General features: G+C 53.7%; 339 protein-coding genes, 5 tRNA genes, 10 pseudogenes and 1 riboswitch (1 of these 355 running past the window's edge). Of the genes and pseudogenes, 174 read left to right on the forward strand and 180 right to left on the reverse strand.

All coding sequences use genetic code 11. From position 1 onward, the window contains the following. The 3 genes from NK55_RS04690 to NK55_RS04700 all read right to left on the reverse strand — a co-directional run. On the reverse strand, positions 1-200 hold the beginning of the coding sequence (locus tag NK55_RS04690; protein ID WP_024124640.1) for a sulfite exporter TauE/SafE family protein. It extends 688 nt beyond the left edge of the window; the window shows 200 of its 888 coding nt (coding positions 1-200); the start codon lies at positions 198-200; its stop codon lies beyond the left edge, outside the window. A gap of 12 nt (positions 201-212) precedes the next feature. Beyond that, positions 213-746, reverse strand: a complete 534-nt coding sequence (locus NK55_RS04695; protein ID WP_024124641.1) for a rhodanese-like domain-containing protein — start codon at positions 744-746, stop codon at positions 213-215. A 67-nt stretch (positions 747-813) separates the two neighbouring features. Beyond that, entirely contained in the window at positions 814-1,512 is a 699-nt protein-coding gene (locus NK55_RS04700) for an MBL fold metallo-hydrolase (protein WP_024124642.1), read from the reverse strand. A 220-nt stretch (positions 1,513-1,732) separates the two neighbouring features. On the opposite strand from NK55_RS04700, the gene NK55_RS04705 reads away from it, so the two are divergent. The 5 genes from NK55_RS04705 (at position 1,733) to NK55_RS04725 (ending at position 8,536) form a co-directional block, all read left to right on the forward strand. Continuing rightward, the gene (locus tag NK55_RS04705; protein WP_024124643.1) at positions 1,733-3,196 is read left to right on the forward strand and encodes an FAD-linked oxidase C-terminal domain-containing protein; all 1,464 of its coding nucleotides are present in this window, start codon (positions 1,733-1,735) and stop codon (positions 3,194-3,196) included. Beyond that, the gene (gene cobW, locus NK55_RS04710) at positions 3,196-4,212 is read left to right on the forward strand and encodes a cobalamin biosynthesis protein CobW (RefSeq protein WP_024124644.1); all 1,017 of its coding nucleotides are present in this window, start codon (positions 3,196-3,198) and stop codon (positions 4,210-4,212) included. Before NK55_RS04705 ends, cobW begins: the two co-directional genes overlap by 1 nt. A gap of 6 nt (positions 4,213-4,218) precedes the next feature. Then, positions 4,219-6,546 carry an NAD-binding protein gene (locus tag NK55_RS04715; protein ID WP_024124645.1) on the forward strand — a complete coding sequence of 776 codons (2,328 nt, stop codon included), beginning with the start codon at positions 4,219-4,221 and terminating at the stop codon, positions 6,544-6,546. A 435-nt stretch (positions 6,547-6,981) separates the two neighbouring features. Next, positions 6,982-7,581 (forward strand): FHA domain-containing protein, encoded by a 600-nt coding sequence (locus NK55_RS04720; RefSeq protein WP_051372784.1) that lies wholly within the window; start codon positions 6,982-6,984, stop codon positions 7,579-7,581. Positions 7,582-7,633: 52 nt separating this feature from the next. Then, positions 7,634-8,536: a methyltransferase gene (locus NK55_RS04725; protein WP_024124646.1), complete on the forward strand. Its 903-nt coding sequence runs from the start codon at positions 7,634-7,636 to the stop codon at positions 8,534-8,536. On the opposite strand, the gene NK55_RS04730 is transcribed toward NK55_RS04725, so the two are convergent. Both NK55_RS04730 and infC read right to left on the reverse strand, forming a co-directional pair. After that, on the reverse strand, positions 8,529-9,272 hold the full coding sequence (locus tag NK55_RS04730; RefSeq protein ID WP_024124647.1) for a M50 family metallopeptidase: 744 nt from the start codon (positions 9,270-9,272) through the stop codon (positions 8,529-8,531). The two genes, NK55_RS04725 and NK55_RS04730, sit on opposite strands and share 8 nt — an antisense overlap. Positions 9,273-9,288: 16 nt before the next feature. Beyond that, on the reverse strand, positions 9,289-9,783 hold the full coding sequence (gene infC, locus NK55_RS04735; RefSeq protein WP_051372785.1) for a translation initiation factor IF-3: 495 nt from the start codon (positions 9,781-9,783) through the stop codon (positions 9,289-9,291). A 318-nt stretch (positions 9,784-10,101) separates the two neighbouring features. On the opposite strand from infC, the gene NK55_RS04740 reads away from it, so the two are divergent. The 3 genes from NK55_RS04740 (at position 10,102) to NK55_RS04750 (ending at position 16,912) form a co-directional block, all read left to right on the forward strand. Beyond that, positions 10,102-11,265 (forward strand): efflux RND transporter periplasmic adaptor subunit, encoded by a 1,164-nt coding sequence (locus NK55_RS04740; RefSeq protein ID WP_051372786.1) that lies wholly within the window; start codon positions 10,102-10,104, stop codon positions 11,263-11,265. Between the two features lie 19 nt (positions 11,266-11,284). After that, on the forward strand, positions 11,285-14,419 hold the full coding sequence (locus NK55_RS04745) for an efflux RND transporter permease subunit (protein ID WP_024124650.1): 3,135 nt from the start codon (positions 11,285-11,287) through the stop codon (positions 14,417-14,419). Positions 14,420-14,482: 63 nt separating this feature from the next. Next, entirely contained in the window at positions 14,483-16,912 is a 2,430-nt protein-coding gene (locus tag NK55_RS04750; RefSeq protein WP_024124651.1) for a DNA topoisomerase (ATP-hydrolyzing) subunit A, read from the forward strand. Here the strand turns inward: NK55_RS04750 and tilS are convergent. Then, a complete protein-coding gene (gene tilS / locus NK55_RS04755; RefSeq protein WP_024124652.1) occupies positions 16,833-17,867 on the reverse strand; it encodes a tRNA lysidine(34) synthetase TilS in 1,035 nt (344 codons plus the stop codon). The genes NK55_RS04750 and tilS overlap by 80 nt on opposite strands. Positions 17,868-17,877: 10 nt before the next feature. Further along, the gene (gene ccsB, locus NK55_RS04760; protein WP_024124653.1) at positions 17,878-18,837 is read right to left on the reverse strand and encodes a c-type cytochrome biogenesis protein CcsB; all 960 of its coding nucleotides are present in this window, start codon (positions 18,835-18,837) and stop codon (positions 17,878-17,880) included. A gap of 184 nt (positions 18,838-19,021) precedes the next feature. On the opposite strand from ccsB, the gene NK55_RS04765 reads away from it, so the two are divergent. After that, a complete protein-coding gene (locus tag NK55_RS04765; RefSeq protein ID WP_024124654.1) occupies positions 19,022-19,804 on the forward strand; it encodes a YaaW family protein in 783 nt (260 codons plus the stop codon). Here the strand turns inward: NK55_RS04765 and NK55_RS04770 are convergent. From NK55_RS04770 to NK55_RS04785, 4 genes are all read right to left on the reverse strand, one after another. Then, positions 19,801-22,797, reverse strand: a complete 2,997-nt coding sequence (locus NK55_RS04770) for a DEAD/DEAH box helicase (protein ID WP_024124655.1) — start codon at positions 22,795-22,797, stop codon at positions 19,801-19,803. The genes NK55_RS04765 and NK55_RS04770 overlap by 4 nt on opposite strands. 27 nt (positions 22,798-22,824) lie before the next feature. Continuing rightward, positions 22,825-25,875, reverse strand: a complete 3,051-nt coding sequence (locus NK55_RS12390; protein WP_024124656.1) for an EAL domain-containing protein — start codon at positions 25,873-25,875, stop codon at positions 22,825-22,827. An 88-nt stretch (positions 25,876-25,963) separates the two neighbouring features. Beyond that, on the reverse strand, positions 25,964-26,677 hold the full coding sequence (gene trmD, locus NK55_RS04780) for a tRNA (guanosine(37)-N1)-methyltransferase TrmD (RefSeq protein ID WP_024124657.1): 714 nt from the start codon (positions 26,675-26,677) through the stop codon (positions 25,964-25,966). Further along, positions 26,677-27,693 carry a S49 family peptidase gene (locus NK55_RS04785; RefSeq protein ID WP_051372787.1) on the reverse strand — a complete coding sequence of 339 codons (1,017 nt, stop codon included), beginning with the start codon at positions 27,691-27,693 and terminating at the stop codon, positions 26,677-26,679. Before NK55_RS04785 ends, trmD begins: the two co-directional genes overlap by 1 nt. Positions 27,694-27,983: 290 nt before the next feature. Here NK55_RS04785 and pipX point away from each other — a divergent pair, with 290 nt between their 5' ends. The 4 genes from pipX (at position 27,984) to gor (ending at position 31,737) form a co-directional block, all read left to right on the forward strand. Continuing rightward, complete coding sequence (pipX, locus tag NK55_RS04790) at positions 27,984-28,265, forward strand: transcriptional coactivator PipX (RefSeq protein ID WP_024124658.1); 282 nt, start codon at positions 27,984-27,986, stop codon at positions 28,263-28,265. 431 nt (positions 28,266-28,696) lie between these two features. Continuing rightward, positions 28,697-28,939, forward strand: coding sequence for a thioredoxin family protein (locus NK55_RS04795; RefSeq protein ID WP_024124659.1), 243 nt, complete (start codon positions 28,697-28,699; stop codon positions 28,937-28,939). Positions 28,940-28,993: 54 nt separating this feature from the next. Further along, positions 28,994-30,310 carry a permease gene (locus NK55_RS04800; protein ID WP_024124660.1) on the forward strand — a complete coding sequence of 439 codons (1,317 nt, stop codon included), beginning with the start codon at positions 28,994-28,996 and terminating at the stop codon, positions 30,308-30,310. A 41-nt stretch (positions 30,311-30,351) separates the two neighbouring features. Beyond that, on the forward strand, positions 30,352-31,737 hold the full coding sequence (gene gor / locus NK55_RS04805) for a glutathione-disulfide reductase (protein WP_024124661.1): 1,386 nt from the start codon (positions 30,352-30,354) through the stop codon (positions 31,735-31,737). Here the strand turns inward: gor and ctpA are convergent. The 3 genes from ctpA to NK55_RS04820 all read right to left on the reverse strand — a co-directional run bounded on the left by ctpA (position 31,724) and on the right by NK55_RS04820 (position 35,342). Then, positions 31,724-32,962: a carboxyl-terminal processing protease CtpA gene (gene ctpA, locus NK55_RS04810; protein WP_024124662.1), complete on the reverse strand. Its 1,239-nt coding sequence runs from the start codon at positions 32,960-32,962 to the stop codon at positions 31,724-31,726. The two genes, gor and ctpA, sit on opposite strands and share 14 nt — an antisense overlap. A gap of 65 nt (positions 32,963-33,027) precedes the next feature. Further along, on the reverse strand, positions 33,028-33,891 hold the full coding sequence (gene truB, locus NK55_RS04815; RefSeq protein ID WP_024124663.1) for a tRNA pseudouridine(55) synthase TruB: 864 nt from the start codon (positions 33,889-33,891) through the stop codon (positions 33,028-33,030). Continuing rightward, complete coding sequence (locus NK55_RS04820; RefSeq protein WP_024124664.1) at positions 33,891-35,342, reverse strand: TolC family protein; 1,452 nt, start codon at positions 35,340-35,342, stop codon at positions 33,891-33,893. Before NK55_RS04820 ends, truB begins: the two co-directional genes overlap by 1 nt. Positions 35,343-35,489: 147 nt before the next feature. On the opposite strand from NK55_RS04820, the gene NK55_RS04825 reads away from it, so the two are divergent. From NK55_RS04825 to cydB, 4 genes and pseudogenes are all read left to right on the forward strand, one after another. Continuing rightward, positions 35,490-36,128: a class I SAM-dependent methyltransferase gene (locus NK55_RS04825; RefSeq protein WP_024124665.1), complete on the forward strand. Its 639-nt coding sequence runs from the start codon at positions 35,490-35,492 to the stop codon at positions 36,126-36,128. Between the two features lie 36 nt (positions 36,129-36,164). After that, on the forward strand, positions 36,165-39,038 hold the full coding sequence (gene gcvP / locus NK55_RS04830) for an aminomethyl-transferring glycine dehydrogenase (RefSeq protein ID WP_024124666.1): 2,874 nt from the start codon (positions 36,165-36,167) through the stop codon (positions 39,036-39,038). Positions 39,039-39,133: 95 nt separating this feature from the next. Beyond that, a complete protein-coding gene (locus NK55_RS04835) occupies positions 39,134-40,585 on the forward strand; it encodes a cytochrome ubiquinol oxidase subunit I (protein WP_024124667.1) in 1,452 nt (483 codons plus the stop codon). Positions 40,586-40,601: 16 nt separating this feature from the next. Beyond that, positions 40,602-41,614 (forward strand): annotated as a pseudogene (gene cydB, locus NK55_RS04840) (cytochrome d ubiquinol oxidase subunit II). 571 nt (positions 41,615-42,185) lie between these two features. Here the strand turns inward: cydB and leuB are convergent. From leuB to cofH, 4 genes are all read right to left on the reverse strand, one after another. Then, on the reverse strand, positions 42,186-43,271 hold the full coding sequence (leuB, locus tag NK55_RS04845; RefSeq protein WP_024124669.1) for a 3-isopropylmalate dehydrogenase: 1,086 nt from the start codon (positions 43,269-43,271) through the stop codon (positions 42,186-42,188). Positions 43,272-43,328: 57 nt separating this feature from the next. Next, the gene (locus tag NK55_RS04850) at positions 43,329-44,258 is read right to left on the reverse strand and encodes a pentapeptide repeat-containing protein (protein ID WP_024124670.1); all 930 of its coding nucleotides are present in this window, start codon (positions 44,256-44,258) and stop codon (positions 43,329-43,331) included. 70 nt (positions 44,259-44,328) lie between these two features. After that, positions 44,329-45,930, reverse strand: a complete 1,602-nt coding sequence (locus NK55_RS04855) for a DUF3352 domain-containing protein (RefSeq protein ID WP_024124671.1) — start codon at positions 45,928-45,930, stop codon at positions 44,329-44,331. Continuing rightward, entirely contained in the window at positions 45,927-47,108 is a 1,182-nt protein-coding gene (cofH, locus tag NK55_RS04860; protein ID WP_024124672.1) for a 7,8-didemethyl-8-hydroxy-5-deazariboflavin synthase subunit CofH, read from the reverse strand. Before cofH ends, NK55_RS04855 begins: the two co-directional genes overlap by 4 nt. Positions 47,109-47,204: 96 nt before the next feature. On the opposite strand from cofH, the gene NK55_RS04865 reads away from it, so the two are divergent. After that, positions 47,205-47,507 carry a BMC domain-containing protein gene (locus NK55_RS04865; RefSeq protein ID WP_024124673.1) on the forward strand — a complete coding sequence of 101 codons (303 nt, stop codon included), beginning with the start codon at positions 47,205-47,207 and terminating at the stop codon, positions 47,505-47,507. 68 nt (positions 47,508-47,575) lie between these two features. Here the strand turns inward: NK55_RS04865 and NK55_RS04870 are convergent, their stop codons facing one another. Genes NK55_RS04870 through NK55_RS04885 form a run of 4 tightly spaced genes read right to left on the reverse strand, consistent with a single transcriptional unit; the run spans position 47,576 to position 50,089 of the window. Further along, the gene (locus NK55_RS04870) at positions 47,576-47,971 is read right to left on the reverse strand and encodes a Spy/CpxP family protein refolding chaperone (protein ID WP_024124674.1); all 396 of its coding nucleotides are present in this window, start codon (positions 47,969-47,971) and stop codon (positions 47,576-47,578) included. A gap of 36 nt (positions 47,972-48,007) precedes the next feature. Beyond that, positions 48,008-48,715, reverse strand: a complete 708-nt coding sequence (locus NK55_RS04875; RefSeq protein WP_024124675.1) for a GUN4 domain-containing protein — start codon at positions 48,713-48,715, stop codon at positions 48,008-48,010. Next, entirely contained in the window at positions 48,691-49,236 is a 546-nt protein-coding gene (gene rfaE2 / locus NK55_RS04880; protein WP_024124676.1) for a D-glycero-beta-D-manno-heptose 1-phosphate adenylyltransferase, read from the reverse strand. The genes NK55_RS04875 and rfaE2 overlap by 25 nt, the downstream gene beginning before the upstream one ends. Then, entirely contained in the window at positions 49,220-50,089 is an 870-nt protein-coding gene (locus NK55_RS04885; RefSeq protein WP_024124677.1) for a branched-chain amino acid ABC transporter permease, read from the reverse strand. The genes rfaE2 and NK55_RS04885 overlap by 17 nt, the downstream gene beginning before the upstream one ends. Positions 50,090-50,432: 343 nt before the next feature. On the opposite strand from NK55_RS04885, the gene NK55_RS04890 reads away from it, so the two are divergent. The 5 genes from NK55_RS04890 to ychF all read left to right on the forward strand — a co-directional run bounded on the left by NK55_RS04890 (position 50,433) and on the right by ychF (position 56,424). Then, a complete protein-coding gene (locus NK55_RS04890) occupies positions 50,433-51,509 on the forward strand; it encodes a glycosyltransferase family 4 protein (RefSeq protein ID WP_024124678.1) in 1,077 nt (358 codons plus the stop codon). Between the two features lie 59 nt (positions 51,510-51,568). After that, a complete protein-coding gene (locus NK55_RS04895; RefSeq protein ID WP_024124679.1) occupies positions 51,569-52,927 on the forward strand; it encodes a glycosyltransferase family 1 protein in 1,359 nt (452 codons plus the stop codon). A gap of 286 nt (positions 52,928-53,213) precedes the next feature. After that, the gene (locus NK55_RS04900; RefSeq protein ID WP_255325319.1) at positions 53,214-53,621 is read left to right on the forward strand and encodes a DUF2085 domain-containing protein; all 408 of its coding nucleotides are present in this window, start codon (positions 53,214-53,216) and stop codon (positions 53,619-53,621) included. 61 nt (positions 53,622-53,682) lie between these two features. After that, a complete protein-coding gene (gene glnA, locus NK55_RS04905) occupies positions 53,683-55,098 on the forward strand; it encodes a type I glutamate--ammonia ligase (protein WP_024124680.1) in 1,416 nt (471 codons plus the stop codon). A 234-nt stretch (positions 55,099-55,332) separates the two neighbouring features. After that, on the forward strand, positions 55,333-56,424 hold the full coding sequence (gene ychF, locus NK55_RS04910; protein WP_024124681.1) for a redox-regulated ATPase YchF: 1,092 nt from the start codon (positions 55,333-55,335) through the stop codon (positions 56,422-56,424). Positions 56,425-56,485: 61 nt separating this feature from the next. Here ychF and NK55_RS04915 read toward each other — a convergent pair whose 3' ends face one another. From NK55_RS04915 to rodA, 4 genes are all read right to left on the reverse strand, one after another. After that, positions 56,486-56,938 (reverse strand): diacylglycerol kinase family protein, encoded by a 453-nt coding sequence (locus tag NK55_RS04915; protein ID WP_041429570.1) that lies wholly within the window; start codon positions 56,936-56,938, stop codon positions 56,486-56,488. A gap of 130 nt (positions 56,939-57,068) precedes the next feature. Next, positions 57,069-57,563, reverse strand: coding sequence for an rRNA maturation RNase YbeY (gene ybeY, locus NK55_RS04920; RefSeq protein WP_024124683.1), 495 nt, complete (start codon positions 57,561-57,563; stop codon positions 57,069-57,071). A 27-nt stretch (positions 57,564-57,590) separates the two neighbouring features. Further along, complete coding sequence (locus tag NK55_RS04925) at positions 57,591-57,758, reverse strand: DUF3285 domain-containing protein (protein WP_024124684.1); 168 nt, start codon at positions 57,756-57,758, stop codon at positions 57,591-57,593. 54 nt (positions 57,759-57,812) lie between these two features. After that, a complete protein-coding gene (gene rodA, locus NK55_RS04930; RefSeq protein ID WP_024124685.1) occupies positions 57,813-59,087 on the reverse strand; it encodes a rod shape-determining protein RodA in 1,275 nt (424 codons plus the stop codon). A 171-nt stretch (positions 59,088-59,258) separates the two neighbouring features. Here rodA and NK55_RS04935 point away from each other — a divergent pair, with 171 nt between their 5' ends. Beyond that, positions 59,259-59,792, forward strand: a complete 534-nt coding sequence (locus tag NK55_RS04935) for a GIY-YIG nuclease family protein (protein ID WP_041429076.1) — start codon at positions 59,259-59,261, stop codon at positions 59,790-59,792. Beyond that, positions 59,789-60,667: a 3'(2'),5'-bisphosphate nucleotidase CysQ gene (locus NK55_RS04940; RefSeq protein WP_024124687.1), complete on the forward strand. Its 879-nt coding sequence runs from the start codon at positions 59,789-59,791 to the stop codon at positions 60,665-60,667. The genes NK55_RS04935 and NK55_RS04940 overlap by 4 nt, the downstream gene beginning before the upstream one ends. A 30-nt stretch (positions 60,668-60,697) precedes the next feature. On the opposite strand, the gene NK55_RS04945 is transcribed toward NK55_RS04940, so the two are convergent. The 4 genes from NK55_RS04945 to rseP all read right to left on the reverse strand — a co-directional run bounded on the left by NK55_RS04945 (position 60,698) and on the right by rseP (position 65,241). Beyond that, the gene (locus NK55_RS04945; protein WP_024124688.1) at positions 60,698-62,014 is read right to left on the reverse strand and encodes a hypothetical protein; all 1,317 of its coding nucleotides are present in this window, start codon (positions 62,012-62,014) and stop codon (positions 60,698-60,700) included. 75 nt (positions 62,015-62,089) lie between these two features. After that, positions 62,090-62,848, reverse strand: a complete 759-nt coding sequence (gloB, locus tag NK55_RS04950) for a hydroxyacylglutathione hydrolase (RefSeq protein ID WP_024124689.1) — start codon at positions 62,846-62,848, stop codon at positions 62,090-62,092. Positions 62,849-63,448: 600 nt separating this feature from the next. After that, a complete protein-coding gene (gene nth, locus NK55_RS04960; RefSeq protein ID WP_024124691.1) occupies positions 63,449-64,117 on the reverse strand; it encodes an endonuclease III in 669 nt (222 codons plus the stop codon). A 17-nt stretch (positions 64,118-64,134) separates the two neighbouring features. After that, complete coding sequence (rseP, locus tag NK55_RS04965) at positions 64,135-65,241, reverse strand: RIP metalloprotease RseP (RefSeq protein WP_041429078.1); 1,107 nt, start codon at positions 65,239-65,241, stop codon at positions 64,135-64,137. Positions 65,242-65,476: 235 nt separating this feature from the next. Between rseP and accD the strand changes: the two genes are divergently transcribed. The 3 genes from accD to NK55_RS04985 all read left to right on the forward strand — a co-directional run bounded on the left by accD (position 65,477) and on the right by NK55_RS04985 (position 70,201). Beyond that, positions 65,477-66,406: an acetyl-CoA carboxylase, carboxyltransferase subunit beta gene (gene accD, locus NK55_RS04970; protein WP_024124693.1), complete on the forward strand. Its 930-nt coding sequence runs from the start codon at positions 65,477-65,479 to the stop codon at positions 66,404-66,406. 114 nt (positions 66,407-66,520) lie between these two features. Beyond that, the gene (locus NK55_RS04975; RefSeq protein ID WP_024124694.1) at positions 66,521-68,374 is read left to right on the forward strand and encodes a serine/threonine phosphatase; all 1,854 of its coding nucleotides are present in this window, start codon (positions 66,521-66,523) and stop codon (positions 68,372-68,374) included. A 219-nt stretch (positions 68,375-68,593) separates the two neighbouring features. Further along, entirely contained in the window at positions 68,594-70,201 is a 1,608-nt protein-coding gene (locus NK55_RS04985; RefSeq protein ID WP_024124695.1) for a CHAT domain-containing protein, read from the forward strand. 7 nt (positions 70,202-70,208) lie between these two features. Here NK55_RS04985 and hemC read toward each other — a convergent pair whose 3' ends face one another. Beyond that, entirely contained in the window at positions 70,209-71,171 is a 963-nt protein-coding gene (hemC, locus tag NK55_RS04990) for a hydroxymethylbilane synthase (protein WP_024124696.1), read from the reverse strand. Positions 71,172-71,244: 73 nt separating this feature from the next. Next, positions 71,245-72,579, reverse strand: a complete 1,335-nt coding sequence (locus NK55_RS04995) for a TIGR03279 family radical SAM protein (RefSeq protein ID WP_024124697.1) — start codon at positions 72,577-72,579, stop codon at positions 71,245-71,247. Between the two features lie 181 nt (positions 72,580-72,760). Between NK55_RS04995 and psb35 the strand changes: the two genes are divergently transcribed. Both psb35 and NK55_RS05005 read left to right on the forward strand, forming a co-directional pair. Continuing rightward, the gene (gene psb35, locus NK55_RS05000; protein WP_024124698.1) at positions 72,761-72,988 is read left to right on the forward strand and encodes a photosystem II assembly protein Psb35; all 228 of its coding nucleotides are present in this window, start codon (positions 72,761-72,763) and stop codon (positions 72,986-72,988) included. Next, entirely contained in the window at positions 72,985-74,613 is a 1,629-nt protein-coding gene (locus tag NK55_RS05005; RefSeq protein WP_024124699.1) for a cyclic peptide export ABC transporter, read from the forward strand. Before psb35 ends, NK55_RS05005 begins: the two co-directional genes overlap by 4 nt. Here NK55_RS05005 and ntcA read toward each other — a convergent pair. The 3 genes from ntcA to NK55_RS05020 all read right to left on the reverse strand — a co-directional run bounded on the left by ntcA (position 74,610) and on the right by NK55_RS05020 (position 76,810). Further along, entirely contained in the window at positions 74,610-75,275 is a 666-nt protein-coding gene (gene ntcA / locus NK55_RS05010) for a global nitrogen regulator NtcA (RefSeq protein ID WP_041429578.1), read from the reverse strand. The two genes, NK55_RS05005 and ntcA, sit on opposite strands and share 4 nt — an antisense overlap. A 174-nt stretch (positions 75,276-75,449) precedes the next feature. Then, positions 75,450-76,148: a hypothetical protein gene (locus tag NK55_RS05015; RefSeq protein WP_024124701.1), complete on the reverse strand. Its 699-nt coding sequence runs from the start codon at positions 76,146-76,148 to the stop codon at positions 75,450-75,452. Next, positions 76,145-76,810, reverse strand: a complete 666-nt coding sequence (locus NK55_RS05020) for a hypothetical protein (RefSeq protein WP_041429080.1) — start codon at positions 76,808-76,810, stop codon at positions 76,145-76,147. The genes NK55_RS05015 and NK55_RS05020 overlap by 4 nt, the downstream gene beginning before the upstream one ends. 527 nt (positions 76,811-77,337) lie before the next feature. On the opposite strand from NK55_RS05020, the pseudogene NK55_RS05025 reads away from it, so the two are divergent. Next, positions 77,338-78,170 (forward strand): annotated as a pseudogene (locus NK55_RS05025) (acyl-CoA desaturase). A gap of 6 nt (positions 78,171-78,176) precedes the next feature. Here the strand turns inward: NK55_RS05025 and NK55_RS05030 are convergent. Together NK55_RS05030 and NK55_RS05035 are read right to left on the reverse strand one after the other, a co-directional pair. Continuing rightward, positions 78,177-79,949: a hypothetical protein gene (locus NK55_RS05030; RefSeq protein ID WP_024124704.1), complete on the reverse strand. Its 1,773-nt coding sequence runs from the start codon at positions 79,947-79,949 to the stop codon at positions 78,177-78,179. Positions 79,950-80,190: 241 nt separating this feature from the next. Further along, positions 80,191-80,739: a DUF1269 domain-containing protein gene (locus tag NK55_RS05035; protein ID WP_024124705.1), complete on the reverse strand. Its 549-nt coding sequence runs from the start codon at positions 80,737-80,739 to the stop codon at positions 80,191-80,193. Positions 80,740-80,880: 141 nt separating this feature from the next. Between NK55_RS05035 and NK55_RS05040 the strand changes: the two genes are divergently transcribed. Next, on the forward strand, positions 80,881-81,273 hold the full coding sequence (locus NK55_RS05040) for a 2Fe-2S iron-sulfur cluster-binding protein (protein ID WP_024124706.1): 393 nt from the start codon (positions 80,881-80,883) through the stop codon (positions 81,271-81,273). 6 nt (positions 81,274-81,279) lie between these two features. Beyond that, positions 81,280-82,131 carry an inositol monophosphatase family protein gene (locus NK55_RS05045; protein ID WP_024124707.1) on the forward strand — a complete coding sequence of 284 codons (852 nt, stop codon included), beginning with the start codon at positions 81,280-81,282 and terminating at the stop codon, positions 82,129-82,131. Here the strand turns inward: NK55_RS05045 and NK55_RS05050 are convergent. After that, positions 82,128-82,859: a segregation/condensation protein A gene (locus NK55_RS05050; RefSeq protein ID WP_024124708.1), complete on the reverse strand. Its 732-nt coding sequence runs from the start codon at positions 82,857-82,859 to the stop codon at positions 82,128-82,130. The genes NK55_RS05045 and NK55_RS05050 overlap by 4 nt on opposite strands. A gap of 97 nt (positions 82,860-82,956) precedes the next feature. Then, complete coding sequence (locus tag NK55_RS05055; RefSeq protein ID WP_024124709.1) at positions 82,957-84,876, reverse strand: DICT sensory domain-containing protein; 1,920 nt, start codon at positions 84,874-84,876, stop codon at positions 82,957-82,959. Positions 84,877-85,176: 300 nt separating this feature from the next. On the opposite strand from NK55_RS05055, the gene NK55_RS05060 reads away from it, so the two are divergent. From NK55_RS05060 to NK55_RS13465, 4 genes are read left to right on the forward strand one after another with little or no spacing between them, the layout of a single operon-like run. After that, a complete protein-coding gene (locus NK55_RS05060; protein ID WP_081711765.1) occupies positions 85,177-86,943 on the forward strand; it encodes an AarF/ABC1/UbiB kinase family protein in 1,767 nt (588 codons plus the stop codon). Between the two features lie 53 nt (positions 86,944-86,996). Then, complete coding sequence (locus NK55_RS05065; protein ID WP_024124711.1) at positions 86,997-87,368, forward strand: hypothetical protein; 372 nt, start codon at positions 86,997-86,999, stop codon at positions 87,366-87,368. A gap of 30 nt (positions 87,369-87,398) precedes the next feature. Continuing rightward, a complete protein-coding gene (locus NK55_RS13460) occupies positions 87,399-87,662 on the forward strand; it encodes a hypothetical protein (protein ID WP_051372791.1) in 264 nt (87 codons plus the stop codon). Beyond that, positions 87,632-87,832 (forward strand): hypothetical protein, encoded by a 201-nt coding sequence (locus tag NK55_RS13465; protein ID WP_051372792.1) that lies wholly within the window; start codon positions 87,632-87,634, stop codon positions 87,830-87,832. Before NK55_RS13460 ends, NK55_RS13465 begins: the two co-directional genes overlap by 31 nt. Here the strand turns inward: NK55_RS13465 and NK55_RS05075 are convergent. The 3 genes from NK55_RS05075 to NK55_RS05085 are packed head-to-tail and all read right to left on the reverse strand — an operon-like array spanning position 87,829 to position 91,283. After that, positions 87,829-89,139 (reverse strand): (Fe-S)-binding protein, encoded by a 1,311-nt coding sequence (locus tag NK55_RS05075; protein WP_024124712.1) that lies wholly within the window; start codon positions 89,137-89,139, stop codon positions 87,829-87,831. The genes NK55_RS13465 and NK55_RS05075 overlap by 4 nt on opposite strands. 33 nt (positions 89,140-89,172) lie before the next feature. Continuing rightward, positions 89,173-90,420, reverse strand: a complete 1,248-nt coding sequence (locus tag NK55_RS05080) for an FAD-binding oxidoreductase (RefSeq protein ID WP_024124713.1) — start codon at positions 90,418-90,420, stop codon at positions 89,173-89,175. Next, positions 90,417-91,283 (reverse strand): response regulator, encoded by an 867-nt coding sequence (locus tag NK55_RS05085; protein WP_024124714.1) that lies wholly within the window; start codon positions 91,281-91,283, stop codon positions 90,417-90,419. Before NK55_RS05085 ends, NK55_RS05080 begins: the two co-directional genes overlap by 4 nt. A 70-nt stretch (positions 91,284-91,353) precedes the next feature. Here NK55_RS05085 and NK55_RS05090 point away from each other — a divergent pair, with 70 nt between their 5' ends. Beyond that, positions 91,354-92,280, forward strand: coding sequence for a DUF3598 family protein (locus NK55_RS05090; RefSeq protein ID WP_255325322.1), 927 nt, complete (start codon positions 91,354-91,356; stop codon positions 92,278-92,280). On the opposite strand, the gene lnt is transcribed toward NK55_RS05090, so the two are convergent. Together lnt and NK55_RS05100 are read right to left on the reverse strand one after the other, a co-directional pair. Beyond that, a complete protein-coding gene (lnt, locus tag NK55_RS05095; protein ID WP_024124716.1) occupies positions 92,243-93,763 on the reverse strand; it encodes an apolipoprotein N-acyltransferase in 1,521 nt (506 codons plus the stop codon). The genes NK55_RS05090 and lnt overlap by 38 nt on opposite strands. Then, entirely contained in the window at positions 93,714-94,913 is a 1,200-nt protein-coding gene (locus NK55_RS05100) for a DNA double-strand break repair nuclease NurA (protein ID WP_041429082.1), read from the reverse strand. Before NK55_RS05100 ends, lnt begins: the two co-directional genes overlap by 50 nt. Positions 94,914-95,350: 437 nt before the next feature. Between NK55_RS05100 and NK55_RS05105 the strand changes: the two genes are divergently transcribed. After that, entirely contained in the window at positions 95,351-95,929 is a 579-nt protein-coding gene (locus NK55_RS05105; protein WP_024124718.1) for a hypothetical protein, read from the forward strand. Between the two features lie 82 nt (positions 95,930-96,011). Here NK55_RS05105 and NK55_RS12695 read toward each other — a convergent pair whose 3' ends face one another. From NK55_RS12695 to NK55_RS05125, 4 genes are all read right to left on the reverse strand, one after another. Next, positions 96,012-96,464 (reverse strand): DUF4278 domain-containing protein, encoded by a 453-nt coding sequence (locus NK55_RS12695; RefSeq protein WP_024124719.1) that lies wholly within the window; start codon positions 96,462-96,464, stop codon positions 96,012-96,014. Between the two features lie 44 nt (positions 96,465-96,508). Continuing rightward, positions 96,509-96,592: riboswitch (Glutamine riboswitch) on the reverse strand. Between the two features lie 115 nt (positions 96,593-96,707). After that, positions 96,708-97,325 (reverse strand): Crp/Fnr family transcriptional regulator, encoded by a 618-nt coding sequence (locus NK55_RS05115; protein WP_024124720.1) that lies wholly within the window; start codon positions 97,323-97,325, stop codon positions 96,708-96,710. A 179-nt stretch (positions 97,326-97,504) separates the two neighbouring features. Then, a complete protein-coding gene (trpE, locus tag NK55_RS05120) occupies positions 97,505-99,025 on the reverse strand; it encodes an anthranilate synthase component I (RefSeq protein ID WP_024124721.1) in 1,521 nt (506 codons plus the stop codon). Between the two features lie 33 nt (positions 99,026-99,058). Next, a complete protein-coding gene (locus NK55_RS05125) occupies positions 99,059-99,880 on the reverse strand; it encodes an aldose epimerase (protein ID WP_225871786.1) in 822 nt (273 codons plus the stop codon). Positions 99,881-99,964: 84 nt separating this feature from the next. On the opposite strand from NK55_RS05125, the gene NK55_RS05130 reads away from it, so the two are divergent. The 6 genes from NK55_RS05130 (at position 99,965) to NK55_RS05155 (ending at position 102,984) form a co-directional block, all read left to right on the forward strand. Further along, positions 99,965-100,330 carry a hypothetical protein gene (locus NK55_RS05130; protein ID WP_024124723.1) on the forward strand — a complete coding sequence of 122 codons (366 nt, stop codon included), beginning with the start codon at positions 99,965-99,967 and terminating at the stop codon, positions 100,328-100,330. Positions 100,331-100,441: 111 nt separating this feature from the next. Beyond that, entirely contained in the window at positions 100,442-100,783 is a 342-nt protein-coding gene (locus NK55_RS05135) for a LapA family protein (RefSeq protein ID WP_024124724.1), read from the forward strand. An 82-nt stretch (positions 100,784-100,865) separates the two neighbouring features. Further along, positions 100,866-101,432 carry a peptide deformylase gene (gene def, locus NK55_RS05140; RefSeq protein ID WP_024124725.1) on the forward strand — a complete coding sequence of 189 codons (567 nt, stop codon included), beginning with the start codon at positions 100,866-100,868 and terminating at the stop codon, positions 101,430-101,432. Positions 101,433-101,450: 18 nt separating this feature from the next. Next, positions 101,451-101,648, forward strand: a complete 198-nt coding sequence (locus NK55_RS05145; RefSeq protein ID WP_024124726.1) for a hypothetical protein — start codon at positions 101,451-101,453, stop codon at positions 101,646-101,648. Positions 101,649-101,664: 16 nt separating this feature from the next. Beyond that, positions 101,665-102,048, forward strand: a complete 384-nt coding sequence (gcvH, locus tag NK55_RS05150; RefSeq protein WP_024124727.1) for a glycine cleavage system protein GcvH — start codon at positions 101,665-101,667, stop codon at positions 102,046-102,048. Continuing rightward, positions 102,049-102,984 (forward strand): branched-chain amino acid ABC transporter permease, encoded by a 936-nt coding sequence (locus tag NK55_RS05155; RefSeq protein ID WP_024124728.1) that lies wholly within the window; start codon positions 102,049-102,051, stop codon positions 102,982-102,984. Positions 102,985-102,997: 13 nt separating this feature from the next. Here NK55_RS05155 and NK55_RS05160 read toward each other — a convergent pair whose 3' ends face one another. Further along, entirely contained in the window at positions 102,998-104,665 is a 1,668-nt protein-coding gene (locus NK55_RS05160) for a Ppx/GppA phosphatase family protein (RefSeq protein WP_081711814.1), read from the reverse strand. Between the two features lie 97 nt (positions 104,666-104,762). Then, on the reverse strand, positions 104,763-105,494 hold the full coding sequence (locus tag NK55_RS05165; protein ID WP_024124730.1) for a hypothetical protein: 732 nt from the start codon (positions 105,492-105,494) through the stop codon (positions 104,763-104,765). A 71-nt stretch (positions 105,495-105,565) separates the two neighbouring features. Here NK55_RS05165 and NK55_RS05170 point away from each other — a divergent pair, with 71 nt between their 5' ends. The 5 genes and pseudogenes from NK55_RS05170 to NK55_RS05190 all read left to right on the forward strand — a co-directional run bounded on the left by NK55_RS05170 (position 105,566) and on the right by NK55_RS05190 (position 112,391). Beyond that, entirely contained in the window at positions 105,566-106,090 is a 525-nt protein-coding gene (locus tag NK55_RS05170) for a GNAT family N-acetyltransferase (RefSeq protein ID WP_024124731.1), read from the forward strand. A gap of 38 nt (positions 106,091-106,128) precedes the next feature. Next, positions 106,129-108,413 (forward strand): annotated as a pseudogene (gene purL / locus NK55_RS05175) (phosphoribosylformylglycinamidine synthase subunit PurL). Then, positions 108,414-109,862 (forward strand): amidophosphoribosyltransferase, encoded by a 1,449-nt coding sequence (gene purF / locus NK55_RS05180; RefSeq protein ID WP_024124732.1) that lies wholly within the window; start codon positions 108,414-108,416, stop codon positions 109,860-109,862. Next, the gene (locus tag NK55_RS05185; RefSeq protein ID WP_024124733.1) at positions 109,859-111,721 is read left to right on the forward strand and encodes a S9 family peptidase; all 1,863 of its coding nucleotides are present in this window, start codon (positions 109,859-109,861) and stop codon (positions 111,719-111,721) included. The genes purF and NK55_RS05185 overlap by 4 nt, the downstream gene beginning before the upstream one ends. A gap of 13 nt (positions 111,722-111,734) precedes the next feature. Further along, complete coding sequence (locus NK55_RS05190; protein ID WP_024124734.1) at positions 111,735-112,391, forward strand: riboflavin synthase; 657 nt, start codon at positions 111,735-111,737, stop codon at positions 112,389-112,391. Between the two features lie 10 nt (positions 112,392-112,401). Here the strand turns inward: NK55_RS05190 and tsf are convergent. Next, positions 112,402-113,277, reverse strand: a pseudogene (gene tsf / locus NK55_RS05195) (translation elongation factor Ts); the annotation flags it as partial. A gap of 17 nt (positions 113,278-113,294) precedes the next feature. Beyond that, positions 113,295-114,086 (reverse strand): 30S ribosomal protein S2, encoded by a 792-nt coding sequence (rpsB, locus tag NK55_RS05200; RefSeq protein ID WP_024124736.1) that lies wholly within the window; start codon positions 114,084-114,086, stop codon positions 113,295-113,297. Positions 114,087-114,303: 217 nt separating this feature from the next. On the opposite strand from rpsB, the gene NK55_RS05205 reads away from it, so the two are divergent. The 5 genes from NK55_RS05205 to NK55_RS05225 all read left to right on the forward strand — a co-directional run bounded on the left by NK55_RS05205 (position 114,304) and on the right by NK55_RS05225 (position 118,002). Beyond that, positions 114,304-115,695: a ParA family protein gene (locus NK55_RS05205; RefSeq protein WP_024124737.1), complete on the forward strand. Its 1,392-nt coding sequence runs from the start codon at positions 114,304-114,306 to the stop codon at positions 115,693-115,695. Positions 115,696-115,923: 228 nt separating this feature from the next. Continuing rightward, positions 115,924-116,934 carry a sulfate/molybdate ABC transporter ATP-binding protein gene (locus NK55_RS05210; RefSeq protein WP_024124738.1) on the forward strand — a complete coding sequence of 337 codons (1,011 nt, stop codon included), beginning with the start codon at positions 115,924-115,926 and terminating at the stop codon, positions 116,932-116,934. A 70-nt stretch (positions 116,935-117,004) separates the two neighbouring features. Beyond that, positions 117,005-117,076 (forward strand) — tRNA-Gln (locus tag NK55_RS05215). A gap of 17 nt (positions 117,077-117,093) precedes the next feature. Next, complete coding sequence (locus NK55_RS05220; protein ID WP_024124739.1) at positions 117,094-117,876, forward strand: HAD family hydrolase; 783 nt, start codon at positions 117,094-117,096, stop codon at positions 117,874-117,876. Positions 117,877-117,930: 54 nt separating this feature from the next. Next, positions 117,931-118,002 (forward strand) — tRNA-Lys (locus tag NK55_RS05225). A gap of 6 nt (positions 118,003-118,008) precedes the next feature. Here the strand turns inward: NK55_RS05225 and NK55_RS05230 are convergent. The 5 genes from NK55_RS05230 to NK55_RS05250 form a co-directional block, all read right to left on the reverse strand. Beyond that, positions 118,009-118,860: a PspA/IM30 family protein gene (locus NK55_RS05230; protein WP_041429084.1), complete on the reverse strand. Its 852-nt coding sequence runs from the start codon at positions 118,858-118,860 to the stop codon at positions 118,009-118,011. A 47-nt stretch (positions 118,861-118,907) separates the two neighbouring features. Next, the gene (fabI, locus tag NK55_RS05235; protein ID WP_024124741.1) at positions 118,908-119,687 is read right to left on the reverse strand and encodes an enoyl-ACP reductase FabI; all 780 of its coding nucleotides are present in this window, start codon (positions 119,685-119,687) and stop codon (positions 118,908-118,910) included. Between the two features lie 63 nt (positions 119,688-119,750). Beyond that, a complete protein-coding gene (locus tag NK55_RS05240) occupies positions 119,751-120,824 on the reverse strand; it encodes an aromatic ring-hydroxylating dioxygenase subunit alpha (protein WP_024124742.1) in 1,074 nt (357 codons plus the stop codon). A 39-nt stretch (positions 120,825-120,863) separates the two neighbouring features. After that, complete coding sequence (locus NK55_RS05245; protein WP_041429592.1) at positions 120,864-121,871, reverse strand: photosynthesis system II assembly factor Ycf48; 1,008 nt, start codon at positions 121,869-121,871, stop codon at positions 120,864-120,866. 25 nt (positions 121,872-121,896) lie between these two features. Beyond that, on the reverse strand, positions 121,897-122,232 hold the full coding sequence (locus NK55_RS05250) for a rubredoxin (protein WP_024124744.1): 336 nt from the start codon (positions 122,230-122,232) through the stop codon (positions 121,897-121,899). Positions 122,233-122,578: 346 nt separating this feature from the next. Here NK55_RS05250 and sfsA point away from each other — a divergent pair, with 346 nt between their 5' ends. After that, on the forward strand, positions 122,579-123,304 hold the full coding sequence (sfsA, locus tag NK55_RS05255; protein ID WP_024124745.1) for a DNA/RNA nuclease SfsA: 726 nt from the start codon (positions 122,579-122,581) through the stop codon (positions 123,302-123,304). Here sfsA and NK55_RS05260 read toward each other — a convergent pair. Both NK55_RS05260 and NK55_RS05265 read right to left on the reverse strand, forming a co-directional pair. Then, positions 123,301-123,654, reverse strand: coding sequence for a VOC family protein (locus tag NK55_RS05260; protein WP_024124746.1), 354 nt, complete (start codon positions 123,652-123,654; stop codon positions 123,301-123,303). The two genes, sfsA and NK55_RS05260, sit on opposite strands and share 4 nt — an antisense overlap. Beyond that, entirely contained in the window at positions 123,654-124,190 is a 537-nt protein-coding gene (locus tag NK55_RS05265) for a phycobiliprotein lyase (protein WP_024124747.1), read from the reverse strand. The genes NK55_RS05260 and NK55_RS05265 overlap by 1 nt, the downstream gene beginning before the upstream one ends. A gap of 181 nt (positions 124,191-124,371) precedes the next feature. Between NK55_RS05265 and NK55_RS05270 the strand changes: the two genes are divergently transcribed. Then, a complete protein-coding gene (locus NK55_RS05270) occupies positions 124,372-124,695 on the forward strand; it encodes a DUF2605 domain-containing protein (protein WP_024124748.1) in 324 nt (107 codons plus the stop codon). Between the two features lie 36 nt (positions 124,696-124,731). Next, entirely contained in the window at positions 124,732-125,013 is a 282-nt protein-coding gene (locus NK55_RS05275) for a DUF2973 domain-containing protein (RefSeq protein ID WP_024124749.1), read from the forward strand. A 180-nt stretch (positions 125,014-125,193) separates the two neighbouring features. On the opposite strand, the gene NK55_RS05280 is transcribed toward NK55_RS05275, so the two are convergent. The 5 genes from NK55_RS05280 to NK55_RS05300 all read right to left on the reverse strand — a co-directional run bounded on the left by NK55_RS05280 (position 125,194) and on the right by NK55_RS05300 (position 130,796). Beyond that, positions 125,194-127,479 (reverse strand): ComEC/Rec2 family competence protein, encoded by a 2,286-nt coding sequence (locus tag NK55_RS05280; RefSeq protein ID WP_024124750.1) that lies wholly within the window; start codon positions 127,477-127,479, stop codon positions 125,194-125,196. A gap of 115 nt (positions 127,480-127,594) precedes the next feature. Then, entirely contained in the window at positions 127,595-127,879 is a 285-nt protein-coding gene (locus tag NK55_RS05285) for a DUF1816 domain-containing protein (protein ID WP_024124751.1), read from the reverse strand. 183 nt (positions 127,880-128,062) lie between these two features. Continuing rightward, positions 128,063-128,743, reverse strand: coding sequence for a 16S rRNA (guanine(527)-N(7))-methyltransferase RsmG (gene rsmG, locus NK55_RS05290; protein ID WP_041429085.1), 681 nt, complete (start codon positions 128,741-128,743; stop codon positions 128,063-128,065). Continuing rightward, positions 128,730-129,038: a hypothetical protein gene (locus tag NK55_RS05295; RefSeq protein ID WP_024124753.1), complete on the reverse strand. Its 309-nt coding sequence runs from the start codon at positions 129,036-129,038 to the stop codon at positions 128,730-128,732. Before NK55_RS05295 ends, rsmG begins: the two co-directional genes overlap by 14 nt. A gap of 183 nt (positions 129,039-129,221) precedes the next feature. Beyond that, positions 129,222-130,796 (reverse strand): iron uptake porin, encoded by a 1,575-nt coding sequence (locus NK55_RS05300; RefSeq protein WP_041429593.1) that lies wholly within the window; start codon positions 130,794-130,796, stop codon positions 129,222-129,224. 477 nt (positions 130,797-131,273) lie between these two features. On the opposite strand from NK55_RS05300, the gene radC reads away from it, so the two are divergent. Beyond that, a complete protein-coding gene (radC, locus tag NK55_RS05305; RefSeq protein WP_024124755.1) occupies positions 131,274-132,023 on the forward strand; it encodes a DNA repair protein RadC in 750 nt (249 codons plus the stop codon). On the opposite strand, the gene NK55_RS05310 is transcribed toward radC, so the two are convergent. Then, positions 132,020-132,922, reverse strand: a complete 903-nt coding sequence (locus NK55_RS05310; RefSeq protein WP_024124756.1) for a polyphosphate kinase 2 family protein — start codon at positions 132,920-132,922, stop codon at positions 132,020-132,022. The genes radC and NK55_RS05310 overlap by 4 nt on opposite strands. Positions 132,923-133,125: 203 nt before the next feature. Here NK55_RS05310 and NK55_RS05315 point away from each other — a divergent pair, with 203 nt between their 5' ends. After that, positions 133,126-133,545 (forward strand): hypothetical protein, encoded by a 420-nt coding sequence (locus NK55_RS05315; RefSeq protein ID WP_024124757.1) that lies wholly within the window; start codon positions 133,126-133,128, stop codon positions 133,543-133,545. A gap of 13 nt (positions 133,546-133,558) precedes the next feature. Then, complete coding sequence (locus NK55_RS05320) at positions 133,559-134,734, forward strand: hypothetical protein (RefSeq protein ID WP_157869666.1); 1,176 nt, start codon at positions 133,559-133,561, stop codon at positions 134,732-134,734. Positions 134,735-134,746: 12 nt separating this feature from the next. Here the strand turns inward: NK55_RS05320 and NK55_RS05325 are convergent, their stop codons facing one another. The 7 genes from NK55_RS05325 to NK55_RS05355 all read right to left on the reverse strand — a co-directional run bounded on the left by NK55_RS05325 (position 134,747) and on the right by NK55_RS05355 (position 142,650). Continuing rightward, positions 134,747-135,328, reverse strand: a complete 582-nt coding sequence (locus tag NK55_RS05325) for a DUF1997 domain-containing protein (RefSeq protein ID WP_024124759.1) — start codon at positions 135,326-135,328, stop codon at positions 134,747-134,749. A gap of 72 nt (positions 135,329-135,400) precedes the next feature. Beyond that, positions 135,401-137,068 carry an iron ABC transporter permease gene (locus tag NK55_RS05330; RefSeq protein WP_041429086.1) on the reverse strand — a complete coding sequence of 556 codons (1,668 nt, stop codon included), beginning with the start codon at positions 137,066-137,068 and terminating at the stop codon, positions 135,401-135,403. A gap of 8 nt (positions 137,069-137,076) precedes the next feature. After that, positions 137,077-137,952, reverse strand: coding sequence for a carboxylating nicotinate-nucleotide diphosphorylase (nadC, locus tag NK55_RS05335; protein WP_024124761.1), 876 nt, complete (start codon positions 137,950-137,952; stop codon positions 137,077-137,079). Continuing rightward, complete coding sequence (gene trpD / locus NK55_RS05340; RefSeq protein ID WP_024124762.1) at positions 137,942-138,961, reverse strand: anthranilate phosphoribosyltransferase; 1,020 nt, start codon at positions 138,959-138,961, stop codon at positions 137,942-137,944. The genes nadC and trpD overlap by 11 nt, the downstream gene beginning before the upstream one ends. Before the next feature lie 58 nt (positions 138,962-139,019). Then, positions 139,020-139,373 (reverse strand): hypothetical protein, encoded by a 354-nt coding sequence (locus NK55_RS12405; protein WP_024124763.1) that lies wholly within the window; start codon positions 139,371-139,373, stop codon positions 139,020-139,022. A 96-nt stretch (positions 139,374-139,469) separates the two neighbouring features. Beyond that, positions 139,470-140,951, reverse strand: coding sequence for a cobyric acid synthase (locus NK55_RS05350; RefSeq protein ID WP_024124764.1), 1,482 nt, complete (start codon positions 140,949-140,951; stop codon positions 139,470-139,472). A gap of 19 nt (positions 140,952-140,970) precedes the next feature. Then, positions 140,971-142,650: an alpha/beta hydrolase gene (locus NK55_RS05355; protein WP_024124765.1), complete on the reverse strand. Its 1,680-nt coding sequence runs from the start codon at positions 142,648-142,650 to the stop codon at positions 140,971-140,973. Between the two features lie 370 nt (positions 142,651-143,020). On the opposite strand from NK55_RS05355, the gene NK55_RS05360 reads away from it, so the two are divergent. Continuing rightward, the gene (locus NK55_RS05360) at positions 143,021-143,785 is read left to right on the forward strand and encodes a DUF928 domain-containing protein (protein ID WP_024124766.1); all 765 of its coding nucleotides are present in this window, start codon (positions 143,021-143,023) and stop codon (positions 143,783-143,785) included. On the opposite strand, the gene NK55_RS05365 is transcribed toward NK55_RS05360, so the two are convergent. The 3 genes from NK55_RS05365 to NK55_RS05375 form a co-directional block, all read right to left on the reverse strand. Further along, positions 143,782-144,621 (reverse strand): fatty acid desaturase, encoded by an 840-nt coding sequence (locus NK55_RS05365; RefSeq protein ID WP_024124767.1) that lies wholly within the window; start codon positions 144,619-144,621, stop codon positions 143,782-143,784. The two genes, NK55_RS05360 and NK55_RS05365, sit on opposite strands and share 4 nt — an antisense overlap. A gap of 88 nt (positions 144,622-144,709) precedes the next feature. After that, complete coding sequence (gene hemN, locus NK55_RS05370) at positions 144,710-146,092, reverse strand: oxygen-independent coproporphyrinogen III oxidase (RefSeq protein WP_024124768.1); 1,383 nt, start codon at positions 146,090-146,092, stop codon at positions 144,710-144,712. 38 nt (positions 146,093-146,130) lie between these two features. Then, entirely contained in the window at positions 146,131-146,862 is a 732-nt protein-coding gene (locus tag NK55_RS05375) for a heme oxygenase (biliverdin-producing) (protein WP_024124769.1), read from the reverse strand. 272 nt (positions 146,863-147,134) lie between these two features. Between NK55_RS05375 and acsF the strand changes: the two genes are divergently transcribed. After that, the gene (acsF, locus tag NK55_RS05380) at positions 147,135-148,199 is read left to right on the forward strand and encodes a magnesium-protoporphyrin IX monomethyl ester (oxidative) cyclase (RefSeq protein ID WP_024124770.1); all 1,065 of its coding nucleotides are present in this window, start codon (positions 147,135-147,137) and stop codon (positions 148,197-148,199) included. Here the strand turns inward: acsF and NK55_RS05385 are convergent. Both NK55_RS05385 and NK55_RS05390 read right to left on the reverse strand, forming a co-directional pair. Next, complete coding sequence (locus NK55_RS05385; protein ID WP_024124771.1) at positions 148,196-148,507, reverse strand: DUF3181 family protein; 312 nt, start codon at positions 148,505-148,507, stop codon at positions 148,196-148,198. The two genes, acsF and NK55_RS05385, sit on opposite strands and share 4 nt — an antisense overlap. A gap of 103 nt (positions 148,508-148,610) precedes the next feature. Beyond that, a complete protein-coding gene (locus NK55_RS05390) occupies positions 148,611-149,030 on the reverse strand; it encodes a photosystem I reaction center subunit II PsaD (protein ID WP_024124772.1) in 420 nt (139 codons plus the stop codon). Between the two features lie 395 nt (positions 149,031-149,425). On the opposite strand from NK55_RS05390, the gene NK55_RS05395 reads away from it, so the two are divergent. After that, the gene (locus NK55_RS05395; RefSeq protein WP_024124773.1) at positions 149,426-150,061 is read left to right on the forward strand and encodes a YqiA/YcfP family alpha/beta fold hydrolase; all 636 of its coding nucleotides are present in this window, start codon (positions 149,426-149,428) and stop codon (positions 150,059-150,061) included. On the opposite strand, the gene NK55_RS05400 is transcribed toward NK55_RS05395, so the two are convergent. Next, a complete protein-coding gene (locus NK55_RS05400; protein ID WP_041429087.1) occupies positions 150,046-151,032 on the reverse strand; it encodes a methyltransferase domain-containing protein in 987 nt (328 codons plus the stop codon). The two genes, NK55_RS05395 and NK55_RS05400, sit on opposite strands and share 16 nt — an antisense overlap. A 245-nt stretch (positions 151,033-151,277) precedes the next feature. Here NK55_RS05400 and ribBA point away from each other — a divergent pair, with 245 nt between their 5' ends. Further along, the gene (ribBA, locus tag NK55_RS05405; RefSeq protein WP_157869775.1) at positions 151,278-152,921 is read left to right on the forward strand and encodes a bifunctional 3,4-dihydroxy-2-butanone-4-phosphate synthase/GTP cyclohydrolase II; all 1,644 of its coding nucleotides are present in this window, start codon (positions 151,278-151,280) and stop codon (positions 152,919-152,921) included. 189 nt (positions 152,922-153,110) lie between these two features. On the opposite strand, the gene NK55_RS12410 is transcribed toward ribBA, so the two are convergent. The 3 genes from NK55_RS12410 to NK55_RS05420 all read right to left on the reverse strand — a co-directional run bounded on the left by NK55_RS12410 (position 153,111) and on the right by NK55_RS05420 (position 155,449). Next, the gene (locus NK55_RS12410) at positions 153,111-153,698 is read right to left on the reverse strand and encodes a 4'-phosphopantetheinyl transferase superfamily protein (protein ID WP_024124776.1); all 588 of its coding nucleotides are present in this window, start codon (positions 153,696-153,698) and stop codon (positions 153,111-153,113) included. A gap of 1 nt (position 153,699) precedes the next feature. Next, entirely contained in the window at positions 153,700-154,137 is a 438-nt protein-coding gene (locus NK55_RS05415; RefSeq protein WP_024124777.1) for a hypothetical protein, read from the reverse strand. Positions 154,138-154,414: 277 nt separating this feature from the next. Further along, complete coding sequence (locus tag NK55_RS05420) at positions 154,415-155,449, reverse strand: Gfo/Idh/MocA family protein (protein WP_024124778.1); 1,035 nt, start codon at positions 155,447-155,449, stop codon at positions 154,415-154,417. A gap of 152 nt (positions 155,450-155,601) precedes the next feature. Between NK55_RS05420 and queC the strand changes: the two genes are divergently transcribed. From queC to NK55_RS05445, 5 genes are all read left to right on the forward strand, one after another. Then, positions 155,602-156,303, forward strand: coding sequence for a 7-cyano-7-deazaguanine synthase QueC (gene queC, locus NK55_RS05425; protein ID WP_024124779.1), 702 nt, complete (start codon positions 155,602-155,604; stop codon positions 156,301-156,303). Between the two features lie 125 nt (positions 156,304-156,428). After that, positions 156,429-158,351 carry a molecular chaperone DnaK gene (dnaK, locus tag NK55_RS05430; protein ID WP_024124780.1) on the forward strand — a complete coding sequence of 641 codons (1,923 nt, stop codon included), beginning with the start codon at positions 156,429-156,431 and terminating at the stop codon, positions 158,349-158,351. 205 nt (positions 158,352-158,556) lie between these two features. Next, on the forward strand, positions 158,557-158,721 hold the full coding sequence (locus NK55_RS13670; protein ID WP_011057571.1) for a hypothetical protein: 165 nt from the start codon (positions 158,557-158,559) through the stop codon (positions 158,719-158,721). Positions 158,722-158,751: 30 nt separating this feature from the next. Beyond that, positions 158,752-159,030: a TMEM165/GDT1 family protein gene (locus tag NK55_RS05440; RefSeq protein WP_024124781.1), complete on the forward strand. Its 279-nt coding sequence runs from the start codon at positions 158,752-158,754 to the stop codon at positions 159,028-159,030. Positions 159,031-159,171: 141 nt separating this feature from the next. Then, a complete protein-coding gene (locus tag NK55_RS05445) occupies positions 159,172-160,599 on the forward strand; it encodes a mechanosensitive ion channel domain-containing protein (RefSeq protein WP_024124782.1) in 1,428 nt (475 codons plus the stop codon). A 6-nt stretch (positions 160,600-160,605) separates the two neighbouring features. Here NK55_RS05445 and NK55_RS05450 read toward each other — a convergent pair whose 3' ends face one another. Both NK55_RS05450 and NK55_RS05455 read right to left on the reverse strand, forming a co-directional pair. Continuing rightward, positions 160,606-160,980, reverse strand: coding sequence for a YraN family protein (locus NK55_RS05450; RefSeq protein WP_024124783.1), 375 nt, complete (start codon positions 160,978-160,980; stop codon positions 160,606-160,608). A gap of 5 nt (positions 160,981-160,985) precedes the next feature. Further along, the gene (locus NK55_RS05455) at positions 160,986-162,266 is read right to left on the reverse strand and encodes a glutamyl-tRNA reductase (RefSeq protein ID WP_024124784.1); all 1,281 of its coding nucleotides are present in this window, start codon (positions 162,264-162,266) and stop codon (positions 160,986-160,988) included. Positions 162,267-162,701: 435 nt separating this feature from the next. Between NK55_RS05455 and NK55_RS13475 the strand changes: the two genes are divergently transcribed. The 4 genes from NK55_RS13475 to ftnA are packed head-to-tail and all read left to right on the forward strand — an operon-like array spanning position 162,702 to position 166,064. Then, complete coding sequence (locus NK55_RS13475; RefSeq protein WP_051372797.1) at positions 162,702-163,013, forward strand: FeoA family protein; 312 nt, start codon at positions 162,702-162,704, stop codon at positions 163,011-163,013. Positions 163,014-163,028: 15 nt separating this feature from the next. Beyond that, positions 163,029-165,323, forward strand: a complete 2,295-nt coding sequence (gene feoB / locus NK55_RS05465) for a Fe(2+) transporter permease subunit FeoB (RefSeq protein ID WP_024124785.1) — start codon at positions 163,029-163,031, stop codon at positions 165,321-165,323. Positions 165,324-165,325: 2 nt separating this feature from the next. Next, on the forward strand, positions 165,326-165,574 hold the full coding sequence (locus NK55_RS14270; protein WP_024124786.1) for a FeoC-like transcriptional regulator: 249 nt from the start codon (positions 165,326-165,328) through the stop codon (positions 165,572-165,574). Beyond that, entirely contained in the window at positions 165,540-166,064 is a 525-nt protein-coding gene (gene ftnA, locus NK55_RS05475; protein WP_024124787.1) for a non-heme ferritin, read from the forward strand. Before NK55_RS14270 ends, ftnA begins: the two co-directional genes overlap by 35 nt. A 105-nt stretch (positions 166,065-166,169) precedes the next feature. Here the strand turns inward: ftnA and NK55_RS05480 are convergent, their stop codons facing one another. After that, a complete protein-coding gene (locus NK55_RS05480; protein ID WP_024124788.1) occupies positions 166,170-167,471 on the reverse strand; it encodes a valine--pyruvate transaminase in 1,302 nt (433 codons plus the stop codon). Between the two features lie 145 nt (positions 167,472-167,616). Here NK55_RS05480 and NK55_RS05485 point away from each other — a divergent pair, with 145 nt between their 5' ends. The 11 genes and pseudogenes from NK55_RS05485 (at position 167,617) to uvrC (ending at position 180,128) form a co-directional block, all read left to right on the forward strand. Beyond that, the gene (locus tag NK55_RS05485; RefSeq protein ID WP_024124789.1) at positions 167,617-168,903 is read left to right on the forward strand and encodes an efflux RND transporter periplasmic adaptor subunit; all 1,287 of its coding nucleotides are present in this window, start codon (positions 167,617-167,619) and stop codon (positions 168,901-168,903) included. A 3-nt stretch (positions 168,904-168,906) separates the two neighbouring features. Next, positions 168,907-169,332 (forward strand): VOC family protein, encoded by a 426-nt coding sequence (locus NK55_RS05490; protein ID WP_024124790.1) that lies wholly within the window; start codon positions 168,907-168,909, stop codon positions 169,330-169,332. Positions 169,333-169,387: 55 nt separating this feature from the next. Continuing rightward, the gene (locus NK55_RS05495; RefSeq protein WP_024124791.1) at positions 169,388-170,881 is read left to right on the forward strand and encodes a leucyl aminopeptidase; all 1,494 of its coding nucleotides are present in this window, start codon (positions 169,388-169,390) and stop codon (positions 170,879-170,881) included. Between the two features lie 7 nt (positions 170,882-170,888). After that, positions 170,889-171,617: a 16S rRNA (uracil(1498)-N(3))-methyltransferase gene (locus tag NK55_RS05500; protein ID WP_041429090.1), complete on the forward strand. Its 729-nt coding sequence runs from the start codon at positions 170,889-170,891 to the stop codon at positions 171,615-171,617. A gap of 56 nt (positions 171,618-171,673) precedes the next feature. Further along, positions 171,674-172,077 (forward strand): annotated as a pseudogene (gene rpsL / locus NK55_RS05505) (30S ribosomal protein S12). Between the two features lie 69 nt (positions 172,078-172,146). Then, positions 172,147-172,617: a 30S ribosomal protein S7 gene (gene rpsG, locus NK55_RS05510; protein ID WP_024124792.1), complete on the forward strand. Its 471-nt coding sequence runs from the start codon at positions 172,147-172,149 to the stop codon at positions 172,615-172,617. A 74-nt stretch (positions 172,618-172,691) separates the two neighbouring features. Further along, positions 172,692-174,767, forward strand: coding sequence for an elongation factor G (gene fusA / locus NK55_RS05515; protein WP_024124793.1), 2,076 nt, complete (start codon positions 172,692-172,694; stop codon positions 174,765-174,767). 17 nt (positions 174,768-174,784) lie between these two features. Beyond that, a complete protein-coding gene (gene tuf, locus NK55_RS05520) occupies positions 174,785-176,014 on the forward strand; it encodes an elongation factor Tu (RefSeq protein WP_024124794.1) in 1,230 nt (409 codons plus the stop codon). Between the two features lie 100 nt (positions 176,015-176,114). Further along, the gene (gene rpsJ / locus NK55_RS05525; protein ID WP_024124795.1) at positions 176,115-176,429 is read left to right on the forward strand and encodes a 30S ribosomal protein S10; all 315 of its coding nucleotides are present in this window, start codon (positions 176,115-176,117) and stop codon (positions 176,427-176,429) included. Positions 176,430-176,459: 30 nt separating this feature from the next. After that, positions 176,460-178,235 (forward strand): M61 family metallopeptidase, encoded by a 1,776-nt coding sequence (locus NK55_RS05530; protein WP_041429092.1) that lies wholly within the window; start codon positions 176,460-176,462, stop codon positions 178,233-178,235. A gap of 12 nt (positions 178,236-178,247) precedes the next feature. After that, entirely contained in the window at positions 178,248-180,128 is a 1,881-nt protein-coding gene (gene uvrC, locus NK55_RS05535) for an excinuclease ABC subunit UvrC (RefSeq protein WP_024124797.1), read from the forward strand. A gap of 55 nt (positions 180,129-180,183) precedes the next feature. On the opposite strand, the gene NK55_RS05540 is transcribed toward uvrC, so the two are convergent. From NK55_RS05540 to NK55_RS05550, 3 genes and pseudogenes are all read right to left on the reverse strand, one after another. Next, a tRNA-Gly gene (locus NK55_RS05540) sits at positions 180,184-180,255 on the reverse strand. Between the two features lie 146 nt (positions 180,256-180,401). Further along, positions 180,402-180,632, reverse strand: a pseudogene (locus tag NK55_RS14200) (hypothetical protein). Positions 180,633-181,024: 392 nt separating this feature from the next. Continuing rightward, positions 181,025-181,360, reverse strand: a complete 336-nt coding sequence (locus tag NK55_RS05550) for a YnfA family protein (RefSeq protein WP_024124798.1) — start codon at positions 181,358-181,360, stop codon at positions 181,025-181,027. Positions 181,361-181,411: 51 nt separating this feature from the next. On the opposite strand from NK55_RS05550, the gene NK55_RS05555 reads away from it, so the two are divergent. The 5 genes from NK55_RS05555 to NK55_RS05575 all read left to right on the forward strand — a co-directional run bounded on the left by NK55_RS05555 (position 181,412) and on the right by NK55_RS05575 (position 186,350). Beyond that, positions 181,412-182,419: a succinate dehydrogenase/fumarate reductase iron-sulfur subunit gene (locus NK55_RS05555; protein ID WP_024124799.1), complete on the forward strand. Its 1,008-nt coding sequence runs from the start codon at positions 181,412-181,414 to the stop codon at positions 182,417-182,419. A 53-nt stretch (positions 182,420-182,472) separates the two neighbouring features. After that, the gene (locus tag NK55_RS05560) at positions 182,473-182,631 is read left to right on the forward strand and encodes a chlorophyll a/b-binding protein (RefSeq protein ID WP_024124800.1); all 159 of its coding nucleotides are present in this window, start codon (positions 182,473-182,475) and stop codon (positions 182,629-182,631) included. Between the two features lie 3 nt (positions 182,632-182,634). Next, on the forward strand, positions 182,635-183,708 hold the full coding sequence (locus NK55_RS05565; protein WP_024124801.1) for an ABC transporter ATP-binding protein: 1,074 nt from the start codon (positions 182,635-182,637) through the stop codon (positions 183,706-183,708). 94 nt (positions 183,709-183,802) lie between these two features. Beyond that, positions 183,803-184,774, forward strand: coding sequence for a solanesyl diphosphate synthase (gene sds, locus NK55_RS05570; protein ID WP_011057594.1), 972 nt, complete (start codon positions 183,803-183,805; stop codon positions 184,772-184,774). A gap of 286 nt (positions 184,775-185,060) precedes the next feature. Beyond that, positions 185,061-186,350, forward strand: a complete 1,290-nt coding sequence (locus NK55_RS05575; RefSeq protein WP_225871787.1) for an LCP family protein — start codon at positions 185,061-185,063, stop codon at positions 186,348-186,350. A gap of 22 nt (positions 186,351-186,372) precedes the next feature. On the opposite strand, the gene NK55_RS05580 is transcribed toward NK55_RS05575, so the two are convergent. Then, positions 186,373-187,029, reverse strand: a complete 657-nt coding sequence (locus NK55_RS05580; protein ID WP_024124803.1) for an ATP-dependent Clp protease proteolytic subunit — start codon at positions 187,027-187,029, stop codon at positions 186,373-186,375. 106 nt (positions 187,030-187,135) lie between these two features. On the opposite strand from NK55_RS05580, the gene NK55_RS05585 reads away from it, so the two are divergent. The 7 genes from NK55_RS05585 to NK55_RS05615 all read left to right on the forward strand — a co-directional run bounded on the left by NK55_RS05585 (position 187,136) and on the right by NK55_RS05615 (position 193,828). Then, a complete protein-coding gene (locus NK55_RS05585; protein ID WP_024124804.1) occupies positions 187,136-187,981 on the forward strand; it encodes a prohibitin family protein in 846 nt (281 codons plus the stop codon). Between the two features lie 73 nt (positions 187,982-188,054). Next, a complete protein-coding gene (gene lysA, locus NK55_RS05590) occupies positions 188,055-189,407 on the forward strand; it encodes a diaminopimelate decarboxylase (protein WP_024124805.1) in 1,353 nt (450 codons plus the stop codon). Positions 189,408-189,427: 20 nt separating this feature from the next. Beyond that, on the forward strand, positions 189,428-190,306 hold the full coding sequence (gene cdaA, locus NK55_RS05595; RefSeq protein WP_024124806.1) for a diadenylate cyclase CdaA: 879 nt from the start codon (positions 189,428-189,430) through the stop codon (positions 190,304-190,306). A gap of 22 nt (positions 190,307-190,328) precedes the next feature. Continuing rightward, positions 190,329-191,078 carry a polyprenyl diphosphate synthase gene (uppS, locus tag NK55_RS05600; protein WP_024124807.1) on the forward strand — a complete coding sequence of 250 codons (750 nt, stop codon included), beginning with the start codon at positions 190,329-190,331 and terminating at the stop codon, positions 191,076-191,078. Positions 191,079-191,137: 59 nt separating this feature from the next. Further along, positions 191,138-191,800, forward strand: coding sequence for a uracil phosphoribosyltransferase (gene upp, locus NK55_RS05605; protein ID WP_024124808.1), 663 nt, complete (start codon positions 191,138-191,140; stop codon positions 191,798-191,800). Between the two features lie 3 nt (positions 191,801-191,803). Next, a complete protein-coding gene (gene thrB, locus NK55_RS05610; protein WP_024124809.1) occupies positions 191,804-192,709 on the forward strand; it encodes a homoserine kinase in 906 nt (301 codons plus the stop codon). 48 nt (positions 192,710-192,757) lie between these two features. Further along, on the forward strand, positions 192,758-193,828 hold the full coding sequence (locus NK55_RS05615) for a RuBisCO accumulation factor 1 (protein WP_024124810.1): 1,071 nt from the start codon (positions 192,758-192,760) through the stop codon (positions 193,826-193,828). 7 nt (positions 193,829-193,835) lie between these two features. Here the strand turns inward: NK55_RS05615 and NK55_RS05620 are convergent, their stop codons facing one another. Next, on the reverse strand, positions 193,836-196,046 hold the full coding sequence (locus tag NK55_RS05620; protein ID WP_024124811.1) for a polysaccharide biosynthesis tyrosine autokinase: 2,211 nt from the start codon (positions 196,044-196,046) through the stop codon (positions 193,836-193,838). Between the two features lie 16 nt (positions 196,047-196,062). Then, entirely contained in the window at positions 196,063-197,214 is a 1,152-nt protein-coding gene (locus NK55_RS05625) for a polysaccharide biosynthesis/export family protein (protein ID WP_024124812.1), read from the reverse strand. Between the two features lie 160 nt (positions 197,215-197,374). On the opposite strand from NK55_RS05625, the gene NK55_RS05630 reads away from it, so the two are divergent. Both NK55_RS05630 and NK55_RS05635 read left to right on the forward strand, forming a co-directional pair. Continuing rightward, complete coding sequence (locus NK55_RS05630; protein WP_024124813.1) at positions 197,375-198,097, forward strand: ABC transporter ATP-binding protein; 723 nt, start codon at positions 197,375-197,377, stop codon at positions 198,095-198,097. Positions 198,098-198,129: 32 nt separating this feature from the next. Further along, the gene (locus NK55_RS05635; protein ID WP_024124814.1) at positions 198,130-198,414 is read left to right on the forward strand and encodes a DUF427 domain-containing protein; all 285 of its coding nucleotides are present in this window, start codon (positions 198,130-198,132) and stop codon (positions 198,412-198,414) included. Here NK55_RS05635 and NK55_RS05640 read toward each other — a convergent pair. Together NK55_RS05640 and glmM are read right to left on the reverse strand one after the other, a co-directional pair. Then, on the reverse strand, positions 198,368-199,300 hold the full coding sequence (locus NK55_RS05640; RefSeq protein ID WP_041429607.1) for a methylenetetrahydrofolate reductase: 933 nt from the start codon (positions 199,298-199,300) through the stop codon (positions 198,368-198,370). The two genes, NK55_RS05635 and NK55_RS05640, sit on opposite strands and share 47 nt — an antisense overlap. A 55-nt stretch (positions 199,301-199,355) precedes the next feature. Beyond that, positions 199,356-200,726, reverse strand: a complete 1,371-nt coding sequence (gene glmM / locus NK55_RS05645; RefSeq protein ID WP_024124816.1) for a phosphoglucosamine mutase — start codon at positions 200,724-200,726, stop codon at positions 199,356-199,358. 165 nt (positions 200,727-200,891) lie between these two features. Between glmM and rfaE1 the strand changes: the two genes are divergently transcribed. Beyond that, positions 200,892-201,914, forward strand: coding sequence for a D-glycero-beta-D-manno-heptose-7-phosphate kinase (gene rfaE1, locus NK55_RS05650; RefSeq protein WP_024124817.1), 1,023 nt, complete (start codon positions 200,892-200,894; stop codon positions 201,912-201,914). On the opposite strand, the gene NK55_RS05655 is transcribed toward rfaE1, so the two are convergent. Then, complete coding sequence (locus tag NK55_RS05655; protein WP_051372798.1) at positions 201,911-203,608, reverse strand: N-acetylmuramoyl-L-alanine amidase; 1,698 nt, start codon at positions 203,606-203,608, stop codon at positions 201,911-201,913. The two genes, rfaE1 and NK55_RS05655, sit on opposite strands and share 4 nt — an antisense overlap. A 435-nt stretch (positions 203,609-204,043) precedes the next feature. Between NK55_RS05655 and NK55_RS05660 the strand changes: the two genes are divergently transcribed. Both NK55_RS05660 and NK55_RS05665 read left to right on the forward strand, forming a co-directional pair. Continuing rightward, positions 204,044-204,268, forward strand: a complete 225-nt coding sequence (locus tag NK55_RS05660; RefSeq protein ID WP_024124819.1) for a hypothetical protein — start codon at positions 204,044-204,046, stop codon at positions 204,266-204,268. Between the two features lie 68 nt (positions 204,269-204,336). Next, positions 204,337-204,615, forward strand: a complete 279-nt coding sequence (locus tag NK55_RS05665; protein ID WP_024124820.1) for a hypothetical protein — start codon at positions 204,337-204,339, stop codon at positions 204,613-204,615. On the opposite strand, the gene NK55_RS05670 is transcribed toward NK55_RS05665, so the two are convergent. Both NK55_RS05670 and NK55_RS13480 read right to left on the reverse strand, forming a co-directional pair. Beyond that, a complete protein-coding gene (locus NK55_RS05670; protein ID WP_024124821.1) occupies positions 204,612-205,814 on the reverse strand; it encodes an anion transporter in 1,203 nt (400 codons plus the stop codon). The two genes, NK55_RS05665 and NK55_RS05670, sit on opposite strands and share 4 nt — an antisense overlap. Continuing rightward, entirely contained in the window at positions 205,815-206,105 is a 291-nt protein-coding gene (locus NK55_RS13480) for a hypothetical protein (RefSeq protein WP_071823297.1), read from the reverse strand. Between the two features lie 117 nt (positions 206,106-206,222). Here NK55_RS13480 and NK55_RS05680 point away from each other — a divergent pair, with 117 nt between their 5' ends. Next, entirely contained in the window at positions 206,223-206,528 is a 306-nt protein-coding gene (locus NK55_RS05680; RefSeq protein WP_041429094.1) for a DUF3155 domain-containing protein, read from the forward strand. Between the two features lie 646 nt (positions 206,529-207,174). Beyond that, complete coding sequence (locus NK55_RS05685; RefSeq protein WP_024124823.1) at positions 207,175-208,020, forward strand: transglutaminase family protein; 846 nt, start codon at positions 207,175-207,177, stop codon at positions 208,018-208,020. Here NK55_RS05685 and cax read toward each other — a convergent pair. Both cax and NK55_RS05695 read right to left on the reverse strand, forming a co-directional pair. Beyond that, positions 208,017-209,084 (reverse strand): calcium/proton exchanger, encoded by a 1,068-nt coding sequence (gene cax / locus NK55_RS05690; protein WP_024124824.1) that lies wholly within the window; start codon positions 209,082-209,084, stop codon positions 208,017-208,019. The two genes, NK55_RS05685 and cax, sit on opposite strands and share 4 nt — an antisense overlap. A 118-nt stretch (positions 209,085-209,202) precedes the next feature. Then, on the reverse strand, positions 209,203-210,642 hold the full coding sequence (locus tag NK55_RS05695; RefSeq protein ID WP_024124825.1) for a DUF3084 domain-containing protein: 1,440 nt from the start codon (positions 210,640-210,642) through the stop codon (positions 209,203-209,205). A 102-nt stretch (positions 210,643-210,744) separates the two neighbouring features. Between NK55_RS05695 and xth the strand changes: the two genes are divergently transcribed. Continuing rightward, positions 210,745-211,530, forward strand: coding sequence for an exodeoxyribonuclease III (gene xth / locus NK55_RS05700; RefSeq protein ID WP_041429095.1), 786 nt, complete (start codon positions 210,745-210,747; stop codon positions 211,528-211,530). Here the strand turns inward: xth and surE are convergent. After that, complete coding sequence (gene surE / locus NK55_RS05705) at positions 211,516-212,313, reverse strand: 5'/3'-nucleotidase SurE (protein WP_024124827.1); 798 nt, start codon at positions 212,311-212,313, stop codon at positions 211,516-211,518. The two genes, xth and surE, sit on opposite strands and share 15 nt — an antisense overlap. A 180-nt stretch (positions 212,314-212,493) precedes the next feature. Between surE and NK55_RS05710 the strand changes: the two genes are divergently transcribed. The 9 genes from NK55_RS05710 (at position 212,494) to NK55_RS05750 (ending at position 222,079) form a co-directional block, all read left to right on the forward strand. Further along, positions 212,494-212,730, forward strand: coding sequence for a hypothetical protein (locus NK55_RS05710; RefSeq protein ID WP_157869668.1), 237 nt, complete (start codon positions 212,494-212,496; stop codon positions 212,728-212,730). A 189-nt stretch (positions 212,731-212,919) separates the two neighbouring features. Beyond that, positions 212,920-213,501: a thioredoxin family protein gene (locus NK55_RS05715; protein ID WP_041429096.1), complete on the forward strand. Its 582-nt coding sequence runs from the start codon at positions 212,920-212,922 to the stop codon at positions 213,499-213,501. 115 nt (positions 213,502-213,616) lie between these two features. Beyond that, positions 213,617-215,644 carry a BamA/TamA family outer membrane protein gene (locus NK55_RS05720; protein WP_041429097.1) on the forward strand — a complete coding sequence of 676 codons (2,028 nt, stop codon included), beginning with the start codon at positions 213,617-213,619 and terminating at the stop codon, positions 215,642-215,644. Positions 215,645-215,655: 11 nt separating this feature from the next. Next, the gene (gene lpxC / locus NK55_RS05725; RefSeq protein WP_024124831.1) at positions 215,656-216,513 is read left to right on the forward strand and encodes a UDP-3-O-acyl-N-acetylglucosamine deacetylase; all 858 of its coding nucleotides are present in this window, start codon (positions 215,656-215,658) and stop codon (positions 216,511-216,513) included. 61 nt (positions 216,514-216,574) lie between these two features. Further along, a complete protein-coding gene (fabZ, locus tag NK55_RS05730; protein WP_011057628.1) occupies positions 216,575-217,036 on the forward strand; it encodes a 3-hydroxyacyl-ACP dehydratase FabZ in 462 nt (153 codons plus the stop codon). A 12-nt stretch (positions 217,037-217,048) separates the two neighbouring features. Continuing rightward, positions 217,049-217,855, forward strand: a complete 807-nt coding sequence (lpxA, locus tag NK55_RS05735) for an acyl-ACP--UDP-N-acetylglucosamine O-acyltransferase (RefSeq protein ID WP_041429611.1) — start codon at positions 217,049-217,051, stop codon at positions 217,853-217,855. 27 nt (positions 217,856-217,882) lie between these two features. Further along, positions 217,883-218,344: a tRNA (cytidine(34)-2'-O)-methyltransferase gene (locus NK55_RS05740; RefSeq protein ID WP_041429098.1), complete on the forward strand. Its 462-nt coding sequence runs from the start codon at positions 217,883-217,885 to the stop codon at positions 218,342-218,344. A 312-nt stretch (positions 218,345-218,656) separates the two neighbouring features. Continuing rightward, positions 218,657-219,907 (forward strand): HlyD family secretion protein, encoded by a 1,251-nt coding sequence (locus NK55_RS05745; protein ID WP_024124834.1) that lies wholly within the window; start codon positions 218,657-218,659, stop codon positions 219,905-219,907. A gap of 3 nt (positions 219,908-219,910) precedes the next feature. Then, positions 219,911-222,079, forward strand: coding sequence for a glycosyltransferase family 2 protein (locus NK55_RS05750; RefSeq protein WP_024124835.1), 2,169 nt, complete (start codon positions 219,911-219,913; stop codon positions 222,077-222,079). An 8-nt stretch (positions 222,080-222,087) separates the two neighbouring features. Here the strand turns inward: NK55_RS05750 and NK55_RS05755 are convergent, their stop codons facing one another. The 3 genes from NK55_RS05755 to NK55_RS05765 all read right to left on the reverse strand — a co-directional run bounded on the left by NK55_RS05755 (position 222,088) and on the right by NK55_RS05765 (position 224,801). Beyond that, positions 222,088-223,278: a hypothetical protein gene (locus NK55_RS05755; protein ID WP_225871788.1), complete on the reverse strand. Its 1,191-nt coding sequence runs from the start codon at positions 223,276-223,278 to the stop codon at positions 222,088-222,090. A gap of 281 nt (positions 223,279-223,559) precedes the next feature. After that, positions 223,560-224,144: an RdgB/HAM1 family non-canonical purine NTP pyrophosphatase gene (gene rdgB / locus NK55_RS05760; protein WP_024124837.1), complete on the reverse strand. Its 585-nt coding sequence runs from the start codon at positions 224,142-224,144 to the stop codon at positions 223,560-223,562. A 3-nt stretch (positions 224,145-224,147) separates the two neighbouring features. Beyond that, the gene (locus NK55_RS05765) at positions 224,148-224,801 is read right to left on the reverse strand and encodes a TIGR02281 family clan AA aspartic protease (RefSeq protein ID WP_024124838.1); all 654 of its coding nucleotides are present in this window, start codon (positions 224,799-224,801) and stop codon (positions 224,148-224,150) included. A gap of 173 nt (positions 224,802-224,974) precedes the next feature. Between NK55_RS05765 and NK55_RS13980 the strand changes: the two genes are divergently transcribed. Beyond that, a complete protein-coding gene (locus tag NK55_RS13980; RefSeq protein ID WP_255325327.1) occupies positions 224,975-225,145 on the forward strand; it encodes a Uma2 family endonuclease in 171 nt (56 codons plus the stop codon). After that, complete coding sequence (locus NK55_RS13985; RefSeq protein WP_255325328.1) at positions 225,142-225,456, forward strand: Uma2 family endonuclease; 315 nt, start codon at positions 225,142-225,144, stop codon at positions 225,454-225,456. The genes NK55_RS13980 and NK55_RS13985 overlap by 4 nt, the downstream gene beginning before the upstream one ends. A gap of 6 nt (positions 225,457-225,462) precedes the next feature. Here the strand turns inward: NK55_RS13985 and NK55_RS05775 are convergent, their stop codons facing one another. The 4 genes from NK55_RS05775 to aroH (NK55_RS05790) form a co-directional block, all read right to left on the reverse strand. Further along, positions 225,463-225,867 (reverse strand): NIL domain-containing protein, encoded by a 405-nt coding sequence (locus tag NK55_RS05775; protein ID WP_011057637.1) that lies wholly within the window; start codon positions 225,865-225,867, stop codon positions 225,463-225,465. A gap of 671 nt (positions 225,868-226,538) precedes the next feature. Beyond that, positions 226,539-228,062 carry a CapA family protein gene (locus NK55_RS05780; protein ID WP_024124840.1) on the reverse strand — a complete coding sequence of 508 codons (1,524 nt, stop codon included), beginning with the start codon at positions 228,060-228,062 and terminating at the stop codon, positions 226,539-226,541. Positions 228,063-228,158: 96 nt separating this feature from the next. Beyond that, positions 228,159-228,629 carry a CBS domain-containing protein gene (locus NK55_RS05785; RefSeq protein ID WP_024124841.1) on the reverse strand — a complete coding sequence of 157 codons (471 nt, stop codon included), beginning with the start codon at positions 228,627-228,629 and terminating at the stop codon, positions 228,159-228,161. 2 nt (positions 228,630-228,631) lie between these two features. Continuing rightward, on the reverse strand, positions 228,632-229,063 hold the full coding sequence (gene aroH, locus NK55_RS05790; RefSeq protein ID WP_024124842.1) for a chorismate mutase: 432 nt from the start codon (positions 229,061-229,063) through the stop codon (positions 228,632-228,634). A gap of 264 nt (positions 229,064-229,327) precedes the next feature. On the opposite strand from aroH (NK55_RS05790), the gene NK55_RS05795 reads away from it, so the two are divergent. Genes NK55_RS05795 through NK55_RS14210 form a run of 3 tightly spaced genes read left to right on the forward strand, consistent with a single transcriptional unit; the run spans position 229,328 to position 230,680 of the window. Beyond that, positions 229,328-230,071 carry a hypothetical protein gene (locus NK55_RS05795; RefSeq protein ID WP_024124843.1) on the forward strand — a complete coding sequence of 248 codons (744 nt, stop codon included), beginning with the start codon at positions 229,328-229,330 and terminating at the stop codon, positions 230,069-230,071. Between the two features lie 11 nt (positions 230,072-230,082). Continuing rightward, the gene (locus NK55_RS14205; protein ID WP_071823298.1) at positions 230,083-230,388 is read left to right on the forward strand and encodes a hypothetical protein; all 306 of its coding nucleotides are present in this window, start codon (positions 230,083-230,085) and stop codon (positions 230,386-230,388) included. Positions 230,389-230,410: 22 nt separating this feature from the next. Continuing rightward, complete coding sequence (locus NK55_RS14210) at positions 230,411-230,680, forward strand: hypothetical protein (RefSeq protein ID WP_081711770.1); 270 nt, start codon at positions 230,411-230,413, stop codon at positions 230,678-230,680. Positions 230,681-230,848: 168 nt separating this feature from the next. Here NK55_RS14210 and NK55_RS05805 read toward each other — a convergent pair whose 3' ends face one another. From NK55_RS05805 to speA, 6 genes are read right to left on the reverse strand one after another with little or no spacing between them, the layout of a single operon-like run. Continuing rightward, complete coding sequence (locus NK55_RS05805; RefSeq protein WP_024124841.1) at positions 230,849-231,319, reverse strand: CBS domain-containing protein; 471 nt, start codon at positions 231,317-231,319, stop codon at positions 230,849-230,851. Positions 231,320-231,321: 2 nt separating this feature from the next. Continuing rightward, positions 231,322-231,753 carry a chorismate mutase gene (gene aroH, locus NK55_RS05810; RefSeq protein ID WP_024124842.1) on the reverse strand — a complete coding sequence of 144 codons (432 nt, stop codon included), beginning with the start codon at positions 231,751-231,753 and terminating at the stop codon, positions 231,322-231,324. Positions 231,754-231,783: 30 nt separating this feature from the next. Next, positions 231,784-232,608: a signal peptide peptidase SppA gene (gene sppA, locus NK55_RS05815; protein ID WP_024124844.1), complete on the reverse strand. Its 825-nt coding sequence runs from the start codon at positions 232,606-232,608 to the stop codon at positions 231,784-231,786. A gap of 60 nt (positions 232,609-232,668) precedes the next feature. Beyond that, on the reverse strand, positions 232,669-233,868 hold the full coding sequence (locus NK55_RS05820; RefSeq protein ID WP_051372799.1) for an S-layer homology domain-containing protein: 1,200 nt from the start codon (positions 233,866-233,868) through the stop codon (positions 232,669-232,671). Next, the gene (locus tag NK55_RS05825) at positions 233,849-234,235 is read right to left on the reverse strand and encodes a hypothetical protein (protein ID WP_024124846.1); all 387 of its coding nucleotides are present in this window, start codon (positions 234,233-234,235) and stop codon (positions 233,849-233,851) included. Before NK55_RS05825 ends, NK55_RS05820 begins: the two co-directional genes overlap by 20 nt. A gap of 8 nt (positions 234,236-234,243) precedes the next feature. Continuing rightward, positions 234,244-236,157, reverse strand: a complete 1,914-nt coding sequence (gene speA, locus NK55_RS05830; RefSeq protein WP_041429613.1) for a biosynthetic arginine decarboxylase — start codon at positions 236,155-236,157, stop codon at positions 234,244-234,246. Positions 236,158-236,325: 168 nt separating this feature from the next. Here speA and accC point away from each other — a divergent pair, with 168 nt between their 5' ends. The 5 genes from accC to NK55_RS05855 all read left to right on the forward strand — a co-directional run bounded on the left by accC (position 236,326) and on the right by NK55_RS05855 (position 241,053). Further along, the gene (gene accC, locus NK55_RS05835; RefSeq protein WP_024124848.1) at positions 236,326-237,687 is read left to right on the forward strand and encodes an acetyl-CoA carboxylase biotin carboxylase subunit; all 1,362 of its coding nucleotides are present in this window, start codon (positions 236,326-236,328) and stop codon (positions 237,685-237,687) included. Further along, positions 237,687-238,757, forward strand: a complete 1,071-nt coding sequence (gene murG / locus NK55_RS05840) for an undecaprenyldiphospho-muramoylpentapeptide beta-N-acetylglucosaminyltransferase (protein ID WP_024124849.1) — start codon at positions 237,687-237,689, stop codon at positions 238,755-238,757. The genes accC and murG overlap by 1 nt, the downstream gene beginning before the upstream one ends. Positions 238,758-238,767: 10 nt before the next feature. After that, positions 238,768-239,262, forward strand: a complete 495-nt coding sequence (locus tag NK55_RS05845; protein WP_024124850.1) for a low molecular weight protein-tyrosine-phosphatase — start codon at positions 238,768-238,770, stop codon at positions 239,260-239,262. After that, positions 239,262-240,287: a phosphoribosylformylglycinamidine cyclo-ligase gene (gene purM / locus NK55_RS05850; RefSeq protein WP_024124851.1), complete on the forward strand. Its 1,026-nt coding sequence runs from the start codon at positions 239,262-239,264 to the stop codon at positions 240,285-240,287. The genes NK55_RS05845 and purM overlap by 1 nt, the downstream gene beginning before the upstream one ends. A 91-nt stretch (positions 240,288-240,378) precedes the next feature. Beyond that, entirely contained in the window at positions 240,379-241,053 is a 675-nt protein-coding gene (locus NK55_RS05855) for a Uma2 family endonuclease (RefSeq protein ID WP_024124852.1), read from the forward strand. 384 nt (positions 241,054-241,437) lie between these two features. Here the strand turns inward: NK55_RS05855 and NK55_RS05860 are convergent, their stop codons facing one another. The 7 genes from NK55_RS05860 to NK55_RS05890 are packed head-to-tail and all read right to left on the reverse strand — an operon-like array spanning position 241,438 to position 245,327. Next, positions 241,438-242,097 (reverse strand): Na(+)/H(+) antiporter subunit B, encoded by a 660-nt coding sequence (locus NK55_RS05860; RefSeq protein WP_024124853.1) that lies wholly within the window; start codon positions 242,095-242,097, stop codon positions 241,438-241,440. Continuing rightward, positions 242,094-242,624: a DUF4040 domain-containing protein gene (locus NK55_RS05865; protein ID WP_024124854.1), complete on the reverse strand. Its 531-nt coding sequence runs from the start codon at positions 242,622-242,624 to the stop codon at positions 242,094-242,096. The genes NK55_RS05860 and NK55_RS05865 overlap by 4 nt, the downstream gene beginning before the upstream one ends. Next, positions 242,617-242,895 carry a monovalent cation/H(+) antiporter subunit G gene (locus NK55_RS05870; RefSeq protein ID WP_041429616.1) on the reverse strand — a complete coding sequence of 93 codons (279 nt, stop codon included), beginning with the start codon at positions 242,893-242,895 and terminating at the stop codon, positions 242,617-242,619. Before NK55_RS05870 ends, NK55_RS05865 begins: the two co-directional genes overlap by 8 nt. A gap of 13 nt (positions 242,896-242,908) precedes the next feature. Next, complete coding sequence (locus tag NK55_RS05875; protein ID WP_024124856.1) at positions 242,909-243,169, reverse strand: hypothetical protein; 261 nt, start codon at positions 243,167-243,169, stop codon at positions 242,909-242,911. Continuing rightward, positions 243,166-243,555, reverse strand: a complete 390-nt coding sequence (locus tag NK55_RS05880; RefSeq protein WP_024124857.1) for a Na+/H+ antiporter subunit E — start codon at positions 243,553-243,555, stop codon at positions 243,166-243,168. Before NK55_RS05880 ends, NK55_RS05875 begins: the two co-directional genes overlap by 4 nt. Then, the gene (locus tag NK55_RS05885) at positions 243,552-244,976 is read right to left on the reverse strand and encodes a cation:proton antiporter (RefSeq protein WP_024124858.1); all 1,425 of its coding nucleotides are present in this window, start codon (positions 244,974-244,976) and stop codon (positions 243,552-243,554) included. Before NK55_RS05885 ends, NK55_RS05880 begins: the two co-directional genes overlap by 4 nt. 9 nt (positions 244,977-244,985) lie before the next feature. Next, entirely contained in the window at positions 244,986-245,327 is a 342-nt protein-coding gene (locus NK55_RS05890; protein WP_024124859.1) for a cation:proton antiporter subunit C, read from the reverse strand. A gap of 324 nt (positions 245,328-245,651) precedes the next feature. Between NK55_RS05890 and NK55_RS05895 the strand changes: the two genes are divergently transcribed. The 5 genes and pseudogenes from NK55_RS05895 (at position 245,652) to NK55_RS05915 (ending at position 250,998) form a co-directional block, all read left to right on the forward strand. Then, positions 245,652-247,253, forward strand: a complete 1,602-nt coding sequence (locus NK55_RS05895; protein ID WP_024124860.1) for an NAD(P)H-quinone oxidoreductase subunit 4 — start codon at positions 245,652-245,654, stop codon at positions 247,251-247,253. A 133-nt stretch (positions 247,254-247,386) separates the two neighbouring features. Then, entirely contained in the window at positions 247,387-247,614 is a 228-nt protein-coding gene (locus tag NK55_RS05900; RefSeq protein WP_011057657.1) for a Calvin cycle protein CP12, read from the forward strand. Between the two features lie 11 nt (positions 247,615-247,625). Then, a complete protein-coding gene (locus NK55_RS05905) occupies positions 247,626-248,483 on the forward strand; it encodes a fructosamine kinase family protein (RefSeq protein ID WP_024124861.1) in 858 nt (285 codons plus the stop codon). A 225-nt stretch (positions 248,484-248,708) separates the two neighbouring features. Further along, a complete protein-coding gene (gene lepB / locus NK55_RS05910; RefSeq protein ID WP_225871789.1) occupies positions 248,709-249,263 on the forward strand; it encodes a signal peptidase I in 555 nt (184 codons plus the stop codon). Then, positions 249,260-250,998 (forward strand): annotated as a pseudogene (locus tag NK55_RS05915) (FAD-dependent oxidoreductase). Before lepB ends, NK55_RS05915 begins: the two are co-directional and overlap by 4 nt. Here NK55_RS05915 and NK55_RS05920 read toward each other — a convergent pair. The 3 genes and pseudogenes from NK55_RS05920 to rpsN form a co-directional block, all read right to left on the reverse strand. After that, positions 250,995-252,632 carry an acetolactate synthase large subunit gene (locus NK55_RS05920; RefSeq protein WP_041429103.1) on the reverse strand — a complete coding sequence of 546 codons (1,638 nt, stop codon included), beginning with the start codon at positions 252,630-252,632 and terminating at the stop codon, positions 250,995-250,997. The pseudogene NK55_RS05915 and the gene NK55_RS05920 sit on opposite strands and share 4 nt — an antisense overlap. Positions 252,633-252,717: 85 nt before the next feature. Next, positions 252,718-253,005: a 4a-hydroxytetrahydrobiopterin dehydratase gene (locus NK55_RS05925; protein ID WP_024124864.1), complete on the reverse strand. Its 288-nt coding sequence runs from the start codon at positions 253,003-253,005 to the stop codon at positions 252,718-252,720. Between the two features lie 43 nt (positions 253,006-253,048). Beyond that, positions 253,049-253,335 (reverse strand): annotated as a pseudogene (gene rpsN, locus NK55_RS05930) (30S ribosomal protein S14). A gap of 112 nt (positions 253,336-253,447) precedes the next feature. On the opposite strand from rpsN, the gene cysS reads away from it, so the two are divergent. Together cysS and pyrE are read left to right on the forward strand one after the other, a co-directional pair. After that, positions 253,448-254,908 (forward strand): cysteine--tRNA ligase, encoded by a 1,461-nt coding sequence (gene cysS, locus NK55_RS05935; protein WP_041429104.1) that lies wholly within the window; start codon positions 253,448-253,450, stop codon positions 254,906-254,908. A 14-nt stretch (positions 254,909-254,922) separates the two neighbouring features. Continuing rightward, positions 254,923-255,492, forward strand: coding sequence for an orotate phosphoribosyltransferase (gene pyrE, locus NK55_RS05940; RefSeq protein WP_024124867.1), 570 nt, complete (start codon positions 254,923-254,925; stop codon positions 255,490-255,492). On the opposite strand, the gene purB is transcribed toward pyrE, so the two are convergent. Genes purB through ftsH form a run of 4 tightly spaced genes read right to left on the reverse strand, consistent with a single transcriptional unit; the run spans position 255,489 to position 262,043 of the window. Next, positions 255,489-256,784 carry an adenylosuccinate lyase gene (gene purB / locus NK55_RS05945; protein WP_024124868.1) on the reverse strand — a complete coding sequence of 432 codons (1,296 nt, stop codon included), beginning with the start codon at positions 256,782-256,784 and terminating at the stop codon, positions 255,489-255,491. The two genes, pyrE and purB, sit on opposite strands and share 4 nt — an antisense overlap. 51 nt (positions 256,785-256,835) lie before the next feature. Next, a complete protein-coding gene (locus NK55_RS05950; RefSeq protein ID WP_024124869.1) occupies positions 256,836-257,924 on the reverse strand; it encodes an LOG family protein in 1,089 nt (362 codons plus the stop codon). A gap of 31 nt (positions 257,925-257,955) precedes the next feature. Then, a complete protein-coding gene (locus NK55_RS05955) occupies positions 257,956-260,100 on the reverse strand; it encodes an ATP-binding protein (protein WP_024124870.1) in 2,145 nt (714 codons plus the stop codon). 14 nt (positions 260,101-260,114) lie between these two features. Next, positions 260,115-262,043: an ATP-dependent zinc metalloprotease FtsH gene (gene ftsH, locus NK55_RS05960; RefSeq protein ID WP_024124871.1), complete on the reverse strand. Its 1,929-nt coding sequence runs from the start codon at positions 262,041-262,043 to the stop codon at positions 260,115-260,117. A 136-nt stretch (positions 262,044-262,179) separates the two neighbouring features. Here ftsH and NK55_RS05965 point away from each other — a divergent pair, with 136 nt between their 5' ends. Beyond that, the gene (locus NK55_RS05965) at positions 262,180-263,979 is read left to right on the forward strand and encodes an aspartate kinase (RefSeq protein ID WP_024124872.1); all 1,800 of its coding nucleotides are present in this window, start codon (positions 262,180-262,182) and stop codon (positions 263,977-263,979) included. Beyond that, positions 263,966-264,880, forward strand: coding sequence for a DMT family transporter (locus NK55_RS05970; RefSeq protein ID WP_024124873.1), 915 nt, complete (start codon positions 263,966-263,968; stop codon positions 264,878-264,880). Before NK55_RS05965 ends, NK55_RS05970 begins: the two co-directional genes overlap by 14 nt. On the opposite strand, the gene NK55_RS12415 is transcribed toward NK55_RS05970, so the two are convergent. Continuing rightward, a complete protein-coding gene (locus tag NK55_RS12415; RefSeq protein ID WP_024124874.1) occupies positions 264,877-265,230 on the reverse strand; it encodes a hypothetical protein in 354 nt (117 codons plus the stop codon). The genes NK55_RS05970 and NK55_RS12415 overlap by 4 nt on opposite strands. An 87-nt stretch (positions 265,231-265,317) precedes the next feature. Between NK55_RS12415 and prmC the strand changes: the two genes are divergently transcribed. Further along, a complete protein-coding gene (prmC, locus tag NK55_RS05980; protein ID WP_024124875.1) occupies positions 265,318-266,193 on the forward strand; it encodes a peptide chain release factor N(5)-glutamine methyltransferase in 876 nt (291 codons plus the stop codon). On the opposite strand, the gene NK55_RS05985 is transcribed toward prmC, so the two are convergent. Next, the gene (locus NK55_RS05985) at positions 266,190-266,453 is read right to left on the reverse strand and encodes a DUF3493 domain-containing protein (RefSeq protein WP_024124876.1); all 264 of its coding nucleotides are present in this window, start codon (positions 266,451-266,453) and stop codon (positions 266,190-266,192) included. The two genes, prmC and NK55_RS05985, sit on opposite strands and share 4 nt — an antisense overlap. 107 nt (positions 266,454-266,560) lie before the next feature. Between NK55_RS05985 and NK55_RS05990 the strand changes: the two genes are divergently transcribed. Then, complete coding sequence (locus tag NK55_RS05990; RefSeq protein WP_024124877.1) at positions 266,561-267,139, forward strand: M23 family metallopeptidase; 579 nt, start codon at positions 266,561-266,563, stop codon at positions 267,137-267,139. A 221-nt stretch (positions 267,140-267,360) separates the two neighbouring features. Here the strand turns inward: NK55_RS05990 and NK55_RS05995 are convergent. Continuing rightward, a tRNA-Asp gene (locus NK55_RS05995) sits at positions 267,361-267,434 on the reverse strand. Between the two features lie 201 nt (positions 267,435-267,635). Between NK55_RS05995 and purD the strand changes: the two genes are divergently transcribed. Next, a complete protein-coding gene (gene purD, locus NK55_RS06000) occupies positions 267,636-268,940 on the forward strand; it encodes a phosphoribosylamine--glycine ligase (RefSeq protein WP_024124878.1) in 1,305 nt (434 codons plus the stop codon). Then, positions 268,937-269,230, forward strand: coding sequence for a DUF3082 domain-containing protein (locus tag NK55_RS06005; RefSeq protein ID WP_024124879.1), 294 nt, complete (start codon positions 268,937-268,939; stop codon positions 269,228-269,230). The genes purD and NK55_RS06005 overlap by 4 nt, the downstream gene beginning before the upstream one ends. Here NK55_RS06005 and NK55_RS06010 read toward each other — a convergent pair. Both NK55_RS06010 and NK55_RS06015 read right to left on the reverse strand, forming a co-directional pair. Beyond that, positions 269,227-269,928, reverse strand: coding sequence for an ABC transporter ATP-binding protein (locus tag NK55_RS06010; protein WP_024124880.1), 702 nt, complete (start codon positions 269,926-269,928; stop codon positions 269,227-269,229). The two genes, NK55_RS06005 and NK55_RS06010, sit on opposite strands and share 4 nt — an antisense overlap. A gap of 19 nt (positions 269,929-269,947) precedes the next feature. Continuing rightward, positions 269,948-271,135 (reverse strand): TRC40/GET3/ArsA family transport-energizing ATPase, encoded by a 1,188-nt coding sequence (locus NK55_RS06015; protein WP_024124881.1) that lies wholly within the window; start codon positions 271,133-271,135, stop codon positions 269,948-269,950. A gap of 260 nt (positions 271,136-271,395) precedes the next feature. Here NK55_RS06015 and psbA (NK55_RS06020) point away from each other — a divergent pair, with 260 nt between their 5' ends. Both psbA (NK55_RS06020) and psbA (NK55_RS06025) read left to right on the forward strand, forming a co-directional pair. Then, entirely contained in the window at positions 271,396-272,478 is a 1,083-nt protein-coding gene (psbA, locus tag NK55_RS06020) for a photosystem II q(b) protein (protein WP_024124882.1), read from the forward strand. A 311-nt stretch (positions 272,479-272,789) separates the two neighbouring features. Continuing rightward, entirely contained in the window at positions 272,790-273,872 is a 1,083-nt protein-coding gene (gene psbA / locus NK55_RS06025) for a photosystem II q(b) protein (RefSeq protein ID WP_024124883.1), read from the forward strand. A gap of 74 nt (positions 273,873-273,946) precedes the next feature. On the opposite strand, the gene NK55_RS06030 is transcribed toward psbA (NK55_RS06025), so the two are convergent. Together NK55_RS06030 and NK55_RS06035 are read right to left on the reverse strand one after the other, a co-directional pair. Further along, complete coding sequence (locus NK55_RS06030) at positions 273,947-275,137, reverse strand: Coenzyme F420 hydrogenase/dehydrogenase, beta subunit C-terminal domain (RefSeq protein WP_024124884.1); 1,191 nt, start codon at positions 275,135-275,137, stop codon at positions 273,947-273,949. A gap of 6 nt (positions 275,138-275,143) precedes the next feature. Beyond that, positions 275,144-277,341: pseudogene (locus NK55_RS06035) on the reverse strand (phosphoketolase). Positions 277,342-277,497: 156 nt separating this feature from the next. Between NK55_RS06035 and NK55_RS06040 the strand changes: the two are divergent. Beyond that, entirely contained in the window at positions 277,498-278,823 is a 1,326-nt protein-coding gene (locus tag NK55_RS06040) for a cobyrinate a,c-diamide synthase (protein WP_024124885.1), read from the forward strand. Between the two features lie 60 nt (positions 278,824-278,883). Beyond that, positions 278,884-280,038, forward strand: a complete 1,155-nt coding sequence (locus NK55_RS06045) for a M23 family metallopeptidase (RefSeq protein WP_024124886.1) — start codon at positions 278,884-278,886, stop codon at positions 280,036-280,038. On the opposite strand, the gene NK55_RS06050 is transcribed toward NK55_RS06045, so the two are convergent. The 3 genes from NK55_RS06050 to NK55_RS06060 all read right to left on the reverse strand — a co-directional run bounded on the left by NK55_RS06050 (position 280,035) and on the right by NK55_RS06060 (position 285,045). Next, positions 280,035-281,714, reverse strand: coding sequence for a phosphodiester glycosidase family protein (locus NK55_RS06050; RefSeq protein ID WP_225871800.1), 1,680 nt, complete (start codon positions 281,712-281,714; stop codon positions 280,035-280,037). The genes NK55_RS06045 and NK55_RS06050 overlap by 4 nt on opposite strands. Positions 281,715-281,865: 151 nt before the next feature. Next, positions 281,866-284,655: a preprotein translocase subunit SecA gene (gene secA, locus NK55_RS06055; RefSeq protein ID WP_024124888.1), complete on the reverse strand. Its 2,790-nt coding sequence runs from the start codon at positions 284,653-284,655 to the stop codon at positions 281,866-281,868. 78 nt (positions 284,656-284,733) lie between these two features. Continuing rightward, positions 284,734-285,045, reverse strand: a complete 312-nt coding sequence (locus NK55_RS06060; RefSeq protein WP_051372802.1) for a Mo-dependent nitrogenase C-terminal domain-containing protein — start codon at positions 285,043-285,045, stop codon at positions 284,734-284,736. Positions 285,046-285,307: 262 nt separating this feature from the next. On the opposite strand from NK55_RS06060, the gene NK55_RS06065 reads away from it, so the two are divergent. From NK55_RS06065 to NK55_RS06080, 4 genes are all read left to right on the forward strand, one after another. After that, the gene (locus NK55_RS06065) at positions 285,308-286,315 is read left to right on the forward strand and encodes a radical SAM protein (protein WP_024124890.1); all 1,008 of its coding nucleotides are present in this window, start codon (positions 285,308-285,310) and stop codon (positions 286,313-286,315) included. Beyond that, positions 286,236-287,600: a glycosyltransferase family 2 protein gene (locus NK55_RS06070; RefSeq protein ID WP_024124891.1), complete on the forward strand. Its 1,365-nt coding sequence runs from the start codon at positions 286,236-286,238 to the stop codon at positions 287,598-287,600. The genes NK55_RS06065 and NK55_RS06070 overlap by 80 nt, the downstream gene beginning before the upstream one ends. Positions 287,601-287,678: 78 nt before the next feature. Further along, entirely contained in the window at positions 287,679-288,731 is a 1,053-nt protein-coding gene (locus tag NK55_RS06075; protein ID WP_024124892.1) for a PstS family phosphate ABC transporter substrate-binding protein, read from the forward strand. A gap of 12 nt (positions 288,732-288,743) precedes the next feature. Continuing rightward, the gene (locus tag NK55_RS06080; RefSeq protein WP_255325212.1) at positions 288,744-290,249 is read left to right on the forward strand and encodes a hypothetical protein; all 1,506 of its coding nucleotides are present in this window, start codon (positions 288,744-288,746) and stop codon (positions 290,247-290,249) included. Position 290,250: 1 nt separating this feature from the next. On the opposite strand, the gene NK55_RS06085 is transcribed toward NK55_RS06080, so the two are convergent. The 4 genes from NK55_RS06085 to NK55_RS13995 all read right to left on the reverse strand — a co-directional run bounded on the left by NK55_RS06085 (position 290,251) and on the right by NK55_RS13995 (position 295,236). Beyond that, positions 290,251-291,081 (reverse strand): Tab2/Atab2 family RNA-binding protein, encoded by an 831-nt coding sequence (locus tag NK55_RS06085; RefSeq protein ID WP_024124894.1) that lies wholly within the window; start codon positions 291,079-291,081, stop codon positions 290,251-290,253. 643 nt (positions 291,082-291,724) lie between these two features. After that, positions 291,725-293,818, reverse strand: coding sequence for a bifunctional diguanylate cyclase/phosphodiesterase (locus NK55_RS06090; protein ID WP_225871739.1), 2,094 nt, complete (start codon positions 293,816-293,818; stop codon positions 291,725-291,727). 174 nt (positions 293,819-293,992) lie between these two features. Then, the gene (locus tag NK55_RS06095; protein ID WP_051372803.1) at positions 293,993-294,319 is read right to left on the reverse strand and encodes a hypothetical protein; all 327 of its coding nucleotides are present in this window, start codon (positions 294,317-294,319) and stop codon (positions 293,993-293,995) included. A gap of 785 nt (positions 294,320-295,104) precedes the next feature. After that, a complete protein-coding gene (locus tag NK55_RS13995; RefSeq protein ID WP_255325213.1) occupies positions 295,105-295,236 on the reverse strand; it encodes a hypothetical protein in 132 nt (43 codons plus the stop codon). A 119-nt stretch (positions 295,237-295,355) separates the two neighbouring features. Here NK55_RS13995 and nrdR point away from each other — a divergent pair, with 119 nt between their 5' ends. Then, positions 295,356-295,844 carry a transcriptional regulator NrdR gene (gene nrdR / locus NK55_RS06100; RefSeq protein WP_024124897.1) on the forward strand — a complete coding sequence of 163 codons (489 nt, stop codon included), beginning with the start codon at positions 295,356-295,358 and terminating at the stop codon, positions 295,842-295,844. On the opposite strand, the gene NK55_RS06105 is transcribed toward nrdR, so the two are convergent. From NK55_RS06105 to NK55_RS06120, 4 genes are read right to left on the reverse strand one after another with little or no spacing between them, the layout of a single operon-like run. Beyond that, positions 295,841-297,037 carry a GNAT family N-acetyltransferase gene (locus NK55_RS06105; RefSeq protein WP_024124898.1) on the reverse strand — a complete coding sequence of 399 codons (1,197 nt, stop codon included), beginning with the start codon at positions 297,035-297,037 and terminating at the stop codon, positions 295,841-295,843. The genes nrdR and NK55_RS06105 overlap by 4 nt on opposite strands. A gap of 44 nt (positions 297,038-297,081) precedes the next feature. After that, positions 297,082-298,074: a pentapeptide repeat-containing protein gene (locus NK55_RS06110; RefSeq protein WP_024124899.1), complete on the reverse strand. Its 993-nt coding sequence runs from the start codon at positions 298,072-298,074 to the stop codon at positions 297,082-297,084. Positions 298,075-298,124: 50 nt separating this feature from the next. After that, positions 298,125-298,379, reverse strand: a complete 255-nt coding sequence (locus tag NK55_RS06115; RefSeq protein ID WP_024124900.1) for a hypothetical protein — start codon at positions 298,377-298,379, stop codon at positions 298,125-298,127. After that, entirely contained in the window at positions 298,372-298,653 is a 282-nt protein-coding gene (locus NK55_RS06120; RefSeq protein ID WP_024124901.1) for a helix-turn-helix transcriptional regulator, read from the reverse strand. The genes NK55_RS06115 and NK55_RS06120 overlap by 8 nt, the downstream gene beginning before the upstream one ends. A gap of 50 nt (positions 298,654-298,703) precedes the next feature. Between NK55_RS06120 and NK55_RS06125 the strand changes: the two genes are divergently transcribed. After that, positions 298,704-300,101: an aminotransferase class I/II-fold pyridoxal phosphate-dependent enzyme gene (locus NK55_RS06125; RefSeq protein WP_041429106.1), complete on the forward strand. Its 1,398-nt coding sequence runs from the start codon at positions 298,704-298,706 to the stop codon at positions 300,099-300,101. Here NK55_RS06125 and NK55_RS06130 read toward each other — a convergent pair. From NK55_RS06130 to acpP, 6 genes are all read right to left on the reverse strand, one after another. Continuing rightward, positions 300,098-300,715, reverse strand: a complete 618-nt coding sequence (locus NK55_RS06130; RefSeq protein ID WP_024124903.1) for a DUF3727 domain-containing protein — start codon at positions 300,713-300,715, stop codon at positions 300,098-300,100. The two genes, NK55_RS06125 and NK55_RS06130, sit on opposite strands and share 4 nt — an antisense overlap. 108 nt (positions 300,716-300,823) lie before the next feature. Next, positions 300,824-301,234 carry a hypothetical protein gene (locus NK55_RS06135; RefSeq protein ID WP_024124904.1) on the reverse strand — a complete coding sequence of 137 codons (411 nt, stop codon included), beginning with the start codon at positions 301,232-301,234 and terminating at the stop codon, positions 300,824-300,826. Positions 301,235-301,238: 4 nt separating this feature from the next. Next, positions 301,239-301,640: a hypothetical protein gene (locus NK55_RS06140; protein WP_041429107.1), complete on the reverse strand. Its 402-nt coding sequence runs from the start codon at positions 301,638-301,640 to the stop codon at positions 301,239-301,241. A 96-nt stretch (positions 301,641-301,736) separates the two neighbouring features. Beyond that, positions 301,737-303,731, reverse strand: a complete 1,995-nt coding sequence (tkt, locus tag NK55_RS06145) for a transketolase (protein WP_024124906.1) — start codon at positions 303,729-303,731, stop codon at positions 301,737-301,739. A 42-nt stretch (positions 303,732-303,773) separates the two neighbouring features. Further along, complete coding sequence (gene fabF, locus NK55_RS06150) at positions 303,774-305,036, reverse strand: beta-ketoacyl-ACP synthase II (protein ID WP_024124907.1); 1,263 nt, start codon at positions 305,034-305,036, stop codon at positions 303,774-303,776. A 4-nt stretch (positions 305,037-305,040) separates the two neighbouring features. Beyond that, positions 305,041-305,286, reverse strand: a complete 246-nt coding sequence (gene acpP, locus NK55_RS06155; RefSeq protein ID WP_024124908.1) for an acyl carrier protein — start codon at positions 305,284-305,286, stop codon at positions 305,041-305,043. Between the two features lie 414 nt (positions 305,287-305,700). Between acpP and NK55_RS06160 the strand changes: the two genes are divergently transcribed. The 7 genes from NK55_RS06160 to NK55_RS06190 all read left to right on the forward strand — a co-directional run bounded on the left by NK55_RS06160 (position 305,701) and on the right by NK55_RS06190 (position 312,819). Continuing rightward, positions 305,701-307,770, forward strand: a complete 2,070-nt coding sequence (locus tag NK55_RS06160; protein ID WP_225871740.1) for a ribonuclease R family protein — start codon at positions 305,701-305,703, stop codon at positions 307,768-307,770. A 36-nt stretch (positions 307,771-307,806) separates the two neighbouring features. Next, positions 307,807-308,802: a methionyl-tRNA formyltransferase gene (gene fmt, locus NK55_RS06165; RefSeq protein ID WP_024124909.1), complete on the forward strand. Its 996-nt coding sequence runs from the start codon at positions 307,807-307,809 to the stop codon at positions 308,800-308,802. 132 nt (positions 308,803-308,934) lie between these two features. Then, positions 308,935-309,258 carry a ribbon-helix-helix domain-containing protein gene (locus tag NK55_RS06170; protein WP_024124910.1) on the forward strand — a complete coding sequence of 108 codons (324 nt, stop codon included), beginning with the start codon at positions 308,935-308,937 and terminating at the stop codon, positions 309,256-309,258. Positions 309,259-309,307: 49 nt separating this feature from the next. Next, on the forward strand, positions 309,308-310,837 hold the full coding sequence (locus NK55_RS06175) for an AAA family ATPase (protein ID WP_024124911.1): 1,530 nt from the start codon (positions 309,308-309,310) through the stop codon (positions 310,835-310,837). A 120-nt stretch (positions 310,838-310,957) separates the two neighbouring features. Next, positions 310,958-311,311, forward strand: a complete 354-nt coding sequence (locus tag NK55_RS06180) for a DUF1257 domain-containing protein (protein ID WP_024124912.1) — start codon at positions 310,958-310,960, stop codon at positions 311,309-311,311. Positions 311,312-311,452: 141 nt separating this feature from the next. Further along, entirely contained in the window at positions 311,453-312,382 is a 930-nt protein-coding gene (locus NK55_RS06185) for a site-specific DNA-methyltransferase (RefSeq protein WP_024124913.1), read from the forward strand. After that, positions 312,370-312,819 carry a hypothetical protein gene (locus NK55_RS06190; RefSeq protein ID WP_024124914.1) on the forward strand — a complete coding sequence of 150 codons (450 nt, stop codon included), beginning with the start codon at positions 312,370-312,372 and terminating at the stop codon, positions 312,817-312,819. Before NK55_RS06185 ends, NK55_RS06190 begins: the two co-directional genes overlap by 13 nt. Here NK55_RS06190 and NK55_RS06195 read toward each other — a convergent pair. Together NK55_RS06195 and topA are read right to left on the reverse strand one after the other, a co-directional pair. Beyond that, complete coding sequence (locus NK55_RS06195; RefSeq protein ID WP_024124915.1) at positions 312,780-314,393, reverse strand: radical SAM protein; 1,614 nt, start codon at positions 314,391-314,393, stop codon at positions 312,780-312,782. The genes NK55_RS06190 and NK55_RS06195 overlap by 40 nt on opposite strands. Continuing rightward, the gene (gene topA, locus NK55_RS06200) at positions 314,394-317,057 is read right to left on the reverse strand and encodes a type I DNA topoisomerase (protein ID WP_024124916.1); all 2,664 of its coding nucleotides are present in this window, start codon (positions 317,055-317,057) and stop codon (positions 314,394-314,396) included. A gap of 226 nt (positions 317,058-317,283) precedes the next feature. Here topA and NK55_RS14215 point away from each other — a divergent pair. Next, positions 317,284-318,055, forward strand: a pseudogene (locus tag NK55_RS14215) (amino acid ABC transporter ATP-binding protein). On the opposite strand, the gene NK55_RS06210 reads toward NK55_RS14215, so the two are convergent. The 6 genes from NK55_RS06210 to NK55_RS06235 form a co-directional block, all read right to left on the reverse strand. Next, a complete protein-coding gene (locus NK55_RS06210; RefSeq protein ID WP_041429625.1) occupies positions 318,052-318,564 on the reverse strand; it encodes an inorganic diphosphatase in 513 nt (170 codons plus the stop codon). The pseudogene NK55_RS14215 and the gene NK55_RS06210 sit on opposite strands and share 4 nt — an antisense overlap. A 249-nt stretch (positions 318,565-318,813) precedes the next feature. Next, the gene (locus NK55_RS06215; RefSeq protein WP_024124918.1) at positions 318,814-321,651 is read right to left on the reverse strand and encodes a BPTD_3080 family restriction endonuclease; all 2,838 of its coding nucleotides are present in this window, start codon (positions 321,649-321,651) and stop codon (positions 318,814-318,816) included. An 8-nt stretch (positions 321,652-321,659) separates the two neighbouring features. Then, positions 321,660-322,064: a PIN domain-containing protein gene (locus NK55_RS06220; RefSeq protein WP_024124919.1), complete on the reverse strand. Its 405-nt coding sequence runs from the start codon at positions 322,062-322,064 to the stop codon at positions 321,660-321,662. Then, positions 322,045-322,416: a hypothetical protein gene (locus NK55_RS06225; RefSeq protein ID WP_024124920.1), complete on the reverse strand. Its 372-nt coding sequence runs from the start codon at positions 322,414-322,416 to the stop codon at positions 322,045-322,047. Before NK55_RS06225 ends, NK55_RS06220 begins: the two co-directional genes overlap by 20 nt. Beyond that, positions 322,413-323,183: a TIGR04255 family protein gene (locus NK55_RS06230; protein WP_024124921.1), complete on the reverse strand. Its 771-nt coding sequence runs from the start codon at positions 323,181-323,183 to the stop codon at positions 322,413-322,415. Before NK55_RS06230 ends, NK55_RS06225 begins: the two co-directional genes overlap by 4 nt. Positions 323,184-323,193: 10 nt before the next feature. Then, positions 323,194-325,995 (reverse strand): site-specific DNA-methyltransferase, encoded by a 2,802-nt coding sequence (locus NK55_RS06235; protein ID WP_024124922.1) that lies wholly within the window; start codon positions 325,993-325,995, stop codon positions 323,194-323,196. Positions 325,996-326,155: 160 nt separating this feature from the next. On the opposite strand from NK55_RS06235, the gene NK55_RS06240 reads away from it, so the two are divergent. Continuing rightward, positions 326,156-327,562 (forward strand): type II CAAX prenyl endopeptidase Rce1 family protein, encoded by a 1,407-nt coding sequence (locus NK55_RS06240; RefSeq protein WP_024124923.1) that lies wholly within the window; start codon positions 326,156-326,158, stop codon positions 327,560-327,562. On the opposite strand, the gene NK55_RS06245 is transcribed toward NK55_RS06240, so the two are convergent. After that, positions 327,530-328,306, reverse strand: a complete 777-nt coding sequence (locus NK55_RS06245; RefSeq protein WP_024124924.1) for an SDR family oxidoreductase — start codon at positions 328,304-328,306, stop codon at positions 327,530-327,532. The genes NK55_RS06240 and NK55_RS06245 overlap by 33 nt on opposite strands. A 67-nt stretch (positions 328,307-328,373) precedes the next feature. On the opposite strand from NK55_RS06245, the gene NK55_RS06250 reads away from it, so the two are divergent. Further along, complete coding sequence (locus NK55_RS06250) at positions 328,374-329,264, forward strand: alpha/beta fold hydrolase (protein ID WP_024124925.1); 891 nt, start codon at positions 328,374-328,376, stop codon at positions 329,262-329,264. Between the two features lie 5 nt (positions 329,265-329,269). Here the strand turns inward: NK55_RS06250 and NK55_RS06255 are convergent, their stop codons facing one another. The 8 genes from NK55_RS06255 to recN all read right to left on the reverse strand — a co-directional run bounded on the left by NK55_RS06255 (position 329,270) and on the right by recN (position 337,130). Continuing rightward, positions 329,270-330,223 (reverse strand): heme o synthase, encoded by a 954-nt coding sequence (locus NK55_RS06255; RefSeq protein ID WP_024124926.1) that lies wholly within the window; start codon positions 330,221-330,223, stop codon positions 329,270-329,272. A 17-nt stretch (positions 330,224-330,240) separates the two neighbouring features. Next, a complete protein-coding gene (locus tag NK55_RS06260; protein WP_024124927.1) occupies positions 330,241-331,164 on the reverse strand; it encodes a heme A synthase in 924 nt (307 codons plus the stop codon). 152 nt (positions 331,165-331,316) lie between these two features. Next, positions 331,317-331,886 carry a hypothetical protein gene (locus tag NK55_RS06265; protein WP_024124928.1) on the reverse strand — a complete coding sequence of 190 codons (570 nt, stop codon included), beginning with the start codon at positions 331,884-331,886 and terminating at the stop codon, positions 331,317-331,319. Positions 331,887-331,949: 63 nt separating this feature from the next. Next, positions 331,950-332,969, reverse strand: coding sequence for a polysaccharide pyruvyl transferase CsaB (gene csaB, locus NK55_RS06270; protein WP_024124929.1), 1,020 nt, complete (start codon positions 332,967-332,969; stop codon positions 331,950-331,952). Further along, on the reverse strand, positions 332,966-333,661 hold the full coding sequence (locus tag NK55_RS06275) for a sirohydrochlorin chelatase (protein WP_024124930.1): 696 nt from the start codon (positions 333,659-333,661) through the stop codon (positions 332,966-332,968). Before NK55_RS06275 ends, csaB begins: the two co-directional genes overlap by 4 nt. Continuing rightward, positions 333,658-334,926 (reverse strand): histidine--tRNA ligase, encoded by a 1,269-nt coding sequence (gene hisS, locus NK55_RS06280; RefSeq protein WP_024124931.1) that lies wholly within the window; start codon positions 334,924-334,926, stop codon positions 333,658-333,660. Before hisS ends, NK55_RS06275 begins: the two co-directional genes overlap by 4 nt. A gap of 52 nt (positions 334,927-334,978) precedes the next feature. Further along, positions 334,979-335,305, reverse strand: coding sequence for a resolvase (locus NK55_RS06285; RefSeq protein WP_225871741.1), 327 nt, complete (start codon positions 335,303-335,305; stop codon positions 334,979-334,981). 106 nt (positions 335,306-335,411) lie between these two features. After that, a complete protein-coding gene (gene recN, locus NK55_RS06290; RefSeq protein ID WP_024124933.1) occupies positions 335,412-337,130 on the reverse strand; it encodes a DNA repair protein RecN in 1,719 nt (572 codons plus the stop codon). A gap of 153 nt (positions 337,131-337,283) precedes the next feature. Between recN and crtR the strand changes: the two genes are divergently transcribed. From crtR to NK55_RS06305, 3 genes are read left to right on the forward strand one after another with little or no spacing between them, the layout of a single operon-like run. Then, the gene (gene crtR, locus NK55_RS06295) at positions 337,284-338,168 is read left to right on the forward strand and encodes a beta-carotene hydroxylase (protein WP_398508309.1); all 885 of its coding nucleotides are present in this window, start codon (positions 337,284-337,286) and stop codon (positions 338,166-338,168) included. A gap of 14 nt (positions 338,169-338,182) precedes the next feature. Continuing rightward, on the forward strand, positions 338,183-339,142 hold the full coding sequence (locus NK55_RS06300) for an ABC transporter ATP-binding protein (protein WP_024124935.1): 960 nt from the start codon (positions 338,183-338,185) through the stop codon (positions 339,140-339,142). Between the two features lie 57 nt (positions 339,143-339,199). Continuing rightward, positions 339,200-340,438, forward strand: coding sequence for an endo-1,4-beta-xylanase (locus NK55_RS06305; RefSeq protein ID WP_024124936.1), 1,239 nt, complete (start codon positions 339,200-339,202; stop codon positions 340,436-340,438). A gap of 7 nt (positions 340,439-340,445) precedes the next feature. Here the strand turns inward: NK55_RS06305 and NK55_RS06310 are convergent, their stop codons facing one another. Next, positions 340,446-342,185: an aldehyde dehydrogenase family protein gene (locus tag NK55_RS06310; protein WP_051372806.1), complete on the reverse strand. Its 1,740-nt coding sequence runs from the start codon at positions 342,183-342,185 to the stop codon at positions 340,446-340,448. Between the two features lie 85 nt (positions 342,186-342,270). On the opposite strand from NK55_RS06310, the gene sufC reads away from it, so the two are divergent. Together sufC and sufD are read left to right on the forward strand one after the other, a co-directional pair. Beyond that, positions 342,271-343,053, forward strand: a complete 783-nt coding sequence (sufC, locus tag NK55_RS06315) for a Fe-S cluster assembly ATPase SufC (protein WP_024124938.1) — start codon at positions 342,271-342,273, stop codon at positions 343,051-343,053. After that, positions 343,050-344,348 (forward strand): Fe-S cluster assembly protein SufD, encoded by a 1,299-nt coding sequence (gene sufD, locus NK55_RS06320; protein WP_024124939.1) that lies wholly within the window; start codon positions 343,050-343,052, stop codon positions 344,346-344,348. Before sufC ends, sufD begins: the two co-directional genes overlap by 4 nt. Here the strand turns inward: sufD and NK55_RS06325 are convergent. The 9 genes from NK55_RS06325 to NK55_RS06365 form a co-directional block, all read right to left on the reverse strand. Then, positions 344,328-344,876, reverse strand: a complete 549-nt coding sequence (locus NK55_RS06325; RefSeq protein ID WP_024124940.1) for a PepSY domain-containing protein — start codon at positions 344,874-344,876, stop codon at positions 344,328-344,330. The genes sufD and NK55_RS06325 overlap by 21 nt on opposite strands. Positions 344,877-344,899: 23 nt before the next feature. Further along, entirely contained in the window at positions 344,900-345,574 is a 675-nt protein-coding gene (locus NK55_RS06330) for a Fe2+-dependent dioxygenase (RefSeq protein WP_041429631.1), read from the reverse strand. 143 nt (positions 345,575-345,717) lie between these two features. Continuing rightward, on the reverse strand, positions 345,718-346,011 hold the full coding sequence (locus NK55_RS06335) for a hypothetical protein (protein WP_024124942.1): 294 nt from the start codon (positions 346,009-346,011) through the stop codon (positions 345,718-345,720). Between the two features lie 81 nt (positions 346,012-346,092). Further along, the gene (locus NK55_RS06340) at positions 346,093-347,493 is read right to left on the reverse strand and encodes a cell wall metabolism sensor histidine kinase WalK (protein ID WP_024124943.1); all 1,401 of its coding nucleotides are present in this window, start codon (positions 347,491-347,493) and stop codon (positions 346,093-346,095) included. Continuing rightward, entirely contained in the window at positions 347,447-348,136 is a 690-nt protein-coding gene (locus NK55_RS06345) for a response regulator transcription factor (protein WP_024124944.1), read from the reverse strand. Before NK55_RS06345 ends, NK55_RS06340 begins: the two co-directional genes overlap by 47 nt. An 81-nt stretch (positions 348,137-348,217) precedes the next feature. After that, positions 348,218-349,477 (reverse strand): bifunctional glutamate N-acetyltransferase/amino-acid acetyltransferase ArgJ, encoded by a 1,260-nt coding sequence (gene argJ / locus NK55_RS06350; RefSeq protein ID WP_024124945.1) that lies wholly within the window; start codon positions 349,475-349,477, stop codon positions 348,218-348,220. Positions 349,478-350,072: 595 nt separating this feature from the next. Then, the gene (gene ppc / locus NK55_RS06355) at positions 350,073-353,108 is read right to left on the reverse strand and encodes a phosphoenolpyruvate carboxylase (RefSeq protein WP_024124946.1); all 3,036 of its coding nucleotides are present in this window, start codon (positions 353,106-353,108) and stop codon (positions 350,073-350,075) included. Positions 353,109-353,210: 102 nt separating this feature from the next. Further along, on the reverse strand, positions 353,211-354,710 hold the full coding sequence (locus NK55_RS06360) for a DUF3352 domain-containing protein (RefSeq protein WP_024124947.1): 1,500 nt from the start codon (positions 354,708-354,710) through the stop codon (positions 353,211-353,213). Positions 354,711-354,736: 26 nt separating this feature from the next. After that, positions 354,737-355,741, reverse strand: coding sequence for a phosphoribulokinase (locus tag NK55_RS06365; RefSeq protein ID WP_024124948.1), 1,005 nt, complete (start codon positions 355,739-355,741; stop codon positions 354,737-354,739). A gap of 211 nt (positions 355,742-355,952) precedes the next feature. Here NK55_RS06365 and NK55_RS06370 point away from each other — a divergent pair, with 211 nt between their 5' ends. The 5 genes from NK55_RS06370 to NK55_RS12420 all read left to right on the forward strand — a co-directional run bounded on the left by NK55_RS06370 (position 355,953) and on the right by NK55_RS12420 (position 358,643). Continuing rightward, positions 355,953-356,135 (forward strand): 50S ribosomal protein L32, encoded by a 183-nt coding sequence (locus NK55_RS06370; protein WP_024124949.1) that lies wholly within the window; start codon positions 355,953-355,955, stop codon positions 356,133-356,135. Positions 356,136-356,137: 2 nt separating this feature from the next. Continuing rightward, positions 356,138-356,311, forward strand: a complete 174-nt coding sequence (locus tag NK55_RS13685; RefSeq protein WP_011057753.1) for a hypothetical protein — start codon at positions 356,138-356,140, stop codon at positions 356,309-356,311. A 24-nt stretch (positions 356,312-356,335) separates the two neighbouring features. After that, on the forward strand, positions 356,336-357,118 hold the full coding sequence (crtG, locus tag NK55_RS06380; RefSeq protein WP_024124950.1) for a 2,2'-beta-hydroxylase CrtG: 783 nt from the start codon (positions 356,336-356,338) through the stop codon (positions 357,116-357,118). 71 nt (positions 357,119-357,189) lie between these two features. Continuing rightward, complete coding sequence (locus NK55_RS06385; protein WP_024124951.1) at positions 357,190-358,002, forward strand: hypothetical protein; 813 nt, start codon at positions 357,190-357,192, stop codon at positions 358,000-358,002. A gap of 122 nt (positions 358,003-358,124) precedes the next feature. Continuing rightward, positions 358,125-358,643 carry a hypothetical protein gene (locus NK55_RS12420; RefSeq protein ID WP_024124952.1) on the forward strand — a complete coding sequence of 173 codons (519 nt, stop codon included), beginning with the start codon at positions 358,125-358,127 and terminating at the stop codon, positions 358,641-358,643. Here the strand turns inward: NK55_RS12420 and NK55_RS06395 are convergent. Next, entirely contained in the window at positions 358,620-360,857 is a 2,238-nt protein-coding gene (locus NK55_RS06395; RefSeq protein ID WP_024124953.1) for a cation-translocating P-type ATPase, read from the reverse strand. The genes NK55_RS12420 and NK55_RS06395 overlap by 24 nt on opposite strands. A gap of 253 nt (positions 360,858-361,110) precedes the next feature. Between NK55_RS06395 and NK55_RS14015 the strand changes: the two genes are divergently transcribed. The 3 genes from NK55_RS14015 (at position 361,111) to NK55_RS06405 (ending at position 362,423) form a co-directional block, all read left to right on the forward strand. Next, positions 361,111-361,233, forward strand: coding sequence for a hypothetical protein (locus NK55_RS14015; protein WP_024124955.1), 123 nt, complete (start codon positions 361,111-361,113; stop codon positions 361,231-361,233). A 268-nt stretch (positions 361,234-361,501) separates the two neighbouring features. Continuing rightward, on the forward strand, positions 361,502-362,284 hold the full coding sequence (locus NK55_RS06400; protein WP_024124956.1) for an ABC transporter permease: 783 nt from the start codon (positions 361,502-361,504) through the stop codon (positions 362,282-362,284). A gap of 67 nt (positions 362,285-362,351) precedes the next feature. Beyond that, a tRNA-Thr gene (locus NK55_RS06405) sits at positions 362,352-362,423 on the forward strand. Between the two features lie 4 nt (positions 362,424-362,427). Here NK55_RS06405 and NK55_RS06410 read toward each other — a convergent pair. Then, the gene (locus NK55_RS06410) at positions 362,428-363,183 is read right to left on the reverse strand and encodes a sulfite exporter TauE/SafE family protein (RefSeq protein ID WP_024124957.1); all 756 of its coding nucleotides are present in this window, start codon (positions 363,181-363,183) and stop codon (positions 362,428-362,430) included. Positions 363,184-363,202: 19 nt separating this feature from the next. Continuing rightward, the gene (gene trxB / locus NK55_RS06415) at positions 363,203-364,564 is read right to left on the reverse strand and encodes a thioredoxin-disulfide reductase (protein ID WP_024124958.1); all 1,362 of its coding nucleotides are present in this window, start codon (positions 364,562-364,564) and stop codon (positions 363,203-363,205) included. A gap of 113 nt (positions 364,565-364,677) precedes the next feature. On the opposite strand from trxB, the gene smc reads away from it, so the two are divergent. Together smc and NK55_RS06425 are read left to right on the forward strand one after the other, a co-directional pair. Further along, positions 364,678-368,184 carry a chromosome segregation protein SMC gene (gene smc, locus NK55_RS06420; RefSeq protein WP_024124959.1) on the forward strand — a complete coding sequence of 1,169 codons (3,507 nt, stop codon included), beginning with the start codon at positions 364,678-364,680 and terminating at the stop codon, positions 368,182-368,184. A gap of 124 nt (positions 368,185-368,308) precedes the next feature. Further along, positions 368,309-368,935 (forward strand): DUF3747 domain-containing protein, encoded by a 627-nt coding sequence (locus tag NK55_RS06425; protein WP_024124960.1) that lies wholly within the window; start codon positions 368,309-368,311, stop codon positions 368,933-368,935. 2 nt (positions 368,936-368,937) lie between these two features. Here NK55_RS06425 and smpB read toward each other — a convergent pair whose 3' ends face one another. After that, complete coding sequence (gene smpB / locus NK55_RS06430) at positions 368,938-369,396, reverse strand: SsrA-binding protein SmpB (protein WP_024124961.1); 459 nt, start codon at positions 369,394-369,396, stop codon at positions 368,938-368,940. A gap of 608 nt (positions 369,397-370,004) precedes the next feature. Between smpB and NK55_RS06435 the strand changes: the two genes are divergently transcribed. Then, a complete protein-coding gene (locus NK55_RS06435) occupies positions 370,005-371,690 on the forward strand; it encodes a ShlB/FhaC/HecB family hemolysin secretion/activation protein (protein WP_024124963.1) in 1,686 nt (561 codons plus the stop codon). Positions 371,691-372,054: 364 nt separating this feature from the next. Continuing rightward, positions 372,055-375,612: filamentous hemagglutinin N-terminal domain-containing protein (locus tag NK55_RS06440; protein ID WP_041429110.1), on the forward strand; the 3,558-nt coding region annotated here is incomplete at its 3' end.

Consider the following 375,612-nt stretch of genomic DNA (forward strand, 5'->3'; position numbering starts at 1 on the left):
CCGCGCCGCCACTGGGGGATCACCGCCAATAAGCTGACGCTGCCGACAATCACAAGCGTCATCGGAATCGCGACTTTGGTTTCAATGCCCATGACATAGACCAGTACTGGCAGGGCAAGGACAGAACCGCCGCCCCCCAATAGACCCAGACTCAAGCCGATGGCGATCGCTAGACCATGCCCTATCCAGTAGCTCAGCATGTGCTATTTCACCTAGGGACGATTGAAGGGCAGCAGTACCAATACCCGCCCTAGGGCACAAATACCGGTGATACCGGCAAAGAGCAAACCAGCACCGACAAAGCCCGACAGGAAGAAGAATGCCGGATTGACGGTAAAGCCTAAGATCACGCCGGTGAGAATCAGGCTGCCAGCCACAATTTGCACCTGCCGCATCAGGCTAATGGGGGCACTAGCCGCACCCTTGACCGGATAGCCCCCCTGTTTCCAGCGTTGAATGCCCCCTTCAAGGTTTTTCAGGTTTTTCCAGCCTCGACGGGCAAGGGTTTCGTAGGCCATGCCCGAGCGCCGGCCCGATTCACAGTAGAGCACCACAGGAGTGTTAGAGCTACAGGGGGGTTCAAGTTCCTTGACATTCGCCAAGGGACAGAGCAGCGCCCCCGGAATATGGGCACTGTTGTATTCGCTTGGCTCACGCACATCAATCAGCAGTACCTGTTGTCGTTGCAGGGCCTCGTGGAGTTCAGCCGCGGAAATGAGAGGAGACTCAGTCGTTGTTGTAGTCATCGTCGTTGGTTCTCAAGTAGTTACTTAGGGTTAGCTAACAAGACGGGAGCGATCAGGAATCAAAGAGCTAAACGGCAGCGGCAACCATGCCACACTGTTGGTTAGCGGGCACCGCTTCCATGATTTTCTTGGGATCGGGCAGGTTCAGATTGGCCATGAATTCAATGAACTGCTGGCGATCGCGACCGACAAAGCGAGGATTAAAACGTTTTTCCTCACCAATGGTGGAAACAGTGTGACCGCGATAGTCATGGCCGGGATAGACCAAGGTAGTGTCTGGGAGTGTAAAGAGCCGCTGTGTTACCGCATCATACATCGCACCCGCATCACCACTTTGGAAGTCAGTGCGCCCACAGCCACGGATAAAGAGAGAATCCCCCGTCAGCAGGTGGGTGCCATTCACCAAAAAGGCCATGTGGCTATCGGTATGCCCCAAGGTGGCGATCGCCTGAATCGGGATGCTACCGACGTGAATCACTTCACCGTCTTTAATATAGCCATCGGCACAATCCACATGGGCATTTTCAGGTACCAGGGTTTTGCAGCCCGTGCGTTCGCGGACTTTGCCCGCTCCGGTAATGTGGTCGGCGTGGACATGGGTTTCGAGGCAATAGCGCAGTTTCAATCCCAATTGCTCAATTAACTGCACATCGCGATCCACCTGCTCAAGGACGCTATCGACCAAAGCGGCCTCACCCGTGGCTTCATCGGCAATTAGGTAAGAATAGGTCCAAGTGTCATAGTCAAAGAGTTGGCGAAACAGCATAGCGGACTCCTTTATTGGGGTAAAGCGTGAGGGGACTCGTTTAGCCTAAAAACTAGACTTAAAGATTAAAGACTAGACTTAAAACGGTAACTACTTCAGTCTAGTTGATCTAAACATAATTTTATAACCATTGAGTAAACAAATGTCAAATCCCCCCCGTCCCCATTTTTTCAAGGGGAACCCATCTAGGATAAAAGAAAGTGGTTTCAGAGCACTGGGGATGTTCACACTACAGCAAATGACGCCTTGGCAGCGGGTAACGGAGGAGCTAACAGCCATTGTCGGCAAGGGCAGCATCATCAATGACGCAGCCGCAGCCCTTGTGTATGAATGCGATGGCCTCTCCATGTATCGGCAGCGGCCAAAGTTAGTGGTGTTACCAGAAACCACTCCCCAAGTCTCCGCCATCCTCAAAGTGTGCGATCGCTATCGGATTCCCTTTGTTGCCCGTGGCTCAGGGACGGGGCTCTCCGGAGGTGCTTTGCCCCACAGTGAGGGGATTCTCATCGTCACTTCTCGCATGAACCAGATTTTAGAGATTGATCTGACCAATCAGCAGGTGGTGGTGCAGCCGGGGGTTATTAATGCATGGGTGACCCAAGCCGTTGCCGATCAGGGCTTTTACTACGCCCCCGATCCCTCCAGTCAAATTATTTGCTCCATTGGTGGCAACGTGGCCGAAAACTCTGGGGGCGTTCACTGCCTAAAGTATGGTGTGACCACAAACCACGTCCTAGGCCTCACAGTGGTTTTGCCGAATGGGAAAATTGTCGAATTGGGTGGGGCTGCCCCCGAAATGCCCGGCTACGATCTCATGGGGGTTTTCGTTGGCTCTGAAGGCACTCTCGGTATTGCCACGGAAATTCGGCTGCGGATTCTCAAACAGGCGGAGGCGATCGCTGTGCTACTAGCAGACTTCACCACAATTGAAGCAGCAGGGGAAACCGTTTCTGCCATTATCCGAGCGGGGATCATTCCTGCGGGCATGGAAATTATGGACAACCTCAGTATCAACGCCGTTGAAGATGTGGTGGCCACCAATTGCTACCCCCGTGATGCTGGCGCTGTGCTGCTAGTGGAAGTGGATGGCCTAGACGTCGAAGTGCCCATTTTGCAGGAGCGCGTGATGCGCATTTGCTATGAACAGGGGGCACGCCATGTGACGGTTGCCACCGAGGCCGAAGATCGCCTCCGCCTTTGGAAGGGTCGCAAAGCTGCCTTTGCCGCTGCGGGTCGCCTGAGTCCCAACTATTTTGTCCAAGATGGGGTCATTCCCCGCAGTCAACTGGCCACTGTCCTGAGGGAAATTGAACAGCTCAGCCGCCGCAGTGGTTATCGCATTGCCAATGTTTTCCACGCGGGGGATGGTAATCTGCATCCCTTGATTCTCTATGATCAAGCGGTCCCCGGCGCCCTTGCGGAAGTGGAGGCCTTGGGGGGCGAAATTCTCAAACTCTGTGTACGCTTGGGGGGCAGTATCTCTGGAGAACACGGCATTGGCAGTGATAAAGCCTGCTTTATGAGCGAAATGTTTAGCCCAGCAGACCTAGACACGATGCAGCAGGTGCGTGCCGCCTTTGATCCAAAACGTCTGGCCAACCCCGAAAAGGTCTTTCCGACACCGCGAACCTGTGGTGAAGCCGCTCATCAACTTCAAGACTTTCCCAACATTGAGGCATTTTAATGCGTACAAAAATTCCAGTTACGATTATCACCGGTTTTCTCGGCAGTGGTAAGACGACTCTCATTCGGCAGTTACTTCAGAATGCAGCGGGCAGGCGCATTGCCGTGATTGTGAATGAGTTTGGCGATGTCGGTATTGATGGCGAGTTGTTACAGGCCTGTTGCGATCGCACAGCGGGCATCTGGGAACTCACCAATGGCTGTCTGTGTTGTACGGTGCAGGAGGAATTCTTGCCAACGATGCAGACCCTCTTGGCGCGGCGGCAGGAGATTGATCACATTGTCATTGAAACGTCGGGACTAGCATTGCCCAAGCCCTTAGTCATGGCCTTCCGGTGGCCGGAGGTGCGCCATGCCGCCACCGTTGATGGCGTCGTAACCGTTGTGGATGGTGTTGCTTTGGCAGCGGGCCAAGTGAGTGCAGATTTAGAGGCGCTCTTTGCCCAGAAAGATGCGGATCCCAGTTTGCAGCATGAAGATACGCCCCTTGAGGAACTCTTTAACGATCAACTGGCCTGTGCTGACTTGGTTATCCTCAACAAGGCAGATCAACTGACCCTCGATCAGGTACAGCAATGCCTGAGGGAACTCCGCCAGCAACTCCCGCCCCGGATTAAGCTTCTGGCAGCTCAGCAAGGACAGGTGCCCGCAGATCTTTTGCTGGGATTTAATGCAGCGGTGGAGGAGAACTTGGGCCAGCGACCTAGCCACCATGACGTTGAGGAGGAGCATGATCACGACGCAGAGATTCAAGCGGTTTGTTTAGAGTTGGGGGCTTGGGATCTGCAACGCCTACGTGAATCCCTGGAGCGATTGCTGCAAGTACCCGACATTTATCGCGTCAAGGGCTTTGCAGCCATTGAGGGCAAGCCGATGCGTCTGGTGGTACAGGGGGTCGGTCAGCGGTTAGACGTGTTTTACGATCGCCTGTGGCAAGCGGCAGAGTCACGTCAAACCCGCCTTGTGGTGATCGGTCGTCAGTTGGATCAAAAGACGTTGCTATCCTACTTTGCCTAGGAGAATATGGCTAGCCTCAAGGATGTCATTGACGGCCAACTGCGCCAACTCTTGGGTAGCAGTGGAACCTGGTTCATTGATGTCGGCGATCGCTACTTCAGCATCTGGATTGAATCCACCAACCTTGATCTCAATCGCCTAGCCACTTGGGGTAAGACCTTCTGGCAGCAGTGGCAGCGGGGCAATTTCCTGCTCTTTGTGGCAGAACCCCATCAGCCTTTTCCCTATTGGTGGAAATCGTGGTCTGTTGCCTCAGCCCTACCGCAGTCAACTCAGATAGGTGAAACTGTTGCCAGCGATCGCTTTATCATCTGTGGCTTGGGCAGTTTAGGTCAGTTTTGTATTCAAAGCTTGCACCGGTTTGCCGGTGAGCATTTGGCTCTCGAAATTTGCGCCATTGACCGCCACGCCAACATTGAGTGGGAAATTCCCCAGTTGACAGAGTTGCTCAGTGAGCCTGTGATCATTGGTGATTGTCGGCAAGAGGCGATTCTTAAAACCGCTCGTATTGATCGCTGCCGCACACTACTGGCGGTGACGAGTGATGAGGCTACCAATATTGCCACGGCGATTGTGGCTCGGCGCTTAAATCCAAATGTCCACCTTGTGGTGCGCTCTAGTCGTGATAATCTCAACGCACTTCTCAAGAAAAAGTTGGGGAACTTTTTGGCGCTCAATCCCACCGAACTGCCGGCACCGGCCTTTGCCCTTGCAGCGCTTGAGGAGAATATCCTTGCTGTGTTTACGATTGAGGGGCAACAGTTTCGGGTCTTGCAACACACCATTACCGCCGATAGTCCCCTAGTGGGCACGCCTGTCCACCACTGGCAGCGCCGTCATCAACGCCTGATTAGTATCCGCACCTGCCATTCCCAGTCCTCGATTTTCCAGCCGACTCGCCCCCACCGTCTCTTTAACCATTGGCCGCCGGATTTGTGCTTTCAGGCGGGCGATCGCCCCATTTGGATTGAACGGGTACAGAGGGTGACCCCATCGCCGATGTCAGAGCCGCATTCGCTTCAGCAACTACTTCAGTGGGTACGGCAATTTCCTGAGCAGGTACAACGATTTTGGCAGTGGATCCATCGCGATCGCTCCCGCGAATTGATCTTCAATGGCCTTTGGATTGGCAGTAGTCTGTGGCTGTTGACTGCTATCCTGCTGCGCTACAACGTCCCCAAGCTAACGTGGCAAAAGGCCTTTGCTGCCGGGTTTATTCTCTTGCTGGGGGGCTTTGGTGATGTCTTTGGTGGGCTAGACAACGATCCGGTTCCTCCTTGGCTGTTGGTGGTCTGTATTTTGGTGGCGATCGTGAGTCTCCTCTTTATTGTCGGCATCTTGGGACTTTTGGCAGAAAAACTGCTGCAAGCGCGGTTTGACTTTCTTAAGAAACGTCCTCCCCTGCCTGCAGCGGATCACATCATTGTGGTTGGGCTAGATCGCATTGGTCAGCAGGTCGTGCAGCTTCTACGCGCCTTCCGTCAGCCCCTGGTCCTACTGGTGGACAACCCAGAGCAGACCCAGCTTTTTGAAGACCTGCCAATGCTCCTTGGCAACATTCCAGAAAAGCTCCCCCAAGCCCATCTGGAAACCGCCAAAAGTGTGGTTCTCACCACCGCCGATGAAATGTTGAACCTAGAGGCAGCCCTAATTGCCCGCCAAGCCACGGAACAGCGCGAGTCCCCCATTGGGTTGGTCATTGGTATTCACAATCCCACCCTCACCAACGATCTGCAAGATCTCCTACCCCGTGCCCGTCCTCTTTGTGCCTATGCCCTTGCTGCCGAAGCCTTTGCTGGTGCTGCCTTTGGGGAAACGATGTTGGGTTTGTTTCAAATTGATCAGCAGACGGTACTGATTGCCGACTACACCGTTGCCGCTGGAGATACCCTTGAGGGCAAGTTGATTGGGGAGGTGGCCTATGGTTATGCAGTCATTCCCATTTTTTACAATCGCCATCAGCAGTTTCTGGGCGGTGAAACCAGTCATCAGTTTTTGCCCAGTGACACGCTGCAACTTACGGCGGGCGATCGCCTGACTGTTTTAGCGACGATTGATGGCCTACGGCGCATTGAACAGGGCAAAATGGCGCCCCGACGGCTCTGGCGGCTTTGGGTCGGTCATCCTCGCATCGCGGAAGCGGCCCTAGAAATTGGGAATCTGATCACCAAGATCACGGGTCTGCCCCTACTGCGATCGCGCACCTTTATCCAGCAACTGCCTGCTGCAATCACCCTTGAACTCTACGAACCCCAAGCCTTTCGCCTCGGTCAACAACTACAGGCCCTAGCCCCCGTGCGCCTCTTTCCCTTGGCAGATCGAGAAAAGGGGTAGGTAGAAATCGGCCTCATCTATAGCTCTGCATTAGCGAAGAGATTGAAAGATCAAATGAATTAATTTTGGTATTGTGACATAGAGTGCCGGTCTCATTATTTAGGTCCATAAATGTTCTGCCTAAATCAAGGTAAAAACATTTACAAAAATCTATTAATTTCTTACCGCAACTGCTGCCAGGGGGCAGGGCTAATGTGTCCCTTTTGTTAAGGAAGCCTTCTTTGTTCCTCCTGAGTTCAAAAGTGATCACCAAACTACGGTGGTTGGGGTTTTGTGCTCCGCCTTTACGCCCTAGTTTCTGACCCTCTTATTGAGAGGGGATGGGATTGCGGCCCGGGGATGGTCGTTGCCCCTAGCTTTTTTGATATCTTTGGGAATTCTAGTCCTCAGGCTAAGATAGTGACTAGTTATCATCCATCAATCTAGGCTGTTCCCATGAGCGGTAACCATGAGCACCATCTACTCAACATCGAGGATGAAACGGGTAAGCGCACAATCCCTTTGGATGCAGCAACCTACTCCATTGGCCGCGATGTCACCAATGCGATTGTCATCCATGGTCACGGTGTCTCACGGCAACACGCCTTGCTGCTGCGGATTCCCTCACCAAATGGCTATCGCTATCGCGTGGTGGATGGTAATGCTGAGGGTAAGCCCAGTGCCAACGGTCTCCTCGTGAATGGCCAGCGAGTGCAAAGCCATGAGCTAAAAGATGGAGATGAAATTAACTTTGGTGGATCCGTCAAGGCGCACTACGCCACCGTGTCGATGGGGGATGCGGAGTTTGTCAAATATTTGAAGAGCGTCAACTATCACAGTATTAAGGCAGTGCCCATGACCGCAACGATTACCCAAGCAGAGGAAGGTGCAGAGGATAAACAATCAGAAGAAGAAACGAAATTTAATGCCACTCCCCCCCACCGCCATCCAATGCTCCCCCAGCGTCGGCTCCGACACCCAAATCCGCTTCCCCTTTGCTGCCTATTGTTGCCGGGATGGTCATTGTGCTTGCGATCGCGGGAATTGGCGTTGTGATCATGAACCGACCCCCTGCCCCCCAACCGCAGCCCCCTACGCAAACGCAGTGATGGCCTCTTCCAAAAACTTAGCTCCTGCTTTGAACTCAACCTGGCAACCGCAACCCACCGCCGACGGCTCTTTTACATTTTTTTCTTCGGAGTTTGGCGAAACATTCCATAGCCTTAGGGGAGCGCGTCAAGAAGCCTTTGAAAAGTTTGCGATCGCCACCGCTCTGCCCCGCAAAGCCCAAGCCTCTCATCTGCGGCTTTTGGACATCTGCTATGGTTTGGGCTACAACACTGCCGCTGCCTTAGAGGTCATTTGGCAGCACAATCCCACCTGTCAGGTCACGATCATTGGCCTAGAGCTAGATGTGGGCGTTGCCCAAGCAGCTTTAGCGGTGATGCCCCCTTGGCCAGCATCGGTTCAAGAGATTCTTGAGGGATTGGCTCAGCAACAGCGGGTGAGCATCCCACGGTGTGAGGCACGACTTTTAATTGGGGATGCCCGCCAAACGATTCAAGACCTTGTTTGCCAGGGATTCCAAGCAGATGCGATTTTTCTCGATCCCTTTTCACCCCAGCGCTGTCCGCAACTGTGGACGGTAGAGTTTCTCAGCTTAGTGGCTCAGTGTTTGGCACCGGCGGGGCATCTGGCCACCTATTGTCGTGCGGCTGCCGTTCGTTCTGCTTTGCAGGAGGCGGGTTTACACCTTGGGACACTGCCAATTGTTGCCCCCCGGCACAGCCATGAATGGGCACAGGGAACTGTGGCTCGCTGGCAACCAGATCAACTCATTCCCCTGTCGCTGATGGAACAGGAACATTTGCAAACCCGTGCGGGTATTCCCTACCGCGATCCCCACCTGCGGGATAGTGCCCAGACGATTCGATGGCGCCGCCAAGTGGAGCAGCAAACTGCTAACCGTGAGTCTACAAGTCGTTGGCGACACCGCTGGGGCATTACCTAGGGTGGGTATAGGCCACCTTGAGACTCCACAGCAGCAGCCACAACGTCATCCCAGAAATCAATGCTCCCCACAGCCAATAGGGAAGCCAGAGGTACCGTTGAAGAAGCCCGGTATCGGAAAGCTGGGGCCCCGCAATGGCATAGGTAAAAAGGTAGTCCACCTGCTGAAACGTGCTAATACAGGCCTGAACCCCAAGGAACTGAATTGAAATCCCCTTGAGCCAGCGATTCCCGCGATAGGCCACCAGCAGAATGGCAATCGCCACCAATGTCATGAAGACAATGCCAAACAGCGATCGCACCCACAGCAGCAGCGAGACTAGGATCATCATCCCTAGGGCTTTGAGACAAAGGTCTGTGGCACGATGGGAGCGGCTCGACAAAATAAAGAGACTGCCAGCGATCGCGGGTCCCAGTGGCCCACCAATGGCGACGAAGCCATGTCCTAAATTTCCCAGTAGCACCTCGCCCCCATAGCGCGCAAATCCTGAACCATTGGGATAGATGACCAATTCCCGAAAGTAGCCCCCCAACAGAATCGCCGTGAGACCATGCCCCATCTCGTGGAACCATGTGGCCAAGATTGTAAAGGGGTAGAGCAGATAGTTCCCCAAGGGAATCTGCCAAAGAAGAATTGTGGCCAGGGCAGCGATCGCCAGCAGCAGTGCCGAACGGGGTTGCTCACTGGCTGAAACCTCCAGCGGCGGGGATTTGGGCTCTGGACGAAAGCCAAACATACGGCCCTAGCATTGCTTACCGCTTTGGTGCCAAAAACATGATCATATTGCGCCCTTCTTGCTTTGGTGCCTGCTGCACTTCGGCCACCGCTTGCAGGTCATTGGCCATACGGTTGAGGAGCTCTTCTGCCAAGTGGGAGTGCTGAATTTCTCGGCCTCGGAATGTCACCGTAGCCTTGACCTTGTCCCCGGCTTTGAGGAAACGCTCCGCGCGGTTGATGCAAACATTGTAATCGTGTTCTTCGATTTTGTAGCGCATCTTCACCTCCTTGACATCGGAGGTATGCTGCTTTTTGCGAGCTTCACGCGCCTTCTTTTCCTGTTCAAAGCGAAACTTGCCGTAGTCAATAATTTTGCAAACGGGTGGATCTGCCTTGTCACTGACAAGAACCAGATCAAGCTCCTTTTCGCGGGCGATCGCGATCGCCTCTTGGGACGACATAATCCCCAATTGGGAACCATCAGTATCCACCACCCGCACCCGCGGAAAACGGATGCGCTCATTAATCATCGGTTGTTCTTGCTGCGTTTTCTTGGTAAGAGCCACTGGTACCTGTACTGTCGTTGATAAAGGTTGGTGCAAGGATTGTCCTAGCCTCTAAGGTAGACCAGAAATGACCCCCTGCCCCTTGCTCTACATCTTAGCGGAGGATTGCCAATAGAAGGTATTCTCTCTGCACCCCAGATATACAAAAACTCATCATTAAAGCAGCACTCGCCATAGGTGCCTTTAGGCTAGACTGAGGGTACTTATTGCCTACGCGGGGTCACATAAGGTCTGAGGTATGGTGCAACGGCAACTGTTCACATCAGCTCTCCTAGGAAGTCTTTGCTTCCTTGCTACCGCCTGTGGTCAACCAAAGGCAAAGGCTCCCCCCCAGCGGCCCGGGTGAAACTTGCGGCGGTTCAAACGGAAACTCTTTTGCAAACCGCTGTTTACAACGCCTCTTTGCAATCCCGTGAGTCCATCACCCTACAACCCCAAGTTTCGGGTCGAATTGCTCAAATCAATGTTCAAAACGGTCAGTTTGTCAATCAAGGTCAGCCCCTCATCCTCATTGACCCCTCAGAACAGCAAGCCGTTGTTGCCAGCAGTTTAGCCGCAATTCAATCCGCTCAAGCGAATGTAGAGAATGCCCACTCCATCCTCCGCGCCCTTGAAGCCCAGCGACGTGCCAATCTCGCCACTGTAGAGTTCAATCGGATTCAAGCGGAACGCTATACGGCGCTCTTAGCGGAAGGGGCTGTTTCCAAGGAACAAGCGCAATCCTTCATCACCAGCTTTCGCACCGCCCAAGCAGCACTCCAACAAACCGAAGCCGATATTCGTGCCCAACAGGCCACCATTGCTCGCTTAGAAAAAGCCCTCCTTGCTGCCCAAGCTAACGCCCAGCAGCAGGCCATTGTCCTAAATTGGTTTCAGGTGCGCGCTCCCTTTAGTGGTGTTGTTGGCAATATTCCCCCCAAAGTAGGGGATTTTGTAACGCCCCAAACCAACCTCCTCACCCTGACCTCAAATCAACCTCTAGAGGTCTATATCCAAGTGCCCATTGAGCAGATCCCCCGCATTCGGCTGGGAACGCCGGTGGAGTTAGTCGATATCAATGGCAGTGTTGTCGGTAGGAGTTCCGTTTTTTTCATTGCCCCCAACACCACCAACAATACCCAAACCATTTTAGTTAAGGCGCTCTACAACAATACTCGGAATAATCTCCGTGCCGATCAACAAATTCAAGCCCGTATTATTCTCGATCAGCAACCGGGGATTCTGGTGCCGACGACGGCCGTCTCCAATCTTGCCGGCCAAAACTTTGTCTTTGTTGCCGAAAAAGACACCGAGGGCAAAATGATTGCCAAACAAAAGCCCATTCAAGTGGGGGCAATCCAAGGGAACAGATATCAAGTTTTTAAAGGCCTCAAACCGGGAGAGGAAATTGTTGTCTCGGGAATTCAGCGCCTGCGCGATGGTGTGCCCATTACTCCTGAGTCTTAAAACTGAGTCTTAAAAGAGCATGATTAGCAATTTTTTTATTAAACGCCCCGTCTTTGCAACAGTTTGTTCTCTACTAATTATTCTGGTGGGGGCGATCGCGCTGCCAACGCTAGCCATTGAGTACTACCCTAACGTCAGACCACCGACAATTCAGGTATCTGCCAACTATGCCGGTGCTAATGCCGAAACCGTCGAAACGAATGTCACCACAATCCTAGAAACGCAAATTAATGGCGTGGAAGGGATGGATTACATTGACTCCACCAGTAACAGCTTTGGCAACAGCAATATCACGATTACCTTCACTGAGGGCTATGACGAAAACATTGCGGCGGTGGATGTGAATAACTTAGTTGCCTCTGTTACCTCGCAACTGCCACCAGAGGTCATTAACACTGGGGTCAATGTTAGCAAATCCACGAATCAGATTGTTTTGGCCTTAGCCCTGTACCCAGAGGAGGGCTACGACTACGACGCCACCTTCATCAGCAACTACGCGACCCTCTATGTGGTACAACCTCTGCAACGTCTGAAGGGCGTAGGGAAGGTTCAGGTCTTTGGTCAACGCACCTATGCCATGCGGATTTGGCTTGATCCCAATCGCTTAGCCAGTCGCGGTCTCACGGCTCAGGATGTGGTGCGCGCTCTCTCCGATCAGAACGTCCAAGTGGGGGCCGGGATTATTGGTGCCCCCCCAGCACCAGAGGGACAGGAGTTTCAAATTTCCATTCAAGCCCAAAGTCGCTTAGCCTCAGAAGAAGAGTTTGCCGACATTATTATTCAGCGCGGTGAAGATGGCTCCGTGGTTCGCATTCGCGATGTCGGTCGGACTGAGCTAGGAGCACAAAACTACAACACCAACTTTCAGTTTGATGGCCGTAACGCGGTTGGGATTGGTATCTATCAACTCAGTAGCGCCAATGCCCTCGACATTGCCCGTGCTGTGGAGGCGGAGATGGCTATTTTAGCCGAGAAATTTCCCCCCGGACTGAAATGGAGTGTGGGATTTAGCACCACCGATGCGGTGCAGGAGTCGATCAAAGAGGTGGTCATTACACTGATTGTGGCCATCATTCTTGTGATTGCGGTGATCTTTTTATTTCTTCAAGATTGGCGTGCCACAATTATTCCGTCGGTGACGATCCCCGTCTCGTTGATCGGCACTTTTGCGTTTATGAAGGCTTTTGGGTTCTCGATTAACAGTCTGACCATGTTTGGTCTGGTGCTGGCGACGGGGCTGGTGGTGGATGATGCGATTGTGGTCGTGGAAAATGTCACCCGGCTCATAGAAGACGAGGGCATGACTCCCCAAGAAGCGGCCAGTCGCTCAATGGCGGAAGTCACCGGAGCGTTGATTGCCACCTCATTGGTGATGATGGCAGTCTTCATTCCTGTGGCCTTTTTTCCGGGGGTTACTGGGCGGCTGTATCAGCAGTTTGCTTTGACGATTGTCTTTGCAATTGCCCTTTCTACTTTTAATGCCTTAACCCTTTCTCCCCCTTTGTGCGCTCTGCTCCTGCGGCGGGAACGTCCCTCGATGGCGAACTTTATCTTGTTTCGCTGGATCAACCGCTTGATTGCAAGAACGCGGCGAGGCTATGCCCGAAGCCTCAATGTGATTGTGCGACTAAAATACTGGGTGCTGGCGGGCTTTGTCGCCCTGCTGGGGATGACCTACTGGCTGTTTCAGATCGTTCCCGGTGGCTTTGTCCCCCAAGAGGATCAGGGCTATTTTGTCACCCTTGTACAATCACCCCAAGGGGTCTCCCTAGAGTACACGAGTAATATTGTCTTCAAAACAGCGGACGCGATCGCCCAAAATCCAGCGGTCGAACATACCTTTGCCATTGGCGGCTTTAGCTTCTTCGGCACAGGTTCAGATAAAGGAATTATCTTTACGAGTCTCAAGCCTTGGTCACGGCGGCCAACCCTTGATCAGTTGCTACCCCAGTTTCAGAAGGTGGTAGCGGGTGAACTCGGAGCAGTGGTGTTTTCGTCCAATGTGCCGACCATTAACCTTGGTGGGAGTGGCCTTGGCGGCTTTGATATGCAGGTGATGGATCAGCAGGGCCTAGGTCTTGAAACCCTTGCAAGTTCGGTGAACGAGCTGATCCTAAAAGCAAATAACACTCCCGGTTTTGTTGCTGTTAATACCCCCTTTGCCATTAATGCCCCCCAGTTAAATGTGACGGTTGATCGCACCCGCGCCCTTGCCTTGGGGGTTTCCCTCAAGGACATTTTTAATGCTATGCAGATTTACTTGGGGTCGTTATACGTTAACCAATTCACAATCTTTGCCCGCAGCTACCAAGTAATTGTGCAGGCGGACAAGCAGTTTCGCTCGAATCCCGATGACATCAACCGCATCTATGTGCGTTCAGAGCAAAATGCCCTCATTCCCCTCAGTAATCTCGTAAAAATTGAAGAGGTCTCGGCACCGCCCATTATTTATCACCATAACCTGTTCCGTTCGGCAGAGGTGACCGGCCAAACTGTGCCGCCCCTTAGTGATCGTCAAGCGATAATGACCATGGCATCCTTGGCTGAGGAGGTTCTCCCCAATGGCATCGGCTATAGCTGGACAGGGTTATCCCTAGAGTCCGTCCGCTCCGCAGGCCAAGCACCGTTGATTTTTGGCCTTGGTTTGGTGTTTGTGTTCCTCGTGCTCTCAGCGCAGTACGAAAGCTATATTGACCCCTTGATCATCATCCTTTCGGTGCCTTTGGCGATCATGGGCGCGTTGCTGGCACAGTGGTTGCGGGGGCTGAATAATGATGTGTTTTGCCAAATTGGCTTGGTGATGCTGATTGGCCTCGCCAGTAAGAATGCGATCCTGATTGTGGAGTTTGCCAACCAAATTCGTGAAAGCAAGGGCACTACCATTGTCAAGTCGGTGATTCATGCTGCCGAAGAACGGCTGCGCCCTATTTTGATGACGGCAATCTCCTTCATTTTGGGCATCTTCCCACTGGTAATTGCCACGGGGTCTGGCGCAAAATCCCGTCACTCCTTGGGAACCAGTGTCACGGGTGGCATGATTGCGGCCACATTCCTCAGTTTCTTTGTGGTGCCGATCATTTACATCCTCATTAAGGAAGTGGTGGCACGGCTGACCAAGGAGAAGCCCGAGGAAGCAACGCCAAGGGGGTCTTAGCTTACTTTACTATTTGCAAAACTCTTGTATCGTGGGGAATGATCCTTTGGCTCGTTTGTGATCATGCCCAAGCAACTGGATTTGCTGACCTCTGGACAGGTGATTCCTACACCACTGCACAGTGAAATGCAGCGCTCCTATCTGGAGTACGCCATGAGTGTGATTGTGGGGCGGGCGCTACCAGATGTACGGGATGGGCTAAAACCAGTACATCGGCGGATTCTCTATGCGATGTACGAGTTGGGGCTGACGCCCGATCGCCCCTTTCGCAAGTGTGCACGGGTCGTGGGGGATGTGCTCGGGAAATATCACCCCCACGGGGATCAAGCGGTCTATGAGGCACTGGTGCGCTTGGTGCAGCCCTTTAGTAGTCGCTATCCGCTGTTGGCGGGGCATGGCAATTTTGGCTCCATTGATGATGATCCACCGGCGGCAATGCGCTATACGGAAACGCGCTTGGCAGCGATCGCCCACCGCACGCTACTGGAGAATATCAGCGATGCCATTGTGGATTTTGCTCCCAACTTTGACAGTTCCCAAGAAGAACCATTGGTGTTGCCGGCGCAACTGCCGATTTTGCTGCTGAATGGCTCAACGGGAATTGCGGTGGGCATGGCTACAAACATTCCACCCCACAATCTGGGGGAAGTGGTGGATGCACTAATTGCTCTCATTGACCGACCCCATCTCTCCCTAGAGGAGCTCCTCACCCATCTGCCGGGACCAGACTTTCCCACGGGGGGTGTGATTGTGGATGGGGCAGGATTGCTACACGCCTACAGGACGGGTCGAGGAACAATTACACTGCGGGGAGTGGCTACCCTTGAGGATATTGCGCCCGGACGCGGCCGCCACCGCCGCCAAGGGATTGTGGTGACGGAGTTGCCCTATCAGGTGAATAAGGCGGCATGGATTGAAAAGGTGGCCGATTTGGTGAATCAAGGTCGCCTTGAGGGCATTGCCGATCTGCGGGATGAGAGTGATCGCGAGGGGCTGCGGGTGGTGATTGAACTAAAGCGGGATGCCCCAGCGGCGCAACTCTTGGAGCAGCTCTATCACCTAACAGCGTTGCAAGTGACCTATGGCATCAACTTGATGGCACTGGTGGGCAATCAACCCCGCCAGCTCTCCCTCAAGGAGATCCTCAGGGAGTTTTTGCAGTTCCGCGAAAAGACGCTGCTGCGGCAATATCACCATGATCTGGCAACAGCTCAAGCCCGCCAACAGGTGGTGACGGGACTCTTAATCGGCCTCAATGCCGTGGAGCAGGTGATTGAGATTGTGCGATCGGCGGCGGATGGCAGTGCAGCCCAGCGGGAATTGATGACCCGCTTGGGTTTGAGCGATCGCCAAGCTAATGCCCTGATTGCCATGCCCCTCCGCCGCCTCACCCAACAGGAACGCCAAGAACTGGAACGGGAACAGGCGGAGCTGCAAGCGCGGATTGCCCAATTACAGACCCTGATTCACCAGCGGCCTGAGCGCCTCAAGGCACTGAAGAAAGAATTGCGGCAGTTGAAAAAAGAATTTGGCGACCCTCGCCGTACCCAAATTCTGAGGGAAACTCCTCCCCCTGAGGAAGTCGCTGATTGTGGGGGGGATTCCCTCTGGATAGAAATCAGCTGTCGCGGCTATGGTCGCTGTCTGCCCCAGCAGCGTCGTCGCAGTGGTCTGCCGTTGCAAACGTGGCTACCGTGGTCAGAGCCATTGCCCTTGGGCTTCTCGGTACAGGCCAGCGATCGCCTGTGGGTGTTTACGGAGAGTGGCAAGGTCTATCCGCTGCCTGTGGAGCGACTACCCGTCACCAGCCGTCGTGAGGGCGATCGCGGCCAACCCCTCCTTACCCTCCTAGCGGAGTCAGCTCAAGGGGAAAGCCTCCTTACCGTCATTCCCAGTCAAGCCACAGCGGAAAAGCTCATTCTGCTGACGCGCCAAGGTCGCATCAAGGTGATTCCCATCTCAGACCTGCAAGACCTGAGGGGGCGCGGTCTCCAACTCACCAAACTGAAGGCGGGGGATGCCCTTGGTTGGGTATTGCCTGCGGACAGGGATCATTTGGTGTTGGCCACCTCGCGGGGGCGGGTTTTTCACTTTTTCATCCCCGACATTCCAGCTTTGGGACGGCTCAATCAAGGTCAAGCGGCGGTGCGCCTTAGTGTGCAGGAGATCTTGGTGGGGGCGATCGCCCTTTCGGAACGAGAAAATGTTATCCTCGTTACCGCTTCCGGTCTTGGTAAACAAGTGCCCTTGCCCCTGATTGAAGTGGTGCCCCTCGGTCATTTAGGTCAATTGGCGATGCCCTTGCAGCAAAAATCGGATCGCTTGGCGGGCATTGGCCCTGGCCGTAGCTCCCTCGCACTGGTGACGACCCAAGAACGGGCCTGGATCACCAATGGGGAAGAGATCCCCCTCCTTAATAAAGAGGCGATGGGGGTGGCGATCGCCCCCCTTGACCCGGGGGAACAGGTGCAGGCGGTGGTGGCATTGGCCTAACTAATTCAATCCAGCGGCCACAGACTCGCAGGTGCTTGCCCCCTGGCAGGCTTGCGGTTTGGCTACCATTGCCGGCAGTGATCAGAGCTCGGACTGCTTCAATCACCCTGAAGTTGAGACCCCGTTTCAGGTGCTGCCGCAGAAAGCGCTGGATTAAGCGGCGTTGCAGGGCAAGGGGCAATTCCCGCAGGCGCAACCGATCTAAGGCCGGAGGATGCTCGCGGATCACTGTGGGGGCAAGACGCTCCACCTCAGCCTCGAAATAGGCGCGATCGCTAGCGAGCAGCTCAGCGGTTTGGCCAAGCACCTCTTCCAGATTCGGATTGAAGTGCTGTTGTAAATAGGGGATTAACTCCAAACGCAGCCGATTGCGGCGATACGCCACATTGTGGTTGGTTTCATCCTGCCAGATGGGCAATCCGTAGGCTTGGCAAAAAGCAGCGGTTTCAGCGCGGGTCATGCCCAGGAGCGGGCGCACCAACTGAATAGCGCCCAAGGAACGGCTGGGCAAGAGGGTGGCGAGGCCATCGGGGCTAGTGCCCCGCAACAGATGCAGCAATAGACTTTCAGCGCGATCGCTCTGGGTATGGGCTGTCACCACATGGGTGCAATCCAACGCCTTGGCCATGATCTCAAAGACTTGGTAGCGCCATGAACGGGCTGCTGCCTCAGTTTTCGGCAAATCAGGGGCACTCACCACCTCACAGGGTAGATGCCATTTCTGCGCTAGCTGTCGGACAAAATTTGCATTGGCGGTGCTATCTGCACGCCAGCGGTGATCACAATGGACCGCCGCCAAAAACCACTGCCAGTGGGGTTGTAGATCCAGCAACAGGCGCGTTAAACAAACGGAGTCTTGCCCCCCCGATAGAGCAATGAGAATGCGTGACCCCAAAGGAAGCCATTGCTGGATTTTTAAGGTGGTGTGCAGGCGGGCGTGGTGAATGCCCCACACGGGCAACCCCCTAGAAGAACCAGCCGTAGGAGTGTAGGCCCTTCCCCAGCAGATTCACCCCTAGGTAGCAGACCCAGACCACTCCAAAGCCAACCGTGGCGAGAATCGCCGGTTTACGTCCTTGCCAATCGCGGGTAATGCGGGCATGGAGATAGGCAGCATACACCAACCAAACAATCAGTGCCCAAGTTTCTTTTGGATCCCAACTCCAAGGTGCGCCCCAAGCCTCGTTGGCCCATACGGCACCGGAGATAATGCCAATCGTCAACAGGGGAAACCCCAGACCAATCATGCGGTAGCTCAGGTTATCGAGGGTTTCGGCTAAAGTCAGGCGTTGTAAACTCAATTGCAGAGCTGGTGGGGTGAGTACCGTTGTGCCACCGCCCCCCGTCGAGGATTCTAGGGCAGGGTCTGGCGGGCGACTGCGGAAGCTGCCTGTTCCCACAGAACTCCCCCTGAGGTTGATGGGCTGGCCCCAGGTGACGATAAGAAAGGCGATCGCCAACAGGGAGCCCACCATCAAGGTGGCATAGCTGAGCATCATCACACTGACGTGCATCATTAACCAGTTGGACTTGAGAGCTGGCACCAAAGGGGCTGACTGTTGCATCTCAGGGGGCAGAGAGAGGGCAGCAAAGGCTGTAATTCCCATTGCAACGGGTGCAGTGACAACTCCCACAAGGGGCTGGCCACTGATGGACTCGGCGACAAAGTGCATGGCCGTCAGCCCCCAACACAGGAAAAAGAGGGATTCATAGAGATTACTGATGGGAAAGTAGCCCCCCTCAATCCAGCGCGCCGCCAGCAGGCCAGTAATACAGAGGTTAGCGATCGCTATCCCCGTGCGACCGGCAGCGGTCAGCAGTGGCCACTGGGGAAATGCTGCCCCGCACCAGTAGAGCAACATGGTGATAAAAAGTACCGCAAAGGCGGTATTATCGAGCCAACCTTCTAGGGTCAATAAATCCATAGGTTTTTGTATTGCCAGCCTGCTACTCTTTCTGTATTGTACTGTCCGAACCGCGCTTTTCTGGGATAGGGGAGTGGGTTCCATTCTTAGTAACAAGGGCTGTACCACAATTTAGCCTGAATCCCTATAATCAGGGGTGAAGAATCATCCTGTTCTATTGTGCTGCTGCTGGAGCAAGAACCCCATGAATGAGCTACGGGCTGCGCTGGAATTGGCGACAGAGGAGGAGTTGCAAGACCTAACAGAAATTCTGTTTCGTCGTCGGCTCAACCCCTTGGACTATCTAACCACGCCGGATCCCATTGCGGTACAAGCCCAAGATCGTCAAGCCTGGTTAGATGACATTGAAGAGCGGTTTCGCTTTTTGGCAGCCGATGGTTTGACGGTGCTCAAGGGCAAAGCCCAGCAAATCAGCTATCGGCAAACTTTGATGCGGGTCTGTCGCTACTTAAAAATTAAGTTTTCCCCCAGTTGGACGGTGCCTGAACTGGAAATGGAGATCTTCTTGAATGTGTTGCAGCGGATGTGGAAAAAGCTGGGGGATCAGGATCGGCGGGTTTTGGCCGCCCAAATTCAAGAGAGCTTGCCCGAATTGCGCCATGGCCACCCCATTTCCATGGAAATGGTGCGCTTAATCCTAGAGGGCAGTGCCGCGATCGCCATCAGTTCTGTTGTGCGCTCCATGGTGGTGCAGCAGGTGGCACGGCAGTTTGCAATTCATTTTGCTGGCTCCAAGCTCTCAATGATCCCCTTGGTGTCACGGGGGGCAGCCATGGGAGCCGCTCGATTGGCAGTGGGGCGCAGTCTCTTGGCCTTTGCCAGTACTGCCCTGTGGGTATGGTTTATTGCCGATTTGGGTTGGCAAGCCATTTCCACTAACTATGCCCGCATTATTCCCACCATTTTTGCGATCGCCCAAATTCGTCTTTTGCGGGGTGAACAGGCCGCCCAGTGGGCGATGGCCTAGAGGGTGATCAGCCGCTCTTTGTCCAAGGTGAGCAGTTGCCGCAGCTGGTCAAGGTTGAGTTCGGTCAGCCAGTGTTCGCCGCTACCCACAATCATTTCCGCAAGGGCTTTTTTCTGTTCGATTTGCTCGTGGATCTTTTCCTCAAGGGTACCCGTGCAGACAAATTTATGGATTTGGACATTGCGGGCTTGACCAATGCGGAAGACGCGATCGCTGGCCTGATTTTCTACCGCTGGGTTCCACCAGCGATCGTAGTGAAAGACATGGTTAGCGCGAGTCAGATTGAGACCCACGCCCCCTGCCTTGAGGGAAAGGATAAAGACCCTGGGGGCTTCGGGATCGTGCTGAAAGCGTTCCACCATGAGTTCCCGCTGGGCTTTGGGGGTGCGTCCTGAGAGGAAAAACACCTCCTGCTGGAGCACCTTTTCCAGGTAGGTTTTCAGGTGGGTGCCAAACTCCGCAAATTGGGTAAAGACAAGGGCGCGATCGCCCACTTCCTGAAGCTCTTGCAGCATTTCTATTAGGCGTTGCAATTTACCTGAGCGAGCGGGGGCATAGTCTTCTTGCTTGAGATACTGGGCAGGATGGTTGCAGATTTGCTTCAGCTTGGTCAGGGTGGCCAAGATATTGCCCCGCCGCTGGATGCCTTCACTATTTTCGATGGCAGCAAGGGAGTCTTCCACCACCGCAGTGTAAAGCTGCATCTGCTCTAGGGTGAGGCCGCAATAGACCAGCATCTCCTGTTTTTCGGGCAGGTCTTGAATAATGCTGTGGTCGGTTTTCAGGCGCCGCAGAATGAAGGGTTGGACATAGGTGCGCAGGGCGTTGAGGGAGCTGGTGTCGCCATAGCGTTCAATGGGACGGACATAGCGGTGTTGAAAGTAGGTGCGATTGCCCAAGTACCCCGGATGGAGGAAGTCCATAATTGACCAAAGTTCGAGCAGGCGGTTTTCTAGGGGGGTTCCCGTCAGGGCAATGCGAAACTGGGCGGACAGTTCCCGCGCCGCTTGGGACTGTTGGGTGTTGGCATTCTTGATGTTTTGGGCTTCATCCAGGACCAAGTGCTGCCACAGAACCGGTTGCAAGGTGGCGCGATCGCGCTGCAGGAGGGCATAGCTGGTCAGAATCAAGTCATGGGTTTCCACCCTTTTGAGGAAGGCCTTGCCCTTGGGGCGATCGCTCCCGTGGTGGACATAGGCCCGCAAGGTTGGGGCAAACTTTTGGCACTCCCGCAGCCAGTTCCCCAGCACCGACGTAGGACAGATCAACAGTGTCGGTCGGTAGGCACGTCCCTTTTCCTTGAGGTGGAGCAAAAAGGCCAACAGTTGAATCGTTTTCCCCAACCCCATATCGTCTGCCAAGCAAGCCCCCAGCCGCCAGCGTTCCAAGAAACTCAGCCACGCCACCCCCCGTGCCTGGTAGGGGCGCAGTTCACCACAAAACTCCTGCGGTGTTGGCACTGGATCCAAGCTTTGTTTGCCCGTGAGGCCATCCAAGAGTGTCTGCAGCGCATCATTGGTGTCTAAGCCAAGAATCGGCAACTTGGCCACCGTCACCGTATCCCCCGTAGCAATGCGCAGTGTCTCTGCAAGGGAGAGTTGGGTCTTTTGGGGAGACTGGAGAAACTCTTGAGCAGCCTTGACCTCTTGGGGGCGCAGCAGCACCCATTCACCATTGAGATAAACCAGGGGAGTCCCTTGGCGGCGCAGTTGATCAAAATCTGCTTCCGAGAGGGGATGCTGCCCCAACTGCAACTGCCACTGAAACTGCATCAAGCTGTCAATACTCAAGCCGCTAGTGGCCGGCGGCAATGTGGCAATTATTTTCAGACCCAAGCGATGTTGGGCGCTATTGCGGCGCAAACTCGGTGGCAAAATGATCGCAACCCCCTGCTGCTCAAGGGGCGCAATTGCACTTTGCAAGAAGGCATACACTTCGGTGGTGTGCAGCGTCAGACCCAGGGGGGAGCGTTCTTGAAGACTGCGATCGAGGGGACGATAAATGCGGGAGGCCAAGCCCAGTCCCCGCAGCAGGGTCTCTTGGGGCTGCCAGAGCACCTGCCCTTGATAGAGGAGGGCCTCTTGGGTGCATTGCCAAATCGCAGCTGCCGTTAGCATCGTGTCCGTTTCCCCTTCAGTTTGCAGCCCAAAGGCCAAGTGCCAGTCACCATCGGCGGTCTCTGGAGGTACCAGTTGCAGAGCCAGTCGCCATTGGGGACGCAGATCCAACTGCTCGCGGTAGGGTTCTTGCCAGCGGTGCAGGCGTTCAATGAGGGGAGGTGGCAGTTCCGTGGTTTGACCCGTTTTCAGGAAGGCTAGCCAGTGGCTATGCTCTTTGGCCAAGCCCACTTTGGGCAATTCGAGGTCAGCAAGGGCAGTGTGCAGATAACCCTGTAGGGTGTGCTGCAGAAAATCCGCCAGTAGGTCTGAAGCATGGGGGGGAAACTGCAGCGCCTCGCCATTGGCTTGATAACAGCGACACAAATCGGGCATCTGCCGGCTAAATTCACGGAAGCGATCGCGATCGCCCCCGTGGGTCAGCAGAATCCGCCAGCCCTCTGGTGTCGGCAGGTACTGGCCGCGCACAATTAAATCCAGCAGCCAGCGACTAACGTGCAGCCAATAGCGCAGATCCTCCCCGATGGACCCACCGTTTGGATCGTGAAGGCTCAGTTGATGCAGTTGTGCCAAAACAGCCGTGGCGGGAATTGCCCAACCGGGCACCTGCCATAAAAACAGGGGTTCCCCCTTGAGGGCGGCAAGCGGTGGCGGGAGCAATTGATGCCCCTGAATCTGTGCCGGTAACGCAATGGAAGTGGAACTTGGGCAGGCTGTCTCCCCAATAGGTATTTTGCTCTGGGTGGCGTAGGGATAAACCGGGATAGCAGGCGGCTCCCAAGGGGTGATTACCTGGGTGAGCGATCGCCATTCTTCCGCCCAAATGAAAAACTGTGGCGCTGGCCCTAGGAGCCAGGTGCCATGTAAAATAGCCATGCCAATATTTTAATTAATTAATTTTAATTAATGAGAATGAGCTTTCAGGAGCGATTCGAACTCTTCGGCGGGCAGGGGAGGGCCAAAGAGATAGCCTTGACCGTAGTCACATCCCAGTTCCTGAAGTATTTGCAGTTGCCTTGGTGTTTCAATGCCCTCAGCAACAGCCCGGTAGCCCAACTGCTGGCTCAGGAGTAGAATCATGCGGGTAATTTGCAAGTTGCGTTCATTTTCCTCCAGTTGGCTGACAAAGGAACGATCTACCTTGAGGTGTTGAATCGGCAGGCTCTGGAGATAGCTGAGGCAGGAATAGCCTGTGCCAAAGTCATCAATGCCAATTTCAATATTGCGATTCCTGAGCAATTCCAGCAAATTCAGCATTTCACTTCCCAGTTCAATGCTAATCCTTTCGGTGAGTTCTAGCAGCAAATGCTGTCTGGGCAGGGGGTACCGCCGCTGAAGGGTATCCAGATACTTCAGGAAAGTGGCATCCTGGAGCGTCTTGGCAGAAACATTGACGCCGAGCCTTAAATCAGCTGGGATGCCATACTGCTGTTGCCAAGTCCAGAGCTGCCGACAGGTCTGCTCTAGGACCCACTGATCCAGCGCCACGATCAACCCTGTCTCCTCGGCAATGGGGATAAAGTGTGCCGGTGAGACAAGACCCCGCTCAGGGTGTTGCCAGCGCACCAAGGCCTCCATGCCGACCAATCGCTGACTCTTCAAATGAAAGACCGGCTGGTAAAAGACTTGCAATTCCCCACCGTTTAGAGCGTGGCGCAGATCATGTTCAAAGTGGAGCCGCTCTAGAACCTGTTTGTGCATCTGGGCATTAAAGACAGCATAGCGCTTTGTTAACTGCCTTTTAGCCGCATACATCGCAATATCGGCATCCCTTAGGACGGCTATACCGGTTTCATACTCGTTTTGGCAAAAGACAACGCCGATACTCGTACTGAGGAAAATTTGCCGCTCCTCCACCCTCAGGGGCTCCTGAAGGCGATGGATAATTTGTTCGCACAGGGCGATCGCCCTCTGGATGTGGGGCACCTCGGTGAGCAGAATCGCAAACTCATCTCCGCCCAAACGAGCTACCGTGTACCGATTCTCAACGAGGCACCGCAGCCAACTGGCGAAAGTCATTAGAAGTTGGTCCCCCACCCCATGGCCCAGGCTGTCATTAATCACCTTAAAGCGATCCAGATCGAAAAATAGCACCGCATAGTAAAACTCAGGACTTGTTTGCGCCTCGGTAATTGCTGCTTCCAATTGCTCCATGAAGTAAAGCCGGTTCGGCAGTCCTGTCAAAGAATCGTGATAGGCTTGCCGATGCAGTTGAAGCTGCACTTTTACTCGAGCAGTGACATCGCGGGAGGTCGTCTGCAGTTGGTGCAATTGACCTTGACTGTTGTAGCAGGGTTTAACTAACGTCTCCAGCCACAGGGGATCCCCTTGGGCAGTACAAACCTCATAGGTTATGGGCCAGAACCTTTGCTGCTGAATCATCTGCTCCAGTTCCTGGTTGACTCGCGATCGCTCCCAATCAGAAGAACAAAGCTGGCTAAAATGCTGGCCAAGCAGCTTTTCAGGAGGAATGCCCAAGAGGGTTTGACAAGAGGGACTCACATAGAGACATTGCCACTGCGGATCGTAGAGCCCAAGAATATCGCTGGTATTTTCCGCTAGGAACCGATAGCGTGCCTCGCTTTCCTGCAGTGCTAGTTCAATGGCTTTGCGTTCTGTAATATCAATGTTGGTACCTACCACTTTACAGGGCTGACCCTGCTCATCGTGAATCAATACTGCTTCACTGTGGAACCAGCGGTAGGTGCCATTGCAATGGCGGAGCCGAAAATCAATATTGTACTCTGCCGCGCCGCGTAGGAACTGACGGTAGGCAACAGTAACGCGATCGCGATCCTCTGGGTGGAGTCGCTCTTCCCAATCCTCAAGACTTGCTTCTTTGGCGGTGCCAGAATACCCCAATTGCCTTCGGTAGCTGGAGGAAACACAGAAGGCCCCTGTACGTAAATCACAAAAATAGAAACCAATATTAGAGACCCGTGCCGCCAACTCTAACTGCGCCTGTTGTTCCTTAAGACGAGTCTCCGCCACCAGCCGCTCCGTGACATCCAAAACCACCGTGTACCAGACAACAGCGCCATCGGCCTCCCGTGTGGGTTGACCCGCCCCCTCCAGCCAGCGGACTTCTCCTGTGGCAGGATGAATGATGCGCCATTGACAAAACCAAGGGGTCAAGGTTTCAGCCGAACGCAGTACAGATTGCCATGTGGCTTCTCGATCCTCGGGATGCACAAGCTGCCACAAACATTCACCATCGGCGGCAGCTGCCTCTGCCGGTACACCCCAAAGACGTTCGCACATTGGGTTGAGGTAAAGGGCACAGTTGCGGCCATCGGGATATTGCTCATAGCGGAAAATGGCGCCAGGCAAGTGAAGCGTCGCCAAGCGAAACCGTTCCTCACTGGCGCGCAGAGCAGCCTCAACCTGCCGTCGCTCAGCCAGTTCCTGTTGTACTTGCCGGTAGAGGGTGGCTTGGTAAATGGCTACCTCCAATTGGGTGGCAACCCCACAGGCTCGTTCAATTTCTGCCCTTGACCACCCATGGGGTTGAGGGTAGGTAGATAGGCTCAGGCTTCCCCAGAGGCGACCTGCCACCATTAAGGGAATCAGTAACCAGGCTCCCGGAAAAGTAATTGCAATTTCTTGGTTAATGGGATCGCTAATTTCACGGGTATCGTCAACAATGACGATGTTCCCTGCTTTTAGATCTGCGGCAAAAGGGTTGTTGGGATCCGGAATTTCAAAACCATCGTGACGAGGAAAGTTGGGATCATGGTGATACTCAGCAATATGCCGCCAGACTCCCTGCTCCGGTAAATACTGCACCACAACCGCATCAACCCCTAGCCCCACGCCAACTTCCCGCACAGCCGTCTCAAAGATCACGTCGAGATCAAGGGAGTTGCGAATCGCTTGCATAATACGGTTCGCCGCTTGCTCCTGCAGTAACTGCTCTTTGAGAGCGGTAATCAACCGTGGTGAGGAACTGGCCATGGAAAAGCAGATTGCAAAGGCGCTAAGCCAGGAGAATTTGTCTTGAGACTAGCACAGTTTTTTCTTTGTGGCCTAGGTTTAACGGTTTTCAATTGCCTTTGATTTGCCCCTGGGTTCGAGCTAACCATCGAGCATAAAGATCAGGGCGGCGCTCTCGTGTGCGCTCAATTTGCTGTGCCCGCCGCCATGCAGCAATTTTTCCATGGTGACCGGAAAGTAAGACTGGCGGTACTGTCCAGCCCCGAAATTCTGCGGGTCGGGTGTAGTGAGGATAATCCAGTAAGTCATCTTCAAAGCTCTCTTCGTGGAGTGAGGCTGCCTTACCAATGGTGCCCGGCAACAATCGCAGGACGCCATTGAGAATGACAAGGGCCGGGATTTCACCACAGGTCAAGACAAAATCGCCAATGGAGATTTCCTGGGTGACTAAGTGCTCAATGACCCGCTCATCCACGCCCTCATAGTGACCGCAAAGGATGACGAGCTGATCCCGTTCCCGTGACCAGTGCCAGAGGTGCTGTTGGGTGAGGGGCTGCCCTTGGGGGGTAACATAGATGACTTCGCGCCGCGGCAAACAGGGCAAGGATTCTATGGCAGCAAAGAGGGGTTCCGGTTTCATGACCATCCCTACACCACCGCCATAGGGCTCATCATCTACGCGCTGGTGCTTGTCGGTGCTAAAGTGCCGTGGATTGGTTAGGATGACCTCCGCAATGCCCCGCGCCAAAGCTTTGGCTATTAGGCCGCTGCTGAGGGGTGAAGCAAAGAATTCAGGAAAAAGAGTAATAATGTCAAAGCGCATTACTGACGATCGCAAGAGAGGGAACCATAGTAGGCAAGGGCACGCAGTTGACTAAGGGCGCAAAGTTGCTCTTGTTTCCACGCCCGTTGGGTTTCTAGTGCCCGGGGAGGTGACTGAACGCCAAAGAGTTGATTGATCAAAGGGGAGCGATCGCGCTGAAAACGGACAATGGCATATTCTCCCTCCTTGAGATTGGCAGCCCTGGCGAGGGCATTTAGGGTCTCTAAGCGGCTGCGGGTACCATCGATGAGACGGTAGCGCTGCGCCTGATCGTTACTGAAAATCATCGCTCCCATTTCGTTGCGAATGACGCTGGGATCAATGCCCCGTGCCTGGGCCACATGATGAATAAACTTAGTGTATTCCTGCTCAAGGCCAGCTTGGAGGACCTGAATTTCTTGGGGGGTGAGGCGACGGAAGGGATTGCCAATATCTTTGCTACGGCCAGCGCTCAGGGTCCGTTCTTCGATGCTATTGGCGGTGACGCCTCCCATCAGTAGGCCGTTATCGAGGCTGGTGGGGCGATCGTAGTAGAAAACACTGGGACCGAGAATGCCAATACTACCAACCATGCTGCCGTGATCAGCATAGATCTTATCGGCTGTCACCATTGCCCAAACCCCTCCGGAAGCAGCAATACCCTCAATAAAGGCATAGACGGGTTTTTGGGTTGCTTTGCGGTAGCTCCTAATGCCCTCGGCGATCGCCTGTGAGCCAAAGATTGTGCCACCGGGAGTGCTGATATTGACAAAGACGGCCTTAATAGTTTTATCCTTAGCAGCTTCTGCCAACTGCCGCTGCACTTCATAGCCGTAGGTGACACCCACAAGGGGGGCAAAGAAGCTATCCTCTTCGTTTTGGGGGCTGCCTAGAATTGGACCAGTAATGTCAATTCTAAGAATGCGATCGCGACTGCTCTCCTTGCCGCTGATATGTTCGTAGGGACTGGTTTCACTGGCGGGCGCCAACAAGATGCCGAGGAGGGCAAAGAAAACCGTGGCACTGAAGCCCACCACCCCCAGGGTGAAAAAAAGGTCAGCGTGCCAAAAAAGATCACACCGCAGCGGTGAAACACACTAGGCCAAAAGGGGGGAAGTGAACGCGCCATGGATAAACAGAGGGAAGGGTTTGGGTATAATCTGAACAGCTTTTCAGCTCAGCCTCTTCAGTGTTTTAATTACTGAATTAACTTGAACTAACTTATTCTAGCCACAGTAGGCCGTCTTCTTTTGTTTTTCCTCCTCACGACTTACCCTTGCCGTGTTGGCCTTTCATCATCCTTTTGCGAGGTAGGTTCTCTTTTCTAATGAAGCCCCCGATTACTGCTGAGCAGTATCTCAATCATCCCACCTTTGGCTTGCTCTATGGGGTATGCCCTCTGGATGAGCATCGGCAACTTTTTACAACCTTGTATGCCCAGCGGCTCTTTTTCGTTGTGACTCAGCGGCCCGAGGGTGTGGAGTTTCAATCCATTAGTCGCACGGATGCGCGAATGCTCATTGAACAGCGGTTGCGATCCCTCCGTCGCCTTGGCAAAATGACCGAATACCAGGCCCTGGCAGCTATTCATCATCAAGCTTTCCTCTAGCGTTCTGGGATTGGTGAGGGATGATGCATCAAGGTAGCTGCGCAGCGCTGCGGTATCCATCCTCAGAGGCTGTGCCACCATGGTCCTCCCATGAGCCCATTGGCAGTTTGCTCTGTCGGCGGCGCATTGCTGCCGGCTATTGGAATTTGCCGGGATATTCAACGGGCAGAAGCTCTTAGGTTCCATCTTCAGGAAATCCGGCAGTTCCCAGACCTGCGGGAACATTGCCCACTGACCTACCGGCTGTCTATAATCAACTGCAAACGAAGATTGCCGCTATTGATGCTCAAATCTAACAGCTCTTTTGAGGGCTTGTTCTACTCAATTTTTGACTTTATAGTTAATTTATAGTATAAGTTTGTAGTATAAGTTTGTAGTATAGGGTGTTATGATAAAACTGTTCAATACCCTAGCCAATGAAGAGATGAGCTATGGCGGAGTTAATCGTTGATATTCTGGGGACAGGATGTAAAAAATGCCACCAACTAGAGGCCAATGCGCGGGCAGCTCTGGAACAGCTCAATTTAACTGCTCAGGTTAATCATATTACCGACCCTTTAGCGATCGCCGACTCTGGTGTCATGCGAACCCCTGCACTACGGATTAACGGACAAGTGGTCTCCCAAGGCAGCGTGTTGGATACCCAAGAGATCATTGCTTTTCTGCCTCATTAACATGCAAGTCAGAAAGAAAGAGAGTGCCCATTAGAACTGAGAAAGAAGAAAGCAATGGCATTTTGGCAGGGGCAATGGAAGTCACTATTGGTGACGATTGGCGGGTTTTTGGTGTGTTTTTACTTACCCGTTGAATCACTACAGCAGTGGCAGCGCCTGCAGGGGGCTTTTTGGAGTGCTCTCTATCTGGTGCGCTGGTATGCCCAGGAGCATGTTCTGCTGTGCTTGGTTCCGGCCTTCTTTATTGCAGGGGCGATCGCTGTTTTCCTGAGTCAAGAGGCCATCATGAAGTATCTAGGGGCAGAGGCCCCCAAGATGGTAGCCTATGGTGTGGCAGCGGTATCAGGTACGATTTTAGCGGTGTGCTCCTGTACAGTCTTGCCATTGTTTGCCAGTATCTACCGGCGAGGAGCGGGTTTGGGGCCTGCTATTGCCTTTTTGTATTCTGGTCCCGCCATTAATGTGTTGGCAATTATCCTGACTGCACGGGTCTTAGGTCTCTCGCTGGGGCTTGCGCGGGCAATCGGGGCGATCGCCTTTAGTGTTGTGATTGGCCTGCTGATGCAGGCTCTCTTTCCTACCCCGATCAGTGGAGCAGCCGTAAATACGGCCACCGTTAGCAGGAACGAGCCAAGGCGTCCCCTATGGCAGCAGGCCACCCTCCTGGGAGTACTGGTGGGCATACTGGTCTTTGCCAACTGGGTGCAACCAACAACCGATGCCTCGCCCTGGCAGACCATCGCTCTTGGCAAATGGTGGCTCACGGGTCTGTTGGCTCTTATTTTGAGCGGTCTGCTGGTGGTGTGGTACCACGTCAGCCCAGCGAAGGTACTTCTGGCGATCGCTGTCACCGCCGTACTCGCATGGCGATTTGCGGCCTCGCCGCTAGTGCCCTTTAGTGCCGGCATTGTTGGCATCAGTTGGCTGACCAGTACTGGTCAGAAGGAAGCGAGGGCTTGGTTTGAGTCCAGTTGGGAGTATGCACAACAAATTTTACCCCTGCTACTGTTGGGAGTGCTCATAGCAGGTTTCCTCTTAGGCCGTCCGGGCAGTGAGGCCCTCATTCCTAGTCAGTGGATTACAACGGCTGTAGGGGGCAATTCGATTGTTGCCAATTTCTTGGCAGCCCTCTCCGGCGCACTCATGTACTTTGCCACCCTAACCGAAGTTCCGATTTTGCAAGGTCTTTTAGCCAATGGCATGGGACAAGGTCCTGCACTGGCACTGCTACTGGCCGGTCCAGCTCTATCCCTGCCCAATATACTGGTTCTGCGTCAGATCATGGGCTGGCGCAAAACCCTGACCTATACGGCGTTGGTGGTGCTGATGGCGACCTTGAGCGGGATTGCTTATGGCGCCCTTTCGCCCTAAAACAGATTTGCGAGAGTGAAGCTAAATCTTGAGGTGTGAAGATGAGCTACGACTATGACCTACTGGTGATTGGTGCCGGCTCCGGTGGCTTGGCAGCCTCAAAGCGGGCAGCTTCCTACGGGGCTAGGGTGGCCATCGCCGAAGGGGATAAAGTGGGCGGCACCTGTGTGATTCGGGGTTGTGTCCCCAAAAAGCTCATGGTCTATGGCTCCAAGTTTAGCCGCCTCTTTGAAGACGCTGTCGGCTATGGCTGGCGCCCCGTTAAGGCAAAACTCAATTGGGAACGCCTGATCCGTGCGGTGGATCAGGAGGTGAATCGGCTCAGTCAACTGCACATTAGCTATTTGGAAAAAGCAGGTGTTGAACTGTTGCCCTTTTTTGCCCGCTTTGCTGACCCCCACACCCTAGAACTGGTGGATCGCCAAGGACAGGTACAGGGGCGGGTGACAGCAGCAAAAATCCTGATTGCCGTTGGCGGCGAAGCCATTAAACCCAATGTGCCGGGAATTGAACACAGCATTACCTCGCGGGAGATGTTTTTGTTGCCCAAGCAGCCAAAGCGCATGGCCATCCTTGGCGGCGGCTACATCAGTGTTGAGTTTGCTGGCATCCTGCAGGGGCTAGGGACGGAGGTAATTCACTTTCTGCGGGGCGATCGCCCCCTGCGGGGTTTTGATCAAGACATTCAAGATGGCGTCTATGGAGGAATGATCCGCCACGGCATTGATGTGCGTCCCCAGTGCCACATTACTGGCTTGAAGCTCACTAAGAAGGGTAATATCCGCATTTACTACGAACAGCAGGGGCAAACCTGTGAAACCAAAGTTGATACGGTGCTGTGTGCCGTGGGGCGCGCTCCCAATTTGCAGGGGCTAGGCCTCGATCAGGCGGGAGTTCACCTAAGAACCAATAGCCAAGGAATTGTGGCCATTGGGGTGGATGAATACTACCGCACCAATCAAGAGCATATTTTTGCTGTGGGCGACTGCACCAACCGCGTCAATCTCACCCCCGTAGCCATTGCTGAAGGACGCGCCTTTGCCGATACCCAATTTGGCAATCTACCCCGCACCTTAAGCTATGAGAATATTCCCTCAGCGGTGTTTTCCCAGCCGGAGGCAGCTTCTGTGGGGCTTTCGGAGGCGCAAGCCAAGGCGAAATTGGGGGATGAGAATGTGAAAATCTACCGCACGGCCTTTCGGCCCATGTACCACAGCCTCACGGGGCGCCCTGAACAGGTGATCGTCAAATTGGTGGTGGAGAAGAATACGGAGCGGGTGCTGGGGGCCCACATGGTGGGGGATAATGCGGCTGAAATTATTCAAGGGATCGCGATCGCCCTCAAAATGGGCGCCACCAAGAAAGACTTTGATGCCACCATTGGCATTCACCCCTCTACTGCTGAGGAGTTTGTTACCCTGCGCTAGTGGCCACTTGGATGGGACTGTGGAGCAACTCTAGGGCCGCCAGATATTGGGGATCTGCTGCGGTACCCATGGCCATCAGACTCTCTGGGGCATCGAGCACCCGCCGATCTGGCTCAATCCCTACTTTGTTGATGTTGTGGTGATTGGGGGTTTCGTAGTGGGCAATCGTCACAGCGAGGCCAGAGCCATCACTCAGGCTAAAAAGGGACTGAATCGAGCCCTTGCCATAGGTGCGATCGCCCACCAGTCGAGCGCGCCCATGATCCTGGAGGGCACCGGCCAAAATCTCACTGGCACTGGCTGTGCCGCTATTTACAAGGACAACTAGCGGATCATCGGTGAGAGCGCCCCCACTGGCATTGAGGCTATCAATAATCCCTTGGCGATCGACGGTATAGACAATTACCCCCGAGTCCAACCACAACTGGGCAATTTCTACTCCCGCCTGCAACAGTCCCCCCGGATTATTGCGCAGATCAAGAATGTACGCCTCAGCTCCCTGCTGCTCTAGCATTTGAATGGCTTTGCGCATTTCTGTGGGGGCCATAGCACTGAACTGGCTGAGGCGAATATAGCCAACGGTGTGCCCCTGCACTTGGCGAACCTCAGCCGTGACCGGATTAATCTCAATGTGTCCCCGGTGCAGGATCAATTCCTGAGGGGCTTCATTGCCCCGCTGCAGCAATAGGTGAACCGCAGAACCCGCCGTCCCCCGCATCCTTTCGGCGGCCTCGTCAAGGCTCAGTTTGGGGGTGGGCACACCATCAATGGCAAGAATGCGATCGCGGGGTTGAATACCGGCTTGGGCAGCGGGAGAGCCATCAATGGGAGCAATCACTTCAAGGACACCGGTCTCAGGGTCAGTGCTAATTTGCAAGCCAACGCCGATGAGTTCACCCGCAGTGGTGGTTTGTAGGCTGCGAAACTGTTCAGGCCGCAGGAATCGGGTGAAGGGATCCTCAAGGGTGGCCAGCATTCCTTGAATGGCAGCGTAGGTCGCCTCGCGATCGCGCAGGGAATGCTTTAGGGCTTTTTCGCGCACTAGCCACCAGTTTTGACCATTAAAGGTGGGATCGACATAGGCTTGGTTAACAATACGCCAGGCCTCATTAAAGAGTTTTTGTTCTTCCGTCAGGGCGATCGCCGAGTCAGTGGGGAAAATGCCCCAGACCCCCACGAGGACAACCAAACAACAAATGAGACGTTGCAGCCAACGAACCCCCATTCCTTCACCTGCTGATTGCTTCTTTCTCTTAAGCTAGCACTAGAAAAATCCCTAGGCAGGCACGGCTACTCCTTGAGCACTACCTTGGGATGCAGGCGATCGCCCCCACTGATGCCAATGCCGACACAGGCAGTGGCAAAGGTGACGCCCACAACACTCTCCGCCGGCGGCAGCCCCTCACAAATCACGGCGCGGCCATGGTACCAGTCATTGAGTTGTGCTGCATTGAGTTCAAGCCACGGCAGATGCGAGAGAACCGCTTGGGGCGAGCACAGGGGTAAATGTTCTGGGGCAATGCTTTCTAGGCAATGGCTCTCCTCAATCCGCAGGCCGCTGCTTTCAATCCGTTGCAGGGCTGCCAGGGTGCCACCCACCCCCAGTGCAGCCCCCAAATCGCGGGCAAGGGCGCGAATATAGGTGCCCCTGCCACAGATAATGTGCAGGGTGAGTTCAGGATGACGACCCGGTTGCCAATCCAAGACCTCGATGCGGTACACAGTCACGATACGCGGCGGAACGCTCACTACCTCACCCGCCCGGGCACGGGCATAGAGCCGCTGGCCAGCCACTTGAATCGCACTGTAGGCAGGGGGCAATTGCTCAATTTCACCCATAAATTGAGGGAGCTGTTCTTGGATGGCTGCGAGCGTCAGGTGACTGGCCACCTGTTCTTGGCAAATTTCCCCCGTAATGTCATCGGTGGTGGTGGTAATCCCAAAGCGCACCGTGCCAATGTAGGCCTTGCGATCGCTGAGATAGGGCAGAAGTCGCGTTGCGGCCCCAAGGGCGATCGGCAGTACCCCAGTGGCCATCGGATCCAATGTGCCCCCGTGGCCAATCCGTTTAAGCCGCAGCCGCCGCCGCAGTTCATTAATACAGTCGTGGGACGTGCAGCCAGCAGGTTTATTCAGATTTAAAAAACCAAACATCAAGGGGTTGCAGTTGTTGCAGAACTCAAGGGTAACCCACTGACAAAGCGTTGCAGGGCAGCGATCGCCCGGTTGTAGTCAAGGGTTGAACTCAACAGGTTGCTCTGGGCTTGAATCAGAGCGGTTTCGGCATTGCTCACCTCCGCTTGGGTGCCAATCCCTGCTTGGAAGCGCAGACGAGCCAGGCGCAGTCTCTCCGTGGCTTGGCGTACCGCCGCTTCATTGGTGCGGATATTTTCCTGACTGGATTTGAGGGTGTAGTAGGCCTGCTCCACTTGGAAGCGAATTAAGTTGCGAAAGGCGGCATACTGGGCCTCAGCGATCGCAGCAGCCCTTTCCTGCTGGGCGGCACTGGCACGGGAGACTCCCCCATCAAAGAGGGTGAGGTTCAGTTGACCACCCACCGTATATCCCCAACGGGGCCCGACCCCATCGGTGAGGCTATCCAGGGTGTTAAAACTTCCCCCAGCCACCAACTGCGGGCCTAGGTTTGCCAGGGCAACCCGTCGTTGCTGTAGTGCCGCATTCCGTTGCGTCAGTTGCTGTTCCAACTCCACACGATTTCGAAAGGCCAAGGCAATACTCTCCTCCAGGGAAAGCTGCCATTCCCCGACCACCCGAATTGGGTCAGCGGCGCGCACATTAACCTTGTCATTGAGGCTGAGCACCTGTGCCAGTTGGCGTTGAGCCGTTTGCAGTTGGCTTTGGGCTTGCACCAATTGCTGCTGGTTATTGGCCAGTTGCACCTGTGCTGTAAGGACGTCAAATTGTGTGCCTAGGCCAGCGCGCTCGCGGGCGATCGCATCCCGCAGGCTAATTTGCGAGTTTTGCACTGCTGCTTCGCCAATGCGCACCAGCGCTTCCGCCTGTTGAATGTTGTAGTAGGCATTGGTAACATCCTGACGCAGTTGTTCCAATTGCCGCTGAAGATCCAGCTCAGCATTGCGCACCTGTTCCTGGGCCGCTTTGATACTGGCATCCCGCTGCCCAGAGGTGAAAAGGTTGTAGCCCAGTTGCACGGTGCTGGTCCACGTGTTGCTAGTGGAATTTACCCGCAGCGGCGGCGGCAGTTGGGCATTTTGCAGGCGAATCGCCGCTGAATCCGTGCGACTAATCCCCAATTGCAGGGAAATACTGGGATAGAGAGCAGCCTCCGCTTGGCGCAGCACTGCCCGACTTTGTTGGAGTTGCGCCTCAATAATTTGCAGTTGGCGATTATTCCGCCGAGCGAGTTCAAGCGCTTCGTTGAGGGTAATGGGGCGCTCCAAATCAATTTTCACTTGAGCGGGATGACTGGGGAGATAGAGGGGATCGGGATTGGGATTGAGGGGCAAGAGCTCTGTCGCCCTCGGATTGGGTTGGGCGATCGCGCCCGCCGCCATCGCGATCCAAACACTGGCCAGACTGCCCAGGAGCAGACTGCTTTGCTGGCAGATGAATTGTTGACCCATGCTCACTCCCCACACCGTTACAATTAGGGATTCTCGCTACCACATAAGACTATAACAGTCCTTTTCAAAGGAATCGTTTCCCGAAAGGCGGTACACTGACACTCAATTGGTTCACACTCCAGGCAACTCAAGGCTGGATTAAGCACTGTGGCAACCATCCTACGCACTTGGAGCTATCAATATCCTTGGCTCTACGACACCATTAGCACCCTTGCCGCCATAGCAGTTGGGGGGAGCGATCGCCTGCATCGCCTTGCTTGGCAAGATTTGAATTTACCCCGCACTGCTGTGGTTTTAGATCTGTGCTGTGCCCACGGCATTGTGACTCAAGCCTTAACTCAGGCCTTTGATCAGGTTACAGGATTGGATGCCTCCCCAAAGGCGATCGCCCGCGCCCGAGAGCGGGTACCCCAAGCCACCTATGTACAGGCCTTTGCTGAGAAGATGCCCTTTGCCGATGCCACCTTTGATCTGGTACACACCAGTATGGCGCTCCACGAAATGACCGCAGCCCAACTGAATGCCATCTTGGCGGAAGCGTGGCGGATTCTCAAGCCCGGTGGCTGGTTTGCCCTCATGGATTTTCACCGTCCCCAGGTGCCCCTCCTTTGGCCGGGGATTGCTCTCTTTTTTTGGCTCTTTGAAACGGAAACCGCTTGGCAACTGCTGCAAACAGACCTAGCTGAGCAGCTACGGCGACAGGGCTTCACTGTGGAGCGGCAGACTTACTACTTAGGACACAGTTTACAGGTTCTCCATGGCCGCAAACCCTGCGCGAACGATTAAGATATATGAACGACTTAGAACACGAGTGCGATAGCGATGGTAAGCTCACCGCCCCAACTGGAGATTAACTTAGAGACCGCTGCCGAATTTGTAGCGCGGCACATTGGCATTACGCCCAGCGATCTACCGCAAATGTTGACCCTGTTGGGGTATGGCAGCCTCAAGGAACTCATCAATGCCGTCATTCCGCCGGAGATTCGCTTGCAACGCCCTCTTGCCCTCGGTGAGGGCCTGAGTGAAACGGCAGCCCTGCAAAAATTACGCACCCTTGCCCAACAAAACCAAGTTTGGCGCAGCTACATCGGCATGGGCTACTACAACTGCATTACGCCTCCCGTGATTCAGCGCAACATTCTTGAAAACCCCGGCTGGTACACCCAGTACACCCCCTACCAAGCGGAAATTGCCCAAGGACGCCTGGAAGCCCTCCTTAACTTTCAAACCCTTGTGAGCGATCTGACGGGCTTGGCCATTGCCAATGCCTCCCTCCTCGATGAGGCCACGGCTGCCGCCGAAGCTATGACCCTGAGCTTCAATGCCTGCCGTCAAAAGGGCGCCAACTGCTTCTTGGTGGCCCAGGATTGCCATCCCCAAACCCTTGCCGTTCTGCGTACCCGTGCCCTACCCCTTGGCATCCAGATTGTGCCCATTGACCCAACGATCGCCAGTGAATTGCCCTGGGAGAATGCCTTTGGCCTCCTCTTGCAATATCCTGCTAGCGATGGCGCCGTGCGATCGCCCCAAGCCCTGATTGCCGCTGCCCATGAACGGGGACTTCTGGTGACCGTGGCCACGGATTTGCTGGCCTTGACCCTGTTGCAGCCGCCGGGGGAATTGGGGGCAGATATTGCCGTGGGTAGTTCGCAGCGCTTTGGGGTGCCCTTGGGGTATGGGGGTCCCCATGCCGCCTTCTTTGCCACCCGTGAAGAATTTAAGCGGCAGTTGCCAGGGCGCCTAGTGGGGGTTTCCCACGATGCTCTGGGTCAAAAAGCCCTGCGCCTTGCCTTGCAAACCCGCGAGCAGCACATCCGTCGCGAAAAGGCTACCAGTAACATTTGCACCGCCCAAGTTCTTCTGGCGGTTGTTGCCAGTATGTATGCCGTTTATCACGGAGCCGATGGGCTGCGGCAAATCGCCAAGCGCATCCATCAACAGGGAGTGAAATTGGCAGCAGGCCTAGAAGCAGCGGGCTATCAACTCTACTATTGTGAATTTTTTGACACCCTGCGCATTGGCTTGGGAAACCTGCCAGTGCAGGTGCTCAAGGAGCGGGCAGCAGCGGCACAAATCAACCTGCGCTACTTTGACGATGGCAGTGTGGGCATCAGCCTCGATGAGACCACCACCGAGAAAGATGTGGCGGATTTACTGGCCCTCTTTGGCGCCAGTCCTGCTGAAGTTGAAGGGGGCGATCGCCTGCCGTCAAGCCTGAAACGTCAATCCCCTTATCTCCAGCACCCGGTCTTTCAGGACTACCACAGCGAACACGCGCTGCTGCGCTACATTCATCGCCTTCAGGCCAAGGATCTGTCCCTCACGACCTCAATGATTCCCCTTGGCTCCTGCACGATGAAGCTGAATGCCACGGCTGAAATGCTGCCCATCAGTTGGCCAGAATTTAATCAGCTCCATCCCTTTGCTCCCCAAGAACAGGCTCAGGGATATCAGCAGCTCTTTCGGGAACTGGCGGCAATGCTGGCGGAAATTACAGGCTTTGATGCCATTTCCCTGCAACCCAATGCCGGCTCCCAAGGGGAGTATGCGGGACTCTTGGTGATCCGTCAGTACCACCACAGTCGCGGCGAAAGTCAGCGCAATGTCTGTCTCATTCCCACCTCTGCCCATGGCACCAACCCCGCCAGTGCCGTGATGGCTGGCATGGAAGTCGTGGCCGTCAATTGCGATCCCCAAGGCAACATTGACGTGGCAGATCTGGCGGCCAAGGCTGAGGCCTATGGCGATCGCCTAGCGGCCTTGATGATGACCTATCCCTCCACCCATGGCGTCTTTGAAGCGGGAATTGGCCAAATCTGCAACATCATCCATCGCTACGGTGGGCAAGTTTACATGGATGGTGCCAATATGAATGCCCAAGTAGGGCTGTGCCGTCCAGGGGACTTTGGTGCCGATGTTTGCCATTTAAATCTCCACAAAACCTTCTGCATTCCCCACGGGGGTGGTGGACCCGGGGTCGGCCCGATCGGGGTGAAAGCCCACTTAGCGCCCTTCTTACCGACAACACAGGTGATTCCCCAAGGATCAGAAATTGGCCCAGTGACCGCAGCCCCTTGGGGCAGTGCCAGTATTTTGCCGATTTCATGGATGTATATCACCCTGATGGGGGGGGTGGGGTTGACGCAAGCCACGGCGATCGCCATCCTCAATGCCAACTACATTGCCAAACGCCTGGAACCCTACTATCCCATTCTCTACAAAGGTGCCCACGGCTTGGTGGCCCACGAGTGTATTCTTGATCTGCGGCCCCTGAAAAAATCAGCGGGGATTGAGGTGGAGGATATTGCCAAGCGGTTAATGGACTACGGCTTCCATGCTCCCACTGTCTCTTGGCCGGTCCCCGGCACGCTGATGATTGAACCCACAGAGAGTGAAACCAAGGCGGAATTGGATCGCTTCTGTGAGGCGATGATTGCCATTCGTGCAGAAATTGCTGAAATTGAGGCCGGGGTGAGCGATCGCCAGCAAAACCCCCTGAAAAACGCCCCCCATCCAGCGCTGATGCTGGCCACAGAGCCATGGCCCTACCCCTACTCGCGGCAGGCGGCCGCCTACCCTGCCCCTTGGCTGCGGGAGTACAAATTCTGGCCAGCGGTCGCCCGTATTGACAATGCCTATGGCGATCGCCATCTGGTGTGTAGTTGCTCAGTACCCATCAGGGCACCCCAATCTTAAGCAAAGCTGAAATTTTTGCGGCGGTTGCCGATTCGCCTTGTCGAAGCCAAAAAGGGATTGCTAAAAGTAAGGCAGGTCAACCCCTAGGTGGTTTTATGACACTGGATAGCCTCGATACCGTTGTTCTCTCCCGTTGGCAGTTTGCCCTCACGGCCATTTTCCATATGCTCTGGCCAGTCTTGACGACGGGCATGAGTATTTATCTGGTCATCATTGAGGGGCTGTGGCTGAAAACCAAGAACCTGACCTACTATCACCATGCTCGCTTTTGGTCAAAGCTATATGTCCTCAACTTTGGCATTGGCGTGGCTTCGGGGTTGCCAATGGCCTTTCAGTTTGGCCTGAACTGGGCGCCCTTCTCTGAATCCGTAGGGGACTTCTTTGGTACCGTTTTGGGCTTTGAGGCCACCATGGCCTTCATGCTGGAAGCCAGCTTCTTGGGCATTATGATTTTTGGCTGGCAACGGGTACCCCCGGTGATGCACTGGATTTCGACCATCTGTGTTGCCTTTGGTGCCAACCTCTCTACCTTCTGGATTCTCTCGGCCAACTCATGGCTCCAGACCCCTGCCGGGGGCGTGTTTGTCGAGGGTAAATTCCGTGTTCAGGACTACTTCCAAGCGATCGCCAACCCCTTCATGGTCAAGAGTTTTGCCCACATGTTCTTTGCCACCCTTGAAACATCGCTTTTTGTGATTGGTGGCATTAGTGCTTGGTATTTGCTGCAAAACCGCCTGCCCAATTTCTTTACCAAATCCCTGAAGGTGGTGTTGGTCATGGCCTTGGTGATTGCCCCTCTACAGGTGTTTGTCGGCCACCTCAGTGCTGAGCAGGTCTATCACTACCAACCAGCCAAATTAGCCGCCATGGAGGCCCTCTGGGAAACTGTGCCAGCGGGTACCCCCGCAGACTGGAGTGTGATTGCCTTACCCAACGAGGCGGCAGAAATCAATACCTTTGAAGTGAAGCTCCCTGCTCTGTTGAGCTATCTACTGGAACTGAAGCCCAAGTTAGACGCCCCCATTCTCGGCTTGAAGGAGTGGGCACCCAGCGATCGCCCCCACCTGGTTGGCCTGATTTACTATTCCTTTCGACTGATGGTGGCCATTGGTCTGTACCTCGCTGCCCTGGCAATTGTCACGATTTTTGTTTGGTGGCGCACGGGTCTTGAGGGCGATCGCCTGCGCAATTACAAATGGCTCTGGTGGGGCTGGATTTTTGCGGGGCCCTTGGGGTACCTTGCGGTCGAAGCGGGCTGGATTGTGCGCTGTGTCGGGCGTCAACCGTGGATTGTCTATGGTCAGCTGCGAACAGCTGAAGCCGCTTCCGATTTACCCCCCCAAGTGGTGCTCTTTTCCCTCAGCGGCTTAGTTGCCCTCTACACCATTTTCTTCTTTGCGGCTCTTTTCTTTGGCAGTCGCATCATCCAAAAAGGCCCCAACGTTGCTTTACCAGTACCCGGCCAAGCCAATGCGGAAGAACTGGAAATTCGCATCAAATTGGCCCACCACCAACCCGATCGCCGTCCCCTAGAACCCCAGCAATAAGGAAATGGAAATTCCCATGGAAACCAATCCCCTTGCCCCCCTAGAGCACTTTCTGCCTCAGGCGTGGTTTTTATCCTTGGTCTTTTTCTGTTTCTCTACATTCTACTGGATGGGTTTGACCTTGGCATTGGCATTCTCTCCCTCACCAGTAGCGATGAACGCCGCCGCAATATCCTCATGACCAGCCTTGGCAATGTTTGGGATGCCAATGAGACATGGCTAGTGCTGATGGGTGGCTCCCTATTTGGTGCCTTCCCTTTGGCCTATGCCACCATTCTCAATGCCCTTTACCTGCCGGCAGTGATTATGGTGGTAGGGCTGATTTTGCGGGCAGTCTCCTTTGAATTTCGCGAAAATGCCAATAATAAACGGGTGTGGAACCTTGCCTTTGGCATTGGCAGTTTCCTGGCGGCCTTGGGGCAGGGCTTTGCAGTGGGCACCGTGTTTGAGGGCATCAAAGTCGATGCTGCGGGTCACTTTGCCGGCAGCATGTGGGATTGGTTGACATGGCACTCCGTGTTGGTGGCACTGACACTGATTCAGGGCTATGTGCTGATTGGGTCAACCTATCTGATTTACAAAACCACAGGTGAGTTGCAGCAAACCCACTACCGCACAGCCACAATTGCAGCCTGGACAACGTTTATCGGTGCTGTGTTGATTACCATTAGTGCCCCCATTTTCCATGAGCACTTGCGTGCCCAACTGTTTCAGCCTCCCCTGTTCTACATTTTTGCTGCAATTCCAGTTCTGGGTATCTTGCTGATTTTTCTACTGCTGCGTAGCTTACAAAAGCGTGAAGAAATCATGCCCTTAGTTTGGACATTTCTCCTGTTTCTCCTCTCATTTATTGGTTTGGGGTTTGTTATTTTTCCCAACATTATTCCTCCCAACGTCACCATTTACGAAGCTTCAGCATCTCCTAGTGCCCAAGTCTTTATGTTGATTTTTGTGGCCTTCTTAATTCCGATTATGCTGGCCTACAATCTCTACAATTATTTGGTGTTCCGTGGCAAAGTGGTGGCCTAGGTCTTGTCAGGCAATACCGATTAAAACAGCCGATGCAGTTTTCTGGGTATTTGAGCGCCCGGCTTTGTGAGCTGGCTGAGGCAGTATTGTTTGCCGGCATTAGGGAAACCTGCGCTGTTGATGATGAAAGGTACCGATTCATCCGAAAGGGATGATTCAGGCAGTGGTGAAAGCAGCGGGTTACGGGGGGTTACTCTCCTGATTTAACGTGATTTTTAACGTGATTGAGGAAGACTTTAGGGGACTGAAGTGAGGGCGGATGGATGCAGGGTCAAACCGTTCTATTGATGAGGTGATTCGCCAATTAGGGTGCTGGATAACGTCTCATTCTTTGTTGGAATAGCTATCAATGAAATAATCACAAAAAAATGGAAATAGCCTAGAAAGGGCTCAACCAGTCTCTCCAGCTTTGATAATTTCACATTCAGGTCACCGCGGGCTAAACGCTCCTAAGGGCCGAGCAGAGACGCGCCAACGCTCCCTGTGGCGAAATGTTATGTAGTCTAATGGCTAGTTTCAAACTGGATCAAAGCTAGTTTAAAAGCTAGTTTAAAAGCTAGTTTACACTAGTTTATTGGGTCAACTCCTTGATTAGGAGGTTGCCCATTTCGCGACAGCCCACAAGCGTGCAGCCCTCTGACATTAAATCGCCAGTGCGGTAGCCTTGATCTAAAACGGCAGTAATTGCCTCTGCGATCGCCTGCGCTGCCGCTGGTTGGTTCAGACCATAACGCAGCATCATTGCCGCACTGAGCACCATGGCGAGGGGGTTGGCTTTGTCTTGGCCGGCAATGTCGGGGGCCGAGCCATGAACCGGTTCAAACAGACCCGGCCCCGATTCCCCTAGGCTGGCGGAGGGAAGCATGCCAATACTGCCGGTGAGCATGGCAGCAATATCGGAGAGAATATCACCAAAGAGGTTACTGGTCACAATCGTGTCAAACTGTTTTGGGGCGCGCACCAGTTGCATTGCGGCATTGTCCACATAAAGGTGCGTTAGTTCCACATCCGGGTACTCAGCACTGAGGGCCGTCAGGCGATCGCGCCACAGTTGGGAAACTTCAAGGACATTGGCCTTATCCACAGAGCAGAGTTTGCCCTGCCGTTTGCGAGCGGTTTCAAAAGCAACACGGCCAATGCGATCAATTTCCGTGGCGGTATAGGCCATCGTATTCACCCCTCGCTGCTCACCCGTTTCGGTGGTGAAAATACCGCGCGGTTGACCAAAGTAAATGCCACCCGTCAGTTCGCGCACAACCATGAGATCCACACCGGCAATCACTTCCGGCTTGAGGGAGGAGGCATGGAGCAGTTGGGGAAACATTTGGGCGGGGCGTAAGTTGGCAAATAAACCTAGGCCAGATCGCAGGGCAAGTAATCCTGTTTCCGGGCGCAGATGACGGGGTAGGCTATCCCACTGGGTTCCGCCAATGGCAGCTAAAAGCACGGCATCACTTTGACGACAGGTTTCCAGCGTTGCTGCTGGCAAGGGTTCCCCCATAGCATCAATGGCGCAGCCCCCCACAAGGGCAGGAACAAAGTCAAAGTTCAGTTCAAAGCGAGGGGCGATCGCCCGCAACACCTCAAGGGCAACAGCCGTAATTTCTGGACCAATACCATCCCCGGCCAAAACAGCAATGCGATAGGTGGTTGCCATGCCTGTCTCAAAATCACCGATCTTCTAATCTACACCAGCAGCGGTCTTCCCTTGAGGCTATGGGGAGAGATAGCCATCCGGTAAAATCGCCTCGCTCATATCTACGGCACTAAGATCAACACCATTGAGGCTGGCACCGGTGAGAATCGCTTCAATGAGATTGGCTCCCCGGAGATCCGCACCGCTGAGATTTGCACCCATCAAGTTGGCGCCAATGAGAATGGCAGAGCTGAGATGGGCTCCCCGCAGCAGTGCTTGAGCAAGGCTCACCCCCCGCAAATCAGCTCCAACAAGATTGGCTTTGTCTAGACAGGCATGGCGTAAATTGGCTTCTTTGAAGGCCACTTCGCGGAGATTGGCTTCCTCAAGGCGAGCACGACGCAGATTCGCTCCGATCAAAATCGCCCGCTCTAGATTGGCCTGCTGCAAATTGGTGCCACTGAGATTGGCGCCCCGTAAATTGGCCTGCAGGAGTTGACTTTCCCGCAACACCGCATCCGTGAGATCGGCACCCCGCAGGTAGGCTTCAGTTAAGTTGGCACGGCTGAGGTTGGCACGCTCAAGTTCAGCAAGGGTCAGATCCGTGAGCGTCAAGTTGGCATCCCGCAAAATTGCTTCACTGAGTTGAGCACCGGTGAGATTGGCCTCACTGAGATCGGCATTGGCAAGGTTGGCACGGGTCAGATCTGCCCCTGTCAGGTTGGCCTTGCGCACAGACACCCAGCGTAGATCGGCACTGATTAAAATCACACCCCGCAGATCAGCCCCCCGCAAATCCGCTTGACTGAGATTCACACCAGTAAGAATTGCCCCCCGCAAATCGGCCCCTTGCAGATTCGTACTCTGGAGGGCAGCATCGGTGAGGTCGGCCCGGGAAAGATCAATGCCCGTTAGAATACAGCGGCTCAGGTTAGCACGGCGCAAGCGTACCCTCGCAAAGTCGCGATCGCCAGCGCTATAGCGTTTCAGTAAAACATCAGGTTCCACAGTCGTTGAGTCACGTCCTTAAGTAGCAGCTCCAGGTCTAGTTTCAGGGTTCCCCCAGCATTCGCTGAACCTACGGGAGTGAAGTGGGTTTTAGGCGAATTCGAGCGATGTAGTGGGTAAACCGATTATCCCGCACATGACTGGTGATGCCTAGGGCAGCAAAGGGTTGGAGCGATCGGACCACCTCAGGGGCCAGTTCGGGCAAGAGTAAGTTATTTTGCAATGACCCCAGGTTACTCAAATTCAGGTAAAACTGTGTGTCCTTGGGCTGGGGAAGTACCGCACGGTAAAGGGGAGAGTCGGCAAGGGAGCGCTCAGGCCGGCGACTCATATCCATCAGAGGACCGAGTCCCAAAAAGAGGATCTGGTCATTGAGCCAGCCGTGCTGCCCCACCGGCAAACCCGGGGGAATGCGCCAAGTAATGAGGGGTTGGGGGTCTGTTGCTGTTGGTTGCACTTGCCACCGCAGGCGATCGCGAATTTGGGTATCGAGTTGGCTAAGGCTTTGGCTGGCTTGGGGGCGATTGCTCGTCTGAGCCAGAAAAAGCAAACTAGGGGCATTTCCTAGGTTGGGAACGGGCACAAAGGCAGCGGCAAATTCACCATCCATCCAAGGCACAAAAGTCTGTTGCCAATCGAGGCCAGTGAGATCTTTAACCGTGCTGGCGATCGTTGCTTTGACCGAGGCGGGGGTATTCTGCCATAAATGCTTGAAGGAGCCTGTACTGTAAAAAGCAAGGGTTGTTTCAGGCACAAGACGGCTGAGTTCACGGCTTTGACCTTCCCTGACTAAGGCTTGATTCTGCTCAGGGCGCCAAGTCACTGCCTCCACTGCAATTTGCTCAGGAGTCATATCTGCGGTGAGCACGATCCCTTGCAGTTCCCGTGGCGGCTCAGGCAGATTTCCCTCAGGAGCAGCCATCTGACTGGCTAAAAAGGTGGGCAAGTTCAAGTAGAGTTCCACCAGGGGGCGGTGATTGGATAAGCCTTTGATGGCCCGTTGATAGGTGGGCTGACTGGCAATGCCGTTGTTGGCTTGGGCAGTGGCAATGACTTGTTGCAGGGCGCTCTGGTGCTGACTCCAGACGATGTAGGCGTGGTCTTGATGCTTGAGGAGAGCGATCGCGCCACTGTGGGGGTCAGGGAGAATTCCCTTGGCTCTAAAAATTTTCACCCCATTGATTTCTGTGATTGGTTCGCCAATCACCCTTTGCAGGAGTTGCTCCCCCATCGGTACATTCAGCGTTGGCACAACCCAAATGTAGGGCGGCACTGGCGATTCCTTGACCGATGCCGGGGTAATGGGCAGCAGCACAAGGGTGGCGCGATCGCCAATCAAGGGGCGCACGTCCTTGAGGTAATCCAATTGCGCCAGATTCACCCCCTCTGGCGAGAGAGGATCATAGGTGGGGTTCAACCACGGCTGGGCTTGTAGTAGGCCACTTTTGACAAGGGCTTCCCAAGGCTGGGGATCCGTGGGTAAGGTGAGGGTCAATAGGGCATTATTGGGGGCGAGCGCCATTCCAGGGGCAATTGGACGTTGACTGAAGCGTTGCCATAGGAAAACCCCGGCCGCAGCGGCTGTCCCGACAATGACCACGGCGACACCACCCACCAACCAAGGGCGAACTCGAAGGCGGGAGCCCACAGAAGGCTGCGATTGTGTAGTCATTGCCTTTCTCCAACGGGATTGTAAAGGGTTGTCCGCTGTCGCGGGGTTCGCCCCAAGGAGTGAATCGCTGCCACAAGCTCCCCTGGACTAACCCCCATGCCCCCCTGTGCTCCGGCCACTGATGTAATATGTTCTTCCATCAAGGTTCCCCCCAGGTCATTGCACCCCCAGTTCAGAGCCATTGTTGCCCCCCTAAGGCCTAGTTTGACCCAACTGGGCTGATGGTTGGCAATCCACTGCCCTAAAAAGAGCCGCGCCACTGCCGTCAGCACCAATGTCGGTAATAACTGCGGTTGGTGGCGTCCTACCCATTGTCGCATTGCTTTGGGGGCAAGTTCCCCAACGTAGGGCAGCAGGATAAACTCGGTGATACGGGCGGGATAGTTGTGTTCTAAAGCCTTTTGCTGAAGTTGCTGTAGGTGTTGTAGGTGAGCCACTTGATCCGCTGGCGTTTCAATATGGCCGCAGAGCATCGTACTGGTGGTCCACACCCCCAAGCGATGGGCAGTCTCCACAATCTCAAGCCAAGTGGCGGTGTTAATTTTCTCAGGGCAGATTTTTGAGCGCACGGCATCCACCAACACTTCCGCCGCGGTCCCGGGCATGGAGTCTACCCCAACTTCGTGGAGGGCGGCAATCACTTGGGCATAGGAGCGGCCATCCTCACGGGCAATGAATTGAATTTCTTGGGGCGAAAAGGCATGGAGATGGATCTGGGGAAAGGCTGTTTTAATTTCCCGCACCAGGCATTGGTAGTAGCGCAAACTGGAGCCGCCTTCCTTGGCGGCCGGATTGAGTCCCCCCTGCATACAGATTTCTGTAGCCCCTTGGGCAACTGCATCAGCCACTTTGCTCAGTATCGTTTCAATGTCGAGCCAGTAGGCATCCCCAGCGGTGGCATCGCGACGAAAGGCACAAAAGGCGCAGTGTTGCTCACAGATATTGGTGAAGTTGATGTTGCGGTTAATGACATAGGTCACAGTGTCTCCCACCTGTTGCTGGCGCAGGCGATCGCTAGCAACTTGCAGTGCCCTCAGCGGTGGGGGCAATGGTTCTTGAGGATCGCTGGTTGCAGCTATGGGAAGGGCGGTTGTCAAAAGACTGAAGGCCTGCTGGGCAGAAATGCCATTGTTAGTCAGAACCTCCTCTAGCTGGGCGATCGCCACTATGGTGTGCATAGGACGGACTCCACCTTCAGGACATTGGGGCAGCACTTTTATAGCTTAACCCCACTTCTTTTCTAAAATATGGAAAACGAGGAAGGGGTAAGGGTGATGGCAGCAGAAGCGGTGGGCATGGTGCAGGTCTTGGGGTACCCGGCAGCCCTTGCTGTAGCCGATACATTGGTGAAAGCCGCTCAGGTCACCCTTGTCAGTTGTGAGGGGATTGGTGCAGGTTACTGGACAGTGGTGATCCGGGGAGAGGTGGCGGCTGTGAATGCGGCGGTTCGAGCAGCGCGATCGCTCAGTGGCCAGGCAGTGATCTCTCATCAGGTGATTGCTCGTCCCGATGGCAATCTGGAACAGGTGCTGCCCATCGGTGTCCCTCACTTGCCACCTGAGGATTTTCTGCTGTGAGGCGGGCAGCCTATCCGCAGCCCTCCTCTATGCACTTAACCCTACTTACTTAATTAACGCTCTATCATTCACTGGGATGCCTGCAGTTGCTTCACCTGTTCGGGAGTGAGAATTGTTAGCATTTCAACACGGGTATCCTGCATCACTTTCGACAACTGTGTTTTTTGATCGGGGCGCAGGGCAACCAAGTTCATCGCTTCACCGGTGGATTTCCCCTGTTTGATGGCGTTGCGAAAGATGCGCTGTTGGTCGCGATCCAGGATCTTGAGGATGCGATCGTTGGTGCGCAGTGTGAGCCGCAGTACTGCCTGTTTTTGCTCAACACTGAGATTGAGTTTTTTCATTTGCTCAGCGGTCAGTAGTCCGCCACTGGTTTGAGCCACAACTGGGGGGGGAATGGTTGCGCCACTGATGCCTACCCCAAGGGCGATCGCCACCATCCATCGCTGAATATTCTTTTTCATCCCTAGGCCACTCCTGCTACGATTGCTATCCCCATTCTAGGCGGTCCAGGCAGGATGATTAAGGAGAGCATTGAGTACCTGTACGCCCCGCAGCTGATTGGTCAGGGGTAAATGTCCACGGGGGGCACTCAAATCCCAGATAAATTCACTGGGATAGCGCGGCCAGCGCTTACCCTGCCGCCAGCCAATTTTCTCCCAAAGCCGATCCCAGTTTTGACCACAACCCAGCCACAGTTGCCGCTGCACTGAATAGCCAAAGCGGCCTAGGGAAAAGGCCAGCCACAACTGATCAATGGTCTGCAAATCCGCGATTGGCAACTGCTCCACTTCCGTGAAGTAAAGCCAGCGGCGTTTTTGAGCCAGTGGCCCGGCTAGTTCACAGAGTTTTTGCGTCGTCAGGCGATCGGCCGCTTCAAATTTTTCGGCCACCAGAAGTTCAGCCAGTTCTTGATAGTCCACCCCGCGATCGGAGCGCAGCGGAATCACCCCTTGGGGATAGTGTTGTTGTAAAAAGGCTTGAACAGAAGCTTCTGGGCTCTGGAATAGAAGACGATAAGCTTGACCGCGAATCCAAGGGGCGGGTGGGGGGGAAAAGGTGGCACTGTCTTTGAGGAACTCCTGTAGGAGGTGATAACCTTCACTGCCTGCCGTACTCAGGGTGGTAATGGCGGCCAGTTGGGACTTTTCGTTACCGTTGTACAACTGCTCCCGTAAATCGGCTAAGGCTGGTTCTGTGGTGACCATGCGCTCGGTGACTCCTCCCCATGCAACTCTAAAATGCGTTGGACAATCGCCGTTGTTGAACTGGGAACCTCTACTTGAATGAATTCAATGCGACCACCATAGCGCTGCACAGCCGCTGCTTCTGGTAGGGTCTCCAGTTGGTAATCGCCCCCCTTGACGTAGATCTCCGGTTGGAGAACCTCGATCAGGGTTGTGGCAGTGCGATCGCTAAATAGCACCACCGCATCTACTGATCGTAAACTAGCAAGCACCTCTGCCCGCTGCTGTTCGGGAATAATTGGCCGTTTTGGCTTGAGGGCTGCCACCGAGCGATCGCTATTCAAGCCCACCACCAAGCGTTTGCCCAGGGCACGGGCTGCCCTTAGATAGCGCACATGACCCGCATGGATCAGGTCAAAACAACCATTGGTCAATACCAAAGGACGCCAATCTTGAGGCGCAGCATTGATAGCAGCAACAAGGGTTTCAAGGGTGTAAAGGTTCAGGGGACTTCTCCTAGGAACGCTAACTGAGTGTGCCACGAAATAGCCCTTGGGGCCGCACTAAAAGCACCGCCATCATGATCACGAGGGCAACAGCCAGCTTGTATTCAGAAGGGATTATTAGTGTACTCATCTCTTGAGCAACACCAATAATCAAGGCGCCAGCGATCGCCCCGTAGGGATTGCCAATGCCACCAAGAATCACACTGGCAAAAAGGGGCAAGATCAAAAACCAACCCATGGTTGGCCGCACAGCGGTCATCAGGCCATAGAGACCCCCGGCCGCCCCCGTGAGCACCCCTGCCAAGAGCCAAGTACACAGCACCACCCACTCAACATCAATCCCAGAAACCCGCGCCAAGTCGAGATCATCAGCTACAGCTCGCATGGCTTTGCCTACCTTGGTGCGTTGTAGGAGCAAATGCACAGTGGCGATCGCCACCACCGCCAAAATCATTACAATCACCTTCGAGTAAATAATTTTCACACCCCAAAAATCAAGGGCAGGCATGACTGGTAGCCGATAGGTTTGGTTTTCACTGCCCCAAAGGAGAATCACGGCATTGCGCAGCAGAAATGAAAGACCAATGGAAATAATAATCAGAGTTGTTGAGGTTGCGCGGCGATCGCGCATCGGCTGCCACAGGAGCTTCTCACTCAGGAGCATCAACCCCGCCGTCCCCAATCCCCCAATCACCATTGAGAGCCAAATATTCAGTCCTGTTGCATTGGCTACCAATGTCAGGTAGGCTCCCACCGTCATGAAATCACCATGGGCAAAGTTGGGCAGGCGCAAAATCCCAAACGTGAGCGTTAAACCCACGGCTGCAAGGGCAATAATACTCCCCACCGCCAAGCCATTAACAAAAAGTTGAATCAGTTGAATATCCATGAACGATTGCGACTAAAATTTTAGGAAGTGCAAAGTGGACAACGCCTGTTCATAGAATAGCGATCAGAGGAGTCTTTTCAGGATACCTTTTTCTCTGATCAAGAAAATTACTCTTCTCTGAGAAAACTCAAAGTTAAATAGTAGATTTTATCACGCCTTAAACTAACAAAATGTAGCGATAATAACAAATAATAGTACGGATTTCCGAAGTTTCAGGTAGGGATTTACCCCCTTGGTCTTTCTCAATGAGATTGCGTACCGTTGAGGCAGCCATGCTACTGAGTCAATCGCGCGATTAGCATCAAGGCATCGGTGACGAACCGTATTGTTCGAGGAGGCTTGTATGCGCATTGCTCAAATTGCCCCCCTGTGGGAACGGGTACCGCCGCCAGCCTACGGGGGTGTGGAGTTGGTGGTGAGTCTGCTCACGGAAGAATTAGTCAAGCGAGGGCACGAGGTCACCCTGTTTGCCAGTGGTGATTCAATTACCCAAGCCAAATTGGTTTCTACCTATCCCCACGCCATTCGCCTTGATCCCAATGTGCAAGAATATGCCGTCTATGAAGCTCTTCAACTGGGAGAGGTCTTTAGTCGCGCCGATGAATTTGATGTCATCCATTCCCATGTGGGCTATACAGCTTTGCCCTACGCCAGTCTAGTGAAGACACCGGTTGTTCACACCCTCCATGGTCGCTTTACGACGGATAATGAGCGCATTTTCAGCCAATATCGCAACCAAAACTACGTCAGTATTTCCCATTCCCAGCGGCAACTACGGGACTTGAACTACCTTGCCACGGTTTATAACGCCATTGCCGTGGAAACCCATCACTTCTATCCCCAGCCCAGCGATCCGCCCTATCTGGCCTTCTTGGGACGGCTTTCTCCCGAAAAAGGCCCTCACCATGCCATTGAAATTGCCAAACGGGTGGGTATTCCGCTGCGGATAGCAGGCAAAGTGGACCGGGTCGATCGCGACTACTTCAAGGAATTGATTGAACCCCACATTGATGGTGAATTTATCCAGTTCATCGGCGAGGCGGATCATCCGACTAAGAATGCCCTCCTTGGGGGGGCGATCGCCATGCTCTTTCCGATTACGTGGCAAGAACCCTTTGGCCTGGTCATGATTGAATCCATGGCAGCGGGTACGCCAGTGGTGGCGATCGCCAAGGGAGCAGCCCCCGAAGTCATTGAGCATGGTAAAACTGGTTTCCTCTGTCACTCCGTCGAAGACTGTGTTGCTGCCGTTGCCCAAGTGCCGCAACTGGACCGCAGGGCCTGTCGAGACTACGTTTGGCAGCGGTTCAGTGTTGAGCGGATGGTGAGCGAGTATGAAGCAGTCTATGATACCGTTGTCGCCAATACCTTTGTCCATAATGGACATCGTAGGGGAACAATTGAACTGCTAGCCAGTTAGGTGTCCCCCTAAACCCTTTGCAAAAGTCTTTCTTTGACCGCTATTCAAAAGGTGTATTTATGCAAGCATTATCAACCCGTACAGCAAAAAATACACTTCCTCGGGCCTTTGCCATGTCCCAGCCACAGGTACCTGCCCGTCAACCCATTGCCTTGATTTCTGTTCATGGGGATCCCGCCGCTGATGTCGGCCATGAATCCGCCGGTGGTCAAAATATCTATGTACGGCAATTGGGGGAAGCCCTAGCGGCAGCCGGGTGGCACGTGGATATGTTTACCCGCAAAATCCATCCCGATGACCCCGATGTGATTGAGCACAGCCCCCACTGTCGCACCATTCGCCTAGAGGCAGGCCCTCTGAACTATATTCCTCGGGAAAAGCTCTTTGAGACCCTACCCAAGTTTGTCGAAGCCTTCAAGGCCTACCATGCCAAGTATGGCTATCCGCTGATCCACACCAATTACTGGCTCTCCGGCTGGGTGGGTTGGCAGTTGCGTCAGGTATTGAATTTTCAATGGCTACACACCTACCACTCCTTGGGGGTTGTCAAATATCAGGTGGCTTCTGAGCAAGCCCAACGGGATGAAACCCGCCTCATGGTCGAAAAAGCCATCCTTGAAAATGCTGACTGCGTGATTGTGACTAGCCCCCAAGAGGAAGCCTATCTGCGGCGTTGGGTCTCCAAGGCAGGGCAAACACGCCTGATTCCCTGTGGGACCAATTTGAATCTCTTTTACCCCGTCGCCGATGCCCGTACCCAACTGAGTTTGCCGGCTGATGAGCCGATTGTTCTCTATGTGGGTCGCTTTGATCGTCGCAAAGGGATTGAAACGCTGGTGGCAGCGATGGCTCAGGTACCCCAAGGGCGGTTACTGCTTGTGGGGGGGAGTGATCCGCAGCGCAGCGATGGTGCCGAACGGCGACGCATTGAAGGATTGGTGCAGGAGTATAACTTGGGCGATCGCGTCACCTTTGTGGGACAAATTGACCACGAGCGCTTGGCGGTCTACTACAGTGCTGCCAATGTCTGCGTTGTGCCCAGCTACTATGAACCCTTTGGCTTGGTGGCCATTGAAGCAATGGCCTGTGGGACGCCGGTGATTGCTTCCGCTGTTGGGGGTCTGCAATTCACGGTAATTCCCGGGGAAACGGGGTTACTGGTACCGCCTCAGGATGCCACCGCCTTGGCCAATGCCATTCAACGCCTCTTGGCGGATCCAGCCTGGGCGCGTACCCTTGGGGAAAAGGGTCGCGAGCGGGTGCAAGCCTTCTTCAATTGGGAGGCGATCGCCCTTCAGATGGGGCAACTCTACCGTCAACTCTTTGCCGCCTCCCTGATGGGGAATTCCCCTCGCTTAGAGACGGTTAAAAACACTGCCTCGCTGACAACGGTGACCAAAGCGGCCTTAGCCTCCTAGGCATCTTAAATTGAGTGGCAGAGATCAAGCCGCACTCTCGTGTGGACAGATCACCTCTGCCCTCTGCCTAACCCCTGATTGCCCTCGTGCCGAACAATTTGTTAAATTCTAGGGGGTTGTTTATCGTTTTGTATCATTTCTGAAATTTGATGGTGCAGTGGCGATCGCTTTCTCCCCGATGGCCTGATGTTATTCTGGCGGGACTCATTCTAGGCCCTCTATTTGCCCCCTTCTTGGCCGCCAGCAATTTTCTTTTTTGCCTAAAATTGCCCACATCATCTATACCATGGGCCATCATGTGTGTCCGCAACCGGAAATGGGGTTAATGCTGGCCCCCCCTTGGAAAATGGCCGTGTGTATGCGCTGCTACGGCACCCTTGTTGGAGTTCTCCTGACACGCTGGTGGATTCAGGGGTCCACCACTGCCCGGGAGTGGTACTGGTTGCCGCAATATGGTCTGGGGGGCTTTTTAGTGGCGCTGGTGTTCATGCTGTTTTACCCCCTAGAGTGGGCACTACAACACTACGGCATTTGGGGCTATTCCAATTGGATTGTCTTTCCCTTTGGGGCGATCGCTGGATTGGGCTTGGGATTACTGATCATGCCTCTGCTATACCCCAAACAGCACCTTGCCACCTCCCGCGAAGGAGCAAACACCGAAATTTTGGTAGCCTCCGATACAAAAATTAACTAGGTCAACTTTCTACCATAGATTGTCGCTGCGGTGCGCCCAATACAGAAGGAGTAACCTATACATGGCAACGCCCCAAGAAATCTTAAATTTGATCGACAGCAAGTACGAGCTCATCGACTTGAAATTTACTGACATGCCCGGCACGTGGCAACACCTGACGGTTCACAAAAGCCAAATCAGTGAAAGCTCATTTACCGACGGTGTGCCCTTCGACGGTTCCAGTATTCGCGGTTGGAAAGCGATTAACGAATCCGACATGGTGATGGTGCCGGATCCGAATACAGCGTGGGAAGACCCCTTCATGAAAGAACCCACCCTGAGCATGATTTGCACCATCAAAGATCCGCGCACCGGCGAACTCTACGATCGCTGCCCGCGCTCCATTGCCACCCGTGCCATTGAGTACTTAAAAGCAACCGGCATTGGCGATACGGCTTACTTTGGCCCCGAAGCCGAGTTCTTTGTTTTCGATGACGTTCGCTACGACCAAAATCAACGGTCTGGCTACTACTACGTTGACAGTATTGAAGGTCTTTGGAACACTGGCCGTGAAGAAGAAGGAGGCAACCTCGGCTACAAAATCCGTGGCAAAGAGGGTTACTTCCCCGTTGCGCCCACAGATACGCTGCAGGACTTGCGCACAGAAATGCTCTTGACGATGGCCAAGTGCGGTGTGCCCATTGAAAAGCATCACCACGAAGTGGCTACGGCGGGGCAGTGCGAGTTGGGTTTCCGCTTTGGCACCCTCATTCAAGCTGCCGACTGGCTAATGACCTATAAGTACTGCGTCAAGAATGTTGCCCGCAAGCACGGTAAAGTGGCAACCTTTATGCCCAAGCCCGTCTTCAACGACAACGGCTCGGGGATGCATACCCACCAGTCCATTTGGAAAGATGGCCAGCCCCTGTTCTGGGGAGACGGCTATGCGAATTTGAGCCAAATTGCCCTCTGGTACATTGGTGGTATCCTCAAGCACGCTCCAGCGCTATTGGCTTTTACCAACCCAACAACGAACTCCTACAAACGACTGGTTCCCGGCTTTGAAGCCCCCGTGAACCTTGCCTATTCCCAAGGCAACCGCTCTGCCTCTGTGCGGATTCCCCTCACTGGTCCCAACCCCAAAGCGAAGCGCCTAGAGTTCCGTTGCCCCGATGCCACGAGTAATCCCTACCTTGCCTTTGCGGCAATGCTATGTGCAGGTATTGATGGCATCAAGAATCAAATTGATCCGGGTAGCCCCTTGGATGTTGATATCTACGACCTCAGCCCCGAAGAATTGGCCAAGATTCCCTCAACCCCCGGTTCACTTATGGCGGCCCTGGAAAATCTGCAAAAGGATCACAGCTTCCTCACGGCGGGGGGTGTCTTTAGCGAAGACTTTATCCTCAACTGGATTCAGTACAAGCTGGACACAGAAGTCATTCCCATGTCACTGCGTCCTCACCCCTATGAATTTACTCTCTACTTTGATGCCTAGGCAAATGAGCTGCTAGGGTCTGGCATTTAGTGACATCCCACGCAGAGGCACCCATCGGGGGTTGCCTCTTTTATTTTTGCTGCCGATTCTTCGCTGGTAAAGGTGTTGGGTGTGCTCGTGCTTGCCTAGAGCTGGAATTTCTGATAAGTTGGGATGCTACTAAAAATTAACATTCCCACTCTTAAATGTTGTTGATGGGGAATGTTTCCCCTAAAAATTAGGTTGTAGGGTCCCATGCTACGCGCTGGAATTGTCGGCCTACCGAATGTGGGCAAGTCAACGCTGTTTAATGCCCTTGTGGCCAATGCTAAGGCCGAGGCAGCCAATTTCCCCTTCTGTACGATTGAACCCAATGTTGGTGTCGTAGCAGTTCCCGACGAGCGGCTGGAGGTACTGGCAAAAATTTCCCAATCTGCTCAGATTGTGCCGACGCGGGTGGAGTTTGTGGACATTGCGGGCCTGGTGAAGGGAGCTAGCAAAGGGGAAGGACTGGGCAACCAGTTCTTGGCAAATATTCGCGAGGTGGATGCCATTGTCCACGTGGTGCGCTGCTTTGAAGATGAAGATATTGTCCACGTGGCAGGGCGTGTGAATCCTGTCGAGGATATTGCGGTCATTAACTTAGAGTTAGCACTGGCGGATTTAGCCCAGATAGAAAAGCGCATTGAACGCACCCGTAAGGCAGCGCGATCGCAAAAAGAAGCACAGATTGAGCTGACGGCCCTTGAAAAGCTCCTGGGGGTACTCAATGAGGGACAGCCTGCCCGTCTGTGTCAACTTACGGAAGAGGAAGAAGCGGCCATTCGCTTTCTCGGCTTGCTCACTCGTAAGCCTGTGATCTACGCCGCTAACGTTGCTGAGCAGGATTTGGCCACTGGCAATGAATGGACAGCGGCAGTTCAGGAGATGGCAAAGCAGGAGGGGGCAGAGGTGGTGATTGTCTCTGCTCAAGTGGAGGCCGAGCTCGTGGATTTGCCCGAGGGCGATCGCGCCGAGTATCTGGCCAGTCTTGGGGTTCGTGAGGGGGGTCTGCGATCGCTCATTCGCTCAACCTATAAGCTGCTTGGCCTACAAACCTTCTTTACCACAGGACCTAAGGAAACCCGAGCATGGACAATTCCAGCGGGTACCAAAGCGCCCCAAGCGGCGGGCGTCATTCACAGTGACTTTGAGCGGGGCTTTATTCGCGCCGAAACGGTGAGCTATGACGATTTAGTGGCCTGTCAATCCCTGACGGTGGCTAAGGAAAAAGGCCTAGTACGCAGTGAAGGCAAAGACTATGTTGTGCAGGAGGGGGATGTGATGCTCTTCCGCTTTAATGTTTAGCCCCCCCTGATTGGGATTGGATCACAAGCTTGTAGCTTATAACCTTATAACCTTTATAACCTTATAACAATGTTCCTACAATCGGATAAACCAAGGGGGGCACAATTAAGGCCATCGCCACCCCTACGGCTGCGATTGCACTGAGCAGAACCGCACCAGCGGCACAATCTTTGGCAATGCGAGCAAGCTCATGGTATTCTCTGCCGACGGTGAGATCCACAACGGCTTCCAAGGCCGTATTCACTAACTCTAGCCCGATAACCACGGCAATGGTTAGAACAATGACCGCCACTTCAACAGGGGGAAGTTTCAACAGGCCACTGAGGGCGATCGCACTCAGGCCAACTGCTGTGTGGATGCGAAAATTGCGCTGAGTTTGGAAAGCATAGACGACTCCCGCCCACGCATAACGGAAACTATTCAATAGGGAGGAGGCCACACGGTAGGAGCGCTGTCGCAGTAGGGTTGTCCCTGCTGCTTTCTCAGTATAGGTGGCCAGAACTTTTTGTGTCATAACGTTATCCATCACACCAAACATTCCCATCTAAGTATTGACGTTAGATGTCATACACCTTGAAGAAGAAATTTTAAGAAATTTGGTTGTTAATGCCTCCCATTTAAGCACATGCTTTTCAATTTCGTTCCTAGCCAACAGAGCATTTACGGAACATTGGGGGTATAAGACCCACGGCTTCGAGGCACTCGGCCTGCTGAGCTAACATCCGTGCCAGTTGAGCTTCATCGGGGTGATCCCAGCCTAGGAGGTGGAGGAGGCCATGGCAGGCCAGCCAGGTGATCTCTATAGATAGAGTGTGCCCACTTTCTGTGGCTTGCTGACAAGCGGTGTCCCCAGAAATAATAATGTCGCCCAGGTATTCAGGTTCCTCTAGGGGCAGCGGCAGGGCGTCATCGCGGGTGGCAAAGGCAAGCACGTCCGTAGGGATGTCGCGATCGCGATACCGGCAGTTAAGGACTTGAATCTCGGCATCGGTTGTCAAACGCAGGGTCAGCTCATACTCTTTGCCTGCATTTGGTTCCACCATGGCAATCCATGTGTGAAACCACGCTGACCAAGGGAGTGGTGCCACCTCAGCGCTCAGGGAAGGATGGTGCAGTTCTAGATAGACGGTAACCGGCATTGTTTTTTCTTTGTTTTCACCAACTCCCTAACGGGTGAGGTAGGATAAGCCCACCAACAGCGCCAACAGACCGATAGTAGTGAGGGCAAAATGGGTCAGGGATTTACGTCCCTTACGCACCATGTTCCGCATGGCCAGTTTGACATAACTAGGCTGCGCGGTAGGGGAAGACGTGGGTTTGGGGGACTGGCTCATGGGATTTCACTGCTATCGGCAATCTTTATGAATTTTAACAAAGGGGGCTTGACTTTAGTAGCGCGATCGCGGGTGATGATTGGCCACCGCTTGTACCAGCCCCAAACCAATATAGGTTGCCAAAAGGGCAGAACGGCCATAGCTGAGGAACGGCAAGGGAATACCTGTCACCGGAAATAGGTTCATTGTCATGCCGATATTGACCACCGCTTGGAACATCAACATAGCAAAAAGGCCGATCGCCAGCAGCGAGCCGAAATCATCACGGGCACTATTGGCAATTTGCAATAGCCGCAGCCCAATGAACCAAAACAGTCCTAAAACTAGCAAGCCACCCCAAAAGCCTAATTCCTCACCGATGGCAGAAAAAATAAAGTCCGTGTGCTGCTCAGGGATAAATCCCAATTGCGTCTGCGTCCCCTGAAACAGCCCTCGCCCCCACAGGCCACCCGCGCCAATGGCAATGCGGGATTGGATCAGATGATAGCCCGCCCCCAATGGATCTTTGTCCGGATCCAAGAACATTAAGAGGCGATCTTTTTGGTAGTCCTTGAGAACGCTCCACAGCAATTGCCCCAGCCCTGCCCCCGAAAGATTCAGAACAATGCCGCCGATCGCCCCAATCCAACCAAGGGGAAGATTTTGCCATGCCACAACCCCCATCCCCAATGTCCACAGGAACCACAGCACAAGATTTAGTTCATAGGGCAGCGGTAGGGCAAAGAGAATGGCTGCCACCAAAGGGGAGAGCATCAGCACAATCCAACCCAAACGGGCGTTGGCCCAGTAGAGCATCCCCAAGGTGATGGCAGCAAAGACCAGGGAAGTACCCAGATCGGGTTCCGATAAAATCAATCCCAGGGGCAAGGCCGTTGCCGCAAACACCCGTAGAATGCCACTGAGGCCATTGGCAGGAACCCGCTGCAGGAGGGCAGCCTGGGTGAGGATGATCGAGATTTTGGCAAATTCAGAAGGCTGGAGGTTAAAGCCAGCAATGGGCAGCCAGCTCTGGGCACCGTTAGCTTCAACGCCAAATAGGCTCACAGCCAGTAGGAGGAGACAACTGATGCCATAAACCCACCAGTGGACTGAGATAAAGACCGAGGTCGGCACCCGTGCCAGCAGGAAAAGCAAAATTGTACCCACGCCCGCGATTGCCAGATGTTGGAAGCCATCCTTTTCGCCAATGTGCAGCTCAGCACTGTGAATGGCCACTGCCCCTAACAGCGTAATCAACCATACTGCAATTAAAAGTAGCCAATCCATCCCCCGCCAAGGGTAGAGCCAAGCAGACCAGCGGCGTTGCCATAGCCGAGTTGTCCAAAACATCGCCAGATATCCTTCGTTCGCACTAGGCTGGAACAGTGGTGGTTTGATTAAGACTCTCATTCTAGCTTGAGTGGAACTATGCTTCGGTGGCAACCGCATTGGTCAAGGCTTTATAGCCAGAGATAGGGCATACTGAGGGTGAAGCACGCGAAAAGAGCCACCCCTGCTGATATGAGCCTTCCTGCGCCGACTTTGGCTGAATTGCCCCTCCATCCCTATATTGATGGTTCAGGTCGTGTGGCCCCTGATCTCAAGGGAGCGATCGGTCTCTATGCCATTTTTGATGCTGCCGGCAGGGTGCAGTATATTGGCTATTCTCGGGATATACGACTGAGTTTGCTACAACACCTTGTGCGCTGTCCTCAAGGGTGTAGTGGCTATAAGGCGATCGCCATTGAACGTCCCGATCGCCCGTGGCTAGAAACCGTGAAACAGCAGTGGCTAGCGGAATTGGGAACTGTGCCCTTAGGCAACGAGCGCGATCGCCCCCAGTGGGAAAATGCCATTGATGTCAAGGAGCAAATGACCGAGGCCGAACGCGCTGCATGGGCCAGTGCCGACTCACTCACTCAACCAAAGCTGCTGAAACAGGTGGCGCGGCGAGTTGAAGCAGCGATTCTCGAACAGCTACGGCAGCGATCGCTACAGGAGCCGCTGGTCTTTAACGCCAAACTAAAGGAAAGTGGACGGCTGGATCTCAAATGACGACCTCTCCCCCTCTGACCTCTAGCCAAATCTGGCAGATCAATCAACTCCTGCGCCAAGCGGGGCAACGGGCACGGCAACTGGCACAGCAACCCTTTGATGTCATTGAAAAGGGACAGCAAGACTTTGCCACCAGTATTGATCGCTTCTTGGATCGGCTGCTAAGTCAGAAATTTCGTGCTTGGTTTCCTGAAGATGGCATCATCAGTGAGGAAAATGCCGACTCCCCAGCAGTTTTTCAGGAACCGAAAAATCGCTACTGGCTGATTGATCCCCTTGATGGTACTGATGATCTAATTCACCATCGCCAAGGCTATGCCCTAATGGTGGGTTTGCTAGAGCACTACAGTCCAGTGGGGGGTTGGATCTATGCCCCCAATCTGGACCATCTCTACTACGGCGGTAAAGACTGGGGACTCTTTCAAATGAGCAGCGGTGGGCCACCTGTCCCCCTATTACCCGTTTGTCCACCTTCCCCTAATGCCGACCATTGCCCGATGATGATTGGCTATCGCGACTACCGTACCTACGGCGATGCAATTCATCGGGTGTTGCCCCAAGTGGAATTTCGCTTTCTGGGCAGTTTTGGCCTCAAGGTGATTGAAGTAATTTTGGGACGGGCGGGACTCTACCTCTACTTAAATCAGCGGGTTAAGCTCTGGGATACCACAGCCCCCTTAGCTTTGGCAACAGCGGCAGGTTTGGTGTGCACCGACTTGCAGGGAAATCCCTTGCGTTTTGATGCCACAGGTTTACAGGAACAAACCCTGGCCCATCAGCAACCCATTCTCATTGGCTGGCCAGAGTATATCGCTGCTTTGCGATCGCCCCTCATTGAAGCAATTTCGACGGTTGGACCGCCTAGACATGCCTAAAAAATAATGGCGGCAGTTCCCTTAAGAGGGTCACCGGCGCTGCCACTGCTGCAAGAGCCACCGCCCTAAACGAATCAGCTGTTCTTCAATCCAGAGAAACAGGCGATCGCACCACAGCAGTAGCCGTTCAAACCAGTGGAGTTCATAGCCAATGAGGGCAGCATCCACATCAAGAATCAACTGCTCTGGATTCGGATCGACACTGGTGGCCGCAGTTTCCGAGGGCGATGAAGGAGTGAATGGCGCCGCGGTGCTCCCTAAACTGAGCAGGGTGTCCACGGGAGAAAAGACTGGCAAAGGATCCGTAGCTGCCAATAGGGGTGAATTCGCGGTTGCTACGGCAGGGAGTTGGAATCCTCCTAGCCAGTAGGAGAGTTGAGTCAGCCAGTCTTGGAAGGGGAGCTTGAAGGGATGAAGATGGCGTTCAATCCAAGCTAGGGCTTGCGCCTGTTGGGCAGGGCTGAGGATGTACAGGATAGTGTTATCGGTGCCAATGAGCACCATCTGCTGTGTTTCTAAGAGAGTAGCAATCCCCTGTACCCGCACTTGGGAAAGCGTGTTCTTGCGACCAGAGGGGAGGCGCGATCGCAACCAGCGGACAGCAGCGGCCAAGGGAGATGCTGAGGGTAGGACTAAATCCTCTTCACGGTTACCTGTTAACTGAAGTTGCCCCAGAAAGGTTGCCACCAAACAGGACGGTGGGTTAGAGTCTGCTTTGAGGGATCGCTCCCACCAACGCCAGAACCAGTGATGTCGTCGCCGATACCACTGCCGAACATGCTGATAGTACACTGCCAAGGCGTAGGCAATGTGTTGCTCAATTTGCTGCTGTTCTGTGGGGGTGAAGATTTTCAAGGGGCGGGCAGCCTCATCCACAAGCAAGAGGGATTTTGCGGCGCGATCGCAGGCAAGGTAAACAGGTGGCCGCTGTGCCAAGGGTGCGGCCGCTGAGGGTAATGTCTTGGGTGGGGGTTGAAACCAGCGTTGCCAAGGAGCCATCCAGCGCTGCCACCAAGTTAAGGGGCGAGCAATGGGGGCGATCGCCACTACCCAAGATTGCTCCTCTCCTGGTGTGAGGGACAAAGCAGACATGACGGTCAACAGGGCTTCATCGGCAGGGGGTGTCGCTGTCGGTTTCGGCAGGAGGCGTTGATGCATTTGGGAAACCGTGCCCAACAGTTGGGGAACTCGCCGCTGCCAAAATTGTGCCAGAATTGAGCCAATGACCTGAAGTGTGCCACTGAGGGTGCTTTCAATCTGCCATTGTTGGCGCTGCCACCGTTGCTGCCAACGTTGCCATTGCTGTCGCCAAAAGCTAAAGAAGCGACTCTGATAGGAAACTGCCATAGCGGCTTTGTAGGTAGAGGAATATAAAGCTAGATTACTGTTCTGGTACTATAAATGCTTACTGTATGATTACTGTCAATACTGATCCCGTTTACCCCGCAATCGCGTAAAGGCCTGTAAAGGTGTGGTTGCCCCCACGGCCATCTGAATGGTCCTGACTTCGCAGCGCAAAAAGGGATTTGTCGCCTTTTCAAGGCCAATCGTACTGGGAATCGTGGCTTGCCCTTGGGCGCGATCGCGACAAACTTGGGCATAGCGCTCTTGCAGGGTAGGGTTATCCGCTTCGACGGTCAGGGCAAAGCTAAGGTTCTTTTGGGTATATTCGTGGGCGCACCAGACCCGCGTCTCCTCCGGTAGCTGCCGCAGTTGATTCAATGAGTCCAACATCTGGGCTGGGGTTCCCTCAAAAAGACGCCCACAACCGCCGCCAAAAAGCGTATCACCGCAAAATAGATCGCCCGTTGTCGGCGCATAGTAGGCAATGTGACCGCGGGTATGGCCGGGAACAAAGAGGACGTCAAAATAAGTTTGGCCAAAGGGAACGCGATCGCCCGCCTTCAGGAAGACGGTTTGCTCTGGAATGCGGCCTTGATCTTGGCGGCTGCCGTAGACTGCGATATCCGGGAAGCGCGATCGCAGGGCACGATTGGCACCCACATGATCCCAATGGTGGTGGGTATTGAAAATTGCCCTTAGTGTTGCCCCCAATTCCGCTAATTTGGCAAGGACGGGTTCTGGCTCTGCTGGATCCACCACTGCCGCTGTCCCCGTTTGCGGATCATAGAGCAAAAAAATGTAATTATCCGTAAGGGCATTGAGGCGATAAATCACCATGGCCGTTGTTCCTGCACCCAGCGTCGCCAATTCTTCTGTGCCGCTACCTCATCCATTTTGGCCTCTGCCAAGAAGCGATAAAGAGACTCTTTGGGCATCCATAGAAATAAAAAATAAAGGGGAGCGATCGATTCCATCCCGCAACTAGACGATTTGCCATCTCCCACCATTGTACCGCCATAACTCTGGTACCCCCAAAGCTGCATACAGGCGGTTCTTATCATTCAACATCAGTGTGGGTATCAGTGTGGGTCATGTCCACCGCAATGACCCAATCGGGGGGTGGAGGAATACTCAGATCAATCCTGCAGCCAACCATCCGTGGTTGAGGGTGGATCTAACAGTCATTATCTGGCTCTGCGATCGCCACAGGGTTGTTGAGCGCAGCGATCGCAGCCGCAGCCCTGTTTTCCCAACCAGAATGCGCCAAAATAGACCAATGAACTCACTGGCAAACCCATGGGTGGGGCTTCAAGGGTGCCACGCCCTGCTGCTAAGGGAGGCCCTAGAGGCTAACAGGCCGTTTGCCCGTGGTGGCGGTTAGGGTTGTCGTTGGGCCAGATCAAAAATCTGCTCTATTATCTGATTATCTAAAACTCTCTATGGCTTTGGTATCAGCTTCCTGCCCGTAGCACACAAATCAATCAGTTCACAGCTTTCGCACTGGGGTTGACGGGCTTGGCAAACTGCACGGCCATGGTAAATCAAGCGAATTGACCAGTTTTCCCAATCGGGCTGGGGGATCAGACGCATTAAGTCCCGCTCAATTTTCACAGGATCGGTTTCTTGGGTAAGCCCCAGCCGCCGGCTCAAGCGCTTGACATGGGTATCCACGGTGACTCCGCCTAAAATGCCATAACCGTGGGCAAGAACCACATTGGCCGTTTTACGAGCGACTCCCGGCAGGGAAAGCAAATCTTCCATTACCTTGGGCACTTGACCCCCATAGACCTCGACAATGCGGCGACAGGCACCTTGAATATGGCGAGCTTTGTTGCGATAGAAACCAGTGGACTTGATGTATTGTTCCAACTCTGCCAGGTCGGCTGCTGCAAAGTCTTTGGCATGGCGATAGCGGGCAAACAGTGCCGGCGTGACTTGATTCACCCGCTCATCGGTGCACTGGGCAGAGAGAATCGTGGCCACCAACAGTTGCAGCGGATTTTCAAAGTTGAGGCTACAGGTAGCATCGGGATAGAGGCGCTTAAGGCGGGTGAGAATTTCCAGTGCCCGTTGTTGCTTGGCGCAGAGGCGACGGGTAATAGCCATAGGTAAACTTAGTAAACTTAAAAGAGTTGCTGCACCCAGCCCAAGCCTGTGAGGTTTACGGTGTCCCGCACAATCAGGAACATTCCCAATCCAAGGAGTAGAACCAGCCCTGTTTGCATCACCCCCTCTTGGATGCGATTAGGTAAGGGACGACCCCGCAGCGCTTCTACTACTAGGAAGAGCAGTTGACCCCCATCTAGGGCTGGAAAGGGCAGAATGTTGATAATCGCAAGGTTAATACTGATCAAAGCGGTAAAGGTAAAGAGCTGTTCAGCGTTTGAGCGGGCAATATCTGCCCCCATTGCAACGATCGCCACCGGCCCAGAGACCTGTTGAGCCGCTTGATCAAAATGCTGGAAAAGTTCCCGAAAGCCATCTAGGGTTAGGACAATCACCCGCTGAAACTCCGCCGCCGCTGCCGTGATTAATTTAAGCGGGTTTAAGGTGTGTTCACGGTGAATGTCCGCATGGGGCGCCAGTTGAACGCCAATCCGAGCTTGACCCTCCTCACTGACCTCGGGGGTGACGGTAATCTCTTGGATGTGCCCTTGACGTTGAATCGTCAGTGTCAGGGGTTGCTGCGGATGCTGCTGAATAGCTCGCATTAGGTTTGGCAAGCTATTGGCATCGGCACCCAAGGGTTGGCCATCCACAGCTAAAACTAAGTCCCCCGGCTGAATGCCCGCTTTGGTGGCCACAAGGCTACTTTCAGGAACAAGGGCAGGAATGAGCACACCCTCGTGGTACGTGGCTTGACTAATGCCCATGACCCCCACCTGCACCAGCAGTAGCAAATAGGCAAAGACCAAATTGGCAATCACCCCGGCGCTGATGACAATGGCGCGATCCAAAATCGGACGATTGCTTAGGAGATTGGGATCGTTGGCGGGAACGCCGCTATTGGGGTCATCGTCTGGAAAACCCACGTAGCCCCCCAAAGGAATCAGGCGCAGGGCGTACTCAGTCTCTTTGCCCTGAAATTTCCAGAGGAGAGGGCCAAAACCAATGGAAAAGCGGTTGACATGAATGCCTTGGCTGCGGGCAGCGATGAAGTGCCCCCACTCATGGACAAAAATCAAGATTCCCAAGATGGCGATCGCCACCACGACTGCAACCATGGACATAGATTCAACCCAGTGCTACGCTGCGAACTGTTAACTTTCTCTTATTGTGGCACCGAACTTCCCCCTGGATCGGTGATCTCTCCCCAGACCCCTGCATATTTTCCCAAACTTGTGCGATATATTGCAAAAATGCAACAAAGTGGGATGATAAGTAATTATTCTTAGTGGATACTCCTCGGAGAGACCCATACAAACGCGCTATTTGAGACTTCGACGTTAAAGGGAATTTTCTACAATGTCTTTATTTGATTGGTTTGCAAATCGCCGTAAAGAAACCGCGTTGACACCCATGCAGCCAGAGCGAGAGATCGCCGACGGTCTCTGGACAAAGTGCGAAGCCTGTGGCGTCATGATCTACAGCAAGGATCTGCATAGCCATCAACTGGTGTGTCCAGAGTGTGGCCATCACCATCGCGTCAGCAGCAGTGAGCGTATCCAGCAACTGATTGATCCCCACACATGGCGCCCCCTAGATGAAAATTTGGTCAGTTGTGACCCCCTGCAATTTAAGGATCGCAAGCCCTATAGCGATCGCCTGCGGGAATATCAGGAGAAAACAGGGCTTAAGGATGCCGTACAAACTGGCCTGGGCCAACTCGAAGGTCTGCCGGTTGCCTTGGGGGTGATGGACTTTGCCTTCATGGGCGGTAGTATGGGCAGCGTCGTTGGTGAAAAAATCACTCGCCTAATTGAGCGAGCCACTTGGGAGCATATTCCCTTGGTGATTGTCTGTGCTTCTGGGGGGGCGCGCATGCAAGAAGGAATGCTCAGCTTGATGCAAATGGCCAAAACTGCTGCTGCCCTTGAGCGTCATCGCAGTGCTGGTTTGCTTTATATCCCCGTCTTGACCCATCCCACTGCTGGGGGCGTGACCGCTAGCTTCGCGATGTTGGGGGATATTATTATTGCCGAGCCGAAGGCAACAATTGCCTTTGCCGGACGGCGGGTCATTGAGCAAACGCTGCGGGAAAAACTCCCCGACGACTTCCAAACCGCCGAATTTGTCCAGAAATGTGGCTTTGTTGATGTGATTGTGCCGCGCACCCAACTGAAGTCAACCTTGGCCCGGTTAATCCGTTTGCATCAACCCGTGGCAAGTCGCGTGTCCTCAACCGTATTGCCAAAATCATTCCCCTTGATGGCAATGGCTGAAGAATCGTCATAAAAAACAGCAGCAAGACGCAGAAAAAGCCTGTCCTAGGGCGATGGTTATACAATAGGGGATACCCCTCGCAAGGGGTAATCGTCGCTGTGCTGTCTTTGCTGGCTCACTGCTCTAATGCCTACCGCTCAAACTGATCAAAACCTCAAACTTTGGTGGGGTGTGCTTTATCCTGCCTATCCTGATCACCCTATTTTGGCTGCCCCCAACCGCACTTCTGAGGGAACTGTGTTTGAGCAAGATACCCGTCCCCCTAGTGCTGCTGCGTTTTTTGATCCACAGCAGCGCTACCAACGCTGGGATTACCGCTACGCCTGTGATTTGCCCCAACTAGTGCAAGATCTACGGCCTGAGGAACCAACGCTCTTAGAAACCCTCCGCGAAACGGCTCAGGACTGGGCACAGGGGCTAAATATTCTGGACCCTGGTGTGGTCATTCCCCATTTGCAAGCTCAATACCCTGACCTCAGTGCGGTGGCGATCGCCTACCTTGCCCTACACCTTGTCTATCCCGAAACCATTCCAGCCATTCACGATGCGTGGCTAGATACCGTTTCCCCAAGCAACTTACCGGTCAACTACTGCCATGGCCTTATTCTCGACTACAATCACACTGCGCGCCCTCTGCAAGATGTTTGGCAAGACGACAACATTGCCGATGAGCAGATTTTCCAGTACCTAGAGGACATGGTTGACCTCTGGAAAACTTTAGAACCGTGGCATTGCCATTATTCCTTGCTGACAGTCAGAAACTTAGCCGTCAACCCAGACGATCAATTGTGGCTGCATCAACTGGACTTCACTTTGCCCTTAGGGGAAACTTTTGAGCGACCCACGCCGCCCCCTAGCCTCGTTAGCATCTGGCAAGAGTTATTTGCCCATGCCTCTAGTCGCCGCCAAGCCCTTTTCATGCCCCTGTTGGTCTCTTTGAGTACGGCTCCGCTGGAGAAAATCTCAGAAATTCAGATGTTGCTTGACTCCCTTGCCTCCACCTTGCGCAGTGAACCCGTGTCTGAGGCGGAGACAGGCGAAAGTACGGTCGATCTAATAGAGAAACTGCCAGACATCACCCTCTCACCAGAATCAGCAGAAGAGGATCACACCGCTATTGAGGATGCACCAACTGCCCTCCTACCACGACAACTGGTTCAAGTGGACGTTGCTGCCCACACTGATCCTGGGCGCGATCGCCACCACAACGAGGATTTCTATCTCATCAATCATCGGCAGCAGATGCGCATAACCCCCAACGGTCAACAACTAGAGGTTCAAGGGGTTTATGTTCTCTGTGATGGCATGGGCGGTCACGCCGAAGGAGAAGTCGCTAGCTCCTTAGCCACTAAAACCGTTCATGAATACTTCGAGCAGACTTGGCCGTGGCAGGGAGAACTTCCGAGTGCCGACGAGGTACGCAACGCCATTTACCGTGCCAACGAGGTCATTTTTGCCACCAATGATCAAAAAGCAAAAACGGGCAGTGGTCGCATGGGTACAACACTTGTCATGGCCCTGCTTCATAATTACCATCTCCGCCTTGGTCATGTCGGCGACAGTCGTATCTACCGCTTCACCAAACGCCAAGGACTGCAACAACTAACCACAGATCACGAAGTCGGTCAACGTCTGATTCAACAGGGAGTTGAGCCCGAAATTGCCTATGGCCGGCCCGACGCCTATCAACTCACCCAAGCCCTAGGGCCACGCAATAATGAAGCTATTACTCCTGAGATCATAGACTTAGAGATCTTGGAAGACACCCTAATTCTGCTTTGTTCGGATGGCCTCTCGGATAATCGCTGCCTTGAAACTCACATTATCAGTCATTTGCTACCTATGCTGGACTTCAGTCTGCCGCTCCAGCAGTCCCTTCATCAACTCATCAATCTGGGGAATCAAGTGAATGGTCATGATAACCTGAGCGCGATCGCTATCCGCTTCAAATTGCGCTCCGTTCTCAGCACTCTATTTTAGACTTCTTCTTTAGACTTCTTCCGCAGGGCAGACCTTACTCGGTGATACAGTCGCCCATCAATACCCCAGGCTTGTAGTGCCAAGCAGCCTCACAGGCCAACTACCTATCAAGTCACCCCACATCGTATCCAAAACCAATTTGGGCAGCTTAGTTTTCACCATCTCTTTTGTAACATTGTATCCAGTATAAATATTAGTTTTTTCTAGGAGAAATGCTCTATGGCCTTCCGGGTCTTGGTACGGGTATGGTTCCTTACCTTTATCGGTCTTGTGGGCGTGGTTGCCGCTATTACTGCCGCTCAAAACAACAGCAGTGCTACAGCCCTCCTCAAAAAGATGGAAACACCGGAGGGTTACTGTGACAATCATGAAGGTCAAGGCGCGATTTTCTGTCGCCACAGCGGAGACCGAATCTACGCACAAATTCTTATTACTCCTGGCCCTTATCCTGGACCTTCTTCTCCTGGATCATCTCCTGAACCTTCTTCTAGTGGTGCCGGAAAGAGTTTATTGAATCCCATTAGCCCGGTACCACCTCCTTTAGTGCAACCGCCAGTCGGTGCACCACCGGTTTTGTTTCTGCCCACGATTACCTCTTCACTGGCAAATAATAATTTCAGTCAGGTCATCAGCCTTCTAGAGCAGAAAAATACTCAAAGCTTTTTGGCTTACTTTGGGCGTCCTTTAGATGTTCCTGAGTTATCCAGCAAGAAAATTCAAGCAATTCTACAAGAGCAGGCCCTGCAAACGGGGAAAAAACCAGCTGTCATCTATGTCCTCAGCCGTCCGAATCAGACGGATTTACTGGCCATTACACCACAAGGAGATCCCCTTTACCGAGCAGTGGGGGGTGTGGGCCAAGATCGCCTCCTCAAAATGGCGGAAACCTTTACTAATTTGGTGCGGGATCCCCGCTTAGTCAATACCCGCGCCTATTTGCCTGCAGCTCAGCAGTTGTACCAGTGGCTCATTGCCCCCCTGCGGGCAGGCCTGGAAGCCCAACAGATTGATACTTTGGTGTTCATTCCTGACGACGGTTTGCGAGGGATACCGCTGGCGGCACTCCATGACGGCCAAAACTTTTTGGTAGAGCGCTTTAGCGTCGGCTTGGTTCCCAGTATGAGCCTCACGGACACTCGCTATGTGAATATCAAAGAAGCCCGCATCTTGGCCATGGGAGCGTCTGACTTCCCCGACCAATCCCCCTTACCGGCAGTGCCTGTAGAATTACAGCAAGTGGCTCAGGATCTAGGGGGGGGAGCAGTCTTCCTGAATGAGGCCTTTACCCTTGCCAATTTTAAGAAACAGCACCGTCAGGGCACCTATGGCGTGATTCACTTAGCAACCCATGGCGAATTTCGACCAGGAGCTCCCCAAAACTCCTACATTGCGTTTCGGGACAGTCGGCTCAATTTAATTCAGTTGCGAAACCTACGCCTCTATCGTCCGCCAATAGAGCTGCTCACTCTCAGTGCCTGTCGCACAGCAGTGGGTGATTTGGATGCCGAATTGGGGTTTGCAGGTTTGGCGGTGCAAGCGGGCGTGAAGTCGGCGGTGGCCAGCCTGTGGTATGTGAGTGATGAGGGCACATTGGCTTTGATGACCCGGTTCTATAAGCATTTAAATACGGCACCAATAAAAGCAGAGGCTCTGCGCCAAGCCCAACTGGAGATGTTGCGAGGCGAGGTAACCGTCAAGGGCAACCAACTGCAGACACCCCAGGGAGAGATTCCACTGCCGCCAGAGGTTGCCAAAGGGCGGGGCGATCGCCCCCTGAGTCATCCCTATTACTGGGCAGCTTTTACCATGATTGGCAATCCCTGGTAAGAGCCCCCTAGCGTTCAGGGCGGGCTGTAGCGAAAATTTCTTCTAAAATCTCGGACGCACCCTGTTCACGAAGTTTTAAGGCCAAGCGGGTGCCCAGTTCTTCTGCCGTGGCCACATCTGCTGTGAGACTGTCTTTGACAAGGCGTTGGCCATCTAGACTTGCCACTAGGCCTGTTAAGGTCAGTTGACCATTTTCAATCACTGTGTGAACGCCAATGGGAACTTGGCAGCCCCCCTCTAATTGCCGCAGGAAGGCTCGCTCCGCTAGGCAACGGGCTGCTGTCTCCGGATGTTCAAGGGTTTTCACCAAAGCCAAAATGTCGGCATCCGCGGCGCGGCATTCAATACCCAAAGCGCCCTGACCGACAGCATAGAGGGATACCGTTGCTGGCAAAACTTGGCTGATGCGATCGCCAAACCCCAAACGCCGCAGACCAGCTACCGCCAAAATCAGGGCATCGTATTCCCCAGCATCCAATTTGGCGAGGCGGGTATTTAGGTTGCCCCGTACATCCTTGAAGGTGAGATGGGGATAGTAGTGGCGCAGTTGGGCCAAGCGTCGCAATGACGAGGTACCAATGACTGTACCTTCGGGGAGAGTATCAATGGTGTGTCCTGTCCATTTCGCACCTAAAACGAGGGCATCCGCGGGGTCTTCCCGTTCGGTAATCGCGCCCAAAACCAAGCCGTCAGGCAACTTAGTGGGTAAATCCTTCAGGGAATGGACAGCCAAATCAGTTTCGCCCCGCAGCATTGAGAGTTCTAGCTCTTTGGTAAACAGCCCCTTATCGCCAATTTTGGCAAGGGCAACATCCAGGATATTGTCCCCTTGGGTCGTCATTGTCACCACCTCAAAGGGGCGATCGCGATGGTGGGTTTGCAGTTGCGCCTGTACCCATTCCGTTTGCACAAGAGCGAGTTGACTTTTGCGGGAACCAATGCGAACCGGACGGGATGAGGTGGCAATCATAGCGTTGAGCGTGCAGCGGACAGCATCCAGCCATTATAAGTCGCGTGGATCCCAAGGGGCAAGATCAGTGATTTTAGGGATGGGTACAAGCGGCAATAATTCCTGCTGCCCCGCCAGAGACCACTTGAATGGGTACCCCTAGAGCCTCCTCCACAGTGGCTAAAGGCACATCATCGAGAAAAACGGGGGCATCGTGCTTGAGCATGAGACTGGGCAGGAGGAGGCGATCGCCCAGGGGTTTGCCCTTCAGGTGATAAATCAAATCATGGCCGGTCAGTAGCCCTGTCACTGACATCCGCTGTCCCCAATAGTCACTGGCCAAGGCATAAAGATCAAGGCGCAAGTTCTCAATCTGATTGAGGCGTGCCACCAACGGTTCAAAAGCCTGTTCCACCGTATTGCCGACCACCCAACTGAGATGCCGCGACTGTGGTAGGCGTTGAGGGAGCTGTTGGGCGTGAAGGTCAAACTCTTCTAGGAACAGGCGAATGGTGCCCACTCCATTACTGAGTTGTGGATAGTCCTGATAGTGGGCTGCTGGCGGTAACGGCCACCCAGCAATCAAGAACCATTCATCCGCCAGCCAAGCAAAGGGGGTTTGCCACTGCCGTTCAAATTGCTGCTGCAAAGCCTGTACCCGTTGAATCACTGCTTGGGCATGGTCGGAGGTGACGGGGGTGAGTTCATCCTCAGCAGGGCGAAAGCGGGTCAGCCCTACGGGCACTACAGCCACTGAGAGGACTGTTGGGCAATCAGGATCATAGAACTGGGCTAAATCTCGCAGTGTTTGCTCTAGGCACTCGCCATCATTAATACCTGGACAAACAACAACTTGAGCATGGAGTTGTAGCCGCTGTTCCTGAAACCAGCGGATCTGTTGCAGAATCTCTCCAGCGCGGGGATTTTTCAGTAGGCGTTGGCGGACACTGGGCACTGTAGCATGAACAGAAATGTAAAGGGGGGAAAGGCGCAAGCGGGCAATGCGCTGCCACTCTGAGGGGAGGAGGTTTGTGAGGGTAATATAACTGCCATAGAGAAAACTTAGGCGGTAGTCGTCGTCCTTAATATAGAGGCTTTCCCGTTTGCCGGGCGGTTGTTGATCAATAAAACAAAAGGGGCAGCGATTGTTGCACTGCATTAGACCATCAAAGAGGGCAGTGGTAAATTCTAGGCCTAAATCTTCGTCAATATCTTTTTCGATTTCGAGAATGTAGGTTTGGCCGTCTTTGCCCAGCACTTCAAGAGTGAGGTATTCATCGGCACAGAGAAAGCGGTAGTCAATTAGATCGCGGGGGCGATCGCCATTAATGGCCACCAAAGCATCACCGGGTTCAAATCCCAACTCCGCGGCAATGGAGCCAGGCTTCACAGCAGCTACAAGAGCCGGTCGAAGGGCGCGATCGCTCATCGTTCAGAGGTGTTCACAGGTCTTCAAAGGTCGGGCAAAATTCTCTGTTACAGGTGGAGTCACCTCCCATCTTTTAATGTACCCTAGGTCGCTTCGCCCCTCGGGATTCTCAAAGCAGCGCTAGGATTGATATAGTGGTGTTCGATGTTCTAAATATTTCTCAATATTGACGAGGAAAATAATGGGGTCATTGGCAATTGGCTTTACCGTCGGTGCAGGTAACTTCCTCCCCTTTTATGGGGTGTTGCTGCTGGGTTTAATTGCTGCCGTGAGCATTGGCCTCATTGCATGGTACAACTCAAAGCGTCCCCCGGGTTGGGAAAATGCCGATCGCCCCAGTTTTATTCCTAACTTGAATCTCGAAGAGCCTGCACCCACCCTTAACCCTGATGAGACCACAGATTCGTGAAGCTATTTCGGATTCTCCTGGAAGCCGCCTGGCCGACGATTGTGGCAGCAGCGATCGCCGGACTTCTCAACGGTGGCAGCACGGCTGCGCTCATTGCCCTCATTAATGCCGCTTTGCAGAAAACCCCTGCCCTCCAACGTCTCTTGCCTGGGGGCTTTATTCTCCTCGGCACACTACTGCTGTTGACCCACTTTACCTCCCAAGTACTGCTGGTGCGGGCTGCCCAACAGGCAGTTTATGAAATGCGCCTCCTCCTCAGTCGGCAGATTCTCGCTTCACCCCTACGCCAGTTAGAAGCCATTGGTAATCCCCAGCTGCTTGCAACGCTGACAGAGGACGTGGATGCTGTCTCCCGTTCCTTTTCCGTGTTGCCCAATCTTTTTAATGCCATTGCCATTGTGATTGGCTGTCTTATTTACATGGGTTGGTTGTCGCCGCCCCTCTTTTTTGCCCTTGTCGCCTTAATTGCCATTGGTACTGGCAGCTACTTATTTCTAGCGGGCAGAGCACAAAAATTCCTAGAGCGAGCACGGCAGCAACAGGATCACCTTTTTCACCACTTTCGGACACTCACGGAGGGCAACAAAGAACTCAAGCTGAATCGACAACGGCGACTCGCCTTCTTCTATGGGGAATTGACACCCACAGCTCAAAAAACACGGCAGCAAAATGAACTAGGGTACATGGTGTTTGCCATTGCTGCCAGTTGGGGGCAGCTGCTGTTGTTTGTGACAATTGGCTTCTTTCTCTTTACACTGCCCCATTTGCTGGGAGCCACACCCACGGTTCTCTCAGGCTATGTTCTCACAATTATCTACCTCATGCTGCCGATGCAACAGGTGATTGATGCCATTCCAGTGTTTAGTCGTGCCAGGGTTGCCCTCAAGAAAGTGGAATCCCTGCAACTCAGCCTTGGGGATCTGCGCCAAGATATTAATAATAGGGGTGAGCTTCCTCCCTTTGGTTGGAAAACCCTCTCTCTCCTGCAGATTTGCCATCAGTACCGCGGTAGCCACAAGGATGAACCCGCAGCCTTTACCCTTGGCCCCTTAAGTTTGACCATTGAGGCCGGGGAACTGGTCTTTATTGTCGGTGGTAATGGCAGCGGCAAATCCACCCTCGCCAAAATTATTACCGGACTCTACATGCCCGATCAAGGGGAAATTTGGGTGGATGATCACTGTTTGCAGCCTGAGGACTACGAATGGTATCGGCAACACTTTGCTGCTGTCTTTAGTGATTTTTACCTCTTTGACTCGCTGTTGGGAATTGAATCTCCAGAACGCCTAGCCGTCATCCCACATTACCTTGAAAAACTGCGCCTCAGTCACAAAGTTCGCCTAGAAGGCAACCGCTTTTCAACGACTTCTCTCTCGCAAGGGGAGCGCAAGCGTTTGGCGTTGTTGATGGCCTATCTCGACGATCGCCCGGCCTACCTCTTTGATGAATGGGCAGCGGATCAAGACCCGGTGTTTCGGGATATTTTCTACCGCCAGCTGCTCCCAGAACTAAAAGCCCAGGGCAAAACAGTCTTTGTGATTAGCCATGACGATCGCTATTTCGATATCGCCGATCGCCTGATTAAACTGGACTATGGCCAACTGGTGGTGGCCTCTCACCCCTAGGTAAACTGCTGGCTCAGCATCAGCGGATTATGCACCGTGATTTTCTTTTTGTGAATTGAGATCATGTTTTGATCTCGCAGTTCCCCGAGCAGACGGGTTACCGTTACCCGCGTCGAACCAATGGCCTCGGCGATCGCCTGATGGGAAAGCTTTAAATCCACCATTACCCCAGCACTGGTGGGTACGCCAAAGTCACGGCAAAGAATCAGCAAAAAGCTCACCAAGCGCGATCCCATATCGCGGTGGGCAAGGGTTTCAATCATCATCTCCGTTTGCAAAATCCGCGATGACAGCCCCTGAATCATAAACATGGGTAGTTCTGGATCCTGCTTCATGGCTTTTTCCACCTGCTCGATGGGAACGGCCAATAGCTCCACATTCGTAAATGCCACCGCATGGTAAAAGCGATCGGAGCGGGTGCCTGTAATGAGGGACAAGACTCCAAATACCGTATTTTCCCGCAGCAGTGCCACTGTGATTTCTTCGCCCCCTTCATACACCCGTGAGAGCTTGACCGCCCCCTTCAGTAGAAAATAGACTTTTTCAGCTGGATCCCCCGGAAAGAAAATGGTTTTTCCGCGTTCGTAGGTTTCAGTTGTGGAGGGAAACAGGCCACTGGCCATGTGGCGAAAGACTGGTGCTAAGGGTTCGTCTTTGTTCATGAGTCGTGTGTCAATCCAAGGTGGTTGAATGGGTGGTGTAGCGATCGCATAGGGTGCTGTCGGCATTGATATTCCCCCAACAATGCAACTCTCTCAACACCAGCCAATCTCGCTCTGGGTGTAGAGTTCAGCATTGACAGATCAGTAAAACCAATTCAGGGGCATTTTTTTGTATCATGCCACACTTTTTTTCGAGAGAATTAAGGGCGGACGCAAAAGGAAGTAACCCAATACTCCTACAAAGGGGACAAGGCTCCACCACCGCCACGGTGAGTTTTCTAGGCCTCGCCGTTGCCAGTCATCCACCAGCAGCACGGGCAAGAGTAACGACAGTAGGCAAAAGTCAAGGGTCATCACATGAATAAAGCGGCTGCTGTGCCACTGCTGCCAAAAGTCTCGCCAGTCGCCGGCAAGTAAGCCATAGCTCAGAAAGATGACCGCCACTAGAAAAATCCCAATTCCAGTGATCCGCGATTCCCAAAGACGTACACCCCTATTGAGTTCTCCTGTGAAGAGGGGTGCAGGCTGTCGCAGGATCAAATAGGGCAACAGGGCAAAGGCACCCACGGCAAAACTGAAAGCAGCAAATGGCCACGCGGGAAATCGCTGCCCTTGACCATCCACGACGAGTAATGCGGTATAAATCAGTGGCCACACACCCATCAAATTAAAGAGACTGACAATGAGGGGGTTAATGCCCTGCCAGTCTCCAGTAGCTAGCCGTTGAATGAGTGTCAGCGTTTGCGGTTGATCGGGGGGCGCAAAACCAAAACTATAGACAATCAGCCCCACCCAGAGAACGGCCAAGAAAAGCCGTAGGACTCGGTATGAGTTGGCAAGGGGGCTGTGAATGGCTGTTTCTTCGATGGTCATTGAGGGCTAGCAGCTAGGCTAGTTTGCGTAACTCCTGCTTTTTGCAGTTGCTTGGTAAATTGGGGAAGGACTGGCTGACACTGCCGAACAAAAGCAGCCAACCAATTGTCTAAATGCTCAATTTGTTCTCTATCGAGGTAAATATCACGGCTGGATTGGTACGACCGATAAACGACCCGGCCCTCATTGGTCACCGTAAAGTCAGCAAACCAACTGCTGTAGGGACGAGTGCCTCGCCAATAGTTGGCCACAATCATCTTGCCAAGGTATTTCTGGGCAATATCGCCAATTTTGTTAAAGTGTTCGAGAACTTCTGCTAGGGTGAGGACTTTAGCTGCTGGCTCTTCCACGCTGCCAGGCTGAGGTAGGGTAATATCGCTGAGGTCTTCTTGAGGTTGCCTCGCCAGACCCATCAAAGCAAAGAGCTTCTGCTCCAGATTGGCGAGGTAGCTATTGTAGGTTTGGCCACTGCGGCTGAGGGTTTGGTGCATCCGCACAATCAGATCAATTTCCGCCAACTTAGTTGCGGCTAAGGATTCTAAGCGCGATAACTCCTCGGTAAAGGCCTCGCTGTCGCTCCCACTCACCTTTAGGCCAAGGGATTCAGCACGCTCTGCAAGCAGACGGCGAATGTAGTAGCGGGTCATGGGTGTGAGCGGCATACTCCTAAACCTCAAATGCAGTGAAAGCAGAAACAGGGAGAGTGTAAACTTTTGTAAATTAATCTAGCACGTTGCTTCCTCATGTTGCAGAGTAGGAATTTTGTTATATGAGTAAATTACCGGAGTAGTAAGAATTTACTCCAGGCAAACTGCTGTTCATTCCTCTCACCTATTCACTAATGTAGATGATAGGAGCTGCTTCCTTCTCAGTGGTTTCACGGAAATTTATAGCATATTGACAAATTTTAATAAAACCAAAATCGGCTAGGATTAGCAGGTCTTGACACCGGTGAGCCCCCTAGTGAGCTGCACCTCCAGTTGTTCAACCGATTTTTCACTTGACGTGCTCTGCAATCTCCATCATGATGGAAGGAGTGGTTGGCTGTTTTGCTTGTTCAATATAGGCTATTGACAAAGCACTTTTCTTGAGGTCTAATTCAGAAAGCATTCACAGCTACCTCTGCCCTAGTGGAGTAGCCTGCATGGCTTAGCTCAATCTAGGGCGTGTCAATGTGTTCGAGAGTTTTATGACATCTGTTTCTTTGTTGCCTTCGCGCCCCCTGCGTCCCAATTGGGGGGTGATTTTTTTATGGGTATTGTCCATTTGGGAGCGTTGCTGGCCTTGGTGCCTGGGACGTTTTCATGGTCGGCAGTGCTCCTCTGTTTTGTCCTCTACTGGGTCTCTGGTGGTTTGGGGATTACTTTGGGATGGCATCGTCTTGTCACTCATCGTAGTTTCCAATGTCCGAAATGGCTGGAATACTTTTTTGTTTTTTGCGGTACTTTGGCCTGTGAGGGTGGCATCACTGAATGGGTCGGCCTCCACCGCAATCATCACCTCCACTCCGATCAAGAACTGGATCAGCACAATTCCCAAAAGGGCTTTTGGTGGTCCCACATGGGTTGGATGCTCCAAGAAGTGCCCGCTAAGGCAGCGGTGGAACGCCTTACCAAGGACATTAACACTGACCCTGTCTATCGCTTTTTGAATCGGTATTTTCTCCTTATTCAAGTGGCTTTAGGGGTGTTGTTATATCTCTGGGGTGGACTGCCCTTTGTGGTCTGGGGCATCTTTGTCCGCCTGGTGCTGGTGTATCACCTAACTTGGTTTGTCAATAGTGCGACCCACAGGTTTGGCTACCGCACCTTTGAATCGGGCGATCGCTCCACAAATTGTTGGTGGGTTGCCCTCTTGACGTTTGGTGAAGGCTGGCACAACAACCACCACGCCTATCCCCATTCGGCACGCCACGGTCTGCAATGGTGGGAATTTGATATCACGTGGATCACAATTCGAGCACTGCAAGTAATGGGTCTGGCCCAAAAGGTGCGGCTTGTGGAAGCCCCCAGGAATCAGTAAAAGCCCTTAAAAGGGGTTCTGGGGTTCCGCCTCTTGCCAAATACGGATCAATTCTCTTGCTTCCGAGTAGAGGGGATGGGTGGGGGGGATGAGTTCGGCGGTGGCGATCGCCTGGCGGTTGTCCCGCCCCACCCAATAGCGTGCCTGCTCTAGGATGTTGTTGCCCCACTCCACGATCAACTGGTTGGCGGTGGCATAGACACTGGAGTTGGGGGAAATTTTTTGGGCAATAGCAATGGCAGCGGCAAGGTCGCGATCGCGACCTCCTTGGGCACGGCGCTGGGCTTCATTCAGGCGAGCCATCTCCGGATCAAGCTGCCAGCTCACTGCTTCAGTTGGAACGGGGGGGAAGAGTTCTTTGAGGCGATTTTGAGCCGTTTCATAGAGGGCACGCTGGGGACGAATTTGCTCCAGCAGTTGGCGAGCTTGCAACAGAGCTTCAGGGGTACCTTGGCGGGCAAGAATATTGGCTCGGTCAATCAGGGGTTGATCCTCAGCAATCTCGATTTGACGTTGCCACAGCCGTCGCTGATCGCGGATTTGGTCTTGGCGATAGGGACTCGCGTCTGCCAAAGGGATGTTGAGTCTGTTGATCGCAAGGTAAAGGCGGTCCACCGTACCACCACGGGCAATGGTTTGGGCTGCTGCTAAGGTTTGTAACACCTTCAGATCGGTTTGCCAGCGCCGAATGGCCTGTTGAGCGTCAAAGTAGAGGGGGCGTTCTGCGGTAATCGTCCGGGCTTGGGCGATCGCCCGATCAATATCTTCCCCCATGCCTGCTTGGGCAAATTCTTCTGCTGCTGCTAACTTCACCACATCCTCGGCGGCGCGGGCACTCCTGACGTCTTGGGGAATCAAGCCAGCAATTCGCCGCGCTTCTTGGGGTTCGTAGCGATTCAAGGTAGCGATCGCCAATTCTAACAATCGCTCACCCAATTCATTGAGCAATCGCCGCGCACCGGGGTAAATGTCACTGGTAGTGGGAATTCGCCGCACAATTGCAATCGCAGCGGCCAAGTTATCGGCTCCCCCCTGCGCCATGAGGGCACGTGCTTCATCCAATTGCCGATCTTCCCGTTGGGCACGGATAATCCGCTGATTAAAGGCACCAAACTGCTCCTGGGCCCAGTAACGACAGTCAACAAATTGCAACTGGAGCGAGATTTGAAAGGCTTCCCGCCATTGCAGGTTTTTCAAGGCTGCTTCAGCACGGCGGTAGATTTCTTCTCCTTTTTGCCAAATTTCCTGCCAGCGCTGAATACGTTCTTCCACCTTGGCATAGGCTGCGACCTCCCGGGGAATCCGCCGCGCAAAGCCGATCGCCCGATTTAATTGCCCTTCATGAAAGGCTACCTCTGCTAAGGCCAACACCTGATCAGACCACACCTCTAAGCGGCGATTAATCTCAGGGGCAAGGGGATGATCACGGGGCAAGTCGTCAATGAGATCAATGGCATGGAGCAAATCCTCAAGGGTGTGTCGCTCTGCCGCCTGTTGGGCGCAGTAGAGGCGAAAGGAGGCCGATGCCAGAGGCCAAAGGACAAAATCACAATTGCCGGGGGTGGTGGGTTGCCGCAGCAGCAGCCCCAGGGAGAGCCCCGAAATACCCACGGAAGTTAGCAGGGAGAGGCCAGCCGCCACTTGCCAGTGCTGCAACCAAGGCAAGTAGCGGCGCCACTGGTTGTTAACATGGGCGCCGAGACGGTTGAGTTGGCGCGATCGCCTACCAAAGCGCTTGAAGATCGCAATCCCTGCAGTTGGTTTAGTTTGATCCCGCACCGTCTCCCACTCCCCAACACTCCCAATTGGCATCCCTAACTCTGAGCACAATGCCCAGTGACAGCCCTTTTCTGAAACCGGGATTAAGGAACGGTGTTGTCTGACACTTGCTTTCGCAGTGTTGAGTGGGTTCCATCCTTGGGAAAAAGGCTGTCTCTAGGGAATGGCCAAACTTCTCAAAATTATCCTAATCAACTTAGATATTTAGGGCGAGAGCTAGACCAAAGACAAACTCAACAAACTAACTGTTCGTCGTTTCACTAGAGGTCGTTGCTTCGCTAGGGGCGGGCGCTTGGGAGGCCGCATTGCCTCGGTTGAGGGCTTCCTGCAACTTCGCTTCATCCTCCTTTGACAGGGAGGTGCGCAGGACTTTACCGCCAAAGGGAGCAATTTCCTCGAGTACTTTGTCAGGTGTGGCTTGACGGACCAATGTAAAGATGGCCGAGCTACCAGGGGCAATGGTTTGTCCCAACTCCTTGATGAAATTATCATCAATGCCAATATCGGTAAATTTGCCGGAAATCGCTCCCGCCACAAGACCCGCAGCCCAGCCCAAGAGCGGATTGAAGAACAAAAGACCAATTAATAGTCCCCAAAAGCCACCGCCAAGGGCACCCTGGAGGGTTAAATCCTGAGTCTGGGTGATTTTAACCTTGCCATCTTTAGTGCGCACGACAACCGCAGCGTCCTCAAGGTCAATGAGATGCTCACGCTGGAGTTTTAGTAACTGGATTAATACTTCGTTCGCCTTGTACTCATCATCAAATGCAATGACCACTAAGGTACTCATAACTTTAGGTCTCCCTACAAATGTGGCTCATAGAACCGCTCCTACCATAGCATTGTCATTAGCAGGTTGGGATTGCGGTATTGTAGCTAAGGGACAAGGCTAGGTCTTTGACAGCCCCTTTCACGCTAAGAGAGCGAGATCATGAGCACGCCACAAACCTACACTGTGACTATTCATGTGCGCCCCCTCAAGTCAGGGGATCCACCCACACGCACCTACACAATTACTGTTCCGGGCGATCGCTATATCCTGCAACACGCTGAGAGCCAAGGCCTTGAGTTGCCCTTTTCCTGTCGCAACGGTGCCTGTACCACCTGTGCTGTGCGTATTCTCTCTGGCCATGTCTATCAACCCGAAGCCATGGGACTCTCACCAGCCCTGCAAGCCCGCGGCTATGCTCTTTTGTGTGTGAGCTATGCCCGCTCTGACCTTGAGGTGGAAACCCAAGATGAGGATGAGGTCTATGAGCTGCAATTTGGCCGCTACTTTGGCAAAGGACGAGTCCAGTTGGGGCTGCCCCTCGATGAGGATTAAGCAGCTATGTTAGCCGTGAGTTGCCCGCTGCCCGAGAGTGAGCGACAGCGTTACTTAGAAATTGCCACGGAGGCGGCCTTAGCAGGGGGTGCTGTCCTTCAGCACTACTGGGGCAAATTAAGTGAAATTGAGGAAAAAGGCCGCTCTGGTGACCTGGTCACGGTGGCCGATCGCCAGTCAGAAGCAGCAGTACTGGATGTGATTCGTCGCCATTGTCCAGATCATGCGGTGTTGGCGGAGGAATCAGGTCTTTCGGGACTCAAGAACAATCCATTCCTGTGGGCAATTGATCCGCTGGATGGCACGACCAACTATGCCCATCAATACCCCTTTAGTGCCGTGTCGGTGGCTCTCTTAGTGGAGGGGGAACCCCACATTGGTGTCGTCTATGATCCCTTTCATCGAGAATTGTTTCGCGCTGCAACAGGCCTCGGTGCCACCCGCGATCGCCAGCCCATTCACGTTTCCAGTACCGCAGAACTGAGTCACAGTCTTTTGGTTACCGGTTTTGCCTACGATCGCCGTGAAACGGCGGACAATAACTACGCTGAGTTTTGCTACCTGACCCATCTGACCCAAGGGGTACGGCGGGGCGGAGCAGCAGCCATAGACTTGGCCTACATTGCCTGTGGTCGCCTCGATGGTTATTGGGAACGGGGCCTCTCTCCTTGGGACTTAGCTGCTGGTGTAGTTCTTGTCCGTGAAGCTGGGGGCATCGTTACTGCCTACGATCAATCTCCTTTTCAACTGACATCGGGGCGGATTTTAGCCACCAATGGTCATCTCCACGCTGCCCTAAGCGAGGCTCTACTGCGGGTGAAACCCTTGGGCTTTTCATTTCTCCCAGAAGGACATTAACCTAGGTCTTCTAGGGAAATCGCGTCAGGCAGACAGGTCCGCACCTGTAGGGGTTGATAAAAATCTGTTTGTTGGAGATCCACCTTCGACTGGGCAGCGAGGAACAGCAGCGCCCAAAAGACACCCACGGAATCGGGCTTGCGCTGCAATAACTCCTGGAAGTCTAGCCATGTACCTTCGGGGGCCATTTCCCTGAGAAGGCTTTCCACTTCCCTAGCCATCTCCGTGAGGTTTTCTTGGTGAGCCAGTTGGGTAATGGCCTTGAGGGTGGTGGGACGGCGACGCTGCCGGCGTTGATGAGGCCGCAGCCCCTTTGGGCGATCGCTCTGAATGGCCAGGGTTTTCAGGTGGCCAATTAATTCTTCAAGGGTGAGGCGGCGCCATTGTTGGGGGGGCGCCACGGGGCGACGATGCAAATGCTGCTCTAGGGCATGGGGCAAAACCGCAAAGGACTGGTTTTCCCCAATCTCTGGCGGCTCCTCGCCTTCTGCTGCCGCTGGTGAAGGTTCAGTAACGGCCACTAGGCGATCGCTCTTGAGGAGCACCAGCATCGCTGCATACAAAAAGGCTTGCCCCGATTCACTGAGATTGGGTTCCCCCCGCCGTGCCAACTCCGCCAAACAGCGATCGCAGACATCAACAACTTGAATATCCCAGGGGTCAATTTCTCCCCGCTCCGCTAACTCAATCAAAATGTCAATGGCAGTATCGGCAAAAGATTGACTCATGACGGGCTGCCCCTCGTTGTTGTCTCTTGTAACCTCCTCCCGACGCTGAGCCGACGGCTAGAGGGCGGGACTGATAGCTCCCCAAAGCGCTCATTATTTAAAAACTCTCAGCAATGGGAATTGTAAAGTGAAACTTACTACCGCGATCGCGCCCCGCCGACTCCGCCCAAATTTGCCCCCCCAAATTGGTAATAATCTGGCGACAGATTGCTAGACCCAACCCTGTACCACCCGCCGAGCGCCGCAGTGCCCCCTCCTCCTGATAAAAGCGATCAAAAATCGTTTCCAAGCGATCGGGTTCAATACCGCGCCCTGTATCGGCTATGGTCACTTCTAATAACCCGTCAGGACGGGGCTTTGCTGCAATGGAGACCTGCCCCGACTGCTCTGTAAACTTGCAGGCATTGTCCAGTAACTTCGAGAGCACCTCCACCAACCACTCACCATCGGCTCGCACCAGGGGCAGTTCCTCGGGCAAGATGGCCTGAATTGTCGGGAGTTGATCTTTGGGGGTGCGCAAACTACTGAGGGCCAAATCCACCAGTTCCTGGAGGGACAGCGGTTCCGGTCGCCACTGCACCCGGCCACTTTCCAACTGGGAGAGGGTGAGGAAGTCCTGAATCAGTTTCCGCATGCGCTCAGCATCGGCGAGGGCGGTACTCAGCATCACCTGCCGCAGTTCTGGATCCATATCAGGTTCGCTGGCTAGGCTTTCGAGGCAGACTTGAATGGTCGAAAGGGGTGTGCGCAGTTCATGACCTGTAATTGCAATTAGATTGCTGCGGGTACGATCTAATGCCTCCAATTGCGCATTGAGTTCTTCCAAATCGGCGTAGGCCTCTGCCTGAATCAGGGCAACCCCCACCTGGGTGGCGATCGCCTCCACTAATTCTGCGTCCATATCGTGCCACGGCAGCGCTTGGCCTCGGTGGAGTTCGACAATGCCCAAAAGTCGCCCCCGATAAAGAACAGGCGCCAGTAGGAGGGCTTTGACGCCGGCGGCATCGAGGGGCTTGAAACGGGTGGCCTCATAGTGGGGATCAGCGGCCACATCATCCACCTGAATCACCTGCTGATGCACCAGTGCCTGCTGCGTGTAGGGGTGCTCACTCACAGGCCAATACTGGTACTGCAAGGGGGGGAGGGCACCGCTAGTGTACTCGTGCTCGATGGGCACCCGCGTATCGGTACTGCGGCAACGATAAATTAGGCAGCGATCGCTCTTGAGGGCTTCCCCCAGCTCCGCCACGGTGCGAGTAAGAATTTCCGTGGGATTGAGGGAGTTGCGAATTGCCGTGGTAATCGCATTGGTGAGGCGTTCTTTGCGCTCTTGAATGGCAATTTGGCGGTAGGCCTTAATTTGCTTGTACTGGCCTGCCTGGAGATAGGTAACGAGGCGATCGACAAAGGGGGCAGGATCACGATTGCACCCCTCTAATTGGCGATAGGTTTCAACCAATACTAGACCTTCCCTGAGTTTCTCCTTGAGTTCAGGGCGGTATTCACGAATACGGTTGAGGAGGATTTCAGCCGTTGTTGCCGCCACCTGCCGATCAAACGTCCAAATGCCCTCAAAACGACGTGCTGCATCCATCGGCGGCAACACATCTAAGCGATGGGTGGGCGATCGCTGGACTTCACGGCAGACCAAGCAAGTGCTGTAATTTTTGCCCAAGACGGTCAAATGCCATTCTTGACTGAGGGTATCGCCAGGATCAAAGGCAACGGTTTCGTAGTCCCCAGAGCAGCTTGTAAACTCGGTTTCGGGGGCAGCCAAAACATAGACATGGTGGGACTTTGTGGCAATACGCTGGTAGCGATGGGCTTCTTGGCGATAAAAGCGTTCCCGCTGAAAGCAGGCAATAATGATCGGCGCATCCTCACTGGCCAAGACCTGATCCTCCATTGCGTGGGAAAGCGCCGTCAGCGATGTCTTGAAATACAGTTGCAATCGCAAGTGAGGCAACCGCGCCAACAACTCCTCAAGAACAGATGTGGCAATGATCCTGTTGGCCATGGAAGGGTGTGAATAGGAAGATGCCCTACGGTACCATTATCGGCAAATCCGCACCACCGAACCTATTGAAATTCAGTTCGAGCGGCTGGACCTGATTCAACCAACGGCTGAATTGCTGGAACCTCCAGCTTTTAACTTTTGTTAAGAATTTTATTGATTAGCAGGGCTTATGTGTAGTTTTCTATACTATATTTAAGCAAACCCAAAAAGATCCGCTCCTCTAGCACTGGGGATCAACAAAATCCTCATAATTGCGATGGTTGCTTACGTTGTAACCAAAAGTGCTCCGTGGAAACACCCATGGCAAGAGGAGAGGGCTGTAGTAAGTTGGGTTTCAGAGAATCAGGTAAAAAAGCTGTGACTGCCCCTATTTCTGCTGTCCCTAGTACTGGCCATTGTCGTTACGATCCTGAGGCGATCGCCCGCTACTACTGGCGACACCCTTGGCAAGTAATCTGGCGGTTCGTTCACATTTCGGTATCTTTTTTAACATTTTGGCTGCTGTTGCAGTGGGACAAGTGGCTGGGTCAACAGGAAAGTCAGCGTCCCCGGCGGGCAATGCAACTGCGCAAACTCCTGATCCGTTTAGGCCCAACCTTCATCAAAGTCGGTCAAGCCCTCTCCACTCGCCCCGATTTGATTTGTCCCGACTACCTCGACGAACTTACGCTTCTTCAGGACAAACTGCCCCCCTTTCCCAACGAGGTTGCCATTGCCATTATTGAGCGGGATCTGCACTTAAACTTGGGGGATATTTTTGCCGAATTCTCACCCCAGCCTGTGGCCGCCGCCAGTCTTGGCCAAGTCTATCGAGCCAAACTCCACAGTGGCGAGGAAGTGGCTGTCAAGGTGCAGCGCCCCAATCTCTTGCCCGTGATTACTCGCGATCTCTTTTTGATCCGCCTTTTGGTGCAGTGGGTCAAGCCCTGGCTACCCATTAACCTCTGCTACGACCTCCGGGACATTGTGGATGAATTTGGCTGCAAGCTCTACGAGGAAATTGACTACCTCAATGAAGGGCGCAATGCCGAGAAATTTGCCAACAACTTCCGCGACGATCCCACGGTTAAGGTTCCCAAAATCTATTGGGAATACACCACTAAACACGTGCTCACGCTGGAGTGGATCCACGGCATTAAACTCACCCGCACCGATTGCATGGTGGCGGCGGGCGTCAATCCCGATGAGCTCATCCGTGTCGGTGTGATTTCTGGTCTGCGGCAACTCTTGGAATTTGGCTTTTTCCATGCAGATCCCCATCCAGGCAATCTTTTTGCGATGCCCGATGGTCGTATCGCCTACATTGACTTCGGCATGATGGATCAATTGGAGGAGAGCACTAAAGAATCCCTTGTGGATGCGGTGGTTCATTTGGTGAACAAGGACTACTCCGCCCTTGCCGCCGACTTTGTCAAGCTGGGCTTTCTTACTCCGGAAACGGATATGACGCCGATTATCCCTGCCCTGGAGTCGGTCTTTGAGGAGGTGATTGGCTCCAGTGTGCGGGAATTCAACTTCAAGGTGATCACCGATCGCTTCTCTGAGTTGATGTATGCCTATCCCTTCCGTGTTCCCGCCAAGTTTGCCCTGATCATTCGCTCCCTCGTGACCCAAGAGGGCATTGCCCTATGCCTCAATCCCAACTTTCGCATTGTCGATGTCAGCTATCCCTATGTGGCACGGCGTCTGCTCCAAGGAGAATCGCCCCAACTGCGGCGACGGTTATTGGATATCCTCTTCAAGGATGGTCGTCTCCAGTGGCAACGACTAGAAAACTTGATTGCAATCGCTCGGCAGGATCAGCACTTTAATCTCGCGCCAACGGCCACCTTGGGCTTGCAATATCTCTTTTCTGAGGAGGGGCAGTACCTGCGGCGGCAAATTGTGCTAGCGTTAACCGAAGATGACCGTCTCCACACCGAAGAGGTGCAGCGCCTTTGGAATTTGGTCAAGTCTGACCTACGTCCTCTCTTCTTTATTGATGTGGCATGGGAAGCCCTCAAGGCCTCTGTTTCCCACACGCTCGGTAAAGAAGAAGACAGCAATTCCTTGGTGGTGGCTCCCTAGGGGTGGGCAGCGGTTATCAACGTCCCTGAAGTCCAAGAAGGATTAGGTATCCCGTGTTTGATCCACCGATTGTCTTGCTGCTGGCCGGTATTTTTATGGGGTTGACCAGTGGCAAAGCCTTTGAGGCCACCCTCAAGCAGAGCGTCCAAGAATGGAACCGCAGTCGCTCCACTCGCGTTCTGAGTCAGTTGCGCGGTCCCCAGCTTCAGTTGCCCTACTTGGGGATTTCCATTGGCATCTGGCTCTTCCTGATGGCGGGATTGTGGACCTATGGTTTTGGCCTGGGGCTGAGTATGAGCATTGCCTTTGTGCTGACCATCGCCACCGCCCTTTTGGTGTGGTACCAATTGGGAAAAGTGCTGACCATTTTAAGTAGGGGTGGCTCCCGTGCCCTTGATCTCGATGCCCTTGAAGCCAAGGAATAGTTCTCTATAGTTCTCAAAGGAGGCGGCGTTGTGGATTTACTGACCCAAGTGGACGAACTGATTGCCAACGCCCCCGATGACCCTGCAACTGTGGCTGCGGTACAGGCGATCGCCCCCATTCTCTATGAGGAAGCCCAGCGCTACGGGCAAACCGTTTACTACGTCCTGCAAACCCCTGATGGTCAATGGCAGGTGATTACCCTAGAGGAACAGCAACCTCCCCACCAACAAAAAATGTTATCCACGCCTACGGCAGCGAAGCCATGGCTCAAGAGGCCTGTGATGAACAGGTGATCCCCGTGGCAATGCCAATTATTCCCCTCTTGTTTCAACTGTTGGCCGCAGAGCCAGTGGATAGCCTGATGATCCTAGAGGCGGATGGGGAGCGAGGCTGGGAAGTGGGTCGGCAATGGTTATTGGCTCAAGTACGCTCAATCCTCAGTGCCCCCCCAGACATTGCCTAGGACGGAAGCTGCTCACCGCGAATGGCCAAGTCTAGCAGCTGCATGGGGTGGTATATGGGCACGGGGCTGCCTTGCTCTTGCAGATACTGCCGCAACTGTACCGTGCAGCCCACATTTGCTGAGATAATGACGTCTGGGTGCGTATTCAGTAGGTTGCGCACTTTTTGTCGTCCTAAGTCGGTTGCCACATCCGGTTGGAGAATGTTGTAAACTCCGGCACTGCCACAGCACAGGGCCGCATCCAGGGGTTCTCGCAGTTGCACTTGGGGAATTTGGCGGAGCAGTTGCCGCGGCTCAAGGCGGATTTTTTGGCCGTGGATCATGTGGCAGGCATCTTGATAGACCAACGTTAAGGGGCGATCGCCCAAGGGATGTAAGGCGGTCACCAGCCCCTGCTTGACCAAAAAGACCTGTACATCCTCAACCTTTTGCACAAACTCGCGGGCGCGATCGCTATACTCGGGGTCAGCCGCCAACAGGTGATGGTATTCCTTGAGAGTATGGCCACAACCCGAGGCATTGATTAAGATGGCATCCACCTTAGCGGCAGCAAAACAGTCAATCATTTGGCGAGCAAGGGTTTGTGCCTGCTTCTGTTCCCCTTGGTGATGGGGTAGGGCACCGCAGCAGCCCTGTTGGCGTGGCAGCACCACCTCAAAACCATTGGCACTTAAGACGGCAATTGTGGCTTCATTGACTTCAGGCAAAAAGAGCCGCTGCACACAACCAAGAATCACCCCCACGCGGCCCCGCTGTTTCCCTTGGGCAGGTACCACCTCAGGATAGCGAACGCGAAATGTCTTTGCCGAAAGGGAGGGCAGCATTTGATACATGGCCGCTAGGGACTTGGGCAGTAGCCGTTTGAGGAGTCCCACGCGTTTTTCAAGATCCGCCAAGCCCAATTTTTGGTAGAGCCACAGGGGCAACAGGAGCGCCCGCAGCCGTTGGGGGTAGGGCAGCGTTTGGAAAATCAACTGCCGCAGCCAGCGATCGCCCGCGGGACGCTGATAGTGACGCTGCACTTGAACCCGGGTGGCCGCAATCAACTTATCGTACTCGACCCCCGAGGGACAGGTGGTGACACAGGCCAAGCAACCCAAACAGGAATCAAAGTGCTGGACAACATCCGCCAGTTGCACTTGCCCCTCGTTAATGGCATCCATGAGGTAGATACGGCCACGGGGGGAGTCCATTTCTGTGCCCAGGACCCGATAACTGGGACAGGTCGAGAGGCAAAACCCGCAGTGGACACAGGCATCAATCAGGTGTGGATCGGGCGGGCCAGCTACAGGATCAGTTGCAGTCATTCGTAAGTATTATTAATAAGTATTAAAACTTGTCTAGAGATGGCCGACAAAAACCCCAGTGCCAAAGACACCCGTTGCATCCAATTGTTGCTTAAGACTGCGCATCAATTCAAGGGCGTTGCCGCGATAGTCCCAAGGATCCAGCTGCTGCTTGAGGCTCAGCGGTGCCGCTAAGACGGTGACATAGCCCCGTGGTAACCCTTGGCGCAGCCTGAGAATTAGTTGACGGAGATCCTTCTCCTGTCCGTGAAGATAGGCGTAACCAACCCCGGCACTCATTTCGCCTCGGCACTCGCAGGCCAATTTCCTTGCCAACTGCTGAAGCTGGGTGAGGGCGGGCAACATCTCCTGCAATGGCACGCCGATTTTGAGAATGACTTGATTGGGGGTGGGGTTGAGGGTAATGCCTAGGGGGGCTGCGGCTTCAAGTTGCAGATCATGGGTCTGGGCAATGTGACTGAGGCGATCGCCCAAGGTGCCCGCAGCCAAGACTTCCCGCAGCGTATGAAACTCCAGTTCCAGTAAGAGTGCCCCCGTTCCTTCAAGGCGCAGCACACAGCGCGCCGGCGCCAGGGCACTCGTTAAAATTGCCGCCAATCCACTGGCCAAGGCAGAGACTTCTCCCCGCAACTGCCAAATTTGTACCGCATCGGGCAGGGGATAGACCCGCAACGTCACTTCTGTCAGGATTCCCAGCGTGCCATAGCTACCGATGAGCAGCTTCATCAGGTCATAGCCGGCAACATTTTTGACCACTCGCCCCCCGGCTTTGACGATTTGGCCATCACTGCGAATGAACTTGACCCCCAATAACTGATCGCGCCATGACCCATAGCGCTGGCGCAGTGTGCCATTACTGCAGGTGGCCAAGCAGCCGCCAAGGGTAGCCCTTTCCGCAAAGAGGGGATCTGCCGCAATCCATTGCCGTGCCGTTGCCAGTTGTTGCTGAAGGCGTTGCAAGGGGATGCCGACTTGGGTGGTGACGGTCATATCGGCAGCCGCATGATCAATGAGCCTGTGCCATGCTGTTGTCTGCAGCAAAATATCTGCCTGGGGGATGTTTCCGAGCCAGTTGAGTTTTGTTCCTGCTCCAATGGGCAGTACTCGCCAGCCTTGCCGTTGGGCGCAGGCAATCACTTCTGCCCCGGCTTCTGGGGTAGGGGGAGTCACCAGCAGGGCATGCTCAGGCAGATAGGGACGCAGGTGGGGGGCGCGATCGCCCAATTCAGCAATAGGATAAACAGCAGCATCCCCCAAGAGTGCGGTTAGGGTTTGCTTCATGGATTGCGGGTGGGCACTTCAAAGACAAAGCCCTCATAGTATAGGAGTTGGCCGTCCTCACTTTTGACAGGGCGAGCGCATTCGCAGATGGTGGTGATTGTTTGGTCAGCACGATACACCTTGGAAACTAAATTGCGCACTACTCCCCGGGTTTGAATCTGTTGCTGGAACTTCTGCCAACTGCTGTCATCCACGTAGGGGCGTTGGTTGTGGTGCTCAATATCCGCTAACCAGTCTTCAGCATCGGCATAGCCATAGATGCGTGCTAGGGCATTGTTCACTTTGAAGTAAACCCCCTCGGGAGAACTTTGGTAAATCCCCACCACGGCCTCCTCAAACATTTGGCGATACTGTTCTTGCGCTGCTTGCAGTGAGGCCACCAATTCACGGCGCTCTTCCGCAATTTCCTGCAGCTGCTGGTTTTGCTTTTGCAAGAGAGCATTCTTTTGCCGGAGCTTCCGCTGTAGGAGGGCGATCGTCAACTGATTTTTTACCCGTGCCAGCACTTCCGCCTGCTGAAAGGGTTTGGTGATGTAGTCAGCGCCACCTATTTCAAAGGCCTTGACCTTGTCAAATACATCATCCAAGGCACTAATGAAAATAATGGGGATATGCTTGGTCTTGGGATTCTCCTTGAGGGTTTGACAGACTTCATAACCATTCATATCGGGCATCATGATGTCCAGCAAGATGACATCTGGAGGTTCTGCTTCAATACCCATGAGCGCCATTTGGCCGCTGATGGCGCCACGCACATCATAACCTTCCAGTTGCAGCAGGGTTGTTAAAACTTCAACATTTTCGGGGGTATCATCGACTATTAAAATGCGACCAGCCCCTGAGTCAAAGAGGTCGGTGGTCATGCACGGGTCTCCCAATGGCGATTGTTTGTCAGCGCCCTGACACTCCCCATCCTATCAAAGTTTTTTCTGAGTGCTGGCGATCGCCCGCCAATTTGCAACCCGCAAACTCTCAACAGTTGTACTGATTTTTCTATACCATGGGGGTGACCCCCAGCAACGACGGGTATCAATGACAACAAACTGGGACAATTTTCGCAAAAACCTTGGGGAATGGCAGGGCTCCTTTACGGCGGTCAGCCCTACGGGGGAACTGGGGGCCTCGGTGCCTTCTATTTTGATCCTTGCCGATACTGCCGATGGCCAGCGAGTGCGCTTTGAACTACGACGCTTTGGCAATGGCCTCGATCAGCCCCCCACCAGTGAAACGATCCAAGAGTACAGTACCATCGGCCGCCAAAATGTGTTTTTCGCAACGGGGGCATTTTCTAAGGGATCGTTGCAGGTGGCCCCCTTTGCTGAGTTTGGCGCAGAGTATGGCTTTGTCATGGGCGATCGCCGCCTGCGGTTTGTGCAGCTCTTTAACAAAAATCAGCAGTTACAGTCCATGACCTTGATTCGGGAGTTTCGTGCCCACACTCATGCGGTTGAACGTCCTCCCTTAACTGTGGAGCAGCTCCTTGGCGAGTGGCGCGGCACCGCCTACACCGTCTATGCCGACTGGCGATCGCCCACGGAAACTCCGACCCAGCTTCGCCTTTGGCGCGAGGGCGATCGGCTCTACCAACTGCTGCAAACCCCCGACCACGAGGTGAAAACAACGGCCACAATTGCGGGTTCACGGCTCCTCTTTAGGGACACGGATCAACCTAAGCAGCTTGTGCTGCTCCCCGATGGCACCTCTAGCCTCACGCCCCTACAGGTGTCCTTTCGTCAGTCCTTCTTTGTTGAGGTGGGCTGGTTGTGGGCAGAGGGTCAGCGGCAGCGCCTGATTCGTACCTATGGCGATCGCGGCGAATGGGTCAGTGCAACCCTCGTTGTCGAAGAACGGATAAACTAAGCATCCCCAGTAAGAGGGGAAGCAACCAATCCCCATAGCGGGTGTAGAGGGTCTGGGTCTGCCGCCGCCAAATCGTTGCAGCATGAATCACAAACTCGTCGGCGTTTGAGAGCCAGAGGGTTTCTCCCGTAGGTGCAATCACCGCGGAAAGGCCCGTATTGGTGGAGCGCACTAGCCAGCGATCGCCTTCGACGGCGCGCAACACATCATGGCCGTGGTGCTGGGTCATGAGTTGGCGACGGTAGGGATCATTGTTGGCAACACTGAGGATCAACTCCCCACCATGAACCAGTTGCCAGCGACTGCGGTGGGAAAAGGCGGATTCAAAGCAAATCAGGACAACCGCATTTCCCCAAGGGGTGGTAAAGATCTGTTCAGGGTCTCCAGGAATCAGGCGCGATCGCAAGGTGGATAACCGCTGCACCACTCCTGCCAGCCAATCGGGAATATATTCCCCCAATAGGACAAGATGCACTTTGTTATAGTGACTGTCAATCTCACCGTTGCCATCGAGGCTCAGGAGCACCTGATGATGCCCCCCTGCCGTCTCCATAAATGTTCCTAACCACAGGGGCACACCCGCTTCCCGCACTACCCGAGTGATGGGATTCATTTGCTGCCGTTGCCAGAGAATGGGCAGGGCCCCCTCAGGGGTTAAGACAGCATCAACCCCGAAACCCACCAGTTGGCGATAGCCTTGGGCATAGATCTGCCAAGCGCGGCGGATCCCCTCTGGAGTGAGCTTTTCCCGTGTTGGGATATTGCCTTGGATCAAACCTATCTGTAGGGGTTCGCCGTGATCTGCAATGGCACTGGCACCTAAAACCCCATTGAGGGCGATCGCCCCCCCGAGGGTCATTGCAAGCCAAACCCTTGCCCCTGGGTACCGCCGCAGACTGAAGGTAACTAAGCCATTCACTGTCATTACTACCGCTGTAATGGTGGTCGGCCCCGCCAGACGACCCAGTTGCACCAGTCCCTGGGGGCTTTGGGTTAGGGATAAACTAATCCACCACAGGGGGGAATGGCTCCAGAGGGCTTCGAGGGCACACCACAGGGTTATACCCCATAGGAGTTGCCAAGGCGCGGATCGCCGCACCCCATAGCGCACCATCAACAAGGCCCAACTCCCACTCAGGGCAGCCCCCCAAGTGCTGAGAAACAGCCAAATCCCCCGCGAAATCAGCCAACTGGGCACTGGGGCAATGCCGATCCACGTGAGGGGATGCAAATCCCACACCCAGACTAGGCTAGTGCCATAGAACCCCAAGCCCCAACACAGGCCGGCGATCGCTGCCCATAGCGGCGATAAAACCTGACACTGCCACCACAGGGGCACAATGCCCACAAAGGCCAGGAACCAGCCACTCACTGGCGGTAGCGCCAACTGCGTTCCCCAACCGGCGATGCCTAAACCAACGAACAGCAGCCACCTAGGCAATACTTTGGCGTTTGCGTTGCTCTTTGGGGGAAGGCGCCACATACCAGTGTCCTGCCTTAATCAGTTCCCGCTCTAGTAAAGCAAAAAAGCGCTGGCGATCGCTGCCACGCACGACGGCTAAATTGTGGGCTTCTGCCAAGGCCACAGGGTAACCCCGGCCTTTTTCAATTTGGGCTGCCGTCAACGAGACGGCTTGTTGCCATAGGTCTGGATCCTGGGCCACCCATTGAGGTACTTCCAAGCGCACCACTTCTGAGCCACCATGGAGGTAGGCAACGTAGATGTGATGTTCGCCGTAGTGCTCCAAAATGCGGCTGCGGCTACGCCAGAGGGAACTATGCTGTTGCGGTGCTAAGTGCGCTTGCCAGAGGAGCACATCCCGCAGGGAATCAAAGACCTGACAAGGGGGGCGATCGGCGGTTACCTCGAAGCCAGTCTGACTCGTCTGACCACAGTGGAGGGCACAGTTGGGTTCAGGATAGGGGCAAACCCCCAAGCGCAGAAAATTCACCGTTTCCTGACTGCGGGAGGCACTGACATACCCCACCAACGGGATTCGCTGGGCTCGCAATTGATCCCAAGCAGCTAAGATTGGCCTCAACAATTCCTGCCGCACCATTGGCGGCAGTGATTCCCATGCCCAGAAAATGAGTGAACCATCCACAAGGGCTAAGCTGGGAGCTTTCTGATTTTGAGTTTGAATGAGTTCAACAAGGCCGAGAATTTCCCCTTGGGTGCGGCGGTAACGTAACCAATCCTCTAGGGTGAGGCCCCAGCCCCGCGATCGCCCCAATTCATCGGGGTCATACACCAACTGCGGCACGCTATCTAAATGAGGGCGCTGGCCTTGACCGTAGGCGATCGCCACCCGTCCTACGTTAATCAAATAGCAATAGGCAATTTCGTGGTGACTGGGGGCAATTTGCGAACCATCGGTGGCAAAAATCGTATGCGCCCTTGGGGCAGGGGGGACAGTGTGCTTTATCGTCAGCGACTCAATGGGTTCAGCCGCATTAAAGACAAAGGACTCGCCCCACGCTTGGAGAGCTTGGCGATAGTGTTCTAGATGTTCCGCCATTGCTGCGAGGACTGCGAGGGCACGGGTCTGTTTTTGTTGGTTAGCGATCGCCCCTTGGCGGATCAGTTGACCCACCGTTGGCATTTGAGCAGCCACTTTTACCAAGTCCAACACGGTTTTCGTCTCTGGTTGTCTCTAGAACTAACAGAGGTCATCAAGCCCAGCTCGAATAGCCAACCGATTTTGGAGCTTCAAGATGCCTCTCTATCAGTTTTACTGCTGCAGGCAGAACATGTCTGACAGAGGGGCGATCGCTGGCCCAATCGAGTCAGTGAGCCTTAGGCGCAAAGTTCCAACTGTACCCCCATAACTCTATCAGGGGGCATTGTGAAAGCAGCATTATTAAAATTTGTTACGAACCGGAACTTCCCGCAGGTTCACCCCTGGGCTGTGGGTACCCTAGGGGAGTAAAGAATATGGTTCCTTAAAAAGCAACAGCAATTTTCTGAAGCATATTCTATGGATTGCATAAATCTATAAGGTGTATAAAAAGCTGACCCTGTAGTATGCTTACGTTTTTTGAGTAATGGATTCTACTGGCACAAATGGTCATGAGAATTGGAGAACTCTTACTGAAGGCAGGATTAATTACAAGCGGTCAGCTCCAAGTTGCCCTAATGGAGCAAGGGATGTATGCCAACCTGCGTCTTGGTGAAATTCTTGCCCTTCATGGTTGGTTATCCCAAGAAACAATTGACTTTTTTGTAGAAGAGTGGCCAAAACTGGCTCAAGATAAAGAAAAGCGTCCTATTGGTTTTTACCTGAAAAAGGCAGGTTTATTAACGGAAGAGCAGATTAATCAAATTCTCAAGGAGCAGTGGCAAGCCAGCTATCGCTTTGGGGCATTGGCCGTCCTCAATGGCTGGGTGAAGCAGGAAACAGTAAACTTCTTTCTAGAACATATCAACCCAAATGCCCTCAAAGAAAGTGTCCGCATCGAGAAGGCCACATCATCAGTTTTCAACCGACTAACCCCGCAAAGTCGCAAGCATGCAACCAAACATTCAAAACAATTCTCCGAATCCCTGAAGAAGCATGTAATCGATCCAGAAGACTTGTCGGACATTGACCTTGACCTAGATATTGAATGGCTAGGCCGGCCAGAAAACAACTGTTACGTCAACCGCTGAAATAAAAAACTCGCACTAGAGGTAACTCCAATGCGAGGGTAATCACGAATCAGTCTTGAGAGAGGACAATGACGTCTGTGCCCTAGCTCATTGTGGCAGGACTGCGATCATAGCTTGTCCAAACCTGGGGCTTAATTTTGCCCTGAATTTGGTTCCAATAGTGACCCGCGGCCGTAGGTAACCCCATTTGGGCAATCATCCGCGTCAGGAGGGATTGTTCGCGGTTTTTGATCACTTGGTGGTGATGGGTGAGAATGGCCCGCGACAGTTGATTGAGATCAAGCGCTGACATATTCACTCCACCGGCTGGGTTGGCAGTAGGGGTTGCCGTCGTATTCACAGCTTCCCCTTGACCCGTACGGTAGGCCACGCCGCGATAGATTAAATCCCGCACCGGTTGAGCCGGCGGCTTCACTGCGTGGGTGCAATGGTAATTCCAACCCCGATATTTTGCCACGACATCAGTTGCTTCGGTTTGTACTGCCGGAGGAACGTAATCGTATTGAACGCCGCGATAGGTAAGGGTAGTTTTCATAAGCATCGCCCCAAATTATTTACTAGGTGGTTTTCGTCAACTGAGGCGCGTTCCTTCGGGACAACTGCCCTACTTCCGTCTTCGCTGCTCACCTAATTTTCAGGTGCTTTCCAGCAAAGATGAACGATTTATTTCTGTATCTAATTTAACAGTTCTGGCATTATGAAGGCAAGTATTTACAAAAATTTACACTAAAAAACAACCTCTCTGTTCAAGGACGTCTGGATTGAGGGGGGATTGCCCTCAACTCTCAGCGGTATTCATCAGAATGACGTGGCGATCGCGATCGTAGGTGAGCCAACGTTCTTGCCGCAGCTTGCCCAGAAGGCGGGTCATGGTCACGCGACTCGTGCCGATGGCTGTTGCCAGTTGCTGATGGGTGAGGCGGACACTGTAGCGTGTACCCAGGGGATGAGGTTCACCAATTTCTTGCTTCAACAGCAGCAGTAAATGGCGTAATCGCTCCTCAACGCGGCGATGACTAGTAATTCCTAAGAGACCTTCCGCTTGCCGTAGGCGACGAGCTAGACCGCGCACAAGGCTTTGGGTCAAGTTGGGCGAGGATTCCACCTCCACCAGCGTAAAGAGCATCAGCTCTGTCTTGGAAAGGGCCTTGGCTTGGTAGGCCATTAAACTGGTCAAGGGTAAACCAAAAGCAGTACCTGGTGTAGCCAGTCCCACCACCACTTCTTCCCCATCGGGATGTAGAAGATTCAAAAGGACGACACCCCGGCTCACTAGCCAAATGCGTTCTGGTTCCATCCAGATGGTGTCCCCGATACTAAACGTGTGCACTCGCAAGGAGGAGCGCCAGCGTCCATCCACAGGAGGAGTAACTGCAGCGGTGGAGACGTTTCCCATGGCGGTAGAACCTCAAGCAAAGGAACCAGCCCTTAGGTGTGTGCCTGAGAGCTGGGTTGTTCTGCCAACATTTCCAGTGAACATTCCCAGTGTCTGTGTTCTGGGTAACGTTAGCTAAAACTTTTTATTAGGCTAAGGGGCAAACGTAAAGATGAGATAATCCTTGGCTCAAGATTGGGTTAAAGTTTTGTTGTCAGGGCAGAAATCGCTTCTAACAGGCCCCGTGCTTTGTTGAGGGTTTCTTCGTATTCCCGCTGCGGATCGGAGTCGGCAACAATACCAGCACCCGCTTGCACATGAATCAGATGTTGATGGTCCGTCAGGGGTTGCACCACCATTGTGCGAATGGCGATCGCTGTATTGAGTTGACCTTCAAAGTCATAGTAACCATAGGCACCGGAGTAGGGGCCACGGCGGCAACCCTCCAATTCATAGATAATTTCCATAGCACGAATTTTGGGGGCACCACTGACTGTACCAGCGGGGAAACAGGCTTGAAGTAAGTCCCATGCCGTTCTATCAGGCAATAGTTCACCCACCACATTACTGACAATGTGCATAACATGGGAATAGCGCTCAATCACCATAAACGCTTCAACGCTGACACTCCCCTGACGACACACGCGCCCCAAATCATTGCGCCCCAAATCAACCAGCATGACGTGTTCGGCCACTTCTTTGGTATCGGCAAGGAGTTCTGCGGCAAGCTGCTGATCTTCGGTGTAGGTGTGCCCCCGCTGGCGAGTGCCAGCAATAGGACGCACAGTAGCAAGGAGAGACCCAGCGTTTTCAGGATGGTGCTCGGCTTTAACCATCACTTCTGGACTAGAGCCAATGATCTGCCATGTGCCAAATTGAAAGTAGGCCATGTAGGGGGAAGGGTTAATCAGGCGCAAGGAGCGATAGAGGGCAAAGGGATCGCCGCTGTAGGTGGCACTGAGGCGTTGGGAGAGAACGACTTGGAAAATATCCCCCGCACGAATGTAGTCCTTAGCGCGCTTCACATTGGTACGGAAGGTTTCCGGGGTAATGTTACTAGTGTAACTGGGGGTCTGGCGACTGGGTTGCCAATGGAGTTGAGTGGCCTCAGGGGGAATACGGGTTTGCAGTTTGCGCAAAAGCTGCTCTAGGCGATCGCTTGCGTGAGTATAGGCCGTTTTCAAGTCCGTCTCACGGGTATCGGCATAGACCACTGCCCAGATTTTTCGCTTCACCTGATCAAAAATCAGGATTTGATCCACCTGCATCCACACCCCATCAGGCAAATCCCTTTCTGTGGCAGGATGAATGGGAACCCGTGGCTCAATCCACTGAATCAGTTCATAGCCCCAAAAACCAAAAAGACCACCAATGCCCCCGGGCAGTTGCGGTAACTTCACAGGCTGATAGGGTGCAAGGCAATTGGCCAAAATGGTGAAAGGATTGCCCGTAAACCTGGTGAGTGACCCATCGCGATGGGTTTGGGTGGTTTGGTTGCCGCGGGTTTCCAGTACCCACAGTGGATCACAACTAAGGAGACTGTAGCGGGCCAGTTGTTCGCCTCCCTCGACGGACTCCAGCAAAAAGTTGTAGGGGCGATCGCGACAGACCCGATACCAAGCCGACACAGGTGTATCCATATCCGCCACCCACTCCTGATAGATGGGGATGAAGTTACCCTGCTCGGCAAGTTGACAAAAAGTCTGAAAATCGGGGTACATGGTCGCGTGTGTGAAAACTTTCTTATTTTCTCCCTAAAGGGAAGCAACAGCAATCTCGACGCCAAGGGTCAGGTGCTTCTGGGGTGGCACGTGCAGTAGATCCACCCCCGTATTCAATGCATTGCGGGGGGCGGTCCAAGGTTCTAGACAGTAGTAGGGTTTGCCCTGAACCGTCCAAAAGACGAGGGTTGTGAACACTCTATCGTAGCGGAGCGTCAGGCAGTAGTGTTGTTGCAGGTCACAGACGCGAGCTACTTGACCCGTGAGCGGGCGACAGGCCAAATCGAGTTCTGCTGCACTCCAGTCAAACATGCCGCTAAAGGTGAGGGGTTGCTGGTTTTTTTGATCCACCATGGCATGGATCGGCAAGTCAAACTGCAATTGGTGCTTGTCAGCAACAGCAAAGTAGGGATGCAAACCAAAGCTAAAGGGCAAGGGGGTGTCACCGGGGTTAGCCACCTCAAGGGCGATCGCCAAGGCATTAGCAGCAAGGGTATAGGTTAAGGTCAGATGAAAGGGAAAGGGATAGACTTGGCGCGTGGCTGGAGTATCTTGCAATCGCAGTTTCAAGACATGTTCCTGCTGATCCAGCACCTGCCATGGCAAGTCCCGGGCAAAGCCGTGCTGTTTGAGGTGATAGGCTTGGCCACTGTAGTGAAATGTATCCTCGGGCAAATTGCCACAAATCGGAAAAAGGAGGGGAATACCACCGCGCACGCTTAACTGAGGGTTGGCAAAGCGCTCCCGATCTAAGTACAGCAGCTCATGACCCTGCCACTGCCAGCGACTAATGAGGCCACCGCGCTCTGGGATCACCTCAACGCGAGTACGTTCGGCATGAAGAGTATAGGGCATTACCATAGCTGGACAGTAGACCTGCTTCTTAGGATACACCCACGACTGCGCTAGAATAGCGGCAATGCCCTTGGAGGGAAGCCAATGTCCCTAAGATTTACCCTAAACTCCACCCTACGTTTTTGGTTCAGTGTGTTGCTGGTAACTTGGTTACTGGGGCTACTGGGGCTAGGCTGGCTAGTGCAATCCTTTCTGGTGCTGTTTTTATTCTTAATGGTAACTCCTGTGCTCCTTTTTGCGGGCTTGCAACTTTGGTTGCGCTGGAAGTTGGTGACGGCGGCTTGTCCAGTGTGTGGCTTTGAATTTAGCAGTTTGAATAATACCCAAACCCAATGCCCTGCCTGTGGCGAAATGCTGATGGTGCGCGATCGCCAGTTCCACCGATTGGCTCCCCCTGGCACCATTGACGTGGAGGCAGTGGAAGTGGTCAACCCTGTGATTGAGGACTAGCCACAGTGGTATGATTGGCCCAAGATTGTCTGTCGCTGGCAGCATGCCCGATGCGACAGTCCCTTGCTAAAACTAAAATGATAAGATTTGCCATGGGTTACGGGGTACTCTATGCGACAACTTAACTTCTTGATGATATTTGTCATTGGTTTGGGCTTAGTTCTCTTTAGTATCCAAAATACCGATCCAGTTAGTATTAAGTTTTTTGAAGGAAAGGTCATTCAAGCGCCACTGTGCGTTGAACTGATTGTCGCTATGGGGGTGGGTGCCCTCTTTGCCTGGGTCTTTAACGTTTGGGTACAGCTACAGCGCACCTTTACGATTCGGGTGGAAATGGAAGCCCGCGATGAACAAATTGCCCACCTTGAGCAGGATGTGGAGCGCTATAAAGCTGCCCTTGAGGAGCAACAACGCCTTTTGCCCAGTGTCAGCAGTGCCTCGACGGAAAAGTAGCCTAGAGCCTTGAAAATTCGTTAGGCTAAAAAGTGATTAACCTTTGTTGCCTTTGTTATTTTCTGTTAACTTGGCGTGTCCTATGGCTGTATCTCTGGCTGTTGAAAAGAAAAAGTTAAAAAATCCGCCCCTACAGCTGCACTATTTGGGCGATCGCGTGCTGCGTCAACCCGCCAAACGGGTCAGCAAAGTAGATGACAGTATCCGCGATATTGTGCGGAAAATGCTCCAAACCATGTACAGTGCCGATGGCATTGGCTTGGCGGCACCGCAGGTGGGCATCAATAAGCAAATTCTCGTCATCGATATTCATCCCGATGACCCTAAAGCGGAGCCGTTGGTGATGATTAACCCGGTCATTAGGGACTTCAGTGAAGAACTGGAGGTTTGCCAAGAGGGCTGCCTAAGTATTCCTGGGGTGTACCTAGAGGTGCGTCGTCCGGCTATGGTGGCGGTGTCCTACAAAGATGAGTGGGGTCGTCCCCAAGAAATCATGGCGGCTGGGTTGCTTGCCCGTGCGATCCAGCATGAAATTGATCATCTAACGGGGGTAATGTTTGTCGATCGCGTGGAAAACCAAGCGTTGCTGCGTCATGCACTCACGGAGCATGGGTTTACCGCCAGTGCTGTGCGTCCCATTGCTGCTTAACCCTGAGGAGCATTGTCTGTGGCCAAGAGTTATCTATACTTATTGGGGGCCTGTGTGGCAGCGATCGCCACGGTGGGTTGCATTTTTGAACTGAGCTCTGGGGAAGCCCAGTTGGGAACTGTGCCCACCACTGTGATTTTGCTCCTCAGTGCGCCCCTCGGTTTCGTGGCCTTTGTAACAGCGGTGCGCCTTGCCCGTGCCAGCGATCGCCCCTGATGGATTGGAATCTGCTATGACACTCACCTACCCTGAGGACCTGCAATACCTCGACAGCCACGAGTACCTGCGCCTTGAGGGCGACACGGCTACCATCGGCGTTAGTGCCTTTGCTGTGGATCAACTGGGGGATATTGTCTTTGTCGAGTTGCCTGCCGTTGGCGATACCCTAGAACCCGGCGAGCGCTTTGGCACGATTGAATCGGTCAAGGCCGTTGAGGATCTCTATGCGCCCCTTGGGGGAACCGTCATCGCCGTCAATCAAGCCGTCATTGACAACCCCGAGCAAATTGCTGCAGATCCCTATGGTGAGGGGTGGTTGGTGAAGGTGCAAGTCAGTACCCCCCCTACCGGACTCCTCTCAGCGGCGGATTATCGTGCCCTAGTGGAAGGAGCTTAGGTGGTAACCAACGCCTTGCAAGTCCTTGTAGATGGACTGGCCACAGGGAGTGTTTATGCCATCTTTGCCCTCGGCTATACCCTTGTCTTCTCGATTTTGGGCATTATCAACTTTGCTCACGGCGCTGTTTTTGCCATTGGTGCTTATCTCACCTATGCTCTCTTGGGAGGACGCTTTGGCTTTAATGGCCTGTTGGCCAATGGGCAGCTTCCCATTGCCTTACCCTTTGCCCCGGCCTTAGCTTTGAGTGCCCTTGGCTGTGGGCTGTTGGGGGTTGGCATTGATTGGGTTGTCTTTCGACCGTTGCGGCAGCAGCGCACCGATACCCTCTTGACGGTGGTGGCCAGTCTTGGAGCTGCCGTTTTCCTCACCAACCTGATCCAGTATTTAGTGGGTGCCGAAGTCTATACCTACCCCGATCAACTCTGGGGTGGATTGCCCCTTACCCTGCGATGGGGGGACATTACCCTGCGCACTAGCCAATTTATTATCTTTGCCGTGGCTGTGGTTTTGATGATTGCCCTGACCTATTGGGTGAAAGGGACGCGCATGGGGAAAGGATTGCAAGCCGTGGCTGAAAATCCGACTGCCGCCACATTGCTGGGCATTGATGGTGATCGCATTATTCAAGTGACATTTTTTGTTAGCAGTGCTTTGGCTGCTGTTGCTGGCACCCTCATTGCCTTGAGTGTTGGGATTACAGGGCCACAGTTTGGGGTGATCTTTGGTCTCAAGGGGTTAGCGGTGATTGTTGTGGGGGGCCTCGGGAGCTTACCGGGAACAATGTTGGCCGGTTTTTTGCTGGGATTGGTGGAGGCAATCGTGCCTGCGGCCGCTTCGGGGTTTCGGGATGCTGCTGCCTTTGCAATCCTCTTTCTGGTGCTGCTTGTGCGCCCCCAAGGGCTATTGGGTCAGCCCCCAGTTGAAAAAGTCTAAGGCGCTTCAATCACTAATTCACTGCTGTAGCTAGAACCGTGCCCCTGGCGGCCACTAATTCCACCTTCAAGCTGACGCTAAATTGGCTTTCAAAGGGTTCTTTTTTGTAGTTGACACTCCAAATTTCCAACTCACAGCGATCGCTAGGATCTGCCGGATGGATCTGCAGGCAAAACTGTCGCTGCGGAGCGCGCCACTCACAGGTAATGTGATCCACGGCCCCAATTTGTCGCCGATCCAAGGCCGAAGCCAGCCGTAGAATGGCACTGAGTTGCTCGACCATTTGCCGTTCTCGCCGTCCCATCAATTGACGGAAGTTTTCATGCTTTTTCTTGGGGGGGCTTTTGCGGTGATAGCGACAGAGGTTGGCAATGATTTCAATTTCCGTATCAGTGTAGCCGAGTAAGCCGCCGTGGCGCACAAGGTAGTAGGAATGTTTATGGTGGGCGGAATGGCTGACGTAGTGGCCGGCATTGTGGAGAATGGCCGCTGCCCAGAGGAGTTCCCGTTCTGCTTCTGTCCAGTTGTGGAGAATCCCTTGGGTGCGATCAAACAGGGTTAGGGCAAAATTGGCCACCCGTTCACTGCTGGCCAGATTGACGTGGAATTTTTGCGCCAAACTGTAGGTACTGCGCTGGCGGACGGAGCTTTGATAGCGCAGGCGGTCTTCAATCAGTCCGTGGGTCAGCATCCAATCCACAATGATGCCTTCCCGCAGGGCGCGATCGCAGGTGATCAGGCTGCTTTGGCCAAGCATCTCCATGGCCTCAGCGAGAATTACTGCCCCCGCAACAATAATTTCCGCTCGCCGCTCCGACATCCCCAAGAGTTGACAGCGTTGGTTAAAGTTGAGCCGCCGCAATTTGGCCAGCAGAGCTTTCAAGTCCTCAAGGGTGAGTTCATAGCCCCGTAGAGAGGGGGGGCAAGTACCAAGGCGATCGCAGGTGTGAATCATCATCAGGCTTTCAATGGTGCCTGAGGTACCCACCAATTGCGGTTTTTCATGGGGGCCGAGCTGCTGCCGCAGGTCCTCCACAGCGCGATCCAACATTCCCCGCACATAGGCACGCAGGGCAATGTAGTCTTGATCGCTAATGGGATCACTTTTGACAAATAAATCCGTCAGGCGCACAGCCCCCACCTTGGTACTACTGAGGCAACGAGGTTCATGGCCATCGCCAAGAATTAACTCCGTGGAGCCACCCCCAATGTCTATGATGATGTGGGGCTTGCCGTTGAATTCTAGCCCCGAGAGTACCCCCAAGTAGATGCGCCGCGCTTCCTCTTCGCCGGAAATGAGATCAATGGTCAGGCCGGTCTCTTTTTTGACCCGCTCTAAAAACTCGCGACCATTGGGGGCTTCGCGCACGGCACTCGTGGCCACGCCAATCATTTCTTCCGCCTTGAGGCCCGTGGCCAATTCGCGACAGCGCCGCAGGGTGGCGATCGCCCGCTGCATGGCCTCTTCCGTCAGTTGCCCGGTAATTTGGCAGCGTTCCCCCAGCCGCACCATATCCTTTTCCGTCGCAATGATTTTGAAGCTGGGTAAGCTGGGCTGAATTTGCACCACCACCATGTGAATTGAGTTTGTCCCGACATCAATTGCCGCCAGAATGCGATCGCTGAGGTTCACCGGTCGCCACAGGTGGAGATGTTGTTCAGCCGTCATTGGAGTTGTCATCAAGGGGACAAACATCCCCTATGGTACCCCAACTCCAAACCTTTTCAGGGGGATGAAACAGACTCAAAACATGAAAGCCAAGACGGTCTCTCCTATTTCACAAAAGGGCTGTATTTCCTGTTAAATGATCCTTGATTTTGGCGGCAATCCGTGAGCCTAAATAGTCGGGAATAACGCTGCCATTGGGACCCAGCAGATAGAGCAACAGCCGCACCCGCCCCTGCCAAAGCATAAAATTGATATTGACCACCAGCAATTCCTCTTGCCAAAGGGCGTGCATTACCTTATAGAGCAGTGCCGGATGATTTGCAGACTCCACCAAGAGTGCCGGCAGATGAAAGACCTGATCTTGATAGAAACTGGTGGTAACTTGCGGCAGGCCTTCGTTGAGGTTAAACTCCATGGCCAGCATTTCCTCAACCGCAAACTCACCACTGAGGGTCTGTTGGAGGGCACGGCGGACGCTTTCACTGCGCTTTTTGGTCAGGGGTTTGCCCTGCTCTGAGAGCACAAGTTTGACAAAGACCAGCAGCGGTGGTCGCACATGGCCATAGAGCGAGACATTGTGAATCGTCAGCTTGTAGGCGGCCATCACCCCAAAGAGATCACTCAGGAGATAAGAGTGATTGCGGTGGGCAAAGTGGAGAATGGAGCGATCGCCCTCGGGGACGATTTGAATCACCGCCTGATTTGTCCGATGAATTTGAAAGCCCAACTTCAGGTTTTGCAGTTGGACGTCCCGACCAACAAATTGCTCATAAAAGTCCGGAAAAGAGCGGTTGAATCGCTTCAGGACATCAAGGTTACGCAGTTGAAAATCGGAAACCATGGGTGAGAGTCGCTATACTATAGCCTAGGCCGGGTTACACTAGGTCGTTTCTCCATCTCCAGCATACTTGCATGAGCTTCTGGAAATCGCTGTTCAATTCACAACCGACTGCCAGCACTACCACGACGTCCCCTAGTTTAGGTTCTCCGGTAGAGCGGGACAATGGCAGCGAAAGCAAAATTATTTTTAGCAAAGAAAAAGATATTGATGTCTATGAACTAGAAGAACTTTGTGATGCTGTCGGCTGGTCGCGCCGTCCGATTCGTAAGGTGAAAAAAGCAATTCAGCACAGCTTTTTGGTGATCTCAATGTGGGAGCAGCGGGGTGCCTATCGTCGTCTGATTGGCTTTTCCCGTGCCACCTCTGACCATGCCTTCAATGCCACGATTTGGGATGTAGTGGTGCATCCAGAATTTCAGGGGCGCGGTCTGGGCAAGGAGCTGATGCGGCAGATTATCAAAGAACTGCGCAGCGAGGACATCAGCAACATTACCCTCTTTGCCGATCCCCATGTGGTGGACTTTTACCGTCAGTTGGGTTTTCGCCCCGATCCCGAGGGGATTAAGGGAATGTTTTGGTACCCCAATTCCCGCTAGGCTCGATAATCAATAACATAGCTGAATGATCCTTTGCCATGAGCCAAACCCCCCTCGTCACTGAGGCTGAGATTGCTGCAGAAGGTCTCAAGCCCCAGGAATATGCTGAAATTGTCCGTCGCCTAGGCCGTCATCCCAACCGCACGGAATTGGGAATGTTCGGCGTGATGTGGTCGGAGCATTGCTGCTACAAAAACTCGCGGCCCCTGCTGAAGCAGTTTCCTACCCAAGGACCACGGGTTCTTGTCGGTCCCGGTGAGAATGCTGGTGTTGTGGACTTAGGGGATGGCTTGCGCCTTGCTTTTAAGATTGAGTCCCACAACCATCCTTCGGCCATTGAACCCTTTCAGGGAGCAGCGACTGGAGTGGGGGGGATTCTGCGGGATATTTTTACGATGGGGGCACGTCCCATTGCCCTGCTGAACGCCCTGCGCTTTGGTGATCTTAAGGAAGCAAAAACCCAACAATTGGTGAAAGGAGTAGTGGCGGGTATTGCCCACTATGGCAACTGTGTCGGTGTGCCCACAGTGGGGGGGAGGTCTATTTTGACCCCTGCTATACCGGTAACCCCTTGGTGAATGCCATGGCCCTGGGTCTTATGGAAACCCCAGAGATTGTTAAATCGGCAGCCAGTGGTATTGGCAATCCAGTCCTCTACGTTGGCGCCACCACGGGGCGGGATGGCATGGGGGGAGCCAGTTTTGCCAGTGCCGAGCTGACGGATGAGTCAATGGGCGATCGCCCTGCTGTTCAAGTGGGGGATCCCTTCATGGAAAAATGCCTCATTGAAGCCTGTCTGGAAGCCTTTCAAACTGGAGCAGTTGTGGCCGCCCAAGATATGGGGGCGGCAGGATTGACCTGTTCGACCTCGGAAATGGCTGCCAAAGGCGGTGTGGGCATTGAACTGGACTTGGACAAGGTGCCCGTGCGCGAACAGGGGATGGTGCCCTACGAGTTTCTGCTTTCGGAATCCCAAGAACGGATGCTGTTTGTGGCGGCGCAAGGGCGGGAAGCAGAACTGATTGAGATTTTCCATCGTTGGGGCTTGCAGGCGGTGGTTGTGGGGCGTGTCATTGCTGAACCGGTGGTGCGGGTGCTTTACCGTGGCGAGGTGGCCGCAGAGGTGCCTGCCCGTGCCCTTGCCGAAGATACTCCCCTCTATGAGCGACAGTGCCCTAATGAGCCGCCAGCCTATGTCCAACAGGCGCGGCAGTGGTCGGTGGATCAATTACCGCTACCGGCGCGATCGCCCGCGGAGATTTTGCTCACGCTCCTTGCTACCCCCAGTATTGCCTCTAAAGCCTGGGTCTATCGTCAGTACGATCACGAAGTCCAAAATAATACCTTGATCTTCCCCGGCGATGCCGATGCAGCAGTGATTCGCCTGCGGGGTACGCCAAAAGGAATTGCTGCAACCGTGGATTGCCCCAGCCGCTATGTGTATCTGGATCCCTACGAAGGGGGCAAAGCAGCCGTTGCCGAAGCTGCTCGTAATCTCAGTTGTGTCGGGGCAGAGCCTCTGGCTGTTACCGATAACCTCAATTTTGGTAGCCCAGAAACCGCTGTGGGTTACTGGCAGTTAGCCAATGCCTGCCGAGGTCTTGCCGAGGCTTGCCATGCCCTGCAAACGCCGGTCACAGGTGGGAACGTCTCCCTCTACAACGAAACAATTGATAGGAATGGCCAGCCCCAGCCCATTTATCCGACCCCTGTGGTGGGGATGGTGGGGTTGATTGCCGACCTGCAGCGGGTTGTCGGTCAGGGCTGGCGATCGCCAGGGGATGTCATCTACCTATTGGGGTTGCCTCTGACTACGCCTTTGAGTGATCCGCGCCTGAGCCTAGGCGGTTCAGAATACCTGGCCCAGATTCATGGGCTTGTGGCCGGTTGTCCACCTCAGATTGATTTAGACCTAGAGCAGCGAGTGCAGGCAGTGTGTCGCTATGGCATTCAGCAGGGTTGGATTGCCAGTGCCCACGATCTCAGTGAAGGTGGTTTGGCTGTGGCCTTGGCAGAAAGCTGTCTCAGCGGCCAGCGGGGGGCGAAGATTCAATTACCAGCGGGCACCTATCCCCGCTGGGATGTGCTGCTATTTGCTGAAGGGGGGGCGCGAATTCTGGTTTCTGTGCCACCGACGGAACAGACAGCATGGGAGGCCTATGTGCAGGCGCAATTGCCCAATGCTTGGACACGCTTAGGGGTGGTTAATGGTGAACATACCGAACTGTGTATTGACACCTGTGACAATTCTCTGCTTATCAACGTTACGATAAAGGAGTTAGCTCTTGCGTGGCGATCGCCCCTGCCGAAATATTTGGACTAAATGACAGAACAACAATTTGCTGATAAGCCGGAAGAAGCCTGTGGTGTGTTTGGGGTCTATGCCCCCGGGGCGGATGTGGCTCGCCTCGCCTACTTTGGTCTCTATGCCCTGCAACATCGAGGTCAGGAATCGGCTGGCATTGCCACATTTGCTGGAAACACCGTCCACTGTTACAAGGATATGGGCTTGGTGTCCCAAGTCTTTGATGAAGAGATTCTTGGACGGCTGGTGGGAGATTTGGCTGTCGGCCACAACCGCTACTCAACCACAGGTTCCAGTCGCATTGTCAACGCCCAACCAGTGGTAGTGGAAACCCGCCTAGGACCTTTGGCCTTAGCCCACAACGGCAACTTGGTGAATACCTACGCCCTGCGGGAACAGGTGCTGGCCTGTGATGCGCCCACGGCGGTGTTGGCGAGTACAACAGATTCTGAACTCATTGCCTGGGCGATCGCCCAAGCGGTGGCCACTGGCCAATCCTGGTCAGAGGGCATGATTACTGCGGCTCAACAGTGCCAAGGGGCTTTTAGTTTAGTGGTGGGTACCCCAGCGGGATTGTTTGGCCTGCGGGATGCCCACGGCATTCGTCCCTTAGTGATTGGCCGCCTGATGATAGAAGGGACAGCCCATTATGTCCTTGCTTCGGAGACCTGCGCCCTTGATATTATTGGTGCCGACTATGTGCGGGATGTGGAGCCGGGGGAACTCGTCCACATTACTCCTGAAGGGATTGGCAGCATACAATGGGCAGAGTCCCAACGGAAGCTGTGTATCTTTGAGATGATTTACTTTGCCCGTCCTGATAGTGTCATGCAGCGGGAGAGCCTCTATAGCTACCGGCAGCGCTTGGGGTACCAGTTGGGTCGGGAAGCTCCCGCCGATGCCGACGTGGTGATTGCTGTGCCTGATTCTGGCGTGCCAGCGGCCATTGGCTTTTCCCAAGCGACGGGGGTACCCTACGCCGAAGGCTTGATTAAAAATCGCTACGTGGGGCGCACCTTTATTCAGCCCACCCAGTCGATGCGGGAGTCGGGAATTCGCATGAAGCTGAATCCGCTGCGGGATGTACTGATGGGACAGCGGGTGGTGATTGTCGATGACTCGATTGTGCGGGGCACCACTAGCCGCAAAATTGTCAAGGCACTGCGGGATGCCGGTGCTGTGGAAGTCCACATGCGTATTTCTTCGCCCCCTGTCACTCACCCCTGCTTCTATGGCATTGACACCGATACTCAAGATCAACTGATTGCCGCCACCAAGTCTGTGCCTGAGATTGCCGCTCAGATTGGCGTGGATTCCCTGAGTTACCTCAGTTGGCAGGGGATGATTGCCGCCACCTACGATACGGGCGATCGCTTCTGTTCCGCCTGCTTTACCGGCAAGTACCCGATTAGCATCCCCGAGCCAGTGAAACGGCAAAAATTGGTGCTTGAGCAACTTCCCCAATGAGTCTAGACTGCGGCTACTGGCCTTCCATCCTTTCTGCAGCGGAAGTTAGTGCTGCTGCCACCAGTCTCAGTGAATTGCGCTCTACTCCCCTGGGTCTGGTGTGGTTAGAGCGGCGTCCTCAACAAAAGGGGCGCGTGGTGTTGGTGCGTCAAGGGCAAGAACTTTTGGCTGCCCCCTGGAGTGCGCGATCGCGAGTGAATGAGTATGGCGGCGGCGCCTACTGGTGCCATGGTGATCAGATTTACTTTGTCAATGATACCGATCAGGGCATCTATGCCCTTGGGGAACCCCACCCCACGTTAATCTACCAAGCTGCCAATACTCGCTTTGCTGATGGCTGTGTTGATCCTTGGCGCGATCGCCTGCTGTGTGTGCAAGAGGTGCTTCTAGCAGAGGGTCGTAGCCAACAGTCCATTGTGGCTATTGCCTTAGGGGGAGAGCGAACCGTGCTGGTTCAAGGAGCAGGCTTCTATGGGGCACCCCGCCTGAGTCCAGACGGTAAGACCCTTGTCTGGCTGCAATGGTCAGCACCGCAGATGCCCTGGGATGGCTGTGAACTGTGGGGCGCCATGGTCAGTAGTGACGGTTCCCTGGGTACCCCCTACCGCATTGCTGGCAGCAGTGAGGAATCTGTCCAACAACCCCAATGGCAGGGAAAGACCCTCTACTACATCAGCGATCGCTCTGGCTGGTGGAATCTCTATCGTTACTGTGATAGCCGCCATGACCCCGTTTGGCAAGCCAGTTATGATGCCGGTGTACCCCTGTGGGTTTTTGGTCAATCCACCTATGCTCTGGTGAATCCAGAGACGGCGGTCTTAACCTATAGCGATCGCGGGCTATGGCAGCTGGCAGTGGTTTCCCTAGAAACAGGTAAATGGCAAACTGTTCCGACGGATTATACCGAGATCCATTCCCTCGTTCGGGTGAGCGATCGCGCCGTTGCCTTTGTTGCCAGTTCGCCCCTGTTGCCTCCCCATATTGGGCAGTTCAATCTTGAGGACGGCACCACAACATCGCTTCGGCCCATTGCTTCTCCCCTGCCGCCTGAGTGGATTTCTCAGCCCGAGCGGATTGCATTTCCGACAACTGAGGGGGCCACCGCCTACGGCTTTTTCTACCCGCCCCAAAATCCCCAAGTGCAGCCCCCGTCACGCCCACCCTTAATCGTGAGAAGCCATGGGGGGCCTACGGCCGCCAGTGGCACTGGCTTAGATCTGCGCATCCAGTTCTGGACCAGTCGCGGCTTTGCGGTGTTAGATGTCAACTATCGTGGCAGTACCGGCTATGGTCGCGCCTATCGCAATGCCCTGCGGGGACAGTGGGGAGTGGTGGATGTGGCCGACTGTGTTGCAGGGGCGGAGTATTTGGTGGCTCAAGGACAAGTGGCGGGCGATCGCTTGGCAATTCGTGGCAGCAGTGCCGGCGGCTATACCACCCTTTGTGCACTGACATTTACGCGCGTCTTCCATGTGGGGGCAAGTTACTACGGCATTGGTGATCTCCTGAGCCTGCTCAAGGAAACCCATGCCTTTGAGGCCCATTATTTTGATCAACTGATTGCCCCCTATCCCGAAGGGGCAGACCTCTACCGCCAGCGATCGCCCCTTTACCATGCGGATTGCCTCACCTGCCCCGTGATTTTCTTTCAAGGGCTAAAGGATGTGGTTGTTCCCCCTGGCCAAGCGGAACAGATGGTGGCCGCCCTTCAGGCCAAGGGCATTCCCGTCGAGTATTACACCTTTGCCGAAGAGGGGCACGGCTTCCGCCAAAGTAGCACGATCGCCACCGCCCTTGAGGCAGAGTTGAGGTTTTATCAAAGGCATCTACTTAAATCTCATCTACTTGAATCTACTTAAGGGATAGATAACAATGTTTACTGGTATTATTCAGGCGATCGGTGTGCTCCAGCAACGCTCCGAGTCACAGTTGGTGATTACTGCCAGCGATGCCCCTTTCCTTGGGGATGTGGCCATTGGCGATAGTATTGCTGTTGAGGGTGTTTGCCTCACAGTGGAAACCGTTGATGCCACGGGGTTTACAGTCAGCGTCTCTCCGGAAACGCTACAGCGCACTACATTGGCGGCCAAAGCGGCAGCGGGAGCAATGGTCAACCTCGAACCTGCCCTGCGGGTAGGCGATAGGGTGGGGGGACATTTTGTTACTGGTCATGTGGATGGTGTCGGCACCCTACTGGCGATCGCTCCCACAGGCACCAGTTGGGAACTGACATTCTCCGCCCCTGAAACGGTGGCAGTGTACATTATCCCCAAAGGCAGTATTGCCATCAATGGCATTAGCCTCACTATTGCCCATTGCAATGAAAAAGGGGATGAGTTCAGCATTGCTGTCATCCCCCATACCTATGCAGAAACCACGTTGCAATTTCTTAGGGTTGGCGATGGGGTGAACCTAGAGGCGGATCTACTGGGCAAATATACCCGCAAGTTTCTCCAGCCCCAAAACGCCTCAACCGCAGTGAATAACGAAATTGACCTTGCGTTTCTCCAAACCCATGGCTACGCCTAGGGGCCTTATTTTTCTTCTTGTTTGGGCGAGACTTGCCACCGGATTTTTTGGTAGCGGCACCGAATCCCTTGCTTTCAGCCGCAGGTTCCGCCGTCTGCTCAGCAGCTGCTACAGGTTCTGGGGCTGGCTCTTCAGTTGTCACTTCCGCTGCCGGTTCAGGTGCGCTCACTTCAGGTGGGGCAGTTTCAGCCACCTCTGCAGTTGCTTCGGCGGTTTTTGCAGCAGCACTCATGGCTTGGGTTTGGGCAGCTACTTCCTCAGCAAGGTTAGTTTCTTGCTTCTCGATCCCCTCACCGAGGACAAAGCGTTGGAAGCGGCGAATCTGGATATTTTCGCCCAGTTCGGCAATGTGCTCTTTCACCAACTCTTCAACAGTCTTGGACTGATCGCGGATAAAGGGCTGGTAGAGCAAACAGAGCTCTTTGAGGGTTTTTTCCAGCTTGCCAGCAACAATTTTTTCTTGGACTTCTGGGGGTTTCCCTTTCAAGGCATCGGAACCAAGGGCAATCTGGCGTTCTTTCTCCTTGTACTCGGCGGGAATATCGTCTAGGGAGACAAATTCCACATTGGGGCAAGCAGCAATTTGCTTGGCAATGTCTTGGACCAGGGTTTTAAATTTCTCGTTACGAGCGACAAAGTCAGTTTCGCAGTTCACCTCCACCAGCACACCAATGCGCCCACCGGTGTGAATGTAGCTATCCACCAGACCTTCACTGGTTAGACGCCCGGCCTTTTTACCCGCAGAGGCTAGGCCCTTTTGCCGCAGCCAAGCAATGGCGGCTTCCATATCGCCATTGGACTCCTGCAAGGCTTTCTTGCAGTCCATCATGCCGGCACCGGTTTTGTCCCGCAGTTCTTTGACTAGTTTGGCTGAAATCTCTGCCATGATCGGTTCCTCAAGGATTAAGCGTCAGAGTCATCTGGAATATCTAGAGCTTCGGCATCACCATCGTCGCTGGCGGTCATCCCATCGTCGTCCTCATCAGCGAGATTGGCTTCGGGTTCCTCCAACTGACCATGGCGGCCTTCGTAAATGGCATCGGCGAGTTTGCCCACAATCAGCTTAATCGAACGGATGGCATCATCGTTAGCGGGGATGGGAATATCCACTTGGGTGGGGTCACAGTTGGTATCTAGCAGCGCCACGATAGGAATCCCCAATTTGTGACACTCGGCAACGGCGTTGTACTCCCGCTTGACATCCACAATGATCGCAACATCGGGCAGCCGCCGCATTTGTTTGATCCCGCCAAGGTATTTTTGTAGGCGTGCCAGCTCTCGCCGCAGGGCTGAGGCTTCCTGTTTGGGCCGCAGATCAATGAGGCCGTTTTCCTCCATGCTTTCTAGTTCTTTGAGGCGATCGACACGGGTTTTAATCGTATTCCAGTTAGTGAGCATTCCCCCCAGCCAGCGCTGGTTGACGTAGTAACTGCCGCAGCGGAGCGCTTCCTGTTCGACAATGCCGGCGGCTTGACGCTTGGTACCAATAAACAAAAAGCGTTTGCCTTTTTCAGCAGCGTTGCGGATGTAGTTGTAGGCTTCATCCACCAGTTGGGCGGTTTGTACGAGGTCAATGATGTGCACCCCATTGCGAACCGTGAAGATGTAGGGTGCCATCCGGGGGTTCCAGCGGCGGGCTTGGTGGCCAAAATGAACCCCTGCCTCCAGCATTTGGGCAAGGCTAAGAACTGCCATTGAGTTGTACTCCTATGGGTTAAACAACCATCCGTCCATGATCCGGTGAGGACACCCAAGGGGACGAATGTGAAAGATGTGCAGATTTATTATCATAGCCAATGATCAAGGCCTTTGGAAAGCCCAATCCACAGTGATTTGGTAGCGTTGTGATCTTGACGCTCGGGGGCGGCCCACCTATTCTCAAACATTCAAAACGGCTGGATGGTGCTGAACCTTGGATATTTCCCGCTTGCGATCGCAATGGCAACAAATTCACGGTGACGAAACCTCGGAAGCCGTTATTGAGGAGCACTTTGTCCGACCGCTGTTGAGTGTGTTGGGGTTTGGCGATCGCGATCGCCTCTCTTCTTTTGATACAGGTATGGGCATTGCCGATGTGGCAGCGCGGTTTCCCCGCGAGAATCAGCCTCCCTTTTCTCAGAGTCCAGTTGACCCCGATTTAATTGTGGAGATTAAAACCCCTGCCCGTCGCTCGCGCAATACCCCCAGTCAAACGGTGGCCTTGAACCTTGAGAATGGTTCTGCCCACCATAGCCGCGCCCTACAACAACTGCGCCAACTTCTCAGGGGCTGCCATTGCCAAGGAACCGCTTGGGGGTTGATCACCAATGCCCGCCATCTTCAGCTTTTTCAACGCCATGGCCACTTGGTCTATCCAGCCACGCCCAACTATGAACTGACGGGCGATCGCCTTGAGAGCATTATCGACGACCTCAAAACCTGCTTGCGATCGCGCCCCCGTGCCACTACTCTCTGCATCTACAATCACAAAGGGGGCGTGGGCAAAACCACGACCACGATTAACTTGGGAGCCACCCTTGCTGTGGCGGATGCGGCCGTTTTACTGATTGACTGTGACCCTCAGGGGGATCTCAGCCGCACTCTTGAGCTAACCCCCACAAGTACGACCCTTGCGGCTTGTCTGCAAAATCCTGATGAGCCGATTACAGCCGCGATTCGCCCCTTTGACTTGCGCCTGCGCACCAGTAGCAGTATTAAATCTGCCCATATTTTTGATGCCATTCCCGCTGGGCCACAACTGCAAAGCATCCTCATTCAGGCAATGCAAACCCAAAATCCACCCATTACCCGCCTGCGGGAACTCCTCGCCCCCTTGCGCGATCGCTACGACTACATTCTCATTGACTGCTCCAGTGCTTGGCTTTTTTTAACTAAGAGCGCCGTATACGCCAGTGACGCCGTTTTGATTCCCACCCGCCACACCGATCTCTCCTCCCTCAACAATGCGGCTCAGGTGATTCACCAATTTCTCTTTAATGAAATCCACACCTTGCGCCGTGAAGGGGGTCCCCTTCCTTTACCCATTTTCTTTAATGGTGCTCCGACAACCGATCAGGCAATGGCGGTTGCCCAGGCAGAAATTGCACGGATTCTCCAGAAACTCCCCCACCTCACCCCCTACTTTTGGCCCCAGTATCAAGCCAGTGACACAAGGGTATTTGCCATTCCTGAATATGCCATCATTTCCCGTGCCGCCTTTGCCCGCGTTCCTGCTGTCTTCAAAGATAAGCGCGTCCTAGGCTTCTATCAGGCATTTGTGCAGACCTATCTTCGCCCCTTAGCTTCTGCCGATGACCTCCCCTAACAGGCAACCTTCCTAAGCGGTGCGGGTCACTGGGGGATTAAAAACCAAGTGCACTGGGTGCTGGATGGGGGGTCCTCGGGGCAAAACGTTTGAGGGTAGGATGGGGCGATGACTGCCTTGCTCGTCTCCTTGCCAGTGTTTGAGTATGCGTTTGCTCTGTAGACAAAGACACAAGGCTTCAAAACTACTGTAATCTTATAGACAAACGAGAGTATTACTGGCAGTGCTATGGGCATCACCATTGAAAATGTTTCTAAGTCCTTTGGCTCCTTTCAAGCGGTCAAGCAAGTGGATTTGGATATTGCCAGTGGCTCTTTGGTGGCGCTGTTGGGGCCTTCGGGTTCTGGTAAATCAACCTTACTGCGACTAATTGCGGGTCTAGAGATGCCCGACACTGGCCGGATTCTCCTCACGGGTAAGGATGCCACCTATCAAAGTGTCCAAGAGCGTAATATTGGCTTCGTCTTTCAGCACTATGCCCTTTTTAAGCACATGACCGTGCGCCAAAATATCGCCTTTGGCCTAGAGCTGCGCAAGGTACCCCGTGCCAAGATCAAAGCGCGGGTGGAGGAATTGCTCGAGTTGGTGCAGTTGGTTGGCTTGGGCGATCGCTACCCCTCTCAGCTCTCCGGCGGGCAACGCCAACGGGTGGCTCTGGCCCGTGCCCTCGCCGTAGAACCTAAAGTGCTGTTGCTCGATGAACCGTTTGCTGCCCTCGATGCCAAAGTGCGCAAGGAACTGCGAGCATGGCTACGCCACCTCCACGATGATGTCCATGTGACAACGGTCTTCGTAACCCACGACCAAGAGGAAGCCATGGAAGTCGCGGATCAAATTGTCGTCATGAACAAAGGGCAAGTGGAGCAGGTGGGCACCCCCGCTGAAATTTACGACCATCCCGCCAGCCCCTTTGTGATGAGCTTTATTGGCCCTGTCAATGTCTTACGCGCTCGCGTCTTCCAGCAAACCCAAGGCACGGCTCCCCACTGCGATATTTTTCTGCGCCCGCGCGACATCATTATTGAAACCAGTCCCAACGGCAACACGGTCTCAGCTCGCATTCACCGCATCATTCACTTGGGCTGGGAAATTCAGGTGGAACTGCGCTTAGACGATGGGCAGGAATTGATGGCACACCTATCGCGAGAGCGATTTGATGAGCTGCACCTTGAACCCCAACAACAGGTCTTTATTAAGCCACGGGAGGCAAAGTCCTTTCCCCTTTACTACAGCATTTAGGCACGAAAAAAAATTAGTCTATCCCTTGAACAAAGGTCACCAGACTTGTTATGCTAACAAAGCGATGCAATGGGGTGTCGCCAAGCGGTAAGGCAGCGGGTTTTGGTCCCGCCATTCGGGGGTTCGAATCCTCCCGCCCCAGTTAGGTTTTAGAAATCAATGGCACAAATATTCCCCTCATTGCTGGCCTTAGATTTTGATGGCGTTCTCTGTAACGGCCTGCGGGAATATTTTCAAACCAGTTGGCGAGTCTATCAGCAGGTGTGGCCTGAGCAGCCCCTTGGGATTTCCCTAGAGAAACTAGAAAGGCAATTTGGTCAATTGCGCGCTGTGATTACGGTGGGGTGGGAGATGCCGCTGCTGTTGCGGGCAATTGTTGAAGGTACCCCTGCTCAAGAGATTCTCCAAGATTGGCCAAAGGTGTGCGATCGCCTGCTGGCTACCTATCATCTCACTGCCGCTGATTTAGGAGCACGAGTGGACGGCCTGCGCGATCGCTGGATTGAAACGGACTGGCAAAGCTGGTTAGCGCTCCATAACTTTTATGACGGTGTCATAGCCGCTGTGCAACACTGGCAGGCCCAAGGGCAAGCCCTCGCCATTGTCACCACCAAGGAGCAGCGCTTTGTCACCTATTTGCTGGAGCAGGCGGGCCTTTCTTTTCCCTCGGAGGCCATCTATGGCAAAGAGCAACAGCAGCCAAAACCTGTGATTCTTCAGGCACTGCAGTCAACCTATGGCGCTCCCCTGTGGTTTGTTGAAGATCGCCTTGGGGCACTACTACAGGTTGCGGCAACATCGGAACTCGAGGAAACAAAACTCTTCTTGGCCACCTGGGGCTATACTACCGCGGGCGATCGCGCCCAGGCTGAGGCACATCCGCGCATCCACCCCCTCAGCCTAGAACAATTTTGCAAATTTCCCCACTGGCTGTCCCCCTAACCCCTTGTCTTTCAAGGTGGTTTTCTCTATACTGAAAAAGCTGTGAAACAGCGCGGGTCGCTAGCTCAGCGGTAGAGCACTCGGCTTTTAACCGATTGGTCTTGGGTTCGAATCCCAGGCGACCCACTAAAACTAACTCTCTAGTAGGCGGCGAAGTTCTGCCATATCGTCATCAATAGATTTAGATTTACTTTGAGACGATGAACTGGTGCGTGGTGCGTCCTGCACTTCAGGAGCAGAGACATTGATATTGATATTCAATTGACTGCTGCCACTGGCGGCCTGGGGTAGCGTCCCCGCGGAGGGGGCATCAGTCAACAGGCCCATTTGCCGCTTCATTTCCAGCAGCTCAAATTCCACGTCCTGCTTGTTAGCACTGCTTTGGAGGGCTTCGAATTTACTTTCGAGCGTATCGCCACTCAGTTCAGCAATAGCTTGGGAGCGGGCCTCCATTTGAAGCACTTTATCTTCCATGCGTTCAAATGCCGCCATCGCATTGGAGGTGCCCACCTTGCTAACCGCTTGATGAATCTGTTCGGAGGCTTTGGCTGCACGAACCCGTGCCTTAAGCATTTCCTTCTTCGTTTTGGCCTCAGAAATTTTGCTTTCAAGGGCCGTCAAGTTGTCCTTAAGGGTTTTCACTTGAGCAGCCATTTGATCCACCTGGGCTTTGAGGGCAATAGCGGTATCTGCGGCAGTTTTCTTGCGGTTCAAGGCTTCGAGAGCCAGTGCTTCATCTCCTCTACTGAGGGCAAGCCGTGCCCGCTCTTCCCACTGCTGGGCATCCTTAAGATTTTGGGTGTACTGTTGTTCGAGTCGTTTTTGGGCGGCAATGGCCTGAGCAACCGCTTGGCGTAACTTCACCAAGTCGGCATTCATATCAATAATCGTTTGCTCGAGAATTTTTTCCGGATCTTCGGCAGCACTCACTAGGGCATTGAGGTTAGAGCGAATTACCATGCCCACACGATCAAGTAAACCCATGCTTCGCCTCGTCAATAACTCGTTGACTCTACTCTAGCGCATGCCCCTCACATCCCCATGATGCAGTAGCCCGAATCCACATAAAGAATTTGGCCAGTGATGCCACTGGCTAGATCACTGGCCAGAAAAGCGGCTGTGTTGCCCACTTCTGTTTGGGTTACCGTGCGCCGCAGGGGAGCCGTGGCTTCCACATGGTGAATCATGTCCAGAATGCCCCCTACAGCTGAGGAGGCTAAGGTGCGAATTGGTCCCGCAGAGATACCATTGACGCGGATATTCAGAGGCCCTAGTTCCGCTGCCAGGTAGCGCACGTTCATTTCTAGGGCTGCCTTAGCAATGCCCATGACGTTGTAGTTTGGCACAACCCGCACCCCCCCCAAATAGGTGAGGGTAATGATTGAACCCCCATGGGTCATCAGCGGTTTGGCGGCACGGCTGAGGGAGATGAGGGAGTAGGCACTAATGTCGAGGGCAAGATGAAAGCCTTCAAGGGAGACTGCTGAAAAGTCACCACTGAGATCTTCTTTTTGGGCAAAGGCCAAACAGTGAATCAAGATATCTAAGCCACCCCATGTGGATTGAATCGCCGCAAAGACGTCGTCAATTTGTTGAGGTTGCTGCACATCTAGCGGCAGGAGCAGCTTGGGAACAAGGGGGGCTGTCAGTTCCTCGACCTTTTGCTTGAGCTTTCCCCGCTCGTCGGGCAGGTACGTCACTGCCAGCTCAGCACCCGCTGCATGGAGCTGTTGGGCAATCCCCCAAGCAATCGAGCGATTATTGGCAATCCCTGTCACAAGGGCACGTTTTCCCGATAGGTCTAGGAGCATAGGTACAGCCAGTGTGAATAACTTAGATTTAACCCTCTGATCCTACCAGAGGGACTGCTGCCTTTATCGCCAGCGCAGGACTTGGGTTTTCAGGGGGTTGACAAATTCCCGTTCCTCTTGGGTGGCCTTTTCATACTCCCGTTTAAGCTGGTAGTACCACTTGGCTTGGTAATCTGCTTCTTTAATGAGCGTCAAGGGTGGCTTGTACTTCAGGCCTTCGCTTTGCTTGGCTACAATGCGCAAATCTTGGTTGAGAAATTCCCGCGCTAGGGGAGCCAGTAGGGGTTTCAGGGGAGCAAGCCAAGGAAATGTCCAGTAGTAGGTGGCGGTGAGTTCAGTTTCCTGATCGTTAATGGGGGTGAGGGTAATCAGAAAACAAAAGGTGTGGCGATCGCTATAGTTAGTTTCAATGCGAATGCCCGGCAGCCGATAGATAATTTCCACCTCAGGGTGGCCACCCAAAATATGGTGTGCCCAAGACTTGCGCAACAGGGGATGACGGCGCATTGTAAAGCCATAGGGCGACGGATCAAAGGTTTTCGCCTTCTCAAAGAGCTTGCCGCGCTTGCGCCACCACCAGGCCCCATGGACAAAGGGCGCATGGGAGGGATCCATAAAGTTAATAAACACCTGATCTAGATGTCCCGGAAAGATGAATTTTTGTACCGCTTGGGGTTGGGTCTCGGCACTAAATCCGGGAACAAGGGGCACCTCTAGGGTGGGCTCGCTGACATTGCGCTCATTGGCCGGGAAAAAAATCCAGAGATTGCCCTGCACCTCGCGCACCGGATAGCTCAACACCCCAAAGTTTTTGAGATCCACATCGCTATCACTCGTCAGGGAGGGAATCAGCGTACAGTGGCCGTGGGCATTAAAGCGCCAGCCGTGGTAGGGGCACTCCACCTCTTCGCCATCAAAGCGACCATAGTGCAGGGGAATGCCACGGTGAGGGCAGAGATTACGCAGGGCAAAGGGCTTGCCTGAAGTGGTACGACAAAATAGGATGGGTTCTCCTAAAAGCACCTTGGCTTGACACCGACCCGGTTTAAGGTCAGCGGCTGGCAGGCCATAGTACCAGATATTGCGCAAAAAGCTACTGCCCTCATGAAGGGAGAATGAAGTGCTGCTGGGTGTCATAACGAGACTCGACCCGATGCTCGGCGGTTATTTTCTAGATTACGCTGGAGCAGCCCTCAAGTCAGTCACATACCGCAGTAAGATGCCCTTCTGGCCGAGGATGAACCCTTGATCGGGACCAAAGAAGAGAATTTTATAAAAGTTGGAGGGGACTTGCTTCACGTCCACATCCTGCTGCCAGGTTTGGCCACCATCTTGGCTACACAGCAGCACGCCGGCACCCCCTGCTAGCCATACTTCGTTGGGTGTGCGATAGGCCAGATCAAGGAAGCCAACACTATTGCGACGCAGAGGACTCAGCAGTTCTCCCCAATTCTCAGAATTCTCTGGATCAGAGAAGGCGATTTTACCCCCATTGACAATCATCCAGAGCCGACCATCAGGGGTAAAGCCCATATTGTGGAGGCGGCGTGAGGTGGTGCGATTATGGGGTTCCCAAGCGGTTTGGCCCGGTTCCCAAGTAGAGTAAAAGCTCCCCCGCGAGGAAACAGCCACATACTCTCCAGAGGGCGAACGGTTGAGGTTGCGCATGACACCAATGGCTTCTTGGACTAATGCTTGCCAGTTTTTGCCACTATCTTTGGTGCGGTAAATTGCCCCCACGTTGGTCATCATTTCCGCAGAGCCATTGCCGAGGGCTTTGATCAGGCGGGGCGAGCCGGGGAGTTTGGGATTGAGGGGAATTTGGCTCCAAGACTGGCCGCCATCGGTTGTGTGCAGCATAATTGGCGGCTCACCGACAATCCAGCCCTCGTTCCCCTGGAAGCTAACGCTGTTGAAGCGATAGTCGGGGTTATCTAAAACCAGCGTGCGCGGTTCCCAGGTTTGACCACCGTCGCGAGTTTCCATTAGCGTGGCATTGGTACCGACTAACCAACCGTGATTACGGTCAATAAAGCTCATGTCAAGAATCGTTGAGGTTGTTGGCAGTTGGATGGCTTCCCAAGGGTTGTAGTCCAAAGCAGGGATAGCAAGGGCAGGGGTGCTCAGGCTCACCCAGAGGAGAACGGTCACTAGTAGCCAATGCAGGAACTTGATTCCTTTCATTTTTTGCCAGTAAATGTCAATTTGTTTAGCGAACATTATAGAAACTCAGTAGAAAAAGAACAGCAAGGGCAAGACCACCAAAAATGAGGATGTTTTTTTGGCCAGGGGTGAGGCGATTCACACCCAAGCCGTAGTTCAGATTCTCCTTGAAGCCCGAGGGGGATCCGACAGGTCCAATGTTGCTAAATTGCTTTTTTGGGGCACTGCACACTGGGCACCGCCAGTTTACGGGGAGATCAGCAAAGGCTGTGCCGGGCGGAATCGAGCGATTCTCGTCTCCCTTTGCTGGTTCATAGATGTAGCCGCAGGCACGGCACTCAAACCGATCTAAGGGCGCAACATCAGGGGTTTCGGCGGTCATACCTCAGAAATTTTTAAGATTTGCGACATACATCTTAATACTACGGGATTTAGGGGCGTTTCTTGTGGGGAGGACAGGGAAGTTTTCAGGGCAATACTGCGCAACTTTTAGACATGTAACGAAAGATCAAAACTTTGCAACATAAATATAAAGAAAAGATTAGGAAAAGTGCCCCTGCCAAAAAGTGATGCCATGATAGGGGTATTCAATTGAGGTCAGCCCATATAGACCTTAACCTTAAATCCCCTTTAATATTCCGTAGAATGCTGGCTTCCATATAACCAAAGGAGGCTGGCATTTTACTTTTGGGGGTAAAATGAGGGCTTGCGCTTTCCACTGATCCTCTGTGACTCCTACATTCTGCTGGCACTATCCACCGCTCCAAGAAGGAATTCTCTGTCGGCGCTATCGGCGATTTTTTGCTGAGATTGAGTTGACCTCTGGCGATCGCATTACGGCCCACTGTCCAAATACAGGCCCAATGACGGGGATTTGCCAAGTAGGTGCCCCCGTTCAAGTCTCCTACCATGCGGATCCCAAGCGCAAGCTGGCCTATACGTGGGAAATGATTTTTGTTGACGGTACGTGGGTAGGGGTGAATACCAGTCTACCCAATCGGGTCATCGCTTCGGCATTGGCGGCAGGCATCCTACCGGAACTGGCTGGCTACGGTACGCAGCAGCGAGAGGTGGTCTATGGTCAGGAGCGCAGCCGCATTGACTTTTACTTAACGGATCATCCTCAACAGCCCTCCGCCTATGTTGAGGTGAAAAATACCACTTGGGCGCAGGGGGGCTTAGCGCTGTTCCCTGATACGGTAACCACCCGAGGTCAAAAGCACTTGCGGGAACTGCAGTGGCTGCGGCAAACCCAGCCGGAGGCCCGTGTCTGTATGCTTTACTTCATTAATCGCGGCGATTGCGATCGCTTTGCGCCCGGAGACAGTGCCGATCCCATCTATGGACAACTCTTGCGCGCTGCCTACAACGAGGGGGTGGAAATTTTGCCCTACCGCTTTGCCATTGAGCCAAGGGGTATTCAGTTCTTGGGAGCTGCCAAGCTGGTGCTCTAGGACATTTGGCTAAGTTCAATCAAATTGCCATCGGGATCTGCGACAAAGATTGCGGCTCGTCCTGAGGCACTGCGCTGCCAGGGGATTTGGGCTGCCACTAGGCGTTGTTCGAGACTGGCTAAATCAGTTACACCAAGGGCAAAGTGGGGGTTACGTCCCCACCGTTGATCTTGACGGGTATCTACCACCTTCTGCGCTTGGATTAGATGAATTTGCACGGCACCGATTTGATACCAGCGGCCGGGAAATTCCAGGGGGCGATCGACGGGGGTAAGACCCAGCAACCCTTCATAGAAGGCAGCAGCTCGCTCTAGATCCGTGACGTTAATGGCAACGTGGAGAAAAACCATCAGGAGTTGGCGGGTTGCGTCACCCCTAAGCGAATTTCCGAGCAGAAGGAAGCCATACTAAAACCACCAAAGCGCTTGAGAATACTGGTGCGCAGACGTAAATTGGGGCTGGCAAACCAGAGGCGCTCTTCGGAATACATGGTTTCGTATTCGGTAATCAATGTCAGGGCACCATCACTGCCCATACTGAAGCGACCCGCAACGGGTGCTTTTTCGGCATAGCCCATTTCCCGCAGAAGCTTGCCTTCCATCCGCGACCCCTGATCCAGGATGGGGACCAGTACCGTTGAGCCTTCGTGCTTCTCGCTATCCCATTCCATTGTGCCGTCCCAGCTAACCCGTGCGCCGCACACTGCCCAAGCAGGATCCATGTCATATTGCTGACACAGGGCAATTACCGCAGGATCATCGACGGACAGTAATTCAATGGTTAACTGAGACTTGCCTGACTCGGTTTGCTTAAAAGCCAAGTGATGACTCGTACGTTGGGAAAACCAGCGGCCAGCACTTTGGGCAAAAAAATCGCGGATGTCCATACCTATGCACACTGCTAATGGGGACAGAATCGATATTTTTAGTCTTTTTTAGGGTACACCGTCTCTTCGATTGCTTCCAAACGATCGCCCCGAGGAAAGGGCACTCAAAAATCAAAAATGTAACAATATGTAAACGAGTTTAAGATTTAAGATAGAAGTTAGGTCGCCCTCATCAATCCCTATGCTGCACTCAAATTTACCTGAGCCTCAACTACTTAAGGTCTTACTGGAGCCGCTACTTGAAGATTTTCAGTACTGGTTCACGCGATCGCGATCGCTCTTGCAGACAGAAGTCATTCCCTTCCTGGAGGTGGCGGAACAGCAGGCACTCCTTGAACGGGTGGAGACAGCCCTCAACGATGTGATTGCTGCCCAAAGCCTCTTTCGGGCAACGGACGGCCAAGTGGGGGTTGATACACAGGTATTAATGCAGTGGCATACGCTCTTGATGGAGTGCTGGCAGGTTGCCCACCACTATCGCTTATCCAAATCTTGTGACGCTTAAACCATTCTCAGCGCTTGGCTCGGAGGTGCTTTCTTCATGTTGCAGTTGATCTACATTGTTGTCTTTACGGTCTTGGCACTACTGGCCATGGCGAATTTGATTCGCAGTTTGTTGACTCTCGGCATTGAGTCACAACGGCAATTTTCACCGCAACGGGTGACCCATCCAGAACTTTTAGATAGCGATGGCCGTGTGATTGATGAACCCCTATTGGTGATGCGCTCTTTGAGCGTCGAGGATGCCCGTGCCCAACTGGATGCGATCTATCGCGAATCCCCCAGCTACGGTGACGACTCCCGTGGAGAAACCCAAGCCTAGATTTTTAGGCACCTATGGGCAGTTCCCCAGCCGCTGGCTTCCGGGGGATGCAACGGCGGCGGCTAGCTGTGGCTCTTTTGGCCACTGGATGGGGGGCAAGATCCCCGATCGCCAGCACCCCTAGCAGGTATCCCAAGCAACATTGGCAACTGTGCACTGGCGATTGCGCCAAAGTGAGAGCTAGATCAAGCTATCGTTTTGCGGAGCATTTGCCTTTAGGGAACCATTGGCCTGCCAGCGGACTTCCCCCACTTCGCCAACGACAAAATAGGGAATTTTTTTCTGCTTTAAGTAGCTGGCGATCGCCGGATCAAGGCTATTCCAACTAAGAATGACACTGCGCGGCTTGACAATCTCAAAGAGGCGTGGCGTTAATTTTCGCCCCCACCACCAGAGAACCTGCGGCGGTTCCACGGGCGTGACGGCCAGCCAATCCGTTTGCGCGGCATCCCGACTCGGATCAGTGACAAAGAGCCACTGAGTGTTGCCCATCTCCAAGGTCAAGATGGCTGGATCCGCCCGCAGGACAGTAATTTTCACCTGACCCAGTTGAACAGGTTGCCGCAGGGGGAGGGGTTGATAGGAGACCTTGAGGGTAGTCAACATTTCCCGGTACGCAGGATCACTTTTGGCCGTTGGCACATCCGTAAATTGGCGAATGGGGGTAATCCCATGAATGTCACGCCAGCCCTGCTGTTGACGGTACTGGCGATCGCTGGCCACCGCCCAATCAATGCGGTTAATGCCCTCTTGAGCCAGAAAGGCCGCCAGCCCTTGGGCATCGCCACTGTTGATCACCACGGTACCTGCCGGTTGCTGAATCACCAGGGTGGGAACCCGCGTATTGGCCAGAACAGTGGCCTGGAACAGGGTGGTTTGGCGGAAAATAAACGGCACAAGGACAAGGGTGACGCCCAGTGTAAACAGCAACAGCCAGCGCCGCCGCCAGGGGGGACTCAACCACACCAGTAGCATCAGACCATAGAGGACAATGACCTGTAGCCAACCCAAGCTGCCAAGGGCAATCACGGCTCCTGGCCAGTGGCCGATGGTTTCAATTAGCCACAGTAGCAAGGCCGTGGGGTAGTAGAGCAGCCCGGCTAGGGCAGAGCCGAGGGGGGGAAGGATGAAACCGACCGTTGCACTGATAAAACCGCCAACGGTCAACAAAATCAGGAAAGGATTGGCAATCACATTGGCGGGCAGACCATAAACAGGGAAAATGCCAAAGATAGCGAGGGACAGAGGAAGTACCCAGAGGGTGGCCGCTAAGGGTGTAGCAAGGGAGTTGCGCAAGGGTGTCGGCAGCCAATGGAGGCGATCGCTGATGGGTTGGGCGCTGACAATTAAGCCCAAAGTGGCGAGGAAGCTCAATTGAAAGCCAATGTCCTCAATCCAAAGGGGGTTGTAGATCAGCATGGCGGTGGCGATCGCCAGCAAAATGACAAGGGGTTGCCCCTTTTGACCATTCACTAAAGCCACTAACCCCGCCAAGCCCATTAGCACAGCGCGCATTGCGGAGGGGGCAAACCCACTTAAACAGACAAAGATCACCAAAACCCCAGCCCCCAAGCCATAGCGCCACTGCTGTGGCAAGAAACGCGCCACCGCCAAGACCACCGCTAGCAAAATGGCCGTATGAAACCCAGAGGCCGCTAGGGCATGGGAAAGCCCCACTCGCTGAAAGCTGTCGCGCACCTCAAAGGGAATTGCCACCGCACGGTTCCCCAGCACCATTGCCGAGACCACCGCCCCATAGCGATCGCCCAATCCTTGGGCATGGACTTGGACAATTCGCTGCCGCAGTGCCCATAACCCCCAGGGTGATCCCTGATCCAAAATCGTGACCTTACGGGCCGCTAAGCCCGCAAAGGTGTGCTGCAACTGAAGCTGCCGCCGAAAGTTAAAGGCACGAAAAAACTGACTACCCCCACTGCGGGGAAGATAGAGCCGTCCCGCAAGCCGAATCCGTTGGCTGGGATGCAGCATTGCCCCTTGCTGTGCTGGAACAGTGACGTACAGACGGCCGCTTGCCCGCCCTTGGAGCACACCACTTTTAGCAGCTTCCCCACTCAGATTTTCATAGCGCTCCACCCCTAGAAAAAAGCGTAGTCGCCCAGCGCGATTGGGCAAGGGTGTGGTTTCAACACGACCCTCGACAAGCACCGTTGGCGCTAGATTCAGTGCCTCAAGACGCGGCACCAAACTGCTGATGTCATTCACCCCGGGCTGGGGGGTGCGCAGCCATACATAGAGCGTTGCCAAGAGGGCAACCACGGTAGCGATCGCAAAACTTTGACTCGCAGGCAGTCGCAGCCAAACCTTACCCCCCCAACGGCGCCCCCCGTAGAGCATCCCCCCTAGGGCCAAGATCCCCAGCCACCCCCCCTGAAAGAGACTGAAAAGACACCCCGTAATAAAGGCGATCGCCCAGAGAATCCCATCCGCCTTGGTAATGTTGAACATAGCCTTGTCGGGGTTGGCGTCCAGTGGAAGTACTTAGGAGAAACTCTAAGACGGCACCCTACTTTAAGAAACTTTAGGGACGGAGTTTTAGAGCCAATTCAGACTTTAGCCTATGTCATGCCGACCCTAAGGGGCACCCGCATCTTTTTTCGGCGTCAATGGTCACCTCTTCAGGACGGCAGCGCACCACACTAACCTCAAGCCCCTCTGCTCCCTCAGCCTTCAAGTCCTCAATGTAGCCATCCTTCTCTTTTTCGGCCTCCATGGATGTCAGAAAAGGGCCAAAGTAGTACGTGCAGGGGGGGGTCTTCGTCTCTATCTTGACCCACCATGCCAGACCCATTCCATTGAGGAGATCGGCGAGCCAGCTTGTAAAACCTGTATTATTATCGCTAAGCATTGACAGTATTCCTCCAAGACTTGCCAAATTGCCCCAACCCATCTATATATCTCTGGGTTTGCTCTCTATTTGTGTATAACTGATCCCCCCCTAAATGTGTATGGCGAAAATTCCAAACCATCAATTGTCACATTTATTTACATCAAAACTCCCCAGGAGGACAAGATCGCCAAGATCACCGATTCAACCCTGACGCTGCAGGTAAACACAGTGCCGTTGGGCATGACTCAAGGGAGTAGTAAATCCCTGAATGTCTAGTCGTCGACTGCGGTATCGCGGCAAGAGAGTCTCTAGATGCTGGGTATCCTCGTCGCTCCACTGGCCTCGGTACAGGACTAAAATGCCCCCCGAGCGCAACAGGGGCAAGCCATAGGCACAACAACGAGCGACATCACCGACAGCTCGAATCAAGGCCAAATCATAACGGCGCTCATGGGACTCTGCCCGCCCCCATTCTGGATAAATGTTGGCCAAACCAACCGCTGAATCCAGAGAGTGCAAAAATTTGACTTTCTTTTGGGTTGCTTCAAGGAGCGTCACTGACCAATCGGGGCGGGCGATCGCCACCGGTACCCCTGGAAAACCACCGCCACTGCCAATATCAATGACCCGTTGAATCTTGGTTCCCCACAACGTTTCCCCAGTGGGCTGAAGCCACGGCAAAATCCCCCGCAACGAATCCCAGAGGTGCTTCTCCCAGAAATCGGGGACTGCCGTAATCCGCGTCAGGTTCATCCCTTGGTTGGCTGCAAGGATAGCCCCATAGAACCTTTGGAACTGTTCCTGCTGTTGGGGGGTGGGTTGCCACTGGAGTGTCTCCTGCCAAGGGAATTGCTCAAGCAATAACGTGCTAGGGTTCGTCATCACCACTACTGGGCAACTCTTTCTTTGCAGTGAGCACCTCCCACGCGGCTTTGAGTCGCTCCTCAAAATCCTTGACATGGCTAGAGACGGTATCAGCATTCGACTTCAGCTCTGCGATCGCCGTTTCAAGAGCTTTTTGGACATCCGCGGGCAGGGCTTTGAGTTGCGCAGTTGCAAAGCGTTGCAGAGCAGCAAGGAGAGCTTTTGCCGCTTCGGTGACTTCCTCTGGACTGACGGCTTCTGTTTCAGGTTCAGGAGTCGGGGCCTCTGGTGGCGAAACTTGTTCTTCAGACATAGGACAATGCTCCCAGGTAAGTACTCAACAAGCTTAGCAATTCTTTTGCGTACCCCAGAAAAGGGCTGTACCCCTACCTTAGCAGATGGCTTTTTTGATTTTCAGGGTGCCCTAGCTTTCTAAAGATTTCTCTAAAGATTAAAGTAAAACCCTGCCCCGTTGGACAGGGAAAATATCAAAGTACTAGAAGCTAAAGGTTGTCCGGATTACGCCGAGGACGATTGGGGCATTGTTACTGTTGCTGTTGGGGTTGACCAAAGCAATGACCCCCGGCGTGATTGAAATATTCCGTGAAATAGGAATGCGGTACACTCCCTCAATATGGTAAGAGTTAAAGGTTGCAGGGGGGGCACCGCCTACATTCCGAACGCTAATGGTTTGGGGGGGTTGACCGACAATCAAACCAAGAACATCGCCCTTGCGCCAGACGTCCGGTACTCCAAAGGTGGCTGCCCAGTTCAAAACCTCTGCTTCTGGTCGTGGTGGTGCAAAGTTTTGCACTTGATAGACATTGGAATAGCCCACCCAGCCAGCGATATTGAACTTTGGAATCAGGCGATAGGTAAACTGAAAGCCAAAGTTATCGGCTGCTGCATTGGCATTATTACCAATGGGGTTATCAGCAGATCCAGGAAAACCATTGCTTCCTGTGCCGCCGGCAACCCCAGTACCAAAGGAGCGCACATAGGTAAATCCTAGGGCTAAGTTTTTTGTGGGACGCCAATCTAATTGAGCCAGAGCTGCGTAGGCTCCCCCAATCAAACCATTGGTATTTGGGGCATTCGGGGTGGGATTGTTGGCATTGGGTGCTTGATAACCAAGATTCAGGACGAGGTTTGTCCCCCGCTGTTTATTTTCAAGGAGTGTGTAACGCAGGGTTAGACCGGCGCTGTTGCCACCGCCAAAGCGATAGAGGGGGTTAAAGCGACCGAAACGGCTAATGGCTCCCGTTTCATCGGACTGCAAAAGGGGGTTAAAAGTGAAGACATTCTTATCAAAGTTCCCCGCGGCTGCGTCAAAGGCAAGGAATAGGCGATTGGTCAGAGGGGTGCGGTAATAGAGGTCATCAATGGCAAATTGGCCAGCAGTGTTGGTATCGTAGCCAAGACGCGCCATATTGGTGAGTGTAACCGCATTGTAGTTAGGCATATTGGCGGCCTGAAGGCGCACCCGCAGGACATCTTTGCCATAGAAGCTGGTGTCAAAGTTTAGCCGAGCGCGGTAGGTGGCAACGGTATTGTCGTCAATGGTCGGTCCCCGTCCGGGAGCCGGCAAGGCCCGGGTGCCCGTGAGGACATCCGAGACATTGAAGATGACCGAAGCACGAAGTTTCGTTGCGGTTGCAAATTGCCGTGCTTCCAACTGAGCAGTGCGAGCCTCTAGCCTATCTACCCGACCGCGCAGGGTCGCCAATTCAGCCTTGAACTCATCCATCAGGCGCCGCAGGGTGGCGAGGTCTTCCTTGGTGGCAAAGCGATCGCTGATCACGTCCAAGCAGGCGTTCAAAGCCGCAGCCATTTCATAACGGGTGGCTGCCCGATTACCCCGGAAAGTGCCATCGGGATAGCCGGCAATACAGCCGTATTTCTCTACCAGTGACGCCAAGGCTTGATAGGCCCAGTCGGTGGGGCTGACATCCGAAAGTTGATTGACCGAGGTCACTTGGGGCATTGTCCGCTGCCTTTCCAAAGACTGGTCGGGGGCAGGAAGTCGCGGAGCCTGCGCCTCTAAGTCCGCTACTGCTGGCACTTGTGCCACTTGAAAGGGTGATTTTACTGCATGAGTTGCTTGTTGCAACTTATAGTCAAAAAATTCAGAGGCGCTCCTATCACCCCTATGGGATACATCTTGCAATTGATTCGCAGCTAGTGTTGCTGACATTCCCCAGGCGGGAGCCAAAACTAACCCCAGCCAGATCAGGATCGATCTCGCCATCATTCACTCCTTAATAATGATCAAAGTACCTGCAAGCCTCTATTTATAAAATTTCCAAGGGCAATCGGGCGATCGCCCGCCGAAATTTTGAAGGGACAACCATCATCTGCCCCCTAGAAAAAGCCAGGAGTAGATTCGCAATAAGCTCATTGAGGCTGAACAGAGGAAAACGGTTTCTTTACTTTGTTTATCTTGAACTATTTGCAAATAAAAGTCAAGTAATTTCTGCGAATTCTATACAGCCCCAACGCTACTGTAAGCTTGATATGCTCTTTAGTAGTCCCGTAAGTCACTGCTGTGATGTCCTACTCGCTGCGTGTTGCTGATCTGCCCGTCGGCGATCGCCCCCGTGAAAAGCTGCTCAGCCAAGGCGCCCGCTACCTGAGTTCGGCAGAATTGTTGGCGATTTTACTGGGAACCGGTCAAGGGGCAGGCAAGCTTTCAGCCGTCGGCTTGGGGCAGTTTATTCTCAAACAGTTGGGGGAGCGCAGCGGTGACAGTGCTGATGCTGTCAGCGCCTTGCGGGACATTACCCCAGAGGAATTAATGGCGATTCCTGGGGTTGGCCCCGCCAAAGCCACCACGATCCTAGCCGCCGTTGAACTGGGGAAGCGGGTCTTTCAGTCGCGACCCGGAGAGCAGACCATCATTGACAGTCCTGCCCTGGCCGCTGCTGTCCTTGGTGCTGATCTCATGTGGCAACCCACGGAACGGTTTGCGGTTCTCCTGCTGGATGTGCGCCATCGCGTGTTGGGATCCCATGTGATTACAGTGGGCACGGCCACCGAAACCCTTGCCCATCCCCGCGAAATTTTTCGGGAAGCCGTGCGCCGCAATGCTAGCCGCCTAATTATTGCCCACAACCATCCCTCCGGCAATCTCTCTCCCAGTCAAGCAGATCTGGACTTGACAAAACAAATTCTACGAGCGGGACAGCTCATGGAAATTCCAGTGCTTGACCATTTGATTCTCGGGAATGGGGATTACCAAAGTCTGCGGGAGATGACCTCCCTCTGGCAAGAGGTGCCCCAAGGGGAGGGCAGTGCCTAATCCTCATCCGGTTCATTTTCCAGCAGCGCTTTTGCCTCTAGGAGTTGCTCTTTGTGGGCCTCACTGACAATTGGGTAATGTAGGTTCAGACTCGCCAATTTTTGATAAATAAAGTGAGCCACCATCAGCCGCGCAAACCACTTGTGATTGGCGGGAATAATGTGCCAGGGTGCCCATTTGGTACTAGTGTGGCGAAAGACATCGGCATAGGCTGCTCGATAGTCCTCCCAGTGGGCGCGATCGCGCACGTCATCAATGGAAAATTTCCAGTTCTTTTCCGGACGGCTAATACGCTCCAAAAAGCGTTTCTTTTGCTCTGCTTTGGAGATATTCAGGAAAAACTTGAGGATGAGAATGCCATTGCGTGTTAAGTAACGTTCGTAGTTATTAATATCCTCAAAGCGCTCTTTCCAGATGTGCTTGGTCTTGGTTTCGGGAGGCAGTTGCTGGCGATTGAGCCAATCGGGGTGTACGCGCACCACAAGGACTTCTTCGTAATAGGAGCGATTAAAAATACCAATACAGCCTCGCTCGGGCAAGGCACGATTCGCTCGCCACAAAAAGTCATGATCCAACTCCTCGGCACTGGGTGCCTTAAAGCTATAGACGCGGCAGCCTTGGGGGTTAATGCCACTCATGACGTGTTTGATCGTGCTGTCTTTGCCCGCTGCATCCATCGCTTGGAAAATAATCAGCAGCGCATAGATATTCTGGGCATAGAGAACATCTTGGTAGGCCGCTAGCTTCTTGATGCCAGCAACAAGGAGTTCTTGGGCTTCGACTTTGCTTTTGAGGCCAGCGGTGTCCGCAGGATCATAGTCCTTCCAGTGAAATTTCCCCCCCGCGCGAACAATATAGCGATCGGGGTTAATTGGGTCGAGAAAATCTTGAGGAATCATGATCAAGGGGAGATACAGCAGAAGTGTATCCTAGCCTACATTATCCCATTGCAGAACAATCAAAAGATTCCACCTTGCCGGCTATCTTTAACAAATTGTATAAGGCAGGGGCAAAACAGAATTCTGTTTGTATGCTGTATCAGTAGGCGAGCGATCGCCCTCCATCGAATCATTTCCTGTCGTTTGCGTTTTGGACAGCCACGGTGGCTCCGATTAAACCTCACAAACTGGATCTGGATGCCAGTTACCCCTGCCCCTGTCGCCGCCAGGGGGAGTTGGTGCCGATTGCCCTCACAGAAGCGTTTGGCTGTCGGCGCTGTCAGCAAATTTTTGTTGTGCGTCCCGATGGCTATTCCATTGAGCAGTTGGCAACCACCTATCCCTACAAACGGGCGTGGTATTGGACGGGCTTGCAGTGGAATCAGTTGCAGCGGGGCTTCTCAGAAAGCTACTGGTATTTCGCCATCGGTCTGAGCTTCTTTTTATTGATGCCTATTCTCCTCTGGCTACCCTTACTTCTACAATTGTCCTTAAAGCCTGAAGGGTTGCTATGGGTGATTGCCTCCCTGCTGATTGCACTCACGCCAGCATTTCTAGTCTGGATTGCCCTCTCCCGTCATTGAAGGCGCTGCGGCCATGTTGCCTGAGCCACTGAGGAGGGCGCGGGTGGCCAGTACCCACCTCAGTCAAGCTAGCTATGCCCTCCGTCAGGAAGCCCTTAGGCACCTCATTGAGGAGTTGGCAACAGCAGAACCTCTCCTGTTGGAGCAAAATACTCTCGATCTCGAATCCAGCCGCGATCTAGCAGTGTCTCAGATTGTGCTTGGTTGGCTGCGGCTGACCCATGAGCGCCTGCAGCGTATTCGCCACTGGCTAGAGCATCTCTACCATGCGGCAGATCCATGGCAACAACCATTGCCGACGCGCCCCGAGGGGTTTCAGTATGCCGTTCCCCTAGGGGTGGTGGCCTTAGTCTATGAAGGGCTACCCACTTTGAGCTTGATGCTGGCGGGCATGGCACTCAAAACAGGAAATGCCCTTGTGCTCTGGAGTGGTGAAAGTAGTCACTATACCGCTGGGGCGATCGCGACTCTCATCGAGGCCGCATTGAGCAAAACCAGTCTACCGAAAACCACTATTCAAACCCTCTCCCTTAGTCCGGCCAGTTGGCTGGGGGATCCCACTGCTGTTGATTTAGCCCTTGTCTATGGCCGCTCCCGCTTTGTTGCGGAGCAACGGGCTGCTGCTCGCTGTCCCTTGGTCTCTCTTTCCCTTGGTAATACCTATCTCGTTTGGGATGGTTCAGTGTCACCAGAGAGTGTCCTCAACTGTATTCAGCACAGCCACCAAGCCAATCCCGATCGCGCCCTTGCTATTGAAAAGGTGATTGTGCTCGGTAATGTCAACCCCTCCCATCTTGCATTTGTGATCAATGAACTCACCCAAGCAGGCTACAAACAAGGGGTCGATGAGCACTTACACCGCACCTATCCCGAAATTCCCCTTGTGGACGCCAGTGAGTGGCCGCTCCCTTACCTGGATCAACGCTTGGCGTGGCACTACGAAGAAGATCTCATCGCCGCCGTGAATTGGATTCACCAGTATGGCAGCGCCGCCAGTGGGATTATAGCCAGCAGTTACGAAGACTGCCGCGCCTTTTATCAGCAGGTGCAAACGCCCCTTGTATTTGTCAATCGGCCCCCCCAATTAGAGCGCTTGGATGCGCTGGCCATTGGTGCTGCTGCAAAGGGTTTTCAGCGGGGACTCTTTGGCCTTGCTCAACTACTCAGTACGAAGCAGGTCTATCTCTAGACAATCAAAACCTTAGGTAGAACTCACGGGGAAAGGTGTCAGCCAATCCCTACTGCCGTTGGTTTCCACTTCCGTGAGCCAGCGTTGATAATCGGCCACAAGCTGCTGACTGAGGCGCTGTTTAATTGTTAGGAGAACGCTCTTGAGTAAGCCATTGCCGGTGGCTTCGAGAATCGGCCGCGGCGTCAGATCCAAGGGAGGCGGAATATCTACGCCCACCTGCAAGTCAGCAAGACCGATTAAATCCGTACCGTTGGCCGTGGCTTGGGGAGACAAGTAGCCTGCGAGGGCTAGGTGAAAGCGGCGATTGATGTAGTCCACACCGCGAATTTCACAGCCGAGGGAGCGCAATTGTAAAGAGCCGTCACTATTGGCATGAACCACTAAATCTACGGTGGGCTGCAAGCTGACCATGAGAAAGTTTAAGGGGCGCATCTTCAGGCGAAAGCGATCGCTTCCCAAAAATTCCACTCGGGTTGGATCAGTTAGGGCATAGACAAGCCGCCGGGGTTGACGCAGGTAGTGCTGTAAGGGAGCCGTGGGTGTTTCAATACTGAGGCGGACAGATTGGCTGGCCTTAAATTGTAAGTACATAGCACACCTAGCAAACGTTGTTTTTAATGTAACGAATTATTAAGGAAATAGGTAAAGGGTAAACCGAACCCCCTAGTCAGTCCAGCGGGTTTGCCGTCCCAGCCAAAGGACCGGAATGAGACCCACGATCACCAGGGCCAAAGCACTTAGGGCTGCCTCAGGAAGTCGCTCATCAGAGGCAAAGCGGTAAACCTGTATTGCTAGGGTATCAAAGTTAAAGGGCCGAATCACCAATGTTGCCGGCAATTCCTTCATCACATCCACAAAGACCATCAGGGCGGCGGTAAAAAGGCCGGGCACCATCAGCGGCAAGTGAATCGTGCGCAGAATATTCCAAGGGGATCGCCCCAGGGTCCGCGCCACCTCATCGAGAGAAGGGCGAATTTTCACCAAGCTAGCCTCCACACTGCCTAAGGAAACCGCCAAAAAGCGTACCAAGTAGGCATAGATCAGTGCTGTAATCGTGCCACTGAGAATCAAGCCCACTTCCACCCCCCACAGGTGCTCAGTGACATCATTAATGACGTTGTCTAGCCCCCCCAAGGGCATGAGAATCCCCACAGCAATCACTGTCCCCGGAATGGCATAGCCCATGGCAGCTATCTGTGTTCCCCAGCGCACCCAAACCGTTGGCAGCAGACGTCGCCCATAGGCCAGCAGCAGGGCAATACCCACCGCCAGTAGTGCCGAGAGCGTCGCCAAAATGAGGCTGTGGCTGGCATGTTCTAAAAATTCACGGCTGAGTTGTAATTGCTGGTAGCTGATGGCCAAGTAGAGCAGCAACCCGCCGGGGAGCAGGAGGCCAAAGAACACCGGGAGGGCACAGACTAGCCAAGCCAGAGCCGCTCGCCATCCCTTGAGCCCATAGGGAATGGGGCGATCGCTGCCCCGCCTGTAATAACGTGCCTTGCCCCGCGACCACTTTTCTAGGAGCAGGAGGGCAAAAACAATGACCACCAGAACTGAGGCCAACTGGGCCGCGGCCACGGGATCGCCCATGCCAAACCAGGTGCGGTAAATTCCTACGGTGAAGGTATCGACACCAAAGTACTGCACGGTACCAAAATCATTGAGGGTTTCCATGAGGGCAAGGCTCGTACCCGCAGCGATCGCCGGCCGAGCAAGGGGCAATGCCACTGTCCAAAAACTACGCCAGGGCCCACAGCCAAGGGAGCGACTGGCCTCTAAGCTACAGGTGGCCTGCTCCAAAAACGCCACTCGCGCCAAGAGAAAAACATAGGGATAAAGAACCAGGGTGAGCAGGGCGATCGCGCCGCCAAGGGAGCGGATATTGGGAAACCAATAGTCACCGTAACCCCAGCCCGTTAGTTCCCGTAGCCATGTCTGAATCGGACCTTCAAAGGCAAAAAATTCCGTATAGGTGTAGGCCAAGACATAGGCGGGAGCCGCCAAAGGGGTCAACAGCAGCCATTGCCACCAGCGCACGCCCCAAAATTGACAGTTGGTAACCAACCATGCCGTACTGACACCAATGACCACAACGCCTATCCCCACGCCCAACATCAACCAGAGGGAGTTCAACAGGTAGGCGGGCAAAACGGTTGTGGCCAAATGCTGCCAAGTGTTACCCGTATTAACAAAGACTTTGCTGAGAATGACGAGAATGGGCACGGCAACCACAAGGGCAATCAGCCCCACCAGTAACTCCCAAGGTTTCAGTCGCACCCACCGCGGTAGGCTGAGGGACTTAAGCACGGCACGACCTCCAAAAACAGGCACTCACTTTCTCAAACAGACTCAAAAATCGTCAAACTAAAATCTAGCCAGGGGGATCGCGTAATCATGGCACTCGTAGAAATGTAGTCCACCCCCGTCAAGGCCACCGGTCGCAAAGTGTCTAGGGTGATATTACCAGAGGCCTCAATTTTAATGTGGGGGGCTGCAGCGCGGATCATCGCCACTGCTTGGGTCATCTCTGGAATCGGCATATTGTCGAGCATGATGACATCTACGCCAAGGAGAAGGGCTTGGCGCACCTGCTCAAGGGTTTCGGTTTCCACCTCAATGGTCAAGGGAAAGGGACTGGCTTGGCGAACTTTTTCAACCGCAGCTGTGATGCCCCCGGCCGCCACAATGTGGTTGTCCTTAATCAGGATTGCATCGTCAAGGCCAAAGCGATGGTTGACACCGCCCCCCACAGCCACTGCATATTTTTCTAGCAGGCGCAGTCCGGGCGTTGTTTTGCGGGTATCCACCAGTTGGGTCGGCAAATCAGCAATTGCTTGGACGTAGGTATGGGTGAGAGTGGCAATGCCACTGAGGCGCATCAAGCAATTGAGGGCGAGCCGTTCACCCAGGAGTAATGTTTCTAGGGGAGCCGCAATCCGGGCAACAATGGTCGGCTCCTCACAAATTGCGCCCTCGGCCTGCTCGTAGGTGAACACTACCGCTGTGGTCAGGCGTTGGAAAACTCGCTCCACAATGGGCAGACCGGCAATGACCCCCTGACTTTTGAGACGGATATAGGCTTTTCCTTGGCGATCCTGGAGATGCAAGGCTTGGGTGGTGCGATCGCCCCGACCAATGTCCTCCTGCAACCATTGATCCAAGAGGGGATCCAAGATAGACCACGGCGGTAAATAGGCAGACACCCTAGGATTCATTGGAGAGCGTCACCAATGCCTGTAACTTGTCCCAGGCCGCGCCACTGGCCAGAATCGCTTTTGCCCGATCGACCCCTTCCCACCAATCCTGCACCGCTGCGGCCACATAGAGGGCTAAGGCCGCATTGAGCGCTACCACATTCTGCTGGGCACTTGTGCCCTTTCCCTGAAGAACGTGGGTGAGAATTTCGGCATTGGTCTGGACATTTCCCCCAGCAAGATCCTTCAGGGGTGCACTGGCGAGCCCCAAAGCTTGAGGATCAAGAACTTCTTGGCGCAGCGACTCCTCAGGGCTGCTAAACATCACTAGATCGGTCATATTGCCAAGGGTAGCCTCATCCACCCCTTCACGGCCATAGAGGACAATGCCCCGTTGGCGGCCGAGACGTTGCAGGGCACCGGCCATCGCTTCCAGATAGCGATCGCTAAAAACCCCAATCACTTGTCCTGTGGGATAGAGCGGATTCACCAAAGGGCCAAGGAGGTTAAAGACCGTGCGAATTTTCAGGGTACGCCGCAGGGGAGCGACGGCCTTCATGGCTGGATGCCAACCGGGGGCAAAGAGGAACGTGATCCCCACTTCCTTGAGTAAAAAGGCGGGATCACTGTGGGCAAGGTTGACCCCAAGAGTCTCAAGGACATCGGCGGAACCCACCCGACTAGAGACTGAACGATTGCCATGCTTGGCCACTTTGACCCCCGCTGCCGCCACGACAAAGGCCACTGCTGTGGAGATATTAAAGGTACCCGCGCGATCGCCCCCGGTGCCGCAGGTATCAATGAGGGGTTCGGCTAAATTCAGCGGCGCACCTGCGGATTGAGCCAACAATACATTGGCCATCCCCGTCAGTTCCTCAACCGTTAGTCCCTTGAGCTGTAATGCCGTAACAATGGCACCGGAGAGGGCATCGGGAATTTCTTCTGCCAGCCATCCTTGCATTAACTGAGCCGCCTGCTCTTGGGTTAGGGCTTGGCGATCAAGGAGTTGTTGGAGCAGGTCAGACCACATTGAACCTTGCAGGAAGAGAATCGAGGCTGAATTTAGACTTAGTTAGACTCAATTAGACTTAATTAAGTTGTTGCTGGCGCTGACGTGCCTGCCAATAGTGCATCGGTAAGCAAAGCAGCGAAGAGGCGGTAAGCAAAAAGGCCAAGAGTGCAGTGATTTTGCACATTTGACCCAAATCCGTACCTTCTAATGGTACAGCGATTTGCAGACCCTGGGCACCACAATAGACGAGCCAATAGACAAAGATCATGCGCCAAAGGGTTTCACCGTAGGCCTCTTGGGGGGAATACTCCCGCAGGGGAAATTGTTTTTCCTCTTGATAAGCCGCGTACAAGAGCCAGCTTAAGCCACTCAGGGCGGCGATCGCCGAAACAATTAAGATTCCCACTGACCAAGAAGCAGCCACTGTCATTGTTCTTTTGCACTCCCTATTATCAGCACATCGTTCCTTAGTCTAGGGGAGTCATTTGCAAGGGATGACAATTGCTAACAATTTGAAATTTTTACATCAACATAATTTACAAATGCCCTCTAGGTTCAGGTGAGCCATGATGGTTTTTGTCAATTCCTCCAGTGCAATAGTCCGTTGCTCGGCATAGTGGGGAACGGCTGTGGGCAGGGGGGGCAGTTGCCGGCGCGATCGCAACCCATTGAGCCAATGGCGACGCCAAGCACCGTTTTCCAATAGCCCATGGAGATACGTGCCCCAAAGTGTGCCCGCTCTGTTCACAAGCCCCAGTTCTGGGGCAGCAAAAAGGGGTTGCCAACCTTGGAGATCACCGGTGTATTCACTTTGGCCTTGGTGAATTTCATAGCCCAGGATCGGCTCAGGACAGTTGAAATGCAGCGATTGGGTTTGTTGTTGCTGGGTACATTTGGTTGCCCCCAATTGGGTGTGCAGCGGCATGAGGCCCAATCCTGCATAGGTGCCGGGGCATCCCTCTAGGCCTAGGGGATCGCTGATGGTGGTACCCAACATCTGCCAACCGCCGCAAATGCCCAGAATCGTTCCCCCTTGGGCAGCGTAGGTTTTGAGTTGCTCTGCCATCCCCGTTTCCCGCAGGACCTGAAGATCAGCAATGGTCGTTTTCGTCCCCGGCAAGATCACGGCATCGGGTTGCCCTAGGGGACGATGGGGGGGCAAAAACTCAACAGCAACACTGGGTTCTGCCAGCAGAGGATCCATATCGGTAAAGTTGGCAATACGCGGTAGTCGAATCACCGTAATTTTCAGGTCTGCCCCCTGGCGTTGTGGACGGGGATTCCAAAGATCAAGGGAATCTTCGGCAGCGTAGTGGCGCTCGAGCCATGGAATCACCCCTAAAACTGGTACCCCCGTGGTCTCCTCTAGCCATTGCAAGCCACTGTCAAGGAGCGATCGCTGGCCGCGAAATTTATTAATCACAATCCCCTGAATCAACGCCCGCTCAGCGGGTTCCAGGAGCATCAATGTCCCGACAATGTGGGCAAACACACCACCGCGATCAATATCGGCCACAAGCAGGGTCGGTGCCCCAAGATAAGTGGCCACCCGCATATTCGTGAGATCGCGATGCTTGAGATTAATTTCCGCTGGTGACCCTGCGCCCTCACACACAATCCAGTCAAACCGCTGCTGGAGATCTGCCAGGGCCTCTGTAATTGCCTGCCAACCCCGCTCAAAATAGTCCCGATAGTAGTCGGCCGCTTGGGTAACACCCGCCACCTGCCCTCTGAGGATCACTTGGGAGGTCATGTTGCCTTGGGGCTTGAGGAGAATTGGGTTCATTGCCACTTCGGGTTCTATCCCTGCCGCCCAGGCCTGCATTGCTTGGGCATAGCCAATTTCGCCGCCGTCACGGGTGACGTAGGCATTCAAGGCCATATTTTGTCCCTTAAAGGGAGTGACACGGTAGCCCTGCTGAGCCAGCCAACGACAAATCACGGCTGCGAGGAGGGATTTACCCGCATGGGACGTGGTTCCCACTACCATCAGGGATTTAGCCTTCATGGTCGAGTTCATCATTACATTACTTCACTGCCTGCGGTACCTTTTCCAACAGTTCTGGGGCTAGAGATTGGGTGAGGTTCAGGCCATGGGTGGGTGAACTCAACACCATTGCTGCTGCTGGTGTCAGCCACTGCCGCGCCTGTTCATCCCCCAAGAGGTGCAAGCGTAAAAAGGCCAAGCTCAATCCTCGGAGATAGGCGCGCGATCGCGGGGGTGTGGCCCCCACAAGTGCCTTTGGTACAGGCAGCACGGGTTCATTGGGACTGGTCTCACCAATTGTCGAAAAATGGGTCGCATTGTCCATCAACACCAAGTAGCGATCGCGCCCTGTTAGCCACGTAAAGGGATAAATTTGCTCCTCCACAGGGGGGGCGATCGTATCGTTACTGGCTGCAACCAACATCACAGCAGCCTTTAAGTGCCCCAAAGATTCAGGACTAAAAAGAGCACTGGTAATCGGGTTAACAGCAATTACCGCTTGCACCCGGGCATCCTCTAGGGCATAAACCTTTGGGGGTAATGCTTGCGCTTGGCATTGGAGCAGCAGTGACACATTGAAGGAGTGAAGGACAGTTCTTGTACAGTGTCGCCGTAGTTGTTGAAAATCCAATCGTGCCCCTGCCAGGGCCAGAGCGGTGTAGCCCCCAAAGGACTGACCAATTACTGCCACCCGCTCCAAGTTGAGCTGCCCTGCCCAAGGGTAGAGTTGCTCAGGAAATGCCGCCAAACGATTGAGGACAAACGTGACATCGAGGGGGCGATCCAGAAATTCTTGAGCCGCCATCCTTGGACTAACATAGGCCATGGGAAAGGACATGACCTGACGGGCTGAGCTACCAACATGCTCAAGGGCAATCACCGCAAACCCATGGGAAGCCAGATGCTGACACAGATAGCGATAGCTGTAGCGGGTTGCCCCCAGTCCATGGGAAACAATGACCACTGGAACCCGCTGTCTCACAGGAACGATGGGTAGATAGAGATCCGCTGCAATGGGGCGGGAATGTCCCGTTAACTGCAACCGCTGAGGCGATTCATCTACCGCTGTCCAAGGCATCTCTAGCCACCGCCAAGGGCCCGGTTGAAGCAGTGATTGCACACTTGCAGGGATAGCTTCTGTCTGATTTGCGATCGCCTGTTGACGGACAACATTCAGAATTATCTCTGTTTTGTGGATGGTGTGCTGGAAATTTTTGAGAATCGCGAGGCCTTCCTTGAGGTCAAAGCGAATACTGGGGGAGGGGTAGTGGCGCATCACACTCAACACGGTGAGACCATGGGGATCAGTGGCAGCGAGAATCAGCGCCGCTCGCAGTGCAAGGGCATTTTCTTGACGGCTTTGGGTTTGGAGAATCCGCCCCGCTTGCACCATGAATTCTTGACCTAGGGGGGAGTACAACAGTTGAGCAACAGCCACGGGGGACAATCGCAGTCGTTCTTGTAAGGCCAATCGTAATTGCTGCCGGTGCACAGGGGGCAATAGCCGTAAATAGCTAATAAGTTTTGGAGAGGCTTGGCCAGTGGTAGCAAAGTATTCTAAATCAGCAATGGGGAGCGATCGCTCGAAGGGGCCATAGCGAAAAATAATTCGCTCTGCTGCCGTTGCCGACACCCCCCCTGATCGCACCCAAAAGAGGCTGAGACCCACCACGACAGTGAGAGGGGGCAATAGAAACCACTTAAGGGAGAGGTTATTCACAGCGAGGAGTCACGCAATGCCACTCAATCAAAAAAACTGAGATAAATAGTGGAAACAGCGCTCAATAAAAAAATCTATAGGCACTTTCCAGTATAGATACAGCTCTTTGCTAGTATGCCGGCTGCTGCAATCGTCTCCCCATCACTTTGGAACTGCTAAGGTGCTGTCCTCGTCCTAGGGACTACTGAGGTTGTGAGCCAGCGCAATATCCGTAGGTGATGGACATCATCACCCCCTCGTTGGTGCTATCACCCCGCAGCCCCCACCAAACTCCTATGGTAGTAGTGGAGCAGGTAGGGAAATGACCAAAGATGAACGAGAAGACCCCCTGACACCTGCTGCTACCGTTTTTCAGTAAGGATATTGACCTATGAAACGACCTATTTTTACGTCACTGCGATATTTCGTTCCTTGGAGCTTGGCCGTACTCATCCTCAATGCAGGTCTGAGTTGGGCAGGATTTACACCCCCCCGCAACCTATCCCGTCCGGGGAATCGTGAGGGGGCGGCCACACGCGGCGTCTGTAGAGTGCAAACCGCAGCAGACGAACCTGATCTAACAACCCTGGTGCCTGCGAGTAATATTGGCTTGACGGCAATGAATCGCCCCCCGTTTTACTGGTATTTACCCGCCAATAATTACCAAGCTCTCGAGTTTGCCCTCTTTCAGAGCCTTGCCGATGGCAGGCAGGTGCCAATTTACAAGCAACAGTTTCCGATAGCCAATCGTCCCCGCCTAGACAGTATGACCTTGCCAGGTGAGGTGCCGCCCCTACAGGAGGGGGTAGACTACCGCTGGACGGTGACTCTGATCTGTAACCCCAATGACCCCGATCCCTCCCAGATACGCTTTGCGGAAGGCTGGGTACAACGGGTCGCTCTGCCCGCAACATTGGAAAAACAACTCCTCAAAGCCAAACCCCTGCAACGGTACGATCTATTGGCTAGCCATGGCCTTTGGTATGATGCCCTCGATGCGTTGGTAAAACTGCGGCAGGAGCGGCCCAATGACATCAAGGTTAACACTCTTTGGAGAGAGTTAATGACCAGCGAGGCCGTCGGTCTCAATCGGCTGAGTAACCTGGCGATCGCCCAACGCAGCCGCGGCAATGCCCAACGTAGCCGAGGCAATTAGGACAACGCTGTGGGCGGCGGCAACTGTACCTTGGCGGCAAGACCCAGTCCTTGGAGTGTGCGAATCACCCACCAGGTGGGATCCACTTCCCACCAGTACCAGCCCGCCTTGGCCACGTGGGGATAGGCATGGTGGTTGTTGTGCCAACCTTCGCCATAGGTGAGGAGGGCTGCCCACCAGAGATTGCGTGAGTTATCCTCGGTCTCAAAGCGACGATAGCCCCATTTGTGGGTGGCAGAGTTAATCAACCAAGTGCTGTGCCAAAGAAAAACGGCTCGCATAAACATCCCCCACAACAGCCAGGACCAACCCCCTAAGCCATAGAGGAGCAGCGCAAGGGGAAGCTGCAGGAGTAAAAAGTAGCGATCCAGCCAGCGGTAAAAGGGATCTCGTGTTAAGTCGGGGGCAAAGCGGGCATACTCCTCGGCATTGAAAAACCGGGACTGCGGATAGACAAGCCACAGCATATGGCTCCACCAAAAGCCCCGCCGTGCTGAGTAGGGATCCTTAATCTCGTCCTCGGTGTGGGCATGGTGCAAGCGGTGCCCTGCTACCCAAAAAATCGGGCCTCCCTGCATGGCCAAGGCACCCACAACAGCAATGACGTACTCCAGCCACTGGGGCACTTGGAAACTGCGGTGACTTAAAAGACGATGGTATCCCAAGCAAATACCGATACTGCCAAAGAGCCAGTGCAGAAAGATCGTGACGGCTAATGCTGACCAGGAGAAAAACAAAAGAGCAGCCGCGGCTAAAAGATGTACCGCCCCTAAAAAGAGGACAAAGCCCCAATTGAGGCGGGGGGTCTGGGGTTGCAATTCTAAGGATGATGTCATAGATACTCCTCAACACCGTTTGTGAGTTTAGACACGAGTTTAGATCTAAGGATTCTGGATTACCCAGAAAAGGGTAGAGGCAAGGGGGCTAAATGGCCTTAGAAAATGTCCTACCAGATTTTTGTTGCAGGTAGGCATCAAAGACGGCGGTAATGTTGCGGATCAGGAGTCGTCCTACGGGGGTGACCTCTAGGCGATCGCGCCCCAAATGAATGAGGCCATCGGCAGCCAATTCCCGCAGCGCCGCTAACTCGGGGGCAAAGTGGGTATCAAAATCGAGATTAAACTGGCGGGCGATCGCTGATTTGTCGAGGGTAAATTGGCACATCAGTTCCATGATGATCGTGCGGCGCAACAGATCTTCACGGTGCAGTTGAATGCCGCGTTCTGTGGCCAGCTGACCCGCAGCAACATCACTAAAGTAGGTGGCTAAGTGTTTCTGATTTTGGGCATAGGCCTCCTGCAACATACTGATCGAGGTGAGGCCAAAGCCAATCAAATCTGCGGTTGGCAGTGTTGTGTAACCCTGAAAGTTGCGCTTGAGCGTCCCTGCTTCCTGGGCGATCGCTAGCTCATCGGTGGGCTTGGCAAAGTGATCCATGCCAATGTACCGATAGCCTTGGCTAGTTAGCATTTCAATCACCCGCTGCAAAATCGTCAGTTTGGTTGCACCATCGGGTAGGGTGGTGGGGTCAATGCGCTTTTGGATGGGTTTCAAATTGGGTAGATAGGCAAAGTTAAAAACAGCAATGCGATCGGGGTCAAGGCGCAGCGTTTTCGCAATAGTGGCTTCAAAGGATTGGACGGTTTGATAGGGCAAACCATAGATGAGGTCAATGTTGACACTCTCAAACTCAGCGGCGCGGATCCACTCCATCACTTGAAAGAGCCATGTCTCAGGCTGCACGCGATTCACTGCCAGTTGCACTTGGGGATCAAAATCCTGCAGGCCAAAGCTGATGCGATTGAAGCCCAGGTTCCGCAGCTGCAAGAGGTAATCACGGTTGATGTAGCGGGGATTTACCTCAATGGAAATTTCCGCATCGTTGGTAAATTCAAAGTGCTGAGTGAGCGTCTGCCACAGGGATTCCACTTGGTCAATCGTGAGGTAGTTGGGAGTACCGCCGCCCCAATGCATTTGAATCACGGGACGAGTGCGATCCAGCCGTGCCGCCACTTGAGCAATTTCTTCCGCCAAGGCATCCAAGTAGGTTTTGGCAATAGTTTGGCTTTGGGTGACGATGACGTTGCAACCGCAAAAATAGCAAGCGGTCTGGCAAAAGGGAATATGCACGTAGAGGGACAGGGGTCGGTGCCCTTCGTTACTCCGCAGTAGCTCCCGCTGGAAACAATGGCGATCAAAATCGGGAGTAAATTCGGCAGCCGTGGGGTAACTGGTATAGCGAGGCAAAGGACGATCGTATTTTTGCAGCAGTGCCCCATCGAATTGGATTGGCTGAACCACACTCATGGATGTTTGCAAGCTCCTAACAAGATCAACAGTGGGTCTTAGATGGCAATGGCCTCAGGACGGGGGTGCTCCCGCCGACTGGGCTGGTTCTCGATAACCACGGCCTGCCACGTCTGATCGCCAATGGTGGTTTTTAACTCCGACTCAAGGGCGTGCATGAGGTTGCAGTTGAGGGCAAAGGCAAAGTTGGCTTCCTTAACAATGCGGGCGATCGCTTCCTCGTCGAGGCCAAGACTATCCAAAGTTTCCCGATACCGCTGCTTAAAGGCTTTCTTGTCTTCCGGGGACGGTAGTGCTGGAAACTCGTAAAAGGCGGTGCCCTTGCCTTCGGGAAGCGTCAACTGCGAACGCACGATTTTACTCAGGGCTTGTCCCCCAGAGAGATCCCCCATATAGCGGGTGTAGGAATGGGCAATGAGCAACAGAGGTTCACTTTGGGCCACCTCATGAAGGCGACTGAGGTAAACGCGGGTGGCCGTAAGGGGAGTAATCTGATCGCGCCAATCCTCGCCGTAGTAGAAGGCCAAGTCCTGGGCCAGTTGGCCACTGCGGTTGAGTTCGGGGAAGTAAATAGCGCGCACCGGATCGCCCTTGGCACTAGCTAAGGCCGCCTCCAGCTCGGTGTAAACAAAGTAGAGGTTAGCCAAGAACTGGCGGAAGAGACTAGGGGTAATCAACCCGCGTACAAAACATTTCATGAAGGCGGTGTGCTCGGCCAAGGTGTGAGCCTCAGCCGTTCCTTCCCGCAGCGCAAGGGAGAGGACTGTCATACCTGTAACTCCTGAAATTGGTTTTAACAATCTTTTTTGAATAAGTTTATCCTGCCAACGGGGAATGGCCGTGGGCTGAACAGGGTCAGAATGGCAGGCTATTGGCGAGTATTACTTTTTAACCATATGGCTGTCAAGTGAAACTTCAAAAAACATAACAAAACTGCCTACTTTTGCAACATCGTCAAGGTGGTTATTGACCATCCTCAGGGATATAGTATAGTAAAACGGTATGACCTGCATAGGTTTAGTTCTATAGGAGTAAGAGGCTTATGGTGGCGATCGCCCCCCATCCTGATTCAGGCCAGAGCGTTAAAACCATTCGTGAAAACCTTTTAACCCCCCGTTTTTACACAACAGATTTTGAACATGCAGCAAAACTTGACCTCAGTCGTCAGCAAGAACAACTGGAAGCGATGTTGGCGGAAATGCGGGCAGACTACAACCGCCATCACTTTGTCCGCGATGACTCCTTCAAAGGCACTTGGGACATCTTGGATGCAGAGACCCGCAAAGCCTTTATTGACTACCTTGAGCGCTCCTGTGTCTCTGAGTTTTCAGGGTTTTTGCTCTTTAAGGAACTCTCGCGCAAGCTCAAGAATCGTAACCCCCTTTTGGCGGAAATCTTTCACCTGATGGCGCGGGATGAAGCGCGGCACGCCGGCTTTCTCAACAAAGCTATGATGGATTTTGGCCATGCCATGGACTTGGGCCACCTCTCCAAGACGCGCACCTACACCTTTTTCCCCCTGCCCTGGGTACTCTACACCGTTTATCTATCAGAGAAAATTGGCTACTGGCGCTACATCATCATCTACCGTCATCTTGAAAAGCACCCCGAACATTCCTTCTACCCCCTCTTTAACTATTTTGAAAGTTGGTGCCAAGACGAAAACCGCCACGGCGACATTTTCAAGGCCTTGATCCACTCCCAACCCCAATTGATTCAAGGCTGGGGCGCCAAACTGTGGATGCGCTTCTTCCTGCTGACGGTGTTTGCCACCCATACGCTGACGGTGCATGAGCGTGCCAAATTCTATGAAGCCCTTGGGTTTGATGCCACAGCATTCGATCGCGAGGTGATTGCCAAAACCAATGAAACAGCGGCCCGTACTTTCTCTGTGGTGCTCAATGTCGATCACCCTGAGTTTTATCCGCGTCTGCAACGCTGTGTTGAAATCAACAAGAAACTACAGGCAATTGAAGCCAGTCATCAACCAAAGTGGCTGAAGGCATTACGGAAACTTCCCCACCAGTTGGCGATCGCGGGTCATCTCCTGCGCATTTATCTGCTGCCCCCCATCAATGCCCAACAGGAATGGGGCACCGTCCACTAAGAGTCAAGCTCCTCTTGGCGAAAACGGTTGAGCAGTTCCACCAGCAATTCTTGGTTGGCCTTGGGAATCAAGCGATCCAGGGAAAGGAATTGCTGACCCCCGCCAAGGGGAACTGAGACCTCCTGCAAGACGCTAGCAACCTGTGCCGAACTCATCTCCCCCTGTTCTAAAAGGGGTAAAAAGGCTTCCGCAAGAGGGGTTGCTAGCTTTGCATCACCAAGGTATAGATGCCATTTAGCAACATCCATATAAATATCACGGCCAATTTCAGCCGCCAGGCGTTCAATTAAAGGGGTGCGACTCAACACCTATCACCTTCCTTCAGGACTCCCGTTGACCCTAGGTTAGCTCAAAAGAATACCCCCTATGGCTCAACCATGGGGGCGATAATAAAGAACGTTCAGCACCGACCTATGGATCGTAGGGCTTTTTGCCAGTGAACTTCAGTTGCGAGGGGTTGGGATTCTGGCCAATGGAGCGAGGCACAGAGTTGACCGCTTCCCGCCCTTGGTTGACTTTCTCAGGGAAAACGCCATCCTTGGGATGGATCAATACCGTTTCGCCATCGGGGAAAACACGATAGATTTTGTAGTCGTTAATTTTGCGGGGACGCAGTTGTTGAGCAGCTAGGGCAAGGCACTGCTCCTTACGGGCAAGGTAAACGAGATTTTCACCTTCACGCATAACAGCAGCCCCAGCCGTCGGCATTTCAAAAACTTGCTCTTTGGGGCTTGTCCAAGTGATGGCGTATTTCTCTTCGGTATCCGCTGCGCTGAGGAGGCCGCCGGTGCTGCCACCATAGAGCGGGGGTTGCCCAGTGAGTGTTGTCATGCGTTCGATCCTCAATCTCTGACGTTGTTATCCTTAAGATTGGCTAGGTACAACCCTTTTCTTGTATATGGGATACATCAAGGGGATGCACTCCTTTCCCATGGGGGCCTTCGCAGTCTTGAGCGTTTGCCACCATTGCGAAAAGGGTTATAACCAGATTCAACGGCATCGTAGCATTGAAATCGCTGGATTGATGCGACTTGTGAGAAACTGTAACAGTTCGTTCATGATGACTCATTGTGATTGGGTTATTGGGTTATTGGGCTATTTGATCCGGATTCTGACTGATTACCAATGATCACCCTTGAACAACCTATGGCTAAGGGGAAATTTGTTAAGATTATTGACAAAGTACAACAAAAATATGTCCACTCCTCCCCAGGGATCGTTGAGCAATGCAATATCTCTACCTCCATGGATTTGCCTCGTCGCCGCGCTCGAGTAAAGCCCAGTATTTTCGCGATCGCTTTGAGGAACTTGGTCAACCGCTACTCATTCCTGATCTCAATCAGGGGGACTTTTTTCACTTGACCCTGAGTCGCCAAATTGAACAGGTAGAAGCACTGCTTACCCCCGAAGAACCGATCACATTAATTGGCTCTAGTTTTGGTGGCTTGACGGCTGCTTGGCTTGCCGAAAAACATCCCCAAGTGGTGCAGCTGTTTCTTTTGGCTCCTGCCTTTGAGTTTGCTATCCAGTGGCTGCCGCGTCTCGGGGATGAATATCGCCGCTGGCAAACCACGGGGGTTTTAGAGGTCTATCACTACACTGAAGAACGCCTACTGCCCCTTAGCTATGGCTTTGCCAAAGATTTACTGGAGTATGACGATCGCCAGCTTCAGCGCCCTGTGCCCACGCTCATTTTCCATGGCCTTCAGGATGAAGTGATTCCCATTGACACTAGTCGTCGCTACTGTGAAGGTCGCCCTTGGGTCAGTCGGGTAGAATTGGACAGTGATCATGCCCTCAAGGAAGTACAGCCTGCCATTTGGGGCATGATGTATCCCATTATTTATCAGCAGTTAACTTGAGAGGCGGGGTCAAGGGAGACAGCGGGAATCTCCGCCCGTACGGCGCGAAACATACCAAAGCGGCAGAGTCCCATGCCAAAAGCAATCCGCATCAGCAGGAATGTGGGTACCTCCCGCAAGGATTTCACTAGCCCCGCTAGGCCAAAGCGAATCAGTCCCTCTGGCCGCACAATTCCCTGCCAAATCGAATCTAGCCATGAGGGGAGCGTTTCCTGTGTCCAGTCAGCAGTAATTACTTCTCCAGCCACTAAACCCGTTGCTGCCAGGGCCTCGGCAAAGCCTTCCATGCTGGCAAAGGCGGGGTGTGCCCATTGATCCAAGAGCTGCCGCATCATCAGCCGCTCCCAGATGTTCAAGGGCTGCTGGCGATCGTCCCGCTGGTTCCAATCGGCAACCACCAGAATTCCCCCAGGCTTCAGGACACGGAGTAATTCTTTAGCGAACTGCTGTTTATCGGGCATGTGGGGACCGGCTTCAATTGACCAAACCACGTCGAAGCTGGCATCTGGAAATGACAAAGCCAGAGCGTCATCGAGTTGAAACCGAACATTCAGATCCCCAGGAGTGAGTTCTCGCGCCCGCCGTACCTGCTCAGGGCTAATCGTAATTCCAGTAACATGAAAGCCATAGTCACGGGCCAGGATACGACTGCTCCCGCCAATACCACAGCCGACATCCAAGACGGTTGTCCCCGGCGGCAGGCGATCAAGACCAGCCCAACGCACCATTTCATGGACAAAATCTACCTTGGCTTGGCGAAAGTCCTTGGGACGAGGGGGCAACCCATAGTGGCCAAGGTGAATATGCTCACCCCAGTAAAATTCAAGAATGCCGTCATTGGTCCAGTTGTCATAGGACTCGGCCACGGAGCGGGCAGACTCGTACTTGCGGGGAAACAACAGGTAAAGCGCTAAGCCCAGCAGGACTAAGGTACCAACAGTGATAACCACTATGAATCCTAAGTGAGACATGCAGCAGATTGCCTAACGAAACCTTTCACTATGATGACGAGGTTTTCAGCATTTTCACAAGGGAAAGAACCACGGATGGGTTTTCGTGGGAGATTGGACGATCTTCAATACTATCTTGAAAAGTTATCTTGGAAAGTTGGTGCAATCCTACTGAGTGGTGCGGCGGGCCCCCAATCGTTGTGAAAAAGGCTGTAACTTAGTAATAAGAAGCCTTAGGAATTCTGGAAGTAACTACCTTGGCGGATGTGCCTGTGTTTGACTCCATTGAATCAGCATTAGAAGCCCTGCGGCGCGGCGAAGTGATTGTGGTGGTGGATGACGAAAATCGCGAGAATGAAGGGGATCTGATTGGGGCTGCCGAGCGTGTGACCCCCGCCATGATTAACTTCATGGCTGTTCATGCACGGGGACTGATCTGCCTCGCCATGGAGGGCGATCGCCTCGATGAATTGAATCTGCCCTTAATGGTGACAACAAATACCGATAGCAATCAAACTGCCTTTACGGTGAGTGTTGATGCCGGTGCCCGTTGGGGTGTGACCACAGGTATTTCCGCCGAGGATCGCGCCCGCACGATTCAAGCCTTGATTGATCCGAGCACGCAACCTCAAGATCTACGTCGCCCTGGTCATGTTTTCCCCCTGCGATCGCGCCCTGGGGGAGTTCTCAAGCGAGCTGGCCACACCGAGGCGGCAGTGGATTTGACACGGTTGGCGGGTCTTTACCCAGCGGGTGTGATCTGTGAAATTCAAAATCCCGACGGCACGATGTCGCGGCTGCCCCAACTCATGGAGTATGCCCGCACCCACCAACTCAAAATCATTAGTATCGCTGACCTCATTAGCTACCGTCTCCAACATGAGCGCTTTGTGCGCCGCGAGGCTGTGGCCAAGCTACCGACGGAGTTCGGTGAATTTCAAATCTATGGCTACCGCAATTCCCTCGATCAATCGGAGCACGTCGCCATTGTCAAAGGGGATCCCGCCACATTTAGCGAGCAACCCGTACTGGTGCGCGTCCATTCTGAATGCTTGACGGGCGATGCCCTTGGTTCCTTGCGCTGTGATTGTCGGATGCAACTGCAGGCGGCTCTGAAAATGATTAACGCCGCCGGTCGGGGTGTGGTGGTTTACCTGCGGCAAGAGGGACGGGGGATTGGGCTGGTCAACAAGCTGCGTGCTTATTCCCTGCAAGATTTAGGCATGGATACGGTGGAGGCCAATGAGCACTTGGGCTTTCCAGCGGATTTGCGCAATTATGGCGTCGGCGCCCAGATCCTCAACGACTTGGGGGTGAAGCAGATTCGCCTGATTACCAATAACCCCCGCAAAATTGCTGGGCTCAAGGGCTATGGCCTTGAAGTGGTGGATCGGGTGCCCCTGTTGATTGAAGCGACCCCCTACAACACCCCCTACTTGACGACCAAGGCAGAGAAACTGGGGCATCTGCTGCTGCAAACTTACCTGATGACGGTGGCCTTTCGCTGGCAGGAGTCGCAATTGGATGCGGGCGATCGCTACGAACGACTGGAAAAACTGCGTCATCTGGCCGCAGGCGTCCATTTGCTGTTGCGCGAAGAAGCTCGGCCCGTTGCTCAAGCCATCTTTGGGCATCCTGACCTCATTGTTCACTTTGGCTTTGACCAGCCCCATGTGGCCGATCGCCAGTGGTATAAGCAGCCGGAACATCCCTATGTGCTTGCGGTGCAAACCCTGCTGCGGCAATTTTGCCAATGGCCAACGCTAAAAGGATTTGAGTTTCTGGTGGCCACGGGCACCGATCCAATGCTCAACCTACCGATGGATCTGGATCGCCAAGCCTACACCCAACAGTCTCCCAGTGAGTGGCAGCCTCATCTGATCTATTCCTGGTCTGCAGCAACCGGTTAAAGCATCAAAAAGCATGAATGGGTATCTTGGAGCATGGACAGCAGGGCTGCGATGGTGGGATTGGGAAAAGGCCAAGGTTCAACAATCCGTTTTCGGCATGACTGCTGGTACTCCTGTTGAGGCTGGCAGGGCTTTTGGCTAAGATGACGCTGATGACGCTGCTTATAATCTATAAGTGTAAACCTCAATTCAATCCATCGCTTCTGGCCGCAAAAAGAAACACTGGGGCGGCGTTGGCGTTAGCACAACAACACTGGCAATGGCGCGATCGCCCACAGGGAAACTAGCTACCCAATGCTCTAAAGGCTGAGCCGCTGCCCGCTGCCATACCCCTATCCCCTGAGCCTTGAGCCACGCTTCATAGTAGGTCCAAGCCTGGAGAAAGGAGCGATCGCCCCCCTCGACGATTCTTTGTTGCAGCGCAGCCCCAAAAAACCGCCGACTAATCGCTGCACGTTGAGGACAGAGGCGCAAGATTTCAACATCTACCCCTACAGGAGCCCTCCCACTCACAGCCAACACCGCCAATTGGCCACTATGGCTCCAGTTAAACTCCAACCCATTCAGATAGGGCTTACCCCCGGCAGCACGCGGCAAAGGCTTCTCTCCAAGATGAGGTTGATAGCGTCGTAAATAGGCACGGAGAATCACCCCACGGGGCACATCAGGGGGAAGTGTTAGCCACCAAAGATGCAGCGCATAGGAATCTAGGGTGAGGTCGGGGTGTGGCGCCCGCCATTGAGGGGCAACAATCGGGGGCAGGGGACAATCCCACACATTAAAGACTGAGGCGTTTTTTTAGGGACAATAGGTGAGTACGGGGATTAATTGGGCTATGGGGCAAGGGTAATTCAAAATTCGGCCAATTGGTTAGACTCGCACAGGGACAGTGTAGAGGGGGCAACCCATGACAAGGTAGGGGCACAGGCATCTGGCAGCGGGCGCAGGGGCTAATCTCCCAACAGTCGCCCAGTAGCTGGGTAATTGTCTCCGTCGTGTCTTCGAGAAAGCACTCTCCTGCCTGACCAGAGATCACATAGGCCCAGCAAGCCTCAAAGGCTTGACTGTAGCGATCGCCCTGAAGAACCGGTTGTGGCAGCACCGTATGCTCTCCACCCCAAATACAAAGCCGCTTCCCCAACTGAAACCAGTAGGCCAGATAGGACTTGACCTTTGCTTGGGCTGCCAAAAAGGCACAGTCTTCTATCTCCGTCATTGATACCACCCTCGCTAGTGTACTTACTACCCTAGCGCAAGGGAACGAGGGTCGCAGATCGGCTTAGCTCATCCGCTGCTAGGATTCAAACCAGTAGGAAAGTGAGGATCAAGTCGTTGCTTGCAGGTATTCAGGGCAATTCCCCAGCCGGCCTAGATAGCCTAACGCCTACCCCACATCTCGTCCAATAACCCACACCCTGAATTTTCAATCCCAGTCAGAAGTCCTCAAGCCCATTAGATTTTTTCAATGGATTAACTAACCTCAGTGGCCCAGCTTAACGCATGAGGGGCGCCAAGGCGGCATCTAACTGTCCCCAACTGTGGCCATCAAGGGCTAACTGCTCGATGAGACTGGCCAAGCGCAACGCTTTGAGGGCCTGTTCCCCACCCACCGACGGGGGTTGACCGCCACGAACGCAGTTGACAAAGTGCTCCAGCTCCGCATGGAGAGGTTCAATGTTACTCGTATAGACCTTCTCAATTAGGCCGTCTTGGCGGTAAAGGACTTGGCCATGATCGGCACTGCAGGATGCGGTGGTTTTGCGGTGAATGAGAATCTCATTTTTGAGGAAATCCGCCTCTGTGAGGGAATTTTTGCAGTGGGCAGCAATGCGCCGTTGCTTGCGGTGGGTGACTTTACTGGCAGTGAGAGTGGCAATAATACCGTTGGCAAAGCCCAAGGTGGCCGTCACGTAGTCTAGATACCCGGAGTTAGCAGAGCGACTGCCGGCGGCCGTCAGGCGCACCACAGGTGAATTGGTGAGTTCCAATAACAGGTCAATGTCGTGGATCATTAAGTCAAGAACCACTGAGACATCATTGGCGCGATCGGAGTAGGGACTCATGCGATCCGCCTCAAGGGCAAGGATTTCCTCCGTGCGCAGGACTTTGCTCAGCTCTTGAAAGGCAGGGTTAAATCGCTCAATATGTCCGACTTGGAGAATGCATTGGCACTCCGCTGCCGCGTTAACAAGGGACTCTGCTTCGCTAATACTGGCGGCAATCGGTTTTTCCACCAAGACGTGAACCCCATGGCGCAGGCAGGTAATCCCCACCTCATGATGCAGACGGGTGGGCACGGCAATACAGACCGCCTCAACGTGGGGCAGTAAATCCACATAGTTTTCAAAGAATTTGACCCGATATTTGCTAGCAGTGTCAATGCCCCGCTCTAGATTGACATCAGAGATGCCCACAAGTTCGACATCCTTGAGTAAACTCAAAACACGGGTGTGGTGCTGACCCATGTTGCCAACACCGATGACGCCAATGCGCAGTGGTTCGGGCTGGGGACGGAAGGCAGAACTCATGTCTATTGATTTCACTCCTCTACGCAACCGGGGAAGGGTTTGGTGTTGGCGATCGCCCGCCGTAGGTAAAAACCCACAGAGTTCACAGAATGAACATTTTCAGAAAGATGCTACCACAGCATTACCAAATGTAAAGTTCTTGATAGACAGGTATGACGACGACACAAAAGGCCGTTGTGTTGCTCTCAGGGGGCTTAGACTCCAGCACCGTATTATTTCGTGCCAAGGCACTGGGGTATGCTTGCTATGCTCTCTCCTTTGACTATGGGCAGCGCCATCGGCGGGAATTGGAAGCAGCGATTGCCATTGCCACCGCTGCTGGGGTTGTTGAGCATCAAATCCTTCCCCTGAATTTGCGCCTATGGGGGGGATCGGCTCTGACAGACTTGAGCATTGACCTGCCCCGCGATCGCGATCTGGCCACCATGAGCCAAGAGATTCCCGTCACCTATGTCCCCGCCCGCAATACAATTTTCCTGAGTGTTGCCCTCGCCTATGCCGAAGCCCTAGGGGCACAAACCGTTCATATTGGCGTTAATGCCCTCGATTACTCTGGCTATCCCGACTGTCGCCCTGACTATATTGCCGCGATGCAGGAGGTCTATCGCCTCGGTACCAAACAGGGGCGTGAAGGCCAGCCGATTGAAATTGTCACCCCCCTCATTGAACTTCACAAAAAAGACATCATTCGCCTAGGTCATGGGTATGGTGTTCCTTGGGAAAAAACATGGTCTTGTTACAGCAATGGCGAACAGGCCTGTGGTTGCTGTGATGCCTGTCGGTTGCGTTTAGCGGCCTTTGCCGAACTAGGTTTAGTAGATCCCTTGCCCTACGCAGTTCACCCCCCGCTGTAGGTTCGGTAAATCCCCCTTTTGCTCATGGCAGGGGCGATCGCACTATAGGAAGAAGAGAGGGTTAAGCCCAATATGGGTGCTGTGCCCCGCATTGAAGTTAGCCTGCAAAGGGAGTTTTCGTCGCTATGGCAAAAGTTGTCGGAATTGATCTGGGGACCACCAACTCCTGTGTGGCCGTCATGGAAGGGGGCAAGCCCACGGTTATTGCCAATGCTGAAGGGTTTCGGACAACGCCCTCCGTTGTTGCCTACACCAAAAATGGCGATCGCCTCGTGGGTCAAATTGCCAAACGGCAAGCAGTGATGAACCCCGAAAATACCTTCTATTCTGTGAAGCGCTTTATTGGCCGTCGTTTCGACGAGGTGACCCACGAAGCCACCGAGGTCTCCTACAAAGTTTTGAACGTCAATGGCAACGTCAAACTGGATTGCCCCGCCCTTGGCAAACAGTTTGCCCCTGAGGAAATTTCTGCTCAAGTCCTGCGCAAACTCAAAGAGGACGCCAGTAAGTACCTGGGTGAAGAAGTCACCCAAGCAGTAATTACTGTGCCTGCCTACTTCAACGATTCTCAACGCCAAGCCACAAAAGATGCCGGTAAAATTGCCGGCCTAGAAGTGCTGCGGATCATTAACGAACCCACCGCTGCCTCCTTGGCCTATGGCCTAGATAAAAAAGCCAATGAAACTATCCTCGTCTTTGACCTTGGCGGTGGCACCTTTGACGTCTCCATCCTTGAAGTGGGCGATGGCGTTTTTGAAGTGCTGGCTACCTCCGGGGACACCCACCTGGGCGGTGACGACTTCGACAAGAAAATTGTGGACTATCTAGCTGAGTCCTTCCGTGCCCAAGAAGGCATTGACCTACGCAAAGACAGACAGGCACTGCAACGGCTCACAGAGGCAGCAGAAAAAGCCAAAATTGAACTCTCCAGCGTCATGCAAACGGAAATCAACCTGCCCTTCATCACCGCAACCCAGGATGGTCCTAAGCACCTCGACATGACGCTCACCCGCGCTAAATTTGAGGAACTCTGCTCTGACCTGATTGACCGTTGCCGTGTACCCGTCGAGCAAGCGCTCAAAGACGCCAAACTCACCAAGGATCAAATTGATGAAGTGGTGCTAGTGGGAGGTTCCACCCGCATTCCCGCCATCCAAGAGCTGGTCAAACGGCTATTGGGCAAAGACCCCAACCAGAGTGTCAACCCCGATGAGGTCGTGGCTGTGGGTGCTGCCATTCAAGCTGGGGTACTGGCAGGGGAAGTGAAAGACATTCTCCTCCTCGATGTCACACCGCTGTCGCTGGGCGTCGAGACCCTTGGGGGTGTGATGACGAAAATTATTCCCCGCAACACCACGATCCCCACGAAAAAATCCGAGGTCTTCTCCACCGCCGTTGATGGTCAAACCAATGTGGAAATCCACGTTCTCCAAGGAGAGCGGGAAATGGCCGCCGACAACAAGAGCCTCGGTACCTTCCGTTTGGATGGCATTCCGCCAGCACCGCGCGGCGTGCCGCAAATCGAAGTCACGTTTGATATTGATGCCAACGGTATCCTCAACGTGACCGCTCGTGACAAAGGCACCGGCAAACAGCAGTCCATTAGCATCACAGGCGCCTCAACGCTGCCCAAGGAAGAAGTGGAACGTATGGTGCGCGAAGCAGAAATGAATGCCGCCGCCGATAAAGCCAAACGCGAGAAAATCGAGACTAAGAACCAAGCGGAGCAACTCTGCTATCAAGCGGAGAAACAGTTGAATGAGTTGGGGGATAAAGTCTCCACCAGTGATAAAGACCGTCTCACTTCCCTCATTGCCAACCTGCGCTCGGAAATCGGCACCGAAGCGGAGAAGAAACCCATTGAGTCCATTGACTTTGGACGGGTGAAATCGCTGATGCAGGATCTGCAACAAGCCCTCTACAGTGTCGGCTCAAGTGTCTATCAAAGTGCTCAGTCCAGTGATGGAACTGGCGCCAGCAGCGGCGGTGGCAGTGGTAGTGGCGGTGATGACGAAGTGATTGACGCCGAGTTCTCGGAAACCAAATAGTCCCGCCTATTGACAACTTTCTGCCAGAACCAGACACCTCCTCCCCCTAGGTGAAGGCTTAGGGGGTTCTCTTTTCTTTTGGCACGGTATGCTCGGTGGTTTTTCGATGGGGGCTTCTTGTACTAGGAGGAAAATTCCGATAAAATAGAGTTTCTGTTCTTAATTTTTGTTGAATGCTGAGACCACCCCTACCATTGAGGTAAGCATGGCCAAACGCCGCAATCCCAAGAAAGAAAAAGCTCTTCGTAACCAAGCCTACGCTCGTAAGTTTCGCAAGCGTTCTTCGGGTCGCTACAGTCGCCGTCTAAATACGGAGAATCGCCCAGAAACGAAGACCACTGAGACCGTTGAGGAAATGACGGACGCCTAGAGGGCAGTTGGTGATTAAGCGGGCGTTGCCATGGCGAGAGTTTGGGGTTGCGTTTTTAACCGTTTTTTGGCTGAATTCGCCGATAAAACTCAAATTGCTGTATTTTTCATGGCTGCCAGCGCCGCCTCCCCTTGGTTGGTGTTTTTGGGGGCAGCTTTAGCCTTAGTGACCACTAGCTTGATTGGAGTATGGATTGGTCGCTGGCTATCCCAGTACCTCTCGGAGCAGCGATTACAAACGTTGACGGGCACTAGCCTGTTGGCGATCGCCCTCTGGCTATTGTGGGATATGTTACACCCAAGCCTTTGATCACTAGGAGAGCAGATCGCGATTCTAGGTGAGTTCCTTGAGTTGATAGTCACCCCCTGCTAAAGTGAAGGGGTTGCAGTGAGCCCGCTGACTCTCTTCGGCATTATCTAAGTTTGTGAACCCCTGCGGAGACTGTGGAGAATGCCATCTCAAGTCATTCAGCTGTGGTCATCGTTGATTAGTATTCTCGATACACCTTTGTTTCGCCTTGGGCGGGAGACTATTTCCCTGCGTTGGCTGTTTCAAGTGGTGCTGCTGCTCATTCTTGTTGCAATTTTAGCGCGCTTTTTCAAAGGGGTGCTGAAAAATCAGCTTTTACCGCGCCTTGGTCTGGATTTAGGCAACCGCGAGGCCATTTCCACTGTGATTAGTGGTGCTGGGGGAGCACTGGGCTACATTATTGTTTTGCAAGCGGTGGGAATTAATCTCGATTCCCTAGCGGTGATTATTGGCGGCTTGGGGGTGGGGATTGGTTTTGGTTTGCAGGATGTCACCCGCAATCTCATCAGTGGTCTGACCCTCTTGATTGAACGCAAGGTGCGTGTTGGCGACTTTGTGGAAATTGAAAACATCAGTGGCTACGTTCAGGAAGTCTCGATGCGCGCCACGGTGATTCAAACCTTTAACGGTTCAAATGTGGTAGTGCCCAATACCTACCTTGCTGATAGTCCGGTATTGAATTGGTACTATGAAACCCACCGCGGTCGCATTGATATTCCTATTGGGGTTGCCTATGGTACGGATCCAGTTTTAGTAACGGAGGTCTTGCTCAATATTGCGCATTCTGAGCCAGATATCCTCAAGGAGCCAGCGCCTCGGGTTATTTTCCGTGAATTTGGCGATTCGGCCCTTAAGTTTGAGCTTTGGGTATGGACGGAGACCATTGAGCGGCGAGTGTTCATCAAAAGCAGTCTCAATTTCAAGATTGATTACTACTTTCGGCAGCACAATATCTCGATTCCTTTCCCACAGCGAGATCTGTGGATTCGCAATGCACCAACGCTCTCTGTTACTTCTGAACCAGCCGAAACGGTAGGCATGCCCTTGGCACCAGCAACGCCCTCCTTAAGGTCGCTGCTTCGGCAGGTGAGCTATTTTCAATGCATGAATGATTTGCAATTACGCTTTCTCATTGAATCGGGCTACCGCAAGCACCTGAGAGCGAAGGAAATTTTGTTCCGTGCTCAGGAGCCGATCAGCAACTTCTACATCGTATTACAGGGGCAGATGGCAGCGGTCTATGAGGAGGATGGGGAACTGAAGCCGATGATGAGATTTAATCCCGGGGAGCACTTTGGCGAACTGCCCCTAATGCTGGGGGTGGCCTGCCCAACAACAATGATGGCAATGACGGATACGGTATTGTTTGTCCTGCCGCGGGAGGGATTTGAACAGTTGCTCAAGGAACATCCTTTCCTGGCTGAGGATATTGCGGTGGCGATCGCCCGCCGCCAGGATGTGCTGGCGCAACATCAACAGGAGCTTCAGGAACTGAGTCGCCAAGAGTCGGATCCAAGTCGGCCGATGAACTGGATTCGCGATCGCCTGCAAAAACTGCTGAGCTGGTAAATGGCTTCACGCGGTTGAGTCTAAGGTAAAGGCCTGTTCCAGGTAGCAATGGAGCCAATAGGCACCCCTGTGGTGTCGCACCAAGGCCACATCAAAGCGACAGGGGTGCTCCTGCCACTGGGGCTGAGACTCTAGGAATGCTTGGGCTGCCAAAATGAGTTTGCGTTGCTTGCTGGGGGAAATAGCGTCGAGGCCATCCCTATCCCAGTTGTAAGAACGGCGGGTTTTCACTTCGACAAAGAGCACCACTCCCTCCGGATCACAGGCAACAATATCCAGTTCACCCCAAGGGCAAGACCAGTTTTGAGCCAAAATTTGACACTGCTGAGTTTGTAGCCACGCCGCAACTACCGCCTCCCCACAATCACCCACGTGGCGCATAGGCCCTAGGCTTCGATGGGTTCGAGATTAAACAAGTCTTGGAGGGTTTGCATAGCGCGTTGACGACTCTCTAGGTCTCGCTGGGATTGCAGTTGCACTGTCGGATCATGGAGGATTTTGTTGATGATGGTGCGGGTCATAGCTTCAATGACCCCTTGGTGCTTGTCAGCAAACTCGCTACCCAAGCGAGAGAGGGCTTTTTCTAGTTCCTGGGTACGGATCGCTTCCATTTTTTGGCGCAGACTGCGGATTGTTGGAACCGTTTCCAGGGCGTGCCACCAAGCCAAAAATGTCTCTAATTCTTCCTCAAGGATGCCCTCAGCCTCTTGGGCTAACTGGCGTCGAGCCTCTTGGTTTTGTGCCACTACAGCTTCCAGATCATCCACATTAAAAAGTTCTACGCAGGCCAATTCCGTCACATTGGCATGGACATTGCGGGGCACAGAAATATCAATGATGGCAAGGGGGCGATCGCCTGTGAGTACGGAGCCTAGGTTCTCGCGATCCAGGAGGGGCTGGGTTGCTGCTGTACCCGTAAAGACCAAATCCATCGCTGCCACAATCGGCAGCAGATCTGTCATCGTAAAGAGTTCAAAGCGCACTTCGGGAAACTGCTGCGCCAGTTCCTGTGCCCGTTCCAAGGAGCGGTTGATAATGCTGATTTCCTTTACGCCCCGGGCAATCAGGTGTTGCACTACCAAGCGGGACATTTTACCGGCACCGACAACGGCAATTCGGCAGTTTTGTAGATTCTGCAGCCGCAGATCCGCCAGTTCCACCGCCGCTGAACTGATGGAGACTGCCCCAGTGCCAATACTGGTTTCTGTGCGTACCCGCTTCCCGGCAGCGATCGCCGCTGTAAAGAGGCGATTGAGAATCGAACCAATGGCCTTGTACTGTTGTCCTAACTGATGACAGCGTTTCACCTGGGAGAGAATTTGCCCCTCGCCAATGACCAAACTATCTAGACCCGAAGCCACCCGCATCAGGTGCATCACGGCATCCTGATGGAGCAGGATAAAGAGGTACGGGCGCAGTTGTGGCAGGGGAATGTGACTCCACTCACTGAGAAACTGATGCACTTCCCGCACGCCCACCTCAGTGTCACTGGTAACAATGTAAATTTCCAAGCGGTTACAGGTGCTGAGAATCGTGGCCTCCTGAATATGGGCGTAGCCGCGCAGATGTTGCAGTGCCCGCTCCCGCACATCCTCTGGCACACTCAATTTTTCGCGTACATCCACGGGGGCGGTTTTGTGACTCAAGCCAATAACAGCAATATTCATAGGAATCGGTTGATGTTCGGCTGCAACTCCATCAATTGTTGTATCAGGATTCTGGAGCCTTCTTCACGCTTGTTTGCAAGTCTTTACCAAAGGAGGGCAGTTGCTAAGGTACTAAGTTCTGTTAAGGGATTCAACAGTTCTGGTCTGTAGTCTGGTATTATTGAGAACAATAATCAATAAGCAATCAAAAAGCAGATATTAAATGCGAAAACCTTCACATTCATGGCCGTCCTACACCTATATTGCTGATCCCCATCTCGAAGGACAATGCTGGAGAGAACCGATGTCTAAGCTGATTTCCCTGGCAGAGGCTAAAGCTGGCGATCTCTACATGATTGCTCGGTTGACATGCCCTAACCCTCGAGAGCTTTTAGGAATGGGTCTAAAACCGGGAGTCATCATTACCATCCTGAAAAAAATAATCACGGTGCGGCGATGGTTGCTCTCAATGACCAGCGATTTTGCATTAACCACGCCTTAGCGCAACACATTTTGCTGGCAGCTGTCAAAGCGAGAGAGGTTCATCTACGTACTGCTCCCATTGGTGCCCGTCTACGCATTACCGGATATGCCCCTACTGCCCCTAGTTATAAACGTAAATTATTGGCAATGGGCTTGACCCCCGGCACTGAAATTGAGATTGTCCGCCATGCCCCCCTAGGTGATCCCACAGAGATTAAAGTGCGGGGTTTCCATTTGAGCCTACGTAAGGATGAGGCCGATGCACTGGAAGTTTCGCCCCTGTAACTAATGGAGTGTAGCATGACAGCAACTATTGCCTTGATTGGCAATCCTAACTGTGGTAAGACAACAATTTTCAATGGCCTTACAGGACTAAATCAGCGCGTTGGCAACTGGCCGGGAGTTACGGTTGAGCGCAAGCAGGGTTACTATCGCGATCAAGATCTAGTAGTAGAGGTGGTGGATTTGCCAGGCGTCTATGCCCTCGATGCTGAAGAGGGCACTGGAGTTGACGAGCAAATTGCCCGTAATTTCTTGCTAGAGGAGGCGTATGACTTAGTCGTAAACATCCTTGATGCTGCTAACCTGGAGCGTAATTTTTACCTGACCTCCCAGTTGCTAGACCGAGGCGTGCCGCTTATATTAGTGCTAAACATGATTGACAGAGCACAGGCTAATGGAATTAGTATTGATAGCCAAGTGCTCAGCCAGCGTTTAGGCATTCCGGTTCTTCCTTTTTGCGCCAAACAAAAGCTCTACTTTGATCAACTGCGGCAAGCAATTCGCCTAGCTCTTCAAGATCGGCCAATTGTCACTGTTAGGGCGCCTCAACTCCCTATCATTGAAGAGGCAATTGCTGATTTGCTGACTAAAGGTGCTAAGGATCGAGGACAAGCCTTGGCTTGGCTGCAATATCTAGAATCTGTCCCCAAGGAGGAGGTGCCCCACCTCCATCAATGGCGACGACGGATTCACCAAACCCTAGAAGAAGATATTGATCTTGTGATTGCCGACAGTCGCTATCACTGGATTCACCATCTAATGGCGGATGTTTTGAAACGGGGCGATCGCCCGGCCACAACAGTTTCGGATCGCATAGACCAAATTGTTCTCAACCGCTGGTTGGGGGTTCCCATCTTTTTGGGCGTCATGTACATGGTGTTTTTAATTTCAATCAACGTTGGCGGTGCCTTCATTGACTTCTTTGATATTGGGGTGGGAGCATTGGTTGTGGGCTGGCCAACCCAAGTTCTAGAAACCCTCCATGCCCCTGGTTGGTTAATTGGTCTGCTGGCAGAGGGAGTGGGTGGTGGCATCCAAACCACAGCAACATTTATTCCCCAGATTGGCCTGCTTTTTATTTTTCTTACCTTCCTTGAGGACAGCGGTTATTTGGCACGGGCAGCCTTTGTCATGGATCGACTGATGCGCTGGATGGGCTTGCCCGGCAAATCCTTTCTGCCAATGATAGTGTCCTTCGGCTGCAATATCCCCGGCATCATGGCTACTCGCACCCTTGAAAATCGGCTCGATCGCTTGATGACGATTCTCATGGTTCCTTTTATGTCCTGCGGTGCCCGCCTACCGGTCTATGCTCTGCTTGTTGCGGCTTTCTTCCCCCGCAATGGTCAAAATATTGTATTTTTGCTCTACCTGTCGGGAATTGTAGCAGCAATCTTTACCGGATTTGTGATGAAACGCACTCTCTTTCAAGGGGAAATTGCACCTTTTGTAATAGAGTTACCTCCCTACCATTTGCCTACGTTGAGGGGGGTGTTCCTTCGAGCTTGGGAACGGCTAAAAGCGTTTCTCGGCCGAGCCGGCAAGATGATTGTGACCCTTGTGGTCATTCTGGGGCTACTCAACTCTGTGGGCACCGATGGCAGTTTTGGCAAAAAGGATAGTACGCAGTCGATTTTAAGTGCCTTTAGCCGTCAAATTACGCCCGTATTTTCACCTATGGGAATCGAGCCAGACAACTGGCCGGCTACTGTGGGACTCTTTACGGGCGTGTTTGCCAAGGAAGTGATGGTGGGGACAATGGATGCTCTCTATACAGAACTAGCCCGGCAGGAGTCTCAGGAGGCTAGCGCTGGAGACGATGCGGCACCATTTTCAGTTTGGGAACAACTGAGGCAAGCAGTGCTGAGTGTTCCGGAAAATCTCAGCAAACTAGGGCAGCAGATGCTTGATCCTTTAGGGTTTCAGGTATTGCAAGGGGCGGATAATCCCAAAGCAGCGGCTGAAGTGCAGCAGGTGCACTACACCACATTTGGTCAGATGGTACAGCAGTTTGGTACACCAACAGCAGCGATCGCCTTCCTCCTATTTGTCTTGCTCTACTTTCCCTGTGTGTCAGCCACTGCTGCAGTCTATCGAGAAACCAATCTGGGCTGGACAATCTTTGTAGTCACTTGGACAACGGGCTTCGCCTACTGGGTTGCCACTGGTTACTATCAGATCATGACCTTTACTGCTCATCCTGTGTTTTCTGCACTGTGGTTAGTCAGCCTAGGAGTAGTGATGGCAATTGTGATCATGGCCTTGAAGTATTACGGCGATCGCCGGCACTTTTCCTCGCCACAGGAGGTGTAATCATGCTTTTGGAATTGCAGGACTATATTAAGAAGCGCCAAGTGGTTTCCATTGAGGAGTTGGTGAATCATTTTCGATCGCCACCGAGTCTCATTGAGCCTATGATTGAGCAGCTCATAGCCAAAGGGCGAGTCCAAAAAATCACCCCTAGCCACTGCAGCAGTTGCCAGCAGTGCGGCTCGCAGTCTCTTCAATTGTACGAGTGGAGAATGAACCATGTTATCTTCAGCAATGATCAATCGCCTAAATGAACAGATTAACCTTGAGATGTTCTCAGCCTACCTCTATTTGCAGATGAGCTCTTGGTGTGCTCACAAAGCCTTGGAAGGATGTGCTACTTTTCTTGGGCAACATGCCGATGAAGAAATGGCGCACATGCGGCGTCTCCTGAGCTATATGCACGAGACCGGTGCCCTAGCAATTTTGAAGGATATAGCAGCTCCTCCCCACAACTTTGCTTCTCTTAAGGAGATGTTTAACCAAGTCTATGAGCATGAACAGTTTGTCACTCGCAAAATAAACGAGCTAGTGCATTTAGCCAATAGCGAACCTGACTATTCAACACTGCAGTTTTTGCAGTGGTATGTTGCTGAACAACACCAAGAAGAATTTTTATTCAAAAGTATCCTCGATAAGATTGAACTCATTGGCACAGAAGGGCAAGGACTATTTTTTATTGACCAAGAAATTGGCAAACTTACCTCAACCAGAAACAGCAAGACACTGCCCAGCATAGGCTAAGCGCCACCCCTTGTCCAGGGGTTGAATGTTACCCCAGAAGATTTAAGGGGATCTAGGGATAAGTTATTGGCCCATCAGTGCTATAACGACACGATAAAAAGACAACTACGCCAACATCTCAGAGTAGAAACAGTTAGGAGATGCTTGGTAAACCTGGGTAATGGTGGCGGCCAGTCGTTGCATGCCAAGGGCAATTTCCTCATTACTGGCGGTGAGACTAATGCGTAAGCACTCCTGTTTGTGGCGCCACGGCTCCGTTAAGCCGGGGAAAAAGGAACTGCCGGGAACAACAATCACACCTGCTCGTTTCAAGTGTTGATACAATTCCCAATCCGTCATGGGTAAATCCCGTAGCCACAACCACGCAAAAATCGCCCCTTCACCGCGATGCAAAAACCAAGGAATGTCGTTGGGTAAAGCACTGCGTAGGGCGTCTTCGAGAATTGTAAACTTGCGCTGATAGAAGGGGCGAATGACATTGACAGACACTTCGGCGAGGGCACCGTTGGCAATGGCTAAAGCGGCGATCGCCTGACCGTAGCGGGAGGCATGAATGCAGGCATTGGTTTGAAAAGCTTCAAGGACACTCAAAATCTCGCGATCCCCAATGGCAATCCCCACCCGTTCCCCCGGCAGCCCTGCTTTTGAAAGGCTGAGGCAGTGGACAATGTTCCCGCCAAAAACGGGCGCTAGTTCGGTAAAATTCAAACTGGGGTAGGGTGGCCCATAGGCAGCATCAATCAGCACCGGCACGCCATAGGGCACAGCCAAATCGGCAATTTGGCGCACCTCTAGGTCTGTGAGTACATTTCCCGTTGGATTGCAGGGACGGGAGAAGATTACACAGCCCGTGGTGTCGTCAATGTGCAGTTGTTGAAAGTCTGGACGATACTTAAAGGTGTGATCCGCTTCAAAAACCTCAAGGCGCGGACGATAGGCAACAACGGTATTGGGGGTAAGGCTGACGCCACCGTAGCCTGTGTATTCGGGACTTAAAGGAAGAACGACTTTCTTTAATTGACCGTTGGCGCTCAAGCCCCCAAAGGCATTGGCAGCAAAGAAGTAGAGGGCCTGACTGCCGGGGGTGACAAGGACGTTGCGCTCCGTCAGGTTCAAACCATAGCGGCGATTAAAATCATCGACAACAGCAGCAATCAACGGTTCATACCCTTGGCTGGCACCATAGCGGCAGACCACTTGGCCAAATTCTGGGCTGGCCATCAGTTCGTGGGTACAGTCACGCCACAGTTGCTCGACCTCAGGGAGAATGAGGGGGTTGCCTGCACTCAGGTTAATGAGGTCTTGGCCGCGATTCAGGCGCAGCGTCTCGATAATATCCTTCATGATTGCCCGGACTCCCGTCAGTTGGGACATTTGCTGGCCAATCTGGGAGAGTGCAGGATTCATAGGCAAAGGACATAGACAGTATTGGTTAGGATAGCATCTGCGCTTCTATTCAGGGACAGATAGAACCAATAGACACGGTCAATGCTGCTCTGCGGTAGGTCACTGTAACATAACGTTAGAATAGGTCAAGAACTGTAAGGGATTCATGGCAGCCTTTATCCCCTTCGTCGGCAAAGCTTCATCCCCGGGGCGATCGCTCGTGATTGGGGTGATTGCCGCGGGCCTAGTGGGCGGTGCTGGACTACTTCTCTGGCGATCGCGCCAAACGCCCCTTGACCTAGATCGCTACACCGTTTCCGTTCAAGACAGTCGCGATTTAGTTGCTCGCATTGCGGCCACGGGCAAAGTAGTGCCTGTGCAAACTGTCAATATCAGTCCAAAGCGAGCGGGTCTTTTGGCAGAACTGTACGTCGAACAGGGGGATCGGGTGAAAGCGGGTCAAATCATTGCCCGTATGGACAACCGCGATGAACAAGCGCAACTCGCCCAAGCCCAAGCCAACCTAGCGGACGCCATTGCCCGTCGCGATCGCATCGTTGCCGGGAACCGGGCTGAGGAAATTGCCCAAGCCGCAGCCCAAGTGCGAGCCGCCACCACCCGCGCTCAATTGGCAGAAGAACGCCTGAAACGCAATGAATTCTTGGCGGCGGAGGGGGCGATTCCCCGCGATACCTTGGATGAACTAAGAGCGAATCGCGATAGTGCGATCGCCAACCTCAATGAAGCCCAAAAGCGTTTGCAACTCTTACAGCGTGGCTCCCGCAGTGAAGACATCCGTCAAGCAGAAGCCGCAGTGGCTGCTGCCCAAGCCCAAGTCCAAGCCGCCCGTGCTGCCCTCGAAGATACCGTGATTCGTGCTCCTTTTACGGGGATCATTACCCAAAAGTACGCCAGTCCAGGAGCCTTTGTAACCCCCACCACTACAGCCTCGGCAACAACCTCTGCCACTTCCACCTCCATTGTGGCGATCGCTGAGGGGTTAGAAATTCTTGCCGAAGTACCAGAAGTGGATATTGGCCAAGTGCTCGTGGGGCAACCCGTTGAAATCCGTGCCGATGCCTATCCAGGGGAAACCTTTCAAGGGCGGGTGCGGCTAGTAGCTCCCGAGGCAGTGGTGGAGCAAAATGTCACCTTCTTTCAGGTGCGGGTTTCCTTGGTGACAGGGCTAGAAAAGCTGCGTTCTGGGATGAATGTGGACTTAGATTTTCTGGGGCAAAAAATTAACAACGCTCTCTTGGTACCCACAGTGGCTATTGCCGTTGAACGGGGCCAAACGGGTGTTTATGTGGTGGGTGCAGACAAACGACCAAAATTCCGCCCCGTCACCATTGGCAGTAGCTGGCAAGATCAAACCCAAATTATCCATGGTGTCAGTGTCGGTGAGCGCGTCTTTATTGACTTTCCTGAGCGGCTACGTCCGAAACAGGAGTAGCCTATGGCCTTCCACCATGTTTCAATTCGCACAGCCAATATCCAGCGGGCGATCGCCTTCTATGAATGCCTAGGCTTCACGATGGAGGTCCGCTTTACCACGGGCTATACCCTCGCCTGTTGGCTCAAGGGCTGGCACACCCGCCTTGAGCTTCTGCAAGTCCCTCAACCGAAGCCGGCGGCGGATTCCTTCCACGATGAGCACTACGTCGGCTACTACCATCTTTCCTTTGATCTCAGTGACCATCCTGACCCCCTTGAAACATGGCTCAATCAGGTGGGAGAAACCCTAAAGGCCCAGAGTTTACCCTTTCAGCTATTGCTGAAGCCAACTCAGCAAGTGATTGGTTCATCCCTTTATCACGTCGCCTTTATCCGCGATTGTGATGGCTTGCCCCTTGAATTTTTGCAGTGTCTGGGTTCCTGCTGAGGCCTAAGCGCCGATAAAATAAGGGGGCTGAGAGATTTTTGGGTCGTAGATAGGCATGCAACTGCAAACGGTTACTACAGCAATTCCCGACTGGTCGGGGGATTTACTGGCGATCGCTGTGTTTCAAACGGAAGGCACCCTCACCCTCACCGACCCCTACACGACCCTCGATCAACGCCTCAATGGCCTATTGCAGGAACTCATCAACGAAGGGGAATTTCAAGGTAAGTCTGGTACCTCCCTCCTGATGCGCCTATTACCCAACTTTCCCCTTAAAAAACTCCTGCTTGTTGGCCTTGGCAATCGCGAAGAATTTAACTTAGAAGCCCTCCGTCGCACTGGCGCCACCATTGCCCGCACTGCCCGCCGTGAACGCGCAAAAACCCTAGGCATAGCACTGCCCCATGAAACTTTAGAGGCGGCTGATGCCGCCCAAGCCGTTGCCGAAGGGGTTATCCTTGCCCTCCACAGTGATGTCCGCTTCAAGACTGACCCGGAAGCGCGCAAACTCTTACCCTATCCAGAAGTCGTGACCCTTTTAGGGCTAGGGGAACAAACTGCCGCCTTGACCCGGGCGCAGCGGATTTGCGATGGCGTGATTCTGGCGCGGGAACTGGTGAACGCCCCTGCCAATGAAGTGACTCCCGTCACCCTTGCAGAAACTGCTCAGCAACTGGCAGCCACCTATGGCCTGAGAGCCAAAATTTTGGAGCGCGATGAATGTGCTGCCCTTGGCATGGGTGCCTTTTTGGGCGTGGCCCAAGCCTCTGATTTGCCGCCAAAATTTATTCACCTTACCTACACTCCCCTCGGCAACGTACAGAAGAAAATTGCCCTCATTGGCAAGGGGTTAACGTTTGATTCCGGCGGCCTCAACCTCAAAACCCAAGGGGGCATTGAAACCATGAAAATGGACATGGGGGGAGCTGCAGCCGTTTTGGGAACGGCCAAGGTCATCGGTCAACTCAAACCCGCTGGCATTGAAGTCCACTTTATTATTGCTGCCACTGAAAACATGATTAGTGGCCGGGCGCTGCATCCGGGGGATATTCTCACCGCCTCCAACGGTAAAACCATCGAGGTCAACAACACCGATGCTGAAGGCCGCCTCACCCTTGCTGATGCCCTTGTCTATGCCGAAAAACTGGGCGTAGATGCGATTGTGGATTTAGCCACCCTGACAGGTGCCTGTATTGTTGCCCTGGGAGACAATATTGCCGGTCTTTGGAGCAATAACGCCGAATTAGCCCAGGCGCTGCAAAAGGCCAGCGATCGCTGCGGGGAAAAATTCTGGCAAATGCCCCTTGAAAATAAATACTTTGAGGCCATGAAGTCCCAAGTGGCTGACATGAAAAACACGGGCCCGCGCTCGGCAGGGTCAATTACTGCCGCCCTATTCCTTCAGCAATTTGTCGACCATACCCCTTGGGCACACCTTGACATTGCTGGACCAGTCTGGACGGAAAAAGAAGATGGCTACAACAATCCCTGTGGAACTGGCTACCCCGTGCGCACCCTGGTGGAGTGGCTATGCAGTCTCAGTGCCTAGGAACTAAATGCGATCGCCCCAACGGCTCATTGTTAAAGGTAGCCAAATTTTAGATCAGTGCGTTACCTTGACTGCTGAGCAGCAGCATTATCTATACCATGTGTTGCGTCTCAAAGGGGGAGATGAACTCTGGATTCTTGACGGTCAGGGTCAGCGGTGGCTTGGAGAACTCCAAGGGCACACCGTCAAGCTGTTACGCCCTGATTGCCGTGAGACGGAACTGTCCACTGAGATTATTCTCTGTCTGGCTCTACTCAAGGCAGCGAACTTTGAGCAGGTGTTGCAACAGGCAACGGAATTGGGAGTCAAGCACATTGTGCCCATTCAAACAGCGCGATCGCTCCTGCAACCCAGTATCAATAAATACCAGCGCTGGCAACGCATTCTCCAAGAGGCCGCCGAGCAAAGTGAGCGTCTTTATGTGCCTACCCTCAGTGAGCCCCTGTCGGTTGCCGAAATGGTCAGTCTCACCCCCAAGGGCTACATTGCAAGTTTAAGTGCCCCGCAACTCCTGTGGAATTGCTTGCCCCAGATGAATCTTTCTGGGCCCATTTATCTAGCGATCGGGCCAGAGGGCGGATGGACAGCCTCGGAACTAGAGCAGGTCTTAGTTGCTGGGTGGCAAGCATTTTCCTTGGGTCGGCGTACCCTGAGAGCCGTCACCGCCGCGATCGCCAGCCTGAGTGTGGTGAGCCATTATGCTGAGAGACACTGCGTCAGCCCACAACAGCATTGACAACACAACAGCCACCTCGATACACTAGAGTTTCGGTAAAATTAACGTAAGCCCCAATGCCCACCATCCAGCAACTGATCCGCCAAGAGCGGGAACTGTTGAAAAGAAAACAAAATCTCCTGCCCTCAAAGGCTGCCCTCAACGGCGTGGGGTATGCACACGGGTCTACACAACAACGCCCAAAAAGCCCAATTCTGCCCTGCGCAAAGTGGCACGGGTACGCCTGACCTCTGGCTTTGAGGTGACCGCTTACATTCCGGGAATTGGCCACAACTTACAGGAGCACTCCGTGGTCATGATTCGCGGCGGTCGTGTTAAAGATTTGCCCGGTGTGCGCTACCACATTATTCGTGGCACGCTGGATACTGCCGGTGTCAAAGATCGCAAGCAAGGTCGCTCCAAATATGGAGCCAAGCGTCCCAAGCCCGGTGAAGCTGCTGCTACCGGTAAGAAAAAATAATTTCCGTTCTCTTCCATCTTCTTGAGTCCATCCTTGAAACCTTAAACTTCACTAGAAAACAAAGCACCTATGTCTCGTCGCACTCGCGCTCAAAAACGGCCTACTGCCCCTGATCCGGTTTATAACAACGTGCTGGTGAATATGTTGATCCAGCGGGTCATGCGCAACGGCAAAAAATCCCTTGCCAGCCGCATTGTCTATGACGCAATGAAAACCGTCCAAGAGCGCACTGGTGAGGACGCCGTGCAAGTTTTTGAGCGTGCAGTAAAAAATGCAACGCCCTTAGTGGAGGTCAAAGCCCGTCGTGTGGGGGGTGCCACCTACCAAGTCCCGATGGAAGTTCGTCCCGATCGCGGGGTTTCCTTGGCCTTGCGCTGGTTAGTGCAATTTTCCCGCAAACGAGCCGGTCGGTCGATGTCAGCTAAGCTGGCCAATGAATTGATGGATGCTGCCAACGAAACAGGCAGCACCATCCGCAAACGGGAAGAAACCCACAAAATGGCAGAAGCCAACAAGGCCTTCGCCCACTATCGCTACTAAACCGTCACACGATCCAAGAGTTGGATACAATTACTTAAGAATTCTAACGTAATGCAACAAACAAGGAGGTAGCTGTGGCACGGACGACCCCGCTAGAGCGAGTGCGAAATATCGGGATTGCCGCTCACATTGATGCGGGCAAAACAACCACAACTGAACGTATTCTGTTCTATTCCGGTGTAGTGCACAAAATTGGTGAAGTGCACGAGGGTACCACGGTTACCGACTGGATGGAACAGGAGCGAGAGCGGGGCATCACCATTACAGCAGCCGCCATTAGTACCTCCTGGAAAGATCACCAAATCAACATTATTGACACCCCCGGCCACGTGGACTTCACGATTGAAGTGGAGCGCTCTATGCGCGTTCTCGATGGGGTGATTGCGGTATTCTGCTCCGTTGGTGGTGTGCAGCCCCAATCAGAAACCGTGTGGCGGCAAGCCGATCGCTACAGCGTCCCGCGCATCGTCTTTGTCAACAAGATGGATCGCACGGGGGCAAACTTCTACAAAGTCTATGACCAGATTCGCGATCGCCTGCGGGCGAATGCCGTGCCGATTCAGTTGCCCATTGGTGCCGAAGATCAGTTCAAGGGCATCGTTGATCTGGTGCGGATGCGCGCCAAAATCTACAAAGACGACCTTGGCAAGGAAATCGAAGACACTGAAATTCCTGCCGAAATGACTGAACTGGCGCAGGAGTATCGCACCAAGCTTATCGAGGCTGTTGCCGAAACCGACGACGCCCTCATGGAAAAATACTTTGAGGGGGAAGAGCTCACAGAAGAGGAAATCCGCGCCGCCCTACGCAAAGGGACGATCGCTGGCACCATTGTGCCCATGCTCTGCGGTTCCGCCTTCAAAAACAAAGGTGTGCAACTGCTCCTTGATGCCGTTGTAGATTATCTGCCCTCTCCCATTGATATTCCTGCTATTAAAGGTCACCTCCCCGACGGCACGGAAGTGGAGCGGGCTGCCGATGACGATCAACCCCTGGCAGCACTAGCTTTCAAGATTATGTCGGATCCCTATGGCCGCCTTACCTTCGTACGCGTTTATTCTGGCGTTCTGAAAAAAGGCAGCTATGTGCTCAATGCCACCAAAGGCAAGAAGGAACGCATTTCTCGTCTGATCGTGCTTAAGGCCGATGAACGGATCGAGGTAGATGAACTGCGAGCCGGCGATCTAGGAGCTGCCTTAGGTCTCAAAGAAACCTTCACAGGGGATACCCTCTGCGATGAAAGCTCGCCCGTGATTCTGGAGTCGCTGTACATTCCAGAGCCAGTCATTTCCGTGGCTGTGGAACCCAAAACTAAGCAGGACATGGAAAAACTCTCCAAAGCCCTGCAAGCCCTCTCTGAGGAAGACCCCACCTTCCGCGTCAGCGTTGATCCTGAAACAAACCAAACCGTGATTGCTGGAATGGGAGAGCTGCACCTCGAGATTCTTGTGGATCGGATGCAGCGGGAGTTCAAAGTGGAAGCCAATGTTGGCCAACCCCAAGTGGCCTACCGCGAAACCATTCGCAAGCCCGTCCGGGCCGAAGGCAAGTTTATCCGTCAAAGTGGCGGTAAAGGCCAGTATGGTCACGTTGTTATTGAAGTAGAACCGGCTGAACCCGGTACCGGGTTTGAATTTGTCTCCAAAATTGTTGGTGGTGTCGTACCCAAGGAGTACATTCCACCCGCTGAGCAGGGGATGAAGGAAGCCTGTGAATCGGGGATTTTGGCAGGGTACCCAGTGATTGACCTCAAAGTCACACTAGTGGATGGCTCCTACCACGAGGTTGACTCCTCAGAAATGGCCTTCAAAATTGCTGGCTCCATGGCCATTAAAGAGGCCGTGATGAAAGCCAATCCGGTACTGCTGGAGCCAATGATGAAGGTTGAGGTCGAGGTTCCAGAAGAATTCCTTGGGACAGTGATGGGAGACCTAATTGCCCGTCGCGGTCAAATCGAGGGACAAACCGTGGAAAATGGCATTGCCAAAGTGACGGCAAAAGTCCCTCTCGAACGGATGTTTGGTTATGCCACTGACATTCGCTCGAATACCCAAGGTCGGGGAATTTTCTCGATGGAATTTAGCCATTACGAGGAAGTCCCCCGTAATGTGGCTGAGGCGATCATTGCCAAAAATAAAGGGAACGCATAGTCTATACGAGGAACAACATGGCACGCGCTAAATTTGAACGAACCAAACCCCACGTTAACGTTGGTACGATTGGTCACGTTGACCACGGTAAAACAACCCTAACCGCGGCTATCACAATGGTATTGGCTGCCCAAGGGAAAGCCCAGGCTCGCAAATATGACGAAATTGATGCTGCGCCTGAGGAAAAAGCCCGTGGGATTACCATTAACACTGCCCACGTGGAGTATGAGACAGAAAAACGCCACTATGCCCATGTGGATTGCCCCGGCCACGCTGACTATGTGAAAAACATGATCACCGGTGCTGCCCAAATGGACGGCGCCATTCTGGTGGTGGCCGCAACCGACGGTGCAATGCCCCAAACCAAAGAGCACATTCTCTTGGCACGTCAGGTGGGTGTGCCCAGCATCGTTGTCTTCCTGAACAAAGTGGACATGGTAGATGACGAAGAACTGCTGGAGCTGGTGGAACTAGAACTGCGGGAACTGCTCAATGAGTATGAATTCCCCGGTGACGAAGTGCCCATCATCCGTGGTTCGGGTCTGAAGGCCCTCGAAGCCATGACCGCCAATCCGAAAACCCAGCGCGGCGAAAATGAGTGGGTGGATAAAATCTACGAGCTAATGGATGCTGTGGATAGCTACATTCCTACCCCTGAGCGGGATGTGGATAAACCCTTCCTGATGGCCGTAGAAGATGTGTTCTCTATTACTGGTCGCGGTACGGTGGCCACCGGTCGGATTGAACGGGGTCGCATTAAGCTTAATGAAACCGTTGAACTTGTTGGCCTGCGGGAAACTCGGACAACGACGGTCACCGGTATTGAAATGTTCAAGAAGAGCCTCGAAGAAGGGATTGCCGGTGACAACGCCGGTTTGCTGCTGCGGGGTTTGAAAAAAGAGGATGTGGAACGGGGGATGGTGATTGCCAAGCCCGGTTCTATTACGCCCCACACCAAGTTTGAAGGTGAAGTGTACGTGCTCACTGAAAAAGAGGGTGGCCGCAAAACCCCCTTCTTTGCCGGTTATCGTCCTCAGTTCTATGTGCGTACCACTGATGTGACTGGCACGATTACCTCCTTCACTGCGGACGATGGTAGTGCTCCTGAAATGGTGATGCCCGGTGACCGTATCAAAATGACCGTGGAACTGATCCAGCCCATTGCCATTGAGCAGGGGATGCGCTTTGCGATCCGTGAAGGCGGTCGTACCATTGGTGCGGGGGTTGTCTCCAAAATCATTGAGTAGTTGATGCTTGAGGCCGTTAGCCCGCTTGTGGGGTTAGCGGTCTTTTTTGTCTTAATTTTTGTTTGGTGTTTTTGAACCTTGACAAGTAAGGAAGATTCCTATGGCTGCTTTACAACAGAAAATTCGTATTCGCCTTAAGGCCTTTGATCACCGATTGCTCGATACCTCCTGCGATCGCATTGTGGAGACTGCGAAAAGAACCGGTGCTTCCCCGGTAGGTCCGATTCCCCTACCTACACGCCGTCGAATTTATTGCGTCCTGCGATCGCCCCACGTGGACAAGGACTCACGGGAGCATTTTGAAACCCGTACCCACTGCCGTATTCTCGATATTTACCAACCTTCGCCGAAAACAATTGATGCCCTGATGAAGTTGGACTTGCCGGCGGGCGTGGATATTGAAGTGAAATTGTAAGCCTCGCCAAAGTTCACTACACTGAGGGATATGACGCATACGATCATCCATCCCTCCCCCTCTAAGTCTTCTTTTCAGCCCCCTGCCATGGCCTACCGCATTAACTGCCAGCAGGGGCAGACGCATCTTTTATGGGTGACGCTGCGGCTAACGGCACCCCAAACCGATGTCCTTGATCTGCATTTACCGGTGTGGACGCCTGGATCCTACCTCGTGCGCGAATATGCGCGGCATCTTCAGGACTTTACGGTGGGGACTGCCGATGGCATCCCCCTTGAGTGGTGGAAGTGTGCTAAGAATCGGTGGCAGGTGGCCTGCACGCCGGGTCTAGAACTTGAAGTGCGCTATGCCATCTATGCCCACGAACTCTCGGTACGCACGAACCATGTTGATGGGAGCCACGCCTATTTCAATCCAGGAGCGGTCTGCCTCTATGCGCCGGAGTATCGCGATCAGCCGCTTACCATCACGATTGAAGCACCACCAAACTGGCGGGTGACAACTCCCCTTGAGGTCTGGGGTGAGGATGGCTACACCTTTTGGGCTGCCAATTACGATCTCCTTGTGGATAGCCCCTTTGAGGTGGGTACCCATGGGATTTACACCTTTGAGGTGGACGGTAAACCCCATGAATTGGCGGTGTGGGGCAAGGGAAATTTTGATCCAAAGCGGGCGATCGCTGACATACAGCGAATTATTGAGACGGCGGCTAGTCTTTTTGGCGGACTGCCCTACGATCGCTATGTCTTTATTTTGCACCTTACCCACAAAGGGTATGGTGGTCTTGAGCATTTGAATAGCTGTTCGTTAATTTTTCATCGTTTTGGCTTTCAGCAGGCAGAGCACTATCGTCGTTTTCTCTGTTTAGTGGCTCACGAGTTTTTTCATCTCTGGAATGTCAAACGCATCCGTCCTCAAGCCTTCGAGGTCTTTGACTACGACAGTGAGAATTACACCACCAGCCTCTGGTTTGTCGAGGGGGTGACCAGTTATTTTGACCAGCTCATTCCCCTGTGGGCGGGGCTATTTGATGCACAGACCTATCTGAAACTGCTGAGCGACAGCCTCAATCGCTATTTCCACACACCGGGCCGCTTTGTCCAACCCCTGAGTGCCGCTAGCTTTGATGCTTGGATTAAGCTCTATCGTCCCGATGAAAATAGCATTAATTCCCAGATGTCCTACTACCTCAAAGGGGAGTTGGTGGCCCTATTGCTGGATTTGCGGATTCGCTTGAACTTTAATCACCAGCGATCGCTCCTTGATGTCCTGCGGCGGCTGTGGCAGCAGTATTGTGAAACGGGTCAAGGCTATACCCCCGATGAGTTGTGGGAAACAATTGAAACTGTTGCCGATGAAAACCTCAGCACCTGGCGCGAGCAATTCATTGAAGGAACGGTGGAGCTTCCCCTTCAGGAGTGGCTGACCAAAGTCGGGCTGGAACTGGTTCCCCAAGACGCACTGCCCTATACGGGACTTCAGTTTCAGCAGGAACATGGTTCTCTTCAAATCAAGGCCGTCCTGCGCGACTCCCCCGCCGAACAGGCAGGCTTAGGGGCTGGGGATGAAATCATTGCCCTCAATGGTTGGCGCGTCAAGGCAGAAGACTGGTCAGAGCAATTGCGGGAATACACAGCGGGAGAGATAATTCATCTGACATGGTTCCATGATCAGCAATTGCAGTCAGGGGATTTGATTTTGGGAGAACCCCAACCCCACTATCGGTTGCAGTGTCGAGCCGATGCCACGCTGAGCCAGCGGGCCCATCTGGAAGCCTGGTTGGGAGCAACCGCTACTCAGCTCTAGGGAAGTAGCCGCATGCTTCAGCCCTTAATTCAAGATCGCGATCGCTTGGAACAGGTCCTGCGGCAGTTGCCTTTGGCACCGGGGGTCTATTTCCTTAAGGATAAGACGGATCAAATTCTTTACATTGGCAAGTCCAAACGCCTGCGATCGCGGGTGCGTTCCTATTTTCGTGAACCCGCTCAACTGGGACCCCGCCTTGAGCTAATGGTCTATCAGGTGGCAGATATTGAGTTCATTGTCACGGATACGGAAGCGGAGGCGCTGGCTCTGGAAGCCAATTTAATCAAGCAGCATCAGCCCCACTTCAACGTTCTCCTCAAGGATGACAAGAAATACCCCTACGTTTGTATTACGTGGTCCGAACCCTATCCCCGTATTTTCATTACTCGCAAACGCCAATTTGGCAATGGGGGTGATCCCCGCAGTGATTCTGCCAAGGATCGCTACTATGGCCCCTACGTGGATAGCTTTCGCCTGCGCCAAACGCTAGCCCTGGTGAAGCGGCTTTTTCCGCTGCGGCAACGTCCCCGCCCCCTGTTTAGGGATCGCCCTTGCCTCAACTACGATATTGGGCGCTGTCCGGGGGTCTGCCAAGGTCTGATTTCTCCCCAAGAGTATCGGCAAACGCTACAAAGGGTAGCGATGATCTTTCAGGGACGCACAGGGGAACTGGTAGCACAGTTGCAAGCACAAATGGCACAAGCGGCAGCGGATCTCAATTTTGAATTGGCAGCCCGACTGCGAGATCAAATTCGCGGCCTGGAACATTTAGGCGTGGATCAAAAAGTTTCATTGCCTGATGACACTGTCTCTCGAGATGCCATTGCCCTTGCGGTGGGCGATCGCCACGCAGCCATCCAACTGTTTCAAATTCGCGCTGGTCGCTTGGTGGGGCGTTTAGCTTTCGTCGCCGATGCCCAAAGTGGCAGTGCCGGCACAATTTTGCAGCGGGTTCTTGAAGAGCACTATGCCCAAGTGGAGGATGTAGAAATTCCCAGTGAAATTTTGTTACAGCATCCCCTCCCCGAACCAGATTTCCTACGCAGGTACCTCAGTGAAAAGAAAGGTCGCGCTGTTACCCTCACCGTCCCCCAACGGCAGGCAAAAGCAGAACTCATTGCCATGGTGCAACGAAATGCAGAATTAGAATTGGCACGGCTACAACAGGCTAGCGATCGCACCCAAACTGCCCTTGAAGATTTAGCCCAGCTCCTTGGCCTTGACACCCTGCCCCACCGCATTGAGGGCTACGACATTTCCCACATTCAAGGGTCTGACGCGGTGGCCTCACAGGTTGTCTTTATTGATGGCCTGCCTGCCAAGCAGCACTATCGCCACTACAACATCCGCAACCCCGAGGTAAAGCTTGGGCACTCCGACGACTTCGCCAGTCTTGCTGAGATTCTACGCCGCCGCTTTGCCCCCTACCTTGAGGGCAAGGGTGACCCCCTCGATGATTGGCCCGATGTGATCCTCATTGATGGCGGCAAGGGACAACTGTCCGCTGTGGTTCAGGTTTTGGAGCCACTCTTGGGCGATCTCACCCTTCTTAGCTTGGCTAAACAGCGGGAGGAGATTTTCCTACCCCACCACCGCCAACCTCTCCCCACAGATCCAGAGCAGCCAGGGGTGCAATTACTGCGCCGCGTGCGGGATGAGGCCCATCGCTTTGCCCTTAACTTCCACCGTCAGAAACGTGCCCAACGCCAACGGCGATCGTACCTCGACCAAATCCCCGGCTTAGGCTACCAACGTCAAAAGGAACTCCTCGCCACCTTTCGCTCCATTGACTATATCCGTATGGCCACCCCTGAACAGTTGGCACAGGTGAACGGGGTCGGCCCCCGCCTGGCGGAAAGAATTTACCGCTATTTTCATGCGGATACTGATTAGGGAAAAGCGAGCCATTGCCCAGTTTTCCAAGGAGGAAGTTGCTTGCGACCTTAAGAGCGGGTAACGCGATTCGAACGCGCGACATCAACCTTGGCAAGGTTGCGCTCTACCACTGAGCTATACCCGCAACAGACTTTTAGCTTAAAAAATCAGGAGGTGTCTTGTCAAGCCCCATCAAAGTTACTACCTAATACATCCTTAAAAAGAGGGGATCACGCTGTGTTTGCCCCCCCGAGTTGTTGGTTTGCTGGTTAGGCGCATGCGCAGAGGAGTTCAGCAGCCCTCTGGACCAAAAAACTGTGGGCGTAGAGCACTTCGGCATCGTAGATGTAGGCAATGCCTGCATAGTCGTTGAAAAACTTGACTGCAACCCGATCCACAATTTTTTTCAGCCATTTCGCGGGTCTGGGTGAGTACCTCAAGCTTGAGGTTGGCTTGGGTAGGGGAAATGCGGGGTTGAGCAGGGGAGCGCATATTGTGACGCCCTTTGGGGCCAGTTTCCATCACAGTGGAGCCGGTTATCCCCGCCTCTTTAATGACTTTAATAATTTGGAATGATTTGGACAATTTTTTTAGGTGAACTTATAGATGGCATCAGAAATCTGGCGTTGACTGCCCAGAGCCCCCATGGCTATGCCACCCGGCAAGAAACCAAGGGTGAGCGACTGTAACTACCTGACACAATCCTCCGAAACTGACCGAGAAAAGCCACAGTATTACTCCTCCTTAACCATCATGTGCTCATGTGCTGTCCAGCGGGCTGTACAGGCTGAAGTTGATAGAAGCTTATTGGGCGATCGCCCCCGCTGCATCCGTTGGTCTTTGATAAATATTACTTTCGAATAAATTAGATTAAGTCCAGCTTACAGAACAATTTTGGGGCGATCGCGATGCCGTCAATGGTTTCTTGGCGCATACATGATAATCAGCGTTCCTAGGAGGGCAACCCCGGCACCGAGCAGATCAAACTTATCGGGGCGCACTTTATCAATTCCCCAACTCCAGAACATAGCCACCAGCAGGAAAATGCCACTATAGGCGGCTTGAACACGACCGAAATGCGCGGGTTGAAGCGTCGGTACCATGCCATAGATAAAAAGTAGGGTTGCCCCCCCTAAGGCATACCAAATGCTTTTATGCTCTCGTAGCCAGAGCCACACAAAATAGGCTCCCCCAAGCTCGAGGAGACCTGTGATGAAAAAGTAAATTAGGGATTTTGCAACTTTTATCATCACCGCAGTGCTTAGTATAGACTGGAAACTAGATTGGGCCAACACCAGCATATGACAATTCAGTTGAGGATTCGTCGCCAAGCGCCCGACAAGGGCGCCTATTGGCAAACCTTTGAACTAGAGATTGATCCTTCCCTGACGATCCTGGATGCCCTCATTCAAATCAAGGAATACCAAGATGGCACTCTTAGCTTTCGCAAAAATTGTCGCAACACCATCTGCGGCAGTTGCGCGATGACGATTAATGGTCGTTCTGCCCTTGCCTGTCAGCAAAGTATTCTTGCCGAGCTAGCCAACAGCCCTGTGCCCAACCAAATTGCGATCGCCCCTTTGGGGAATTTGCCTGTCCTCAAAGACCTTGTCGTAGACATGAGCAATTTTTGGCAAAAACTTTCAGCCGTCAATCCTTATGTGAGTGCAGCGTCACGGCAAGTACCTGAGCGGGAGTTTCTCCAATCCCCCAGCGATCGCGCCAAGCTCAACGCCGCCGGCAACTGTATCCTCTGTGGCGCCTGCTACGGTGCCTGCAATGCCGTGGAAGTGAATCCCGCCTTTGTCGGTCCCCATGCCCTTGCCAAGGCCGCTCGCCTTGTGGCTGATACCCGCGATAGCGAAACTGAGCAACGCCTAGACAAATACAACACCGCTAGCAGTGGCGTGTGGGGCTGTACCCGCTGTTTTAATTGCAATACGGTGTGCCCTGTGGGCGTGCAACCCCTTGATCGCATTAGTGAGATCAAGCAGGCGATCCTCGCAGGCTCAACCCCAGCATCCCGCAATCAAGACCGTCCTTTGCGTCATCGTCAAGTGCTCTTGGAATTGGTGAAAAGAGGCGGCTGGGTGGATGAGCGGCAATTTGGCCTCCGGGTGGTGGGCAATGGTCTGCGGGATGTCGTTGGAGTTATGAGCCTTATCCCTTTAGGGTGGCGGTTATTGCGGCGCGGCAAGTTTCCGCTGCGGTTTGAAAAGTCTGCCGGTCAAGCACAAATCAAGGCGGTCATCACAGCCTTACAGCAGAAACAAACCTATCCTAAAATAAAAGACCCAAAAAGGGGATGAAATGCTCAGGACCCTATGCCAATCTAAAGAAGTGGTTTTGCATTCCTAACACCATGAGTGAACCGACGCCCGATGATTTGACCCCCCAATTTGGCTGGTCGCGCTATGCAGAGCTGATCAATGGCCGCTTTGCGATGATTGGCTTTATCGCCCTGCTCGTGCTCGAGTGGGTGACTGGTCAAGATTTCTTTACGTGGCTGGGCTTGCGATAGGTTGTGACGGCAACACTGCGCCTAGAGGGAGTCACGCGACGATTTGCGCCGGGGGTGGAGATCGGCCCCCTATCTTTAACGGTACCGGCAGGGGAGTTTTGGGTGATTGTTGGGCCTTCTGGTTGTGGTAAATCCACCCTATTGCGGCTCATTGCCGGCTTGGAGCAACCCACTAGCGGCGACATCTATATTGGGGAGACCTGTGTCAATGGCCGCAGTGGGCGCGATCGCGATGTGGCCATGGTCTTTCAGAACTATGCCCTCTATCCCCACATGACCGTGGCCGAAAACCTTGGCTTTGGTCTGAAAATGCGCGGTGTTGATCCGACAACACGGCAGCAGCGAGTACTGCAAGTGGCAAAGCTACTGGGGATCGAGTCCCTGTTGCAGCGTAAACCACGTCAACTTTCTGGTGGTCAGCAGCAGCGGGTGGCCCTAGGACGAGCCTTGGCGCGATCGCCCCAAGTGTTTTTGCTCGATGAACCCCTCTCTAACCTCGATGCTCAATTGCGGGAGCAAACCCGTGCTGAACTGAAACAATTGCATCAACAACTGGGCATTACCACCCTCTACGTCACCCACGATCAGGTGGAGGCCATGACCCTTGGCGATCGCATCGTGGTGCTGGACCGCGGCCAAATTCAGCAAATTGGCACCCCTGCTGAGCTCTATGGCAGACCGGCTAATACAATGGTGGCGCGATTTTTTGGCACGCCACCGATGAATTTACTGCCCGCTCGCTGGGATGGCCGCCGTCTTTGGATCGCGCAGCAGTCCTTGTCCTGTCCCCATACCCCCCATTGGCCGCTGAACAATGAACAGAGCCTCACCATAGGCATTCGCCCAGAGCATTTGCATCTCGGCGAGCAGGGTTTGGGGGCGATCGCCACCCTCGTTGAACCCCTAGGCCGCGAAGCCATTGTCCGCTGTCGCCTCATGGATAGTGCTCAGGAACTGCTGTGGCTAGCCCCCAGTCACCAAATCCCTCAAAGGGGTGACCCTCTCCAGTTGCAGGTCAGCCATCTTTATCTGTTTGATTCCACGACCGGGGCGGCTCTCAATTCTAAGGCTTCCTGAAAATTCATCGGAACCCTTACCCAAGATTGGAGGGTTCGCTTAGAATACAACTAGGATTCTGTAAAATTTCGTAACTTATGCGGCCAGCCCGTCCATGACTTCGGTAACCTCTCTTTTTTCACCTGTCGAAGCGGATCTCTGTGTACTCACGGAGAACCTGAAGGCACTAATTGGAGCCCAACACGCCGTACTCTCTGCTGCCGCCGAACATCTTTTTGCCGCCAGTGGCAAGCGCATCCGACCTGCCATTGTCTTTTTGGTGTCGCGAGCCACACTCCCCGATCAGGGGATTACCCCCCGGCACTGCCGCTTGGCAGAAATTACGGAAATGATTCATACTGCCAGTCTCTTTCACGATGATGTGGTGGATCAAGCGCAACTGCGGCGCGGTGTGCCCACGGTCAACAGCGTCTTTGGCAATCGGGTGGCCATTCAAGCCGGAGACTTTCTCTTTGCCCAAGCCTCTTGGTACCTAGCGGATTTGGATAACCTGCAAGTGGTGAAGCTCCTCTCCCAAGTCATCAAGGACTTTGCTGAAGGGGAAATTCGCCAAGGCTTTAACCGCTTTGACACCAGCATTACCCTAGATGACTATCTGCTGAAAACCTACTACAAGACAGCCTCCCTCATTGCCAACAGTGCCAAGGCCGCCGCGGTTCTCAGTGAAGCGCCCCCAGAAACCATCGAAGCCATGTACACCTACGGCAAAAATTTGGGCTTGGCCTTTCAAATCGTGGATGACATCCTCGACTTCACCCGCTCAACGGCAGAACTAGGGAAACCTGCGGGCTCGGATCTGCGGGATGGCAACCTAACGGCGCCTGTCCTTTTTGCCCTACCCAAAGCCCCCTACCTGCACACCCTCATCGAGCGCGAGTTTAGTGAAGAAGGTGATCTGGAAACCGCCCTCAACCTTGTGCGCCAAAGTGGTGCGATTGAAGATGCCCGCAATTTAGCCAAGGAATATGCCCAAGCGGCTCTACCGGCGCTTGAAGTGCTTCCGCCGTCGGAACCCCGTCAGGCCCTTAGCCAATTGACGGATTATGTCCTTGAACGGCTCTACTAAGCTGACAGTGGAACAATTGCCAATTAACCAATTCCCAGCGCATAAATTTCAGGGACTGATCGAAAAGCAAAAACAAGCCCTCCTTGGGACAGTCCAAGACAGTCCAATAGGTAGTCCAATAGGTATAAGTGCGGGATCAGTAATCAATCCCCTACACTGGAGATAGGGGTTGCGTCCACCCGACTGTCCCACGATTCGTTTTTGTTTTGGGAGTGAATTTGTGGCACGAGGCGTTAAACAACGGAAACCAGTAAGTTCTCTTGGGGGTGGTCGGGGAAGTCAAAGCGTGTATCAAAAAAGCAGGGGTCAGCGATCGCATCCTTCGCCGTGGCGTACCCTAGGTTGGATTGCTGCCTTTAGTGGTGTGTCCCTGGTGTCAGCTTTTGCGGGCATGACGTTTGTTTTGATGTCACCCTTTCAGGGGACCAGCCATCGTCGGGATCTCTCTTGGCTGGAAATGATGGCACGGGGGTTCCAGTATGGCATGAGTCGGCCAGTGAACCTCTTGGTGCTGGGGGTGGATAACGTCTTGGATGCCCCCAAAGGCTCCGCGGCACGGTTCCGTGGTCGCACTGACACGATGCTGCTGACGCGGTTTAACCCTGAAAATGGCACGATTACGGTCTTGAGTATTCCCCGTGATACTCGTGTGGAAATACCCGGCTATGGTACCGGCAAAATTAACGCCGCCAATGTCTATGGGGATGTGGAGCTAACGGTGCGGGTGGTGAGTGAAACCCTCAACTATACCCCCATTGATCGCTACATTCGCATTGATACACAGGCATTTCGAGAACTGGTGGATCTGGTGGGGGGTGTTGAGGTCAATGTGCCTAAGCGGATGGTTTATACCGATCACACCCAAAAGCTCTACATTGATTTACAACCGGGGCTGCAAACCCTGAACGGGGAGCAAGCAGAGGGCTTTGTTCGCTTTCGTTACGATGAACTGGGGGATATTGGTCGTGCCCAGCGGCAGCAGATGCTGATCAAGGCGCTACAGAAGAAACTGGCCAATCCCGTCATGGTGACCCAGCTACCAAAAATCTATGGCGTCCTCCAAAAATATGTGGATACGGATTTAACCTTTGCCGAACTGATGGCGATCGCCCAGTTTAGTCTGCGCATTCCACCGGAGAATCTCCGCTTGATTTTGCTGCCGGGACACTTTAGTGGTGATGGCTATGAGGTGAGCTACTGGCTCCCTGACTATGACCGCATTGATCGGGTCATTGCCGCGCACTTTCGGGATCGCCCCTCAAAAGCGGTTGACCCTACGTGGAAGGAAACGGGTACATTGCGCATTGCCCTGCAAAACGCCTCTGGCAGTCGTGAGGCTGCCCGAGATATGGCCGATTTCCTTGCCCATTACGGCTATACCAATGTGGTGATTGCTGAAGACTGGTACCAGGAAAGCCCAGAAACAGAGATTATTGCCCAACAGGGTGATCTTAGAGCTGCCGAAATCCTCCGCTCTACTCTTGGCATGGGATATGTCTCTGCCAATTCCACTGGCGTTCTTTCCTCCGACATCACCATTCGCATTGGCCGCGACTGGGCAGCCGTCTTACACTAAGTGACTCTTACACTAAGTGACATTAAGTGAGGGTTGCGGGTAGTTTCTTGGTCACCGCCTCGGGTTCAAGAATGCGGTCAATAATACCGTATTCCTTAGCCATTTGCGGCGTCATATAGAGCAGCCGATCCATATCGCGGGTGATCCGTTCCGGCGGTTGACCGGTATTTTGTGCCAAAATCTCCACCATCATCGCCTTATTGGCCAGCACTTCCTTAGCACGAATTTGGATATCGGTGGCTTGCCCTTGGGCATAGCTTTTGGTTTGGTGCAGAACAATCGTGGCGTGGGGTAAACTGGCGCGACATCCCTTGGTACCAGCCGAGAGCAACATGGCTGCCATCCCCATGGCTTGACCAATGCAGATTGTATGCACAGGCGGCTTGATGTAGCGCATGGTGTCGCAGATGGCAAAGGCTTCCGTTTCAAAGCCAATGGGCTCACCATCGTAGCGGGAGGTACCCGTCGAGTTAATGTAGATGCGGATGGGTTTTTCAGGATCGTCGTATTGCAGATAGAGCAGTTCCGCAATGATCAACTCCGTTACCGCCGGCACCAAAGGCATGCCAAGATAGACGATCCGCTCCTTCAACAGCAGCGAAGGGAGATCGGGAGGGGGAGTGCGATAGTAGGCATCACCATAGTAGGCCGCTTGGGCAGCAGTAATGGGCAACCGCATAGGACGCTCAGTAAATGACAGACTATCTGTACTCTAGCAAGGAATTGTCTTTAGGATCGGCGGGAAGCACACCCTATAATCAAACCAGAAATCAGGTTCGTCGGGCATGAATCAACTCCGCAGTTCACGGCTCACCTCCTCAGTGGTGGCGATCGCCATTGTGTTGCTGGTTGTGCTTTTGAATGCAGTGGTGATTATCAATCCCGGCCAAGCCGGGGTGCTGAGTATCTTGGGAAAGGCTCAAGATACCCCCCTCCTTGAGGGCATTCACTGGAAACCCCCCTTTATTGCCAGCGTGGATGTCTATGACGTAACTGTCCAGAAGTTTGAGGTGCCAGCGGAAAGTGCCACCAAAGATTTGCAGGACATTACCGCCAGTTTTGCCATTAACTTTCGCCTAGACCCTATGGCCATTGTGGATGTGCGCCGCACCCAAGGCACACTGGAAAATATTGTTGCCAAAATCATCGCCCCCCAAACCCAAGAGGCCTTCAAAATTGCGGCGGCGCGCCGCACGGCTGAGGAGGCCATTACCAAGCGGGACGAACTGAAGCAGGATTTTGATCGCGCCCTAGAGGAACGCTTGTCTAAGTACCACATTCTGGTGCTCGATACCAGTGTGGTTAACCTTGACTTCTCGGAGGAATTTTCCAAGGCGGTGGAGGATAAGCAAATTGCGGAACAGCGGGCACAGCGAGCAGTCTACATTGCCCAAGAGGCAGCTCAACAGGCGCAGGCGGAAATTAACCGTGCCCAAGGGAAAGCGGAAGCCCAACGCCTCCTTGCTGAAACCCTCAAAGCTCCGGGTGGCCAGTTAGTGCTGCAAAAGGAGGCGATCGAAGCGTGGCGCGAAGGCGGTGCCCAAGTGCCCCAAGTGATTGTGCTCAATGGCAAGGAAGGACTGCCCCCCTTTTTGCTGAACTGGAGCAGCCAGCAATCGGCAAGGGAGTGATGCCCAAATCCCCCTAGAATTGAGAATAGCAATTTGTCCTTGATTGTTCTTTGGTTTCTCGCGATATTGACCCATGATCTCCACCCCTCTTGCTGCCAATCAACAAATTTTACCTTTGACTGCGCAAACCAATGCCCGCGGCCATCTCACCATTGGCGGGTGTGATGTGGTGGAGTTAGTGGCCCAGTTTGGCTCTCCCCTCTACATTCTTGATGAATTCACCTTTCGCACCGCTTGCCGTCAATATCAAGACACGCTCCAGCAGGCCTATAGCGGTGAATCTTTGGTGCTCTACGCCTCAAAGGCTTGGAACTGCTTGGCCACCTGCGCCCTTGCCCACAGTGAAGGTTTAGGCATTGACGTCGCCTCGGGGGGCGAACTCTATACTGCCTTGAGTGCCGGCGTCCCTGCCAGTCATATTTACTTCCACGGTAATAACAAGTCCCCCCAAGAACTCCTCTATGCCCTTGAGGTCAATTGCACGATTGTTGCCGATAACTGGCTAGAGCTAGAACGCCTTGCTGCCTACGTTGAGGAGCATGATCTGTCGACCCCACCCCGGGTCATGTTGCGGTTGACACCGGGGATTGAATGCCACACCCACGAATATATCCGCACCGGGCATCTAGACAGTAAATTTGGCTTTGATCCGCAACAGTTTCCAGAGTTGCTCCAGTTTGCCAAGGCGCATCCAGAACTAGACTGGGTCGGACTGCACGCCCACATTGGCTCACAGATTTTTGAGGAGCAACCCCACTTAGACCTCTGTGATGTACTGGTGGATTGGCTGGCTCAGGCCCGTGCGGCAATGCTACCCATGCGCGAATTGAATGTAGGGGGTGGACTGGGCATTCGTTATGTAGAATCCGATAATCCGCCGGCGATCGCCCACTGGACAAAAGCCATTAGCCATCAACTGAGCCAAGCCTGTCAGCAACGGTATCTTCCCTTACCAAAACTCATCTGTGAGCCGGGTCGCTCCATCGTTGGACCTGCGGCAGTTACAGCCTATACCGTCGGCAGTCGGAAGGTCATTCCTGAGTTGCGTACCTATATCGCTGTGGACGGTGGCATGTCCGATAATCCACGACCGATTACCTATCAGGCACAATATACGGCCCTGTGTGCCAACCGCATGACCACCGCAGTCACAGAAACTGTGCGGGTTGCCGGTAAGCACTGCGAATCGGGCGATATTCTGCTACCCCAAGTCACTCTACCCCCCCTGCAGGCCAACGATATTTTAGTGGTGGCCAGTACGGGTGCCTACAACTACAGCATGGCCTCCAACTACAATCGCGTACCTCGGCCAGCAGCGGTGATCGTCTATGAGGGTGAAGCCAACCTGATCCTGCAGCGGGAAACCTACGCTGATTTGGTGGCCCATGATGTCTTGCCCCTGCGATTGAGCACCCCCGCCCCCTAGGAGGTGACGAGTACGATGGGATGATAGGCCTCCTAGGTAACTTACCGTGGCTGCTGCTGTCGGCGGAGACACTGGCCAAGGTGCGAACAGTTGTGGATGTGGTTTTGGTCTTGGCCTTAACCTATGCTATTTTGCGGGTTGTGGCCGAGCGGCGAACCCTCTGGATGGTACGGGGCTTTATCGTCCTCCTTTTGGCAACCTCCCTCAGTCGTGCCATTGAGCTACAGTTTTTAAGCTTTGTTCTTCATAACTTAGTGATTGGTTCTGCAGTCGCCTTAGCCGTTATTCTGCAATCGGAAATTCGCATTTTTCTGGAACAGTTGGGACGGGGTCAATTTTTAGGCTTTATGCAGCCCGTAGCTGAGTCGAGTCTGACCAGGGATGCCGTTGATCTGATTGTGACGGCTGTGAAGGGCTTATCTCAGGCTCGTACGGGAGCACTCATTCTGTTGGAAACCCATACAAAGCTCAGCCCCGAAGATTTTACCCATGCAGGGATCGCCCTCAATGCCCGCCTTTCGCCAGAACTGATTACCTCCATTTTTCAGGCGAGTTCACCCCTGCACGATGGGGCAATTTGGGTGCGCGGTGCTGAAGTCATTGCAGCAAAGTTGATCCTGCCCCTCTCGGATCGCACGGGGCCGTGGCAGTTGGGCACTCGCCATCGCGCCGCCCTAGGGATTACCGAACGCATTAGCCACTGTGTCTGTGTGGTCGTCTCTGAGGAAACAGGGTCAATTTCCCTTGCCTTTAAGGGGGAGCTTCAACGTCCCCTCACAAGCAGTAAACTAGGGGAATTGTTGCGGCAATATGTGCAGGATCAAGGGACAGGAACTTCACAACCCCGTCAACGTCAGCACGGCTTAAAATTTTGGAAAACTGTATGGCCACTGCGCTAATTTCTGTCAGCAGGATGTATCCATGACTCTACAGCCCCATTCACTCATTGAGTTACCTGAGGATTTAGATCGCGATCGCCTACCGCGGCATGTGGCGGTGATTATGGATGGCAATGGCCGGTGGGCAAAGCAACGCAATTTACCGCGCATTATGGGGCATCAACGGGGGGTGGACACTCTCAAGGATTTGCTGCGCTGCTGCAAAGACTGGGGCATTGAAGCGCTGACCGCCTATGCCTTCTCCACAGAAAATTGGGGACGACCCCTGCCAGAGGTAGATTTTCTGATGACCCTCTTTGAGCGGGTATTGCGGCGGGAGCTAGCGGAAATGGTGGCCGAGGGCGTGCAAATTCACTTTGTGGGTGACTTGGCGTGTTTGCCAAAATCCCTGCAAGCGGAAATCGAGCGAGCCATGGCGGCTACGGCCAATAACCAAACCATTAAATTTGTGGTGGCAACAAATTATGGTGGGCGACGGGAAATCATCCACGCTTGCCGTTCGATTGCCGCCCAAGTAAAAGCTGGACTCCTTGATCCTGCGGATATTGATGAAGTGCTCTTTGAACGCCACTTATACACAGGTGGCCTGCCGGATCCCGATTTACTCATTCGCACCAGTGGCGAGCTGCGCATCAGTAACTTTTTGCTGTGGCAGGTGGCCTATGCGGAAATTTATGTCACTAAGACCCTCTGGCCAGATTTTGACCGGGCTGCTTTCCATGAGGCACTGCGGGATTACCAACAACGACAGCGGCGCTTTGGCCGTGTCTAAAAGGGACCAGTTTCGATGGACAATAGGAAAGCCCGCTGGGTATATGTTGGAGCGATACTGTGACCCCTCAATTGCGCGTTTATGTCCCCCCCCATCCGCTAATTCAGCATTGGCTGACCGTGGCTCGCGATCGCAACACACCCACGCCTCTCTTTCGCGTAGCAATGACCGAACTGGGTCGCTGGCTGGCCTATGAAGCGGCACGGGAATGGTTGCCAACAGTGGAAACAGTGGTTGAAACCCCCCTAGCCCCCTGTGGAGCCATGGTCGTGAATCCCCAAGTCCCCGTGGTCGTGGTACCAATTCTGCGGGCGGGTTTAGCCTTGCTCGAGGGTGCCCAAGGGGTCTTACCAACGGCAAAGACCTACCACCTAGGGATTGTGCGGGATGAGGCTACCCTTGAACCCAGTTGCTATCTCAATAAGTTGCCCCCTCAGTTTGACCCCCAAACCCGTGTCCTCATTAGTGAGCCGATGCTGGCAACGGGAGGTTCAATCATGATAGCCATGCAGGAATTGGTGCAGCGGGGGATTGACCCAGCTTTGGTGCGAATCATTTCCGTTGTCACTGCCCCCCCGGCTCTGCAGAAACTGGGTGCCTATTTTCCCGCAGCGCAAGTCTATGCAGCCACAATTGATGAGACGTTGAATGAGCAGGGCTTTATTGTGCCCGGCTTGGGGGATGCCGGCGATCGCGCCTTTGGTACTGGAGAGGAAACCTAGGCGATGATGACCGTGGTCACTGTGCCGGCGACAACGGCTAATTTGGGTCCAGGGTTTGATTGTTTAGGGGCCGCTTTGACCCTCACCAATACGTTTACCTTTTCCTTGAGCGATCGCCCCCATGTCAGCGTGCGGGGGACTGAGGCCGCCAGTGTCAGCAGTAGCCCTAACAATTTGGCCTATCGTGCCTACAGCCGTTTCTATGAACATCTAGGGCGTGAAGCACCACCCGTATATTTGGAGATTGACCTGGGGGTTCCCCTCGCACGGGGTCTAGGCAGCTCAGCGACAGCAATTATCGGTGGCTTAGTGGGGGCGAATCGGCTGGCGGGCTTTCCCCTCAATCATACCGAGGTTCTGGAATTGGCCATTGAAATGGAAGGCCACCCCGATAATGTGGTGCCGGCCCTACTAGGGGGCTGTCGTCTTGCTGTTCAAGAGGGTGCTGGCGGATGGCATTGGCTAGAGATTCCTTGGGATCAGGATGTGGTGCCCATTGTGGCTATTCCGGACTTTGAGCTAGCCACAGAAACGGCACGGCAAGTACTGCCCTGCCACTGTACCTATGGTGATGCCGTCTTTAATATCAGTCACCTTGGCGCCTTGTTGCGGGGGTTGGAAACAGGGCAACGGGAGTGGCTGCAACTGGCGTTGGCCGATCGCCTGCATCAACCCTACCGCCAAAGTCTGATCAAAGGCTATGCCGATCTCCACAGGGCGGCTCTTGAGGCGGGTGCCCACGGCCTCGTTATTAGTGGAGCAGGCCCAACTCTCTTAGCTCTTGGGGATCCCGTAACTGCTTCAGCCATTGCCACTGCCCTCAAGGAGACTTGGGCAACGTTTGATGTGCAGGCACGGGTGGAGATACTGGCAATTCAACGCCAAGGGACAACGGTGGGCGATCGCTAAAAATCATAGAAATCAATAAAATGCTTCCTGCTGCTAGGAGGTGATTTGATGACTCAAGAACCGGATGCCCTGACAACGGACCTGCTGCAACGCCTGCGCCGCAAAGAGGGAACTTGGCAGGATTGGGGGGCAGGATGCCGGCAACTGCAAAAACAGGGGCTCTCTCCCCAAGCCATTTTTGAGGCCACGGGCATTGAACCCATCCACCAAAATCAACTCATCATTGCCCTGCAAGTGAATCAGAGCCTAGGGGAAGCACCCGAATCGGTGCGTGCCTATTTTCAAACCCGGGGCAGCGATCTGCTCTATGAACTACGGGTCTTATCGGCGGGCGATCGCCTGGCAGTAGCGACGCTGATTGTCGAGAAACAACTGGATGTCACTGCAGTTCATGAGGTGTGTCGTGCCCTCAAAGCAGGCGGCTATCAAAAGGATGACAGTGAAGGCTTTGGTGAGAGTGTTGGCGATCGCATTGGTCGCTACTATTGGCAACTGGCACGGCAGCAGCGAGATTTGGCCCAGCGATCGCGCCTCATTGCCCAAGGGCTGCGCTTTGTCGAATCTGCTAGCGGCCGGCAGGCCCTAGAAAAATTACTCACGGACTTCACCGTTGTCCCCGCGGTCAATCAACCCCGCCTCCCCCTTTACCGCTTGGATACGGCTGAGGAAGTCCCCTACTTGGTTCCTGTGGCCGGTACCGCCCCCCTGACCGCTACTGCCTTTCAGCAGGTTCCCCGCCTGAGCTGCACCGAGGTATTTCGCGTGGTTGCTGTTCCCCAAGGAATGAGTCTTGTGGCTCTCCCCGCTTGGCAAGTGCTGCTCAATGCCGTTGATCCAGTGGCGATCCTTTGGCCAGCGGCAGACCTCCCTGCAGAATTACCGCCAAGCCCAGAGGGGCTGCCCATTGCCCAGGTGCTTCTGATTGTGGATCGGGGTCTGGCCGAGTGGAACCGCGATCGCTATCTGTTGATTGCTCCTAGGGCCTCTGACGCAGTTCAACTGGCTTGGTTGCCTGAACCGCCTACGGCTCCAATTCTTGGCCAACTTCTACTGGTGCTGCGCCCCCCCCAAGTGTTGGATGAGAGCCTCAATAGGGAACTCTGGTTTTTTGAGGAATAACCTAGCTTCAGGCGAGATTAACCACAACCCCCAGAGGGCTGACACTCCCTAAGCTGTAATCTGCCAAGGCTAAACCCACAGACTGCCGGGGCGCCTTCAAATTCACCACCACCAGAGTCTGATCCACCAGTCCCGACCAGAGTTTGGCATCAGCAAAGTTGGCCAAGGGCGGTGTATCCACAATCACCAGATCAAAGTAATTTTTGAGGTGAGCCATGAATTGCTTCAGCGTGTCTTGACTTAGGAGCCGCATCGGCTGCTGCCGCAACTCCCCGGCCGTTAAAATGGCAAGGCCGCGCTGAGTCTGGGCAACACTATGCCAATGTCGCCGCTGAATTAACCAATCTGCCAAGCCCTGTTCATTACTCAGTCCAAGATAGCGGTGAATCTTAGGTTGGCGCAAATCCCCATCAATGAGCAGAACCCGCTGACCCGTGCCTGCGGCAGCAAGGGAAAGATGGAGAGCAACCGTGGTACGCCCATCGGTGGGTAGGGCTGAAATGATGGCCAATGACTGCCCCAGACCCACCGCTTGCAGGTTAGCCAACAGATGGTGAAAGGACTCTTGGAACTTCATTCCTTCCCCCACAGTGGGTAGGACTTGGGTCACCTGCCACAACCCTGCGTTGCCCTTGACGACGCGCTCTAGGCGCAGATTGATTTGGGGGGTTGCCTTGGGAATGTTGCCAAGGAGGGGCACGCCTAGGGTTTCTTCCACCTGGGCTGGACTGACAAACGTATGGTCAGCAGCATCTGCCAGATAAACGGCGAAAACGCCCAACAGGAGGCTGGCGATCGCCCCTAATACCAACAGCAGTAAGCGTGGGAATGTGGGTTGGACAGCAGGATTCTCTACATCCGTCAGTACCTGCCAGGCAAAGTGATTCTGTGCCAGTTGCAGTTGGACCGCCTGTCGGGCTTGATTGAGCATCTCTAAGGAGAGATTGGCCCTCCGAATCTGATTTTGAAGGCGCTCAATGGCGGGGAGTTGGCCACTCAGTTGTTGTAATTGTTGGGCAATTGCCGCTTGGGGAGCAGCCAGCTCAGCATCATAGCGCCGCTGGTTTTCGTACTCAATCCACGCCGTAATGTAGTTGGTAATGAGCGTTTGTGAGACTGTTCCCTGAAAGCCTAGGGCAGTGGGGTTATTCACTGGATATTGCTCACCAATCACTTGGCGGGCGATCGCCTGCAATTGCTCTAGTAAAACTCGGCGCTGTTCCTCTAGGGCTTGGATGATGGGTGTTCCTTCCCGAAAAATGGCTAAATTCCTGGCAATTTCTTGATCCAGCTCTTGAATGCGTGCCAGTTGCTGCTGATAAGCCGGAGAAGTACTCAAATTTGCTGCCGCTAGGGCTTCGGCGGGGGTCATCTTGAGTTGTTCTTGGAACCCTTGAAAACGACCGTAGGCTTCCACGGCCTTAAGGCGAGCGGCTTGGCGCAGGCTATGGATTTGGCGATACTGTTCCGTTAAAAAGCGCAGTTGCTCTGAGGGTTGCAGGCTGGTGCCTTGGGTTTCGCTGGCTTGGAGTTGCCGCTGTAGCTGCTCTAATTCTGCCAGGTGCTGATTGATGTCGTTGTCGAGTTGCTTTAGGGTGCGATTGAGTTGTTCTTGGCGATCGCGCTGACTGTAGTCAACAAATGCTTCGGCAACAGCCTTTAACACTGCGGTCACGATTTCTGGCTGGCGATCGCGATAGGCCACCTCTAGTACTTTTGTTTCTGTCGGGGCTTGCCCTGTTGCTGAACTAACCACTGGTTGAATTTCCAGATGCTCAGCTAAGACCCGTGTGGTCAAATGGGGGTACTGCTGTTGCAGTTTTTGGGCAATGGGCGCCAGTACTTTGTCACTTTCCAAAACAACAATCTGTGATCCCACATCTGTTTGCGGGAAGGGGGTGGGCAAACGGTCTGCGGGGAGCGTCCCCATAATGCCCTCCCGTGGTGGTGGCATTGGCGGAGTTTGTGGCTCACTCACGGGTTCCATCAAGAGGCGAAAGGAGGCCTTGTACATTTCGGGGTGCCAGAGAACATACCCACCCATGACCAAGAATGAGAACAAAACCGTACCTGAGAACAGTCGCCATCGTCGCCGACAGCGATCGCCAAAGTTCTGCACTCCACCCTTGGTTTGCCTCTTGGTGGTGCTGATGAACCCCGATAGATGGCGCTGGCGATCAACGACCCGTAAATTGGGTACCTTTTGTGGGAGTGACATCAGTTGTACACCATGCTTAATCAAATACGTTAACTAAGTTGAGGAACACTCCTAAGGTTCCTAATGCACCAATAGGACGCAAGGCATTCCCAATGGCATCCCCCACCTGCGTTAGCCCTGACCGTTCCACCACAATCACATCCCCCTCTTGCAATACAGGATTGTTGTTGGCATTGGGTTGGGCTGCCAAGCTAAAGGGAATCCGTCGCCGACTAACCGTGCCATCGCGATTGAGCCGCACCAGTGTCACCCTAGACATATTGGCACGTTGCACATTGAAGCCGCCCGCTGCCCCAATGCCCTGAGTGAGGGTGGCATTCGCTGGTACTTCGACCAAGCCCGGTCGCAATACTTCACCCACAACCTGCACCCGAATCACCTGCGGCGAAAAGGTGGCAGAGGCGACGCGAATCGCTTCAGCCGCATTCACTTCCTTTGCCTTGGGCACCACAATCACATCATCACTGCGCAGGGTAATATCTTGACTGGCATCCCCCGACTGAATCATCTCCCAAAGATTAATTTTCGTGACTGCCGTTTGGCCATTCCCCAGTTGGCGACGGATCTCAATGCTGCGAATATCGGCCTCTTGCGTAATTCCACCGCTTTGAGCAAGGACTTGGCTCAGGCGAGGCCATGTTAGGCCACCGGAAAGAAGGCCGATACCAGCGGCAGAAGCTGATACAGCAGAAGCTGATACAGAAGTAAAAGGAACAACATAGGATCCTGGACGGCTCACCTCACCCGCCACCAAAATCTTCATGGGGCGCGGCGTCTGCAATGTAACGGTTACTGCGGGAAAGCGCATGACTTGACTGTAAGCGTTGAGGATCACCTGCTCCGCTTGAGGTAGGGTTAAGCCACCCACGATCACTCGCCCTGCCAACGGTAGAGTGACTGAACCATCCAGATTAACCGTGAATTGTCGCTGACTAGTAACACTTGGTGGAAGGTTAACCACTTCAATAAAAAGCACGTCCCCCGCACCCAAGAGGTAATCCTGAAGGGGGTTAGTGCTGGTGAAACTGTAGGAGCTTGGGCTGAGGGGCCTTGGTTGAGCAGTAGCCAAGGGGGGTGTCAGAAGTGTCGCCCCAAGGGTGAGTCCACTAGCAGCAATCGCTAGCAGGATGGCCGTCTTTTGTCGCCTTGGCCCGGATCGATACCCCATCGTTGCTTCTCCCCACTGACTTCCCAATTTTCCAGGTAACCTACACCATTGTCCCCTGTTCTACCATACGTGTTTAACCTCCGTGATGGATGGCAGGATTGCCGCCCTAGTCTGAGAAAAGGGCTTAAAATGGGAGGGAATACTGCATCCCCAGTATGTCATGCCAGATCAACCGCTCATTTGTCTAGAGAACATTTCCAAGGTTTACGGCCAAGGGGAAACCGAAGTGCACGCCCTTAGGGATGTGAATTTGCAAATTCAGCGGGGAGAGTACTGTGCCATTATGGGGGCGTCGGGGTCAGGGAAGTCCACAATGATGAATATTATTGGCTGTTTGGATCGCCCGACCTCTGGCCGCTACTTTCTCGATGGCCAAGATGTGGCCTATCTCAGTGATGATGAACTGGCCCATATCCGCAATGCCAAGATTGGCTTTGTCTTTCAACAGTTTTACTTACTAGGGCAGCTAACGGCACTGGAAAATGTGATGCTGCCTATGGTCTATGCCCAAGTGCCTCCTAAGGAACGACGCGATCGCGCGATTGCTGCCTTGGAACAGGTAGGCTTAGGGCACCGCCTTGAGAATCGTCCCAATCAACTCTCGGGCGGACAGCAACAACGGGTGGCGATCGCCCGCGCCATTGTCAATCAGCCGTTGCTGCTGCTAGCCGATGAACCCACCGGTGCCCTCGATAGCCACACCACTGCGGAAATCCTGGCTATTTTTGGTCAACTCAATGCCGCCGGCATGACCGTAATTATGGTGACCCATGAACCCGATGTGGCAGCGGTCACCCACCGCATTATCCAGTTTCGCGACGGTCAAATTCGTTGCGATCGCCCCAATATCCCTAGCCCACTGGCGGCAGCCGTTTTATCTTAGGAAGGGGAATAGCGGAGAAAAAAGTAAAAATCATGGCAAAAGCAGTTTGGAAAGGTGCGACCTTGGCCGAGAGCGATCGCTACGAAGTGGTCGAGGGCAATGTTTACTTTCCGCCAGAAGCCCTCAATCAGGCCTATTTTCAGCCCAGCGATACCCACACCGTTTGTGGTTGGAAAGGCACAGCCAGCTACTACCCCATTGTTGTCAATGGCGAAGTGAATCGCGATGCGGCCTGGTACTACCCCGATCCCAAGCCTGCGGCAGCCAATATCAAGGGCTATGTGGCCTTTTGGCGAGGGGTGCAGGTGACGCGCTAAGGGGAGGAATTCCCGCACGGTTGAGAATTTCAGGAATCAAATCCTCACGGCGCACCGCCATTAAGTGCACCCCCTGACACAACTCCCGTGCTTGTTGGACTTGTTCAGCCGCAATAGTTATTCCTTCATCGAGGGGATCAGGCGCTGCCGCTAGCCGATCGATAATGTGCTGGGGAATCGAAGCCCCCGGCACCGCCCGATTGATAAACAGGGCATTTTTAGCGGACTTAAGAAGAAAAATTCCTGCAAGAATTGGCCGACCACAACCCGCTGCAATCTGATCCATAAACTTGGCTAGCCGCCCAAAGTCGGTAATCAACTGCGTTTGGAAAAACTGAGCGCCCGCTGCCAATTTACGCTCAAACCGTTGTTGCAGCCCCGACCAACTGGCAGACTGGGGATCGACGGCAGCACCGGCAAAGAAATGTGTCGCTCCATCGGCTAGGGGGCGATCTTCGCTATCTACCCCCTGATTGAGTTGGCCAATGACGCGCAATAGACGGACAGATTCCAAATCAAAGACGGGCTTGGCTTGGGGATGATCCCCAGCTTTGACGGGGTCACCCGTAAGTGCCAAAATATTGCGTAAACCAAGGGCGGCAATGCCCATGAGATCCGCTTGCAGAGCAATGCGGTTGCGATCGCGACAGGCTATTTGACAAATGGGCTCGAACCCCTGCTGTTGCAACAAATAGGCGGCTGCCCAAGAACTCATCCGCAGCACAGCGCGACTGCCATCGGTGACATTGACCGCATGAACTCTCCCCTTCAGATGGGCTGCTTGGCGCAGCATTGTACTGGCATCCCTACCCTTGGGGGGACACACCTCGGCGGTAATGAGGAACTCACCCTGCTCACAGGCAGCTTGAAAACGCGAGACTGACAAGGAAATGGCTAGAGCGCGACTAGGCAACTATCATACACACTCGTGGTGCCCCTTCCTAGGCGGCCAAATGGGCACTCACCGTCTGCACTAGTGTCTCCGTCCAATAATCAGCAATATGCTGCTGTTCTGCTTCCACCATGACGCGGATAACCGGTTCTGTACCGGAGGCACGCACCAAGACTCGCCCGCGATCGCCCATATCCAGTTGCGCTTTGGCAATCATCTGTTGTAGAGGTTCACACTCTTGCCAGTGAAGCCGCCGCTGACGATCCTCAACCCGAACATTGCGGAGAATTTGCGGGTAGGCAGTAAAACTTTGGTCTCGCAGTTGCGCTAGGGATAGACCAGAATCCTGAACTAGGGTCGCTAGGTGCACTGCCGTGAGCAGGCCATCCCCCCCCACGCCATAGTGGCGGCAGAGGATGTGTCCCGACTGTTCGCCCCCCAGCATGGCACCGTGGCGCAACATTTCTGCATGGACGTATTGATCGCCCACCGCTGCCCGTACCAGTTGTCCACCCCGCGCTTGCCAAGCCCGCTCAAAGCCCAGATTCGACATCACAGTGGCCACAATTAAATCCTTGGGCAGTTGTGCCTGCGACTGGAGTTTTTGTCCCCAGAAATAGAGAATGTGATCGCCATCAACCACCCGTCCTTGACTATCCACCGCCAGCACGCGATCGGCATCGCCATCAAAGGCAAATCCCATAGCAGCCCGGGTTGCACGGACAGCCTGCTGCAAGGGTTCCAGATGGGTGGAGCCACAGTTGACATTAATCCGATTTCCATCGGCGCGATCGTGGAGAGCAATCACCTCAGCCCCCAGGGCATGGAAGACCGTAGGTGCCACCGCCACCGCAGATCCCCAGGCCAAATCCAACACCACCCGCAGTCCTCGCAGGGGTTGACGATCCTGAAGGGGGGCTTGCACCGCATGGCGATAGCGCTGGAGCAGTTCGGGGCGATGATGCAAATGTCCCCAATGTTCGGTATGGGGGAGCGATAGGCCAGCATTTAAGTGGGCTTCAATGGCTTTCTGCAGATCAGGGCTCAGTTTGCTGCCATCACTGCCAAAAATCTTAATGCCGTTGTCGGCGGGGGGATTATGACTGGCGGAAATCATAGCACCCCCAATGGCTTCTGTGGTGGTCGTTAGGTAGGCAATACAAGGGGTCGGACACAGGCCCACATGCCACACCTCAAAACCAGCGGCAGTTAACCCTGCGGCCAAGGCGGTGGCCAACATATCACTGGAGTTGCGGGAGTCTTGACCAATGATAAAGGGGCGCTGGGGTGCATCTGTTGTTTGCCGCAGGACTTCCCCCACCCAGTATCCCAAGCTCAAGGCCAAGTTGGGGGTTAGCAACTCTCCCGCCCGTCCACGAATGCCATCGGTTCCAAACCGAATCGGCTGCTGCCCAGTCATGGTTAATTCCTCACGCCACACCAACACTCGCAATTTTCTAGTCGATTCCCTTAGCTATGCAGAGGAGGATTTGTAACATTTATTCACTATCTCTGGACTATAGCATCTCTATACACTTTCCCCCACAGGAGTATTCTGGATCAGCGGGAATTGAGGCGAAGCAAAATGTTACCACCCGACCTGCGCCAACAATTGCAATCTTGCCAAGGGCGACTCCTACACCTTTTGCAGTCCTTTTCTTCAGCAAGGGTACTAGTGGTGGGAGATCTCACCCTCGATGAATTCCTTACAGGGCAGGTGGAGCGCCTCTCACGGGAAGCCCCTGTGCTGATTTTGCGCCATGAGTTTACCCGCCAAGTCCCCGGCGGCGGTGCCAACGCTATCTACAATTTGGCCAAGCTGGGCGCTCAGGTGCAGGCCGTTGGTCTTGTGGGTACAGATCCCCAGGGAGAAGCACTCTGTGGCATTTTTCAGGAGGCAGGGATTGATACGCGGGGCATCTTGAAGGAGAGCGATCGCCCCACAGTGACAAAAACGCGTATTTCAGGCCATGCTCGCCAGTCGGTGACCCAGCAAATTGTCCGCGTCGATCGCAAATCCGATGATCTCCCCTCCCCGGCCCTTCAGGAAGCCCTAGCTGCCTTCATTCGCGAGCAGCTCGGAACTGCCGATGCGGTAGTTTGCTCCGACTATGGGGATGGTGTCTTTACGCCCCCCGTGATTGCCGCCGCCTTAGAGCATCAGCGCACAATTGTTGATACCCAACGGGATTTAGCCCGCTATCGCGGTGCTTTCCTATTTACACCGAACCTGCCAGAGGCAGAGGCAGCGGTGGGCTACCCAATTCGGACGGAGGCGGAGGTCCTGCAAGCGGGGGAAGACCTGCTGGATTTGACAGGGGCTAAATATATGCTGATTACGCGGGGGGATGCTGGTATGAGTCTCTTTAGCCGGGAGGCAGCGCCCTATCATTTGCCCGCCTTTAACCGCACAGATGTCTTTGATGTGACTGGTGCAGGCGATACGGTTGTGGCTGCTTTAACCCTTGCCCTTGTGGCGGGTGCTAGTCTTTGGGAGGCGGCAGTTTTAGGCAATTTAGCCGCCAGTATTGTCGTACGCCAGTTTGGTACAGCCACCACATCCACTGCAGAGATGGCGGCAGCCCTTCACTCTTTGCTCGAAGATTAGTGCCGCGTTGCCTGCTGCAACCATTCAAGAATGCCTTGGGCAAGGGTGCGGGCAAGCTCACCTTGGGCTTGGGGGTTAACAATCCACTCAAACTCTTCGGGGTGAATCATGAAGCCCAGTTCTAGCAACACCGCAGGGGCAATTGTCGGACGAGTCAGGGCAAGGTTATTCCAAAACACACCGTAGTGCTGCCGCCGCAGTCGCTGAGTTAAGTAACTCTCTAGGAAAACCGCAAGGTCGTGGCTTTGAGGGTGATACCAAAAGGCGCCAATCCCTTGGGTATGGCGGGCATCGCCAGCATCGGGAAGAGCATTGTAGTGCAAGCTGAGAGCAAGGGTGGGTTGGGCTGATTCAATGGCGAGACTGCGATCGAGCAAGTCCAGATCAATATCCTCTGTGCGCGTTAAAATGACCGTTGCCCCAAGGCGTTCTAGCTCCGGTGCCAGTTTTTTTGCCAGTGTTAATGTGACAACCTTTTCTGGGGTACCATCGGGACCCCGTGCCCCCAGGTCCTCAGGCCCGCCATGGCCAGGATCGATGAGGATTTTAATCCCCCGCAGGGGTTGTGTGCCCCGCTGGAGTTGTGGTGGATGGCGCAGTTGCAGCAGCAGCCGATTCCCTTCATAGGCGACGCGATAGCCCCACTGTTGGCGATGATGAAGCGTAAACCGATACGCCACCCGTTGCTGATCAAGGGGGGACCAATCAAGGCGCTGGATGACAGGATCAGCATCGAGGCGAATGATGTCGGTTTGGGGAATCGTGTTGTAGAGCGTCAGCGTGAACTGGCGATCGCCCTGCTGAATGGCAATTGGCACCGGCACATCTAAAGGAAAGCTGATTTCTGTCCAACCCGCCCGCTGACGACTGGTAATACTGCGAATGGTGGCTGTTGTCGGCAGAGCACTAGAAAGGAAGCGCACTTCCTCGGCGCGGATCCAACCCCCATAGTCCAGATGCAGCCAATCCCCCGTTTGTCCTCGCACCCGTGCTCGCGTTCCCACTGGCAGGGGCGTCAGCCGTGAATAATCGGTGCTCGGCCCAGTGCGTGCTACGCCCCCAAGGGAGCGGTTGACTTCAACAACGGGTAAGTGCGTCGGCTCAGCCACACGAATGCGGGCACCCAGTTGGCGCTGGCTTGCAAATCGCCATTGAATTGGGCCATAGTCCCCCACCTGGGTCAATTGCAGGCAGTTGCGGTACAAGGAAGGGCGAGTAGTGACCACATCGGCTTGATGAATCAGTGCAGCAAGATTAGAGGGCAGTTGCACTTGGGGGGGTAGGGGTTCTAGGGGCAGAATGCGCTGACCCACTTGAACTTCAACGGCGCGATCGCCGGGGGCAGCAGCGGTAAAGCAAACAATGTCATTGGCTAGCCGCACTAAATCAGCTGTTGGCTCTAGGGGTTGTGGACTGGTCGGTATTTCGGGCACAGCGCGGGTAATGGCAAACTCAAGGCGTTGATTTCCCCCTTGGAGAATGATGCGATTCAATCCGGGTTGCAGAGGAAGACTGGGGGCAAAGTGTCCCGCTGGCGAGCGATCGCCAATCACTTGACCATTGAGCGTCACTGCGACCTGGGGTGGGGCTGTACCAATAAAGAAAATCTGGGGGGCACTGGTGGTGTGCTCCCGCGGCGGATAAACCACTTGTAGGGAACCCTGCGCTCTTGCTGGCTGGAGTGAACCCACCATGAGTGCACTCAGGAAACTCAAACTCAACCTATTCACCCCCAACCCTCATACCTTCCTTAACCTTTTCTTCAGATTACAGCTCTTTATCTAAAATGCGGGATGCCTATGAGGCTGTTTTACCTAATTGTGATCCTGCTTCATCCTTGTGGAAAGGACTGTTATAAAAGTCAATCACTTCTCAGACAAAGAGAAGAAATTCTCTCTTAGGCCACTTATGGAATCCTTTGATCCCTGTCAAATTAGCATATTTTTTAACATTGGGATCGTTGCCATCTCCGGGAAATCCATTCATAATAAAAAGCATCCCCTCTCATAAATTTTCTTAATGTTGCGCAACACTATTTCTTTGGTCTCGTTGTTTTGAAACGTAAGTTTGCGCAGCACTTTTTATCACAAGTCCGTGTCCATCAAAAAGAATTTAAGGATTATTTAACTATGGTTACCATGCAAACGATTCACTGTCCTCACTGTGGTAAATTGGCTCTCCGCCAGCGCTATGGTTCCGTGAGTCACACCCAATGTCCCCACTGTGATTACGTCCTAACGATGTGCGATCGCACGGGACGGGTCCTAGAGGCCTATACGCCGGAAATTACCCATGTCGGTCAGTATGGCGCCAATCTCACCTGCACCATAGAGTGGACAAAGGCACTTTGCTAGCAAGGATTTATTAGAAGAATCTAAAGATTGATGAGGGAAATCCTGAGAGTTGTTAAGATAGTTTACATATGGCTATCTTACTTCTACTGGTACTGGCATTGGTGCTGTGGTCGGTGCGACTCCTCCACGGTGCTTATCGCCTTCGGGATTTTTCCCTACTGCTGGCCAGCGGCCTTGTGGCCATCTCAGCGGGAGGTGTCATTTTTGTCTATAGCCTGATGAATGGCTGTGTTGGCTATCTCAGTCAAGCTCAGCCTATTCCCGAATCTGATGCTGCTGTCATCATGTCTGATGTGGCCTATTTTGAGAGTGCCGCTGGAACCACAAACGCCACCTCTAGCCCCTAAGTTCGACTGAGAATCCAAACGGTGGCGATCGCCAGCGTGAACACCGTGAGTGGAGCACCAAAGCGCAAGTGCTGCCAAAAGGAAAACCGCTCCCCGGAGCTAGCAGCTGCCTCAACTGTAATCAAATTAGCCACAGCGCCAAAAAGGGTGAGATTCCCCGCGAGGGTACTCGTAGCTGCCAGGAGGTACCAGAGTTGATCGGCACCTTTGGGAATAAACTGCGCTAATAGCAGCACTGTCGGCACGTTAGAGATCAAATTCGACAGCAGTGCTGTAATCACCACGAGGGCCAAGGGCTGATTCACCCAAGGGCGCAAAGCGCCCAGTAAATCAAGGTTTTGCATACAGCGGGTCAGAATAAACAGACCCGCAAACAGAATCAATAGTGACCAATCCACCTGAGCAAGCACCCGCTCTGGCTTGAGACGGCGGGTGACCAGTAAAGCCGCTGCTGCCAATAGAGAGGATTCTGCTAAGGGAAAGCCCAGCACAAAGGCCAAAAACATCAGCCCAGAGACAATCAGGGTCTTGTGGAGTAACCCTTTTTGCACCGGCACCGCTTGGAGCGTAGCTAACGTAAAAGGTTGGCGCGATCGCACCTCCGGATAGAGCCAGCCCAACCAAATCACTTGCAGACCTAAGCCCAGCCCTGCAATGGGTACCATCACTTGGGCAAACGGAAGGTACCCCAACTCGGAAAACGATCCCACGAGAATATTTTGGGGGTTGCCGCTAAGGGTGGCTACAGAGCCGATATTGGTTGCCCCCGCGATCGCCAGCAGGTAGGGTACTGGATTCAAACCCAAGACATGGGTAATGCGCAGGGTTAAAGGCGTCGTTACAAGGGCAAGGGTATCATTCAGAAAGACCGCCGATAGTATTCCCGTCGCCACGGTGAGAAACACCAGCAACCCCAAGGGACTGCCACTAAAGCGCACCACGGTCACCATCGCTATTTGAAAAAAGCCGCTCAAGCCGAGATAGGCATTCACAATCATCATGCTGAGCAAGAACACGATGGTTTGGGGATCAATCGCTTGCCATGCAGTGGGTAGATCAATCGCCCCTACGGCAATCAACAGAGCCGCACTCACAAGGGCGATCGTGGCGCGATTCATGTCTAGCCCCGGCACCCCCCCAAGGGCCAAGGCACCGTAGCTGAGGGCGAGAATCAGGAGTTGCAGCAGAGACCCCAACACCTACTGTTGGGTTTGAATTTTCTTGGCCTCTAGGGCATCAAGCAATTCCCCAAGGGCCGCAAGATCATCGCCATCATATTCCCGCTTCCACAGCAGTTGGGAAATTTGGTTTTCAATAGCTGAGGTTAATACTTGGGTTTCGAGCACCCGTTGCACTAAGCGTTGGATCATCATAGGGGTTTGGCAGCTTAGACAGTTGTTCTCTAGGGTAGCCCATTGGCTGGGGGGGCAGGTAGGGGCACCGGGATCAGCAAAGCGTTGATCCGCAGCGGGGGATCGTTGTCCCGTCAATAAATCGTGTTGCGATAAATTAAGGAAAGTTGAAATTCTAGGATACACCAGATATACTAAAGGGCAACTTTTGTAAACTCAATCACAGTACTTTGAAGGCAAAGGAGGTAAGGCAACTTGGCCAGAAGACGGAAGCGGAAGAGCCGGCGGCGTCTCGAAGGGCGCAAAATCCTTGAGTGCGTACCTCAATATAGCATCGAAAGTGGCGAAGATAAACCCGTGACAGCGGCCCGAAAATTCATTCAAGCTAAGGGGATCACCCCGCCCGCTTTAGTTCTTGTTAAGCGGAATGAGCACACCACCGATCGCTACTTCTGGGCAGAAAAGGGCTTGTTTGGTGCGCAGTACGTTGAAGAAAACCACTTTTTATTCCCTAGCCTAAGGGAACTTGCAGAAGAAAAAATGGCAGCCACCACCCGCTAGGCTGTTTTTTACAAGCATCCTTTTTAGGGGGAGTCAGGACTTGCTCTTGGCTCTTTTTGCTTTGGTGGTGAGAGGCCCAAGCTTTGATCTTTTTGCGCCATTTACTTATGGCAATTTGGAAACTGTCCTCATAAAATAGAAATAGCGGAGACACACGTTTCCGTTCACTCCTCACACCACACCCCGCCTGGACAGTTATTGGTTCGGGCGGCTTCCTTTTTGTAAAGGTTTATAAAGGCTGATCACTCCCAAACGTGGTCAGGATCCCTGAGATAGTCCTTGACTTTGCCAAATCCGCTAGCTGGCTAAAGGGGCTGGTTTGAGCGTATTTTACTCATGTCTCTAAAAGCTCATATTCACTCAGTTGGCTTTGGGTAGAATACTTTACAGAATTGTACTTGTTGACCTTGGCAGCGTTGTCCTGCCCTGCTTGTTCAACTTTCAACTTTCTTCTCGGCTTCTTGAATTTTACACCAGCCTTCGCTAGCAGCGGCCGCTGCTACTGCTGGGAAGATGATAGGAATGATGAAAACCACAGTGATCCTTAAATGAGATGAGCGAGGAGATGTCCAACCATTACCACAAAAAGTGATAAAGTCAAGCCATAGAACAACAGATTTTATGTTTTTTAACCAAGAAAATTAAAATGCAATACCGCATTTATCATCAAACCACCTACACCTACAGCGCTGCCGTTGCTCTTGCCCCCCACGATTTGCGCTTGATTCCCCGCAGTGATGGCCACCAACGCCTGCGATCGCTCTCCCTGCAAATTTTACCGACTCCCCAAGGTCACAGTCCTGTCCTCGATGTCCATGGCAATCACATTCAGCGCTACTGGTGGTTACCGCAGCCCACTGCTTCCCTAACGATTCAGGTCACTTCTGAAGTAGAAACCTATTGCGCCAACCCCTTTAACTATTTGCTCGAATCATGGGCAATCACACTCCCTTTTAACTATCCGCAGCGGCTGGCAACTAGCCTGCATCCCTATCTATCACTGCCAGTGGATCCGGTTGCCTATGAACTGGCTTGGCAAGTTTTAGCCAGTGGCGATCGCCATGTCCTCACATTTCTCAGCGATCTCAATAACAAAATTTACCGTACGTGTCAGCACCAAATTCGTGAAACCGGTGCCCCTTGGCCCCCCTGTGTCACTTGGGCAAAACAAATGGGTTCCTGTCGCGATATGGCAGTCTTGTTTATCCATGCCTGTCGGGCGGTGGGCCTAGCGGCGCGGTTTGTCAGTGGCTATCAGGAAGGAGACTTGGATAATCCTGAACGGCACCTCCATGCTTGGGTGGAAGTGTATTTGCCGGGGGCAGGCTGGCGGGGCTATGATCCCACCCACGGCCTAGCGGTGAGCGATCGCCACATTGCCCTTGTGGCTGCCGCTGATCCGGCGGATGCTGCCCCCATTGAAGGTGCCCTACGGGGACAGGGGGTCACCTCAACCATGACCTATCAACTACAGATTCAGCGCCTCTCCTAGGTATGGAAGAAAAAGGCGGTGCCGAGAATCCCATAGGTGGCCAAAAGCAGCGCTCCCTCTAGCCAGTTGGAGCGGCCATCTAGGCTAATCACATTGGCAATTACAACCGCAATAATCACCGTCACCACCTCAAAAAGGCTAAAGTTCAAATCCATCGGCTGACCAATGAACTGGCCAATGAGCACAAGAACCGGTGCCACCAAAAGCGCCACCAAAAGGGATGAACCCAAGGCAATGGAAACGGACAGATCCATATTGTTTTTCAGGGCAACCCCCACAGCGGTCACATATTCCGCTGCACCACCCACCAATGGCAAGAGGATGACCCCAGTAAATAGGGGCGTCAAACCCAGTCCCGCCGTTGCCTCCTCGACAGCACCAACAAAGATTTCTGACTCAAAGGCCACCCCAATGGTGGCAATGATAAGAACATTGATCCAAAGGGGTAGGTTGGGCCTTTCGTAGTGTCCTTCCACGCCCCCTAGTTCCACCTCACTAACATCGTAAAGATAGCTGTGGGTTTTCAGGGAAAAGAGTAACGTGAGCCCATAAACCAGAACCAGAATGATGGATACCACAACTGACATTTGGGAAACTGCGGTTGGCGGCACTCTATCGGAGGTGTAAATCACCATTGCTGGTAAAAGAATGGCAGCGATCGCCACCGTCATCGAGGAGGCATTCACCCGTGCCACCACTGGGGCAAAGGATTGTTCCTTGTAGCGAATGCCCCCCAGCAACATGGATAGCCCCATCACCAGCAAAAGGTTCGCCATCAGGGTTCCCGTAATACTGGCTTTGACAATATCCACTAAACCCGCTCGCAGCGCCACAATAGCAATAATGAGTTCGGTGGCATTGCCAAAGAGGGCATTCAAGAGGCCACCGATCGTCGGACCCGTGGCCAGCGCCACCTCTTCTGTGGCGGTGCTCAACCAAATCGCTAAGGGCACGATCGCCAGTGCTGCCAAAATAAAGACGGTGAGAGCGCCCCATTCCAGTTTTTCCGCAGCAACGGAAAGGGGAATAAATATCAAGAAACCAATCGAAACCAGTCGCCTCATGGGGGCACCCCTTACATGGTGAAAAAAGAAAAATTTTCTCTATCCTAGCCTGTGGTTTTATTATCCTAGCCTGTGGTTTTATAGCTCCACGCCAAGGGGCGAGAAATCGGGTCAGCACCTAGCCACTGCGGAGGATCACTCGCTGATTTTGGCGGGCGACAAGGGAGAGGGTGAGCGGGCCAGCGGTATAAACCGAGGTGGGAGTGACTGCACTAATATCAACCGTCCCTTGGTGATCCTTGAGGTCAAGGACAAATTTCACCAGTTCAATTTGGCGAAACGAGCCAACAGTGCCAGTGACCGGATCTGGGAGCACACCGGAGGCGATCGCCCGTTGATTACTTACCGTAAATAACTGATCCAAACGTTGCAAAATCTGCTCATCGGTCATCTGGCTGGGATCCAAAGAGATGGTGGCCAGATTCTCACCCTCGCGGAAGACCTGCTGATTGCGCGCCACTTGGGGCACCACAAGAATATTGCTTTCCCCCTGTAGATAATTGGCCGCTGCTAGAATGCGCACCACATAGGGCTGACCATCACTAATTTGGCTGCGCAGGCGGCGCACATCTTCGGTGGTGATTTGAATCACCTGATCCGTTGGCTTGAGGTCCTGGGGACTATTGAGAACGATGGCATTCCGTCGCGCTTCCCGCAGGAGTTCCTCAATGACTTGGGTGGCTTGAGCCGGATCTTTGACATTTTGAATCACTGCAGAGGCCAAAACTTGCCCCGTGCGAATGGCGATCGTCCCCCGCCGTAGTCCCAAAAGCAGGATGCTCACGTTTTCTTCAAGGCGTTGGCGACTGGCCTCAAGGGCAGCAATTTCCTGCTGAAGACTACGCTGTTGATTCCGTAACACCTGCTGCTGCTGATTGGCCACGGCCAGTTGATCCTGAATGCGCTCAATCTCTGCTTGGAGGCGATCCTTTTGGGCTTCAACTTCGGCAAGGCGTTGTTGAGCTGTGCGAATGGCGGTTTCTAGGGCTACTTTTTGCCCAGCCACATCCTCGAGGCGACTTTGGATGGCTTGTCGCTCCCGTTGCAGGCGCTGGATTTCCTGCCGCAGGCGTGCCCCTTGGGCTTCAAAGTTCTCGAGGTTTTTTTGGGCTTGGGTGTAGCGGTCTTGGAGTTGCTTGAGTTCTGCTTCTGTAAGGGTTTGACGATTGACGGCCTGCTCTAGCACTTGGTTCGTTTGATTGAGGCGTTGGCGAATATTGGCCAGTTCAATTTGCGATTGTGCCAGTTCCGCTTCAATTTTGTCCTTTTGGGCACGGGTTTCCGCTAGTTCCTGTTCGGCAGCCGCTTGTTGACGGCGAATCGTATCAATGCGCAGGACACCATCGCGCAATTCACGACTGAGGGCAAAGAGGATGGCCAAAGTGGAGGCAGAAATTAAGCTCCCCGTGAGAATGGTGATCAAAACAGCGGTCTGTCGGGGCCGCAAATTAAACCAACTCAATCGAGCCTTGCCCACTTTTGAGCCCAGGCGATCGCCCACTGTGGCGATCGCGCCCCCAAGAATAATCACCGCCAAGACGAGAACATACCCAGCCATATTTCGGGTACTGCTGCCACTCCCCAACTATACTTTTTACAGTATGTGCCGATGCTGACCCCTATAACGGTTTGGGCAAACCACTTTGACTGCAATCAAGCGATGCCAAAAATTGCTACTTGGAATGTCAACTCAATTCGCACCCGCCTTGACCAGGTGTGCCAGTGGTTGGATAGTACTGGGGCGGACTATCTCTGTCTTCAGGAAACCAAAGTCACAGATGCTGAGTTCCCGCGGCAGCCCTTTTTGGATCGTGGATATCAAGTTTATTGTAGTGGCCAAAAGGCCTACAATGGGGTGGCCATTCTCAGTCGTCAGCCCCTTGTGGGGGTAGAGGCAGGCTTTGCCCCCCAATTACCCAGCCACAGTGAGTTGGATACACAAAAACGAATCATTCGCGCCCAATTGGCCCCTGAGGTGATCTTAGTGAATGTTTATATTCCCAACGGCGGCGAGTACGACAGTGAGAAATACCACTACAAGCTGCACTGGCTGAAAACTCTGTATATCTATCTCGAGCAACTCACCGCCCAAGGGGAGGTGATTCTCTGTGGCGATTTTAATATTGCCCCTGAAGATAAGGACCTCTTTGATGCTAGCGATCGCGCCACCAAAGTGGGGGCCACCGATGCTGAACGCAACCTTCTGGCAGCCATTCGCGATCTTGGCTTCTATGATGCCTTTCGCCACTTTACTGAAGCGCCAGGGCACTACTCTTGGTGGGATTATCGGGCAGGTGCCTTTCGCCGCAATCATGGCTGGCGCATTGATCACCTCTACATTACCCCCGGTGTCAAAGCCCGTGCCTGCAACTGTCACATCGATATTGCCCCTCGGCGCTTACCCAAGCCCAGTGACCATGCACCCGTGATCCTAGAGATTGAATAGGGGCTGTACGGTGGGCAGCCACCCCGTCAAATCCTGTACCCCTTGGCCATAGGTGAGATCAAAGGTCAGTGGCGTAATACTAATCAAATTTTGGGCAATGGCTTCCACATCCGTGGGCGCTTGATTGGGGTCTTGGGGATATTCTTCGACCACCTCACCTGCAAGCCAATAGTAGGTTTTGCCGCGAGGGTCAATGCGCTTTTGGAAAAGGTCATGGTAGCGCCGAATCCCCTGCCGGGTAATAACAACCCCAGCAATTTCACTGGCGGGCAAAGCAGGCACGTTGACATTGAGGAGCATTTTGGGAGGAAGGGGGTCGGTTTCCAGTGCTTTGAGGAGACGATTGGCAAACTCAGCGGCCGGCTGAAAGTCATGAACCGTGAAACTGGCGAGGCTGATGGCAATACTGGGAATGCCCTCAATCACCCCCTCCATAGCAGCAGACACTGTGCCGGAGTAGAGAATATCTGTGCCGAGGTTGGAGCCTTGGTTAATCCCAGAAACGACAAAATCGGGAGGTTCCTCTAGGAGAGCACCCAGGGCTAACTTCACACAGTCGGAGGGGGTACCAGAGCAGGCCCAGGCCTTAATCCTGGGGTGAAAGAGATCCCTCACGACTTCTGCGCGAATCGGATCAAACACCGTGAGGCTATGCCCTGTAGCAGAGCGTTCGCGATCCGGACACACGACCACCACTTCATGGCCAGCGATCGCCAGTGTATCTGCCAACGCCCGAATACCGGGGGCAAAGACCCCATCATCATTGGCAACAAGTAACCGCATTTCTCGCCCCCTGAATCCTGAAGTATTGGCCAAACATTACAGTTGATTGCAAATTGCAGCACACTCCCTGAGAAATGTTAACCTCTAAAAGGGTTAAGTGGCGCACTCCGTGGCCCACCCTGCCAAACAGTTTGGACGCACCATTCCTGACAAGACCGCTTTTAGGGATTGACAGGATCGATGGGGCGCTTACTGAACCATCAGTTGAAGGAGAACACTGTGTCTGTGCATCAAAGTCATCCATTCCTCCGTGAAGACCTCAGTGAATACGTTGCCCATTTGCAACTGCACATGGCACTTCAAGCACGCAATTTGGTGCCCGCCCTGAAACACGCCGGCGACAGCCGTGAGCAACTTCTCCATCAAACCCAAGCTAACTTCGAGAAGCACGTCTCCCGTCAAAGCTATATTGGCTAAAGCACTTTTCCTCTGTGTTCAAAAATCAACAGCTACGCTCCCTAAGCAGCAGTGATCTTGCTGCTTTTTGCGTTTGTTGGGGTTTGGGGGAGTCGCTTCTGCCACCACTTTGAGGCACACTTGCAACAGAGTACACTAGGGGCGATATTGCTATTTGTAACACTCTTGCCAGCGTTCTCAGGAGGTTTTATGGCCCGGACAGAGTCCACAATGCTTGCCCTTGGTACCGTTGCTCCCGATTTTCAACTGCCCGATGTGGTGAGCGGGCAAACCATTTCCCTCAGCACCTTTGCCGATAAGAAAGCCCTACTGGTGATGTTTATTTGTCGCCACTGTCCCTATGTAAAGCATGTCCAAGAGGAACTGGCGAAGCTGGGGCGCGACTACAAAGAGACAGGCCTAGGAATTGTGGCTATTAGTGCCAATGACGCTGCCAACTATCCCGATGATGCTCCAGAGTCCCTGAGGGCGATGGCCACGGAGCTAGGGTTTACATTTCCCCTTTGCTACGACGAGAGCCAAGAAACGGCCAAGGCCTACACCGCAGCCTGTACACCGGATTTCTTCCTCTTTGATAGCGATCGCAAGCTTGTGTATCGCGGACAACTTGATGACAGCCGTCCCCAGAATGGCCTACCGGTGACTGGAAAAGACTTGCGGGCAGCCATTGATGCCGTGTTAGCCGGTCAAACCCCCAGCGAGGATCAAAAACCAAGTCTCGGCTGTAATATCAAGTGGAAACCGGGGAATGAACCGGCCTATTACAGCTAATCCTGGAAAGGGAAAGAGAGGGGCACTTTTATTGCCGCTTTGCAGTCGTTGGCCTATGTTATATCAATGCCAATGGGTTTGGCCGTGTTGACGCGATTGTTTTTAGGTGTGAGCAGTGAATAACCAACTTTTTTTGCCAGTGCAAATGCAGTCAATGGGGGCTGCCCTGAAAACCGTAAAAGTGGCAATAGCAACGGTGGCGATCGCCCTCGGTCCTTTGAGTCCCAGCCGTGGCCAAGCAGCCCCCACCCCTCCTGTCAACACACCCGCTGAGACGCCAGCATCGCCAACATTACCATCGGCAGAGCCTGTGCCTGAAAGCCCCCCAGCGGCACCCCCCATCCCCCCCTCTGTGAGTCAGCCCCCCGCTGATGAACCCCAAGTGCTGATTGCTGAAGTGGTGGTTGAAGGAGCCACTCCTGAACTGGAGCAATTGGTCTATCAAGTCATTAGCACTCGACCGGGCAGTACCACCACCCGCACGCAACTCCAACAGGATACCAACGCCATCTTTGCTACGGGCTTTTTTGCTGATGTCAATGCCGTCCCCAGCGATACCCCCCTCGGTGTGCGGATTACGTTTATCGTGCGCCCTTATCCGGTACTGCGAGCTGTTCAAGTAGCGGGCAACCAAGTCCTCCCCCAGGAGAAAGTTCAGGAAATCTTTGCGCCGCAAATTGGCCGCACCCTCAATCTCCGGGAGCTACAGGCTGGAATTGAAAAAATTAACACCTTCTATAGGGATAAGGGCTATATTTTGGGTCAAGTCGTTGGCACCCCCCAAATCGATCCCGATGGTGTGGTGACGTTGCAGGTAGCTGAGGGGGTGGTTGAACAGGTCACCTATCGCTTTCTAAATAAAGAAGGGGAGCCCACGAAACAACGTACCCGCGACTTTGTAATTAGCCGGGAAATGGACACCCAACCCGGGGTAGTCCTTAACCAAAAGACAGTGCAGGCAGACTTGCGACGCCTCTTTGAACTGGGACTTTTTGAGGATGTGCAAGTTGCCCTTGAACCCGGCCAGGATCCCCGCAAGGTGAACTTGATTCTCAATATCAAAGAGCGCAATACGGGCAGTGTCTCTGCGGGGGCGGGCTATAGCTCGGCCGCAGGTCTATTTGGAACCGTAGCATTCCAGCAAAACAACCTCTTTGGCCGCAACTGGAAATTTAGTGCGGAAGCCCAAGGGGGGACTGAAGGGGAATTTCTCTTTGACGTTAGCTTCACCGATCCGTGGATTAAAGGGGATCCCTACCGCACCTCCTACACAGTCAGTGCCTTCAACCGCCTGACGGTTCCCTATACCTTCAGTAATGGCCCAATTGATGTTCGTTTGGCCAATGGGGATTCTCCGCGGATTAACCGCTTGGGTACTGCGGTCTTTTTTACCCGTCCCTTTACCAAGAATCGCGATCAGGTGCGTACCGCTTGGACCGGTTCCCTTGGCTTGCAATATCAACGCGTCACATCCCTAGACGGCGGTTTTACTCGCTTTAATACCGATGCCTTAGGCAACTGTTTAACCTTTCCAGACAACGGCGTCTGTCGTGGCTTCAATGATCTGTTTACGGTACAAGCGGCGATTCTGCGGGACTTGCGCAATGATCCCCTGCGTCCCACCAGTGGCCAAGTGATCCGCCTAGGTGTGGATCAGTCGCTTCCCATTGGTGCGGGTAGCATCTTGATGAGTCGGGTGCGGGGTAGCTATAGCTTCTATATCCCAGTGAAGTTTCTGCGCATTGAGGGGCCGCAAACCTTTGCCTTCAATATTCAAGCGGGGAACATTTTTGGCGATTTGCCCCCCTATGAATCCTTTACCTTAGGGGGTGCTAACTCGGTGCGCGGTTGGGAAGAGGGGGCGATCGGTTCTGGACGTGCCTTTGTGCAGGGGACCGTGGAGTATCGCTTTCCCATTTTCAATATTGTGGGTGGGGCGCTGTTTGTTGATGGCGCCAGTTTGCTCGGTACCCAAAGCAGCGTACCCGGCCAGCCGGGGATTGTGCGCGGCAAGCCGGGAGAGGGTTTAGGTTATGGAGCAGGGCTGCGGGTAAATACGCCTTTGGGGAATATCCGCATTGACTTTGGCTGGAATAATGAAGGGCGTAGTGTCTTCAGCTTTGGTATTGGTGAACGCTTCTAGGAGAAAGATCGATGAGCGCAGCCTCTGGACCGACAGCATTGGCGGCAACAACTCAACAGACCCTTGCTGGCACTGCCCAATGGTCAGGGGTGGGCTTGCATTCAGGCCAGTGGGTTGCGCTCACCCTTCAGCCGGCATCCGCCAATACCGGACGCCAGTTTGTACGCCTTGATTTGGAGGGGCAGCCCGTCATTCCTGCTCAGATTGAGGCTGTGAAGTCCACTCAGTTGGCAACGGAGTTGGTGGCCAAGGGCGCTAGTGTGCGTACAGTTGAACATCTATTGGCGGCGCTGGCGATCGCCGGCATTGATAATGTCACGATTCAGATCACAGGTCCTGAGGTGCCCGTGCTCGATGGCTCGGCACAACCTTGGCTAGAAGGCATTCAGAGGGTAGGTGTTGTCCCTCAGGAGGCCCCTCGGCCAGCAGTCATCTTAAAGGAACCTGTCACCATTTACGAAGGAGACGCCTTTGTCAGTGCTATTCCTGCTCCTGAGCTGCGCCTCACCTATGGCATTGACTTTTCCTATGGGGCGATTGGTCGGCAGTGGTGTAGTTTTACGCCCTCAGAACTAGCAGCGGAGGTCGCTCCCGCTCGCACCTTTGGTTTTGCTGAACAAGTGGACTATCTGCGCAGCCAAGGTCTGATTCAAGGGGGCAGTTTAGAGAATGCCCTTGTGTGCAGTGCCAGTGGTTGGATCAACCCGCCGTTACGCTTTGCCGATGAACCTGTTCGCCACAAGTTACTCGATCTCTGGGGAGATTTAGCCCTCCTTGGGACACCCCCGATCGCCCATTATGTGGCCTATCGCGCCAGTCATCATCTGCATACCCAATTGGCCCGGGCGATCGCCCACCAGAGGGTTTAGGGGCAGCCATTCTCCCCTATGATTTGGTTATATCTTTAATTTGCAGCCGACACCGATCCCTATGCCAACGTTGACTGATTCCCCACCAACCACTGTGCTGACGGTCACTGAGCTACAGCAGTTGCTCCCCCACCGCTACCCCTTTTTGCTGGTGGATCGGATCATTGACTACGTGCCAGAAAAGTATGCTGTGGGGCTGAAAAACGTCACAATCAACGAACCCTTTTTTCAAGGGCACTTTCCGGGTCGCCCCATCATGCCGGGGGTGCTCATTGTGGAAGCCCTTGCCCAAGTGGGCGGGGTTGTGCTGATGCAGATGAACTGGGCAAAGGATAAACTTTCTGTGTTTGCGGGCATTGATAAGGTGCGCTTTCGCCGTCCAGTCGTCCCCGGAGATCAGTTGATTCTGCGGGCGGAGCTTCTTGTTGTCAAACAACAGCGCATCGGCAAAATGCAAGGACGGGCTGAGGTGAACGGTCAATTGGTCTGTGAGGGCGAGATGATGTTCTCGCTGGTGGACTAGTCACAATCAATGATGCAAACACTGATCCATCCTACTGCTGTCATTCATCCCAGTGCTGAACTGCATCCCACAGTTCGAGTCGGTCCTTATGCTGTGATTGGTGAACAGGTGCGCGTCGGCGCCCATACGGAAATTGGTGCCCATGTGATTATTGAAGGGCCAACGGAGGTGGGGGTAGGCAATCGTATCTTTCCGGGAGCGATCATCGGCACTGCCTCTCAGGATCAAAAATATACGGGTGCCAATAGTGCCCTGCGCATTGGTGATTACAACACGATTCGCGAGTTCGTGACCATTAACCGCGCCAATGGTGAAGGGGATGCCACAATTATTGGTAACCACAATCTGCTCCTGGCCTATGTTCATGTAGCCCATGATTGCGTGATTGAGGATCAGGTGGTGATTACGAATGCCGCCTCGATCGCTGGCCATGTTTGCATTGAATCAAAGGCGCGCATTGGGGGTATGGTGGGTATTCACCAGTTTGTCCATATTGGTCGCTTGGCGATGGTGGGAGCCATGGCACGGGTGGATCGGGATGTGCCTCCCTATATGCTGGTGGAAGGTCATCCGGCACGGGTTCGTGCTCTCAATCAGGTGGGACTGCGGCGGGCAGGTGTTACAGAGGCAGAAATGCGCGACCTCAAGGAAGCCTTTCGCATTCTTTATCGCCGGGAGTTGCCCCTTGCCCAGGCGATCGCCCAATTGGCAACCCTACCCCCTTCTGAGCATTTAGAGCATCTGCAGCGCTTTTTAACCTATGCCCGCGAAGAGGGACGGCGGGGCTTAACCCCCGGTGGTCGGGCAACGACGGATTAAGTCTCTAGTTGCCACTTGCTCAATGCCATGCCTGCTGTGGTGCTTGTCCATCCCCAAATTCCCCCCAATACCGGTAATATTGCCCGCACCTGTGCTGCCACCCAGACACCGCTGCACCTGATTGAACCCTTAGGGTTTGAACTCAGCGATCGCTACCTCAAGCGCGCCGGTCTAGACTATTGGCCCTACGTCACCTTGTATTGCCACCCCGACTGGGCAACATTTCTGAAAACAGCCCACCGCCACGGCCGCTTAATTGCCTTTGAACCTGCCGCCCAGCAGATTTACTGGGACTTCACCTTCACTGAGAGCGATTGGCTGGTCTTCGGCAGTGAACCCGATGGTATTCCTGCTGATGTTTTAGCCAGCTGCGATGCCTTCCTCAAAATTCCCATGTGGCAGCCTGCTGTCCGCAGTCTGAACCTCTCGGCATCGGTGGCGATCGCCCTCATGGAAGTTTACCGCCAACTCTATTCCTCAACTGCTTGATGACTACCATATCAAAGCGCGCATCTCGTTCCTGATCCTCGCCCTTCCCTTTCGGGTGTAGTTTACGGTTGTACTGAGGCGACGACTAGACTTCTACGATTGAATAGGGAAGGGATATTACCGCCATAAATATAACGTCCACGGGTCAGGCAATGACGGCTCTGACCTAGGTTGCAGGGGAGGATTTTATTGATGAAATCCTGTGGCCTGTAGAGACAATTCTCAACGGGCCAAAAACGGGGCAAAGGAGCACGGGCTTGCCGTTGATTAGATGGCTGAGTTGGCTGAGTTGTGAAAGTGGAGAGAGCGAATATGAATACCTTATCTTCCAGTTCAGTTGCCACCAAACCCCCACCCACTAACGAACGACGCCGCATTTTTCGTATCGTTCGTATAGGTCTTGGCATCACCCTGATTGGCCTAGCTGTGTATCTCCTCTGGTGGCGACACCGGAATGTGGTCAGCCGCGTCGGCTACCTCAATGGCACAGTGATTACGCTCTATGCCAGAATTCCTGGTACATTAACCCTGCAACCGCTGCGCCCCGGCGAGCTCCTGAAAGCAGGAACGAAAATTGGCTTTATCCGCAACGATCGCAATCCTCAACTGGAAACCGATCGCCAGAATTTGGAAACTCGACTCGGTGTTGCCCTTGCCCAGCAGCGCAGTTTGCAAGAGAAACGGAACAGCCGCATGGCCTTGATTGCCCAACTGGAGCGCTATCAGCAAAGTCAACACATCCTTGAAACCCGCTTTGCCCAAGAAGCGGTGCAGCGCACCCTAGGGGAACTCCGCCAAGCCCAAGAAGCTCTGGCCATTGCCCGCATTGAAGCCGATCGCTATACCAGTTTAGTGGAAGCAGGGGCTGTGGCTCGCCAACTCGCCGATGAAGCCGTTTCCCGTGCCAAGCAAGCGGCGAAATTTGTTGAGAGTAAACAGGCCGAGCTGCGCCGCCAACAAACAGCTCTCCAAGCGGCTCGCCAAGGACTGCAACTGGATGCTGCGCGTACCTTTAGCTTTCCCCAAATCCGCCTCATTGATTTGCAAATTGAAGTTGTTGATATTGATGCTGAACTGTTGGCAGTAGCCACAACCATTGCCGAGCTACGCCGTGAAATTGCCAATATTAAACAGCAACTCTCCCTGCAACGCCTGGCGACTGTGAAAGTACCGACGACCGCAGTTGTCTGGTCAGTGATCCACAAAACAGGGGAGTTGGGTATTCCCCTAGCAGCGGGTGATCCGATCGTTAAAGTTCTAGATTGCACTGATGTCTGGGCAACGGCATTGGTGGCCGAGCGAGAAAATCCTCGTCTGCGGGTGGGTCAAGAGGCTACTGTGCGCTTGCTGGATGGGAGCGATCGCCGACTTAGCGGCATTGTGCGGGCGATTCGTGGTGGCCCTGGTAAGGTCGAAGTGGGGGAAAACGTGGCCGTGCCCCCTCCCGATCTGGTGCGCAACGAACTGGCGGTTGACGTTCAACTCCACAACCTACCGGAGGACTTCAGCGCCGAACGTTTCTGCGGTGTCGGTCAAAGTGTTGAAGTGGTGTTTAGAAGCTAAACCATGCCCCTCAAGTTGTTGCAAACCGATGGCTGGCTTTTGCTCCTAGGCATTCTAGCCCTCTTAGGAGTATTGCTTTGGCAACTGGACTGGCGGGATTTACTACCGAATCTTGTCAGTTTTTGGCATGGGGGACAGGCCATCATGCGACCCCAAGGAACTACGCTTGAAGCCCTGCTGTTGCCCGCCTTTGTTTGGCTTGCCATCACATTTTTACTCAAGGAACTCTCCCCCCAACCCACTTTTTGGTCACGGCTGATTGTCAGTTTGGGGCTAGCCCTGTTGGCGGTGCGCTATATTCTCTGGCGCTTTTTCAATAGCCTGAACTTGGATGATCCCCTCAATGGCACAGTCTCAATTCTTCTATTTGCGGCTGAGTTGCTGACCCTGATCAACACGATTTGCTTCTTTGTGCTGTCTATCTTTTCCAAAAACCGCACCCCCGAAGCCGATCGCCTGAGTCAAGCAGTGATTCGCGGTGAGTATCTGCCCTGGGTGGATGTCATTTTACCCACCTACAACGAAGGCGTAGAGATTTTGCGCCGCTCCGTGATTGCCTGCCAAGCCATGGACTACCCCCACAAGCGCATTTACCTGCTGGATGATACCCGTCGCCCAGCGGTGCGCGCCCTTGCCGCAGAACTGGGCTGTGAATATCGCGATCGCCCCGACAACCGCCATGCCAAAGCAGGGAACATTAACCATGCTCTGCCCACGCTCACGGGGGAACTCATTGCTGTCTTTGATGCCGACTTCATGCCGACGCGGAACTTCCTCACCCGCACTGTGGGCTTTTTCCAAGATTCCAAGACCGCCATGGTGCAGACGCCGCAGCATTTTTTCAATGAGGATCCGGTCACTGTAAATCTTGGCCTAGAGGGAATTGTCAACAACGAGCAGACGCTATTCTTTCGCTTTATTCAACCCAGCCGTGACTTCTTCAACGCCGTGGTATGCTGTGGCACCTGTTTTGTGATTCGCCGCAGTGCCCTCGATGAGATTGGGGGCATTCCCACCGATAGCATCACCGAAGACTACCTGACTTCTCTGTACTTGCAGGGGCGTGGTTATCAGATCAAGTATCTGAATGAAGCGCTCTCAGCGGGAATGTCGCCGGAAACTATTAGTGCCTACATTAACCAGCGATTGCGGTGGGGTCAAGGTACACTGCAAATGCTTTTTCTCAAGCAGAACTTTTTTACCATTCCTAACCTCAATTTGATTCAGCGTTTTTACCATAGCCTTGGTGTATTGTATTGGCTGCTGTCCATTCCCCGGGTCATTTCTCTTTTGGCACCCTTGGCCTTTTTACTCTTTGGACTCGCCCCTTTGCGGGCCACAGTGAACGAGATTCTCTACTTTTATTGTCCCTACTACTTGGGGAATATCATGGCCTTTTCATGGCTCACGGAGGGTCGCCGCTCTGCCTTTTGGTCCGATGTCTATGAAACAATGATTGCCTTTCCCATGGCGATCACGGTGATTCGTACCTTCATCAGTCCCAAGGGCAAGCCTTTTAAGGTAACGCCCAAAGGTATCGTTGATCCCCACCGTATCCATATTAATTGGCCTTTGGTGCGACCTTTGCTGGTGATTGCGGTTTTAGTCATCCTTGGTCTCATCTGGCGCAGTTCTCCCTTGCAAGAAACACAGGTCAATCCAGATAGTTTGGCAATTAACATGTTCTGGTGCAGTTATAATCTGGCGTTAATTCTTATCTGTACCCTAGTGGCTATCGATGTGCCCCAGCGGCGCCATCCGCGTTTCCTGCGCTCTGAGCCCTGTGAATTGATTGTTGGGGGCGATCGCTACCGTGGGCAAACGGTTGATATTTCCGAAGAAGGGGTACGGATACGCCTCAACCGTTTTCCTCCAGAATCGTTCCCTCAGTCAGTGGGTGAATTGCACTTTCTTGCGCCTAGCCCCCTAATCAGCCTACGCTTACCGGTCCAAGTGCGTTGGTCAAGAACTGCGAACCTAGGCAGCAAGAGCCTAGTCCTAGAAATTGGTCTCCAATTTCTCTCCTTGTCTATTGCACAACAACGGCACCTGATTAACTATCTCTACTGTCAACCAGGTCAATGGGATGAGGTGCGTGTTCCTGAAATTAAAACCGCTTGGGCACTCCTTCAGAGTATTTTTCGCTTGCATCCCCTTGCCGAGAGCCGCTAACCATTAAGCTAACCATTAAGAAGGGTGAGGAGATTTTGAATTGCCATACTGGTTGACCGAATTGCGGCATGAATATTGGCATTTTTGGGCTCAACTTGCAGCAGATAGGCCAAGCTGGATTGGAGATACGTCAGCGCCATCTGAGTGTTGGGATCAATGTGCTGGTAGGCTTGGGGTGAGTAGGGCGGGCCATAACTGGGATGGGGATAGCCCACGGAGTGCTCATAGTTTGCCCCTGCGTATCCTTGGGAATAGTCGTAGTTGGAATGGGGATAGCCGACGGAGTGCTCATAGTTTGCCCCTGCATATCCTTGGGAATAGTCGTAGTTGGAATGGGGATAGCCGACGGATTGCTCGTAGTTTGCCCCTGCATATCCTTGGGAATAGTCGTAGTTGGAATGGGGATAGCCGACGGATTGCTCGTAGTTTGCCCCTGCATATCCTTGGCTAGCTTCAACTGGTTGTGCAGGCTCAGAGGACGCTGAAGCCGTTGCTGCCGCAGCAGGTACCTGTGGCGCTGCAGGCAAAATAACGGCCTCCTCTGTTTCCTCTGGTTCACTAGCAGGGGAGCCGATTGGGCTGGATGGGGTACCACTGGCCTTGGCAGCCATAATTTCCGTGGCCTCGAGGATTTGGGTGGGCTCACTGTCGATTTCTCCCATACGTTCTCCCCGTTTGTAGGCACTGATCTGACTGTGACTCTGTGCAGTATCTTTTTCCTCTTTTTTCAGCCACACAAGAAAGTCCGAGGCGCTGTAGGTGGCTTCTCCCCCCAAGGTACGAATGGCAACAAAGCCATTGGCAGCATTGGCGCTTTGAATAGGATACCAGGTGCCCCGATAAAGAATCATCGCATCCATGGCGAGGGAGTTGCCTCCTGTAAGAGCACCGCGTCGCTTACCCCGTGCCCAGCGGTCTTTCCACAGCACTCCCGCTTCGGTGTATTGGATGACATAGCCTTCGGGAACAGTGCGATGTTCGTAACGTAAAAATCCGGGGGTTTGAGCTATGCCAACTTGGAAGATTTCATAATCTACCATTACCTCTTGAATCAGAGGTCGATAGGGGGATGCATCCCGTACCTCAATGGCAAGGGTGGGGGCATCTGTTTTCACCCGTGCAACAATGCCATCTTTGTAGGAAATGAGCTGAACTTCATCAAATGTTGTTTCTACACGCAGGTGCCGATTCGAGAGCATTCGCGAATTTTTCTGAATCAAGTCTTTAATAAATTGGTCTATTAATTCGCGATCGCCCATAGTTTTTGCTTTGAATCACGGCAAGAAGCCTGCTAGCCACTGGGCCAAGGGACCCTATCCCTTTGTTTTATTATATTCCCTATGAGTCTCTTTCTATGAAGGGCATTGCTTAATGCAACTCTGGGACACTAGACCCATTCCTGCATAGTGGCCACAGGTTAGCTTAGGAACATTACCGATGTCAGTCTAGGACAAAAAACTTCCTGGCAACAACCGTAAATCTACGGATTGAAGGTCTGGAAATACTCCCGCAGCCGCTGCAGAGCCTGACCGCGATGACTAACTTGTTGCTTTTCGACGGGACTCATCTCGGCAAAGGTACGCTGCTGACTGGGTACCCAAAAGACAGGATCGTAGCCAAACCCCCCCTGACCCCGGGGAGCGGTTAAAATCTCGCCTGCACACCGTCCCTCGGTTGTAACGGCAATCGTGCCATCGGGACGGGCGAGGGCAATGACACAAATAAATTCAGCGGCGCGATCGCTCACGTCGGCCATTTCCCGCAATAGCCGCTCAATGCGCTCAGCATCCGTCGCACCATAGCGAGCCGAATAGATTCCCGGTGCCCCCTGAAGAGCATGAACTGCTAGCCCCGAATCGTCGGCGATCGCCCACTGTCCCATTTGCTTGGCGGCAGTAGCGGCCTTCAAACAGGCGTTGCCCACAAAGGAATCCGCAGTTTCAGCAATCTCAATGGTGACTGGCAGGGCTAGCAACTCCCCAATCCACGGCTGTAACCAGCCTTGAAACTCCTTGACTTTGCCAGCATTGTGGCTCGCTAAGACCGCTTGGGCAAGAATGGGCATTTCCTATGGACGACGCTGCAACTGAATATGATCTTGCCGCAAACTGACATCAAAGTGCTGGAGAAAATCCTGCCCCAAAAGCCCAATCCTCATTTCAGGCCCAGCCACGGCAACGGGCAATTGCTTACGATGGACGCCACCGACACTTATGGATTGGACATAGACAACTGGCAGCACCACTTGACCATTGGCAGTATAAAACACGCGATTATCCACCACTTGAGCTGGGGTAATGCCCAAAGCCCGTGCCATCGATCGCGTAATCACTGTCATGCTGGCTCCTGAGTCCACCAGCATCTCAAACTGCAGTCGTTGGTTAAACGTAACTTGAATAACGGGAATCCCCTCTTGCCGCCGCAGAATCGGTATAATACCCCTGGGCTGAGTGATCACCGTTGCCATTGACGGAGCAGGGGTTGGGGGCAGTTGTTGCAATCGCAGCAATTCTTGACGATAGCTACCAAGGGCTTGGGCCTGTTGGGGATGGGCACGAATGACCTGATCGAGAATTTGCACCGCTGTCGCCCAGTCTTGGTTGGCGATCGCCCGATAAAAACTTTCTGGCAGTACAACCGCAGGCCCTCCCCTGGCTGGGGTAATCAGGAACACCATGCCCGCCAGCGTCGCTAGTACCCAATATCCATGTTCTTGGGCCATGATTTTCCTCGTACCCTAGGATCAATAAGTTCAATAGTAGCGAGATAACCGCTGACTATTCCAAAGTGCCAATGAGCACGCAACCTTCGCCGCCACTGAGTCCTGAAGATTATTGATAATGGGAAACCCAAAATGGGGCTAAGCACGACTACAGCAACGGCCAAGTGTATGCAATGGCAAGAGCTACTGATGCCCACCTCACCCCGGCCTTGAATTTGGCCACCCTTCTACACCCCCCTGTGCGGCAACGGGGTTCTCGTCTTTACATTTCAGATATGAAAGTGCGCCTAGAAGAGCGCAACTGCTTTTACTATCCAGATATCCAGATTCAGATCTACTTGTGACCTGTGATCCACGGGATCGGCAAACACTGCTCTATAAATCCTTCCCTTGCTTGGTGATTGAGCTGCTCTCTCCCTCAACAGAGGCCTTTGATCGCGGCGATAAGTTCATTGACTATCAAAGCCTTGAGAGCCTTGAGGAATATGTACTGGTTCATAGCCGCCAACAGCAATGGGAAAGCTTTCGTCCCAGTGCCTCGGGGTTGTGGGTTTGGCAGGCCTACTCCCCTCCAGAAGATGCGGTTGAACTCAAGAGCATTGGCTGGCAAGGCCACCTATCTGCGATTGATGAAGAGGTTACCCTAGAGCCCTAATCTCAATCAAAAGTTTGTGTGAATCGCCTCCATCGGACAGGCGGCAACACATTGCTCACAGACAATGCAACGGGAGCGGGTAAATTGGAGTTGAAACGTTTCTGGATGGAGCGTCAGCGCCTGAGTGGGGCATACCCCTGTACAGAGCCCACAGTGGACACAGGCCTGCTCATCAATCACAATTTCACGACTGGCAAGGGACACCTCAATATTCTGCTGCCGCAACCATTCGAGGGCGGCCTCCATTTGGTCAATGTCTCCAGCCAATTCTAGAACCAGTTTGCCCACTTGGTTAGGTGCCACTTGGGCACGGATGATATTGGCGGCGATATTAAAGTCCTTGGCTAAGCGATAGGTGACGGGCATTTGAATCGTCCGCCGGGGAAATGTCAATGTCACTCGCTTTTTCACTGCTTGAAGATTTGGATCGTAGCACAGCTCTTTTGATCAGTATGGCACACTCCCGACACTGCGAAAGTTATAGCTATTCCAATAAAGAATGAGAAATTGGGCGGCACAATAATTGCAACTCACCTCATCTTTGCCACCTTACTTGACATAGGAGACAACCTGATCTCCTAAATTCAGTCTATAGCTCCTGTTCTTTAAGGATATTGAGGACGCTTCAAGGGTAATCTATCTCTCTTTGCAATATCTCACTCTCTTTCGAAATAGCCATAATGCACAGCCTTTTTCATAGGAATTGAAAAATGAAAAAAATATTAAATTTTATTTACTAGTCTATAAACGCAAAAGTGATATCCACAGTAAAATTATTACCCTGCTAGATAGGAACTAGATAGATTATTATTTGTCAGAATTTAATAAATTATTAAAATAGGAGATTGCAGATAAAAATGAATCTCAAATAAAATTAGAGGACTCATCTGTTGCCAATGAAATGGCTCTTTTATAAATGCTTGCTAGCTTAATAGCCATTTGTTTTAACTTATACTTTTCTTCGATCCTTTCAGTGCCGTTGAGTTGTCAGCGCACTGGCAGTGAAAATATGACTCCTACTGTCTAGTGCTTAGTTAAAGCATATTGATTTTGGGGATTGTGTAAACGGAATCAAAGGAAGACTAGGATTGGGAATGGCTGTTGATAATCTCGCCGAAGCGTTCAATCCGCAAGGGAGTGTTATGAAAGTCGGCTTGGATTAAACGGCGAATCAGTTGCACACTGGCAAAGTTTTGATCAATATGGGGAATCCCTTTGGCATCTAGGCGTACAGGAATGACTTTTCCTTGAATAAAGCGACCAGAACTGTCGAGTTCAATATCGAGAATCAGCGACTTGCCAAGGGGGCCGTGACTGCTTAGAGTCTGATAGCCGACAAAGTTCCCCAAGGAATAGGCAATGAGGCGGCCTTTGTATAATTCAAGGGCACGGGGAACATGGGGGCCGTGACCCAAAATTAAATCGGCACCATTGTCAATCATGGTGCGGGCAAACTGAACTACATTGCCCCGGTCTTCCCCATAGAAGTACTCAGTGCGATCGCGGGTATAAATTTGATCGCTACCTTCGGCGCCGCCGTGGAAACTGACAACCACAATATCAGCGTTTTTCTTAGCCTCCCGCACAAGGGCGGCACTGGCCTTGAGGTCTTGGATGCGATTTTGGCCGTAGTAGGTGCCAAAGCCAATAAATGCGGTTTTCAGGCCATTGGCTTCGAGGTAGGTAATTTGATTGAGATCACCAATGGCGGTCATGCCAGCGGCGTTGATGTGGCGAATCGTATCGCGAAATCCCTGTTCGTTGAAGTCGTAGCTGTGGTTGTTGGCGATGTTGAGGACGTCAAAACCAGCTTGGCGTAACACCTGTGCATAACTGGCCGGTGAGCGAAAGACAAAACTGCGACCCCCCTGGGTGTTTTTGTAGGGATGGGGATGATCGGTAAGGGTACTTTCATAATTGCCAAAGAGGAAATCTGCCCCCTGAAGATAGGGTTTTACTTGGGCAAAGAGCTTTTGGGGATCCGCAGGCAAGCGGTTACTGGGAAAATTGGTGCCAAGGACAATATCGCCAACCGCCTTAATCCGCAAGCGGCGATCGCTAGGGGCGAGTGGGGGGGACACAAGGGGAACATCGGGTTCAGGGGGTGTAATGGCTGGACTGGGTTCTGCACTGGGCGGGGCATCGACACTGAGTTGATTTTGCAACGTCAGGGCAATGGCACTGGTGCTGGCGATCGCCAGCACACTGAGGGCAAAGGCACTCACCGCCTGATGAGACCATGGCGTGGTAGGTATAGCTGCATTTGAGCTGGAACTTGCTTGAGGAGGCGGTGCCGCTGGTAAGGTCTCCCGTAAGTCAACGGTCTGTGTCCATTCTGGCCATTCTTCGCCAAGTAGCCGAGCATGGAGACGCACCCGCAGAACGCCTTGGGGCGCCAATTGCCTGAGACCTCGGCAAACAAACTGAACACAGACTTGTGGGGGGAGCGATCGCGCTGCTTCAAACATAATTTGTAAACAGTCGCCCCGCCGCCGCACGAGGGCGCGCACCCCCTTGGCTTGGAGTGCGCGGTTCATCAAATGGGCAATCGCCTCTGCTTCACCCTGACGTGCCTGCTGCCAAATCAAATCAAGGGAAGCGGTCATGATCAAGGAACCTTCCAGCGATCGCGAGCAAACCTGTGGCTATTCTATGGAAAGTCACTCGTCTTGAAAGTTAGGCTCAGGCCAATTTGACAAACGTCACGCAGAGCCCTCTTGGGCATGCAAGGCTCGCAACAGATCATGGCGGCTAATGATGCCCACTAACTCCCCCTGATCGTTCAAAACCGGTAGGCGACTAATGTGGTGATTGACCATGAGGCGAGCTGCTTCGGAAATGGGTGCATCCACGTTAATTGTGTGGGGGTTGGGGGTCATGACGTCCTGCACCTGTTGGCCGAGGGTTTTCTTAAGGTGTTGGTGAAAAGACTCTGGAGACTCAAAGTAGATGATGCTCCCTAGGAACGTAATGTATAACGGCGGCTCTAGGGGTGCTTCGCGCACGATCAAGTCCGCCTCACAGACCAGTCCCACCAATTTGCCCCTATCATCCACGACGGGGAGGCCGCGCACTTGTTTTTCTTCCATGAGACGAACTGCTTCTGAAATCGGGGCAGCGGCACGAATGGTAAAGGGGTTGGGGGTCATGTAATCACGGACAAGAGCGCTCATAGTTAATCTAGGGAATGAGAGGACAGTTCGAGGGGATGGTAGTCGCCACGCATGGCTAGATCGGGGCGGAGGCTTTGGGCATGGCGTAGGTAGGCGTGGTAAATCGGTTGATCTGGGTTGGGGGTGTTGAAGTAAATCAAGCAGCGGATACAGCGGGGTAGGTCTCCCTCTACGTGCATTTGCTGGACATCGAGGAGGGGAATGTTCCGCCAATGGGGGCATTCACGGGCGATCGCCGCCGGAAAAATCTGATCGAGGTCACGGGTGACAGAAAAGGTGACACTAATTACTTCCGATAAATCAAGGGCATTGCGCCGCTCAATCTCGCTGAGGAGTTCCAAAACCGCCTCACGGATTGCGGGAATTGAATTTTCAGTGGCGGTAGTTGCTCCACGAATTGCTCGGACGCGCCAGCCCACAGTATGCTCCTCCATCAAGACAAAGAGCCTGAGTTTGCAAGCTATGTCGTGCTTATGTCGACCTTTGAGGTAAAATTTCAAGAGGCAAGAGAGCCTTTGGAAGAGAGGGAGCTTATGTGGGTTGAAGCTGATGAAGAGGTTTTTAAAAGATGAGGATTTAAGAAGATGTTATGCCCAAAAAGCGGTAGAAAGGCTAAGGAGTTTAAAATTGAAAAAATTGTAGAGTAGTGGAAGGATGTTTTGAGTTTGAGTTTATAGAATGATTTTAGGAGGTTTGAAATGGAGAAGCCAAGAGGTTATAACGAGAGAATTTTTAGTGGATATTTAAGAAGTTATTTTCATACACGAAGATATATATGGCTTAAAAGCAATTTGCTTAATTTATTAGGAAAAGATAAGATTAGTAGTCTAGCTATTCTGGAAATTGGCTGTGGTGATCTAAGAACACTTGAATTTACAAAGATAAATCCAAAAATTTATGTAGGAATAGATAGCAACTGGGAAAATTTATTAGATCAAGCTAAGAGTAAATATAGAGGCTTAAATAACATTATTTTAATTGAAGCAAAAAATCCATCAAAGATTACTCAAGAGTTTAATTTGTTTAATAATGATTTCTTTTTTGATGTCTGCATATCTTTAGAAACCTTTGAACACTTACCAAAACCTATTCTTGAAGAATATGTTGAATTTATTTCTAAATATCTCAATGGTCTAATATTTATTACAGTTCCTATAGAGTTTGGTCCTATCTTTTTGATCAAACACTTCGTAAAACGATTTAAATATAAAGATGATTCAGAAACTTTCAAATATAAGTTATCCGAAATTTTCTTTGCGTCGATTGGTATAACTAAAAAAGTAAAAAGGATAGAAGGAGGGCATAAAGGTTTTGATTATAGAGTTTTACTTGAATATTTATCATCTAAATTTGAATTAATAAAGGTGGAAGGTATACCATTTAATTATTTACCAGCTTTTATGAACTTTCAAGTTGGTATGATATTTAAAACAAAGCATTAAGTAAGCTTAAAATGTGCCGGATAGCGGGATTTTGGGACTCTAATTATAGGGGTAATCTTGCCCATGGTGGACCCGACGATGGAGGTATTTTTTTAGAACCTTCTTATGGGCTTGCCCTTACTGACAGAAGGCTTTCCATCCTTGACCTTTCTTCCGCAGGACACCAGCCAATGGAATTTAAAAATCTTGTGATCACTTACAATGGAGAAGTTTATAGCTTTAGAGAAATAAGGCAAGAGCTTGAAAAAGAAGGCTATAAATTCTCCAGCTCAGATACCGAAGTAATACTTAAAGCTTTTCATAGATGGGGGTTTTGAGGCGGTGCATCGCTTTAGGGGTATGTTTGCCTTTGCCCTTTGGGATAAAAAAGAGAAAAAACTTATACTCTGTAGAGACAGGATTGGGGTAAAACCTCTTTACTATTACACTAAAGATGAACTTTTTATGACTGCTTCTGAGCTCAAAGCCTTTCATAAACACCCTAAGTTTAAAAAAGAGCTCAGTCCTTTAGCCCTTTCTTTGTTTCTTTGTTTCTTCAATATGGCTATATCACTGCCCCATACAGCATATTTGAAGACACCTATAAGCTTGAGCTCGGGCACTTCTTGATAGTTGATGATAAGGGTAAGCTTTTAAAGTTTGCCTATTGGAAAGTGGAGGACTATCAAGGGAAGCGGTCATGATCAAGGAACCTTCCAGCGATCGCGAGCAAACCTGTGGCTATTCTATGGAAAGTCACTCGTCTTGAAAGTTAGGCTCAGGCCAATTTGACAAACGTCACGCAGAGCCCTCTTGGGCATGCAAGGCTCGCAACAGATCATGGCGGCTAATGATGCCCACTAACTCCCCCTGATCGTTCAAAACCGGTAGGCGACTAATGTGGTGATTGACCATGAGGCGAGCTGCTTCGGAAATGGGTGCATCCACGTTAATTGTGTGGGGGTTGGGGGTCATGACGTCCTGCACCTGTTGGCCGAGGGTTTTCTTAAGGTGTTGGTGAAAAGACTCTGGAGACTCAAAGTAGATGATGCTCCCTAGGAACGTAATGTATAACGGCGGCTCTAGGGGTGCTTCGCGCACGATCAAGTCCGCCTCACAGACCAGTCCCACCAATTTGCCCCTATCATCCACGACGGGGAGGCCGCGCACTTGTTTTTCTTCCATGAGACGAACTGCTTCTGAAATCGGGGCAGCGGCACGAATGGTAAAGGGGTTGGGGGTCATGTAATCACGGACAAGAGCGCTCATAGTTAATCTAGGGAATGAGAGGACAGTTCGAGGGGATGGTAGTCGCCACGCATGGCTAGATCGGGGCGGAGGCTTTGGGCATGGCGTAGGTAGGCATGGTAAATCGGTTGATCTGGGTTGGGGGTGTTGAAGTAAATCAAGCAGCGGATACAGCGGGGTAGGTCTCCCTCTACGTGCATTTGCTGGACATCGAGGAGGGGAATGTTCCGCCAATGGGGGCATTCACGGGCGATCGCCGCCGGAAAAATCTGATCGAGGTCACGGGTGACAGAAAAGGTGACACTAATTACTTCCGATAAATCAAGGGCATTGCGCCGCTCAATCTCGCTGAGGAGTTCCAAAACCGCCTCACGGATTGCGGGAATTGAATTTTCAGTGGCGGTAGTTGCTCCACGAATTGCTCGGACGCGCCAGCCCACGGTGTGCTCCTCCATCAAGACATCCGCAAGGGTACTGTATCCAGCTTAGGGGCGATAGAGCCACAGGGGAAGCCCATTGGTGGTCATTTCAAATTCCAGCCAATCCAGACCCGCTTGCCACGGGAAAGGGAGGCGCTCCTGCTGACGGGGAAACAGCCGAGCCAAGGGAGACTTCGGTTCTTCGATGGTTTGCACCTTGGTTTTGTCGGGGTCAAGGCCGGCCAGTTCTGCCAGCCAGCGGCGGGCATCCTCCTCAGTACCCAAGCGATCTACCAGTCCCAAGGCAAGGGCCTGCTCACCCGTAAAGACACGGCCATCGGCAAAACTGCGCACCGTTTCCACATCGAGGTTGCGGCCTTCGGCCACGGTTTGGACAAATTGGTGATAGCTGGTGTCAATCAGGTCTTGCAGAATACGGATTTCCTCCTCCGTGAGGTCGCGATCAAAAGCCAGAATGTCCTTGTAGGGACCGGACTTGATCACCTTGAAGGAGACCCCCACCTTATCGAGGAGCCGTTGCAAATTGTTGCCCCGCAGGATGACGCCAATACTACCCGTAATGGTGCCGGGGTTGGCCATGATGTGCTGTGCCCCCATGCCGATATAGACTCCGCCGGAGGCCGAGATATTGCCAAAACTGGCCACGATTTTCATTTTCGACTGCAAGCGCTTGAGGGCAGCATAGATTTCTTGGGAGTCGCCTACGGTACCGCCGGGACTGTCAATGCGCACGAGCAGCGCTGGGTAGCCCCGTTCTTCAATGGTTTTCAGGGCTTTGAGGACACGCCGGCGAGTACCTCCAGCGATCGCCCCCGTAATCTCGAGGCGGGCAATTTGACGACGGTAACCACGGGATAAGGGCCAAGGCATAGGCAACAAGTAGCTCAGCAAATCGTGACAATTCACTCGAATTTCTAATCTAGCAAGGTTCTAGGAGGGGGAGGGCGGTGCCTGCTTGACCATTGCTGCTGAGAGTCCCTCTGTGCCGTTGCCGATATACCACAGAGCTGCTGCGGCTTCAGCATGGGTAACGGGTTTCTGGGGCTGCAGCAAGAGGGTTTCTCCCCAAACGCGGCGAATGTTCGAGAGATCCCCCGCGAGGTAGTCAGCAGCCACGGCATTGATGGCAGTGGGAGCAATCCGTTGACTGTCCTTGAAGCCCCATGTTTGCTGAATGCGATCAATCGTGCTGGGACTCAGCCGCCCCTGTTGATCGAGGGGAACTTTCCACTGCAATAGTGTTTCGCGGGTGAGGGGAGCTTCAGGGCGAAAGAGAGCACTGGTATCGCCAGTGAGGGAACTGGGCAAAAATCCTGCCATTGCCAGTCCTTGAATATAGGGAAAATCGGGATGATCAGGGGGAACATCTTGGAAAAGGGGTGTGTCATTGCGGCTGCCGAGGCGGATTTGCCGTGCGGGGCGATCAGCATAAAAGCGGTTGTAGGTAGTGACTAACCAGCGCACAAACTGGCCACGACGGATGGGGATATTGGGTTGCAGGCGATCGCCGGTCGTGGGAAGCACCCCCAGTTCGGCTAAATCGCGAATGGCGGGTTGGAGGGGAGCGGGGGCCTGGTCGAGATCGGTAAAGACTTGGGGGGCGTTGGGGTTGGGTTGGGGAGCCCCTGTGGCCGTGGGGCGCTTGACGGGTGTGTAAGCCACGGTGAACATTATCAGGTTATTTTCTGGCAGCGTGTTGATAGCGACATTCACTTCCAGTTCAGAATTGCGCCCCTTGAGGGTGATGGTATTATCAGTCACCTGTTGCTCCACCAGTTGCCAGCCCGATTGTTGAAATTGCTGACTATAGAATTGCTGGATGGCGATCGCCGGCGCTGCTACTTGCCAGCGGGTTACTGTAGTTTGGGGAGCTTCCGGCTGCGGTTGAGTGCTTAGGAGGGTGGCATTGGGAAACCGTAAATTTTCTGGCAGTGTTGCTGGGGCTGGCGCAGAGGGTATTGCTGTCGGGGATTGGCTTGCCCATTGGTCAGCATTGGGATCCGCAGCAAACCAATTTTGTAGCCCACTGCCCTCACAACTACTCAGAAGCAGGGCACTGAAGAATAAAATCCATCCCAATTGGCGCGATCGCTTCAACGTTCCTCGACCCTCAGCTAGATACTGTTTCACTCAGCACTGATTTCAGCCGCCATAGGAGGAAAGTCTGCCCCAACTCCAAAGGCAGCGGCGTCACCCCCTCAATACAGGACTGTACCCAGCCATCGCCCCAAGACCACTCCTGCCAGCCCTCAATGGCCTGGCGCAACACCAGTACAAGTCGCTCTGCTGTGAGTAGTTCCACGCGATGTTCCAGTTTTAACCACAGGAATTCACTGGTGAAGGTATCCCCCACTTGCAGGCGATCGCCTGTCCTCTGGAGCTGTAGAGGCCACAACCACTGCCGCAGCTTGGCCGGCTGCGTCAAATGCTCCCGCAGTTGGTCTGTCGTGGCCGGCACCTCAATACGCAAATAACTTGACTGAAATGTTCCCAGCATAGTGTTCCCTAGGAGCATAGGTAGGTGTAGCTGCGCAGACTCCGCTCATAGTTTTCTAGCAAGTGCTGCGCCTCGGCCAAGGTAATTTGTTCTTCCGCCAGCGCCGCCTCCGTGCGACAGCGAATTTTTTCCAGCAGAACATCCCCTTGGTACTGCACATAGCCGAGGACTTCTTGCATTGTATCGCCCCGCACCAAATGCTCAATTTCGTAGCCTTTGGGGGTTAGACGGATATGAACAGCATTCGTATCCCCAAAGAGATTGTGGAGATTGCCCATGATCTCTTGGTAGGCACCGTTGAGAAAAAGGCCAAGGTAGTAGGGTTCGCCCGGACGAAAGGGATGCAGTTCTAAGACTGATTTCACATCCCGCAGGTCAATGAACTGGTCAATTTTGCCGTCGCTGTCGCAGGTGAGATCCGCAAGAATGCCTCGTTCCGTGGGTTCTTCATCAAGGCGGTGGATCGGCATAATCGGAAACAGTTGATCGATCGCCCAGCTATCGGGCACCGACTGAAACACCGATAGATTGATGTAGTAAATCGAAGCCATGATTTTCTCAAGGTCTTCGAGATCGTCGGGCACATATTCCTGCTGGCGAGCAATGCCGAGGATCTTGGCACAACAGGCCCAAAAGAGACTTTCTGCCCGTGCCCGCTCCGGCAAACTCAAATAGCCAAAGTTAAAGAGACTGATGGCTTCCCCCTTAAATTGCAGGGCGTCGTTGTAGGCCTCTTGGTAGTTGTTCTCATCAATTGTTTGGTACGTGTCGTACAGGTTGCGGATGATGAGGTGCTCCTCGTCAGTGGCAGGCTCGGGGGTCATTTTGGGCACTTCACTGACCCCCAAGACATTGAAAATTAACACCGATTGATGGGAGGCGATGGCACGACCACTCTCACTAATGAGGATCGGATCGGGGATGCCCCGCTGCCGACAGGCATCCTTAATGCCAGCCACGACGTCACTGGCATAGTTTTGCATACTGTAGTTTTTTGAGGCATGGAAATTGGTTTTGGAGCCGTCGTAGTCCACCCCCAAGCCACCACCTACATCGAGGTACTGCATATTGGCGCCAAGGCGGACCAGTTCACCGTAAATCTGCCCCGCCTCGCGAATCGCATCCTTGATGACGCTAATGGCAGAGATTTGCGAGCCAATGTGAAAGTGCAATAGTTGCAGAGAATTGAGCATCCTCGCTTCTCGCAGTTGCTCGACTGCCGCTAAAATCTCTGGCACCGTCAGACCAAACTTGGCGCGATCGCCCGCGGAGGTGCCCCAGCGCCCCACCCCTTGGGTACTGAGTTTTGCCCGCACACCCACAATCGGCTCAATGCCCAAGGCCTGACTAACAGCAATCACTTCCGCCACTTCTTCAGGCTGCTCAAGGACAATGATGGGGGTGTGGCCAAGGCGACGGGCCAGAATAGCCGTTTCAATGTAGCTGCGATCCTTATAGCCATTGCAGATCAGCAGTGCCCCTGGTGTATTCAGCATCGCCAAGGCAATCAGGAGTTCCGGTTTTGATCCCGCCTCTAGGCCAAACTGATGGGACTGACCAAAGCGCACGAGGGCTTCGATGATGTGGCGCTGTTGATTGCACTTGATGGGAAAGACCCCCTTGTAGGCTCCCTGATAGCCATAGCGGGCAATGGCTCGGGCAAAGCAGGCATTCAGTCGCTCAATGCGATCCTCAAGAATATCGGAAAACCGCAGCAGCAGGGGGAGGCTAATGTTGCGCTGTTGGAGCGCCTGTACCAGTTCATAGAGATCCAACGACCCACCGCGATCGCCCTTGGGAGAGACAGTGACATGACCCGCAGCATTAATACCAAAGTAGGGTTCACCCCACCCCTGAATACGGTAGAGCTGCTCGCTATCCTCAATTGTCCAATTGCTGGTTTTCGTAACGGTCAATGCCATCGTGGGTGACACAGCAGCCATAGTGCGCTCCCAAACAAAACCGTGCTGATCCTAACTTGTTTTTGCCAGTGGCACCAATGCAATTACCAATGCAATTATGGTCGGCTTTTCGGAAGCGTTCGGCTGGCATGGTAGCATTAGGGATCGCTTCCCCTACCGTTAAGCGCCATGGCCTTTACGAAGATTTTGATTGCCAATCGTGGCGAAATTGCCCTACGGATTCTGCGTACCTGCGAGGAACTGGGCATTGCAACGGTTGCTGTCTATTCCACGGTGGACCGCCATGCGCTGCACGTGCAATTGGCCGATGAGGCGGTGTGCATTGGCGAAGCCCCCAGTAGCCGCAGCTATCTCAATATTCCTAACATTATTGCTGCTGCCCTCACCCGCCATGTCTCAGCGATTCACCCCGGCTATGGCTTTTTGGCGGAAAATGCCCGCTTTGCTGAGATCTGCGCCGATCACAAAATTACATTTATTGGTCCGAGTCCCGCTGCCATGCGTGCCATGGGGGATAAATCCACCGCCAAAGCAACAATGCAACGGGTGGGGGTGCCGACGATTCCCGGCAGTGAGGGACTGGTGCAGGATGAGGAAACGGCGCGGGCGATCGCCCGTAAAATTGGCTATCCCCTGATGATCAAAGCCACGGCTGGCGGAGGGGGTCGCGGGATGCGCTTGGTGCGTTCTGAGGAGGAGCTGGGGCGCTCGTTAAGTGCCGCCCAGGGAGAAGCGGAAGCTGCCTTTGGCAATGCCGGCGTCTATCTGGAGCGATTTATTGAAAATCCCCGCCACATTGAATTCCAAATTCTCGCGGATAGCTATGGCAATGTCATTCACCTAGGGGAGCGCGATTGCTCTGTACAACGGCGTCACCAAAAGCTCCTTGAGGAGGCCCCTAGCCCTGCCCTCACCCCAGAACTGCGCGCCAAGATGGGGGAAGCCGCTGTCACCGCTGCCAAGGCTATTAACTACGTCGGTGCTGGCACAATTGAATTTCTCCTTGACGGCCAAAACAACTTTTACTTTATGGAGATGAATACCCGCATTCAGGTGGAGCACACCGTCACAGAAATGATTACGGGTCTCGATCTGATTGCGGAGCAAATTCGCATTGCCCAGGGGGAACCCCTCAGCTTGACCCAAGAGCAGGTTCAGTTGCAGGGACACGCCATTGAGTGCCGCATCAATGCCGAAGATCCAGAGCGTAATTTCCGTCCCCATCCGGGTCGCATTAGTGGCTATTTGCCCCCTGGAGGGCCGGGGGTACGCATGGATTCCCATGTCTATACTGACTATGAAATCCCCCCCTACTATGATTCCCTCATTGGGAAGTTAGTTGTGTGGGGGAGCGATCGCCCCGCTGCCATTGCCCGCATGAAGCGTGCCCTCCGGGAATGTGCAATTATGGGGGTGCCGACCACCATTCCCTTTCATCAGCAGGTGATGGACACACCGGAGTTCCGCAGCGGTATTGTCTATACCAACTTTGTGGATAAGCTCATGACCACCTTGGGCTGGAATGTTTAATGCTTAGGCAAAGGAAACTACTGATTGCAGCCAGTGGCACGGGGGGACATCTTTTTCCGGCGCTGGCGGTGGCAGAGGAGTTACCTGAATATGAGATCCATTGGTTGGGGGTGCGCGATCGCCTCGAAAACCAGCTTATTCCCCCCCATTACCCGCTACATAGGGTGAACTTTAGTGGACTGCAGAGCAAAACACCCTGGGCTAAGTTGCGCCCCCTCTGGCAATTTTGGGGCGCCTTTTGGCAAACCCGTCAGCTACTCAAGCAGGGAGACTTTCAGGGGGTGTTTACCACAGGGGGATACATTGCTGCCCCTGCCATTCTGGCCGCCCGCAGTTTGGGACGCGTGGCCATCCTCCATGAATCCAACGCCCTACCGGGCAAAGTCACCCGCTGGCTGGCGCCTTGGTGTACGTTGGTGGCCCTGGGGACCCCTGCGAGTTTGGCCTATCTCAAATCGAAACGCGTGAATCTACGGGTCACTGGCACACCGGTGCGTCCCGATATTCTCCATCCCGGCAACCTGGCGTTACCGATTCCCAAGGAGGTGCCCCTGATTTTAGTGATGGGAGGCAGTCAAGGGGCAGTGGCCATCAATCGCCTTGTACGGGCAACTGTTCACCGCTGGCTCGAGGCCGGGGCTTGGGTCGTACATCTCACGGGCAACAATGATCTCGATGCTCACACTATTCAGCATCCCCACTATCTCGTCTTTCCCTTTTTTGAACCCATGGGACCTTTACTCCATCGCGCTGATATTGCGATTAGCCGAGCTGGCGCCAGTGCCCTAGCAGAACTCACGCTGACGGCAACCCCTGCCCTGTTGATTCCCTACCCCTATGCCGCTGAGGATCACCAAACGGTGAATGCCGAAGTGCTGGTCAGGGCCGGGGCGGCTGAGATGATTCCCCAAGCGGCATTGACGGGCGATCGCCTTGGACAGATCATTTTAGAATGGCTAGGGCAGCCGCAAAAATTACAAGCCATGGCAGAGAATGCCCGCCAATTGGCAATCTCCAACAGCAGTCAGCAGGTCGCTGATCTCATTCGTACGCTGATTCCCGCCCCCTAGGAAACGTGCTATGCCCATCCGTCTTCTCTTTGTTTGTCTTGGTAATATCTGTCGCTCCCCTGCTGCCGAAGGGATTATGAAGGACTTGGTGAAAAAGGCAGGTTTAGAGCATGAGATTCAGTGCGATTCCGCTGGCACCAGCAACTTCCATGTGGGGGATCCACCGGATGCACGGATGGTCATGACGGCACGGCAACGGGAACTGCACTTGATCCACCGAGCCCGCCAATTTCATGCTGCTGACTTTGAGGAATTTGATCTGATTTTGGCGATGGATCGGGAAAATTACTACGATATTTTGCGCCTTGATCCCGCGGGGAAATACCGCGATAAAGTGCGGCTGATGTGTGATTTTTGCCGTCACCACGACGCGAAGGAAGTGCCCGACCCCTACTACGGCGGTCGTCAAGGGTTTGAGAAGGTGTTGGATCTGCTCACCGACGCCTGTGAAGGCCTACTGGAGTATCTCAAGGCCAACTATCCCCAACTACAGGAGCAGCATTGATGGACTATCGCAGTGCCGGTGTTGATGTGGCCGCTGGCCGCGCTTTTGTTGAGCAGATTCGTCCCTTGGTGCAGCGAACCCAACGCCCTGAAGTGGTGGGACGACTGGGGGGGTTTGCTGGGCTGTGTCAAATTCCCAAGGGCTATCGTCAACCCCTTTTGGTCTCAGGAACTGATGGGGTGGGCACTAAGCTAAAACTGGCTCAAGCCCTCGATCGCCACAATACTGTTGGCATTGATCTAGTGGCTATGTGCGTCAACGATGTTCTCACCTGTGGTGCTGAGCCACTCTTTTTCTTGGACTACATTGCCTGTGGCCGCCTGGCGTCAGAGATGATGACCGCTGTGGTGGCGGGTATTGCCCAGGGGTGTGAAGCAGCCGGTTGTGCCCTTTTGGGGGGGGAGACAGCGGAAATGCCGGGATTCTATGCCGAAGGGGTCTATGACCTTGCGGGATTCTGTGTGGGTATCGTTGAGCAGGATCAGGTGCTAGATGGTACGCAGGTGCAGGTGGGGGATGTGGTCTTGGGATTGGCCAGCTCTGGGTTGCACAGTAATGGCTTTAGTCTGGTGCGCAAAATCGTCAGCGATCGCCAGCTCAGTTGGCAGGATACCCCCCTTGGCTCCACTTCCCTTGGCGAATTATGCCTAGAACCCACCCGTATTTATGTTCAGCCCATCCGCGCCGCCCTAAGCCAAGGGATTCCTATCCACGGCATGGCCCATATCACCGGCGGCGGTCTGCCTGAAAATTTGCCCCGCTGCTTGGGCGAAGGGCGATCGGCACAACTGGATCCACAGGCTTGGCCAATCCCGCCTCTGTTTCACTGGCTAGGGGAGATGGGAGAAGTCAGCTTGGGTGAACTCTTTAACACCTTCAATATGGGCATCGGGTACACCGTTGTTTTGCCGGCCTCAGCCGTTGCAGCGGCGCAGACCTGCTTTGCTAAGTGGGGGATTGAGAGTTGGCCGATTGGCACCGTTGTTGCAGGCACCGGTGAGGTGTTGGGATTACCTGCTGCCTAATTGATTCCCATTTGGCATTCAGCGTTTGGCTCACGCCTAAAAGACACGCCTAGAATAAAAGTGCTGGGTGCTATCAGGGACTGTGCGAAAAATGATGGCTCATCTCCTCACCCTTGAAAGTGGCGATCGCCTAAGCCGCGAGGAATTTGAATACCGCTATAGGCGCTCTCCCCACATTAAGAAAGCTGAACTGATTAACGGAGTGGTGTTTGTGGCCTCCCCTGTACGCTACCGCCTGCATGGTGTGCCCCATAGTCAAATGATGGTCTGGGCAGGCAACTATTGCATCGCCATACCCCACCTCTTGATGGCTGACAATGCCACCGTCAGACTCGATGACAGGAATCAAGTACAGCCCGATATCATCTTGCGCCTGGAAGAATCAGCGGGGGGACAGTCGCGCATTAGTGCCGATGACTACATCGAAGGGGCACCAGAACTAGTGATTGAAATTGCCTCTAGTCGTGCTGCCTATGATCTCCACGATAAGAAAGACCTCTATTGCCATTTTGGCGTTAAGGAATATCTAGTGTGGGTGGTCTCAGAACAGGCCTTCTACTGGTATCACCGCGAGCAGGGAAGCTATGTTCAGCAACAGCCCGATCGCGAGGGAGTGCTTCGCAGCCAAGAGTTTGGCGGCCTCTGGCTCAATTTGCCTGCCCTTTTGCAAGGGGATATGCAAAGGGTGATGCTAACATTGCAACAGGGACTGGCAAGAAGAAGCAATTTGGTTCGCGAGCCAGGGGGATACACAACGAGGGTCTGATATTATCTGGCGATCGCCCCCCCTGGCGTGGACGTTGAGGAATATCTACCGCCACGGCCTGAACTGGTCGAGCTAAACATTTCCTATATAGTGAACTTGCTATATAGTGAATAGTGAACTTGATATAGTGAGCTGACTTGAGCAGATTTTTGATAGGCGCCACAGGAAAATATCCGTAATGAAGGGCAGATTTTGTATAAATTTTGTATGAATTTTCTATCAAGCAGCATCCTTGCAGATGACGGAGCAACTGTAGTCAATGCCTAGCAAATCGTCTAAACAGATAATAATCCCATATCTCCCTCTAGTTCCTCAGTGGTCAACTTTGGCATTCGCAGTACCTCGCCGCAACTCCGCTTAGTGAACTTCTACATGACGATTAGATTAGAGCAGGCCGCGATAGCGAATAAACGTCAGCACCGCCGCCCAGGACCCCAAGGCCACTTTCAGGGCAATGAGGATATTCAGCCAAGGAATCCAGCCACCACTGAGGAGTGTGCCAAACCGACCCGCAGGCAATGCCACCCCCATCAACAGGCTGGCGCCGCAGAGAATGAAAACAACCACGGAGATTTTTTCCCATGTGGCGGCATGAAAGCGACGATAAATGCTCTCTAACCACTCTGGGGCTGAGGTAATGGCCACAAGACCGATCGCCGTTCCACCAGCAACACCAGCGGCAAATCCACCCCCCGGACTCAGGTGTCCCCGCAAGGCTAACTCAATACACACAAGGGAGCAAATGGTGGCGCCAAATCTTGCTAAAACAATCGAAGGTTGATCATTGAAGCGGCTAACATGGCCAAGGGGTTTTTCATTACTGAGCAGATACTGTGCCCCCATGATGGCAAGGGTGAATACCAGCACTTCAAAAATGGTGTCGTACAGGCGATTGCGCAAAATGATGGCTGTGACTGCATTGGGAATTGCGCTCTCTGTGACTAGAGTCTCAACAATCCCGATAGCTGGTATCGCTGGAATGGTGGGAATCGTCAAAATTTTAAGCAGCAGCAGTAGCGCCGCAATTCCATAAAGCCAAATCATGCGGCCGACTCCTCTTCACTGGGCAAGGGGTAGTATACAAGTTCTGTGAGAGTCGTGAGGTGGGGCTTGAGGATGGTGTAGAGGCGCGGTACACGAGTCATTGTTAGCAGTTGTGCCTTCTCCTCAGCACAAAGAGCGTGAATCTCGCGATCGCGGAGCGCTATTTGGAGTTGCTCAAACGTGGGATAAATGATTAATTCAACACGCAAATGATAGGGGGCAAGGGCTTCACGAATGGCTGCCAATAAGTGATCTAAACTATCGGTGGACAGGGACGAAGCTAAGATGCCCAATCGCAGCACCAAAGAAGAGCGTACTGCAACTGCGTAGAGCATAATTGAGAGCATCGTTCCCACCAGGGCTTCGGTTAGCGCCACATCGGCAGCTCCGAGAACAGCATAGAGAAGGGCAGCCACGGCACCAATAATGCCGCGAATCACAAGAGCATGGTAGGGATTCTCCTGGAAAACCAACATGAGAGCCGTTAGGGGCAAGAGGGCAGTGACCGCAATGAGCCAGCTATCCATCAGTGTCCTCCCCTTGGGAGCAGTAGGCTAAAACGTAGCCCAGAATGGTATTCCAAAGGGCAAGGGAGATCAATGCCAAGACCAGAAGAGGCCATTCGCGGGGAATACGCAGTAACACCCCGATCATGATCGCCATCGAACCCAAGGTATCGGAGACTGACAAAAAATGCAGTTTATAGAGGGGCGATCGCCGGCTCACCAGCGGCCAAGTTCCCCACAGCCAAAGAAAAAGACCAAAACTAATACAGGTATAACTGATCCACTGTAAAATCACTGACTCCTCCCTAAAGATTGGCTACATCCCGTAGTCGCCGCAGAATCTGTGCGAGGAGCATCAGGGCACCATTACCCACACTGAGAATGATTACGCCCACAATGCCAATCATCCAATCATCCCGCTGCACCGACACTAGCAAAATCATCATCGCCGCCTTTGTGGCAATACTGGCAAAGGCCAACATCTTCGACCAGATGTGCTCCCCTTTCCAAGCAGCATAGAGGGGAATGCCCAGAATCAGCAGCATGATGACTAAAAAGGCCGTCATTTTTCAGGTCGGCGCTCCACTAGTTGATGCACTTCAAACCAGCCCTCCTCGTCGTAGCGCAGTACGATTGTCTTGGGGGTGAAGGTAATCGTAAAAATATCCAGAAAAATCAGACCAGGGGCACGGGTAGGATCAACGGGTTCACGGAGGATCGCTTCATGGCGATGGGGACGCACTATCATTTCAATTGCCTCAAGGTAAGCCCGAGGAACAGCCATCGCCACTTTTCCTAGGGTACTGAGCCACTCTTGCAGTGTTGCCCCACCCCCCCGCCCTTGGGGCAGCAGGAGTGAAACCAGAATACCAATCACCAGATTGACCAGACCAAAGTCTGCCGTCAGTAGCAGCCAAATCGTCAGGCACAGGGCGACGTTCAAATAATTCATAGGGCTAACCCCACCAAGCCAAGTGACAGCAACAGCATCACCCCTAGAAGATGCTCTAGACGTTCCCAAGCCCCTCGCCAAGACGATTCCCAGCGCGAGACTCCCAAGGCCACCAGACCACACCCCACCAAGGGCGGCAAAAGGGCGCGTACCAAGCTCATGCCACTACTGTAGGCTTCCATGTAGCCCGCATTGGCCAGAAATAGCCCACCCAGGAGCACCACTGTGGCAGCGCCATAGCCTATAGAGGTCTTGCTAGGATAGCGGGGCAAAAAGAGGAACTTGCTATAAATTGTGGCGGACAAAAAGCCAGCACCATAGAGGAGTCCTTGGTGCCACGGGTCAAGGTAACTCAATGTCAAGGCCTTAGCGGGGAAGCCAGCAAGGAAGGGCACACCGACAATGCCATAACCAGCAATCATCAGGGCGATCGCCACTAGGCGTGGCAAACCCTCCTGGCGTAATTCACTCAGACGATAGTGGCGCAGTTCCCCCACGCTTAAAAAAAGACTGGCCTTTGCCAAGCCGTGCATGAGGGCATACAAACCCGCCGCTGGAGGGGCTATGACTATCCATCCCAGTTGGCCAAGGGTACTAAAGCTGAGCATCCGTCGTACATCATCGGCCACCAAGGCAAATATTGAGCCAAAAAAGATTGAGGCAAGAGCAAAAAGCCGCACAATATCAGCAACGTTACTATAAAGCAGACTGACGCGAACAAGGCTAAAAACTCCAGTATTTTCGACAATACCGGCTAGGAGAGCAGCAACAAGAGGCGCAGCAACGACGTTAGTTTGGGGCAACCAAAGCCCACTGATGAAAATGGCGCCCTTTGCCAACAATCCCATCAAAATCAGAGCCACAGCCTCTGGCGGGGCTTGCATCAGGGCACGAAAGGCAAAGGTATGGTTTGTCTGATAAACCAGCGCTACCCCCATTAAATAAAAGAGCATGGCCACATTGCTCACCATCAGGTAGCGCAGGCCAATCCAGAGGGAGCGATCGCTGCGGGGATAGGCAATCAGCAGAAAGACGACAATCCCCAGCACCTCAATATTCACGTAAAGACTGAGGAAATCCGCTGAAATAAAGACGGTGTTGGCACAACCGTGGAGTAGACATAGCAGCACATAGAAGAACGCCTTGTGGCTCTCCTGCCATGTATATAACAGGGCTGCGCAAATGACGAGGGCAGTGGTGACAATAAAGTAACCACTAAGGGGGTCAATGCTCAGGGAAATGCCAAAACTATCGAGAAGAACAAAGGCAGTGTTGACTTGGTTGATGGTGATCCCTAAGCCGACACTGAGGGAAACAAGGGCGATCGCCAGCGTTAGACCCCGCGCCAAGGGGGGCAGCAGATAAAGGGTTAAGCCGCCCACGAAGGGCAACAAAATCCAAGCGATCGCCAGCTCCGTCATTGACACTTCCTACAAATACTTTTGATCAATTTCTGGGGTTTCTAAAGTCGGGTTATCCCGCGCTAGCTTCATTGCCGCTACTAGCATCAGCGTTTGAATCGACAGGCCAATCACAATCGCGGTCAAAATTACGGCTTGGGGCACCGGATCCGCATAGGCAGTATCAAAGACACCTCCCCGGGCAATGGGCGTGACCAGACCACTGTGGGTGGCAATGACCACAAACAAAGCCACTATTCCAGTGCCCATGACATCCATCGTCACAATCTTCATCAGCAGGTTTTTCTTGACAATCGTTCCCAGAAACCCGACCAGGATAGTGACAAAAACACTTGCTTCCAAGAAAATCATCAGACCCAACCCGCAGACACCGTAGTATTTGGAACAAACTGTAGCATTCTGTTTTCCCGTTGCACCTCCCCCTTTGTCGTAGAACTGCACCGCTGTAGCCAAGGGTTAGGAACCTAATGAGGAACATTAAGGCCGCCAACCTCCATCTTAACTTTATTTATATCAATATTAATTCTTTATTGAATAGACTTTTATCAATAGTATTGTCGCAAACTTTATAATTTAGAAAAATGCTTAACAATTTGCAACATTCCGCAAATAGGTATATATTCTTACTCAGATACTTGAACAGATTACTGGACTCGTCCCTTGGGGGGTTGTCTGATGAATGTCCAATTTCCTTGGCTGACTGTACTGACACTGCTGCCTTTAGTGGCAGCCTTTTTCATTCCCGTGTTGCCCGACCGTGAGGGGAAGACAGTCCGCTGGTATGCCCTAGCGATCGCACTCCTCGAATTTGGCCTTTCGGCAATGGTTTTCTGGCAGCATTACAATGCCCAATCCGCCCAGTTCCAAATGGTGGAAATCCTGCCTTGGCTGCCGCAAATCGGCCTGAACTGGTCCCTAGCGGTTGATGGCCTTGCGGTCCCCCTCATTTTGCTGACGGGTCTGGTCAACACACTGGCAATCTTTGCGGCTTGGCAAGTAAAGCAGAAGCCGCGTTTATTTTATTTCCTGATGTTGGCGCTCTACAGTGCCCAAATTGGCGTCTTTGCGGCCCAAGATCTCATCCTCTTCTTCCTGATTTGGGAATTGGAACTGGTGCCCGTCTATCTGCTGATTTCCATCTGGGGAGGTGCCAAACGCCAATACGCCGCTACAAAATTTATCCTCTACACTGCCGTTGGTTCCCTCTTTATCCTCATTGCCGGCCTAGGGATGGCCTTCTATGGCGGTGACTTTACCCTCGACATGGCGGCCCTAGGGCTCAAAAACTACCCCTTGGCCCTCGAACTCCTTGCCTATGCTGGCTTCCTCATTGCCTTTGGTGTCAAGCTGCCCATTTTTCCACTGCACACTTGGTTACCCGATGCCCATGGTGAAGCTTCGGCTCCGGTCTCAATGGTGCTAGCGGGCGTGCTCCTGAAAATGGGGGGCTATGGTCTCATTCGCTTTAACCTGCAAATGCTCCCGGATGCTCACATTTACTTTGCCCCTGTCCTGATTGCCCTTGGGGTCGTGAATATTGTCTATGGTGCCCTGACCGCCTTTGGCCAAGAAAACCTGAAGCGGCGACTGGCTTACTCCTCCATTTCCCACATGGGCTTTGTGCTGCTGGGCATTGGCGCCCTCAATGGCATTGGCCTCAATGGGGCGATGTTGCAAATGCTCTCCCACGGTCTGATTGCGGCGGTTCTCTTCTTCTTGGCTGGGGTGACCTATGATCGCACCCACACACTGGCTATGGAAAAAATGAGTGGGATTGCCCAATCCATGCCAAAAACCTTTGCCCTCTTTACCGCTGGCGCTATGGCCTCATTGGCTCTGCCCGGTATGAGTGGCTTTGTCAGTGAACTCACTGTCTTTTTGGGCTTGACCAACAGTGACGCCTACTCCACAACCTTCAAAGTGGGGGTGATGTTCCTCGCTGCCGTAGGGGTGATTATTACGCCCGTCTATCTGCTCTCGATGGTGCGCCGGGTCTTTACGGGCAAACAAGCGGGCGATATGTTTGACAAGCTGCTTTTGGACATCAATCCTCGTGAAACCTTCATTGCCCTATCCCTCCTGGTGCCGATTATTGCTGTGGGGATGTATCCCAAAGTGGCTACCCAAACCTACGATGTGACGACGACGGCGATCGCCAGCCATGTCCATGCGGCTCTGCCTGCTGTGGCGCAGCACCATCTGCCCCTCTATGCCCAACTCACCCAATCTGCCCCCCGCCCCTTCAGTGAAACAACAGTTGCCGACAATACCCTCTAGGGGTTCGAGGTGGGGATGCCCCTTCTCCAACTGGCAGTCTTGGGCATTCATTGCTAGAGTGGAGTAACGGCATTCCTGCCCTCGGGCAGATTGCATAAACTGAAGACGGTGATTCAATTTCAATAAAGGCTCTATGAGTAATCTCGAGAAACAAATCGAACAAGCCCGCGAGGAAGCCCACAAAATCTGTGACACCGAAGGGGCAACCTCTGGACAGTGTGCCGCCGCCTGGGATGCCCTTGAGGAGCTACAAGCGGAAGCTGCCCACCAACGGGCTGAGCAGCAGGATCACAAAACCTCCTTCCAGCAGTACTGTGATGACAACCCTGATGCTGCTGAGTGTCGCATTTACGACGACTAAGGGTTGAGGGTGTGAGTCGCTGGCAACAGTTGTGGGATCAATTTGCCGCAGCGACGGGTCGGCGGCTCCATGGGGGTAAAGCCCTGGCGGTGGGAGGCGGCAGTATCAACACCACCTATGTGTGGCAACATCCGGAGCAAACCCTCTTTGTTAAATTTAATCGCCCTGAACGGCAGGCTATGTTTGCTGCTGAAGCCAATGCCCTGGGGGCGATCGCTAAGGTTCAAACGATTCGCGTTCCCCTTCCCCTGCTCTGGGGGGTAGTTGAGGACGCCAGTTTTTTAGTTTTGGAATACTTGCCCCTCACCCAGGCTGGGGATTGGTGGCAGATGGGGGTAAAGCTGGCACAGTTGCACCTTAAGGGCACCGGCGATCGCTACGGCTGGTCAGAAAACAACACCATTGGTGCCACCCCTCAAATGAACCCTTGGTCAGACAACTGGGGGGAGTTTTTCCGCGATGCTCGGCTGCGTTATCAGTTTGATCTGGCTCGCCGTCGGGGTGGATACTTTCCCAAGGCGGAGAAGCTTCTCGCAGTGATTCCAGAACTCCTAAACCATGAGCCAACCCCCACCTTGGTGCACGGCGATCTTTGGTCAGGCAATGCCGCCTTTTGCTCTACGGGGGAACCCGTGATTTTTGACCCCGCTAGTTATTATGGCGATCGCGAAGTAGATTTGGCCATGAGTGAACTTTTTGGTGGCTTTCCGGCTGCCTTTTATGAGGGCTATAACGCCACCTATCCCCTAACAGCGGGCTATGAGCAACGGAAAACCATCTACAACCTGTACCACATTCTTAATCACTTTAACCTCTTCGGCGGCAGCTACGCTGCCCAAGCCCAGTCCATGATCGAGCAGATCCTTTAACCGGAAGCAACCCTGTGGAACAGAACGTTGCCCAAAGCACTCTAAGAGCAAACAGTGACCGCTAACCTCACATCGCTGTAGTATCGTGGAGTGCATGGCTTTAGTTTTTGAGTGTTTGCGAGATTCCTTCCTATGTCCGATGGCAAAGTGCCACCCACAAATGCTTCAGCCCCTAAATCAGGGATAGCCAAAACAAAAGGGGCCACAGAACCCTGGTGGCTAGAGATGGCTAAAACCTTAGGACTGGCGGCTGCCCTTGCCTTTGGCATTCGCACATTTGTGGCCGAGGCGCGTTATATCCCCACCGGGTCCATGGAGAACACCCTCCTGATCAACGATCGCCTGATTATTGAAAAAATCAGCTACTATTTCCATGCCCCCCATCGTGGCGACATTATTGTGTTTAATCCAACCCCCACGCTTCAGCAGGCGGGCTTTCGTGATGCCTTTATCAAACGGGTGGTGGGCTTACCGGGCGATCGCGTAGAACTGCGCCAAGGACGCGTCTATGTCAACAATCAACCGCTGCCCGAACCCTATCTTGCGCCCTCAACCTTTACTTCAGTGGATACCTGTGCTGGTATGCAGCCCTACCTTGCTCAACCCCAAGTGATTCCTGCCAACAGTTACTTGGTGTTGGGGGATAACCGCAATAACAGCTTTGATGGCCGCTGCTGGGGAGTCGTACCCCGCAGTTACATTATTGGCCGTGCTGCGATTCGCTTTTGGCCCCCCAATCGCTGGGGGCTGATTACCGATCCCAAGGAACCCCAACGGTGAGGCAAACCCTCCATACCGCGGTGCTCGTCGTTGGCGGTGGGACAGGGGGAGTCGCTGCTGCCCTAACGGCGGCTCGAATGGGGGTTCAAACAGTGCTGGTCAGTGAAACCCCTTGGCTAGGGGGCATGCTCACCAGTGCCGGGGTAGCGGCCCCCGATGGCAATGAACTCATGGCGTGGCAAACAGGGCTGTGGGGCAAGTTTCTACGGGCGATCGCCCACCGCCAGCCAGGGGGTTTGGATCATGCTTGGGTGAGTTTTTTACCTTTGAGCCCAAGGTTGCCGCTGATCTGTTTGCCGAGTGGGTCAAGGCAACCCCAAACTTGGTTTGGATGGTCGGTGAAGTTCCCCAAGCGGTCTTGCGCCAGGGCGATCGCATCTGCGGTGTGGAATTCACTACTCTGACGATCCATGCCCAAATCACCATTGACGCCACGGAACTTGGTGATCTCCTGGCCTTAGGGGAGATTCCCCATCGTTGGGGCTGGGAGTGGCAAACAGACACCCAAGAACCCTCAGCGCCGCCAGCACCCACCCCTCTAACCGAAGCCTACCCTATTCAAGCCCCCACATGGGTTGTGGTTCTACAGGACTATGGTGAGGGTGCCACTGCCCCGGAGATTCCCCCTTCCCCCCTTTGGGATGAACGCAAGTTTGACGGGGCTTGGGCAGGCTACGACCCACAGCACTTCCTTAACTATGGCCGTTTGCCGGGGAACCGCTTTATGCTCAACTGGCCGCACCACGGGAATGACTACGGTGTTGGCCTCCAGCGGTTGGTTGGCTCTGCCCAAGAGCGAAAAGCCTTTTGTCAAGAGGCCCGCTGGCATGCTCAGGATTTTGCCTGCTATATCCAACGCCACTTGGGTCGTCGCTATGGTTTAGCGGAGGAAACTTTTCCAAGATTCCCTGGCCAGCTAGGAGGTGGTGCCTATGCTCTCCATCCCTACTACCGCGAAAGTCGTCGCCTAATTGGCCTCACTACAATTCAAGAGCAGGATATTCTCCCCAGTGCCCCACCGCCCATTGATGCCCAAGGTCACTACACTGGTATTGCCATCGGCAACTACCCGAACGATCACCACTATCCAGCAATGGAACTCCCCTTGATGCCTAAGGCCATCCGCTGGGGTGGTCGTTGGACAGGGACGCCCTTTGTGATTCCCTATACCGCTCTGATCCCGCAGCGGGTGGAGGGCTTTTTAGTGGCGGAAAAAAACATCTCCGTGACCCATATTGCCAATGGTGCCACCCGCTTGCAACCGCTGGTGATGGGCATTGGGCAGGGAGCAGGGTGGCTAGCTGCCACTGCTGTTCGCCAAGGCAAATCTCTGCACCAATTGGTGGACACCCTTGATCTAAAGTCCATGATTCAGCGGTGCCGGCAGGCTATTTTTCCTTTCTTTAATCTGCCACCCCAACACCCTGAATGGGAAAAGTGGCAACTGCGGGCATTGGAGACCTTTGATCCGTCCCTAGCGCAGCCGGTGGCGGTGGCGATCGCTCAACCAACCCCGATGACCAAGAGCGTAGGAATGCAAACCGTCACGGGCGAATTTCTAAAATTGGGGGAGCAGACCTATCAACTGCGCACGGATCAACAGTCTTGGCCTTTGGTGACCCTCCACCCCACAGTGAATGATTGGCTGCAAACCTATAGAAATGGGCAACCGATCACCGTCACGGGCTTTATCAACCCCTATGCCCCTTGGATACGGGTAGAGCACCTCGCCTAAGTGTCGCAGCTTAGCTCGCCAAGACGTTGGTTAAAGCGCAGATTTTCACTATAGTCCACAGGAACATCAATGATAGTGGGGACATCCTGTGCCAGAGCAGTTTTTAGGGTTGGGATAAAGTCAGCGGTCTCCTCAATGCGATAGCCTTTGAGTCCCATGCTCTCGGCTAACTTGACAAAATCGGGGTTCCCAAAGTGCACATAGACGGATTCACCAAAGTAGCGCTGCTGCTTCCACTCAATGAGGCCATAGCCGCCATCATTAAAGATAATGGTTGTGAAGTTTGTGCCTATGCGCAGGGCCGTCTCCAGTTCTTGGCAATTCATCATGAAACCACCATCGCCGGTGACTGCCACCACCTGCCGCTGGGGACAGACCAATTTTGCGGCTATTGCCCCCGGTACGGCAATTCCCATGGCCGCAAAGCCATTGGAAATCAAGCAGGTGTTGGGGCGATCGCAGTGGTAGTGACGGGCAATCCACATCTTATGGGCACCCACATCAGAAATAACAATGTCCTCTGGCCCCATGACTTGGCGCAAGTCATAGATTAGCTTTTGGGGCTTAACGGGAAAACTCTCATCCTGGGCATATTGGCAATAGTCCGCCACAATCGCCTGACGCAGTGCCACTGCATAGGGGGTGGGTTTATCTTGGCGTTCGGCCCGCTTAAGAATTTCATAGAGGGAGTCAGAAATATCGCCAACAACCTCAACGACAGGGATGTAGCTGCTGTCAATTTCCGCAGGGGTGGCCGCAATATGGATAATGGGCAAGCGGCCATCGGGGTTCCAGCTTTTCGGGGAATACTCAATTAAGTCATAGCCAATGGCAATGACTAAGTCGGCATGATCAAAGCCGCAGCTAATATAATCCCGCTGTTGAAGTCCCACGGTCCACAGGGCAAGGGGGTGTTGATAGGGAATGACCCCTTTGCCCATGAAGGTATTGGCCACGGGAATATTCAGCTTTTCAGCAAAATGGGTGAGGGCAGCGGCAGCCTGGGCGCGAATGGCGCCATTCCCCACTAGGATCAGGGGGTTTTCGGCAGTATTGATGAGTTCAGCAGCCTTGAGAATACTCTGGAAGGAGGCATAGGTTTTTTCGGGCGAGCTGGGCTTGAGGGGATAGCCCTCGGCTTCCATGGCGGCAATGTTTTCAGGCACATCAATGTGAACCGCACCGGGCTTCTCATTCTGGGCAATTTTAAAGGCCTTGCGGACAATTTCCGGGGTAATGCTGGGGCGGACAATCTGGGCATTCCATTTGGTTACTGGGCTAAACATGGCCACCAAGTCCAGATATTGGTGGGACTCGATGTGCATGCGGTCCGTCCCCACTTGCCCTGTAATAGCCACCAGAGGAGCGCCATCGAGGTTAGCATCAGCAACGCCGGTCATTAAATTTGTGGCACCAGGGCCGAGGGTAGAAAGACACACCCCTGCTTTGCCAGTGAGCCGACCATAGACATCGGCCATAAAGGCTGCCCCCTGTTCATGGCGGGTGGTTATAAATTCAATCTGAGAGCGACGGAGGGCCTGGAGGACATCGAGATTTTCTTCCCCTGGCAGGCCAAAAATATATTCAACGCCTTCATTTTCAAGGCATTTCACGAGTAATTCGGCGGTATTCATAGGATGGGCGATCGCGGGCACTACCTCCTATCGTAATTTTGCTTTCTTTGCCCAATCCTTAAATGTTGGCAAATGCTGACGAAATTTATGCCGCTGCCAGATTGGAAATGACCTTGGCTAAATCAATATCCTTTTGGGTAATCCCCCCAGCATCATGGGTGGTGAGACAGACTGTGACCCGATTCCAAGAAATGGATAAATCAGGGTGATGCCCAGCCTGCTCAGCGGGATCCACAAGGCGATTGACAAAGGCAATGGAACCTAGGAAGTTCTTGAAGGTGAAGGTTTGCTCAAGGCGATCGCCCACCTGTTTCCAGCCGGGTAGGCTAGCTAACTGTGCCTGAATCTCCTCTGGAGATAATCGCTCTGCCATCGTTTTGCCTCAGTGCTATTAGCTGTAGGGTAGCAACGTCAAGTTACCAACTGGACTTGACAACCCCGGGCAGTAATCCTTGGTGAGCCATTTCCCGCAGGGCATTGCGGCAGAGGCCAAAATCGCGATAGTAACCACGAGGACGACCCGTCAACCAGCAGCGATTCCGCAGCCGCGAAGGGGCACTGTTACGGGGCAACCGTTGCAGTTGCCGATGGATGCTCATGATCTCTTCTTGGGTTTCGGCACTGGCCAGTTGAGCTTTCAGTTCTTGGCGTTTGCTGGCGTATTTCGCAACGAGCCGTTGCCGCTTTTTTCCCGTTCGATCATGCTTTTTTGGCCATGGGGGTGTGTTTGTCCTCGATAATGATGAATTTGGTATTCTATATCCTATCAAAGAGCGATTTGCTGCTGCAACTGTTGATCCTTGCGGGGTGTTTCTGTGCCCTTACATCTGTACAACACATTGTCTCGCCACCTTGAACCCTTTTCGCCCCTGCACCCAGAGCGGGTGACGATCTATGCCTGTGGTGTTACAGTCTATGACTATTGCCATTTAGGGCACGCCCGTTCCTATGTAGCTTGGGATGTGCTGCGCCGTTATCTCACGTTCTTGGGCTACACAGTGCACTATGTGCAGAATTTTACCGATATTGATGACAAAATTCTGCGCCGTGCCCATGAAAACGGTGAAACCATGGCGACGGTTAGCGATCGCTACATTGCCGCCTACCACGAGGACATGGCGGCTTTGAATATCCTGCCCGCCAGTGCTTATCCCCGCGCCACAGAGGTGATTCCAGAAATTATTAACCTCATCCAAGGGCTGCTGGATCGGGGCTATGCCTACGTGGCTGGGGGAGATGTTTACTATGCGGTGGCGCAATTTCCCAGCTATGGCAAGCTCTCGGGGCGCCAGCTTGAGCAATTGATGGCCGGTGCCAGTGGTCGCATTGAGGAAGAGGAGGAGCAGCGCAAACGCCATCCCCTGGATTTTGCCCTCTGGAAAGCGGCAAAGCCAGAGGAAATGAGGGTCTATAATCCTTGGGAAGCCCCTTGGGGTAAAGGGCGCCCCGGCTGGCACATTGAATGCTCAGCAATGGTGCGGCAGGCCTTTGGGGCCACAGTGGATATCCACTGCGGCGGTATGGATTTAATTTTTCCCCACCACGAGAATGAAATTGCCCAATCGGAGGCGGTGACGCAACAGCCCCTAGCGCGATTTTGGCTCCACAACGGCTTTGTTACCGTCAACACTGCGAAAATGTCCAAGTCCTTGGGGAATTTCACGACCATTCGTGACCTGCTGGCTCAGGGGGTGGATCCCATGGCCTTGCGCCTATTGGTCTTGCAGGCTCAGTACCGCAAACCCTTGGACTTTACGCCAGAGGCACTGACTGCCGCTGCCAAGGGCTGGCAAACCCTAGGGGAAGCACTGCACTTGCATCAGCAGATTCCCCTGCCCCCCATAGATGCAGATGCGGTGAGGAGCCACCCCAGTACTCAAGCCTTTTGCCAAGCCATGGATGAGGACTTGAACACCGCAGCGGCTCTAGCAGTGATCTTTGAGCTGGCAAAAACCCTCAATCGTGAGCAGCATCGCTATCTCCATGGGGGAGAGGGGCGGCGATCGCCCGCCGAGGTTAGCCGCGATTGGCACACCTTAGTAACCCTGGCTCAGGTCTTGGGTCTGGAGGCGAAAGCGGAGCGCAACCCTTCGCCAACAGTGGGACTAACCGATGAGGAGATTCAAGAGTTAATTGCGGCTCGCACGGCTGCCCGCCAAGCCAAGAATTACGCCGAGAGCGATCGCCTGCGGGATCTCCTTTTGGCTCAAGGGGTCAAGCTCGTGGATCAAAAGGACGGCACCACCCATTGGTTTCGCGTGCCCTCAGCCCCCTAACACTGGAGAACACCATGGACGATTCCCTTGTTGACCTGCGTCAGGAACTCTTGGCACTTCTTTGCCGCGATGCCTACCGTGCCGGCGAGTTTACCCTGGCCTCTGGCCAAAAAAGCCACTACTACATCAACTGCAAACCCGTCACCCTCTCGGCGCGGGGCGCTTACCTTGTGGGGCGGCTCTTCTTGGAGCAGTTAGCCCCTGAAGCGGTGGCGGTGGCAGGTCTCACCCTTGGGGCAGATCCCTTGGTAGTAGCGGTGAGCGTACTTTCCAATTTAGCGGGGCAGGATCGGGCGGCGCTGATTGTGCGTAAGGAAGCCAAAGGCCACGGCACGATGAGCTTTATTGAAGGCCCCCCCTTGCCCCAGGGGGCAGTGGTCACAGTGCTTGAGGATGTGATCACAACGGGGGGGTCTGCCCTCAAGGCCGTTCTGCGTCTCCAAGAGGCGGGCTATGTGGTGAATGAAGTCCTAGCGATTGTGGATCGCCAAGGGGGGGGAGCAGCGGCCTTTGCGGCTCAGGGGGTACCCCTGCGATCGCTCTTCCAAATCAGTGACTTAGAAGCCTATCTCAATCACACTTAAATTCCCAAGCGCTGGTAAATTTCCTCCAAGTGCCGCAGGTGGTGCTCTGGGTTAAAGCAGGCCTCTAATTCCTCAGGACTGAGATACCGCTGAATTTGAGGGTCTGCCTTTAGGTTGGCGGCAAAGTCCCCCTGGGGTTGATTCCAAGCGGCATGGGCATGTTTCTGCACAAGGGCATAGGCCGCTTCACGGCTGAGGCCTTTTTCCACCAAGGCCAAGAGCACCCGCTGACTAAAGATCACACCGCCGTAGCAATTCATATTGCGGCGCATATTCTCGGGATAAACCTGCAGCGTTTGCACCAAGTCAGTCATTTCCACCAGCATAAAGTGGGTGAGAATCGAGCTGTCGGGCAAAATTACCCGTTCCACTGCACTGTGGGAAATATCCCGCTCATGCCAAAGGGCAACATTTTCCAGGGCAGCCAAGGCATTGCCCCGCAGCACCCGCGCTAGACCCGTGAGCCGCTCGGAACGAATGGGATTGCGTTTGTGGGGCATAGCTGAGGAACCTTTTTGACCCTTCGCGAAAAATTCCTCCACTTCCAGAACATCGGTGCGCTGTAGATTGCGAATTTCAACGGCAAAGCGCTCCAGACTGGCGCCTAGCAGGGCAAGGGTTTGCACATAATCTGCATGGCGATCGCGGGAAATGACCTGGGTAGAGGCGGTATCGGGTTGCAGTCCTAGTTTTTGGCAGGCGATCGCCTCTACCCGCGGATCGACATTGGCATAGGTGCCCACTGCGCCGGAGATTTTGCCCACCGCCACTGTGCGCTGTAACTGACACAGGCGATCGCGATGGCGCAGCAGTTCCGCCAACCAACCCGCCAGTTTGAAGCCAAAGGTAATGGGTTCAGCGTGAATGCCATGGCTGCGTCCCACCATCACTGTATAGCGATGTTCTTGGGCACGGTGGCGCACCGCCTGAATGAGATGCTCCAACTGCTCTTGAATCAGTCTTAGACTGGCCACCAGTTGCAGGGCTAAACCAGTGTCGAGAACATCGGAGCTAGTCAAGCCAAGGTGAATATAGCGCCCAGCATCGCCGACATGCTCGTTGACGTTGGTCAGGAAAGCAATGACATCGTGCTTCACCTCCGCTTCAATTTCCTGTACCCGTTGGGGGTCAAACTTGGCCTTGGCTTTGATCTCGGCAACGGCCTCCGCCGGAATATGCCCCAGGTCGGCTTGGGCTTCACAGACGGCAATCTCAACATCAAGCCATGTTTTGAATTTGTAGGCATCCGTCCAGAGATTCCCCATCGGGGCAAGGGTATAGCGTTCGATCATGGGCGTGTGTTTAGCTAGAGTGATGAAAAACTGGAATTGAATGGCGATCGCCTATTTACGTTCGGGATGGTACACCGTCGCCGCTGTGGCAAAGCCGTTGAGGCGATAGATGAGTTGGTAAAGACGGCTGTAATCCCGCTGGTTAAAGTGCAAGATCAATCGCGGTAGGTGGAGCGTGTGGGTCAAGGCAGGGTGGTTGATGGGTTGCTCGTCTTCTACTTCCCGAGGCAACGGTTCAGTCCGTTCAATCTGCCCCGATACGAGAATGTCTTGAAAATCCCGATTGAGTTCTGCTAAGGCAGCATCACTAATGTCTTGGTTCAACCGCAGCACCAAGCGATCGCCCACATAGCGGCTGGAGTGATAGACCCGATAAAAGCCACTCAGATAGGCTAAGCCTTCGTCCACACTAGTGCAGATGCGGTAAAGTTCCTGATCTTCTCCATTAATTAGCCCCTTGGCCGCCAATTCCTCGCGAATAAACCGATCCCAATGCTGCCAGTAGGTACCACCGGGAACGTCCATCAAGGCCAAGGGTTTAGGGGGGGCCTTACCCGTTTGGCACAGGGTCAAGCATTCGAAGGCTTCATCTTGGGTGCCAAAGCCACCGGGAAAGACGGCAATGGCATCGGTTTCCTTAAGCAAAAAGAGCTTGCGCGTAAAAAAGTACTTAAAGTGAATCAGGCGCGGATCCCCTTCAATGTAGGGATTGGCACCCTGCTCAAAGGGCAGTTCAATGTTGAGGCCAAAGGACTTATTGGGGCCTGCCCCTTTGTTACCAGCCTCCATGATGCCGCCCCCGGCACCGGTGATAATCATAAACCCCACCGCACTCGCGGCTTGGGCAAAGCGCACCGCCATTTCATAGACGGGCGCGCTGGAGGGGGTGCGGGCAGAGCCAAAGATCGATATTTTGCGGGTATGGCGATAGGGGGCAAAGACCCGCAGGGCTTGGTGCATATCCCGCAGACAGGAACGCAGAATTTTCCAATCTAGTCGTTCCAGTTCCTCATCGGCAATCTCCAGAAAAAGCTGCAGGGCTTGGTAAATCACGTCGCCGTGGGGCACCTTATCCAAGCGACTAATTAACTCGTCGACGTCTTGCTGTAGGCTACTTAAAGCGACTCGCGAAAGGGTCATGGCACCCTAAAAACGTTAGCACCCTATTTTATCAGGTGGAGGGATCGCCTGTGGCAAGGGGTAGGCTGAGGGTAAAGGTGGTCATGCCTGCTGCACTGTCGGCGCTAATTTCACCCTGCAATTGCTCTACGAGTTTTTGGGTGAGGGCGAGGCCTAAACCCGTTCCCCCCTGTTGCCACGGATCGGCATTGGGAATGCGATAGAACTTTTCAAAGATGCGCGGCAGCTCTTCGCTGGGGATCTCTGAGGGATTGCTCACCTGAATTTGCAGGCGATCGCCCCCGATTGGATCAAACCGGACAACAATCTGTGCGCCAGCAGGGCTATACTTACAAGCATTGTTGAGCAACTCTGCTAAGATGCGGGCTAAGGCATGGCGGTTGGAGAGGAGGGGGGGCAACGTGGCGGGGCGCAAAACCTCAAGGGATTGCTGCCGCTGTTGCATGCGGTTGCGAAAGGGTTCGAGCACCGCAGGCAGCCAACTGTTGAGATCAATCACCTCCTGTTGAATCTGGCTGCGCCCTGCCTCCAGGCGTTGCAGATCTAATAAATCATTGATCAGTTCGGTTTCGCGGTTGCACTCATTGGCGAGAATGTCGAGGTAGCGTTTCTGGCGATCGTCGGTGGCAAATTGCTTCAGCATATAGATGGCCATTTTCATATTAGCCATGGGCGTACGCAACTCGTGGGAGACGGTACTCAAGAAATCATCCTTAATGGCATTAAGCCGCTCTAGCTCCTGCATTTTCTGTTCCAGTTCGGCGGTACGGGCACGCACTTGTCGCTCCAAATCTGCATTGAGTTCTTGCACCTGTTGGTAAAGCTGGGCTTGGTGAATGGCAAGGGCACACTGATCGGCAATGGTTTTGAGGAGGCCTAAATCTTCCGGTGTCCAAGACTTGGGCAAGGTTTGTTGCCAAAGGGGGCGATCGCTCGCCAAAACTGACGTTGCCTCACTCGGTTCCCACTCACAATCTAGAAGCGTAATTTGCCCCAGGAGTTGGCCGAGGTAAACCAGCGGCGTGATCACCAAGGCGTTGACATTTAAGCTTCTCAGAGCCCTTTGCAGTGGCTCCGGCAAATCCGGACCATCAACCGCCAAAACCACCTGTTCACCCTTCCTGAGGGTGGGTTCAAAAAGGGCGATCGCCTGCTGGTTGAGAGCAATCAAGTCCTCGGGTAAGCTGACAAAGGGAGGACGGCTTGCAGAGGTAGGGCTATGGGGAGCATGGGTTTGTGTAATCAGGCAGAGGGTCGAACCTAGGGCTTCTAGGAGTAAATCAGCGGTAATTTGCAGAACCTCCGCTGCTACCATGGTGGTCCGCATGGCTTGAATGATGCGGTTAATGATGGCCTCGCGGCGGGCTTGGTTGCGCAGTTGTTCCTCGGCTCGCTTGCGATCGGTTACATCCATGACATAGCTGCGGATCAGCTCACTTTCATAGATGTAGTGGATCGATTGCTCGTAGATGCGTCCTTGGTACTCCACCTCCCGCACATGGACTTTTTCTTGGGTTTGCTTCATGTAGCGTGCTAGTTCCGGCAGTCCCAATAGCAGGGGATGAGCCAACTTCTGTTGTTGCAAGTCCCGAAACTGCATCACCGCCGCTGGATTGAGATACGTCACCTTCCCCTCCAAATCCACCTCTAAAATCGGGTTGGGCGTCAGTTCCGGATAGGAAGCCAGGCGCACCAAGGCTGCTTCACTAAAATTCTCGATATTGCCCTCACTGAGGGGAACGAGCGTTGCAAAGGGATTGGTGCTTTTAGAGAGAAATCCTAAGACATCGGTACTGCGGCAAAAATCCTGAAACTCGGTATCCGTCATGTTGGTCAGGGTCAGGTAGCGGGCACGCACATCACCGCCAAACACAATCATGTCGCCAGTGCGCAAGTCATGGGCAACAATCCGCTGGCCATTGACCAAAGTCCCATTCGTACTGCGCTTGCCCTGTAAATCGCCATCAATCAGGCGAAAAAGATAGCTATTGGTCTCAGGACTAGTCACTCGGAACAAAATCGCGTGCTGCCGTGAGACCATCTTGGAGTGGAGCACAATTGAATTCGTCGGATCACGGCCAATGGAGTAGGTGGCTGCCTCTAGCAAAATGGGTCGCCGTCCCTCACTGTCTTCGAGGACTAATAGGTGGCGGACTGCCTGCCGCTCATCGCTCACCGTTGCCTCCTTACCTAGGACGGCTGGGCATCCTGACGAAAGGACACGGGGGTAGCCGTCGCCTTCCAAGGGGGTTCTTTGACAGGTAGGGTGGTATATTGACGCACCAGGGCACGGAACTCATCACCGTCAATGGTTTCCTTGTCAAGGAGCAGCTCCACCAGCTTGTCAACGGCCCCCCGATGCTCGCGGATCAGTTTGCGGGCAATCTCGTAGCAGTGCATAACAATCTCACGCACTTGGCGGTCAATTTGCACGGCCACGGCTTCAGAATATTCAGCGCGGGGCATGAGATCTCGACCCAGAAAAACCTCGTTGCCTGTTGTTTCAAGGGCTAGGTGTCCCAAATCCGACATACCGTAACGGGTCACCATTTCCCGCGCCAGATTGGCTACGGCTCGCAGGTCGCTACTGGCACCGGCAGTGACCTCAGCATCACCAAAGATTTCCACTTCGGCAGCGCGCCCCCCCAATAGGATGGTAATCTCATCGAGGAGCCAAGCACGAGTATAGAGGCCACTATCTACCCGCTCTTCATCAAAGATCTGCTGAGCAAAGCCACCAACGCCCCCAGAACGGGGAATAATCGTCACTTTATTGAGGGGATCGGCATGTTTTAGAAGTGTCATCAACAGCGCATGCCCCACTTCGTGGTAGGCAATCAGCCACTTTTTCTTACTGTCGAGGAGGGGGGTAAGCGTCATGCCAATGGTGACCCGGTCAATGGCATCGTCAATTTCCGCATTGGTCATGGCGGGTTTGCGGCGGCGCGCTGTGAGGATGGCGGCTTCATTGAGAAGGTTAGCCAATTCGGCACCAGAAAAACCGGGGGTACGGCGGGCGATCGCCTCTAGGGACACCTCAGGGGCAATTTTTTTGTTGCGCGCATGGACTTGGAGAATTTGTAGGCGTCCTTTGTAGCTGGGCAAATCAACGGTAATCTGGCGGTCAAAGCGGCCAGGGCGCAGTAGGGCAGCATCCAAAACGTCGGGGCGGTTTGTTGCCGCAATTACAATAATGCCCGTATTGCCCTCAAAGCCATCCATTTCCGTCAGGAGTTGGTTGAGGGTTTGCTCGCGCTCATCATTGCCACCGCCAATCCCCGCACCCCGTTGGCGACCAACGGCATCAATTTCGTCAATAAACACCAAGCAGGGGGCGTTTTCCTTGGCCTTTCTAAAGAGATCCCGCACGCGAGAAGCCCCAACGCCGACAAACATTTCCACAAATTCAGAGCCAGAAATGGAAAAGAAGGGTACCCCGGCTTCACCGGCGATCGCCTTGGCAAGGAGCGTTTTCCCAGTTCCCGGCGGCCCAATCAGCAGGACCCCCTTGGGAATACGGGCACCAATAGAGGTAAATTTCTCTGAATTCTTGAGAAAGGTGACGACTTCCTGAAGCTCTTCTTTGGCTTCTTCAATTCCTGCCACATCGCCAAAGGTCACCCCCGTTTGTGCCTCCATTTGAAAGCGGGCGCGGGATTTGCCAAAGTTGAGAATCTGCCCAGGGCCGCCAGGGGCATTACTGACCCGCTGCAAAATCATCAGGAATAAAATCAGCAGAAAGAAGCCCAGCACCAAGTTGGAAATTAGGCTGAAAAGGGCGCTCTCATTGCCTGAGGGCACCACCCGCACCGTCGTGTCATAGCGACTGCTCACTTGGCGCAGCAGTTCCACCAGTTCGGGATTGCGATCAAAAAGCCGTACCTCTTGGGGAGGCGATTGTTCTGGCTGATTCTTGCGGCGAAACTTGGCTAGCCCCTGTTCCTGATAGAGTTCGACGGAGCGAACTTCACCGGCTTTAAGGGCATTGAGGAATTGAGTGTAGGAAACGGTGTTATTGTTGCTCGACTGCGCTAGACCCATGTTGGTGGGGGCTAACGAGAGACCCACGACCAAAGCCAGTTGACTCAGCCGTTGGCAAAGGCGTTGAGCGTATTTCATCGAGACCCGTTTCCGAAATTCAGTTCCAATTTCCAGTTTAACAGCGATTTTTCAGTTCCCTGGCGCCACGGATCAGCCACAGCCCAGAATCGCCGCCCTGAATATAAAATAGGACAGCATTCTTTTTAGAACGCCCATGGGACTGATTGTACAAAAGTATGGCGGCACGTCCGTCGGTAGTGTCGAGCGCATTCAAGCGGTAGCCCGTAGGATCAAGGCAACTGTGGCAGCAGGACATCAGGTAGTGGTGGTGGTCTCGGCCATGGGCAAAACGACGGATAGCTTGGTGCAACTGGCCTATGCCATTAGCGATCGCCCCAGTCAGCGGGAAATGGATATGCTTCTTTCGACGGGGGAGCAAGTCTCGATCGCTCTATTGACAATGGCTCTCCATGCCTTGGGGGAACCCGCTATCTCCCTGACCGGCGCCCAAGTGGGAATTGTTACTGAACCGGCCCACACCCGTGCCCGCATTCTCCACATTGAGACCCAGCGCCTCGAACGGCACCTCAAAGAAGGACAAGTGGTGGTTGTGGCCGGTTTTCAGGGGATTACTGCTGCTGCCGATTTTGAAGTCACCACCCTTGGGCGTGGCGGGTCGGATACCTCAGCTGTGGCTTTGGCGGCTGCCCTAGGGGCGGATTGCTGTGAAATTTACACCGATGTCCCCGGCATTTTGACCACCGATCCCCGGCTAGTGCCCAAGGCTCAACTGATGAGCGAAATTACTTGCGATGAAATGCTGGAGTTGGCCAGCTTAGGGGCAAAGGTCTTGCACCCCCGCGCGGTGGAGATTGCCCGCAACTATGGTGTCGATTTGGTGGTGCGCTCCAGTTGGACGGATGATCCTGGTACTCGCGTTATTGCACCATCGCGGCCGCCGCGTCCCGTGGAAAACCTTGAATTGGGCAAGCCCGTGGATGGTGTAGCCCTTGACACAGATCAGGCAAAGGTGGCACTGCTGCGGGTGGCCGATCGCCCCGGTGTTGCGGCGCAGCTTTTTGGTGAACTGGCACGGCAAAACCTGGATGTGGATTTGATTATCCAATCTATCCATGAAGGGCAAACGAATGATATTGCCTTTACAGTGCAAAGGCGGGTTCTGAAGCAAGCCGAAGCCATTGCCCTGGCCTTTTATCCCCGCCTGAGTTCCCGGGTTGAAGAGACGGATGTGCTCGTGGATGCCGATATTGCCAAGGTGAGTATTACCGGCGCCGGCATGATTGGCCGACCGGGGGTGGCAGCTCAGATGTTCTCAGCCTTGGCGGCAGCGGGTATTAATCTGCAAATGATTTCCACCTCTGAAGTGAATGTCAGTTGTACAGTGGCCGCAGCGGATGCCGGTCGAGCCATTGCCGTCCTCTCCCAAACCTTTGATGTGGAAGCTGCCACCACTGTCCCTCAAGAGACTCCCGCTGCCCCACCGGTGCGGGGCGTTGCCCTTGATCCGAAGCAGGCGCGGATTGCCATTCGGGATGTGCCCGATCGCCCTGGCATGGCGGCAGCCATTTTCCAGACCCTTGCGGATGCGGCCATTAGTGTCGATATGATTATCCAATCCCAGCGATCGCGCTCCCTGGGGGGTGTGATGACCCGCGACATTGCCTTTACGGTCGCCTCTGCCGATGCCGAAAGAGCCACGGAACTGCTCAGAGAAGTTCAGGCCCAATTGGGCTACGGTGACATCCTCGTCGACACCGCGATCGCCAAAGTGAGCATTGTCGGTGTGGGGATGATCCACCGGCCGGGGATTGCTGCCCAAATGTTTGCTGCCCTTGCCCGTGAAAACATCAACATTCAAATGATTGCCACCTCAGAAATTCGCGTCAGTTGTGTCGTAGCAGAATCAGAGGGGGTGCGGGCGCTGCGGGCAGTGCATACGGCCTTTGGGCTGGATGGGGAGACACCTGTCGTCGTTCCCGATGTCGGTCAATAGGCCGCCCTACTGGCAAATTGCCCTTGTGCTCGGCGGGGGGGTGTTGGCGGTTTCTATGGCTGCTGTGCTGGTGCGCTGGGGTATGACTGGTTTACCTACCCATTCCCTAAGGACAACCGTAGGGTTGAGCATTTTCCTTGCCAGTGGTCGCCTGAGTTTGGCCGCCCTCTTTTTGACCCCGCAACTGTACGCTTGGCCATGGCTGGACCTGACTCGGCAAAATCTGCGTTGGGCGGTGGCTGCGGGGATTGCTCTTGCGGCACACTTTAGCCTTTGGTTCACTTCGCTGCACTACACATCGGTGGCGGCCTCGACGATGCTGGTGACGACCACCCCGATCTGGTCGGCGCTCGTGGGGTACCTTTGGCAGCGACAAACCCTTAAATTCCGTGCTTGGGTAGGCCTGGCGATCGCCCTTGGTGGCAGTGCCCTAATTGGCACGGGAGAACTGACGAGTGCTGTGGCAAGGAATCCCCTACTGGGAAATGGGCTAGCGATCGCTGCGGCCTGGGCGGTCAGTGCCTACTTTATTTGTGGTCAGGCTGCCCAAAAGGCCGGTCTGTCGATTCACCACTACGCCCTTGTTGCCTATGCCACTGCTGCGGTGGGGCTCCTACCCCTGCCGCCTCTCCTGGGCCTTGCCTACACAGGTTGGCCGCTAAAGCTCTATGGCGCTATTGTCCTACTGGCGTTGATTCCCCAGTTGGTGGGGCACACCAGTCTCAATTGGTGCCTGCGTTGGCTGTCCCCCACATGGGTAACCCTTCTAGTGTTGGCAGAACCAATTGCTGCGAGTCTCTTTGCTTTGCTGCTGTTTGGTGAAGTGCCGACAACGGCAGTGATCATGGGGGGCACTCTTGTGCTGGCGGGTTTAAGCGTGGCACTGTGGCCAAGTCCTTAGGGTGGTTTTGGCGATCGCCGCCGCTGTTTGAGGGTATCCAAGGCATCCCCCAAGGCGGCAATTAACCCCTCACGGGTGCGGGCATGATTTTGCCGTTCCTCCTCTAGGGCACGTCGCAGCCGTTGATTTTCCAAGAGAGCTTCAATCAGTTGAACCTGAAGTTGGGCAACGGAGGTTTCACTGCGCACGCGGGCTTCAATCTGTGCCCGTTCATCTGCCCATTCTGGGGCTGCGGGATCCACAGGCGGCGGGGGTGGTTCAGGAATCAGTGACGGCAGCTCATTAGCTCGCGCCTGTGCCCGCTGTAGTTGCTCTTGCAGACGTTGAAGCTGTTCCTGAAAATCTGCCACAGTGGGTAAGGCACAGTTAGGAATCCTAGGGCTATTTTGATACGAGTATCCTCAGAAAACAAGGGTCAAGATATACAAGATATAGTCGTGAGTGGTGAGGCGCTCCAAGGATGGTGGCACTGGGCTCAGGCGATCATTCCCGCTTCTGAGCGCGAGAGTGGCCTGCGGGAGTTAAAACAATTTCTCAGTGCCTTTACAGTGCTGAGTCCCCTTGAAATCACACTGCGCCGATTCCCGCCCCAGATTCATCTGAAACTTCCCCTTGCAGAACTCCAAGAGCGCTGGCAACGCCGCTGGCAAGAGCGAGTCCCCCTGCAATATCTGATTGGTGTGGCTCACTGGCACGATCTCGAATTAGTCGTTACCCCCAGCGTGCTGATTCCTCGGCCAGAAACCGAGGAGTTACTTGAAGTAGTCGCGGCAACGGTACCCCCTTGGCAACAGCAGGGGCATTGGCTGGATTTGGGTACGGGGAGTGGCGCGATCGCCATTGGGTTGGCGCGGTTCTTTCCGACAGCGCTGATTCATGCCGTGGATTGTAGCCCTGAGGCCCTAGAGGTCGCGCAAGTTAATATTCAAAAGTACGCTTTGGGCGATCGCGTGCGGTGCTACGTCGGGAATTGGTTTGACCCCATTGTGCCACTGCAAGGGCAAGTGCAGGGGATTGTCAGTAATCCCCCCTATATTCCCACTAGCCTAGTGGCCACCCTCCAACCGGAGGTGCAGTACCATGAACCTTTCCTTGCCCTCGATGGCGGTACTGATGGCTTGCAGGCCATTCGTCAGATTCTTGAGACGGCGCCAGAGTATTTGCAACCCCAAGGCTGGCTCTTTATTGAATTGATGGCCACCCAAGGGGAAGCAGTGGCAGCGTTGGCAATGGCCACCCAAGCCTATGAACGGGTGGAAATCCTTCGAGATCTTAGTGGCCACGATCGCTTTTTGCTTGCTCAAACACCTTAGCCGCGATCCCAACGCCAGAGGGCAACCATTAGGGCAACCACGCCGATTTGTAATGCCAGATTCCACACCCAGTCATCACCTGCGGTGCCCGCCAATCCCTTGAGGCCAAGGATAAAGGCACCCATGAGGCCGGAGGCAGCAAAAACGGCATAGAAAACACGCCGTAGTCCCCGATAGGGCGCTGCTGCCTCGGCTCGCAGGCGATCGCGCAGGGTTGACTGAGTCACTTCAACCTGTTGCTTGGGTTCCTGAGCAGCCATTTGATTTTTCCGTCACCTGAAAATATTCTACGTCCCTAATAATAGGGAACGGTGTGCATCAATGAGGGTCTAAGGCCGTAGGCCCAAAAAGACGCGAGGAGTTTAGTATGCATTGGCAGCGAATCAGTCTGGCACTCTCGATCGCCTTGGGTACCACGGTTGCAGTTCCCCAACTCAGTCAACCCTCCCAAAATACAAGTGCAGGGACACTCCGCTGGAGCGATGCTTCATTTCCTGTGGAAAATTTCCAAGGCTATACCTCTCCCTTCGGCTACCGGCGATCGCCCACAGGGGAAACCACAACCGAATTTCACAATGGCCTTGATTTTGCGGCACCCCAAGGCAGCTATATCCGCAATTGGTGGACCGGGCAGGTAATTGAAGTTTCCGATCACACTGCCTGTGGCACACTGGTACGGATTCAATCGGGGGCTTGGGAACACGTTTACTGCCACATGATGGGGCAGGTTGAGCAGACCCCCCAAGGACGAGCCATCGTCGATCGCGCGGGTGGCATTTTAATCCTAGAGGGGCAACGAGTACCTACGGGGGCACGTATTGGTCGAGTGGGCATGACGGGGCGCACCACCGGGCCCCACCTTCACTGGACGCTCCGCTACCGAGGGCAATTGGTCAATCCTGCCGTGGTTCTACAGGCCATGTATGGTAGCCAAGCTCAGCGGTAACCCTAAGCAGAGAATTGTTTTGGTTTGCGCTAGTAACACCGATGAAACTTGAAAGCTTTTTCTTGCCCATCATTTGCACATTTCAATTATCCATGGCACCGAAGCGATCAATCACTCGGCCAAAATAGTGCACCTATGGAGTTATCCAGTACTCAAAACGCGACTCTGCAGATTGTCCCTGAAGAATTCAACGTAAATAACGTAAAATTGTGTAACTTTGACGGGACTGACGGGGCTCGAACCCGCAACTTCCGCCGTGACAGGGCGGTGCTCTAACCGATTGAACTACAGTCCCAATTTTTGAGCGATTTTTAGCGTATCAGGAAAATCATGGACTTGTCAACTGGTTGCATTTCCCCTGCAGGGCGATCGCCCTCTATCATTTCTTGTTGCCTTTGGGGAGAACGTTGCCGGTTGACTGATAAACTTGGTAAGCTCCTGAAAATTGATTTGAATTGATTTGAAAAATGATCGCCTATCTTTTGGGAGTACGTCTGTGAAGGTCGTTGTCGTTGGTAGTGGTGGTCGGGAGCACGCGATCGCTTGGAAATTACTCGATTCTCATCGCGTGACACAGGTTTACTGTTTACCAGGGAATGGGGGCACAGCCTGCTTAAAGCGGTGTGAAAATGTTGCCATTGAAGCCACCGACCTCACAGGCATTAGTGAATTTGCCAAAGAGAATAACGCTGATCTAGTCGTCGTTGGCCCAGAGGTACCCCTTGCAGCCGGTTTAGGCGATCGCCTACAGGCGCTCAAGATTCCGGTCTTTGGCCCTGGCCAAGCAGGGGCACAAATTGAAGCCAGTAAAGCCTGGGCAAAGGCGCTCATGGAGGCGGCTCAGATTCCTACGGCCCAGGCAGCAGTGTTTGACAATTATGGGGCGGCCTCCCGTTATGTTCAAGCCAAAGGGGCCCCCATTGTTATTAAGGCCGATGGTTTAGCAGCGGGTAAAGGAGTGACGGTAGCAGCTACAGAAGCAGAGGCGATCGCGGCCCTCGAGCGAATTTTTGGGGGCGAATTTGGTGTTGCTGGTCAAAAGGTGGTCATTGAATCAGTGCTGGAGGGGCAAGAGGTCTCCGTACTCGCCGTTACAGATGGCAAAACAATTCTGCCGCTGCTGCCTGCCCAAGACCATAAGCGCATTGGCGAAGGGGATACCGGTCCGAATACCGGGGGAATGGGAGTCTATGCCCCTGTACCTTGGGTAACACCAGAGCTAATGCGACGGATTCAAAGGACAATTCTCGAACCGGCCCTTGGGGCTTTACAGGATCGCGGCATCCACTACTGTGGGGTGCTCTATGCGGGTCTGATGGTGACGCCCGCAGGGGATCCCTACGTGGTGGAGTTTAACTGTCGCTTTGGTGATCCCGAAACCCAAGTGGTGCTGCCCCTTTTGGAAACCCCCTTGATTGATGTGATCCTAGCCTGTGTTGAGGGACGCTTAGCCAGTTTGGGAACCTTGCAATGGCGCAATGAAGTGGCGCTATGCGTTGTCATGGCAGCAGGAGGTTATCCGGGCAGTTACCGCAAGGGGGATGTGATTCAGGGGATTCCAGAAGCAATGGCCCAGGGAGTTCTGGTCTTCCATGCGGGTACCCGTTGGCAGGAGGGGCAGTGGTACACCAATGGTGGGCGGGTTCTCAACATCACTGCTTTGGCCCCTGACTTTGCCACGGCGCAAGCCAAGGCCTACGGGGCGGTCAATGTTATTGAATTTGCCGACTGCTACTATCGTCGTGACATTGGCTACCGTATTCTAGAATCATCGGCCCACAGAGGTGAATACCGTCCATGACCCTTCTCACTTCCAAAACTGACCCATTGCGCTGCTTAACCGGCGCGTTAATTGCTGGTACCCTTGGGATTCTCCTCTATCGGCTCACAGGGGCGATCGCCTACCTCCTTGCTACCCATGCCGTCAGTCCTCACAATCAACTGGTTTATAGCTTGGCAGTTGCCGTGCGCACCCTCGTGGTCGGTTTGTGTACCCTGGCAACGGGTGTCTTTAGCATTATTGCGCTGGGGCTAGTGGCCCTGACGCTGCAACTCCTTTGGGAACGCTGGATACAACGGGAGCAAGCTTAACTGTTGCTGATTTTGCCATCCTCAATTTTGGTGATGCGATCAGCAATAGCTGTAATACGGGGATCATGGGTAACAATCAATACCGTGCAGTCGTTTTGCTTGGCCAGCTTGTCGAGAATCTTGATCACCTGTTGGCCATTTTGGGAATCAAGGGAGGCTGTGGGTTCATCGGCAAAAATGATCTTTGGCTCACCGGCCAAGGCACGGGCAATGGCAACCCGTTGTTTTTGTCCTCCGGAGAGGTTGGCGGGCACAAAGTCGCAGCGATCGCCCAAGCCAACTGCCTCGAGAAGCGCTGCTGCCTGTTCCTTCGCTTTTTTGCCTTTAATGCCCTTAAGATTGAGGGCAATTTCAACATTTTCCAGTGCGGTCAAGGCAGGGAAAAGATTAAAACTCTGAAAGATAAAGCCAATATTTTGCAGGCGGAATTTTGCCAGTGCGACCTTGGACAGTTGGGTTATCTCTTGGCCTAAGACAACCACTTGACCACTGGTGGGGGCAAGAATGCCGGCCAAAATCGAGAGCAGAGTGGTTTTCCCCGACCCCGAAGGTCCCATCAGCAGATGGATATGACCGGCTTCGATTTGTAGATTGATTCCCTGCAGAACAGGGGTCTCCTGATGACCAGAACGATAAACCTTGGTTAGATTGGTGGTGGCGATCGCCAGCCTAGTCGTGATCACAGCGGCAAGTCTCATCAGTCATTGATTGGGCGAATTAGCCACTGGTGGCACTAGCAAAGCGGATTTTCAGGTAGTCCGCCTCCATTTTCGCGCCCACCGGTTGCAGCGCTGCCAATCCTTGGGGGAGCACCATATTACGACGATGGTTGCCAATGCGAATATTCAACTCATCCGCCGTCTTGTTCAGTTCAATTTTTTCCTTGGGGACCCCCGGTAGATACAGTTCAAGACTGTACTGGCCATCGCTGGGCACCACCCGAATTGTTTGCTCGTGGTAATAAACCTGAGCTGGATCCTCATCGCCATAGAGGGTCTCCTTCAGGCGATGCAGTGCTGCTAAACCACAGAGTTCCTCAGCAAACAAGGGGACTTCCTTGACGGGCAGGGGGCGAAAATTGTCGTGAATCTCTTGGCGATACCGTTGCTGGGTTTCTTTCCAGCGGGTAAAGAAGGGATCATGCACGGTCTCCGGCAAAATGCGGTTGGCCACCACTAAATCCGTGGCCACATTGTAGAGGCTGAGATAGGCATGGGCACGAAGGGATTCCTTGATCACCATCTTTTCTGGATTGGTTACCAAGCGCACGGAGGTTTGCGTGTTGTCGGTGAGAACTTTTTCAAGGGCTTCAATCTGCTCATAAAATTCATAGGGTGCATCCATGACCTCTTGATCGGGCAAAGAGAACCCTACCAAGGGCTTGAAAATTGGCTCCACAATGGGTCGCAAGGCCACGGACATCCGCTGTAAGGGTTTGTAGAAGCGGCGCATATACCAGCCGCTCACCTCGGGCAGGCTCAACAGCCGCAGTGCCGTGCCTGTGGGGGCAGAGTCAATAATGAGGACATCGTATTGACCTTCGTCGTAGTGGCGCTTCATACGCACAAGGGCAAAAATTTCATCCATCCCCGGCAAGATGGCCAATTCCTCCGCCTGAACTCCTTCTAACCCCCGCGCCTGCAAGACTTGGGTAATGTAGCGCTTGACGGCTCCCCAGTTGTCCTCCAGTTCCATGAGGGCATCTAGTTCGGCACCCCAGAGATTTTCGGCAACGGGCACTGGCACATGCCCCAGTTCCATGTCAAAACTATCGGCAAGGGAGTGGGCGGGATCGGTACTCAGCACCAAGGTTTTGTAGCCCAACTCGGCACAGCGTAGCCCCGTTGCTGCCGCCACTGAGGTTTTACCAACGCCACCTTTGCCAGTCATTAAAATTACGCGCATGGGAAGGCTCTGCCCTAAACACAGTTGCTTAAAATATCTTAACTCTTGAGCTTATCCTTGGGGGGCGATCGCTCGCCATCAATGGAAATAAAATCATTAAGGAAAATAAATAAATACAACTACCTATTTAGTTTTATTAACAATCATTTAGAACCCTCCCCGATCTCCCGGGGCGAATATTAACTTAATGCTTAAGCCCTTGCAGTTTATGACTGTTTTCAAGGGTTTGTAAATCAAATATATTTGGACTTATCACGACTATGACCACAACTCTCCAACGTCGCGAAAGCGCGAATTTGTGGGAGCGGTTTTGTAACTGGGTGACCAGCACCGATAACCGCCTCTATGTGGGCTGGTTTGGTGTGATCATGATCCCCACCCTATTGGCCGCAACCATCTGCTTTGTAATTGCCTTCATCGCTGCTCCCCCTGTAGACATCGATGGCATCCGTGAGCCTGTTTCTGGTTCTTTGCTCTATGGCAACAACATCATCACCGGTGCCGTTGTCCCCTCTAGCAACGCCATTGGCTTGCACTTCTACCCCATTTGGGAAGCTGCCTCCCTCGATGAGTGGCTCTACAACGGTGGCCCTTACCAACTCATCATCTTCCACTTCCTGCTAGGTGCCTCCTGCTACATGGGTCGCCAGTGGGAACTCAGCTACCGCCTTGGGATGCGGCCTTGGATCTGCGTGGCCTACTCTGCCCCCCTGGCCTCTGCCTTTGCGGTCTTCTTGATCTACCCCATTGGTCAAGGCAGCTTCTCTGACGGGATGCCCCTCGGTATCTCCGGTACCTTCAACTTTATGATCGTGTTCCAAGCGGAACACAACATCCTCATGCACCCCTTCCACCAACTGGGTGTGGCCGGTGTCTTTGGTGGTGCTCTGTTCTCCGCCATGCACGGTTCTCTGGTGACCTCCAGTTTGATCCGTGAAACAACCGAAACCGAATCCACCAACTACGGTTACAAATTTGGTCAAGAGGAAGAAACCTACAACATCGTGGCTGCCCACGGTTACTTTGGCCGGCTGATCTTCCAATACGCCAGCTTCAACAACAGCCGTGCACTGCACTTCTTCCTGGCGGCTTGGCCGGTGGTGGGTGTGTGGTTCACGGCGCTGGGTATCAGCACCATGGCCTTCAACCTCAACGGTTTCAACTTCAACCACTCGGTCATTGATGCCAAGGGCAACGTGATCAACACCTGGGCGGACATTATCAACCGTGCCAACTTGGGGATGGAAGTGATGCACGAGCGCAATGCTCACAACTTCCCCCTCGACTTGGCCAGCGCTGAGTCTGCTCCTGTGGCGATGATTGCTCCGAGCCTTAACGGCTAAGCAACGCTATCTGCTGAACTTTTACACAGCCGCTCCTAAACCGAGGGGCGGTTTTTTATTGCGTTACAGCCCACAGGGATTAACGGGCTCAATATTGCAAAAGCTTAAGGCTAAGGGACTCGGGTACCTCCCCAGCTCCAATGTAAAAGATTGATAAAAATTAATGGATAAACAAAGTTTCTTTGATCCTATAAAACTTGACCTCAAACCCCTTGCCGCTCAAACATATAACTATATAATCAATAAATAGAGTATGCAGCGTTTATTGCTGCTGCTCCGGTCCTGTTGTTATTTATGGATTCATAACGACTATGACTACAGTTCTGCAACGTCGTCAGACAGCGAATCTGTGGGAGCGTTTTTGTGATTGGATCACCAGCACAGAGAACCGCCTTTATATTGGCTGGTTTGGGGTGATCATGATCCCGACGCTTCTTGCCGCAACGATTTGCTTTGTCATTGCCTTTATTGCGGCGCCCCCTGTGGATATTGATGGCATCCGTGAGCCGGTTTCTGGCTCCTTGCTCTATGGCAACAACATCATTACCGCGTCAATAGTGCCCTCCTCTAATGCCATTGGGTTACACCTCTACCCAATCTGGGATGCCGCTTCCCTTGATGAGTGGCTCTACAATGGTGGGCCTTACCAACTGATTGTTTTCCACTTCCTCATCGGCATTTTCTGCTACATGGGTCGGGAGTGGGAACTCAGCTACCGCCTCGGGATGCGGCCTTGGATTCCTGTGGCCTTCTCTGCCCCTGTGGCAGCGGCAACGGCGGTGCTGTTGATCTACCCCATTGGTCAAGGCAGCTTTTCCGATGGACTGATGCTGGGGATTTCCGGTACGTTCAACTTCATGATTGTGTTCCAAGCTGAACACAATATCCTCATGCACCCCTTCCACCAACTGGGTGTGGCAGGTGTCTTTGGTGGTGCCTTGTTTGCCGCTATGCACGGTTCTCTGGTGACCTCCAGCTTGATCCGTGAAACCACGGAAACCGAATCCACCAACTATGGCTACAAATTTGGTCAAGAGGAAGAAACCTACAACATTGTGGCCGCTCACGGTTACTTTGGTCGGCTGATCTTCCAATACGCCAGCTTCAACAACAGCCGCTCCCTGCACTTCTTCCTCGCGGCTTGGCCAGTGGTGGGTATCTGGTTTGCTGCCCTGGGTATTAGCACGATGGCCTTTAATCTCAATGGTTTCAACTTCAACCACTCCGTTGTGGATGCGCAAGGCAACGTGATCAACACCTGGGCAGACATCATCAACCGCGCCAACATTGGTATTGAGGTGATGCATGAACGCAATGCCCACAACTTCCCCCTCGACTTGGCTAGCGGTGAATCGGCTCCTGTGGCGATGATTGCCCCGAGCATTGCAGCCTAAAAAGGTCACTCCTAAGCCTCTCTAGTGATAAGTCCAAATCTGGCTCCCTACAGGGGGAGCTTTTTTTATGGCAATTACGGGGCGGGGAGTTGATACTGATCCACAATTTTTTGGGCAAAGGCGGGCACATGAGCGGCAAGTTTTTGGGGATAGTTGCGCCGCACATAGAGATAGTTTCGGGTGAAGTGGGAATCAATGGAAAAGCGGGCATATTCAAGCCCTTTGGGGCCAATACGCTCAATCACTAAGCCCACCAGTTTGGCCGCCCACAGGGGCAGGGTAACGCCTTTATCGTAGGCAGGAATGCTTTGTTGCACCGCAGCGTGGCGATCGCCGGCACTCGTGACGGGCTGGATTTCCAATTGATCCTGCACAAGGTCCAGCATTTCTTGGCCAAGCTCATTGCGCACCACCAGCCACTGCCAACCTAAGGGGGCCCCCATATATCCCACCACCAAATCGGCAAGGCCATTGACGTAGTCAAAGCAACTCATGCAGGAGGGGGCAAAGACATCCTTGAGTTGATTGGTTTTGAGGCCAAAGAAGGGCACGGTTTCTGTGGAGCCGTCGCTGTGCTTGAAATGTACGCGAAAGTCCTGCATGAACTCGTAGTAAATCACCGTGTCGGGCGATCGGCTGGTGGTTTCCAGGAATTTTTGCAGACCCGCACGGGTGACGTTATCCACGCAGGGGGTTCCCAGCACATAGAGCTTCTCTAGGCCCAGTTTGTCTTGAACGGCTCGCAGGGCCTGAATTTGACAGCCAACCCCAATCACCAAGAGCCGTTTGAGGCCAGCTTGTTCCACCTGCTCTAGCACCGAAAGATTGGGAGATAGGGTGGGCTTGTTTACCCGCGCCGCCAAAATCTCCTCACGGGTGCGGGCAATCACGGGCTTGGGGGTAAAGCGATCGCTCTCGCTATTTTGAACACAGACAACGCCCTCAACCCGTCCCGATTCCAACAGGGTAATGGCAATAGTGCTGACAATGCCCGTCCACTGGGCTCCCGGAATCGGCTCTGTTTTGCGAGCCGCCATCATCTCCCGGTGAACGCCAAAGTAGCACTCATCCCAGTTGTCAAGATCACGGGCACGGCCATGACTTTGCTGCTCAAGGGTCTCAAACTGTTGATTGAGGAAGGCACAGGCCTCTTTGACATAGTGGATATAGTAGGTGTCGCAGAGGCCACACTCACTGCATAGGGTCTTGGCGGGGCGGGGACTACCGGGCTTAAGGGCACGGGCTTTGCGATGGGCAGCAGTCATGGGCACTTACTTCAGCAGTGAACGGGCGCGATCGCAAATGGCTTCGGGGGTGAGGCCATTGTAGGCCATCAGTTCGGCAGGGCTAGCTGTTGTTTCGCCGCGCTGCCAAGCCAGTAGATCGCGAGGACAAGTGGCACGCAGCAAAATGGGTTCTAAAAGGGCAGAGGCCCCCCCGTTACCCCCAAGAGGGCATCGCCGTCAAACAGACGCTGGAAGGTGGCCTCATCGGCAAAGCCGCCATCGGGTTCCGCGCAGGTTTGCCAAGCAACATCCCCAGGGCGGTAGAGGCGGCGGGGGTTAATTACCGAAACCAGCCGCACTCGATAGCCTAAATCCTCCAATTGGGGTAGGGCATGATACACGGGTTGCAAAATCATATCCCCCAGCACCGCTAGGACTAAGGTTCGTCCCCCTTGAGTGGATTCATAGAGGGTGAGTGCCCCCTCATCAAGGGCCTGTTCCGTTTGTGCAAAGGTGGTGCGCACCGGCAGTGGCGTTTTACTCGCAAAGATAGCAATTCCCTTGTTTTGGGTGTTCAGTGCCCAGCGGTAACACACTTGAATGCTGTTGGCATCTGGCGGGAAAAGGACAAAGATATTGCCATTGCGCAACAAAGCGGCATAGTAGGCTTCAATTTCCGGGCGTTGATGCGTCCAACCATTCCGTCCCTGCTCAAGGGCGCCGGCGGTAAAGAGAGTAACCGTCGAAGGGGTGGGACGGCGCAGTTCTGCCATCGCTTGGGTGACCGTTTGCCAGATGGGGAGACCATTAATGGCAAAGGATTCGTAGGAGCACCAAAGACTACGGCTGCCCATCAAACATAATCCTGCAGCTAGGCCCGCGCAGGCATCCTCGCTCAGGGGTTCGTATACTTGGCCATTGGGCAGTTGGTTGTAGAGGGGATCCGTCGTTGGGTGAATGATCTTCAGGGCTTGGTTGATGTTGCCAATCCCAGAGGCCTCATTGCCATCGGCATTGGTAACAAGGTAGCGGCGATCGCGCTGCCCCACTTCTGCCACCATGCGCCCCATGGCGGTTGTGGCCACTTTGCTTTCCCCCAAGGCATAGGCCTCAAGGGCAATCTCCCCAAGGGGAGGTAAGTCTAAGACCTGCTCTGTAACCACCACCTCCGCCGCTGGCCCGCCGGCTGCTGCCACACAGTTTTGACGCACCAGTTCCCAGGCGGCAGGAGAAAGGGCACGGGCTTTGAGGGCATTGACAATATCGGGGTTGTCGAGGGTGTGCTGGGCATAAAGGTTATGGGATTTTGCCCCCTTGGCATGAACACCTGCCCCCTTCAGTTGTTTGAGGATAAAGACGGTCAGCTTGCCAGCGAGAGCCGATCGCGCTGCCTCTTGCATTCCCTTCAGGACCGCCTGCACAAAGGCCAAGCGCTGCCCAAAGGAAAACTGAGTGCTATCGACGTAGTCCCCCGCTTGACCGCTGTCGTCAAAGTCTTTGGCATCCACCAGCACCACCTCTTGGAAACCGTTGCCGTGCCAGTAGGCCATCATTTCTGGATTGGTTTTCAGAGAAACCATGCTGTGGTGTTCTTGGCTAAAGCCATTCCAAACCAGGACAGGTAGGAAATTGGTGACCTCTGGGAAAGCGGTGTGGAAGTGCGCCATGCTGCTCATGACGTAGGGCTCCCCTAGGCCGCCATCCCCTAAGGTGAAGGGAAAGAGGGTCTGGCGGTGTAACCAAGCAGCGGCCATAGCAAAGTGCTGCCCCTGTCCCAGGGGGCCGGCCGGCGCCAGAATCCCCGGAATATAGCCTGAGAGGTGGCCAAGCAGACCATGTTTTTCGCGGAAGCGATCGCGCAGGTCCTGAACCGTATAAATGCCCATTTTCTCTAGGGAGCGATCCAAGAACAGGGCGGCATAAAAGCCTGGCGCATGGTGCCCCACTTCCGTGATGATATTTTTGTGCCCCAACATCACGAGGGCAGCATAGGCTTCTGCTTGACTGGCAAAGCCGCCAGGATGACCAGAGGCCTTACTGCCGGTCATCTGTAAGATCAGATAGCGGAGGGCATCGGCATAGAGGAGCGTTTGATAGGCGGCTTCCGGAGCCTCCAGATCCCTAAGGGCTGGCTGTTGGGTACTCAGGAGTGGCCTTTGACCATAGCGATCCCAGTCTGGCCAATCATTGCCAAAATACTGAATTCCTTCACAGAAACTGGGGACTGAAGTTACCGCTGTCATAGACCCTGACCCAACTCTTGAGTGCACGCTTAGTCTCCTATCTTACAGGGGTGGGGAGTTCCCCTGAGGGCAGTTGATCAGGGAATATCCCCGAAATAACGGTGTTGGAGTGGATTGCAGGCATAGATTGATTTTTCTTGGGGAAAGGGATTAACAATGGCGTTGGTGATAGCAGGCGATCGCAGCGGCGTGGGAAAAACCACGGTTGCCCTAGCATTAAATGCGGCTCTGAGCGCCCGGGGGCAGCGGGTACAAACCTTTAAGGTGGGCCCTGACTACATTGATCCCCTGTTTCACACGGCTATCAGTGGCCGGCCTTGCCGTAACCTCGATGTGATCTTGACCAGTCCTGAGTATGTCTGCGCCTGCGTCGGCTATCACAGTCAGGGGATGGATGCAGTGCTCATTGAGGGGGTCATGGGGCTATTTGATGGCCGGGGAGGGAGCCATGAGGGCAGTACGGCACAGATTGCCCAACTTTTGCAGGCACCTCTGCTCCTGGTCTTAGATGTCCAAAAACAGGCAGCCTCGGTGGCGGCGGTGGTCTATGGCTTTTGCCACTATGATCCATCGCTCCAGATTGCTGGTGTGGTCTTGAATCGGGTGGCCAGCGATCGCCACCGGCAACTGTTAGAAGCCGCCCTTGCCCCCCTGGGGGTGCCTATTGTTGGCGTTCTCTATCGCGATCAGGCCTTGGCACTTCCCAGTCGGCACCTGGGCTTAGTGCCACCCCAGGAATCCCGCGAGTTTCAAGCCTTGGGCGATCGCCTTGCCCATTTGGGAAACACCTGTTTTGACTGGGAGCGGCTGACACCACTGCTTGCCCCTGCCCCCACCTCCTCAGACCCTCCTTTTAGTGTTTCCCCCCTGACTCAAGTCACCATTGGCATTGCCCAAGATGCAGCCTTCCACTTTTACTATGCTGACACCTTTGATTTGTGCCACGCTTTGGGGGCAACGTTAACCCCAGTCTCACCCCTACGGGATACCCACTTGCCCCCAGATCTCAATGGGTTGATCTTGGGGGGTGGCTTTCCGGAGGTGTTTGCCCCAGAGTTAGCAGCGAATCACTCGTTCCTTGGGTCGCTGCGGCAGGCCATTCAAAGGGGCATAGCCATCTATGCGGAGTGTGGTGGCCTCATGTATCTCAGCCAAGGTATTCAAACCTTCGAGGGACACTACTACCCCTTGGTGGGATACTGGCCGCCGGTTGCCCACATGGGTAAAAAACTCACCCTTGGCTATCGCCAAGCCACGGCTTTACAAACAACGGTGTGTGTGCAGGCAGGAGAGAAGGTTCAAGGCCATGAATTTCACTATTCCTGTTTGAGTGTGCCGCCCCCAAGGCCTCTGTGGCAATTGGCGGGTGAACCAGAGGGCTGGGGCAACTCCCGAATCCACGCCAGTTATCTGCATCTCCATTGGGGCGGCCATCCCCAGTGGGCAATGCGCTTTCTCCAGCAGGCAGCAAAGGTTGGATAATGCGACCCACGGCAACGTAATTTTTGAAGGTGTTTTTTAGGGTGTTGTTGGGGAAGGTCAATGCCAAAGCAATACCGCTATGGGCTCTACCTTTGCCTTGGGCTGCTAGTGATGCTCAGGGTAACTCTGGCGGCTTGGGCAACGGCACCCTCCCAGAATCTGGAGTATTGGCAGCAGGTGATCCAACAACACCAGCAGCACCAGCAGGCAGTAGGTCAGCAGCGTCAACAACTAGAACGCCTTGAGGCAGCGGCCAGCGATCGCCTGGAGGGTTTAGAAACCAATGTGGATGCAACCACCCAACAGTTGGCGGCGGCCAGCGATCGCCTGCAAGCGGCAGAAACCCTGCTCAAGGAGCTCAAGGAGCAGCAACAGGTTCTGAGTCGCCGCTACAAGGCCAGTGTTGCTGTGATTGGCGATCGCCTACGGCGGCTGCAACGCTACCGTGAGATTCCCCAGTGGGCCATGCTCTTTGAAGCAGAGACCCTCAATGACTGGCTGGAGCAGCAGGGGCGCCTGCGTCAGGTGTATGAGCGCGATCGCCAGCACTTGGCTGCCTTGGTTCGCGATCGCCAGCGACTTCAGCAGCAGCAGCGGCAAATTCAAGTACAACAGCGATTTATTCAAGCCCTGCGCCAGCAACTCCAACAGCAGCAGGCCATCTATGAACGGGAAGCCGAAAGTCAACGCCAACTCATTGCTCGTCTGCGGAGCGATCGCCAGGCCCTTGCCGCCATTGAAGCCCAACTGGCCCGTGACAGCGTCGCCATTCAGCAACTCATTAGTCAGCGCCTCGGCTATGTCCCCAGGGGCATTCCACCCCTGCCCCGCAGTGGCCGTCTTGCTTACCCCATTCAAGCACCGCTGACCAGTCCCTTTGGTTGGCGGATTCATCCCATCTTGGGCAGGCAGCGGTTCCATGCTGGTGTGGACTTTGGGGCTGATTTTGGCACCCCCATCTTTGCTGCTGAAGCGGGCACCGTGATCTTTGCCGGTTGGTCAGGGGGCTACGGGCAAACCGTGATCTTAGACCATGGCGGCGGGATGACGACGCTCTATGCCCATGCCCAGCGGCTCCTCGTACGGGAAGGCCAATTTGTGCAACAGGGGCAGCCCATTGCTGAGGTTGGCTCCACGGGACTGTCAACAGGCCCCCACCTCCACTTTGAAGTGCGCTTGAACGGCGAACCGAGCGATCCTTTGGCCTATCTCTAGGGGATTGGCTGCCAAAAGACCCCAAGGGCATTGTTGACCCGCGTCGTTGTCACCGCATGGCGATCCACCAACACCCCCCCTAGATAAAGGGCCGTTGAGCTGCCGCCATCCAGATTCACCGCATTGATCAAGCCCAACTGATGGACAATTTGTGCCCATTCTGCGAGGGTGGGCCCCATACCACCTATACGGTTGTGGGTGGTGACCCAGACAATGCTGCCATCACTGCGATTTCCCATGGCACTGCGGGGTGCCGCCTGGGCATCCAAACCCGCCCCAAATTGCTCCAGTGCCGCATTCAAGACCACTCGCCCCTGATTCACCAGTAAGGGACCCGCACCGACGATATTGGGAATGCTATTAAAGGCAGCGGGCATAGCAGTGGTTTCCAGTTGCACCGCAGCCCCCGGTGGGAAGTTTGCCAACAAGGCGGAATTCAAGTTACGCGCCACCAGTAGGAAGCCCTCTGAGGGAATCGGAACTGTTTGATGGTTACTGATGGGTTGCTGCTCCACCACCTGTTCATTGCGCACCGTAATCACCACTTCACTGCCCGTTTTCCCTTGGTAGCTCGCGCCCCAACTGGGGGTATAGAGGGCAAGACCGGCTTGGACATACCCAGAATTGAACGTGACAATGGGCACTGTGCCCGTCGGCGTCCTCACCCGCTGCTGCACACTGAGGCGACCCACAACAATCTGGCCGCGATCGTCCCAGCCAATGGCACCGCGATTGAGAATCGGGCCAGAGAGCCAGTGACCCTCACTGCGAATTGCCCCCAAGGGAGCTTGGCGATCGCGATTAAAGAACCCGCCATTAATTGCTGCGGCTGCCTGCCAGCGTTGGGCCAGTTCGGGCAGCGTTGCTAAGCCCACCAAAGTTGTGGGGGTTATTCCAAGGGGACGCAGACGCAGCCCCGGCTGTCGGGGATTGATGATGAGCAGATCCACAGGGAACTGACGAGTGCCCAGAATGACCGTTTGCTGTTGCCAGCGCAGTCCCGGTGCCCATTGAATTGTGCGGGGGGGTGGCGCATCAGTGCGAAAATCAATCACCAGCCGCGGTGGATTGAGCAGCATTGAGGCCACTGGGCGAACTGTGCCGGGAATTTGGGTCTCCAATACTGTGCGATCCGGGGTAGCCGTAACTTTGACATTGGGGAGCGTGGCCAATTCTCCTGTGGCTTCAATCGTGAGACTGAGATCCCGAGGCGTCAAAGCGGTGCGGCTAAAGGTGAGGCGATTGATCTGCCAAGGGGTGGGGCGGTCCAATTCAAAGACCCAGCGATCGCCCCAAGGTTGTCGTCCCTGCCGCCAACTGAGAATTCGGGCGGGGGGTGTGCTGATCTGGAGCGTATTGCCTTGGGGTTGCACCCGCCACTGATGTTGCTCAATCCAGGGCGTAATGTCTAGGTAGCGATACATGCCATTGGCGCTAAAGCGCACAGCCAAAGGACTAAATTGGTGCTGAAACCATGCCACTGGCTGCTGAAAGGGATCTGTGGTACTGCCAAGAAGAACACCAAAGCGCTGGGCCAGACCCCCATCACTAATGCCGGTGCGCAGTTGATTTTGGGCATCGCGCCACTGCTGCCAAGCCACCGGGTAGTCGCGGCCATTTAAGTTCAGGCGATCGCCCTGAATCTCTTGGGCAAAGACAATGTTGGCGCTCGCCATCGCCACCGTCAGTGCATTCCCAAAAACTAAATAAGCTGACCGTGCAAGCACACTTGAACCAATCCATCCATACTGAGACTACGCCAGTATAGTTGACGCCGCCGCCTTAAAGATGGCTCCAATGGTCAGACTGGGTTTTGGGGAAACGGGACTATCCCTGATCTGAGGATGAGGAGACCTGCTCTGGGGGCGGTGCCACTTGGGGCTGGAATTGGAACAGGGAGTACACGACATTGCGGCGAATCATCACCATCATGTCCAAGAACAGTTCATAGCCCTCCCGTTTATACTCCACTAAGGGATCCTCTTGACCATAGCCCCGTAGGCCGACGGACTCCCGCAGGGCATCCATCTGTTGCAGGTGCTCCCGCCACAGCAGGTCAATTTGCTGCAGAATAAAGAACCGTTCTGCCTGCCGCATCAAGCCCGGTTGAATGGCCTCAATTTGCGCTTCCTTTTGCTCATAGGCAGTGCGCACTTGCTCATGCAAAAAGGCCTGCATCTCCGGTACGCTTAGGTGCGCCAGATGCTCAGGGCGCAGGTCCGCAAGTAAATGAACAAATTCCTGCACCTTGGCTACTAAACCTTCCAAATCCCATTCCTCCGGCGGTAGATCGGGATTGACATAGGCAGCAATAATGTCATCCATGGTTTTTTCGGCATACTCTAGCACCCGATCCTTGAGGTCTTCCCCTTCGAGGACTCGCCGCCGCTCAGCATAGATGGCGCGCCGCTGGTTATTCATCACCTCGTCGTATTCAAAAACTTGCTTGCGGATGTCGTAGTAGTAGGTTTCCACCTTGCGCTGGGCATTTTCCAGACTGCGAGTCAGCAGCGGCGACTCAATTGGCATATCTTCATCAATGCGCATGGCGTTCATAATACTGGCAATGCGATCGCCCCCAAAAATTCGCAGCAGGTTATCCTCCAAGCTTAGGAAAAAGCGCGTTGATCCGGGGTCGCCTTGACGTCCGGCCCGTCCCCGCAACTGATTATCAATCCGCCGCGACTCATGGCGTTCTGTACCAATCACATGCAAGCCACCGAGGGCCACCACCTCTTCGTGTTCTTGCTTGGTAACCACCTCATATTCTTCGCGGATGCGGTTAAAGGCATCCCGCAGGGCTTGAATCACAGGGTCTTGGGTCGGTGCTTTCTCCGAGGCGATCGCCAGCATGTCCTCTGCCTGCAACTCCGGCAGACTGCGCTCACCATAGGTCTTGACTGCTACCTCCACCGCCTGGCGCAGCAGCTTTTCTGCATCCTTGCTAATTTCGCAGGGGAAAAGTCCTGGTGAGGCCTTCCAATTTTTCTGCGGCCCTTGACTGAATCCTTGACCACCGCCGCGATCCATTTTTAGTCCCAACAGCATCATCGGGTCATCACTGGGGGGCATGACAATGCGGGGCATCAAATACTCCCGCACCTTAAGGCGAGCCATGTAGTCGGCATTGCCACCCAGAATAATGTCTGTTCCTCGGCCTGCCATGTTGGTTGAGATCGTCACTGCTCCCTTGCGGCCGGCTTGGGCAATGATCTCCGCCTCCCGCTCCACATTTTCGGGCTTGGCATTCAAAAGGTTGTGGGGAATTTCCAACTCCCGCAGCAGTTGGGACAATAGCTCTGACTTTTCAACACTGGTGGTTCCCACGAGCACTGGCCGACCCGTAGCGTGCACCTCAGCACATTCAGAGGCCACTGCCAGCCACTTAGCCCGCTCGGTTTTATAGACCACATCGGGAAAGTCCCGCCGCTGACTGGGGCGATTGGTGGGCACCACCGTCACTTCTAGCTTGTAAATTTTCTCGAATTCCGCCTCTTCGGTTTTGGCTGTCCCCGTCATCCCCGCCAACTTGGGATAAAGCAGAAAGAGATTTTGGTAAGTAATTGTGGCCAGGGTTTGGGACTCATTTTGAATTTCCAGGCCTTCTTTGGCTTCGATCGCCTGATGCAAGCCATCACTCCAGCGGCGACCCACCATGACCCGTCCAGTGAATTCATCCACAATCACCACTTCACCATTGCGGACAATGTAGTTCACATCCCGCTGGAAGAGTTCCTTAGCCTTGATGGCATTAAAGATGTAGTGCGCCCAGGGGTCTTGGGGGTCATAGAGATCGCTCACCCCCAACAACTTCTCCGCCTCAATAAACCCCTCATCAGTCATCAGCACATTGCGAGCTTTTTCATCCACCTCATAGTGTTCGTCTTTTTTCAGGAGCCGAGCGACCTCAGCGGCCTTGAAGTACTTCTCGGTCGGACGCTCCACTTGACCCGAAATAATTAGGGGGGTGCGGGCTTCGTCAATAAGTACCGAATCCACCTCGTCAATAATGCAGTAGTTGAAGGGGCGCTGCACCACCTCAGCCATGGACGTGGCCATATTGTCCCGCAGGTAGTCAAAGCCAATTTCACTGTTGGTGGCATAGGTAATATCGCAGGCATAGCTTTTCTGTCGCTCTTGGGGTGCCATTTGCTGCTGAATTAGCCCGACCGTCAGACCCAAAAAGCGATGCACCTGCCCCATCCATTCCGCATCCCGCCGTGCCAGATAGTCGTTGACCGTAACAATATGTACCCCCTTACCCGTGAGGGCGTTCAAGTAGGCTGGGAGCGTGGCCACGAGGGTTTTGCCTTCGCCGGTTTTCATTTCGGCAATCTGGCCATCGTGGAGAATCATGCCACCGATGAGCTGGACATCAAAATGGCGCATCCCCAGTACCCGTCGTGAGGCTTCGCGTACCACAGCAAAGGCCTCTGGCAGCAAATCATCTAGGGTCTCGCCATTGTCGAGTCGCTGCCGAAACTCAGCCGTTTTCGCCTGTAGCTCACTATCACTCAGGGGCTGAATTTGCTCCTCCAGCAGGTTGATCTCGACCACAAGGGGTTGATACTTCTTAACCTTGCGCTGATTGGGGTCGCCAAATAGGGCTTTCAGCATGCGACGGGCACCATGGATACAAAGCTGTATACTTTACATCCTATAGCAACTGCCTGTTCCTCGCTGTCAAGACGTAGCCTAGACGTATTGACTGATGTCCTCTTGGCAGACATCGCTGAGGTAGGTCAGGGCGCGAAACCGCAGCATCATCACCTCCTCATAGAAGGGATTGAGTTTACATAGGGGGGGAATGGTAATGACTGGCCGACCAAAGAGGGAGAGGGTGCGGGCAAAGGGACATTGGGCAGGAATCCAGCGACAAATGCGGTGGGCGATCGCCGGCGTGGTAATTGGATAAGTCATTAGCCATTGGCGGATTTTGGTCATCAAAGAAGCGGGCGGGCGTTGGGTAAGGAGTTGATTCATGGGACTATCCTCACAATTGCGCATACCCTCACGGTAAAAGATAATCTATGTAAATAGCAACATGCTTTTAATATAAAAAATCTTTATCAATAATAAGCATTGCTAAACTTGCAGCAGGTTCAGGCGAGGAATGGCCCTCCTTCCGCTCAGCAGAGTGCTAAACTGTTCATCAACTCAAACTCCGATGAAGTTTTGTCTAGAAATCTTTCAATTGCTTGTATAAACTCATTTGCTATTTTTGCCCATTCATCTTGGTCTTGCTTAAATTTCCTAAGGAAGATACTCAATGAGTCCACTGGTTGCTAACTATTACCTGACCTACCGCTGTAATGCCCGCTGCCATTTCTGTGATATTTGGGCGCTGGAACCGGGCAAAGAAGCTGATTTTAGCGCTATCCAAACCAATCTCCGCGACTTGAAGCGCTTGGGCGTGAAATATGTGGACTTTACGGGGGGCGAACCGCTGCTGCGTGCCGATGCCCCAGCCATCTACCGCGAGGCCAAGCGTCTTGGCTTCATTACCAGCATGACAACAAATACCATTCTCTATCCCCGTCGTGCCAAGGAAATTCAGGGGGTGGTAGATTTCTTGAATTTTTCCCTCGATGGGCCGGATGCTGCCACCCATGATCAGTCGCGGGGCGTGAAAATTTTTGACACGCTGGTGGAATCGGTCAAGATTGCCCTCGAGCTGGGTGAATATCCCGTGCTGAACCACACCGTGACAGCCCAGAACTATGAGCGAATTGGGGAAGTCGCTGAATTTGCCCAAAGTTTAGGGGTACGGGTTTGGCTCAACCCTGCCTTTACTGCCCACGAACACTACAACGACAAAAAGAACCCCACTCCCGAAATTGCCAACAGCATTGAACAAACAGCGAAGAAGTATAACAATGTTGGTTACAATAAGGCAGCGCTAGCCCTCATTCGCGCCGGGGGAAACAGGACTCACAATCCCCGTTGTAAGGCGGTGGATGCCGTGATTGCCATTTCCCCCAATGATGAGTTGCTGCTACCGTGTTACCACTTTGCGCAGAAGGGAGTCCCCATCAATGGTCGCCTGTACGAACTGTACAAGTCCTCCGAGGTGGTAGAGGAGTATCGCCGCTCCCAAGGCCGACTTCCCGTCTGCGAAGGCTGCACAGTGTGGTGTTATCTCATTCCCAGCTTCTTTAAGGGACTGGATAAGTACTGGTTTCTCAATCAGGTGACCTATGCCGGAGAATTCCTGGCCCGAAAACAGTTTCTACAACGAAGCCGACCCCCTCGACGAACTCCTGTCGGAGTGGGTTGATGACCCAGAGAGTCCTCCATTACAACCGCGTTCTGAGGGTCGCCGTCGCAAGGCTTTCCTAGCGCTGTCTCTGATTTGGGGCAGCACGATCGCCATTCACCTGATTGTTGGTGGTATCTGGCTCATCTATGTCCTAACCCTCTTGATGAGTTTCCAAACCCTGCGCTACTGGCGCGCCAAACCCCAAAGTCTGCCAGCGTCAGAGACAGCAGAAAGTGTGCCGCCGATGGTGTCCTTGGTGGTGGCTGCCAAAAATGAAGAGGCGGTGATTGGTCGCCTGGTGAAAAACCTCTGCCGCTTGGATTATCCCCACTACGAAGTGTGGATCATTGATGACAACAGTAGCGATCGCACCCCCGATATTTTGAGCGAACTACAAAAGCAGTATCCTCATCTCAAGGTGCTGCGGCGGCTGCCAGGGGCAGGGGGTGGCAAATCCGGGGCTCTCAATCAAGTCCTACCCCTGACACGGGGAGAAATTATTGGCGTCTTTGACGCCGATGCCACGGTACCCCCAGATCTGCTGCAGGAGGTGGTCAACCGCTTTCAGGTGGCCAGTGTCGGCGCCGTCCAAGTGCGCAAGGCGATCAGTAATGCCGACATCAATTGGCTGGCCCAAGGTCAAGCGGTCGAGATGATTCTCGATGCCTACTATCAACAGCAGCGAGTTGCCTGTGGCGGCATGGGAGAACTGCGGGGCAATGGCCAATTTGTGCGGCGGCAAGCCCTAGAGCGCTGTGGGGGCTGGAATGAGGAAACCATTACTGACGATCTCGATCTCAGTCTGAAGCTGCATCTCCACGGCTGGCAGATTGACGTGCTGATGAATCCAGCGGTACAGGAAGAGGGCGTGACCACACTGCTGGCACTGTGGCACCAACGCAATCGCTGGAGCGAGGGCGGCTACCAAAGCTATCTCGACTACTGGCAGCCCTTGCTGCGCAATCGCCTTGGCTGGCAAAAAAGCTGGGATGTGTTCTGCTGGTTTTTGATCAAATATGCTATTCCTACGGCGACCATTCCCGATCTGCTGATGGCTCTGCTGCGCCACCGCACGCCGGTGCTGGTGCCCTTGACAACCCTAAGCTTGACGATTTCGATGGTGGGAATGCTACGGGGCATTCCTCAGGCTCAATCCATGGGGGTGTGGCAACTGTTTTGGCAGAGCCTACGGGGAACCCTATACATGTTCCATTGGTTGCCAGTAGTGAGTACGACCACCTTGCGTATGGCCCTACGGGCAAAACGTCTGCGGTGGGTGAAAACGGTGCACCATGGCCCCTAAGGGAAAAACCTGCTGCCTGAGGATCTCAGGAGCAACCACTTTAAGCTAGGCTAGGGGCAGATTTTCACGGGTTCTGCCATGTCTCGGAATAGTAACTTGCTCCCGTTGCTCTTCTCCCTTGTCTTCACCTGTGGCCTGCTGGGGGTGGGGTCAGTGCTGGTTCTGCGGCTCCTAGGCAATCAAAATCCCCTAGAACAAGTCACTGGCCGGTTGTCCACTTCGCCGGCAGCAAAAACGCCAGAGAGGTTGGGCGCTAATTTCAGTGATGTCAGTAATGTTCCGAGCGGGACGTTTCAGTACGGCGGCAGTACCACGTGGGCGCCGATTCGCCGCGATGTCGATCCTTTAATTCAAGTGGCTTGGCCAAATTTTCGTCTGCGCTACACGGATCCAGCAACCGGTACACCGGGATCGGGGAGTGGTATTCGCATGTTACTGAACAATCAAATTGCCTTTGCCCAGTCCTCACGCCCTTTGAATGAAAAGGAGCGGCAGCAGGCGCAGAGTCAGGGTATCAAACTCGTTGAATTGCCGGTGGCGATCGATGGCCTTGCGATCGCCGTCAATCCAACCCTCAAGATTCCCGGCTTAACAGTCCAGCAGGTGGTTGATATTTACACCGGTAAACTCAGGAACTGGAGTCAAGTGGGGGGGCCGAATCTGACCATTACCCCCTTTTCACGACGCTTGGAAGATGGTGGTACCGTGGAATTTTTTGTCCAAGAGGTCTTAGGGGGGCAGCAACTTAGCACTAATGTCGTTATGGTACGAGATACCACGGATGCACTGCGGCGCTTGGGGACGACCGTGGGCGGAATTTACTACGCATCGGCACCGGAAATTGTTGGTCAGTGCAGTGTGCGACCCTTGCCCTTGGGGCGTCAGCCGAATCAGTACGTTCCTCCTTACCAAGAACCCTACGTTGATTCTTCCCAATGTCCACAGCGGCGCAATACGCTAAACTATCAAGGATTTCAGGACGGCACCTATCCGATTACCCGTCGCCTGTTTGTCATTACTAAGGATGACAATAGCCTAGATGCCCAAGCCGGTCGTGCCTATGCGGCTCTGCTGTTGACCGACGAAGGACAGGCAATCATTGAAAAAGCCGGGTATGTCCGCCTGCGTTAGGGGAGGGCTGTGTTGGATAAGCCCCTGAACCGAACCTATGAGCGGGTAATGGCGGCGATCGCCAGCCTCAACCTGGCGTTGGTGCTTTTTGATCTCACCTATATTCCGCTGCGGGACTTTTGGCTGTTGGGAAAAGTCCGCATTCCCCTAATTCAGCGGGTCATTTATCTACCCCAGCCGTTGCCGATTACCCGCCTCTATGACCCCATCAAAGGCATTCAACCCCACCGAGTAACGCAGCAGTACATCAACACCGTCAACCAACTACGGCACACCATTACCACTGAAGGCGTGGATGCCCCAGGAACACAAGCGCTGTTGACGCAGTTGCGACAGCAGAGCAAAACCATGGTGGACACCAATCCCTTTGCTCTGGCCAATAAGACCGGCACCCTTGAGCAGATTAAGAATCGCATGCGGCAGCGGGTCTTTGGCAATCGGGATGCATCCTCCAAAGAGTCCTTTGAGCGCTTTTGGAGTTCGGAGTACATCAATGCACAGGACTGGCGGAGCAACCTGAATTGGTTTGAGAAGCACATCATTCCCCTAATAGCGACCAACTATTGGCGCGCCTATGGCGAGGATGGGGATTTTCTGAATCGGTTTGGCGTTCTGGATCTTCCCTTTAATCTCCTCTTCTTTGTTGAGTTCTTGGGTCGCACGTTTTGGCTGAGTCGGCAGTGTCGCGGTTGTCGCTGGCGAGATGCCATGCTGTGGCGCTGGTACGATGGGCTACTCTTTTTTCCCTTTTGGTGGTTGGCACCGACGTGGGCATGGCTGCGGGTGATTCCCGTCATGATTCGCCTCGATCAAGCGGGTCTGATCTGCCTTGATACCCTGGAGCGGCAGCTATCTCAGGGCTTGGTGGGGGCGATCGCCACCGACATTTCAGAGGTCGTTGTCCTGCAAGTGCTGACACAACTGCAAAAGGCCATCCGCCGCGGTCAGTTTAGCCAGTGGCTTCCCCGTGCCTCTGACTTACAGGTCAATAGCGTCAATAGCGTCAATAGCAGGGCGAATGACATTGATGAGTTGGGGGAACTGGCGGCCTTGGTGGTTCAAGTGATCCTCTGCCGTGTCGTGCCCCAACTGCGGCCAGAAGTGGAAGCATTAGTGGCCTACAGCGTGGATCAGGTCCTACGGCAAGCACCCCCCTATCGGCGATTGCTGGAGAGTCCAACCCTAGCGGCCTTACCCCTGCAGTGGCGCCAATCCCTTGCCAAGGAGATTAGCGATCGCCTCTTTCTGCTGTTGGAGCAAGCAAGCAAAAACCAAGACAATCCACCCCGCGAAGGCGCCTTGCTGGTGAGTCAACTAGCGCAAAAATTTGGCCAAACCCTGAGTGCTGAACTCCAAGAGGAACAGGTGGGCAAGGTGATCCAAGACCTCCTGGTGCTATGGCTAGAGGAACTGAAAATTAACTTTGTGCGCCAGACCCACCTTGAAGGCATTGAAACAGTTCTAGAGGAAACTCGCACCCTTCAGGAACGTTTGGCGCAGAACATACTCGAACCCTAGGCTATTCAAGGGGTTGCAGCAGCCACAGGGCAGTGTAGGTCGTGTCCTTGGGAGTGGGCTGAATGAGCAGAAAGTGCAAGCCTTGGCTTTTTTGCAGGCGATCGCGAAACACCTCTCCCGCTTGCGCAATTTCCGAATCCTGAAACGTTAAAAACACCCAGCGATCGCGCAATCCACTGTGCAGGAGAATGCCACAGGGCTGCCCCGGTACAAACTCTAGGCGATAGGGCACCTGCTCTTGGAACCAGCGAGCCAGCTTCAAGGATTTGCGACCCCCATAGAGCATAATTCCCGGAATCAGGGTGTCTGCCGCCAAGCCTAGGGACTCCGGCAGCATCTCCATTTCCAAGGCCAGAATCCGTAAAGGGTACCGCATCAGTTGCTGCAAATCGGGGGGCGTAATCGCTGCAAACTGCCAAGATTCTCCCCAAATATCATCCGGCAAGGGCAGGGGCGGGAGCTGCTCAATGGCCAAGGGATCGTAGGCTTCACCCGTGTAGGTTTTCAGGCTTGGGTATTCCTGAGCGCGTTGGCACAGGTAGCGCTTCAGAGCAGAAGTGCGGCGGGTGGGCTCTAGGGGGATGTTGAGTTGTCGGCAAGCTCCTTCCACTAGCCCTAAACTTTCGGGGCGAAAGACCTTTACTCGCTCAGGCAAGGGCTGACCGCAACGGTTGAATTCTGTGGCAACCCAGGTACTACTCACCAGTGGTTCGGGACAAAAAGCCGTGTAGTAAAAATGTTCTTCAGGATCACAAATCACAAGTTCCCACAGATCAGCACCACTGGGGGTACGCAAAGGCCGACGGTAAAGGTCAACTTGCCAACGGGACATCGACGGAATAGATGAACAAAAGAGGTGATCGCCTTTTTCAAACTGAATACGGGCTATATTTATTTTCCTTGCTTTTTCTTGGATTTGTTAGAGCTATTCCAATAAAGAATGAAAAATTATCTCGGACAATCCTTGCCAATCACCTCATCCATAGAACCGCTGCATCCCGCATAGATCTGCTGTCGCTTTTCCTCACGGCGTTCTTGGCAACGCATCTGCTTTTTCAGGTGATGCCCAGCCGGCCGAGGGCGGAACTCATCGTGGAAATTTGTACCCCAAATTGCTGGGCACCGTCGACTAAAGGGTCCTCGGGACGCGCAGCAGCATCTGGCTCTAAGGCCTGCCAATCCAGTTTCCATTGACACAGGTCTGGCTCGCGATCGCGCCCCCGCCGTTTCCCTGATGCAAACTCAGAGCTTAGATCAGCCTAAGGATAAACTGCTAAAAACAATGGTCATGGCTTTGATGGGCACTTTCTTTAAGACATTGAAAGCAATTGATTGCCTTTAGGGTCAAAACGCCCCTTGATTTACCGTATTTCGCCGCCCCAATTCTGATGATTGCCATCAGCCCATAGTTGATGCACCGCCTCAGTTCCGAAGCCCATACCTAGGGACGTCAGGTTTGCAATAAAGTTCTCTTTCTAGGGGGTGTGACTCTGCGCTAATAGGGCAACCACCTCCTCAGTCGTCAGGGGTCGGGAGAAATAATAGCCTTGGACATAGTCACAGCCGAGTTCCCGCAGTCGCGTCACTTGATAGGGATGCTCTACCCCTTCAGCCACCACTTCCAATGCCAATCCCTTGGCAAGGCTAACAATGGCATCAATCATGAGGGGTCTTTGGTCGGTTTCAGGGATGAGCTTCACAAAGCTGCGATCAATCTTGAGGATGTCGATGGGCAGATGGGTCAAATAGGAGAGAGAGGAATAGCCAGTGCCAAAGTCATCAAGACTCAGCTTGATTCCCTGTGCCTTCAGTTTGCATAATGTCTCTCGCACCTGATCGGGCTGATCAATCCCCACACTTTCAGTTATTTCCAGGTGCAGGCAATGGGGAGGAATCTGGGTCTGTTCCAAAGCAGCCAACACTTGCTCGGCTAGAGCAGGGTACATCAGTTGCCGATTGGATAAATTCACGTTCACGGATAACTGACACTGGGGAAATTGCTCGTGCCAGTACTGGAGATCACGGCAGGCGCGCCAGATCACCCAGTCCCCAATGGACAGAATCAATCCCGTTTCCTCCGCAAGGGAAATGAAACGATCGGGCAGGAGTAAGCCCTGAGTAGGATGCTGCCAGCGAATCAGGGCTTCAAAGCCGTAGAGAGAATTGTCCCTAAGGCGGTAAATGGGCTGATAAAAGAGGGTAAATTCGTCCCGCTCAACGGCTTGGCGCAACCCGATTTCTAGGGAGAGGCGATCGCGCGCCATCAAATGCATGTCTTCACTAAAAACTTGATAGCGATTCCCCCCCGCCAGCTTGGCACGATACATGGCAATATCGGCATTGCGCAAATAGTTTTCTGCCTTCTCAATGTGGGCCGATCGCGTGGCCACGCCAATACTAACCCTGAGCGCGATCGGCTGATCATTCACGACAAAGGGTTTATTCAATTCACTGTGAATGCGATCGCAAACCCCCAAAGCGTCATTGTTGTCACTAATGTCATCCAGCAAAATCACAAACTCATCGCCCCCAATACGAGCCACCGTGTCATCGGCGCGGACAATGCGGGTGAGACGATTGGCCAATTCAATCAAAATTAAGTCGCCACAACTGTGGCCAAGGCTGTCGTTAATGACCTTAAAGCGATCAATATCAATAAACAAAATTACAAACTTGTAATCGGAACGACGACGAGCATGGCGAGTCGCCTGTTCAATGCGGTCAAGGAGGAGCGTGCGATTGGCTAACCCCGTCAGCGAATCATGGAGGGCATCATAGAGCAACTGGGCCTCTGCAAGGCGATGTTCCGTCAAATCGGTCAAAGAACCCGCCATCCGTCTGGCATTGCCATAGGCATCCCGCAGCACCAGCCCCCGTGCCAAAGCCCAACGATAGGCCCCGTTGCGATGTTGAATGCGAAACTCTTGGTGGAAATGGGGGATTTGGCCGCGGATATGGAGCATTAAATTTAACTTCACCCGCTCCACATCTTGGGGGTGAATGCGCTTGAACCAATCATCAATGTGATTGCCAATTTCGTCATCCTGATAGCCGAGAATATTTTTCCAACGCGAGGAATAAAACGTCTCATTGGTGGTCAAATTCCAGTCCCAAATACCATCATTGATGCTACGGGTCAGCAGCGTATAGCGATCGCTGGTTTCCAGGAGCGCCGCCTGAGTTAACTTCACATCGGTAACGTTGTAGCCACAGATTAAACCTGCCCCGTTGGGAAAGCGCACAAAAGCCCAAATCATCTCTAAAACTTGACCATCGGCGCCATGGACAGGTACCTCCTGCCAACCATTGGGGGGATGAATCATCCAATAACGCATCTGCCGCTGGGTTTCTGGATCGGGAAAGCACTGACTCAAAAAATCCCCTGAGATCAAGTCCCCTGTATCCCAGCCCAACTGGGTCATCACCTCTTGGTTAAGGGAATGAATCTGCCCCTCATTGTCATAGAAGAGAATGAGCAGGGGTAAACGGGCACAAACATCCCGCAGTAAGTCATAGGGATCAGTACCTAGCGGAAAATCAAATCCATGGCCCGTTTGACCATTCACCATTGGCCACCTGAACTGAAAAAATAAAGATGAGTCATCCTGCTCCATGGAAATATCCTAGCTTAAGTGCTCAACAAACCAAAAACTGGCTCTCCTAGGCCGTAAGACTCCTAGGTCTCTTTGAAGTCTCTTTGAAAATCTTGATGCGCAGGCACAAAAATTTCTATCCTCTGCTGGCTAGCCGCTCATAGATACTAATCCCACGTGGGGTAGCGTGTATTTTAATCCCAAAATCCAAAAAATTTGCTGGCTAATTGCCTCATACTGTTCAGTAGAAAGTAGCTCTTTTTTCTGGTGCAAAACAATCAGTCTAGCCAACTGTTCCATGACTGTAGCCAATTGCTCCGCATCGGGATAAAGACTCTCAAGTACAGCATAGAGATCGGCTTCGGGATTAGCCACTAGCCCTGCTCCTTCATAGATGACAGGCTTAAGAAATGGCTGATACTGCCGCAACAACCGCCGCAGGTGGTAGATCATTGAGATCGACAGTGGGGAAGTCATAAGCTAGAACCTTACATCTTATCAGGCACAGCGAAATTGCCTATTACTCTCGTTGTGCTAGTAAAAATTAGACCATGAAAAAAAGGTCACCGTTGTTATTGAGAATACAAACTGCCCAAGTCACTTCAACTTTTTGCATCCTAAGATTGCCCTCAGGAGAGTAATTTTCTCAATGAATTAACTTTGATAGTTTGCCAATACTCATGTCCTAGGCAACCTCCCTCATTTTTGCCAAGGGAGTTTAGTATTGAAGGAGTACTGATTCTTCTTTTTTACGGGATTTAAGTTTTAATTAATTTTTGTCTCGGTATTTTAATGCATATTGATTTAGTCATCTTTTTAATCTCGAAATCATTCATTAAGTGATCAATTTTGAGACATTGAACCGCATCTTGAAATTGACGATTATTCATTGATTTTCCCCAAAAAACTTGATTTTTGACACTCCATCCAAGGAACCACATCAGGCTAGAAAAGCATTTTCGCTTTAGAGACTGTCTGTAAATCATCCTAAAACTTGGACCACTGATTCTTCAAGGATTCGTAATCCCTTTTTTGCTTTTTAATAACTGATGGGTTGAATAATTAAGAACTATTTAATTTTCTTAATATTTCTTAGTAATTCCTGCCCCACCAAAACGACTTCGCCACAGGGAGACTTTGGCGCAGCAAATCCTCAGCAGCAAAGGATGCTGAGATGTTGATTTTTTTGATTTTCAATGAAAAATAAAGTTTTTAGCCTTTATGCTGTATCTATCGCAAGTGATTTTGTTTTTTAAGGAATCCTAGTGTACAAAAAAGCCGACGATCAGCAGCGGCATAAAGAGACTCAGGGCAACAATGAGCAGTAAATTTTCGGGTTCGACGTTAATGATCGTGGGTTGATTGCGTTTCTTTTGGGGGTTTGGATTGGTCATGGCAGGATACCCAAGGAATACCCCTAGCCTAGCAAACGCTGTCGCAGTCCTAGCAAAGGTTAATGAGTGAAAAGAATCGGCTATGATACTCTACAGGTGCCTGAATCCGTGGGATCCCTATGCAGTGTCCCTATTGCCACCATACAGATAGTCGTGTTCTAGAGTCTCGATCGGCAGAAGGGGGGCAAAGTATTCGGCGACGGCGGGAGTGCCTAGCCTGTGGTCGTCGTTTCACCACCTATGAGCGGATTGAGTTTGTGCCCATTACGGTCATTAAGCGCAACGGCGATCGCGAGTCCTTTGATCGCTCGAAATTGCTGCGGGGCATTATGACCGCCTGTGGTAAAACCAACATTCCCCAACAAAAAATTGAAGCCCTTGTGGATGATATTGAGGCGGATTTGCAGTTGCGATCGCGCCGCGAAGTTACCAGCACCGAATTGGGGGAAGCAGCCCTACAACGATTGCGCCACCTGAGTGAAGTGGCCTATGTCCGCTTTGCTTCGGTCTATCGCCAGTTCCAGGGCATTAGTGATTTTGTTGCTGAACTTGCCCATCTCCAAGAGACTTCTGACTCGCCAGAGCTGCTGACAGCCTCCCAGCCTTAGTGCTGCTTCATCGGTAAATCGGCATTAATTGTATCAATGAGCCTTTGCTCTTCGTCATTGATCTGGTCAATGTAGTGGTCAAATATTTCCGCTAAACGTGGCTCATAGAAACGGTGCAGGCTGTAGTTGGGAGTTGCTGGAAAGCCGCGCCGCTTTTTATGGCGTCCACCGGCGCCGGGATCAAAGCGCTGAATTCCTTGGGCGATCGCCCACTCAATGGGTTCGTAGTAGCAGGCACTAAAGTGCAGGCAATCAATTTCACGGGTACAGCCCCAATAGCGACCGTAGAGATGGGTTCCCTTGGTAATGCAAAAGGACATGGCAATGGGACGCTGACTGCCGTTGTTGGGATAGGCGGCAAAAAGAACCACTCGATGGCGATAGCGATCGCTCAGGCCTTCAAAAAACTGCCGCGTCAGATACTTGCTGCCCCACCAGCCAAATTTGTCGCAAGTATCGGCATAGAAATCGTACATCTGTTGCAACAGGCTACGGCTGACCTCATGCCCCTGATGAACCCGAAACGTGAGATCTGCTTGAGCCACGGCCTTGCGTTCTCGCTTGATGTTGCGGCGTTGATTGGCATTGAAGTCCGCTAGGTAGTCGTCGAAGGTCTGATAGTTGCGATTTTGCCAGATGTAACTGTGGTGGAGCCAAGCCCGATAGCCGTAGGCCTCGGCAGCGGGTTGCCATTGGGGATCGACATAGAGAAAGTGGCAACTGGAAAAGCGGTGGCGCTGACAAAGGCGATCAATTTCATGGAGCATCACCTTGGTCATCATGGCCACATCCACCCCCTCTACCATGAGAAAGCGATAGCCCACCGCCGGTGTAAAGGGCGCCATCCCCAGCAGCTTTGGATAATAGCGAATCCCCAACCGCGCGGCTAAATCTGCCCACTGGTGATCAAAGACAAATTCCCCTTGACTGTGACCTTTGATATACAGAGGCGCTGCGGCCACCAGTTCCCGCTGACCCTGGCGATCGCGCCAAACTAGCAAATGCTGGGGGAGCCAACCTGTTTGGGGCGTTGCACTGCCGGAGGCTTCAATTTGATGCAGCCATTCCCATTCCAAAAAGGGGGTTTCTAGGGGCAACGCCAGGGCATCCCACTGGTCTTGGGGAACGCTGGCGATCGCATTCACCCACTGAATGGTTAGCTCTGGTGCCAGTGCCGCTGCAAACTCTACCATGTTTCTCAGGGAAACTGCTTCTGTGTTGTACTATAGCAAGCCCCCTAGAGAAAGATACTGCCATCGGGCATCAGTGCCTGCTCCAAGCAAGCCTCCAGCAACAGAGCACTACTGAGATCAGCACGCATTAGGTTGGCTTGGCGCAAATTGGCACCCTTGAGATTCGTGCGGGCGAGGTAGGCATCAATCAGACGAGCTTCCTGCAAATCGGCCCCCGTCAAATCCGTACGCCGCAAATCCGCTTTGTTCAAAACCGCTGCCTGCAAATTCACCCCTTGAGCTTGGGCATCATCGAGCCGCGCCTCTGAGAGAATTGCCTGACTCAAATCCGCTTGATTGAGAATTGCTCCCCGCAAATCCGCTTGGACGAGCCGTGACTGCCGCAAATTGCTCCCCACCAAATTTGCCTTGTAGAGAATGGCACGGGTGAGAATCGCCCCTTGAAGATTGGTATTTTCCAAGTTTGCTTGGACAAGGTTGGCAGCATTAAGGTTGGCTTCCTTGAGATTGGCCCCCTTGAGGTTCACCCGCGATAGATCTGTCCCTGCCAAATTTGTTCCTTGGAGATCCACCTGGTGCAGATCCGCCCCCACCAGACTTGCCCCCTCCTGATAGTTCTCTTTGCGAAAGTTGGCACTGCGCAAACAGGAACCCGCCAAAACCGTATGGCTTAAACTGACCTGTCGCAAATCACTACTCAGGAAGTTACAGTCGCGAAAAGCCGCTAACGTGAGATCTGCTCCTTGGAAATTGGCGCGATCGAAGATGCAACCATGACATTGAGCATCGCGAAAATGACTGTCATTAAAAATCGCTTGGGTAAAGTTGCATCCCTCCAACCGTGCACCCGTGAACAGGGCATCGCTAAAGTCGGCACGGCCAAAATGACAAAACCGAAAATATACCCCCTGTAAACTTGCACCGCGCAGATCAATGCCGATGAAATCGGCGTTCACAAGACTAATGCCCGCCAAATTCACACTTTGAAAGTTGGTTTGGCCCTCGGCATAGCGAGCGAGAAACTCTTCGGCTTGCATCGTCAGTCTATAGTAGGGAGCACCACTTCGTTTCTAAAAAATGCCGATCGCTAACATTGCCGCCAGCCGCCATGCTGAAGGCCGTAGTGTTCCAGAATCTCCTCATATCGTGCTTGAGTACTGGGGTCAAGCGTGGGGGGCACAGCCACGGCAATGCCCTCAATTTGACTCAATTCGTAGTCAAAGTGGGAACAGGTTTGGGGCAACAGCCGCACAGAAACCCCATCGAGTAACTGCAAGTGGGCAGCCAGCTCACGATAGACGGCCAGCGGCATTCGGGAATTGTAGTACACACGTTCACTCATGGGGCTGGGTAGGGGGGGTGGGCAGAGCACAACAATTCACATCATTCAAGCACACTTTACCCCACGCTAACGCCCAGCGCACAAGTGCCACCCGATTCTCTGATTTTGTTTTCGTGAGAATATTACTGATGTGGTTATCTACCGTGCGCTTGCTGATGTCTAGTTTGGCAGCAATATCTTGGTTGGTTAGCCCTGCGGCCACAAGCTCCAGCACCTGTAGCTCACGCTCCGACAGCAGTGAATATTCCAACCGATCGTCTGGCGGTATAGACATCCCTAAATCCGTATAATTACTTAGAAGCCTAGTATTAATTGTAATTGTAGTTGACGACTTCTCTCCTTGCTGCTCTTTTAGCCCAAAACCACACAATTCCCTTGCACACACCCGGTCATCAACGGGGTCGAGGCATGGAGCCGCTGTTGCGTGCCCTTTGGGGAAGGGCCTTAGCCCAAGACTTGAGTGAGTTGCCCGGCCTTGATAATTTGGCTCAACCCACAGGGGTGCTGGCAGAGGCACAGGCGGCAGTGGCGGCGACAGTGGGGAGCGATCGCGCGTGGTTTCTCGTAAATGGTGCAACCGGTGGCCTTTTGGCCGCCCTTTTGGCAACAGTTGGCCCTGGCGATCGCGTTCTCGTGGGTCGCAATGTCCACCGCTCAGTGATTGCGGGACTGGTGTTAGCGGGGGCAAAGCCTGTTTATTTGGGAGTTGGGGTTGATCCGCAGTGGGGGCTGCCATTACCAGTCACTCGTGATGTGGTTGCCGCTGGCTTGGCCGCCTATCCCGATACGAAGGCCGTGGTGCTTGTCAGTCCCACCTATGAAGGCCTCTGCTCGCCCTTGCTAGAGATTGCCGAGTCTGTCCATAATCACGGTGTGCCGCTCATTGTCGATGAAGCCCACGGCAGCCATTTTGCCTATCATCCAGCCTTTCCCGTTACCGCTTTGGCCGCAGGCGCGGATGTGGTGGTGCAGTCGTGGCACAAAACCCTCGGAACGTTAACCCAAACGGCAGTGCTGCACCTGAAGGGAGAGCGGGTGTCTGCTGAACGCTTGAGCGAGGCCCTAAACCTTGTGCAAACCACCAGTCCTAGCTATTGGTTGCTGGCAGCCCTTGAGCGAGCAGGCGCTCAAATGACTCAGCAGGGAGAGCAAATCTACGGGCGACTTCTCCAGTGGATCCAGACCTCTGAATGGCCTCTGCCGCGATGGCAGCCCACGGGTATCCCTCAGGATCCGCTGCGATTGACCCTAGGGACTTGGCCGATAGGTCTGACGGGGTTTGCCCTCGATGAGCTTCTGCAACCGCAGATCATTGCTGAATTTCCCAGTGGGCGATCGCTGACCTTTTGCCTTGGCCTTGGTACGACGCCAACAATGCTAGAAACCTTGACCGATCGCCTGAAAAGTGTTTACACCCAATACCGCCACAATGCCCCTCTGCCACCCCTGGCCATCCCATCAATCCCCAACTTCAAAGAACCGGTACTCTCACCACGGGAGGCCTACTTTTGTCCACAGAGAGCGGTTCCCCTGAGGGCGGCCCTCAATGAGATTAGTGCCGAAACAATCGCCCCCTACCCACCCGGGATTCCCACTGTCATCGCTGGCGAACGATTCACTGAATCAGTGATTGCAACGTTGCAAACCCTCCAAGAAGTCGGGGCAGAGATTGTGGGGGCCACCGATCCGACGCTGCACACCCTAAGAGTTTGTAAGGTCTAGTTCTCCCAGTCCTCCTCTTCCAGCAAATGGGTCACCAAATGCTGCTCCAAGAGGGGTTGCAGGTGTTGAAAGTCTTGGGGCGAAAGCAGTTCAGGCTCTTGACCAGGGACCAGGCGAGCCACATAAAGGGTGGGACTCAGGGGCGTATAAACACTGTATTCCCGTGTCCCATAAAAGAAGCTACTACCGAGGGGTTGATACTCCTCGATGCCATCATCGGCTTCCACCTCAACCATGAGAATTTCATCTTCGTCTAGGTCTGGCAGTTCGCCTTCTACGGTGAGGGTGAGTGCGGTGCGCTTGAGGGTGAGGTTTTGTTCTTCAAGGATGGCACAGGCTGTATCAAAGACCTCATCAATTTCCTCCTCCTCTAGGGGCACCAAGGTTTCTTCCTCGTCGTTTTCAGCCACGACCGCAAAAATTTCTACGGGGTAGTCCACCGGGCGCAGCAGTGCATAGGTTTCCCCTTGCACATTCAGACGAAACTCAATGTAGCAGTCAAGGAAGCGACCCTCATCGTCGTAGAGGCGAAGCTGCTCCATTTCCTCTGCGAAGTCTTCCTCTTCCCAAGGCTGCTCATTACTGTTTTGCTGGTTTTGATAGTTTGAGCCCATGCTGCTTCGGTAAAAAGATTCCTATGGCATTGGAGCATACCACGCAGCGGGTCGTCGTGGGTCATTCCCGGTGGCAACCTTAGCTACTTCTTCTCCAAGAAATTAAAATCAAGGGGAATCCAAAGCTGCAAATAGCGCTGCAACCACCTGTGCTGCCTTCCGATCAAGCTTGTGCCAGTCCACTTCCCCGGCAGGATCAAAAAGACTGAGGTCAGCTTGCACCTCCCCCACCTGAAAGTCATGGATACCGCTGTAGTCGAGTTCTGGGGTGTACTGCTGAAAACAAATTTGGTAGCAAAGCTCCCACAGATTCACCCGCTGCTGGCGATCGCCCTGACGTAAATGCAGCCAATAGAGAATTTGGGGTTCAGCCTCACCACAGGGAATCTCGACGGTTTCATAGGTGCCCTGCCAAGGAGAAGTTTCTAGCGATCGCCGCAGCTGATCAAGGAGTCGAATCAGAGCCGGTTGCATCAGTTGAGCCGCCGCATACCAAGGGTGGTCAGTAGGTAGGGACATCGCATCACGCGAGGGGTTTTTTGACATTGTAGGCCTCATGGGAGAGGACACTGCGGGGTTCAATGCGATCGCCGGTGTCGTAGCAGACGAGGCGATAGTGATAATTCAGGGGAATGCTAATCACCTGGCGATCGTGATTGAGACGCTTCCCCTTAAATTGACGGTAGTCAGCTCCTGCAAGGAGTTGGGCAATCACTTGGCGCGCTTTAAGGACAATCTCCTTGGGCAATCCCCTTAGATCCACCACATCGCTGGCAAAGGAGGCCTGCCATTCCTGTCGCGCTAGGCGGGCCTTTTCCCGTTGGGCTGCCTCTAGAGCTTTAGCTTGGGCTAACTGGGCGCAGCGATGACACACTTGACCATACCCGTAATGGCCGCAGGGAAATCGTTTCCGACGACGTGGCATAGGGTCTTTACCAAAGGAGAAAATAGGGCAGAGAGGTATAACCCTCCACCCTGGGCATCTATTGATATTTTCCGTCTAAAGGCGTACCACTGGCACTTAGCTGAGAAGGGCATTGGCTTTGGCCACCACATTGTCCACAGTGAAGCCAAATTTCTCCATGAGGACGTTACCAGGAGCCGAGGCACCAAAGCGCTCGATTGATACCGTTGCATCGGCATAGCGGCACCAACCAAAACTAGAAGCCGCCTCCACAGCAAGGCGTTTTACCCCCGCCGGCAGCACACTGGCTTTGTACTCAGGGGATTGCTCCTCAAAGAGTTCCCAAGAGGGCATGGACACCACCCGCACCTTTTTGCCATTGGCGGTCAGGGTTTCAGCGGCCTTGACACAGAGGGAGACCTCTGAACCTGTTCCAATCAGGATCAAGTCGGGGGTACCTTCACAATCCACAAGGGTATAGGCACCTTTGGCGACATTCGCCGCAGAGCTACCGGCCAAGTTGGGCACATTTTGGCGGGTCAGGGCCAGTAGGGTGGGCTGTTTGCGCCGTTGGACGGCCACTTGGTAAGCCCCCGAGGTTTCATTGCCATCGGCCGGCCGGATCACCAGTAGGTTGGGAATGGCACGCAGGGAGGCCAAGGTTTCCACAGGTTGGTGAGTAGGCCCATCTTCCCCAAGGGCAATGGAGTCGTGGGTCATCACATAGATGACACCCGCTTGGGAGAGCGCGGAGAGGCGCAGGGCAGGCCGCAGGTAATCAGCAAAGACTAAGAAGGTAGCGCAGTAGGGAATCAAGCCGGAATTGTGGAGAGCAATGCCGTTGCAAATAGCGGCCATGCCGTGTTCACGGACGCCAAAGCGAATGTTGCGATTGTGGTACTGACCTTTTTGGAAGTCACCGGAACACTTCAGTTCAGTGAGGTTGGAGTGGGTCAGGTCCGCAGAACCGCCAATGAGTTCTGGCAGGTTAGGGGCAATCGCGTTCAGGCAAATTTCCGAATGCTTGCGGGTAGCCACGGCCTTATCCGCAGGCGTGTAACTGGGGAGATTGGCATCCCAGTTGGCGGGCAATTCACCCCGTAGCAGCCGTTCAAATTCGGCGGCCTCCTCAGGATATTTCTGGCGGTAGGTGGCCAGGGTTTGGTTCCACTCTGCTTCATAGCTGGCACCGCGCTCAATGGCTTTGCGGAAGTGGCTCAGAACTTCCTCGGGGACGACAAAGGGTTCATAGTTCCAGCCAAGGTTTTCACGGGTAAGCTTGACCTCCTCAGGGCCGAGAGCAGCACCGTGCACACCGGCAGTGTTGGCTTTGTTGGGGGAACCGTAGCCAATGGTGGTGGTGACTTTAATGAGTGAGGGTTTATCGGTTACGGCCTTAGCAGCTTCAATGGCCTTGGCAATGCCGGCAAGATCTGTATTGCCATCGGCAACGTGCTGCACGTGCCAACCGTAGGCTTCAAAACGCTTGCAAACATCCTCTGTAAAGGCAATGTCGGTGGAGCCGTCAATAGAAATGTGGTTATCGTCGTAGAGGGCAATGAGTTTACCCAAGCCCCAGTGACCAGCAAGGGAGCAGGCTTCTCCGGAGACCCCCTCCATATTGCAGCCATCCCCAAGGATGACGTAGGTGTAGTGATCTACCAGTTTGATGTCGGGCTTGTTGAAGCGGGCGGCCAGATGGGCTTCAGCCACCGCTAAGCCAACGGCGTTACAAATCCCTTGACCGAGGGGACCTGTGGTCACCTCCACACCGGGGGTTTCAAAGTTTTCGGGGTGACCGGGCGTGCGCGACCCCCACTGGCGGAACTGTTTAATATCCTCAATGGTAACGCTGTCATAGCCTGTGAGGTAGAGCAGGGCATACTGCAACATACAGCCATGACCCGCCGACAGGACAAAGCGATCGCGATTGAACCACTGCGGATTTTTGGGGTTAAACCGCATGAACTGGTTCCAGAGCACATAGGCCATGGGAGCCGCCCCCATGGGCAGGCCGGGGTGCCCAGAGTTGGCCTTTTGTACCGCATCGATCGCCAGGAAACGGATCGCATTAATACAGAGTTCATCAAGGGATTGAGTAACCGCAGGCATTGCTTTCTCTCTCTAATCTCTAATTAGGTTTGCAGCAGACAGTTAAAGGTCGGGAGTAAACTTGCGGAAGGCCAACGTGACGTTGTGCCCACCAAAGCCAAAGGAGTTGGACAAAGCCACCGTCACCGGACAGGCCCGGCTCTGATGGGGAACATAGTCCAGATCGCAGGCGGGATCCGGTTGCTCCAAGTTAATTGTAGGGGGGATGCGATCGTGGGCTATGGCCATTACCGTGGCGATCGCCTCGATACCCCCTGACCCCCCCAGCAGGTGCCCTGTCATGGATTTTGTCGAACTCACGGCAACGCGACGCGCATTTTCTTCGCCAAGGGCACGTTTAATGGCGGCGGTTTCCGTACTGTCGTTGGCGGGGGTACTGGTACCGTGGGCGTTGATATAGCTCACCTGATCCGGGGCAATCTCCGCATCCTTGAGGCAAGCTTCAATGGCACGGGCAGCCCCTTCTCCCCCCGGTGAGGGAGCAGTCATGTGGTAGGCATCACAGGTCAAGCCGTAGCCCACCATTTCCGCATAGATGCGTGCTCCCCGGGCAAGGGCAAATTCCAATTCTTCCAGGATCAAGATGCCGGCCCCTTCCCCAAGGACAAAGCCATCGCGGTGGAGGTCAAAGGGGCGGCTGGCATGGTGGGGATCATCATTGCGGGTAGAAAGGGCGCGAGCTGCCGCAAAACCTGCCACCGATAGGGGCGTAATCGCCGCCTCTGTACCCCCACAGATCATCGCCTTGGCGTAACCGTGTTGCACCATGCGGAAGGCATCGCCAATGGCATTGGAACCTGCTGCACAGGCGGTTACCGAACAGGAATTGGGGCCCTTGGCACCGGTGTGAATGGCGGTGAGTCCTGCGGCCATATTGGCAATCATCATCGGGATCATAAACGGACTACAGCGATCGGGCCCCCTCGTGAGATAGACCTCCTGCTGATCCTCCATTACCTTTAGACCACCCACACCCGTACCAATAATGATGCCAATGTCAGTGGCATTGCCCTCGTCAATTGTCAATTGGGCATCCGCAAGGGCTTGCTTACTGGCAGCCACGGCAAATTGAGCAAAGCGATCCATGCGCTTGGCATCTTTGCGATCCATGTAGAGGGTGGGATCAAAGCCACGCACCTCAGCCGCAATGCGGCAGTCATGACGACTGGCATCAAAAGCCGTGATGTAATCAATGCCGTTGCGACCGGCCATTAACCCTTCCCAATACTCCGCAAGGGTGTTGCCGAGGGGGGTAATTGCCCCCATCCCCGTGACAACGACCCGTTTTTGATGCGCCTTTGCCATGGATCTATGCAGCTACCTTATTGTTGATAAAGTCAAGGACATCTTGGACGGTTTTGAGTTTTTCTGCCTCTTCATCGGGAATTTCCACACCAAACTCTTCCTCAAGGGCCATGATCAACTCCACGGAGTCAAGGGAGTCAGCGTTGAGGTCTTCGGCAAAACTGGCTTCGGGTACAACTTTTTCTGCATCAACACTGAGTTGATCGGCAACAATGGCTTTTACTTTTTCAAGAATTTCAGATTGATTCATAGATGCCTTAACTGGATGGACAACGACTGAGAACAGTAATTCATGCGGGCGATCGCCATTCCTCAAATCTAGGATGTTTCGTGCCCAGAATCAACGCGCCCTAATTATAGGACAGATTGGGGATCCCCTAAGTACTCCTGCAACTGTGATAAGCTACAGTTTGAATACTTGAGACCAACAACGCCACATCCACCGTTGCCCTCTCTTCACCGAGTTGCCGATGCATTTTACGATTGCCAGTCTACTTGCCAACTTTAGCGAAGATAAATTTGTTGCCCCCAAGGTTCTCGAAAAAAACTCGGCTGTGACGATCCTGAGAGCCAGCGAGAACTGGAAATTGCCCTTGATGCCCTAGAACGCATTGGCCTGCTCATCAAAGAACGGGGCAAGTATCGCCGTGCCAGTGATGATGGATTGATTGAAGGGCGGCTGCGCTGCTCGAGCAAGGGCTTTTGCTTTGCCATTCAAGATACCGAGGGTGCGGAAGATATTTTTGTACGCGAGCATCAACTCAGTACTGCTTGGAATGGCGATCGCGTGCTGGTGCGGGTCACCCGTGAAGGCCGCCGCAAGAAATCTCCAGAGGGGGAAGTGAAACTCATCCTTGAGCGAGGAAATCCCTCGGTGATTGCTCGGGTTAAACAGACAGAAGATGGGTTTCGTGGGACGCCCCTCGACGATCGCCTGCTCTTTGAAATTGCCCTTGAGCCAAATGACCTTGTGCCCGATCTATCGACGGTGGTGGATCAGCTGGTGCATGTAAACATTCGCCGCTATCCTTTGGGGGGCTACCTGCCCACGGGGGAAATTGCCCAGATCCTAGGGAGCGATGCCCAATCGGCACCTGTCCTTGACTTGGTTTGCTGCAAACACAACCTTGTCCGCCAATTTAATCCAGCCCTGCGCACAGCAGCCGCCACCTTGAATGCCCAGTTGGAGACCTTGGACCTCAGCGATCGCCAAGACTTGCGGGAGCTGGTCACCATTACCTTAGTCGCCCCCGGCCAAGAGCCCCAAGTGGCCTTTTCCCTCGATGCTCTTGGGCAAGATCTCTGGAAGTTGGGGATTCACATTAGCGATGTGGGGGGATTACTTCCCCAGGATGAACTGCTGGATCGCACGGCTCGCCGTCAGGGCATGAGCCTGGCAACGCCTGAACTCAGTTTGCCCCTATTGCCGCAGGAATTGGAGAGGCTGCGCTTACTGCCGGGGGGCGATCGCGCTGCCATTTCGCTGCTGATTGAAATCAACACCGCCGGCGAAGTTCAGTCCTACAGGATTTACCGCAGTTGTATCCGCATTGATGCCTGTGTCACCAGTGAACAAGTGGCGGCTACCCTTGCCCTAGGAGACAGTTCTGGGGATTGGTTGCGCGCTTTAATTCACCTCGCCAATGCCGTGAGCGAGCGGCGACAGGCACGGGGGAGTATTGAAGTGACCCCAGCGGCGGCCCTGAGCCTTGCCTATGCCGATGAGGGCCTTGCCCCCGCCATTTTCCTACCAAAGGTGACCCCTTGGACCAGCTTGGTTATTCTTGCCAATGAACTCCTTGGCCGTCATTTGGCGAAGTTGGGGGTACCGGCCCTCTATCGCACGCAACCTGTACCCGAACTTTATGCGGTGCAGGATTTTCTCAAGCTGTGCCAAAATTTGAACTTGCCCTTGAGCCTAGACAATCCCTCCCAGGTCACGTCCCGCGACTATCAGCGGTTTATGGCGCAATTGGCCCCTTCGGATCTGGCAGCTGTGTTGCAGGAACTCTTGCTCGATAAACTCAAACCCGCCAGTGATTCCCCTATGGCGCTGAATCACTTTAGTTTGGCCACTGGAGAGGGCTATGCCCATTTCTGCTCGCCGTTGCAACGCTACACCGATATTGTCAATCAGCGCATTTTACACATTCTCCTGACACAAGGGCGCGATCGCCGCGGGCCACGGGCAAAAGAGCGCGTCAATCTTGGCGAGTCCAGTTGCTTGGAGCAGGTGAATTGGACAGTTTTCACCACCGACATTCAGCGGGAAGTAGACACGCTCGTTAACGAATTAGCCCCCCACCTCCAAGAGCGGGAGCGGCAAACCTACATGGCTTGGAAGGATTTAGTAGGGCTGCAACGGGTGCGCCAAGTCCAAGCCTGTATCGGCGAAGTGCGTCCTGGCATTATTACGGGCGTGCAGTCCTATGGCTTCTTTGTGGAACTGCTTGATTTTAATGTGGAGGGCCTAGTCCACGTCAGTTCCCTCAAGGATGACTGGTATGAATACCGCGCCTATGCCCAAACTTTGACGGGTCGGCGTAATCGCCTGCGTTACCGCTTGGGCGATCGCGTTGAAGTGCTGATTAAAAATGTGGATTCCTACCGCCAGCAGGTGGACTTAACAGTCATTAGTGGCGGCTCCCAAGCAACCGAAGAAGATCTCAACGACAGCAGTGACGGCGGGGAAACCCTCACCCCTCCTGAGGATGACGCCACTGAGAATCTGTAAACCAAGAGTTGATGTTTTGCAGGGAGTAGGCGGCGCTTGAACATCGTTTATTTTGGCACACCGGAGTTTGCCCTTGCGCCCCTCCAACGGCTGTTGGCAACAGAGACCTATCAGGTGCTGGGGGTGGTCACCCAGCCCGATCGGCGGCGGGGACGGGGCAACCAATTATCCCCTTCTCCTGTTAAGGCCTTAGCCCTTCGCCACAGGTTACCCATTTGGCAGCCCCCAAGTCTGCGTCGAGATCCACAGCTGCCTGAAGTCCTGCGATCGCTGGCTGCTGATGTCTTTGTGGTTGTTGCCTACGGTCAAATCTTGCCCCAGTCCATTCTTGAAATTCCCCGTTACGGCTGCATCAATATCCACGGCTCCCTGCTGCCGAAGTATCGCGGTGCAGCTCCAATTCAGTGGGCACTCTACCACGGCGAACAGGAAACCGGCGTAACGACGATGCTCATGGATGCCGGTCTGGACACAGGCCCAATGCTCCTGAAGCGAAAAGTCGGCATTCATTTAGAGGATAACGCTGCTACCCTCAGCGCCAAGCTCAGCGAGATAGGTGCTGACCTACTACTAGACACCTTGCAGCAACTGCCACAGCTTCAAGCCGAACCCCAAAATGACGCTGAGGCTACCTACGCGCCGCTCATTCAAAAAAGGGACTATGCGATTGATTGGGAGCGATCGGCCCTAGCCCTCCACAACCAGGTGCGCGCCTTCTATCCCTATGCCTATACGCAGTGGCAAGGGACACCCTTGAAAATTTTGCAAACGTGGCCATTGATTCCCGAAGTGGCGGCCAAATTACCCGAACCCCTACAGTCTTGTGTCCGTGAGCCTGAGGCCTCTGCCGCCCCCGGTACGGTGCTAGCTCTCGTCAAGGGCTGGGGGCCAGTAGTACAGACGGGCAAGGGTGGCCTACTCCTGAGTCAAGTGCAGTTGAGTGGTCGCAAAGCGCAATCGGGGTGGGATTTTGTCAATGGGGTTCGCCTGGCGATCGCCACTCAATTCGGTATTCTGTCCTCAGCTCTGTAACTAAGTTTTAAGCACGGCGGGCCTAACGTAACTAAATGTTAAGATTTTGCCGTTTTGACAGCATTTCGCCTTGACACCCCTCGGATTGGCTCACTACACTGACACACATACCTAGGTACGTCTCTAACCCCTATGGAAGATAAGCAAAAGGTTACGTTGTATCTCTCCCCCGATGTGCACCGCCAGCTAAAGATTGCCGCTGTAGTCGAGCAGGAAACAATGTCCACCCTTGCTGAGCGTGCGATTGAATTTCTGCTGGCTCACCCAGAGGTACTGGCGGAATATGCCGAGCAAAAACATGGCAATGTGCATCGGGTTTATCACTGCCCAGAGTGTGCCAGTGCCCTTGTCCTGCGGGGGGATGAGCTAACGGCCTTGGTCAATCAGCCCACTGTGATTGATGACAACAGCCTCAGTGTTCCTGCGCTCTCCGTCGAGTTGGTGTCTGCCCGCTAGGCCAGTGGCGGGGGTGTTGGGTCAGCCTTGAAAGAAGGAGGTGATTGCTGTGCAAGAAGAGTTGAGTATCCTAATCCAAGCGCAATATCCGTTGATCTACCTCCTGACCTCTGAAGAAGAGCGGGCTGAACAGGCGATCGCCACCATTGCCCAAAGTCAAGTCGGGCCTCAAGGGCGGTCTCCCCGCAAGCTCTACATCTGGACAGTGACCCACGGCATGGTTGAGTATGGCCATCCCCGCAACAATAGTCACCACAATACCGTCTCACCGGAAGCCGCCATTCAATGGGTTGTTCACCAACGGGAACCGGGCATCTACGTCTTCAAGGATTTGCACCCCTTCATTGATTCGCCCCCTGTCACTCGTTCTTTACGGGACGCGATCGCTAGCTTCAAGAGCAGCCACAAAACCATTATCCTCATGTCCCCTGAAGCGGCGCAGCGAATTCCCGTTGAACTAGAAAAAGAAATCGTTGTTGTTGACTATCCCCTACCCAGTATTAACGAACTAGATGAAGTTCTCAGGCAACAGTTAGATCCCCGCGATCGCCGCCTCACCCCGGAAGCACGGGAAAAGCTCGTCAAAGCCACCCTGGGTCTGACGCGGGATGAAGCCGAAAAAGTCTTTCGCAAAGCCAAAGTCACCGCTGGGCGGCTCACCGAAGCGGAGGTGGACATCATCCTCTCCGAGAAAAAGCAACTCATCCGCCGCAACGGCATCCTCGAATACATGGAAGTGGATGAAACCATTGATTCTGTGGGGGGCCTAGAGGAACTGAAAGTATGGTTACGTCAGCGCGCCAACGCCTTCAGTGAAAAGGCTCGTGAATACGGCTTACCGCAACCGAAAGGGATGTTGATTTTGGGTGTCCCCGGCTGTGGGAAGTCCCTCATTGCCAAAACCACCTCCCGCCTTTGGGGCTTGCCCCTGCTGCGCCTTGATATGGGTCGGGTCTACGACGGTTCAATGGTGGGGCGATCGGAAGCAAATTTGCGCAATGCGCTGAAAACCGCTGAATCCATTTCCCCTGCCATTCTCTTTATTGACGAAATGGACAAGGCCTTTGCTGGCGGGGCAGGCTCCTCAGACTCCGATGGCGGTACCTCTAGCCGCATCTTTGGCTCCTTCCTAACTTGGATGCAGGAGAAAAAGTCTCCCGTCTTTGTCCTGGCAACAGCCAACCGAGTTGAACGGCTCCCCGGTGAATTCTTGCGCAAAGGCCGCTTTGATGAAATTTTCTTTGTTGATTTGCCCAATGCCGAGGAGCGCAAGGAAATTTTTCGCATTCACCTCACTAAGCGCCGCCGTGAGATTGATCGCTTTGACCTAGAGCAACTGGCCAATATCTGTGATGGCTTTTCTGGTGCCGAGATTGAACAGGCGATCATTGCTGCCATGTACGAAGCCTTTGCCCAAGGGCGGGAGTTTACCCAGTTAGACATTATTGCCGCTAGCCGTGCCACTCAACCCCTTTCCAAGACGATGCAAGAGCAGGTCACGGCACTTCGAGATTGGGCCCGCCAACGGGCGCGCCCGGCGGCAGCTTCAGTGGCTGAATACCAGCGACTGGAGTTCTGACAAGCTTCCTTCTATCTGTTTTGTGCAGATGGGAGAAAGACCCGACCACAGGGGTTTGGTTCGCCATAAATTGTGGTTCATTCAGTCCAATGTTTCTGTCTCAATCTGGAGGAAATTCACATGTCTCACTTCAGCACCCTGCGTACGAAAGTTACCGATGCTGAAATCTTGAAAGCATCCCTGCGGGATCTGGGCATTACGGTGAAAACCAATGCCGATGTGCGTGGCTACAACGGCCAACGCGTTCGTGCCGACATCGTTGCCGTCCTCGACGGTGAGTACGATCTGGGCTGGTCTCGCAATGCTGATGGCACCTTTGATCTCATTGCTGACCTCTGGGGTGTGGCCAAAAAACACAACCAAACCGAGCTAATCAACTCGATCAACCAAAAATATGCCATCAACAAAACCTTGGCTGAGGTGAAGCGCCCTGGCCTTCAGAATGCCAACGTCAAGCTTGTGGTGCATAGCTAATCCTGTTGCCAATTGCTTTGTACTGTCTAGCGCGCGTTCCCAAGTAATCCGCTGGCTGACTCCCGAGGGGTCGGCCTCTTTTTTATCTCAGGATTAAGAATATGGTATTTTGGCCATGAAGGTAAGGATTGTTTGTAGTTATTGAGTTCTGGTCAACCTATTCAAGAACGCTTTTCTCCAGAGGCTAGGCTCGTGATTGCCACCGGGGATGTCTGTGAGGTGGTTCGTCAGGTGCCGGATGAGGCCATGACGCTCATCTTTACGTCGCCGCCCTACAACCTCGGCAAGGCCTACGAAACGCCGGTGGCGATCGAGGACTATCTCCAAAGCCAAAGCAGAGTGATGGCTGAGCTATATCGGGTGCTCCGGCCAGAGGGAAGTCTGTGCTGGCAAGTGGGGAATTTTGTTCAAAGGGGAGAGGTGTATCCCTTGGATATTTTGTTTTATCCCCTCTTCAAGCGATTGGGTTTGAAGCTGCGCAATCGCATCATTTGGAAATTTGGCCATGGTCTCCATGCCACAAAGCGCTTTTCTGGCCGCTATGAAACGATCCTCTGGTTCACAAAGTCAGATGACTACATCTTTAATTTGGATGCGGTGCGCATTCCAGCCAAATATCCAGGGAAACGCCACTTCAAGGGTCCTAAGAAGGGCAAACCCTCGGGCAATCCCTTGGGTAAAAATCCATCGGATATCTGGGAAATCGTTCTTCAGGATTGGCAAGAACTGGTGTGGGATATTCCCAATGTCAAGTCCAATCATCCCGAAAAAACGCTCCATCCCTGCCAATTTCCCATTGAGTTGGTGGAGCGGTGCGTTCTTGCCCTCAGCCATGAGGGGGATTGGGTCTTTGACCCCTATATGGGGGTGGGATCATCGCTCTTGGCTGCCCTAATGCATAATCGGCGGGCAATGGGCTGTGAGCAGGAACCCGTTTATGTCAACATTGCTCGCCAACGGATTCAGGCCTATGAAAATGGCACCCTGCCTTACCGTCCCCTTGGCAGACCGGTGTACACCCCCACAGGACAGGAGAAAATAGTGCAAATTCCTGAGGAGTGGCAACAGTAAGTTGGCGATCGCTCGATGAACGGGTACGCATTCCATCCAAGTGGGTGACCTTGATTGGCGAGAAGTGGCTGACGGACACCGGTGAAACCCTAGAATACTGGCGGGTAGAAAAGGCGGACTCTGTAATTGTCTTGCCGCTGCAAGGAGATTATTTCATCTGCCTGCCGCCAACCTTTCGGGTGGGCGTTCAGCGAGCTACGGTGGATTTTCCCGGTGGGCAAGTGCTCCCCAATCCCCCCCAGGGCAATGGTGCCGCAAATTTTGACCCAGGAATTGGGGATTACGTCCGATGGGCTTCAAGCAATCACCCCCATCCGTTAGGGAGTCCGGGCATCTCAGCGCTTCTTGGGCAGTTGGAGTGCTTGCAATGTCCTGCCGTTCTCTTGAAATGGCTGTATCAGTGCCAACTAGCCTCGGCGATCGCTCGCTTCAGATGATTTTGCAGGGTTTTAGTGGGCAGGCCACTCTGGAGATGCTGCCACGGTAAGATAGTCTCCTCTGGCCAATTGGCAGTAACATAGGCTTCAAAATCAGGCAACTGTCCCTGCAGTTCCTTAAAAGCACGGCGATAACTGCCTAAGGAGGTGCCATAGTGGCGCACCTGCTCTAAAAGGGGAGCAAGCCGGCGATCGCCCCGCGAAATCAAGGCTTGAATCAACGAGTCATGATAGGATTCAGGGCGAAACTCAATCCCCAATTTGGCCAATTCTTTTTTCAAAAACTTGAGGCGTTTTTCGGCCACGGGTTGTACACCCCACCACTGAAAGGGGGTATGGGCTTTGGGAACAAAGGTACTACAGCCAAGGGTGAGCCGCAGTCGCGGGGCTGTTTTTTTCAATTGGCAAAAGAGCTCTACTGTGGCTGCGACATCGGCATCGGTTTCTGTGGGCAGCCCCACCATGCCATAAAACTTCAGCCCCTTGAGGCCACCGGCTTGGGCATGGCTGGCAGCAGCCAGAATCTCCGCCGTCTCAAGCTTTTTGTTGATCACTTGGCGCAGGCGCTCAGACCCCGTTTCGATGGCGATCGTCAGGGATTGACTGCCCCGTTGACTCAACAGGTGGGCCAGGGATTCGGTCACCGTATTGGTGCGCACCGAAGCTAAACTTACCCGCACATGATCAAATTGTGGCTGACCCAGATGCTCAATCAAGGCAGGAAATTCGGGATGTTGGGTAATCGAGGCGCCCAAAAGCCCTAGGCGATCAGTAACGGCTAGCCCCCGCTCAATGGCAGGAATCAGTGTGTCTAGGCTCGGTGTGCGAAAGGGCAAGGTCAAATAACTGGCCAAGCAAAAGCGACACAGCTCGGGGCAACTGCGCACCACCTCCACCATATAGATATTTTCCCAAGCGGCGAGGGGGGTGACCACCGTGGAAGCGGCAAGGGTATTACCGCGATGGACTTGTTTAGTGACTGTCGCCGGTACACTGGCCTTGATGGGTTCAATCCTTTGAATGGGACCGGTGGGATGGCTGTAGCTGACGTGGTACAGGCTAGGAACATAAATACCGGGCACTTGGGCCAGGGCTTCCAACTGTTGCGATCGCGCAGCGGTGCGCACCTGCGCCATTGCGGTCAGAAAGGGATCTAGGAGAGGTTCGGCGTCCCCCAACAAAATCACATCGAAAAAATCGGCAAAGGGTTCGGGATTTGCCGTCAGCACTGGGCCACCGCCAAAGACCAAGGGGTGGCGATCCTGGCGATGGCGCTGCCAAATGGGAATGCCCAACTGCTCCAAGAGCAGCAGTAAATTGCCGTAGTCTAACTCCCACGAGAAGGAAAAACCCACCAACTCTGGATCGCGAGGCAGTGGCTCCTGCACATCGGTAAAGAGGCGACTCACCGCCACATCGGCACGGCTGGCCAGTTGTGCCCACACCAGTTGATAGCCCAAGCTAGTAATGCCAACGCTGTAGGTATTGGGAAAGCCATAGATAACCCGCAGCGCCTCTGGCAGGGGGCGCGATCGCTCAAAGAGGAGGGTTTCAGCAGCCAAGGGGGAGTTCACCTAGGTTTCCGTTGACTTACGGCGGCTAGTTTTTGCGGTCTGGGCAACCGTCTTTTTACTGGTTCTTTTGGTTGTTGATTTGGGTTTGGGGGCAGTAGTTGTTGCGCTGCGGCGGGTTTTCTTTGGTGCTTTTTCCGCCAACAGGAGCAGGGCTTGCTCAAGGGTCATTGTCTCTGGTGTCACCCCCTCCGGCAGGGAGGCATTCACCTTACCGTGGTTGACATAGGGGCCATAGGGGCCGTCCAAGATCTGTACCGGTTCCCCATCCTCCGGGTGAGTCCCCAACACCGCGAGCACCTGTTTTTTGGCCCGAGCGCGACTCGATTTGGGTGTTGCCAGCAGCTCTAGGGCACGCTCTAGGGTAATCGTGTACACATCATCTTCCCCCTTGAGGGAACGATAGTCTTTTTCACCCTCGGGATCGTGGACAATGTAGGGGCCAAAGCGACCTTGATTGGCTTGAATGAGTTTACCGGTTTCAGGATGAACCCCCAATGTCCGCGGCAGCGACAACAGGGTAATTGCCAAGTCTAGGGTGACTTCATCGGGACTGACGCCCTTGGGTAGGGAAGCTCGTTTGGGTTTTGGATTGGCCTCTGTGGCTTCTCCCAACTGCACATAGGGACCAAAGCGCCCCGTCAGCAGAAAGATCGGTTCGCCGGTTTCAGGATGCAGGCCCAGCTTGTCGGGACCCTCTAGTTTTTGGCGAATTAATTGCTCCACCTGTTCACGGGTGAGGCTACCCGGGGTGGCGTCTTGGGGCAAGGAGGCCTTAATGGGTTCACTACCATTGCCATTTTGATAGACCACAAAAGGACCAAAGCGACCCACCACCACTTCAGCATTCAGTTCTGGCAGGGCGATCGCCCGCGCTTCAGTCGCCTCAATCGTCCGCTCCCGCTCTTTAACCTGCTGCTCAAGGCCATTTTCACCCAGATAGAAGGATTCAAGGTAGGGCTGCCACTCCACCTCCCCTGTGGAAATATCATCCAGGGTTTGCTCCATCCGCGCCGTGAAGTTAATATCCACCAAGTCGGGGAAGTATTTCTCTAGCAGCGCCGTCACCGCAAAGGCCGTAAAGGTGGGTTCCAGGGCATTGCCTCGCCGAATGGCATACTCGCGGTCTTGGATGGTACTGAGGATCGTGGCATAGGTGCTGGGACGACCAATGCCTGCTTGCTCGAGGGCTTTGACCAAGCTTGCTTCCGTGTAGCGCGGCGGCGGCTGGGTCTCGTGACCCACACTTTCCAGGGCGTGACAGCGGAGAATCTCTCCGACTTGCAGGGGGGGCAGGATCACCTCTTGGCTTTCGAGGGCGGCCTCGGGATCATCGGAACCTTCCACATAGGCCCGGAAAAATCCTGGAAAATCAATGCGTTTACCGTGGGCACGGAAGAGGGCATCCCCAGCCGTAATCGAGACCGTTAGCAGAGTGATATGGGCATCAGCCATCTGGGAGGCCACCGTGCGCTTCCAGATCAGTTCGTAGAGTTCCAGTTCCCGATCTTGAAGGCCGGTTTCTTGGGGAGTGCGAAACTGGCTACCTGCAGGGCGAATCGCTTCGTGGGCTTCTTGGGCCCCCTTGGTTTTGGTGGTGTATTGACGTGGCTGGGGCGACAAAAAGGCTTTGCCATACATGGCTTCCACACAACTGCGGGCGGCGGCGATCGCCTGATCCGACAGATGCACCGAGTCCGTACGCATATAGGTGATGTAGCCCTCTTCGTAGAGCTTTTGGGCAATGCGCATCGTATCCCGCGCCGAGAGGTGCAGTTTGCGGTTAGCCTCCTGTTGCAGGGTTGAGGTGGTAAAGGGGGGAGCCGGTTTGCGGGTTTGTTGGCGCTCCTCTTGTTCGGTAACCGTCCAGGTTTCCGTTAGCAGGCGATCGCGCAGAGCGTTGGCAGCCGCCTCATCCAAGAGCAAGACAGCATCAGGGTTACGTAGCTGTCCTGTAGTGGGATCAAAATCATGGCCCGTGGCCAAGCGTTGACCGCCAACACTCACCAAACGCGCTGGAAAAAGGGCTCCCCTTTGATCTAAGGTGGCCTTGAGATCCCAAAATTGCCCCTTACGGAAGGCCAACCGTTCTCGCTCCCGTTGAACCAATAGGCGCACTGCAACTGACTGCACCCGCCCCGCTGACAGATGGGGGGCAATTTTCCGCCACAGCAGGGGCGACAGGGTATAGCCCACCAAGCGATCGAGGATACGCCGCGTTTCTTGAGCACGCACCAGTTGTTGATTGACATCGCGGCAATTGCGTAGTGCTTCTTGGATTGCTTCCTCGGTAATTTCATGGAAGACCATCCGCCGCACCGGCACCTTTGGCTCCAACAGTTGCAGCAGGTGCCAACTAATGCTTTCTCCTTCGCGGTCTTCATCGGTCGCGAGCAGGAGTTCATCAGCGGTTTTGAGGGCAGTTTTTAATTCTTTGACAACTTTTTGTTTCTCTTTAGGAACAATGTAGAGGGGTTCAAAGCCAGCAGCGACATTCACCCCTAGGGTTGCCCACTCTTCCCCCCTGAATTCGGGGGGCACATCAGCAGCACTGCGGGGCAGATCACGGACATGACCCATTGAGGCTTCAACGCGATAGTCCGGCGGCAGAAATTTGCGAATGGTACGGGCTTTTGTTGGGGATTCAACGATGACAAGGGTGGACATAGCAGATGCTGCGGGATGGGTTTTTCGGCACTCTCAAGTTTAGCGACAAGTTGAGCAATCCATCATAGAATGGTGTTCTCCCACCGTATCATGGGAACCTAGGAGAAGCACTTCCTTTATTGATAACCCTAGCCTAACCAATGGGCGATGGGGAGAGTCTGTTTAGTCAGCATAACGGTTTTTAGGCAGCAGCGATGACTTAGGGGGGGCCGCTCCAGACATTGTGATCCAAACACGCCACCTAATAAAACCTAATAAACCTAATAAATATTTTGGCGATCGCCCCGTCCTTAAGGGCATTAACTTCACCGTTGCTAAGCCAGAGGGGGTCGCCCTCATGGGCCCCAGTGGCTCTGGCAAAAGTACCTTGCTCCGCTGCTTGAATGGGTTAGAGACCTACCAATCGGGACAGATTCTCATTCTCGGCCATTACCTGCCACCAGGGCTGAGGCCGCAGCAACTGCGGGTGATTCCTTGAGATGCCGGTATGGTCTTTCAGCGCTTTAACCTCTTTTCCCACAGGACGGTGTTGCAGAGCATGATTGAAGCATTGAAGCGCCGCTCCTTGGGCACAAACTCCCCCGCGGCCTGGCTATCGAAATGGCTGAAAGTTTATTGGCCAAAGTGGGATTGCTGGACAAACGGGATGCCTAGGCAAGCCAACTCTCTGGTGATCAAAAACAAGGGGGGGCGATCGCCCGCGCCTTGGCCAGGCAACCGGAGATTCTTCTCTTTGACGAATCCACGACGAATCCACCTTCGCCCTTGATCCAGAACTGATGGGGGATCTCCTAGCCGTGATGCGACAATTGGCCGAAGAGGCAATGACTATGGTGGTGGTCACCCAGGAAATGTCATTTGCCCGCGCAGTGTCCTGCCGCGTGGTCTTTCTCGCCGATGGCCAAACTATTGAGGAAGGATCGCCCCAAGAACTGTTTTATCGTCCGCAACAGGAGCGAGCCCGCCTCTTTCTAGAGCGTGTGCTAGTCAGGCCCTAGCCCTTGTAGGCTTTGATGCATTTTTCGACAAGGGGTTGCACCGCATCCACATCCTGCCAGCCAAGAATTTCAGTGACTTTCTTTTGCAGATTTTTGTACGTGCGGAAGAACTCGGCGATTTCTTCGAGACGGTGGGGAGCAATATCCTTGAGGGATTTCACCTCAGCATAGCGAGGATCACCAACAGGCACACAGAGAATTTTCTCGTCGCGATCGCCACTGTCAATCATCTCCAGCATGCCAATGGGACGGGCAGCAATCACACACCCCGGAAACGTTGGCTCATCCATCATCACCAACCCGTCGAGGGGATCACCATCCTCGGCTAAAGTATTGGGAATAAAGCCGTAATCATACGGGTAAACCACCGCCGAGTAGAGGACGCGATCGAGGGCAAAGACGTTCATTTCCTTGTCAAACTCATATTTATTGCGGCTGCCGCCAGCAATTTCCACCAAAACATTGACAACGCCCGGCTTGGGTTGAGCAGGAATGTGGCTTAGGTCAATACTCATAGCAGGATGTCCAGAGCAACAAGTCTCCATTTAATCGAGATTGGGACATGGAAGCAAGCACCTAGCCTAAGGCCACTGACTTTTGCCAATGGCTCTCCAGGGGCAATGCTCAACAAAACAAAAACAAAACAAAATAGCCAAAAAATAGCGCCCGCCATCTAGGCGCTCAGGTGTACGGCGCGCTGCGAAAGCGCCAATACATCCACGCGAAGAGCAGCGAAGCAACGTCGGCTGCAACCCTTGTTAGCCTCCTGTTCTCGCCTCCTGGCCTTGCAGGAGCACGTCCCGAATCTTGCCAGGGTGTTGTGCCACGTCCCAACGCCAAACTCCAAACCCGCCGTGTGTGTTCACCGCTTGCACCCATTCGTCCAGGTAATCACGTTTGGCTTTATCCTGCTCCGTATCCTGGCCCTTGGTTTCCAGAATCAGATGGTCCCCATTTGTGAGCCGCACGAGAAAATCGGGCCGGTACTTCCGCACCACGCCGCGATAGACGTAGAGCACCTCGAAGCCCAGGTGGTCGTTCTTGACCCAGGCGGCCACCAGGTCGCTTTCGTCGAGCACAAAGGCATCGGACGCCTCCCAAGTGCTGTCGTACACGCAGACGTTGATGTGCGACTTCCTGGTGCGCGCGCAGGGCTTGCCCGTGTACCAGGTACGCATCTCGCCGGTGGAGCGGATGGGATGATCGCGGTCGAAGACCGGCGTCAACCGCTCGGTGTTCTTCTGCCGCACCGCCGCGACGACATGCTGCACGACCCGCGACATGTTCAGCGTGATGATCAGCCGACGCCGTAATTCGTCCTGGTAGAAGAGCGGCGGCGAGATGACGATGCGGTCGGAGCGAATGAACTGCTCGACGATCCGCACCAACTGGGCCAGCAGCACGTCGCGGCTACCTTTCCAGGCGACCTGCATCTGATCAAAGACACTGCGTGCTGTCTCGAAGATGATGCGCTGGGTGCGGAATTCTCCGGCCAGGCGCTCCAGTTCGATGCGGTCAATCTTTGTCACATCCGGCTTGCCTTCGAGCACCGGCGCCAGTTCGGCGACCTGGGCGGTCTGCGCCGCGTCCAGTTCCAGCGGAGGCAGATGCGACCAATCCACAGAAAGGATGGGCTGAAGCACGTGTTCGATGCGCACGATATTCGGCCAGCGGATTTCATAAGCAGCTTTGGCCGGATCCACCTGAACGAGCGTCTTGGGAAGGGACGGCGGGGGCGGACCGCTTTCGGTGCTTTCGTGCGGCAGGAAGGTGAAGGGCACGCCGAAGATGTTGACGTACTCGGGCTCGAACAGTCCCGTTTGCGCATTCACTTCGTAAGACGTGCGCCGCAAGCCGCGGCCCACCACCTGCTCGCACAGAAGCTGTGAGGTGAATGCTCGAAGCCCCATGATGTGCGTGACCGTCTTGGCGTCCCAACCTTCGGAGAGCATGCCGACGGAGATGACGTTTTGAATCTTCTCGCCCGGCTGCCCCGCCTTGCCCACTGTGTCCACGGTCTGCCGCAGGAGTTCGGCCTGCTCTGCCTTGGTTAGCTTGTGTTCGACCGGAACGTCCTTCTCTTCCGCATTATTGGTCTCTTCCGACACTTCCACCGGCGCGGCGGGTTCCTCCTGGGCCTCCGCCTCATCCAGCACCTTCGAGTCGATGTGTAGGATGCGGTCGGGATCGCACAGTTCGTCGATGTGGATGCGCCGCGAATCGAAGGCGTGCTTGACCCGGGCAGCGGTCTCGGTGCGATTGCAGACGGTGATCATCACTGGTGGGGTTGCTAGGCCGGCTTTCCGCCAGGCTTTCCATGTCTCACGCCAGTCGTAGCCCAGCAGGTAGTAGGCGTTCAGGACCAGGTCGGGCAATGGTTCGTGTGGCTCAGCCTTGCGGTTGAGATCATCCTTCACATCCGGGTCGTTGTAGATGTGATAAAGGCGCGACTTGTAGGTCTTGGCGTCCGGAACCGCATCGTCGCGCACCACCACGCGCGGGGTCTTGACCAGCCCCGATTCGATGGCATCGTTCAAGCCAAAGTCGCTGACGATCCAGCCGAACAGCGCCTCCTCGCTGCTTTTCTTGCCCGAGGGCGTGAAGGGTGTGGCCGAAAAGTCGTAGCATTTCAGAATGCCACGGGAACGGTGGAGGCGGTCCAGCCCGCCAATCCAGACGGTAGCTTCTTCGGCGCTGTCCTTGAGGTCACGTTGGCGCAGGTACTTGCCTTCTGCTTCCGAGTTCACTCGCCAAGCGTGGTGGGCCTCGTCGTTGATGACCAGGATGTTCCGCGCATTCGCCATCTCGCCCAGCACCTCGCGGGTGTACGCCTCGTCGCTCTTCGCGCCGCGCTTGTCCACGCTCTTGCGTTTTTTCAGTTGCTCTTCGCTCTCCCAGGCCAGGGCGTGCCAGTTGCGCACGAGCACCTTCCCCTGCCGCAGCTTGTCGAGCAGGGCGGAAGGGACGATGTCGAAGGCTTCGTAGTAGTTGCCCTCGGCGGCGGGGAGAAGCACCTCGAGCCGCTTTTTGACCGTCAGTCCGGGGGCGATGACCAGGACGTTTTTCGAGAAACGGGCGTCCTGCGGGTTGGCGACCTTGTTGAGAATCTGCCAGGCGATGACCATCGCCATCACGACGGTCTTGCCCGTGCCGGTTGCCATCTTGCAACACTGGCGAACAAAGTCGCCGCCGTCGCCAGGAATCTCGATCCCCACGCGCTCGGCGGCGGGCGCTTCAGTGAGCCAGATGAGCGTTTCCACCGCCTCCAACTGGCAGAAGAAAAAGCGGCGTGTGTCGAACTCCTCCGGATCGCGCCAGTGTTCGAGCAGCCGCTTGGTGATGCTGGTCACGCCCGGGTAGCCCGCCTCGCGCCAGGCCTTGACGCGGGGGCGGATCTGATTGACCAGAGGGATTTCCACGAAGATCCCGGGATCGTCGAAAGACTTGGCTCCCGGCGTTGCCATGACGTAGCCGGCTGGACGACGCCCTTCGACCAAATCGAAGGTGCGCGTTTCCCGGTCGTAGCGCCAATATCGACTCGGCTCCTCGTAGGGCGAGTTGACGATCAGGCGGTCGATGGTGGTCTTGCTTGTCATGGGCTTAGCTATACGTGAAGGGATACAACATTCATACCCTTAATCTTGCAGATTGGCTTTGATGGCTTTTCCATTGTTACGAACTCGTCCACTTTTGCCGCCAACGCTGCCCCCGCATGAAGCGCGTCCATCGGTGCCACATCGTAGGTGGAAGCAAGCTCTATCGCCTTCTCTGTCACATCGGGATCACAAGGCACATTTTCCGCTGCATTCTCGAGCACAGCATTCATAAACTCAACTTCTTCGGCCCGTTTATGAAATCTCGGCTTAGGCAGTACTTCCAGTCGGAGAAAATCGCTGACTACCAACTCGCGGTTAGGATCGTCCAACACTTCCAAGGCACGGCGGGAGATATTCTCTTCGCCTTGAAACGCGGCAATCAAGACATTCGCATCAATGTACGTCCGCTTCATCGTCCTCAGGCTCTCCACGCCTCCGTTTTACCTCTTCCAGCACCTCATCGGCACTTAACAATTTCATACCTGCCTCAATCGCTCGGATGCGCAGGGACAGGAGTTTCCTGCCTAACGGGGTACGTGGGACAAACACTTCGGTTACTTCCGGAAATATGATTTCCGTACTTCGGTAGCTCATGTCTTCTTCAGGGAGAGACAACACAAAGTTGATCCAAGGATCGGCTCTGCGATACTTTTCCGTTGGAAGACTATAGTCAGTCCCTTCCTCGAGGTATTTCGGGGAAAGAACTCCGTAGGTTTTCCTGGCAGCCCAGTCGCTGTTCAATCGTTCCGTCAACGTCGCGCTCATGACTGCCCCTCCTCGTACTCAGGTTCAAGCTTGGCTATTGTCTCCGGTGTCAATAGGCCGAAAAACATTTTCTTCGACGACAAATGGACATCGTCGAGGTGACTTTCGACATCAGGCCAAGACTCATTTTCTTTCATGGTCCTGATGGAATCTATATCCAACAGAACTCCGAGCAATCTTCCGGGCTCGCCTGGAATGGACGCCTCCGCCGGCGATACGATCTGGATGATATGAATTATGTCGCCTTCTTTGATCTCTGTGCGGAGTTGGACCGGTCGGGTATCGATCTTATATCCCCCCATTTTGATTTCGAGATTCAGACAACTGAGACTCGGTGGCTGATTCAACTCAATTAGATCAATGTATTTCAAGGAGAAACGCTCCAGCCGATCAATCAACCCGGTATCGCGGATAATTGTGATTACTGTCCGTATACCTTTGGAGAACGTCTTCCATCCCGAATATGGTCGGCGACAGCTTAGAGAGACGACATGTTCCCCTATCTGAACCGCCTGGTTCCCACCCTCCAAACGAATCTTGGGAACGTATCTGAGCTTGGGATCATGTTCTACTATGGGCGCCGGAATATCCGCAGAGGGAAGGCGGACAATGTTAGGGTACTTATTCGGTAAAGCCTGGAACACAAGTCCAGGAAGCAATTCGGCCACAGATGGTTTTCTACCCGTAAATCGGATTTCCCACACTGCTTCTAGCAGAGGTTCTTTGCGTAATTTTTTCGGTATCTTGTTCGGTATCTTGTTGGCCATGTTTTATCTCCTATGAAAGTTCCATCACCTTCATACTCTCAATCCCCCGGTCGTCCACGATCTTGACCGCGATGCGCTTGTGTTCGCCCGGCTCGAAGGGCAGCGACACCGTGCCGCGGTAGGCTTCGATGCGCTCCGCGTCAATCTCGGCCTTGAGGTTGCGCGCCAGCTTCGCCCAGCCCTCGTTCTCGCCTGCCATCGGGAAGAACACCTGGCGTGGATAGAGACTGCGGCCGTCGTAGTCGGTATCCAGCATCCAGACGGCGATCTTGTCCGCGCCGCCTGATTCGATCTGGCCGGTCTTGGTGTTGTAGTAGTCGAAACCGTGCACTTCGACGACATACTTCCCGTCTTTCTCCCTGCGCACCTCCACGTCTGGCTGGCCGATGAGCCAGAAGGATTCGTTGCTGGCGCGCTTCTTCTTGAGGTCCTCGGTGAGCAAGTCGGCGTTCATCTGCACTTTCAAGAACTGCATGCCGGCAAGTTCCGGCTTCATCTCGTCGATGTCCTTGGCCGCCTCGGGGTCGAACTGGAAGGCGGCGAAGACGATGAGCTTGGGCTTGGGCACCAGTGTCTGCGCCTCCTCGATGGCGTGCGCCACCTGGCGCTGTTCCAGCGGTGCGTGCTCGGGACCGAAAGAGACCACCACGCGCATCGGGTCGTAGGCGGGCGCCGTCTCGCGGACTCGGTCGGCCCCCTCGTCGCTCGGGCGCGTCTCGCCATCCGCGTGCAGCCAGCGGCAGCCGGGCAGGGGTTCGAGCCGCGCGAAGCGGATGTATTGCCCCGCCTTGCCGCGAATGCCGGTGCGCAAGAGTTCATCGCGCCATTCGGCCTGGCGCAGCGTCTCGCCGGAACGGGCGATGGAGGTGTCGGCGGGTTGCGGTTTGTCTTCGAGAATCTCCTCCGGCGATTTCACCGCCGGAGCGGGCACCGCCTCCACCGTGAACGGCCCGGTCACGCGCACCTTCTTGCGGTCAACGAAGGGCTGGTCGTAGAGCGTCTCCTGCGGGGCGTGCCGGGCGATGGCGGCGTCAATGTCTGCTCGCCGTTGGGCGAGCAGAGTTTTGAGTTGTGAGTTTTTAGTGTCCAGTTGGGGATCGCTTTTGGCGGCGTCGCGGATGTATTGCTCCAGCAGGCCAAACTCTGCCTTTTCCAAATGCCGCTGCACCCGCTCTCTCTCTAAAAACTCGAAACTCGAAACTAAAAACTCCTCCAACCTCTTCGCCCAGCGCGCGTGGATGCCATCGATCTCCGGGTTGTTGGCGATGGACTTGAGCGTGACGTGCGGCACGGTCTTGTATTTGAAGCCGCTGCCCACGCCCTCTTCGGGATGCGCCAGTTCGTAGTAATCGAAGACGGCGGTCATCAGCCGCTGGCGGGCGAGCGTGAGCGCCACGCGCGAGGTGTCGCAGGTGATCCAGCGCCGACCCCACTTCTCGGCCACATAGGCCGTCGTGCCGCTGCCGCAGGTGGGATCGAAGACCAGGTCGCCCGGGTCGGTGGTCATCAGGAGGCAGCGTTCGATGACCTTCGTGCCTGTCTGGACGACATAAAGCTTTTCGACTGCAAACGTGCTTTGAACAGTATCTTCCCACGTCGCCGTAATGCGAACATGTGGAAAATCCGTCGCGTAACGTTTGTAAACCAGCGTATTTCCTATTCCAAGAAGCCTCCCGATGCTAGCAAGCCGCTGAAGACCCACTAGACTTGTTGTCCAGCCGCGCCCTGCCCCGCTCGGCTTGTACGTCTTGCCCTCGAAGTCAAAGTCAAATCTCGAAGTATCGCTACCTGTTTGTGAAGTAGTGTTGCCAGCACCGAAAATCCTGTGGTCGGCTGCAGGTATTTGACCTTCTTTGATTCGATAGTAACTGCCGTCTGCTCTTTCGGCATAGGGATAAGCCGCAGCATCCTCCGCTGCGGTTCGAGGTCTGTAAAGGGGCCGAAACTTCACACGCTCTCTATCCTTCGCATACCACAGCACGAAGTCGTATGTGGCTGCAAGCAACTGGCTGGTTTGGCCCACGGTCTTCTTGAATGCGATGACCGCGCAGAAATTCCCCGCCCCAAACACCTCATCCATCAACTCCCGCACGTGATGCACGTTCTCGTCGCTTATTTGCACGAAGATGCTGCCGCTCTCGGTGAGGAGTTCCCGCGCCAGCAGCAGCCGGTCGCGTAAGTAAGTGAGGTAGGAGTGGATGCCCAGTTCCCAGGTGTCGCGAAACGCCCGGATCTGCTCCGGCTCGGCGGTCAGGTCTTCGTCCTTGCCGTCCTTCACGTCGCGCTTGTTGACGAAGGGCTGGAAGTTGGAGCCGTACTTGATGCCGTAGGGCGGGTCAATGTAAATCATCTGCACTTTGCCCGCCATGCCCTCCTTTTCCAGCAGCGAGTTCATCACGAGCAGCGAATCGCCGGCGATCAGGCGGTTCGACCAGCCGTGGCGGTGCTGGTAGAACTCGATAGCCTCCCGCAGTGGCTCTTTTCTCTCTTCCTCGAACAGTGATAACTGGCCACTAGCCACTGACCACTGACCACTGTCTTTCCGCACCGCCTCGATGATGGTGCGCGGCTCGATGCGCTCGTGGACGTGCAGCGATACCGTCGGCACTTCGAAGGAGGTGTGCTCGGCCTTGCCCGCCCAGACCAGTTGCGGGTCCAGGTGCGGGTCGTAGGCGTAGCGCTTTTTCTTCTGCCCGGCGTCCGGGTCGGTCTCTGGCGTCACGAGTCCAACCAGCGGGTTGTTCAGGCGCTCTTTGTCGCGATGCTCGTAGGATGCGATGGGGCGGCTGGAGGACTGTTTTTTGCGCGGCATATCGGGGAACAGGCCAGTAGTATTTTGAGAAAATTGTACATGGAACTATAAAGGCTGTGCCGCGATTCTACCCCTGTTGTGGCTCTGACCCCCTCCCTCAATTGATCCGCTGGCTGACTTTCGGCTAAGGTTTTGGGAAGTCCCTTGTCAGCGTTGCCCTATGTCTTTCAAGCGGTTGGTGCTTGCCGCCCTCAGTGTTGTGGTGGCTGCCCTGATTACGGTGTCCTTGCTAGGCAGCTATTTGGAGCCTCAAACCCAAGGGCAAATCAACCTGTCTCAAACTAATTTGTCACTGCAAGCCCGCGAATGGCAGGGGCTAGGGGATGCTGACGTTGGCGATCGCCTCCTCGGCGATCTACAAGGAGCGATCAAAGCCTATGAAAGGGTGCTGCAGACCCCCACACCGCAAAACCAACCGCTGCGTCTGCAATTAGGACTGCTCTATGCTGAAACTGGGCAGGGCGATCGCGCCCTGAAAACCTGGCGATTCCTGATCCAAGAGGGTCAAGGGGCAACCCGCAGTACAGCAGAAGTACTCCTCAGCCTGTGGTCAGAGCCACCGCAACTGCTCCCAGAGGCGGAACCATTGATTAAAAATACCCTCCACGGCTGGTTTCGCGATCGCGCCCTCGAACGCCTCTACGAACTGCAACAGCGCTCCGATGCCCTGATGGCCCTGGCCAGTGCCGAACAAAACCGCGCCAAAGCGGCCTTCTATCGCCTTGCCCTCCTTGGCGCGACGCCATTGCTAGGAAGTTTGATTGGGATGGTTCTCTGGATTGTCTGGATCTATCAACACCTGCGCCGCCGCCACCAAGGAAATCCCCTCCCATCCCTAACCCCCGTCACATGGAGCTGGGAAACCCTCTGGGAAGGCATGGTGATCTGGTTTGCCCTCTTTTTTGCCATTAGCCTGATGCTGATGCCCTTGGTGCGCACCCTGATCAGTCAGGGGCTGCCGCTGCGTTCCGCTATGGCTCAAACCCTCTATGCATTGGCCAGTTACAGCATCATCACGGCGGCAGGCTTGGGCTGGCTCTGGTATTTCCTGCGTCCCTTTGGCAAGCGCCCTTGGCAATGGCTACGCTGGCAGGGAGGGTTAGGGAGAGCGCTGCGTTGGGGGGTAGGTGGCTATTTTGCCGCGCTTCCCCTAGTGCTGTTGAGTTCACTCGCCAGTCAAGCCCTCCTCAAAAATCAAGGGGGGGGAAATCCGCTGCTGGAGATTATTTTGCAGAGCCGTGACTATCCAACCTTTGCTCTGCTCTATGTCATGGTGGCACTGATGGCGCCCTTCTTTGAGGAGATTCTCTTTCGGGGCTTTTTCTTTCGTTCTGTGCAATCCTATCTCCCCCTAGGCACAGCCATGGGCCTCACTGGGGTGTTGTTTGCGATTGCCCACCTCAATTTAGCCGACCTCTTGCCCCTGACGGTTTTGGGAACAGTGCTCAGCTACATCTACTGGCGATCGCAAAACATTGGTGCGGCAATGATTCTCCACAGCATCTGGAACAGTGGCTCCTTTTTAGGCTTGCTCCTATTGAGCGGGGGGACGGAAGCGGGGTTCTAACTGCTGCACCAACCACTGGCGGGGCACCAACCGTCCGGCAAGGGCAAGGAAGCGATTGGCGGGCTGACCGGGAATGACCGTTGCCCCATCGGTTTGCAAGGCAGCAAGGGTTTCGGCAACGACCTGTTCGGGCCTATCCTGCTGGGCAATGAGAGCAGGGTTGCGGGTCATATCGGCGCGCTCAAAGAAGTTGGTGGCAGTGGGTCCGGGACAGACGGCCAAAACCCGAATACCCCAGGGTTTGACTTCTGCCCAGAGGGCTTCGCTAAAGTGGCGGACAAAGGCTTTAGTGGCAGCATAGACGGCAAGGTAGGGAAGGGGCTGAAAGGCGGCAATGGAGCTGACATTAATGATGGTTCCTTGACGGCGGGGGCGCATTTCCTGGAGCACGAGATGGGTGAGTTCCACCAGGGCTGTGATGTTCACTTGGAGCATGGCCGTCAATTGCTGGCGATCGCGATCGCCAAAGGCTCCATAATCGCCAAAACCAGCATTATTGACCAGCACATCCACGGCCAATCCCAAGGATTGAATCTGTCCATAGAGGCGGCAGGCAGCACCGGGCTCACTCAGATCTTGGGGAATACACAGCACCGATACCTTTTGGCTCAGGCGCGTCTTGAGGGCCTCTAGGGCGTCGCGAGAACGCCCCGTCAGGATCAAATGGTGCTGGCGATCGGCAAAGGCTTGGGCAAAGGCCTGCCCCAATCCCCCCGTTGCCCCCGTAATCAGTACCGTTGTCATAATTGTTACGAAACGTAAAGATCGCTATCTTAAGAGTAATACACTTTGCAGGAAGGGACTGGGCAAAATGACCTCGACGCTCTCCGCCACAGCAGCTTTTCCCACCGCAGACTGGACTTGGCGCGGCCATCGCATTCGCTACAGCGTCAATGGCAGTGGTGCCCCAGTGGTCTTGGTTCATGGGTTTGGTGCCTCCATTGGTCACTGGCGCAAAAATATCCCCGCCCTCACTGCCGCAGGCTACCGTGTCTATGCCCTTGATTTACTGGGCTTTGGTGCATCGGCAAAGCCAGATTTAACCTACAGCTTGGATCTGTGGGCAGAGCTACTGGCGGATTTTTGGCAAGCCCATATTGGGGAACCGGTGGTTTGGGTCGGCAACTCCATTGGGGGTCTGTTGTGTTTAATGATGGCCGCCCGCTATGGCCACACCTGCCGTGGGGTCAGTGTTCTCAACTGTGCCGGCGGACTCAACCACCGTCCCAATGAACTCAACTGGGCACAGAGTCTGTTTACAGCAATTTTTCGGGCATTGGTGGCCTCCCCGATCATTGGTCATCTCATTTTCCATCAGATTCGACAGCCAGAGCGCATCCGCAAAACCCTGACCCAAGTCTATGCCAATCCCGAAGCCATCACCGATGAATTGGTGGAGCTGTTGCACCGGCCGGCCATGGATACCGGTGCTAAAGAGGTCTTTGCCCGCGTCATTTCGGCACCCCCTGGCCCCAAAATTGTTGATTTGCTCCCCCACATTCAAGTGCCAATTCTAGTGCTGTGGGGGGAAGTGGATCCTTGGACCCCCGTGTCGGGGACAAAGCACTTTGAGGCTCACCAAGACCGCTTAGCCATCCGCATTGAGCGGTTGCCCAATACTGGCCACTGCCCCCATGACGATCGCCCTGAACTTGTCAACCCAATTTTAATTGGGTGGCTGCAACAGTTGACTCAAGGCTAGCTGAGTCACCTCAACAGACCCCCAAGGGCATTCAGACTGGCTGATAAGGGCGGCAGCAGTAGGCGATCGCCCACCATGGCAGCACACAGCAGCATCATATACAGGATGGAAAACTTAAAGAGACTACGGGCGCGTTCCCTATCCTCTGGGGCTTGGGTCAACTGCCACGCGCCGTAAATAAACCAACTGCCAAGGGCGATCGCCCCCAGACCATAGCCCCAACTCACCACACCACAGGGATAAACTAACAGCAAACTGGTGGGCACCAGTGCCAAGGTGTAGAGGAAAATTTGCTGTGCCGTCAGGCGATCGCCCCCCACCACTGGCAACATGGGCACCTGCACACGGGCATAGTCCTCTTGAATCAACATCGCCAGCGGCCAAAAATGGGGCGGTGTCCAGATAAAGACAATGGCAAACAGGACCCAGGCCGCCCAACTCAGTTCTCCCGTCACCGCTGCCCAACCCACCAAGGGGGGAATCGCCCCGGCCGCACCGCCAATCACGATATTTTGCGGCGAAGACCGCTTCAGCCAGTGGGTATAGACCCCCACATAGACCGCAATTCCGGCCATGGCAAGGCAAGCACTCAGGAGATTGGCAAATACTGCCAAAAGACCAAAGGCCGTGGTTGCCAGCAGTACCGCCAGAAACACCGCTTCCCAAGGGGCCACCCGCCCTGCCGGCAAAGGCCGATGGCGCGTCCGCTCCATCATTGCATCAATATCACGGTCATAGAGACAGTTGATGGTATTGGCTGCCGCCGCCGCACAGGTACCGCTCACAAGGGTGATGAGTAGCAATTGGGGAGCCACCCGACCTTGACCGGCCACCTCCATTGCTGCTGCAGTGGTAATTAAAAAGAGCAGGATTAACCGCGGTTTTGTGAGCTGGACATAGTCCACCAATTTTGTCGAGAGATCCCCCGTTGAGGAGGAAAGCCTAGCGAGAAATGTCATGCAGACCTCAGAGATGTTTAAGATTCCCGTTTCAGAAAATAGGGTGGGCGATCGCGCCACGCCAAGGCTGAAATAGCCACCAACACCCCCAAGAGGGTGGCGCCAATCATTTGATGGGCAACGGTGAGAGCCGGAACCTGTAGCTTTAGTTGGAGAGTGCTCCACCCCAAGGCCACTTGCAGCGCCACCAACGGCAGGAGCGAGAAACTCAATTGCCGCAACGGAGAAGTTAAGGCGGGGCTGCGCCAGGCCACCATGACAACTGCCAAAACCCCCAAGGTGGCTGGGACAACCCCCAACAGATGACTATGGAGCACCCCACACAGGCGATCGCCATAGAGGCACTGATGAACCGCCCACTGCGAAGACACCAAGCCCCCCAACAAACTCTGGCCATAGACCCATAGCAGGGCGATCGGTCCTGTAAGTCGCAACCAACGGGCGCTACCCCTACCGCTAAAGGGAGCCAAGCCAACGGTGATTGCTACCAAAAGGCAAAAGAAGAGTAGTCCTGTGCCCAAGTGAGCCGTGACAATTTCAAAGCGCAGCAACTCCGTGACCGTTAGCCCCCCCAAAATCCCCTGCAAAATCACCAGGCACAGTGCCGCCGCCGCAGCGTAGGGAACCCAAGGAGGCAGGGCCTGCCGCCAAGCCACGCTCAAGCCAACAAAGGCGATCGCCAGCAGCCCTAAGCTGGTGGCCAACAGGCGGTGAAACCACTCTAGGAAAATCTGCAAATCCATTTGCGGCACCAGCGTACCAAAGCACAAGGGCCAATCGGGACAGGCTAAACCGGCATCCATCACCCGTGTGGCACTGCCCACCGCCATCAAAAAGAGGGTAAAGACCGTCATCAGCAACACGAGGTGAAAAATCCACTGGCGACGGACACTCGGATCACTGCCTAGGGTCAAGGGTGAGACATCAAAGGGACCCAGCACGGATTTTTCCTCGACAGCAACAACTCCTTCATGGTAAAGAAGCTAAGGGGGGGATCACGGCTGCCGTGAAAATCTATAGCTTTTCTTTAAGTTTTCGCTAGAGTATAAATTTTTCTTGCATTTTGTTGCCTAATTTCCTAATTTTAGATGGCCTAAAAGGACGACTCCCCAGGACTGGGTTGTTGTTGCAAGAAGTGGAGAAAATCCAAGAGTTCTTCATCGCTCAATTGCTGGCGCGATCGCTTGCCATAGCGTTGCAGTAAACAGGCACGGCCTTGGGCTTCGGTCCATCCCAAGCGCTTCATTTCCACAGTGGTTTGGGCAATTTCATCCGCCAGATCCACGGGTTCGCGCTTGGTGAGGGGCTTCTCGCTGGCCGGTTTCACGGTTGGTTGGCTGCGGCGAGGATTGGCAGAAGGGGTGGGTTCTAGGAACAGATCAGTATTGCTGGCCTCTGACCAAGAAGCTGCCTCTAGGGCTGGTGGGACACGGGGAATCAGTTCCGCTGCCGTTTGCACAGGGAGGTGAATACCCAAGAGTTGCAGAGCACGCTGGCGAGCAGTATCTTCCGCCTGTTCAAGGGTTGGTGCCGCCGCCATCCCTGTAGCGAGAATAGTGTCCCCCACTCGGAGGGTCGTTTTGACAATAAAGAGGCCGTCATGAATTTGCAATAAATCACTGACAATGCTGCCGGTGGGATAGCGGCGGTGAAATTCGCTCATGGGGGTGCCGCAACAAAACGACGCATCGAGTTAATCTTATCCTATCCTTGCCGAGGGGCTGGCCTAGAGGAGATTCAACACCGCCTTGTGAACGGCAGCCGACTGCAGGTAGGCTTGATAGCTGGGCACGGGGGCAGAGAAGGTGTGTTGCCATTGGTGGATCAAGGCAGTGGGGTCAGGGGGCAAGGCTGCCAGTTCAACCCCAGCCATACCCGTATCGGCCATGAGGTAGCGGACCTTGGGATCGTAGCTGAGGGCAAAGCAGCGACAGCCGACACTGGCGGCCATAATCAGCGCATGGAGACGCATGGCGATCGCCCCCGCCGTTGCCGCTAAAACTCCCTTCATCTCGCGGGGATCCTCGCAGGAGATCAGTTGGGTCTGATCGGGCAGCAGTGCCCCATAGAGATCCTCAGCCAAGGGCAAATCCTGTTGGCGCTGAAAGGGCAATAGCAAAAGCAGCACACCCGTCTCTTCCTGCCACCGCCGCAAGGCCATTTTGAGAAGCTGCCAGCGATCGCTCGTGAGGTGCCGATGGGGACGCAAACACACAGCAATGGGCGCCCTATCCTGGGGGGGCAACCCAGGACGCGCCGGCATCAGCCATACGGGATCGGCTCCCTGTTGATGGGGAATACCCCACTGCCGCAGGAGGGCTGCCGACCCGGAATCTCGCACCGTAACGGCCACACAACGGCGGAGCAGTTCCCGAGTCCACCAGCGATAGAGGGGCGATCGCAGCGGTCCAATCCCCTGTGCCCAAGCAATGGTGCGACAGCCAAACCGCTGCGCCAGGGTCATCAAGCCAAGGTAATAGAGAGGACTGCGCCAACTCGTCACATCCTGAATCAGACTTCCTCCACCCCAAATAAAGGCGTGGCTCTGTTGCAGAGTACGCAGCACCGTTTGCCACTGCCGGCGATCGCAGGTGGCAACACCATAGCGGTCTGCCGTGGCCCTAGGATTGCCGCTGAGGACGACCGGTGAAACGTGGCGGGGCAACTGTTCGAGGAGCGTTGCCAACAGCGCCTCATCGCCGGTATTCCCATAGCCGTAGTAACCACAGAGAAAGACTTGACTCATACAACAGGCTCCACGAGCGGCGCTGCCTGAAGAATCTGTTGAAGAACATTGATGAAGGAGGAGCTGGGTTGAATGGCCGGCACCAAGGAAACGCCGTGGTGGGGATACCTGACCTGCAGCAGGGTGAGTTGGCTGTGCACCTGATCAAGGGTTTTGCCACCAAAAAGAAAGTAGCCATAAATTTTGCTACTGGTATACCCCTGAGCCATCCGCGCCTCAATGGCATGGTCTAAACTTCCCGTTTGGGTCAGCAGGGCTGGATGCACACCACAGGTCTGACACAGTTCCTCAAACCAAGGGAGGACTTCAGGCCGACGGCTGCCATGGCCAAGGAGAATATGGGCAACTTCATCGGCAATCGCCCGTTTTAACCATGCTTGAAAGAGCGGCTGTCCCCCCAAGAAGGGGAGTAATTGAATGGGAAGCACCGGCTCGGCGGCCGCGATCGCCCGCGGTAGATCCACCACCACATGGTTGCCCGGCAATAGAAAGAGGGGTAGGATCACCATCCCCTTAGCCCCCTGAGCTTGTGCCTGCTGACTGAATTGGCGAATCTGCGCCGGCAGTGGTGCTCCTTCAAGGGTTCCCCAACTGAGGATGCCAAGAGGGGTGAGTTGCTGGCACAGGAATGCCATCGCTTGCTGCGGCTCCAGGGCAGGACTGCCGTGGCTAATGAGAAAGTAAGCCATCATGGGGAAGCAAGGAAGCGCGATCGCCAGTTTTCGCTCAAGAGTTCCTGTTGCGGCACCAAAACCTGCTCTCCAGAAGCCAACCACTTCACTTGCACAGTGCGATCCGTCGCTTCACTTTCGCCAATGACTAGACACACCGTGGCACCTACGCGATCGGCGCGTTTCACCTGCTTGCCAAAGGCACTACCGCTGAGATCTACTTCTACGGTATAGCCTTGATGCCGCAGTTGCTGGGCCAAGATCAGGCCTTGACGTTCAGCAGCTTCGCCACGGGTCACCATATAGAGGTAGGGCTGATTGCGCGGTGGCAGAGGGCGATCGCGCAAAAGTAAAATCAGCCGTTCCAGTCCCATGGCCCAACCAATTGCCGGGGTGGGTGGGCCACCCAGTTCCTCCACAAGGTGATCGTAGCGGCCACCGCCACAGACAGTTCCCTCATTCCCTAAGCTCACCTCCTGAAATTCAAAGGCGGTGTGGGTATAGTAATCGAGACCACGCACAAGGGCAGGGTTAATTTGGTAGGCAATGCCCAGAGCCTGCAGGAGGGATTGGACTTGCTCAAAATGGGCGCGCGATCGCGCACTCAGATAGTCCAAAAGCCGCGGCGCTTCCTTGACAATGGCTTGGGTGCGGGGGTCTTTGCTATCCAGAATCCGGAGGGGATTGCGGTGGAGGCGTTCTTGGGAATCGGGGTCTAACTCTCCTTTGTAGGGGGTGAGGTAATCCACCAAGGCTTGGCGATAGGCACTGCGATCCTCGCGATCGCCCACGGAGTTGAGCATCAGGGTTAACTCCTTTAGTCCCAGAGCCTGCAAAATATCCAAGGCCACCGCAATAACTTCGGCATCGGCACGGGGATCGGCACTCCCTAAAACTTCCACCCCCAACTGGTGAAACTGGCGGTAGCGACCGGATTGCGGCCGCTCATAGCGAAACATTGGCCCTAGGTACCACAGACGTTGCACACCCCCTTGGCTGTGGAGGCCATGCTCAATATAGGCGCGAACCACCCCCGCCGTGCCCTCTGGCCGCAGCGTCAGCGACCGTTGAGCGCGATCGCTAAAGGTGTACATCTCCTTACTGACAATATCGGTGGCCTCACCAATGCCCCGCTCAAACAGATGGGTTTGCTCAAAAATCGGAGTGCAAATTTCACGGTAGGCAGCGCGATCTAAAATTTGCCGAGCAATGGTTTCTAAATACTGCCAATAGACCCGCTCAGCGGGCAAAATATCGCGAGTTCCCCGTGGTGCTTGCAAACCCATGTGTGGTCAATGCGCAAATGAAACAGACGTCATTATACCTGCTTATACCTGCCTAGCTTCCTAGTAACTTCTCCACCCGCTCTAAAACCTCGCGAATGTGCTTTAATTCCCCAAGAATTTCCTTGAGGAGATTGTCGGTGGGATGAGGGGGGATTGTTTTTAATTCCACTTGGAGGGTAGTAATCCCCATCACATCACGGGCAAAGCGAGCCACTTCATTGGGGTGAAACAGCAGCGGTTGACGACGGCTCTGGCGATGCTCTGGATTGAGACGCTGGGGATCAAAGGGGGGATTAATTGTTTCATGACTAGTGTTCACATAACGGTAAATAGAGGCACGGGAGCGGCGGAGAGTTTGCTGCACCTGATCAATGGTCATTAACTCATCCCCCCCTACCGGATAGAAAGAACGCTGCATCGAGGACGGTCAGACGGCAATGTTACTATCAAACTTATTTTACTGTAAGAATATGGACATTACTGCGTTAAGTTTTCAGGCTAATTTCCTCAGCGGCGGGCGGAAGGGGTCGTTGTTGCTGTGCCAACAGGCCACGGGCAAATGAGAGGGCCATAGCGGAGCAATCGCCCCCCGCCAAATCCGCAAGGGCTTGGACACGTGCCTTATCGGTTAAGTATTGCACATGAATTGCCGTTGTGGAGGTGCTGGGGTCAATATCCTTGTGAACCCAATAGTGATGATCAGCCGCCGCCGCAATCAAGGATTGATGGGTAACACACAACACCTGATGGGTTTGCCCCAATCGGCTTAAACTCTCGGCGATCGCCCCCGCCACGCGGCCGGAGACGCCAACATCAATTTCATCGAAAATTAGCGTTTTCGGCGTTTGCTGTGTCGCCAAGCAGGTCTCCAACGCCAGTAGAAACCGACTCATTTCACCGCCAGAGGCAATCTCCCCCAGGGGTTGCAGGGGTTGGCCGGGGTTGGCACTCCAAAGAAAGGTGATCTCGTCACTCCCGCTACTACTGGCTTCTGTGGTTGTCAACTGCACCCTAAAACGAGCTTGGGGAAGCCCAAGGGGACAAAGGTGGGCAAGGAGGTCTTGTTGGAGGCGTTCTGCTGCCCCTTGCCGCAATTGGTGGAGTCGCTCACTCGCTTGCTCAAGAACTTGGCGCCGTTGGGCAACTTCGACCTCTAAGACCTCTTGGCTAGTGGCAGCATCCCTGAGGGCGGCTAATTCTGCTTGGATGCGATCGCGATAGGCAATGACACTGGCTAAATCGGGGCCATACTTGCGACACAGGCGTTGTAATTGGTGAATGCGCTGACCTAAGGCGTCCAGCATGGCTGGGTCCGCATCGAGGCGATCGGCATAGCTGCGCAGTTGGCGTGCCGCTTCTTCGGTGTGGGCGATCGCCCCTTCTAACAATTCCCCAATGGGTTGAAGCGCTGGATCCCAATCGGCAATGGATTGCAGCGCCCCTTGGGCTTGGGCGAGCAACGTCACCACACTGGGTTCGCCCTCGTAGAGGAGGTGATAGGCCCATTGGCTTTGGCTTTGCAGTTCCTGGACATGGCTGAGGCGTTGATAGTCCTGTTGCAACTGGCTGAGTTCCTCAGGGTCTTCCAGGGCGGCACCCAGCAGTTCTTGGAGTTGAAAGTGGAGTAAATCGAGTCGCTGCAGTCGCTGCTGTTCCTGAGCAACAAAGTCTTGCAATTCCCGTTGCCTTTGTTGCCATGCCCGATAGGCTTCTGCCACCCGCTGCCGCTGGGTCATTAGGGCCTCGCCCCCATAGCGATCGAGCCAATCCCGCTGTTGGGCAGCACTCGCCAGTTGCACCGCCTGTCCCTGAGCTGTGAGGTGCACAAGGTGGTGCCGCAGTTCCTGCAGTTGTTGCCGATTCACGAGCACGCCATTGACTCGACTGCGACTGCGAAACGTCTCACCCTTGAGACTAAACTCACGGCTACAAATCACCTCCTCCCCTTCAGCATCAATTTCTACGGTGGTCAGCCAGTCTCTCACTGGCGGGGTCAGGGTGAAACTAGCTTCGATACAGCCCTGCGCCGTTCCCGATCGCAACTGGCGTGCCGAGAGCTTTCCCCCTAGGAGGGCATCAATGGCATCGAGGAGGATTGACTTTCCTGCCCCTGTTTCCCCGGTGAGGACATTGAGCCCCCGCTGAAAGGTCACCTCTAGCTCCGCAACGAGAGCAAAGTTTTGAATCCGCAGCGTTTGTAGCATTGTGGCTCCACTAGAGCAACGGTTCTGGGGCAATCCTTGCGAAAAGGGCAGTAACCCACTTTTGGGATCGCGTGACTTGATTTTGTACCGCCGATTGGCCTACATAGTAGAAGGTAACATTTTGCAACAATGTGAGGAGCGACCGCGCGGATGATCACGGAGGCAGCGATCCCGGCCACGGTTCCCAAGGAATTTTTAGGTCCCCCGGTGGGCTTTAACCCCACCCTAGTGATGTTTTTTGCCGCATTTGCGATCGCTATTCTATCCACCTGGAGCTACTTTCAAGGTCACTGGCCGGGCTGGGTCTCATTTGTGGCCAATATGTTAGCCTTGCACCTGATGGGCACAGTGATCCACGATGCCTCCCACAATGTTGCCCACAGCAATCGCATCATGAATGCCATCATGGGCCATGGCAGTGCCTTGATGTTGGGGTTTGTTTTTCCGGTCTTTACCCGCGTGCACATGCAGCACCATGCCCATGTCAATGATCCCGAAAATGACCCTGATCACTACGTTTCCAAGGGGGGGCCGCTGTGGTTAATTGCGCCCCGCTTTTTCTACCATGAGGTTTTCTTTTTTAAGCGGCGGCTTTGGCGCAAGTATGAACTGCTGGAGTGGTTCCTCAGCCGCCTAACGCTGGTGGGGCTTGTCACCTTTGCGGCCCTCAATGGCTATTTGGACTACATTTTGAACTATTGGTTCCTACCCGCTGGGGTTGTGGGTTTGATGCTGGGGCTGTTTTTTGACTATTTTCCCCATCGTCCCCACACGGAGCGCGATCGCTGGCACAATGCGCGGGTCTATCCCAGTCGTGTCCTCAACATCCTCATTTTTGGCCAAAACTATCACCTGATCCATCACCTCTGGCCGAATATCCCTTGGTACAAGGTGCAGCCCGCCTACTACGCCGTCAAACCTCTCCTCGATGCTCACGGTTGCAAACAAACCCTTGGTATATTGGAACCAGGGAATTTCCTGCCCTTTCTCTACGATGCTTTGGTGGGTTTGCATTTTCATCGTCCCCGTTCTTCCTGAGGTGACTCCCCGCTATGGTGATTAGCGCTGCGGGCGATCGCCCCCCTGTGGTGGCGGTTGAGCACCTACAAAAATCCTACCGCACTGGTTTCTGGCTACAGACAGTGCTGACGCCCCTCAAGTCTGTCTCGCTGCAAGTCCAGCCAGGGGAAACCTTTGGCCTGCTGGGGCCTAATGGAGCGGGCAAGACCACCCTCTTAAAAATTCTTTTGGGGCTGGTGCGACCCACGGCTGGCCACGGTACGCTGCTGGGATATCCCTTGGGCGATCGCGCTGTGCGGCAGCGGATTGGCTACCTACCGGAAAATCCCTACTTCTACGACTATTTGACTGCTTGGGAGTTCCTAGAGTTTACGGCAGGCCTCTTTGGCCTCAGTGCCGCCACCCGCAAAAAACGCATTCCCCTGCTATTGGAAATGGTTGGCCTCAATCTCAAGGATGCCCGCAAAAAGCAAATGCGCCGCTATTCAAAGGGGATGGTGCAGCGGGTGGGATTGGCGCAAGCTCTAATTAACGATCCCGAAGTGGTCTTTTTAGATGAACCGATGTCGGGCCTCGACCCCCTTGGCCGCTACCAAATTCGCGAGATCATTCTTTCCCTAAAACAGCAGGGCAAAACAATTTTCTTCAATAGCCATGTGCTAGCGGATGTGGAAGCCATTTGCGATCGCGTTGGCATTTTGGCACAGGGGGAACTGATTTGCGCAGGTACGGTTGATGAACTCCTCGGCAGCAGCCAAGCCTATCATGTGGTGGGCAAAGGGGGCCATGTGGACGGCCTTCAGGAATGGCTCTATTCCCTAGAAATTCAGGGCGATCGCTGGCAAGGCGTGATCAAAATTCCCCTACAACGCTTCCTTGCTCTCGTTGAAGAAATGGGCGGCAAAATCCTACAACTGCGCCTGGCTCGCCCCACCCTAGAAGAGTTTTTTGTGGAACAACTGCGCCAACGGGGGATTCAAGTGACCTATTAGGAATGCAATTTAGAGATGCAATCCGTGTGAAATTCTCATCGCAAAAGGTCATCATCTATGCTGAACTGGCGCCGTTTTCTTCGGTTGAGTTGCCTAGCGGCTCTTTTAGTGGTTGCCTGTGGTACCTCTTTCTCTTCTGTGGCCACCGATACCCTCAGCCAGAAAATTGAGCAGTTGCGACAGGCGCCCCTTACCGTCGTGGTTGAGAATGCCCAAGGTCGTCCGATTCCCAATGCCCGCATCGAACTGGCACAGCAAAGCCACGCCTTCCCCTTTGGCGTTGCCCTCGATACGGAGATGTTTCGCCCCAGCCCACCCCCCGCTGCCCTTTGGTACAAGCAGACGGCTCAGGAAAACTTCAACGCTGCGGTTCATGAAAATGCCCTCAAGTGGTATCAATTGGAGCCAGAGCAGGGCAAGCTGGACTTTACCATGGCTGACACTATCTTGAACTGGGTAGAGGCGCAGGGCTGGCCAATGCGGGGGCATACCCTCTTTTGGGAAGTGGAGCAGTTTAATCCCCCTTGGCTGAAAACACTGCCACCCGAGCAATTGCGCGCAGCAGTTCAAAACCATGCCATGACCGTCTGTCGCCACTATCGCGGTCGCATCAACGAATTTGATGTCAACAATGAAATGCTCCATGGCAATTTTTTCCGCAGTCGCCTTGGTGAGGGCATTGTTAAGGAGATGTTTGACTGGTGCCGTGAGGGCAATCCCGAAGCCGTTCTCTATGTCAACGACTACGGCATTATTGAGGGCGATCGCCTAAAGGACTATGTTGAGCAGATTCGCAGTCTCTTGACCCAAGGGGTGCCCCTTGGCGGTATTGGTATTCAAGCCCATCTGGAATCTCCCTTGGATGAGGCCAAAATGCAGCGTGCCCTCGATACCCTTGCCCAGTTCAATCTGCCCTTAAAAATTACCGAAGTGAGTGTGAGCTTGCCCGATGAGCAACAGCAGGCCCAGACCCTGCGCCAGATTTACCGCCTTGGTTTTGCCCACCCCGCCGTCCAGGAAATTTTGCTTTGGGGCTTTTGGGCAGGGAACCATTGGCGTCCGCAGGCGGGACTCTATCGCCAAGATTTTTCTGCCAAGCCAGCGGCGATCGCCTACCGCAAGCTCCTCTTTGAAGACTGGTGGACTAGGGTGACCGGTCGCACCAATGCCCAAGGACAATGGCAGGGCCGCGGCTACCTCGGTCGCTATCGCTTAACCGTTACCGCCCAAGGCCAAACCCAGACCCGCGAGTTTGAACTGCCCCCAGGGGGAACCACTGTCACCCTGCGGGTATGATATGAGCCTAGCCCCGCAGAGCCGCTGTCAAAAGGGAGAGCCAAGCCAAGGGATTGCCGCCAGCGTAAATGTCCATGACCGCCTGAGCCAGTTGAGGTAGGGTGCGATGGCCATAGAACCAAGGAGGAGTCACCGGTAACTGGAAGGGCACACGAACCACGGCTTTTTCGGGATAGTCAAACAGGAAGCTATTGTGAACGACGCCCACCCCAGAACCAATGGCCGCTGGCCTATGGCCAGGAAAGGCGCCCCAGGGGGTACAGCCCAACCCATAGGCCAAGGAGACCCAGGCATTAATGGCAATGGAACCGTAGCGCAGTTGGGCGATCGCCCGCTCCAGTGCCTCTGCATAGCTGGCCTCGGTCCGTGGATCAATGATTAGACTACAGCCAAGGGTGCCCCAGAGCCGCTCATTGACAAAGGTCACCGCAGTGGCAAGGTAGGCAGGGGCATCATTGACGGGCAGTTGCACCTCTGCCAACAAACCACAAAAGACCTCTTCGCGGAAAATCCGAGGATTCGCCGTCGGGGTGAGGCCTTCAATCAGGGTCCAAGGAATCGTGCCTTCCACCGCAGGACTCAGCACCGTGGCTTGGGGATAATCCGCCAAAAACGATTCATAGCGGGCGATCGCCCCCGGATAGTAAGCAGGACGCGACGGAATCCCTTGCAGTTGTACCTTTAGGGCGTTGAGGAAGGCCTCGCGCTGCGGCCATCCCGCAGCAGTGACCAGGATTTGCGCCCCAATGCAGTTGAAGCTGGCATTGTGAACAAGGGCACTGGCCACTTGGCGGGCTTGATACACTAGTTCAGACTCCGTCCACTGCCCGGGGACCATCAGCAAGGGCGTGACATTTCCCAATTCTGCCGTTACGGGTTTCCTCAGCTTGGGGCATTGGCGCGCCTTGCGAATGGCCTGCTCAGCCGCCGTTTCTCCCCAGAGCAGACGATTGTAGGTGTGGTGGGACCCCGTAATGTGAATGTGCTGCGTCAAGGGATGGTGGCAGAGGGCTTCGCCTAGGGCGGCATCCCCCTCCATGATCTCGAGGAAGCCCGCCTCAATCAGGGGCGCACAAATCTTACGAAAACACTCCGTCAAGGGAGCCAAGAGGGGATTCATCTTCAGGAGTGCCACTCGATTGGCCACCACGAGTTGATAGAGGGCATCCGCCAAGCACAAGGATGTAATATTGCCCGCCCCCAGCACGACAGCAACTCCCGGTGGGGGTGGGTTACGGTAGGCACTGCCTTGAGTTGGGGGGTGATTGGGTTGGAGCCAAACTGCCGCTTTCACCCCAAACCAGAGTAAGCGCTCTTGCCAATTGCGCGGCAGAATCTCAGCGATCGCCTGACCGGTGGGGGCGGTTCGCCAGCGGGGTACGGGGGGAGTTGCCTCGTGACGCAGGGCATAGAGATAGTGATCCAGCTTGAGAATCAGTCCCAGAGGGCCTGTTGTCCACTCTTCCCCTGCCCAGGCGCCTTGGGGATCAATCCCCTTGATTTGACAGGCTAGGGTAACCCACTCTGTGGCATGGCGGCGAGCCAGGGCCTTAACCGCTTTCAAATAGGGAATCCGCTGCCGCGGGGAGAGGGATTGCCAGCGGCCGGCCTGCTGGTGGAGGCGGTCAAGTTCGGGAATCGTGGCTGTGGAGAGTGCCATAGGGAAGTGGTTGGTTTTCTCCTGTGGACATTGTTTGCGGACATTGTTGAACAGCGGTGCCAGTTCTGGGCGGGCTGTTGTGATCAATGCTCTTGTGCCAAGAAACTCAATCGCGATCGCCCGCCCGCTGCGCTACATTAAAAAATTATGAACGATGCAGGGGAGGTAAGGCGTGATTCGTCCCGACAGCGAAGTCATTTTAGAAGTTAGAAAGTTAACAGCCAGTGTGGAGGACACCCCCATTCTCAAAGGGCTCAACTTGACGATTCGCGCGGGAGAAATTCATGCCATCATGGGACCCAATGGCTCCGGCAAAAGCACCTTCTCCAAAATTCTCGCGGGTCATCCCGACTACACGGTAACGGGTGGCGAAGTCCTCTACAAAGGCAAAAATCTCCTGGACTTGCCCCCCGAAGAGCGTGCCCGCGAAGGGATCTTTTTGGCCTTTCAATACCCCCTTGAAATTCCGGGGGTGAGCAACCTCGACTTTTTGCGGGTAGCCTACAATGCCAAGCGTAAGCACCAAGGCCGCGATGAACTGGATGCCTTTGATTTTGATGATTTGGTGCGGCAGAAACTCGAACTGGTGAAGCTAGATGAAGGCTTCCTCAATCGGGGGGTGAATGAGGGCTTCTCTGGCGGTGAGAAAAAGCGCAATGAAATTTTGCAAATGGCCCTGCTGGAACCAACCCTTGCCATCCTTGATGAAACGGACTCTGGGCTTGATATTGATGCCCTGCGCATTGTTGCCAAAGGTGTCAACCAACTCACTCGCCCCGACAACTGCATTCTGCTCATTACCCACTATCAGCGGCTGTTGGACTACATCGTGCCCGACTATGTCCATGTCATGGAGGGAGGGCGCATTGTCCTCACGGGGCCAAAGGAACTGGCACTAGAACTGGAAGCACGGGGCTATGACTGGGTTCGCGAAGAGGAGGTGGCTACATCATGACAATTGCAGTCAATGCCAATTCCGATCAAGCGGATCTGCCCAAGGCCAGTTGCACCAATGAGCTCAATGACCTATTGAACTTAGCCCCGCCCCTGCGCCACCCTGAGCTGGCAGTGCTACGCCAAACTGCCCGCGATCGCCTCCATGAGCAAACCTTGCCGACCCCCCGTGATGAGGATTGGCGCTTTACGGATTTATCGGTTTTACGGACGCGCTCCTTTGAACCGCCCCTTGCCCCCCTCAACCCTGAAATTGTTGCTGAGGTGCGGCATTTACTGTGCGAACGCAGTTTTCCAAGCATTGCCCAGATTGTCCTGATTGATGGCTATTTTTGCGGGGAACTCTCCCGTGTGGATGCCACGGGGGTTGAGTTATTGTCCCCCTCCCTGCCGGCGATCGCCCCCCCGGAGGTCTTCAGTGACCTCAATGCCGCAATGCTGGCAGAGCGGTTGTGTCTGCGCCTATCAGGACATCTCAGGGAGCCGGTGGAGGTGTTCTTTGTCAGTAGTCGGCAGCAGCAGAGTGTGGTCTCACCCCGCCTTACCGTTGAAGTGGCTGCCCACGGTCAAGTTAGCCTGATTGAGCGCTTTTTGTCCCTCACCGGTGATCAACAGTTCACCAACACTGTGACGGAAATTTCCCTAGGTGCCGCTGCTTGCTTGCACCACGTGCGAATTCAACACCAATCGCCGACGGCAATTCACATTGGGCAGACAGCCGTCCGCCAGGAGCGCGATAGCTACTATCAGGGGCACGCCATTGATTTGGGGGGATGCTTGAGTCGCCATCATTGGCAGGTGCAGATCCAAGGCAGTGGTAGCCAGACAATCCTGAAGGGGCTAGCGATCGCCATGGATGAGCAGATCGTAGACACCCACTCGGCAGTGCTCTTCCATGCTCCCCACAGCAGGAGTGAACAGATTCACAAGTGCATTCTTGGCGATCGCGCCCATGGCATCTTCAATGGCCGAGTGATCGTGCCCCAAGTGGCGCAACTCACGGATGCCAGCCAGCTCAATCGCACGCTGCTGCTCTCCGACAAAGCCCGTGTGGATACCAAACCACAACTGGAAATTGTGGCCGATGACGTCAAGTGCTCCCACGGTGCCACCGTCAGTCAACTGGCCGCAGAGGACCTCTTTTACCTGCGCAGTCGCGGCCTTGATCAGCGCCAAGCACGGGATTTACTGGTGAAGGCCTTTGCCCTTGAGCAGCTCAGTGATATTACGCCAGAGCCACTACAGGGGGAAATTGAGGAAGCACTGCTGGCCAAGTTAGGCGGGTCGTTGGCGTAACATCCGCCAGCCGGTGAAAAACATCAGGAGCAAAGCCATACCCAGCAGCAAGACGTAGAGGGGTTTTAGGCCTGCGCCCAGATAGGCCCCTTCATGGACCTGTAATAAAATAGCCACCCTTTCCTTCGGCAACCCCAGCCAATAGCGACTCAAATGATACATCACTCCTGTGATGGCACTGATTAGCAATGGTAGAAGGAGAAACAAGGCGCCATATTGATGTATTACCCTCACTTTTATATTCCTCTTGGCAGAAGAAAGGGGACGTTTTAGAAGCCGCGGATTAATTAACCTGAAGCCGCTGACAATCAAGACAACCACGGCCCAGCTGAGCAAGAGCATATAAACGCAACTAAACCATTCCCCCAGACAGCTACCCGTATGGATTGCCATCATCGCTCTACCAAAGTCCTTTGATAGATTGAACCAACTACGGCCTAGACGATAGGCCAGCCCCGTACAAGCGGTTAGCCCTAAGGGTAAAAACAGAGCGATCGCTAGTTGACGATGTAGGTGACGGATGTTCATCTTCATCAAAAGAACGCAGCAAATTAAATTTCAGCCCATTTCCGCAGCAAGTTAGAGTACACCTTGCACAGGAGATCAAACTCTACGGTCTTTCCCTGCTTTTCAAAAATGCTGTGGCGAACCGTATCTAACTCAAAGAGCAGTTCCCGCTCTAGGGGATCACGAATCAAACTTTGCACCCAGGCAACTGCCACCAGGCGCACCCCCTTACTTACTGCCTCCACGCGATGGAGAAAGATAGAAGGATAAACAATCATTGATCCCGCAGGTAGCTTAAAATACTGCTCTCCTAGGCTGGTATCGAGAACCAATGCCCCTCCTTCGTAGGTCAAAGGATCATTTAGAAAAATCGTTAGGGAAAGATCAGAGCGCCTCAATTGATCACCACTTCCCATCAGGGCATTGTCCATATGGGTACCATAGGCCATGCCTGCCTCGTAGCGGCTAAACAGAAGGGAACCAATCATCTTGGGCTGGACATAGGTTTGAAAGAGCCGATTTCTCCCTAGGGCAGAGCGCACTATTTCCGAGGCAACTTGGTACTCCTGCCCCTCCTGCACCAGTTGTTGATTGTCTTTAACCGTTTTGGCATAAATCCCGGCAGTCCATTTGCCGTCCTCAAACACCCCGGCTTGTAGGAGTGTATTTAGCCGGCTCAATTCCTGAGTGCTGAGTAATTGATCAATTTGCAGTAGCATAGGGTACTTTTCTTGATGGGTATCCACAGGATAGTCATAGGAATCTTTCTGCTCTGCGGGGCAGAGCAACTAGCCTGCCCCATTGTGGCTGCACTACAACTCAAGTGCTCGGAAGAGAGCTTGACTCACAAAAACAAGACAACTTATGACTGCCAAAATCGATAACGACCGCGTTCGCCATATTCACCCCGTTCACCCCGTTCACCCCGTTCACCATATTCACCCCGTTCGCCCCGTTCACCGCGTCCGGCCATCAGGTAAATGCTAAAGCCTCCGGTTGGTTTGCCGCTGACAGCAGTGGCAGAGGCGCCGGGAACAGAGGGAACCCGATAGGATGTTCCTCCCTCTTCACCGCCAGCATTAGGAGTTTGGCAACTAGCTAGGGTCGTTGCTAGCCCTAGGGAAAGAAACAGGCGGACAGCTTGTGAAGAATTCATTGCAGACTACTCCTTAGAATGTTCAATGCTGCGTTTCTTCCCAACCCTAGCAAGAGAAAGTAAAAATCTTGGAAAGGATGCTTATGCCGCAGGCAGCTTGATGACAAATGTTGTTCCCTGATGTTGCTGACTGTAGACACTGACGGTCCCACCATAGTGATCAACGAGTGTCTTAACCACCGTCAAACCTAATCCTGAGCCTTGGGCGTAATGTAGCCTTGCTTCCTCGGAGCGCCAGAATCGGTCAAAAATGTGGGGTAGATCTTGAGGAGCAATTCCAATGCCGGTATCCTGAATTTCAACAATGGCAAAAGCCCCTTGGTTTCTAAGGCAAACAGTGATCGCCCCACGATCGGAAGTGTACTGAAGCGCATTATCTAAAAGATTGCTAAAAATTTCATAAATTTGTTGAGGATGTCCACGGACATAGGTATTAGTCTCGCATTGATAAGTCAGATGAATCCCTCTTCTTTCGGCGCGATCGCGGTTCAGTTCAATTAGTGAATCCAATAACTCATCTAAGTCAATTTCAACCCATTGACTCTGATCCAATATGTTGTTATCCATGCGGGCCAACATCAGAAGCTTATTAATCAAAGCACTCATCTGCTGGCAAGCCAATGAGATAACTTTAACCTTATTTAAATGGGGAGAATCAAGATTATTTAAGTAAATTTCTAGGAGTGAAATAGAAGCTTGAATGGCCGTTAGAGGATGGCGCAATTGATGAGAGGCATCCGCAGTAAATTGTTTGATTTGATTTAGTGAAACAACAATTGGTTCCAGATTTTTACGAGTTAACCAAGATGCCGCAAGGAGTGTCAGCGTGCTAATACATAGGATATTTAATAGAAAAACATGTCTTAAATAGTTAATCTCTTCTTCCAATTCAGCGGTAGATTGTATAACACAGACATAGCCAAGAATTTGACTCTGCTGCCCTGGTTGAATCGGAGTTGCATGTACCGGTAGAAGAAAACGCTGATATTGATTTGCTTCGATGATGGTTCCAGAGGCAGGAAGATCATCGGGGAAGTTGATCTTCCCAAATCTCTTTCCTTCGTATAGAATTAGATTTCTATCCTTATCGTACCACTGAATACCTTGGGAAAGGTTAATTCGAGGGCTCTCTATAACTTCATAGACAGAACTGAAATAGTACTTACCCATTAATTGTGAAACAGTTATTGGCTGTAAAACCCCCAATTCATTTCTAGGGGCATATGCTTTATACTCCGGCCGCTTCTTTAATTCTTCGTATTCATGTTGAAGAATAGAAAAAATATTGGCAGACCAATTTCCCACTTCCCTGAGATTGGTATTTAATTGATTAAAGCGCTGAGCAACAATCAAGGAGTAAATGGTCAATGAAGAAATAGATAAGATGCCATTAATCAGTAGAAAGTATACGAGAAATAGGCGATTTCGCAGCTGACTAAGTTTGCGATTGGAAGTTCGGATTAAGCCGATAGCCAAAACCATAGACAGTCTCAATAAAATTAGCAGGGGCCCCTACTGCTTTCAACTTATGACGTAGGCTTCTTAAGTGGACTTTAACCGTTTCCTCACCTGGCATCTCATCAAAAGGCCAAGCATGATCCACAATAGCTGAGCGGCTCAGAATACGGCTGCCATGGCGCAATAACACCTCTAAGATGGCATACTCTTTGGGTGTAAGATGCAACTCTTGATGGTTGTACATTACTTTAGTGCTATCGAGCTCAAGAACGAGGGCACCCCAGTGAAGAGTAGGGGTGAAGGGTAGTGGCTTGCGCCTCAATAGGGCACGGACTCTGGCCAAGAGTTCAGGGAGATCAAAGGGCTTGACAATGTAGTCATCGGCACCCGCATCAAGGCCAATGACTTTATCGCTACTGGTGTCTCGAGCGGTCAGCATCAGAATAGGAAGTGAGTGGCCTTTTTGGCGAATTATTTGGCAAAAGCTGAGACCGTCCATGCGAGGTAAGCCGAGGTCTAAGATAAGGAGGTCAAAAGGGCTGGCTTCTAAATAGTCAAGCCCCGTCTCTGCATCATGGACACTTTCAACAATGTACTGCTGATGTGCTAGGGATTCGGCAACTAAGCTCGCAATTGTCCTATCGTCTTCGATAATTAAGATTTTCACTTCTGCTGACAATGTCCCTGGTTGGTCTTTTTGTTTTGTTGCGATTGGTGGCGATCGCCGGCTCCCACTCGTAACGGACAGTTAAGTCGTGTATTCAGCGTTAATTTTAATGTAATCGTAGCTGAGATCGCAGCCCCAAGCGACCCCTTGACCACTACCGCGGCCAATACTTACCTCAATCACCACAGGATGGTCAATGGATTGCTGACCACTGGCATCCCTACTGGCGGCGGCTTGCTGAACTAAATAGGCATGGGCAGCAGCGCGATCGAAAGGTAAAGGCTGACCTTGGCGCATCATGGCAATGCCCCCCAGGGAAATGGCCAGATTACTGGCATCAAAGGGCACCCCGGCATAACCCGCAGCGGCAGCAATGCGTCCCCAGTTGGGATCTCGGCCATAGATAGCCGACTTGACCAGCATTGAACTTGCAATGGTTCTGGCCACTTGACGGGCAGCGGTATCATCACTGGCACCGCTCACTTGTACTTCAATGAGGCAAGTTGCCCCCTCCCCATCGCGGGCGATCGCCTTCGCTAAATGTACACAAACAGCCGTCAGCATTTCTTCAAGGCGGGTGGCGGCTGCTCCCGGCTCCGCGATCGCCGGAGTACGGGATTGTCCATTGGCCAAAGCAATTACACTGTCATTGGTACTGGTGTCGCCATCCACAGTAATTTGATTGAAGGAGCGATCGCAGGCGCGCTGTAGCATCTCCTGCCACAGATGGGGAGACACGGCGGCATCACAAGTAATAAAGGCCAGCATCGTTGCCATCTTCGGGTGAATCATTCCCGACCCCTTGGCCATCCCACCAATGCGAATGGTTTGCCCCTCCCACTCGGCTTCAAGAGCAATTTGCTTGGGTACTAAATCTGTTGTCATAATTGCCCGAGCAGCAGCCTCGCCACCACCATCACTCAAGTTTGCCGTCAGGGTTGGCAGCGCTTGGCGCATTTTTTCGAGGGGAATGGGTTGACCAATGACCCCAGTGGAGGCCACAAGCACCATCTCTGGACTGAGCCCCAAGGCCGTTGCCACCATATCCGCTTGGGCCAAAACCGCCTGCCAGCCCTGTTCTCCCGTGGCGGCATTGGCCTGACCCGAATTACACAAAATGGCCTGCGCCGTTCCCTTGGTTTGTAACCGCTGCCGACAGTAGCTGACGGGTGCGGCACACATATGGTTTGTCGTAAATACCCCAGCGGCGATCGCTGGCACATCGGAAACAATCAATGCCAAATCCGGTGCTCCTGAAGCTTTGAGTCCTGCCGTTATTCCCGCAGCTCGATACCCTTTGGCGGCAGTCACACCACCTGTAATTCGTTGCCAGTGGCTCATAGCGTCGTCAACAAGAGAATCGTTGCGATTATATCAGGGGTATTTCCCAAAACCGCAACTGTTAAGGTTTCTACAGCAGTCTAGGGAAAGATTACGACTCAAGGCGCAAAGTCGTTCGGGAATCGCTCCGGTTGCCGGCAAAATGCGGCGATTCAGCTAACTCAAGTTGTCGTTGTTATTTGCTCAGGTTCACTGTTGCTTTAAGGGGTCGATCCACCAGGTTCAAAAGCCAATAGGGGGGAATCTATGCCTCGGCATCGAGCACCAATTGCAAGGGGCGATCCTAAGATTATCAACAAGGGTAATATCTAGCCCAGGTTCACTGTGAACTGAAATTACAACCAGTGGTTAACAGCGCAGGGTTGCCCTATCACCAAACATTGGCATTAAGACCGGCAGCAGTTGGGTAATCCAGGTTTCGGGGGCTATCTCCCAACAGCCATCTTGATCAGTCCCCCCCGCACTGGTTCAATAGGGTCATCTTCCTCCCAAAGGCCTAGCTCAACAGTGATAGTCCTCAACGCTGATTTGCATTAACTCCGGAGATAGGGTTAATGTGCAGGTCATCGGGGTCATGATTCACCCTTGCCGTTGCTTAGCCCGTATTGCGCATCCCCGCTGCTATGCCATTGATGGTCAAGAGTGCCCCCCGGAGCAATTCACCCCGACCATAGCGGGAGCGCAAAATTGCCCCAGAGGTAGTTTGGCTATTGTGCTGGCGCAGCCGTTTCAAAAGAGATACTTGCAGGAACCCCAAAGGAACAATGGTGCGATTGCGCAGTTGCACTGATCGCTGAAGCGCCGGATCCCCATCGAGTAGCCGCTCATGGCCAGTAATCGTGAGCACTAATTCCGTGGTCAGGCGATGTTCCTGAGCAATCTGATCGTAGAGGCGGAAGAAGGCTTCACGGTTTTGGGGCTGGCTGAGTTCTTGGACATAGTAGCGGGCAATCTCTAGATCGACCTTGGCAAGGGTCATCTCAACCTTAGAAATCACCATGCGGAAGAAAGGCCATTTGTAGTAGAAGTAGCGCAAGAGGGAAAGATGCTCAGCGGGTTTTTCCTCAAGGAATTCCTTTAGGGCAGTACCCACACCATACCAAGCCGGCAGCAGGAAACGGGTTTGCGTCCAACTAAAGACCCAAGGAATTGCCCGCAGGCTCTCAAGGGTTTTCTTGCCCCCCCGCCGTGTTGGCCGTGAGCTAATTTGCAGTTGGCTAATCTCTTGGATTGGGGTGACTTCGTTAAAGAATTCAATGAATTCTGGCTGCTCATAGATGAGATGGCGATAGCACTGGCGCGATCGCGTGGCCAACTCCTCCATAATCTCGTGCCAAGGCTCAATTTCATCAATACTACTGCGCAGCAAACTAGCTTGGATTACCGCTGTGGCCACTGTTTCGAGGTTAAAGAGCGCTAGTTCCGGCAACGAGTATTTGGAAGCCAGTACCTCCCCTTGCTCAGTAATCTTGATTCGTCCCTTAATCGTTTGCGCTGGCTGCGCCAAAATCGCTGCATAGGCAGGTCCACCACCCCGACCCACTGAGCCACCCCGACCGTGGAAAATGCGCAGTTGGAAGCCAAAATTCTCAGCAATTTTCTGGAGCTGTTGCTGCGCCTTGTAAATTTCCCAGTTGCTACTGAGAAAGCCGGAATCCTTATTGCTGTCGGAATAGCCCAGCATGACCTCCTGCAGAAAGGGGGTACTGTTGCTTCCAAGATAGCTCCGGCAAAAGGGGAGAGAGAATAGTTGCGTCAGCACCGCCGGGGCGTGTTTGAGATCTTCGACCGTTTCAAACAGAGGAATGGCTTGCAGGGTACTAGCTCCAGTGGCTGGATCAAAGAGGCCTGCCTCCTTGGCAAAGAGGAGTACCTCCAACAGATCGCTGACCTCGTGGCTCATGCTGATGATGTAGGTATTGCACAAATCGGTGCCAAATTCCTGCTGGAGTTGCCGCACCATGCGGAATGTTTCAATGATTTCATTGGTGCGATCGCTAAAGGGGAGTTCCCCCGGAATCAAGGGGCGACGGGTCGAGAGTTCACTGAGGAGCCAGCGAGTGCGTTCGGTTTCTGAGAGTTCTGTATAGGGACAGGGGAGAATACCCAAATAGGCGGTAATTTCATTGAGGGCCTCAGCGTGACAGGTGCTTTCTTGGCGAATATCCAAGGCTGCCAAATTAAAGCCAAAGACCTGCACTTGGCAAATCAAGTCATCCAATTCGCGGCAGGCCAGTCCTGTTTCCTTGAGGTTACGCTGAATTAGCAGCAATTCTGCCAAGAATTCTTCACCGTGGCAGTAAAACTGCCCATTATTTAACTCTTCCGCCTCATGGCGGCGAATGCAGTAGGTTTGCAGCGCCCGGTTGCGATCGCGGGTATTTTGCAGCCGTTTGAGCACATAGGCCAGTTTCAGGCGGTAGGGTTCCTGCCGATAGCGCACCGCATACTGGTCATAGATACTAGGGAGTTGCCGCTGATCCTGCTCAAGGGAATCTAGCAAATCCGGCAGCACATCGCACCAGTGCAGGGACAGGCTGAGCAAATTGATTAAGCGCTCAACGGACTTAATATATTCCTCAAGAACTAAGTTGCGCTGATAGCAGGCGGTTTGCCACGTTACTTCTGGTTTGACATAGGGATTGCCATCGCGATCGCCCCCCACCCAAGAACCAAAGCGGCAGAAATTGTGACGGGGGGGCTCAAGCGTGGGAAAGGTTTCATGCAATGACTGCTCCAGGCGCCGATAGAGCTTGGGAATGACAGCAAAAATTACCTCCTTGAAGTAGTGGAGGGTGTATTCCACCTCATCAAGCACTTCCGGCTTAAATTGGTGCAACTCATCCGTGCGCCACCAGAGGCGAATTTCCTCCATCAGTTGTGCCCGTAGAGTTTGGGCATTCCAATCCGTCAGGTGTGCAGAAGCCCCCTCTAGCACATCCAGTTGCTCGAGTAATCGGGCAACCCGCCGCTGCTTATCACGAATTGTTTGCCGTACAATCTCCGTCGGGTGAGCAGTAAAAACCAGCTTAATGTCCAGTTGATCCAAAAGCTTTTGAATATGGCGCGGCGGCACATTCAGCATCTGCAGCCGAGGAAAGAGCCAAGCAAAGGAACCATACTGCTGAGTAGCGGGAATGGCTTCGTAGAGACTATGCTCTAGGCGTTCACTCGGCCCACTGCGCACAGCCGTTGCGTTGGCAGCATTATGAGGCAGCGGAAAACCTTCACCACTGACACCGGAAATCGGTTCACTCATGACGCTGCGGCGCCGCAATCTCTCTTGGGCAGCGCGTTCGCGGTTGTATTGTTGTTCGTAGTGCTGCTCAACGATGTTAATAATTTGAAAGTAGAGGTTAAAAGCACGGGCCGCTCTAATGGCTTGATTGAGTTCGAGGGATTCAATGACCTTGAGCAGTTCCCCTTCTGGGGCATGGAGCACATGACCTTCTGGCGAAGAGAGAGCACCTAAGCGCCGCAATAGATCAACCAATTCTTGACCCGATTCTGCCGCCAAGACATCGACCAAGACCTCTTCCACCAGTCGCAACCGTTCCTGTAGGGTACGGGCTGCTAAACTTTCACTTTCAATTAAGCGATCGCGATTGGTCGCATCGAGGACTGATGTCATATTTACCCCAGTCTGCAAACATAATACTCCCTACTTTACCCAATCCTGAACCAGGGCGGCACAACAATTGATAACAGGCCTACTAAGGATTTGTTAACAGTTCTAAGCGTTTTTGCTGCTGAGAATCAGTTCTAGGTGTTGCAGGCGATCGCGAACGCCATAATTCACCAAAGTAAGGCTTTGCAGACGTTCTAACCAGCCGGCGGTAATGCCATTGAGGTACTGAAGTAAGGGCCAACGCTGGCTCAAGGGGGCAAATAGCTGCGGCCAGCGGGCATAGACCAGCCCATGAATCCCTTGTCGCTGTCGCAACAGGTGCTCTGGCAACCAAGAGAGTTTTTTACTTTGATGCTGGGAAAATACCGATAGGGAAGATGCCAGTATTAGGCGATCGCCCCGTTGCCCATAGGCGGCGGCCACATCAGAGACCAAGCCTGTCCTTGTCTGCGGGTCAAGCATCAATTTTACCCAAGCGGTTACGGGTTCTTTATCCAAGACTAAGCGATTGACCTCATAGCCATTGGCACGGGCAAGATCATCCAACTGGTGCAGCAGCGTCGCCGTTTCTGGGGTATGGGTCGTCTGCCACAACCATTGCCAGTGTTTATCGGCTAGATACCAAAGGGCAAGGCAAAAGCGATCGCTGGCCAAGGGAAAAATCTGGCTAGTCAAGTCCACCGGTATATCCGCCGTCAAATCCTGTAGCAGTGGGCTGACAATATCATCCCCTTGGGGAGTTTTGCCAAAGCGGTAATCGGCCAAAGCGGCAGTGAGTTGGCTATAGCCCTCTGGCAAGTGAGCACCCGCCACCACTACCGTGGGAATCGGTTCTGGGAAACAGAGGGACTCAAGGTCGAAGGGATCAGAGGCCAGTGTTACATCACTGGTGCGGTGCAGCAGCATTTGCAGATGTAGCTCGTTGCCTTGTGCCTTTGCGGCTAAAAGCAGGCGATCGTAGGTGGGTGCCAGTTGGCGCCCCTCAGAACTCAAAGATTGCAGGTTGACATAGTAGAGGGCTGTAGGTTCAGCCTCTAATTGGGGCCGCGCCACTTGATAAAAAGTCAATCCCGCAAGATGACCATCCGCGGTTACCGCTGCCCCTAAGCTAGCGGTCATAGTCTCCACATCCGAAGCAAGGAGCAGGCGATCGCCGAGACGGGCTGTCACCAAGTCCTTGCCCACCTGCAGGGGGATATTTTGATAGACTTGCACCTCAAAGGGATGCCCCTGCCAGTAGGTCTCCCAAAAAGCCGTTGCTGCTCCTAGGCGCTTCAAGGGCAAAATCCACAACTGCCGCGGGGATGAACACACTTCGGGGCAGGGGAACTGGGCAAGCGTCACCCCCTCCCCCACCCAATCATTGATTTCAGACCAGGACAAGCCCCAATGAGCAAGTTGGGATGTCCAAAAACGCGCCGCCCAAAAATGTAGGGGATCGCTACTGGGAGGTTGATTGAGCTTGAGGACACTCTGGGCTTGGCGCGGGACAAAGATCAGGTCATCGCTATCGGCAGCAAAAGCTGGCTGGCCACACATTAGAAACAACCAGCAGAGGATAAAGACCAAAAGGGATGACCATAGCGATCGCTGGTGCAGTTGCATCAGTGCCCTCAATGTGGCAGGCCCAATTAGCGATTGGTGACAGTGGCCGCGTCCCGCGCGGTCAAGCGCTCATAGGTAGCCCGCATTTTCAGGCCCGTTAGCACTTGGAATAGACCCGACCCATTATCGGAACCCGGATAGTCACGGTGCTTTAGCAGTAGTTCCGTCACTTCGCCGTAGTGCTTGGTGGAAGTATTACTCAGGTGGCTTTCAATGTAGATGAGTTCATCGAGTTTTTCAAAGCGACCGTCCACTTCTAAGACCGAAACGGGGTGACCATAGTATTCATCAGGTCCGTAGCTGAGGCGGATGCCCGGATAGGAGCAGGTGAGCTTACGACCGCAGGGAATCCAAGTAATCGTTGAACCTTCATCAAAGAGATAAACGGGCTCAAAGCCGGGGATGCCTTCCCGTTGCAGCATCCGTACCCGCAGGATATTGCCGACTTTTTCCTCTTTGACTAACTGGGTCGGTAGAATTTGCAAAACCACGTCAGCGTACTGCTTTTGGGGATCGATATAGGCCATGAAGTCAGGGCGACGGGCGTTGATGGAGGCAATCACGTCTTCATAGCTATGGCCCCGCTCAGCCATGTCGCGCTTGATCTTCCAAGCAATTTTTACATCGTCACTGATGTCGAGATAAACACTGAAGTCAATGAGCGATCGCACCCGTTCATCATAGAGGGGATGCAGGCCTTCAATCACAATCACGTGGTTGGGATCCACCTTCTCCGGCGGATCAATCGTCCCCGTTTCGTGGTTGTAGATGGGTTTCATGATTGATTCGCCATTTTTGAGAGCCTTGATCTGCTCATACATCAGATCAAAGTTGTTGGCGCGGGGATCAAGCGCCGTAATCCCCATTTCTTTCCGCTGCTTGCGATCCAGACTGTGATAGTCATCCAAACAAATCACAGTCATAAAATCTTCGCCAAACAGATCGGCCAGTCGGCGCAAAAACGTTGATTTACCACAGCCGGAGTCTCCAGCAACGCCGATGAGAACCACACGGTCTGGCTTACTGCTCATAGCTGACGATTCCCTTTGCTCGTAGAAGTGGACATCCCCTCATGGGGTGGTTCAGTATACCCTTAACTGATATTACAAGGGTGGTGTCCCTCTGGGATAGTTTTTTGTGCAAAAAGAGGAACCTTCTGGTCCACAGGGGGGATGGGTGGTTGTTCTCGGGAAGAGTTTGGGATAAAGTAGTAGATTGCGAAAGTTCATCCTAGGGATCACCATGGCCTGCCCCAAAAAGAAAACCTCAAAGTCCAAGCGCAGTATGCGCCGTGCTGTCTGGAAGCGCCAAGCTGCCCTTCAAGCACAACGTGCCCTCTCGATTGGTAAGTCTATTTTGACTGAACGTGCCCAAGGCTTCTACTTCCCTGAAGCCGAAGAAGAGAACGAAGACGAGCAGGAGTAATCATGGCCACCCCTACAGAGCCGAGCCGCACCCCCAAACTGGAAACCCCAAAGTACGGCTTTAATACCTTTGCTGAGCGGATTAATGGCCGTGCAGCGATGGTGGGTCTGGTGGCTCTTTTGTTGTGGGAATATTGGACAGGAGAGGGCTTGCTCCACTGGTTGGGCTGGCTCTAGGGGACGCCTTTAGCACTGTGTTGCATGATTCCCTACAACCTCAGTGACCCCCGCCTCTTTGGCATTATGGTTGGGGTAATGTTTTTGATGGTCGTCAGCCGCCTATTGCTAGTGGCTGGCTTTTTTTCGCTGGTATATGTCGTGGCTTGCTGGACGCCCCTGAGGAAACGACGGATAAATTTGCGGCCTTACAAGCGGGGGCAGTTTTGGCACGAGTTTGGCTGGTCATTGCTGACAGCGGCTATTTTTGCCCTGGCGGGGGCGATCGCCGCAGTGATGTGGCAGCGGGGCTGGACAGCGGTTTATCTGGAGTTAAATTCCCTTTGGGACTATATTTACTTTCCCTTGAGCATTGGCCTTGTGCTACTGCTCCACGAAACCTATTACTATTGGCTCCATCGCTGGATGCACCAACCGAAAATTTATCGCCGTGTCCATCGGGTGCATCACCATAGCATTGTTGCCTCGCCCTGGACTGCCTTTTCATTTCATCCCTGGGAGGCCTGCTTACAGGCGATTTTTCTGCCGCTGATTATTGTGCTTGTGCCACTGCACCCCTACGCTATCGTGATCCAGCTGAGCCTGATGACGGTCTCCAGTGTGATTAATCATCTAAACTTAGAGATCTATCCCCGTGGCTTTGCCGAACATTGGTTGGGGCAGTGGTTGATTGGAGCCACCCACCACAGTTTGCACCACTGTCAATTTCGCTGTAACTATGGCCTCTATTTCACCTTCTGGGATCGGTGGTTGGGGACGGAGAGTCGTGATTACCTGCCCCTGTTTCGCGATCGCACCCAAGGCTGAACTCAGGATGAATTCTGCATAGGCCCATTGGTGAAGGCGTAGGACAGTCTGTCTGGTTCAGTGGCAGTGAGATGGTCAAGGCACTTTCCTTTCCCAGGATGGCGGAGCGACAACATCCGCTGATCCAACCGTTACTCACCCTTTCCGATGCGGAGTTGATCAGGGCCTTTCAGGATCAGCGCGATCGCGGCTGCTACTTCGTGGCTCTCTACTGTCGCTACGGCCCCCTTGTATATAGTGTTCTGCAACACCACGGGCGATCGCCTGTACAGGTGGACTATCTTTTTGCCAAGGTGTGGCATGGCTTATTTTTTAGCCTTGACCTTGTGGAATTTACCCCTGAGGGCGTGAAAGTGGGGGATGAGGAAGCTCGCTCCCTGCGCAATTGGATTGTCAACCGCACCGCCGCCCTCATTCAAGAGGAACTTCCCGGCATTGAGCACATTACCTATGTCCTTCGGGATGCACCAGTGCCCCTTTGGTGCTATTTGGAAGCCAGCCTTGCCTACCTGAGTCCCCTGAGCCGCCTAGTGCTGGTGACAACCCAAACCTTTCACTGGAACCTTGAGCGCCTGCGCGCTTACCTAGAAGTTCAAGGGGAAACCTACAGCCTTGAGGAACTCAACCAGCATTTAGAGGAAGGCTTAGCACGCATCGTGGAGTATCTGCCAGCGGATATCCGCCAAATTTACTTAATGCCCGATCGGAAGTCGGAGGAACCCTCCACTGCTCAACCAACTCTTGAAGAACTCTTTCCCAATAGCGTTGAGGAGGTGGGTGCCCCTCTCGATAGCTCCGCCGCAGCAAGAGTCGGCGAGGCGACTGAGACGACGGGCAGTATTGATAACCTACTGGCAGAGTGGGAGCGGATTCTCTCCGGTTGACATGATTATTTTCTTATTATTTTCTTAAAGGAATCTAATAAGGCTTTGGGCTAACCCCAAGACCTTACCTGATATGCTAGACTCAATTTATTGAGAAAAATTTCTAACAAGGTCTTACTTCTATGGGTCTGGGTGTCGTTGATTTGCCGACATTTTGCCTTGAGGGCACGGTTGAAGAGATCTTTTACAAGAAGGGACTGCCCAAGGTCGTGATTTTGAAAACCCTCACGGGAACAGTCTGGATCAAGCTGGAAAAATCGCTACGACGCGAATTAGCACAACTCCCCAAGGTGGGCGATCGCCTGCGGCTAGAAGGCACGGTCAAGGATAAGTACGATGGCTGGGTCAAGCAATACCAGGCAGACCATTTAGAATTTTTAGCAACGGCTCAAGCCACAGTGGCAAGGGGTTCTCAGCCCTGTAGGGTGCTCATTTGTCAAAAATCCGCCTGCTGTCGCCGGGGCGCCAAGGAACTCTGGCAAGAACTAGAGGCCCAACAGCTCCCCATTACCCTGAAAGCGACAGGCTGTATGGGGGAATGCAAACGGGGACCAGCGGTGGTTGTCCTGCCCCACAAAAAGCGGCTCACCCGTGCCAATGCCCAACAGATTCGCGAGCTAGTTTGCTCGAGTGAGGCTTAGGGAATTCAGAACAACGGCAATCGAACTGATGGCCATACAAGCGGCCGCAAGTCCAGGCGTGAGACTGAGTCCCCACAGGGGTAACCCAACACCGGCTGCAATGGGTAGACCGACGATATTGTAGGCTACTGCCCAAAAAAGATTCTGCTGAATTTTGCGGAAGGTGGCACGGCTGAGGGCCAGCACGGTGAGCACATCCTCCAGATGATTGCGGGTGAGGATAATATCTGCTGCTTCAATGGCCACCTCTGTACCAGTGCCAAGGCTAATCCCCACCTGAGCTGCCGTCAGAGCGGGGGCATCATTCATGCCATCCCCAACCATCGCCACTGTTTTGCCCTTGGTTTGCCACTCCTCAATGAGGGCTAGCTTTTGCTGGGGTTGCAGATCTGTGTGGATATTGGCTGGGAGTAGGCCGAGGGGTTCTAGGAGTTGTTGGGCTGCTTTGGCGGTGTCGCCCGTGAGGACATGAATCTCATAGCCTTGGGCTTGCAGGGCTTGAATGGTGCTCACTGCCTCTGGGCGCAGGCGATCGCGAAAGGTTACCACCGCCATCAGCTGGCGATCGCAGGCCAAGGCCACATGGGTTTCTACCGCTAGGGAAGGGCAGTCAATACCCTGATCACGCAGCCAACTGAGGCGGCCCGCTTGATAGTGATGCCCCTCAATCCAACCGCTCATCCCCAGTCCAAGGGCAGTTTCCAGCCCAGTCACCGTTGCTAGTTCTGTTATCTGGTTTGTCGCAGCCCATGCCTTCTGAATCGCCACTGCAAGGGGATGGCGACTCTTGTGCTCTAGGCTGGCCAGTAGGTAGAGGACGGTTTCTAAGGAGGACTGCCCGTACAGGTGGATCTCTGCAACTTCGAGTTCACCCGTTGTCAGTGTGCCCGTCTTGTCAAACACAATCGTGTCCAACTGTTGAGTGCGCTCGAGAACATCGCCACCGCGAATAATTAAGCCTTTGGCAGCGGCATGACTGGTGCCCACAAGAAGGGCGATCGGAGTGGCAAGGCCAAGGGCACAGGGACAGGCAATCACCAGCACACTTAAGGCCAGCTTTAGGGGCAATAGGGACGTGTGATTGGTTATTTCTGGGAAGACATGGGGGGCGATCGCACTCCAAAAAACAGCGGTGCCTGCCGCTAAGAGCAACACTCCATAGCCAAAATAGCCAGCCACCACATCTGCCATTTGCTGCACCGGTGCTTTGCGATTTTGTGCCTGCACCACGAGCTCTAAAATCTGTCCCAAAAATGAGGCACGGCCACAGCGTTCTACCCGTAGGGTAACGGCAGCACCAACATTGCGACTGCCCGCTAGAACGGATGCCCCCACGCCTTTGACTACCGGTAGAGATTCCCCCGTGAGCATGGATTCATCCACCAAGGTTTCCCCGGTCACAATGATGCCATCGGCGGGAAAGGGTTCTCCAGCATCCACCCACAGCCAGTCTCCCACCTGGATACGACTGACGGGAATGGGCCAGCGATCGCTAGCGGTCAAACTCGGTTGCCATAGGGCCTGTTTTGGCTGCAGGGCGAGGAGCGATCGCAAGTCCCGTTGCGCCTGTTGACGTACTTGTTGCTCCAGCGATCGCCCCAGCAAAATAAAGCCAAGGATCATCACCGGTTCATCAAAGAAACACTCCCACCCCAAGGCCGGCCACAGCCACGCCACCGTACTGGTGAGGTAAGCCCCCAAGGCGCCAAGAGCCACCAGCGTATTCATATTCGGGCACCCTTGGAGGAGGCCGATCATCCCTTGCCGCAAAATCTCCCACCCCGGCAGGACAAGGGCAATCGTCGCTAGCCCCCAGTGCCAGATCATGGCTTCTAACATGGACCAGTGCCCCGGCAGCAGATCAATCCCGTGGCCGACGCTGGAGAGAATAAGGAGTATAAAGGCGATCGCCAACCTTGGCAAAGAGGTTTCCTCAGAGGCCGTGGGCAGTTCCAAAAGGGCATTGGCTTCTGCAAGGGTGGCTTGAAAGCGGCCTTGGTTTAGGGTCTCAACAATAGCGATAGGGGTTGTCTTATTGGGGGAATAGGTGACAACGGCGGTTCCCGTCACTAGATTCACTGCCGCAGCATCTACGCCCGGCTGCTCTTTTAACTGATTTTCCAGCGATCGCACACAGCCAGCACAACGCAAGCCGCTCACCCGCAGAATTGCCACCTCAGGGGCTTGGGAATCAAGACTTGAACTTAGGGACACGTCAACCCTCTCCAAAGAGAACTACGTTAAATTACGTTAAATCTCCTAACTGCGTCCCCACCGCCTATTGTGGCACGTTGGTTCTGAGATGTCAGAGATCAGGGGAAGCTATCCTAAAGGAATACAGTTTTCACTAGAGATACAAGCAATGGTAGCTGCCAAGGAGACGGGCGATCGCTATTTCACACCAGAAGAATCCTTTAAGAATACTTTGGCTGGACAGAGCAGCAGTTGGCAGGGCATGAGCTAATTCATGGTCGTGTCTATACGCCCTGCCAAAGTGCTCTTGCTCGCAACGGCAGCCCACGATCGCGGCAAAAGGTTTGATCTCTACCGCCGCAACCCCGACGTCGTGGATTGTGTGCTGGCTAGCTGAGAGGAAATGGCAATCGACATCTATCCATCTATCCAAGAAACAAAGAAATGAAGTGGGGGATTGCTGCTACGCTGCTACCGCGCTGGCGATCGCCTCGAATCGAGAGGCATGATCTCAGGGTGCCCCTTGAGCCCTTTGATAAAGATACTGACCTCTCTCTCCCGGCAGTAGGTACCACCGTAAAAGGGTGAACGACTTTTCCGGTGGACGTCGAAGCTATCAAAATAGGTATTCTTTGAGAGGAGAGTAAATTCAAGGAGTACCAGACATGTTACCGCTAACGGTGAGTCGCCTCTGGACAATTAGCCGTAATGTTTTCAATGAAACACTGCGAGAGCGGGTTCTTTACGTCACTGCTGTTTTTGCCATTGGCCTAGCTTTAGCGATTGTGATTTTGGGACAGGTCTCAGCAGGAACCCAAGACAAAATTAGCCTTGATGTGGGGATGGCAGGAATTTCCCTCTTTGGCTTGCTGATTGCCGCCTTTGTTGGGGGTGGTTTGCTCAATAAAGAAATAGAAAAGCGCACGATTTTGGTGATGTTGGCGAAACCCATCAGCCGTGCGGAATTTATTATTGGCAAACATTTGGGCTTATCGGCGGTTCTGCTAGTACTGGTAGCACTGATGACGCTAATTCTGTTTATTCTCATGAGCTTGAATCAGTTTGCCTATCCCACTGGTCCTTTGATAGTGAACTCTTTCTACATTGCGCTGCAACTAGCCCTCCTGACGGCAGCCGCTTTGCTTTTTGGTAGTTTCACCAGTTCCTTGATTGCCACGCTCCTAACCGTGGCACTGTACTTTATGGGGCACTTTAGCCAAAACTTGGTCATCCTCAGCCAAAAGATAGAGAGTGACACCGTACGGCAACTGATGCAGTTTCTCTATCTGATCTTTCCCGATTTATCCCGCTTGGACTTTAAGAATACGGCGGTCTATGGAATGCTGCCGTCTGTACCGGAACTTGTGGCCAATGCCTTTTATGGCGTGATTTATACGGTGGCCCTGCTGGCGATCGCCACCTGGATTTTCTCTCGTCGCAACTTTTAGCAAAAACTCGCAGCCCATTTGTTCAATTGTTCCCTCAATGGGCTATGATAAAGCTCTGGGAATCTTTGCCCGTGTAGCTCAGTGGTAGAGCACACCCTTGGTAAGGGTGAGGTCACGAGTTCAATCCTCGTCACGGGCTTTGTTTAAGGCTGTTGCAGCCAATAGTTGATCGCCAACACGAGGGCCAAAAGCACGACCGTCCAGCGTAACAGCACGGGGTCGACCGCGCGGGCAAATTTACCCCCTAGCAATCCGCCAACAATGGTGGCGATCGCCATCCCCCAAGCCACCGGCCACACTACCTCCCCAGACACAACGAAAAATGCAGCAGCAGCAACATTGATCCCAAAGGCCAAAATTTGCTTCAAGCCATTGAGGCGCCTCAAGCTTTCCCCGAGAACAACGCCCAGCACCGCTAGCAAAATCACACTCAAGCCGGCACCAAAATAGCCACCATAGACCGCCGCCAGAAATACAAGGGGAATGGCTCCCACTTCAGACCTGTCTGGAACACTGATCCGCTGCAATAACCAGGCCCGCACCTGCTCCTGAACCCCCAAGAGAACAGCGGCCAAAAGCAGCAAATAAGGAATTAGGGCATTGAACAGTGCCTCGTTGGTGTGCAGCAGTAACATTGCCCCCGTCATCCCCCCGGCCACTGCCGTGGGAAAGAGCCAACCAAGGCGCCGTTGCTGACCCTTGAGCTCTTGATATTGGGCCACTGTCGCTCCCAAGTAACCGGGAACCAAGGCAACGGTGCTGGTGAGATTGGCAACCACTGGCGGCAAGCCGATCGCCACCAAAGCTGGAAAACTAATCAGTGTTCCCCCACCAGCAATAGCATTGACAAAGCCCGCCACCAGGCCCGCAACGGTAAGGAGCCCAATCTTGCTGATCATACCCCTGAGTGCGTAGAGGCTAGGAAAGGTAGCGTTGGATAGTCTCGCGGTACTGACTCTTGGGTTTCATGCCAACAATTACCTCTAGGAGTTCCTTATTTTTGAAAAGTTGAATTGTGGGGGTACTGGTCACCCCCGCTTGCTCGGCGATCGCGCTGTCCTCAGTGATGTCAATTTCAATAAGCTGTACTTTGCCGTCGAATTCCTCCACCAATCGATCCAAAATGGGCTTGAGAGTATGGCACGGGCCACAGGTGGGGGAAACATATTTCACCACCAGGAGGCGATCGCTTTCGTGGAAGAGTTTGCGCAAGGCATAGCTACCCCGATGTTTAATGGCATTGGGATCAAACTCCTGTTCTGGCGAGGCAGTGGGTTTCGTGGTTGCTGCGGGCTGGGTCGCCGTTGCCGTTTGGTGAAACTCCTGAATGAGCCCCCGCGCTGAGAGCCAACGTTCTGCATCAAGGGCTGCCATACAACCACTGCCTGCTGCTGTTACGGCTTGGCGGTATTCATGGTCTTGAACATCCCCAGCAGCAAAGACCCCCTCCACATTCGTTTGTGTCCCATGGCGAGTGACGATATAGCCGACGCTATCTAGCTCCAGAAAATCCTTGAACAGTTGGGTATTGGGGGTGTGACCAATAGCATAGAATAAACCCCGCACCGGCAAGAGGGATTCTTCCCCTGTGGCTTTATTGATCATCCGCAAACCCGTCATTAAGTTGCCATCGCCAAGGATTTCCCGTGCTTCGGTTTGCCAGTGAACTGTAATTTTAGGATTGGCAAACACCCGATCCTGCATGGCCTTACTGGCTCGCATTTTGTCACTACGCACCAGAAGATGCACGTGGGAGCCATACTTGGTGAGATAAACTGCTTCCTCTGCCGCACTATCGCCGCCGCCAATCACCGCTAACTCCACATCCTTGAAAATGGGCGTTGCGCCATCACAAATGGCACAGGCGGACACGCCCTTCGTCCAATACTGCTCTTCACCGGGCAAATGGAGTCGTTTGGCCGTGGCGCCCGTACAGATAATCACGCTGTGGGCATAGACTTGCCGCTCCGCTGAGCTGATGAGAAAGGGGCGTTGACTAAAATCCACCTGAATCACATCTTCAGTCACCATTTCCGTGCCCCAGCGCTCCGCTTGCGCCTTCATCCGTGCCATCAGTTGTGGCCCTTGAATACCTTCGGGAAAGCCGGGAAAGTTTTCCACTTCAGTCGTGGTCATAAGTTGGCCACCGGGTAGCCCCCCAATTTGATAGCCCTCAAACATAAACGGTTTCAGGTTGGCACGGGCAGCATAGATAGCTGCCGTGTAGCCCGCAGGACCAGAACCAATAATGACAACGTTTTCAATCCGTGGCGGTGTCATGGCTAAAATAAACTCGAAACGATTATGAGTTATTTAATTTTAGCTTGATTTTCCGCGGCAAACAAGGGGAGCATCTTTGGGCATAATGAAACGGTTGGGCACGCTCCTTGGCTGTGTACATCAAGCAGTTAGAACTCACGAATTTTAAGTCCTTTGGCGGCACCACTGTGATTCCGCTGCGGCCAGGGTTTACGGTCATTTCTGGCCCCAATGGCTCAGGGAAGTCGAACCTTTTGGATGCTTTGCTCTTTGCCCTTGGCCTTGCCGGTTCCAAAGGGATGCGGGCAGAACGATTGCCAGATTTGGTGAACCATAGCCAAACGCGGCGCAGCCATAGTGTTGTTGAAACGCGAGTCACAGTGACATTTGCACTGGATGCTGAAACGGAATGGCGGGTAACACGGCGACTGCGGGTCACTCAGCAGGGCACCTATACCTCGACCTACGCGGTGAATGATCAACCCTGCACCCTGAATGAATTGCACGATCAGTTACAGGCGTTTTGTATCTATCCCCAAGGCTATAACGTGGTCCTGCAGGGGGATGTCACTAACATCATTTCCATGAATGCCAAGGCACGGCGGGAAATCATTGACGAATTGGCGGGGGTGGCGGATTTTGACCGCAAGATTGCCCAAGCTCGCGAAAAATTAGATACGGTCAAGGACCGCGAAGAACGCTTCCGCATTGTTGAGGGGGAGTTGATTCAACAGCGCGATCGCCTGCAACGGGATCGGCTGCATGCCGAAAAATATCAAGCCCTACGATTAGAACTGCAAGAGCGAGAGCAATGGCTACTAGTGCGCCAATGGCAGGCCCAGGAAGAGCAAAAAGTGCAACTACAAGCACAGCTCCAGACTCTACAACAGGAGCAAACCCAGCGCCAAGGCCAACTGCAACAAAAGGCACAGGAGATGGCAGCGGCAGCGGTTACCCTAGAACACCTCAATCAACAGGTGAAAGCCCTGGGCGAAGAAGAGTATCTCCGCCTCCAAGCAACGTTAGCGGATCTCCATGCCCAACAGCGCCAATGTCAACGCCAGCAAACCGCCTACCAACAGCAGCAAGAACAGTTGGCAGAACAACTCCAGCAACGGCAAGCCCAGTACCACCGTCAACAGGCGCAGCACCGGCAACTTGCTGAAGAGTTAGCACAGCAACGGGGCGATCGCCCCCCCTTCGTTACAGCGGTTGCCACCAGCCAAGCCGCCCTCGAGGCCCTGCGGCAGCAAGCTCAGGAGTTGAATACAGCCGCCCAAGCTTGGTTTCAGGAACACAGTCAGCGGCGGCAGCGGATTGACACCCTGATCCATGAACTGGAACCCAGTCGCAGTGAGTTGTCTCGCCTTCAGGAGCGATCGCAACAATTGCGGCAGCGACAGGGGGAGTTGTGCCAAGCGGCCACCACCTTAGAAGCACAACAATTGGAATTGCAAGACGCTCTAGCAAAAGCTGCGGCAGCAGTCAAACAACAGGAGCAGCAACTGCAGACCCTTGCCCAGCAACTCGCTGCAGCACAGCAACAATTGAGCCTCACAGAAGCAACCTATCAACGCCTTGAGCGAGAACAGCGCCAAAAGCAGCGGGAGCTCGATCAATTGGAAGCACGGCAGCAGGCGGTTCAGGAAACCCAAGGCAGTTTTGCAGCGCAGCTCATTTTAAGTGCGGATCTCCCCGGCGTGTTTGGGCTGGTGGCACAGCTCGGCCAAGTGGACCCCCGCTATCAACTGGCCTTGGAAATTGCAGCTGGAGCGCGCCTAGGCAATATTGTTGTGGCAGATGACAGTGTAGCAGCGGCAGCGATCGCCCTCCTCAAGCGGGAACAGGCAGGTAGAGCCACGTTTTTGCCTTTGAATAAGATGGCACGTCCCAAGCCCCTCTCTCCCATTGCCTTGGCGGGTTGTATTGACTATGCGTTAAATCTCGTGACCTTTGAGCCGCAATATGCCCCCATTTTTGCCTATGTGTTTGGCAGTACGCTGGTCTTTGAGAGCCTTGAGGCGGCGCGACAATACCTAGGGCAATATCGCATGGTCACGCTCGAGGGAGATTTGCTGGAACCCTCAGGGGCAATGACTGGGGGCAGCCAGCGTCGCACCAATGCCCTCCGTTTTAATCAGGGCATCCCCCCCCAAGAGTCGGCAGAAGTCCAACAGGTGCGCGATCGCCTTGGGGAATTAGAAGGCCTGTTAGATCGCCTCCTGCAGGAGCGCACCCACAAACAAGGGAGAGTGAATGAGTTGAGCCAAGCCCTCAGTGAAGTCCGCCACAGCCATCGCGATCGCCAGCGGCAATGGGAGCAACTTCAGCAACAACAGCAGCACCTGAACCGCCAGCAAGCAGAGTTAGAGCGCCAGCAGCAGTACCTTAGCCAAGAGTTAACCGCAGCCGAAACTGAACTCACTCAGCTACAGGCTCGCCTTCCTCAACTAGAAGCAGAACTTGCTGCAGAGCGCCTTGCCCTCAATGCCCTTGAAGCCAATCCTAGCCATCAGCAGTGGCAGCAGGTTCAGGCACAGCTTCAAGCACAGGAAAAAATCCACGCGGATCATGTGGCCGCCCTGCAAGCCCTAGATCAAGCCTTGGGCGATCGCCACCGTCAACTAGAGCAACTGGAACGAGACCTCACACAAACAGAGCAGGAGATTCAGCGACTGCGCCAAGCCCAAGGGGAGATGCTCTGTCAACAGCAGGCCCTCGATCAAACCCTTGGTGACCTAGCGACACAAGTTCAAAAGACCCAAACTGCCCTGAGGGAGCTGGACACCCGCCTGGGCCACCTCAAGGGCGATCGCGATCGCCACGAGTACCAACTGCGGCAGCAGCAAAAGAACTATCAGCAACTGGAATGGCAATACCAAAAAGCCAGCGAAACCCTGACCACCCTGCAAGCACAACTTCAGGAATTGAGTACCATTGAGCCACCTCCCTTACCGCAGCCATTGCCGGAAGTACCCGCTGACCTCTCCCTTAAAGACATTCAACAGCAGTGCCAAGCCCTAGAAAAACAGCTCCGCACCATGGAACCAGTCAATATGCTGGCAATTCAGGAATTTGAGGAGACACAAGCACGGCTAAAGGAACTACAGGAGAAACTCGCCGTTCTGGCCGCGGAGCGCACGGAGATTTTGCTGCGGATTGAGAACTTCACCACCCTGCGTCACCAGTCCTTCCATGAAGCCTTTGATGCCGTCAATGCCAACTTCCAAACAATTTTTGCCACCCTCTCCGATGGCGATGGCTACCTGCAACTCGAAAGTCCTGAAGATCCCTTTGCTGGTGGACTGAATCTGGTAGCGCATCCCAAGGGTAAACCCGTCCAACGCTTGGCCTCAATGTCCGGGGGTGAAAAATCCCTAACCGCTCTCAGTTTTATCTTTGCCCTACAACGCTATCGCCCTTCCCCATTTTATGCCTTCGATGAAGTGGATATGTTTCTCGATGGTGCCAATGTCGAGCGCCTTGCCAAAATGATTCAGCAGCAGAGCCAACAGGCGCAGTTTATTGTTGTCAGTCTGCGGCGACCAATGATAGAAGCGGCTCAGCACACCATTGGTGTCACCCAAGCGCGGGGTCAACATACCCAAGTGATTGGCCTCGATTTAACAGCTCACCATTGATACCTGAAAAATCATGCCTAGAATTAATCCCTAGAATTTTAATAGTTCATCGGCGTGGATCGTAGTGGAACAGTAAGTTTGATTGAGCTGTCAAAATCTCCAAGTCTTGCTGAGGAGTGTCCCTATGAAATACTGGCAAAAACTTGGCTTGAGCTTATTGACGGTGGCCTGTTTGGGAACAATTGCCCCTCGGCCGGCCCAAGCCAATATGTTTACGCAAACGGAAGTAGATCAAAGCCGCTATGTGGTGATGGCTGTGCCCCTGGCCCGCGGTGGCTATCGCCTACTGGTGGTGGAGCAAATGAAGGATACTCGCCCCTGCTGGCGTGAATCGGGCAGGAACCCTGTGGTGATCGATCCGCTGTTGACGACATTTGACTTTACAGGCATTTGTGGTCGGGCTACGGATAGCAATGGCTACTCGATTCGGGTGGCGCAACAGGATTTAGGATTGCAGTATAGTCTGCGCATTGAGCAGAGGGATGGGGAGTTACTCCTCGTTGGCAGTAGCAATCGCGGTGGTCCGCGGATGGTGATTGGCCGCACCCACGGTATACAGGAAGGGCAATTTCTCAAATTCCATCTGGAACCCACTTGGCGGCTGACGCGGCGCACCTACGAAGGCCAAGTGCTGGGGCATGTTTATTTCACGAATGACACTTGGGAAGCAGCCACAGGAAGCGCGCCTACCCCTGTCAGCCCTGTCGGCACCGAAACCAACATCCCCCCTGCAACAACACCGCAAAGCTAGGCTTAGCGTTGCTTCATTGCCCGCTCCATTTCCCGCCTGTCCTGCCGCTGCTTGAGGTCTTGGCGCTTGTCGTGGAGTTTCTTACCACGGGCAAGTCCTAGAGAGACCTTGACCCGGCCATTTTTCAGGTAGAGCTTTAGGGGCACAAGGGTCAGCCCTTTTTGTTCAACTTTGCCCACTAGCTTACGGATCTCCTGCTTGTGGAGAAGGAGCTTGCGATCGCGCAAGGGGTCATGGTTATAGGATGGGTTGGTACTTTCGTGGGGCGAAATGTGGACATTCATCAACCACGCTTCACCATTGCGGATGCGGGCAAAGCCATCCCGCAAATTTACCTTGCCAGCGCGAATAGACTTTACCTCGCTGCCGAGCAACACAAGACCACATTCATAGGTTTCCAGAATTTCGTATTGGAAGCGCGCTTGGCGATTTTCACTCAGGACTTTGATACTATCGCCCATCAAAAACTCCGCAAAGGTATTGCCAATATACCGCAGTTTAGGGATAAGGGGAGTTTTCATCTTATCACTGCCCTCCCACCCCTTTGCTGAATGGTTGTGACGTCATGCCCAAGCTGCAGCAGTTAGAGTTTTTGCACGACCTACCCTTGATTGTCGTCGTGGATTGCGGTGGTGTGTGCTGCTCGCCCTACTGAAGCACTCAGCCACGCCGAAATTCATATTCAAGCGGGTTTTCCTTGCCTAGAAGCAACTTGGACAACCCCCGATGTTGCTTTGGTCTTGCAACAACAAGGAAGCTGACACAGACATCGGGATTGCTCCGTAGTACCCTCATAGCGGCCCCCTCTCCGGGGGCACGAGTTCGGGTTGGTCCGACCCCACGGACCGATTAGAGCTCAAGCCAAGCCCTTTCCTCAGAATCACTCACTACTTCAATCCTCAAAGTAGAATCATCTGATCAAAAACTAAGCAAGAGGTCAATCTAGCATGATGACAGCTTGTCAAGTGCACAATTAACAATCAGCAATAGCAATGCAGCATCTATAATAAGTTTTACAGAACAACATTTCTATAGAACAAACGCACTAACATTCCCTTATGGCTAAGTAATGAACTCCCTGTCAGTATTTTTAATGCTTCCCACGCCTATTTCGTTCAACTACAACCAAGCAGTATTAATCGCTCAAGCTTTTTCTCCTGAGCGGATTATTGAAGAAACTCAACCTCCTCCGCCACCCCCAAGTACACCAAAGATTACGATTCCTAGAGATCAGGAAATCCAGCCACCTGCTGATTCAGATAAGATTCGCTTCTTTTTGAAAGACATCACCATTAGTGGCTCAACTGTCTATTCTCCCGAAACTCTCAGGCGGCTATACGCAGATTGGCTCAACCGTGAGGTGACCCTTGCTGATATCTATACCATTGCCCAAAAAATCGCTGAACATTACCGCCGTTCAGGTTATCTTTTAATCCGTGTACTTGTACCTGCCCAAGAAGTAGCCGAAGGTACCGTTCGCCTCGAAGTTGTTGAAGGTTATATCGAGGAAGTACGTTTTGAAGGTTCCAAGGGAGCTATCAAACCGCTACAGCCCTATGCCAATCGCATCCAATCCTCCCGCCCTCTCAAAGCCAAGGTTCTCGAGCGCAATCTGTTGTTAATAAGCGACTTAGCAGGCTATCAAGTGAGTGGGCGCTTTGAACCCGGTAGCCAGCGTGGCACAGCCATTCTTTCGCTCACTGTAAATAAAGATTCGTTTCAACCTTTTGTCACAATTAACAACTGGTCTGCAGACAGTGTCGGGCCTGTTCGTCTCCAGGTAGGAACCTATCTCAACTCTCTACTCAACCGAGGTGAACAATTTATTCTCAGTGGTACAACAGTTCCCTTCGATTTTAATGAACTGAAAAGTGGTCGCTTCGATACAAACATTCCTTTAAATTCAAACAGCCTCAGGTTTCTAGGCAGTTTGAGTTACGCTGAAACCCAGCCTGGAGATAATCTTGCTCCCTTCGGGATCAAAGGCACCACTTGGGCGGGCAGCATAGGCTTCAGCTATTATCCCATTCGCTCAAGAAAACTGAATCTGCTCACAAGCATTTCCTTTGATGCCCTAAACAGCACCATCAGCACCACATTTTTAGGGCCGCCAGTTCCTCTGAGTCAAGACCGAGTCCGCGTGTTTCGCACCGCGAGTCAACTCAGCTACATTAGCTCGGTAGGATTCACTAGCGCCTCTATACAGCTCTCTCAAGGTGTTGCAGGCTTAGGTGCTCGCTTGAATGGAACTCCCACTTTACCCCTCTCTCGCTTGAATGCCACTCCTGCAACCTTCAAAGCCAACCTTGACGTTACTCAGATTTTCTTCCTCCCACAAAATTGGTCAGTCACCTTAACAGGTGCAGCTCAAGTAGCAGCAGCTCCCCTGGTGGTTTCTGAGCAGTTTGGCATTGGTGGCCCTAACTTTGGATCTGCCTACATTCAATCTGCCATTTTAGGAGATGACGGCTATGCCCTACGCCTTGAGTTGCAAAATACTCGCCGCTATCGCCTAGGTAAGACAAACTTTATTAGCCAGCCCTATGTCTTTGTGGACTACGGCCAAACATTCCTTAAAAGACCTACTATTGCTGAACCTCCGAGTCAACAAGCTTTTTCAACCGGTTTTGGTTTGCGTCAGCTAATCAACCCTAACCTACAACTTCGCTTAGAGCTTGGCCTTCCGCTCACGAGGATTACGCCTAATTTTGAGCAAACCCCCCGCCTTTTCTTCCAAATTCAAGGTATATTCTAGACTTTCAGGGATTGAAGCAGCAGTTGGTCCTCCCTTCCCTAGAACCAGTGCCTAGATCCAGCTCATATTAAGTTTTTAGACAATAGTCAATCTAGGTAGATATACTATTGACTGTACGAGTAGATACTTATATATATAAAGTCATAAGCCCCCTCTGAGGGATGAAATCTCCGTCACCGTGGGACCCACGGTGAGATAAAATCCCCTAGCAGAGGGCATAATCCCAATCCATAGAGAAAGGGTACAAGGGACTGTTGGCTTTAGCCGACGGTAGCTCACTTTAGCCCTAAGAATGCCCCAGGCTGGAGCGGTGGGGGCTTTAATCCTCTGAATACAGCCAGCAAAAGACAATAAGAGTGTTCCTATGAAAAAATTACTTAGTGTGTTCCTGAAAGGATTTGGTCTCACTCTGTCAAGTATTTTTCTAGGAAGCCTGAATTCCCAAGTGGTTAAGGCGCTGCCACAAAGCCCCAGCGTCATGCATGGTCAGGTTTTCTTTGGGCAAAGCACCCCCCATCAGCTCCACATTCTCCAAGGCAGCGATAAAGCGATCATTAACTGGGAGAGCTTCAGCATTGGCACCAGCGAAGGCGTCTTCTTTGTTCAGCCAAGTGCAACAGCAGCCGCGCTGAACCGAGTGACAGGGTTAACCCCCTCAAGTATTGCCGGTCAACTGAGCGCTAATGGTCGTATCTTTTTGATTAACCCCAACGGCATCGCCTTTTTGCCCACTGCTCAGGTGGATGTGGCGGGGTTGGTCGCCAGTACGTTGAATATCCAAGATAGTGATTTCATGCGGGGGATTTTGCGGTTTGAACAAATGCCGGGGAAACCGCCCGCCAGTGTCATCAATCAGGGGTTAATCACGGCCAAAGAGGCGGGTTTTGCCGCCTTGGTCGCGCCGGCGGTGCAAAATAGCGGTATCATTTCTGCGCGGTTGGGGAAAGTAGTTTTAGCATCAGGAACAACGGTCAGTTTAGATTTTTATGGGGATGGGTTATTAAGCGTAACCGTTGACCCGAAAATGGCCGGTCAAATTACGGATATTTATGGGAACAAATTAAGTTCACTGATAGATAACCAAGGGAATATCACCGCACCGGGGGGGATTGTCACCTTAAGCGCCCAAGCTGCCGGACAGGTGGTAAATACTGTGATTAACACCGGGGGAATTATTGAGGCGAAATATGCGGAAAACCGCAACGGAGTAATTATCTTATCCGGCGGTTCTAAAGGCACGGTAGCGGTGAGCGGCACGTTGGATGTGTCTGGGGAACGGGGCGGTAAAGTAGAAATTACGGGGGAAAATGTCGGGTTATTCGGTACGGCGAAAGTTGATGCCTCTGGGGAGAAAGCGGGCGGTTTAATTTTCGTGGGCGGGGATTATTTAGGTGGCCGGGCAGACAAACAGAGAGTTAACCCGGCTTTGAATGCCCAAAACACTTTTGTTAGCAGTCAAAGCATTCTGAGTGCCGATGCCAAAATTTCCGGCGATGGGGGTGAAGTCATCGTTTGGGCGGATAACTTTACCCGTTTTGACGGCACGATTACTGCGACAGGGGACAACGGCGGATTTGTGGAGACCTCCGGTAAGAACATCCTAGAGGTAGGCAGTACCGCTCGGGTTGATACCACCGGACGCACGGGTAAAACAGGCACATGGCTGCTTGACCCTCTTGACTTAACCATCGTTCCACCAGGAACGGATAATAGTGTCACCAGTAGCAGTCCCTTTAAACCCACAGGTGGCGGGTCAACTTTAACGGATGCAACGATTAACAGCGCCCTCTTGAATAATAATGTGGTAGTTACAACCGTAGGCACAAGTGGTAGTGCAAACGGGGATATTATTTTTGATAACAACGCCTATGTGAATTGGGCAACCGATAAGACTTTTACTGTGCAGGCCGCCGGACGGATTGTGATGCAGCCTGGCGCTAAGGTTACTAGCACCTGGAGCACCACCGGGTTTGATGCGATTGTTTTTGAAGCCAATACTGCGGGTACTACAACGGGCGGGATCCAAATTAATAATGCCACGTTGCAGACTAACGGAGGAAATATTAAGCTTACCGGTAAGGGAGGCAATACAGGATATGGCGTAGATATTCGTCGAAACGCAAACATTATTAGTATCAGCGGTTCAATTGAGATTACGGGTTACGGTGGCGCTGGTGGTAGTAATAACTATGGAGTTTACCTTAGTGAGGGTGGCCGCATTCAGAACAAAACCGGTAACATCATAATTAATGGTTTTGCTGGTGGCACTGGTACCAATAACGATGGCGTTTTTATTACAACAACACCGCGTTATACACCTGCAAGTCCATTACCATCGCCATCGCGACAAACTCAAATTACCAATATAGATGGCGACATAAAAATTGTAGGTACTGCCGACGGATCTGGGAGCACCGACGATGGCATTGCTCACTGGAATGCGTTGGTGCAAACCACAGGTCAAGGTAATATCACCTACATTGGTTTCTCAGGCACCGGTACCGGTTCAGGCAACAAGGATGGTCTAGAATTACAGCGGCATCTACAGTTATATGGCGGTACGAACTATAGTGCCAAGATTTCGGCAACAGGCTCAGGCAATATTACCCTAACGGGTGTTTTGCGCGGTGGTAACGCCAGCGATAACGCAATTAAGTTTGGGGAGCCACCAGGAAGTGCTCCTGATGCTGGTTTTGTTGTTCAAACAAATACAGGCAATATCTGCCTAGTTGGTGAACACACTGGCACTGCCACTAGTTCTTCTTCGGACTGGATGAGCATTCGTGCAGCAGGTCTCACTCGCACAATTCAAAGTATGGGTGGCGGCAACATTATTCTTGTTGGAGATAGGATTCAGCTTGATCCTGTTACCCCTACCACCACATTGAATAGCTCCGGCATTTTAGTTGTCCAGCCCCACACAGTAAATCGCAATATTGACCTTCTCGGTACCGCGTCTGACATAACTCATCTAGCGTTTAACGCTGCAGAGTTTGGTTTGACAACTAATTTTAGTCACATCATCTTTGGCCGCGAAGATGGCACAGGAACAGTTACAGTCAATGGTCCGATTCCGATCACTCGAAGCCAACACCTCAGCCTGCGAGGTGGTTCTATTAACCTCAACCAACAAATTAATTTAAGTGGAAAAACACTAGGTCTTTTCAGCAAGGGAGGCGTTGTCAATCAAACAGAACCGTTTAGTGCAGCTAACTTACTTTTATCGGGCAGCGGCACTTTTATCCTCAACCATCCCGCAAATAATGTCAACACCATCGCAACCGCTGGCTCAACCGGTGCGATTACATACCGAGATCAAAGTGCTCTTACGGTTGGCAGTGTCAGTATTCCTTTTGTTAGTACATATTCCAGTTGTTGCACCAGCTCATCGATCACCTTAACTGCTAACGGCATCACGACTAACAATGCTGATGTTATTTTGCGTACCAACGACCTACTCACCCTCGATAAGGCCAGCAACCTCGGCAGTGGCAACCTCACCCTGATTAGCCAAGGGGGAGTGACGCAGTCTGGTACCGGTAGCATCACTGCCGGTGGCCTGGGATTGCAAGGCACAGGCACCTTTGACCTGAACAACGCCAGCAACGATGTCAACACCTTTGCTGCCAACGTCAGCGGCGGCGTCACCTTCAAGGACAGTAATGCCCTAATCGTAGTTGGCAGCATTACCAGCACCGTGGGCACCGACAGCGCCACCACCAGTGGTGGCCTGAGCACGGGCGGCAACGATGCAATTGTGGAGACAGGGAATACCCTGACCCTCAATGCCAACAGCAACCTCGGCAGTGGCGGCAACCTCACCCTGATTAGCCAAGGGGGAGTGACGCAGTCTGGTACCGGTAGCATCACTGCCGGTGGCCTGGGATTGCAAGGCACAGGCACCTTTGACCTGAATAATGCA

Source organism: Thermosynechococcus sp. NK55a, assembly GCF_000505665.1.
GTDB lineage: Bacteria > Cyanobacteriota > Cyanobacteriia > Thermosynechococcales > Thermosynechococcaceae > Thermosynechococcus.

Bases quoted from the DNA above. Each gene is read 5' to 3' on its own strand.
- NK55_RS05965 (WP_024124872.1), top strand. From the start codon at position 262,180: ATGGGACTGATTGTACAAAAGTATGGCGGCACGTCCGTCGGTAGTGTC.
- NK55_RS05750 (WP_024124835.1), top strand. From the start codon at position 219,911: ATGCCCCTCAAGTTGTTGCAAACCGATGGCTGGCTTTTGCTCCTAGGC.
- fabZ (WP_011057628.1), top strand. From the start codon at position 216,575: ATGCCAACGTTGACTGATTCCCCACCAACCACTGTGCTGACGGTCACT.
- NK55_RS05635 (WP_024124814.1), top strand. From the start codon at position 198,130: ATGGCAAAAGCAGTTTGGAAAGGTGCGACCTTGGCCGAGAGCGATCGC.
- NK55_RS05260 (WP_024124746.1), bottom strand. From the start codon at position 123,654: ATGGTTTTTCTCCACGTTGCCATTAACGTCACGGATCTAGAGCGAGCT.
- glnA (WP_024124680.1), top strand. From the start codon at position 53,683: ATGGCAACGCCCCAAGAAATCTTAAATTTGATCGACAGCAAGTACGAG.
- NK55_RS06045 (WP_024124886.1), top strand. From the start codon at position 278,884: ATGCCAAAGCAATACCGCTATGGGCTCTACCTTTGCCTTGGGCTGCTA.
- cobW (WP_024124644.1), top strand. From the start codon at position 3,196: ATGCGTACAAAAATTCCAGTTACGATTATCACCGGTTTTCTCGGCAGT.
- NK55_RS04705 (WP_024124643.1), top strand. From the start codon at position 1,733: ATGTTCACACTACAGCAAATGACGCCTTGGCAGCGGGTAACGGAGGAG.
- NK55_RS06110 (WP_024124899.1), bottom strand. From the start codon at position 298,074: ATGCAAGCCGAAGAGTTTCTCGCTCGCTATGCCGAGGGCCAAACCAAC.
- NK55_RS04820 (WP_024124664.1), bottom strand. From the start codon at position 35,342: ATGGGTCAACAATTCATCTGCCAGCAAAGCAGTCTGCTCCTGGGCAGT.
- NK55_RS04875 (WP_024124675.1), bottom strand. From the start codon at position 48,715: ATGGTCACCACAGAACCAGCCTTAGCCGATTTACGGGAGCAGTTGTAC.
- NK55_RS05415 (WP_024124777.1), bottom strand. From the start codon at position 154,137: ATGACGGAGATAGAAGACTGTGCCTTTTTGGCAGCCCAAGCAAAGGTC.
- fabI (WP_024124741.1), bottom strand. From the start codon at position 119,687: ATGCTCCTAGACCTATCGGGAAAACGTGCCCTTGTGACAGGGATTGCC.
- NK55_RS05085 (WP_024124714.1), bottom strand. From the start codon at position 91,283: ATGACCACCGACCTCTTTGACTCAGGGGCTGGTCGCATTTTAATAGTC.
- NK55_RS05970 (WP_024124873.1), top strand. From the start codon at position 263,966: ATGTCGGTCAATAGGCCGCCCTACTGGCAAATTGCCCTTGTGCTCGGC.
- NK55_RS04915 (WP_041429570.1), bottom strand. From the start codon at position 56,938: ATGACACAAAAAGTTCTGGCCACCTATACTGAGAAAGCAGCAGGGACA.
- NK55_RS06435 (WP_024124963.1), top strand. From the start codon at position 370,005: ATGAACTCCCTGTCAGTATTTTTAATGCTTCCCACGCCTATTTCGTTC.
- NK55_RS05485 (WP_024124789.1), top strand. From the start codon at position 167,617: ATGGCAGCCTTTATCCCCTTCGTCGGCAAAGCTTCATCCCCGGGGCGA.
- NK55_RS05500 (WP_041429090.1), top strand. From the start codon at position 170,889: ATGCGATCGCCCCAACGGCTCATTGTTAAAGGTAGCCAAATTTTAGAT.
- NK55_RS05890 (WP_024124859.1), bottom strand. From the start codon at position 245,327: ATGATTTTCTTGGAAGCAAGTGTTTTTGTCACTATCCTGGTCGGGTTT.
- NK55_RS05240 (WP_024124742.1), bottom strand. From the start codon at position 120,824: ATGACACCCAGCAGCACTTCATTCTCCCTTCATGAGGGCAGTAGCTTT.
- NK55_RS05440 (WP_024124781.1), top strand. From the start codon at position 158,752: ATGGCGAGAGTTTGGGGTTGCGTTTTTAACCGTTTTTTGGCTGAATTC.
- NK55_RS05270 (WP_024124748.1), top strand. From the start codon at position 124,372: ATGCTGCACTCAAATTTACCTGAGCCTCAACTACTTAAGGTCTTACTG.
- NK55_RS05035 (WP_024124705.1), bottom strand. From the start codon at position 80,739: ATGAGTACCTTAGTGGTCATTGCATTTGATGATGAGTACAAGGCGAAC.
- radC (WP_024124755.1), top strand. From the start codon at position 131,274: ATGTCCTACTCGCTGCGTGTTGCTGATCTGCCCGTCGGCGATCGCCCC.
- sds (WP_011057594.1), top strand. From the start codon at position 183,803: ATGACTTCGGTAACCTCTCTTTTTTCACCTGTCGAAGCGGATCTCTGT.
- NK55_RS05390 (WP_024124772.1), bottom strand. From the start codon at position 149,030: ATGACAACACTCACTGGGCAACCCCCGCTCTATGGTGGCAGCACCGGC.
- NK55_RS06265 (WP_024124928.1), bottom strand. From the start codon at position 331,886: ATGAGCGAATTTCACCGCCGCTATCCCACCGGCAGCATTGTCAGTGAT.
- surE (WP_024124827.1), bottom strand. From the start codon at position 212,313: ATGCGGTTACTTGTTGCCAATGATGATGGGGTCTTTGCCCCCGGTATT.
- ftnA (WP_024124787.1), top strand. From the start codon at position 165,540: ATGTTATCTTCAGCAATGATCAATCGCCTAAATGAACAGATTAACCTT.
- lepB (WP_225871789.1), top strand. From the start codon at position 248,709: ATGGCTAAAACCTTAGGACTGGCGGCTGCCCTTGCCTTTGGCATTCGC.
- NK55_RS05455 (WP_024124784.1), bottom strand. From the start codon at position 162,266: ATGAATATTGCTGTTATTGGCTTGAGTCACAAAACCGCCCCCGTGGAT.
- NK55_RS05615 (WP_024124810.1), top strand. From the start codon at position 192,758: ATGACTCAAGAACCGGATGCCCTGACAACGGACCTGCTGCAACGCCTG.
- NK55_RS04870 (WP_024124674.1), bottom strand. From the start codon at position 47,971: ATGAAAAAGAATATTCAGCGATGGATGGTGGCGATCGCCCTTGGGGTA.
- NK55_RS06090 (WP_225871739.1), bottom strand. From the start codon at position 293,818: ATGGTGAATGGTCAAACGGGCCATGGATTTGATTTTCCGCTAGGTACT.
- NK55_RS05845 (WP_024124850.1), top strand. From the start codon at position 238,768: ATGCCCATCCGTCTTCTCTTTGTTTGTCTTGGTAATATCTGTCGCTCC.
- NK55_RS04695 (WP_024124641.1), bottom strand. From the start codon at position 746: ATGACTACAACAACGACTGAGTCTCCTCTCATTTCCGCGGCTGAACTC.
- smpB (WP_024124961.1), bottom strand. From the start codon at position 369,396: ATGGGCGATAGTATCAAAGTCCTGAGTGAAAATCGCCAAGCGCGCTTC.
- NK55_RS05555 (WP_024124799.1), top strand. From the start codon at position 181,412: ATGACAATTCAGTTGAGGATTCGTCGCCAAGCGCCCGACAAGGGCGCC.
- pipX (WP_024124658.1), top strand. From the start codon at position 27,984: ATGAAGCCCCCGATTACTGCTGAGCAGTATCTCAATCATCCCACCTTT.
- trmD (WP_024124657.1), bottom strand. From the start codon at position 26,677: ATGCGCTTTGACATTATTACTCTTTTTCCTGAATTCTTTGCTTCACCC.
- acpP (WP_024124908.1), bottom strand. From the start codon at position 305,286: ATGAATCAATCTGAAATTCTTGAAAAAGTAAAAGCCATTGTTGCCGAT.
- NK55_RS05685 (WP_024124823.1), top strand. From the start codon at position 207,175: ATGCAATACCGCATTTATCATCAAACCACCTACACCTACAGCGCTGCC.
- NK55_RS06285 (WP_225871741.1), bottom strand. From the start codon at position 335,305: ATGACCATTGATCAGGTGCAGCAAACTCTCCGCCGCTCCCGTGCCTCT.
- NK55_RS04975 (WP_024124694.1), top strand. From the start codon at position 66,521: ATGCCTACCGCTCAAACTGATCAAAACCTCAAACTTTGGTGGGGTGTG.
- NK55_RS06335 (WP_024124942.1), bottom strand. From the start codon at position 346,011: ATGAATTCTTCACAAGCTGTCCGCCTGTTTCTTTCCCTAGGGCTAGCA.
- NK55_RS13995 (WP_255325213.1), bottom strand. From the start codon at position 295,236: ATGACCAATCCAAACCCCCAAAAGAAACGCAATCAACCCACGATCATT.
- NK55_RS05990 (WP_024124877.1), top strand. From the start codon at position 266,561: ATGCATTGGCAGCGAATCAGTCTGGCACTCTCGATCGCCTTGGGTACC.
- NK55_RS05865 (WP_024124854.1), bottom strand. From the start codon at position 242,624: ATGGATAGCTGGCTCATTGCGGTCACTGCCCTCTTGCCCCTAACGGCT.
- NK55_RS05170 (WP_024124731.1), top strand. From the start codon at position 105,566: ATGAGCTTCTGGAAATCGCTGTTCAATTCACAACCGACTGCCAGCACT.
- ctpA (WP_024124662.1), bottom strand. From the start codon at position 32,962: ATGGGGGTTCGTTGGCTGCAACGTCTCATTTGTTGTTTGGTTGTCCTC.
- NK55_RS05660 (WP_024124819.1), top strand. From the start codon at position 204,044: ATGGTTACCATGCAAACGATTCACTGTCCTCACTGTGGTAAATTGGCT.
- NK55_RS04895 (WP_024124679.1), top strand. From the start codon at position 51,569: ATGCAAGCATTATCAACCCGTACAGCAAAAAATACACTTCCTCGGGCC.
- NK55_RS06030 (WP_024124884.1), bottom strand. From the start codon at position 275,137: ATGACTGCTGCCCATCGCAAAGCCCGTGCCCTTAAGCCCGGTAGTCCC.
- NK55_RS05860 (WP_024124853.1), bottom strand. From the start codon at position 242,097: ATGATTTGGCTTTATGGAATTGCGGCGCTACTGCTGCTGCTTAAAATT.
- NK55_RS06140 (WP_041429107.1), bottom strand. From the start codon at position 301,640: ATGCCACGTCGTCGGAAACGATTTCCCTGCGGCCATTACGGGTATGGT.
- purM (WP_024124851.1), top strand. From the start codon at position 239,262: ATGGACTATCGCAGTGCCGGTGTTGATGTGGCCGCTGGCCGCGCTTTT.
- thrB (WP_024124809.1), top strand. From the start codon at position 191,804: ATGATGACCGTGGTCACTGTGCCGGCGACAACGGCTAATTTGGGTCCA.
- NK55_RS05530 (WP_041429092.1), top strand. From the start codon at position 176,460: ATGACGCATACGATCATCCATCCCTCCCCCTCTAAGTCTTCTTTTCAG.
- NK55_RS06245 (WP_024124924.1), bottom strand. From the start codon at position 328,306: ATGACAACGGTACTGATTACGGGGGCAACGGGGGGATTGGGGCAGGCC.
- gor (WP_024124661.1), top strand. From the start codon at position 30,352: ATGAGCTACGACTATGACCTACTGGTGATTGGTGCCGGCTCCGGTGGC.
- NK55_RS05375 (WP_024124769.1), bottom strand. From the start codon at position 146,862: ATGACAGTCCTCTCCCTTGCGCTGCGGGAAGGAACGGCTGAGGCTCAC.
- NK55_RS12405 (WP_024124763.1), bottom strand. From the start codon at position 139,373: ATGACAGTGGCTGCTTCTTGGTCAGTGGGAATCTTAATTGTTTCGGCG.
- purB (WP_024124868.1), bottom strand. From the start codon at position 256,784: ATGATCGAACGCTATACCCTTGCCCCGATGGGGAATCTCTGGACGGAT.
- NK55_RS05880 (WP_024124857.1), bottom strand. From the start codon at position 243,555: ATGAATTATTTGAACGTCGCCCTGTGCCTGACGATTTGGCTGCTACTG.
- NK55_RS05185 (WP_024124733.1), top strand. From the start codon at position 109,859: ATGAGTCTAGACTGCGGCTACTGGCCTTCCATCCTTTCTGCAGCGGAA.
- NK55_RS05400 (WP_041429087.1), bottom strand. From the start codon at position 151,032: ATGTCTCACTTAGGATTCATAGTGGTTATCACTGTTGGTACCTTAGTC.
- NK55_RS13475 (WP_051372797.1), top strand. From the start codon at position 162,702: ATGGTTGCTCTCAATGACCAGCGATTTTGCATTAACCACGCCTTAGCG.
- uvrC (WP_024124797.1), top strand. From the start codon at position 178,248: ATGCTTCAGCCCTTAATTCAAGATCGCGATCGCTTGGAACAGGTCCTG.
- trxB (WP_024124958.1), bottom strand. From the start codon at position 364,564: ATGACACCGCCACGGATTGAAAACGTTGTCATTATTGGTTCTGGTCCT.
- NK55_RS06370 (WP_024124949.1), top strand. From the start codon at position 355,953: ATGGCCTGCCCCAAAAAGAAAACCTCAAAGTCCAAGCGCAGTATGCGC.
- sppA (WP_024124844.1), bottom strand. From the start codon at position 232,608: ATGCCTTGGCCCTTATCCCGTGGTTACCGTCGTCAAATTGCCCGCCTC.
- NK55_RS05950 (WP_024124869.1), bottom strand. From the start codon at position 257,924: ATGACCCTTTCGCGAGTCGCTTTAAGTAGCCTACAGCAAGACGTCGAC.
- NK55_RS05795 (WP_024124843.1), top strand. From the start codon at position 229,328: ATGGAGAAGCCAAGAGGTTATAACGAGAGAATTTTTAGTGGATATTTA.
- NK55_RS13465 (WP_051372792.1), top strand. From the start codon at position 87,632: ATGGCTCAAGAGGCCTGTGATGAACAGGTGATCCCCGTGGCAATGCCA.
- NK55_RS13980 (WP_255325327.1), top strand. From the start codon at position 224,975: ATGGCAAGAGCTACTGATGCCCACCTCACCCCGGCCTTGAATTTGGCC.
- NK55_RS05250 (WP_024124744.1), bottom strand. From the start codon at position 122,232: ATGACCGCCGAAACCCCTGATGTTGCGCCCTTAGATCGGTTTGAGTGC.
- NK55_RS05490 (WP_024124790.1), top strand. From the start codon at position 168,907: ATGGCCTTCCACCATGTTTCAATTCGCACAGCCAATATCCAGCGGGCG.
- NK55_RS05765 (WP_024124838.1), bottom strand. From the start codon at position 224,801: ATGGCCCAAGAACATGGATATTGGGTACTAGCGACGCTGGCGGGCATG.
- trpE (WP_024124721.1), bottom strand. From the start codon at position 99,025: ATGTACCCCGATTTTCAGACTTTTTGTCAACTTGCCGAGCAGGGTAAC.
- rpsB (WP_024124736.1), bottom strand. From the start codon at position 114,086: ATGGCAGTTCTTAGCCTTGCCCAAATGCTGGAGGCAGGGGTTCATTTT.
- nrdR (WP_024124897.1), top strand. From the start codon at position 295,356: ATGCAGTGTCCCTATTGCCACCATACAGATAGTCGTGTTCTAGAGTCT.
- psbA (WP_024124882.1), top strand. From the start codon at position 271,396: ATGACCACAACTCTCCAACGTCGCGAAAGCGCGAATTTGTGGGAGCGG.
- NK55_RS05710 (WP_157869668.1), top strand. From the start codon at position 212,494: ATGGGGCGCTTACTGAACCATCAGTTGAAGGAGAACACTGTGTCTGTG.
- NK55_RS05900 (WP_011057657.1), top strand. From the start codon at position 247,387: ATGAGTAATCTCGAGAAACAAATCGAACAAGCCCGCGAGGAAGCCCAC.
- NK55_RS05745 (WP_024124834.1), top strand. From the start codon at position 218,657: ATGAATACCTTATCTTCCAGTTCAGTTGCCACCAAACCCCCACCCACT.
- NK55_RS05130 (WP_024124723.1), top strand. From the start codon at position 99,965: ATGTCCCTAAGATTTACCCTAAACTCCACCCTACGTTTTTGGTTCAGT.
- feoB (WP_024124785.1), top strand. From the start codon at position 163,029: ATGACAGCAACTATTGCCTTGATTGGCAATCCTAACTGTGGTAAGACA.
- tkt (WP_024124906.1), bottom strand. From the start codon at position 303,731: ATGCCTGCGGTTACTCAATCCCTTGATGAACTCTGTATTAATGCGATC.
- ybeY (WP_024124683.1), bottom strand. From the start codon at position 57,563: ATGCCGGTTACCGTCTATCTAGAACTGCACCATCCTTCCCTGAGCGCT.
- uppS (WP_024124807.1), top strand. From the start codon at position 190,329: ATGACTCTACAGCCCCATTCACTCATTGAGTTACCTGAGGATTTAGAT.
- NK55_RS06015 (WP_024124881.1), bottom strand. From the start codon at position 271,135: ATGCGCGTAATTTTAATGACTGGCAAAGGTGGCGTTGGTAAAACCTCA.
- topA (WP_024124916.1), bottom strand. From the start codon at position 317,057: ATGTCCACCCTTGTCATCGTTGAATCCCCAACAAAAGCCCGTACCATT.
- NK55_RS06410 (WP_024124957.1), bottom strand. From the start codon at position 363,183: ATGATCAGCAAGATTGGGCTCCTTACCGTTGCGGGCCTGGTGGCGGGC.
- hemC (WP_024124696.1), bottom strand. From the start codon at position 71,171: ATGATTGCCACCTCATCCCGTCCGGTTCGCATTGGTTCCCGCAAAAGT.
- NK55_RS06070 (WP_024124891.1), top strand. From the start codon at position 286,236: ATGCCGGAGAATTCCTGGCCCGAAAACAGTTTCTACAACGAAGCCGAC.
- NK55_RS05855 (WP_024124852.1), top strand. From the start codon at position 240,379: ATGATGGCTCATCTCCTCACCCTTGAAAGTGGCGATCGCCTAAGCCGC.
- NK55_RS06220 (WP_024124919.1), bottom strand. From the start codon at position 322,064: ATGAAGCGGACGTACATTGATGCGAATGTCTTGATTGCCGCGTTTCAA.
- NK55_RS05040 (WP_024124706.1), top strand. From the start codon at position 80,881: ATGAGCACGCCACAAACCTACACTGTGACTATTCATGTGCGCCCCCTC.
- NK55_RS05665 (WP_024124820.1), top strand. From the start codon at position 204,337: ATGGCTATCTTACTTCTACTGGTACTGGCATTGGTGCTGTGGTCGGTG.
- aroH (WP_024124842.1), bottom strand. From the start codon at position 229,063: ATGGAGGAGCATACTGTGGGCTGGCGCGTCCGAGCAATTCGTGGAGCA.
- NK55_RS05580 (WP_024124803.1), bottom strand. From the start codon at position 187,029: ATGCGGTTGCCCATTACTGCTGCCCAAGCGGCCTACTATGGTGATGCC.
- NK55_RS04865 (WP_024124673.1), top strand. From the start codon at position 47,205: ATGGCAGCAGAAGCGGTGGGCATGGTGCAGGTCTTGGGGTACCCGGCA.
- NK55_RS05560 (WP_024124800.1), top strand. From the start codon at position 182,473: ATGAGTGAACCGACGCCCGATGATTTGACCCCCCAATTTGGCTGGTCG.
- NK55_RS04890 (WP_024124678.1), top strand. From the start codon at position 50,433: ATGCGCATTGCTCAAATTGCCCCCCTGTGGGAACGGGTACCGCCGCCA.
- NK55_RS06250 (WP_024124925.1), top strand. From the start codon at position 328,374: ATGACCTCGACGCTCTCCGCCACAGCAGCTTTTCCCACCGCAGACTGG.
- NK55_RS05050 (WP_024124708.1), bottom strand. From the start codon at position 82,859: ATGAGTCAATCTTTTGCCGATACTGCCATTGACATTTTGATTGAGTTA.
- gcvP (WP_024124666.1), top strand. From the start codon at position 36,165: ATGGTAAGCTCACCGCCCCAACTGGAGATTAACTTAGAGACCGCTGCC.
- NK55_RS05695 (WP_024124825.1), bottom strand. From the start codon at position 210,642: ATGGCTGGGTATGTTCTCGTCTTGGCGGTGATTATTCTTGGGGGCGCG.
- aroH (WP_024124842.1), bottom strand. From the start codon at position 231,753: ATGGAGGAGCACACCGTGGGCTGGCGCGTCCGAGCAATTCGTGGAGCA.
- NK55_RS06050 (WP_225871800.1), bottom strand. From the start codon at position 281,714: ATGGCGAGCGCCAACATTGTCTTTGCCCAAGAGATTCAGGGCGATCGC.
- NK55_RS06360 (WP_024124947.1), bottom strand. From the start codon at position 354,710: ATGCAACTGCACCAGCGATCGCTATGGTCATCCCTTTTGGTCTTTATC.
- NK55_RS06425 (WP_024124960.1), top strand. From the start codon at position 368,309: ATGAAATACTGGCAAAAACTTGGCTTGAGCTTATTGACGGTGGCCTGT.
- NK55_RS06170 (WP_024124910.1), top strand. From the start codon at position 308,935: ATGGAAGATAAGCAAAAGGTTACGTTGTATCTCTCCCCCGATGTGCAC.
- NK55_RS05190 (WP_024124734.1), top strand. From the start codon at position 111,735: ATGTTTACTGGTATTATTCAGGCGATCGGTGTGCTCCAGCAACGCTCC.
- NK55_RS06385 (WP_024124951.1), top strand. From the start codon at position 357,190: ATGGTCAAGGCACTTTCCTTTCCCAGGATGGCGGAGCGACAACATCCG.
- NK55_RS05320 (WP_157869666.1), top strand. From the start codon at position 133,559: ATGTTGCCTGAGCCACTGAGGAGGGCGCGGGTGGCCAGTACCCACCTC.
- rdgB (WP_024124837.1), bottom strand. From the start codon at position 224,144: ATGCCCATTCTTGCCCAAGCGGTCTTAGCGAGCCACAATGCTGGCAAA.
- NK55_RS06230 (WP_024124921.1), bottom strand. From the start codon at position 323,183: ATGGCCAACAAGATACCGAACAAGATACCGAAAAAATTACGCAAAGAA.
- NK55_RS04800 (WP_024124660.1), top strand. From the start codon at position 28,994: ATGGCATTTTGGCAGGGGCAATGGAAGTCACTATTGGTGACGATTGGC.
- rpsG (WP_024124792.1), top strand. From the start codon at position 172,147: ATGTCTCGTCGCACTCGCGCTCAAAAACGGCCTACTGCCCCTGATCCG.
- NK55_RS06235 (WP_024124922.1), bottom strand. From the start codon at position 325,995: ATGCCGCGCAAAAAACAGTCCTCCAGCCGCCCCATCGCATCCTACGAG.
- NK55_RS04855 (WP_024124671.1), bottom strand. From the start codon at position 45,930: ATGACTACACAATCGCAGCCTTCTGTGGGCTCCCGCCTTCGAGTTCGC.
- secA (WP_024124888.1), bottom strand. From the start codon at position 284,655: ATGCTGAAAGCCCTATTTGGCGACCCCAATCAGCGCAAGGTTAAGAAG.
- NK55_RS05135 (WP_024124724.1), top strand. From the start codon at position 100,442: ATGCGACAACTTAACTTCTTGATGATATTTGTCATTGGTTTGGGCTTA.
- NK55_RS05115 (WP_024124720.1), bottom strand. From the start codon at position 97,325: ATGGGAAACGTCTCCACCGCTGCAGTTACTCCTCCTGTGGATGGACGC.
- NK55_RS04725 (WP_024124646.1), top strand. From the start codon at position 7,634: ATGGCCTCTTCCAAAAACTTAGCTCCTGCTTTGAACTCAACCTGGCAA.
- leuB (WP_024124669.1), bottom strand. From the start codon at position 43,271: ATGGCAACCACCTATCGCATTGCTGTTTTGGCCGGGGATGGTATTGGT.
- NK55_RS05920 (WP_041429103.1), bottom strand. From the start codon at position 252,632: ATGAATACCGCCGAATTACTCGTGAAATGCCTTGAAAATGAAGGCGTT.
- NK55_RS05325 (WP_024124759.1), bottom strand. From the start codon at position 135,328: ATGTACTTACAATTTAAGGCCAGCCAATCTGTCCGCCTCAGTATTGAA.
- NK55_RS06275 (WP_024124930.1), bottom strand. From the start codon at position 333,661: ATGATGGCTTACTTTCTCATTAGCCACGGCAGTCCTGCCCTGGAGCCG.
- NK55_RS04945 (WP_024124688.1), bottom strand. From the start codon at position 62,014: ATGGCAGTTTCCTATCAGAGTCGCTTCTTTAGCTTTTGGCGACAGCAA.
- psb35 (WP_024124698.1), top strand. From the start codon at position 72,761: ATGGGGTCATTGGCAATTGGCTTTACCGTCGGTGCAGGTAACTTCCTC.
- NK55_RS04900 (WP_255325319.1), top strand. From the start codon at position 53,214: ATGGGCCATCATGTGTGTCCGCAACCGGAAATGGGGTTAATGCTGGCC.
- NK55_RS06085 (WP_024124894.1), bottom strand. From the start codon at position 291,081: ATGTCCCGTTGGCAAGTTGACCTTTACCGTCGGCCTTTGCGTACCCCC.
- queC (WP_024124779.1), top strand. From the start codon at position 155,602: ATGACGACGACACAAAAGGCCGTTGTGTTGCTCTCAGGGGGCTTAGAC.
- cofH (WP_024124672.1), bottom strand. From the start codon at position 47,108: ATGCACACCATAGTGGCGATCGCCCAGCTAGAGGAGGTTCTGACTAAC.
- NK55_RS05105 (WP_024124718.1), top strand. From the start codon at position 95,351: ATGAGAATTGGAGAACTCTTACTGAAGGCAGGATTAATTACAAGCGGT.
- NK55_RS12390 (WP_024124656.1), bottom strand. From the start codon at position 25,875: ATGGCCAGTTCCTCACCACGGTTGATTACCGCTCTCAAAGAGCAGTTA.
- NK55_RS06135 (WP_024124904.1), bottom strand. From the start codon at position 301,234: ATGTCCCTACCTACTGACCACCCTTGGTATGCGGCGGCTCAACTGATG.
- NK55_RS04700 (WP_024124642.1), bottom strand. From the start codon at position 1,512: ATGCTGTTTCGCCAACTCTTTGACTATGACACTTGGACCTATTCTTAC.
- NK55_RS05160 (WP_081711814.1), bottom strand. From the start codon at position 104,665: ATGACAACTCCAATGACGGCTGAACAACATCTCCACCTGTGGCGACCG.
- NK55_RS05985 (WP_024124876.1), bottom strand. From the start codon at position 266,453: ATGGCTGCTCAGGAACCCAAGCAACAGGTTGAAGTGACTCAGTCAACC.
- NK55_RS04715 (WP_024124645.1), top strand. From the start codon at position 4,219: ATGGCTAGCCTCAAGGATGTCATTGACGGCCAACTGCGCCAACTCTTG.
- nadC (WP_024124761.1), bottom strand. From the start codon at position 137,952: ATGAATCCTAGGGTGTCTGCCTATTTACCGCCGTGGTCTATCTTGGAT.
- NK55_RS05620 (WP_024124811.1), bottom strand. From the start codon at position 196,046: ATGTCACTCCCACAAAAGGTACCCAATTTACGGGTCGTTGATCGCCAG.
- NK55_RS05625 (WP_024124812.1), bottom strand. From the start codon at position 197,214: ATGGGGTATCGATCCGGGCCAAGGCGACAAAAGACGGCCATCCTGCTA.
- NK55_RS05365 (WP_024124767.1), bottom strand. From the start codon at position 144,621: ATGACATCATCCTTAGAATTGCAACCCCAGACCCCCCGCCTCAATTGG.
- NK55_RS06325 (WP_024124940.1), bottom strand. From the start codon at position 344,876: ATGAACATCCGTCACCTACATCGTCAACTAGCGATCGCTCTGTTTTTA.
- lpxC (WP_024124831.1), top strand. From the start codon at position 215,656: ATGAGCGCAGCCTCTGGACCGACAGCATTGGCGGCAACAACTCAACAG.
- NK55_RS14270 (WP_024124786.1), top strand. From the start codon at position 165,326: ATGCTTTTGGAATTGCAGGACTATATTAAGAAGCGCCAAGTGGTTTCC.
- NK55_RS05015 (WP_024124701.1), bottom strand. From the start codon at position 76,148: ATGACCATCGAAGAAACAGCCATTCACAGCCCCCTTGCCAACTCATAC.
- NK55_RS05230 (WP_041429084.1), bottom strand. From the start codon at position 118,860: ATGGGTTTACTTGATCGTGTGGGCATGGTAATTCGCTCTAACCTCAAT.
- NK55_RS05210 (WP_024124738.1), top strand. From the start codon at position 115,924: ATGGGCATCACCATTGAAAATGTTTCTAAGTCCTTTGGCTCCTTTCAA.
- NK55_RS13685 (WP_011057753.1), top strand. From the start codon at position 356,138: ATGGCCACCCCTACAGAGCCGAGCCGCACCCCCAAACTGGAAACCCCA.
- lysA (WP_024124805.1), top strand. From the start codon at position 188,055: ATGATCTCCACCCCTCTTGCTGCCAATCAACAAATTTTACCTTTGACT.
- NK55_RS06365 (WP_024124948.1), bottom strand. From the start codon at position 355,741: ATGAGCAGTAAGCCAGACCGTGTGGTTCTCATCGGCGTTGCTGGAGAC.
- trpD (WP_024124762.1), bottom strand. From the start codon at position 138,961: ATGTGGTCTGACCTGCTCCAACAACTCCTTGATCGCCAAGCCCTAACC.
- nth (WP_024124691.1), bottom strand. From the start codon at position 64,117: ATGGCTATTACCCGTCGCCTCTGCGCCAAGCAACAACGGGCACTGGAA.
- accD (WP_024124693.1), top strand. From the start codon at position 65,477: ATGTCTTTATTTGATTGGTTTGCAAATCGCCGTAAAGAAACCGCGTTG.
- NK55_RS05785 (WP_024124841.1), bottom strand. From the start codon at position 228,629: ATGAGCGCTCTTGTCCGTGATTACATGACCCCCAACCCCTTTACCATT.
- NK55_RS05350 (WP_024124764.1), bottom strand. From the start codon at position 140,951: ATGAAGGCTAAATCCCTGATGGTAGTGGGAACCACGTCCCATGCGGGT.
- glmM (WP_024124816.1), bottom strand. From the start codon at position 200,726: ATGACTGGGCAGCAGCCGATTCGGTTTGGAACCGATGGCATTCGTGGA.
- NK55_RS06075 (WP_024124892.1), top strand. From the start codon at position 287,679: ATGTCTCGGAATAGTAACTTGCTCCCGTTGCTCTTCTCCCTTGTCTTC.
- speA (WP_041429613.1), bottom strand. From the start codon at position 236,157: ATGGCATTGACCGTTACGAAAACCAGCAATTGGACAATTGAGGATAGC.
- rfaE1 (WP_024124817.1), top strand. From the start codon at position 200,892: ATGTTACCACCCGACCTGCGCCAACAATTGCAATCTTGCCAAGGGCGA.
- ychF (WP_024124681.1), top strand. From the start codon at position 55,333: ATGCTACGCGCTGGAATTGTCGGCCTACCGAATGTGGGCAAGTCAACG.
- NK55_RS04925 (WP_024124684.1), bottom strand. From the start codon at position 57,758: ATGAGCCAGTCCCCCAAACCCACGTCTTCCCCTACCGCGCAGCCTAGT.
- NK55_RS04995 (WP_024124697.1), bottom strand. From the start codon at position 72,579: ATGAGCGATCGCGCCCTTCGACCGGCTCTTGTAGCTGCTGTGAAGCCT.
- NK55_RS05780 (WP_024124840.1), bottom strand. From the start codon at position 228,062: ATGACCGCTTCCCTTGATTTGATTTGGCAGCAGGCACGTCAGGGTGAA.
- NK55_RS04750 (WP_024124651.1), top strand. From the start codon at position 14,483: ATGCCCAAGCAACTGGATTTGCTGACCTCTGGACAGGTGATTCCTACA.
- NK55_RS12420 (WP_024124952.1), top strand. From the start codon at position 358,125: ATGGGTCTGGGTGTCGTTGATTTGCCGACATTTTGCCTTGAGGGCACG.
- infC (WP_051372785.1), bottom strand. From the start codon at position 9,783: ATGATTAATGAGCGCATCCGTTTTCCGCGGGTGCGGGTGGTGGATACT.
- NK55_RS04745 (WP_024124650.1), top strand. From the start codon at position 11,285: ATGATTAGCAATTTTTTTATTAAACGCCCCGTCTTTGCAACAGTTTGT.
- NK55_RS04985 (WP_024124695.1), top strand. From the start codon at position 68,594: ATGGCCTTCCGGGTCTTGGTACGGGTATGGTTCCTTACCTTTATCGGT.
- truB (WP_024124663.1), bottom strand. From the start codon at position 33,891: ATGTTTGGTTTTTTAAATCTGAATAAACCTGCTGGCTGCACGTCCCAC.
- NK55_RS04940 (WP_024124687.1), top strand. From the start codon at position 59,789: ATGACGACCTCTCCCCCTCTGACCTCTAGCCAAATCTGGCAGATCAAT.
- acsF (WP_024124770.1), top strand. From the start codon at position 147,135: ATGGTGGCGATCGCCCCCCATCCTGATTCAGGCCAGAGCGTTAAAACC.
- NK55_RS05715 (WP_041429096.1), top strand. From the start codon at position 212,920: ATGGCCCGGACAGAGTCCACAATGCTTGCCCTTGGTACCGTTGCTCCC.
- NK55_RS06305 (WP_024124936.1), top strand. From the start codon at position 339,200: ATGCTGAACTGGCGCCGTTTTCTTCGGTTGAGTTGCCTAGCGGCTCTT.
- NK55_RS04770 (WP_024124655.1), bottom strand. From the start codon at position 22,797: ATGGCTATTTTACATGGCACCTGGCTCCTAGGGCCAGCGCCACAGTTT.
- lpxA (WP_041429611.1), top strand. From the start codon at position 217,049: ATGCAAACACTGATCCATCCTACTGCTGTCATTCATCCCAGTGCTGAA.
- NK55_RS05740 (WP_041429098.1), top strand. From the start codon at position 217,883: ATGCCTGCTGTGGTGCTTGTCCATCCCCAAATTCCCCCCAATACCGGT.
- NK55_RS06400 (WP_024124956.1), top strand. From the start codon at position 361,502: ATGTTACCGCTAACGGTGAGTCGCCTCTGGACAATTAGCCGTAATGTT.
- NK55_RS04765 (WP_024124654.1), top strand. From the start codon at position 19,022: ATGAATGAGCTACGGGCTGCGCTGGAATTGGCGACAGAGGAGGAGTTG.
- NK55_RS06330 (WP_041429631.1), bottom strand. From the start codon at position 345,574: ATGCTACTGCAAATTGATCAATTACTCAGCACTCAGGAATTGAGCCGG.
- accC (WP_024124848.1), top strand. From the start codon at position 236,326: ATGGCCTTTACGAAGATTTTGATTGCCAATCGTGGCGAAATTGCCCTA.
- NK55_RS06105 (WP_024124898.1), bottom strand. From the start codon at position 297,037: ATGGTAGAGTTTGCAGCGGCACTGGCACCAGAGCTAACCATTCAGTGG.
- xth (WP_041429095.1), top strand. From the start codon at position 210,745: ATGCCAAAAATTGCTACTTGGAATGTCAACTCAATTCGCACCCGCCTT.
- ccsB (WP_024124653.1), bottom strand. From the start codon at position 18,837: ATGGATTTATTGACCCTAGAAGGTTGGCTCGATAATACCGCCTTTGCG.
- NK55_RS05280 (WP_024124750.1), bottom strand. From the start codon at position 127,479: ATGTTCAACATTACCAAGGCGGATGGGATTCTCTGGGCGATCGCCTTT.
- def (WP_024124725.1), top strand. From the start codon at position 100,866: ATGGCTGTATCTCTGGCTGTTGAAAAGAAAAAGTTAAAAAATCCGCCC.
- NK55_RS05395 (WP_024124773.1), top strand. From the start codon at position 149,426: ATGCAATATCTCTACCTCCATGGATTTGCCTCGTCGCCGCGCTCGAGT.
- NK55_RS06040 (WP_024124885.1), top strand. From the start codon at position 277,498: ATGGCGTTGGTGATAGCAGGCGATCGCAGCGGCGTGGGAAAAACCACG.
- NK55_RS05550 (WP_024124798.1), bottom strand. From the start codon at position 181,360: ATGATAAAAGTTGCAAAATCCCTAATTTACTTTTTCATCACAGGTCTC.
- NK55_RS06065 (WP_024124890.1), top strand. From the start codon at position 285,308: ATGAGTCCACTGGTTGCTAACTATTACCTGACCTACCGCTGTAATGCC.
- NK55_RS04795 (WP_024124659.1), top strand. From the start codon at position 28,697: ATGGCGGAGTTAATCGTTGATATTCTGGGGACAGGATGTAAAAAATGC.
- NK55_RS05805 (WP_024124841.1), bottom strand. From the start codon at position 231,319: ATGAGCGCTCTTGTCCGTGATTACATGACCCCCAACCCCTTTACCATT.
- dnaK (WP_024124780.1), top strand. From the start codon at position 156,429: ATGGCAAAAGTTGTCGGAATTGATCTGGGGACCACCAACTCCTGTGTG.
- NK55_RS05080 (WP_024124713.1), bottom strand. From the start codon at position 90,420: ATGAAGCAAACCCTAACCGCACTCTTGGGGGATGCTGCTGTTTATCCT.
- NK55_RS05445 (WP_024124782.1), top strand. From the start codon at position 159,172: ATGCCATCTCAAGTCATTCAGCTGTGGTCATCGTTGATTAGTATTCTC.
- NK55_RS06255 (WP_024124926.1), bottom strand. From the start codon at position 330,223: ATGACATTTCTCGCTAGGCTTTCCTCCTCAACGGGGGATCTCTCGACA.
- recN (WP_024124933.1), bottom strand. From the start codon at position 337,130: ATGCTACAAACGCTGCGGATTCAAAACTTTGCTCTCGTTGCGGAGCTA.
- NK55_RS05220 (WP_024124739.1), top strand. From the start codon at position 117,094: ATGGCACAAATATTCCCCTCATTGCTGGCCTTAGATTTTGATGGCGTT.
- NK55_RS04835 (WP_024124667.1), top strand. From the start codon at position 39,134: ATGACACTGGATAGCCTCGATACCGTTGTTCTCTCCCGTTGGCAGTTT.
- fabF (WP_024124907.1), bottom strand. From the start codon at position 305,036: ATGGCAAAGGCGCATCAAAAACGGGTCGTTGTCACGGGGATGGGGGCA.
- ntcA (WP_041429578.1), bottom strand. From the start codon at position 75,275: ATGAACAAAGACGAACCCTTAGCACCAGTCTTTCGCCACATGGCCAGT.
- NK55_RS05825 (WP_024124846.1), bottom strand. From the start codon at position 234,235: ATGCTGGGAACATTTCAGTCAAGTTATTTGCGTATTGAGGTGCCGGCC.
- cax (WP_024124824.1), bottom strand. From the start codon at position 209,084: ATGAGGCGACTGGTTTCGATTGGTTTCTTGATATTTATTCCCCTTTCC.
- NK55_RS05055 (WP_024124709.1), bottom strand. From the start codon at position 84,876: ATGGCCAACAGGATCATTGCCACATCTGTTCTTGAGGAGTTGTTGGCG.
- murG (WP_024124849.1), top strand. From the start codon at position 237,687: ATGCTTAGGCAAAGGAAACTACTGATTGCAGCCAGTGGCACGGGGGGA.
- csaB (WP_024124929.1), bottom strand. From the start codon at position 332,969: ATGAGTCAAGTCTTTCTCTGTGGTTACTACGGCTATGGGAATACCGGC.
- ftsH (WP_024124871.1), bottom strand. From the start codon at position 262,043: ATGAAATACGCTCAACGCCTTTGCCAACGGCTGAGTCAACTGGCTTTG.
- NK55_RS05060 (WP_081711765.1), top strand. From the start codon at position 85,177: ATGGCAAGAGGAGAGGGCTGTAGTAAGTTGGGTTTCAGAGAATCAGGT.
- NK55_RS04730 (WP_024124647.1), bottom strand. From the start codon at position 9,272: ATGTTTGGCTTTCGTCCAGAGCCCAAATCCCCGCCGCTGGAGGTTTCA.
- NK55_RS04720 (WP_051372784.1), top strand. From the start codon at position 6,982: ATGAGCGGTAACCATGAGCACCATCTACTCAACATCGAGGATGAAACG.
- rpsJ (WP_024124795.1), top strand. From the start codon at position 176,115: ATGGCTGCTTTACAACAGAAAATTCGTATTCGCCTTAAGGCCTTTGAT.
- NK55_RS06115 (WP_024124900.1), bottom strand. From the start codon at position 298,379: ATGAGTGAACGTGTGTACTACAATTCCCGAATGCCGCTGGCCGTCTAT.
- hemN (WP_024124768.1), bottom strand. From the start codon at position 146,092: ATGAGTGTGGTTCAGCCAATCCAATTCGATGGGGCACTGCTGCAAAAA.
- NK55_RS06130 (WP_024124903.1), bottom strand. From the start codon at position 300,715: ATGGGCTCAAACTATCAAAACCAGCAAAACAGTAATGAGCAGCCTTGG.
- NK55_RS05655 (WP_051372798.1), bottom strand. From the start codon at position 203,608: ATGGTGGGTTCACTCCAGCCAGCAAGAGCGCAGGGTTCCCTACAAGTG.
- NK55_RS05450 (WP_024124783.1), bottom strand. From the start codon at position 160,980: ATGCGCCACGTGGGTGATTGTGGGGAGGCGGTAGTTGCGGCGTGGCTA.
- NK55_RS06120 (WP_024124901.1), bottom strand. From the start codon at position 298,653: ATGTCTATACCGCCAGACGATCGGTTGGAATATTCACTGCTGTCGGAG.
- NK55_RS06060 (WP_051372802.1), bottom strand. From the start codon at position 285,045: ATGCGCAATTGTGAGGATAGTCCCATGAATCAACTCCTTACCCAACGC.
- NK55_RS06300 (WP_024124935.1), top strand. From the start codon at position 338,183: ATGGTGATTAGCGCTGCGGGCGATCGCCCCCCTGTGGTGGCGGTTGAG.
- NK55_RS05165 (WP_024124730.1), bottom strand. From the start codon at position 105,494: ATGGTTTCCGATTTTCAACTGCGTAACCTTGATGTCCTGAAGCGATTC.
- NK55_RS05925 (WP_024124864.1), bottom strand. From the start codon at position 253,005: ATGGCAGAGCGATTATCTCCAGAGGAGATTCAGGCACAGTTAGCTAGC.
- argJ (WP_024124945.1), bottom strand. From the start codon at position 349,477: ATGAGCCACTGGCAACGAATTACAGGTGGTGTGACTGCCGCCAAAGGG.
- NK55_RS05875 (WP_024124856.1), bottom strand. From the start codon at position 243,169: ATGACGGCCTTTTTAGTCATCATGCTGCTGATTCTGGGCATTCCCCTC.
- NK55_RS05275 (WP_024124749.1), top strand. From the start codon at position 124,732: ATGTTGCAGTTGATCTACATTGTTGTCTTTACGGTCTTGGCACTACTG.
- NK55_RS05245 (WP_041429592.1), bottom strand. From the start codon at position 121,871: ATGAAAGGAATCAAGTTCCTGCATTGGCTACTAGTGACCGTTCTCCTC.
- NK55_RS05630 (WP_024124813.1), top strand. From the start codon at position 197,375: ATGCCAGATCAACCGCTCATTTGTCTAGAGAACATTTCCAAGGTTTAC.
- purF (WP_024124732.1), top strand. From the start codon at position 108,414: ATGACAGAACAACAATTTGCTGATAAGCCGGAAGAAGCCTGTGGTGTG.
- NK55_RS06215 (WP_024124918.1), bottom strand. From the start codon at position 321,651: ATGACAAGCAAGACCACCATCGACCGCCTGATCGTCAACTCGCCCTAC.
- NK55_RS05585 (WP_024124804.1), top strand. From the start codon at position 187,136: ATGAATCAACTCCGCAGTTCACGGCTCACCTCCTCAGTGGTGGCGATC.
- NK55_RS06005 (WP_024124879.1), top strand. From the start codon at position 268,937: ATGACCCTTCTCACTTCCAAAACTGACCCATTGCGCTGCTTAACCGGC.
- NK55_RS05045 (WP_024124707.1), top strand. From the start codon at position 81,280: ATGTTAGCCGTGAGTTGCCCGCTGCCCGAGAGTGAGCGACAGCGTTAC.
- NK55_RS05125 (WP_225871786.1), bottom strand. From the start codon at position 99,880: ATGCCCTATACTCTTCATGCCGAACGTACTCGCGTTGAGGTGATCCCA.
- NK55_RS12695 (WP_024124719.1), bottom strand. From the start codon at position 96,464: ATGAAAACTACCCTTACCTATCGCGGCGTTCAATACGATTACGTTCCT.
- NK55_RS06340 (WP_024124943.1), bottom strand. From the start codon at position 347,493: ATGGTTTTGGCTATCGGCTTAATCCGAACTTCCAATCGCAAACTTAGT.
- gcvH (WP_024124727.1), top strand. From the start codon at position 101,665: ATGACACTCACCTACCCTGAGGACCTGCAATACCTCGACAGCCACGAG.
- NK55_RS04885 (WP_024124677.1), bottom strand. From the start codon at position 50,089: ATGGATATTCAACTGATTCAACTTTTTGTTAATGGCTTGGCGGTGGGG.
- NK55_RS05480 (WP_024124788.1), bottom strand. From the start codon at position 167,471: ATGAATCCTGCACTCTCCCAGATTGGCCAGCAAATGTCCCAACTGACG.
- NK55_RS05075 (WP_024124712.1), bottom strand. From the start codon at position 89,139: ATGACTGCAACTGATCCTGTAGCTGGCCCGCCCGATCCACACCTGATT.
- ppc (WP_024124946.1), bottom strand. From the start codon at position 353,108: ATGACATCAGTCCTCGATGCGACCAATCGCGATCGCTTAATTGAAAGT.
- NK55_RS05295 (WP_024124753.1), bottom strand. From the start codon at position 129,038: ATGTCTGAAGAACAAGTTTCGCCACCAGAGGCCCCGACTCCTGAACCT.
- NK55_RS06180 (WP_024124912.1), top strand. From the start codon at position 310,958: ATGTCTCACTTCAGCACCCTGCGTACGAAAGTTACCGATGCTGAAATC.
- cdaA (WP_024124806.1), top strand. From the start codon at position 189,428: ATGATAGGCCTCCTAGGTAACTTACCGTGGCTGCTGCTGTCGGCGGAG.
- NK55_RS05495 (WP_024124791.1), top strand. From the start codon at position 169,388: ATGCAACTGCAAACGGTTACTACAGCAATTCCCGACTGGTCGGGGGAT.
- hisS (WP_024124931.1), bottom strand. From the start codon at position 334,926: ATGGGTTTGCAAGCACCACGGGGAACTCGCGATATTTTGCCCGCTGAG.
- psbA (WP_024124883.1), top strand. From the start codon at position 272,790: ATGACTACAGTTCTGCAACGTCGTCAGACAGCGAATCTGTGGGAGCGT.
- NK55_RS14205 (WP_071823298.1), top strand. From the start codon at position 230,083: ATGTGCCGGATAGCGGGATTTTGGGACTCTAATTATAGGGGTAATCTT.
- gloB (WP_024124689.1), bottom strand. From the start codon at position 62,848: ATGGTGATTTATCGCCTCAATGCCCTTACGGATAATTACATTTTTTTG.
- pyrE (WP_024124867.1), top strand. From the start codon at position 254,923: ATGGACGATTCCCTTGTTGACCTGCGTCAGGAACTCTTGGCACTTCTT.
- NK55_RS05265 (WP_024124747.1), bottom strand. From the start codon at position 124,190: ATGGACATCCGCGATTTTTTTGCCCAAAGTGCTGGCCGCTGGTTTTCC.
- NK55_RS05755 (WP_225871788.1), bottom strand. From the start codon at position 223,278: ATGCTCTCGAATCGGCACCTGCGTGTAGAAACAACATTTGATGAAGTT.
- lnt (WP_024124716.1), bottom strand. From the start codon at position 93,763: ATGTGGCGCCTTCCCCCAAAGAGCAACGCAAACGCCAAAGTATTGCCT.
- NK55_RS05895 (WP_024124860.1), top strand. From the start codon at position 245,652: ATGAATGTCCAATTTCCTTGGCTGACTGTACTGACACTGCTGCCTTTA.
- NK55_RS14015 (WP_024124955.1), top strand. From the start codon at position 361,111: ATGGTCGTGTCTATACGCCCTGCCAAAGTGCTCTTGCTCGCAACGGCA.
- NK55_RS14210 (WP_081711770.1), top strand. From the start codon at position 230,411: ATGTTTGCCTTTGCCCTTTGGGATAAAAAAGAGAAAAAACTTATACTC.
- rsmG (WP_041429085.1), bottom strand. From the start codon at position 128,743: ATGACGAACCCTAGCACGTTATTGCTTGAGCAATTCCCTTGGCAGGAG.
- NK55_RS13670 (WP_011057571.1), top strand. From the start codon at position 158,557: ATGGCCAAACGCCGCAATCCCAAGAAAGAAAAAGCTCTTCGTAACCAA.
- NK55_RS06010 (WP_024124880.1), bottom strand. From the start codon at position 269,928: ATGAGACTTGCCGCTGTGATCACGACTAGGCTGGCGATCGCCACCACC.
- NK55_RS05285 (WP_024124751.1), bottom strand. From the start codon at position 127,879: ATGCTTAGCGATAATAATACAGGTTTTACAAGCTGGCTCGCCGATCTC.
- NK55_RS05885 (WP_024124858.1), bottom strand. From the start codon at position 244,976: ATGACGGAGCTGGCGATCGCTTGGATTTTGTTGCCCTTCGTGGGCGGC.
- NK55_RS05020 (WP_041429080.1), bottom strand. From the start codon at position 76,810: ATGCCGCTCACACCCATGACCCGCTACTACATTCGCCGTCTGCTTGCA.
- NK55_RS04935 (WP_041429076.1), top strand. From the start codon at position 59,259: ATGAGCCTTCCTGCGCCGACTTTGGCTGAATTGCCCCTCCATCCCTAT.
- NK55_RS06240 (WP_024124923.1), top strand. From the start codon at position 326,156: ATGTCTTTCAAGCGGTTGGTGCTTGCCGCCCTCAGTGTTGTGGTGGCT.
- NK55_RS05310 (WP_024124756.1), bottom strand. From the start codon at position 132,922: ATGATTCCTCAAGATTTTCTCGACCCAATTAACCCCGATCGCTATATT.
- NK55_RS06225 (WP_024124920.1), bottom strand. From the start codon at position 322,416: ATGAGCGCGACGTTGACGGAACGATTGAACAGCGACTGGGCTGCCAGG.
- sufD (WP_024124939.1), top strand. From the start codon at position 343,050: ATGACAATTGCAGTCAATGCCAATTCCGATCAAGCGGATCTGCCCAAG.
- NK55_RS05420 (WP_024124778.1), bottom strand. From the start codon at position 155,449: ATGAGTTCTGCCTTCCGTCCCCAGCCCGAACCACTGCGCATTGGCGTC.
- NK55_RS06095 (WP_051372803.1), bottom strand. From the start codon at position 294,319: ATGACTTCCCCACTGTCGATCTCAATGATCTACCACCTGCGGCGGTTG.
- crtG (WP_024124950.1), top strand. From the start codon at position 356,336: ATGATTCCCTACAACCTCAGTGACCCCCGCCTCTTTGGCATTATGGTT.
- NK55_RS05360 (WP_024124766.1), top strand. From the start codon at position 143,021: ATGAAACGACCTATTTTTACGTCACTGCGATATTTCGTTCCTTGGAGC.
- tuf (WP_024124794.1), top strand. From the start codon at position 174,785: ATGGCACGCGCTAAATTTGAACGAACCAAACCCCACGTTAACGTTGGT.
- rodA (WP_024124685.1), bottom strand. From the start codon at position 59,087: ATGTTTTGGACAACTCGGCTATGGCAACGCCGCTGGTCTGCTTGGCTC.
- rseP (WP_041429078.1), bottom strand. From the start codon at position 65,241: ATGTCCATGGTTGCAGTCGTGGTGGCGATCGCCATCTTGGGAATCTTG.